Annotated in this window: 303 protein-coding genes and 8 pseudogenes (2 of these 311 running past the window's edge); 180 read left to right on the plus strand and 131 right to left on the minus strand. The window is 70.2% G+C overall.

The annotated features are described in order from the left end of the window. The 7 genes from WMF43_RS04270 to WMF43_RS04300 all read left to right on the plus strand — a co-directional run. A protein-coding gene (locus tag WMF43_RS04270; protein ID WP_437677652.1) for a hypothetical protein crosses the window boundary here: on the plus strand, positions 1-1,013 show its 3' portion. 1 nt of this gene lie to the left of the window's left edge; only the last 1,013 of its 1,014 coding nucleotides appear in the window; its start codon straddles the left edge of the window (only 2 of its three bases are visible, at positions 1-2); its stop codon occupies positions 1,011-1,013. Between the two features lie 20 nt (positions 1,014-1,033). Beyond that, the gene (locus WMF43_RS04275; protein ID WP_437677653.1) at positions 1,034-2,263 is read left to right on the plus strand and encodes a PEGA domain-containing protein; all 1,230 of its coding nucleotides are present in this window, start codon (positions 1,034-1,036) and stop codon (positions 2,261-2,263) included. A gap of 66 nt (positions 2,264-2,329) precedes the next feature. After that, complete coding sequence (locus tag WMF43_RS04280; protein ID WP_437677654.1) at positions 2,330-3,925, plus strand: hypothetical protein; 1,596 nt, start codon at positions 2,330-2,332, stop codon at positions 3,923-3,925. A 443-nt stretch (positions 3,926-4,368) separates the two neighbouring features. Further along, positions 4,369-4,590 carry a hypothetical protein gene (locus tag WMF43_RS04285; protein WP_437677655.1) on the plus strand — a complete coding sequence of 74 codons (222 nt, stop codon included), beginning with the start codon at positions 4,369-4,371 and terminating at the stop codon, positions 4,588-4,590. Between the two features lie 1,137 nt (positions 4,591-5,727). Continuing rightward, entirely contained in the window at positions 5,728-7,407 is a 1,680-nt protein-coding gene (locus tag WMF43_RS04290) for an L-aspartate oxidase (protein ID WP_437677656.1), read from the plus strand. Continuing rightward, on the plus strand, positions 7,404-8,318 hold the full coding sequence (locus WMF43_RS04295) for a CPBP family intramembrane glutamic endopeptidase (RefSeq protein ID WP_437677657.1): 915 nt from the start codon (positions 7,404-7,406) through the stop codon (positions 8,316-8,318). The genes WMF43_RS04290 and WMF43_RS04295 overlap by 4 nt, the downstream gene beginning before the upstream one ends. Continuing rightward, complete coding sequence (locus WMF43_RS04300) at positions 8,315-9,553, plus strand: patatin-like phospholipase family protein (protein WP_437677658.1); 1,239 nt, start codon at positions 8,315-8,317, stop codon at positions 9,551-9,553. The genes WMF43_RS04295 and WMF43_RS04300 overlap by 4 nt, the downstream gene beginning before the upstream one ends. 72 nt (positions 9,554-9,625) lie before the next feature. On the opposite strand, the gene WMF43_RS04305 is transcribed toward WMF43_RS04300, so the two are convergent. Beyond that, positions 9,626-10,126, minus strand: a complete 501-nt coding sequence (locus WMF43_RS04305; protein WP_437677659.1) for a YchJ family protein — start codon at positions 10,124-10,126, stop codon at positions 9,626-9,628. Between the two features lie 106 nt (positions 10,127-10,232). Here WMF43_RS04305 and WMF43_RS04310 point away from each other — a divergent pair, with 106 nt between their 5' ends. The 3 genes from WMF43_RS04310 to WMF43_RS04320 all read left to right on the plus strand — a co-directional run bounded on the left by WMF43_RS04310 (position 10,233) and on the right by WMF43_RS04320 (position 14,292). Further along, positions 10,233-10,700, plus strand: coding sequence for a Tudor-knot domain-containing protein (locus tag WMF43_RS04310; RefSeq protein ID WP_437677660.1), 468 nt, complete (start codon positions 10,233-10,235; stop codon positions 10,698-10,700). Between the two features lie 177 nt (positions 10,701-10,877). After that, positions 10,878-12,965: an elongation factor G gene (gene fusA / locus WMF43_RS04315; RefSeq protein WP_437677661.1), complete on the plus strand. Its 2,088-nt coding sequence runs from the start codon at positions 10,878-10,880 to the stop codon at positions 12,963-12,965. A gap of 10 nt (positions 12,966-12,975) precedes the next feature. Then, a complete protein-coding gene (locus WMF43_RS04320; protein WP_437677662.1) occupies positions 12,976-14,292 on the plus strand; it encodes a hypothetical protein in 1,317 nt (438 codons plus the stop codon). Between the two features lie 124 nt (positions 14,293-14,416). Here WMF43_RS04320 and WMF43_RS04325 read toward each other — a convergent pair whose 3' ends face one another. Further along, positions 14,417-14,851, minus strand: coding sequence for a DUF6918 family protein (locus WMF43_RS04325; protein ID WP_437677663.1), 435 nt, complete (start codon positions 14,849-14,851; stop codon positions 14,417-14,419). A 348-nt stretch (positions 14,852-15,199) separates the two neighbouring features. Here WMF43_RS04325 and WMF43_RS04330 point away from each other — a divergent pair, with 348 nt between their 5' ends. Then, entirely contained in the window at positions 15,200-16,210 is a 1,011-nt protein-coding gene (locus WMF43_RS04330) for a hypothetical protein (protein WP_437677664.1), read from the plus strand. A 25-nt stretch (positions 16,211-16,235) separates the two neighbouring features. Here WMF43_RS04330 and WMF43_RS04335 read toward each other — a convergent pair whose 3' ends face one another. Then, positions 16,236-18,986 (minus strand): glycoside hydrolase family 15 protein, encoded by a 2,751-nt coding sequence (locus WMF43_RS04335; protein ID WP_437677665.1) that lies wholly within the window; start codon positions 18,984-18,986, stop codon positions 16,236-16,238. A gap of 131 nt (positions 18,987-19,117) precedes the next feature. Here WMF43_RS04335 and WMF43_RS04340 point away from each other — a divergent pair, with 131 nt between their 5' ends. From WMF43_RS04340 to WMF43_RS04370, 7 genes are all read left to right on the plus strand, one after another. Next, a complete protein-coding gene (locus WMF43_RS04340; RefSeq protein WP_437677666.1) occupies positions 19,118-19,666 on the plus strand; it encodes an OmpA family protein in 549 nt (182 codons plus the stop codon). 148 nt (positions 19,667-19,814) lie between these two features. After that, a complete protein-coding gene (locus tag WMF43_RS04345) occupies positions 19,815-20,555 on the plus strand; it encodes a MotA/TolQ/ExbB proton channel family protein (protein ID WP_437677667.1) in 741 nt (246 codons plus the stop codon). Between the two features lie 9 nt (positions 20,556-20,564). Then, entirely contained in the window at positions 20,565-21,038 is a 474-nt protein-coding gene (locus WMF43_RS04350; protein ID WP_437677668.1) for a biopolymer transporter ExbD, read from the plus strand. Further along, positions 21,035-21,889: a TonB C-terminal domain-containing protein gene (locus WMF43_RS04355; RefSeq protein ID WP_437677669.1), complete on the plus strand. Its 855-nt coding sequence runs from the start codon at positions 21,035-21,037 to the stop codon at positions 21,887-21,889. The genes WMF43_RS04350 and WMF43_RS04355 overlap by 4 nt, the downstream gene beginning before the upstream one ends. Then, on the plus strand, positions 21,880-23,211 hold the full coding sequence (locus tag WMF43_RS04360) for a tolB protein (RefSeq protein WP_437677670.1): 1,332 nt from the start codon (positions 21,880-21,882) through the stop codon (positions 23,209-23,211). The genes WMF43_RS04355 and WMF43_RS04360 overlap by 10 nt, the downstream gene beginning before the upstream one ends. Before the next feature lie 247 nt (positions 23,212-23,458). After that, entirely contained in the window at positions 23,459-24,031 is a 573-nt protein-coding gene (locus WMF43_RS04365; protein WP_437677671.1) for a hypothetical protein, read from the plus strand. A 439-nt stretch (positions 24,032-24,470) separates the two neighbouring features. Beyond that, positions 24,471-24,971, plus strand: a complete 501-nt coding sequence (locus WMF43_RS04370; protein WP_437677672.1) for a hypothetical protein — start codon at positions 24,471-24,473, stop codon at positions 24,969-24,971. 241 nt (positions 24,972-25,212) lie between these two features. On the opposite strand, the gene WMF43_RS04375 is transcribed toward WMF43_RS04370, so the two are convergent. The 5 genes from WMF43_RS04375 to WMF43_RS04395 all read right to left on the minus strand — a co-directional run bounded on the left by WMF43_RS04375 (position 25,213) and on the right by WMF43_RS04395 (position 30,605). Then, entirely contained in the window at positions 25,213-26,898 is a 1,686-nt protein-coding gene (locus tag WMF43_RS04375) for a protein kinase domain-containing protein (protein WP_437677673.1), read from the minus strand. 319 nt (positions 26,899-27,217) lie between these two features. Next, a complete protein-coding gene (thiD, locus tag WMF43_RS04380) occupies positions 27,218-28,045 on the minus strand; it encodes a bifunctional hydroxymethylpyrimidine kinase/phosphomethylpyrimidine kinase (protein WP_437677674.1) in 828 nt (275 codons plus the stop codon). A gap of 304 nt (positions 28,046-28,349) precedes the next feature. Continuing rightward, a complete protein-coding gene (locus WMF43_RS04385) occupies positions 28,350-28,739 on the minus strand; it encodes a type II toxin-antitoxin system VapC family toxin (protein ID WP_437677675.1) in 390 nt (129 codons plus the stop codon). Positions 28,740-29,098: 359 nt separating this feature from the next. Continuing rightward, on the minus strand, positions 29,099-30,271 hold the full coding sequence (locus WMF43_RS04390; protein WP_437677676.1) for a hypothetical protein: 1,173 nt from the start codon (positions 30,269-30,271) through the stop codon (positions 29,099-29,101). 82 nt (positions 30,272-30,353) lie between these two features. Beyond that, complete coding sequence (locus WMF43_RS04395) at positions 30,354-30,605, minus strand: hypothetical protein (protein WP_437677677.1); 252 nt, start codon at positions 30,603-30,605, stop codon at positions 30,354-30,356. Between the two features lie 191 nt (positions 30,606-30,796). On the opposite strand from WMF43_RS04395, the gene WMF43_RS04400 reads away from it, so the two are divergent. The 4 genes from WMF43_RS04400 (at position 30,797) to WMF43_RS04415 (ending at position 36,445) form a co-directional block, all read left to right on the plus strand. Next, a complete protein-coding gene (locus WMF43_RS04400) occupies positions 30,797-31,591 on the plus strand; it encodes an ABC transporter ATP-binding protein (RefSeq protein ID WP_437677678.1) in 795 nt (264 codons plus the stop codon). Further along, positions 31,588-33,762, plus strand: coding sequence for an ABC transporter permease subunit/CPBP intramembrane protease (locus WMF43_RS04405; protein WP_437677679.1), 2,175 nt, complete (start codon positions 31,588-31,590; stop codon positions 33,760-33,762). The genes WMF43_RS04400 and WMF43_RS04405 overlap by 4 nt, the downstream gene beginning before the upstream one ends. A 90-nt stretch (positions 33,763-33,852) precedes the next feature. Then, positions 33,853-34,806 carry an extensin-like domain-containing protein gene (locus tag WMF43_RS04410; RefSeq protein ID WP_437677680.1) on the plus strand — a complete coding sequence of 318 codons (954 nt, stop codon included), beginning with the start codon at positions 33,853-33,855 and terminating at the stop codon, positions 34,804-34,806. Positions 34,807-34,891: 85 nt separating this feature from the next. Next, positions 34,892-36,445: an AAA family ATPase gene (locus WMF43_RS04415; RefSeq protein ID WP_437677681.1), complete on the plus strand. Its 1,554-nt coding sequence runs from the start codon at positions 34,892-34,894 to the stop codon at positions 36,443-36,445. 106 nt (positions 36,446-36,551) lie between these two features. On the opposite strand, the gene WMF43_RS04420 is transcribed toward WMF43_RS04415, so the two are convergent. After that, complete coding sequence (locus tag WMF43_RS04420; protein WP_437677682.1) at positions 36,552-38,312, minus strand: ABC transporter ATP-binding protein; 1,761 nt, start codon at positions 38,310-38,312, stop codon at positions 36,552-36,554. A gap of 373 nt (positions 38,313-38,685) precedes the next feature. Between WMF43_RS04420 and WMF43_RS04425 the strand changes: the two genes are divergently transcribed. Both WMF43_RS04425 and lanKC read left to right on the plus strand, forming a co-directional pair. Next, positions 38,686-38,826: a SapB/AmfS family lanthipeptide gene (locus tag WMF43_RS04425; protein ID WP_437677683.1), complete on the plus strand. Its 141-nt coding sequence runs from the start codon at positions 38,686-38,688 to the stop codon at positions 38,824-38,826. 259 nt (positions 38,827-39,085) lie between these two features. Continuing rightward, complete coding sequence (gene lanKC, locus WMF43_RS04430) at positions 39,086-41,713, plus strand: class III lanthionine synthetase LanKC (protein WP_437677684.1); 2,628 nt, start codon at positions 39,086-39,088, stop codon at positions 41,711-41,713. 80 nt (positions 41,714-41,793) lie between these two features. Here lanKC and WMF43_RS04435 read toward each other — a convergent pair whose 3' ends face one another. The 4 genes from WMF43_RS04435 to uvrB form a co-directional block, all read right to left on the minus strand. Continuing rightward, complete coding sequence (locus tag WMF43_RS04435) at positions 41,794-43,722, minus strand: glycoside hydrolase 5 family protein (protein ID WP_437677685.1); 1,929 nt, start codon at positions 43,720-43,722, stop codon at positions 41,794-41,796. A gap of 135 nt (positions 43,723-43,857) precedes the next feature. Then, positions 43,858-44,880, minus strand: coding sequence for a LacI family DNA-binding transcriptional regulator (locus WMF43_RS04440; RefSeq protein WP_437677686.1), 1,023 nt, complete (start codon positions 44,878-44,880; stop codon positions 43,858-43,860). Between the two features lie 311 nt (positions 44,881-45,191). Beyond that, positions 45,192-46,376: a phosphoserine phosphatase SerB gene (serB, locus tag WMF43_RS04445; RefSeq protein WP_437677687.1), complete on the minus strand. Its 1,185-nt coding sequence runs from the start codon at positions 46,374-46,376 to the stop codon at positions 45,192-45,194. Between the two features lie 475 nt (positions 46,377-46,851). Beyond that, positions 46,852-49,080: an excinuclease ABC subunit UvrB gene (gene uvrB / locus WMF43_RS04450; protein WP_437677688.1), complete on the minus strand. Its 2,229-nt coding sequence runs from the start codon at positions 49,078-49,080 to the stop codon at positions 46,852-46,854. A gap of 719 nt (positions 49,081-49,799) precedes the next feature. Between uvrB and rsgA the strand changes: the two genes are divergently transcribed. After that, positions 49,800-50,876, plus strand: coding sequence for a ribosome small subunit-dependent GTPase A (gene rsgA / locus WMF43_RS04455; RefSeq protein WP_437677689.1), 1,077 nt, complete (start codon positions 49,800-49,802; stop codon positions 50,874-50,876). Positions 50,877-50,925: 49 nt separating this feature from the next. Here the strand turns inward: rsgA and WMF43_RS04460 are convergent. The 6 genes and pseudogenes from WMF43_RS04460 to WMF43_RS04485 form a co-directional block, all read right to left on the minus strand. Continuing rightward, positions 50,926-51,637: pseudogene (locus WMF43_RS04460) on the minus strand (DDE-type integrase/transposase/recombinase); the annotation flags it as partial. Positions 51,638-52,245: 608 nt separating this feature from the next. Further along, positions 52,246-53,040, minus strand: a complete 795-nt coding sequence (locus tag WMF43_RS04465) for an SAM-dependent methyltransferase (protein WP_437677690.1) — start codon at positions 53,038-53,040, stop codon at positions 52,246-52,248. Positions 53,041-53,558: 518 nt separating this feature from the next. Beyond that, positions 53,559-54,233, minus strand: coding sequence for a VOC family protein (locus WMF43_RS04470; RefSeq protein WP_437683940.1), 675 nt, complete (start codon positions 54,231-54,233; stop codon positions 53,559-53,561). A gap of 303 nt (positions 54,234-54,536) precedes the next feature. Further along, positions 54,537-55,133 carry a pentapeptide repeat-containing protein gene (locus WMF43_RS04475; RefSeq protein WP_437677691.1) on the minus strand — a complete coding sequence of 199 codons (597 nt, stop codon included), beginning with the start codon at positions 55,131-55,133 and terminating at the stop codon, positions 54,537-54,539. Positions 55,134-55,702: 569 nt separating this feature from the next. After that, complete coding sequence (locus tag WMF43_RS04480; protein WP_437677692.1) at positions 55,703-57,628, minus strand: cobalamin-dependent protein; 1,926 nt, start codon at positions 57,626-57,628, stop codon at positions 55,703-55,705. A gap of 1,095 nt (positions 57,629-58,723) precedes the next feature. Then, a pseudogene (locus WMF43_RS04485) lies at positions 58,724-59,556 on the minus strand (Mu transposase domain-containing protein); the annotation flags it as partial. A gap of 707 nt (positions 59,557-60,263) precedes the next feature. On the opposite strand from WMF43_RS04485, the gene WMF43_RS04490 reads away from it, so the two are divergent. The 22 genes and pseudogenes from WMF43_RS04490 to WMF43_RS04595 all read left to right on the plus strand — a co-directional run bounded on the left by WMF43_RS04490 (position 60,264) and on the right by WMF43_RS04595 (position 113,690). After that, complete coding sequence (locus WMF43_RS04490; protein ID WP_437677693.1) at positions 60,264-61,064, plus strand: hypothetical protein; 801 nt, start codon at positions 60,264-60,266, stop codon at positions 61,062-61,064. Continuing rightward, complete coding sequence (locus WMF43_RS04495; RefSeq protein ID WP_437677694.1) at positions 61,061-61,279, plus strand: MbtH family protein; 219 nt, start codon at positions 61,061-61,063, stop codon at positions 61,277-61,279. Before WMF43_RS04490 ends, WMF43_RS04495 begins: the two co-directional genes overlap by 4 nt. Positions 61,280-61,340: 61 nt before the next feature. Then, positions 61,341-62,291: an alpha/beta fold hydrolase gene (locus tag WMF43_RS04500; RefSeq protein ID WP_437677695.1), complete on the plus strand. Its 951-nt coding sequence runs from the start codon at positions 61,341-61,343 to the stop codon at positions 62,289-62,291. Positions 62,292-62,295: 4 nt separating this feature from the next. Continuing rightward, complete coding sequence (locus WMF43_RS04505; RefSeq protein WP_437677696.1) at positions 62,296-63,672, plus strand: benzoyl-CoA 2,3-epoxidase subunit BoxB; 1,377 nt, start codon at positions 62,296-62,298, stop codon at positions 63,670-63,672. Positions 63,673-63,681: 9 nt separating this feature from the next. Further along, positions 63,682-64,224 carry a chorismate--pyruvate lyase family protein gene (locus tag WMF43_RS04510; protein ID WP_437677697.1) on the plus strand — a complete coding sequence of 181 codons (543 nt, stop codon included), beginning with the start codon at positions 63,682-63,684 and terminating at the stop codon, positions 64,222-64,224. A 128-nt stretch (positions 64,225-64,352) separates the two neighbouring features. Next, positions 64,353-66,578, plus strand: coding sequence for an aminodeoxychorismate synthase component I (gene pabB, locus WMF43_RS04515; protein ID WP_437677698.1), 2,226 nt, complete (start codon positions 64,353-64,355; stop codon positions 66,576-66,578). A 191-nt stretch (positions 66,579-66,769) separates the two neighbouring features. Beyond that, the gene (locus WMF43_RS04520; protein ID WP_437677699.1) at positions 66,770-67,846 is read left to right on the plus strand and encodes a methyltransferase; all 1,077 of its coding nucleotides are present in this window, start codon (positions 66,770-66,772) and stop codon (positions 67,844-67,846) included. Then, positions 67,846-73,890 carry an amino acid adenylation domain-containing protein gene (locus WMF43_RS04525; RefSeq protein WP_437677700.1) on the plus strand — a complete coding sequence of 2,015 codons (6,045 nt, stop codon included), beginning with the start codon at positions 67,846-67,848 and terminating at the stop codon, positions 73,888-73,890. Before WMF43_RS04520 ends, WMF43_RS04525 begins: the two co-directional genes overlap by 1 nt. 681 nt (positions 73,891-74,571) lie before the next feature. Next, positions 74,572-77,385: an amino acid adenylation domain-containing protein gene (locus WMF43_RS04530; protein ID WP_437677701.1), complete on the plus strand. Its 2,814-nt coding sequence runs from the start codon at positions 74,572-74,574 to the stop codon at positions 77,383-77,385. Positions 77,386-77,409: 24 nt separating this feature from the next. Further along, positions 77,410-78,225, plus strand: a complete 816-nt coding sequence (pabC, locus tag WMF43_RS04535) for an aminodeoxychorismate lyase (RefSeq protein ID WP_437677702.1) — start codon at positions 77,410-77,412, stop codon at positions 78,223-78,225. Between the two features lie 84 nt (positions 78,226-78,309). Beyond that, positions 78,310-79,302 (plus strand): TauD/TfdA family dioxygenase, encoded by a 993-nt coding sequence (locus WMF43_RS04540; protein ID WP_437677703.1) that lies wholly within the window; start codon positions 78,310-78,312, stop codon positions 79,300-79,302. A 2-nt stretch (positions 79,303-79,304) separates the two neighbouring features. After that, positions 79,305-101,156 carry an amino acid adenylation domain-containing protein gene (locus tag WMF43_RS04545; RefSeq protein ID WP_437677704.1) on the plus strand — a complete coding sequence of 7,284 codons (21,852 nt, stop codon included), beginning with the start codon at positions 79,305-79,307 and terminating at the stop codon, positions 101,154-101,156. A 169-nt stretch (positions 101,157-101,325) separates the two neighbouring features. After that, a complete protein-coding gene (locus WMF43_RS04550; RefSeq protein ID WP_437677705.1) occupies positions 101,326-104,271 on the plus strand; it encodes an AMP-binding protein in 2,946 nt (981 codons plus the stop codon). Between the two features lie 86 nt (positions 104,272-104,357). Then, positions 104,358-105,890 (plus strand): MFS transporter, encoded by a 1,533-nt coding sequence (locus WMF43_RS04555; RefSeq protein WP_437677706.1) that lies wholly within the window; start codon positions 104,358-104,360, stop codon positions 105,888-105,890. 280 nt (positions 105,891-106,170) lie between these two features. Beyond that, complete coding sequence (locus tag WMF43_RS04560) at positions 106,171-107,922, plus strand: carbamoyltransferase family protein (RefSeq protein ID WP_437677707.1); 1,752 nt, start codon at positions 106,171-106,173, stop codon at positions 107,920-107,922. 246 nt (positions 107,923-108,168) lie between these two features. Next, on the plus strand, positions 108,169-109,167 hold the full coding sequence (locus WMF43_RS04565; RefSeq protein WP_437677708.1) for a class I SAM-dependent methyltransferase: 999 nt from the start codon (positions 108,169-108,171) through the stop codon (positions 109,165-109,167). 469 nt (positions 109,168-109,636) lie between these two features. Further along, entirely contained in the window at positions 109,637-109,975 is a 339-nt protein-coding gene (gene tnpA, locus WMF43_RS04570) for an IS66 family insertion sequence element accessory protein TnpA (protein WP_437677709.1), read from the plus strand. Positions 109,976-109,989: 14 nt separating this feature from the next. Beyond that, positions 109,990-110,124 carry an IS66 family insertion sequence element accessory protein TnpB gene (gene tnpB, locus WMF43_RS04575; protein WP_437683942.1) on the plus strand — a complete coding sequence of 45 codons (135 nt, stop codon included), beginning with the start codon at positions 109,990-109,992 and terminating at the stop codon, positions 110,122-110,124. Then, positions 110,084-110,392: an IS66 family insertion sequence element accessory protein TnpB gene (gene tnpB / locus WMF43_RS04580; RefSeq protein WP_437683943.1), complete on the plus strand. Its 309-nt coding sequence runs from the start codon at positions 110,084-110,086 to the stop codon at positions 110,390-110,392. Before tnpB (WMF43_RS04575) ends, tnpB (WMF43_RS04580) begins: the two co-directional genes overlap by 41 nt. Then, positions 110,389-110,718, plus strand: a pseudogene (locus WMF43_RS04585) (IS66 family transposase); the annotation flags it as partial. The gene tnpB (WMF43_RS04580) and the pseudogene WMF43_RS04585, both read left to right, overlap by 4 nt. A 723-nt stretch (positions 110,719-111,441) precedes the next feature. Continuing rightward, a complete protein-coding gene (gene istA, locus WMF43_RS04590; protein ID WP_437677710.1) occupies positions 111,442-112,941 on the plus strand; it encodes an IS21 family transposase in 1,500 nt (499 codons plus the stop codon). Then, positions 112,929-113,690: an ATP-binding protein gene (locus WMF43_RS04595; RefSeq protein WP_437675810.1), complete on the plus strand. Its 762-nt coding sequence runs from the start codon at positions 112,929-112,931 to the stop codon at positions 113,688-113,690. The genes istA and WMF43_RS04595 overlap by 13 nt, the downstream gene beginning before the upstream one ends. Positions 113,691-113,800: 110 nt before the next feature. Here WMF43_RS04595 and WMF43_RS04600 read toward each other — a convergent pair whose 3' ends face one another. The 7 genes from WMF43_RS04600 to WMF43_RS04630 form a co-directional block, all read right to left on the minus strand. Then, positions 113,801-113,983: a hypothetical protein gene (locus WMF43_RS04600; RefSeq protein ID WP_437677711.1), complete on the minus strand. Its 183-nt coding sequence runs from the start codon at positions 113,981-113,983 to the stop codon at positions 113,801-113,803. A gap of 120 nt (positions 113,984-114,103) precedes the next feature. Next, positions 114,104-116,050: a sigma 54-interacting transcriptional regulator gene (locus WMF43_RS04605; protein ID WP_437677712.1), complete on the minus strand. Its 1,947-nt coding sequence runs from the start codon at positions 116,048-116,050 to the stop codon at positions 114,104-114,106. A 208-nt stretch (positions 116,051-116,258) separates the two neighbouring features. Then, entirely contained in the window at positions 116,259-118,016 is a 1,758-nt protein-coding gene (locus tag WMF43_RS04610) for a HEAT repeat domain-containing protein (protein WP_437677713.1), read from the minus strand. Between the two features lie 221 nt (positions 118,017-118,237). Further along, the gene (locus WMF43_RS04615; protein ID WP_437677714.1) at positions 118,238-119,080 is read right to left on the minus strand and encodes an SDR family oxidoreductase; all 843 of its coding nucleotides are present in this window, start codon (positions 119,078-119,080) and stop codon (positions 118,238-118,240) included. 113 nt (positions 119,081-119,193) lie between these two features. Further along, complete coding sequence (locus WMF43_RS04620; protein ID WP_437677715.1) at positions 119,194-120,342, minus strand: NAD(P)/FAD-dependent oxidoreductase; 1,149 nt, start codon at positions 120,340-120,342, stop codon at positions 119,194-119,196. A 6-nt stretch (positions 120,343-120,348) separates the two neighbouring features. Continuing rightward, positions 120,349-121,188, minus strand: a complete 840-nt coding sequence (locus WMF43_RS04625; RefSeq protein ID WP_437677716.1) for a 3'(2'),5'-bisphosphate nucleotidase CysQ family protein — start codon at positions 121,186-121,188, stop codon at positions 120,349-120,351. Beyond that, positions 121,185-122,126 (minus strand): aldo/keto reductase, encoded by a 942-nt coding sequence (locus tag WMF43_RS04630; RefSeq protein WP_437677717.1) that lies wholly within the window; start codon positions 122,124-122,126, stop codon positions 121,185-121,187. The genes WMF43_RS04625 and WMF43_RS04630 overlap by 4 nt, the downstream gene beginning before the upstream one ends. A gap of 302 nt (positions 122,127-122,428) precedes the next feature. Here WMF43_RS04630 and WMF43_RS04635 point away from each other — a divergent pair, with 302 nt between their 5' ends. Both WMF43_RS04635 and WMF43_RS04640 read left to right on the plus strand, forming a co-directional pair. Next, on the plus strand, positions 122,429-123,031 hold the full coding sequence (locus WMF43_RS04635) for a hypothetical protein (protein ID WP_437677718.1): 603 nt from the start codon (positions 122,429-122,431) through the stop codon (positions 123,029-123,031). 74 nt (positions 123,032-123,105) lie between these two features. Then, a complete protein-coding gene (locus WMF43_RS04640) occupies positions 123,106-124,239 on the plus strand; it encodes a pectin acetylesterase-family hydrolase (RefSeq protein WP_437677719.1) in 1,134 nt (377 codons plus the stop codon). Positions 124,240-124,324: 85 nt separating this feature from the next. Here WMF43_RS04640 and WMF43_RS04645 read toward each other — a convergent pair whose 3' ends face one another. Beyond that, on the minus strand, positions 124,325-125,026 hold the full coding sequence (locus WMF43_RS04645) for a hypothetical protein (RefSeq protein ID WP_437677720.1): 702 nt from the start codon (positions 125,024-125,026) through the stop codon (positions 124,325-124,327). Between the two features lie 672 nt (positions 125,027-125,698). On the opposite strand from WMF43_RS04645, the gene WMF43_RS04650 reads away from it, so the two are divergent. The 5 genes from WMF43_RS04650 (at position 125,699) to WMF43_RS04670 (ending at position 131,191) form a co-directional block, all read left to right on the plus strand. Then, positions 125,699-126,391 carry an ROK family protein gene (locus WMF43_RS04650; RefSeq protein WP_437677721.1) on the plus strand — a complete coding sequence of 231 codons (693 nt, stop codon included), beginning with the start codon at positions 125,699-125,701 and terminating at the stop codon, positions 126,389-126,391. Positions 126,392-126,459: 68 nt separating this feature from the next. Then, entirely contained in the window at positions 126,460-127,749 is a 1,290-nt protein-coding gene (locus WMF43_RS04655; protein ID WP_437677722.1) for a cytochrome P450, read from the plus strand. A gap of 74 nt (positions 127,750-127,823) precedes the next feature. Beyond that, on the plus strand, positions 127,824-128,486 hold the full coding sequence (locus WMF43_RS04660) for a fused MFS/spermidine synthase (RefSeq protein WP_437677723.1): 663 nt from the start codon (positions 127,824-127,826) through the stop codon (positions 128,484-128,486). After that, positions 128,483-130,024, plus strand: a complete 1,542-nt coding sequence (locus WMF43_RS04665; protein ID WP_437677724.1) for a spermidine synthase — start codon at positions 128,483-128,485, stop codon at positions 130,022-130,024. Before WMF43_RS04660 ends, WMF43_RS04665 begins: the two co-directional genes overlap by 4 nt. A 264-nt stretch (positions 130,025-130,288) precedes the next feature. Next, complete coding sequence (locus WMF43_RS04670; protein WP_437677725.1) at positions 130,289-131,191, plus strand: PAS domain-containing protein; 903 nt, start codon at positions 130,289-130,291, stop codon at positions 131,189-131,191. A gap of 212 nt (positions 131,192-131,403) precedes the next feature. Here the strand turns inward: WMF43_RS04670 and astD are convergent, their stop codons facing one another. Next, a complete protein-coding gene (astD, locus tag WMF43_RS04675) occupies positions 131,404-132,870 on the minus strand; it encodes a succinylglutamate-semialdehyde dehydrogenase (protein ID WP_437677726.1) in 1,467 nt (488 codons plus the stop codon). 548 nt (positions 132,871-133,418) lie between these two features. Here astD and WMF43_RS04680 point away from each other — a divergent pair. Continuing rightward, positions 133,419-134,960, plus strand: a complete 1,542-nt coding sequence (locus WMF43_RS04680; RefSeq protein ID WP_437677727.1) for a hypothetical protein — start codon at positions 133,419-133,421, stop codon at positions 134,958-134,960. 889 nt (positions 134,961-135,849) lie between these two features. Beyond that, a complete protein-coding gene (locus WMF43_RS04685) occupies positions 135,850-136,575 on the plus strand; it encodes a hypothetical protein (RefSeq protein ID WP_437677728.1) in 726 nt (241 codons plus the stop codon). A gap of 310 nt (positions 136,576-136,885) precedes the next feature. Here WMF43_RS04685 and WMF43_RS04690 read toward each other — a convergent pair whose 3' ends face one another. Beyond that, complete coding sequence (locus WMF43_RS04690) at positions 136,886-137,968, minus strand: hypothetical protein (RefSeq protein ID WP_437677729.1); 1,083 nt, start codon at positions 137,966-137,968, stop codon at positions 136,886-136,888. Positions 137,969-138,972: 1,004 nt separating this feature from the next. Here WMF43_RS04690 and WMF43_RS04695 point away from each other — a divergent pair. Beyond that, positions 138,973-139,272, plus strand: a complete 300-nt coding sequence (locus tag WMF43_RS04695) for a hypothetical protein (protein ID WP_437677730.1) — start codon at positions 138,973-138,975, stop codon at positions 139,270-139,272. A gap of 140 nt (positions 139,273-139,412) precedes the next feature. Here the strand turns inward: WMF43_RS04695 and WMF43_RS04700 are convergent, their stop codons facing one another. From WMF43_RS04700 to WMF43_RS04715, 4 genes are all read right to left on the minus strand, one after another. After that, positions 139,413-141,461 (minus strand): DEAD/DEAH box helicase, encoded by a 2,049-nt coding sequence (locus WMF43_RS04700; RefSeq protein WP_437677731.1) that lies wholly within the window; start codon positions 141,459-141,461, stop codon positions 139,413-139,415. Positions 141,462-141,552: 91 nt separating this feature from the next. After that, the gene (locus tag WMF43_RS04705) at positions 141,553-144,699 is read right to left on the minus strand and encodes a hybrid sensor histidine kinase/response regulator (protein WP_437677732.1); all 3,147 of its coding nucleotides are present in this window, start codon (positions 144,697-144,699) and stop codon (positions 141,553-141,555) included. Between the two features lie 513 nt (positions 144,700-145,212). Then, positions 145,213-146,685: a sigma 54-interacting transcriptional regulator gene (locus WMF43_RS04710; protein WP_437677733.1), complete on the minus strand. Its 1,473-nt coding sequence runs from the start codon at positions 146,683-146,685 to the stop codon at positions 145,213-145,215. Between the two features lie 11 nt (positions 146,686-146,696). Next, positions 146,697-146,942: a hypothetical protein gene (locus WMF43_RS04715; RefSeq protein WP_437677734.1), complete on the minus strand. Its 246-nt coding sequence runs from the start codon at positions 146,940-146,942 to the stop codon at positions 146,697-146,699. 105 nt (positions 146,943-147,047) lie between these two features. On the opposite strand from WMF43_RS04715, the gene WMF43_RS04720 reads away from it, so the two are divergent. Further along, positions 147,048-147,716 (plus strand): hypothetical protein, encoded by a 669-nt coding sequence (locus WMF43_RS04720; protein WP_437677735.1) that lies wholly within the window; start codon positions 147,048-147,050, stop codon positions 147,714-147,716. A 13-nt stretch (positions 147,717-147,729) separates the two neighbouring features. On the opposite strand, the gene WMF43_RS04725 is transcribed toward WMF43_RS04720, so the two are convergent. Both WMF43_RS04725 and WMF43_RS04730 read right to left on the minus strand, forming a co-directional pair. Continuing rightward, the gene (locus WMF43_RS04725) at positions 147,730-149,358 is read right to left on the minus strand and encodes a serine/threonine-protein kinase (RefSeq protein ID WP_437677736.1); all 1,629 of its coding nucleotides are present in this window, start codon (positions 149,356-149,358) and stop codon (positions 147,730-147,732) included. After that, the gene (locus WMF43_RS04730) at positions 149,342-149,959 is read right to left on the minus strand and encodes an ECF-type sigma factor (protein ID WP_437677737.1); all 618 of its coding nucleotides are present in this window, start codon (positions 149,957-149,959) and stop codon (positions 149,342-149,344) included. The genes WMF43_RS04725 and WMF43_RS04730 overlap by 17 nt, the downstream gene beginning before the upstream one ends. Positions 149,960-150,206: 247 nt before the next feature. On the opposite strand from WMF43_RS04730, the gene WMF43_RS04735 reads away from it, so the two are divergent. Together WMF43_RS04735 and WMF43_RS04740 are read left to right on the plus strand one after the other, a co-directional pair. Beyond that, a complete protein-coding gene (locus WMF43_RS04735; RefSeq protein ID WP_437677738.1) occupies positions 150,207-152,474 on the plus strand; it encodes a substrate-binding domain-containing protein in 2,268 nt (755 codons plus the stop codon). A gap of 360 nt (positions 152,475-152,834) precedes the next feature. Further along, positions 152,835-153,419, plus strand: a complete 585-nt coding sequence (locus WMF43_RS04740; protein WP_437677739.1) for an SRPBCC family protein — start codon at positions 152,835-152,837, stop codon at positions 153,417-153,419. Between the two features lie 124 nt (positions 153,420-153,543). On the opposite strand, the gene WMF43_RS04745 is transcribed toward WMF43_RS04740, so the two are convergent. Further along, entirely contained in the window at positions 153,544-154,215 is a 672-nt protein-coding gene (locus WMF43_RS04745; protein WP_437677740.1) for a hypothetical protein, read from the minus strand. Between the two features lie 561 nt (positions 154,216-154,776). On the opposite strand from WMF43_RS04745, the gene WMF43_RS04750 reads away from it, so the two are divergent. After that, positions 154,777-155,697 (plus strand): transposase, encoded by a 921-nt coding sequence (locus WMF43_RS04750; protein ID WP_437677741.1) that lies wholly within the window; start codon positions 154,777-154,779, stop codon positions 155,695-155,697. A gap of 336 nt (positions 155,698-156,033) precedes the next feature. On the opposite strand, the gene WMF43_RS04755 is transcribed toward WMF43_RS04750, so the two are convergent. Beyond that, positions 156,034-156,933 carry an aminoglycoside phosphotransferase family protein gene (locus tag WMF43_RS04755; RefSeq protein ID WP_437677742.1) on the minus strand — a complete coding sequence of 300 codons (900 nt, stop codon included), beginning with the start codon at positions 156,931-156,933 and terminating at the stop codon, positions 156,034-156,036. 357 nt (positions 156,934-157,290) lie between these two features. Between WMF43_RS04755 and WMF43_RS04760 the strand changes: the two genes are divergently transcribed. After that, positions 157,291-157,797: a hypothetical protein gene (locus WMF43_RS04760; RefSeq protein ID WP_437677743.1), complete on the plus strand. Its 507-nt coding sequence runs from the start codon at positions 157,291-157,293 to the stop codon at positions 157,795-157,797. Positions 157,798-157,808: 11 nt separating this feature from the next. Here the strand turns inward: WMF43_RS04760 and WMF43_RS04765 are convergent, their stop codons facing one another. After that, positions 157,809-158,069 carry a hypothetical protein gene (locus WMF43_RS04765; protein WP_437677744.1) on the minus strand — a complete coding sequence of 87 codons (261 nt, stop codon included), beginning with the start codon at positions 158,067-158,069 and terminating at the stop codon, positions 157,809-157,811. Between the two features lie 215 nt (positions 158,070-158,284). On the opposite strand from WMF43_RS04765, the gene WMF43_RS04770 reads away from it, so the two are divergent. Beyond that, positions 158,285-158,989, plus strand: coding sequence for a CTP synthase C-terminal region-related (seleno)protein (locus WMF43_RS04770; protein ID WP_437677745.1), 705 nt, complete (start codon positions 158,285-158,287; stop codon positions 158,987-158,989). Between the two features lie 115 nt (positions 158,990-159,104). Here the strand turns inward: WMF43_RS04770 and WMF43_RS04775 are convergent, their stop codons facing one another. The 4 genes from WMF43_RS04775 to WMF43_RS04790 form a co-directional block, all read right to left on the minus strand. Continuing rightward, positions 159,105-160,343, minus strand: coding sequence for a DUF6688 family protein (locus WMF43_RS04775; protein WP_437677746.1), 1,239 nt, complete (start codon positions 160,341-160,343; stop codon positions 159,105-159,107). Positions 160,344-160,476: 133 nt separating this feature from the next. Further along, on the minus strand, positions 160,477-161,385 hold the full coding sequence (locus WMF43_RS04780; RefSeq protein ID WP_437677747.1) for a sulfotransferase domain-containing protein: 909 nt from the start codon (positions 161,383-161,385) through the stop codon (positions 160,477-160,479). Positions 161,386-161,643: 258 nt separating this feature from the next. Next, a complete protein-coding gene (locus WMF43_RS04785; RefSeq protein ID WP_437677748.1) occupies positions 161,644-163,542 on the minus strand; it encodes a hypothetical protein in 1,899 nt (632 codons plus the stop codon). Between the two features lie 489 nt (positions 163,543-164,031). Further along, positions 164,032-164,478, minus strand: coding sequence for a hypothetical protein (locus WMF43_RS04790; protein ID WP_437677749.1), 447 nt, complete (start codon positions 164,476-164,478; stop codon positions 164,032-164,034). Between the two features lie 182 nt (positions 164,479-164,660). Between WMF43_RS04790 and WMF43_RS04795 the strand changes: the two genes are divergently transcribed. The 10 genes and pseudogenes from WMF43_RS04795 (at position 164,661) to WMF43_RS04840 (ending at position 182,086) form a co-directional block, all read left to right on the plus strand. After that, a complete protein-coding gene (locus WMF43_RS04795) occupies positions 164,661-165,293 on the plus strand; it encodes a MarC family protein (protein WP_437677750.1) in 633 nt (210 codons plus the stop codon). A gap of 100 nt (positions 165,294-165,393) precedes the next feature. Next, a complete protein-coding gene (locus WMF43_RS04800) occupies positions 165,394-167,034 on the plus strand; it encodes a right-handed parallel beta-helix repeat-containing protein (RefSeq protein WP_437677751.1) in 1,641 nt (546 codons plus the stop codon). Positions 167,035-168,155: 1,121 nt separating this feature from the next. Next, a complete protein-coding gene (locus WMF43_RS04805; protein ID WP_437677752.1) occupies positions 168,156-169,364 on the plus strand; it encodes a hypothetical protein in 1,209 nt (402 codons plus the stop codon). A 244-nt stretch (positions 169,365-169,608) separates the two neighbouring features. Further along, positions 169,609-171,516, plus strand: coding sequence for a response regulator (locus tag WMF43_RS04810; RefSeq protein WP_437677754.1), 1,908 nt, complete (start codon positions 169,609-169,611; stop codon positions 171,514-171,516). An 851-nt stretch (positions 171,517-172,367) separates the two neighbouring features. Then, positions 172,368-172,970 carry a hypothetical protein gene (locus WMF43_RS04815; protein WP_437677756.1) on the plus strand — a complete coding sequence of 201 codons (603 nt, stop codon included), beginning with the start codon at positions 172,368-172,370 and terminating at the stop codon, positions 172,968-172,970. 368 nt (positions 172,971-173,338) lie between these two features. Further along, positions 173,339-174,928: a CHAT domain-containing protein gene (locus WMF43_RS04820; RefSeq protein WP_437683945.1), complete on the plus strand. Its 1,590-nt coding sequence runs from the start codon at positions 173,339-173,341 to the stop codon at positions 174,926-174,928. Positions 174,929-174,948: 20 nt separating this feature from the next. Then, positions 174,949-175,827, plus strand: coding sequence for an AAA family ATPase (locus WMF43_RS04825; RefSeq protein WP_437677757.1), 879 nt, complete (start codon positions 174,949-174,951; stop codon positions 175,825-175,827). Then, complete coding sequence (locus tag WMF43_RS04830; protein ID WP_437677759.1) at positions 175,824-179,111, plus strand: hypothetical protein; 3,288 nt, start codon at positions 175,824-175,826, stop codon at positions 179,109-179,111. The genes WMF43_RS04825 and WMF43_RS04830 overlap by 4 nt, the downstream gene beginning before the upstream one ends. A gap of 13 nt (positions 179,112-179,124) precedes the next feature. Beyond that, a pseudogene (locus WMF43_RS04835) lies at positions 179,125-179,365 on the plus strand (hypothetical protein); the annotation flags it as partial. 108 nt (positions 179,366-179,473) lie between these two features. After that, on the plus strand, positions 179,474-182,086 hold the full coding sequence (locus WMF43_RS04840; RefSeq protein WP_437677761.1) for a caspase family protein: 2,613 nt from the start codon (positions 179,474-179,476) through the stop codon (positions 182,084-182,086). A 231-nt stretch (positions 182,087-182,317) separates the two neighbouring features. Here WMF43_RS04840 and WMF43_RS04845 read toward each other — a convergent pair whose 3' ends face one another. From WMF43_RS04845 to WMF43_RS04860, 4 genes are all read right to left on the minus strand, one after another. Beyond that, a complete protein-coding gene (locus WMF43_RS04845) occupies positions 182,318-182,917 on the minus strand; it encodes an antibiotic biosynthesis monooxygenase family protein (protein ID WP_437677762.1) in 600 nt (199 codons plus the stop codon). A 38-nt stretch (positions 182,918-182,955) separates the two neighbouring features. Beyond that, complete coding sequence (locus WMF43_RS04850; protein ID WP_437677763.1) at positions 182,956-183,396, minus strand: hypothetical protein; 441 nt, start codon at positions 183,394-183,396, stop codon at positions 182,956-182,958. Positions 183,397-183,550: 154 nt separating this feature from the next. Then, complete coding sequence (locus tag WMF43_RS04855; RefSeq protein WP_437677765.1) at positions 183,551-184,816, minus strand: RNA polymerase sigma factor; 1,266 nt, start codon at positions 184,814-184,816, stop codon at positions 183,551-183,553. A gap of 5 nt (positions 184,817-184,821) precedes the next feature. Beyond that, positions 184,822-185,157 (minus strand): YciI family protein, encoded by a 336-nt coding sequence (locus tag WMF43_RS04860; RefSeq protein WP_437677766.1) that lies wholly within the window; start codon positions 185,155-185,157, stop codon positions 184,822-184,824. Positions 185,158-185,552: 395 nt separating this feature from the next. Here WMF43_RS04860 and WMF43_RS04865 point away from each other — a divergent pair, with 395 nt between their 5' ends. Then, positions 185,553-186,071 carry a hypothetical protein gene (locus WMF43_RS04865; protein ID WP_437677768.1) on the plus strand — a complete coding sequence of 173 codons (519 nt, stop codon included), beginning with the start codon at positions 185,553-185,555 and terminating at the stop codon, positions 186,069-186,071. 228 nt (positions 186,072-186,299) lie between these two features. Here WMF43_RS04865 and WMF43_RS04870 read toward each other — a convergent pair whose 3' ends face one another. From WMF43_RS04870 to WMF43_RS04880, 3 genes are read right to left on the minus strand one after another with little or no spacing between them, the layout of a single operon-like run. Then, a complete protein-coding gene (locus WMF43_RS04870; protein ID WP_437677769.1) occupies positions 186,300-186,848 on the minus strand; it encodes a hypothetical protein in 549 nt (182 codons plus the stop codon). Beyond that, a complete protein-coding gene (locus tag WMF43_RS04875; RefSeq protein WP_437677771.1) occupies positions 186,838-187,344 on the minus strand; it encodes an RNA polymerase sigma factor in 507 nt (168 codons plus the stop codon). The genes WMF43_RS04870 and WMF43_RS04875 overlap by 11 nt, the downstream gene beginning before the upstream one ends. A 48-nt stretch (positions 187,345-187,392) precedes the next feature. Then, entirely contained in the window at positions 187,393-187,527 is a 135-nt protein-coding gene (locus WMF43_RS04880) for a hypothetical protein (protein WP_267898756.1), read from the minus strand. Between the two features lie 185 nt (positions 187,528-187,712). Between WMF43_RS04880 and WMF43_RS04885 the strand changes: the two genes are divergently transcribed. Further along, positions 187,713-188,696 carry an NAD-dependent epimerase/dehydratase family protein gene (locus WMF43_RS04885; RefSeq protein ID WP_437677773.1) on the plus strand — a complete coding sequence of 328 codons (984 nt, stop codon included), beginning with the start codon at positions 187,713-187,715 and terminating at the stop codon, positions 188,694-188,696. Positions 188,697-188,706: 10 nt separating this feature from the next. Here the strand turns inward: WMF43_RS04885 and WMF43_RS04890 are convergent, their stop codons facing one another. The 8 genes and pseudogenes from WMF43_RS04890 to WMF43_RS04925 form a co-directional block, all read right to left on the minus strand. Continuing rightward, on the minus strand, positions 188,707-189,288 hold the full coding sequence (locus tag WMF43_RS04890; protein WP_437677775.1) for a hypothetical protein: 582 nt from the start codon (positions 189,286-189,288) through the stop codon (positions 188,707-188,709). A 7-nt stretch (positions 189,289-189,295) separates the two neighbouring features. Further along, on the minus strand, positions 189,296-190,516 hold the full coding sequence (locus WMF43_RS04895; RefSeq protein WP_437677777.1) for a hypothetical protein: 1,221 nt from the start codon (positions 190,514-190,516) through the stop codon (positions 189,296-189,298). Further along, positions 190,513-192,573, minus strand: a complete 2,061-nt coding sequence (locus WMF43_RS04900) for a PEP/pyruvate-binding domain-containing protein (RefSeq protein WP_437677778.1) — start codon at positions 192,571-192,573, stop codon at positions 190,513-190,515. Before WMF43_RS04900 ends, WMF43_RS04895 begins: the two co-directional genes overlap by 4 nt. A gap of 256 nt (positions 192,574-192,829) precedes the next feature. Further along, positions 192,830-195,160 carry a DUF4215 domain-containing protein gene (locus WMF43_RS04905; protein ID WP_437677779.1) on the minus strand — a complete coding sequence of 777 codons (2,331 nt, stop codon included), beginning with the start codon at positions 195,158-195,160 and terminating at the stop codon, positions 192,830-192,832. A 197-nt stretch (positions 195,161-195,357) separates the two neighbouring features. Continuing rightward, positions 195,358-195,684, minus strand: a complete 327-nt coding sequence (locus WMF43_RS04910) for a DMT family transporter (protein ID WP_437677781.1) — start codon at positions 195,682-195,684, stop codon at positions 195,358-195,360. A gap of 227 nt (positions 195,685-195,911) precedes the next feature. Further along, entirely contained in the window at positions 195,912-197,462 is a 1,551-nt protein-coding gene (locus WMF43_RS04915; protein WP_437677782.1) for a M20/M25/M40 family metallo-hydrolase, read from the minus strand. Positions 197,463-197,509: 47 nt separating this feature from the next. Continuing rightward, positions 197,510-198,271, minus strand: a complete 762-nt coding sequence (locus WMF43_RS04920; protein WP_437677784.1) for a hypothetical protein — start codon at positions 198,269-198,271, stop codon at positions 197,510-197,512. 328 nt (positions 198,272-198,599) lie between these two features. Further along, positions 198,600-198,797, minus strand: a pseudogene (locus WMF43_RS04925) (TetR family transcriptional regulator); the annotation flags it as partial. A gap of 4 nt (positions 198,798-198,801) precedes the next feature. Here WMF43_RS04925 and WMF43_RS04930 point away from each other — a divergent pair. After that, a pseudogene (locus WMF43_RS04930) lies at positions 198,802-199,263 on the plus strand (hypothetical protein); the annotation flags it as partial. 127 nt (positions 199,264-199,390) lie between these two features. Here WMF43_RS04930 and WMF43_RS04935 read toward each other — a convergent pair. Then, complete coding sequence (locus tag WMF43_RS04935; RefSeq protein ID WP_437677786.1) at positions 199,391-200,974, minus strand: dipeptidase; 1,584 nt, start codon at positions 200,972-200,974, stop codon at positions 199,391-199,393. Between the two features lie 178 nt (positions 200,975-201,152). After that, on the minus strand, positions 201,153-201,548 hold the full coding sequence (locus WMF43_RS04940; protein WP_437677788.1) for a tautomerase family protein: 396 nt from the start codon (positions 201,546-201,548) through the stop codon (positions 201,153-201,155). Positions 201,549-201,639: 91 nt separating this feature from the next. Here WMF43_RS04940 and WMF43_RS04945 point away from each other — a divergent pair, with 91 nt between their 5' ends. Together WMF43_RS04945 and WMF43_RS04950 are read left to right on the plus strand one after the other, a co-directional pair. Then, complete coding sequence (locus WMF43_RS04945) at positions 201,640-202,485, plus strand: LysR family transcriptional regulator (RefSeq protein WP_437677790.1); 846 nt, start codon at positions 201,640-201,642, stop codon at positions 202,483-202,485. A gap of 280 nt (positions 202,486-202,765) precedes the next feature. Beyond that, positions 202,766-204,046 carry an ABC transporter substrate-binding protein gene (locus WMF43_RS04950; RefSeq protein WP_437677791.1) on the plus strand — a complete coding sequence of 427 codons (1,281 nt, stop codon included), beginning with the start codon at positions 202,766-202,768 and terminating at the stop codon, positions 204,044-204,046. 141 nt (positions 204,047-204,187) lie between these two features. Here the strand turns inward: WMF43_RS04950 and WMF43_RS04955 are convergent, their stop codons facing one another. From WMF43_RS04955 to WMF43_RS04980, 6 genes are all read right to left on the minus strand, one after another. Further along, positions 204,188-206,332 carry a hybrid sensor histidine kinase/response regulator gene (locus WMF43_RS04955; protein ID WP_437677793.1) on the minus strand — a complete coding sequence of 715 codons (2,145 nt, stop codon included), beginning with the start codon at positions 206,330-206,332 and terminating at the stop codon, positions 204,188-204,190. After that, on the minus strand, positions 206,316-207,914 hold the full coding sequence (locus WMF43_RS04960) for a methyl-accepting chemotaxis protein (protein WP_437677795.1): 1,599 nt from the start codon (positions 207,912-207,914) through the stop codon (positions 206,316-206,318). The genes WMF43_RS04955 and WMF43_RS04960 overlap by 17 nt, the downstream gene beginning before the upstream one ends. 40 nt (positions 207,915-207,954) lie before the next feature. Next, positions 207,955-208,560 (minus strand): YfiR family protein, encoded by a 606-nt coding sequence (locus tag WMF43_RS04965; RefSeq protein WP_437677797.1) that lies wholly within the window; start codon positions 208,558-208,560, stop codon positions 207,955-207,957. 1 nt (position 208,561) lies between these two features. Continuing rightward, positions 208,562-209,059, minus strand: coding sequence for a response regulator (locus WMF43_RS04970; protein WP_437677798.1), 498 nt, complete (start codon positions 209,057-209,059; stop codon positions 208,562-208,564). Then, positions 209,056-209,565 (minus strand): chemotaxis protein CheW, encoded by a 510-nt coding sequence (locus tag WMF43_RS04975; protein WP_437677800.1) that lies wholly within the window; start codon positions 209,563-209,565, stop codon positions 209,056-209,058. The genes WMF43_RS04970 and WMF43_RS04975 overlap by 4 nt, the downstream gene beginning before the upstream one ends. Before the next feature lie 396 nt (positions 209,566-209,961). Next, positions 209,962-212,340: a hypothetical protein gene (locus tag WMF43_RS04980; protein WP_437677802.1), complete on the minus strand. Its 2,379-nt coding sequence runs from the start codon at positions 212,338-212,340 to the stop codon at positions 209,962-209,964. An 86-nt stretch (positions 212,341-212,426) separates the two neighbouring features. On the opposite strand from WMF43_RS04980, the gene trmB reads away from it, so the two are divergent. Continuing rightward, the gene (trmB, locus tag WMF43_RS04985) at positions 212,427-213,179 is read left to right on the plus strand and encodes a tRNA (guanine(46)-N(7))-methyltransferase TrmB (RefSeq protein ID WP_437677804.1); all 753 of its coding nucleotides are present in this window, start codon (positions 212,427-212,429) and stop codon (positions 213,177-213,179) included. Here the strand turns inward: trmB and WMF43_RS04990 are convergent. From WMF43_RS04990 to WMF43_RS05005, 4 genes are all read right to left on the minus strand, one after another. Then, complete coding sequence (locus tag WMF43_RS04990) at positions 213,143-215,596, minus strand: alpha-glucuronidase family glycosyl hydrolase (RefSeq protein WP_437677806.1); 2,454 nt, start codon at positions 215,594-215,596, stop codon at positions 213,143-213,145. The genes trmB and WMF43_RS04990 overlap by 37 nt on opposite strands. A 173-nt stretch (positions 215,597-215,769) precedes the next feature. Continuing rightward, on the minus strand, positions 215,770-216,387 hold the full coding sequence (locus WMF43_RS04995; protein ID WP_437677807.1) for a DUF47 domain-containing protein: 618 nt from the start codon (positions 216,385-216,387) through the stop codon (positions 215,770-215,772). Between the two features lie 158 nt (positions 216,388-216,545). Continuing rightward, a complete protein-coding gene (locus WMF43_RS05000) occupies positions 216,546-222,521 on the minus strand; it encodes an AAA family ATPase (RefSeq protein ID WP_437683946.1) in 5,976 nt (1,991 codons plus the stop codon). 126 nt (positions 222,522-222,647) lie between these two features. Beyond that, positions 222,648-223,733, minus strand: coding sequence for a P1 family peptidase (locus tag WMF43_RS05005; RefSeq protein ID WP_437677808.1), 1,086 nt, complete (start codon positions 223,731-223,733; stop codon positions 222,648-222,650). A gap of 571 nt (positions 223,734-224,304) precedes the next feature. On the opposite strand from WMF43_RS05005, the gene WMF43_RS05010 reads away from it, so the two are divergent. Next, positions 224,305-225,888: a spherulation-specific family 4 protein gene (locus tag WMF43_RS05010; protein ID WP_437677810.1), complete on the plus strand. Its 1,584-nt coding sequence runs from the start codon at positions 224,305-224,307 to the stop codon at positions 225,886-225,888. Between the two features lie 132 nt (positions 225,889-226,020). Here the strand turns inward: WMF43_RS05010 and WMF43_RS05015 are convergent, their stop codons facing one another. After that, complete coding sequence (locus WMF43_RS05015) at positions 226,021-226,623, minus strand: hypothetical protein (protein WP_437677812.1); 603 nt, start codon at positions 226,621-226,623, stop codon at positions 226,021-226,023. A 506-nt stretch (positions 226,624-227,129) separates the two neighbouring features. Between WMF43_RS05015 and WMF43_RS05020 the strand changes: the two genes are divergently transcribed. The 6 genes from WMF43_RS05020 (at position 227,130) to WMF43_RS05045 (ending at position 232,984) form a co-directional block, all read left to right on the plus strand. Further along, positions 227,130-227,573: a hypothetical protein gene (locus WMF43_RS05020; RefSeq protein WP_437677814.1), complete on the plus strand. Its 444-nt coding sequence runs from the start codon at positions 227,130-227,132 to the stop codon at positions 227,571-227,573. 129 nt (positions 227,574-227,702) lie between these two features. After that, positions 227,703-228,293 carry a TetR/AcrR family transcriptional regulator gene (locus WMF43_RS05025; RefSeq protein ID WP_437677815.1) on the plus strand — a complete coding sequence of 197 codons (591 nt, stop codon included), beginning with the start codon at positions 227,703-227,705 and terminating at the stop codon, positions 228,291-228,293. A 22-nt stretch (positions 228,294-228,315) separates the two neighbouring features. Next, complete coding sequence (locus tag WMF43_RS05030; RefSeq protein WP_104977570.1) at positions 228,316-228,519, plus strand: ferredoxin; 204 nt, start codon at positions 228,316-228,318, stop codon at positions 228,517-228,519. A gap of 45 nt (positions 228,520-228,564) precedes the next feature. Beyond that, entirely contained in the window at positions 228,565-229,791 is a 1,227-nt protein-coding gene (locus tag WMF43_RS05035) for a cytochrome P450 (RefSeq protein WP_437677818.1), read from the plus strand. 165 nt (positions 229,792-229,956) lie between these two features. Next, positions 229,957-231,030, plus strand: coding sequence for a mannonate dehydratase (uxuA, locus tag WMF43_RS05040; RefSeq protein ID WP_437677820.1), 1,074 nt, complete (start codon positions 229,957-229,959; stop codon positions 231,028-231,030). A gap of 427 nt (positions 231,031-231,457) precedes the next feature. Continuing rightward, a complete protein-coding gene (locus WMF43_RS05045) occupies positions 231,458-232,984 on the plus strand; it encodes an aminotransferase class V-fold PLP-dependent enzyme (RefSeq protein WP_437677822.1) in 1,527 nt (508 codons plus the stop codon). A gap of 14 nt (positions 232,985-232,998) precedes the next feature. On the opposite strand, the gene WMF43_RS05050 is transcribed toward WMF43_RS05045, so the two are convergent. Then, positions 232,999-233,409 (minus strand): hypothetical protein, encoded by a 411-nt coding sequence (locus WMF43_RS05050; protein WP_437677824.1) that lies wholly within the window; start codon positions 233,407-233,409, stop codon positions 232,999-233,001. A 114-nt stretch (positions 233,410-233,523) separates the two neighbouring features. Continuing rightward, a complete protein-coding gene (locus WMF43_RS05055; protein ID WP_437677825.1) occupies positions 233,524-234,159 on the minus strand; it encodes a TetR/AcrR family transcriptional regulator in 636 nt (211 codons plus the stop codon). A 104-nt stretch (positions 234,160-234,263) separates the two neighbouring features. On the opposite strand from WMF43_RS05055, the gene WMF43_RS05060 reads away from it, so the two are divergent. The 8 genes from WMF43_RS05060 (at position 234,264) to WMF43_RS05095 (ending at position 242,854) form a co-directional block, all read left to right on the plus strand. Further along, positions 234,264-234,668: a DoxX family protein gene (locus WMF43_RS05060; RefSeq protein ID WP_437677827.1), complete on the plus strand. Its 405-nt coding sequence runs from the start codon at positions 234,264-234,266 to the stop codon at positions 234,666-234,668. A 138-nt stretch (positions 234,669-234,806) separates the two neighbouring features. Next, on the plus strand, positions 234,807-235,940 hold the full coding sequence (locus WMF43_RS05065; protein ID WP_437677829.1) for a hypothetical protein: 1,134 nt from the start codon (positions 234,807-234,809) through the stop codon (positions 235,938-235,940). A 418-nt stretch (positions 235,941-236,358) separates the two neighbouring features. Further along, positions 236,359-237,708, plus strand: a complete 1,350-nt coding sequence (locus WMF43_RS05070; protein WP_437677830.1) for a tyrosinase family protein — start codon at positions 236,359-236,361, stop codon at positions 237,706-237,708. Positions 237,709-238,236: 528 nt separating this feature from the next. Next, on the plus strand, positions 238,237-238,854 hold the full coding sequence (locus WMF43_RS05075) for a response regulator (RefSeq protein WP_437677832.1): 618 nt from the start codon (positions 238,237-238,239) through the stop codon (positions 238,852-238,854). Positions 238,855-238,900: 46 nt separating this feature from the next. Beyond that, positions 238,901-239,632, plus strand: coding sequence for a sensor histidine kinase (locus tag WMF43_RS05080; RefSeq protein WP_437677834.1), 732 nt, complete (start codon positions 238,901-238,903; stop codon positions 239,630-239,632). Continuing rightward, on the plus strand, positions 239,629-240,537 hold the full coding sequence (locus WMF43_RS05085; protein WP_437677836.1) for a hypothetical protein: 909 nt from the start codon (positions 239,629-239,631) through the stop codon (positions 240,535-240,537). The genes WMF43_RS05080 and WMF43_RS05085 overlap by 4 nt, the downstream gene beginning before the upstream one ends. Next, positions 240,534-242,069: a sensor histidine kinase gene (locus WMF43_RS05090; RefSeq protein ID WP_437677838.1), complete on the plus strand. Its 1,536-nt coding sequence runs from the start codon at positions 240,534-240,536 to the stop codon at positions 242,067-242,069. Before WMF43_RS05085 ends, WMF43_RS05090 begins: the two co-directional genes overlap by 4 nt. Positions 242,070-242,083: 14 nt before the next feature. After that, on the plus strand, positions 242,084-242,854 hold the full coding sequence (locus WMF43_RS05095; protein ID WP_437677840.1) for a response regulator: 771 nt from the start codon (positions 242,084-242,086) through the stop codon (positions 242,852-242,854). Between the two features lie 97 nt (positions 242,855-242,951). Here WMF43_RS05095 and WMF43_RS05100 read toward each other — a convergent pair whose 3' ends face one another. The 5 genes from WMF43_RS05100 to WMF43_RS05120 all read right to left on the minus strand — a co-directional run bounded on the left by WMF43_RS05100 (position 242,952) and on the right by WMF43_RS05120 (position 248,303). Next, entirely contained in the window at positions 242,952-244,055 is a 1,104-nt protein-coding gene (locus tag WMF43_RS05100; RefSeq protein ID WP_437677842.1) for a lipase family protein, read from the minus strand. A 93-nt stretch (positions 244,056-244,148) separates the two neighbouring features. After that, complete coding sequence (locus WMF43_RS05105; RefSeq protein WP_437677844.1) at positions 244,149-245,624, minus strand: cytochrome c; 1,476 nt, start codon at positions 245,622-245,624, stop codon at positions 244,149-244,151. A gap of 33 nt (positions 245,625-245,657) precedes the next feature. Then, positions 245,658-246,020, minus strand: coding sequence for a hypothetical protein (locus WMF43_RS05110; RefSeq protein ID WP_437677845.1), 363 nt, complete (start codon positions 246,018-246,020; stop codon positions 245,658-245,660). A gap of 334 nt (positions 246,021-246,354) precedes the next feature. Next, on the minus strand, positions 246,355-246,780 hold the full coding sequence (locus tag WMF43_RS05115) for a hypothetical protein (protein ID WP_437677847.1): 426 nt from the start codon (positions 246,778-246,780) through the stop codon (positions 246,355-246,357). Positions 246,781-246,809: 29 nt separating this feature from the next. Further along, positions 246,810-248,303, minus strand: coding sequence for a c-type cytochrome (locus tag WMF43_RS05120; RefSeq protein WP_437677849.1), 1,494 nt, complete (start codon positions 248,301-248,303; stop codon positions 246,810-246,812). Positions 248,304-248,700: 397 nt separating this feature from the next. Here WMF43_RS05120 and WMF43_RS05125 point away from each other — a divergent pair, with 397 nt between their 5' ends. After that, positions 248,701-250,176, plus strand: a complete 1,476-nt coding sequence (locus WMF43_RS05125) for an NADH:flavin oxidoreductase (protein ID WP_437677851.1) — start codon at positions 248,701-248,703, stop codon at positions 250,174-250,176. A 308-nt stretch (positions 250,177-250,484) separates the two neighbouring features. Beyond that, positions 250,485-251,135, plus strand: coding sequence for a carbonic anhydrase (locus tag WMF43_RS05130; protein ID WP_437683948.1), 651 nt, complete (start codon positions 250,485-250,487; stop codon positions 251,133-251,135). A 181-nt stretch (positions 251,136-251,316) separates the two neighbouring features. On the opposite strand, the gene WMF43_RS05135 is transcribed toward WMF43_RS05130, so the two are convergent. After that, the gene (locus tag WMF43_RS05135; RefSeq protein ID WP_437677853.1) at positions 251,317-256,332 is read right to left on the minus strand and encodes a sigma 54-interacting transcriptional regulator; all 5,016 of its coding nucleotides are present in this window, start codon (positions 256,330-256,332) and stop codon (positions 251,317-251,319) included. A gap of 150 nt (positions 256,333-256,482) precedes the next feature. Here WMF43_RS05135 and WMF43_RS05140 point away from each other — a divergent pair, with 150 nt between their 5' ends. The 4 genes from WMF43_RS05140 (at position 256,483) to WMF43_RS05155 (ending at position 260,488) form a co-directional block, all read left to right on the plus strand. Continuing rightward, entirely contained in the window at positions 256,483-257,157 is a 675-nt protein-coding gene (locus WMF43_RS05140) for a hypothetical protein (RefSeq protein WP_437677855.1), read from the plus strand. Between the two features lie 109 nt (positions 257,158-257,266). Continuing rightward, positions 257,267-257,947: a hypothetical protein gene (locus WMF43_RS05145; protein ID WP_437677857.1), complete on the plus strand. Its 681-nt coding sequence runs from the start codon at positions 257,267-257,269 to the stop codon at positions 257,945-257,947. Between the two features lie 290 nt (positions 257,948-258,237). After that, positions 258,238-259,167, plus strand: coding sequence for a type I pantothenate kinase (coaA, locus tag WMF43_RS05150; protein ID WP_437677859.1), 930 nt, complete (start codon positions 258,238-258,240; stop codon positions 259,165-259,167). 166 nt (positions 259,168-259,333) lie between these two features. Beyond that, positions 259,334-260,488, plus strand: a complete 1,155-nt coding sequence (locus WMF43_RS05155; RefSeq protein WP_437677861.1) for an NADH:flavin oxidoreductase — start codon at positions 259,334-259,336, stop codon at positions 260,486-260,488. 12 nt (positions 260,489-260,500) lie between these two features. On the opposite strand, the gene WMF43_RS05160 is transcribed toward WMF43_RS05155, so the two are convergent. Continuing rightward, the gene (locus WMF43_RS05160; protein ID WP_437677862.1) at positions 260,501-261,187 is read right to left on the minus strand and encodes a translation initiation factor IF-2; all 687 of its coding nucleotides are present in this window, start codon (positions 261,185-261,187) and stop codon (positions 260,501-260,503) included. A gap of 752 nt (positions 261,188-261,939) precedes the next feature. Here WMF43_RS05160 and WMF43_RS05165 point away from each other — a divergent pair. The 4 genes from WMF43_RS05165 to WMF43_RS05180 all read left to right on the plus strand — a co-directional run bounded on the left by WMF43_RS05165 (position 261,940) and on the right by WMF43_RS05180 (position 267,213). Beyond that, a complete protein-coding gene (locus WMF43_RS05165; protein ID WP_437677863.1) occupies positions 261,940-263,352 on the plus strand; it encodes an RICIN domain-containing protein in 1,413 nt (470 codons plus the stop codon). Positions 263,353-263,655: 303 nt separating this feature from the next. Then, the gene (gspC, locus tag WMF43_RS05170; RefSeq protein WP_437677864.1) at positions 263,656-264,591 is read left to right on the plus strand and encodes a type II secretion system protein GspC; all 936 of its coding nucleotides are present in this window, start codon (positions 263,656-263,658) and stop codon (positions 264,589-264,591) included. A 534-nt stretch (positions 264,592-265,125) separates the two neighbouring features. Continuing rightward, positions 265,126-266,460, plus strand: a complete 1,335-nt coding sequence (locus WMF43_RS05175) for a PAS domain S-box protein (RefSeq protein WP_437677866.1) — start codon at positions 265,126-265,128, stop codon at positions 266,458-266,460. 165 nt (positions 266,461-266,625) lie between these two features. Continuing rightward, entirely contained in the window at positions 266,626-267,213 is a 588-nt protein-coding gene (locus tag WMF43_RS05180) for a hypothetical protein (protein ID WP_437677868.1), read from the plus strand. 27 nt (positions 267,214-267,240) lie between these two features. On the opposite strand, the gene WMF43_RS05185 is transcribed toward WMF43_RS05180, so the two are convergent. Next, entirely contained in the window at positions 267,241-268,170 is a 930-nt protein-coding gene (locus WMF43_RS05185) for a LysR substrate-binding domain-containing protein (RefSeq protein WP_437677869.1), read from the minus strand. A gap of 126 nt (positions 268,171-268,296) precedes the next feature. Here WMF43_RS05185 and WMF43_RS05190 point away from each other — a divergent pair, with 126 nt between their 5' ends. The 4 genes from WMF43_RS05190 (at position 268,297) to WMF43_RS05205 (ending at position 273,163) form a co-directional block, all read left to right on the plus strand. Continuing rightward, positions 268,297-269,331, plus strand: a complete 1,035-nt coding sequence (locus WMF43_RS05190) for an aldo/keto reductase (protein ID WP_437677871.1) — start codon at positions 268,297-268,299, stop codon at positions 269,329-269,331. A 176-nt stretch (positions 269,332-269,507) separates the two neighbouring features. After that, complete coding sequence (locus WMF43_RS05195) at positions 269,508-270,776, plus strand: Kelch repeat-containing protein (protein WP_437677873.1); 1,269 nt, start codon at positions 269,508-269,510, stop codon at positions 270,774-270,776. A 927-nt stretch (positions 270,777-271,703) separates the two neighbouring features. Next, a complete protein-coding gene (locus WMF43_RS05200; RefSeq protein ID WP_437677875.1) occupies positions 271,704-272,231 on the plus strand; it encodes a GNAT family N-acetyltransferase in 528 nt (175 codons plus the stop codon). Between the two features lie 89 nt (positions 272,232-272,320). Further along, positions 272,321-273,163 carry a hypothetical protein gene (locus WMF43_RS05205; RefSeq protein WP_437677877.1) on the plus strand — a complete coding sequence of 281 codons (843 nt, stop codon included), beginning with the start codon at positions 272,321-272,323 and terminating at the stop codon, positions 273,161-273,163. A gap of 94 nt (positions 273,164-273,257) precedes the next feature. Here WMF43_RS05205 and WMF43_RS05210 read toward each other — a convergent pair whose 3' ends face one another. Beyond that, on the minus strand, positions 273,258-274,757 hold the full coding sequence (locus WMF43_RS05210) for a trypsin-like peptidase domain-containing protein (RefSeq protein WP_437677878.1): 1,500 nt from the start codon (positions 274,755-274,757) through the stop codon (positions 273,258-273,260). A 606-nt stretch (positions 274,758-275,363) separates the two neighbouring features. Between WMF43_RS05210 and WMF43_RS05215 the strand changes: the two genes are divergently transcribed. The 6 genes from WMF43_RS05215 (at position 275,364) to WMF43_RS05240 (ending at position 282,574) form a co-directional block, all read left to right on the plus strand. Continuing rightward, positions 275,364-277,244: a serine hydrolase domain-containing protein gene (locus tag WMF43_RS05215; RefSeq protein WP_437677880.1), complete on the plus strand. Its 1,881-nt coding sequence runs from the start codon at positions 275,364-275,366 to the stop codon at positions 277,242-277,244. A 299-nt stretch (positions 277,245-277,543) separates the two neighbouring features. After that, a complete protein-coding gene (locus WMF43_RS05220) occupies positions 277,544-278,746 on the plus strand; it encodes a cytochrome P450 family protein (RefSeq protein ID WP_437677882.1) in 1,203 nt (400 codons plus the stop codon). Positions 278,747-278,952: 206 nt separating this feature from the next. Next, positions 278,953-279,585, plus strand: coding sequence for a TetR/AcrR family transcriptional regulator (locus tag WMF43_RS05225; protein WP_437677884.1), 633 nt, complete (start codon positions 278,953-278,955; stop codon positions 279,583-279,585). Beyond that, a complete protein-coding gene (locus tag WMF43_RS05230) occupies positions 279,585-280,820 on the plus strand; it encodes an MFS transporter (protein WP_437677886.1) in 1,236 nt (411 codons plus the stop codon). The genes WMF43_RS05225 and WMF43_RS05230 overlap by 1 nt, the downstream gene beginning before the upstream one ends. A gap of 13 nt (positions 280,821-280,833) precedes the next feature. Next, positions 280,834-281,241, plus strand: coding sequence for a tRNA (N6-threonylcarbamoyladenosine(37)-N6)-methyltransferase TrmO (gene tsaA, locus WMF43_RS05235; protein ID WP_437677888.1), 408 nt, complete (start codon positions 280,834-280,836; stop codon positions 281,239-281,241). A gap of 286 nt (positions 281,242-281,527) precedes the next feature. Continuing rightward, positions 281,528-282,574, plus strand: a complete 1,047-nt coding sequence (locus tag WMF43_RS05240; RefSeq protein ID WP_437677890.1) for a hypothetical protein — start codon at positions 281,528-281,530, stop codon at positions 282,572-282,574. Positions 282,575-282,592: 18 nt separating this feature from the next. Here WMF43_RS05240 and WMF43_RS05245 read toward each other — a convergent pair whose 3' ends face one another. Then, positions 282,593-287,317 (minus strand): copper oxidase, encoded by a 4,725-nt coding sequence (locus tag WMF43_RS05245; protein WP_437677892.1) that lies wholly within the window; start codon positions 287,315-287,317, stop codon positions 282,593-282,595. Positions 287,318-287,856: 539 nt separating this feature from the next. Between WMF43_RS05245 and WMF43_RS05250 the strand changes: the two genes are divergently transcribed. Both WMF43_RS05250 and WMF43_RS05255 read left to right on the plus strand, forming a co-directional pair. Next, the gene (locus WMF43_RS05250) at positions 287,857-291,252 is read left to right on the plus strand and encodes a GMC family oxidoreductase N-terminal domain-containing protein (protein WP_437677894.1); all 3,396 of its coding nucleotides are present in this window, start codon (positions 287,857-287,859) and stop codon (positions 291,250-291,252) included. Between the two features lie 494 nt (positions 291,253-291,746). Continuing rightward, positions 291,747-292,175, plus strand: coding sequence for a DUF6184 family natural product biosynthesis lipoprotein (locus WMF43_RS05255; RefSeq protein ID WP_437677896.1), 429 nt, complete (start codon positions 291,747-291,749; stop codon positions 292,173-292,175). A 28-nt stretch (positions 292,176-292,203) separates the two neighbouring features. Here the strand turns inward: WMF43_RS05255 and WMF43_RS05260 are convergent, their stop codons facing one another. The 3 genes from WMF43_RS05260 to WMF43_RS05270 all read right to left on the minus strand — a co-directional run bounded on the left by WMF43_RS05260 (position 292,204) and on the right by WMF43_RS05270 (position 298,553). Continuing rightward, complete coding sequence (locus WMF43_RS05260; RefSeq protein WP_437677897.1) at positions 292,204-292,881, minus strand: acetoacetate decarboxylase family protein; 678 nt, start codon at positions 292,879-292,881, stop codon at positions 292,204-292,206. Between the two features lie 59 nt (positions 292,882-292,940). After that, positions 292,941-295,433, minus strand: a complete 2,493-nt coding sequence (locus tag WMF43_RS05265) for a hypothetical protein (RefSeq protein ID WP_437677899.1) — start codon at positions 295,431-295,433, stop codon at positions 292,941-292,943. Positions 295,434-295,688: 255 nt separating this feature from the next. Next, a complete protein-coding gene (locus WMF43_RS05270) occupies positions 295,689-298,553 on the minus strand; it encodes a CHAT domain-containing protein (RefSeq protein ID WP_437677901.1) in 2,865 nt (954 codons plus the stop codon). A 91-nt stretch (positions 298,554-298,644) separates the two neighbouring features. Here WMF43_RS05270 and WMF43_RS05275 point away from each other — a divergent pair, with 91 nt between their 5' ends. From WMF43_RS05275 to WMF43_RS05320, 10 genes are all read left to right on the plus strand, one after another. Next, positions 298,645-298,980, plus strand: a complete 336-nt coding sequence (locus tag WMF43_RS05275; protein WP_437677903.1) for an ArsR/SmtB family transcription factor — start codon at positions 298,645-298,647, stop codon at positions 298,978-298,980. Further along, complete coding sequence (locus WMF43_RS05280) at positions 298,977-299,462, plus strand: SRPBCC family protein (protein ID WP_437677904.1); 486 nt, start codon at positions 298,977-298,979, stop codon at positions 299,460-299,462. The genes WMF43_RS05275 and WMF43_RS05280 overlap by 4 nt, the downstream gene beginning before the upstream one ends. Before the next feature lie 280 nt (positions 299,463-299,742). Further along, entirely contained in the window at positions 299,743-300,693 is a 951-nt protein-coding gene (locus tag WMF43_RS05285; RefSeq protein WP_437683949.1) for a sigma-70 family RNA polymerase sigma factor, read from the plus strand. A 103-nt stretch (positions 300,694-300,796) separates the two neighbouring features. Then, a complete protein-coding gene (locus tag WMF43_RS05290) occupies positions 300,797-301,288 on the plus strand; it encodes a DoxX family protein (protein ID WP_437677905.1) in 492 nt (163 codons plus the stop codon). A gap of 45 nt (positions 301,289-301,333) precedes the next feature. Further along, the gene (locus WMF43_RS05295) at positions 301,334-301,753 is read left to right on the plus strand and encodes a VOC family protein (RefSeq protein ID WP_437677907.1); all 420 of its coding nucleotides are present in this window, start codon (positions 301,334-301,336) and stop codon (positions 301,751-301,753) included. Between the two features lie 161 nt (positions 301,754-301,914). Beyond that, the gene (locus tag WMF43_RS05300; protein ID WP_437677909.1) at positions 301,915-302,868 is read left to right on the plus strand and encodes an HNH endonuclease; all 954 of its coding nucleotides are present in this window, start codon (positions 301,915-301,917) and stop codon (positions 302,866-302,868) included. Between the two features lie 248 nt (positions 302,869-303,116). Further along, the gene (locus WMF43_RS05305; RefSeq protein WP_437677910.1) at positions 303,117-303,878 is read left to right on the plus strand and encodes a hypothetical protein; all 762 of its coding nucleotides are present in this window, start codon (positions 303,117-303,119) and stop codon (positions 303,876-303,878) included. Beyond that, positions 303,875-304,696 (plus strand): hypothetical protein, encoded by an 822-nt coding sequence (locus WMF43_RS05310; RefSeq protein ID WP_437677911.1) that lies wholly within the window; start codon positions 303,875-303,877, stop codon positions 304,694-304,696. The genes WMF43_RS05305 and WMF43_RS05310 overlap by 4 nt, the downstream gene beginning before the upstream one ends. Beyond that, the gene (locus WMF43_RS05315; RefSeq protein WP_437677913.1) at positions 304,693-306,444 is read left to right on the plus strand and encodes a KGGVGR-motif variant AAA ATPase; all 1,752 of its coding nucleotides are present in this window, start codon (positions 304,693-304,695) and stop codon (positions 306,442-306,444) included. Before WMF43_RS05310 ends, WMF43_RS05315 begins: the two co-directional genes overlap by 4 nt. 29 nt (positions 306,445-306,473) lie before the next feature. Next, a complete protein-coding gene (locus WMF43_RS05320) occupies positions 306,474-307,649 on the plus strand; it encodes an MFS transporter (RefSeq protein ID WP_437677915.1) in 1,176 nt (391 codons plus the stop codon). Positions 307,650-307,736: 87 nt separating this feature from the next. Here the strand turns inward: WMF43_RS05320 and WMF43_RS05325 are convergent, their stop codons facing one another. After that, positions 307,737-308,180, minus strand: a complete 444-nt coding sequence (locus WMF43_RS05325) for an NADAR family protein (protein WP_437677917.1) — start codon at positions 308,178-308,180, stop codon at positions 307,737-307,739. A gap of 159 nt (positions 308,181-308,339) precedes the next feature. Between WMF43_RS05325 and WMF43_RS05330 the strand changes: the two genes are divergently transcribed. After that, on the plus strand, positions 308,340-308,609 hold the full coding sequence (locus WMF43_RS05330) for a DUF2277 domain-containing protein (RefSeq protein ID WP_437677919.1): 270 nt from the start codon (positions 308,340-308,342) through the stop codon (positions 308,607-308,609). 114 nt (positions 308,610-308,723) lie between these two features. On the opposite strand, the gene WMF43_RS05335 is transcribed toward WMF43_RS05330, so the two are convergent. Further along, a complete protein-coding gene (locus tag WMF43_RS05335) occupies positions 308,724-309,617 on the minus strand; it encodes an NAD(P)-dependent oxidoreductase (protein ID WP_437677921.1) in 894 nt (297 codons plus the stop codon). 653 nt (positions 309,618-310,270) lie between these two features. Between WMF43_RS05335 and WMF43_RS05340 the strand changes: the two genes are divergently transcribed. The 3 genes from WMF43_RS05340 (at position 310,271) to WMF43_RS05350 (ending at position 313,407) form a co-directional block, all read left to right on the plus strand. After that, complete coding sequence (locus WMF43_RS05340) at positions 310,271-311,134, plus strand: hypothetical protein (RefSeq protein WP_437677923.1); 864 nt, start codon at positions 310,271-310,273, stop codon at positions 311,132-311,134. Positions 311,135-311,277: 143 nt separating this feature from the next. After that, positions 311,278-312,534 (plus strand): flavin-dependent oxidoreductase, encoded by a 1,257-nt coding sequence (locus WMF43_RS05345; RefSeq protein ID WP_437677925.1) that lies wholly within the window; start codon positions 311,278-311,280, stop codon positions 312,532-312,534. 114 nt (positions 312,535-312,648) lie between these two features. Then, on the plus strand, positions 312,649-313,407 hold the full coding sequence (locus WMF43_RS05350) for an SDR family NAD(P)-dependent oxidoreductase (RefSeq protein WP_437677926.1): 759 nt from the start codon (positions 312,649-312,651) through the stop codon (positions 313,405-313,407). A 203-nt stretch (positions 313,408-313,610) separates the two neighbouring features. Here the strand turns inward: WMF43_RS05350 and WMF43_RS05355 are convergent, their stop codons facing one another. Further along, positions 313,611-314,288, minus strand: a complete 678-nt coding sequence (locus WMF43_RS05355; RefSeq protein ID WP_437677928.1) for a hypothetical protein — start codon at positions 314,286-314,288, stop codon at positions 313,611-313,613. A gap of 436 nt (positions 314,289-314,724) precedes the next feature. On the opposite strand from WMF43_RS05355, the gene WMF43_RS05360 reads away from it, so the two are divergent. From WMF43_RS05360 to WMF43_RS05385, 6 genes are all read left to right on the plus strand, one after another. Further along, entirely contained in the window at positions 314,725-318,714 is a 3,990-nt protein-coding gene (locus WMF43_RS05360; RefSeq protein ID WP_437677930.1) for a protein kinase domain-containing protein, read from the plus strand. 131 nt (positions 318,715-318,845) lie between these two features. Continuing rightward, positions 318,846-320,504 carry a PfaD family polyunsaturated fatty acid/polyketide biosynthesis protein gene (locus tag WMF43_RS05365; protein ID WP_437677932.1) on the plus strand — a complete coding sequence of 553 codons (1,659 nt, stop codon included), beginning with the start codon at positions 318,846-318,848 and terminating at the stop codon, positions 320,502-320,504. A gap of 26 nt (positions 320,505-320,530) precedes the next feature. Further along, positions 320,531-327,202 carry an SDR family NAD(P)-dependent oxidoreductase gene (locus WMF43_RS05370; protein ID WP_437677933.1) on the plus strand — a complete coding sequence of 2,224 codons (6,672 nt, stop codon included), beginning with the start codon at positions 320,531-320,533 and terminating at the stop codon, positions 327,200-327,202. Between the two features lie 164 nt (positions 327,203-327,366). Continuing rightward, entirely contained in the window at positions 327,367-328,737 is a 1,371-nt protein-coding gene (locus WMF43_RS05375) for an AAA family ATPase (protein WP_437677934.1), read from the plus strand. 3 nt (positions 328,738-328,740) lie between these two features. Then, positions 328,741-329,403 carry a hypothetical protein gene (locus tag WMF43_RS05380; RefSeq protein WP_437677936.1) on the plus strand — a complete coding sequence of 221 codons (663 nt, stop codon included), beginning with the start codon at positions 328,741-328,743 and terminating at the stop codon, positions 329,401-329,403. Beyond that, positions 329,396-329,977 (plus strand): hypothetical protein, encoded by a 582-nt coding sequence (locus WMF43_RS05385; protein ID WP_437677937.1) that lies wholly within the window; start codon positions 329,396-329,398, stop codon positions 329,975-329,977. The genes WMF43_RS05380 and WMF43_RS05385 overlap by 8 nt, the downstream gene beginning before the upstream one ends. Before the next feature lie 58 nt (positions 329,978-330,035). Here WMF43_RS05385 and WMF43_RS05390 read toward each other — a convergent pair whose 3' ends face one another. Next, positions 330,036-331,124 carry a GNAT family N-acetyltransferase gene (locus WMF43_RS05390; RefSeq protein ID WP_437677939.1) on the minus strand — a complete coding sequence of 363 codons (1,089 nt, stop codon included), beginning with the start codon at positions 331,122-331,124 and terminating at the stop codon, positions 330,036-330,038. A 74-nt stretch (positions 331,125-331,198) separates the two neighbouring features. Beyond that, a complete protein-coding gene (locus WMF43_RS05395; protein WP_437677941.1) occupies positions 331,199-332,377 on the minus strand; it encodes an FAD-dependent monooxygenase in 1,179 nt (392 codons plus the stop codon). A gap of 194 nt (positions 332,378-332,571) precedes the next feature. Here WMF43_RS05395 and WMF43_RS05400 point away from each other — a divergent pair, with 194 nt between their 5' ends. Together WMF43_RS05400 and WMF43_RS05405 are read left to right on the plus strand one after the other, a co-directional pair. Further along, complete coding sequence (locus WMF43_RS05400; RefSeq protein WP_437677943.1) at positions 332,572-333,510, plus strand: TetR/AcrR family transcriptional regulator C-terminal domain-containing protein; 939 nt, start codon at positions 332,572-332,574, stop codon at positions 333,508-333,510. A gap of 222 nt (positions 333,511-333,732) precedes the next feature. After that, positions 333,733-335,088, plus strand: a complete 1,356-nt coding sequence (locus WMF43_RS05405; protein ID WP_437677945.1) for a hypothetical protein — start codon at positions 333,733-333,735, stop codon at positions 335,086-335,088. 149 nt (positions 335,089-335,237) lie between these two features. Here the strand turns inward: WMF43_RS05405 and WMF43_RS05410 are convergent, their stop codons facing one another. After that, on the minus strand, positions 335,238-337,295 hold the full coding sequence (locus WMF43_RS05410; protein ID WP_437677946.1) for a S8 family peptidase: 2,058 nt from the start codon (positions 337,293-337,295) through the stop codon (positions 335,238-335,240). Positions 337,296-337,572: 277 nt separating this feature from the next. Between WMF43_RS05410 and WMF43_RS05415 the strand changes: the two genes are divergently transcribed. Further along, a complete protein-coding gene (locus tag WMF43_RS05415; RefSeq protein ID WP_437677948.1) occupies positions 337,573-342,132 on the plus strand; it encodes a 1-acyl-sn-glycerol-3-phosphate acyltransferase in 4,560 nt (1,519 codons plus the stop codon). Here the strand turns inward: WMF43_RS05415 and WMF43_RS05420 are convergent. Next, positions 342,107-343,819 (minus strand): AAA family ATPase, encoded by a 1,713-nt coding sequence (locus WMF43_RS05420; RefSeq protein WP_437677950.1) that lies wholly within the window; start codon positions 343,817-343,819, stop codon positions 342,107-342,109. The genes WMF43_RS05415 and WMF43_RS05420 overlap by 26 nt on opposite strands. Positions 343,820-345,023: 1,204 nt before the next feature. Between WMF43_RS05420 and WMF43_RS05425 the strand changes: the two genes are divergently transcribed. Continuing rightward, a complete protein-coding gene (locus tag WMF43_RS05425) occupies positions 345,024-345,548 on the plus strand; it encodes a hypothetical protein (RefSeq protein WP_437677952.1) in 525 nt (174 codons plus the stop codon). 130 nt (positions 345,549-345,678) lie between these two features. On the opposite strand, the gene WMF43_RS05430 is transcribed toward WMF43_RS05425, so the two are convergent. After that, on the minus strand, positions 345,679-345,900 hold the full coding sequence (locus WMF43_RS05430) for a YdcH family protein (RefSeq protein WP_437677953.1): 222 nt from the start codon (positions 345,898-345,900) through the stop codon (positions 345,679-345,681). A 527-nt stretch (positions 345,901-346,427) separates the two neighbouring features. Between WMF43_RS05430 and WMF43_RS05435 the strand changes: the two genes are divergently transcribed. Continuing rightward, on the plus strand, positions 346,428-347,459 hold the full coding sequence (locus WMF43_RS05435; RefSeq protein WP_437677954.1) for a tetratricopeptide repeat protein: 1,032 nt from the start codon (positions 346,428-346,430) through the stop codon (positions 347,457-347,459). Positions 347,460-347,563: 104 nt separating this feature from the next. Here the strand turns inward: WMF43_RS05435 and WMF43_RS05440 are convergent, their stop codons facing one another. After that, positions 347,564-348,679, minus strand: a complete 1,116-nt coding sequence (locus WMF43_RS05440) for a vWA domain-containing protein (RefSeq protein ID WP_437677956.1) — start codon at positions 348,677-348,679, stop codon at positions 347,564-347,566. 406 nt (positions 348,680-349,085) lie between these two features. On the opposite strand from WMF43_RS05440, the gene WMF43_RS05445 reads away from it, so the two are divergent. Next, the gene (locus WMF43_RS05445; RefSeq protein ID WP_437677958.1) at positions 349,086-350,639 is read left to right on the plus strand and encodes a hypothetical protein; all 1,554 of its coding nucleotides are present in this window, start codon (positions 349,086-349,088) and stop codon (positions 350,637-350,639) included. 90 nt (positions 350,640-350,729) lie between these two features. Here the strand turns inward: WMF43_RS05445 and tmk are convergent, their stop codons facing one another. Both tmk and panC read right to left on the minus strand, forming a co-directional pair. After that, complete coding sequence (tmk, locus tag WMF43_RS05450; protein ID WP_437677960.1) at positions 350,730-351,440, minus strand: dTMP kinase; 711 nt, start codon at positions 351,438-351,440, stop codon at positions 350,730-350,732. Between the two features lies 1 nt (position 351,441). Beyond that, complete coding sequence (gene panC / locus WMF43_RS05455; protein ID WP_437677961.1) at positions 351,442-352,332, minus strand: pantoate--beta-alanine ligase; 891 nt, start codon at positions 352,330-352,332, stop codon at positions 351,442-351,444. Between the two features lie 190 nt (positions 352,333-352,522). Here panC and ppk1 point away from each other — a divergent pair, with 190 nt between their 5' ends. After that, complete coding sequence (gene ppk1 / locus WMF43_RS05460; RefSeq protein ID WP_437677963.1) at positions 352,523-354,736, plus strand: polyphosphate kinase 1; 2,214 nt, start codon at positions 352,523-352,525, stop codon at positions 354,734-354,736. Between the two features lie 63 nt (positions 354,737-354,799). Here the strand turns inward: ppk1 and WMF43_RS05465 are convergent, their stop codons facing one another. Together WMF43_RS05465 and WMF43_RS05470 are read right to left on the minus strand one after the other, a co-directional pair. After that, positions 354,800-355,621: a hypothetical protein gene (locus WMF43_RS05465; protein WP_437677965.1), complete on the minus strand. Its 822-nt coding sequence runs from the start codon at positions 355,619-355,621 to the stop codon at positions 354,800-354,802. 19 nt (positions 355,622-355,640) lie between these two features. Beyond that, positions 355,641-356,441, minus strand: a complete 801-nt coding sequence (locus tag WMF43_RS05470) for a hypothetical protein (RefSeq protein ID WP_437677967.1) — start codon at positions 356,439-356,441, stop codon at positions 355,641-355,643. A 286-nt stretch (positions 356,442-356,727) separates the two neighbouring features. Here WMF43_RS05470 and rpsL point away from each other — a divergent pair, with 286 nt between their 5' ends. The 9 genes from rpsL (at position 356,728) to rpsS (ending at position 363,684) form a co-directional block, all read left to right on the plus strand. Further along, on the plus strand, positions 356,728-357,126 hold the full coding sequence (gene rpsL, locus WMF43_RS05475) for a 30S ribosomal protein S12 (RefSeq protein WP_129356460.1): 399 nt from the start codon (positions 356,728-356,730) through the stop codon (positions 357,124-357,126). 30 nt (positions 357,127-357,156) lie between these two features. Further along, positions 357,157-357,627 carry a 30S ribosomal protein S7 gene (gene rpsG, locus WMF43_RS05480; protein WP_129345492.1) on the plus strand — a complete coding sequence of 157 codons (471 nt, stop codon included), beginning with the start codon at positions 357,157-357,159 and terminating at the stop codon, positions 357,625-357,627. 333 nt (positions 357,628-357,960) lie between these two features. Then, positions 357,961-360,075 carry an elongation factor G gene (gene fusA, locus WMF43_RS05485; protein ID WP_437677970.1) on the plus strand — a complete coding sequence of 705 codons (2,115 nt, stop codon included), beginning with the start codon at positions 357,961-357,963 and terminating at the stop codon, positions 360,073-360,075. A 9-nt stretch (positions 360,076-360,084) separates the two neighbouring features. Continuing rightward, complete coding sequence (gene tuf, locus WMF43_RS05490) at positions 360,085-361,275, plus strand: elongation factor Tu (RefSeq protein WP_437677972.1); 1,191 nt, start codon at positions 360,085-360,087, stop codon at positions 361,273-361,275. Between the two features lie 10 nt (positions 361,276-361,285). Further along, positions 361,286-361,597 (plus strand): 30S ribosomal protein S10, encoded by a 312-nt coding sequence (gene rpsJ, locus WMF43_RS05495; RefSeq protein WP_012233476.1) that lies wholly within the window; start codon positions 361,286-361,288, stop codon positions 361,595-361,597. A 13-nt stretch (positions 361,598-361,610) separates the two neighbouring features. Then, positions 361,611-362,234: a 50S ribosomal protein L4 gene (gene rplD, locus WMF43_RS05500; RefSeq protein WP_437677974.1), complete on the plus strand. Its 624-nt coding sequence runs from the start codon at positions 361,611-361,613 to the stop codon at positions 362,232-362,234. 15 nt (positions 362,235-362,249) lie between these two features. Next, entirely contained in the window at positions 362,250-362,546 is a 297-nt protein-coding gene (locus WMF43_RS05505; protein ID WP_020733177.1) for a 50S ribosomal protein L23, read from the plus strand. A gap of 2 nt (positions 362,547-362,548) precedes the next feature. After that, complete coding sequence (rplB, locus tag WMF43_RS05510) at positions 362,549-363,379, plus strand: 50S ribosomal protein L2 (protein WP_437677976.1); 831 nt, start codon at positions 362,549-362,551, stop codon at positions 363,377-363,379. Between the two features lie 2 nt (positions 363,380-363,381). Then, a complete protein-coding gene (rpsS, locus tag WMF43_RS05515; protein ID WP_437677977.1) occupies positions 363,382-363,684 on the plus strand; it encodes a 30S ribosomal protein S19 in 303 nt (100 codons plus the stop codon). A gap of 241 nt (positions 363,685-363,925) precedes the next feature. Here the strand turns inward: rpsS and WMF43_RS05520 are convergent, their stop codons facing one another. The 6 genes from WMF43_RS05520 to WMF43_RS05545 all read right to left on the minus strand — a co-directional run bounded on the left by WMF43_RS05520 (position 363,926) and on the right by WMF43_RS05545 (position 374,495). Next, positions 363,926-364,972 (minus strand): tetratricopeptide repeat protein, encoded by a 1,047-nt coding sequence (locus WMF43_RS05520; protein WP_437677979.1) that lies wholly within the window; start codon positions 364,970-364,972, stop codon positions 363,926-363,928. A gap of 5 nt (positions 364,973-364,977) precedes the next feature. Beyond that, positions 364,978-369,426: a protein kinase domain-containing protein gene (locus tag WMF43_RS05525; protein WP_437677981.1), complete on the minus strand. Its 4,449-nt coding sequence runs from the start codon at positions 369,424-369,426 to the stop codon at positions 364,978-364,980. Between the two features lie 265 nt (positions 369,427-369,691). Then, entirely contained in the window at positions 369,692-370,378 is a 687-nt protein-coding gene (locus WMF43_RS05530; protein WP_437677983.1) for a tetratricopeptide repeat protein, read from the minus strand. A gap of 5 nt (positions 370,379-370,383) precedes the next feature. Then, positions 370,384-371,814: a serine/threonine-protein kinase gene (locus WMF43_RS05535; RefSeq protein WP_437677984.1), complete on the minus strand. Its 1,431-nt coding sequence runs from the start codon at positions 371,812-371,814 to the stop codon at positions 370,384-370,386. A 132-nt stretch (positions 371,815-371,946) separates the two neighbouring features. Next, positions 371,947-373,356, minus strand: coding sequence for a GDSL-type esterase/lipase family protein (locus WMF43_RS05540; RefSeq protein ID WP_437677986.1), 1,410 nt, complete (start codon positions 373,354-373,356; stop codon positions 371,947-371,949). Continuing rightward, complete coding sequence (locus WMF43_RS05545; protein ID WP_437677987.1) at positions 373,353-374,495, minus strand: SDR family oxidoreductase; 1,143 nt, start codon at positions 374,493-374,495, stop codon at positions 373,353-373,355. The genes WMF43_RS05540 and WMF43_RS05545 overlap by 4 nt, the downstream gene beginning before the upstream one ends. Positions 374,496-374,663: 168 nt before the next feature. Here WMF43_RS05545 and WMF43_RS05550 point away from each other — a divergent pair, with 168 nt between their 5' ends. From WMF43_RS05550 to WMF43_RS05570, 5 genes are all read left to right on the plus strand, one after another. Further along, the gene (locus tag WMF43_RS05550; RefSeq protein ID WP_437677989.1) at positions 374,664-378,239 is read left to right on the plus strand and encodes a protein kinase domain-containing protein; all 3,576 of its coding nucleotides are present in this window, start codon (positions 374,664-374,666) and stop codon (positions 378,237-378,239) included. Between the two features lie 159 nt (positions 378,240-378,398). Beyond that, positions 378,399-380,192, plus strand: coding sequence for a hypothetical protein (locus WMF43_RS05555; RefSeq protein WP_437677990.1), 1,794 nt, complete (start codon positions 378,399-378,401; stop codon positions 380,190-380,192). Then, positions 380,189-381,178 (plus strand): 3D domain-containing protein, encoded by a 990-nt coding sequence (locus WMF43_RS05560; protein WP_437677992.1) that lies wholly within the window; start codon positions 380,189-380,191, stop codon positions 381,176-381,178. The genes WMF43_RS05555 and WMF43_RS05560 overlap by 4 nt, the downstream gene beginning before the upstream one ends. 113 nt (positions 381,179-381,291) lie before the next feature. Further along, entirely contained in the window at positions 381,292-384,081 is a 2,790-nt protein-coding gene (locus WMF43_RS05565; RefSeq protein WP_437677994.1) for a protein kinase domain-containing protein, read from the plus strand. Further along, positions 384,078-388,421 carry a DnaJ domain-containing protein gene (locus WMF43_RS05570; RefSeq protein ID WP_437677995.1) on the plus strand — a complete coding sequence of 1,448 codons (4,344 nt, stop codon included), beginning with the start codon at positions 384,078-384,080 and terminating at the stop codon, positions 388,419-388,421. The genes WMF43_RS05565 and WMF43_RS05570 overlap by 4 nt, the downstream gene beginning before the upstream one ends. Before the next feature lie 76 nt (positions 388,422-388,497). Here the strand turns inward: WMF43_RS05570 and WMF43_RS05575 are convergent, their stop codons facing one another. Beyond that, on the minus strand, positions 388,498-390,393 hold the full coding sequence (locus WMF43_RS05575; protein ID WP_437677997.1) for a S41 family peptidase: 1,896 nt from the start codon (positions 390,391-390,393) through the stop codon (positions 388,498-388,500). A 400-nt stretch (positions 390,394-390,793) separates the two neighbouring features. Between WMF43_RS05575 and WMF43_RS05580 the strand changes: the two genes are divergently transcribed. Then, positions 390,794-391,621 carry a sigma-70 family RNA polymerase sigma factor gene (locus tag WMF43_RS05580; RefSeq protein WP_437677999.1) on the plus strand — a complete coding sequence of 276 codons (828 nt, stop codon included), beginning with the start codon at positions 390,794-390,796 and terminating at the stop codon, positions 391,619-391,621. A gap of 195 nt (positions 391,622-391,816) precedes the next feature. Here the strand turns inward: WMF43_RS05580 and WMF43_RS05585 are convergent, their stop codons facing one another. Beyond that, positions 391,817-392,638, minus strand: coding sequence for an MBL fold metallo-hydrolase (locus tag WMF43_RS05585; protein ID WP_237245092.1), 822 nt, complete (start codon positions 392,636-392,638; stop codon positions 391,817-391,819). 425 nt (positions 392,639-393,063) lie between these two features. Between WMF43_RS05585 and WMF43_RS05590 the strand changes: the two genes are divergently transcribed. From WMF43_RS05590 to WMF43_RS05600, 3 genes are all read left to right on the plus strand, one after another. Continuing rightward, a complete protein-coding gene (locus WMF43_RS05590) occupies positions 393,064-393,609 on the plus strand; it encodes a YdcF family protein (RefSeq protein ID WP_437678001.1) in 546 nt (181 codons plus the stop codon). Positions 393,610-393,617: 8 nt separating this feature from the next. Continuing rightward, positions 393,618-395,966, plus strand: a complete 2,349-nt coding sequence (locus WMF43_RS05595; RefSeq protein WP_437678002.1) for a peptidylprolyl isomerase — start codon at positions 393,618-393,620, stop codon at positions 395,964-395,966. Between the two features lie 213 nt (positions 395,967-396,179). Further along, on the plus strand, positions 396,180-397,304 hold the full coding sequence (locus tag WMF43_RS05600) for a glycosyltransferase family 2 protein (RefSeq protein WP_437678004.1): 1,125 nt from the start codon (positions 396,180-396,182) through the stop codon (positions 397,302-397,304). A gap of 51 nt (positions 397,305-397,355) precedes the next feature. Here the strand turns inward: WMF43_RS05600 and WMF43_RS05605 are convergent, their stop codons facing one another. The 3 genes from WMF43_RS05605 to WMF43_RS05615 form a co-directional block, all read right to left on the minus strand. Further along, positions 397,356-398,132 (minus strand): YdcF family protein, encoded by a 777-nt coding sequence (locus WMF43_RS05605; protein WP_437678006.1) that lies wholly within the window; start codon positions 398,130-398,132, stop codon positions 397,356-397,358. Between the two features lie 122 nt (positions 398,133-398,254). Continuing rightward, positions 398,255-400,108, minus strand: a complete 1,854-nt coding sequence (locus tag WMF43_RS05610) for an MYXO-CTERM sorting domain-containing protein (RefSeq protein WP_437678008.1) — start codon at positions 400,106-400,108, stop codon at positions 398,255-398,257. 81 nt (positions 400,109-400,189) lie between these two features. After that, positions 400,190-401,641 carry a PQQ-dependent sugar dehydrogenase gene (locus WMF43_RS05615; protein ID WP_437678009.1) on the minus strand — a complete coding sequence of 484 codons (1,452 nt, stop codon included), beginning with the start codon at positions 401,639-401,641 and terminating at the stop codon, positions 400,190-400,192. Between the two features lie 123 nt (positions 401,642-401,764). Here WMF43_RS05615 and WMF43_RS05620 point away from each other — a divergent pair, with 123 nt between their 5' ends. From WMF43_RS05620 to WMF43_RS05630, 3 genes are read left to right on the plus strand one after another with little or no spacing between them, the layout of a single operon-like run. Beyond that, positions 401,765-402,496, plus strand: a complete 732-nt coding sequence (locus WMF43_RS05620) for an EboA domain-containing protein (RefSeq protein ID WP_437678011.1) — start codon at positions 401,765-401,767, stop codon at positions 402,494-402,496. Positions 402,497-402,519: 23 nt separating this feature from the next. Continuing rightward, positions 402,520-403,404: a TatD family hydrolase gene (locus WMF43_RS05625; protein WP_437678012.1), complete on the plus strand. Its 885-nt coding sequence runs from the start codon at positions 402,520-402,522 to the stop codon at positions 403,402-403,404. Positions 403,405-403,416: 12 nt separating this feature from the next. Next, positions 403,417-404,790 (plus strand): alkaline phosphatase family protein, encoded by a 1,374-nt coding sequence (locus WMF43_RS05630; protein WP_437678014.1) that lies wholly within the window; start codon positions 403,417-403,419, stop codon positions 404,788-404,790. Between the two features lie 36 nt (positions 404,791-404,826). Here the strand turns inward: WMF43_RS05630 and WMF43_RS05635 are convergent, their stop codons facing one another. From WMF43_RS05635 to WMF43_RS05650, 4 genes and pseudogenes are all read right to left on the minus strand, one after another. Further along, positions 404,827-406,437 carry a hypothetical protein gene (locus tag WMF43_RS05635; protein WP_437678015.1) on the minus strand — a complete coding sequence of 537 codons (1,611 nt, stop codon included), beginning with the start codon at positions 406,435-406,437 and terminating at the stop codon, positions 404,827-404,829. An 80-nt stretch (positions 406,438-406,517) separates the two neighbouring features. After that, positions 406,518-407,405, minus strand: a complete 888-nt coding sequence (locus tag WMF43_RS05640) for a UbiA family prenyltransferase (protein ID WP_437678017.1) — start codon at positions 407,403-407,405, stop codon at positions 406,518-406,520. Further along, positions 407,402-408,808, minus strand: coding sequence for a metabolite traffic protein EboE (gene eboE, locus WMF43_RS05645; protein ID WP_437678019.1), 1,407 nt, complete (start codon positions 408,806-408,808; stop codon positions 407,402-407,404). Before eboE ends, WMF43_RS05640 begins: the two co-directional genes overlap by 4 nt. After that, positions 408,805-410,130 (minus strand): annotated as a pseudogene (locus WMF43_RS05650) (3-dehydroquinate synthase); the annotation flags it as partial. The gene eboE and the pseudogene WMF43_RS05650, both read right to left, overlap by 4 nt. Before the next feature lie 278 nt (positions 410,131-410,408). On the opposite strand from WMF43_RS05650, the gene WMF43_RS05655 reads away from it, so the two are divergent. The 4 genes from WMF43_RS05655 (at position 410,409) to WMF43_RS05670 (ending at position 416,060) form a co-directional block, all read left to right on the plus strand. Then, positions 410,409-411,020, plus strand: a complete 612-nt coding sequence (locus WMF43_RS05655; protein ID WP_437678020.1) for a polysaccharide biosynthesis/export family protein — start codon at positions 410,409-410,411, stop codon at positions 411,018-411,020. A gap of 2 nt (positions 411,021-411,022) precedes the next feature. After that, on the plus strand, positions 411,023-412,504 hold the full coding sequence (locus WMF43_RS05660; RefSeq protein ID WP_437678021.1) for an oligosaccharide flippase family protein: 1,482 nt from the start codon (positions 411,023-411,025) through the stop codon (positions 412,502-412,504). Between the two features lie 204 nt (positions 412,505-412,708). Then, positions 412,709-414,043 (plus strand): nucleotide sugar dehydrogenase, encoded by a 1,335-nt coding sequence (locus WMF43_RS05665; RefSeq protein WP_437678023.1) that lies wholly within the window; start codon positions 412,709-412,711, stop codon positions 414,041-414,043. Between the two features lie 343 nt (positions 414,044-414,386). Beyond that, positions 414,387-416,060, plus strand: coding sequence for a SpoIIE family protein phosphatase (locus WMF43_RS05670; protein ID WP_437678024.1), 1,674 nt, complete (start codon positions 414,387-414,389; stop codon positions 416,058-416,060). A gap of 130 nt (positions 416,061-416,190) precedes the next feature. Here WMF43_RS05670 and WMF43_RS05675 read toward each other — a convergent pair whose 3' ends face one another. From WMF43_RS05675 to WMF43_RS05695, 5 genes are all read right to left on the minus strand, one after another. Then, a complete protein-coding gene (locus WMF43_RS05675; RefSeq protein ID WP_437678026.1) occupies positions 416,191-417,597 on the minus strand; it encodes a hypothetical protein in 1,407 nt (468 codons plus the stop codon). A gap of 139 nt (positions 417,598-417,736) precedes the next feature. Further along, positions 417,737-419,614, minus strand: a complete 1,878-nt coding sequence (locus WMF43_RS05680; protein ID WP_437678028.1) for a hypothetical protein — start codon at positions 419,612-419,614, stop codon at positions 417,737-417,739. Then, positions 419,607-421,172: a GumC family protein gene (locus WMF43_RS05685; protein WP_437678030.1), complete on the minus strand. Its 1,566-nt coding sequence runs from the start codon at positions 421,170-421,172 to the stop codon at positions 419,607-419,609. The genes WMF43_RS05680 and WMF43_RS05685 overlap by 8 nt, the downstream gene beginning before the upstream one ends. Positions 421,173-421,443: 271 nt before the next feature. Further along, positions 421,444-421,743: an STAS domain-containing protein gene (locus WMF43_RS05690; RefSeq protein WP_044985570.1), complete on the minus strand. Its 300-nt coding sequence runs from the start codon at positions 421,741-421,743 to the stop codon at positions 421,444-421,446. Further along, positions 421,740-422,327, minus strand: coding sequence for an ATP-binding protein (locus tag WMF43_RS05695; RefSeq protein ID WP_437678032.1), 588 nt, complete (start codon positions 422,325-422,327; stop codon positions 421,740-421,742). The genes WMF43_RS05690 and WMF43_RS05695 overlap by 4 nt, the downstream gene beginning before the upstream one ends. A 91-nt stretch (positions 422,328-422,418) precedes the next feature. Here WMF43_RS05695 and WMF43_RS05700 point away from each other — a divergent pair, with 91 nt between their 5' ends. Next, positions 422,419-423,150 carry a sugar transferase gene (locus WMF43_RS05700; RefSeq protein ID WP_437678034.1) on the plus strand — a complete coding sequence of 244 codons (732 nt, stop codon included), beginning with the start codon at positions 422,419-422,421 and terminating at the stop codon, positions 423,148-423,150. A gap of 233 nt (positions 423,151-423,383) precedes the next feature. Here WMF43_RS05700 and WMF43_RS05705 read toward each other — a convergent pair whose 3' ends face one another. The 5 genes from WMF43_RS05705 to WMF43_RS05725 form a co-directional block, all read right to left on the minus strand. Then, positions 423,384-424,766, minus strand: coding sequence for an O-antigen ligase family protein (locus tag WMF43_RS05705; protein WP_437678035.1), 1,383 nt, complete (start codon positions 424,764-424,766; stop codon positions 423,384-423,386). A 116-nt stretch (positions 424,767-424,882) separates the two neighbouring features. After that, a complete protein-coding gene (locus WMF43_RS05710) occupies positions 424,883-425,848 on the minus strand; it encodes a hypothetical protein (protein ID WP_437678037.1) in 966 nt (321 codons plus the stop codon). A gap of 208 nt (positions 425,849-426,056) precedes the next feature. Continuing rightward, positions 426,057-428,555, minus strand: coding sequence for a hypothetical protein (locus WMF43_RS05715; protein WP_437678039.1), 2,499 nt, complete (start codon positions 428,553-428,555; stop codon positions 426,057-426,059). Further along, on the minus strand, positions 428,552-429,562 hold the full coding sequence (locus WMF43_RS05720; RefSeq protein ID WP_437678041.1) for an NAD-dependent epimerase/dehydratase family protein: 1,011 nt from the start codon (positions 429,560-429,562) through the stop codon (positions 428,552-428,554). Before WMF43_RS05720 ends, WMF43_RS05715 begins: the two co-directional genes overlap by 4 nt. Next, a complete protein-coding gene (locus WMF43_RS05725; protein WP_437678043.1) occupies positions 429,559-430,647 on the minus strand; it encodes a Gfo/Idh/MocA family protein in 1,089 nt (362 codons plus the stop codon). Before WMF43_RS05725 ends, WMF43_RS05720 begins: the two co-directional genes overlap by 4 nt. A 175-nt stretch (positions 430,648-430,822) precedes the next feature. On the opposite strand from WMF43_RS05725, the gene WMF43_RS05730 reads away from it, so the two are divergent. Together WMF43_RS05730 and WMF43_RS05735 are read left to right on the plus strand one after the other, a co-directional pair. Then, positions 430,823-432,037: a glycosyltransferase gene (locus WMF43_RS05730; RefSeq protein ID WP_437678044.1), complete on the plus strand. Its 1,215-nt coding sequence runs from the start codon at positions 430,823-430,825 to the stop codon at positions 432,035-432,037. A 312-nt stretch (positions 432,038-432,349) separates the two neighbouring features. Next, positions 432,350-432,727: an STAS/SEC14 domain-containing protein gene (locus tag WMF43_RS05735; protein WP_199789585.1), complete on the plus strand. Its 378-nt coding sequence runs from the start codon at positions 432,350-432,352 to the stop codon at positions 432,725-432,727. Between the two features lie 163 nt (positions 432,728-432,890). On the opposite strand, the gene WMF43_RS05740 is transcribed toward WMF43_RS05735, so the two are convergent. Beyond that, entirely contained in the window at positions 432,891-434,093 is a 1,203-nt protein-coding gene (locus WMF43_RS05740) for a P1 family peptidase (protein ID WP_437678045.1), read from the minus strand. Further along, positions 434,090-436,402, minus strand: a complete 2,313-nt coding sequence (locus tag WMF43_RS05745) for a D-alanine--D-alanine ligase family protein (protein WP_437678047.1) — start codon at positions 436,400-436,402, stop codon at positions 434,090-434,092. Before WMF43_RS05745 ends, WMF43_RS05740 begins: the two co-directional genes overlap by 4 nt. Positions 436,403-436,615: 213 nt before the next feature. Here WMF43_RS05745 and WMF43_RS05750 point away from each other — a divergent pair, with 213 nt between their 5' ends. The 3 genes from WMF43_RS05750 (at position 436,616) to WMF43_RS05760 (ending at position 441,507) form a co-directional block, all read left to right on the plus strand. Then, positions 436,616-439,099, plus strand: coding sequence for an ATP-dependent helicase (locus tag WMF43_RS05750; RefSeq protein ID WP_437678049.1), 2,484 nt, complete (start codon positions 436,616-436,618; stop codon positions 439,097-439,099). Between the two features lie 162 nt (positions 439,100-439,261). Then, complete coding sequence (locus WMF43_RS05755) at positions 439,262-440,233, plus strand: hypothetical protein (RefSeq protein WP_437678050.1); 972 nt, start codon at positions 439,262-439,264, stop codon at positions 440,231-440,233. Positions 440,234-440,463: 230 nt separating this feature from the next. Continuing rightward, the gene (locus WMF43_RS05760; protein ID WP_437678052.1) at positions 440,464-441,507 is read left to right on the plus strand and encodes a hypothetical protein; all 1,044 of its coding nucleotides are present in this window, start codon (positions 440,464-440,466) and stop codon (positions 441,505-441,507) included. 37 nt (positions 441,508-441,544) lie between these two features. Here the strand turns inward: WMF43_RS05760 and WMF43_RS05765 are convergent, their stop codons facing one another. Then, complete coding sequence (locus tag WMF43_RS05765; RefSeq protein WP_437678054.1) at positions 441,545-442,459, minus strand: LysR substrate-binding domain-containing protein; 915 nt, start codon at positions 442,457-442,459, stop codon at positions 441,545-441,547. A 124-nt stretch (positions 442,460-442,583) separates the two neighbouring features. Here WMF43_RS05765 and WMF43_RS05770 point away from each other — a divergent pair, with 124 nt between their 5' ends. Together WMF43_RS05770 and WMF43_RS05775 are read left to right on the plus strand one after the other, a co-directional pair. Continuing rightward, positions 442,584-443,336, plus strand: coding sequence for a glucose 1-dehydrogenase (locus WMF43_RS05770; protein WP_437678055.1), 753 nt, complete (start codon positions 442,584-442,586; stop codon positions 443,334-443,336). Positions 443,337-443,505: 169 nt separating this feature from the next. Further along, a complete protein-coding gene (locus tag WMF43_RS05775) occupies positions 443,506-444,969 on the plus strand; it encodes an FAD-dependent monooxygenase (RefSeq protein ID WP_437678056.1) in 1,464 nt (487 codons plus the stop codon). A gap of 303 nt (positions 444,970-445,272) precedes the next feature. Here WMF43_RS05775 and WMF43_RS05780 read toward each other — a convergent pair whose 3' ends face one another. Further along, positions 445,273-446,715 (minus strand): catalase, encoded by a 1,443-nt coding sequence (locus WMF43_RS05780; protein ID WP_437678058.1) that lies wholly within the window; start codon positions 446,713-446,715, stop codon positions 445,273-445,275. Positions 446,716-446,907: 192 nt separating this feature from the next. Between WMF43_RS05780 and WMF43_RS05785 the strand changes: the two are divergent. The 4 genes and pseudogenes from WMF43_RS05785 to WMF43_RS05800 form a co-directional block, all read left to right on the plus strand. Continuing rightward, positions 446,908-447,763 (plus strand): annotated as a pseudogene (locus tag WMF43_RS05785) (amidohydrolase family protein); the annotation flags it as partial. A 167-nt stretch (positions 447,764-447,930) separates the two neighbouring features. After that, positions 447,931-448,755: a lysophospholipase gene (locus WMF43_RS05790; RefSeq protein WP_437678060.1), complete on the plus strand. Its 825-nt coding sequence runs from the start codon at positions 447,931-447,933 to the stop codon at positions 448,753-448,755. A gap of 10 nt (positions 448,756-448,765) precedes the next feature. Next, on the plus strand, positions 448,766-449,623 hold the full coding sequence (locus WMF43_RS05795; RefSeq protein WP_437678062.1) for an alpha/beta fold hydrolase: 858 nt from the start codon (positions 448,766-448,768) through the stop codon (positions 449,621-449,623). Between the two features lie 16 nt (positions 449,624-449,639). After that, positions 449,640-450,467: an alpha/beta fold hydrolase gene (locus tag WMF43_RS05800; RefSeq protein WP_437678064.1), complete on the plus strand. Its 828-nt coding sequence runs from the start codon at positions 449,640-449,642 to the stop codon at positions 450,465-450,467. A gap of 41 nt (positions 450,468-450,508) precedes the next feature. Here the strand turns inward: WMF43_RS05800 and WMF43_RS05805 are convergent, their stop codons facing one another. The 4 genes from WMF43_RS05805 to WMF43_RS05820 form a co-directional block, all read right to left on the minus strand. Next, entirely contained in the window at positions 450,509-456,028 is a 5,520-nt protein-coding gene (locus WMF43_RS05805) for a trifunctional serine/threonine-protein kinase/ATP-binding protein/sensor histidine kinase (protein ID WP_437678066.1), read from the minus strand. A gap of 19 nt (positions 456,029-456,047) precedes the next feature. Beyond that, the gene (locus WMF43_RS05810; protein WP_437678068.1) at positions 456,048-456,419 is read right to left on the minus strand and encodes a response regulator transcription factor; all 372 of its coding nucleotides are present in this window, start codon (positions 456,417-456,419) and stop codon (positions 456,048-456,050) included. Further along, the gene (locus tag WMF43_RS05815) at positions 456,416-457,075 is read right to left on the minus strand and encodes a response regulator transcription factor (protein ID WP_437678070.1); all 660 of its coding nucleotides are present in this window, start codon (positions 457,073-457,075) and stop codon (positions 456,416-456,418) included. Before WMF43_RS05815 ends, WMF43_RS05810 begins: the two co-directional genes overlap by 4 nt. A gap of 307 nt (positions 457,076-457,382) precedes the next feature. Beyond that, a protein-coding gene (locus WMF43_RS05820) for an AAA family ATPase (RefSeq protein ID WP_437678071.1) crosses the window boundary here: on the minus strand, positions 457,383-461,373 show its 3' portion. It continues 980 nt past the right edge of the window; 3,991 of the gene's 4,971 nt are visible here — the last part of the coding sequence; the start codon falls outside the window, past its right edge; it ends in the stop codon at positions 457,383-457,385.

Raw genomic sequence — 461,373 nt, forward strand, 5'->3', positions numbered from 1 at the left:
TGGGCAGCAACAAGAACAGCGACGACACCCGGAAGAACCTGCCGGACACGGACAACAGCCGGCACGAGGAGGGGCTGGACGAGCGGACGCTCAAGCAGACGCTCGACGATCCCGAGCTGGTGCAAGCGCTGGCCGAGCTGAAACAGCTGCGACCGGGAGGGCGGCCGCTGTTCGAGTTCCCGGTGAAGCCGGCACCGCCCAAGGGGCAGAGAGGCGCGCAGGGGACGGCGGCGGCGCAGGACGCGGCGGCGGCGCAGGACGCGGCGGCGGCGCAGGACGCGGCGGCGGCGCAGGACGCGGCGCCGTCGACGGTGCGGGGCGCTGCGGCGACGAGCTCGCGGTCGGACGGTGGCGAGCCGTCGATCGACGAGACGCTGCCGCCGGTCGCTGCGCCGCCGATGGACACGCCGGCACCAGCGGCGGCGCCCGGGGCAAATGTCGTCTCCAAGCGCCGGCGAGGGCTGCCGTGGTGGGTCGTCGCGCTGCTCGTGGTGTTCGCCGTGAGCATGCCCGTCGCGACGCTGATGATCGTGCGGCGCGCGACGGTGGCGGAGGAGAAGGAGCCTGCGCCGCCGCCAGGTGAGGCCGCGCCGTCGCCAGGTGAGGCCGCGCCGCCGCGCGGTGCGGCCGCGCCGCCGCCAGGTGAGGCCGCGCCGCGCGCTGCGGCCGCGCCGCCGTCGGGTGCGGCCGCGCCGCCGTCGGGTGCGGCCGCGCTGCCGTCGGGTGCGGCCGCGCCGCCGTCGGGTGCGGCCGTGCCGCCGCGAGGTGAGTCCGCGCCGCCGCGAAGTGAGCCCGCGCCGCCGCGCGGCGAGCCCGCGCCGCCGGTTGCCTCGGATGCTCCCACGCCGGCACGGGTCGAGCCGGGTCCCGTCGGCGAGCGGGTCGAGGGCGCGCCGCCGACCGCCGTGCCGTCCGTGTCTGCGCCGCCGCAGACGGCGTCGCCTCGCCCCTCGGAGGCGCCGGTCCCGCCCGCGCCCCCGAACAAGCCGCTCGCCGACGACGTGCTGGAGTGAAACCGCGTGGAGCCATGACGATGAACTGCCGATCCCTTGCCCTCTTGCTCACCGCCGCGGCCTTGATCGCCGATCCTGACGTCGCCGCCGCGCAGCCTGCAGCGCCACGGGAGGCTGCGCCGAGCGCCGACGCGGCGAAGCGCGCCGAGGAGGCGAAGCGCGCGGAGGAGGCGAAGCGCGCCGACGCGTCGAAGCGCGCCGACGCGGCGAAGCGCGCGGAGGAGGCGAAGCGCGCGGAGGAGGCGAAGCGCGCGGAGGAGGCGAAGCGCGCCGAGGCGGTGGCGCGCGCCGACGTGGTCTTCCGGCGGGGCCTGCGCCTCTACTCGGACGGCAAGTTCGTGGAGGCGGAGGCGGAGCTGCTTCGTGCGTGGGAGCTGAACCCGACGTTCGACGTGGCGTACAACCTCGGCAACACGAAGTACCAGCTGAAGAAGTACCGGGAAGCGTCGACGTTCCTGTCGCTCGCGCTGAGAAACTGGCCGCTGATCAAGGTGACGGCGAAGCTCCGGACGACGGCGGAGAAGCGGCTGGCCGAGTCGAAGGAGCAGGTGGGCGCGCTCGTGGTGACGGGCGGCGTAGCCGGGGCGGAGGTGCTCGTGGACGGGGCGGCGGAGGGCACGGCGCCGCTCTCGGGGGAGGTGTTCGTGGAGCCGGGCGAGCACCAGGTGGAGGCGAGGCTTCCGGGGTACACGTCGACGAAGCAGCTCGTGCGGGTGGCGAAGGGGGGGACGGCGGAGGTGGCGCTGGTGATGACGCCGCTGAAGCGCGAGGCGACGGCCGCGAAGCAGGAGGGGGCGCAGGGCGGCGGGGCCGCAGCGGGGAGGGCGCCTCTTGGACCGGCGGAGCCGGCGGCGCCGCCGCGACCGAAGAGCTGGGTGCCGGCGATCGCGCTCGGCGCGGGCAGCGCGGTGGCGCTCGCGGTGGGGGTGGGGCTGACGGTGGCGTCGCGCAACGCCCGGAGCGACGCGGACACGCAGCGCGCCGCGATCCTCTCGATGGGGCCTGGGTGCGTTCGTGCGACGGGCGACGTGGCGCGCGCCTGCGTCACCTTCGAGGACACCGCGGGCCGCGCCGAGGCGCTCGGCACAGGCGCGCTCGTGGCCTACGCCGGGGCCGGCGCGCTCGCCGCCGGCGCGCTGGTCTACACGTTGTGGCCTCGATCGAGCGCGGCCGGCAGCTCGACGGGGATGCAGCCGAGCGTCTCCCTGGCGAAGGGCGAGGCGGTGCTCGGCGTCGTTGGCTCGTGGTGAGCGTGCGTGGTGAGCGTGCGCGGTGAGCGTGCGCGGTGAGCGGCTGCGGGAAGGAAGGACGCGAACGTGAGAGAACACAAGGGCTTCACGGCTGGCGCCGTCTGCGCGGTGCTCGCGGCGGTCGGGTGCGACGCGCTGTCGATCAACCTGACCGACGACCGCGAGTACATGCTGACGGAGCCCCCTCATGACGGGCGCCCAGGCGAAGGCGGCGGACCGACGAACCCCGCGTGCAAGCCGGACCCGACAGGGGACGCGGGCGCGGTGACCGACGAGTGCGCGGTGTTCGCGAGCGCGACCGCGATGCCCGGCGGAGACGGGACGAAGGAGAAGCCGTACGCGTCGCTCGCGGAGGCGATCGCGAGCGCGAACGGCAGGCGGGTGCTCGCGTGCGCGAGCGGAGCGTTCGCGGAGAACGTGGCGATCGGGGCCGGGATCGAGGTGATCGGGGGCTTCGACTGCGGCGCCGGGTGGACGTGGAGCGCACAGGCGCGGAGCGCGATCGAGGGACCGGCGGGCGCGGCGGCGTTGACGCTCGCGGAGGGGGCGAGCGGGGCGAAGGTGCGGAGCTTCGAGATCCGCGCGGCGAGCGCGACGGAACGGGGCGGGTCGTCGATCGGCGTCGTCGTGGCGGACGTGGAGGCGGAGCTGTCGCAGGTGGACGTCACCGCAGGCGACGGGGCGGACGGCGCGAACGGGGCGCCGCCGACGCAGGCGCCGCAGCCGGGAGCGCCGGGGATGAGCGGTACGGCGGCGTGCTCGCTTCCTGCCGCGGTGCGAGGAGGTGTGCCCGGCGTGAACGCGTGCGAGGGCGGCGAGACGCGCGGCGGCCCCGGCGGGCTCGGCGGCATCCCGGAGATGGACGGGGGCGAGGGGCGGAAGGGGGGCGATGGCACGCCGCTGCCAGAGCCGAACCCGGAGGGGTACGGGCTCGGCGGGGTCGGACAAGCCGGCACGGCGACCAACTGCAGGGGCGGCGAAGAGGGGGGACCCGGAGCCGCCGGCGGCGCCGGTGCAGCTGGCAGCAGCACGACGCTGACGCTGTCGGGCATCACCGGAGGCGAAGGCGGCAACGGCGAAGCCGGGAAGCCAGGTCAAGGGGGTGGAGGAGGCGGCGGCGCGAAGGCGGGACTCTTCTGCCCGGCCGGGCCGGACGACACCGTGGAGGGACCGGGCGCCAGCGGCGGAGGCGGCGGAGCCGGCGGTTGCGGCGGCAAGGGAGGGGGAGGTGGCCAAGCTGGCGGGTCGAGCATCGGGATCGTGAGCCTGGGAACGAAGCTGGTGTTGACCGAGGTGAAGGTCGCCGTCGGCAAGGCGGGCAAGGGCGGAGAGGGAGCCGACGGGCAGAACGGTGCGACCGGGGGCGCGGGCGCTGTCGGCGGGGGAGCATCGGAGAAGCGCCCCTCGATCCCGGGCTGCACGGGCGGCAATGGCGGTCTAGGTGGAGCCGGCGGTCCCGGCGGAGGCGGTCGAGGCGGTCATGCGGTGGGCGTCGCCTACGCAGCTGCGCCGGGCGCAGCGGTCGAGCTGACGGACTTCATGGCGGGTACCGCCGGGGACGGAGGCACCGGGGGCCCCGGCGCCCCGATGGCGAGCGCCGGCAGGTCGGGGGCGAGCGGCGTGTGCTGGAACTTCGCCGAGAACAAGAGCTGCGGGCAGTGAGAAGGGCGGCGTGACGGGCGCTATGCGCGAGATGGCGGACGAGCGCCATGAAGCGCAACGCCCGCGCTGCCCCGGGGTGAGGAAGCTGGCGACGATCGGGTGACGAGCGATCGACAGAGAGGGGTTCGCACCGGAGTTCAGGCGCGCGGGTGCACGCTGGCGGGGGCGAGCAGGCTCCTCGCGCGCGAGCCACGGGGAGCTGCGTGGGGCGAGAGCGCCCCTGTTATTCCGTGATAATTCTGAGTGACAGTTCGTAAGCCGCGGAATCGCGCTTGAGCTCCGCAAGAAAGCGCTTGGCGAGCTGTTTCGGCAACGTCAGAATTGGCAGGGTCCGTTGCCCAGGAGCACCCATGCACACGCGCCCGAAGCCTCGCCGAGACGATGCACCTGCCTCGCGGGTGCGCCCCTGTCTGAGCCGGTTCGGAAAGTGGGAGCAGGCGCGGATGCGGGAGCTCGGGCTCGACGACGTCGCGTGGGATCCGGAGCGGTACTGCGAGCAGTGCATCGCGAAGCACGCCGCTCGTGACGACGCGGCGGCGGAGCTCGACCCAGCGCACGGGATACGCCCTCGATTGCTGAAGAACCGAGGTTCGGAGGCGACGACACCCGCTGGGGGCGCTCCACGAGAGCGGCCCAAACCCGGCGACAAATCGAACCCGGTGTGATCGCTTCGTCCTGAGCGCAGCGAGCCCAGCGCGAACAACGTCGCTAGATTCGCCTGTTAGAAGTCTTGGCAGGGATCACGGCGAGAGGAGAGAGGTTTCAACGCAAGGGCGCAAGGGCGCAAAGATACAGAAAAAATTCTGGTTTGCGCCTTTGCGCCTTTGCGCCTTTGCGTTGAAATCTCTTGAGATCCCTGGCCGGATTTGTGACGCTCGGAGCTAACACGGGCCCATGTCGCGCAGGTCGCGAATGCGGCGACGTGCACACTCGGCTGCGAGGCTGCGATGGATACCGAGACGCACGCCGAGCGCACCGGTGTCGGCGACGGCCGATACGTGCATTCAAGGCTCGATATCGTCGCGTGACCTGCCCACGCAACCTGCCGGTATGGAATGGCTCTGATGAACGAGCGCTGGAGGCAGCGAACAGAACGAGGTCGCGCATAAAAAACTCAAGCATATTTGTATAATGACGTCACGAGCGGCGAGCGGGCGTCGCGAGCGCCCCGGTGCGTGAGGTGTTGCCTCGATTCAAGAGGACGAAGCGACAAACCCTTGGACGCGCACGTCAGCGGGATGCTAGGTTCTCGGCGCCGTGGAGACGCGGTACGGTGGGCTGCTCGGCGCTTCCAACTCGCCACCGCAGCGTGGATTGCCAAAGGCGCAGGCGGACGGACCGGAGATCTGCTGAAACCATCTGCATCGGGCCGCGATATACGGATGTAATCCGACGGTCGCAGAACGCAGCCCAGCAGCAGGTCGCTTTTGCGTTTTGCGTCGCGATTCGACGTTGCCCGCTGTGAAGGCGGCGCATGCTCAGGCGTTTGCGGAGAGCGTCTCGCGTGGTGGAGTCCGATGTTCGAGCCGCTGCTCTCGAGCGGGGCATGCCGGCAGGCTGCGGCGGCGGCTTGCCCTCGGCGGCAGGCCTGCGGCGGCGGCTTGCCCTCGGCGGCAGGCCTGCGGCGGCGGCCTGCCTCGCCGGCAGTGCCTGCGGCGGCGCGACGGCCCCACGCTGCCGGCCCGGCCCGGCCCGGCCCGGCCCGGCCCGCGCCCGGACGCCCGGCGGCGGCGGAGCCTCCGCGCGGCGAGGCGCACCACGGCCTACCTTCAAGTGCCCCGACCCTGCTACCCTCCGGCGCCGTGGCGATAACGACAGATTTTCTCGTCATCGGCAGCGGTGTTGCCGGCCTTACCTTCGCTCTCGCGGCGGCCGAGCACGGTGAAGTGATTGTCGTCACCAAGCGGTCGCGCGACGAGTCCAACACGAAGTACGCCCAAGGCGGCATCGCCGCGGTCTTCGCGCCGGACGACTCCTTCGAGGCGCACGTGGCCGACACGCTCGAGGCCGGGGCGGGGCTCTGCCACGAGGTGGTCGTCGAGATCTGCGCGCGGGAAGGGCCCGAGCGGGTGCGCGAGCTCATCGCCCTGGGCGCCCAGTTCGACCACAACAACGGCCAGGTGAGCCTCGGGCGCGAGGGCGGGCACTCCGCGCGCCGGATCGTGCACGCCGCCGACGCGACCGGCATGGAGATCGAGCGAGCGCTGCTCGAGCAGGCCCGGCAGAACCCGAACATCCGCTTCGCCGAGCACCACACGGCCATCGACCTCATCATGCTGTCCCGCTTCGGCGGGCCGGACGTGTGCGCGGGCGCCTACGTGCTCGACGAGACCGACGCCGCCCTGAACCCGCCGCCGCGCCAGCGCGACTCGGAGCGGCCCGCCCCCCGGCACCGCCCCGCCTCGAAGCCGCACGTCGTCGAGACCTACCTCGCGCGGGCCACCGTGCTCGCCACCGGCGGCGCGGGCAAGGTCTACCTCTACACGACGAACCCCGACGTCGCGACCGGCGACGGCGTCGCCATGGCCTACCGGGCAGGCGCCGAGGTCGCGAACATGGAGTTCTACCAGTTCCACCCGACCTGCCTCTTCCACCCGGAGGCGAAGAGCTTCCTCGTCAGCGAGGCGCTGCGCGGCGAGGGCGCCATCCTGCGGCTGCCCGACGGCACCGCGTTCATGGCGAGCCACGACCCGCGGAAGGACCTCGCGCCCCGCGACATCGTGGCGCGCGCCATCGACTTCGAGATGAAGCGCACCGGCTCGGACTACGTGCTGCTCGACATCACCCACCGGCCGGCGAGCTTCGTCCGCGAGCACTTCCCCACCATCCACGCCCAGTGCCTCCGGTACGGCATCGACATCACCACCCAGCCGATCCCCGTCGTCCCGGCCGCCCACTACATGTGCGGCGGCATCACCACCGACCTCTACGGCAGGACCACCATCCCCGGGCTGTGGGCGATCGGCGAGTGCACGTGCACCGGCCTGCACGGCGCCAACCGGCTCGCCTCGAACTCGCTGCTCGAGGGGCTCGTCTTCGGCCACCGCGCCGCCGCGCGCCTCGCCACGCAGATCGCCGAGCTCCGGCAGAGCCCGTTCCCCCCGGTGCCCGAGTGGCAGGTCGGCAACGCCGTCGCGAGCGACGAGGAGGTCGTCGTCGCCCACAACTGGGACGAGCTCCGCCGCACCATGTGGAACTATGTCGGCATCGTCCGGTCCGACGCCCGCCTCCGGCGCGCCGCCCGGCGGATCTCCCTCCTCCAGGAGGAGATCCGCGAGTATTACTGGAAGCACCTCGTCACCCGGGACCTCCTCGAGCTGCGCAACATCGCCACCGTCGCCGAGCTCATCGTCGGCTGCGCCTCCGCGCGGCACGAGAGCCGGGGGCTGCACACCACGATCGACTACCCGGAGACGAGCGAACGCCTCAGCACGGACACGGTCGTGAAGCGGGGCGTCCTGCCTTATCTCCGAGGTCGATGAACGATCTACCCCGCGGCACGCCCGATCCCCCGCCGAGCGGGGGGGCCGGCCCGCTCTCCCCCGGCGAGAGCGGCGAGCGACCGATGTCGATGCCGGCGGCCGGCGGATGGGTCGCGGGCGTCACCTTCCTCTTCCTGTGGCTGCTCGGCATCATCGCGACCTTCCGGCCCGACGAGCGGCTCGACGTGATCAGCAGCTTCGGCTGCCAGGCCGTGGCGTACCTGCTCGGGCTCTTCGGCGTGCTCCAGATCCACGCGCCGCGCGCGTCGATCCGCGAGCTCCTCGGGGTGCGGCGGACCCACGCGGCGTTCTACCCGATCGCGATCGCGCTCGGCGTCGCGCTCGAGGGGCCCATCGCCGCGGTCTACGACGCGATCGAGCGGCGCTGGCCGTCGGGGGTCAGCGAGCGGGAGCTCGTCAAGATCTTCGCCGAAGCGAGCGCGCTCGAGCTCGCCGCGCTCGGCGCGGTCTTCATCGCGCTCGGCCCCGCGGTCGAGGAGATCTTCTTCCGCGGGGCGCTCGTCCGCCCCCTGCGGCAGCGGTACGCCGCGCCGCTCGTGATCGCGGCGACGTCCGCGCTCTTCGCGGTGGCCCACATCGAGTGGCAGAAGTTCCTGCCGATCGCGATCTTCGGCGTGTTCCTCGGCGTCCTCCGGGTCGCGAGCGGCTCGCTCCTGCCGCCCGTCCTGCTGCACGCGACCTACAACGCCATCCAGTGCTACGCGCTGCTCACCGTCGCGGCCGCGGATCCCGCCGGCGAGGCGGCCGCCGCGCCGCCCGCCGGCGCGCCGGCCCCGGCGTGGGTCGTGGCGGCGAGCTCCGCCTGCGCGCTCGTGCTTGTCGCGCTCGCCATCGCCCTCGGCAACCGCGCCGAGGCGGCGGTCCGCGCGAGGGAGAAGGACGCACCATGATGCCGGCTGTCGAGAGCCAAGGCGGAGGCGAGCGCCGCCCCGCGCAGAGTGCAGCCGGGGACGGCGAAGGCCGCGCCCCGCACGTTGTCGAGCCGAGCGAGCCGAGCGGCGAGGGCCGCGCCGCCGCCCGCAAGGAGGGGCAGGGGGGCCGCGTCAGCCTCTGCCTGCCGGGGGGCGGCCTGACGGGCGCGCTCTACCAGATCGGCGCGCTCGCGGCGCTCGAGGACGGCGTCGAGGGGATCGACAACCAGAGCTTCTCGCTCTACCTCGGGCACGGCAGCGGCGCCGCGGTCGCCGCGGCCCTCGCCGGCGGCATCCCGATCGAGCGGCTCTACCGCGCCCTGCTCGACCCGGTCGACAACTTCTTCCCGCTCGAGCGCGGCCACCTGCTCTCCATCGACGTCGGCGAGTGGCGGCGCGCGCTCACCACGAGCTTCGTCGCGCTCCGCCACGCCATCGCCCGGATGGCGACCCGCGGCGACGAGAACCCGAACGCGCCGGCGCAGCTCTACCTGCTCGAGCAGCTCGACCGCTTCAACGACTCGCTCCCGGCGGGCCTCTTCAAGCTCGACCGCTACGAGCGGTTCCTCGGCGAGTTCTTCCTGCGGCGGGGCATCCCGAACTCGTTCCGCGCGATGCCCCGGACGCTGCGCATCCCGACGCACGACCTCGACTCGGGCGAGCGCGTGGTGTTCGGCGCCGAGGGGTTCGACGACGTCCCCGTGTCGCTCGCCTGCGCGGCGTCGCTCGCGCTGCCGCTCTTCTTCTCGCCGGTGCGCATCGACCACCGGCACTACCTCGACGGCGGGCTCGGCCACGTCGCGCACCTCGACCTCGCGCAGGCCGCCGGCGCCGAGCTCACGATCGTCGTGAGCCCGCTCGTGCCGGTCTCCACCGCGCACCGCCCCGTGCCGACCGGGCACGGCGTGCGCGAGAGCGTGCGCGACAAGGGGATGCTCTGGATCTTCAACCAGGCGATGCGGATCGGCGCGCACGCGCGGCTGCACCAGGCGGTGGGGCGGACCGTGGCCGAGGGGAAGATGCAGGTCCTCGTGCTCGAGCCCGCGCCGAACGACGCGCTCCTGTTCCTCCACAACCCGGCCAACCTCCGGGCGCGGCGGGCCATCCTCGAGTACGCCTACCGCACGACGCGCGAGCGCATCGCGGTGTGGATGGAGAGGAACCGCGCCGTGGTCGAGGCGATGGGGTGGCGCGAGGCCCGCAGCGCGACGTGACCGCGCGCGGGAGGCCCCGCGCGCCGACGTGACCGCGCGCGGCGCGCGGGCGCGCCGGGCGGCGCCGGCGCGTCAGGGCACGAGCGACGAGAACGTGAGGATCGTCAGCCCCTCGGGCGCGGCGCCGACGCGGGCCCGCGGCAGGGCGACGCCGTGCAGGTAGCGCCAGCCCTCGCCGTCGTGGAGGAAGTCCGAGAGCTCGACGAACGAGCGGTCCGCGCCCTCCTCGAAGATCTTGGCGAGGAACAGCACCGACGCCGTGCTGCCGCTCTCGCGGCTGTCGAGGATCTTGAGCCCCCGGTACCGGTGCTGGTGGATCGTCGCCTTGAGCTCGCGCACGACCTCATCCCGGTCGCGGCCCCGGTCGGTGTGGCCCATGTGCAGCGTGTTCCAGAGGTACGCGGCGTCTCCGACGGCGAACGCGGCGTACCTGGAGCGCATCAGCGACACGGCGTCGGGCGCCTCGCGGTCGCCCAGATGGTACGGGGCGCAGCACTCGCGGTACGAGCGCCCCGAGCCGCATGGACACGGGCGGGAGAGGGTGCCCCTGCCAGGACGGACGTCTCGGGTCATCGGCGTCATGTACACGGGTTCGCGCCGCGTTGCAGCGCCCGGGCGCGCCCCGGCCCGGAACCCCCTTGCAAGGCGCCGGGAGCGACGGTAAGGCGGGCGGGAAGGTATGCCCGCAGCGCGCGCCCACGCCGCGGCCCTCCTCCTCGTTCTCGCCCTGATGCTGGGGGGCTGCAAGCGCCGATACGCCATCGGCGACCACGTCCTCGTGTCGTGGGAAGGCAACGTCTACCCGGCCGAGGTCATCGAGGTGGTGAGCCCGACGAAGTTCAAGGTCCACTACCAGGGGTACGACGACATCTGGGATGAAGTTGTCTCTCGTGAGCGGATCCGCGGCCTGGTCGAGGGCAACGTCGTCCACCCCGAGCCGCCGGCGAAGGTCCGGAGCAAGGGGCTGCAGGCCTCCCAGACCAACGTCTACAAGATCGGCGACCGGGTGCGGGTCGAGTGGCACGGGCAGATGTACCCCGCTGTGGTCACCGGCATCGTCGGGCAGGAGCGCTACCGTATCCACTACGACGGCTACGGCCCGGAGTGGGACGAGACGGTCGGACTTTCCAGGATCCAGGCCAAGTAGTTGGATTTGTCGCGACGATTCATTTTCCCCCTGGCGCTTGGCATGGTGCCGAATTAAGAGCCGCGCCGAATTTCCGACCGGAAGGAGCGCATGAGTGCGCCCGCCTTGGTCGGGGTTGATGCGTGCCGCACGCCCTCCACGGGCACGCCCTCTCGGGTGCGCGGCGGGGAGCCTTCTGTGAACAGCGATCTGTCGAAGCTGCGCAACATCGGGATCAGCGCCCACATTGACTCGGGCAAGACGACGCTCACCGAGCGCATCCTCTTCTACACCAAGCGGATCCACGCCATCCACGACGTCAAGGGCAAGGACGGCGTCGGCGCGAAGATGGACTCGATGGACCTCGAGCGCGAGCGCGGGATCACCATCCAGTCCGCGGCCACGCACTGCTTCTGGGGCGGGCACCAGATCAACGTGATCGACACGCCCGGCCACGTCGACTTCACGATCGAGGTCGAGCGCGCGATGCGCGTGCTCGACGGCGCGATCCTCGTCCTCTGCGCCGTCGCCGGCGTGCAGAGCCAGTCGCTCACCGTCGACCGGCAGATGCGCCGCTACGGCGTGCCGCGCATCGCGTTCGTGAACAAGTGCGACCGCGCCGGCGCGAACCCGCTGCGGGTGCGCGCGCAGCTGCGCGAGAAGCTCAACCTGAACCCGGTCCTCCTGCAGCTGCCGATCGGCCTGGAGGACAAGTTCGAGGGCGTCGTCGATCTCATCACGCTGAAGGCCTTCCGGTTCGAGGGGCAGAACGGCGAGAAGATCCTCGCCTCCGAGATCCCGGCCGACATGGCCGACGAGGTGAAGGCGGCGCGCGAGGAGATGCTCGACGCGCTCTCGATGTACTCCGACGAGCTCACCGAGGCGATCCTCGAGGAGCGCGTCACCGAGGAGCTGCTCTACAGCGCGGTCCGGAAGGCGACCGTGAACCTCCAGATCGTCCCCGTGATGATGGGGTCGGCCTACAAGAACAAGGCCGTGCAGCTCCTGCTCGACGGCGTGACGCGCTTCCTGCCGAACCCGTCCGACATCACGAACAAGGCCGTCGACATCGAGAAGGACGAGGCCGAGGTCGTGCTCACGAGCGACCCGGAGAAGCCGCTCGTGATGCTCGCGTTCAAGCTCGAGGACGGCCGTTACGGCCAGCTCACGTACCTCCGCGTCTACCAGGGCACGCTGGCCCGCGGCAAGGAGGTCACGAACACCCGCACGGGCAAGCGCCACAAGGTCGGCCGGCTCGTCCGCATGCACGCCGACGAGATGGAGGACATCGAGGTCTCGGGCGCGGGCGACATCGTCGCGATGTTCGGCATCGACTGCAACTCCGGCGACACGTTCACCGACGGCACCGTGAGCGTCGCGATGACGTCGATGCACGTGCCCGAGCCGGTCATCTCGCTGACGGTCACGCCCAAGGACAACAAGTCCCAGGCGAACATGTCGAAGGCGCTGCGCCGCTTCACCAAGGAGGACCCGACGTTCCGCGTCGGCGCCGATCCGGAGAGCGGCGAGACGGTCATCCAGGGGATGGGCGAGCTCCACCTCGACGTCTACATCGAGCGCATGAAGCGCGAGTACTCGGCGGAGGTCGTCACGAGCCCGCCGCGGGTCGCGTACCGCGAGACGATCACGCGCCGCGTGGACTACAACTACACGCACAAGAAGCAGACCGGCGGCTCGGGCCAGTACGGCAAGGTCGGCGGCTACATCGAGCCGTGGGCGGACGGGCAGTACCAGTTCGACGACCAGGTCGTCGGCGGGGCCATCCCGCGCGAGTTCATCCCGGCCGTCGACAAGGGGTTCCAGTCGATGCTCCCGAAGGGGCAGCTCATCGGCGCGCCGGTCACGGGCGTGTCCGTCACGCTGAACGACGGCGCGGCGCACTCGGTCGACTCGTCCGACATCGCCTTCCAGGAGGCCGCGCGCGGCGCCTGGCGCGAGTCGTACGCCAAGGCCGGCCCGCAGATCCTCGAGCCGCTGATGAAGGTCGCGGTCGAGGGGCCGAGCGAGTTCCAGGGCGGCGTCGTCGGCATCCTCATGCAGCGGCGCGGCATCATCATCGGTTCGACCGAGGCGGAAGGGTTCTGCCGCGTGGAGGCCGAGGTGCCCCTCGCCGAGATGTTCGGGTTCTCGACCATCCTCCGTTCCGCGACCCAGGGCAAAGCCGAGTTCACGATGGAGTTCTCGCGCTATGCTCCCCTTCCGGCAGCCCTCGCCGAGGAGCTCATCAAGAAGTACCGGGAAGAGCAGGCGAAGAAGGCCAAGTAAGGGGGTCGGTATGTACCGCAAAGAGGTGAACGAGCGGAGCCCCATGCGGGTCTTCGAGGGGTCGATGCACGGCGGCCTGGGGCGCGGCAACGTCGGCGTCATCGTGTCGCGGCCCGGGGTGGGGAAGACGGCTTTGCTCGTGCAGATCGCGCTCGACGATCTGCTGCGGGACCGCAGGGTCCTGCACATCTCCCACGAGAACGCGGTCGACCACGTCCGCGCGTACTACGACGAGATCTTCCACGACCTCGCGCAGTCGATGCGGCTCGAGGAGCCGGAGGCCGTCCGGCTCGAGGTCGAGCGGCACCGGCAGATCTACTCGCACCTCGGGCACGTGAAGGCGTCGACCGACTCGCCCGAGCAGGCTGCGCGGCTGTGGATCGAGAAGATGCTCGAGACCGTGGCGTTCGCGCGCGGCGTCGCGCACTTCGAGCCCGACGTGATCATCGTCGACGGCTTCGACGTGGCGGTCGCGTCGGAGGAGGCGATCGAGGCGCTCGGGCGTCTCGCGAAGGAGCGCTCCGCCGAGGTCTGGGTCGCGGCCCAGATCGAGGAGCCGGGCGCTCCGGGCAAGCTGCCGGCGTCGCTCGCGAAGATCGAGCGCCACCTCAACGTGGTCGTGTACCTGCAGCCGGAGCGGGACGTGGTCCGCCTGCGGCTGCTGAAGGATCACGACAGCAAGGACCTCGCCGATCTCCACCTGCGCCTCGATCCGCACTCGATGCGGGTGATCGACGAGGACGTGCGCGCCCCGTCGGAGCGACCGAAGGACCCCCGGCGCTTCCGCCTGCACTCGGGCGGCGCGAAGGGGGCGGAGGCCGAGTTCGGCGTGTGCGCCGAGCGCTGGGGGCTCCAGGAGCTGAACTACAGCTTCGAGGGCCACCGGCTGCTCGAGCGCCAGCGCGGCGTGGTCGTGCTCGGGGAGGACGAGCTGCGCAAGGGCGACTTCAGCCTCGTGTACGTGTCGCGCCGCCTCGGGCGCGTGCTGAGCGAGATCCCGCTCGTGCGCAACATCCTCCAGACGATCTGGCACCAGATCAACGCGGCCAGCCAGGTCTTCGTCGTGGGCACGCTCCAGGAGGACGGCACGGTGCGCGGCGGCACCGGCTGGGGCGCGGAGCTCGCGCGCCTCTGGAAGAAGCAGCTGTTCGTCTACGACCAGGAGCGGCGCAGCTGGTTCCGCTGGAGCGGCTCGGCCTGGGAGATCGCCCGGCAGCCGAGCATCACCAGCGAGAACTTCGCCGGGATCGGCACCCAGGATCTCAACGAGCACGGCCGCGAGGCGATCCGGGATCTGTTCGCGCGGAGCTTCGGCGAGCCCGGCTGAGCCGGCCGGCGCGGCCGCGCTGCCGGCGCGGCCGCGCGCTGTCAGCACGGCCGCGCTGCTAGCACGGCCGCGTGGGCGGGCGCGGCAGGCTCGCCGTTCGGGCGGTCCCGCCGCGCCGCGGCGATCAGGCCGCGTACTTCTGGATCAGCTGAGCGAGGCGGGGGACGGCTTCCTCGACGTTCTTCTTCGCCGAGCCGCGGAGCGTGTCGTAGGTGCTGCGCACGACGCCGCTCGTCGACGCCTTCGCCTTCTCGTCGGTGATGCTGAGGAGCGCGTCGGCGACCCGCGCGCGGTTCGAGCTCAGGAAGCTGCTCGGGTTCCCGCTCTGCGTCGCCTCGGTCCAGAGGGGATCGAGCTTCTTGGCGAACTCGGGCAAGAGCTTCTCGACCACCTGCGCGATGAAGCCGGGCTTGATGCCCTTCACGGCCTTGTAGCCGGCCTTGACGGCGATGCCGGAGAGCCCGCCCTTGGACGCCACTTCCTCGTCGACCAGCTTGCAGCAATCGGCGACGACCTGGGATTTCTTGCTCTCGTCGAGCAGCGTTTCGCTCAGACCCATTCTCGATTCCTCCGGGCGCTTCGGGGGCCGGACGCGGCCCCCCAACCCATGTCAGCGTGACCCCCGGCAGGGAGCCCCGACCTTGTCGCGCGGGCGCTCGGCCCGCTCCGACCACATCGAAGCGCGGCTCTTACCACGACGGCTCAAGCGCAGGCACCGCAAGCGCCCGCCCGGAGATGCCTTCGGTCCGGGACGGCGCGCGCGCGTCGCGGCCGTCCAGGATGCCGGCGCCGCGCTGGCGCCGCGCTGTCCGGCGCCCGCGTCCCCGTCGCAGCCTCGTCGAGACCACGTGCGTGATCGCCTCGGGCACGCCATGCTCGAATTGTAATTCGAATCACATTTGAGGTGGTGGGTTCTCGGCGCTGCCAGGCGGCGAGGCCTGCCGGGGGGCTCATGGACGTCTACTGCGAAGTCTGCGGGATCGTCACCAGCGTTTCAGGCGACGCGCGCGGCGGGGGCGCGCGCGCGTGCTGGGCTTGCGGCACGACGCTGCGCGCGCACGGGAGGGGCGCGGCCGGGCCGCCGGCGGGCGTCGAGGAGCGCGCGCCCGTGGTCCCCGCGCCGGATCTCCCGGGGCCGAGCAGACCCCCGGCGCCGCGCGACGACGAGGACCCCACGATGATCGACCTCCGGTCGCTCGCGCTGAAATCGTTCCTCGCGACGCTCCCCGCCCGGAACCACGCGGCGGGCGCGCCGGCGCCGCTGGTCGCCGTCGACGCCCCGCCCAGCGTGAGCGACGTGCTGCGGGTGTACGACGCGCTCGCGCCGATCGCCGCGCCGCCGCGCGCGCGCCGGGCGCCCCGCCTGCGCGTGCTCCTCGCGGCGTCCGCGGCCGGCGCGCTGGCGCTCGCGGTGGTGCTCGCGCTGGTCGCCGGTCACCGGTCGCGCGCGCGCGCGCGCGCGACCGGGAGCGCCGTGCTGCCAGACGCGCAGCGCGGCCTCGCTCCGGTGGGGGAGCTCGCGCGCAGCGTGAAAGCGCCGGGCGAGGCGCAGGGCCGCGCCGCCCCATCGCCGCGCGCGCCCGAGGCGCCGGCGCCCGAGGCGCCGGCGCCCGAGGCGCCGGCGCCCGAGCTCGTGGCAGGAAGCGCTCGGTCCAGCGAGGCCGCTGCGGCGCCGCGCCCGCGCGCCGAGGTGAAGCCGGGCGGCCGGGGCGCCTCCGTTGCCGGCGACCGCGCGCGCTCGGCGCGCCGGCCGTCGACGGCGCCCGCGCCGCCGCCTGCGCCGCCCGCGCCGCCCGCGCTCGAGGCGCCGCGGCCCCCGCCGCCGGTGTCGCTCGCCGATGCGCTGGCCGCTGCGGTGGCCGAGCGCCCGCCGAAAGCCGCCCCCGCAGTGCGGCCGCGCGAGGAAGCCACGGAGTAGCCGCACCGCGCGCGGCCGGCGGACGTCAGCGCCGCGTGATCCCGCGCCGCCGCCGCGCGACGCCGGCCGCGACGAGCGCGGCCGCGAGCAGCGACGAGGGGACCGCGCCCTCTGCGGGCGCAAGCCGGCAACCGCAGCCGGCGGCTTCGCGGGAGCCTCCGCTGCCGCCCGCACCACCGGCGCCGCCATCGCCGCCCGTCGCGCCCGCGCCACCGGTGCCGCCCGCGCCGCCATCGCCGCCCGCGCCACCATGGCCGCTCGCGCCGCCCACGCCGCCCGCGCCGCCATGGCCGCTCGCGCCACCGGCGCCGCCCGCACCCCCCGCGCCGCCATGGCCGCTCGCGCCACCGGCGCCGCCCGCGCCTCCCGCGCCGCCGCTCCCGGCGCCCTCGTCGAAGTACGCGCCGCAGGCCGGCCCGACGGCCACGCCGTCGCGCGCCGCGAGCGCCAGCGCGTAGACGCCTGCGCCGAACCCGATCATGGGCGCGTTGAACTTGTACCTGCCGCTCGTCTCGTCGTACGTCTCCGCGATCGCGAGGTAGTTCGCGGCCGACTGGTCGAGCACCCACCGGAGCAGCCGATCGGCGCGCGCCCCGTCCCCCATGAGCTGTGCCGCGACCGCGCCGCGCAGATCGGTCACGACCCACTCGGCGCTGTCGTACTCGCTGCCCCACGGGCTCAGGTCGTCCGCGCCGGCGTGGTCGGCGCGATCATCGTTCCGGGACCACCCCGCGCCGGCGGGGGTGCGCAGGTGCTCGTCGAGCCCGGCGAGCGTGGCCGCGGCGATGCGGCCGCGCGGATCGAACAGGCCCATCGCGATCCCCTCGAGCACGGCCGCGTCCCAGTAGCCCTCGCCCGAGGCGAGCTCCTCCAGGCTCGACGCGAGCGCGCCCGACGTGTCGGTGAGCCGCGCGGCGATCGCGGCGCGCAGCCGCTCCGCGGCGCCGCGGTACCGCGCGGCGCGGTCGGCCTCGCCGCGCCGCGCGACGATCGCCGCGGCATCGCAGAGGCCGCGCGCCGCGGTGATGCTCGTGTACGCGAACGATCTCTCGCGGCCGTGCCAGTGGGTCTCCCAGATCGACGAATCCTTCCGGACAAGCCCGGTGTCCGGATCGATCAGCGCGACGATCGCATCGGCGACCTTCGCCGACGTGGCGCCCCAGTGCTCGTCCACGAAGCCCGTGTCGCCGGTGAGCTCCTCGTAACGGCCGAGCGCCCAGAGGAACAGGCCGAACCCGTCGAACTCCAGGTTCGGGCCGAAATCGTTGAAGTCGGTCTCCTCCACCCCGAAGCCGTGGTAGCGCACCAGGCTCATCTGGTACGGGGGCATGTCGTACGAGGCGAGCTCGCTCCAGCCCTGGAAGCGGCCCGCCTCCGCGTCGAGGTAATAGCTCAGCGCGTCGCGCGCCTCGGCCTGCATGCCGAGCGCGGCCATCGCCGCGGCGGCGTAGGCGCCGTCGCGGATCCACGCGACCGTCCACTCGCCCGGCGGCAGGCTCGCGATCACGGCGCCGCGGCCGCGGTGCGCGATCGTGGCCGGGAGCGCGGCGCGATCGCCGCCGAGCGTCGCGCCGAAGCGCGTGGCGCGCGGCTCGCCGTCCCGGGTCAGGTGCTCGCGCAGGAAGAAGCGGCCCTCGCGGGACTGCGCCATCCGGAGCATCACGGCCGACTGCCGGAGCAACGCCGTCTCCTCGGGCGTCGCCGTCGGCGGCACCCGGAGCGCGCCCTGGAACGCGCGGTACACGTCGAGCTCGCCCGCGACCACCTCCGCCGCGCCCCGCCCCCCGAGGTAGCCGTCGAGGGCGCTCTGCACGAGCGGGGCCGCGTCGAGCGACGGATCGCCGTGGTGCACGAACGCCACGCCGACCCACCGCCGCTCGCCCGGGCCGATGCGGCCGAGATCCCACTGGAACGCGCTCACCGAGCCGTCGGCGGTCGGCGCGCTCCCGTCGAGGTCCGGCAGGTCGACGGCGCCGCCGTCCTCGACGATCCGGTAGACGTTGAGCTCCGGCGGGCTGCCCGCGCTCGAGGCGCCGTGGCGCGCGACCGGATCGAGGGCGCGCGCCACGACCACGCCCGCGAAGGCGCGCTCGAGGAAGTCGCGCCGGCCGGCGCTCCCGTCGTAGACGATCGTCTCGCCCGACTCGCCGATGTCGCTCATCACGCCCGGGCGCCCGAAGCCGAGGTGGAAGTTGTGCAGCGAGAAGGCCGACACGCCCTCCGCCGCCTCGGCGCCACGGTTCTCGACCCGCATCGCCATCACGAAGCCGGCCTGGCCGAGGCCCTGCGGCGCGAAGAAGTACTGCGCGCACTCGAGGTCGCCGACGCGTTGCACCATCGTGACCACGCCGGTGCCGCCGCGCGCGCCGTCGGTCCAGCCGGCGTAGCCGCTCGCGTCGAGGTCGACGGGGACCCCGGTCAGCCACCGCTGCCCGCCGCCGGAGCGCAGCCCGAAATACGCGTCGTAGAGCAGGTCGCGCGTGTGCACGGCCTGCGGCTGGTTGCCGACCCAGACCTCCTCGCCGCGCGCGTCGAGCAGCGGCTCCTCGGTGGCGAACAGGTGCTCGCGGAAGTGGGTGAGCCGGGCTCGGCCGAGGTCGAGCAGCACCGCGCCGAAGCCGTTCGAGGACGGCAGCTGGAAGAACGTGCGCTGCACCGGCGCCTCGGCCCGCGCCGCGCCCGGCGCGGCGATCGCGGCCGCCGCCGCGCCGAGCGCCCAGGCCGCGGTCGCCCCGGCCCGGGCGGCGCGGGGCAGGCGGGATCGTTGGTGCTCCAATCGGTTGCGGCCCCTGGCCAGGCGAAGCATCGGTGAACTTTATCAGGAATGCCCGACCTCCCGGCGCGTCGGCTCGCCCGGGGCCGCTCAAAATGCTGCAACGCGACCCCCGGCGTGGTAACGCCATGCCCATGACAAAACTGCCTGCGTTGCTCCTCGTGGTCTCGGCGCCGCTCGCCGTCCTCGCGGCAGGTTGCGGCTCGGATCCGCCGCCCCCGGCGAACACCGCCGGCGACGTCGCGCCTCCTCCTCCGCCGGCGCCGACCGCCGCGCCCGCCCCGAAGCAGGACACGGCGAAGCCGACGAGCGGCTCGATCCGCATCGACGACAAGATCCTCAAGGCCTGCGGCGACTTGCCGACCGCCCGCTTCGCGTTCGACTCGACCTCCATCGAGGGCGAGGCGGCGACGGCGCTCGACGCGCTCGCGCGCTGCTTCGTCTCGGGTCCGCTCAAGGGCAAGGGGCTGAAGCTCATCGGCCACGCCGATCCGCGGGGCGAGACGGAGTACAACCTCGCGCTCGGCCAGAAGCGCGCCGGCAGCGTCGCGGAGTACCTCGGCACGAAGGGCCTGGAGCAGGGCCGGATCGCCACCTCGTCGAAGGGCGAGTTCGAGGCGTCGGGCACGGACGAAGAGGGCTGGGCGCGGGACCGGAAGGTCGACATCCTGCTGGCCGAGTGAGCGCCGCGCGCGCCGCGCGCGCCCGGGGTGTCGGACGATGTGAAGAGAGGGCCACGGCCGGTGCTTCCGGGCAGCAGAGGGGGCCGCGGCCACAGCCCGCACTGACCAGGGGACCGCGCGCGCGGATCCCCTGAACGAAGAGATCGATATGGCCTTCCTGCAGAGCGCCCCCGAGGCGGCGACCGCGGTCCCGATCAAGCTCGATCCCGTCTCCCTGGTCCTCCACGCTTCCGGTCCTGTCTTCGTGGTCGTCTGGTCGCTGGTCCTCGCGGCCGTGCTCGTCTGGGTGATCGCCGTCCTCAAGATCCTCCAGCTGTCGCGGCTCTCCTCCCTGGAGGCGCGGTTCGAGCAGGAGTCGGCGCAGGCGCACTCGTCCGAGCAGCTGTTCGCGCTCGCGCAGCGGCACGCGGACGCGCCGGGCGCCCGCGTCGTGCTGGAGCTCAGCCGCCGCGTCGGGGGCAGCCGGCTGCTCGACTCGATCGCGAAGCGGGCGATCGTGACCGAGTCGCAGCGGGCGAGCGCGCTCATGCCGACGCTCTCGTCGATCGCGGCGGCGTCGCCGTTCATCGGCCTGTTCGGCACGGTCTACGGGATCATGGACGCGTTCCTCCGCATCGGTCAGCAGAAGAGCGCGTCGCTGCCCGTCGTCGCCCCGGCGATCGGCGAGGCGCTCATCGCGACGGCGATCGGCCTGTTCGCCGCGATCCCCGCCGTCATCGCGTACAACGCGCTGAACAAGCGCATCGACGACCTGCTCGCGGCGCTCGAGGCCGCGAGCGAGGGCTGGGTGGAGATCGCGTCGCTCTCCGCGCGGGGAACGCAGGACACCATCCCGCTGGCGCTCCAGCGGACGAGCGACCGGCCCACGCCGGTGATGCCGCGCAGCTGAGGGATCGCCATGGGCATGTCGGGCGGCGGAGGCCGCAAGCGGCGGGGCGGGGGCTTCAGCGAGATCAACGTCACGCCGCTCGTGGACGTGATGCTGGTGCTCCTCGTGGTGTTCATGGTCACCGCCCCCCTGCTCACGGCCGGGCTCCGGGTGGAGCTGCCGAACGTCGCCGCCGAGGAGGCGCCGACGAAGGACACGAAGCTCGTCGTGACCGTCACGAAGGAAGAGAAGATCCTCTTCGGCGAGGACGACGCGACGGCGGACATCGAGGGCGTCCTGGCCTCGAACGCGCGCGTGCAGAAGGAGAAGGAGCTCTACATCCGCGCCGACAAGAACGCCCGCTACGGCGCGGTGGCGCGGGTCGTCGCGGCCGCGCGGTCGGCCGGCGTCGAGGGGCTGAACCTGCTCGTCGAGCCGGAGATCGAGCCGGAGGGTGACCCCAAGGCCGGCGGCGCGGCGCGGCCCGGCGGAGCGGCGCCGTGAGCGCGGCGCCGGCGCGCGCGCCGGCGGCGGGCCCGAGGGAGCGGCCCAGGCCGACGAGCGACTTCCGCCCCCGGGACATCGCGATCGCGGTGGCGATCGCGGTGGCCGTGCAGGCGGGCGCCGCGGTGGCGATCACCATCGCGGACCTCTCCCGCCCGGCGGCCGCGCCGGAGATCGACAAGGGACCGAGCGTGCCGGTGAAGGTCGTCCCGGTGCTGGACCTCGACACGCCGCTGCTCAAGCTGGGCGGCAAGAAGGACCGGCTGAAGCTGCCCGATCGCTGGGTGCGCCAGACGCCCAAGCCGCGCGTCGAGCAGAAGGCGTTCGCGTCGCCGAAGGCGGGCAAGACGGTCGAGGACATCCCGAAGGAGGACGTGAAGGTCGCGGACGCGGGCACCACGCCGCCGCCGCCCGACGCCGAGGTCGCGAAGCAGGTCGACACCGAGATCGCGCCCACCGACGCCGGTCCGCCCGCCAACGTGGCCCAGGAGGGCCACTCGGACGGCGTGGCCGAGGGCACGGAGACCGATCCGCTCAAGGCGCGCGCGGTGGACCTGTACCTCGCCCGCATCGCGGGCTGGTTCTCGAGCAGGTTCCGCGTGAACGGCTCGGGGCTCCCGCCCGAGGAGCTGGTGAAGCACAAGCCGCGCGCGGTGATCGTCCTGTCCGACGGGCAGATGGTGAGCTACACGCTGACGCCCAGCGGCAACCCCATCTTCGACGCGGCCGCGCGCGCGACGCTCGAGGGCGCGAAGGGGCAGGCGCTGCCGCCGCCACCCGAGAACTATCCCGATCTCGGGCAGAAGCAGGTCAGCGTCACGTTCGTCTGTAGAGAGACCACATGCGACTAGCCCGAATGACCCTCGGCGCCCTGGCGCTCGCCGCCGCCGCGCTCGCTGCTCCCCCCGCACCCGCCCAGGCGCCGGCGGCCGCGCCGCCGCCGAACCCCGACGAGCTGCTCGGCCACATCACGGTCGTGGCCGGCGCCTCGCGCCCGCTCCCGAAGATCGGCGTGCTCCCGTCGCTCGTCTCCGACCCCGAGGACGTGACGGTCCACAGCGTGGTCCGACGCGATCTCGAGCTCTGCGGCGAGTTCGAGGTGCTGCCCGAGAGCGCCGCGCCCGAGGGCCTGTACCTCTCGGACAGCCCGGTGGACGTGAAGGCGTGGTCGTCGAAGGGCGTCGAGGCGGTCGTGAGCGTGCGCGGCAAGAAGCTCGGCGCCGACAAGGCCGAGCTCGTCGGCCAGGCGTTCCTGGTGAACCGCGGGCAGGCCCCGGTGTTCGACAAGAAGTTCATCGTGCCCCTCCGCGACGTGCGCTTCGAGTCCCACCGGGTGGCCGATCAGCTGATCGGCGCCCTCACCGGCCAGAACGGCGGCTTCGCCAGCCACATGACGTTCGCCTCCGGCTCGGGCACGCTCCGCCGCGTCTACACGATCGACGCCGACGGCCACGACGCCCGGGCGGTCTCTCCGCCCGAGCAGACCGCCATCGCCCCCGCGTTCGGGAAGAACGAGCAACTCTATTACGCCGCGAGCGCGAAGGGCGACGAGTACAAGATCGTCACGCTGGGGGGCAATCCGGTCACGCTGCCCGTGAAGGGCTCGGTCTACGGCATCGCCTTCTCGAAGGATCGCTCCCAGGTGGCGCTCAGCATCGGGGTGGGGTCGACGATCCGGCTGTTCTCGGGCCCCGACTTCCAGAACATCAAGCCGGCGTCCGAGGTCGGGATGGCGCTCCACCCGGCGTTCACGCCGACCGGCAAGCTCGCCTTCTCGGGCGAGGGCAAGTACGGACAGCGCATCTACGTGGGCGGCAAGGCGATCTCCCCGGACGGGCTCTGGGCGTCCGCGCCCACGTTCTGCAACCACCCCGACGGCGTGAAGGCGGTCTTCGCCGTGGGCGCCGGCAAGAACACGGACCTCGTCGTCTCCGGGGAGACGGGCGGCGGCCTGGCGCGCCTGACCCAGGGGCAGGGCAGGAACGGGTACCCCGCGTGCAGCCCGGATGGGCGCCTCGTGGCATTCTTCTCCACCCGCACCTCCGGCGAGGGGCCAGGGCTCTACATCATGCGCGTCGACGGCCAGCGCCCGAAGCGCATCTCCAACCTGCTCGGCGACTCGCTGCGCTGGGATCCGTTGCCGCCTGGCAAGGCCGTCGAGGCGAAGAACTGACGCAAACGGTGCTCCTGCGCCTGCAACTTCTTCCGTCCAGAGACGTCTCTAGCGGTGGGTATTTCGTGCGCGCTCCGGTGGGTCGACCCGGGGCGTGACGGCCGACGGGGCAGCGCGCGCATCGACCGCTTGTTTGGCCCGCTGCGTCGGTCGCGATTAGCCTCCGGACTGCCCAGGGGCGGGCTGGCGAGCGATTTGCAACGTGACCGCCCCGGTCAGTCAGACCAGGAGACGTAGGGAGAAGAGCATGGTGTCGAGCCGCATCTGGACCGCGATCGCGATGGCCGGGACCCTGTGCGCGGGCGGCTGCAGCTCGGCGGCAGCGGTTCAGGAGACGAGGATCAGCGAGCAGGGGGGCTTCCAGGATCCGGAGCACCGGCTCGCCACGTCCGAGGGCGGGCGGTACTGCAGCGCCGAGGTGCTGCGCTGGCACTACGACGAGCCCGCGTCGACGCTCCGGCTCGCCGACGCCCGCCTGATGCTCGACTGCTGCGGGCGGCGGGCGATCCATGTGGAGCGGATCGACAGCCTGGTCGAGATCACCGAGCGGGACGAGCCGGACGTCGAGGAAGGTCGCTGCAGCGAGCAGTGCGCCTTCGACCTCTCGGTCGGCGTGCAGGGCGTCCCGCGGGGGGAGATCTACGTGAAGCTGCTGCGCGACGTGGTCGATCGACAGGGCAGCCCGACCGTGATCTGGAGCGGCTCCCTCGACCTCGACGAGACGGCGGGCGCGGTCGTCCTGGACGAGACCTCCGCCGGTGCTGGCTGCCAAACGCAGGGCCCGCGGCGCCGCCGCAGCGCGACCGTCGCTGCAAGGTGACCACAATTTTCGCGCCACCCTGTCCAGAACCAGGTACAATGTCCTCAGAGGAAAACAGTGACGGCGGACCAGGCATCCCGCCGTGGGACAGGTAGAAGACAGCGGAGCAGCTTGACCGACCCTGACGTCCAAGGTCGGAAAGGTCGGATGAACGCGGATAGCCGCGCCGCCTCTACTACTTTTACCTGGACAGGCTGAAACCAGCCGAATATATTCCAGTCCACTATGCGTGTAGCTGCCTGAATGTGCGGCACGCACGCGGCCCATGCACCTGCGTGGAGCCAAGTCAGAGACTTGATGCCGCGGGGACATGTCGGGTGCGACAGGTGGCGAAAGCTCGCCGAACCGGGGCGGAGCATCGGCCGTGGGCGCACAGCAAGGAAGATGTAGGGCCATGAAGTACGTGGGGGTCTGTTCGGCGTTTGCGACCATGGGAGCGATGCTTCTTCTGGGCGCGTGCTTGGAGGCGGAGCCGGCGCAGACGGGGAGCGTGAGCGAGGCCGGGGGGTTCGTGGATCCGGAGCGGCGGCTCGTCCTCGAGGGGGAGGAGAGCTACTGCGGCGCCGAGGTGCTGCGCTGGCAGTACGATCGCGCGAGCGCGTCCCTGAAGATCGCGGACAGCCGGCTGCTCCTGAACTGCTGTGGGCAGCGCGCGATGCACGTGGAGCGCATCGACAGCATTTACGAGATCACCGAGCGGGACGAGCCTGACGCGACGAGCCGCAGGTGCGACTCGGTCTGTACGTTCGACTTCGCGGTGGCGATCCCGGAGGTCTCTCCGGGCAAGGTCTTCGTGCGGCTGCTGCGCGACGTCGTCGACGCGCAGGGCAGCGCCGAGCTCATCTGGCAGGGCGAGATCGACGTGCGGAAGTCGGCGGGCGAGGTGGTGCTCGACCCGACGGCGGCCCCGAGCGACGCCTGCAGCGGCGTTTCCCAGTAGGCGTTTCGCGCGGGCAGGGCCCGGAACGCTGCCCCGCACAGCCGCGTGATTGCGCCGCGGCCACAGGGCGGCGCCGGCGAGCGCGCGAGCGCCGCAAGGTTGCGGCGCGGGCTCGACGTGCGCCGCGCGTCTCCCGTGGTCGCCGCGCGCCCGCGCGGCTCGACGTGCGGAGAGCATCCTCGGCGTCCCCGCGCGGCTCGACCTGCATCGGACGTCGCCCACGCCCACGCGCGGCGCGTCCTCAGTCGATCAACGTGCGGGCGGGGCGGCCGGGCTCGCACTTCACGAGCGTGGCGGTCAGCTCGAGCGTCTCGGGCAACGTGCCCTGGACCTGCGCGACGACCTGCTCGACCACGTGCTGCGCCTCGTCCAGGTTGGGCCCCACGATCGAGACGACGAACGTGAGCGGGCCGGTGCGCCCGGCCGCGGCCGGCGTCAGGCTCAAGAGGAGCGTCTGGGTCAGGTCGACGACCTGCAGCGCGGCCTTCCGCAGGGCCAGCATCTCGAGGATCGTCGGGCGAAGGCTCACGAGGCCGTTCTGGCCGCGGAGCTCGAAGCGCGCGATCTGCATCGGCACCTCGGCCCACTCGGCGAAGAAGCCGTCCTCGTCGATGGCCTTCATCAGGTGCTCGCGCACGAGCAGCCCCGTGAGGCCGTCGCGCCGCGCGAGGTAACGCCGCGCCTTGTCGTGGTGCGGGGAGTCGTGGCCGAACGTCACCACCATGAGGCGGCACTCGCCGAGCTGCACCTCGGCCCCGTGGAGCAGCGAGACCTGCGCCTTGCGCTCGAACGGGAAGTCCGCGTACGTGCCGTTCGTGCTGTTCAGATCCTCGACGAGCCAGGAGCCCGTCTGCCACCGGAGCAGCGCGTGGGATCCGGAGACGGTCGCCTCGGCGAGGACGAGGTCCTGATCGCTGCGGCGGCCGATCGAGAGCACCGGCTTCTGCAGAGGGAAGAGGATGCCGACGCTCTCGGGCGCGTTCGTGGCGTAGGTGATGAGCAGCGACTGCGCGCCAGGGGTGAACTGCGTCTTGATGGCCCGCCCGGGGGCCGGGCCGGGATCGATGCGCTCGCGCGGCAGCTGGATCGGCGCGGTCGTGGTCTGCGTCGGGTTGAAGAACCGCATGTGACGCGCCTGCGGGCGCATCTGCGGATCCGGGTTCAGCGCGCGGAAGATCTGCCGGATCTCGTCGTTCGTCAGCGCCGCGGGCACGTCGAACGTGATCTGCTGCTTCATCGTCTTGAGCCGCGGCTTGTAACCGGGCTCGGGGACGCGGCAGGTCCACATCTCCCAGAGCGTCAGGGCCGCGGCGTAGACGTCGTCTTCCGGGCTCGCGCCGCCGCTGCGCAGCCGCTCGGGCGACATGTAGTGCGGGGTGCCGCCGTCCGGCGGCGCGCCCGGCTTGCGCACGGCCGCGCGCGCGCGCTCCTTGGCGAAACCGAAGTCGAGGATGACGGCGCGGTCCTCGGCGACCATCACGTTGCCGGGCTTCAGGTCGCCGTGGACGAGCCCCTGCTGGTGGATGGCGGCGAGCCCCGCGCAGACGTCGGTCGAGATCTTGCGGAACTCGTCGGCGGTGAACCCGCCGGACGTCTTGCGCTTGCGGATGTGGTTGTGGAGCGTCTGCCCGGGGATGTACTCCATCACGAGGATGGGCCCCCACGGGCTCGGCGCGAGGTCGTGCACGCGGCAGACGTTCGGGTGGCGCGCCTTCTGGGCGAGGATCACCTCCTGCCGCAGCGCCTCGTCGTCGCCCGGCATGGCGGAGGCCTCCGGCACGACCTTGAGCGCAACCTGCTGCTGCGTCAGGCGATCGAAGGCCAAGAACACCTCGCCCATGCCGCCTTTGCCGATGCTCTTCAGGACCTCGTACCGGTCGTTGATGACCGTTCCGACGTCGATGGGAGGGAGGGGATCTTTGGTCACGGCCACGGGCGCACGAAGGGTGAGGAAGAGCTCCGAACCGGCGCGGGAGCTGACGCGCCGGCTCGCCGCTACGGTCTGCGCGCAGGGTCGTCCATTCGAGCCCCGGGCGCAACGAGTCGTTTCATCGGCGGCGCGGCCGGGGCGTTCGCCGGCGCGGCGCGAGGCCGAAAGCGGCGCTGCGCGCGGCCGAGAGCGGCGCTGCGCACGGCCGAAAACGGCGCGGCGTGCGGCCGAGAGCGCGGCGGCGCCGGGCCGAGCCGTCGGCGCGCAGGGGGCCGGCCCCGCGGCGGCGCGCGGCGTCCACAGCCGCGCGCGCTGTTCAGGAGAACGGCCGCGCCGTGTGGGCGTGGTTCAGCGGGCCGTGGCCGTGGCCCAGCCCGGGCGCGGAGCGTATCGCCTCGCGGAGGTAGCGCCGCGCGCGCGCGATCGCGGGGACGAGGGGGAGGCCCTGGGCGAGGCCGGCCGCGATCGCCGAGGCGAGCGTGCAGCCCGTGCCGTGGGTCGCGCGCGTCTCGATGCGCGTGTCCTCGAACAGGTGCTCGCCCCCGGGCGCTCCGGCAGGGCCGGGCTCCGGGGCCGTGTGGAGGACGTCGACGACCGCCGCGCCCGGGAGGTGGCCTCCCTTCAGCAGCACGGCGCGCGGCCCCATGGAGAGCAGCGTCGCGGCCGCGCGGCGCATGGCGTCCACGCTGTCGATGACCGTGCCGGTGAGCGCCTCGGCCTCGGGGATGTTCGGCGTGAGCAGCGCGGCGAGCGGCAGGAGCCGGGCGCGCAGGGCGCCCTCCGCGTCGGGCTGGAGCAGCCGCGCGCCGCCCTTCGCGACCATGACGGGGTCGACGACGAGCGGGGCGCCGCGGCCGAGGCGCTCGCAGACGCGCGCGACCTCCTCGATCACCTCGGCGGAGTGGAGCATCCCGGTCTTGATCGCGTCCGCGCCGATGTCGTCGAGCACGAGCTCCATCTGGCGGGCGATGAAGTCGGGCGGGACCGGGAACACGCCGGCGACGCCGCGGGTGTTCTGCGCGGTGAGCGCGGTGATCGCCGTCGCGCCGTACGCGCCCAGCGCGGTGACCGCCTTGAGGTCGGCCTGGATCCCGGCGCCGCCGCCCGAGTCGGAGCCGGCGACGATGAGGACGCGCCCCTTCATGGCGCCCCTCGGCCGCAGGCGACGGCGGCGTCCGGCCGGGCGCTCTGGGTTGCGCGCATGGAAGGAGCGGGGGAGGGGATGCGAGGGGGATGCATGGCGAGGCCGGGGAAGGTGTCCTGAAACGCGGCGCGCCGCGAGGGGTTCTTGCGGCCTGCGCGCGGGGAGGCCGCCGCGCGACGGCGCCGGCTGGCTGGCGGGCGCCCCGTTCTGCTCGCCCGAAGGTGAACGCGCGGCGCTTCGGCCCGCCGTGGCGCCGCGAGGCCGGAGGACAACGGGCGCTGGTCCGGCGCCCGAGCGCAGCCGGTCACCACACGGTCTGGATCCGAGGTGCCTCCCGGAGGCGCTGGTCCGAGGTCAGGAGCGCCGCGCCGTGGTGTACGGCCGTCGCGGCGATCAGCCGGTCTGCGGGATCCCCGTGCAGTCCCAACGACACGGAGAGCACCGCGATGGCAGGCGTGATCGGAAGCACCTGAATCGAGCGAGCTGCCAGCACCAAGTCGAGAAAGCTCGCCACGTCCGTTCCGGGGTCGATGCGCCCGCGATCGACCAGCATCGCAATTTCCCAGAGGGAGATGTCACAGCAGGCGAGCGCGCCGGATGCGTCAGCGCGCTCGATCGCGTCACGCGCGGCGACGCTCAGCCTGTCCGGCGACAGGGCGTCGTAGAGGATGGCGCACGTGTCAAGGAGGATCATCCGCTGCGCTCCATGCCTCTCCCACGGGGGATTCCACATCTCCCACGCGGGCGCGACCTCGGAGCTCCTCAAGGGCACGCCGAGCTTCCGCGCGCCGATCAAGCGGTGGAACGAGGCGCGCCATCACGCGACCGTGATCGACGATGGCCACCTCTTCTCCGCCCCTGACGCGCTCCAGCCAGACCGGCAGATTCTGCCTGACTTCTGTGACCTCGACGTGAATGACGGCCGGCACGTGTCCGGCAATTCTATGAGGCAGGGCGGCATCGTCAAGGAGCAGCGCGGCCCATCCGTCGGCGTCGGCGGCGAACGTCCCGCCCGAGCGCCACCTCGACGTGGCTCGGCGGCGAGGCCCTGCGTCAGAGGCCCGCGCGCACGATCCCGCCCGACATCGGGGTCCCTGGCACGCCGCGGTTCGCCCAGTACACGAACCCGTTCCGGAGACGGATGCTCGTCGGACGCGCCTGGCCGGACGCGATGATCCGAGGACCGGCGCCGCACCCGTCCAGCGGGCACATCTTGACCGCGCCGTTTGCCCTCGATTCGTCGCCGGCCGCGGTCCAGTACACGCCCGTGGGGCCCACGGCCATGCTCGTCAACGCTTGCTCTCCTTCCACGAAGGCCGCCGGGCTGCCGCCGCATCCGGCCTTCTTGCACGAGAAGATGGAGCCCTTGGCCACGCTCATCACGTAATGAGTGTCGCCCTGGATGGCCATCGCGGCGCCCGGCTCGGCGTGGAGCTGGATCGCGGCGGTGGAGTCGCTCGTATTGCAGAAATAGACCCCTCCGGGATCGGTGGTGTGGGACCAGTAGACCGTCGTCCCATCCATGACGAACGAGCGGATCGAGTCCGCGTGGACGCAGGGAATCCGCGTGCACGTGCTGCTGTCGCACTCGTAAACATCGAATTTCTCCGAGATGCGCACGACGCCGTCGTCACCCACCTGAATCTGGGTTGGCGTGCCGTTGAGCGGCTCCCACACCTCTCTCGGTACGTCGCCGACGCAGCCGGCGGCCGGGCACCTGAAATAGCTGCGCGCCATGCTGCCGCGGCGGGAAGCCAGCCAGTGCACGAAGTTGAGATCCACCGAGACGAGATAGGGAGGCGAGAACGCGGCCGCCGGCGGCGCGAGCCCCTCGGCGAGCAGCACCGGCTCCGGGCAGCCTGCGAGCGGACAGCGCAGCAGCGTGGCCGCAGAGAGGATGAAGACGCTCTGGTCGTCGACCGCGATGGAGTACGGCTCGTCGAGGCCCGAGGCGACGACCTCCGGCGGGCTCGGCGGAGGCGTGGAGGCGTCGGGCGAGCCTCCCCCGCCGCCGGCCTCGTCGCCGCCGGTCCCGGAGCCCCCGCCGCCGCCGGTCCCGCCGGAGGTCGTCGCCGCGCTGCTGCTGCTGCCGACGACGACGCCGGTGCTGCCGCTGCTGCTGCTGAACGAGCGCTCCTCCGGCGAGCAGGCCGCGCCCAGGAAGCCGGCCGCGACGGCCGTCGAGCCGAGCATCGCGACCCACGTCACGAGAAATCTTCGTCGCATGGACGACGAGTATGCCATAGGGGGCGCCGAACGAGCGGACACAGCCGTCGGTGAGCGCGAGGTCGCGCCGGGCGGCGCGGCGTCAGTAGTGCTTGTCGAGGACCGCGGGATCGGTCGTCGTGGCGAACACCACATCGCAGCGGCGACACCGGTACTGCACCTTCGTCGGCCGCGCCGAGATCCCGAACGCCAGCTGGATGTACCCCAGGAAGCGGTACTCGGCCTCGGCGCTTACCATGTAGTGATCACGGCCATGGCCGCAGGGGCACTGGACCGGCTCGGTGGTGGTGCGGTTGCGGTAGGGCATCGGAGACGCGCTCGTCGGCGACGACATGGAAGCACTCTAGGGGTTCCACGGCCTACGTCGAGGCGCCTCGACACAAAGCAGCCAGGACGGGAGGCGGCCGGGGGGCGTACGGCCTCGGCAGGGGCGCCGGAGGTGCTCTCCGCGGCGGTCAGCTCAGCCCGCCGCACAGGGAGGGCCCGGCGCTTTGCGCCCCGCCGCGGACCGAATAGACGTGCCCCATGCGTCCAGCACTCCTGGCCGAGCGGCTCGTGAAGCGCTACGGCGATCTCGCGGCCGTGGACGGGCTCGACCTCTCCGTGCACCCGGGGGAGGTGGTCGGGCTCCTCGGGCCGAACGGCGCGGGCAAGACCACGACGCTGCGGATGCTCGCCGGCATCCTGTCGCCGACCGGGGGGCGCGTGCTCGTCGGCGGGGTCGACCTCGCGGCGAGGCCGCTCGAGGCGAAGCAGCGCCTCGGCTTCCTCTCCGGGGACACCCAGCTCTACCAGCGGCTCACGCCCCGGGAGGTGCTCCGGTACTTCGGCCGGCTGTACAGCATGGAGGAGGCGGCGCTCTCGCGCCGGATCGACGCGCTCGTCGCCGACCTCGAGATGGAGGCGTTCGCCTCGCGGCCGTGCAGCACGCTCTCCGCAGGGCAGAGGCAGCGCGCGAACATCGCCCGCGCGTTCCTCCACGAGCCCGAGGTGCTCATCCTCGACGAGCCGACGACCGCGCTCGACGTGATCAGCGGCCGCTTCATCGTCGAGTCGATCCGGCGCGAGCGCGCCGCGGGCAGGGCCATCCTCTTCTCGACGCACATCATGGGCGAGGCGGAGTACCTCTGCGATCGCATCGCCCTCATGCACGAGGGGCGCGTCGTCGACGCCGGCACCCTGCCCGAGCTCCTCGAGCGGGCGGGCACCACGAACCTGACCGACGCCTTCCTCCACCACGTGGCGCGGAGCCGCCCGCGGCAAGGCCCGGAGCGCGCCGGCGCGGCGCCCGGCTCGCCCCCCCGACGCGAGGCGCCGTGAGGCCCGCCATCGTCTGGACGATCCTCCGCAAGGAGCTCCTGGAGTCGCTCCGGGATCGGCGCACGCTCGTGCGCCTCGTCGTCCTCCCCATCCTCCTCTACCCGCTCTTCGCGCTCGGGATGAGCAAGATCGTCGGCTCCGAGGCGGCGGCGCGCGAGGCGCGCGCGTCCAGGGTCGCGGTGTGGGGAGAGCTCGCGGGCGGGCTGCGAGAGCGGCTCGAGTCGGCCGGGAAGAAGATCGAGCTCGCGCCGTGGGAGGGCGCGCCGCCCGAGGTGCGCGAGGGCCTCCTCTCGGGGGCGCTCGCGCCGCCGGAGGAGCCGGCGGCGGAGGCGGAGCCCGGCGCGGGCGACGAGGCGCCGCCGGGCGACGACGGCGAAAAGGGCCGGCGGCCGAGGTGGACCGAGCCGGAGAACCCCGTGCTCGCCGCGGCGCGCGCCGCGGTGAGCGCGCGGCAGGTCGACGCGGTGCTCGTGCCGTGGCCGTCGCTCGAGGCCACGCTCGCGCAGGGCGGGCGAGGGGCCGTCGCGATCTACTTCGACTCGGTCCGCGCCGACTCGGCGACCGCAGAGGCGCGCCTCGACGCGGCCCTCGGGCGCGCGCGCAGGGAGATCGTCGCGGCGCGCGAGGCGGAGCGCGGCCTGCCCGCGGGGTTCTCCGTCGCCTACGACGTCGTGCCGCGCGACGTCGCGCCCGACAGCCGCAAGGTCGGGCAGATCCTCGGCTCGATGATGCCGATGATGCTCATCCTGATGTCGCTGCTCGGCAGCTTCCTGCCCGCGATCGACCTCACCGCGGGCGAGAAGGAGCGCGGCACGATGCAGACGCTCCTGTGCGCGCCCGTGCGATCGCTCGAGATCATCTCGGGCAAGTTCCTGGCCGTGTGGACCATCTCCCTGCTCACCGCGCTCGGCAACGTGGTGAGCCTGTCGCTCACGGTGGGGCGCCTGCTGCCCGACGTGGTGGTCGTTGATCCGGCGGTGTTCGCGCTCACGTTCGTGCTGCTCGTGCCGGTCACCTTCCTGTTCTCGGCGCTGTTCCTCGCGCTCGCCGTGTTCGCGAAGGACTTCAAGGACGGCCAGAACGCGCTCATGCCGGCGTACCTGCCGCTGTCGCTGCTCGCCGGCATCACGGCCCTGCCGATGGTCGAGCTGAGCCCGTGGACGGCGTACGCCCCGGTCCTCAACATCGCGGTGCTGATCAAGGCCCTCTTCCTCGGGGAGGCGCCGGCCGATCTGCTGCTCGCGGCGCTCATCTCCTCGGGGCTCTACGCCTGCCTTGCGCTGCTGTTCGCCGCGCGCGTGTTCGAGCGCGAGAACGTGCTGCTCGGCGGCGGCCACGAGTCGGCGGCGTCGGTGCTGGGCCTCGGGCGGCGGGCCGGCGGGGTGCCGTCCGCCGGCTTCTCGCTGGCGGCGTTCGCGGGCGTCCAGGTGCTCTTCTTCTACGGCAGCCTGCTCATCGACCGCGCGAGCGTGGCGGCGCAGGTCGCGGCCTCGCAGCTCGGCTTCTTCCTGCTCCCGACGCTCTCGCTGGTGCTGGGCTTCGGCTACTCGCCGCGCGAGACGCTCGGCCTGCGGCCGGTCTCGGTCCGCGGCCTCTGCGGGGCGGTGCTCGTCGGGGTGTCCGGGTGGGCTGCGCTCGGGGGCACCGTGCTCCGGTGGTTCCCGGCGCCGGAGCCCCTGGCCCGCGAGCTCGGCGAGCTCGTGCTGCTCGGCGGCAAGCCGTACCTGGTCGTCCTGCTGCTCGTCGCCGTGACGCCGGCCGTCTGCGAGGAGCTCCTGTTCCGCGGCCTCGTCTACGCGGGGCTGCGCCGCGCCGGGCCCGCGGCGGCGATCGTCGTGTCGGCGCTCCTGTTCGGCCTCGCCCACGGCTCCGTGCACCGGCTGCTGCCGACGTTCCTGCTCGGCCTCGCGCTCGGCTACACGCGCCACCGCACCGGGTCCGTGCTGGCCGGGGCCGTCCTGCACGCGCTGAGCAACGGCGTCGTGGTGTCGCTGCTCTACTTCGATCCGGCGTGGGCGCAGGGCGCGCTGGAGCAAGCGGTGCCGTGGAGCGCGACGATCGCCGGGATGCTGGTGTCCCTGGCCGGGCTGCTCCTGCTCCGGGGGACCCCGGCGCCGGAAGGGAGCCGCGACGGCGGCAGCGCCGACGGAGGAGACGCGCGGGAGGGCTGAATCTGGCGAACGAGCGGCCTCTGTGGGGGAGAACGCCGCGAGAAGAGGGCTCCTCTTGCGCGGGTCGCGCGCTGCGGTAGGCACATCGATGTGCACGCACGCTTCCTTCCGGGGCTCACTGCAGCGGCGGTGATCTCCGCGCTGTCCTGCTCTCATGGCGGCGCGACCCTCGCGGAGCTCGGCGCCGCCGCGCTCGCGACGCCGCCCGCCCTCGTGGGCGAGGCGCCTGCGGCTGCAGGCGAAGCGCCCGCCGCCGGCGAGGCGCCTGCCGTCAGCGATGAGCCTGCCGCCGGCGAGGTGCCCGGCGCTGCCGTCGGGGCGCCCGCGCTGGCCGGCGCGGCGCCCGCGGCGCTGCCGACAGCCCCGCCGACGGCCGCACCGGCGGGGGCGGGCTCCTGGGTGGAGCAGCTGACCGAGGCCGCCGGCCTCCGCGAGCGGCCGCCGCGCGCGCAGCGCCAGTGGAACCACATCGCCGCCGCGGCGGGCGCGGATTGCCGCGACGCGCTGAAGCGCGCGGGCGCGCGCTTCCAGGCGATGGCCGACACCGAGAAGCCGAACAAGAAGGGATGCGGCATTCCCCACGGCGTGCTGCTGACGCGCGGGCCGACAGGGATCACCTATTCGCCGCCGCTGCAGATCGACTGCTCCCTCGCGCTCCGGCTCGCCGATATCGAGCGCGTGATCCAGGAAGAGGCGGAAGCGCACCTCGGCTCGCCGATCGCCCGCGTCAGCACGCTGGGGAGTTATGCCTGCCGGGAGGTGCGCGGCCGGATGCGCCCGTGGAGCGAGGGCCTCAGCGAGCATTCGTTCGGCAATGCCTTCGATATCGCGCGCTTCTCCCCGAAGCGCGGGCGCCCGGTGAGCGTGCTGCGCGATTACGTGCTGCGCGGGGCGGAGCCGAGCACCCGCGAGGGGCGCTTCCTCAGGAGCATCACCTGGCGGCTCCGCGCCGAGGGAGCCGCCTCGCGCGTGCTCGGACCGGACTTCGACGCGAGCCACCGGGACCACCTGCACGTCGATTGCGGGACGCCGCGCTGGTACTGAGCCGCAAGCGCCGCGCGCCGATCGCGCCCCGCATCAGGGGTCGGCCGACTTGCAGCGGCACCGACCCCGCCGCTACGCTTCGCGCGTGAGGCCCTCGTTCAACACCGCCGGTCCGTGTGTTCCGGGCGACCACTACATGCTCCCGCCCGAGCGGCGCCTCGCGCGCGTGATGCGCCTCATCGAAGATCACAAGTACTTCACGTTTCACGCCGGTCGCCAGACGGGGAAGACCACCAGCGCCCGCTGGCTCGTCGAGCACCTCAACGGCGGGGGGCGCTTCCTCGCCACGTGGGTTGATGTCCAGACCGCCCGAGAGCAGCCCGACCCCTCGAAGGCCTTCGAGGCCGTGCTGTACTCCCTGGACACCGCGGTCGATCGCGACCTGCCCGAGCTCGGCCGGCCAGCGGGCGAGGCCCGGAGCATCGAGCCGGCGGCCAACTTCATCTTGCGTTACCTGCGCGACCTCGCCGCGCGCAGCCCGAGGCCGCTCTGTGTGCTCGTGGACGAGGCCGACGGGCTTGTCGGACCGGCGATGATCTCGTTCCTGACCCAGCTCCGGCAAGGCTACATCGACCGGAGCCGCACGCCGTTCCCATCAAGCGTGGTGCTGATCGGCCAGCGCCAGGTGCGCGACTACGCGGTCAGCGCCGAGGACCGGCGAGCCGTCTCGTGGCTGGGGACGACATCGCCGTTCAACATCACGGCGGAGGCGGCGACGCTCGGGCTCTTCACCGAGGCCGAGGTCACCGAGCTGCTCGAGCAGCACACGGCGGCCACAGGACAGCAGTTCGAGCCCGCGGCGGTGCGGCGGATCTGGGAGCTCGGGCAAGGGCACCCGTGGCTGACGAACGCGCTCGCCGACCAGATCGTCGGCCGGGACGTCGAAGATCGCCGTGTCGCTGTCACCGCTGCCCACGTCGACGCGGCCAAGGAGACGATCATCCTCGAGCGCCGCTCGCACATCGACTCGCTGGTCGCGCGCCTTCGCGAGCCGCGGGTGCGCCGCATCCTCGAGCCGATGCTGATCGGCGGGTGGCTGCCAGGGGACGTGCTCGACGACGACGTGGCCTACGTGCTCGGCCTGGGGCTCATCCGCGTGGCGGGCGGCGAGTACGTGGTCGCCAACCCCATCTACCGCGAGGTGATCCCGCGGGCGCTCACCTGGGTCCAGCAGCACAGCCTGCACCAGCCGACCGCATGGTACCTCCGCCCGGACGGATCGCTCGATATGCGCAGCCTGATGGCCGCCTGGCAGACGTTCTGGCGCAAGGACGGCCACCTCGCCGCCCAGGGCTTCGGCTACCGGGAAGCCGGTCCACACCTGATGCTGATGGCGTTCCTGCAGCGCGTGGTCAACGGGGGCGGGCGTGTCGAGCGCGAGTATGGCCTGGGGCGGGGAGCGCTCGATCTGATGATCCTCTGGGGGAGCGAGCGCCACGCCGTCGAGGTGAAGATCCGTCGCGACACCGAGACCGAGGGAGAGGCGCTCGACCAGGTGGCGCGTTATCTCGACCGCGCAGGGCTCGACGAGGGGTGGCTCGTGCTGTTCGACCTGCGGAAGGAGCCCGCGTGGGGAGACAAGCTGTTCGTGCGCGACGTGGAGCACGAAGGAAAGAAGATCCGCATCGTGGGGTGCTGACCCGCGCGCTCTCCCGGGCGCGCGCCGTTGACGACGCGGCGGGGGCCGGCCGTGAGGCCCGCCGGGCGAACCGCCGTGGCGCCCCCGCGCGGGGCTCGGCCCGCGCTCACGCGCTGACGAACTGACGCTCGACCAGCCGTCGATACAGTCCGTCCTGCGCGACGAGCGCCGCGTGGACCCCGCTCTGCACGATCTTGCCGCCGTCCATGACGAGCACGCGGTCGGCGCCCATCACCGTCGAGAGCCGGTGGGCGATGATCAGCGTCGTGCGGCCCTTCATGAGGGTGTCGAGCGCCGCCTTCACGAGGTGCTCGCTCTCGGTGTCGAGCGCGCTCGTCGCCTCGTCGAGCACGAGCAGGCGCGGGTCCTTGAGCACGGCGCGGGCGATGGCCACGCGCTGCTTCTGCCCGCCGGACAGCTGCACCCCGCGCTCGCCCACGAGCGTCCGATAGCCCTCCGGGAACCTCATGACGAAATCGTGCGCGTTCGCCGCGCGCGCGGCGGCCTCGACCTCCTCGTCCGAGGCGTCCTCCCGGCCATAACGGATGTTGTCGGCGACGCTGGTGGCGAAGAGGATCGGCTCCTGCGCGACGATGCCTATCTGCCGACGGAGCCAGATCGGAGACAACGTGCGGAGGTCGTGCCCGTCGAGGAGAATGCGCCCCTCGTCAGGATCGTAGAGCCGCAGGAGCAGCGCCGCGAGCGTCGATTTGCCCGCCCCGGACGAGCCGACCAGCGCAATGACCTCCCCGGGCCGCACGGAGAGATCAATGCCTCTGAGAACGGGCGTATCCTTGCGCGCGGGATAGCTGAACCTGACCCGATCGAGCTCCAGCGTTCCCTGGACGGAAGCCGGCTCGAGGCCGCCCGAGAGCGGCATGGCCGGCGCTCGATCGAGGAGGCCGAGGACGCGCTCCGCGGCGCCGAGCGCCCGCATGAGGCCGGCCCACAGATCACTCAAGCCGGCGAGCGAGAAGGCGACGAGGAGGGTGTAAACGAGGAACGCTGTCAGCTTGCCGACGGTCATGGTCCCGGTCACGACGAGGTGGCCGCCGTACCAGAGCACGAGCGCCGTGGCGGCGTAGCCCGCGAACGTCACCACCCCCATGAAGAGCCCCGAGGCGCGGACGCGCGTCCGCGCGCGCTCGAACGACTCCGCGACCTGGCCGGCATAACGCGCCACCTCCTGCTCCTCGGCGGCGAACGCCCTCACGGTGCGGACGCCCGAGAGCGCCTCCTCCGCGATCTCGCTGGAGCGCGCGAGTGAATCCTGGACGTCGCGGGAGAGCTTGCGGACCTTGCGGCCATAGATCACCGCGCCGAGCAGCACGGGAGGGATCACCGAGAGCATCAGCAGCGTGAGCCGTGGGGACGTGTACACGAGGAACCCGAGGCCGCCCACGACCGACGCGGCGAGGCGCAGCGCCATTGAAATATCGACGCTGACGGCGTTCTGGAGCACCGTCGTGTCCGACGCGAGGCGGCTCGTCAGCTCCCCAGTCCTGTGGGCGTCGAAGAACGCCATCTCCTGCCGGAGGACATGCTCGAAGAGGCGCGCCCGCAGCCGGGCGACGACGCGCTCGCCCGCGGTGGCGAACAACACGTAGCGGAGCGCGACCGCGACGGACTGGATCGCGATGAGGGGCAGCAGCCATAACGCCGCCCTGTCGATCGTATCGGCGGCCTTGCCAGGCCCGAGCGCGTCGTCGATGATCCTCTGGACCGCCTGGGGGATCAGCAGGCTCACCACGCTGCCGATGCCCAGGAACAAGGCGCCGAGGGCGAGGCTCCCGAGCTCGGGGCGGGCGAGGCGGAAGAGACGCGAGAGGTGCCTGGGGCTGCGCCGCCCCTCGTCTGAGCTCTGCATTGGCCTGCTCTAGCCTAGCAGGTCACGCGCAGGGGGCGCGCGTCCGTGGCGTTCGCGTGTTGCCGCGCGACGCTCGGTCAGGGCCGTCTGCACGCGGGCTCAGCATTGAGTCCGTGGCATAGCGCTACAGGCCGTCATTTTTGCCACCGCGTCCCTGAGGCAATTTGGCAGCTCAAATTATGCCGAGATAGATTTCATTTGGTTTGAGCTAAAACGATTCTACAACGATAGTCCTGGGCGTCCATGATCGTGGTAATATTCCGACGTCGTCGTGATTGACGCTCTCCTGGAGCCGTCTCCGACCGATTCGCAATGGCGGTCGAGGCTTGGCCTCGCTCTTGCTGAACCCCTCCTCGACCAAAGGAGGTCAATTATGAAGAAGATCCTGTCGCTCCAGAAGCTCTCGACGAAGAACCCGACCACCGGCGGCGGCGGCGGCGGTGGTGGTGGCGGCTCGAACCTCAGCCTGCTCTCGACCTGTTCGAACTCGGTGCTGAGCCTCCTCGCCTGTTAGGTGAGGTGGTGAAAGGGCGATCGGCGCTCCTCGGGGTGTCGATCCGGTGCAAAGTCATCTCCCAGGACCTCGTGTCCGGGAGATGACTTTGCTTTTTTTCTGCATCCTGCGTCTCGTCGCGGGGGGCGTTCTCCGTCGAGGGTCCGAGACCTCACGAGGTCACCTCTCGCAGCCAGGTTGGGGCAGTCCCAGGGCGTGTCGCGTCGTCTCCTCGCAACCGTTACAATGAGGGCTCATGCTAGGCATTGACAGAAGAGCGATGGACCGTATCGTCGATTTCGTCATCGTTCATCCAGAGCGGTACGAGAGCCTGGAGAGGTACCGGTCCGAGAGGGGAGAGTTCAGGGAGCTGGTGAGGGGCCTCCTGCCGGATGGGTGGACGGTCGGCGAGGGCCAGGGCACGTGGTGCGAGGTCCACCCGCCGAAGCTTCAGGTGCCGGACGCCGGCTTCAAGATCCACCTGTCGACCACGCACGAGAGCGCGAGAGACATGCTGGCGGCGGTCGTGCCGATCGTCGTGGAAGAGGGGGTTTCGTTCAAGGTCCTCGTCGACGAGCAGATCCTCGACTTCGGCAACTCGACGTTCTGGGGCCGGGGCGCGTGCGGGAAGTTCATCACCATCTACCCTGTCGACGTCGAGCAGCTCAAGCGGCTCATGGCGCGCCTCCACGAGGCCACGAAGGGCTTCCGCGGCCCCTACATCCTGTCCGACAAGCGCTACAAGGACAGCAAGGTGCTCTTCTACCGCTACGGCGGCTTCAGGAAGGCGCAGCGGGTGAACGCGCTCGGCGAGCCGGTCGTCCTTCTCCGGACCGCCGACGGTCAGCTGCTCCCGGACGAGCGGCTGCCCTACTTCGCCTTGCCCGAAGGGATGGACGACCCGTTCCCGGACACGGAGGAAGAAGACGGCGAGCTCATCCTGAAGGGCAGGTACCAGGCGACCGAGGCGCTGGGTACGTCCAGCAAGGGCGGGATCTATCGGTGTCTCGACCTCGAGACGAACACCGAGGTGGTGGTCAAGGAGGCGCGGCCGCTCGTGAACCGGGGGCGGAAAGTTCCCTATGACGCCGTTGATTGTCTGAGGAACGAGTATCGGGTCCTCCGGCGCCTCGAGGGCACGGGCGTGGCTCCGAGGCCCATCGAGCTCTTCCAGGAGTGGGAGCACTGCTTCGTGGCCATGGAGCTCGTGTCGGGCGTGCCCCTCTCGTCTTATTTCGCCCGCTGGCGCTCCAACATCGTCCTCGTGGCGTCGCCGACCGCCGACGAGGTGCGGACCTACTGTGAAGAGTTCCTCACGATGGCGAGGAAGATCATCGCCGGCGCGCGGGTCATTCACGAGCGCGGCGTGGTCATCCAGGACGTCTCGCCGCGGAACATCCTGTTCGACCCGGAGCAGCGCACGGTCAAGTTCATCGATTTCGAGGCCGCTTACATCGCCCAGGGCGACGCCGAGCGCCTCTTCATTCCCATTTACACGCCCGGCTTCGGTGAGGCGAGGGGGACGGATCGGCTGCCGACGTTCGCGGACGACTACAGGGCCCTGAGCCGCGTCCTCGGGGAGCTCCTGTACCCGGTCACGGCTTTCTTCTCGCTCGCGCCCGAGCGCCGGGCCGCGATGCTCGCGCATTTCGCGCGGGAGAGGGGCGTCCCCGAGGCGTTCGTGCGTCTCACCCTCGGCGTGGGCGAGCATCCGGAGCGGGTGGACGCGCTGCTCGCGGAGGCCGAGCGCAGCCTCGAGGGGATCGCGGCGCCCGAGCCGCTGCCGCCCCTCCGCAACGACGACGAGCTCCGGAAGATCGTCGACTCGATCGGGAGCTACATCGTGGATCAGATCCAGCGCGGCGACGACCCGCTGGCTCTGCCCACGGATTACCGGCGCACCATGACGAATCCGCTGAGCGTCGCCTATGGCGCGTCTGGCGTCGCGCTCTTCCTGAAGCGCACGAGGGGGGAGGTCCCCGGGGTGTTCCTCGACGCGCTGGTGCGCGAGGCGTCGGCGATCGGCGATGACCGGTATGCGCCCGGGCTCTACATCGGCAGCTCTGGGGTCGCGTGGACGCTCCTGGAGCTCGGGATGCGGAGGGAGGCCGAGGCGCTGATGGACGCGGCGGCGAAATCGCCCGTCCTCTACGAGAACGCCGACATGTTCTACGGGGCGTCCGGCTGGGGGCTCGCGAACCTCTTCTTCTTCTCGCAGCTCGGTGACGAGAAGTACCTCAGGAACGCGGTGGACGCGTTCGATCACATCAAGCCGCAGCTGGAGCAGGACAAGGGAGGAACCTGTTACAAGAACATCGACGCCGTCTATCACGGCCTCGCGCACGGCGCGTCCGGTATCGGTTATTTCATGCTGCGGCTCTACCGGGCGACGGGGCGTGAGGAGCACCTCGAGGTCGCGCGGGGGCTCCTCGACTTCGAGCTCGCGAGCGCGGAGGAAGAGAGGCCGGGGTACGCGCAGTTCAAGCGCTCGGTCGACGACCGCCTGTTCTATCCTTACTGGCGCATCGGCGGCGCGGGGGTCGGCGCGGTCGCGCTGCGCTTCCACGCGGCGCTGGGGGACGGCCGGTACCTGGAGATGGCCCGGAAGATCGCCCGTCAGCTCGCAGGAAATTACACCGTCTTCCCCACCAACATCTCCGGCATGGCCGGGCTCGGTAACTTCTTCGTGGACATGCACCGTCGCACCGAAGAGGCGAGCTACCTAGAGGAGGCCCGCCGGTTCGCCGACAGGGTGATGCTGTTCGCGCTCGAGAGGCCGTCAGGCCTCGCGTTCCCCGGCGAGGAGCTCCTCCGCATCTCCACCGATTACGGGACGGGCTCCGCCGGGACGGGGATGTTCCTCCACCGGATCGTCGCGGGCGGCGGGCTTCCGTACCTCGACTTCTGACGTGATCGGCGCCTGTCGAGGAAGGCTCGGTCCCGGCCCTCCGAGAGCCTTCGCCCTGCCCCGCGCGCGGTGAGCCCCCGCTACTGCCCCCCGCGCAACTCCAGGATCGCCACCCCGTACGGCGCGATCTCCACCTTGCGGACCGGCGTCTTCCCGCCCCGCTCGGTGAGGTGCCCCGAGGCCGCCGCGGGCTCGACCGAGAGCGGCTGATCGGCCTGGCTGACCAGGAACACGTAGCGGCGGCCGTCGCGGTGGCGCAGGGTGTCGGCCGCCACGCGCGGGTCGTCCACGGTCACCGGCCGCCGCGCCCCGGCGAGCTCCGCGAGCGCGGCGTAGAGCCGGTAGGTCGGCTCCGGGTTGACCCGCGGGGTGGCCGCCGCGAAGTGCTCGATCGGGTACGTGCAGAGCACGACGCTGCCGCTGCCGACCTCGCGCCGCAGCACCGCCGGCCGGCCGTGCTGGTCGACCGCCACGACCTCCGCCCCCTTCGGCCGGACGGGCAGGTAAGCGCGGCTGTGCTCCGTGCCGGAGACCGGGAATACGAGCGTCGCGCCCTCGGCGATCGCGCCGAACGGGCGCTGGAAGGTGAGCTCGACCTGATCGCCCTCGACCGGATCCACGAGCCCATAACGCAGCTGATGCTCGACGCCGAACATCGCGTTGAGGTGCGCGTACCAGGGGCCGCGCTGCGATCCATGCGCGCCGGGAGAATAGGACACGTAGACCACCGCGCCCCGCGAGGCCAGCCGCTCCAGGAGGTGCCAGGTCGGCGCGGTGAGCTGCTTGGTCGAGGGCAGGAGGTAGAGCCGGCAATCCTCGGCGATGCCGTCCCGCTCCCGGGTGAAGCCGATGGGCAGATCCGCCTCCTTCGCCGCGACATAGGCCTGCCGCAGCACGCTGAACAGGTAGCTGCGATCCTCCGGCTCGGTGAACGGAAACACGCCCTCCAGGTACGACGGGACGATCAGCGCCGCGTCGGCCGGCTCGCGCTCGCAGTTGACGACGTCGATGTCGGCGAGCACCTTGGCGAAGCGGGCCATCTCCTCGAGCTGCGGCTTCGGGCGGCCGTCGACGGTCGTCAGGCCGAAGTGGAGCTCGAACGGGTGGTGCCGGTACGGATCCTGGTCGATCAGATCGAAATCGGTGTTGTTCCAGCCGATCCAGCCGGTCGCGCCGGCGAGGAGCGTGTTGTGGAGGATCTGACGGTAATAGTGCGCGGCGTTCTCGTCGGACGTGAAGCCGGACGACACGCCGAACTCCTCCAGCACGACGGGCTTGCCCAGGAAGCCCGTGAGCTCACAGACGAACGCCGCGCCGTAATGCTGGCGGACCACGTCGTTCTCCATCCGGTACACGTGGGGGCCGAGGAAGTCGACGAGCGCGCCGAGGTCGCGGACGGAGAACCCGTTGTCGTGGCCGGTGACCTCGACGCCCCAGGCGCCGTCGCCGATCGAGATCGGCTGGCTGGCCCCGCCGGCGCGCAGCGCCTGGACGACCAGGAGCGCCCAGCTCGTGACCGTCTCGCGCGGGGACCGCTCGCCGTAGATCGGCATCTCGTTGGAGACGAGCCAGCCGGTCACCGCCGGGTGGCCGGCGAAGCGCCGCGCCATCTGCTCGGCGAACCACGCCTGCCGCGCCACCATCCACACGTCGCCGTAGAGGTCGCGCCCGCGCCGCCAGGCCGGGTCCCAGTTCTCGCCGGACATGTGGCCGACGAGGAGCGTCGGTATCGTGGTCAGGCCCGCCTCGGCGTGCGCCTCGAGGAAATCGCGGTAGTGCTCGGCGCAGCCCTCGTCGATGCGGTCGGGCTCGGGCATGAAGTCCGGCCAGTAGAAGAACGAGCGCGTCATCGTGAGGCCGTGCGCGGCGAGCACCCGGAGCTCCTCGCGGACCACGGCCGGGTCGTAGCTCCGCCACATGAGCGGACCGCCGCGCCTCGACCAGAAGTTGGCCCCGAGCCACGTGACTGCCTGGTTGCGGACGGCGACTTTGGCGAAATTGCGGTGCATGCTGGGTGTCTTGCTCCCCTTGGGTGGGCCGGGAGGGGATCACTTTAGCGGTTCAGTGTCAACCGCGGTCCGGCGTCGCCGCGGCGGGCGCGCCGGCTCGGGCGCGCCGGCTCAGACGCGCATGCCTCGCGCGCGTCAGGCGCGCGCGTGGGGCGGCGCGGTGCTGCCCCGGGTCGCGAGCGTCGGCGCGCTGCACACGGCGTCGGTGATCTCCTCGCCGGCGACGAGGCTGAGGAGCAGCGCGGCGGCGCGGGAGCCGTACTCGGCGATGTTGCGCCGCACCGCGGTGAGGGCGGGGTGCACGAGCTGGCAGAGCGCCGAGTCGTCCCACGCCACGATCGAGAGGCGCTCGGGCACGGGGATGTGCATCTCGTGGGCGACCGCGAGCGCGGCGACGGCCATCACGTCGTTGTCGTAGAGGATCGCGGTCGGGGGGTCGGACCCGGCGAGCAGCCGCCGCGTCGCCTGGCCCCCCGCCTCGCCCGTGTAGTCGGCGTGCACGGTCTGCACCCGCAGGAGCCGCCGCTGGCGGGCGGCGGCGTTGAACGCCTTGGTCCGGAGCGCCGTGTGCAGGAACTCCGCCGGGCCGGCGACGCGGGCGATCGAGCGGTGGCCGAGGGCGGCGAGGTAGTCCACGATCGCGCGCATGGCGCTCGCGTCGTCGCTCCACACGCCGGCGAGGCTGCCCTTGCCCGCCGGCCCGCCGACGACCACCGCGGGCAGCTTCAGCTCCTCGATCAGCTTCACGCGCGGGTCGCCTTCGCGGAGGTCGACCAGGATCACCCCGTCGACCCGCCGCTCGGCCCACCAGCGGCGGTAGGTCTCCACCTCGGCGTCGCGGTCGTCGGTCACCTTGAGCAGCAGCGCCTCCGCGCTCGTGGCGAGCTCCGCCTCGATGCCGGAGATGAGCTGCATGAAGAACGGCTCGATGCCGAGCGTGTGCGCTGGCCGGTCGACCACGAGGCCCACGGCCCCGGCCCGGCCGTCCGAGAGCGCCCGCGCCGCGTTGCTCGGCTGCCAGCCGAGCTCCGCCGCGATGGCGAGGATACGCTCGCGCGTCGGCTCGGACACGCCGGGCCTGCCGTTCAGCGCGTAGGAGACCGCCCCTTTCGACACCCCTGCACGCCACGCGATGTCCGCGATCGTCGGCCGCTTCAACGCACAACCTCCGCTCCGGGCGACGCGTCCAGCCTGAGACCGGCCGTGTCCCCTGAACCCGTTTGGATAGCACGACCGCCCGCGGGCGATCTCCCGTGTCGCGCAGCCGCCCGCCCTGCTGGCCCCGCGCATCCGCTCCTACATCTCGCCCAGCGCGGCGACGCCCGGCGCCACGCGTGCGTCCCGGCCGGCCGCGCCGCCGTGCCGAGCTCACCCGCCCGCGGCCGGCGCGACGACGGCAGCGGACTGAATCGGTTCAGTGCTGTACCCTGCGTGCGCCCCTCGCGGCCGTGGCGCCTGCCGCGCGCCCTTCATGTCACCTCGAGGAGCTCGCGCTCGGTGAGGCCGAGCAGGAAGAGGATGGCGTCGAGGCCGCACGCGGAGAGGGACGTGTCCGCCGCCTCCCGGAGCTTGGGTTTTGCGCGGAAGGCGACCCCGAGGCCTGCTCGCTGGAGCATCAGGAGGTCGTTCGCGCCGTCGCCCACGGCGATGGTCTGGTCGAGCAGCACGCCTTCCGCCTGCGCGATGGTCTCGAGCAGCTCCGCCTTGCGCTGGGCGTTGACGATGGGCCCCGTGACCCGGCCGGTCAGCTTCCCGCCGTCCACCTCCAGCGCGTTCGAGTAAGCGTAGTCGATCCCGAGCTTTGCCTTCAGGGCCTCGGCGGCGATCGAGAACCCGCCCGAGATGACCGCGGTCCGGTAGCCGAGCCGCTTCAGCACGCGGATGAGCGTCTCTGCCCCTTCGGTGATGGGCAGCTCGGCGGCGATCTTCCGCAGCACGCCGACGTCGAGGCCGCGGAGCAGCGAGAGCCGCTGGCGGAGCGACTCGTCGTAGTCCATCTCCCCTTGCATCGCCCGCTCGGTGATCTTCGCGACCTGCTCCGCCACGCCCTTCGCCCGCGCGAGCTCGTCGATCACCTCGATCCGGATGAGGGTCGAGTCCATGTCCATGACGACGAGCCGCTTGCTCCTCCGGAAGATCCCTTCGCGTTGCAGGGCGAGGTCGAAGCTGTTCTGCATGGCGAGCGCGAGCAGCGATCGCTTGAGCGCGTCGGCGGCCTCTTCGCGCTGGAGCAGCACCTGGATTTCCACCGTGGAGAGCCGTTCCACGGACAGTCGAGCGATCTTCTCGATGTTGGCGTCGTGGGCTGCGAGGGTGGAGGCGACGTCGTGGAGCTGTCTTGCGCCGAGCTCCCGTCCGATGGCGGTCACCACGTAGCGGCTCCCGACGCCGCGCGCCGGCGCCCCCGCCTCGACCGGTTTGAAGTCGAGCCCCACGCCGAGCTCCTTCGCGGCGAACAGGAGCTCCTTGAGCCCGCTGCGCGTCTCCGGGAAGAGCACGAGCAGCGCCAGGTTCAGGCTTCCGTGCACCACCACCTGCTCGATGTCGAGCAGCGTGGCCCCGATGTCGCTGAGGATACCGGTGAGCCGCGCCGTGATACCGGGCTGGTCCCTGCCGGTGACGGTGACGAGGATAGGATCGGACGTTACGGACATACTCGCCCGCCCCCTTATCAGCCCCACGCCCCCGGGTCGACGCCCCCTCGACAAAGAGCCCGCAGGGGAGGCGACCCGCGCAGCCGGAAGGACCCCCCACCCCCAACAAAGAGTCCGCGGGGAGAGGACCCACGCAGCCGGAAGGGCCCCCCCACCCTCAACAAAGAGTCCGCGGGGAGAGGACCCACGCAGCCGGAAGGACCCCCCCACCCCCAACAAAGAGCCCGCGGGGAGAGGACCCACGCAGCCGGAAGGACCCCCCACCCCCAACAAAGAGCCCGCGGGGGAGGGGCCTGCGCGCGAGGGGGGCCGGTGGGAGGGCCCCACGAACCCGAGGGCCGGCCCGCCCGAAGTTGATCCCCGTTCGGCCTCGGTCCCCCCGTCCGCGCGGCCATTGCCTCACAAAAGGCCCGAGTTCGTGGGAGGGCCCACCGGCCCCCCTCGCGCGCAGGCCCCTCCCCCGCGGGCTCCGTCGCTACCGGTACCGCCCTCTCCCTCGCCCCGCCGCCGCCCGCCCCCCGCCCGCGCCCGTACCCGTGCTCCCCGCCGCCCCGCCGCGCCCTCGCCCCGCGCCCGCCGTGCCCGCGCCCGCCCCGGCCCGTCCGCCGTTGCTGCCGCCCGCGCCCGCCCCCGCCCCCGCGCCGCGCCGGCTCGCCGTCCGCCCGGAGCGCGCCGGCTTCTCTTCCTCGCCGGCCGCGCCCGCCGCGCCCTCGCCTTGCTCCGCCTTGAGCTGCCGGATCTGGTCGCGCAGCCGCGCCGCTTTCTCGAACTCGAGGTTCTCCGCCGCCGTGAACATCTCCTGCCGCAGCGCCTCGATCTGGTCGACCAGATCGACCGCGGCGCGCGCCGCCTCGGCCGCCGGCTTCGTCGGCCCCTTCGAGACGGCGTAGTAGTCGCGCGTGCCCGACGTGGGCGACAGGTCGAGGATCGCCTTCTTCACCGTCGCCGGCGTGATCCCGTGCTCCTGGTTGTACGCCTGCTGGATCGCGCGCCGGCGGTCCGTCTCGTCCATCGCGCGCTTCATCGCGTCGGTGATGCGGTCGGCGTACATCACGACCTCGCCGTTCACGTTGCGGGCGGCGCGGCCGATCGTCTGGATGAGCGAGCGCGGGCTCCGGAGGAAGCCCTCCTTGTCGGCGTCGAGGATGGCCACCAACGACACCTCCGGCAGATCGAGCCCCTCGCGCAGCAGGTTGATGCCGACCAGCACGTCGAACTCGCCGCGCCGGAGGTCCCGGAGGATCTCCACGCGCTGGAGCGTGTCGACGTCCGAGTGGAGGTAGCGGACCCGGATGCCGAGCTCCGTGTAGTACTCGGTCAGATCCTCGGCCATCCGCTTGGTGAGCGTCGTGACGAGCACGCGGTCCCCGCGGCCGACCCGCTCCCGGATGCGCGCGAGCAGGTCGTCGACCTGCCCGGCGACCGGCCGGACCTGGATCTGCGGATCGATGAGCCCGGTGGGCCGGATGATCTGCTCGACCACGGCGCCGCTCGACTTCTGGAGCTCGTAGTCGCCGGGCGTCGCGCTCACGAAGAGGACCTGCGCGTAGTGCTGCTCGAACTCCTCGAACTTGAGCGGCCGGTTGTCGAGCGCGCTGGGGAGCCGGAAGCCGTACTCGACGAGCGTCTCCTTCCGCGCCCGGTCGCCCCGGTACATCGCCCCGACCTGCGGGATCGTCTGGTGCGACTCGTCGATGATGAGGAGGAAGTCCTTCGGGAAGTAGTCGATCAGCGTGGGCGGGGGCTCGCCGGGCTTCCGGCCCGAGAGGTGGCGCGAGTAGTTCTCGATGCCGTTGCAGAACCCCATCTGCTCCAGCATTTCGAGGTCGTACATCGTCCGCTGCTCGATCCGCTGCTTCTCGAGGAAGCGCACCGCCCGGTCGTAGAAGTCGATGCGCTCGCGCAGCTCCTCGCGGATCGCCTGGATCGCGAGCCGGAGCTGCTGCTGCTCGGTGACGTAGTGGGAGCCGGGGAAGACGGCGTAGCGGTCGAGCTGGCCCACGACCTTGCCGCGGACGGGGTCGACCTCCTTGATCGCCTCGATCTCGTCGCCGAAGAACTCGACCCGGATCGCGAGCGCCTCCTCGTAGGCGGGGAAGATCTCGACCACGTCGCCGCGGACGCGGAACGTGCCGCGGTGGAAGTCGACATCGTTCCTCGTGTACTGGATGTCGACGAGCCGCCGGAGGAGCTCGTCCCGGCGGATCTCGGTGCCGCGCTCGAGCTTGATCAGGAGCCCGTGGTAGCTCTCGGCCGAGCCGATGCCGTAGATGCAGCTCACCGAGGCGACGATGATCACGTCCGGCCGCGAGAGCAGCGCGTGCGTCGCCGCGTGCCGCATGCGGTCGATCGCGTCGTTGATGATCGCGTCCTTCTCGATGTACGTGTCGCTCGTCGGGACGTACGCCTCGGGCTGGTAGTAGTCGTAGTAGCTGACGAAATAGTGGACGGCGTTGTTGGGGAAGAGCTCCCTCATCTCGCCGTAGAGCTGGGCCGCCAGCGTCTTGTTCGGCGCCATGATGAGGGTCGGCTTCTGCAGCTTCTCGATCACCTTGGCGGCGGTGAACGTCTTGCCGCTGCCCGTGACCCCGAGGAGGACCTGGAACGTCTCGCCCTGCTCGTAGGCGGAGCAGATCTCCTGGAGCGCGCGAGGCTGGTCACCACACGGCTTGAATTCGGAGACGAGCTCGAAGTGGGTGGGCATGGAGCAGAGGACCCTAGTGCGGCGAGCCGCTCCTCGCAACCTCGCCGCCGCTCTGGCCGGAAGGCGCGGCATAGGGCGCAGGGCGCGCGCAAGCGGCGAGGTGCGGAAGGCGGGAAGAAAGACAGGGATCTTCCCGACTTGTGTGCTGCCGAGGCGCCGCTCGGAGCATAAGCAGGAGCGCGGTGGGCGCGGCGGGCGCGGCGGGCACACGGCGGGCACGCGAAAAGGAGCCGGGCGAGCACGGCGGCGCTTGACGGCGGCGCCGCGCTGGCGGATTCTAGGCGCTGCCGCGTCGTCGTGACGCACGCTGAACACGGAGGTCGAAGGGACATGAGTGCACGCACACAGCTCACCCATTGCCACGCCGCCGCTGTCGTCTCCGCCGCGGCTCGCTGAGCTCGTCTGCACGCCTCCGCCCCGGAGCGCGCGTGCCCTGAGGATCAGGGCGCGCGCTGGGGTGCCGTGTGTCCCGCAGGGCTTCCGCCCTGGCCGGGCGCGCGTCCTGGCGTGACGGTCTGAACGATCGATCGACGAGCCCTGCGCCGCGGCGGCCCCGCGCGTGATCTGGCCGGCGCGGGCGCGCTTGCGCGCCGCCGCGCCTTGTTCGTCGATCGCCGCGCGCCGCGCGCCTCGTTCATCGAGTGCGCGCGCGTGGCCGAACGCCATGGAGCGCTCGTACCGTCATGCAGACTGACTCTCGTTCTCCTCTCGATTCATCTTTGCAACAGCAGCCGCGGCCCGACCTGATCGGGCTCGGATGGACTCCCTTCTTCGCGCGCCAGCTCGCCAGTCTCGGGGAAGCCGTGCAGCCCGCGCGCGTCCTGCTCGCCTCGGCGGCTCAGCACCACGTGCAGACCGCGGACGGCCCGCGCCTCGCGGTGGTCAGCGGTCGCCTCGCGCACGAGGCTGCGGACCGGTCCGCGCTGCCCACCGTCGGCGACTGGGTGGGGCTCAGGCCGGGCGACGGCGCCGGGCCGGCGTACATCGTGCACACGTTCACGCGGAGCACCTGCCTGCGGCGCAAGGCCGCGGGGCCGACCGTGGAGGCCCAGGTGCTCGCGGCCAACGTGGACACGGTGTTCATCGTCACGTCGCTGAACGCCGACTTCAACCTGCGCCGCCTGGAGCGTTACATCGAGGTCGTCCTCGACAGCGGCGCTCGCCCCGTGATCGTGCTCAACAAGGCCGATCTCTGCCCCGATCCGGGGTGGTTCAGGGAGGCGGCGCGGGAGATCGCCCCCGCCGCGCCGATCGCGCTGGTCAGCGCCCTGTCCGGCGCCGGCCTCGACGCGCTGCGCGCCGAGGTCGGGGCAGGGGAGACGGTCGCCCTGGTCGGCTCGTCCGGCGTCGGGAAATCGGCGCTCAGCAACCGCCTGCTCGGCGCGGAGGTGCAGCTCGAGGGGGCGATCCGGGCCACGGACGAGCGCGGGCGCCACACGACCGCGCACCGGGAGCTCTTCGTCATGCCGGGCGGCGGCCTGCTCATCGACACGCCCGGCGTGCGGGAGCTCGGCCTCTGGTCGGCGGACGGGGGCGCGCTCGGGGGCTTCGACGACGTCGAGGCGCTCGCCGGCGCGTGCCGGTTCCGCGACTGCGCCCATGAAGGCGAGCCCGGGTGCGCGGTGCTCCGCGCCGTCGAGGACAGCGCGCTCGACCCGGATCGCCTCGGCGCCTACCGCAAGCTGGGGGCGGAGCGGCGCTACCTCGCCGGACAGCAGGACGTCCGCGTGCGGATCGAGGAGAAGCGGCGCTGGAAGCAGCTCGTGAAGCACGTCCGCGCGCATCCGAAGCGCTGAGGAGCGCGGCGTTCCGCCGCGGCGTGCCCGCGCCCTCCGGACGCATTGACCGGCGTCCGGAGGGCGCGGGCAGACCCGCTCTGCGCGTCCTCCGAGGGACTGCCCCCTCTGCGGCGGGGCGGGCCGCGTTCACCTTCGCCGGGGTCTTGCCGAGCAGCCCCGCGTGCGGCGCCGGGTGATAGCGCCTGTCGAGGAAGGCACGGAGCGTCGAGTTGATGTCGACGAGCGAGGCCACGGCGCCGAGGTCATCGTCGCCGTGCCAGAGCGCGCCAGGGCGCTCGGCTTGCCAGCGCAGCCGCGTCCTCGGCTCGCCCTCGGCGCGCGTGGCGCGGCGGAAGGCCGTACGCCGCGTACAGCCGCCGCACGGTGGCCCCGGAGACCTTGCCCGCCTCCAGGCGCCCCTCGTCGACGAGCGTCTTGAGGTTGAGTGGCACGGAGGCGTCGAGATGCTCGCGCCGGATGTCGAGCAGCAGCGTGCGCAGCTCCTCCGAGAGCTCCTGCGCGAAGCCCCGAGCGCTGCGTGGCTGCGGGCGCGGGCCGTCGAGACCAGCGGTGCGATACGCATAGAGCGAGCGCTCGAGCGTGGGTGCCGAGCAGGTCCGCGTGCCGTGCGCGCCGGGCGGTCGGAATCGCTGCTCGCTCAGGGCGCGCAGCTCGGCGGCGCGCTGGCCGTGGGTGAGCACGCGGTGCATGAGAGGGCCAATGACCGTGGGGCGATAGAGCGCGACGGTCTCGGCGTGGTCGGCGGGGCCGAGGGCCATTCCAACGAGTCCTTTCTGCGCCTTGCTGGCGCGCGGTCCTTGTCCGGATCGGCGGCGCTTTCGGCAGGGATCCTCTCAGGTGGGCTGTGCGATTCGGTCTGCTGAGGGGCGGACGCCCTCTTCTTCGAACCAATGTGGCCGTGCTCGGGGCGGTCCGGGATGAGAATCTTGGGTGGATGGCCGGTATGCAAGCGCCGCGGCTCTCTGGACGTCGTCCTCCTTCGTTGCGTACGCGGAGCGAGCACCTTCCGCGATGGCCAGCTCCGTTGCGCAGAACTCCTCACCATCAAGCAGCATGCTCGATGAGACGGTCTGAGCCATCAACGAGACTGCGCGGTAATATCTAGGCACAACTACGCCGCCGCTTCGCCCATGGTACCCGCATAAGCAAGGTCTCTGCTTCGCAGACATCCTCTGCGCGGCACAGCGCACGATGATGGGCGTCGATATTCTTGACTTGGTCAACAATTCCGAGCAGTTGAAGAAACCACCCTCCGCGTCAGGATGCGGAGCGCGGAACGCGCACGCGGCTATCGCACGAAAGCGCTGGAGGAACCCGATACATCCGACGTCAATCGCAGTACCGCTGCGAGCGGCCGTGCGTCAGACTACCGCTTCACCGCGTGCACCAGGTAGCCCTGTGGAACACCCGGGGTTCCGCGTGGGTGCACGGGGAAAGGCCAGCGTCCTAGCTGTTGGCCTATGACGGCGGTGCAGTGCACGTTCACGTCCCAGCCCAGGGGAGCGAGCAACGTCTCGGGTTCGTCGGTCCCGAACTGTCTCGCCAGGCCGTGGAGCGCCTTCGCGCGAGATGACTCGAGCATGGAGCGTCCGACGACGTCGAGCAGGACGACGCTTCCAGTAGCGCTCAGCGCATCGAGACGCGCGAACAGGCGCGTAACCTGGTCCGGCGGAAGGTAGACGAGCAGGCCCTCGACCAGCCACAGCGTGGGAGCATCGGCCACGAACGCGCTCCCTTGCAGTGCAGCCGGCCAATCGTCGCCCAGGTCCACCGAGAAGGCGTGGCGCTCGCATCGCGGTGCGATGTCGAAGAGCTTTGCGTGCTTGTCCTGGAGTACGTCGTCGCGGTCAATCTCGAACAGCCGGGTGCTCGGCGGCCACGTCAGTCGATAAGCACGTGCGTCCATGCCCGCGGCGAGAATGACGACTTGGCGAATCCCGCGCCCGACCGCGAGCGCGACCTGGTTGTCCATCCAACGCGTGCGAACCTCGATGGCCGGCGGCATCGCGCCGTCACCCGTGTTGCTGCGGCGCAAGTCTTCGACGAAGGCATCACCCGCCAGCCGACGGGCGAACGGATCGCGGAAGAGCGGGTTGTCGCGCTCGCTCTCGAGCGCTCGCATTCCCGCGACCCACAGCGCGGTTCGCGAAATATCTTCCATTCGAGTCAACGCCGGACGTTGCCGCCCGACGCTCCATACAGAACCAGACGTGCGAATTTCCCACGCCCGGATCTTCGGTTCGTGTTTCGGGGCTCTATGTTCTGAGGAATCACGCAGCGCTTCCGCTCGCGGCGGCCGAGGTGGTGAGCAGGCGAGGCGTTGCTCGAACAAACTCGGTCGAACGACCGCTTCTGTGTGGATGGCGGTTCCGCCGGTTGCAGAGAGCGCCGACGCAATCGTAGCAGACGTCGCTCAGCTCGGTCTACCCGGGGCGTTCGCCGAACTGAGTGAACTGGTCGAATCGCCTGGTGTTGCTCGCCGAGCGCCACCCTGAACTCCTCGGCCGTCGCGTGGGCGGGGGAAGCTGGTCTCGTCTGGACCATCTCCCGTGTGTCGCTTCGCTCCAGCGACACTATACCACTTCGCTCCACGAGGAAATCCGCACCGCATCGCCGGACCGTTCGCGCGCGGCCGGCGATTCGACGCGCTCACGACGCGGCGGCGCTGGCCTCGGACGCTCACTCGCGCAGCGCAAACGCGCCGCGCTGCGGATCCTCGCACACCGCGACCCGAGAGCCGTCCGGCAGCACCGTCGGGCCGACCACCAGGCCACCAGCGGCGCGGACCGCCGCCAGCGCTGAATCAAGCGAGGGGACGCGAAAGTGGAACAGCCAATGCGGATGGACGCCAGGCAGCGCTGTGGTCTCGACCATCGAGCCCATGCTCGCGTCAGCGGCGCCCCACGCAAACTGCTGGTGAAACCCGAGCGCACCGAGGTCGAGGCGCTCGGTGAGCCGCCAGCCGAACACGTCCTGGTAGCTCGCGACAGCTCGCGCAACGTCGGTCGAATAGAGCTGATACCAGACCACGTCAGCTCGCGAGGGCGTCGAGGGCGGCGTCGTGACCGCGACCACGGCCTGCCCCGGATCGCGCAGGATCGCGACCGCGCTCCCGTCGGCGGCCAACCGCGTCGGGCCTAGCCGGGTCGCGCCACGCTCCACGAACGCGCGCACCGCGCCCTCTACGTCGTCGACGCCGATGTAACCGAGCCAGTGGGCGGGCGCGCCGCGCGCCGCGGCCTCCTCCGGTAGCGCCAGGATGTCCGCGCGACCTTCGCCGAGGACGGCCGCGTAGAACGCGCGCGCTGCGGTCACGTTCGAAGTACGAAGCTGGAACCGACAGAATTGCATCATCACCTCACGTCTGAGCGTTAGACCGTACCCGGAACTGTAAGCGACGTGAACGTCCGAGCAAAGGAGAAAGTCGGACAAACGTGCGACAAGTGTTGTCTTTCGCACGGCCAGGCATCGTGTTGAGAGCGGCTGGACCACCGCGCCGAAGGCGTTCAAACGAGCTATGCGAGGTGGTGTTCATCGTGACGGCGAGCCAGGCTGGACGCAGGCGCGGCGTGACGCTTTGGTGTGGGCGTCTGCTGCATGTGGACGCACGCACGAACGGCCCTGTCACGGCGTCGGTTCGGCTGCGGGCGCTTCGATCTACTCCACCACGAAGCCTAGCGTCTGTACCAGCGCGACAGCCGCTTCGACGCCGAGGCGGGTGCTCTTCACCCGGTTCTTCTGAGGATCCACCAGCACGCCCGATGCTTTAGAAAAGTTGGTCTTGGTAAGTACGCAGCCCTGCACAGTGCTGCCAAGAAGGTTGGACCCGGTGAAGTCCGCCTCCGTGAGGTCCACCTCGATGAAGTTCGCCTCCGTCAAACGGCAATCGATGAAGGGGGTGCGCGAGAGACGCAGCTTCAGGAAGGAGCTGTAGCGCAAGTCGCATCTTTCAAACTCGACGCTCGGGAAGGTGCCGACAACGCTCCAATCGACGCTCCAGAGTCGCGTGTCCTTGAAGGCCACGCCGCGGAGTGCGAGCTGTTCGGGCAGCATTTGAGACAGATCGCACCCCTCAAATACGCAGTCTTCCAGCCTCGCCTTCGCCCAGCTGCTGTCCGGCAGCTTGCAGCGGCGAAAGGTGCATCGCTCGAAATCCTTGCCGGATAGGTCGGCCGCCTCCATCGACAGATCAGAGAAAGTCACGTCGGCGAAGGAATCGTTGCTCTCGAGACTGGGCGTGGGCTTGGGGGGCATTGGTCCTTGCTCGATCCTGGCCGGTGGCCTCGTTCGTCCGCGTCGTTCAACGCAGGAAGGTGGCCGTTCATACCAGCGTGTACGCTCACCTGCAAGACTTTGTCAGCGGTCTGGCGTCGAGGCTCGGAGCGAAGCTCGATACGTCGTCGTCGACGCGGCTCGGAGGGCTGTGGCCATTTGCCTGGCCGCCGGTCGCTCGCGGGGTCAACAGGCGAGAGTGGCAACCTAAGGACGCCTGTGGAACCGCTGCAGATGTCGCCGAGTCGGGGGGAACGGCGGGGGCGATCTCACCGGAGCACCATCGCGTACGCTCAGCGGCAGGGCCAACAAATCGGTGCCCTCGCGACCGCAGGCATCGGCGGCCTCGTCACGCTCAGCGAGCTGAGCGGACATGTCGCGCCTAGGATGCCGATCCGATGCGTGAGAAATCCGGCGCAATAATAAGGAAGGCGTTGCCGCTTCAGCGTGCTGCGCAGGCCTGCGCTGCGCCGGCCGATCGTACCGTGCGATGACCTCGTCATCGCCCCACACCACGCCCCTGCCTCACGCGACGTTGGCGCCGGGTGCGGCTATCCTGCGGCGACGGGGAGAGTTCGCTTGGTTTGGCTAGCCGAAGGCCCAGTTGCTGTCCAGGTCGGCAGGATACTCCCCATTTTGTGGAGCTTCGCTTCACAATAGGAGAGGTTGTCCTCGTAAGGTTTGCTCTCCATGAACGGCATCTGGGTTGATCGGTATCTCACCCTGAGGCGAGTATTGGTGCCCTCCAATCCGAGCAATTCTGACGCGGTCTTCGCGAACTGCGCCGGGATAGACACGACGAACCCGTCTCGCTCTTTCGAGAGTAGCTCTACATGTCTCAGCATCACTTCGTTGAGGCTTATCGGCGTGTTGTAATAAACATGCGGTCGATTCAGTAAATCCATATCGAACAGCAACCGTGTAAGGTCATCGTGCAGGATGTTGGAAGCTTGCGCGAATTCAAAGAGCAGCTGATCGAACTCCCTGCGGAACTCGTGCAGCGTGTTGTGGAAGATTCCACCGTTCGCGCTGAACCTTGTTTGTGCCGACCCTTGGATCACGTTGGCGATGTATTGCATGTACGGATGGTCGGGGCTCCGATTGCAAAAATCAGAGAAAGCCGAGATCATGTCTCTGAAAGATAGTCGTCCTGAAGAGTCAAGGTGCCTCCCGACGAACCTGAGGGCGCGCAAGCTGTACAGACTGGTAAGGTGATAACCGAATCGAACGCCTTCTTTGTAGTCTTCGCGGCTGACATCTCTGGTTGCCACCACGACTTGGGCCTCGCTGTTCGGGTCTGCATCGTTGGCCACCTCGAGCTGATACTCCTCTCGCTGCTGGTTCATCTCTACATTGTTGATTAGCAGCAGGTGGTGAATTAGTATCGCGTCAGCATCGTAGCTGCAGAGCTTCCCGATTCCCGCCTTGAAAGAGTCCAGCGTCTCCCCGGGAAGAGGCCAGATCATCTCGATGAATGAGGAAAGCTTGCTGCGGCGCAAATCGTCTTGCAGGCGAAGGTAGGCGCTTTCTTTGATGTTGCCGCGTTTTACGCTCCTCAGCGTGGTCGCGTCCATCGTTTGCAGCGACACCGGCTGGGTAGAAATTAACCCCTCTTGGCTCAGTATTCGCGTAATTTCCGTGACGCGCTCCGGCGAATTTTTTGCTGCGCTGAGCCAGACGGTGAGCGGGTACCCATATTTCCGCTTGCACTCTGCCAGGTGCTCCGCGATCTCTATGTCGCGATTCAGCATTCCGAAATTTGCATCGGTGATGAATATGTAGAAAGTCCGGTTTTGGCTGAGCCATGAGATTTCTGCTTTGACTCTGTCCATGTCGGACTTGTACACTCTAGCGTTGGTCGCCGCACCCCAGAAGCAGTACGTGCACTGGTAAGGGCATCCGCGGTTGGTCTCAAGTGGGGCCCACACGTATTTCCCTGTGCCAAAGTAGCCTTCCAGGTAAGGGGACGGAATCTCATTCAGATTTTGGATCCGCTCCTGCTCGGGCGTCGTGATCAGCAAGCCATCCCTGAAGAACGATAGTCCTTTGACGTTATGAAGATTGGGCTCGGGCGAACAGAGCTCGAATAAGTAGTTTGCGAATGTGTGCTCTCCCTCACCGTTGCAGAGAACCAGCCGCTCGTTGCTCGGATCCAAGTACTGCTTGGCGTGGTTCATTACTTGGGGGCCGCCGAGTATCACATGCGCCTCCGGCTTCCTCGCAATCAACGTTGGAAGCCAGCGCTTCACAAATCCCATGTTCCATACGTAGCAAGAGATCGCGTACACGTCGGCGTCGATTTTGTTCAGCTTATCTTCGAACCGCTCGTCGTTGATGCAGATCGAGTGGATTTCAAAGCTACAAGAAGCCGTGACTTTCGGATTCAGGGTGGCCGCAGCGCGCATGTAGCCGGACGCCAGGGGATAGACACCGGCGAATACCGTCAATTCGATGAATGCGATCCGTTGGTGGACCATGGCGAATACGCTCCAGGCTTGGATGTGTGAAGGGTCGTCGACCTATGCCGCTCCGGGAGATGGTCCCCGTGTCGCAGCATGCGCTTCGGTGCCGACTCAAGTAGCCGCAGGAGTCGATACTACTTGGCTACTCGACGGTGGTGATATATATACCTTTTTTCTAGCTCGGTCCAGAGAACCTTCCGGGGGCGTCGAGCTCGCAACAGTTTCACGGATGCGAAGACCTCGTGTCGTACGCTGTCGACGAACGTTTTCTTCGAGCTGGTAGAGCTACAGCTTCCAAACTGACGACAGCGTGGTCCTCAAAGCGCATCTCGTAACCTACCGCCGCCAGGCAGCCGAGGGGGGCGCATGGCGTGGCTGGTCCTCGTCGAGCTGCTCAGCAGGGCTCGTCGTCGCTCGAACGCTGTACGCACGCTTCGCGGCCTGACTCGGCCCAGCTGCGTTCGGCGCGCACTTAGAGCGCGACAGCGGAGCGTGGGGCGGGCCGGCGAACGGTCCTCGCTGGGCGCGAGGGCTGACGTGCTGTAATTTTGCAGTGCGACCGTCGTTCGTCGCAGGCGTTGCCCGAGGAGTTTGGCTCAGTACGAGCGCTGACCCCAGCTGGTGATCCGCCTGCGCGGCACCCGTCGCTTGTCATCCACGGCCGTGTGGGCGCACGCTGTTTCCGCGCGGAAACACCTCCCGCAGCGGCTCGCACGACGACGCGGCTCCGTCACCGGGGCGACGCGGTCTCCCGTCGGGCGTGACGATCTTGTAGATCCTGTCGGACAACCCTACACGGGGGCGAATGGCGGCGAGCGCTACGGTCGCCTCGCACGTTCGGAGATCATGTCAGACGAGCTGGTCGTGGCGGCCGCCGCGAGGAGAGTCTCTACGGCAGGCCGACCCTAGCGCCTGAGCTCGTCATAGCGGACAGGGAGGCTCGATCCACGATCGTACGCCCCGTTCCGGCCAGCTCTGGGAGCGAGCATCTATACGGCGGATCAGCGAAAAGCAAGGAGGGAATGAATCTCTTGTCCGCTGCACCAGGCCGACCCGCTCGCTGGGCGACGGCCACGTTCGGAAAGCTGCCGGCAGTCCGGCCGCGAACGGCTCGAAGTGGCTGGGGTCGGTGACGCGAGCATGAGGCTCGAAGGAGCGCTCATGCCGCGCCACCAGCTCCGCTCCCCGGTAGATGCGGACCTCGCGCTCGCCAACAACAACCTCCACGGTGTCGCGCACAAGCCGGTGCGGGACGCCGTAGCGGATCGTGTCCACGTCGACGAGGGCGTCGTTGGCTACGCGTCGGCGAAGCCGCTGCTCTCGCACCGGCACGGTCCGTGACGGCAACGGCCGGAGGGCGTGCCGCGCATCGCGCTCGAAGCGCACGAGCGGCGCCTCGCGGGTCGTGCCGTGGACGCGCTGGCTTCTACGATCCCTTCGCGCCAGTCGTTCTGTCGCTCGCTCAGAAAGGCCTTGACGAGGAGCCTTCGTGAGTGACTCAATACGGCGACCAGCAGGTGCACCCGGACGAACGTGCCGGCGATGCGGACCTGCTTCTGACCGAAGCCGATCTGCATCTGATAGCCAGGGTCGGTCTCGAACCGCACGCTGGCCACGTCGGCCGCCCTCTACCCGCGGCGAAGGCCGGCCACCACACGCTGTACGGTCCTCGCGCTCACCGTAATGCCGCGATTGACCAGCTCGCCTGCGACGACCACGGCGTTGCCCTCCGCCAGACCGGTGAAGAGCTGCTTGGCCTCCGCGCGGCCATCCTCGTCCCGGCAGCGACGAGCAGGACGAAAGTGTGCCTCGGCGGCGGGTCCACCGCGCAAATAGCGGCGGGCTGTGTTGCAAGCCGCGCCGAGCTCCACGGCGACCCGTTTGGACCTCCACCCTCGGGCTGCGAGCTCGCGAATCTGCCGGATAACGTCCGACTCGATCATCTCGTGCACCTCCGAACGGAGAGGTGCCACGTCCAAGTCCCTGATTCCCATGCCGTTCCGTCCGCTCTGGAGCGAGGAAGGGGGAGAATTTTACTGTCGCGAGGGGGGTGATTTATACTGACGCTCTACACTAGGCCGCTGATCGACGCATGGGTCCGAACTGGACGGCGCCGCCGCGCTGCGGGAAACGGCTACCCCGCCGAGCGCGCGGCCTCATCGCCCAGCCTGCATGGCCCACTGCCCGGCCGCCCGAGCGAGGGCCAGGGCCGACGCCGCCCCGCGTAAGGCGTCGCCGAATCCGTGTCGAGCGGCAGTCATCCGACCGATAACGATTGCCAGGTGGTTAGGCCTGGAGGGCCAGTGGCCGGTCACGAGCGGACAATGGGCCAGTGACCCGCCACCAGCCGACAGTGGGCTAGTGGCCGGCCACTGGCCGGCCGGTGCCATCAAGGCGTCACATTGCCGAACACCCAAAAAGTTTGGAAGCAGCTGAACGCGGCCTCCGCCTCCCTATGACGACGTCGTAGTACGGCCTGTCATTATTAATGAACCGACGAAGTGTCGCCCTTGACGAAATGTAGGCGCCCATGCTAGCTACAGCAGCCTACACCGTTGTCCTTCATGTTGAGCCCGCTCCGGTGGCAGTGAAGCGGTGCTCGTAACGCTTGCTCGGCGGCGGCAGGTGATTTCGTGAAAGGAGGACCCTAATGTTGCAGTCGCACCACGGCCAGACGGCGCCCGTATCGGATGAGGTCATCGATCAAGTAGTTCGTGAGCTCAACGAACTGCACAGCAAGGCCGCACTGGAGGAAGCCCTCCAGATGGGGAAGATCATCGTGGATCGATTCTACGGAGGCGATCTCACGGAATGGCGAGCGCATCGGTCGAAAGAGACCTCGTTCCGGCGACTGGCGGCGCGGGTTGATCTGGACCTGCGGGTCAGCGCCACCCGCCTCTATCGGTCGGTTGCGCTGTACGAGCTGAGCTGCCGCTTGGAAATCGGCGCGGAGTCGAAGCTGACCACGACCCACCTCCGCCTCGTCATAGGGCTGCCGACGGAGGTCCAGATGGCCCTCCTCGAGGACGTGAAGAGGAGCCAGTGGTCGACGGAGCGGCTCGAGCGGGAGACCACCAGGCTGCGCGCGGCTCTGGAGAAGCGGCGAGGCAGGCCGCCGGCGCCGCCGCTGGTGAAGGCAGTACGCAAGCTGGTGCGGGACTGGAAACACATCGAAGCCGAAATCGACAACGAGGAAGGCGAAGACCTGTCCGCCAAGGAGCTGGAGAGCGTCTATCAAGCCGTTGACGACATCAAGAGCCGCCTCGAGCTGCTCGCCCGTCGACTGGCGACCCAAGCCAAGTGCCAGCCGATCGAGCAATCGACCGACGGAGCAAGCTCGCACGAGCTGTCCAACACGTCAACGAAGCGCAGGCATCAGAGCACGCTCGCGCACCACATGCCCGCAGCGCCGATGCAGCGGATTGAGAACACCCAAGGAAGAGAATCATGAACGCCGATAACGACGCTGAGCATCTTGTCGTGATTAACGACGAAGAACAGTACTCCATCTGGCCTGTCAAAAAAGCCATTCCTGACGGATGGAGGAGTACTGACCGTCGCGGAACTAAGGAATATTGCCTGTCCTACATAAAGGAAGTGTGGACCGATATGCGACCCAAGTCGCTGCGAGATGCGCTTGCGCGCGTTGCCGAAAATCGCTCGTGATATAACTGCGCACGCCTGGACTACTTTTTCGTAAAGCGTCCATGTCTCACCTTGAAGAGTCATGAACAATACCGCCTCAGGCGCGATGCCGTCCTATCTCAGCCAGCTGGATCCCGCGGCGCTGAAAGCTGAGCTCGCAGATGTCCAATTCTCGACTTGTTTGTCTGCGGAGGGCCGGCGGACGGCTCTGTATAGGCTGGGGTGCAACAATGGCCCAAAAGTAGTCCTGCTGCCGCCCTACGGCGTGACCTTCCTTCTGGTCGCGCGGCTCGCCAGAGCGCTCTCCAAGAACTTCCAAGTGCTGATATGGGAGTCTAAAGGGTGCCCAAACGCAGACATCCCCATGGTCGACGCGGACCTCGAGCTCACAGCTCAATCTAGCGATTTTCGTGACATCGTGGAGCAGGAGGCGTTCGAGGACTTTCACTTCGTAGGCTGGTGCCAAGCGGCTCAGCTCGTTGCGCACGCCTTCTCCTACGCTCGGATCAAGCCGAAGACGATGTCTTTTATCGCGCCTGCCGGGTTTGGCTATTCATTGGTGAAATCAGAGTTCGATCGGTGCGCGTTGCCCATTTACCTGGAGATCGCGCGCCAGGGCGTATCGGGCGCCGAGAAGCTGGCGAGGATCCTCGACAAATATCGAGATGTGCCACCAAGCAAGGTGCTCGAGGGCGATCGGCTGACGATGCTTCACCTGTCGGATCCGCACGCGACGTACGTGTTCTCGAAGTACATGAGGTCGTATGAGCACAACAAAACGACAGTCAACAGATTGCTGAGCGACGTGCTCAGTGCGGTTCCGGCTCAAACGATCCATTGCAAAGACGACACGTACAGTCACTTCTCTGAGTCCGTTCAACTATCGAAGAAGCACCCGTCTGTTCAACTCCGCTTGCTGCCGCAGGGCGGCCACTTGCAGGTGTTCAACGAACCCGAGACACAAGCTGACATCGTATCTAGCTTCATCCGCTCGAGCAGCCTCGATACTACGACCTCAGTAACACGGGTTTAGATTCATGTCGATACCGAACAACATCGGCTTGGACGAGAGCTCCACGCTGGCGAAGCTGCTTGTGTCCTACCAGAAGAAGTTCCGTAGGTGGTGGCGACAACGCGGACCTGCTGAATTCCTCGACCAGCCAATGCGGCTGCGGGTGCCCACCGGCATCGTGCGAGGAAGCGGCTGGGCCGAGTTTACGACCATGCGCCCCAATGATTATTGTTGGGGCCTATTTACGGCACCGACGAATCAGGAGCACATCGCCTTCGGCGAGCATCAGGGGAAAAAGGTGTGGGAAACGGTACCAGCCGAATACCGCACCCTCCTGCTTGAGCACATATGTGTCCAGGGCGACGTGGAGAACGCCGCGATCGAACAGAGCCGGACGCTCACCCAGACCGCACCCAGCGGGCATGATCTGGAGAACCTCTTCCAGTTCTTCCTGGAGGAAGGCCGGCACACGTGGGCGATGGTACACCTGCTGCTGGACCACTTTGGTCCGGACGGAGTCGTCGAGGCGGAAGCGCTGTTGGAGAGGATGAGCGGCGACACGGAGAACCCCCGCCTCCTGAAGGCGTTCAACTATCAAACGGACGATTGGCTGTCACACTTCATGTGGTGCTTTCTGGCCGACCGGGTAGGCAAGTACCAGATACAAGCAGTTACTCAATCGGCCTTCGCACCTCTCGCAAGGTCGGCCAAGTTTATGATGTTCGAGGAGCCGCTACACATCACCTTCGGGGCTGTCGGGCTCGAACGTGTCCTGTGCAAGAGTGCGGAGATCACGATCCGCGAGGACACTTACGAGATTGTCGACGCTGGAGCAGTTCCTCTGCCAGTAATACAAAAGTACCTGAACTATTGGGTTCCCAAGGTATACGACCTCTTGGGCAACGACGAATCCCATCGTTCGTACGACTTGTACAGGAGCGGCATTCGAGTTCCGCGAGGTTTTGAGAGCGATAGGCACGACGTAAGAATCGACGTCCGTGTGGGAGACCGCATTGAGCAGGCGATGGTCAGGCCGGAGAAAGCGACGAACGCGATCATGCGCCAGCAGTTCATCGCCGAGCTGCAGCGAATCGTGGTGCGCTGGAATGTGTGCCTCAAGAACCTAGGTGTCGATTTCGAATTGCGGCTTCCTCACGAGCGATTCAATCGCACCTACGGTCCGTGCACAGGTCTGCCGTTCGACATCAATGGAGTCTTGATCGCGGACGATGCGGACGCCAAAATTTCATCCTACTTTCCTACTCCCAGCGAGATGTCCGCAGTGCGCTCTGTGATGCAGAGAGAACTCGCCCCGGACTGCGTTGCCTCATGGATCGCTTCGTCGTCTACGCGATTCGGCGATGCTGTGACGAATCGCGTCAACCCGTCACCATTACAATAGCGTGCCCCGATGCAAAACGGCTCTGAAGGGACGAGGGTATTCGAACGGGATGGTGTGCTCGCCGACCCTGTGCTGAGCCTATTTCAGAAAGTTTTACTGGTGACCGATGGCTCAGTGACTGAACTGCTGTCGATATATACAGGGCAAGAGATCAAGGCGAGAAAAATAGAGCAGTTCGTCAGCGCAGGGGAGAGCTCGGTGGCACTAGGTTGTTCAGACGCGACGCCATTGTTGCATCGTAAGATCATGCTGGTCGACCGGTGTTCGAGTTATGTCTACGCCGAGTCGAAGTTCGTGTTCGACAGGTTATCCAAGCGTGCTCAAGTCGCTCTCCTCCAGACAGATGCGCCGATCGGCCAACTGTGGAGAGAGGAGAAGACCGAAATGTATCGCGAAATCGTCGATATTAGATCGCAGCAATGCCGGATAGCTGCCGCATACTTCGGTCTGCCCGAGAGGGCGCAATTCCTGTCGAGAACGTATGTCGTCCGCCAAAGCGGAGAGCCGCTTGGAGTCATCACGGAAAAATTTCCATCAACCAGCTTCATGTAGTGACGCGGCAGTTCGGAGCCGCGTCGGAGCGGCCGTGGTCGACCGGTACATCCATAGAATCATCGCTATGGACCGCTGAACCGCCCATTGCGGACGAAGCCTCATGAAGCGGACCAGGAGCCATAGATATGCGGTGTCTGATCATCGACAACTACGATTCGTTTACGTGGAACTTGGCGGATTACGTGGCTCAGGTTTTTGGAAGTGCTCCTTTGGTCATAAGAAATGACCAATATACGTGGTCTCAGATCACGGATCTCCATTCGTTCGGGTGCATCATCGTTTCGCCAGGCCCAGGGTCGGTGACCAACCCTGAAGATTTTAATGCGTCAAAGGACGCGCTTGAGCAGGACGACGTTCCTGTGTTGGGGGTGTGCCTAGGCCTTCAGGGCTTGGCGCATGTTTACGGCGGACAGATCGCCCACGCTCCCGTTCCATTTCACGGACGGAAGTCCGTAATTCAGCATGATGGCAGTGACCTTTTCAAAGGTGTACCGCAGAACTTCGACGGAGTGCGCTACCACTCCCTTGTTGTGCGTCCAGAGTCACTGCCGGCCAACCTGATAGTCACCGCACGGACGGATTGCGGACTGATCATGGGCTTGCAGCACGCGACACGTCCTAAGTGGGGTGTCCAGTTCCACCCCGAGTCCATCCTCACTGCATACGGTAAGCAGATTATCTCGAATTTTAGAGAGCAAGCTTACAAACATGTAGGAAAGGAGCCGCCTGGTAGAGCCGTGAGGTTGGAGAGTGAAGGCGACGTAGGTGTTGACGGAACTCACCGGCGCGGCGACGCGGGAGACAAGCCTGAGGATCGGAGGCGTCTGCGGCTGTTCGCCAGGAAGCTCGCCTCGAGCATCGATCCGCAAACGGCGTTCCTTCAGTTGTACGCGGGACGAGAAAATTGCTTCTGGCTCGACAGCCAGTCCGCCCCGGACGCATCGTCGCGGTTCTCTTTCATGGGAAGCGGATCGAACGAGTCTCTGCTCGTCTGCCGCTTGAGCGGTGACGCGTCGACGTGTCCTGCCGACGAGCATCTGACCATGCTGGACCGCAACCTGGAGAGCGTCATCGTCGACAGCGACTGCGACGTGCCATTCGAGTTTCGCGGCGGTTACGTCGGCTTCATGACGTACGAGATGAAGGCGGCTTTCGGGTCGCAGACTTCCCATCGAAACAGAATCCCTGATTCCGCATGGATGCGGGCCGATAGATTCCTGGCTTTTGATCACGCCTCAGAGAGTGTGTGGCTGGTGGCGATCGCCGATCGAGATGAGAAAGACGCAGTCGACCGCTGGATGGACGAGACCGAGGCCACGGCAAACGCCTTGCGTCAAGCGGAGGGCGGCGCGAAAACGCTCGGGCTCGACAGAGTATCGGTCAGCATGGATTTCGGCCGTGAAGAGTACCTCGCGGCCATCGAGAGTTGCAAGGAGAAGATCGTCGACGGAGAATCCTATGAGGTCTGCCTGACAAATCGGTTCTCGTTGGATCTGAAGCTGGATCCCGTGGCGCTCTATCTGGTCATGCGTAAGGCGAATCCAGCGCCGTTCGGTGCATTCATCAAAGTAGGAATCAATTACATAATGAGTACGTCACCGGAACGGTTCCTCAAGGTGGATGCCAGCGGAGCCGTTCAGACGAAGCCGATTAAGGGAACAATAGCCAGATCGGACGATCCTCACATCGATCGCAGGAATGCCGCACGGCTGGCGACCTCTGAGAAAGACCGCGCGGAAAATCTCATGATCGTCGATCTGATGCGCAATGACTTGGGAAGAGTATCTGTGCCGGGCAGCGTGAGGGTGTCTAAGTTGATGGACATCGAGAGCTTCAAGACGGTCCATCAGATGGTTAGCACTGTTGAGGCTAGATTGATGCCGGGTTGCTCTCTCGTAGATCTGCTGCGTGCGTCATTTCCTGGAGGCTCGATAACTGGTGCACCGAAGATACGCACGATGGAGATCATCGACCGCCTCGAACAGACTTCGCGGGGTGTGTACTGCGGGACGATCGGTTATCTAGGCTACAATACGGTAGCCGACCTGAACGTTGCCATCAGAACGGCGTCGTACGATGGTAACACGGTCAAGTTCGGTGCCGGTGGTGCTATCACGTACCTTTCCGATCCAAAGAGTGAATTCGCGGAAATCATGCTCAAGGCGGAGGCGGTGCTGCGGCCGATTTGGGAGTACGTGAAGGAGCTCGGCAGCCCGTTGAGTTATAGCTTGCGCCACAAGACCATGAATGTGGAAGTAGAAGCGATTCATATTCCCGGCGCTGCCGCGGCGGTTACACTCCCTCCGGCAAGGACAATACCCGCGGCATTCCCTGTGGAACCAATGGACTGACTATAAAATCCGACCGAGCATCGGCGCTTGCTCGAGAGAATTCCGTTTATCGATAGCTTAGACAGAAAGTTGTATCGCGTGGAAATCGGCGCCGAGCTGCGGTAGCAGCGCGAGCGCTCAGGCTCCCACGAACAGTGCCGCCATCGAAACCGGTAGCGCTTCCGCACAGCGCAGTGATCTGGAGTGTGACCATGACCGCGACCAAGGGGCCCCCCGAGTTTTCCTTCGACCTGTTCTATAGCACGGTCAACGCGTACTACCGGACCGCAGCGGTAAAGGCAGCCATACAGCTTGGAGTTTTCGACGTTGTTGGTGAGAAGGGGAGGACCGCGCCGGAGATCGCGAAGGCGTGCGAGGCGTCCCCCCGTGGCATCCGCATCCTTTGCTATTTTTTGGTTTCAATTGGCTTTCTTAAGAGACGTGGTGACGTCTTCTTCATGACTAGAGATATGGTCATGTTTCTCGACAAAAAATCGCCAGGCTACTTAGGGGGCAGCATCGACTTTCTGCTTTCGCCTTACATCATGGATGGTTTCAAAGATCTCACATCAGTGATCCGCACCGGTCGCCTCACGCTTCCCGAAGAGGGGGCTGTCGCTGCTAACCATCCCCAGTGGGTGCAGTTTGCTCGCGCGATGGCTCCGATGATGTCTCTGCCGTCTCTTCTGGTGGCAGAGCTGGCCGACAGGCACCCGGGTCAACCGATCAAAGTCCTCGATGTCGCAGCAGGACATGGGCTATTCGGTCTCGCCATTGCGCAGCGGAACCCTCGTGCGCACGTGACGTTTTTGGACTGGGAATCCGTTCTGGAGGTCGCGCGCGAGAACGCCGCCAAGGCCTACGTTACCGATAGGGTCAGCTTTCTGCCAGGCGACGCATTTAGCGTCGACTTCGGGGATAGCTACGACGTCATCCTGCTGACCAACTTTCTACATCATTTCGACCAGGCAGGCTGCGAGCAGATCCTCAGAAGGGCAAATGCCGCTCTGAAAGAAAACGGTCGCGTACTGACCTTTGAGTTCATCGCCGACGAGGACCGTACCTCCCCAACGCTCGCCGCCACCTTCAGCATGATGATGCTAGGCACAACGCCAGCCGGCGAGGTATATACATTCTCAGATATTGAGCGGATGTTCAAGAATACGGGTTTCGATCATGTCGAGCTGAAGGCGATTCCGCCGGCGATGGAAAAGGTCGTCGTTTCATCTAAACGAAAACCGATGCAGCGGGCGGCGTCCGAGGCAACAGGAATTATGGGAGCTATGTGATGGCCACGAAACTTTCGGACTTCTCATCCGCCGTTTCCGACGACGAGCAGTTAATCTCCCGATGGAACCAGACGGGCATCTCGCTGAATCTGTCGAAGAGTGTTGTGTCGCTCTTTAACGAACGGGCTAAGCTTTCGCCCGACGCCGTCGCGTGCATGGGTAGCGACGGAGGTATGACGTACAGGGAACTGAATGGTAGGGCGAACCAAATCGCGCATTACCTAATCCGACGCGGAGTAGGCGCAGACGTTCGAGTCGGGCTCTTCTTCGAGCGCTCTGCCGACCAGCTCGTTGGTATGCTCGCCGTACTTAAGGCTGGCGGTTGCTATGTACCGCTGGATCCACAGTACCCTCCGGACTATGTCCACCAGATCGTCACGGATGCCGAGCCGATCTTGGTCTTGTCGGGTCGCGCTCTGGGCCAGCGCCTGCGCCCGGGGGCGGGCGAGGTGATGTACCTCGATGACATCGCCATAAACTCCTCCGAAACGAGTGACCCGAGGGTAGATATCTCGCCGGAGCAGCTATCTTACGTGATGTATACCTCCGGCTCCACGGGCCTACCGAAGGGGGTCATGGTCCCGCACAGGCAGCTCGTCAACTGGCTCTATGCACTGTGGGATAGGGTTCCGTTCGAGGCGAACGAGGTGGTCGCGCAGAAGACTTCCACCGCTTTTGCCATCTCCGTTAAAGAGCTGCTCGCGGGGCTGCTCGCGGGCGTCCCGCAAGTGTTCGTCGATGAGATGACGACCAAGGACATACCTAAACTCGTACGCGAGCTGGAACGATACCGTGTGACCAGGTTGTATACGTTCCCATCGCAATTGGATGCGATCCTCTCCTACGCACAAGGTTCCTTCGACCGGCTCCGGCATCTGCGTCATTTGTTCGTCTCTATCGAGCCATGCCCGACGGAACTGCTGGCGAAGGTGCGGGCAGCAATGCCCTGTGCGGTTACTTGGTATATTTATGGTTGCACCGAAATCAATGATGTGACCTACTGCGATCCTGCCAACCAGGTTAGCAGTAGTGGATTTGTCCCCATCGGACGCCCGATTCGCAACACACGTGTGTTCGTGCTCGACGAGGATCTGCGAGCGGTGCCGGTCGGCGCCATAGGAGAGATCTACGTGGAGAGCGTAGGGGTTGCTCGCGGGTACTGGCGGCAGCCCGAGCTAACCGCAGAGCGGTTCATCCCCAACCCGCACGGAGAGGGTGGATCCCGCCTCTATAGGACGGGTGACCTGGCCCGTTATCTTGCCGACGGGTCGCTAGAGTTCCTTGGGCGGCGTGACCAAGAGGTCAAGATCCGTGGTTACCGGGTTGATTTGCGCCAAGTCGAGAAGGTCATAGCGGCCCACCCAGACATCCAAGAATGCGCTGTTGTGGGGTGGCGGCAGGGGGTGAGCAATACCCAGCTGGTCGCGTATCTCGTATGGCGGTCGGATGGTGCGGCGAAGCTCGGCGAGCTGCGGGAATACCTCTCTGGCAGCTTGCCCTCGTTCATGGTCCCGGGAATCTTTCAGTCTCTGCCCGGGCTGCCACGCCTGCCGAACGGCAAACTGGACCGCTTGAGTTTGCCTGAGCCGAGTGTCTCGGATAGCGGCGTCGTTTACCAGGCGCCTCGCACGAAGATTGAGACGACTCTGGCTCGTATCTGGAGCGAAGTGCTGACACAGGGTGATCAAATGCCACCAACAGTTGGCATCGCTGATGACTTCTTCAGCCTAGGCGGGCATTCTCTGCTCGCGACGCAGCTGTTTTCCCGCGTGCGACAAGAGTTCGAGCTTGAGCTTCCGATCAACACGCTGTTCGAGTACCCCGTCCTGGAATCCTTCGCAAAGGCCGTCGATATCGCGCTCGCCGAGCGCACACCCGACGCGAATTCCCGAATTGCACCTGCTGATCGAGGGCAGCCAGTCCCTCTCTCCTACGTTCAAGAGCGCCTGTGGTTCGTGAACGAGCATATGGAGGAGCAGCGGACGAGCTACAACGTCGCATTCTCCTATCGGATGCGTGGCGGTGGATTGTCAATAGGATCGTTGCGCGCAGCTGTCAACGGCTTGGTGGCACGCCATGAAACTCTACGAACGACCTTCGTCGTGCCTGAAGCAGGCGGCCAGCCGGTCCAGTGCATCGCTGAGGCGCTGTGGATCGACGTACCTCTGTGTGACGTCAAGGAGTGCGATGTCGCTGCACGTGTGGCGGAGCATGCGGGACATGTCTTCGACCTTGCTAAGGGTCCCCTGCTGAACGTCACTGTATTGAGAGTGGCTCCCGATGATCACGTGTTCATGATGAACATGCATCACATTATTTGTGATGGGTGGTCCATCGGTATTCTGTTCCGTGATCTTCAGGAGCTGTATACCGCGGCGGAGACAGGCGCTCAGCCATCGTTGCCAGAATTGCCGGTGCAATATGCCGATTATGCTGTGTGGCAGCGCCATCAGGATCTGAGCTCGCACCTCGCCTCCTGGAAAGAGACCCTGGAGGGTTACGAAGAAGGTCTGGCTCTCCCCTACGATTATTCGCGCCCGGCAAATAGAGCATGGCGGGCAGGGACGTACCGGTTTCAATACAGTCCTGAGCTCGCGGCGCAGGTCGCCGAAGTCAGTCGGAGCCACCAGGCCACGGTGTTTATGACGCTCGTGGCGAGCGTCGCCGTGGTGCTCTACCAGTACACAGGCAGGGAAGACTTGTGCCTGGGTACGACAGTGGCCGGGCGCGACCAGATCGAGCTCGAGGGCTTGATCGGATTCTTCGTCAATATCCTCGCACTTCGCATTGACTTGAGCGGCAACCCGACGGCTGAGGTCATTATGCAGCGGACGAGGGCACGGGTGCTCGCAGCCATGGAGCATCGAGACCTACCGTTCGAGCACGTCCTGGCTGCGTTGCAGAAGCAGCGTGATAGCAGCCAGATCGCGTTGGTGCCGGTGATGGTTCGCCATCAGAACTTTCCTACTGTCCAGACCTACAGCCTCGGCAGAGACCTCGGGGGCGGTCAATTGGAGTTCGGCGAACGAACGACCCCGAGCGAGCTAGACCTGCAGTTCTCGGGCGACGGAAGCTTCTTGGAGGTAACGATCGAGTACGCGAAGGACCTCTTTACAGAGAACACGATCGAAAGGCTCGTGGCGCATCATCGGGAGATCCTGGAAACGCTCGTCGGACACGGGGAGCGCAGGCTGTGTGACTTCCCGCTGTTGACCCAGCAAGAGCAGGACCTGTACGCTGAGCTGAACGACACCGCCTGCCGGATGGAGGCGTTCAGGAGCTTGGCGGACCGCTTCGAGTCTCAGGTGAACGAGACTCCGGATGCGCTCGCGTGCATCAGCGTGACGGCCGCCGAGGAGCAGGGGAGCAGCGGAGCTAGACGTCTGAGCTATGGCCGATTGAACGCACGAGCCAACCAAGTCGCCCATGGGCTGCGTGCGATGGGGGTGGGCCCGGAGTCGCGCGTAGCGGTGATTTGTGACCGGTCACAAGAGCTTTTGATCGCCGTGGTGGCGATCCTCAAGACGGGGGGCTGCTATGTGCCCGTGGACCCGCAGTATCCACAGCACTACATCGAGCAGATCCTCGAGGACGCGGCGCCGCAGGCCGTCCTGAGCAAGCGGGCGTTGCAGATCGGGCATCTTGCTGGGGAGCAAGTGCAAGCCTGGCTCGATCTTGACGACCAGGAAAACCTGATTGACGAACGGGTGTCTAGTCTGCCGCAAGACAACCTGGAGCCCGTCGCGCTGCCTCACGCCTCCCAGCTGGCGTGCTTGATGTACACGTCAGGCTCGACCGGCACGCCCAAGGGCGTGATGGTGCCGTACGCCCAGATACACAACTGGCTGCAGGCATCGTGGCGACGCTATCCGTTTGGTCCCGGGGAGGTGATGCTTCAAAAGACCTCTATCTCCTTCGCGGTGTCCGTCAAGGAGCTATTGAGCGGGCTGCTCGCAGGCATGCCGCAGGTGATGCTGCCAGACACGATAGTTAAAGACAGCGCGGCGTTGACCGCTGCGGTGCATCGGTGGCAAGTCACGCGGATCCACATCGTGCCATCGCACCTGCGGGCGCTGCTGGAGAGCCCGGACGAGACCGCGGCGTCGCTGAGCTCGTTGAAGTACATCGTCACGGCGGGCGAGGCATTGCCCCAGGGAGTTAGAGAGGACGTCCGGAGGAAACTGCCAAAAGTTGCGCTGTGGAACAACTATGGCTGCACGGAGCTGAACGACGTCACGTACTTCCCAGCGAGCACGTCGGGCGAACCTCCGGAGGTGCCGAGCACGGCCGGCGTGCCGATCGGTAAACCTATATCTAACACCCAGGTGTTCGTGCTCGACGAGCAGCTGCGTCAGGTGCCGGTGGGCGTGATGGGAGAGCTGCACGTCGACAGCATCGGAATGGCGCGAGGATATTGGCGTCAGCCCGACTTAACCGCCGAGCGATTTGTCGTCAATCCCTACAGCAGCACCCCAGGCGCACGCCTCTATAAGACCGGAGACATGGTCCGCTTCCTGGCAGACGGGTCCCTGGAGTACCTAGGGAGACGCGATCACGAAATCAAGGTACGTGGACATCGGGTAGATGTTCGCCAGGTTGAAAGCGTCGTGGGGGCGCACCCCGGCGTGGCAGAGTCGGCCGTAATGGGGTGGCCTCTGGACTCGAGAAGCCCGGCACTTACCGCGTATGTGGTGCCGAGGTCCGGCTGGTCGGGGGCGGCTGACGAACTGCGACGGTATCTCTCCGAGAGGCTGCCGACCTACATGGTCCCGACGCTCTACAAGTTCCTTCCGGCGCTGCCGCGTCTGCCGAACGGAAAGCTAGATCGATTGAGTTTGCCCGCGCCGGAGGTCACAGATACTTCCGCCAACCAAGCGACCACCACGACTGAGACGGAGAAGCTGGTTGCAGCGATCTGGGGCGAGATTCTGAAGCGGGATGACGGCGCTGTTCCTGTCGTGGGGAAGCGCGACAACTTCTTCGATCTGGGTGGTCACTCACTGCTCGCCGACCGCGTGCTGTCGCGCGTGCATCTACTCTGCGGTATCAGGCTAAGCATCAATGCTCTATTCGAAAAGCCGGTGATGGAGTCCTTCGCAAAGGAGATCGACGACGCGGTAGCCGCACAGAAGCAAAGGGACGACGGCGCCACTGATGCGTTGAATCATCGAGCGAGGCCTGCTCCCGTCCTTTTGCCTATCGCGCTGAATCCCGAGAGGCCAAGTCTGTTCTGCATCCACCCCATCGGCGGCCAGGTGTCTTTCTACAACGACTTGGCCAAGGTGGTGGGTGCACACGCGTCCGTCTACGGCGTTCAGTCGATTGAGGCACGCGACTTCGAGCTTCTCGAAGAGCTCGCTGCCTTCTATGGTAGCACGATCCAAAGCCTGCAGCGCAAGCCGACGTATCGCCTGGTCGGGTGGTCTTCAGGGGGGCTGATCGCCCTCGCGATCGCCCGCGAACTGGAGCAGCGTGGCTGCACCGTGGAGTACGTCGGGTTGATCGACTCGACTCCCATACCAAGCATCGCGGCAGATGCTTCGCGGCTCGCCGTGACTGCGGCGGTTAACATCTTGGGCGCGATTCGCGGGCGAGGATTTTCGGTTCGCGAAATCGAGATTGCAAAGTCTGTTCTCGCTTCACATGGACGGGATGAAGAGTGTCTGGATTTGTCTAATTATAAAGATACTTTGCTATTTCTCGCCAGGCACTTCGATGTGCGCATCGAGGATGAGTCATCGGATTACCTCGCCTCCCGAATGGAAGTAACGAAATACTACCTGTCGCTGTTGGCTGGTTTCAAGCCCGAGGCACTGGGGCCGAATGTGTACTTGTACAAGGCTTCCGAGCGCCTCGGTATACAGCCCACTGAAGGCGCCAGCGCCGGGTGGAATGGTGGACTGGAATCCATGCTTGAGCCCTCTAACGTGATTCAGGTTCCTGGAACCCATTACACAATGCTGCAAAAGGACAACGTGCACAACCTGGGCGCTCGCATCAATGAAAGATTGATGGCTATCAACACACCTAGAGGAGCGGTGTAGGCGCTGAACGCGCGGATCAACTTTCTATCGGACGGCTGGGACCCCTGCGGGATTATGAAAGGAGGCTCAGGCATGAATATGACGCACCGCGCCGAGATTCGCAGCTCCGCTTGTGCGGCGCCTTACGTGCAGCTCCCGCGCGGGTCCTTTGCAGCGTCGGTTTACAGCGAGGCATTCTGCTGACACGCCGTCGACATCGTTGGTTGTTGAGAGCGAGGCTGGTTGATGCTCTCGCGCTCGGGTTGGCTGATGGTGCGGGCCCCAGTCGCGGGAGTGATGGTCGACCCATCGCCGCGCTGAGAGGGCTGGATTGCTCGGACGCGTCAAGGTTTCTGCCGCAGGGCTCGGCGGCTGTGCCGCCCTTGACGCGCTCTGCGCGCCCCGGCGGAGTCGTCACACGGGCGACGGGCGGACGGACCCTCCGGCGGAGGCTCAAGGCATCGGAAGGGCGATGGCCAGCGACCGCGTGAGCGAGGCATCATCGTGCCTGAGCGAAAAATGGGCTCCAGCCGTCGTCAGCAGGGAACGATAACATTGGTGCACGTTGAACACGCGCCAGATCAGGGGAGAAAGGGCAATTCCGAGATGAGCACAGCGAACCAATCCAGTGTCACGGTGCCGAGCCGAGGCACCTTGAGTGCAGTCCCGACCGTCAGGGCTGAGTATCCGTCGAATCGAGCCGTGCATCAGCTGTTCGAGGCTCATGTGGAGCGCTCGCCGGGCGCAGTCGCGGCGGTGATGGGAGAGGAATCCCTGACGTATCGTGAGCTGAATTGTCGTGCGAACCAGCTCGCGAGGTACTTGTTCTCGAAGGGCGTGCGTGTCGGCGGGTCAGTGGCGATCCTGATGAACCGGAGCCCGTTGTGCCTCGTGTCGCTACTTGCCGTACTAAAGACTGGCGCCTCTTATGTGCCACTCGACCTCGGCCTGCCGGCGAAGAGAATCGAGTACATGTTGTCGGACAGCGGAGCGAAGTTCGTGCTGGTCGACCATGAGTCGCGAGGACGGCTCGACGAGGTCGACACGAGCGAATCGCCGGCGATCGACCTCGACATCGACGCTGTTTGGGAGGGCGATACGAGTAATCTGAACCTCCCCGTGAACGGTGAGGACGAAGTTTACTGCATGTACACGTCCGGATCGACCGGAGCTCCTAAAGGTGTGATGGTTCATCACCGTGGGTTGATGAACTACGTGTGGTGGGCCAAAGGACAGTATGTGAGCGACGACGTGAAGAGCTTCGCGCTCTACTCATCATTGTCGTTCGACTTAACCGTTACGTCGATCTATGTGCCGCTGATATCGGGCTTGTGTATCTACATCTACGCTGACCGCCAAGATAATGTCCCCGTGATCAACAGAGTCGTCGACGACAATAATGTTGACGCCCTGAAGCTCACTCCTTCGCACCTGGCGTTGCTCAGGAACACGGACCTTGCGGCTTCTAATCTGAGGGTGCTCATCTTAGGTGGAGAAGATCTTAAGACCGAAGCTGCCCTGGATGTACATCGAAGATCATCTGGAAGGATCGCTATTTACAATGAGTACGGGCCTACGGAGACCGTCGTCGGGTGCATGATACATCGCTACGATCCTGTGAAAGATGTGCATGGCTCGGTGCCGATCGGCACGGCCATCGATAATCTGGAGATATTCCTCCTCGATGAGCATCTCAACGGCGCCCAACCCGGTAAAGTAGGGGAGATCTACATCGGAGGAGACGGCGTGACGCGCGGATACAAGAACAAGCCGGACGTCACTGCCAAGCATTTCGTGTCAAGTCCATTCGCGGCGGGAGAAAAGCTCTACGCCAGCGGTGACCTCGGGCGACTGAATGAACGCGGAGAGCTGCTCTTCCTGGGGAGAAAGGACCTCCAGATTAAACTCCGAGGTTATCGGATCGAGTTAGCTGAAATTGAAAACGCACTTCTCTCGTACCCCGGCATCAGGGAGTGCGTCGTTGACTCGACACGTACCGATGTACACGGCTCGGGCGGTGACCTGACCTACTGTGTCAAATGCGGTTTGGCTTCCAGCTTCCCCAATACGGTCTATGCGGCGGATGGAGTTTGCAGCCACTGCGTCGCATTTGAGAAGTACAAGGACGTCGTCCGCGACTACTTCAGCGACATGGCGGAACTCGAGGCTATCGTCGGCGAGATGAAGCAGGAGGGCAATGCGCGCTACGACTGCATAGTAGCGCTAAGTGGCGGGAAGGACAGCACGTACGCGCTCTGCCGCATGATCGATCTCGGCGCGCGGGTACTCGCCTTCACGCTGGACAACGGCTACATCTCCGATGAAGCCAAGCATAACATTGACCGAACCGTAGCCCGCTTGGGTGTGGAGCATCGCTACGTTTCGACGGAGCACATGAGAGAGATATTCGTCGATAGTCTCAGACGACATAGCAACGTGTGCAACGGCTGCTTCAAGACGATCTACACGTTTGCGATAAATATCGCGCACGAGATCGGCGTCAGACACATCGTGATGGGCCTGTCGAAGGGGCAGCTGTTTGAGACTCGTCTCTCCGCGCTGTTTCGCGCGTCTTCGTTCGATAACGCTGTGTTCGAGAAGAACCTCCTCGACGCCCGGAAGATATATCATCGCATCGGCGATGCAGTGAGCCTTCGCCTGAACACCGAGTGTGTCAGGGACGACGCCGTGATGGATCGCATTCGCTTCGTGGACTTTTACCGTTACTGCCACGTCAGTCGAGTTGAGATGTACGACTACATCCAGAGAAAGGTCGGATGGTCTAGGCCGATTGACACAGGTCGATCAACCAACTGTCTTCTCAATGACGTCGGCATCTATGTTCACAATCGCGAGCGGCGGTACCATAATTATTCGCTTCCCTATAGCTGGGACGTGCGGATGGGACACATCAGCAGGGAAGAAGCGATGAGGGAGCTGGACGACTCCACTGACATCGACGTCGATAGAGTTCAGGCCATCATGGATGAACTTGGGTATACGATGAATGAAGACGTCGTGGAATCGGCAGAATCTCAGCTCGTTGCATATTACGTTGCTCCGGCAGAGATTCCATGGTCGGCTTTGCGGCAGTTTCTGGCGAAGACTTTGCCGGACTACATGGTCCCGACCTGCTTCGTCCAGCTCGACGACATACCCCTGACGCCTAACGGAAAGGTCAACCGGCAGGCTTTGCCTAGGCCAGATATTCTCAGGAACAATGCGAAAAACCAATACGCCGCACCTCGGAACGCCGTAGAAGAACACTTGGTCAGTCTATGGAAGGAAATACTGAGGGTCGACGAGGTCGGTATTTACGACGACTTTTTTGCCCTCGGCGGGCATTCGCTGCCGGCGCTGATGCTTTTGTACAATGTCGCCAACCACTTCAATAAGACAATCGGCATTCAGGAGTTCGCGAGCGCACCCACCATCAGCGCGCTGGCAAAGCACATCGGAGACGGTGCGTCGTCGGTCACGCGCGGCGATGCCGAGGCAGTAGAACAGACGTCATGAACAACGGGTGTTGAAGTGCGTGCCTTGATAGTAAACAGCGTAAACGTAGGGCTCTGTTCGGTGTTCGACCGGGGTCTTCAGTTTGGCGACGGTCTTTTTGAAACGATGCTCTGCCTGGATGGCGCACCGAACAATTTTGAGCAGCACTGGGAGCGACTGAGCAACGGCTGCGTACGCCTTGGAATCGGGTGTCCTGACGTCCGGATGGAGGTGCTCGCAGCGGTCAGAGACTGGGGTAGGCAAAGGGCGGTCGCGAAGTTGATAGTGACCAGGGGTAGTTCCGAAAGAGGTTACCGCTGCGCGAAGGATGTTGCTCCCAACTGGGTTCTTACGATCGGCGACGCTCCAAATATTAGTAAGGCGTTCTACGAAGCTGGCGTTAGCGTTCGAATTTGTCGAACTCGCCTTTCTGTTGAGGACGAGCAGCTGGCAGGTCTTAAGCATCTGAATCGGTTGCCGCAGGTGCTTGCCCGGAGAGAGTGGGAAGACGAATATCACGATGGCTTAATGATGAACCATCTAGGGCATGTCGTGGAAGGATGTTCGAGTAATCTGTTCCTCGTCTCTGGTGGCACGTTGCGGACTCCTGACCTGAATGCGTGTGGCGTGAGGGGGATCGTCCGGCAGATAGTTCTCGATTATGCCACGAGGGTTGGGATTCCTTGTGAGGTGACGTCGACAGTAGCCGGTGACGTCGAGCAAGCGGACGAGGTATTTCTGACCAACTCGGTCTACGGCGTGTTGCCTGTCAGAGCTGTCGATGCGAGAAAATATGCGATTGGCGGGACGACCAGGCGCATATTGAGCGAGCTGTGTAGCGGCGTGTACTTTGAGAAGTAGTTCCCGTGTTCGTTTGCCGGCGCATGGTCCTGGTCGGTGAGAGCCCGTGCTTCTGGGCGGTTTACGATGGACTGCGAGGATCGTATGACAGGAAGTTCTAAAGTTGCCGCGGCGTGTCCTTTGGTTGTCACTCCGCCGGAAGAGCAGATGCTTCTTGAAGATTGGGTTGCGATGAATCGCGCCACGATCGAGCACCAGCTGACCGCACACAAGGCGATTATATTTCGTGGGTTCGGCAATAAAATCGGTTTAGACGGCATAGCTGCCAGTTTGTTCGGGCGGCTCTTAGATTATACGTACCGGTCGACGCCCCGCACTGAGCTTGGCTACAATCTGTACACCGCGACCGAGTATCCCAAGCAACTGTCGATTCCGATGCATTGCGAGAATTCATACCAGCGCGACTGGCCGATGAGACTGCTGTTCCACTGCCTGGAGCCAGCTACCCGAGGCGGAGCTACTCCGCTGGCCGATACGATCCAGGTGACCCGCCTGATCGCTCCAGAAGTCAGGGAAGAGTTCGAGCGGAAGAACGTCAAATATGTAAGAAACTATCGTCCTGGTGTAGACCTTCCATGGCAGACGGTCTTCGGAACGAATAGCAGGGAAGAGGTCGAGCAGTTCTGCGTCAGAAACGGCATCGATTACCAGTGGTCCGACACTGGGCTGAGAACCAGCCAGGTATGCCAGGCGTTTGCCATCCATCCTGTTACTGGCGACAAATTGTGGTTCAATCAGGCTCATCTGTTCCACATCTCGGCGCTGGATAAGGCTTCTCAAGAAATGATGTTGTCATTTTTTGGTGAAGGCGGACTCCCCAGAAGCTCATACTTCGGGGATGGAACTCCGATAAGCCGTGAAGCCTTAAACAACATTCGTGCAGCGTTTGAGCAAAGTAAAACGTACTTCGAGTGGCACAAGAACGATGTTTTGTTGATCGATAACATGCTAGCGGCCCATGGCAGGGACCCTTTCGAGGGAAACCGAAAGGTGCTCGTGTGCATGGCTGAGTCGTACTCGGAGTGGCAGAGGCGCTCGCCTACCGGGAAAAGTGAACGTGAAGGGAGCGTGGGTTAAGCATGTCGCGCCTACAGCAACTGCTCGGGGAGATCGCCTCCGGCAAGGGACCGTCCGGCTCGCTGTTTTGTTTTCCGGGTTCAGACGGAGCACCAGAGCGATCGTCGAACGCTGCTGACCTGGTGGCCAAGGCGCTCGGAGTTTCCGGCTCTCTTCAGCGGCAAGCCGCGCCGAAGACCCGGATCGTGATCGCCATGCCGCACGGAGTTGACTTCGTCGCGTCGTTGCTTGGCTGCTTCGGCGCGAACGTCGTCGCTGTTCCCGTGACACTCGCGTCCGCTGAGCCTACCTCGCAGGAGTTGGCGAAGATAGATGCACTGCTGGCGTGCCATAGCGCCGCCGGGGAGGTGTTCGTCCTTACGCGGGATAACCGACTGGCGGGGGCTCTGCTTGCACGCTCCGGTTGTAGCGTCCGGCTCTTAGCGTATGACGAACTTACAGCGGACGCTAGCGCACCTATCTGCCTTAATCAAGCCTGCGAGGAAGACGCCGCATTGATCCTCCTTACTTCCGGGTCGAGCGGTAAGCCGAAGGGGATCATCCTAAGTCATGCCAATGTATTGTACCAAGCGCGTGCCGGAGCCGTGCAGTGGTCGATGAGTGAAACCAGTCGGATTGTAACCTGGCTCTCACCATCGCACAACTTCGGGCTGCATTTCGGCGTGATGGCGCCTCTGTGCTGTGGGACGCAGAGCACGTTCATTCACCCTGTCGAGTTCATGAAGCGTCCGGCCATCTGGTTCGAAACCGTCAAGCGCGTGGGCGCCACTCACATAGCGGCTCCCAACTTCGCATTGGATCTATGGACTGATGCGGTGTCCGTCCTCGACGTCCCCGGCGATGCACTCGGTACGATCACCCACGTGGTCTGCGGCGGCGAACCGGTCCGGAAGCGCAGCATCGAGCGATTCTTCGAAAAATTCCGTAGATCGGGGGCACGAGATCGCACGTTCTGTGCCCACTACGGTCTTTCAGAGACTGGCGCCCTGACGACATGGTGCGAGGGCAGCGGCCCACAATTCTTGGCGGTCGATGGGTCGGAGTTACTGGCAGGTCAGGTCCACCTTGCGCACGGCCGGACGGGGGTGGACCTGGCGAACTGCGGCCGCGTTGCCGACGGCATCACGCTCCGCATTGTACATCCCGAGAGCGGAGTCACGTGTAACGAGGGTGAGGTTGGCGAGATTTGGGTGAAGTCGCCCGGAGTCGCCAAGTCATATCTCGATGACGAAGATGCGGACCGGCAGGCGTTTGGGTGGACGGTAAAGGACACTGGCGAAACCGGTTTCTTTCGCACGGGCGACAGAGGATTCGTACGCGATCGATGCGTCTACATCGCTGGGAGAGAGAAGGATGTCATCATCGTTCGCGGCAAAAATCATTTTCCGTCTCATATCGAGTCAACGATTGCCGAGGTCGCGGCGAAATGCGTATTGAGGCCGGTCGTGTTCGGGCTGGAACAAGGCGACCGTGAGCGCATTATAGCGCTCATTGGAGTTAGTGAGTCGTTGCCTGCGAGCTACTATCCAGCGCTGGCTGCAAAGATTCGCAGACAGGTCGCTGAGATCCATGGTGTGACTGTAGATGAGCTTGCGTTCATCGAGACGGACAAGCTGCTCCCCCCGACCGTTGGTAAGCTCAATAGGCGACCCATCAGAGACGCTTTCTTCAAAGGGAAGCTGGCGACGATATGGTCGGACAAGATGCAACTTCGACCCAATGACGGATACTCTAGCGTCACCTCGAGTCCAGATGACAAGACGGAGGTGATTCTCCGGCGATTGTTTGTCAAAACGCTGGGGGAGCGTGCCCTGCAATATCAGCCCGATACGAATTTTTCGGAGGCGGGGCTGGACTCACTGCAGTGCGTGCGCTTGGCTGGAGAAATAGAGAGCGCCTTCGGCGTTCCATTCGAAGCCACCCATATGTTCAAGTATCAAACTCTGCGCGAAATCGCAGCCCATCTGAGCGGCAGCGGCTTGGGCTCCTCCCGGGGGGTAGCGTCGGCCGAGCCGCCGTCCGCGACGGCTGCTCACCATGTAGCGGGCGCAGCTGCAGCGGCGAACGTCCACCAAGCTGAGCAGATCGCGGTGGTTGGGATGCATTGCGAGTTCCCCGGTGCTGGCGAAGGCACGGAGGCGCTCTGGAACTTCCTGATCGCCGGAGGTGACGGCGTCGGGCTTATCGAGCACCAGCGCCCGGAGCTTTGGGAGGCGACCCGTACCTATGCCGGAATCGACGAGAGTGCGCTGCCGAGGTGGGCTGGACTGCTGAAGGGGGTGGACCTGTTCGATGCGCCGTTCTTCGGGATATCACGCCGAGAGGCCGAGTGCATGGATCCACAGCAACGTAAGGTGCTCGAGTTCATCTGGAAGCTCGCTGAAGCGTCCGGGCATGATCCGATGTCATGGAGTGGAGAGCGCGTCGGCTTGTACGTCGCTGCTCATACCGCGGATTATGGCGAAGTTCTCGCTGCCAGGCCGGACCTGATGGTGCACTCAGGTGCCTACATCGACTCTGGCACGCACCATACCATGATTCCAAACCGTGCTTCTCGCTGGTTCAACTTCATCGGTCCGAGCGAGGTTGTCAACACCGCATGCTCGAGCTCGATCGTCGCGATCCATCGGGCCGTCGAGTCGCTGCGTAGACGAGATTGCTTGTCTGCGATTGTCGTTGGCGTGAATCTGATCCTCACCCCTCGGGTGCTGCTCGCGAGCGCTAGAGCGGGAATGCTCGCGCCGGACGGGCGCTGCAAGACGCTCGACGCCGCCGCTGACGGATTTGTTCGCTCCGAAGGTGTCGCTGGTGTCCTTTTGAAGCCGCTTAGTAGGGCAATGTTAGATGGGGACCAAATCCTCGGTGTCATACGAGGTGTGGCTGTCAACCACGATGGACGATCGAACTCCCTACGTGCGCCCAACGTCAACGCGCAGAAGAGGCTGTTGATATCGGCCTACACCGAGGCTCGGGTAGACCCGGCAACGGTCACTTACATCGAGTTGCATGGGACGGGTACGAACCTCGGAGATCCGATCGAGGTTCAGGCGCTCAAGGAGGGATTCGAGGTACTCAGCCCGGGCGCGTCCCTGGGGCGGTGTGGACTAGGTTCGATCAAGTCGAACATCGGCCACACTGAATCGGCCGCGGGATTGGCAAGTCTTATCAAGGTATTGCTGGCGTTCCAGTACGGCATAATACCAGGAACGCGACACTTCAAGCAACTCAACCCTCGGATCGATCTGCAGAACTCCCCGTTCAGGGTGATGAAAGAGAACGAGCAGTGGTGTGCCGAGGTGGATGCAAGCGGTGACGCACTGCCTCTCCGTGCGGGCATCAGCTCATTCGGATTCGGCGGCGTGAATACGCATTTGATCTTGGAGCAATATCGGACCGCGCCCACGCGAGTTGGAGGAGGTGACCCCATCTCATCGAACCCGGCGCTGATCGTCCTTTCCGCGAGGAACGAGGATAGGCTCAGGGAGCAAGTGCGACAGCTTCTGGAATGGATGCGGCGACGCGAGGCTCCGCCAGATTTGGCCGACCTCGCCTATGTGCTGCTGGTCAGCCGTCATGCCATGGAGTTCCGGTTGGGGGTGGCTGTCAGGCGTGCTGAAGAGCTCGAGGAGAAATTGGACGCCTTCTTGGGCGGAGCACATCATGTTGACGGTCTTTGCTGGGGGGAGGTCCAACGCGATCGACCGTCGTCGCAAACGGACAGCGAAGGAAGTGAGCACTCCGTCGCCGCGTGCGTTCGCGATGGGAAACATATCGATCTCCTCAAGTCTTGGGTCAAGGGCGTAGCGATCGACTGGCGCGAGTTGTACGGGAACAACACGCCGCGCCTCGTGAGCTTGCCGACATATCCGTTTGCGCGTGAGCGCTATTGGGTTCCGGACGCGCCGGCCGCTCCGCGGACGGAGGGCAACGATCGCTCACCGCCACTTCATCCGCTGATTCATCGCAACGCGTCGGACTCGAACGCGCAGCGCTTCAGCTCGGTCTTTTCGGGATCGGAATTCTTTCTCGCCGATCACCGAATTCAAGGCCAGCGAGTGCTGCCTGCGGCCGTACACCTAGAGATGGCTCGGGCAGGGGTTGAGCGAGCTACGGCAGCGCGAGACGCTGGCTGGTGTGTTCGACTGGAGAACGTCGTCTTTGTACGACCCATCGTTGTCGAGCCAGGCGGGATTCACGTTCACGTCGCGCTCGTGTCGCAGGAAGACGGCACCATCGCGTTCACCGTCCACAGCGCTGATGGCAAGATGAAGGTGCTCCACAGCCAAGGCCGCGCGCTGTGGGTGCGCGCCACGAATAGGTGCCAGATTGACCTGGCCAGATTGAGAATGCTGAGCGGCGCGCCCGTCGCTCAGGGACACGAATACTATGAGAGCTTTGCGAAGCGAGGGCTGGTGCTTGGCGCGACGCTTCAGTCTGTGCGCCATATCCACCTCGTTCGGGATGGCGAGGCGGGATCGCCGGTCGTGTTAGGAGAGCTGAGGCTGCCGCGCGAGGTGTCTGGGTCGTTGAGTGAATACGTGCTTCATCCGAGTCTGCTGGACGGAGCCTTGCAGGCAACTCTTGGACTAACTCATGGCGAGCACAACAATGGCAGAATGACGATGCCATTCGCGCTGCAGCGGCTGGACGTGCAGGCGCCCCTGCCCGAGAGAGCATGGGCGGTCGTGCGCTACAGTGAAGGCTCTGGGCCCAATAGCGCGGCACCGAAGATCGACATCAACGTGTGCGATGATGCTGGGTTCGTGTGCGCAAGCCTGATTGGGCTCAGCTCCCGCCTGCTCGAAGGCCGGCCGCTCGTCCACCATGTGCCCGATGAGACCACGCGCCGCGCGGAAGCGGAGCCCCCACGCGAGCTCACGCTGGTCCCAGCGTGGCGAGCGGTCGACCCGGGATGCGGGCCGGTGTGGCCCAGCGTCAAGCAGCAGGTCGCTGTTATCGGCGACTCGAGGCGGTTGCACGCAATGCTTAGCCTGTACCCTGACGCGAGGGTGCTGCCTCTGAACGGCCAAGAGGGCGTCGAGCACATTGCGGAGCGACTTGCGCTGCTCGGCAACATAGAGCACCTGTTCTGGGCGGTTCCGAACGAGCAGGCGGAGCTCTTCAGCGATGGGCTCATCGATGCGCAAGATCGCTGCGTTACGACCGGCTTCCGGTTAGTCAAGGCGCTGCTGTCGCTCGGGTACGGCCACAAGCCGCTCGGTTTCACCATACTGACGGTACAGGCACAGTCCGTCGGGTCGACCGATCAGGTCAGACCCGCGCATGCGAGCGTTCATGGACTCGCGGGTGCCCTGGCCAAGGAGTACGCCCACTGGAGTCTTCGTTTGATCGACTTGCCGGAGCGAGAACCGTGGCCGAGCTGGGAGCAGTTGTTGGCGCAGCCAGCACAGGCACAAGGCAACGCGCTTGTGTACCGCAACGGTAAATGGTTCGAGCCGCACCTCGTCCCCACACGTTTGCCGGAGCCCAACACGCCGGTGTACCGCGCCGGCGGCGTCTACGTAATTGTCGGGGGCGCGGGCGGTCTGGGAGTGGTGTTCACCGAATATCTCATACGCAGTCACCAGGCCCGCGTGGTATGGATAGGCCGGCGAGCAAGGGATGCGGAAATTGCGCGAAAGCAGGAGCACCTTGGAAAGCTGGGGCCTGCGCCGCACTACATCGCCGCCGATGCGTGTGACGCTGCCGCCATGCAAGCGGCTCGCAGAGAGGTCATCGAGCGTTTCGGTCGAGTCCATGGAGTAGTGCTCGCGACGATCGTGCTCCAGGACCGGAGTCTCGCTCGAATGGAGGAAGACTCCTTCCGCGCTAGCCTGAGAGCGAAGGTGAACGTCAGCGTGCAGGCTGGCCGGGCGTTCCAGTCCGACTCGCTTGATTTCGTGCTGTTCTTTTCCTCCGTGCAGAGCATGACGAAGGCGCGGGGGCAGAGTAACTACGCGGCGGGCTGTGTGTTCACGGACGCTTTCGCGCAGGCTTGGGCCCAGCAGGGGGCGCCGATCAAGACCATCAACTGGGGCTACTGGGGCAACGCGGGCGTGGTGGCCTCCCCCGAGTATCGCGAGCGCATGGCGCGCATCGGGTTCGGGTCAATCGAACCTCCCGAAGCGATGGCCGCGCTGCGGCGATTCTTGGGCTCGCCGCCGCAGCAGATTGTTTTTATGAAGGCCACTCGCGCCGCAGCGGCGCTGACAGTTGGCATCGCGGCAGAGGAGCCAGACGGACCGCGGGCCGTGGAGCAAATTCTGCCGCTTCACGTCCCCTATGATCAGGGAGACGCCTCGCAGGACGATCCCGACGGCGTTGGGAAGGCGGAAGAGGAGCAGCTCAATCGGCTGCTCGGGAGACTGCTGTTCGGGCAGCTCCGTGAGCTAGGCTTGTTCGCCCAGACGACGCTTGACATCGCGGCATGGAAGCGAGAGGCGGGATGGCCCGCGAGGTACGACCGCTGGCTCGACCACACCTTGAACCTGCTGCGGGAGCAAGGCTACCTCGGTGCTGGCACGCAAGCGGTTCAGCTGCGACAGGTCGCGGCTGTCCCGTCCATGCGAGTGCTGTGGTCGGAGTGGGACGCGTATAAGGCGCGAGCAGACGAGAAATATCGATGGCGCGCGCGTGTAAGAGTATTGGACTCCAGCCTGCGCGCCTTGTTGGACATTATTCGGGGCAGGCGGAGCGCCACCGAGGTTCTGTTCCCCGAGGGGTCGATGGACCTGGTGGAGGGCGTCTACAAAGGCGACCCCATCTCGGATCATTTCAATGATTTGATGGGCGATCGTCTGGTCGAATACATCGAGCAGAAGCGAGCGCTAAGCCCGCAAATTAAGCTGAGCGTAGTCGAGATCGGTGCAGGTACTGGTGGCACGAGCGCGCGAATGTTAGAGCGGCTGAGGCCGTATCAGGCGAGCATCGCGGTGTACCTGTACACTGATGTCTCGAAGGCGTTCCTGTTACATGCTCAACGTCATTACCTTCAAAAAGCGGCATATCTTAAGACAGGATTGTTCAATGTTGAGCGATCCCCAGCCGAGCAAGGTCTCGCGTTGAGCGGTTTTGACATCGTGATCGCTGCCAACGTGCTGCACGCCACGAGGGACGCCCGTCAAGCGGTCCGCAACGCCAAAGCGCTTCTTCGAGATCACGGTCTGTTATTGATCAACGAGATTAACGGAAGCAGCCTGTTCACCCATCTCACGTTCGGTTTACTCGAAGGCTGGTGGCGCTACGAAGATGCGGCGCTGCGCGTGCCCGGCTCTCCCGCGCTTTCTCCCAGCTCCTGGCGCGACCTGCTGGAGAGCGAGGGGTTCGTCGTAGATGATGACCCCGCATCACTGGTCCAGGGGCTGGAACAACAAATCATTGTCGCACGACGCGATGCTCCTCCTGAAGCACAGCGGCCTATGAGACAGAAAGACTCCAACGTCATGGATTCCAGTGTCTTGCGAAGACGAACCGCGGCGCAGGTGAAGCAGCTGATCGCGAGAATGCTCCAGGTCGACGACAGTGAGATCGATTCCTCTGTGGCGATCGATAGATATGGAGTTGACTCGATCCTAATTGTTGAGCTGGTCAATGAATTGAAGAAGGTGGTCGGCGAAGTCGACGCTGCGATCTTCTTCGAGGCGCCGTCCGTTGATGCGCTGGTGGACTGCCTCATCAAGAATAGTTCGTCGGAGTTGATGGCGTGGGTTGGCATCCAGATATCTCCAGAGACAGACGCCGTCCAGAGGGTTGACGTTCGAGGGGCGCAGACAGTCGCAGAAAACCACTTCAAGGAGTTGGTCGGAAAGATACTAAAGATTGATCCTCGTCAGATCGATGCGTCCAAGACCCTAAACCACTACGGAATCGATTCCATCGTCGTCGTTGAGCTGACGGCCGAGCTGCAGAAGATATTCGGCGAGATTGACTTCTCGCTGGTATTCGAGTCCCAGTCGATCGACGCCTTGGTGCGGCACTTTGCCGCGAGTCGGCCTGATGCGCTCGCGCGATGGGTAAGTTCTGCCGAGCGAGCGGGGGCCGGCGAGGGCGACGTGTATCAGCCGTCGATCGAGCATCTGCGGCAGAAGGCGACGAGCCATTTAAAGGAGTTGATCGGCAGAATAGTCAAAATGGATCCTCGCGATATTGCGTCGCACGAGGAGATGAGTAATTACGGTATCGACTCGATCGTTATAGTCGAGTTGACCAATGAGTTGAGGCGAATGTTTTGCGATATCGACAGCGCGCTTCTGTTCGAGTCGCAGTCGATTGACTCGCTTGTTGATTCGTTGATTGGAGCGCAACCCGATGCCGTGAAAGTATGGGTTGGCATCGAGGGCGAGCGCTCCAAATCGAGTGTCGGCGGCGCAGCGGTCGAACATTCGTCGACGATTGGTGCGATGGCGCCAAATGAATCAATGGCACAATCGCTGCCATCGCGCGCGTCTAGATCCGACCACAAAGAGACGAGTGAGAGGCAGCAGGCCGTACAACTCGATGACGCTGGTGAACGAGACGTGGCCATCATCGGGATGTCCGGACGGTACCCAGGATCTAAGGATGTCGATGAGTTTTGGGAAAATCTGAAGCGTGGGGTGAACTGCATCACGCAGGTGCCTGCCGAGCGATGGGACCACAGCCAGTACTTTGATGAGGCCAAGGGCAGTCGCGGAAAGACGTACAGCATGTGGGGTGGATTCATCGAGGGCGTCGACCGATTCGACCCTTCGTTCTTCGACATCGCGCCCCGCGATGCGGCAGCGATGGACCCGCAGGAGAGGCTGTTCTTGCAGGAGGCCTATCGGAGCATCGAGGATGCCGGTTACACGCTCGCCACCCTAAGCAACAGCAGAAGGGTCGGTGTGTTCGTCGGCGTGATGAACGGACACTATCCCGGCGGATCGCGTCATTGGTCCGTCGCCAATCGAGTGTCCTATTCGTTCGATTTTCAGGGACCCAGCATGGCGGTGGACACTGCATGCGCGTCTTCCTTGACGGCAGTCCATCAGGCCCTCGAGAGCCTGCATAGCGGAACGAGTGAGGTCGCCATCGCCGGCGGTGTCAATCTCATCGTTTCTCCAGACCATTATATAGGCCTATCCTCCTTGGGTATGCTGTCGTCTGGGGACGAATGCCGGCCGTTTGGAGACGGCGCGGATGGCTTCGTCGACGCGGAGGGGTGCGGTGCCATAGTTTTGAAGCCGCTGCGGAGAGCCATCGCTGACGGTGATCACATTTATGCCATCATCAAAGGAAGCATGGTGAACGCTGGCGGCAGATCGATAGGCTATGCCGCGCCAAACCCGAGCGCCTTGGTCGATGTCGTTGATAGGGCAATCAAACAGGCCAGGATCGAGCCGCAAACGATCAGCTATATCGAGGCACACGGCACGGGGACCTTGCTGGGCGACGCCGTTGAAGTGGCTTCGCTGAATAGGGTCTTCCAGGCTCATACGCAGGACCGAGGGTTCTGTGCGCTCGGCTCGGTGAAGTCCAACATTGGTCATTGCGAGAGCGCTTCGGGCATGGCCAGCATCGCCAAGGTCCTTCTTCAGATGAAGCACGGGCAGGTGGTCCCCAGCCTTCACTCCCGGCAGCTGAATCAGTACATAGACTTCAAAAGAAGCCCGTTCACAGTTCAACAGGAATTGACGGTCTGGAAGCGGCCTGTACTTGAGATTGACGGCGAGGTGAAGGAGTATCCGCGTAGGGCTGGTGTTTCTTCATTCGGCGCGGGTGGCGCAAATGCTCATCTGGTGTTGGAAGAGTATGTGCATCGTGCGCCGTCGCCGTCATCGATGGCCGTGTCTCGCTCGCACGTCACCGCGCAGCGTCCGGCGCTCATCGTGCTCTCTGCCAAGACCGAGGAACGCCTCAAGGCTCGAGTAAAGCAGTTGTTGGACTGGATGGCGCGGCGAGAGCTGAATGCGCTGGATCTCGCAGATGTCGCCTACACGTTACAGACAGGCCGCGACGCCATGGAGGTCAGGCTGGCGGCGATCGTCGGCTCGATCGAGGAGCTCACGGCGAAGCTTCAGGCGTACCTCGGCGGGGAGCGGAGAATCGACGCGCTCTACATGGGCGACACCGCCGGCAGTAGGGATGCCATCGCGCTGCTGAGCGCCGACGACGACATGGCGGACGCGATCACTGCGTGGATCGCGAAAGGCAAGTACTCAAAGCTGCTCGATCTGTGGGTCAAGGGGTTGCCGGTCGACTGGAACACGCTTTACGGAGAGATTAAGCCAAGGCGCGTCAGTTTGCCGGCGTACCCGTTCGCCGGAGAGAGATGTTGGATTTCGACGGCGAGCCGCAGCGGCCCGGAGCAAACTTCTGAACAGGCGCAGTGGACTGTATCGACCACCAACAAACCGCAGGACTCATCCGGCCCGCGAACCGACGTCGAGAGGAAGCTGAGTGACCTGTGGCAATCGCTGTTAGGCAGCGGGCCCGTAGGGGTCGGTGCCGACTTCTTCGAGTTGGGCGGAAATTCGTTGCTTGCCACGCAGATGATCTCGCGGGTCCGCGTGCTCTTCGGGGTCGATGTTTCCGTGGCTACATTGTTCGAGTCGCCGATGCTGGAGTCGATGGCGAGTAGAATCGAACAGCTGTCGCAGAGTGAAGGCGGGGCTCGGTCGTTGACGATCGAGGGCGTGGATCGCACGGGAGCGATTCCGCTGTCTTATGCGCAGGAGCGGCTGTGGTTCGTCCATGAACACATGGAGGACCAGCGCACGAGTTACAACATTACGTCCGCGATGCACTTCTCGGGCAAACCGTTCTCGATGGACGCGTTGCGGGCCGCGTTCAATGCCCTGGTGGCGAGACACGAGACGCTGCGCACCTGCTTCAGGGTGCCCGACGGCGCCGTGGAGCCGCGGCAGGTGATCGTGTCGCCGTGGGTGCTGGACATTCCGCTGCTGGACGTGTCTGAAGGAGAGGTCGAACGCCAGCTGAACGAAATGTCTCAGCAGGTGTTCGATCTGACGGAGGGGCCGCTGCTGAAGGTCCGCGTGCTGCGGCTCGCCGAGGACCGACACATCGTCATCAGCAATATTCATCACATCATAGCCGACGGCTGGTCTTTTGGCGTGCTCATCGGAGAGCTGCAGGGGCTCTACGACAGCGAGGTGAGCGGGCGTCGCGCGGAGCTGCCGCCGTTGGCAGCGCAGTACGCAGATTACGCCGTGTGGCAACGCCAGCAAGACCTCAGCGCTCATCAGGAATATTGGAAGTCTACGCTGGAGGGATACGAAGACGGCTTAGATTTGCCGTACGATTATGCTCGCACCGCCGGTCGTGCCTGGCGGGCGGCGACGCTCCAATACACGTACCCAGCGGAGCTGGCCAGAAGACTGGCAGACTTCAGCCGAGCTCATCATTCTACGCTGTTCATGAGCCTGCTGGCGAGCCTGGCCGTGGTGCTGAACCGGTACACGGGTCGAGAAGACCTGTGCATCGGCACGACGATCGCCGGGCGCGATCAAATCGAGCTCGAAGGCCTGATTGGATTCTTCATCAACATTCTGCCGCTGCGCTTGGATCTGTCGGGGGACCCGGGCTTTAGCGGTCTGCTGCAGAGGACGAGGCAAGTCGTCCTGCAGGGGTTCGAGCACCAAGCGTTGCCGTTCGAGCACCTGCTGAGCGCGCTGCGCAAGCAGCGAGACAGCAGCCAGATCCCCCTGGTGCCGGTCATCGTGCGCCACCAGAACTTCCCGTTCGCGCAGATTACGCAATGGTCGAAAGGGGTGGTGCTCGAGAGGTTCGAGCTGACCGGCGAGCGGACCACGCCGAGCGAAATGGACTGGCAGTTCTTTGGTGACGGGAATTCTCTAGAACTGACGCTCGAGTACGCGGCCGACCTGTTCTCGGAGGAGACTGTCATGCGCATGGTTCAGCACCATCGGCGGGTGCTGGAGGTGCTGCTGGACCGGGCTGATGATCAACTGAATGACTTCTGCTTGTTGACGGAGCAGGAGCAGCGGCTGTACGCGTCGCTGAACAATACAGCCTGCCGGATGGATGCGTTCAGGAGCTTGGCTGAGCGTTTTGAATCTCAAGTCGAGGCGACCCCGGACGCGCTGGCGTGCGTCAGCGTGACAGCCGCCGAGCAGCAGGGGGGCGGTGGCGCTAGACGCCTGAGCTATCGTCAACTGAACGCGCGAGCGAATCAAGTCGCCCATTGGCTGCGTGCGATGGGGGTGGGCCCGGAGACTCGGGTAGCGGTGATTTGCGACCGGTCACAAGAGCTGTTGATCGCGATGATGGCGATCTTCAAGGCGGGGGGCTGCTACGTGCCCGTGGACCCGCAGTATCCGAAACACTATATCGAGCAGATCCTCGAGGATGCCGAGCCCCAGGTCATCTTGAGCAAGCGGGCGCTGCAGGCTGGGCACGCCGACGGGCAGCAGGTGCGAGCCTGGCTTGATTTCGACGAGCAGGAGCGCCTGGTCGACGAGCGCATGTCCAGCCTGCCGCAGGAAAACCTCGGGCCCTCCGCGCCGCCTCAGGCGGATCAGCTTGCGTGCTTGATGTACACGTCAGGGTCGACCGGCAAGCCGAAGGGGGTGATGGTGCCGTACTGCCAGATACACAACTGGCTGCAGGCGTCATGGCAACGCTCTCCGCTTGGGCCTGGGGAGGTGATGCTTCAGAAGACCTCGATCGCTTTCGCGGTGTCGGTGAAGGAGCTCTTGAGCGGGCTGCTGGCCGGCGTGCCGCAAGTCATGATCCCGGACGCGGTGGTCAAAGACAGCGCGGCACTGGCGGCTGCGGTGCACCAGTGGCAAGTCACCCGCATTCATCTTGTGCCTTCGCACCTGGGAGCGCTGCTGGAGAGCTTGGGCGAGAGCGCGGCGGCGCTGGGGTCGCTGCAGTGCATCGTCACGGCGGGCGAGGCGTTGCCACAGGGAGTGAGGGAGGAAGTCGAGAAGAAGCTGCCGGGAGTGGTGCTGTGGAACAACTATGGTTGTACGGAGCTGAACGACGTGACGTACTTCCCGGCGAGCGCGTCGGGCGCAAGCCAGGAGCTGGCGAACACGGCCTTCGTGCCGATCGGCAAGCCCATCGCGAACACCCAGGTGTTCGTGCTCGACGAGCAGCTTCGTCGGGTGCCGGCGGGCGTGATGGGGGAGCTGCACGTCGACAGCGTCGGGATGGCACGAGGGTACTGGCGCGAACCGGGTTTGACGGCAGAGCGCTTCATCGTCAACCCCTACAGCAGCACGCCAGGCGCGCGCCTTTACAAGACTGGGGATATGGTGCGCTTGCTGGCACACGGCTCGCTCGAGTACCTCGGTAGGCGAGACTACGAAATCAAAGTGCGCGGACATCGGGTCGACGTTCGTCACGTCGAAAAGGTGGCGACCGCTCATCGGTCGATCCAGCAGGCGGTGGTCACCGGTTGGCCTCCGGTGTCCAGCGGCGCCCAGCTCGCGGCCTACCTCGTCGCCGAGCCGAACCAGGTCGTGGACACGCAGGAGATCCGGCGGCATCTGTCGGAGCACCTGCCGACCTACATGGTGCCCACCCTGTACACGGTCGTCGACGCGCTGCCCAAGCTGCCCAACGGCAAGCTCGACAGGCAAGGCCTGCCGCCGCCGGACGTGTCCGGCAGCCGCGAGGACTACGTCGCGCCACGGAACGAACTCGAACGACGGCTGGCCGACATCTTCGGCGACGTCCTCGGCGTCCAGCTCGTCGGCGCCTACGATGACTTCTTCAACCTCGGCGGCCATTCCCTATTGGCGTCGCAGGTGGCGACGAGAGTAGAGAAGGAACTGGACGTTCACATCCCGATGGCGGCTCTGTTTCAACGGCCGACCGTCGAACTGCTCAGCGAGTTTGTCCGAGCGCAAGATAGGGATGCCGCATGGGCGATAGGTCCTGCGGAAAACCATCATTCTCCAGCAGTGCTCTCGTTCGCGCAGGAGAGGATGTGGTTTCTGCACAAGTTCGTCAAAGGCGTACCATACAACACGCCCGGCCTCGCGCTGCTGACGGGAGATATCGATGTCGAGGCTCTGAAGAGCGCAATCAGGACCGTCATCAAACGCCATACGCCGCTCCGAACGAACTTCGTCGAGGTGGACGGAGCGCCGTTTCAGATCGTGAGTAGCGAAGCCGGTTTTGAATTGCCAATGACGCCGATTCGCGACAAGGCGGAGCTCGACAATCTCTTGCGGATCGAGCTCATGACGCCGTTCGATCTGGAGCGGGATCTGCCGATTCGGGCCAATCTGTACCGCATCGATCAGAATCGTCACTATATGGCGGTGACGATCCATCATATTGCTTTTGATGGATGGTCGTTGCCAATATTCTTCCACGAGGTCGCCGCGTGTTACTCAGCCTACCTGCGAGGAGGCGATTGTCCGCTTGGTGATCTTAAGATCGAGTATGCGGACTATGCGAGGTGGGAACGGGAGTTCTTCAAGGATGAAACCCTGGAGGAGCATCTTCGTTACTGGAGGGCGCAGCTCGCCGGTGTCGAGCCTTTGGTCCTGCCGACCACATATCCGAGGCCACCGTTCCAAAGCTTCGCGGGTGGGATCGTCACCTTTGAGATAGACAGTGATGTCACGGGCCGACTGAAGGTGTTGTGTGCCGAGTCCGGGGCCACCGTCTATATGGTGTTGCTCAGCGCGCTCGGTCTTCTGCTGGCCCGCTACTCTGGTCAAGATGATATATGCCTCGGCAGCCCTGTGGCGAATCGCAACCGGGCTGAGGTTCAGGATCTTATCGGCCTGTTTGTTAATACCTTGGTCATGAGGGTGAACGTCGGTGGGAACCCGCGCTTCATCGAATTGCTAGGCAGGGTTCAGCAGACGGCGCATGATGCATATGCGCATCAAGACGTGCCATTCGAGAAGATCGTGGACGATCTCCAGATGGCTAGAGACACCGCGCGCTCTCCTCTCGTCCAGGTGATGCTCAACTTTCAAAACACACCGGCTGGTGATCTGGATTTGCCGGGGCTGATCGTTACCCCGATGCCGATCCACAACGGAACGGCCAAGTTCGAAATCACCGTGGACATCACGCAGACGAGCAGAGGCCTGTCTGGATTCGTCGAGTATGCATCGGACGTGTACAGTCAGGCATTCATCGAGCGTCTGATCGGTCATTATAAGGTGTTGCTTGACGCCGTTTTAAGAGAACCGCGCGCGTTTGTCGACGAATTACCGCTGTTAACCCGACAGGAGCGACGGGAGCTGCTGCCGAGATATGAGGAGCATCGCGTCGTCCTCGAACAAGTTGAATACATTCATCGAATCTTCGAGAGGCGCGTGCAGGAGCACCCGCACGAGCGGGCGGTGCGCTGTGGCGATGAGCAGATTACGTTTTCTGATCTGGACCTCCGTGCGAACCGTATCGCGAAGCATCTGAGGAGCTATGGTGTAAAACCGGACACTCTGGTGGCGCTGTGCGTAGAACGCTCGATAGATATGGTGGTTGGTGTACTCGGCATCTTGAAGGCAGGCGGTGCTTACGTGCCTATCGATGCCAATTCGTCGCCAGGCGATATTTACCGTCTGTTGTATGAATCCCAGGTCGGTATTGTTGTTACTAAATCTCATCTGCTTAGTAGTATTCCCGTGGATGACCAGAAAATTTTGGTGATCGACGCGGCCGAGGATGCGCATGGGATAGCAGCCCCGCTTGACCGACGTCCGGGAGATGAGGTGGTCGATGTTGCTTTGACTCCCGAGTGCCTGGCCTACGTCAACTTCGTGTCCCACGATGGCGCGGTTGCAAGTGGCGTTATGGTCGATCACGGAGCTATCGTTAGTCGATTGGTTCACTGCCACAGGAATTACTTCGCTGGCTCATCGCATCGATTCCTTCTCAAGGCGCCATTTGCGCTCGACCTCTGCACCGCTGAGCTGCTCCAGTGGATTGTCAGCGGTGGAACGTTGAGCATTCTCAATGCCGGAGCCGATCATCAACCGTCCGCTCTTATCGGTCAGGTGAGCGCGGACTTCGTTTCAGTTATATATGTAGTCCCGTCTTTGCTGTCTGGATTGCTGCAACACATCGACCGGAATCGGCAGGATATCGACCGCCTTAAGACGTTGCGCTTCATCATCTGCGGCGGCGACTTGCTCTTTGATAGCGTGGTCCAACGGTTCAGCGATCTGATGCGGTCCGGTGGTGTCGACGTGAGGATCGTCAACGCATACGGTACGAAGGAAACAGGAATGGGGGCGAGCTACCTCGATTGCACTCCGGTAGGTAATGCATGCGTGCCGGGGAGTAGTCCAGCGCGGCTCTCATGGGGTAGGGTACCTATAGGTGAGCCGGCGGCGAACACGCAGCTTCACGTGCTACTTGCAAATGGTGAGCCGTCTCCGGAGGGCGTACCCGGACAGCTCTATGTAGGGGGAGCGCAATTGGCACGGGGCTATCACAACGATCCGGTGGCGACAAATCGTGATTTTGTGATACCTCCGTTCCGGCAACAGGCGGACGGTGGATCGCAACGGCTTTACAGGACGGGAGACCTAGCCCGCCGGCTCCAGGGTGGTGGGATCGAGGTCATTGGTCGCGTCGATGACGAAGACAGGATCCGGGACCGTAGGGTCGATCTCGGGTTCATCGAGTCGCAAATACGCCGTCTTTCCGTTGTTCACGATGCAGTTGTCGTTTACCGGGAGGATCTCCAGGAGAAGGCCAGGTTGGTGGCGTACGTCGTGCTGCAAGGCAAGACCTCGATCGATGACAGAGGGCGTGCGGATCGCTCCGGGCGGGGGGCGGGCGGCGTGCGCGACGGGCGAGAGAGCCTGATCGCTTCGATGAACGCGGAGCTTCGGGCGAGTTTGACGGATTACATGCTGCCCACGGTGTACGTGTTCATGGACAGCTTGCCGTTAACGGTCCATGGAAGAATCGACAAGAAGGCCTTGCCGAGACCGGAGTATGACGTCGACGCAAATTCCAGGGACTGCGTGGCTCCACGGAACGAAGTCGAGGAGGGCCTCGCAAGAGTATGGCAACAAGTTCTGAGGCTGACGCAGGTCGGAGTCAAAGATAACTTTTTTGATCTGGGTGGGCACTCGATTCTCGCCATACAGCTCATCTCGAGCATTCGCAAGTACCTGGAGGTCGAGGTTCCGGTTACTCTAATATTCGAGTCGCCGATGCTGGAGTCGATGGCGAGTAGAATCGAACAGCTGTCGCAGAGTGAAGGCGGGGCTCGGTCGTTGACGATCGAGGGCGTGGATCGCACGGGAGCGATTCCGCTGTCTTATGCGCAGGAGCGGCTGTGGTTCGTCCATGAACACATGGAGGACCAGCGCACGAGTTACAACATTACGTCCGCGATGCACTTCTCGGGCAAACCGTTCTCGATGGACGCGTTGCGGGCCGCGTTCAATGCCCTGGTGGCGAGACACGAGACGCTGCGCACCTGCTTCAGGGTGCCCGACGGCGCCGTGGAGCCGCGGCAGGTGATCGTGTCGCCGTGGGTGCTGGACATTCCGCTGCTGGACGTGTCTGAAGGAGAGGTCGAACGCCAGCTGAACGAAATGTCTCAGCAGGTGTTCGATCTGACGGAGGGGCCGCTGCTGAAGGTCCGCGTGCTGCGGCTCGCCGAGGACCGACACATCGTCATCAGCAATATTCATCACATCATAGCCGACGGCTGGTCTTTTGGCGTGCTCATCGGAGAGCTGCAGGGGCTCTACGACAGCGAGGTGAGCGGGCGTCGCGCGGAGCTGCCGCCGTTGGCAGCGCAGTACGCAGATTACGCCGTGTGGCAACGCCAGCAAGACCTCAGCGCTCATCAGGAATATTGGAAGTCTACGCTGGAGGGATACGAAGACGGCTTAGATTTGCCGTACGATTATGCTCGCACCGCCGGTCGTGCCTGGCGGGCGGCGACGCTCCAATACACGTACCCAGCGGAGCTGGCCAGAAGACTGGCAGACTTCAGCCGAGCTCATCATTCTACGCTGTTCATGAGCCTGCTGGCGAGCCTGGCCGTGGTGCTGAACCGGTACACGGGTCGAGAAGACCTGTGCATCGGCACGACGATCGCCGGGCGCGATCAAATCGAGCTCGAAGGCCTGATTGGATTCTTCATCAACATTCTGCCGCTGCGCTTGGATCTGTCGGGGGACCCGGGCTTTAGCGGTCTGCTGCAGAGGACGAGGCAAGTCGTCCTGCAGGGGTTCGAGCACCAAGCGTTGCCGTTCGAGCACCTGCTGAGCGCGCTGCGCAAGCAGCGAGACAGCAGCCAGATCCCCCTGGTGCCGGTCATCGTGCGCCACCAGAACTTCCCGTTCGCGCAGATTACGCAATGGTCGAAAGGGGTGGTGCTCGAGAGGTTCGAGCTGACCGGCGAGCGGACCACGCCGAGCGAAATGGACTGGCAGTTCTTTGGTGACGGGAATTCTCTAGAACTGACGCTCGAGTACGCGGCCGACCTGTTCTCGGAGGAGACTGTCATGCGCATGGTTCAGCACCATCGGCGGGTGCTGGAGGTGCTGCTGGACCGGGCTGATGATCAACTGAATGACTTCTGCTTGTTGACGGAGCAGGAGCAGCGGCTGTACGCGTCGCTGAACAATACAGCCTGCCGGATGGATGCGTTCAGGAGCTTGGCTGAGCGTTTTGAATCTCAAGTCGAGGCGACCCCGGACGCGCTGGCGTGCGTCAGCGTGACAGCCGCCGAGCAGCAGGGGGGCGGTGGCGCTAGACGCCTGAGCTATCGTCAACTGAACGCGCGAGCGAATCAAGTCGCCCATTGGCTGCGTGCGATGGGGGTGGGCCCGGAGACTCGGGTAGCGGTGATTTGCGACCGGTCACAAGAGCTGTTGATCGCGATGATGGCGATCTTCAAGGCGGGGGGCTGCTACGTGCCCGTGGACCCGCAGTATCCGAAACACTATATCGAGCAGATCCTCGAGGATGCCGAGCCCCAGGTCATCTTGAGCAAGCGGGCGCTGCAGGCTGGGCACGCCGACGGGCAGCAGGTGCGAGCCTGGCTTGATTTCGACGAGCAGGAGCGCCTGGTCGACGAGCGCATGTCCAGCCTGCCGCAGGAAAACCTCGGGCCCTCCGCGCCGCCTCAGGCGGATCAGCTTGCGTGCTTGATGTACACGTCAGGGTCGACCGGCAAGCCGAAGGGGGTGATGGTGCCGTACTGCCAGATACACAACTGGCTGCAGGCGTCATGGCAACGCTCTCCGCTTGGGCCTGGGGAGGTGATGCTTCAGAAGACCTCGATCGCTTTCGCGGTGTCGGTGAAGGAGCTCTTGAGCGGGCTGCTGGCCGGCGTGCCGCAAGTCATGATCCCGGACGCGGTGGTCAAAGACAGCGCGGCACTGGCGGCTGCGGTGCACCAGTGGCAAGTCACCCGCATTCATCTTGTGCCTTCGCACCTGGGAGCGCTGCTGGAGAGCTTGGGCGAGAGCGCGGCGGCGCTGGGGTCGCTGCAGTGCATCGTCACGGCGGGCGAGGCGTTGCCACAGGGAGTGAGGGAGGAAGTCGAGAAGAAGCTGCCGGGAGTGGTGCTGTGGAACAACTATGGTTGTACGGAGCTGAACGACGTGACGTACTTCCCGGCGAGCGCGTCGGGCGCAAGCCAGGAGCTGGCGAACACGGCCTTCGTGCCGATCGGCAAGCCCATCGCGAACACCCAGGTGTTCGTGCTCGACGAGCAGCTTCGTCGGGTGCCGGTGGGCGTGATGGGGGAGCTGCACGTCGACAGCGTCGGGATGGCACGAGGGTACTGGCGCGAACCGGGTTTGACGGCAGAGCGCTTCATCGTCAACCCCTACAGCAGCACGCCAGGCGCGCGCCTTTACAAGACTGGGGATATGGTGCGCTTGCTGGCACACGGCTCGCTCGAGTACCTCGGTAGGCGAGACTACGAAATCAAAGTGCGCGGACATCGGGTCGACGTTCGTCACGTCGAAAAGGTGGCGACCGCTCATCGGTCGATCCAGCAGGCGGTGGTCACCGGTTGGCCTCCGGTGTCCAGCGGCGCCCAGCTCGCGGCCTACCTCGTCGCCGAGCCGAACCAGGTCGTGGACACGCAGGAGATCCGGCGGCATCTGTCGGAGCACCTGCCGACCTACATGGTGCCCACCCTGTACACGGTCGTCGACGCGCTGCCCAAGCTGCCCAACGGCAAGCTCGACAGGCAAGGCCTGCCGCCGCCGGACGTGTCCGGCAGCCGCGAGGACTACGTCGCGCCACGGAACGAACTCGAACGACGGCTGGCCGACATCTTCGGCGACGTCCTCGGCGTCCAGCTCGTCGGCGCCTACGATGACTTCTTCAACCTCGGCGGCCATTCCCTATTGGCGTCGCAGCTCATATCTAGGATTAGGCAAGTATTCCGGGTCGAGCTGGCCATGACGACGGTCTTTGAACATCCAGAAGTTGAGCAGCTCGCTCAGCGCGTCGAGCTGAAGCTGCGAGAAGAGTCCAGCTCGCTCCTCCTCGACGGTATACAGCCGGTCGACCGCTCTCAGGATATCCCGCTGTCATACCTGCAAGAGCGCTTGTGGTTTGTACACCACCATATGGAAGAGCAGAGGACCAGCTACAACGGTACCATCGCCCTTAGACTGCGAGGCCCGCTGTCGATCGTCGCGCTTAGGGCAGCGTTCAACGCGTTGGCTGCTCGGCATGAGGCCCTGCGCACCACCTTCAGGAGCCGAAATGGCAACTCCGAGCCTGTTCAGGTAATCCATGAACCGACGGATTTGGAGATACCTGTCCAAGAGGCCAGCGAGGCCGACGTCCTCGCGCAGGTTGACGACCTTGCTAGCCATGTTTACGACCTCGTGAATGGTCCGCTCTTCATGGTTCGCATCCTCAGGCTGTCAGAGGATCACCACGTGTTGTTGATCGGAATGCACCATATCATCTACGATGCCTGGTCGCAGTTCAACGTCATGAGTCGCGACGTCGGACTGTTGTACACGGCGTATGTCACTGGAGTGAAGGTCGATCTGCCCGCGCTTCCTATCCAGTACGCCGACTATTCGCTGTGGCAGCGTAAACAGAATTTCGACCGACATGTTGCCTATTGGAAAGCGGCGTTGAGTGGCTACAGGGACGGTCTCGATCTTCCGTACGACTACCCTCGGCCGCCCAGCCGCACCTGGCACGCAGCGAGTATCACCTTCAGCTATCCGGAGCCCCTGGCCAGGGAGTTCGCCAAGTTCACTCGAGCCCATCAGTCGACCTTGTTTATGGGTCTTCTGACGAGCTTTGCGATAGTCCTCCGACACTTCACGGGTCGTGACGACATTTGTATTGGGACCACGACCGCTGGTCGAAGCCACGTCGAGTTGGAGAACCTCATCGGCTTCTTCATCAACGTACTTCCTTTGCGTGTCGATCTTTCCGGCGATCCGGACGTCGCCGAGATTATGCGACGTGCGAAGCGTACCGTGTTGGGGGCATTCGAACATCAAGCTTTGCCGTTCGAACGCTTGCTGAGCGCGCTGCATATCCCGCGTGATAGCAGTCAGATTCCCCTGGTCCCCGTCGTGCTCCGGCATCAGAACTTCCCGACGGCGATGTCGGATAATTGGCATGGCGGACTGACGATGGAGGTGATTGAGCGCGATGAGCGCACCACGCCCAATGAGCTAGACCTTCAGTTCTTCGGCGATGACTCGTACCTAAGGGTGACTGTGGAATACGCGGCGGAGCTGTTCTCAGAGGCAACTGTCCGACGTATCATACAACACCATCGTCGAGCTATGGAGTTTATGGTTCGATCTTTGGCTAACGGTGCGCCAAAATCCAGCACTCCGTCTTCGGATCGGACCCAGAAGAGGGACGACGAGCCTGCTGCTTCGGGCTTAGCGCAGCGGGACGACCACCGACCCTGATAGATGGAGAACACCGGTGGTTATCCAATCTCCCTTTGAAGACAGCGGACCGAAAGGCGACGTGCGGTCGGGTTACCTCGACTTTAGCGCTGGAGCTGGGATTTGCGCTGATATGCAGGAGGCGCCCTGCAGGCCAATCTGGGAGGACCTACTGCAAAGGTTGCGTTTGGTGAAGGAGCGATTTGGCGGCGTCGTCGGCCACGTCTGTCAAGCAGGCTCCCGCTTCGATGTCCAGATTACGTACGCGCAACCGCTGCATCATGCTACCTTCGGACTGTGGCTGACCGAATTGGATCGTCAGGGGCAGTTGATTCGGGTCATCGGATCCTACCTAGCGGCGACGCACAGGGTCTTGATCCAGTTCCAGGAGCCCCGTACCGACGTCCTGGAAGTGTACATCTCGGAGGCTACAAGACCTCAGATCGATGAGTTCCTGCTTGCGCTCGAAAGCGCGCTGGAAGCCGTGGCGCACAGGCGCAGCGATGTACTCCTGCGACACTTGACCGGCAAGCGACCGCCCGAACATGTTCCATATTTGGAGAGCGATCAGGCGATCGACGTTCGCGTCGATGAGCATGTCGAAGCCGACGGGGTGGTGTCCGTCTTGGCTCGACCTCGTACCGCCTGGAGCATGGCCAGGTTGGATTCGAGCCTGCTTTCTTATGACGATGATGAGGCGAGTGCCGTCGGGCGCGTTCTCGGAAGGATCCTCAATCCGTTTTTGCTCCCACCCACCTTCGCCAGCGTTGGGAGGAAGGCCATCAAGGTCAACCGAGTGTGCCTGCCGGGATTCTTAGAGGAGACGCGAGACGACGCGGCGGCTACCGTCGAGCCTGCGCTCGCCTTTATAGAGGAGCCGCCAGGGCACCGCGTCGGCATTTGTTCGCAAGTCGCAGAGTCGTTGGGAAAGCATGAAGACGGCTCAGTAGATCGGGGACGATTCTACGATGGATTGCTAGCAGCGAAAACTCTTCTGAGGTTAGTAGTCGAGAAGGTCTTTGAGACGGGGTTGTCCCGGGACGGATCATTCACGATCGTCCCGCTGGGCGCCGACCCAGAGGACCACCTCGACTTCAGAGCACGCCTGCCGTTCGCGACCTGGGATGATTCTCCTTCAACCCAAGCGGCACCCGAGTCGGGCGTCGTCATCTATGCCGTGTTCCCAGCCGCGCATCCAGAATCCATCGAGTTGCGACAGGATAGCGTCGTGGTGGACATCTTCGGTGTCCTGAGTCTCAAGCCCGACCTGGAGAGCCTGGCGAAGAACATCATCTACGTGCGAGGGGCGTCGATCCGGGTGGGCGATGGGGACGTGCTGACGGGACCTCTCTCCCTGAACGATCCAGCGGATCCCGCCCTGCTCGTGTCGCTGCTCGCGGAGCTCGACGACCCAGAGCGTCGAAGAGTGGGTTCGCCTCGCTCCGCACGCGAATTTGAGCTACTCGCCGAGAAGCTCGGGCTCGAAATCGGCTGCCTTCGTGGATTCTGGGGAGAGATACATCGATCTGACTGGGACGCATTCCACGCGCGTCGCACCGGTGACGTGGCACCGTTCAAAATTTCGAGCTCCGTTACCGCAGCGAGTCCACCAGTCGCCAATGTGCGAGAGAAGAGTATCAACATTTGTGACTACATCTTCAGCCCGTCACACCTGCTGTCGGGTTCGGTAGTCATAAATCCTGTTACCGGTGAGTCTACGAGCTATGCAGGACTGCAGCGGTTGGCGAGCGTGTATGCGCATTGCTGCCGTCGGATCGGCGTTCAACAGGGCGACGTGGTGGCCCTTGTTGCGCCCGACGGAATTGCGAGCGTAGCCATCATGGCGGCGTGCTTCATGGGCGGTTGGGTGTTCTCGCCGCTGAACTATTCAACGGCGACAGATAAGCTCGACTGCATGATCCGGGCGATCGCGCCTCGGGTCGTCATCTATGACCCAGCGGCGGCGAGCAATCATCTGCCGACGATCCATCAGCGACCGTGTTACGACCTGGACGAGCTCTTGCGACTGCATGATCCTGGCGACACAGCGGAGCCCGTCGAACCTTTATCGCTGCCGCCGGATGCCCCCGCGGCGATCCTGTTCACCTCAGGTTCCACAGGAACACCGAAGGCAGTCGCACACTCCCACGGCGACTTCGTAACCTGCAGTCGAAATTATCGTGTTTGTGTGCCTAAGATCACGTCGAGTGACTGCGTCTATACGGCATCCCGCAGCTTCTTCGCGTACGGGCTGAACAACCTCATCATGTCGCTGTGCGCCGGAGCTAGTCACGTGCTCGCGACACCTCTCGATGGCAGGAGAGATATCGCGCGCTTGATCGGTGATTATCGTGTCTCGGTATTCTTCGCAGTGCCGGCGATATACAAGCAGGTTCTATCTAAGCACGGCCCGCGTGGACGCTTTCCGGCGCTGAGGCTCTGTATCTCGGCTGGAGAAAAGCTGCCTGCGAAGCTGTTTCGTGAAGTGCAGGAGGCGTTTGCTGTTGACGTGATTGATGGGATTGGGAACACGGAAGCCATCTCGACGTTCATCTCAAACCGAGAGCGGTCCACGTCTCCCGGCTGCACTGGCATGGTAGTACCAGGCTTCGCGGTCAAGTTGATCAATGACCGGGGCGAACTTTGTCGGGTTGGCGAGGTGGGGATCCTGTGGGTGAAGGGGGACACCTTGGCCAATGGTTATATGGGTGACGCGGCTAACAGTCAGCAGTACTTCGTGGACGGCTGGTTCAATACGCAGGATCTGTTTTTTATGGATGCTGACTATAGATTTTACAGCGTTGGCAGGGCCGGCTCGGTCATAAAGATTAATGCATGTTGGTTGTCGCCTGAGCTGATCGAGTCCGCGCTGCAGACACACCCAGCGGTGAAGGAATGCGCGGTGTGTATCGTCAAGGACAGCTACGGCCTGCCCAGACCGAAGGCATTCGTCGTGTTAGCTGACCACTTTGCCTGCGAACCGGATCCCCGTAGCCTGTGGAGCGAGCTGCGCAAGCTATCGATAGATAAGCTTGGAAAGGACCACTATCCCCACATTTTTGCCACTATAGATGCGTTGCCGAGGACGACTAGCGGCAAGCTGATCAGGTCGGAATCGGCGTACCCGCCGGGGTAGGGGTGGTAGCCCCGTGTCGGAACTGCGACCTGTCGACGAAGGTACCCCCACGTTCGACGTGTGCGTAATGCCAATCAAGGAATCGCATGAGTGATCAAAACCCGAACGCTGCAGTCCTCCCCGGCGATGTTCATGTTGGATACGAGCGTCGATGGGCCGCCATGTTCGTCTTGCTGGCGGCGTGGTTCATGAACCTGCTCGATGTGAGCATCGTGAACGTCGCCCTCCCCAGCATACAGAACAACCTTCGCGCTAGCGAACGGGGCATCCAGTGGGTCGTTGAGGTCTACATTCTGACCTATGCGTTAGGGCTATTGCCTCTCGGGCGCCTGGGAGATATCGTCGGGCGCCGGGGCATGTTCATCGCAGGGGTAGTGGCGTTTACTGGTTCTTCGGCGTTCTGTGGCGTCGCATCAGGCGCCGAGATGCTGATTGCCGCTCGAGCGCTGCAGGGCTTGGGAGCGGCCATGATGTCCCCTCAAGTGATGGCGATCGCCCAGGCTATGTTCCCGCCCAAGGAGCGTGCAAGCGCATTTGCGTTATTCGGCCTGACCTCCGGGCTCGCGGCAATCCTGGGGCCGCTTGCAAGCGGGATCTTGATCCACGCGAATCTGTACGCGTTAGGCTGGCGTTGGGTCTTCCTCATCAATATTCCAGTGGGTCTGGTGACGGTGGTCGCAGCGACGTCCATGGTGCCCAAATATCCAGCCCAGGCTAATCTTCGAAATGACTGGATTGGAATCGGCCTCGCGGGAGCGGCTATCCTGTGTCTCATTTTTCCGCTGGTGGAAGGGCGCGTTCACGGCTGGCCGCTGTGGTGCTTTATCACAATGGCGGCCTTCATCCCCTTGGCGTTGTCCTTTGTAAGGTGGGAGCGTGCCCAGGCGACGACCGGAGGGTCATCGCTGCTGCCGATGTACCTCATGAAGACTCGTGACTACGTCGTCGGCGCGTCTGCGATTATGGTGTTCTTTTCCTCGCTGCAAGGGTTCTTTTTGGTTTATGCCATCTTCCTGCAGGCGGGTCTTCAGTTTACGCCGCTGCAAGCGGGGCTCGCTACGATGCCATTCCCGGTGGGCGTGCTTGTGGCGACGCTAACGGCGGGAAAATTCAAGAACCTTAAGTGGAAGATTATCTCCGGATCGGCCCTGCTGATCGGCGCGTTCGGCGCGCTCGCGACGATCGTTCAGGCGGCGTCGGCGACGCCAAGCTCACTGGATTTCGTGTCGCCTTTGTTCGTGGGCGGAGTAGGCGCTGGCACTTGCATCTCCTCCCTCTTCCAGGCCGTCATGAGGCCCGTGCCGCTTAAGGACGCGAGCTCAGGTTCGGCTGCGGTGCAAGTCATCCAGCAGATCGGTGGGGCGCTGGGAGTCGCCTTGGTATCATCGATTTTCTTCTCAGGCATCGGAGCCCAGCGAGGGCCCGGTGAGCATGTTCAAGAGGCGTTCAAGGCGGCGTTTCAACACACGATCGTCTACTTCATAGGGGCGTACTTGGTAGTTGCCGCGTTGGCTCTTGTGATGAAATTCGGGCTGCCGAATCACGCGATCTCGCCTGGTGTCCCTGGGCGGACACAGCCGGCTGACCCGAAAGTCAAGCAACCGCCTCTGGCGGTGTGATTGGAAAATATCTGCTCTCCCGTCGTGGACAATGCGATGGTCTCCTCATGGAGAACCCCTCGGGGGCTGCCGTCGAACCGCCCGCATTGCGGGTGATAGCTGACTGAACCCATGTCAACGGGGACAACACCGCGTACACGGAGTCGGGCACGCGTCGGAGGCGGCAGCGTCCAGGGGCTGCTCAGCAGGAGCGCAGCACCCGCGCGACATGCTCTGGTTCGGTTGAGACGAACAGGGCATCATAACGCACCCAGCTGCACTAGAGAAATGAGTGTGTGACGTGAAACGCAACTACATTGGACTGGCAAATTCATTTCACGACTCTGCCATGGCGATCGTCAGCTCTAGTGGTGAGTTGCTGTTCGCGGAGGCTACCGAGCGCTACTTGCAGAACAAGCGAGCCATCGGGATAGCCCCGGACCTCTACAAGCGCGCCGCCGACCTGGTCGAAGAGTTCTGTGACCCAGATGCAGACATAGTGGTTGCCACCACGTGGAGCGAACAGACTTCTGGGCTGATGGAGGAGGGACTCAAGCGGACCGTGCGAGCGGCTCAGCAATATAGAAACGCTTTTGGCGATCCACCCCCCCTTGTTCGGCGCCAATTGAGCGGGCAAAAGTTCTTCTACCAGTCGCAGCTAGCGATGGTGAACCAGCCGGGGCACCTCCTGGAGTACGATCTGGCCTACTTGGACGGCTGGGAGGCGAAGGACATCCAGCGCCGCAGCTTCGAGCACCACCTGACGCACGCAGCCGTGGGTTGTTTCAGTAGTCCATTCGACAACGCCCTGTGTGCGGTATTGGATGGGATGGGCGAGAGGTCCGCGTTTGCTTGCTTTCACTACGCGGACGGCAAGCTGACGGAGCTCGGCAAAGAGGCGGGCAGCGGCGGCTGGTCCAGCTTAGGGTACTTCTACGGCCTCATTTGCGAGGCGTGTGGCTTCGGTCCCATGTCGGGCGAGGAGTGGAAGGTCATGGGTTTGGCGGCCTACGGTCACCATGACCCGGAACTCTACGGGCTCCTGCGGGAGATGATCGGCGTGAACGGCATACGCATCGAGTTCCCGCCGCCTGCCAGGTTCAGCCAGCTGCAGCAGAAGCTGTTCTCGATTCGCCGACGCAGAGGCGAGCCGGTCATAGGGTACGCCAACCTGGCCCATGCGGGGCAGCAGGTCTTCAGCGAAGTGCTGTTCGAGTTCCTTCGCGGTCTCCACGCAACCGGGCTGTCGGATAATCTGGTACTCGCCGGCGGCTGCGCGCTAAACTCGTCCGCCAACGGTAAGGTGCTGTCAAACACACCGTTTCGGAACTTGCATGTGTTCGCTGCACCCGGCGACGACGGCAACGCTGTCGGCGCTGCGCTTCTGGCGTACAGCGAAGACCACCCGCAGGGGCGACCGCCCACTGGCTTGATGTCGCCATACCTTGGATCGAGGATGAGCTCGGAAGCGGCGCGCAACGTCGTCAGGTTCAGCGGACTGAAGCTGAGCGAGCGCCGCGACGACGGGCCTCGCAGGGCCGCGGAGCTGCTCGCTCGCGGGAAGATTATCGGGTGGATTCAGGGGCGTTCCGAATTTGGTCCCCGGGCGCTCGGCAATCGGTCCATCCTTGCCGACCCGCGCTCGCCGTCGATCAAGGAGACGATCAACGCCCGTGTGAAGTTTCGCGAGGAGTTCCGTCCATTTGCGCCATCGATTCTGCATGAGTATGGGCCAGAGTATTTCGAGCATTACCAGGCGTCGCCCTATATGGAGCGGACTTTGAAGTTCCGTGAGGAGGTCATCCATAGAGTGCCTGGTGTGGTTCATCTGGATGGTACTGGGCGTCTGCAGACGGTCAAGGCGGAGTTGAATCGTCGATATCACGCGCTGATCAGCGAGTTTCACCGTTTGACAGGCATTCCTCTTGTTCTTAATACGAGTTTCAACGTGATGGGGAAGCCGATTGCGCACTCTATCGAGGATGCGCTCGCTGTATTTTTTACCAGCGGATTGGATGCTATGTTCGTGGATGATCTGTTGATCGAGAAGTGATGCGTCTGGTGCGAGGGCGCGCTGCTCTGCTTCGTTGGGAGGCGCTTTGAGTCTCCCCTATGGCGACGGTGAACGCCTGGATTTGGGTATATGGAGACGAACTCTTGACGCCGGGCAAATCTATACTCAGTTGCGCGAGCGTGTCTTCGGTTGACCCGTCGTCGGTGCCCTCCCCGTGGCGCGACCTACAAGTGTAATGTTGGTAATAGGGGTGGCTCGATTATCCCGCCCGTCAAGGAGCTGAACATGGACCGTGTTACTCGCGAGGTCATGGAGATGTACACGAAATTTCCGTACCCCTCCGCGGAGGTTGATCGGCAGGAGTTGAAGGAGCTTGCGAATCTGCTTCGCGTCCTCGCAGCCGAGAATCAGCTGAGCCTCGACGGCAAAAGGATCCTCGACGCAGGCACCGGCACTGGGCAACGTATGGTGCAAGCCGCGAAGACGTACCCGACGAGCATGTTCACTGCGGTCGATCTCTGCGAGGCCTCGCTGTCGCTGGCGAGGAGACTCGTCGAGAAGGAGGGGCTGGGCAACGTCACTCTGAGGACGGCAAACTTGATGGAGGATCTCCGGGGGATGGGGCGCTTCGACCTCATCCTCTGCATCGGAGTGTTGCACCATCTGACGGAACCGAAGGTAGGCCTCTGCAACCTGAAGAACGTGTTGTGCGAGGACGGCGCTATCGTCCTTTGGCTGTATGGCGAGATCGGCGGGCGCGAGCGCCGCAAGCGACGGCAGATCATCCGCCGCCTCCTGCAGAATCGCGTCGATGATTACAGGACCGGGATTCAGCTGGCCAAGGATCTGAAATTTGACGATGACCTCGAGCTCGGCTGGGACCTCAGCAATATCACGGAGAGAGAGCGCGACGGGCTCATCGTCGACGCGTTCTTGAACATCAATGAGAAGTTGTATGATGTCGATAGTATTCATGATTTGATGGTGGGCAGCGGCCTGGCTGGATATGTCGTCTCGGGGATCACGCATGGGAAATTCGCGTACCTGTTCGATACGGTGCCCCACGATGCGGCGCCGGCGAGCTACAAGATGACGAACGTCGCTCGGTTTCTAAATACTCCTCTGCTTCGTCAGCACTATGCTGCGCTGCCGATCCTGGACAAGTATCGCCTGCTCGACTTGTTGTTTGCCCCGGCGGGCTACACGATCATGGGCCTCACGGCGGGCTTCATGGAGCGCCTGCCGCCGAACGGTCGCCTGCGGAAGAACCTGGTACGCCTCTGACTCGGGTTTCGTCGTTATTGTTGCCTATTGCGCCGCGGTCCAGGCGACGCCGCGCGGCCGCATCGAGGACGCCCGGCTGGCACGGCGAGCGGCGCAGCGTGCCGCCGTCGGGATCGTCGAGCAGCCCGCAATGCGCCTGGGGCTTCGCCCCGCGAGGATCGAGAAGGTGGAGCCGGACAAGGGCGCCCGCGCGGCGGCGTTCGCGGTCCACGTGGCGCTGGTCGAGTCGTCGTTGCAGTCGCGGCTCTGGGTGGACGAAACGCCGCCTCAAGAACTCCCGCGTCGCCGCGTTCAAGCCCATGACCGACTTCGACTGGTCCTGGCCCAAGAAGATCGACCGCGAGGCCGTCGACGACCTCTTCGGTCTCGGCTCCCTCACCACCGGCCACAAGTAAGCGCCCGGCCAACGCCATCGTGACCGTCGGCGGGGCGCCGGTTACCTGTTGCCATCGCGACGAAGGAGGAAGCGATGGCGACGAGAGCGGAGTGGGCCGAGCGGGTGGAGCGATGGGAGCGGAGTGGGCTGAGTGCCCACAAGTTCGCGCGGCGCGAGGGCTACAAGCCGAAGCAGCTGTACTGGTGGCGCTGGAAGCTGCGGGCTGAGGGGTCGTCACAGCCGTCGCCGCCATCGTCGACGGAGGGACCGCGCTTCCTGCCGGTGCACGTCGTGGCGGACGCATCGGCAGTCGCGACGGAGCCGATCGAGATCGCTCTGCCCAACGGGCGGGTGGTGCGCGTTCGGCCCGGCTTCGACCCGGCCACGCTCGAGCGCGTGCTCGTGCTCGCCGCCGAGGAGACGCCGTGCTGACGCTGCCGCCGTCGGTGCGTGTCTACGTCGCGGCCGAGCCCACGGACCTACGAAAGAGCTTCGACGGGCTGTCCGCCCTGGTGTCCCAGCGCTTCGGAGCCGACCGCGCTGTGCGGGCATCTGTTCGTGTTCAGGAATCGGCGAGGTGACCAGATGCGAGTGCTGTTCTGGGACCGCACTGGGTACATGATCGTGGCGAAAAAGCTGGCACGCGGCCGATTCCACCTCGCCCGCGACCTGCCCAAGGGAGCGACCCACGTCGAGGTCGAGGCGGCCGAGCTGTCGCTGATGCTTGAGGGGCTCGACCTGTCCCAGGCGGTACGGCGCAAGCGCTGGAGACCCAGCGCGAGAAAAACTTCTCCGTCGAAGCAAGGCTTGATGGATGCGCACGGGATCGCTATCCCGCGCGCCACGTGACCAGTCCGCATCAGTCCCAGGCACAACTTCCCGCCGATCTGGCGGACGTGCGGCGCAAGCTCGAGCAGCTGGCGGCCGCAGGACAGATTCAAGAGCTCATTGAGCTGGTGCTCGGGCTTCTGCTCCAGCTGCGCGACAAGAACACGGCGCTGTCGGCGCGGCTCGCGAGCGCGCTGCGCGAGTTGTACGGCCGCAAGAGCCAGAAGGTCTCGACCGAGCAGCTGATGCTGCTATTCGCCGAGCTCGGGGCGGAGGCGCCGCAGGGAGCCGCTGGCGCGGCGCTCGCGTCGGAGCCCGGCGCCGAAGCTCCGCCGCAGCCGGAGCAGGTGTCGGTGATCATCTCGTCCCGCGTCGGGTCGGTGAAGACCGCGGCCACATGATCGCCGGCGTTCACCGTTCACCGCCGGCCCCTGCGCCGATCTGGGCCGCGCCCGCCCCCGTGGCGTAGACGTTGCGCCCGCCGAAAAGTCGAAGGCCCGAGGGCTGCCACCCTCGAGCCTTCTGGAGCTCCGCCTTACCGGAGTGCCCCACCTTCATCACAAGCCGGGCTCCAGGTCCAGAAAACGGCGGCATGGAGCCCGTTGCCGTCGTCCGCCTACCGCCTCGCCGTCTGCACCCGCTGCCGCGTCCAGCTTCGCCTCTGCCGCCGCTGCGATCGCGGCCAGCGCAGCTGCCGCGACTGCCGCCCGCTCCGGCGTCGTGAGTCGCTCCGCCGCGCCGGCGCCGCCTACCGCACACGGCCTCGCGCTCGCCGCCTCCATGCCGCTCGCCAGGCCCGCTACCGCGACCGGCAGCGGGCCAAGTTCTCCGCGCAGAAAGTGACGCATCACGGGGTGACGCAAGCCGCGGCCGCGTCGACGTCCCAGCTCGCGCCGGAGCTCTCCTCCGGCCGAAAGGACGACGATGACGATCGGATCCGAGATGTCGGCCGCTGCTCGCTCTGCGGAGCGCGGCTTCCGCCCTGGGCCACGCGCGAGCGGCGCGCTCGGCCAGTTCTTCACCGACGCGCTCCCCGCGTCCCTCAAGGCCCTCCGCGGTGACGGGAGGCGATGGTGATCGCCAAGGAGAAGGAGACCGAGATCTTGCGCCTCTACCACGGCGAGAAGTGGCCCGTGGGCACCATCGCCGGCCAGCTCGGGCTGCACCACACCACCGTGCAGCGCGTGCTCGGGCAGGCGGGCGTCGACCCGAAGGTCGTCGCGCCGCGCCCGTCCATGGTCGACCCGTTCGTGCCCTTTATTGTCGAGCAGCTCGGCAAGTACCCCTCGCTGCGCTCAAGCCGTCTCTTCGTCATGATCAAGGAGCGCGGCTATCCGGGCGGTCCCGATCATCTGCGCCGGGTGATCGGCCGCCTGCGCCCCAAGAAGCCGGCGGAGGCATTCCAGCGGCTGCGCACGCTGCCCGGCGAGCAAGCGCAGGTCGACTGGGCACACTTCGGCAAGCTGGCTGTCGGCCGAGCGCTGCGCCCACTCTGGGCCTTCGTCATGGTGCTCAGCTACTCGCGGCGCATCTTCTTGCGCTTCTTCCCCGGCGCGGGGATGCCCTTCTTCGTGCGCGGGCACGTCGAGGCGTTCGCCGATTTCGGCGGCATCCCGCGCGTGCTGCTCTACGACAACCTCAAGAGCGCTGTCGTGGAGCGCCACGGCGACGCGATCCGGTTCCACCCCACGCTGCTGGCTCTGTCGGCGCATTACCGCTTCGAGCCGCGCCCCGTCGCCGTCGCCCGCGGCAACGAGAAGGGCCGCGTCGAGCGCGCCATCCGTTACGTCCGCGAGGCCTTCTTCGAGGCCCGGAGCTATGCCGATCTCGGCGACCTCAACCGACAAGCGGCCGAGTGGACCAGCTCCGCGGCGCTCGATCGCTCCTGGGTCGAGGACCGCACCCGCACCGTCCGCCAGGCCTTCGACGACGAGCGCAGCGTGCTCTTGCGACACCCCGACACCCCGTTCCCGGCCCACGAGCGCGTCGAGGTCGAGGTGGGAAAGACCCCCTACGCGCGCTTCGATCTCAACGACTACTCGGTCCCCCATGACCGGACGCGCCGCACGCTCGTCGTCCTCGCCGATCTCGATCAGGTGCGCATCGCCGACGGCAACGAGATCGTCGCGACCCACGTCCGCTCGTGGGACCGCGGCCAGCAGATCGAGCAGCCCGAGCACATCCAGCGGCTCGTCGATGAGAAGCGCCGCGCCCGCGAGCACCGCGGCCTCGATCGGCTCGCCCGCGCCGCCCGCAGCAGCCAGGCCTTCCTCCGCGTCGTCGCCGAACGCGGCGACAACATCGGCAGCGCGATCGCCCGGCTTCTACATCTGCTCGATGCCGTCGGCGCCGCCGAACTCGAAGAGGCCCTCGTCGAGGTGCTCGAGCGCGACGCCATCCACGTCGGTGCCGTCCGCCAGGTGCTCGACCGCCGCCGCTCCGAGCGGAGCATGCCGCCTCCCGTCTCGATCCCCGTCACCCGCGGCCAGCACGCCGACCTCGTCGTCACGCCGCATTCGCTCGCTACGTATGACGCGCTGAAAAAGGACTCGACGCCATGCCCGACCTGACGCCCAACGAGACCAAAGACCGCCTCAAGAACCTCGGCCTCTTCGGCCTGCTCGCCTGCTGGGAGCAGCTCGCCGACAAGCCCTGGCTTGGCGAGGTGCTCGCCATCGAGGAGCGCGAGCGCCACAAGCGCAGCCTCGAACGCCGCCTGAAGAACTCCCGCGTCGCCGCCTTCAAGCCCATGACCGACTTCGACTGGTCCTGGCCCAAAAAGATCGACCGTGAGGCCGTCGACGACCTCTTTGCCCCCGGCTTCCTCGCCACCGGCCACAACGCCGTGCTCGTCGGCCCCAACGGTGTCGGCAAGACCATGATCCTCAAGAACGTCGCCCACCAAGCCGTCGTCCGCGGGCACACGGTCCGCTTCTCGACCGCGAGCGACATGCTCGCCGACCTCGCCGCGCAGGAGTCCTCGGCCGCGCTCGCGCGAAGGCTGCGCCGCTACACGGTCCCCGCGCTTCTCTGCATCGATGAAGTCGGCTACCTCTCCTACGATAGCCGCTACGCCGACCTGCTCTTCGAGGTCGTCACCCGACGCTACGACGCGCAAAAGCCGATCCTGCTCAGCACGAACAAGGCCTTCGCCGACTGGGGCCAGGTCTTCCCGCACGCCGCGTGCGTCGTCACGCTCGTCGACCGGCTCGTGCACCGCGCCGAGGTGATCGAGATCGAGGCCGAGAGCTACCGGCTCAAGGAAGCCAAGGAGCTGAGCGCCACCCGCACCAAACAGCGCCGCACCAAAAAGCACTGAGCGACCTCTTCACCGGTGAACTTCACCGGCATCCGGCGTCGTCTTCACCGGCATCGGCTGCGGATTTCACCGGTGAACTTCACCGAATTCCCGCGGGTTGCCGCGATCATCTACACGGAGAACGCCTCGCAGCGGTGCGCGCACCCGAAGCGCGAGCGCACCTCGAGGGGCATGCGCGAGACGCCCTGGGTGCCGAGCTCGCACACCAGCGACCCCGCCGCCACGTCCCGCACCGCCTCGACGAGCGCCCCTTTCACGCCCTCTGGCAGCCACGCCAGCCCTTCCTCGGTCACGCGCTCGCGGTGCCGCTCATCCCCAGGAGCGCCCCCGCCGCCGCCGCGCCCCCTCCCCTCTGGCTGGCTCGCCCGCGCCCTCGGAGCGGCCTTTCCCGCCCGCCCCCTTCTCCGCCCCCGTCAGATCCCGTATTGCCGCAGCTTCTTGTGCAGCCCTTCGCGCGTGATCCCGAGCGACTTCGCCGCGTTGGTCTTGTTGTTGTTGTGCCCGCGCAGCGCCTCGAGGAGGAAGAACTTCTCGACCGCGTCCATCATCTCCTTGAGCGACCCCTTGGGCGTGCCCGCGCGCACCACGAGCCCTTCCACCTGCCGGATCCGCGGCGAAAGCAGCTCCGGCGTCGCGAACGCCCCCGGCTCCAGCTGGATGACGATCCGCTGCACCTCGTTCTGGAGCTCCCGCACGTTGCCCGGCCAGTCGTACGCGACCATGAGCTCCATCGCCTGCTGGCTGAACCCGCCGCACGGCTTGCCGATCTCGTCCGAGTAGCGCTCCAGGAAGTGCGCCGCCAGCAGCGGGATGTCGTCGCGCCGCTCCCGCAGCGGCGGCAGCCGGATCGGGAAGACCTTCAGCCGGTAGTAGAGGTCCTCCCGGAACCTCCCCTTGGCGACCTCGTCCTCCAGGTTGCGGTTCGTCGCGGCGACGATCCGCACGTTGACGTGCTTCGGGCTCGTCGCGCCCACGGGCCGGATCTCGCCCTCCTGCAGCGCCCGGAGCAGCTTCGACTGGAGCGACAGCGGGGTCTCGGTGATCTCGTCGAGGAAGAGCGTCCCGCCGTCGGCGATCTCGAACAGCCCCTTCTTCTCCTCGGTGGCGCCCGTGAACGACCCCTTCTTGTGGCCGAACAGCTCGCTCTCCAGCAGGGTCTCGGCGAGCGCCGCGCAGTTCTGCGCCACGAACAGCTTGTCGCGGCGGCGCGAGCGGTAGTGCACGGCGGCGGCGATGAGCTCCTTGCCCGTGCCCGTCTCCCCCTCGACCAGCACCGTGACGCGCGTGTCGACCACCTTGTCGAGCTGCGCGATGACCCGGTCCATCGCCTCGCTCTTGCCGATGATCTCCACCGCGCTCCGGCCCCCGCCCCGGCGCTTCTCCTCGCGCCCCTTGAGGAAGCTGTTCTCCTTCTGGAGCCGCTCCTCCGCGAGCACGAGCCGCTTGATGAGCCGGGCGTTCGCCACCGCGAGCGACGCGTTCGCCGCCAGCACGAGCAGCGTCTCCAGATCGCCCGAGTTCAGCATCCCGGGCACCGTCCGGTTGTCGGCCTGGAGCACGCCGATGATCTCCTCGCCCTTCCAGAGCGGCACCGCCAGGGTGCTGCGGATCGAGGCGCCCATCAGCGACTCGGTCTGCCCGACCTCGATCGGCGCGTCGGCGGCCAGCACCGCCGCCCGCTCCTTGATCACCTTCCGGTAGACGCTGCGCGTGATCGGCACCGGCCCCGCCGGCGGCGCCCCGCGGCCGGACTCGGACCGGACGCGCGTCATCACCGGCACGAACGCCGCCGGCGCCGCGCCCTGCTCCTGGTCGTCGTCGCGGAGCACCACCGTGACGTGCGTCGCGTTCGGCACCAGCGCGAGCACCGCGTCCGCGATCTCCGCGAGCACCTGGTCGAGATCGTTCGCGGCGCCGATGCGCTTCTGCGCCGCGTACATCGCCGAGAGCGCGCTCGGATCCCGCTCGATCTTCGCCTCGGCCGGCTCGATCTCGTCGAGCCGCCGGATCGAGACCACCCGCGCGTCGTCGGCCTCCTCCGGGATCGTCACCACCATCCGGGTGACCGCCTCGCCCGCGCCGAGCTCGATCACGTCCCCGCTCTGGAGCGCGATCGCGCCGCGCCCGGCGCCGAGCTCGAGGCGCTCGCCCCCGCGCGTGACGCTCGTCCCGTTCGTCGAGCGCAGGTCCTCGAGGAGCACCCCGTCGGCCGTGCTCACGATGCGCGCGTGCGACCCGGAGACGTGGCGGTCGTCGAAGACGACCCGGTTGTCCGGCGAGCGCCCGAGCGTGATCACCTCGCCCTGGAGCTCGAAGGTGCGCCCGGCAGCCAGACCGTGGGTTACCTCGAGCAGAATCATGGTTCGGTCAGCCAGGAAGACCCGTGGGGAAGGGCCCGGAGTAAACCGTCAAGACGGAGCAGATGCCAGGAAAAACCGGGGAGCCGAGCGCCCCGGCGAAACGCCACGCAAGGACGGCACCACATGTAGAAAATAAGAGTAATTGTAATTTACATCGCTGCGCGTCCCGCCCGGCCACCGGCGGGACGGGACGCGCGGCGCTCGGGTGTTACTGCTGGGCGCGGGCGTTCAGGCGGTAGATGACGGTCTTGAACGGCGCGTTGCCGGAGATCTTCTCGGCGTCCTTCGAGGCCTCGCCCTCGTCGACGATCTTCTGCAGCTTGGTCGCGACGTCGGCGTCGCCCTTCGGCGACAGCGCGTCGATCACGGTGACCGCCACGAAGCGCACGGCGGCGTTCGTGACCTTCGGCAGCGCGTCGATGATCTGCTGCCGGACCTCGGGGGTGCCGAGCACGCCCACCATGTAGGCGGCCTTGATCCCCTGGAACTGCGTCTCCTTCGCCTGCGACGCCGGATCGCCGAGCTTGCCGACGTAACACTCGACCTTGTCGCCGCACGCCGAGAGCAGATCCTTCGCGATCTTGTGCTCCTTCTCCATCGACTTGCCGACCGTGCCGCCGCCGCTCGTGCGGGTGTTGGCGAGCCGGTCGACCTCGGCGACCTGGTCGGGCTTCATCAGCTTGAGCGCCGTCGCCATCGAGGTGTCGCGGATCTGCGCGATGTCGTCCTCCTCGCCGCGCACCTCGATCCCCGTCTTCACGAGCCACGGCACGAGGCTCGCGTCGAAGAAGCCGCCCGCGGCCTCCGCGAGCATCACCCGCGCGTTGATGCCGGCCGGCGGGAGGTCGAGCGTCACCGGCGTCTTCTCGTAGGCCGCCTGGAACGCCGCGAGCGTCTCCGGCGACTTCGGCACCTTGGTGAGCTCGCGCGCGATGATCGCGCGCGGCAGGTCCTCGGCCGTCCCGAGCGCCGCGAGCAGCGGCTGCACCGACTCCTGCCGGCCGATCGTCGCGAGCACGAGCGCGGCCGCCGCCACGTGGGCCGTCTCCGCCGCCTTCTTCGCCTCCGGGCCCGGCTTCTCGCCGGCGGCCTTCAGGTTCTCGACCTTCGAGTGCTCGATGAGCTCCTTGTGCTCGCCCTTGAGCAGCGCGATCGTCGGCTCGATCGCGGGCTTGCCGATCTTCGTGAGGGCGAGGATCGCCGTGGCGTGGGCGTCCGCCTTGACCGGCGTGAGCACCAGCTTGAGCAGCGGCACGACCGCCTTCTCGCTGCGCAGCTGCCCGAGGAGCTCCGCCGCGGTGATCTGCCAGAAGAGCTCGTTCCTCAGCGTGGCGACGTCCTTCGGGTCATTGATCGGGCGGCCGAGCATCGTGATGAGCTGCGGCTCCCAAGACGGATCGCTGATCTCGATCATCGCGTCGTGCACGTCGCGCGAGATGCCGGCGCCCTTCGGCTTGCCGTGCTGGAGCTTCGCGAACACGTCCATGAGCGGGCCGGCCGCGGTCTTCGACTTCACCGCCCCGAGGCCGCGCACGGCCCAGCGGACGTCCTCCTCCGTCGAGTCGGGCTTGTAGTCCTTGAGCGCCTTGATGAGGCACGCGTCGCCGCGCGGGTCCCGCGTGTCCGAGATGAACTTGATGACCTTGGAGTTCGTGCGCTCGTCGAGATCCCCGGCCACGCACTTCTGCGTCATCGGCTCGATGATCTTGTCGAGGAGCGGCTTCACCGTCGGGCCGTTCCGGTCCTTGTTGTCGCGCGTCATCGCGTCCTCGAAGAACTGGATGAGGCGGTTGACCGACGGCGCGAGCGTGGCCGGGTCGTCGAGCCGCTTGACGTGCGTCTCGGGATCGTTCTCGTCGGCGCACCCGGCGATGATCCCTGCGGAGAGCGCCATCGACGAGGCGGTGGCGGCCCCCAGGAGGAGCGAGCGAAGGAGCGGCAAGATGCAGCGGGCTGAGCGGGACATGGTGTTTCCTCCGGGACCTCGGTGATGCTGCCGGCCTGCCCTCGCCTTGCGCGGGCGCGCTTCCGGTGAGGCGGTCAGCGGCTAGCCTTCGTTAGCCTGAGGGGACGACATCGGACAAAAACAGCGCGCGGCAGGGGGCGCGCCCCCCTTCGCGCCACGGCGTGGCGCCGCTCCCGCCATGGAAACGGCGGAGCCGAAGCTATTCGGCGGCCGCGAACGTGTCAACGCGGGCGCTTCGTGGAGACGAGCCGGCGGATGCCGGTCGCGAACAGCCGGTCGGGGATGACACGGCGCAGCGCGACGAGCGCGCGTGCGTCTCGGCCGATGAGGGTGCGGAACGGGGGCGAGGCGTCCTCGATGAGGCGGAGGATGGCGGACGCGACCGGGGCGGGCGGCGGGGCCTTGGCGGCGTCCTCGAGGACGAGCCGCTCGAGCGTCTCGGTCATCGCGGCGTAGGGGCCCTCGCGCGAGACGAGGGCGCCGCGCCGCTGGTTCTCGAAGAAGATCTCGGTCTTGAAGGTGCCGGGCTCGACGAGGCAGACGTGGACGCCGAACGGCGCGACCTCCCAGCGGAGCGCCTCGCTGAAGCCCTCGACGGCGTGCTTCGTGGCCGCGTAGACGCTGACGCCGGGCAGGCCGACCAGCCCGGAGACGCTCGAGACGTTGACGATGCGGCCGCGCCCGGCGGCGCGCATCGACGGGAGCACCGCGCGCGTGACGGCCATCAGGCCGAAGACGTTGGTCTCGAACTGCGCCCGGACGTCGCCGTCCGTCTGCTCCTCGAAGGCGCCGCCGACGGCGATGCCCGCGTTGTTCACGAGGGCGTACGGGGGCCCGTGCTTCTGGAGGATCTCCTCGATCCGCGCGGGCGCGCCCTCGGCGGCGACGTCGAGGGCCTCGACGTGGAGGGAGGCGCCGCGCGCCCTCGCCGCGGCGAGCAGCGCCTCGGCCTTGTCGGGGCGGCGCATCGTGGCGACGACCCGATGGCCCGCGGCCGCGCACGCGACCGCGGTCGCGAGGCCGATGCCGCTCGAGGATCCGGTGACGAGGACGAGGTGGCCCATGGGGGAGGCGGGCGACTATAGACGAAGCGCCGGGACCGGCCGAGGGCGCGGGCGCCTCCGGGCCGAGGGCGCGGGCGCCTCCGGGCGAGGGCGCGGGCGCCGCGGGCGCGCGCTCAGCCGATGATCATCGCCTCGCTGAGGAGCCGGCCCTCCTTGAAGCGGCGCAGGTTCCAGCGCTCGAACAGCGGGAGCGGCGTGCCCTCGGCGATGTGCTGCGCGATGAGCTTGCCCATGACGGGCGCGATCATGAAGCCGTGCCCCATGAAGCCGGACGCCTGGTAGAAATTTTCCACCTCGTCGATCCCGCCGACGATCGGGTTCTGGTCGGGCGTGAGGTCGTAGCAGCCCGCCCACTGCCGCAGGACCTTCACGCTGCCGAGGACGGGGCACGCGGCGACGAGCGCCCGCGCGTAGAGGCCGAGGAACTTGTGGCTCGACTCCATGTCGAGGCCCTCGGGGACGTCCTCGTTCGAGATTCCGCCCACGATCTCGCCGCGCATCGACTGGGAGAAGTAGAGGCCGTTCGAGAGGTCCGCGACCAGCGGGCCGAGCCACGGCTTGAGCGGCTCGGTCGAGCAGATCTCGTGGCGGTGCGGGCGGTTCGGCAGCTCCACGCCGAGCAGGCGCGCGACCTCGGGGCTCCAGGCGCCGGCCGCGTTGACCACCTTGTGCGTGCGGATCTCGCCCCGGTCGGTGACGACGGCGTCGATGCGCGCGCCGGTCGTGCGGAAGCCGAGCACGTTCGTGAAGGTGGCGATGTCGACGCCGAGCTTCTGGGCGCGCTCGGCGTAGCCCCAGACGAACGGCCAGGGGAAGACGACGCCGTCGTCGGGGTTGTAGCTCGCGGCGACCACGCCCTCGGTCGAGAGCTCCGGCACGATCGCCCGCGCCTCGGCCGGGGTGAGCATCCGCGTGCCGAGGCCGCACTCGTTCTGGACGGCGACGCTCTTCTCGAGCGTCCGGCGGCCGGCCTCGCTGCGCACGAGGAACAGGTAGCCGCCCTGCCGGAACCAGACGTTGATCTTCATCTCGCGGGCGAAATCCCGGCAGATGCGGATGCTCTCCTGCATGAGCCGGATGTTCCCCTCGCTCGAGAACTGCGCGCGCACCCCGCCGCCGTTGCGGCCGCTCGCGCCGCCGCAGAGGTAGCCCCGGTCGACGACGACGACGTCCGCGATCCCGTGGTGACGCGCCAGGTTATAGGCGATGGCGAGGCCCATGATGCCCGCGCCGACGACGACGATCTCCGCCTCGGACCGCATCGCGCGTCAGCCGAGCTCGGGCCTCGCGGCGGCGACGACGGCGTCCTGGAGGGCGCCGTTCGTGGCGATGATGCCGCGGTCGAGCTTGAGCCCGGGGCCCGCGTAGTCGATGGGCGCGCCGGCGAGATCGGTGAAGCGCCCGCCGGCGGCGCGGAGGACGGCCTCGGGCGCGCAGCTGTCCCAGAGCTTGGCGCCGCCGCCGCCGTGCACGTAGAGGTCGACCTCGCCCGTCGCGATCCGCGCGATCTTCACGCCGACCGAGCCGCACGGGACGAGCTTCGTGATGCCGAGCCGGGCGAGCAGCGGCTCGACGAGCTTCGGCCGGTGCGACCGCGAGACGATGAGCGTCGCGTCCCCCGGCGCGCTCACGGACGAGACCGCGAGGGGGCGGCGGCTGCCGTCCCGCGCCTCGAGGAAGGCGAGGCCCGCGTCGGCGCGGCCGGCCAGCGCCTCGCCGGTCGTGGGCATCACGACCACGCCGAGCGCGGCGCGGCCGCGGACCGCGAGGCCGATCATGACGGCGAACTCGCCGTTCCGGTCGGCGAACTCGCGCGTTCCGTCGAGCGGGTCGACGAAGAACACCCGCTCCTGCTGGAAGCGCGCCGCGAGCTCCTCGCCCGACGGGACGCTCTCCTCGGCGAGGATGGCGTCGCCCGGGAAGGCGGCCTCGAGCGCGCGGCAGATGAGCGCGTTCGCCTCGCGGTCGGCGCGGGTCACCGGATCGCCCGGGCCCTTCAGCTCGACGGTGAACGGCGTCGCGTACACCTCCATCACCACCGCCGCGGCCGCGCGGGCGATGCGGACGATCTCGTCGAGCTCCTTGTCCCTGGTGTTCGTCGTGCTCACGTGGTGATCCCGAGGTCCTTGAGGCGCGTGGAGAGGTCGGTGAGCGCCGTGTCGCGGAGGTAGGGGGGCATGCCGGCCTCGCGGACCAGCTGGTCGAGCTGGGCGACCGAGCGGGGGCCGAGCACGGCGGTGGAGACGAGGTGGTTCGCGAGCACGAACCGCAGCGCCGCCGCCCGGAGCGAGACGACGTTGCCCGTGACGAGGGGCCGGAGCGCGTCGAGCTGGCGGAGGCGGGTCTTGAACTCGTCGCGGGTCCACCGCTCTGCGCGGTGATCGTCCGGGTAGAAGTCGCGATCGGGGCTCCACTGCCCGGCGAGCAGCCCGTGCGCCAGCACCGACCGCGCGAGCACGCCCGCGCCGCTCTCGGAGACGTCGCCGGCGACCTCGTGGAGGTCGCCCGGGAGGAGGGCGTTGTAGGCGATCTCGATGACGTCCACCTCGTCGCGCAGCGCGGATCGCGCGACGTCGGCCGAGCCGGCGCTCACGCCGAAGGCGCGGATCTTCCCCGCCTGCTTGAGCTCCTTCAGGAAGGCGAGGGGCTCCTTCGAGCGCATCGCGGCCACGGTGGGGTTGTGGAGCAGGACGACGTCGACCACGTCGCGGGCGAGCCGCTCCTGGGACCGCTCGAACGCCGTGCGCAGGTGGGCCGGGTCGAAGCGCTTCTTCGGGGGGAGCTCGTCGAGGTCGGTGCCGATCTTGGTGACCACGTACGTCGCGCCGGCGCCCTGGAGGCGCTTGCCGAGGCAGCGCTCCATCTCGCCCCGGCCGTACACGTCGGCCGTGTCGAAGAGATCGATGCCGATCGCGAGCGCGCGGTCGATGACGCGCTCGACCTCGACGCTGGAGACCGGGCCGTACCCGTCGCCGGAGAGGCCCCAGGTGCCTAGGGCGAGCTCCGAGACCTGGAGGGTCGTCTTGCCGAGGGGGCGTTTCCTCACGGGGGGGCGATCTACACCAGCGGGGGGAGGGCGCCACGAAATAGGCGCACGCGCGCGGAGGAGGCCGCCGGAGCGCCACGTCTTTGCTCGGTGGGCGGCGGAACACTCCATGCCAGGAAGGGTGCCAGGGAAGTCTCGGGACGTGGCGCGGGATCCGAAGAAGAGGCGTGGTGCGGGGGAGCGCGGGGCGGCGGCGCGGTCGGCGGCGCGGTCGACGGCGCGGTTGACAGCCGAGGACGGGCACCCGCGCGAGGGGGCAAGTCGCGCCTTGCCGGCGGCCGAGCAGCGAAGGGCGGTGGAGTATGGCGAAAGCGCCTAGGGAGGTATCGAGGGCCGAGCCCGCTGGAGACCGGAGATCGTGGCCGCCCGCGGCGACCGCCTCCACGAGGCGCGCGCTGGAGCTCGTGGCCGTGCGCGGCAAGGACGTGATCGGCGTCCGCCACATGCTCGCCGACGGGCGGACGCACATCGGGGATGCGCCCGCGTCGATCGCGCGGGTGCCGTGGGGTGACCTGGACCGGTCGGCCCCGATGATCGCGGAGGTGTCCGGCGGCCGCCATGTGCTGCACGTGCCGCGGCGAGCGCGCGCGCGTGTGCACGGCGCCGACGGCCTCGGCCGCCTGCTGACCGGCCCGGCCGAGATCGTGCTCAACGAGGGCGACCGCGCCGTGCTCGTGATGGGACCCGTCCACGTGCGCGCGCAGATCGTGCCCATCGAGGTCGTGTCCAGGCTGAGTACGTCCAGCCTGCGATGGATCGGCCTCATCGGCGCTCTTTACCTGGTCGCGCTCGCCGTCTGCGCCGCGATCGCGCCGCGCGACACGGGCGGGCTCGAGGAAGCGATCCCGCGCGCGCTCGACGCGGCCGCGGCGGACATCCGGGCGCAGCAGGCGCCGGGGCGGTAGCGCAAAGCATCAACCGGTGAGACCGTCTCGGCCGGAGGGGCCCGTGAGAGATGGAGTGCTATTCTCCAGTTCTCATGAGATGCAAGGACCGTAAGCCTCTCCCGTTCCTTCGATACCCACTCCCGCTGTGCCTGCTCGCCGCCGCCGGCTGTGGCGGCTCGGACGTCAAGGACCCGAGCGCGGGCGCCGCCCCGCCGGCGGCCATCCTGAACCTCCCCCCCGGCTGGAACACCGTAGAGCCCGGCGGCGAGACCACGTGCTCGCGCGGCGATCCATTCAAGTATTTCGTCCGCCCGGGGACCGTCAACCGCCTCATCGTCGAGTTCCGCGGCGGCGGCGCGTGCTGGAACGCCGTCACCTGCTCCGCTGCGGGCTCGCTCTTCCAGGAGACGGTCACCGAGGATCCCATGGTCATCAACCAGCAGGGCGCGAGCGGGATCTACGATCATGAAAATCCCGACAACCCGTTCCGGGACTGGCACCATGTGTACATCCCTTATTGCACCGGGGACATCCACTGGGGCGACAACGTGGCGACCTACGGGGAGGGGAGCGGCGCCGTCACCATCCGGCACAAGGGCGCCGTGAACGTGCGCGCGGCGCTCTCCTGGGTCTATGAGAACGTGCCCGCGCCCGAGAAGATCTTCGTGACGGGGTGCAGCGCGGGCGCGTACGGCTCGATCATGTGGTCAGCGCACCTGCGGGAGCACTACAAGAACACGTCCGTCTACCAGTTCGCCGACAGCGGCGCGGGGATCATCACCGAGACGTTCTTCGAGGACAGCTTCCCCTCCTGGAAGCCGCAGGGCGCGTACCCCACCTGGATCAGCGGGCTCGACCCCGCGGAGCTCGCGCGGCTCGACGTGCTCTACCGGACGATCGGCAACCACTACCCCGACATGCGCCTGTCGCAGTTCAACACGGTCTATGACGAGGACCAGATCTTCTTCTTCAGGGCCATGGGCGGCGGCAGCGCGCAGGACTGGTCGGACGCGATGAAGGCGTCGATCGACCAGATCGAGGCGTCGACGCCGAACTTCAGCTCGTACCTCGCGCCGGGCAGCGACCATTGCATCCTGTGGCGGCCGGCGTTCTACACGGTCGAGTCGGGCGGGAAGCGGCTCGTGCAATGGCTCGACGAGCTCGTGAACGGCGAGCCGCCGGCGAGCGTCGCCTGCGAGGGCGACGCCTGCGGCGCGCCGCAGTAGGCGGGGCCGTACATCGGCGGATCCCGGAGCCGCGGGCGCGCCGGCGCGGAGGTTCAACGCGCGCCGGCGCGTCGGTGGGGAGGGATCAGAGCGGAGGGCAGCTGTTCAGCTTGCCGATCGCGTAGGGCCTCGCGGAGGGGGCGTTGTAGGTGGAGTTCGTCGCGACGGCCCAGGAATAGCCCAGCAGCGAGCCGGCGGAGTTCGTGTAGAGACGCACGTAGGCCGTCCCTGGGCCCGGCGCGAACGTGCCGGTGTCACACGCGCCCGACCAGCGGCTGTCGGGGTAGTCGGCGTTGCAGCCGTGGACCGACGAGGTGGAGTCGGCGATCGGCAAGGCGTACTGCTTCGTGCCCAAAAAGAGCGGCTTCAGCGCGGTCGCGAGCTGCGTGGGCGCCCCCGTGACGATCGCGGTGTGTCCTCTGTACGTGATGTTGCCCTCGGCGTCCCTCACCTCGTCGATGACGAAGACGTCGCCCGCCTCGATGCCGGCGATGTTCGTGACCCGCGTGAAGTGGGTCGCGGGCGAGGCGACGACGTGGTCGTAGTAGAGGACCGAGCTCGGGCTGGTCGAGCCCCATAGGCTGGAGATCTGGGCGCTCGTATATCCCCATGCGTTCTGCTGCGAGAGCGTGAGGAATGGACCGCCGCTGGTGACCGACGTGCCGGCCGCGATGATATCGAGCGCGGCGTCGGCGAGCTCGCCGCACGCCTCCGCGGGGGCGGAGCCGAGCGCGACGAGAGAAGCTGCAGCAGACACCATCAGGAAACGAGCCGCATTGCTGAGCATGAAGTACCTCGGTTGACGGTTGCTACGTTGCCGTTCCGCAGGCCGAGCAGATTCGGTTAAGGAGGTCGATCGTGTGCAGCCAGAGAGTCGCACCTGGTCGCGTCGAGCCTAGCATCCAGTGCATACAGTCAACTCGCGGTTACCGTCAACACGCTTCGAGCACCTTTCGAGTCGGCGCATCACTTTTCTGGGTTCATGTACTACAGTTGAGCTCTTCAGCCGGCATTGACGGATAACGCGGATCGCTTGATGGACACCGCGCTCCAGCGACTCAGGCGCGTCCACGCCACGCGGCGGACGCCACGCGCCAACGTGCTCCTGAGGCGTGGCCCAGGAACGGATCGGCTCCGATGATCGGTCCTGCTGGATTCCAGCAGAGACCAACCGGGTGACGACGTCCGAGGGCGGGTCGTCGCCGTCAGCCGGCCTCGCCCGGGAGGCGGCCGACGGCGGCGCCGGCCCGCCCAGGCGCGCCGCGCGCCGGTCGGGCGCCGGCTCCGGAGGACACGCGGCCCCCGGAGCCGCAGCACAAGCGAGCCGCTTCAGGCGCGCCCCTACGACCCCCGTTGACGCACAGCCAGAGCTCTAGCTTATTGCCGCCGCGACCGAGGGCGCGCCGACGCGCTCCGGTCTGCCCGGAGTGGAAAATTCCGGGAGGAGACACACAGATCCATGCGCACGCTTTGTATCGATATCGGCGGAACGGGGATCAAGGCCACGATCCTCGACGCGCAGGGGACTCCGTTGACGGACCCCGTGCGCGTGCCGACGCCCCAGCCGGCCTCGCCGGAGCCCATCCTCGACGTCATCGACGAGCTCGCGCGCGCGCAGGGTGAGTTCGATCGCGTCTCGATCGGCTTCCCCGGCGTCGTGATGGACAACGTGACCAAGACGGCGCCGCACCTCGACAACGAGAAGTGGAAGGGTTACCCGCTCGCCGAGGCCGTCGAGCGGCGCCTCGGGAGGCCCGTGCGCGTCGCCAACGACGCGGGGATCCAGGGGCTCGCGGTCATCGAGGGCAAGGGGCTCGAGATGGTGCTCACCTTCGGCACGGGCCTCGGGTGCGCCCTGTACATCGACGGCCACTACGTGCCCAACCTCGAGCTCGGGCACCACCCGTACGGCAAGCGCGACCTGAAGTACGAGGACCGCGTGTTCGACGCCGAGTGCAAGCGCATCGGGCCGAAGCGCTGGAACAAGCGCGTGCGCCAGATGATCGCGCAGCTCGAGCCGATCTTCAATTACCGCAAGCTCTACCTCGGCGGCGGCAACGCGCGCCTCCTCGAGGTGAGCCGGCTGCCCCAGAACGTCGTCGTGGTGGACAACGTCGCCGGCCTGCTCGGCGGCATCAAGCTCTGGGCCTGAGCCCCCGGGGGCGCGGGGGGGCCCCGCCGCGCATTCCCAAGCGGTCGAGGCCGGCGTACCCTGGCCCGATGAACTCGCCCGACGCACCGAAGCCCGACGAAACGCCCGCGGCAAGCCCGTCGGCGGACGCCGATTCCGACCCGTTTCGCCTCCTGACGCCGGAGACCCTCGCGAACCCTTACCCGGTCTACGCGAGGCTCCGCGAGGAGGCGCCGGCCTACTTCAGCGCCGGCTACAACGGCTGGCTCATCACCCGGTACGATCACGTCGCCGCGGGCTTCCGCGACCCGCGCCTGTCGGCGAAGCGCTCGAGCGCCTTCGTGACGAAGCTGCCCGAGGCGGTGCGACAGAAGCTGGAGCCGCTGCGCCGCAACCTGGCGTCGTGGGCGCTGCTGCTCGATCCGCCGGAGCACACGCGCATCCGGTCGCTGATCAACAAGGCGTTCGTGCCGCGGCTCGTCGAGGGGCTGCGCCCCCGGGTCGAGGCGCTGGTCAACGAGCTGCTCGACGCGGTCGCGCCCACGGGGCAGATGGATGTCCTCCGCGACCTCGGCGATCTGCTGCCGCTGCTCGTGATCGGCGAGGTGCTCGGCGTCCCGGTGGAGGACCGGCACCGGCTCAAGGGGTGGTCGAACGCGCTCGCGGGGTTCCTCGGCGCGGGCCGGCCGACCCTGGAGATCGCGGGCGGCGCGCTGAGCGCGGTGGCCGAGCTGGAGGACTACTTCCGCGCCGTGATCGCGGAGCGGCGGCAGCGCCCCGGGAGCGACCTGCTCAGCCAGCTCTTGCTCGCGGAGGAACAGGGCATGATCCTCGGCGAGCAGGAGCTGCTCTCGACGTGCTGCATGCTGCTCTTCGGCGGCCACGAGACGACGAAGAACCTCATCGGCAACGGCCTCCTCGCGCTGCTGCGCCACCCGGCCGAGCGCGAGGCGCTCCGCGCGTCGCCGGCGCTGCTCGGCCCGGCCGTGGAGGAGCTGCTCCGTTACGACTCCCCGGTGCAGTGGATGAGCCGCATGGTGCTGGACGACATGGATATCGAGGGCGTCCGGATCCCGAAGGGAGATCGCGTGTTCCTGGTGCTCGGCGCGGCGAACCGCGATCCCGCCCACTTCCCGGATCCGGATCGCCTCGACCTGCGGCGCACGGACATCCGTCACCTCTCCTTCGGCGTGGGCATCCACTACTGCGCCGGCGCCGCGCTGGCCCGCGTGGAGGGCCAGGCCGCGGTCGCCACCTTCCTCCGCCGCTTCCCCGAGGCCCGGCTCTCCTCCGCGCCGCTCGCGTGGCGCCAGAGCCCCGGCGTCCGCGGCCTCACGTCCATCCCGGTCGAGCTGGGCCCCGACGCCGGCGCGGCGTGACCCCGACGCTTCGGGCCGCTCCGTGAGGGCATCATGGTCCCCTCGTCGCCCCGGACCCCCCAAGGGACACAAACATGCCCTCGCAGACCCTCGCGACCAAGCTCGCCCCGCCGGGCGCTGAGCAGCACGAGGCGAAAGCCACGGAGCCCTGGCTCTTCCCGGTGTTCTTCCTCTCGGGCTCGACAGCGCTGGTGTATCAGGTCGTCTGGCAGCGCGCGCTCTACGCGATCTACGGTGTCGACATCCTGTCGGTCACGATCGTCGTCACCGCGTTCATGCTGGGTCTCGGCCTCGGGAGCCTCGCGGGTGGGGTGCTCTCGCGCCGGCGCCCGCGCGCCGCGGTGACGTTGTTCGCGGTCTCCGAGCTCGGGATCGGCCTTTACGGCGCGTTCAGCCTCCGCCTCTTCGCCCTGATTGCAGGCGTCACGCACGGCATTGGCCATGTCGCCGCCGGTGGGGTGGCGCTCCTGCTCGTGGTGCCGCCGGTCATGCTGATGGGGGCCACGCTTCCCCTCCTGGTCGGGCACGCCACGTCGCGGTCGCATAACGTCGGTCGCTCGCTGGGCAACCTCTACTTCACCAACACGCTGGGCGCGGCGTTCGGCGCCTTCCTGGCGGCGCGCTACCTGCTAGGCGGGCTGGGCCTCCGGGCCACCACGGAGGTCGCCGCGACGCTCAACGTCCTGCTCGGTGTGCTCGTGATGGTCCTGCGCCGGCGGCGTCGCGGCGCGCCATGAGGCTCCTCGTTGCCGTCCTCGTCGCCACGCTCGGCGGTTGTCTTGCGCTCTCGCACGAGGTCCTCTGGGTCCGGGTCTACAGCTTTGCGACCGAAGGCGAGCCGGAGGCCTTCGGCTTTCTGCTCGCGGCCTACCTCGCCGGTCTGGCCGGCGGATCGCTCCTCGCCGGTCGCTACTGCCGGAGCGCCGCGGCGGAGCGCTCCGGGCAGCTCTACCGCGTGGGCGGGGTGATCGTCGCCGGGGCGCTCGCGGCGTTCCTCGTGGCCCCCGCCGTCGCGCACCTCGTCGGCCGCGGCGTGGACCCGGCCTGGACGCTGCCTGCCTTCGCGCTCGCCAGCAGCTGCCTCGGCGCGGGGTTTCCGCTCCTGTGCCACTTCGGGATCCCCGCGGACGAGCTGGCCGGCGCGCGACTGTCCTACGTCTACGTCGGCAACGTCGCGGGCTCGACGCTCGGCAGCCTGATCACCGGCCTCGTGCTGCTGGATGTCTTGCCCCTGCGCGAGCTCAACGTGGCCCTCGCGATCGCGGGCGCCGCGCTCGGCGTGATGCTCATGCTCTCCGCGTCGAGGACGGCGCGCTCGCGCCTGTTCAGCGGCGCGCTCCTCGCCGCCGCCGTCGCGTCTTTCGTGGGATCGGCGCCGACGCTCTACGGCGACCTCTACGAGAAGCTCCTTTACGGGGAGGACTACCGCGAACACGGTCGCTTCGCCCACGTCATCGAGCGCCGCGAAGGCGTCGTCACGGTCTCGCGGTCGGGCACCGTGTACGGCGGCGGATCCTACGAGGGCATCGCCAACGTCAGCCCGCTGCCGGAAATGGACGAGAACCGGGTGTTGCGGGCCTACCTGGTGTCCGCGTTCCACCCCCAGCCGCGCGACATCCTCATGATCGGCCTCGGGTCCGGCTCCTGGCTCCAGGTGCTGGCGAACGCCCCCGACGTCGAGCACCTCACCGTCATCGAGATCAACCCCGGCTTCGCCGAGGCGGCGCGGCGTGCGCCCGTCGTCGCGAGCGCGCTGGACAACCCCAAGGTGGAGCTCCTCATCGACGATGGCCGGCGCTACCTGGGGCGGACCTCGCGGCGCTTCGACGTCATCGTCGAGAACACGATCGTGTTCTGGCGCTCGTACGCCTCGATGTTGCTCTCCCGGGAGATGATGGAGCTCGCCCGCCGGCACCTGAAGCCGGGCGGCGCGCTTTATTACAACACCACCATGTCCACCGCGGCGCAGAAGACCGGGGCGACCGTGTTCCCCTACGCCGTCCGCTACCAGAACATGCTGATCGCGAGCGACGGTCCGATCGCCATCGACCGCGCGCGCTTCGAGAGAAAGCTCGACGCCTGGCTCGTCGACGGCCGTCCCGTGCTGCCCGCCGGCAGCAGCGCCGCAGAGCTCGATCTGCTGAAAGAACAGGACTGGCGCGGCGGGCCCACCTGGGAAAGCCGGGAGTCGATCCTGCAGCGGACGCAGGACGATCCGATCATCACGGACGACAACATGGCGACCGAATGGTGGGCGTTCGACACGTACCCGTAGTCCCATGGCCTGCCGGGCGTGGCGTCACACGTTGACGCACACGGCGCCTGGCCTTGATTCCCTGTGCCCTCCGGCGGGGTCGGCAGGGGTGGACAGGCTCGGACCACGCGACGTCCGCAGCGGGGGCGACACGGCCGCGATCGAACGCCTGTCCTCCTCCCGGCTCACAGGGGCGAGCTGTTGTGGAGCGAGGCGCACCCATGCTACGCCTCGATCCGGTGCGGACCGTGCGCGGCACGCAGGGGCACGGAGGGGGGCATTCCAATGATGAAGGGTCAGGATGACCGAGAAGAGCTGAGCAGTCTGCGTCAACGCGTCGCCGAGCTGGAGCTCGCGGAGAAAGCCTGGCGCGAGCGCGACCTCGTCCATCTGTCGCTCCTCGACATGCTCCCTCAAAGCATCTACCGGAGCGACCTGGACGGGCGGTGCGTCTTCGCGAACCGCGCGCTCCTCGCGTCGGTGGGGATGTCCATGGAGCAGCTCCGCGGAAAGACGCCGTTCGATATCTACCCGCGCGAGCTGGCCGAGAAGTACAGGCAGGATGACGCCCATGTGCTGAAGACCGGTCAGGCCTTCGAGGCGATCGAGGAGCACAGGGTGCCGGCGACCGGAGAGATGATCTACGTCAAGGTGATCAAGGCGCCGGTGCGCGACCTGCGCGGCGAGATCGTGGGGATCCAGGGTATCTTCTGGGACGTCACGTCGGAGCACATCGCGCGGCAGCTCTCGGACGAGAGGGAGGCGCATGCGGCGGCCGTGCGAGAGCTCAGCACCCCGTTGATCCCGATCGCCGACAAGATCGTCGTCATGCCGCTCATCGGCGCCATCGATAACACCCGCGCGAACCAGGTGCTCGAGACGCTCCTCGACGGCGTCGTCGCGAGGCAGGCATCCGTCGCGATCCTGGACATCACGGGCGTTCGCGACGTCGACTCGAGCGTGGCAGATTCCCTCGTCCGCGCCGCTCGGGCGGTCGGCCTCGTCGGCGCGAAGGTCGTGCTGACGGGGATCAAGCCGTCGGTGGCGCAGACCCTCGTGGAGCTGGGCATCGATCTGGGATCGATCGTGACATCGGGCACGCTCCAGAGCGGCATTCGTTATGCATTGCAGCAGATGCACGCCGCGTCGGCCGCATCGCCGGGGTCACGGAAACACCAGCCGGTTTGAGAGAGGTCGGACGAGGCTCCTCGCGGGGTCCGAGCGGGGCTCGCCCGCGATCCGCTCGGCCGGTCTTGGCGCGAGCACATGCGTTTCCGCGCCGCGGTCACCCGCACAGCAGACGGGCCCAGAACGGCGTTTTCGGCGCGGGAGCGCGCTCCTGTGCGCTGATCACCGAAAACGTCGCGATGGGCCCGTATCCGCAGCGAGCGACCGCAGCTCTAGGTGAGCCGCATCCCCGGCGCCAGCTGTCCTGGCAGCGCCACGCTCGCCGCCTCCAGCCCCGCGACCGGGTAGGCGCAGTAGTCCGCCGCGTAATACGCGCTGGGACGGTGGTTCCCGCTGCTGCCGACGCCCCCGAACGGCGCGGCGCTCGACGCGCCCGTCAGCGGCTTGTTCCAGTTGACGATGCCCGACCGGATCTCGCGCCAGAACTGCTCGTAGAGGTCCTTGCGATCCGAGATCAGCCCCGCGGCGAGCCCGTAGCGCGTGCGGTTGGCCAGCGCGATCGCGTCATCGAAGCTCGCATAACGCTGCACCTGCACGATCGGGCCGAAGTGCTCCTCGTCCGGCAGATCGTCGATCGCCGAGACGTCGATGACGCCGGGCGACAAGAGCGCCGTCCCCTCCTCGAGCCGGCGCATCTCGAGCAGCACCTCGCCGCCGAGCGAGCGCAGGCGCTCCTGCGCCCGGAGCAGCTGATCCGCCGCGGCGAGCGAGATCACCGCGCCCATGAACGGCTGCTCCGCGTCGTCGTACCTGCCCACCTTGAGCTTCGACGCCGCGTCGATCAGCCGACCCAACAGCGCGTCGCCCTCCGGCGTCTCGGGCACGAGCAGGCGCCGGGCGCAGGTGCACCGCTGGCCCGCCGAGATGAAGGCGGACTGGATGATGTGATGAATCGCCGCGTCCGTATTCGCGACGTCCTGGACGATCAGCGGGTTGTTGCCCCCCATCTCCAGGGCCAGGATCTTCTCGGGCTGGCCCGCCAGCTGCCGGTGCAGGGCGTTGCCGGTGGCGGAGCTCCCCGTGAAGAAGAGGCCGTCGATGCCGGGGTGTCCGGCGAGCGCGATGCCGGTGTTCTTTCCGCCCTGGACGAGGTGGAACACCCCCGCGGGCACACCCGCCTCCTGCCAGAGGCGGGCGACCTCCTCGGCGACCTTCGGCGTGAGCTCCGAGGGCTTGTGGACCACGCAGTTGCCGGCGATCAGGGCAGGGACGATGTGGCCGTTCGGCAGGTGGCCCGGGAAGTTGTACGGCCCGAACACCGCGACCACGCCGTGCGGCCGGTGCCGCACCACGGCGGTCGCGTCGCCCGCCTCGGCCCGCTTCTCGCCGGTCCGGTCCCGGTAGGCCATGATCGACACGTCGACCTTGCCGATCATCGTCTGGACCTCGGTGAGCGCCTCCCAGCGCGGCTTGCCGGTCTCGCGGCCGATCACGTCGGCGAGGCGCGCCTTGTGCTCGGTGAGCAGGCCGGCGAACCGCTTCACGACCGCGATCCGCTCCTCGAGGCCGAGATCGCGCCACGCCCTGAACGCCGCGCGCGCCGCCTTCACGGCCCCGTCCACCTGCTCGCCGGACGCGGCGCGCCCCTCGAAGACGACCTCCTGGGTCACGGGGTTCCGGCTCGCGAACGGCTCCCCCGTGCCGGCCACCCAGACGCCGCCGATGAAATGGGTTGACATGGATTCCTCTCCCTCACGGAACTCGGCGCGGGCTCAGCGGCCCGCCCGGCGAGGCGCTCGGCCTGCTCCCGCCTCCGCCTCGCCGGCGCCGTAGCCTACCAGAGCCGAGGCGGGCGCACCGCAGGCCGCCCGCAGCCGCCGCGGCGCATGATGCAGCGCGCAGCGCGCGGCCCTCACGCATGGGCCCGCCCGACCAGCGCGCAGGAGGCCCCGCGCCGCGTTGCGCGACCCCAACAGGGTGTGTGTGCGGTCGGCCGACCCCCAACCCGATGTGTCCGGAGACGCGATTGTTCGTCGCGTGGTAATCCGCGAAGGAAGACCTCAATGCGCCTTGTGCTCGATACGCCGGACAGCCCGTGTGGCGAGCTCGCGACATTCACAGGGATGCACGGTGGCGAACTGGTGTTCTGAGCGTGTGGAGCCTCGAAAACGCTCCGGGCGCAACGGGTCCGGGGGCGCCTGCGCCGGGCGCCGACACCAAGTCTTGACGGTCCCGTGACTGGCGTGCAGACGTGGCCATGTCACTTTCCCCGCCGATGCATCACACGGTGGCAATCTCAGACATCCATCTATGTGAGCTGGAGCCGACCGCCGGCCTCTGGATGCGCTATCGACAGGCGCCGTACTCTCCGGACGGCGAGATCGCCGCGATGCTGGACGCGCTCCGGGGGGAGGTCCGGAGCGGGGCGGGCGGCGCGCGCGGGCCTGACGCGCGCGGGCCCGGCGCGGAGCGCGACGAGCTCACGCTGGTCCTGAACGGCGACATCTTCGATCTGGACGCGCCGCGCGTGATCGAGAACGAGAGCGTCGTCCACGATCTGCCGCGCGACGCCGCCCACGCCGTCCCCGCGATGGAGGCCATCCTGCGCGATCACCCTGTGTTCGTCGCGGCCGTCGGCCGGGTCGTCGCGGACGGGCACACGGTGGTCTTCGTGGCGGGCAATCACGACATCCAGCTCACGCTCCCCGAGGTGCGCGAGGTGGTGGAGCGCCGCGTGGTCGACGCGGCCCTCGACGAGCTCGCCGCGCGGGGCGGCGCCGCTCCGGCGGCCGCGCTCCGCGAGGCGCTGGCGGCGCGGGTGGTGTTCCGCGCCTGGTTCCACCGCACGCGCGACGGCGTCATCGTCGAGCACGGCAATCAATACGACTCCTACTGCTCGTACCGTTACCCGATGGCGCCCTTCGGCAGAAATCCTGGGGAGATCCAGCCGACGATGGGCTCGCTCGTGAGCCGGCTCCTGGTGTCGCGCATGGGCTACTTCAACCCGCACGTCGACTCCTCGTACATGCTCTCCGGCTTCGGCTACCTCGCGCACTGGGCGCGGTATTACCTGTTCTCGGGCCGCTCGCTGGTGCTCGCGTTCGCCGTCGGCGCGCTGCGCACGATGGTCGAGCTCGTGCGCCGGCGCGAGCCCTGGCGCCGCGCCTTGCGGCGAGCGGACCGTCTCGCGGCCGCGTGCGAGACCGGGGCGCCGCTCGACGCGGTGGCGCGGCACGCGCGGCTGTTCGCGCGGCCGGCGGAGGACTGCCTCGGCCGCGTGGCGCGCGAGCTCTGGCTCGACCGTTTCGGGCTGGTGCTGCTCGGGGTGCTCGCGGCGCTCGTGTGCCTCTGGTGGATGCCGGCCGGGCTCGCGCCGGCGGCGCTGCTCGCGCCGACGCTGCTCGTCGCCTACGAGTGTGCGGTCCCGAAGCCCCCGCTCGATGCGGTCTGGCAGGGTGTGAACCGGGCGGCGCGGCGTGTGGCCCGCGCGCACGGCGCGAAGGCGGTGGTCTTCGGGCACACCCACAACCCGGAGGGCAGCTGGGAGGGCGGGGTGTTCTTCGGGAACACCGGGTCGTGGTCGGCGGCGTTCGAGGACATCGCGTGCACGAGGCCGGTCTTCGAGGCGCGGCCGCTCGTCTGGCTGCGCTCCGACGACGGCGCGGCGGCCGACGCGCCGCTCGACGGCGGCCTCGTGATGTGGAAGGACGCGCGCTTCCAGCCCTGGAAAGCGGACGCGAGGCCGCCTGTGCAGAAGGCGGAGACGACGGCGAAGCGGCCGCGGCCGGCCGCCCTGCGCCCGCAGGCGACGGCCGCGATGCGCGGGTAGGCTGCCCGGACCCCTGGGAGGGGGCCACCGCGCGGCGCGGGGAACAGGCTGAACTCGCCTTGGACGTCGTGTCCCCTCCGTGCTGCGCACTCCGGGAACACGACGTATCCGGGCTCAAACAACAGCCTGTTCCCCGCGCCGCGCGGCGCCCCCCTCCCAGGGGTCCTACAGTTCATCAAATAAAATGGAGCTGGTCCCAAGGGAGCTTGCGCTCCCTTTTCCTTCTCAAGTCCAACGGTAAGCGCCGGGGGGTGGGGCCGCGCGGCGGGGGCGGGCGGGCGCGCTGGAGCACCGACCGAGGTGCCATAAGGCTCCAGGTGGCTCGAGGCCCCAGGCGCGCCTTGTGTGGCGCGCGACGAAACGTCTCAGATGGCAAGGCCCGAAGGGAGACATGCCGGGCGGTGTTCTCAGCGCAAGCTCCCATGTCCCCGTCTTGGCGGATGGCCAGCGCCCGCCCGCCCCCGCCGCGCGGCCCCACCCCCCGGCGCGTCCCGCTTGGAACTTCCTCCCCACCTTTGCCTCGAGGGCGCGGCCGGCAGAAGCGCCTTGAGTCGGCGAGAGAGCCACCAGCCGCCGCCCCGCGGAGTCAGGGACGCCGTCGGGCAACCTCGCACGAACTGGGCGTGACGGACGATGCCGTCGGATTCTGGTCTCGCGAGGCGATTGACAACATGGCAGAAAGACAGGCGAATCCCCAGGCGTTGCCCGTGCCGGACCGACGGTGAGACGCGGAGCCGTCCGCCCGGAGGTCACCGGCGGAGCGCGCGGCGCTGCGCTCATCCACAGGGCGGGTCAGCGGTCGCTGACCACGACATCGAGAGGGGAAACCATGGCTGTCCATCAACGAACCCGTCGCCTTCGACTCGTCGTTTCCACGCTGGCGTTCGCCGTGTTTTCCGGGGCGCGCGCCGTCCTCGCCGCAGAGGGCGACGCCGCCGCGAGCGAGCCCGCGCCCGCGCGCTTCGGGGAACGCGGGCAGGTCGCGCTCGACAACCTCGTGGGGCTGACCGTCGGAGGCGGCTACCTCGGACCGAACATGAGCGCCGGCGTCGCCTACGACAACACCTGGGGCGCCACGGGGTACACCGGGGCCATCGGGTTCACGCGCTCGGACATCCGCGGCGGCATGCCGGGCACGGCCTCCACGTACTCGGCGCGATCGAGTACGGCGTGGATCTCGCCGTCGGTCGATGTGTTCGTGGCCGACCGGATCTCGGTCGGCGCCACCGTCGGCTTCTCGTACAGCGCCGGCGAGTACGACGTCGGAGGGGACGACGTGGGGACCGCGCCGGACGGCCACGCGTACGCGATCTCCGCGGTGCCGCGCGTGGGGTACGCGATCGCGCTGAACGAGCCGCTCACGGTGTGGCCCCGCGCGGGGCTCGGATACGCCGGCTTACGCGCCGATTACGCGGGGCACTACGCGATGAACGCGTGGATTGGCGTCGTCGACCTCGGGCTCGTCTACCGACCGACGAAGCACGTGTTCCTGCACGTCGCCCCGGAGCTCGTCCTGAGGTTGGCCAGGCAGAAGGGAGAGAGCGGCGTGTTCCAGGACAATCGCGCGATCAATCTCGGGTTCACCGGCGGACTCGGGATCTTGCTGAACTCGTAGCCGAGCGTGGAGGTATCGAGGACGGCGGCCGAGCGGGGAGCCCCGCGCGCCGTCCCCGGGTGCACATGCGACTACTGCGATGGCACCATCAGCGTAGAAGGCGACTCGGGCCGTTGTAGTCCCCCAGCTCCGGCTCCGCAGGCGGTGGCGTGGAGGAGGCCCCGCGGCGCTCGCGTCCGGGCCGCTCGCCCCCGTTCATCGAGCGGCCGGCCATGCATACACGAGGCTCGTCACGCAGCGGGGACGGAGCCCGCGGAGCGCGCGCGCTCGCAGGCGAGGCGCGCGCCCTGGCCGTGCGATCCGCCCGGCATCACCTGATGATGGCCGGATCCTCGATAGTGAAGCACTCGACCGACGACGCCGCGTACTTGACCACGTTGTACCAGAACTGCGAGATCTGGAAGACCTGCGCCGCTGATCTCTCGTAGCAGGCGCTGTTCGGGTCCGTGTACATCTGCTCGTTGAGGCACTCCGCCGTCCCGAGCCATTGACCTGAATAGGTCACCCACTCGTCGCCGTACGCGACGACGTGGCCTTTGCCGAACTCCTCGTGCACCGCGAAATTGTTCGTGCCGTCGGTGCAGTCGACCGTCGCGGTCGTCGATTTGATCGAGCGCGCGATGTATGCGCCTACGCTCTGGAGCTCCCTGCCGATCGGCGTATCCTGGTTCCAGGTGCCCACGCTGCCGGGGAGGGGGCCGCCGAGCGGCAGCGGGCCGCCCCAGCAGTTGCAGTTCGGGCAGCCTTCCTGCGCAGGATCCAGCGCGCCGTCGGTGTTGAACTGGATGTCCGTGAACGAGAGGAGCTGGTTGGTCGCCGTGACGTCGTGGATGGTGCATCCCTGACCGTTGCACTGATAGCCGCTCAGCGCGATGAGGCCGCCGCCGTTATTGACCCACTCCTTGAGCGCGTTCACCTCGTCGGCCGTGAACTGCCAGGGCGCCCCGTCGTCGTACTGCGCGCCCTTCGTCACCATCCACTGGAGGAGGATCACGTCGTACTTGGCCAGAAACTCCGGCGTGAGCGTGGGCTTCTCCGTGTTGTAGTTGTCGACCTGGGCCGTGCTCTGCGTGTTGAGCCAGTTCTGAAGCGCCGTGGTGCTGTCGCTGCTGCACGGGCCCCAGACGCCTTCGTGGCCGATCGACGCGATGTTGATGCAGGTGCAGTTGCCCTCGTCATCGCAGGTGGTCTGGTGACCGGCGTCAGCCGGCGGCGGCTCGTCCGGACCCGGGCCCAGCCAGGGATCTTCGCCATAATCGTCGCCGCTGCCGCTGCTGCTGCTGCCGGCGCCGCTCGCGCCTTGGCCGTCTTCGCCATTTCCCGTGGTGTTGCCGTTGCCGCCGCCGCCGCCCGACGAACAAGCGATGACGGGCAGCCAGAGGGCCGCGAGCACCGCGCAAGCACGCGTCGCTAAACCAAGTTTTGTCATGGCACAGAGGCTATCACTCCCCGCGTCTGGTTGGCGGTCCAAAATACTAATGAGGAAGCTCTCCGTCCGCAGGCGCTGCAGGCTCCTCGATCCGCAGCCGCGCGAGCCCCCGCAGGACAGCTCCGGCGATGCCGCAGAGCCGGCCGAGCGGCTGCGGGTCGAGGATGACGCGCCTCGTTAAGCGGCATCGAGGTACTTCGCGTCATTGCGTCATGTGGGCGTATCCTCAACGTTTCCCGTGGCGTGTCCTTCGGGTCAGGCCGATACCTGCCGCGCCGGATGGCGCTCCACGCGGCAACGGCGACGGTCTGCTCCACGTCGTCGCGACCACGTCCGGTCGACGTGGATGTCGCAGCCCCCTGGTCGCAACCACGTCCGGTCGATATGGATGTCGCAGCCCCCTTGGTCGCGACCACCCCCGGCCGACGTGGATGTCGCAGCTCCCCTGGTCGCGACCACCCCCGGCCGACCTGGATGTCGCAGCCCCCTGGTCGCGACCACCCCTAGGCCGACGTGGATGTCGCAGCCCCCGGGCGCCGGACCACGTCCGCGGCGCTGGCAGGCGCCGGGGCGATCGTCTGTCCGCGCCGGCTGGGGGCGGCCGCGGGCTCGGGCGGCGCGGTCGCGGCACTCCCGCCGCGGTCGCGGCGAGGACCAGCAGGACCGACGGCGGGGGGCGGCGCACGCGCATCGGACGTCAGGAGGCCCCGAACCCCACACGCCCGGGCCGGTTGGCGGGAGCCGGAGGCGGCGTGACCGATTGCAGCCGAGGAAGGAAGTGTGGTAGTTGTCGCACCATGAAGTTTGGGGGATCCTTTTTTGTCACATTGGGCGCGTGTGCGCTCCTCGCGTGCGCGTGCTCGGAAGCCACGCCGCGGCCCGCCTCGGGCCCGCTGACAGCCCGCCCTGCGCCCGCGGAGCCGGAGCGTCCTCGGGTCCGCACCTATCCGGCGGCCGAGCTGCAACGGGTGGCGCGCATCGCGGCCGCGCGCTGCAAGAAGGCGAACACGCCGTCGGACTCGACGTGCCTCCGCACCAATGCGTCCACCTTCCTGAGATACCCCCCCGAGGACCCCGATTGCCGCTACGTCGCGGGCACCGCGCTCTCCGTCGCCGAGTGCACCGAGTTCGAGGAGGGATGCCTGAGCGTGGACCCCGGAGATCTCGTCCGCCAGCTCGACGCCCTGCAGACCGCCGGCAAGGACTGCCAGCGCGAGCCGACCGATATCGAACAAACCGAGGTGCTGAAGCTCGCCGGCGCGAAGTGACGGCCTGAATCGCCGCCGCGCGTCGATTGACACGTGAGCGCGCCGGTTGGAATTTTGTCTCCTTGCAGGAAAAGAGGGCTCAACGCAAAAGCGCTGAGCCGCAGGGACGCGATCAGGAGCAGAGAGCGCCGCTCCGGAGCTCAGGCCCGCGGGCGCCGGCGCGGAGGCGCCATGCCTGCTGCGTCGCCCCGCGCGCCGGCCGCTCCGCCCCGCGCGTCAGCCTTGTCGCTCCGCGCAGCGGCCGCGCCGCTCCGCTTGCCGGGCGCGGCGCGGCTCCGCTTGCCGGCCGCGCCGCTCCGCTTGGCGGCCGCGCCGACGCGCGCGCCGGCCGCGCCGCTCTGCGCATCCGCCGCGTCGTCCGCCTCGCCCTGCGCGTCGTCCGCCCCGCCCCGCGCGTCGCCGGGAACCCCGCCCCGCGCGTCGCCGGGAACCCCGCCCCGCAGGTCGCCGGGAGCCCCGCCCCGCAGGTCGCTGGCGGCCCCGCCGTCGCGGCGGACCTGGACCTTGCGGCCCTTGAGGCGCGTCGCGCGCAGCGCCTCGATCACGTCGTCCGCCACGCCCTCGGGGACCTCCACCACCGAGAAGCTGTCGGCGATCTGGATCGCGCCGATGTCGCGGGAGCTCAGCGACGCCTCGTTCGCGATGGCGCCGACCAGGTCGGCCGGACGGATGCCGGCGTCGCGCCCCGCGCTGACGTAGAGCCGCGCGACGCCGCCGTCGGCGCCCCCCGGACGCTCGCGGCGCGGCCGGCCCGGCGGCGCGGCCGGGCGCCCGCGCGGTCCCGGAGCGCCGCGCCCCGCAGCGGGGCGCTCCGACGCGGGCGGGGGCGGGCGGAACGAGGGGATCTCCGCCTCCGCCTCCTGCCGGTCGCCCTCGGTCGCGTCGTGCGCGAGCTTCACCGCCGCAGCGGCGATGTCCATCACGTCGAACTCGTCGGACAGCGCCTCGACGACGACCCGGAAGCGCTCGGCGCCGCCCGCGAGCAGCGCCTCCCGCAGCGAGGCGCGCGTCAGCTCGAGGCGCCGGGCGCGCAGATCGGCGACGGTCGGGAGGTTCGCCGCCTCGATGCGCTGGCCCGTGAGCCGCTCGACGTTGCGGATCAGGTAGTGCTCGCGCGGCTCCACCAGCGTGATCGCCGCCCCCTCGCGGCCGGCGCGCCCCGTGCGGCCGATGCGGTGGACGTACACCTCGGCGGCGCAGGGGACGTCGTAGTTGATGACGTGCGAGACGTGCTCGATGTCGAGCCCGCGCGCGGCGACGTCGGTCGCGACGAGCAGGTCGGCCGCGCCGGTGCGGAAGCGCGCCATCACGCGATCCCGCTGCTCCTGCGAGAGGCCGCCGTGCAGCGCCTGGGCCTCGTAGCCGCGGGCGCGCAGCGCCTCCGAGAGCTCGTCCACCTCGTTGCGCGTGCGGCAGAAGATGATCGCCGAGGACGGGTCCTCCATGTCGAGCACCCGCGTCAGGGCGGCGGGCTTGTGCGCCCGCGGGACGATGTACGCCGTCTGGCGGACCCGCGGGAGCTCGCCGGGCGCCGCCTTCTCGGCGGCGATCTTGACCCGCACCGGCTCGCGCAGGTGACGGCCGGCGATCGCGGCGATGCGCGGCGGGAGCGTCGCGGAGAAGAGCACGGTCTGCCGCGCGCTCGGCGTGGCCGAGAGGATCGCCTCCAGCGCCTCGGCGAAGCCCATGTCGAGCATCTCGTCGGCCTCGTCGAGCACGACCGTGCGGATGCCGTCGAGCAGGAGCGTGCCGCGGCCGATGTGATCGAGCGCGCGGCCGGGCGTCGCCACCACCACGTGGACCCCGCGGCGGAGCGCGCGCAGCTGCTGGCCGAACGGCTGACCGCCGTAGACCGACAGCACCTGCACGCCGAGGCGGCGGCCGTAACGGTGCATCGCCTCGGCCACCTGCATGGCGAGCTCGCGCGTCGGCACGAGCACCAGGGCCGCGGGTCGGCTCGGGGGATCGCCGCCGATCTCGAGCCGCTGGAGGAGCGGCAGCGCGAACGCGGCCGTCTTGCCGGTGCCGGTGGCGGCCTGCCCGAGCAGGTCGCGCCCGGCGAGGAGGTGCGGGATGGACTCGCGCTGGATCGGGGTCGGCTCCTCGTAGCCGAGCTCGGCGAGCACGCCGAGCAGAGCAGGTCCGATGCCGAACGAGGCGAAGCTGACAGGCGAAGTGATCGGTTCCACGGGGCTCCCGCTGTCATGGGTGCGCGCGGGCGCGAACGCAACCCGATCGGATCGGCGGGGCGCGCGCGCCCGCGGTTCGCCGGGGGCTGCCTCACGCCCGCATCGTCAGCGAGGCCAGGAGCTCCTGCAGCGACCTCGGGTCGAGCGGCTTGATGAGGTGCATGTCGAAGCCGGCTTCCCGCACGCGACGCCGGTCCTCCTCCTGGCCATAGCCGGTCAGCGCGATCATCAGCGAGGGCGAGGTCCCCGTGCTCCCTCTCAAGGCCCGCGCCACACCGTACCCATCCATGCTGCCCGGGAGACCGATGTCACACACGATGACCTCCGGCCGGAACGAGCGGGCCGCTTCCACACCGGCGTGCCCGGACAGGGCCACCTCCACCCGGTAGCCGTCCATGGCGAGGAGCGCCTGCAGGGTCTCGGCGGCGTCCTGGTTGTCCTCGATGATCAGGATGCGCAGCGACCTCGGGTCGACGCCTCTCGGCGGCGCGGCGCGCTCGGGGGTCGGCTCGGCCCCGCGCGAGAGCGGCAGATGGAGGACGATCTCCGTCCCGCGACCGATGCCCGCGCTCGCGGCCGCCACCGTGCCGCCGTGGAGCTCGACCAGCCCCTTGACGAGCGCCAGCCCCAGACCGAGCCCGCCCCGACTGCGGTCGAGGCTCCGATCGGCCTGGCTGAACGGCTCGAACATGCGCCCCAGCATCGTCGGCTCCACGCCGATGCCGGTGTCACGGATGCGGATGGCCGCGGAGCTCTCCGACGTCACCGAGAGCGCGATCGTCACCCGGCCGCCGGCGTCGGTGAACTTGTTGGCGTTGTGCAGCACGTTGCTGACCGCCTGCGACAGCCGGGTGGGGTCGCCAGAGACCCAGGCCGCCTCGGCCGGCAGCTCCAGCTCGAGCGCAAGGCCGCTCGCCTCCAGCGTGCTGCGGTAATCCTCGGCGGTCTGCCGGAGCAGCTGAGACAGGTCGCAGCGCTCCCTGCGGAGCTGGATCCTCCCGCGCGCCACGCGCGAGACGTCGAGCAGGTCGTCCACCAGCCGGGCCATGTGCCTCACCTGCCGATCGATCACGCCGCACGCCCGCGCGAGCGACGGCTGCTGCCCCGCGACGCGCCGGAGGATCTCGACCGCATTGCGGATGGGCGCGAGCGGATTGCGCAGCTCGTGCGCCAGCATCGCCAGGAACTCGTCCTTGCGCTGGTCCGCCTCCTTCAGCCGCGCCTCCGCGCATTTCTGATCGTGGATGTCCGTGGAGGTGCCATACCACCGCACGATGTCGCCCTCCGGTCCGCGGACGGGCGTGGCGCGGCACAGGTACCAGCGGAACTCGCGGCCGGCGACGCCGCCGAAGCGGTATTCGAGCTCATAGAGCTCGCCGGTCGCGACCGCCCGATACCACTCGGCCAGGCACCTCTCGCGATCGTCCTCGTGCAGGCAGGAGACCCAGCCCTCGCCGAGCGCCTCGCTCGCCTTCGTGCCGATGCGCTCGTACCACTGGCGGTTACAGTAATCGATACGGCCGTCGGGGCCGGCCGTCCAGACGATCTGCGGCATGGCGTCGGCCAGCTCCCGGAACCGCGCCTCGCTGTCGCGGAGCGCGTCGGCGGTCCGCTTCCTCTCGGTGATGTCGTGGGCCGCGCTGATGACGAGCCGCCTGCCCGCCGCGTCCCTCCCCAGCGGCGCGCCGCTGAATACCCAGGTGCGCCGGGCGCCGCTCGCCGTGGTGATGGTGAACTCGTTCTCAACCGGCTTGCCCTCCATCTCGTAGACGGCCGTGATCGCGGCGAGCGCGGCGCCCTTCCGCGGGCCGTAGGCCCTCTCGGTCCACGCTTCGATGGTGGGGATCTGCTCGCGGGTGTACCCGCTGGTGTCCAGCCATGCGCGGTTCACGTTGATGATCTGCCCGTCTTCTGCGTGGATCATCATGGGGAACGGGGCCGCCATCACGGCGCGGCGCAGCCGCTCCTCGCTCTCCTGCAGCAGGAGCTCCGCGTTCTTGCGCTCGGTGATGTCGATGATCGACCCGATGTAGCCGAGGTACTCGCCGCGCGGGCCGAGCCGCGGAGAGGCCGAGTCGAGGCACCAGCGGTACGCGCCGTCGCCGCGGCGCGCGCGGAAGTCCATCCTGTAGGCCTCGCGCCGCTCGCTGGCCCGCAGGAACGCCGCCGCCGTCGCCGGCCGATCCTCCGGGTGCACCGCGTCGAGCCAGCCAAAGCCGAGGGCGGCCGACTCGGGCTGCCCCGAGAAGTCCAGCCAGCCCCGGTTGGTGTAGGTGCAGGACCCGTCGGAGTCCGTGACCCAGATCATGACGGGCGAGTGATCCGCCATGTTGCGGAAGCGCGCCTCGCTCTCGCGCAAGGCCAGCTCGGCGAGCTTGCGGGCGGTGATGTCTGCGATCACGCCCGTCATCCGGAGCGGCCGCCCCTCGCGGTCCCGCTGCACCAGCGCGCGGCTGTGGACCCAGCGCTCGCGCCCGCTGGCGTCGACGATGCGGAACTCGGAGGAGTAATCCGCCTCCCCGCGCAGCGCGCTCTCGACCTGCGCCCAGACACGTTCCCTGTCGTCGGGGTGCACCACCCGGGTGAAGCCGTCCACGGAGCCGCCGAGCTGCGCCTCGCTGACCCCCACGTTCTCGAACGCCTCCCGCGACCAGAAGAGGCGCCCGCTCGGCACGTCCCACTCCCAGATGCCGAGCTGGCCGCCCGCGAGGGCCAGCCTGAGCCGCTCCTCGCCCTTGCGCAGGCCCTCCTCGGCGCGCGAGCGGACGGTGATGTCGCGCCCCGTCTCCAGGACGAGACGCCGGTGCGCGAACCCCTCGACGCCCTCGACGAGCCGCATCCGGCTCTCGAGCAGGATCGCTCGACCGTCGCGGGCCGTGTGCTTGAGCTCGCCCGCCCAGCGGCCTTCGCGCTCGAGGGCGCCCTCGATCTGCGAGAGCGGCACCGGGAACACGGTGGACAGGAGCTCGTGGCTCGATCGCCCGACGGCTTCGCCCGCCGAAAAGCCGTAGAGCAGCTCGGCTCCAGGGCCGAAGTACACGATCCCGCCCGCGCCACCGAGCTCCCAGGCGAAGGCCGCCTCGCTGACCTGATCCAGGAGGGCCGCCTTCAATTGCAGCTCGCCCGCGACCTGCCGCCCCCCGCAGCCGCCGTGCGTCGGAGAGGCCTCGGACAGGCGGGGGGTCGCCGCCCCTCGCTCCGGCCAGATGCAAGGACGCTCCGGCATCACCTTCAGCACGCCTCTCTTCTTTCCAGCCGTCTGATCCGATAAGTGGGCCAGGGGGCGCCGATGAACATCGTGAGTTTTTGTCTGCCTCCCGCGCATGCTGCAAGCGCCGCGGGGCGTGATTGTCAGGGGGACGCCCGGAATGACAGGCAAATTGAGCGGCCTTGGCGAAAAGGAGCTCGGGCAGGCTGAAGCAGAGGGCCAGGCAACCTGAAGTGCCGGCATGAAGACGAACAACGATGTGCTGTCCGACGCCGGCCGCCGCGTGTTCATCGGCATGGAGGCGCGCGATCCACCGCGGCGACCTGCATGTCGCCGCATCAGCTAGTTCCGAGCGTCACGGGTCTGGCCAGGGATCCCGAGAGATTTCAACGCAAAGGCGCAAAGGCGCAAACCTGAATTTTCTCTGTATTTTTGCGTCTTTGCGTCTTTGCGTCTTTGCGCCTTTGCGTTGAAATCTCTCTTCTCTCGCCGTGATCCCTGCCAAGCCTTCTGACAGGCCGAGCTAGATCTCGACCACCCCCGTCAGCCCTTCCCCTTGCCCTTACGCGGCCGCGGGATGCCGTAGGCGTTCAGGCGGGCGACGAAGGTGCGGCGGGGCATGCCGAGCAGCGCCGCGGCCTGGGTCTGGTTGCCGGCGCACCGCTCCAGCGCGTCGACGATCCGGCGCCGCTCGATGGCGTCGAGCTCGCTGCGCAGGCCGCCCGCGCCGCCGGCGGGCGGGGGGGCGCCGGCCGGCGGCGCGGCCTCGGCGGACAGCTCGGAGGGGCGCGGCTCGACGGGGGAGGGAGACGCCGCGGGGAGCGCCTCGACCGGCAGCGCCGCCGCCGCGGCGGCGTCGAGCAGGAGGTGCTCCGGGAGCAGCGTGTCGCCGCCGGAGAGCACGACCGCGCGCTCGATGACGTTGCGCAGCTCGCGGATGTTGCCGGGCCAGCGGTGCGCCTCCAGCGCGGCGAGCGTCTCGGGGGCGAACGCCGGCGCCGGGCGCCCGAGCGCGCTCGCGGTCCGGTCGGCCATGGCGCGCGCGAGCGGCGCGATCTCGGAGACGCGCGCGCGGAGCGGCGGGATCGTCAGCGCGATGCCGTTGAGGCGGAAGAAGAGATCCTCCCGGAAGGCGCCCCGCTTCACCTCGGCGGCGAGGTCGCGGTTCGTGGCCGAGAGGAAGCGGACGTCGATGGGGCGCGGGCTCAGCCCGCCGACGCGCATCACCTTGCGGTCCTCGAGCACACGCAGGAGCTTCACCTGGATGCCGGGCGGCAGCTCGCCCACCTCGTCGAGCAGCACCGTGCCCTTCTCCGCCGTCTCGAGCAGGCCGGGCTTCGCCTGGCCGGCGCTCGTGAAGGCGCCCTTCTCGTGGCCGAAGAGCTCGCTCTCGAGCAGCGACTCGGAGAGCGCCGCGCAGTTGAGCCGCAGGAACGGCCCCTGCGCGCGCGGCGACCGCCGGTGGATGTGCTCGGCCAAGACCTCCTTGCCGGCGCCCGTCTCGCCGAGCAGGAGCACGGTGATCGGCGCACCGGCCACGCGATCGGCCAGCGCGTAGAGCCGCTGCATGGCCGGGTCGCGCACGATCGGCTCGCCCTGACCCTGGCCCGGCGCGGCGCTCGCGCCGCCCTCGCGCGGGAGGACCACGATCAGCGTCGAGCCGAGGTTCACCGCGTCCCCCACCGACAGCTCCATCGTCTTGCCCGGCTCGAGCTGGAGCTCGAGCAGCTTGGTCGTCGGCCCGGCGCTGCGCTCGCGGCGGAGGCGGGTGCCGTTCGCGCTCCCGAGGTCCTCGATCGTGATCCGCGGGCCGAGGTGGAGGATCGCGTGCCGGCGCGAGACGGAGCTGTCGTCGATCTGGACGTCGTTCTCGTTCGACCGGCCGAGCGACACCCGGCCCTCGGCCGGCAACGGGTGCCGGCTCACGCGGCCCCCGGCGAACACCGCGAGCTCGAGGACACTCTGCGCAGGCTTCCGAGGGGACATCGCGCCGGCCACGTCTCTCTCCTTGCTCACCGCGGCTCGTTCTACCTCGCCGCGCCGCCGGCGCGCCATCCACCGGCACGCTCGCCGCGGACGAGCAACGCGCGGGCACCGGCGCCAGGATACCCGAACGCCGCGCGCCAGGGTTGGACGGACAGCGCCGGGAGCGCGCCGGAGCCGGGTACGACGTGGCGGACCTCCTTCCAGGGCGCGCCGGTGAGCGCCGCGGCGCCCGGACGCGCCTCGCGCGCCTCGAGAAAAAATCGACCGACCCCGTGTCGGGTTTTCATGCCGGCCTCCGGATGACGGAGTGAGGCGCGCGGACAGCGGGGTGAAGTCACCCGAGGGACGCTCGCCTGCGATCAACCACCGAAAGAAATCTCTGGGAGCCACCAATGAACCACATCGCCCTCTTCCGCAGCCTCTCGCCCCTCGCCCTCGCCCTCTTCGTCGCCGCCCCCGGCTGCGTGGCCACCACCGACGAGACGCAGGCCGGTCCCCGCGCCGACGACGCGCTGGCGTCGGGCGCCGCGGAGGCCGGGAGCGCCGCCGCCGAGCTGGAGGCCGCCGCGGCCGCTCAGGCCGTCGAAAACGGCGCGGAGCAGCTGACCGCGGGCGCCGAGGACGACCCGATCCCGTCGACGCGCACGCTGAACGACCTCTCCACGGACTTTTTCGTCCCCCCGCACGTCGGCGGCGACGCCGAGTACAACGGCCACGGGCCGAGCGTGGGGCTCCAGGTCGAGCTCAGCGTGTTCAACGACAACGAGCTCTGGGCCGCCGTCACCATGGACGCGCTGGAGACCAGGAGCGACTGGACGCGCGCCACCGGGACCGCCTGGTACCGCCTCCACACCGCGAACGGCACGATCGTGGACGTGTCCAGCCCGACCGCCTTCGTCCACACGTACACGGACACGGACCACGCCCACGACATCTTCTCGTTCGCGCCGGGATCCCTCGTCCAGAAGCTGGATTACGTCGGCGATACGAGGGGCAATGACGCGGGGAGGAAGACGGGGGTCAGGGTCTATTTCAATCCGATCACCATCGTGACGGAGTGACGTCGGGCAGCGCCTACTCGAGGTGCCACGCGACGATCGCGTTGGCCAGGGAGCCGAGCACGCCCGCCGCGTAGATCGGGGCGGCGTGCTCGGGGAAGAACGCGGCGGCCGCCGCGCACGCGGCGCAGAGGGCGGCCGAGAGCCAGCTCGCCCTCGGCAGGCCCGGCGCGGCGGCGGCGTGGACCGCCGCGAACAGGAGCAGGTCGGTCGCGAGCGCGCGCTCCACGGGCTCGTCCGTGACCACGGCGAGCGCCCGGTGCAGGAGCGTCGCGCCGAACAGCACCTTGATCACGTGGGCGATCCGCCGGTTCACCGCGTTCTTCGACAGCGGGCGGCGGAACACCCGGAGCAGCGAGAGCGCCGCGACCGCCGTGACGCAGCCCATGCCGAGCAGGTGCGCGGGGCGGCCCACCGGGACGAGGCGGCCCAGCCCGACCACCGCCATCACGACGCCGACCGCGCCGATCCCGAGGCCGAGCCGGATCCGCTCGCGCCTGGAGACGGCGATGTCGATGTCGGAGCGCCGCGCGAGCTCGTCGGCGAGGGCGTTCAGCAGATCGTCGACGCTCGGCCACCGCTCCTCGGGGCGGGCGCGGAGCCCCCGCGCGAGCGCGGCCCGGACCGGCGCGGGCACCTTCGATCCGGGCGGCGCCGGCCGCAGGAGATCTCGCCGCGCGTGGGCGAGGCGCGCGGCGAGGTCCTCGCCCTCGAAGGGCAGCTCGCCGTAGAGCGCCTCGTGGAGCGTCGCGCAGAAGCTCCACTGGTCGCTCTTCGCCGTCGCCGGCCCCCGCTCGGCCAGCTCGGGTGCCATGTAGGCCGGGGTCCCGAGGAACGCGCCCGCGGCCGTGAGGGGAGCGTGGAGCGCGGCGCCGCCGGGGAGCGCGGCGCCGCCGGGGAGCGCGGCGCCGCCGGGGAGCGCGGCGCTCGGCCCGCCGTCGGAGGGGGGCCGGTCCTCCTCGCGACGGAGGCGCGCGATGCCGAAATCGGCGATGCGCGCCCGGCCGTCCTTGCCGAGGAGGATGTTGTCCGGCTTGACGTCGCGGTGCACGAGCCCCTCGTGATGCGCCGCCGCGAGGCCGCGGCCCGCCTGGATCCCCGCGGCGAGCACGGCCTCCCACGCGCGAGGCCGCTCCCGGGCGAGGTCGCGCAGCGTGCGGCCGTCGACGAACTCCATCGCGACGAACACGCCGCGGCCGTGCTCGCCGATCTCGTAGATCGGAACGACGTTCGGGTGCGAGAGCCTGGCCATCACCTGCGCCTCGCGCACGAGGCGGGCCCGGCCCTCGGGATCGACCCTCCCCGGCGCGATGAGCTTCAGGGCGACGCGGCGGTCGAGCTCCGCGTCGTACGCGGCGTAGACGACGCCCATGCCGCCCTCGCCGGCCCGGGAGAGCACCGTGAACCGCCCGATGCGCGCCCCAGGGCTCAGCGCCTCGTCCGGCGCGGAGAGGGCGACGGCGGTGCCCTCGAGGAACCCGTCCGGCCGCGCGGCGTCGCACCGGAGCAGGCTCCACACCTCCTGGAAGAGCTCCGGGCGGCCCGCGCACCGGTCCTCCAGGAGCGCCCGGCGGCGGCCGGGGCTCTCCGCGATCGCCGCCTCGAAGAGCGCCTCGACCTCGCCCGGATCAAGGGGAGGGCTCATCCACGCCGCGCAGCGCCCGGTAGAGCCACGCCTTCGCGAACCGCCACTCGCGCTCGACCGTGCGCGTGGTCACGCCGAGGAGCTCGGCGATCTCGTCCTCGGTCAGGCCCGCGAAATACCGCAGCATCACGATCTCGGCCTTGCGGGGGTGCTCCCCGCCCATCCTGCGCAGGGCCTCGTCGAGCGCGAGGAGGTCCTCGAAGGGGAGATCGATCGCGATGGGCAGCGCCTCGATGGCCTCCTCGGGGGCGCGCTCCCGATCGCCGCCCCGCTTCAGAGAGGCCTTGTGGCGCGCATGGTCGACGAGCAGGTCGCGCATGGCCTGCGAGGCGGCGCCGAAGAAATGGGCGCGGCTCTGGAAGCGGGCCTCGCCGCCCCGGAACAGCTTCTCATAGGCCTCATGGACAAGCGCGGTGGGGCCGAGGGTCTGGCCGGCGCGGAGGTGGCGGACGCGGGCCAGGGCGATGGTCTTGAGCTCGGCGTAGACCGCGCGCAGGAGGGCGTCCGCGGCGTCTTTCTGGCCCTCCTGCGCGGCGTGGAGGAGGACGGTGATGCTCTCGCCGGCGCTCGGCCGGGGAGCGCGTGGGTCGCTCGCGTTCATGGGTGTTCGGCTCGCCCGGGTCCGAGCATACACCAAGCCGACCGGCCGGCGCCGCCGGAGCGTCGGGGAGGTCACGGGCGGAGGTCCGCGCGTGAGGCGGCGGTGTTCGCGGTATGACGAACCGCTTCGATTCAGCGTCTGAGCGCCGGACATCTCACCCGGGATGCCGGCGCGGCGTGTACGCTGAAGCGTTCCGCAGAAGGTCGTGGCCGCGACGGTCAGGGTGTGGAACAGAGGGCCATTGAGAATGGGTCAAGGTGGCCAGGGCAGTGGAGTGCCGTTGCCGGAGCAGTGGGGCGAGCTGCCCGGCGCCGCCGGGCGGGAGGCCCGGGGGAAGATCGCCCCCTCCGCCGCGGGGGCGCGCCGGGTCGAGGATCCTTCGCTCCGCGGCGCGGAGGCCCGCGCGGCGGGCCGCCCTCGCACCATCGGCGTCGTCGCGCCGTTCCTCGCGGGCGCGTTCTGGGGGCCGGTCGTGAACGGCATCCATGCGTCGGCGCAGCTGCGCGGCGTCCGCACGCTGGTGCTGCGCGGGACGCCCGCCGAGGTCCAGGCGCCCTCCCTCGCCCGGGAGCAGGTGGATGGATGGATCGTCATCATCGAGATGGACGGCCTCGAGGAGCTCGCGCGCGCGGGGGTGCCGTTCATCACGGTCGGCGCCCGCCCCGCCGAGATCGATTGCCCGGCCGTCATCCCGGACAACCACGGCGGCATCCGGAGCGCGGTGCGCCACCTGATCGAGCACGGACACCGGGGCATCGCGTTCATCGGCAACTTCGGCGCGTACGACGTGCGCGAGCGCTTCGCGGCGTACAAGGACGCGCTCGCCGAGGCGGGTATCCCGTTCGATCCCGACCTGGTCATCCCGTGCGACAACAACATGTACAGCGGAGGCCGGGCCGCGGCGCCGGCGCTGCTCGCGCGGCGGGCCGCGTGCACGGCGGCGGTCTTCGGGACCGACAAGAACGCGCTCGGGACGATGGCCGCGCTGAAGGCGGAGGGCGCCCGTATCCCGGAGGATTTCGCGCTCATCGGCTTCGACGACATCGTGGAGGCGGAGAGCTCCGACCCGCCGCTGACCACGGTGCGGCAGCGGTTCGAGATGATGGGGAACGCCGCGTTCGATCTCATCGCGTCGATGATCGCCGGCGAGGCCTTCCCGCCCGGGGGCGTGCACACGGCGAACACGCTGATCCTGCGGAGCTCGTGCGGGTGCAATGTGATCCAGAGCTTCCTCGACAGGGAGGACGCGGCGCCCGAGGAGGACGAAGGCGGCGCGCTGGCCCGGCGGATGGTCGAGCTGCTGCTCATGCCCCGTCCGCTCCCGCCCGGCACCCCGCCGACCGCGGTGTGGCCGGCGGTCGCGCGGGTGATCGAGGCGTATTTCGCGGTGCTCGGGGGCGCGGCGCCGCCTCCGGCCGTCGAGCTCGAGCGCGCCTATCGGCAGGCCGTCGAGATCACGCCCGATCTGGGGACGTTGATGGCGATGGTCCGCCTGCTGGGCCAGGCCTACGAGCGGCGCGGCGCGGCCGTGGACGCCGCGGCCAGGCGGCGGGTCGACGATTTCCTGGAGCTGTCGCGCCTCGCGCTCGCGCGGCTCCGGGTCGAGGTGGAGTCGAAGCACGTCCACCAGCTCGGGCTGCTCGCGAGGACCAATTACGACGTGAGCTTCGCGCTGCTCGGCGGCACCCAGCAGGAGACCCGGTCGCTCTCGTGGCTGCAGCCGACCACCGTGGTCTGGGGCTGCCTCGCGCTCTGGGAGGACCCGACGACGCGCGCGAGCCTCGCCGTCGCCGGCGCCTACAGCCGCGACGGCAGCCCGACCCCGCCGATCGGCAGCCGCTGCCCCATCGAGGCGTTTCCGCCCGCGGGGATGCTGCCGCCCTCGGCCGCGGACGGCACGTTCATGGTGCTGCTCTTGCCCATCCGCTCTTCAGAGCGCGACTGGGGGATCCTGGTGCTCGTCGGCCCACCCGTCGTCGCGATGACCGGCGACGAGGGGACGGTCGCGATCTGGGGGACGCTCCTCGGCGCGGCCCTCGAGCGCGACGCGCTGCTTTCGTCGCTGTCGGCGCAGCACGCCGACCTGCAGAAGGCCTACGAGAACGAGCGCGCGCTCTCGGAGACGGTGCGCGAGCTGGGCTGTCCGATCCTCCCGCTCCTGCCCGGCATCCTGCTCGTGCCGCTGATCGGGCTGTTCGACAGCGGCCGCGCCCAGCAGGTGCTCGAGAAGGTGGCCGACGGGGTGAGCCGGCACGAGGCGCTCCGGGTGCTGATCGACATCACGGGCGTCCCGTTCGTGGACGCGCAGGTCGCTCATTTGCTGGGCGTGACCAGCCGCGCGGCGGCCCTGCTCGGCGCGCGGGTCTACCTGGTCGGGGTGCGGCCCGAGATCGCGAAGAGCCTCGTCGACGTCGATCTCGGCAATCTGACGACGTTCTCCTCGCTGTCGATGGCGCTCCAGAAGCTCGCCCCGGGGGGCGGCCGCGCGGTCCAGGCGAGGCCGGGCGCGCGGTAGGGCGTCGCCGCCTCCCGGTCGTCCTCTTCGCGAGTCCCATCAGGGCGCGTTGCATTCGTGCTGTGCGCGACGACGAGGGCGCGGCGTATGCCTTTCGGAACACGCGGATCCCTGCTGCGCGGCGCCTGCGGCGCGAGGAGCTGGCGGCGTGAGGGGTTCGTGATCGGTCGTTCCGGTGTTGCACGACACGTTATTCGTGTTACCGTACGCACATAACCCTTCCTTCTGGGAAACTGCTTACCGGCGTACACGCACGGCCGTGCATCGCTCTGCGATGTGGCCAGGGACCGTGCCCGTGCGATCGCCCTCGAGCGTCTTTGCGCGGGGATCGTGCAGGGCTCGATTGAAAGGAGTCTGAACGTGATTTCACGACTGAAGAACGCAGCCTGCATGGCGGGCATCGTGGGCGGGAGCTTGCTGGTCGCGGGCTGCGCCCTGGAGGCGAATGCCGAGGAGACGGCGGAGCATTCCGCAGCGCTCTCGTGCGATCTGCCCACCCAATCCGTCATTACCGTCACTGGAACGGACAGCTATCGTGTCGAGCAGCAGGTCCTGCTCGACGCGCCGGTCGGGAAGGTCTGGGCCCAGCTGGGTCGTCTCGAGCGCTTCTTCGAGATCGCGCTGCCGAACGCGACGGACCTGCACTGGGTCGTGGGCGACGGCAGGTCCGTCGGCGATGAGCTGAACTTCGTCCTCGACGGCGGCCTGATCCGGCTGCGCGTCGTGACCCGCGACCGTGATGAGCACACGTTCGAATACGAGCTGATCGAGCCGTCCCTCGGGATCGCGGAGCTCGAGTCGACCTTGACGCTCAGCCGCCACGGCAATCGCACGGCGCTCGTGTGGGTGCGCAACTTCCGCATGGAGGAAGGGGTCTCCTTCGACGGGCTGAGCGAGGTCGTCCAGCAGGAGTTCGGCAACCTGATCGCGCGATTCTCCCCCTGACCCCGCGGGGGCGTCGCCCTCGTTCCTTCATCATCTCCTCCGGCGCCGGGCCGCTGTCGAGCCCGACGGCGACGGCCGCCCGGGCGCCGACGCAACCCGGTCCGGGCTGCGCCCCCGGCGCCGCTCACGCCCCCAGCCACGCGCGCCCGAGCTCCAGCGCGCGGGCGTGCGCGGGGATGTCCTCCAGGAAGCACCTGCGGTAGGCGGGATCCGCGATCTTGTCGGCGCGGGCGAGCAGCTCGGCGCGCGCCTCGCGGAGGACCTCGCGGGCCGCGTCGACGTCGCCGGCCTCGTGGAGCGCCTCGGCCAGCAGGACGGGGACCACCTCCTGCCGGGGCACGAAGAGGCACGCGGTCGACCGCTCCAGGGCGAGCGCCTCGCGGGCAAACTCGACCGCCTCGGCCGCCCGCCCCTGCCGGAGCCGGATCTCGGCGAGCAGCGAGAGGCGGACCGACCGCAGGAAGGGCACGAGCGCGTCAGGATCCCCGGCCGCGCGCGCCTCCTCCTCGGCGCCGGCGAGATCCCCCCGGAGGAGGCGGCCCTCGGCGAGCAGCAGGCGCGCCTGCGTGAAGCGGGAGAAATCGTTGCGGGTCGAGGCCAGCCGGAGCAGCGTCCCGGTCTGCTCGATCGCCTCCGCGATCCTCCGCCGCTCGAGCAGCCCGATGACGCGGAACGAGAGCGCCGCCAGGGCGAGGAAGCCCGGCGCGTGCTCCCCCGCGAGCAGCGGGTCGAGGGTCTGCCCGGCGCGCTCGAAGGCGCCGAGCATCGCCTCGTTGAGCGCCGCGACCACCCGCACGAAGGGCGCGTTGAAGTGGTCGCCGAGCGCCTCGAGGTGCTCCAGCGCGACGCGGTTCCGGCCCGACCCAGGTTGCGACCGCGACCCGACCCCGACCGCGACCCGACCCAGGTTGCGCGACCGCGCGACCGCGACCCGACCCAGGTTGCGACCGCGACCCGACCCAGGTTGTGACCGCGACCGCGACCCGACCCAGGTTGCGCGACCCGCGGCGCGACCCGCGACCCGGCGCGACCCTGCGGCAACCCGACCCAGGTTGCGCGGCCCGCGGCCCGGCGCGATCCGATCCAGGTTGGGACCCTGCAAGGTTGGGACCTTGCAAGGTTGGGACCCTGCAACCCGACGCGGTTGGGACCCTGCAACCCGACCCAGGTTGCGGGCGACCCAGGCGACCCAACTTAGGTTGGCAGAGCACACCACGGCTCGGGGCAGCCCAGCGGACGCCCACGGACCCTGGCGGAAACCGGCGGAAAACGGGATCCGCCATCCACAGACCGGGGGCAAATCCTTGAAATGATTCACACCGACTCACGGCACAGTGCTTGTGTATGCGTTCCGGCCATGAGCCACCCTCGTCAGATCGTTCCAGGCGCGACCTACCTGCTTACCCGTCGGGTCCTGCGCCGGCACTTCCTGTTGCGCCCCGATGCAGCCATCAACCAGCTGCTCGTCTACGCCCTGGCCGTCTCGGCCCGCCGCTATGGCGTCGAAGTCCATGCCCTTTGCGCGATGTCGACGCACCTGCACCTGGTCGTGACCGATGTGCAGGGCGTATTGCCGCTCTTCTTGCAGTCCTTCCATCGCCTCGTCGCGCTGGGCACGAAGGTGCTGCGCAAATGGGAGGGGCCAGTCTGGGACCACGAGCGCACGAGCATGGTCCGGCTGCTGACGCAGGCAGCGGTGGTGGAAAAGATCGCCTACGTGCTTGCGAACCCTGTGGCCGCTGGCCTGGTCCGGAACGCGAGCGAATGGCCGGGCGCCAAGGTGGATGTAGGGGAGCTCGGCCGTGGCGTGCTCCAGGCGACGCGTCCCTCGGCGTATCTCAGCCCGAAGAATCCGCAGTGGATCGAGCAAGCGACGCTTCCGATCTCGCTGCCGCCGACCATCGAGCCGGAGAACGCGGAGGGGTTTCGCCATCAAGTAGCTGCCGAGCTCGAGCGTCAGGAAGCGCAGGCCCATGCGGAGGTGGAGCGGCGAGGGGTCGGGTTTCTTGGGGCCGAGCGAGCTGCCGACGTCTCCCCTTACGAGCGGACCACGACGTCCGAGAGGCTGCGAGAGCGCAATCCGACCATCGCCGTCGGTCGTGAGCAGGGCGATGCATGGCGAACCGCTGCCGCCGCTGTACGCGTGTTTCGTACGTCGTACCGCGCGGCGCTCGAACGATGGAGTGCTGGCGTGCGCAGCGCCGTGTTCCCGGTCGGGACGTGGTGGATGCGCACGTTTCACGGCGCTAGCGTGAGCGACGTGGTGCTCGTGGTGTAGCACGGCACGCGGGAGCTCGACAGCGCTACGTCGGGGGGTCGGAATCGGAGCGCAACCTGGATCGGATCGCCGGGTCGCCCAACCTGGGTCGGGTCGCCCAACCTGGGTCGGGTCGCCCAACCTGGGTCGGGTCGCCCAACCTGGGTCGGGTCGCCCAACCTGGGTCGGGTCGCCCAACCTGGGTCGGGTCGCCCAACCTGGGTCGGGTCGCCCAACCTGGGTCGGGTCGCCCAACCTGGGTCGGGTCGCCCAACCTGGCTGGGTCGGGTCGCCCAACCTGGGTCGGGTCGCCCAACCTGGGTCGGGTCGCCCAACCTGGGTCGGGTCGGCCCCGGCCTAGCCGCCCCCCCGCCGGTGCTCGGCCATCACCTCGGCGATGACTTCGCGGGGGCTTCTTTCCGCCGGATGGCTGCGCCCGTTCCTTTCGAAGGTGATGAGCGCTTTCCACAGCGCCCAGCCGCGGGCGCGTGCCCAGGTCGCGCTGTCGGCCCGCACCACCGCCCGGAACGCCTCGCGGCTTTCGCCCCTGAGGAAGGTCCACGCGATCACCAGGTCGCAGGCTGGGTCGCCCACGCCGGAGCTGCCGAAATCGATGATGGCGCGGAGCACTCCCTCCTTGACCAGCAGGTTCCCGACCGCAATATCGCCATGGACCCACACCGGCGGGCCCTGCCACGTCGACGCAAGCGCAGCTTCCCACACCCCCGCCGCCTCCCCCGCATCGATCTCGCCAGCGACGGCGGCGATCGTCTTGCGCGTCTCTGCGTCATAGACAGCGAGCGACCCGCCGCGAAAGAAGTTGTGCTCGCCGGCCAGGGGACCGTCCGTCGCGTCGACCCGCTGCAAGGCAACGAGGAACCGGCCGAGCTCGGTCGCGAAGCTCGTAAGGTCGGCGATCCGCTCGACCGCCGCGGTCTCGCCGTCAATCCAGCCGTACACCGACCAGGGCCAAGGATAACCGAAATCGGGGCGCCCCATCGCAAGCGGCATCGGAATGGCGAGGGGCAGCAGCGGCGCCAGCCTTGGCAGCCATCGATGCTCCTTTTCCACCTGGGCGACGTAGCCCTCGGCGCTCGGCAGCCGCACCTTCATGCGATCGCCCAGGTGAAACGTCCTGTTATCCCATCCGTCCCATGCCACCGGGCTGATCGGCAGGTGGCCCCACTGCGGAAACTGCGCCGCGATCAGCCGGCTCACGAGGGCGATGTCGATCTTGATCTCGTCGGTCGTGGTCATCGCGACCTCCCTGCTGGAATCGCCGCCCGCCGCATGAGGCCAGGAACGGCCGGCGCGCGCAAGGCGATTCTCCGGTACGACGCTCCGCCTCGGCGGCGACGCCTCGCCTCGTGCGGAGCGCTCGACCTCCGCTCGCCGGCGCAGGGCACCTCGGTGTCACCCGCTGCCACACCTGACACCTGCCACACCCGGTCGATGTGACAGGGGCCCGGACGCCGCGAGACGGCCGCCCCAGCGCTCCACGCAAGGTGCCGACAGCGGGCCCGCGGAGATCGCGCGGGGTTATGCCCGCGAAGCTTCGCTGGCACCGAAGTCGCAATGCACGAGGGCCGTGACGTCGTAGACAAGGAGGTTCCCATGCTGCTCAAGGCGATTGTGAGGATGTCCGTGTCCCTGCTGGCGCTCGGCTCGGTCGGAGGCTGCGGCGGGATCGAAGGTTCCAGCGAGATCGACGCGGAGGAGACCGATGCGCTCGCCAGCCCGAGCGAGACTGGATTCACTGGGTTCGGGTGCGTCCCCGTCAGCACGTCCATGTTCGAGAAGGAGGCGTACGGCGTCGGCTCCTCCTGTGCCCTCATCGGTCGCAAGAAGAACGCCGAGAGCCGTGCGATCGACGCGCTGGAGGCTCACGCGGAGAACGAGTGCGAGGCGATCCGGGACGACAACCCGGAGGTCTGGGACATCCTGTGTCGGGAGATCTGCGAGTTCAACGGGTACGATGAGACGACCGGCACCGGCATGTGCTCTTATGTCGTGACGGACACGGACACGTGGGAAGAGGCTGGCTGCTTCACCGGCGACCGGCAGTACAACCAGCAGGAAGCCACGGTGCAGTGCGGCTGCGACTGCCTCATGGACCTCTGAGGCGGGCGGAGCTAGTCGCAGCTGTTGTCGCGCGCGTTCACCAGCGTGAGGTTGCCGAACGTGCTGCTCACGGCGCAGGGGCTCTCGTTCACGGCGGTGTTCGTGATCGTGAGGTTCTGGATCGTGATGTCGGAGGAGTTCGCGAACGAGGCGCACTCCCCGGTGTTCCGGGCGACGACGGTGCCGACGCGGAGGTCGTCGACGCCGTACGCCTCGACGGCGTGGGAGCTGGTCCCCTCGGCGTACACGTAGTCGATGTCGATGTTCTTCACCTCATCCTAAGCTCCAAACAGTCGTATCGATATTGATCACGCTGGCAATGATGTGCGGGCGTGCCGGAGGTGTGACGGTGGTCAACTCGGAGTTTACAGGGGAGCCTTGTTGTTGAGTCAGCGGCCCTCGCGGCGACGCGGGCCAGGGGAGGTCGGCGGCGCGGTCCGGCGGAAGGCCGTCGCGGCGGCCGGGTCTCTCCGCTAGAGTGCGGCGCATGACGTCGGTGATTCAGGTGGGGCTCGTCGGCGATCGGGACGACTCGGTGACTGCCCACCGGGCCATCCCGGTAGCGCTGCGGCTCGCGGCAGAGGCGCTGGCCAAGCCGCTCTCGTTCGAGTGGGTGCCGACCGAGGAGGTGACCCACGCCGCGCGGGTCGCGCGCTACGACGCCCTCTGGTGCGTGCCGGCGAGCCCGTACCGGAGCATGGACGGCGCGCTGCGCGCGATCCGCTTCGCCCGCGAGCAGCGGCGCCCCTTCCTCGGCACCTGCGGAGGCTTCCAGCATGCGATCATCGAGTACGCGCGCCATGTGCTGGGCTGGTCGGACGCCGAGCACGCGGAGACGGCGCCGGAGGCGCGGCGCGCGGTGATCGCGCCGCTGGAGTGCTCCCTGGTGGAGGCCACCGGCGCCGTTCGCCTCCGCGCCGGGACCCGCATCGCGCAGGCTTACGGCCGCGCGGAGGCCACGGAAGGGTACCGCTGCCGTTATGGCCTGAACCCGGACTTCCAGGCCGCGCTGGTCTCGGGCCCGCTGCGGATCGGCGCGGAGGACGACGCCGGCGAGGTGCGCGCCGTGGAGCTCGACGGCCATCCGTTCTTCGTCGCCACGCTCTTCCAGCCGGAGCGCGCCGCGCTCGCCGGTGAGCTGCCGCCGCTCGTGGCCGAGCTCATCCGGGCATGCGCGGGCGGCGCTCGCTGAGAGCGACCAGCCGTCCGACCCAGGTTGGGGTAGCCAACCCAGGTTGGGGTAGCCACCCAGGTTGGGGTAGCCGCGACGTCCGGCGGACGCCGCGCCGAGGCGCTGCGGGCGCCGGTCACCGGTACATCCGGTCGATGCGCGCCTCGGGCGAGCCGGGATCGAGCAGCACCAGCGCCAGATAAAAGAGCCACTCGAGCGGCTTCATGGCGAGGTAGATCAGGTCCGCGAGCCAGCGGCCGCGGATGTAGCGGCTCACGGGCAGCCCGAGCCGATCGTAGAGCCGCCGCGCCGCCCGGCCGAAGCGGGGCCAGCGCTCGTGGAGCAGGTCCTCGAAGGCGTTGGCCAGGGCGAGCTGGCGGTTCACCAGGATGGGCACCCCGCGGCGCCGGCCGAGGCGCTCCGGGCGCACCAGCCAGCCGTGCCCGCGCGCGGCCACGGTGCACAGGTAGTGGCAGTTCTCGGGGACGATCTCCAGGGGCACGCGCGAGAGCGTGTAGTTGCAGGTGCGGGTGAAGACCTGGAGCGCGCCGCCGGCGTGGCCGAGCCACGCCGCGTGCGCCACCGCGTACGCGCCGAGCAGCAGCGGCGAGAGCGCGAGCGCCCGGGCGAGCGTGGGACCGTGGAGGTGCGGGTCGGGCGCGAGCGGCTCCTGGGGCGGGCCCTCGCGGTAGGCCGACTCCGGCGCGCGCGCGAGCGCCTGCATGCGCGCCTCGACGCCGCGCCGCCGGAGGCGGGCGCGGACCTCGACGCCGTAGAGCACGATGGTGAGCACCGGGGCGAAGCAGGGAGCGAACAGGGGCGGAAAAAGGAAGCCCGCGCCGACCCAGACGCCGAAGTGCACGGCGAGCAGCATGTGCGCCGCGATCCCCACGAGCAGGCCCGCGTGCACGAGGATCTCCGCCGCGCCGTGGAGCGCGGCGGGGCGCCGCCGGGACACCGCGTAGGCGAGGGCGGTGAGCGCGTGCAGCGCGAGCAGGCCGAAGACCTCGGGCTCCGCGAGCGGGCGCAGCGGCGTGACGCCCACGGCGCACGACCCGAGCACGCACCCGGGCTCCGCGGTGTGGCTGTAGACGAGGCCCCAGGCCGGCAGCACCACGAGCGCGAGCACCTCCGCGGCGAGCTGGAACGGCGCGCGGCCGCGGCGCCGCACGGCGCGGTAAAACCATCTCACCAGCGCCGAGCAGGCGACGAGCCCGAGCGGCACGACGACGAGCGCGGCGTCCCAAGGGAACGATCCGAGCTTCGCCAGCGCGAACAGCGCGCCGAGCACGAACGGGGAGCCGTAGCCCGCGGTGAGCACCAGGGCGATGCCGAAATCCCCGAGCTTGCCGCCGCGCGCCTCGTCCTGATCCATGGCCCGATCCCTCCCGATGGGCCCATCCTATCAGCAAGGCCCGCGCGCGGAGGTGGACAGCAGGAGCAGCGCCGGCGTCGGCGCCTCCTGGGCTGCCCGTGGGCTACCCCAACCCGGGTCGGGTCGCGCCCCGTCACACCTCGCTGGCCAGGCGCGCGCGCAGCTCCTCGTACGAGCGGATGCCGAGCGGCGCCTCGATACAGCTCTTCCACGCGTCGTCGAGCGCAACGCGCACGCTCGACGGCAGGCCGGCCCCGTCGCCGACGCGGCCGGCGCGGACCTTGGTCGTCCGCGCCGGCGGCATCCCCATCGCCCGGCTGATCGCCGCGGTCGTCGGGTGATCGTCGAACTGGCTGTCCCGCGCGCGCATGAACTCGAAGGTCGACTGCCTCGTGGCGAGCGCGATGAGCTCCTCGTCGGCCTGGATGCCCATGAACGCGGCGACGCGCCGGACCACCGCCTCGTGATCTCGCTTCATGTCCTCGAAGCAAAGGAAGAGCACGTCGTCGCGGCGCCGCTGCTCCCACCACGAGCGCAGGTGATCCCAGTAGCGCCCGAACGACGTGTGCTTGAAGAAGGTCTCGACGCTGAACGCCTCGATGTCGACCGCGCCGGGCTCGAACAGGACACCGCTCATGAAGTGATAAAACGACACCAGCGTGTCGGCGGGGTCGCGCATCACGTAGATGTACTTCCCCCCCTTCGGCACGTGGGTCCACGGGAGGTGGGTCTTGTAAGCGCGCGGCTCGGCCGGCTGCGGCGCGTCGAGGTCGATGCCGAGCAGCGGCGAGACCTCGATGAAGGGGATGACCAGCGAGATCTCCTCGAAATCCATGGATCCGCGCGCGCGCAGCCCGTGGACGATCTGCTGCATCCAGGTGGTGCCGCACTTGGGGAACGTCGCGATCAGGACGTCTGTCGATCGCGGCTGGAACGTGGGCACGACGAACGGCTTCTCCTGCGCGGAGAGCTCCCTGAACTCCTCGACGTTGGTGGGCCTCTTTCGGGGCGCTGCGCTCGGCGGGCTCTGCAATGCAACCATGGTTTCCTCCTCGGCGTGGAGGCCGGGACGTTATCACGTCGGGCTGGCGCCGATACCCCCCGGCTCGTCGAGCGTCGGCCTGGCAGCTGGTCTTCCGGGCGAGGTCGAGGAACTCCCTCCGTCGCAGGTCGCGGCGCCCCGGCCGACGCCGTTCGGCCGTCCAGCACGGACCAGCTGCTTTGACGAGATGGCCTCTGCGCGGGGTTGGCCGCGCAACGAGGCGACGCCATGGCCCGCGCCGCGGGCCGCGCGGAGCCGTCAGGGCTGCTGGTACGTCTCCTCGATGACGGGCGATCCCTCGATGGGGACACACGCCCACGAGTCGCTCGCGCACTCCGGCGGCGCGAACGCGAAGGTCACCTTCGTCGGACCGGAGGGCGCCGTGATGGTGCCCGGCGACATCGCGATCGAGAAGACGAAGAACCTGCCGTCCGCGGTCCTCTTGAATGTATCGCCGGGCGACGGCCTGTACGGCCTCCACAGCGACCAGCCGCCGTTGGATTTCCGGATCTTGATGTACGGCTGACCGTCGGGATACTGCTCGAGCCACGACGTCGGGACCAGGATCGGCAGGCCGATGAGCTTCGAGAAATCAAGCGTTTGACCCGGGCTCGGCCCGTAGATGCCCGGGGCCGACCCGAGGAGCGGCGTGAACGTCTGGGAGGACGACCAGGGGCTCGGGGCCGCGTCGTAATAGTCCTTCAACCGGCGCACCCGCCAGCTCCACGACCCCGAGGAAGCTGAAGGGATGTTGGTGTGCGTGTAATCCGACGTCGCGCACTCCTCGTTCGGCAGGCACGAGGTGCGGATGTTCTTCGTGAACGTCCCGTCGGTGAACTCGATCTCGTAATAGGCGAACTGCGACTCGGCGCCCGGCTCGCGCTGGATGATGAACCGCGGCGCTGCCGCCCAGCCGATCACGTCGGTGTTGTGGTTGAACCGGGTCATGGCGTGCGACACGCTGCCCGGCGTCGGCGTGATCTGGAGCGGGCACGCGCTGATGTACGCCGGCACGTCCTGGAGGAGCCCGAGCGCGAGCCCGGCGAGCGCGAGCGGGATGGCGGTGCCGCCCTGGTGCGCCAGGTGGTGCAGCGCCTGGGTGCTCGCGGCCGCGGTCCTGCTCGGTCCGGTGAACTGGATGTAATGGCCGCTCGGGTCGTTCACGAGCGTCGCGTGGGGGACGCCGAGCACCTGGCTCAGCACGTGGAACTGGGCGTCCGTCGCGGCGTCCCAGTGCGCGTACCTGGAGATCGTGAACCCGAACTCGACGGGGACGAAGATCGGCAGCACCGCCGTGGGCGTCGAGAATCCGGCGTTGACGCCGTACATGCCGCTCGGGATCGGCAGCGAGGCCCAGGGCGAGATGGAAGCGAGCTTGATGAGCGGGCTGATGCCGATCGAGAGCGAACCGGTGGGTCCGTCCCACGCCGAGAGGATCCCCGGCTTGAAGGGATCCCCGGCGTTCGGGATGTTGAGCGCAACGCCTGCGTAAGCGCTCACGCCTGCCCCGACGGCGGTGCTCGCCCCGCCGCCGATCCACCCGAAGACGGCGCTCTGCTGATTGAACATATCGCCCGCGAGCTCGACCCCGGCCTGCATCTGAGCCAGCGCATAGAACCCCGCGCTCACGCCCGCGTCGAAATAGGTATGTTGCAGGAACTGCATCGCGTTCTGCGCGGTCGGCTGGAACGACTGCACGCCGCTCGCGAGCCAGCGCACGACGTCACAGACCTGCACCGGCCCGGTCAGGCCCGCCGGCATCGGACCCCAGCCCTCCGGGCCGCCGGACGTCCCGTCGAAGCCCGCCCCGATCGCCGCGTAGCCCTCGGCCTGCTGCAGCCGGAGCTCGGCCATCGTCGGCCCGCCGACCGGCTCCAGGAGCGAGATGCTCCCGTCGGCCGGGGCGAGCGCGTCGATCCACTCCGGGTGGCCCGTGAACTGCTGCAGCGTCGCGCGGCGCTCCTGCCAGTCCTCGAGCAGCGCTTGCCTGGCTGCGTCGAAGTCCTGCTGGAACGCGGCCTCGTCGCCGGCCAGGGCACGCTGCGTCTCGTCAACGAGCAGCTCCGGGGCGTCCGGCTCCGGCGCGGCGTCGCAGGCCGCGAGCGCGAGGGCGCCGACGAAGAGCGCCAGAGGCCGGGCGACATGATTCCTCTTCACAATCATTCCTCCTCCGATCCGATAAGCAGAAGCCGCCGAGGGATCTCGGCGGTCGCTCTTGCCTGCTTTGCAACGGTCGTACCGCGTCGGCTCATTGGTAATCCGCGGCGCGCCTCGGCGAGCGATCGCGCTCCATGGCTGTGCAGACCGGGCCTGGTGCTCCTGGAAACGACGCGCTCTCTGGCCGCGCAGGTCATGGGACCAAAACGGCTCTTTGAGCGTCTTCCGCGGCAGCCGGCCGGTGTGCGAGCTTTCACCCCGGGGCGGCGCAGCCGAGCTCTGCTGCAATTGTTACGAGCTCACGGCGCGACCCGCTGTTCGGCCGAGCGACCCACCATCACGTCGCTCCGGGTGCGCAACGCAACTCTTGCTGATTCGGCAGCGTTTGCTGGCATCGCCGCGCGCCGTGGCGCCTCCGGACATCCGCCTCCGCGTCCCGTCAGCCGAGCCGCGCCGCGCAGTCGTCAGCCGAGCCGCACGGCGCGGCCGTCAGCCGAGCCGCGCCGCGAGCGCGCGGTACCGCTCCGGCAGGCGCGCGACGTCCACCTGCTCGAGGAGCGCGCGCGCGCCCTCCTGCGCGCGCGTGTTGCCCTCCGGCGCGCGGCTCACGGCCTCGAGGTGGAGCAAGAGCGCGCGCCGCCGCTCGGAGAGCGCCTCTGCGCCGCGGCCCCGGAGCTCGAGGATCGCGGCCTGCTCCGCGCAGAGCGCCGCGTACGCGCCGATCTTCTCGTGGTCGCCGAGCAGGGTGGCCGCGCCCGCGGCGTCGAGCCGGTCGAGCATGTCCCGTATCGGGCCGAACAGGCCGTCCGCGGTCGCGCGGACGAGCTGCTCGGCCTCCGCGAGCTGGCCGGCGCGCCGGAGCCCGGCGATGCGGCCGATCGCCTCGGCGAGCTGCTCGATCATGCGGAGGATGAAATCGCGCTGTCTCAACGACATGAGGTTCCCTCGGCTCGGAGCGGGTCGGGCGCGGCGCGGCGCGGGGGGCTCGCCGAGCTCGGGCCGGGAGTGTATCAGGCGCGGCATGGCGGCGCTCTTCCGCCAGGCGCCCGCTTGCGCCGCCCGCCGCGGGCGCTCAAGTAAAGCCCCGCCCGCCCTGCGCGCGCCGCGGGCCGACCCTCATGGCCGCCTACGTCTCGCTCTTCCTGATGTCGCTGTCGGCGGTCTTCTTCGTCGTGGACCCGATCGCCATCGTGCCGCTGTTCCTGACGATGACCCGGGACGATCCGCACGAGAAGGTGCGGCGCACGGCGCGGCGGGCGTGCCTCGTCGCCGGCGGGCTGATGCTCTTCTTCGCCCTCTTCGGCGGCGTGATCTTCAGGATCTTCGGCGTCTCGCTGGCCGCCTTCCGCGTCGCGGGCGGCATCCTGCTGCTCATCACCGCCCTCGACATGCTGCGCGCCCGCTCGTCCGCCACGCGCACCTCCCCGTCCGAGGAGCAGGAGGGCATCGCGAAGGACGACGTGGCGCTGGTGCCGCTCGCCATGCCGCTCCTGGCCGGGCCGGGCGCCATCGCCACGGCGATGGTGCTCATGTCGCGCGCGGGCGAGGATGTCGTCGCCGCCGCGCTCGTGCTCGCCAGCATCGTCATCACCTTCGTGGCCTCCTACTTCGTGCTGCGCGGCGCGGGATTCGTGCAGCGGGCGCTCAAGGCGTCCGGCCTCGCCGTGCTCGAGCGCGTCATGGGCCTCCTCCTCGCCGCCATCGCGGTGCAGTTCATGGCCGACGGCGTCAAGGCGCTCTGGCGCGGGTGACGCGGCCGGGCCGCGCGCGGGTCGGCGCCGCCCCCGCCGCGTCGCGCCGCGCGCCGATCGGGTAGCCGGGGCGGCCGGCGCCTGGCGTATCCTCCAGCACATGCGGCACATCCTGGGGATCGGGGGGGTTCTCGTCGTGATGGCGGCCTGCGGCGGCGACGCCGCGCCGCCCGCGCAGGGGGAGGGCGCCGCGCCGCCCGGCGGAGGCGCCGGCGGAGCCGGCGGCGACGCGCCGCGGGCGCCGAGCTACGGGCGTTTCGGCGAGGCGAAGACCACGTTCACCTTGCCGAAGCCGGACGCGAGCGGGGGCGAGCGGCCCGGGATCGCGTATCCGGAGCTCACCGAGTCGTTCCCGGAGGTCGACTGGAGCACGCTCGATCGCCTCTACATCCCCGCGGGGGAATACCGCAGCATCCTGCTCGGCGGCCTGCCCGAGCGCAGCGTCGATCGCCCGCTCGTCATCACGAACCTCGGCGGCCAGGTCAAGGTCGGCGGCGACGCGGCCAATTACGTGTTCGCAGTTCGAGGCGGGAAGGGCTGGGTCCTGACCGGCCGCTACGATCCCGTCTCGAGGACCGGCGACGAGGCGTTCCGCGGGCACGCCGAGGGCGCGTTCGCCCACAGCCAGGGGACCTACGGCATCTTCATCGACGACCAGTTCAGCAAGGAGGGCCTCACCGGGCTGGCCATCGGCGGCGGCGCCTCGGACTTCGAGCTAGACACCCTCGAGGTCGCGCGCGCCGAGTTCGCCGGGGTCATGGCCAAGACCGACGACGACGGGCAAGCCACGATGAAGAACGTGAAGGTCCACGACCTCTACATCCATGACGTCGGCTCGGAGGGCATCTATTTCGGCAGCACCCAGGAGCAGCCGCAGCACGCGTTCGAGCGCCTCGAGGTCTACGATAACCGCTTCCTCCGCGCCGGCACCGAGGCGCTGCAGGTCGGCCAGCTCGGCGCCGGCTGCGAGATCCACCACAACGTGCTCGGGCCGGGCGCGGTCCGGTGGCGCTCCGCGTTCGACCGGTACCAGGACGGCAACGTGCAGCTCGGCCAGCGCTACGGCAGCTCGAGCTTCCACCACAACGTCGTGATCGGGACGGGAGACCTCTTCGTCGAGCTGTTCCCGACGCGCGTGGACGGGGATCCGCGCTCGCCCGAGGACACCATCTCGTTCACGGACAACTACTTCGCGGACACGTCGCTGTCCGGGGTCTACACGCACGCGGTGGACACCGGCGCCACCATCCGGTTCGAGCGCAACGTGTTCCTCGGGTTCCGCTTCAACTACGACGAGGTCTACCCCGACACGGAAGAGCCCGTGCAGGTCTTCGGCGTGGGCAGCAACGCGCCCAACCCGCACGTGCTCCGGGACAACCGCGTGGACGGCCCGTATCCCTTCATCCAGTGGCTCTTCGACAGCGTCGAGGCCGAGGACAACCCGTCCGTCGCGGTGCCGCGGGTCCGCTTCCGCGACTTCATGACGAGCGCGCTCGACGCCGACTACCGACGTCTGGAGTGGTGGACCGATCGCGCGACGCTCAGCCCGGACGAGCGCGTCGTCGTTTATCCGAAGGGCGCCCACGTCCTCCACGGCGGCGCGCTGTACGAGGCGCTTTCGGAGAACCACGAGGCGCGGCCGGACCAGCGCCCCGACGTGTGGCGCGCGCTGCCGCCTCCCGCGGACGACGTCCGCCTGCGCGCGGACTCGCCCCACCAGGGCCTCGGCGTGCGCTGGTGAGGTTGGGCGAGCCCTCGCGGCGCGTGGTCGCTGAGCTCGGCCGCGCGCCCGAAGCAGCCCCCCTGGAAAAACGACGTTATCCCAGCGACTTGACCATGCATTGAAGAGTCCGCCGGCACTCCACAGCTGCGGGCGCGGCGCTGTCCACGAGGCCGACACGAAGCTCTGGATGCTCCAGCGATCGCCGTGTCGCCAAAAAAATCGGCGGAGCGCTCCGTCGACCGACGCGGCCCTCGCTCCCTCCTGCCACCCGCGAGCGGCGCACGCGCTCCATCGATCCGCGCGTCGTGATCATCCGAGCGCTCCGCGGGAATCTTTGCCGCAATGCCGAAGCCTTCGCGAGTTCGCCGCCTGGGAAATTTTCCAGCATCATCGTCACCAGCGTTCGGTGCGGCGTGCAGCGGCGGCATCTACCAGGCCCCAGGCTCCGGCGCTCGATCCGGCAGCGGCCGTCACCCTTGATGCTTGTTCCACCTCGTAGTCGGAGCTCCGGTTCGCGTTCGGCCCATCCGTCCTGAAATCCCGAGGCGACAGAACATTCCTTGCGCGATCCGCCCCTCTTGGAAGAGCGACGCGAAACAGCGATTTTACACGTCGAAAGGGCCGCTTTTGCTCCACAGCCAGCCTGCGGGAGCTCGTGCAAAGATCAAAAAATATACAAGCTAGTGATGTCTGATGGCCCCGTTGACGGGGTGCTTATGCCGTTGATAGGGTGCGATTGCCTGCCCAATGCGGGGCGGGTCGCGCCAGACTGAATTAGCCTATCGCCCTGCGAGAGCGCCATGCGATTGAACGACCCGCTACACATAGTTACGATCGACCGCCGTACGTCCCGACGGCGCCTGGCCACGTTCGTGGCGCTGACCGCATTGTCATTGAGCGCGTGCGGCGATCTTGAAGAGGACGGCTCGTTGAGCGGCGGGCCAGGGGGAGGCCCTGGGGGACCCGCCGCGACGAGCGGCGCAGGCGGGTCGGGCCCGGGGCCGGGCCCGGGCCCGGGCTCGAGCTCGCAGGCCAGCACGGGCTCGAGCTCGAGCGGGATCGGCGGCGGCACGACGGACCATCCGTATGACCACTGCGAGAGCGGCTACCTTCCCCATCCGAGCGACTCGGACCCGAACATGAAGGATGGCCCCGCGGAGTTCTATCCGCCCGGCAACAACGATCCGAACATCGTCGATACCACGGTGCAGCCGGAAGTCCTGCAGTGGATGTATGACAACTCGTGGCAGGCGGCCCACGTGGAGTGGCACGCGATCCGCGCCTGCAATATTCCGGGCGGCGGCGGGCTGAGCAAGGTGAACATCTGCTCGTTCACCCAGCTGATCCCGGAGGACCAGAACTGCCAGACCGCCGGCGACGGTTATCAGTTCCTGGTGTTTCACCGCCACATGATCCAGGCGCTCAAGCAGCTCTGGCCCAATCACAGCGAGCAGTTCACGGGCTTCACCAAGTTCCCGACCTCGGCGGAGGACGTGCCGCCCCAGTGGCGGTCCGCGTGGAGGGACTGGGATCAGGCCGCGCTCGAGGCCGGGAAGATCGGAGACGAGATCGACAAGCCCGAGAACCTCGCGAGGTTCCCGGACGAAGGCACGCTCGGCTTCTGGCTCCAGTGCAACGTGGGTCAGCGGCTGAGGACGGCGAACAACATGCCGTGGGTGGGCCTGCACTTCGTGCTGCACGCCAAGTGGGCGCGGCCGGGCAACACGGCGCACGGCGTGAACAACACCAGCACGAACATCGACAACTACATGTTCTGGAAGCTCCACGGCTGGATCGACAACGTGTGGGAGAGGTACCGCCTCGCCAAGGGGCTGCTGCCGACGGATCAGAAGCTGAAGGACGATCTCGCCGCGCAGTGCCGCGAGATGGACACCGAGATCAAGATCATCCAGCAGGACCTGACGCCCGACGACGTCGTGGATCCCAATGAGCCCTTGCCGGTGGAGTCGGGGTTCTTCCACGAGCGGGTGCGGCCCATCTTCGAGAGCGCGACGAACCTCTGCAGCGGCTGCCACGCCGAGTCGGGCGCCAACGCGAGCCTGTCGCTCGGCGGCCACATCAGCTCCAGGAAGATCGTCGACGGCCTCGTCAACCAGCCGTCCCGCGGCGGCGGCCAGTTCAAGCTCGTCGTCCCGGGCGATCCCGACAACAGCTGGCTCTACCTCAAGGCCGCCGGCAGAGCGGAGACCGCGGGCTGCCGGGAGACCGCCACGGGACTGTGCATCACGGGCGTGATGCCGCCCAGCACGACCGGGCCGACCGTCAGCCAGCAGCAGCTCCAGATCCTGCGTCAATGGATCCTGGACGGCGCGGCGGGCCCGCCCTGATCCGGCACCCCGCCCTGATGCGGAGTCCGCGCTCCCAGAGGGCGTGAGCCCACCTCGTCCGTCCAGCCGTCGCCTGTCCGGCGAAGTCGATCTGCTCCCACCGGTTCCCGGTCATCACCGCGCGCTGCTCGGGCGGCGCGGCGCCCGTCCCGCGCGGCCCTCGGGCCGGCGGCCCGCCCGCGCACAGCGAGGCGCTTGCTTTCGGCAGGGCGCTTGGCTTCCCTGTGCGGTAGGGCCGCCCTCCATGTCCGCCGAACCCAGCCTGGCACCGCAGGCGCCGAGCTTCCGCCTCCTGCTGATCGAGGACAGCGCCATCGCGGCCTCCGTCGTGCAGGGCCATCTCGACGCGGGGCCGTGGCGGCGCGCCGAGCTCGCGCACGTCGAGACGCTGGCCGCGGGGCTCGCCCGTGTGGGCGAAGGGTGGGACGTGGTGCTGCTCGACCTCTGCCTGCCCGACGGGGAGGGCCTCGAGGTGGTCGAGCGCGTGCGCGAGGTGGATCCCCACGTGCCCATCGTCGTGCTGACGGGCCACGACGACGTCCGCCTCGCGGAGCGCGCGCTCGGCGCCACGGTGCAGGACTACCTCGTGAAGCGCCGCATCGACCCCGACACGTTGTGGCGGTCGATCCGGTACGCCGTCAGCCGCCAGCAGCTCGTGACGCAGCTCGCGCGGACCGTGGCGGAGGCCAGGGAAAACGAGGCGAACCTGCACCAGCTCATCGCCCGCAGCGCCGACGGGGTGATCGTGCTCGATATGGGCGGGAAGGTGCTCTTCGCGAACCCGGCCGCCGACGCGCTGCTCGGCGGCGGGCGCCTCGCGCCGGGCCGGGAGTGCCCGGTGGCGCTGCGCGCCGGGGAGACGACCCTCGAGCTCGGCGGGCACACGGCGATCATCGACGTCCGCTGGGTCGACTTCGAGTGGCAGGGGCGCGCGGCGCGCATGGCGCACCTGCGCGACGTGACGGGCCGGCGCCGGGCCGAGGAGCTGAGGCTGCGGCTCGAGCGCAGCGAGCGGCTCGCCGCGGTCGGCCAGCTCGCGGCGGGGGTGGCCCACGAGATCAACAACCCGCTCGCGTACGTGGTCGCCAACCTCGAGCTGCTCGCGCGCGAGCTCCGGCGCCTCGCGGACGGCGGCGTCGCCACCGAGCACCTCGCGCAGCCGCTCGCGGACGCCCGCCACGGCGCGGCGCGGGTGATGAACATCGTCCGGGATCTCGGGGTGTTCGCCCGGACCGAGGCGAACGAGGCGATCGGCCCGACCGACGTCAACGCGGCGATCGAGAGCGCGCTCAGCATCGCGCACACGCAGATCAGGCACCGCGCGCGCGTCATGCGCGAGCTCGCCCCCGTCTCGCGCGTGGGCGGGACCGACGGCCGCCTGACGCAGGTCTTCGTCAACCTGCTCATCAACGCCGCGCAGTCGATCCCCGAGGGGCACGCCGCCGAGAACGTCATCGAGGTGCGCACCCGCGAGCAGGGCGCGGACGTCGTCGCGGAGATCGTGGACTCGGGCTGCGGCGTCCCCGAGGAGCACATGGGCCGGCTCTTCGAGCCGTTCTTCACCACGAAGCGCGCGGGCGAGGGGACGGGGCTCGGCCTCGCGATCTGCCGGAGCATCGTGGAGTCGTGCGGCGGGAGCATCGGCGTGAGCAGCACGGTCGGCGTGGGCACGTGCGTCCGCGTCCGGCTGCCCGTGTGGGCGAGCGCGGAGCCCGCGGCGCGCCCGGCGGCGGCGCACGACGAGGGCTCCCCGCGGCGCGCCCGGATCCTGATCGTCGACGACGAGCCGCTGATCCTGCGCGCGCTCGGGGGCGTGCTCGGCGCGTCGCACGAGGTGGTGTGCGTGGGCTCGGGGGTGCACGCGCAGAGGGCGCTCCGCCTGGACGCGCGCTTCGACGTCGTGCTCTGCGACATCGCGATGCAGGAGGGCACGGGCGACGAGCTCTACGCGTGGATCGAGGCCGAGCTGCCGGCGCTCGCGGGCCGGGTGCTCTTCATGACGGGCGGGGGGGCGAGCGACGCGGGCCGCCGCTTCCTCGCGGCGCACGAGGGGCGCGTGCTGGAGAAGCCGATCGAGCCCGCGGAGCTGCTCCGGCGGGTCGGCGCGCTGCTCTCCAGGCGCACGTCGGAGCCGGCGAGCGCGATGGGGTGAGGTGGGTCGCGGGTCGCCGGCGTGCCAGGCCGGCGGTCGCCGCCTTGCTGCTCGCGCCTTCGCGCCCTTGGACCCGCGCGCGGGATCTGTGAACATGCGTGGTCCCGCCGGGGCGCGTGGCCCCGCGCGAGCGACCTGCGACGCTGTACCCGCCTGCGGAACCGACCTCGCTTGCCCAGAAGCCCCCGTCTTTTCCCCGCGCTCGCGCTCGTGTCGGCCCTCCTCGCGCCGCGCGCCGTCCTCGCGCAGATCCCCTGCTTTCCGTGGACGTGTCCGCCGCCCGTGCCGGCTGCGCCCCCGCGACCGCCCCCCCTCACGCCGGAGCTCGAGCTCGCGACGCGCGCCCGGCTCGAGGCCGAGGCGCGCGCGCGCCTCGAGCCGCAGGCGCGGGCGACCGCGGCGCAGCAGGTCCAGGACGAGCGCCGCCGCGCCTGGATCGAGCGCGGCGTGGAGCGCGAGCCGAACCCGGTCCGGCTCCGGCTGCCGCTGCTCGAGGTGTTCGCCGCCGGACGGTGGTTCGGGGCGGTCGCCGGGACCGAGTACTCGCAGCAAGCCGTCGGCCTCGGCGCCCGTCTGCGCCCGGGCGAGCCGCTCGCGTTCGAGATCGCCGCCGCGTACGCCGCGATCGACATCGCGGAGGGCGAGCAGCGCTTGTCCGCCGTGATGCTCGAGCCCTCGGTGGTCTTGATCTGGGGGCGGCGAGAGCGCGTCGACGTCTACCTGCGCTCCGGGCTCGACGTGACGCCCGCGCGGAGGCCGAGGCGCGCGCCCGCCTCGAGGCGCAAGCCCGCCTGGAGTGGGAGGCCTACTATCAATGGGAGGCGCGCCTGCGCCTCGAAGCCGAGGTCAGGATGTGCGCGCAGCTCGAGGCGAGCTTCCTCGCCGAGGAGCGCGCAAAGCCCGATCCCTACCTCCAGATCCCGTCTCCGGTGACCCGGTGGATCGGGCCGCTGCCGGTCACGTTCCCCCGCGTCGAGCTCGGCATCATCGGTGGATGTCTCGGCGTGTGGACCGGCCGGGGAAGCCCGTCGCACTTCGGCGCCTGTCCGATCGTGCGCGTGCGGATCCGCAAGCAGTGGGGCATCGCGCTCGACCCCTCGATCCTGCGCATGGACCATGGAGCTCTCGACTTCACGACCCTCGGCTTTCACCCCGCGGCGACCTACACGTTCGTGTCGGGCAAGGGGAGCCTCACGGGGTCTCACGGCATCGCGCGCGCGGGGCTCGATGTCTGGGCGCCGGTCACCCAGCTCGCGAGGACGCCCGATGCCCTGCCCGGGGCCCACGTCGGCGCGGGCGCGCACTTCTTCAGCCACTGGGCCGGGGCGGGCGCCGAGGCGCGGCTGCTCGTGCGCCAGGGCGTGGGCGACGGCGGCGACCCGCTCGCCGCCGAGATCGCCGATCTCCGCCTCGGCGCCGAGGTCCGCGTTCACGTCTTCATGATCGGGTTCTGAGGGCGCGCCGCGACGACGTGACCCTTCGTTCCCGTCCCGGCGGCGCCGAGCGCTCGCGAGCCGGCCTGGCGTTCAGCTCCCGCAGGCTGCGGAGTGAAGGCGGCCCCTTTGATGCATAGATAAATTGTTGAACTAGCGCCGCTTTTCCAGGGGGGACGGCTAGCATAGGAACATTTCTGCCACCTGTGACGAGCGGTGCTTCACCCTTATCTCGACTCGGCGCCGTCGGAGGCTCACCGCTCCAGGAGCGCGTGTGACGCCTCCATCCACACCGCGTGCAGCGGCACCGGCGATAGCAGCGGCCGCAGCAGCCGATGCAGGCCGAGCAGGGAACTCGCGGGGCGCGTTCTCGGATGCGTATGAGCGCGATGGCCGGCCCTCGCGCTAGATGCACGCCTGCCACGCGGCGCGGGGCGTGCGGGCCCGGCGTGCATAGCCGTGGCCGTGACGCAACCAGGAGGCACCGGCAGCCACCCAGCGCTGGTCCTGGCCCTGCGCGGATCTTACAACGCAGCCAGCCATGGTGTATCATGCTCGCTGCCGTGGCACAGCCCATCACGATCCTGTTTCTTGGCGCAAACCCATCAAACACGACGCGGCTAGCGCTCGACCGGGAGCTCCGCGAGATCAAGCAGCGCCTTCGCCTCTCCGAGCATCGGAAGGCGTTCCGGATCGAGCAGGACTGGGCGGTCCGGGCAGCGGACCTCCAGGACAGCCTCCGTCTCCACCGGCCGACGATCGTCCACTTCAGCGGACACGGCAGCCGCACTGGTGAGATCCTCCTAGAGGATGGAGCCGGCCAGACGGCTGCCGTGGCCACCGATGCCCTAGGGGAGCTTTTTCGCATGGCGCAGGGCGACGTCCGCTGCGTCGTGCTGAATGCGTGCTATTCGGAGACCCAGGCGAAATCTATCGCCCACCACATCGACTGCGTCGTCGGAATGACGTCCGCGGTGGAGGACAGCGCCGCGATCGCGTTTGCAGGCGCGTTCTATCAGACGCTGGGGTATGGCGACGACGTACAGAGGGCATTCGACAGCGGCAAGGTCCAGATCGCGTTGACCAGGAGCCAGTCCGACGCGGGCCGTGCGCAAAGCGCACGACGTGACGTTGTCTTGGACGAACAGCCGGAGGCCGGTCCGACGCAGGCCGAGGTGCCGCGGTTGATCACCCGGAACGGGGTGCGCGCATCGGACATCCGGCTCGCCACGAACCGGCAGGTACTCGGCCGCTCGCGGCACCCGGACGTGTATCTGTGCTGCGGTCGCACCGAAGCCTGGATCTACCTGCAAGGCGCCGTGCGCGTCGCCCGGGCCCACGTGGTGCTTCTCTGCGGCAGCGACGACGCCGGGCACTACTACTTCCTTCGCCGGATCCGGAGCTTCGGCGAGTCGCAGCTGGAAGCCAAGATCGTGAAGGTCGAGAGCAACATCTTCGACTGGAGCGCTGCATCGATCGGCTCGCTTGGAGATGCTCTCGAGGTTGATGCCGACGGGGTTGCCGATGCAGTCGCGCGGATCACCGAGGATCGTCCCCTGGTCCTCCTGTACCCCGAAGCCTACGCCACCGAGCGGGCCGACTGGCTGACGGCTCACCACGCCAAGGCCATTCCGGAAATATTCGACCAGGTAGCGCAAAGGCACGGTGGTCGCGCCAAGAACGCCCTGATTGCGGTCCAACCGCTGCTCTGGAGACGCCGTCTCTGGGACTTCCTGAAGCCACTATCTGGACACGAGACCGCACATCGCACGGTCGCGGAGCTCCCGAGCCCGCTGGTGCACCTCGCTGAGCTGAACAAGATCAGGTCGGAGCATATCGAGGACTTCCTCAGGGAAATCTACGCGAATGATCATGAGAAAGCAGATGAGAAACTGAACAAGGCAAAGCTGCTTCGAAGGCAATACGCCAGCGAGTCCAAATTTCTGGCCGCTCTCAAGGATCTCGTTTCCACCGATTGATAGGCGCGAGGGACTATCCCATGACGCATCGGCCTTCGTTTCAGCGTTACCAGCTTGACTCCAGCAGCGATCAGTACATCGCGAGCTTCAGGCTCGCCACAGCGGTGAATACTGCACTGGCCGCACAGCAGCCGCTCGTCGTCACCGGTGAGCCCGGCACAGGCAAGACAACGCTCGCGGACTCGATCGCGCTACGGCTGGGCTGGGGTAAGCCTCTCAAGTTCGTGACCCGAAGCGACCACCTGGCGCGGGACTGCCTCTACACATTCGACAGCCTGCGCCGCCTCTATGACGCCCAGGTCCACGATGAGCGCGCGAAGGACCCGGCCGTCTATGTGCGTTACGAGGCGCTCGGAGAAGCCATCCTATCACCCACCCCCTGCGTGGTCGTGATTGACGAGATTGACAAGGCGCCGCGTGATTTTCCGAACGACCTTCTCGGTATTCTTGACAAGGAGAAACCCTCGTTTTCTGTGCGCGAAACTGGCGAGACGCACACGGCACAACACTGCGAGAGATTCGTGTTGATCACGAGCAACAGCGAGCGGCAACTCCCCGAAGCGTTTCTCAGGCGGTGCGTGTACCACCATATCGAGTTCCCCAGCCGGCAGGAGCTCGAACGGATTGTGAGCACCAAATTCGACGCGACCAAAATCTCGGAGCGCTTCGTGGGAGCGGCCGTCGGGCGCTTCGAAGATGTCCGAAAACTCCGGCTGGAGAAACGTCCCTCCACGGGCGAGTTGCTCGTGTGGATCAAGGTGCTTCTTGCCGCTGGCGTGAGCGACAAGGACGTCGAGACGAAACCACTCGCAGATTTGCACCCAGGCACGCTGGCGAAGCTGAAGGGCGACCTCGAGGAGCTTCTCAAGGAAGGTAGCTGCCCCCCGGTCGCGTCGTGAAGAGCGCATTCCCGTTCAACGATCTGCTCGGCGAGCTCCGTGAGGCCGGCATCCCCGTCGGAACGCGTGAGCATCTCGCCTTCGCACGTCTGCTCGAGCGCTATGACGGCACCTCGCGGGACGAGTTCCGTGCCGCGGTGACCTGTTTGCTTGCACGTAGCGAGGCCGAGGTTGAGATAGTCCACGCGACGTTCGAACGCCTATACCCGGGATCGCCGGGGCCCTCCGCTCCCACATCGTTGCCTGATGCGCGGCCCCAATTGCCGGTGCGCGCGGCAGGGAGACGCAGGCGCGCGCTCACCGCGTTGCTTGCCGGGGCCCTCCTCGCGATGCTCCTAGGCGCGGTCGGGAAATATTTGTTATACCGCACGCCTGACACGGCTCGATCGGGCGTGTCAAACCGGATTAGAGAGATCGATGCCCGCATGCGGGTCGTCCCGCCTGCACCGGACGACACGCTCTTCCGGCGCCCCGCGAACTGGCCGCCGCCGCAAGAGGCGACGCTGGCGCGCTGGCCGTTGCCCGCGGCGCTGCTTGTCATCGGCACCGGCGTGACAATGCTCGGGGCAGGTCTCACGCGCGGCCGACGGCGCCTTATCGCGCGGGCGCGGCGTGCCCAGCGGGAGCGGTTCGGCAATCTTCCCGCTCCGCGCCACTATCAGCTCGCCTGGAAGTCCGATGCGATCGCCCGATCAGCGCTTGACGACATGATCGGGCTCCTCGACACCGCGGTCCGAGCGAGCGACGAGCGGCTCGAGATTGACGTGGATCGGACCGTGGACCAGGTAGCGCGCACCGGACTCGTGCCGACGCTTGTCTATCGGCCGCGGAGCGGCCGGCGCCGCGCTGTCGTGCTCCAAGACACCGGCGCCCCCTGCCGCCCGTTCCGCGGCAAGACGGCGGCGTTCGTGGCGCGACTCGTGAGGCGCGGCGTTGAGGTCGATCAGCTGTACTTCGATCGCGATCCCTCCAAGGTCTCGACCCGTCCGGGCGGAGCCATCGTGCCACTCGCATCGCTCGCGCCCCGCCTCCGGGGGCTGCCGTTGATCGTCATCGGCACGGGCGAGGGCTTCGCGGCAGCGGCACGCGATCCGCAAGCGCGGCTACGTCGCGAGCTGGGTCCGTGGCCGGTCCGCGTCCTGCTCAACCCGCTCGAGGCGCCTGACCTCTGGCCCGCGGGGCTCGCAGGGCCAGCCGCGCCGATCGGCGCCTGGCCGATGAGCCCGCGAGGGGTGCTCGCGGCCGCAAGAGAGCTGAGCGAGCTCCGGCACCACCGGCGCGCGCCCGCGCAGCTATCTCAGATCGCCCGTCCGCCGATCACCGTACCCGATGTCCTGCGGCTGCGCGCGATGCTCGCTTTAGGTCCCTCTCCTTCGTTTCAACTCGCCGAGGCGCTGCGCCGGCGTTTTCTGCCGAACACACCCGAGGAGATCGTGCTGGCCGTCGAGCCGCTCGTGGACGGTGCCGCGGACGGCTCGGAGCGCGAGGAGATCGACGCGGCAATCCAGCTGTTCCGCGCGGAGGATCCGGAGCGGCGCAAAGAGGCCGAGGTGCGGCGTTTTCTTATCGAGGTGCTGGCGCAGAGTCGACCGGAGCGTGAGGGCTCGGCCGCCTTTCTCCGATTGCGCCTCGACATCGCGCTCCAGCGGCTCCACCTAGCGGAGGACGAGGCCGAGCAAGCGCGGGTGAAGGCAGAGCTCCTCGAGCTCGGGCGTGCATCGCTCGGCCCCGAGCTCCTTGATCGACTCCTGGATGCGCTGGCGCTGGAGCACAGGCTCGGAGGACCGGGGGTAGCTCAGCGCACTGCGCCTCTGCGTTCGTTGATCTCGGCCCTCGGCTCTGTTTCGGCGGCGCTGGCTGCGCTCGGCCCAGGCTACCCGTCGCGTGTCGCGTTGGGGGGGCGGATGCTCGGCCGTGTGCTCGCTGTAGCAGCCACGGCGGCTGCGGTGCTCGCGGCGAGCGGTGCCTTTGCAGCGCGGCCACTCTCGCTGGACGGCAGAACGCACATCCTCTGGAGCAGGGACGACCTAAGGAGGGCGCTCTATGCTGCCGACGGATTCATTGATGTCTACGTCGCCCCGGAGAAGGTCTACATTCTCGCGGCGAAGTCGGACGATCCACCGAGCCCGGACGTGCGTGCGAGAGGGGACACGCTCATGCTGTACCTGGTCGATACGAGCTGGCCTTTACCGGTCGTGCGGGCGAAGGAGATCGGCCCCGCGGCGGATGTCATGCGCGAGCAAAACCTCCTCCTCGAGCGCCTCTCCGGGGGGGCCATGGCCCTGATGATTGACGCATCTTACCAGGATTCCGGTTCAGCCGTCGTCGACGTTGGGGTGATCGATGATGACTCATTGACACTCCGTTCGGGTTTCGATGTGGGCGAAGTAAAATCGTTTCCTCCGCCCGACGAGCGAGCGTACCGCGTCGCGAATCATTCCAAGGGGATCCTGCCAGGTCGTGCGCATGACGTTGCTGAACGTCTCGTACACCTGATCTTCGCACAGCAGATCCCGACGAATGACTGCCTGCCGCCGCGCCTCTGGTGTGGTGACGCGTGCGTAGATCCCCTCAGCGACGCGGCGAATTGTGGTCTCTGCAACTACGCTTGCAAGCAGGGGCCCTGCGTTGACGGCAAGTGCGGGGTGGAGGAGCCCGAGCCCTGTCCTCCGGGCGAGACGGCCTGCGGCGGCCGCTGCGTGAACACTGCTACTGATCGGGCACACTGCGGCCGCTGCGACAACCTCTGCAAGGACGGCCCCTGCGTCGACGGCACATGCACACTGGACTCGCCTTGTCCCACAGGGAAGACACTCTGTGGTGGCGACTGTTTGGACCTCACGAGCAACGTGTCACATTGCGGACGCTGCTGGCACCGATGTGAGGATGGGCGGTGTGTTCAAGGTCAGTGTGTGGACAAGTCGAGCAAAGTCCGCGAATGTAACGCTCTTATCGAGACTATCAACAAGGGCGTGAGCACGATCAGTGCGTCTCAAACAACCGACGCGGGTGGTTCAGCCAGCCTGAGGAGTATGGCGGACGCCATGAACCAGGTCGCCGCTGACACGACAGCTTTAAGGCTGAGCCATCCGGAGCTGAAAAATTTTGTGGCCGAGTATCGGAACATGGCAAGAGCGGTTGCCAAGGCGTCCCGTGATCTGGCGGATGCGGCCGATGCCAACGATGTAGACCGGACCAATGCGGCTCAGGCTGAAATTGAAAAGTCGATCAAGGCTGAAGATCCGCTGGTTGATGCCATTAACAAATTCTGTCAGTCTCCGTGAAGGTTAACGGGTCTTGGTGGCTCAAGCAAACCTGCAATCATCCGCCACGCCGTGCGCCGAGCGCGTGCGCACGGCCATCACGGCGGCGCTGCGGCTGGCGGGGGAGGCGCTGGCTGGGCCGCTTCGTTCGAGTGGGTGCCGACCGAGGACGCGTCCATGTCTCGCGGGTGGCGCGTCAAGACGCCCTCTGGTGCGTGCCGGCGAGCCCGTACCCGAGCATCTACGGCGCGCTGCGCGCGATTCGCTTCGCCCGCGGGGATCACGACAGTCAATAGGATAGTATGGCTTCGTCGAGCTCCCCGCAGAATCTAGGAGACGGCGAACCAGATTCGGGATAGGTATATCAGCGCGAGGAGAGCGTGATGGCGAAGCGGGCGCTACTGGTGGGTAGTGAGACGGCGGGGCTGCAGGGCGCGATCGGCGATGCCGAGCGGATGGCGGAGGCGCTCAGGTGGTACGGGTTCGAGGTCGACCTCTGCGTTGGCGGAAATGCGACGCGCGAAGGAATCCTCGCAGGCTACCGCCGTCTTATTGAGCGGAGCGCGCCTAGCGACGCGGCCCTATTCTATTATTCCGGCCACGGCGGGCGGGCAGTAAACCCCGATTACCAGCCAGGCAGTGCATTGCCGTCCCATTTCCAGTGCATCGTTCCGGTGGACTTGGACGCGACCACCGACGACGACTTCCGCGGCATCATGGCTCAGGAACTCTCGCTTCTGCTGGCCGAGCTTACTGCGCGGACGCAAAACGCGACCGTGGTGCTTGACTGCTGCCACTCGGCGTGCATGAGCCGCGATTTCTCGGCCCGGCCGAAGGCGCTACCCCGCCCCATCATCAGCGGGAGCAGGGCTTACATGAAGCGGCTCGCGGCGCATGGGGCTCGCTTCGATGGGCTGCACGCGGAAAGCAACCCCCACGCGGTGCGTCTAGTCGCCGCGGGCATAGACGAGAGCGCGTTCGAGTATACCGCGCACTCCGGAAGACACGTGGGTGTTATGACCGAATCGCTGCTACTAGCCTTGGCTGATGCCCGCAAGGTCGTGGGCGGCGAGGTGACCTGGGAGGCGATCGGGAGCCGCATGCGCGAGCGGGTGCTCTCGATGTTCCCCACGCAGCGGCCCGAAGTTGAAGGGCCCTGCCGCCGTATCGTCTTCGAAGAGCGGGAGGTCACGCGGATCGGCGCGCTCCCTGTGGTGAAGGAGCAGGATGTCGTGTTGCTCCGCGGAGGCCGAATCCTCGGCATCCGTGAGGGCGACGAATACGCGATCTTGCCCTGGAGCGCGGCTAGCCTCGACCGGAAGGCGATGCTGGCGACCGCGCAGGTGGTCGAGGTGCGGGCGGGCGACGCCGTGCTTGAGCTCAGTCCGTCCGATGCCGAGATCCCGGCGGACGCACGCGCCTTCGTGCTCCGCTCGGCCGTACCGCGGCGCCCGGTCCGGATCGAGGCCGCGGCCGCTGAGCGCGAGGCTATCGTGCGGGCGATCGCGCCAGAGCCGCTGCTCTGCGTCGAGGAGGCGCAGGCCGAGGGTGGCGTGCGGCCCTTGGCGACCGCACGAGCGACCGGCGGCGAGATCGAGCTTCGCGACTCTGCCGGCGCGCTCGTCGTTCCGCCCGCGCCGCCCTCGGAACGCGCGCTCGAGAAGCTGGCGTCAAATCTCCGGCGCATGGCGGCCGCCCAGGGGCTGCGCGAGCTCGAGAGCCGCCCATCGGAGATTCTCCCAGACGATTCCATCGAGGTGGAGTGGGGCTGCGTCGAGGACGGCCTCGCCGTTCCGCTGGCGATGAGCGGGGAGGTGCTCCCTGTCGGCGCGCGGGTCTACGTCAAGGTGACGAACCGGCGCCCCGGCAAACGGCTATACGTCTCGATCTACGACATCGGGGTCGCGCACCGGATCGCGCTCCTCTCCACGTCTGAGCCCTCCGGCGTGGGTCTCGATCAGGAGCGGCCCGAGTACGTCTTGGGCCGGCGCGACGGGAGGCTCAAAGGCTGCGAGCTGGGGTGGTCGAGGGACCTGCCCCCGCTCGACGAGGAGGTGCGCCCGGAGACGCTGATCATCATCGTGACCGAGCAGCCCCGAGATCTCCGCGCGCTCGAGACCCCGGGCGTGGAACGGATGAGGACGGCGGATCACAAAGGTGAGGCAAGCCCACTTCAGCAGCTGGTCTCGCAGCTTCAGCGCGGCGGGACCCGGGACATGCCGGGGGAGGGCGCCGGCGATGAATCTTACCTGGTTCGGCACATCGACTTCCTGCTCAGCCCGAAGCCCGCCGGGGCCACCGTCACCGCTGCACACGGCGAGCCGGCATTCTTGCTCGACGAGCGCCCGCCGGCGTCCGTGATGACCTTCTCGGCGCTATCCACGGAGCGCACCGGGACTGCCCGCGGGCTCGAGATCGCGACGCGCCCTCCGCCCAGGATCGCTGTGCTCCTCACCGAGCTGATTGTCCACGATACCCGCGCCCTCTTCGGCAGCGCAGACATCCGAATCGACGCGCTATCGATCACCCGCCTGCCGAAGAACGCCGGCGCGCCCTACCGGGCAGAGACGCGGAGCTTCTCCGGAATCAGGGATGGCGAGCGGCTGCCGCTCGACAACGTGCTGCTCTACTGGGGTGACGCACGCGATTTCATGGATCTCCGGATTTGGGTGTCACGGGACCGGGAGGAGGCAAAGACGTTATCCGAGATGCTCGACGCCGAGATCAACTCCCCCGCGCTGAAGAGCGCGGCGGCCGCGCTCCTCGCGGTGACCGCAGCAGCGCCGCATGCAGCAGCGCTCATCGCCGCGACGGGCGGCGCGGCGACCCTGGGGAAGATCGCCTGGAAGCTCCTCGCCCAGGCACTGCCGAAGACTATTGGCGTCTACCAGACCTCACTGCTTGCGGTGGACGGGTTCAACCTGGGCCGGCACCCGGCGCAAGGGCTGCTCCGGGCGCAGGGATTCTCGCTGGGGTACGAGGTAAAGGCCGTCTGACCGGTAGCTTAGGCACGCGCTCACCGCGACCCTCGGCGCAGCCGCGAGCCACAGCGAAACAGGACCCGGCTGAGGTACAATCCGAAGCTGTTGAAATCGTTCGCATTTATTCTCTTCGTTCTCCGGCGCCAGGAAAGAAGCCCAAGGACGTCCCTGGTGCGAGAGGTTGTGCCAAGCTGCCTCGTCCGAGGAGGCCCTGCTCGCCGCGCGGCGCGGCGCCGACGCCGGTCTCTATCGCGTGGCGGCCACGTTCGCGGCGAGGCGGCGAGCCCCCTCCGCGAACGTCATCTCGTCTGTTGTGGATGCTTCCCAGTGGGTGACTCCGTATCCGGGCTCGACCAGCTCGTCGACGACGTTCATCGCCGCCGCGTGGGGTGGGCTCAGGACGAAATCGTACATCTGCTCGGTCGACGCCCAGACCGCCAGCGTGCGGCCCGCGCCGCATGACGGCGAGAAGGCCAGCTGCAACGCCACGAGGCCAGGCTGCGATGCGAGCTGCGCCTCGATCGCCTCGAACATCTGGCCGTGTCGCTCCGCCACGGCGTCGCCCGCGCGCCGCACCCCGTAGGTCGAGCTGACCGTGTACACCGAGCCGGCCGGGGGAGGGAGGATCTCCCCCGTCTCGGGATCCACGCCGGGCCCGGTCGCAGGCCCCGCCTCCAGATCGGCCTCGAGCGCGCCGCTCGCGCAAACGGAGGTCGGATCATCGGGAGTCTGAGCGTCGAAGTCGGAGCTGCAGCCCGACACGATCGTCCCGAGGAGAGAGAGCAGCGCGGCGGCGAATTGGCCTTGAGAAACACCGATGGATCGATTCCGTGTACGGAACGGCATGGTCGTGGTCCTTTCTGCTGTGGGAGCCGCGGGGCGGCTCAGTCGGCGCGCGAGATGAGCCCGAAGACGAGGGCGGGGAACGTCCGGTCGAGGCGACGCGAATGGAAGCTGGTCCTGCGGCCCATGCTCCGCACCTTCACGCGCGTCCCGGGCGGCGGCGCGTCACCGATCGTGACGGCCCACACGAGATCCACGTCGGTGCGCACGGCGACGTAGGTGTACGAGCCGGCCGCGAGCCGCTCCTCGACGCGGCCGGCGATGGGGGTGCGATCGGCAGGAGAGCGGGAGAGCTGGCCGAGCGGGTTTGTTGCGCTCGGCCCGGCGGACCCCGCAGCCGATGAAGGGGTGTCCAGGTGCCACCCGAGCAGGGCGAACAGCGCCGCGAAGAGCGCGAGGCCGAGGAGCGGCTTCGCGAGCCGGCGCCGGGCGGAGCGCGGCGCGGCGCCCCGCGCCGCACGGGCAGAGACGACAAGGGCCATGCGTGACTCCTTGTGGCCGCAGGCCACGGAGATTGCTTTTTGGGATCACCCCGATGCGTGACCGGACAGCTCTAGGTGCCCGGCCGCCCGCGGAGCGTTCAATCGTCCGCGTGATCTCGACCGGAGAGGTCGACCCGAGGCGCGGCGGCCCGTATCAAGGGTCGCCCTCGTCGCTCTCGCCGCACGCGCGCAGGCGTCGCTCGAAGAACCGCCGCTCCATCGCGTTGCGGGCGAGCGCGAGCGCTGCGCGGAAATGCTCGCCCGCGATCGCGCGCCGTCCCCGGCGAAGCTCGAGCTCGCCGAGCGCCGCGAAATAGAACGGGTAGGCGGCGAGGCGATCGCGGCCCTCGATCGCGCCGATCTCCTCGAGCCCGCGCTCCGGGCCGTCGCGCTGCGCCACCGCGATGGCGCGGTTGAGGGCGACGACGGGGGACGGGCGGATCGCCATCAACGTGTCGTAGAGCGAAACCACGGTTCCCCAGGGCGTGTCCTCCGCGCGGGCCGCGCCCGCGTGGACCGACGCGAGCGCGGCCTCGACGTGGTACTCGGTCAGCGCTGGGCCCGTGGCCGAGCGATCGAGCAGCCGCTGCCCCTCGGCGATGAGCCGCCGATCCCACCGCGAGCGATCCTGATCGAAGAGCGAGCTCAGGTCGCCGGACGCGTCGACGCGCGCGGGCAAACGCGCCGCGAGCAGGCACATCAGCGCGGTGAGCGCGTCGGTCGCGGGCGTCGATGTGAGAGGGTGTGCGACGAGGAGCGCCGCGAGGCGCATCGCCTCCTGGCAGAGCTCGGCGCGCACCGCCTCCTTGGCGCAGGCGCCGTGGTACCCCTCGTTGAAGAGCAGGTAGAGCGCGCGGTGGACGGCCGAGAGGCGGGCGGAGAGATCGTCGCCCGTGAGCTCGAACAGCCGCGTGGAGCCGGCGAGCACCTTCTTCCCCCGCGAGATGCGCTTCTCGATCGCCGCCTCGGTGGCGAGGAACGCGGCCGCGATCTCGCCCACGCTGAAGCCGCAGAGCACGTGGAGCATGAGCGCGACCTGCGCCTCCTCGGGCAGCCGGGGATGGCAGCACGAGAACATCATGCGCAGCTGATCGTCCTGGATCGCGGCCGCCCCGAAGAGCTCCTCGACGACGGGGACGAGCGTCCACTCGCTCTCGAGCAGCCGCCCCAGCTCGGGCGCGAAGGTGCGCGCCGTCCGCTCGCGCCGCAGGACGTCCAGCGCGCGGCGCTTCGCCGTCGCCATGAGCCACGCGGCAGGGTTGTCCGGCACGCCCTGGAGCTTCCACACCTCCAGCGCGCGGCAGAGGGCGTCCTGCACGACGTCCTCCGCCAGCGCGAGGTTGTGGACCCCGAAGACGCGCGTCAGCGTGGCGAGCATGTGCCCTGCCTCGCGCCGGAAGAGCGGGTCGACCGGATCCACGACAGCTACTTCTGCATGATCGGGCGCACCTCGACGGCGCCTCCGGTCTCGAGGATCGGGCAGCCCATCGAGATCTCGACCGCATGCGCGAGATCCTTGGCGTGGACGAGCAAGTAGCCGCCGACGAGGTCCTTGGCCTCGGCGAACGGCCCGTCGACGACCGTCCTCTGCCTGCCCTGAACGACCTTGCCTGTGGGCTCGAGCGGGTTGCCGGGCTGCTTCACGTGCCCCTTCTCGCTGAGCTCCTTGATCCACACGACCCAGCGCTGCATGTGCTGCTGCATCTCGGCCGGGGAGCTGAGCCGATCGCCGCCGCGGAAGAGGTACAAAAATTCACTCATGGTGCTTCTCCTGTCGGTGTGTTGGTCGGTGCGTGCGGCACACGTCGGATGATCCACCCCCCGGGACGCCCGCGCGGGCGCCCGAGAGGGGTGGAGCACCACGTTGGTGCCCGGGTGCTTCGACCTGCCGACGTTCGAGGGGGTCCGCGCCGGACATTTTTCTTTCGCACCGCGGACAGCGCCGCCCGCGCCGCCGGGCGGCCCGTGGGCGGGGTAGGGGAGGAGGAGACCGAAGCGAGCTGGAGGTGTCAAGCCGGCGCCGCCGCCGGTCGCCGTCGCGCCCGCGTGCTGGTGTCCGCCATGGCGCCGCCACCCGCTCGGCGCGCGCTTTCCCACGAGAGCCCGCTTGTTCTCGGCCCTTCGCGCCCTGGCGCGCGATCTGCGAGGGGCGCCGCATGGGAGACGCCGACATCACCTTGCGCCACATCGCTCGCCGATGTCCGGGAGACCTGATCGACGCGGTCTACCAGCGCACGGTGGCCGAGCTGCGCGCGCGAGGCAGCGTGTTCTGGCTGGTGTTCGCCCCGCTCGCCCGGGACGCGACCCTGGCCGCCATGCGGGAAGTCCTCGCGGAGATCCACGCGAGGGCTGCGAATTACGAGGAGCGGGTCGATCTGATCACGGCATTTTTGGAGATAGCGTCCGTCGATCCCTGGGAGCACAATCTGAGAAAGGAGCTGACGAGGATGCTGACACGAGAGATGGAGATGGAGATGATCCGGAGCCTGCCGGGCATCGAGAAGATCGCCGTCGAGGCCTTCCGGGAGGAGCTAGCTAGTAAAAGCGGTCAAGCGGGAGGATGTGATGCAAGAGGCCATGGAGGATGTGATGCAAGAGGCCAAGCAGAAGGCGCTTCTGGAGCTGCTCGGGCACCTCTTTGCGCGGCGGGTCGGGCGCCGGCCGACGGCCGATGAGGAGCGCTTGATGGTGGAGCGCGCGCTGACGGCCGGCGCGGGCGAGGTCGAGGACGCCTTGCTCGATCTGGAGGGCGAGGCGCTGGTGCGCTGGCTGGCCGAGCCGGCGCGCCGGTGACGAGCTCCCGGAGACGGCAGAAAGCCGATCGCTACGACGCCCTGGCGGGCAGGACGCCGGGCACCCGGGCGGCCGGCGTCCCAGGGCTCCTCAGAAGAGGCCGCTCCCCGTCATGCGCCGCCGCGCGCGGGGCGCAGCGCGAGCGGCGCGGTGCCGGTGAGCAGCCCCGCCGCGAGCGCGAGCACGCCGCCGAAGCCGACGCAGGCGCAGCCGAGGGCGCCGGTCAGGGCGGCGACGCCGCAGGCCGAGGCCCACGAGGCCCCGAGCCGGTCGGCGCGGCGCAGCGCCCGGGAGAGCAGCACGCCGGCGGCGAAGCCGCCCGCGAGGCACGCAGGGACGCAGATCGAGACGCAGCCCTCCGGGGTGCACAGGTGGCCGTACAGGCGCGCCGTGTGCGCCATGGCGAACGGCACGAGCCCCGCCGCGACGCCCGGGAGCACGCCCCGCTCGAGGTGCCGCCCTCGCCACGAGAGCAGCGCCGCGACGACGTAGAGCGCGGCGCCGATGAGCGCGGTCGTGAGCGGGCGGTCGCTCATCAGCGCGGCCACGACCACCACCGCGACGGTCGGGGCCGCCGCCCACGCGGCATGGCGCGCCCGGCCGCGCTCGTAGGCCCGGTAGGCCCGGTGCTTCAAGCCGGCGAGCGACTCAGGTTCCATAAATCCTCCTCCACGCCTCCCGGAGGCGGGCAAATGCGCGCTCGCGGCGCTTGCGGAACGCCGCGCCCGACACCGACGGATCGCGGTCGCCCTCCATCACGGTCGACAGCAACGTCGCGCGGTCGGCCTCGGCCAGCGAGCCGAGCACCTCGCGCGCCGCGTCGTCCAGATCCCGCGCGATCGCCGCGTCCTCCGGCGTGGGCAGGTCGGCGGGGATCGCCCCGGCGTGCTCGTCGGGCGCCTCCCTGGAGCGGGCGCGCCGGCGGCGCGCGGTGCGGCACTCCCACGCGGCGATGGCGAGCGCCCACGTGAGCGCGTCCGCGGCGGGATCGAAGGTGCTGGCGCGATCGAAGATCTTGAGGAGCGCCTGCTGCGCGGCGTCCTCGGCGTCCGCGCAGCCCCGGAGCATGCGGCGGCAGAACGCGCTCACCGCCGGCCAGAGCGCGGCGTAGACCGGCTCGAACGCGGCGCGATCGCCGTCAGCGAGGCGTCTCATCGACTCGTTGAGCAGCGATCGCGCGCGGGGTTCCAAGCGGGCCGGTCCTCAGCCGCAGGGGCAGTCCGAGCAGGGACACGGGGCGCAGGGACAGCCGCCGGCGAGCTGCGTGCCAGCATAAGCCGCCGCAGGGATTCCGAGGACGGCCGCGATCAGGGTCACCTTGAGCCAACGACGCATCATGGGAGGTCTCCTTACCAGCCGGGGGTCTCGCCGGCCTTCCTCCGCTCTAGGCGCGAGCCCGGGGGAGCGTGACACCTGCGGCGATCGAAATCCGTCTTCCGCCCGCTGCCCTGCCAGGGCAGGCTGACTGAGCCGTAAGGCAGGCACAGAGAGCGCAAGGCAGGCAGAGAGAGAGCTGGACGAGCATGAGGATCCTGGTCACAGGCAGCGCTGGACACCTCGGCGAGGCGCTGGTCCGCACCCTGCGGCACATGAGCCACGAGGTCGTCGGGCTCGACATCCTGGCGTCGCCGTTCACGGACCAGGTCGGGTCGATCGTCGACCGCGCGCACGTGAGGCGGTGCATGGAGGGCGTGGACGCCGTCCTCCACACGGCGACCCTCCACAAACCCCATGTCGCCACGCACAGCCGGCAGGCCTTCGTCGACACGAACGTCACGGGGACGCTGAACCTGCTCGAGGAGGCCACCTCGGCCCGCGTCCGCTGCTTCATCTTCACGAGCACGACCAGCGCCTTCGGCGTGGCGCTCACGCCGCCCGCCGGAGCGCCCGCGGCGTGGGTGACCGAGGACGTCGCGCCCGTCCCGAAGAACATCTACGGCGTGACGAAGACCGCGGCGGAGGACCTCTGCGCGCTGTTCCACCGCGCCCGCGGGCTCCCGTGCCTCGTCCTCCGGACGGCGCGCTTCTTCCCGGAAGAGGACGACAGCAAGGCGACGCGCGAGGCGTACGACGACGGCAACGTCAAGGCGAACGAGTACCTGCACCGGCGCGTGGACCTCGAGGACGTCGTGAGCGCCCACCTGCTCGCCGTCGAGCGGGCGCCCTCGCTCGGCTTCGGCCGGTACATCCTCAGCGCGACCACGCCGTTCTCGCCGGAGGACCTGCCCGGCCTGCGCGCGGACGCGCCCCTCGTGGTGAAGCGGCGGTTCCCCGACTACGAGGCGGAATACGCCCGCCGCGGCTGGAAGATGTTCCCCAGCATCGACCGGGTGTACGTCAACGAGCGGGCGCGGAAGGAGCTCGGCTGGCGCCCACGGTACGACTTCAGGTACGTGCTCGATCGCCTGATCGCCGGGGAGGACCCGCGCAGCCCGCTGGCGCGCGCCGTCGGATCGAAGGGATACCACGACCACAAGTTCGCGGAGGGGCCCTTCCCGGTGGAGTGAGCTGGCCCGGCTATCTCTCGCCGACGATCGACATGGTCAGGTGAACCCGCTCCCGCAGGCCGCAGTTGATCGCCGTGTGGGGCCTCGTCGTGTCGAGCGCGTACAGGGAGCCGTCGGCGGGCAGGTGGAAGAGCGCGCCTTCCTCGAACAGGATGTAGGCGTGCGGGTTCGTCTCGATCGGGATGTGCGCCCGTTTGCACGAATCGATGTGCATCTGGTAGACGGAAAGCGGCGGCAGCACGATCAGCCTGACACGGCCGACGCGGTAGGGGATGGACTGATAGACCTCGTAAAAGTACGTGTCCTTCAGATTCGCATTGAACTCGGAGAATTCGGCTTCCTCGTACAGCCGCTCGCCGGTCTCGAGGTTGAACTGGCCGTTGTTGCCGTCGTAGAGCGGGTCCGGCGCGGAGGGCCTGTGGGTCAGGGAGAGGCAACGGAGCACGGATTTCCCCCGCGACACGGGCACGATCGGGTGGCGATCGATCAGGCGCCGGTATGCGTCTGCCAGCCGCGCGGCGTCGAACTTGATCGCGTGTACGATCTCCAGAGGCGATCCGTGCATGCCTTCCTTCGTCGCGCCGCTGCTCATCGGGACCTCACACCGCGCGCGGCTTCTCCGCGAGGAGTCGCTCGCAATCCTTGAGGTAGCTCAGCTTCGAGTAGAACGTCTCCTCGAAAGGGATCCCTGCACGTCCGAGCTCCTGCTTCACGAACTGGTAAATCCGGCCGAGCTCCTCCATGACCATGCGGGGCTGCCCAATCGTCCGCGTCCCCATGTACTCGATCTCGCACTGCGACAGCGGCGGGCAGGTGGGATCATCGATACGGCAGCGGTCGAACATCACCGAGAAGTGGTTCCCTGTCTCCAGGGACTCGAAGTCGACGTCGTACCGGACCCGGTTGAAGGGAGGGTGCTTCTTGTACGAGATCTGCGGGTAGTTCGCCGCGAGGTAGTCCTCGAAGGTGCCCGGGAGCACGACGTTCTTCTTCGAGAGCTCGATCCGCCGCAGGCTGTCCTCGGCGTATATCTTCTGCTTGACGATGTACTTGTCGTCGGGACAAGGAATGAAGGCGATGTACCCCCGCTGCGAGGCCGGCTCCAGGCTCTCGTAGATCAGGTTGTCGAACTCCCACGTCATGAACTGCGTCATCCAGTGGATGACGTGCCCCTCGAGGCCGCCCGAGCGAACGGTGTCGAAGAAATCAGCGGCGATCCGCCAGATATCCGCGCCGGGATCGATGTTGAGCTTGTATTCGATCTCCTCGCCGGCAGCGAATTTCTTGAGGAACGGGTTGTGATTGTTGTGGTTGTTGAGGACCAGCCTGTGAGCGTGGTGGTTCTCGAGCGCGCGCCGGGTGAGATCGAGCACGGATTCTCGGCCATCGAGGAGCACCGGCGGGCCCTCGGGGTTCGAGTTCAAGAAGAGGACCTTGTCGTCGTCGAACGACACCGCGCTGTAGGTGAAGAGCCGTCCGTCGCGCCTGACGATCAAGAAAAGCGGCGCGAGGTCTGCCGTCTTCCCGAGGCGCTCCGCCAGCGTCCGCCCGATCCGGACGGATGACAGCGCGCTCCGGCACGGCAGGTCGCCGCTCGTCGCGGCGCCGGCGCCGGCGCCGGCGGGGATGACCTCGTAGTGGACGGGCGCCTCGTCGATCCGGAGGATCGCCGTGTTGAACCCGAGCGCGAAGCCTCCGCCGCGGGAGGGGCGGAGCGCGACGAGCGCCTCGCCCAGCGCGCGCGGCGGGCGGTTGCGCCATTCGACGGGGCAAAGGATCAGGACGGCGTCGCTCGTATCGAGCGGAGCCCAGGCGCTCACAGATCGACCGCCTGTCCGTCGCGGTACATCGACAGGGCACCCGGGACGATGGCGACGGGCACCTTCGCCTCCCTGGCGATGATGGCCAGGTGGCAGAGCATGGGCCCCGCCTCGAAGATGAAGCCCTTCACCTTGTCCACGACCACGCTCAGCGCCGTGTAGGGGAACTTGGAGACGACGACCGTGTCGGGGGCCGCCTCCACGGCCTCGATGAGGCCGGCGATCTCCGCGTTGCTCTCGAGCGTCGGGAGGTGGCCCGCGACGTTGAGCGTTGGTCCCGAGGAGATGTACTCCAGCTTCGCGAGATCGCTCATGCAGAGCGCGGTGCCGCAGATCCGGCCGGGGCTCAGGAAGCGGACGCCGAGCCCGTCCGTGCTCGCGCCCTCCGCGGTGACGCTCTCCGGTGTATTGTCCACGAATACGGGCCGGCGATCGAGGATGGTCCACTCCAGCATGTTGCGCCCGAACTCGGCCTGGACCTTCCGCGTGAACCCGGCGATCTCGAGGAGCGCGGCCTCCGGCACCGGCTCCGTCTCCGCGCCGGGGTTGCCCTCGAAGAGCTTGAAGCAGCAATTCTCGTCGTCGAAATCGTAATAACGGTCGCCTGCGCTGCCGGCGCTCAGCTGCTGGACGTGCCCGCGGTCCACGTCCACCAGGACCGTCTGCGTGTCCACGAAGCCCCGGTTGATCCCGATGAGGCTGCCCCTGCACACCTCGACGATCACGCAGCCCTCGGGGCCGACGGCCGAGACGGCCGAATGCCTCCCGGACGCGAACTCGCGAATGATGAGCGGGACGCCGCCTGGAGCGCCGGAGATCAACGCCTGGAGGGTGTCGCCCAGCGCCGCCCGCTTCGAATAGAAGGAGCGCAGGTAGGGGCCGACGTCGATGGTCAGGAGCGGCGTCTTCAACCTGCAGAGGGGACCCTGCGCGCCGAGGTCGTGCCCCGACAGACCTCGCCGGTCCACGATGACGACGCTCGCCCCGTAGATGGCGATGCCTTCTTTCTCAGCGTAGTCGCGGATGGGCTTCCGTTTCCTGATGCTGTGATCGAAGATGGCGCGGACGTCGCCGAGCTCGTCGCGCGGGATGGCCGCGGCGTCGCGGTAGAGGTCGAAGACCTTGCACAGGGGCTCCCGCCGCTCGGCGCCCGGCGAGCCGTCGAGCGCCGTGATGGGCCTGGCCTGCAGGACGCAGAGGCTCTCGCCGTCGTACGCCCACTCGTACTCGATCTGGCCGCCGAGGCGCTCTTGCAGGGAGAGCGTCGTCTCGACGAGCTCCTTCGCTCGGCCTGCCGGCAGATCATTGTCGCTGATGACGAATCCTCCGAGCGACGGATCCTTCTGGAACGCGAGGAACGACTTCGGCGCGACGCGCCCCGATTCCACGCCGTCCGTCCCCGCGTCCGTGTACTCGACGTAGATCCCTCGCGTGACCCCGTGAGGCTGCCGGGAGAATGCAACGCCCGAGCAGGTCGACCGGACGTACCGCTGCAGGATGAGCCCCGGGAGCGGCTCCAGATCAAAGGCCCCGATCCTGAGCCGATGAGCGAGCGCCGGGAGCGAGAACGCGGAGGACCAGCATTTCACCACCGCCTCGAGCAGCCTTTCGAAGCTGGACAGGTCCCCGATGCTCTCGTAAATCCCGGCGCCGGAGCTCGTCGTCAGGTCCTCGAACGAGGTGGAGGAGCGCGCGATGAGGCGGTGCTTCCAGCCGCGGGAGAGCAGGGCGGCGACCTGCTCGAGCTCTGCCCGGATCTCCGCGGGGATCTCGATGCGGTCGAGCTCCCGCTGGATCTCGCGTTGCAATCGGTTCAGCTGGTATCCGCCGTTCGAGCGCAAGAGCCGCAAGAGCCCTCGGATCGCCTCCTGCGCCGGCTCGGGCAGCGATCGGGCGAACGCGCTGCTCTCGAGGCACGCGGCCTCCGGCACGCGGACGACGTCCGCGATCCGCGACAGGCCATGAAACTTGTTGCCGACCCTCTCCTTATCTGGAGCGTCGAGGCCCCTGATGTATGCGCAGCGAGAGAGCAGATCGAACGGGGTCGTGCTTGGCATGTCCGCCTCTGGTTCTGCTTCGCGGAGGCACCCTCCAGGCGACAGGTGGAATTTCTGGTGCCCCGTGTCGCAAGCAAGCTAGCAAACTCGACTTCCGCTCGGCAATCGTTTTTGCCGCATGCGCAGGGGGGGCCGCCGCGGCCGCCAGCGCCGCGCTGTCCATGCGAGCGCCTCCGCTGGTGCCGCGCGCGAGACAGGCAGAGCCACCCGGGCCCGCGCGCTGCGCGCACGGCGGGGCGGCGTTATGAGGCGCCCGTCACCGCAGCATCACGACCCGTCCCGCCGCGTTCGTCTCGGTCTCGTAGAGGTAGATCGTGTTGGCCGCGGCGTCGTACGTCATCGCCCGGTCCTCCGCGGAGCCCAGCGTGCTGAGGACGCCGAGCTCCAGCGGCGTGCCGCCCGGATCGGCCACGACCCGCACGTCGCCGACGGCATCCCGGAAGTAGAGGTAACTCGCGGCGGTCGTGTCGTCGACGACCACCGAGGTGTTGGTGGCGGAGATATCGCCCTCTGCGATGTGCACCGGCGGCGCGGCCATGTCGGCCCGATCGAGGCGGTAGATCCCTGGACGGCCCGCGTGGGAGGCGGCGATGTAGAGATGCCGCGCGTCCGCGGCCATGCCCGCGACGCCGCTCAGCGCCGGGACGGACCCGAGCAGCTGCGCGGGCCCGGGCTCCGCGGGCGAGCGGGCGAAGAAGTAGGCCGGCGTGGTGTCGTTGCCCCGGGTGGGATAGAGCAGATCCGTGCCGTCGAAGGTGAGCGCGTAGGACGGGGACGAGCCCGGGTAGGCAGGCGAGGTGTCCCACGTCGTCGGCGCCCAGGTCCCCGCGGCCTCGTCGAAGATCCGGAAGATCCGGCTCGATGTGGCGCTGTTCGTCTGATCGACGCTGAACAGCGCCCCGTTCGCGAACTGGATGTCGTATCCCATGTGCGCCGAGGTGATGCCGTTCGAGGCTCCGACCTCGAGGGCGGTCACGCCGACGGACTTCTGAAAGGAGAAGACCTTCGCGGCGGTCGCGAGGAAGACGTGCGTCGCGCTCGTCGTCATGCCCCAGCTCCCCGCGGCGGAGGACGGGAAGGCGACGCCGAGGTCGCTCGACGCCGCGCCCACCCCGGCGTAGGGCAGGTCGGTGAAGCTCACGCACGGGCCGGCGGGCGAGGCGGGGATGGCCGCGTAGAACACCTGACCCACGGTCGAGCGGCTCGCGATCGGCCGCTCCGTGACGTCGGGCGAGCACCCGATCATCTGCCCTGTGTCGCTGAAGAGCGCGACCGGGCCCGCCGCGTCGGCCGAGAGGACAACGACGCCGCTGGTCGCGGCATGGCTGTACCAGTGGACCGCTCCGCTCACGGGCAAGCAGGGCGGGACGTCGCCGCGGACCTTCGAGCTCGGGGCCAGCGGACAGCCCGGGAACGGCTCGGCGGTCTGCATGCTCTCCCCGGGCCCGGGGGTGGTCACCTCGCAGCGCTCATCGCAGTTCGCCTCGCCATCGCACGCCTCGCTGCCCTCCTGGACCCCGTCGCCGCACACCGTGGCGCGGATCCGGACGGTATACGCGGGGCGGGGCGCGCGGCCTGCGTCGGCGATCTCCACGTAATAGGTGCCCGCGGGCAGCGCGGAGGCGCGCGGATCAGCCCAGCCGTCGATCCTCGCGCAGCGCCCGGCGCCGCTCGTCGCGCCGCGGGTCAGGACCGTCACGCCGTCGCCGTCGTAGAGGGTGATGGCCGCGGTCGGCGAGCAGGAGCCCGGATCCGCGCCGTTGAACGCCTCGACGAAGACGTCCCCCGCGGTGGGCAGCGTGAACGCGTAGACATCCACCTCCCCGTCCGGGGAGATGCTCCCGCAGGCCATCGCCCCGACCGGCACCGGGCCGCTGGCGGCCGAGGGCTCGTTGTTCGGCTCGGCCTCGGGGATGCAGCAGAGGCTCGGCGCGCCCGAGCAGACGAAGCCGGTCTCGATCTGGCAGCCGCTGCTGCAGCCGTCTCCGCTCGCCGCGTCGCCGTCGTCGCACCCCTCGTGGTCGAGGATGACGCCGTCTCCGCACCGCGCGGCGCACGCGCTCGGCTCGCCGGTGCAGTCGTACCCCGGCTCGGGCGCGCACGCGGCGCTGCAGCCGTCGCCGTCGCTCGTGTTGCCGTCGTCGCAGGCCTCGTCGCTGGCGAGCGCGCCGTCGCCGCAGGAGGACGCGCACGCGCTCGGCTCGCCGGTGCAGTCGTACCCCGGCTCGGGCGCGCACGCGGCGCTGCAGCCGTCGCCGTCGCTCGTGTCGCCGTCGTCGCAGGCCTCCCCGCCCGCGAGGAGCCCGTCCCCGCAGACGGCCGCGCAGTCGCTCGGCGCGCCGGTGCACTCGTAGCCTGGCTCGACGCTGCACGCGGCGCTGCAGCCGTCGCCGTCGCTCGTGTTGCCGTCGTCGCACGCCTCGGCGTTCGCGAGCGCGCCGTCCCCGCAGGCGCTGTCGTCACCGCCGGAGCCCGTGCCGCCCACGCCGTCCGGCGGGACGGCCCCGGAGGCGCCGCCGCCCCCGCAGCCGGCCGCCACGCTGGCCCCGAGGGCAATGGCTCCGATCAGGCGTGTCGTTTGCGGCATGAGTGCGTCGCTTCTCCGAGGGAGCAGCAGAATCAAAATTGCCTCGAAATGTCAAGTAATATCGCCGCCCGGATGCCCGGATCATGGGGTGTACGAGGCAGGTCCGCGTGGAGCGGCGCGCGAGGCGAGCTGTGCCGTTCTTTCTGTGTTCTGCGACGCGCGGCGCGGCGCGGCGGCGCGGCGGCGGGAGAGCCGCGTCAGTGCGGCGGGTTGGACAGCTGGAGCAGCACGACGCCGAGGGCGACGCAGGCGAGCCCCGCGACGCGGACCGGCGGCATGGGCTGGCGGAAGTAGAACGTGCCCACGAGCGCGATGATCGAGATGCCCACGCCGGACCAGACGGCGTAGACAACGCTGATGTCCAGCTTCTGCATCACCAGGGAAAGGCAATAGAAGGCGGAGAGGTATCCGACGCATACGGCCACGGAGGGCCAGAGGCGGGTGAACCCCTCCGCCGGCTTCAGACAGGAGGTCGCCATCACCTCCGCCACGATCGCGACCGCCAGCAGCAGCCAGTGCTTCATCGAGACATCCTCTGTGGGGACCAGGGTGTTGAGCGGCCCGCCGTCAGCGCGAGCCCGGGCCTGTCCACGCGCCGGAGCGTACGCGATGAGGGCAACGCAGGCCAGGCGCGCTCGGCGACGCCGGGGGGAAGCGGGCATTCAGGGGAGCGAGCTGAACATTCCGTAACGCTGCACGAGGTCCGGGCGTGCGCCCGCGCCCTGGGCCGGCCGAGCCGCGCGGCCCCGCCTCAACGGCCCGCCACGGAGCGCACCAGCTCGAACATCGCCGTCGCGCCGCGCTCCAGCGCCTCCGCGGAGATGCGCTCGTCCCGGCCGTGGACGCGCTCGGTGTCGGCCCTCGTGAGGTGGATCGGCATGAATCCGTAGCAGGTGATCCCCTTGCTGCGGAATGCATTGCAGTCCGTGAACCCGCCGATGATGTTCGGGGTGACGCGGGCGCCCGGGTCGCGGCGCTGGGCCAGGTCGCCGATGGCGCGGAAGAGCGCCGTGTCGATGGGCGAAGCGTGCGCTCTCCACGACAGGATCGGCTGGACGGACACCGAGGGCTCGTTCAGGACCCTCTTGATCTCGGCGATCACGGCCTCCGGGTCCTGACCGGGGAGCAAGCGCAGATCCGCGACCGCCGACGCCTGGGACGGGACCACGTTCTCGTTCGCGCTGCCGGACAGCATCGTGATCGAGATCGTGTTGCGGACCAGCACCCGGTTCATCGGGTCGCTCAGGAACTCCTCGCGAAAGGCGGGCTGCTGCAGGGACCTCTCGAGGTCCTCGAACGCCGCCCGCCGCCCTTCGGGCATGGCCGCGGCGCGGGCCGTGAAGAGCGCCTGCACCTCCGGCACCACCGTGAGGGGGAACTCGTGCCGCTCCAGCCGGGCCAGCGCGCGGATGAGGCGGCGCGTGGACGAGTCGCCCTTCGGCGAGCTGCCGTGTCCGGGCGGCCCCTCCGCGACGATCCTCAGCCAGAGAGGGGCCTTCTGCGCGAACTCCACGGTGTAGAGGAGCTTCTTGTCGGGTAGCTCCAGGATGGCGCCGCCCTCGTTCAGGACGAGCTCGACGTCGCGCAGGAGGTCGAGGCGCTTCTCGACCAGGTAGCGGGCGCCGTGCGCGCCGCCCGCCTCCTCGTCCGCGACCGCCACGAGGACGACGTCCCGGGCGAGCGGCGCGGCGAGCCGCTTGAGGAGCGCGAAGGACAGGAGCTCGATGATCCCAGGACCCTTGTTGTCCAGGGCGCCGCGCCCCCAGATCGCCCCGTCGCGGAGCACGCCGTCGAACGGCGGCGCCTGCCAGTCGCTCGCGGTCGCCGCGACGACATCCATGTGGTGCGCGAGCGCGATCGCCTTCTTGCTGCCGTCGCCGGGCAGGCGCGCGACGAGGTTGGCCCGGCCGGGGGCCGACTCGACGGTGGTGGACTCGATGCCTTCCTGGTCGAGGAAGGACCTCAGAAACCGCGCCGCGGCCGCCTCGTTCCCCGGCGGATTCGTGGTGTCGATCCGCAGGTAACGGCGCAGCAGGCACACGGCCTCGCCCCGGATCGCCTGGCCGTCCAGGGATGTCGCCCGGGGACAAGGCGGCTCCGCGATCGCCGCCGGCGCGGCCGGCGGCTCCCCGGGGGGCGCGGGAGCGGGCGCCGGGCCGGGGGCCGCGTGGGGCGCGCCGCCCCCGGAGCACGCCGCGAGGCAGCAGCAGAACGCCCACAGCGCGAGGCTGGTGACGCTGAGGGTGGATGTTCGGCGGCGGGCGAGGGCCCGGGGAGGGGAGGGAGCCGGGGACGCAGCCATGGCGGGCTGCCGGAGCATCTCACGGGCCGCGGCGTCCCAACAACGGCTCAGTTGCACATCAGCTTCTTCACCTCGTCCGTCCCCTTCGGGCCGGCGAGCGCGGCGGAGGCCAGCTTCTGCGCCTTCGGCGCCCTGGCGCAATCGTCAGGCTGGTTGGGCGCCTGTTCCAGCAAGGACTCGATCTGCTCCGTGGGACCCTTCGCGTACTTCTTGATGCAGCGGAGCGGCGCGCCGTCATGGAGGTAGTAACGGCGTTGCGTGACGCTGGTCGTCGTCGCCGGCTTGTCCGGCGTCCCTCTCGTCCCGTCGAAGGACCAGCCTCCGTCGCCGTACAGCACGAAGACGAGCTTGCCCTGGTCGTAGTAGAACTGGTACGTCATCTCGCCGTGCCCCGCGTCGGCGGCCGCGATCTCCGCCTTCTGGAGCGCGCCGTCCGCCTGATAGAGCCGGAGCTCGCCGCGGCCCTCGCCGCCGGCGCACTCGAAGCGGTGATCGCTTCGCTTGAGGTCCTTGCGGGACTGGATCTCCTGATACCTGGCCCTGATCTTCTCGATCCGCGGATCGTCCGGGCCGTCCTGGGCTCCCTGAGGTTTTCCGTCGCTGGTCGGCGCTGCCGGGGATGTGGTGGCGGGCGTCGAGCCGCCGGACGCCGGAGCGACGGCCTGGGGCGTGGTCGCGCTGGACGACGGAGCTCGGGTGGCGTCCGCAGGCGTCGAGGCGGCCCTCGACGACGAGCTGGAAGAGGGGGAGTTGCACCCGCTTCCGACGGCGACCAGGCAGGCGATGCAGGCGATAGAAGACCGGATCATGAGGGTTCTCGCGCTTTCAGGATGGACTCGCGGCGGGTTCGCCGAACGGTAGCACGCATCAACGAAAGGGAAGAGAAACCGCAAGGGCGCGAGGGGCGCAAGGGGAAGACAAAGATCATCTCGTCTCTGGACCCTTGCGCCCTTGCGGTTTCTCTCTCTCCCCCATTCCTTGCTCCTGTAGCCGAACGTGCGGCCGCGCGGCGCGGCGAGGAAACGAGGGGGGCCGGTTGGGCGCAGAGCGGTTGTCTGTACAGGCGGGGCGCGCCATGGATCCATCCGGCGCCCCGGCCAGCGCGGGCACCTCGGCGCGCTGCTGCTGCCCGTCCGTCTATCCCGGCGGGGCGCCGCGTCCGCGGATCAACGGGAGGTACACCTCCTCGACGATCTCCACGAGCACGCTGTCGGCCACGTTCGGCGCGCCGCGCGTGATGAACTCGTTGCGCAGCAGCACGACGGCCACCGTCGCGACGCGGGGGTGCAGGGCCTCGGGCCTCACCTCGCCGCGCGCGACCGCGCGGCCGAGGATCGACCGGTACGCGCAGATCGCCGACCGGTTCCCCGAGCTCATCCGCGCCTTCGTCGCCCGGGGCAAAGCGCAGGGCAAGCCCGTCGCGATCACCGAGTTCGGCTGCGCGACGTACAGAGGCGCGGCCGACGCCGGCCCGCGCGGCGGCGAGATCGTCGTCTGGGACCAGGCGACCGCGACGCCGCTCGGGCTGAACGGCGAGTACGTGCGCGACGAGGCCGAGCAGGCGACGACCTTGCGCGAGCTGCTCGAGATCTTCGACGCCGAGGGCGTCGACGCCGCGTTCGTGCACGTGTTCGCCAGCTACGCCCTGCCGCACGACCCGGACGATCCGCGCCGCGACCTCGACCTGGCCAGCACCGGCGTCGTGAAGGTGCTCGCGGACGGCACCTGGGAGCCCAAAGAGGCGTTCTCGGTGCTCGCCGACTACTTCAGCCGGGGGAGGCCGACCAAGCAGGCTTCATGACAAGGCAGATCGGACCGATCGAGGGGGGTCAGAAGATCCAGATCTCGCACCTCAGCGGGCCGGTGCAGCAGTACATGCAGCTGCCTGGATCGCAGCTCGGGACGCACTCGTAGGGTGAGGCGTCGGGCTACCGCGACATCATGAGCTCCGGGGGCGCGGGCTCCGGCGCTCCGTCCTTCGTGGGCCGCGGGATCGCCCTCGGCGGCGGGGGCGCGGGCGGCGGGGCCACCCACGACTCCCGCAGCCGCGACGCCGCCGGCGGCGCCGGCAGCGGCGCCGGCGCCGGCGGCGGCAGCGCGGTCAGCGGCCCCGGCGCCTCGTGCAGCTCGACCGCGCTGAGCTGCCGCTCGCTCCCGTCCCCGGACAGCGTGGTCTCCGTGGCGGCCGCGTAGGCCTCGGCTTGCTCGAGGACCCGCACGAAGTTCCCGCCCAGCAGGCTGAGGATGTCCCCGTCCGAGTAGCCGCGACGGACGAGCTCCAGCGCGATGTTCGGCAGCCCGTCGATGCCGGCGAGCCGGTCCTGGGGCGCCTCGATCCCGCCGAAGCTGGAGCCGACTCCGACATGGTCGATCCCCGCGATCTTCACCGCGCGGTCGATATGGTCCACGACGCGCGCGAGCGGCAGCGGCGCCGCCGGCCCCTCCAGGGCCCTGAGCTTCTCGATCTCCTCGCGGAGCGCCCTCGGATCGCCCTGGAGCTTCTCGCCGAGCTCCTTGAGCTGCGCCCCGTGCTTCTGCACGAAGCGCTCGGACTGCTCCGCGTACGCCTCGTCCAGGAAGAGCGCCCAGGAGTTCACCATCACGATGCCGCGGTTCTCCGCGACCGCGCGCAGCATGTAGTCGTCGAGCTCGCGGCGACGGTGGCCGGCGGCGGGCATCGAGGACGAGGTGATGACCGGCGCCTTGGCCACCTTCATGACGGCCTTGAACGTGCTGTCCGACGCGTGCGAGAGGTCGACCAGCATGCCGATCCGCTGCATCTCGCGGACCACGGCCTCCCCGAAGGGCGCGAGGCCGCGGTGGCGGGCGTACGCGGGCTCGAGGGCGCCTCCCGCGGAGTCCGCCCAGTCGTTCGTGGTCGTATGCGTGAGCGTCATGGAGCGGACGCCGAGGCGGTAGAACGAGCGCAGCGCCGGCAGGGAGTTCTCGATGGCGTGCCCGCCCTCGACGCCGATCAGCACGGCGATCTTGCCTTCCCGCTTGGCGCGGCGCACGTCCGTGGCGCTGCGCGCGAGCACCAGCGTCGCGCGGTTGCGCTCGATCTGCCGGTGGGTCGCGTCGATGAGATCGAGCGCGCGGCGCGCGGCGCTGCCGACGAGCGGCGAGGGCGCCTGCGGGGAGGGCGCGCCGACGTGGATCGAGAAGAACGCGCCGGCGACGCCCGCCGCCTTGATCCTGTCGAGCTCCGCCGCCGTCGGTTCGTGGCCAGGGCTCAGCCGATCGAACGCGCCGCCGAGGAGCAGCGAGGGCACGGCGCTGTGGCCGTCCACGAGGAGCGCCTTGGCTTGCAGCCGCGCGGCCCGCTGCTCCGGCGACGCGCGTCGCGCCGGGCTCTCCTCCACGACCACGACGTCGGGCGCGCCGTCTGGCCACGGGTTGACCTCGTCGAAGCCCGACGCGAAGACATCGGGCGACTCGGCGGGCGCGCGGGGAGGAACGCAGGCCGCGTGCGCCGCGGCGGCGAGGAGCGCGAGGTACAAGGGCGTTCGCATGACTGAATCGTATCATGCGGACTCGGCGTGAGGAGGGCCCGCGCGTCGGCCGGACCGCGCCCCGGAGAGGCGCGCCAGCAGCGCCGACGGACGCCGGCGCGGAGGAGGGGTATGGCGAGGTCCGCCGCCGCGTCGCCGCGCGCGCGGCGCGAGTGCGTCGAGGTAGGCGAGGGTCGCCTCAGGCGGGGTGCTGATAGCGGTGCTCCTGCGTGAGCCCGCCATAACCGTAGGCGCTGGCGCGCAGGTCCGCGACGTGCACGTAGGAGTGCTCCGCCACGTCGCCCAAGATCTCGCGCATCGCCTCGTGGACCGCCTTCAGGTAGGCCGCCTTCTCGGCCTTGGTGTTGGTCTCGTCGGTGATGCTCACCATCCAGTGGTAAGAGCGCGCACCCTCGTGCGACAGCGCGCGCCCCGCGACGAACCAGCGCGAGGGCTCGATGAAGTCGATCACCACCGCGGTGAGCGACGGGTCCTTGCGCAAGATCCGCGACGTCAGCTCGCTCGCGACGGCGGCGGTCCGCCGCGCCAGGGCGTCGTCGCCGCGGCCGGAGATCTGGACGTGAATGTAGGGCATGGCGTCTCCTTTCGAATTGACGACCTCACTCTGGATCGCCACCATTCGGCAGAGAAGCAGAATAATTCTAACCGATTCGGCAGAAACGCTGATGAATCACCTCGAGCCGCTCTGGCTTCAGAGCTTCGTCGCCATCGCCGCGACCGGCGCCGTCGCGCGCGCGGCCCAGCGGGTGCACCGCACGCCCTCGGCCGTCAGCACGCACCTGCAAAAGCTCGAGGCGGCGGTCGGCGCGCGCCTCGTCGAGCGCACCACCCGCTCGCTGCGCCTGACCGCGCAGGGCGAGCGCTTCCTGCCCTTCGCCGAGCGCCTGCTCGAGCTGCAGGAGGCGGCCCAGGCCGCGGTGAAGCCCGCGCCGCAGCAGGGCGTGTGGCGCGTCGGGATCAGCGAGTACTTCCTTCCTCACCGGCTGCAGGCGCTGCTCGCCTTGCTGGAGCGTGAGGCGGCCGGCGCGCGGCTCGAGCTCTCGTGGGCGAGCTCGGCGGAGCTCCAGCGGCGATGGCAGGCCGGCGACGCGGACGTGGTCGTCGTGACCGCCAGCGAGCCGCTGCCCGACGCGCGCCTGCTGCGCCGCGAGCCGCTCGCCTGGGTGGTGGGCGGCGGCTTTCGCCCGCCGTCCGAGGGCGCCGTCCCGCTGGTCCTGCTCGGGTCGGACTGCCCCGTGCGCGCGATGGCGCTCGGCGCGCTCGCGCGCAGCGGCCGCGCCCACGCGCTGCGGCTCACCTGCAGCGGCAGCCAGGCGGCGGTCGCCGCGGTGCGCGCGGGCTGGGGGGTGGGCTGCCTCAACGCCTCGGCCGTGCCGCCCGACCTCGTGAACCTGGCGCAGCAGGACGCGCGGCGCTGGCGCTCCCCCGGGCGGCTCTCGTTCTACGGGCTGGCGCGGCCCGCGTTCCAGCGCCTCCTGGGCGCGCTCGCGGCCTGGACCAAGGCGGCCTGACGCCTCGCAGGCCGATCGTCCTCGGCGGCCTGGCGGCGCCTCGTCGTCGCCGGCCAACGGTCGAATCGCGGCGCTCTTAGAGAGTGTGATGTCTCCCCCCAGTCTCAATTACAGTCCAGGCTATTTATTGGCGTGCTCCTTGACGTTTCCGTCCTTGGCGCTTATCTGAAGCTTGCGCATGGTTCTTGGGATGCCTGCAACCTTGCGTTGCTTCCATCGGGCCGGCAGTTGGTTCGCTTGCGGTGAACAACGCATGGGCTCTGTGGGGACAGGGCTGCTCGTGGGACTTGTGTCCCTGCTCGCGGCGTCGTGCTCGCCAGAGGGGCCCGAGCACCCCGAGAATGTGGTGGTCATCGGGGCTCTCCTGCCCTTCTCCGGCAGCGAGTCGGCCATCGGCCGCAACCTGGAGCAAGCCATGCTGCTCGCGGTCGACGACCTGAACGCCGCAGGCGGGCTCGACGGGCGGCCGTTCGCCATCGTGAGCCGAGACAGCCACTCGAGCTCGAAGCGCGGGCTCGAGCAGCTGCTCCAGCTGCTTTACGCGGATCAGGTCCACTACCTGGTAGGGCCCGAGGAGAACGATCTCGCCCGTGAGATCGCGCCGGAGGTGAGGGAGCTCGACGTGTTTCACATGTTGCCGGGCTACGCCGCGCCCTCCGTCGCGCGCATCGAGGCGAAGGGGGGCTGGATGCGGCTCGCCCCGTCGCCGTTCGCCGTCGGTTGCGCGCTGGCGAAACACGCCGTTCGCGAGGGCGTCGACGCCGTGAACAGCCTGGCCGCGCGGGACGACTACAGCGCCAACGTCAGCAGCGAGTTCACGACCCTCTTCGCGGCGCTCGGGGGCAAAGTCTTCCCCTCCGTGACGTTCACGTCGGGACAGCAGTCGTACACGAACAGGATCACGTCCGCCTTCGCGTGGGACGCCGAGCGCACGCTCTTGTCCGCCTATCCCGCCGCCGCCTCGACCATCGTGACCGAGTGGACCCTCTCCGGACGCCCGGGCGCCTGGCTCCTCGGCCCCGCGCTGCGCACCGAGGTGTTCCTCGCCAACATCCCTCCAGGATCCCTCGATGGATACCGCGGGGTCTCGCCTTCGCTCAGCCTGCGGAGCGAGTGCCGTACCCTGGACGATGCCGAGGGGACGGCCTCCTGCACGACCGAGAACGCCGCCGCGTTCAGCGACTACTTCTCCAGCCGGTGGAGCGGCGAGACGCCGTTCCCCGCAGCCCACTTCTATTACGACGGCGTCGTCCTCATCGCGATGGGCCTCGCGTTCGCCCAGGCGACGCGCGGGGCGACGCCTACCTCCGGGTACGAGCTGCAGCGGGTCATCCGCGAGCTCAACAGCCCTGGCCACGACGTCGCCTCGTGGCGGGACCTGAAGACGGCGATGGCCAAGCTCCGCGAGGGGATCCCTCTCCGGTACGTCGGGGCGGCCGCCGAATACGAGTTCGACGGCTACGGGGCGAGCAGGCACCATTTCATGCAGCAGTGGACCATCGACGGCGACACCTTCGTCGATCTCGATCCTGTCGCCGTCACATGTTACGTCGGCAATTGATCTCCCGGAGAGCTCTTCAGCGTCTCGCACCGGTGCGAGGACACCGAGACGCAGAGACGCAACCAAAATCTCCCCCTGTACTTTGCGCCTTTGCGTTGAAATCTCCCCTCTCCCGCCGCGAGCCCTGGCAAGCGCGCGCCGTCACGCGCCCTTGAGGCTCTGCGCGATGATCTGCCGCAGCTCTTCCTCGACGAACCGCTGCTTCGACAGCACCGCCCGCACGCCGAGCGCGCGCAGCACGTCCACGTTCTGGTCGCTCGCCGCGGTCGTCAGCACCACGACCGGGACCCGCGCGAGCGCCGGCGACCGCCGGAGCTCCGCCACCATCTCCAGGCCGCTCATGTAGGGCATCTCGAGGTCCGTCAGGACGACGTCCGGCGGCGCCGCCCGCGCCCGCGCGAGCCCCTCTCGGCCGTCGCTCGCCTCCTCCACGCGCAGGCCGAGCGCCCGCAGGATGCCCGAGAGCAGCTCCCGCGCCACGGGCGCGTCCTCCACGACCAGCGCGAGCGGCTCGCGCTGCTCCTCGGCGGCCGCGGAGGCCGCCTCCCAGGGCGCCTGCCGGGCCGCCGCGAAGAGCCGCTCCACGTCGAGCAGCAGCATCGCCTCGCCGTCCGCCGTCGGCGCCACGCCGCGCACGAGCGGCGACGTGAACGGCATCTCCTCCGAGCGCACCAGCGAGACCAGCCGCGGGTTCTCGTAGGCGTCCACGCTCACCGCGAACAGGCCCGCCGCGTGGTGCAGCACGAGCGCCGCGTCCCCCGGCGCCGGCCGGCCCGCGTCGCCGAGCACGGCCCCGAGCGAGAACAGCGGGACGAGCTCGATCCGGGGGTCGCCCGCGAGCCGCACCCGCTGCCCGTCCGGCCCCGAGAGCACCTCCTCGAGCTCTACCACCGAGTGCACCGCGTGCGTCGGCACCGCGCAGCGGAAGCGCCCGCTCGAGATGGGGACCACCTCCTCGCCGTGGAGGTTCTTCGGCACCACGAGCAGGAGCGTCGTCCCGAGCCCGGGCTGCGAGTCGACCCGGACCTGCCCGCCCAGCGCGCCGACCTCCCGCGCCACGACGTCCAGCCCGACGCCGCGGCCCGAGATCGCGCCGACGCTGCGGCTCGTCGTGAGCCCGTGCGCGAACAGGTACGGGATCAGCTCGGCGTCGTCGAGCGACGCGGCGTCCGGCACCGACGGCGCCAGCACCTCGCGCAGGCGCGCGAAGTCCACGCCCCCGCCATCATCCTTCACCTCGACGCGCACGGCGGCGTCGGTCTGCACCACCGTCACCGACACCGTCGCGCGCGCGGGCTTGCCGCGGCGCGCGCGCACCTCCGGCGGCTCGACGCCGTGGTCGACCGCGTTGCGCACCAGGTGGAGCAGCGCCGGCTCGAGGCGGCGCTCCACCTGGGCGTCGAGCAGCCCCGTCCCCTCGACCCGCACCTCGACGTCCTTGCCGAGCATGCGCGCCGCGCTCCGGGCGGCGAGCGACACCTGGTTCAGGAGGCGCTCGGTGCGCACGACCGTCGCCCGGCGGACGACCTCGTCGAGCTCCCCGAGCGCGCGCCCGACCGCGAAGTCGTTGCTCGACCAGTCCGCCCGGACCGCCCCGAGCGCGCGCTCGATCTCGGCGCCGTAGCCGAGCGTCTTCGTGATCCGCTCGGCCAGCCGCTCCGGCGCCCCGCCCGGATCGATCTCCACGAGCAGCGCGCGCAGCATGCGCTGCGCCTCCCGGAGCCGGCGCTGGAGCGCCTCCCGCTCGCCGTGGAGCCGCCCGAGCTCGTGGACCAGCGCCCCGACGGCGGCCGCGTCGAGCACCGCGGGCGCGGGCTGCTCCGGCCGCGGCGGCGCGACCGTCTCCAGCGCGCCCCTCGCCGGCGGCGCGGCCGGCGGCGAGGCCTCCTCCGCGCCGCCCTCGCCGCGCCGCGCGCGGAGCTCCTCGCGCGCGGCGCGGAGCGTCGCCTTCACGCCGTCGAGCTCGGGCGCGGCCTCCTCGCCGGCGCCCGCCGACAGGAGCCCGAGCGCCTCCAGCGCGCCGAGCACGCTGTCGCCGGTGAGCTGCGTCGGGGGCCCGCCGCGCCGCGCGGCGTCGATGACGTCCTCGGCGAGCTCGGCCAGCTCGCCGCACGCCGCGAGCTCCAGCATGTGCGCCTCGCCCTTCAGCGTGTGCAGGAGCCGGCGCAGCACCGGGAGGCCCTCGGCCTGGCCCTGCTCGTAGCCGAGCCAGAGATCCGTCGCCTCGGCCACGCGGTCCGGCATCGCCCGGTGGAAGGCGGCGACGAGGTCAGCCCGGCTCCTCATCCTCGCCCGCCCCGGAGAGGGCCGCCTCGCCGCGGGCGCGCCGCGCCGCGGCCTCCCTGACCCGGAAGGCCCGCGCCGCCGCCTTGAGCTCGTGCGACAGCTGGAGCAGCGACTCGGCGGCCCGCGTCGCGTCCGCGCTGCTCGTCAGCGTGTCGTTCACCGCGCCGACGATGTCCACGATCGCCGTCTTCACCCGCGCCGTCCCCTCGCGCTGGTGGTCCACCGCGTCCGAGATCTTCGCCGCGGCCGCCGCGGTGTCGCGGGCCAGCTTGATCCCGTCCTCGGTCGCGAGCACCGACGCGTGGGACGCGGCGTGCATGTCCGCCACGAGCTTCCGGATGTCGCGCACCGAGTCCATCACGTGCTCGGACAGCCGGCGCATCTCCGCCGCCACCAGCGAGAACCCGCGGCCCACCTCGCCGGCCTTCGTCCCCTCCAGCGCGGCGTTCAGCGCGAGCAGGTCCGACTTGTCGGCGATGCTCTGGATCAGCGACAGGATCTCGCCGATGCGGCCCGAGTGGGCGCTGACGAGGCGCGTCTGCTCCGCCGTGCGCTGGACGCTGACGAGGCTCTGCTGCGCCATCGCGCGCACGGTCGCCGCGTCCCTGGCGATGTGATCCGCGCTCGCGGTGAGGGCCTCCACGGTGCGCCGGATCTCCTCCAGGGCGGCGTTCTGCTGGCCCGCGGTCGTCTCCCGCTCGCGCACGGACGAGAACATGCCCGCGGCGGCCGACGCGACCTCCGACGAGGTGTCGCCGATCCGCGACGCGAGCGCCTCGAGGCTCGCCACCATCGCCCGGAACGCGGCGAACAGCTCCCCGTCGCCGCTGATCTTGCAGGTGAAGTCGCCCGCCGCGACGCGCGCCGCCGTCTCCTGGAGCTCGCGCAGCTGGGCGTTCATCCGCTCGAACGCGCTCGCCATGTCCCCGAGCTCGTCGCCCGTGATCTTCAGCGACAGCCGCGCCGAGACGTCGCCGCGCGCGATGCGGTCCGCCGCCTCCTTGATGTGCGCCATCGAGCGCGTCATGCGCGCCGAGACGACCCAGGCGAGGCCGAGGCCGAGCGCCATGATCCCCGCCGACTGGAGCGCGATGGTCCGGCGCGAGTCGGCGCGGCGCTCGGCGATCCGGTCGCTGCGCAGCCCGACGGCGAGCGTGCCGAGCCGGCGCTCGCCGCTGCGCGACGTGATCGGCGCCTCGCTGGCGACGACGCTGGCGTCGCCCCCGCGGCCGACGGCCTGGGCGCTGTCGGGCGCCTGCGCCGCTCCAGGCGTCTGCGCCGCCCCTATCGAGGCGACGCGGGCCCCCCGCTCGTCGTACACGGCGACCCAGCTCACCAGCGGATCCGTCATCGCGGCGCGCAGGGTGTCCGGGAAGGTCTCCGGCGGCTGCTCGAGGTCCATGGCCACGCCGATCGGCTCCTTCAGCATCGTGGCCAGGACCTCGGCGCGCTCGCGCAGCTCGGCCTCGCTCGCCCGCGCGGTGCGGGCGGGGATCAGCCAGAGATCCAGCGCCGACAGCACGATCGCCACCGACGCGACCAGGGCGGCGATCTTCCAGCGGATGGAGCGGACGTTGAGCATGGGCGAGGATCGAGGGACGGCGGCCGAGGCCTCGAGGGCCTCAGTCGACGATGCGGGCGAGCCGGAGCAGCTGCGGATCGAAGCGGAGGCCGACGGCGTTGGCGTGCTTCACGTTGAGCAGGATCTCGGGCCTCTCGCGGGCGAGCCCGACGGCGATGGCGCAGCCGCGCTTCGCGTCGTCGCCGTCGCCGCACACGACGATGCGGACCACGTTCCCCTCGCGCGCCGGGATCTCCGGGATGATCGAGGGCAGCCCGCGCGCCACGTAGACCACCTCGGCCCCGCTGGTACGCAGCGCCTCCTGCAGCTTGGCCTTGTCGCTGTACGTCACGCGCACGACGGTCGCCTGCCGCTTGGCCACGGTGGTCTTCGCGGCCAGCTTCGAGAGCACGGCCGCCATCGCGTTCGCGTCCTCCGCGCTCTCGCCCGACGCCTCGCCGACGACCGCGAGCACGGCCGCGCCCGTCCGGCCCGCGAAGCCGCTCTCGTAGCCGAGCGACCGCAGGAGGATGGCGCCCCGCAGATCGTAGGGGACCGCGGGCGCAGCGAGGCCGTCGTCGCTCGAGGCGGTGAGGATCGAGAGGACCGCGGCGAGCCGGATCGCGGCGCCCGGAGGCACCTTGCTTCGCTGGCCAGCCTGGCCCACGTCACCGCTCCTTGCCGGCGAGCCGCTTGACGAGGGCCGGCAGGCGATCGAGGTGGCGCTTCGAGAGGATCGCGTCCGCCTGGACCTCCATCTGGAGGTGCTGGAGCTCCTGCTCGGAGTGCCCGGACATCAGGATGACGCTGAGGTGCCCGAGCCGCTGGTTCTTCCGGAACAGGGTGAGCAGCCGGTCCCCCCGGATGGTGGGCATGAAGACGTCGACGACGACGATGCGCGCCTTCTGCCGCACGATGGCCTGCGTCGCCCCGATGGGGGAGGGGAGCGCGACGACCTGATAGCCGGCCCCGCGCAGCACGCGGCACACCTCTTCCCGGGCGATCTCGCTGTCGTCGATGACGAGCACCGGAGCGCTCTGCGCCGCGCTCGCGGGCGACCGCGACGGCGGCGCCGCGCTCACCGGCGCGCCCGCGTCCTCGGGCGGCGGATCACCCGGCGGCCTGCCCCTGGACGAGGGCGAGCGGGAGCTGTGCGGGTCGCTCATCGGCTCACCCTCCGGGCGTGACCGTCGCGCGGCGCGCCGAGCGGCCGGGGAGCCCCGTCGGGGGCGTCGAGCAGCTGGGCCACGTCGAGGAAGGTGACTGCCCCCTCGCTCGTGTCCACCACCGCGCTCGGCTGGAGCTCCCCGTACACCTCGACCGCGGCCACACACCGCGTGTTGCCGGCGGGCAGCCCCAGGTAGCCGCGCTGGGTCCGGCAGACGACGATCCGGCGCGGGGGGGCGGTCGGCTCCGCGAGAGGCACCGACACGATCACCACAATCCTCCCCCGGTCCTGGAGGACGCCCATCACCCGCGGGTCGGTCCGCGGCAGCGGCGAGGGAGCGCGCCACGCGATGACCTCCTCGACCTGCTGCGCCCTGAGCGCGAACGTCACGCCCCCCAGATCGAAGAGCAGGCAATCGACGACGGCCCTTGCTCGCGGGCCCTTGTCCTCGGCGCCGCCACGCCGGTCGAGCAGCTCCTCCAGCGGATTGAGCGCGTCAGACAAGGTTTCCTTCTTCTATCACAATGGCTGAGCCCGGGGACGCGCTTTTGGGGTGGAACACACAACATCAGGAGAATTCCTACCGAGAGGAATACTTTCTGACAGATGCGCTTGTTCACGTTTGCTGCATTGCGCCAGCCGCGTCGTACTGCGCGCTTCGGCCGGGCGCGGCGCCGGCGCCCGGCGAGGACCACGCAGCGCTCACCCCGTGTCGTATCGGCCCGAGCGCCGGTGTGCTGCGGTCGTCCGCAGCGGACAGCGGGTGTCGAGGCGGGTGTCCGTAGGTCACTTCGCGCGAGGCGCCGACATGCTGTTATCGAGGAGGCCGGCGCGCCGCGGGGAGGGGTGAGGTGTGCTGTCGACCCGAGTCGACCCGCTCCGCCCGCGCGGCGCCCGGCGTCACCGCCCGGTGATCCAGTAATGGAAGGCGTGGAATCCGGAGCCGCGCCGGAGGGCGATCTCGATGGGGGCATTCCCGGAGAGGCGCGCGGCCGGGAGCGGCAGGTCGCGCTCGACCCACGCCCCGGCGGGGATCTCGACGGTCCCGACCTCCTGGCCCGCGACGGAGACCGCGAGCTCGGCGCCGTCCTCCGCGGCCACCCGGAGCACGAGGCGCGCCTCGGCGACCCCGGCGGCGCCCGCGGCGCGCGTGATGAAGCGGTCGGTTTTCCGGTAGAAGCGGCCGCCGTCGGCGATCTCGGGCCGGGCGGGGTCGGGCTCACCCGGCGCGCTGCTGTCGGGGGCGCCGAGCGCGACCGCGTGGTTGTTCTGGTCCGCGAGCGGCCCCGGCCTGTAGTCGTGCGCCGACTCGGACTCGAGGTCCGAGACGTCGAGCTCGTCGAGGATCCGCTCGCCGGGGGCGGCGCGCACCGGCAGCGCGCCGGAGCCGAGGAGCGACCAGCGCGCCTCGTAGGCGATCATCGTGGTGCCGCCGAGGATCGCTTGATCCTCGACGGTGGCGTCGACGAGCTCGCGGCCGAGCACCGGGGTGCACGCCATCCAGTGCGGGTAGACGATGAAGTGCGTCGGCCGCCGCTCCGGGGGCAGCCCCTCGTAGTGCTCGAACCTGGAGCCCGGGCCCGCGACCCAGTAGCGCGCCTCGCCCTCGGTCGTGAGGCCGACGACGTCGAAGGTCCTGCGGCCGCTGAAGTACGCGAGCGCGCCGGTGTCGTTCACGCCGATCCTGGCGTCCTCGGGCAGGTGCTCCGCCGCCCAGCGGCCGAGCCAGACCTGCTGCCGGTCGATGGCGCGCGCGGAGTTCGCGAGGTCGTCGATGGCCCACGGGAGCCGCGCGGCGAGCGCCCCGGCGAAGGCGCCGGCGACGAGCGGGGCGACGTCGTGGAGCGAGCGCTGGAGGCGCTGCGCGAGGTCGCCGATCTCGCGCGCGAGGCAGGCGGCCATGACGATCCACGCCGGCGCGAACGGCCAGACGTAGCGCACGCGGTTCCAGAGGAAGCTCAGGTAGGTGCAGGGCAGGAGCGCGCCGAGCGCGAGCGCGATCACGACGGCGGCGTGCGCGGGGCGGCCCCGCCGGTGCGCGGCCACGACGAGCGCGACCGCGCCGAGGGCGATGACCACGACGGAGCCCTCGGGGAGGAAGACCGCGGTCCACCTGCCGCCGTTGAGCACGTCGGTCGCGAGGAGCTCGACGTTCTCGAGGACGGCGGCGCGGAGCGTGGGGGTGTCGTAGTTGGGGTTGCCGAGCAGCCACTTGACGGCCGTGGTCGAGGAGGTCGCGTGCCCGGCGAGCAGGAGGTTCAAGGCGGGGACGACGAGCGGGCCGACGAGGGGGACGAGGGCGAGCAGGCGGCCGGCGCGGAGGATAGGGGGGGCTGGAGCGGGGACGAGCGAGGGGGCGGGGCGGGGGGCGGTCGCGATGGCGAGCGCGGCGATCAGCGAGGCGAGCGCGCCCTCGGGGCGGAGCAGGGGGGCGAGCAAGCCGGCGAGGGCGAGGGCGCGGGCGGTCGCGGCATACGCGGAGGCCGGGGTGGAGGGGGCGCGCCGGGCGGAGGCCGGCGGGGCGCCGTCCGGGGGGGCCGCGGCGCCGCCTGGGAGCGCGGCGGTGTGGTCCGGCGGGGCCGCGGGGCCGTCGCCGGCGGGCTCCGGCGGCGACGGCTCGCAGAGGGCGGCCGCGAGGCGCGCGGTGCGCGTCAGGATCCAGGCGAAGGCGACCGTCTCCATCCCGCTCCAGGCGAACCAGGCGAACGCCGCGAAGGCGACGCACATGGCGCCCGCGCCGGCCGCCGCCGCAGGCCCGGCGAGCGGGCGCGCGAGGCGCGTGGTCTCGACGGCGAGCGCCGCGTGGAACACGAGCCCGAGCGCCCAGATCGCGTGGACGAGCGAGAGATCGCGCAGGCCGAGCGCGTAGAACGGGGCGAGCAGCACGGGCCAGAGCAGGCTGGTCGCGCCGGTCGAGTAGCCCTCGCCGGCGACGAAGCTGAAGAAGCCGCCCTCCGCGATCCGCCGCGCGTACTGCATGTGGATGAAGGCGTCGTCGAGCGGCAGCGCCGGGTGGCCCGCGTCCGCGAGCACGGCCCGGATGCAGAGCGCGCCGAGGACGCCGCTCGCCGCGAGCGCGGGCGCGTAGGGGAGGGCGCGGGCGGCGAGCGCGCGCAGCAGGGGAGGAAAATTCCAGCGTGGTGCCGCGGCGCGCGACCGGGTGCCTGCGGCGTCGGAGTCGGGCGCCGGAGAGGTCGCGGCGCCGGAGAAGGGCGCCGGATCCGGCGCGGCGCCGGGCCCGTGCGCCGGATCGACTGCGCCGTGATCGCCTTCGGCCATGGGCCGCGACGCATAGCACCGCCCCGCCCGGGGGCCGCGATTTCCCGCGCGTGAGCCGCCGGCATTTGGTAGAGCGCCGGGGCTCCATGGTCTTCCAGCCGCGCCCGAACCACCCGTACGCCACCGCGCCGCGTTTCCCCGACGGCGACGACGTCTCCATCGACGACCTGATCCCGGGCGCCGGCCCCGTGGAGATCGAGATCGGCCCCGGCCGCGGCGGGTTCCTGTTCGAGCGCGCGGCGGCGAGCCCGGAGTCGCGGCTGCTCGGCCTGGAGATCCGGCTGAAGTGGTCGGCGATCGTCGACGAGCGCCTGAGGAAGCAGGGGCTCGGCGGGCGGGTGCGGGCGCTCAACGCCGACGCGAAGGAGGCGCTCTCGCGGCTCAGGCCGGACGCGTCGATCGCGCGGTTCTTCCTGCACTTCCCCGATCCGTGGTGGAAGAAGCGCCACACGAAGCGCCTGGTGATGGGCCCGGCGCTGCTCGACAGCCTCGCGCGCCTGCTCGTCGACGGCGGCGAGCTCTTCGTGCAGACGGACGTCGAGGAGCGCGGGGCGCTCTACGCCGAGCAGATCGGCGCGCACCCGGCGTTCGAGCCCGCCGGCGACGCGCCCGGCTCGCCGCACCTCGAAGAGAATCCCTACGGGGCGAGGAGCCCCCGCGAGCACCACGCGATCGCCGACGGGCTGCCGGTGAGCCGGCTGCGTTACCGGAGGAGGCCGCGCGCCGGCGAGGCAGGGGGCGGGGGGCCGGAGGGGGCGAGCGCGTCGAGCGGCGGTACGACCGCCGATGCCGAGCCGGACACTCAGGGGAGGATGGCCGGCGACGGATCTCCCGTGTAGACCTGCGAGCAGCGGGGCTTCTTCACGTCGGATGGGCAGGTGAGCCCCTGGTAGAAGCTCAGCGATTTCGCCAGGGGGGCGTAGCCGCTCGGGAGCTCCTGCCTCGACACCTGGCCGAAGTAGGAGAGGCACGCGTCGCGCCACCAGCGCGCCTCGTAGTGCTGGATCCCCAGGAACTCGTCCACATCGCCGAAGCGCTTGTCGTCGATACGGCCCTCGACGGCCTTCCATGCTTCTCGCATGAGCCCCACCTCGTCGACGCCGCGGCTGTAACGATGGACGAGCTCCTCCCAGACCGTCCTCCCCGAGCTCAGCTCGTCTCGCCAGCCGACGTGGTGGAAGAAGAGCAGAAAATCGTCCGGCACCGTCTCCCGACTCCCGAACTTCTGTCCAACGGTCGCGAAGTATTGGGCAACGGCGTTGCTGCCCGATGAGGTGCGGTTGAAGCCGATGCCGTTCGCGTCCGCCTTGTGATAATAGACCGGGTTCCACTCGGCGCGTCCCAGGTTGCTCACCCACGGGGCTGGCCCGTAGTGATGATCGCTGCCCATGATGTGGACCAGGCCGAGCGGCGTCATGTAGTCGACGAGCGTCTGGTGGGAGCCCATCATCATTTGAACGACCGGGGTGACGACGACAGGGTCGTTCGAGAAGGTCTGGCGGACCCACTCCTCGGCGATCGCCTCGGCGGAGAGGTCCGGATTCCATGCCAGGCGGCCGAACACGTACCAGTTCGCCTGGTTCATGTGGGACCCGGTCCAGTTCACGTCGTCGCCGACGTTGGCGACGCCCGCGATCGCGGTGGTCGCATGGTCGTGGAGGGATCCGTCGATGACCCGCGCCACGGTCGAGCCCTCGCCGTCCGCGTAGGTGTCCGCCTGAAGGACCTCCTCGTAGAGCGGGCCGAGGTAGGCGAGGTGCGTGTCCTCGCCGAGGTACTCTTTCGTGATCTGGAGCTCGAGGACCAAGGGCGTCTCCGGCATGGCCCCGAACAGCGGATGGAACGGCTCTCGAGGCTGGAAATCGAGGGGGCCGTTCTTGGCCTGCACGAGGACGTTGTCCTTGAAATCGCCGTCCAGCGGCTTGAACTCCTCGTAGGCCTCCTTGATGCGGTCCGGGGGGCTGTCGTCCGAATAGACGAAGGCGCGCCACATCACGATGCCCTGGTGCGGCGCGAGCGCGTCGGCGAGCATGTTGGCGCCGTCGGCGTGGTTCCGCCCGTAGTCCTGCGGCCCCGGCTGGCCCTCGGAGTTCGCCTTCACCAGGAAGCCCCCGAAGTCGGGGATCTGCCGGTAGATCTCGTCGACCTTGTTCACCCACCACTGCTTGACGTTGGCGTTCGCAGGATCGGCCGTGCTCAGGTTGCCGATCTCGATCGGCGCGCTGAAGCGGGCCGTGAGGTAGACCTTGATGCCATAAGGGCGGAAGACATCGGCGATCGCCTTGACCTTCGCGAGGTACGAGGGCGTGAGCACCTGCGCGTTGGCGTTCACGTTCGTGAGCACGGTTCCATTGATGCCGAGGGAGGCGTTGGCCCTCGCATAGTCCTTGTAACGGGGAGAGAGGGTGCCCGGCAGCGCGCTCCAGTCCCAGATGGAGCGGCCCGCGTAACCGCGCTCCACGGTGCGATCGAGGTTGTCCCAGTGGTTCAGGATGCGGTGCTCGATCTTGGGAGCGCCGGTGAGCGACAGCTCCTTGATGGCGCTGTGGCTCTGGACGTGCCGGAGGAGCGCGAAGGTGCCATAGAGCACGCCCACCTCCGTGTTGCCCGCCACGGCGATCACCGGCTGGCCCCCCACGTCCGCGGCCTCGACGAGGTAGCCCTCGGGGCCCAGGGCTCCGAGGCGCGCCGCGAGCGGCAGATCCTTGATGATGTCGGCGGCGGCCGCGCCGATCACCACGGCGCCCGGACCCTCGACGGCCGCGCCGGTCTCGACCGTTCCACCCGTGAGGCCGCCCAGGCCTTTGACGAGCTCGGCCTCGGCGATGTCGAGGGTCGCGCCGCTCCCCGACTTGACCACGCGCTTGAACGCGGCCTGATACTCCGCGAGGCGCCCCGGAATCGGGACCTTCGGGTACCTGAGCCAGAGGTCTGCGCCGGTCTCGTCCGGCAGGGAGTCCGGCACGGGGTACTCCTCGTCGGAGCCCGTCATGCCGCCCGTGCTGCCGGTTGATCCTCCCGTGCCCGTGCCCGTGCCGCCTCCGCTTCCAGGGGTGCCGCCGCCCGCGCCTCCCACGTTGTCCCCGCCGCCGACGCCGCCCCCGCCGCCGGCCGTCCCGTTCGACCCTTGGGGGTCGCTCGGGGAACAGGCGCTCGCGAGAAGGACGCCCAAGAGCCCGATAAAGAGGAGCGGGGCCCTCAGGAGCGTCGTCGAAGGAGACCGTCTGGGGGGCGGTCGACCCGAGCAACTCAACATCTCATTTGCCGAAGGAGGCGTCATGTGGTTCAGCCTTTCCAGTGGAGGAGGCCCAGGGGGGAGAAGCAAAGCGATTGCCGGCTTCAAGGGTGAGTCGCGGCGCTCGCCTCGCGCCGACGCTGGGGGGCTACGGGGCGCGCCCCAGGATCACGGGCGCCGAGGTGAGCCATCCATCACGCGTGCTCGAGCACCACGCCCTCGATGAGGTTGGCGACGTCCTCGCAGCGGTCGGTGGCGTTCTCCAGCTGGTCGTAGATGTCCCGCCACTTCAGCACGAGCAGCGGGTCGGTGCCCTGCTTGAAGAGCGCCGCCAGGGCCGCGCGGTAGTGCGCGTCGGCGGCGTTCTCGTGGCGGTTGATCTCGACGCAGAGCTCGAGCAGCCGGTCGCGGTCCTTCACGTCGCGGAGCGAGCTCGTCGCCGAGCTCATGGTGACGCACGCGGCCACCACCGCCTCCGCGAGGCCGCGCGCCTCCGCCATCACGCTCTGGATCTCGAAGAGGACGATGCGCTCGCTCGCGGCCTCGATGCAATCGAGCACGTCGTCGAGCCGGGTGATCAGCGCGTGGATCTCCTCGCGATCGAGGGGGGTGATCCAGGTCTTGTGCAGCGCGGCCAGGCAGCTGTGCGTGATCCGGTCCCCCTCGTGCTCGAGCTCCTTGATCTTCTTGGCGATGGCCGGGGCGTCCTCGAGCCGGTCGAGCATGTCCAGGAGGAGCTTGCTCGCCGTGACGCTCTTCTGCGCGTGCTCGGCGAGGGCGTCGAAGAAGATGGCATCCCGGGTCAGTCCCATGCCGAGGTGGTAACCCGGCGTCGCCGCGCGCGTCAACGCGCAGACTCCAGCGAGCGCGCCTCGTTGTTAAAATGAAAATAAGCTGAACTGCGCCCGCCCCTCGCGACGCCCCCCGCCGGTCTCCGCGATCGAGCACGCCGATAAGCTCGGGTCCGGTCTCAACCTGAGTCGGGCCGGCCCCAGTCACACGTCAGGGGGAGCTCCACGATGAACGTGGCGCCTGCGCCCAGCGTGCTCTCCACGCGGATGGTGCCGCCGTGCGAGGTCACGATCCAGCGCACGATGTAGAGCCCGAGCCCCAGACCGCCGAAGTTCCGGACCGACACCGCGCGCTCGAAGCGCTCGAAGATCCTGGCTTGATCCGCCTCGGCGATGCCTATCCCTTGATCCCGGACGACCAGCAGCGCCCGATCCGCCTGCCGGCGTACGGCGACCTGAATGAGCCCGCCCGCGCCGTACTTCAACGCATTCGACAGCAGGTTGATGAGGACCTGCTCCATCCGCGACGGATCCCAGTGCCCGACCACGGGCTCGTCCAGGTCGAGCTGGACGCTGCAACGGGCGTCCGCGAGCTGCTCGCTCATCCGCTCGACGACCTCGCGCGCCAGGGCCGCCAGATCGAGGGGCGCGCGCGCGAGCGTCAGCCGCCCGGCGTTCAGCCGCGTCACGTCGAGCAGCTCGTCGACCAGGTGCCCGAGCCGCGCGACCTGGCGGTTCAGGATCCGCAGCGTCGTCTCGATCCGCTGCGGTGCGAGCTCCGCGCCCTGATGGCGGCGCAGCAGGCGCTCGACGAGCTGCCCCTGCATCTGGAGCGAGGTGAGCGGGGTCTTGAGCTCGTGCGAGGCGACGACGAGGAACTCGTCCCGCCGCTCGATCGCCTCCTGGGCCTCGGCGAACAGACGGGCGTTGTCGAGCGCGAGCGCCGCACGGCTCCCCAGCTCCTCGGCCAGCCACAGGTCGGCGGGGCCGTAACGGCGCCGGGGCGTGGTCGACAGCAGGGTCATGACCCCGAAGCAGCGGTCGCGCGCGAGGAGCGGAACCCGGAGGAACGCGTGAACGTCGAGCTGCTGCAAGAGGGGCGCAGCCCGGACGTCGCCCACCTCCGGCCGGCTCGGCGACGCCGCGGTCAACGGCCGCAGCGCGTCCTTCACGGCGTCGACCAGCGCGGCCGGCACGCCCGCGGTGGCCGCCTCTGCCATGGCGTCCTGATGCAGGCGCACGTCGACGACGCACTGGTCGGCCAGCTCGGGCACAGCGAGCTGCGCCACGCTCTCCAGGGTCGCGCTGTAGCCGAGGGCCATCAGCTTGCGGCTCGCCTCGGCCAGGAAGCGCTCGGCCTGCTCGGCCCGCTTGCGCTCGGTGATGTCCGTCGAGATGCCGCAGAGCACGCCGGGCATGACCGCCTCGCCGAGCGGGAACTTCAGCGACAAGAACGTGTGCGGCCCATCCTCCAGCAGCACCACCTCCTCGCACTCCAGCGGCTCGCCCTCGTCGAGCACCTTCCGGTCATTGTCTCCAACGATCGCGACGGTCGGAGCAGGAAAGAGGTCGGCGTCGGTCTTGCCGAGGATCTCGTGGCTCGACATGCGCAGGGCGTTGCCCGCCTGCCGGTTGACGAGCAGGTACCGGCCCTCGCGATCCTTCAGGTAGATGGACGCCGCCGAGTTGTCGACGATCGCCCGGAGGGTCTCCTGGTTGGTCTTGAGCGCCTGCTCCGCCCGCCGCCGCTCGGCGTTCTCCTGCTCGACCCGGGAGTAGAGCAGGGCGTTCTCCAGCGAGATGGCCGACTGCGAGGCGAGCAGCTCGAGCACGCTGAGCCGCCCGGGGGTGAACGCCCCGGCGACGAGCTTGTTCTCCAGGTAGAGCAGGCCGAGCAGCCAGCCTTGCCGCACGATCGGGAGGCACAGCACCGACCTCGTCCTCCTCTGCGTGAAATACTCGTCCTCCGAGAACGGGTGCCTGGCGGCGGCGTCGTCGAGCAGCACGCGCTCGTGGCTCCGGCGAACATAGTTGAGGATGGATCGCGGCAGCGGCGGCGAAGGCGCCTCGCCCGCGTCGAGCAGCCGCGCCGCGCCCCCGCACTCCGCGATCGCCGCCGCGGTCGAGAGCTGATCGTCCCGGACCAGGAGCACGACCCCCTCTCCGGCGCCCGCGTGCTCGATCACGATGCGCAGCAGCATCTCGAGCAGGCGCGGCAGGTTGAGCTCGCCGGAGATGCTCTGCGAGGCCTTGACCACCGACAGGACGTCGAACTGCTCGGCCCGGACGGCGAAGGTGACGGTGGGCGCGATCGGCCTGCGCTCGATGAGGAACGGATACCGCTGGTCGAGCTGCTCCACCTTGGCGTGGGCGCCCCAGCGGAAATAGCCGGCGCGGGCCCTGCGCAGGTAGGCGCCTTCGGGCGTGGACAGGCCGCGCGCGCGGTAGAACCCCGCGGCGAGCTCGCAGGCGATGGCCTCGTGCTGCACGAAGCCGTGCTCCTGCGCCGACGAGGCGGCCTGCTCGTAGAGCCGGCCGGCCTCCGACTCCTGCCCTCGGATCCGGGCGATCTCGGCGCGGACCAGGGCGTGTTTGTGGAGGAAGTTCTCGGGGCAGCTCTCCGCCCACGCGCCGAGCTGCCGCTCGCAGTCGACGAGCGCTCCGGGGAGATCCTGCTGCTGCGGCCGCGGCGCCTCGCCGTGCAGGGCGGCGAGCGCCAGCGCGCGGTAATAGAGGGCCTCGGCGACCAGCGCGTGCGCGTCGATCCTCCAGCGGTCATCGACGAGCACGAGGGCCGCCGCCGCGAGCGCCTCTCCGGGGGAGCCGAGGAGGAACAGCGCCTGAGCCTTCACGCCGTAGTACAGGCTGTGCGCGCTGCGCGCGTCCCCCGGAGGGAGCCGCGCCTCGAAGCCCGCCAGATCCAGCTCGGATCCATCCAGCATCGAGAACCGGACCGGCCGCCCGCGCAGCGCCTGGACGACGTACCGGACGCCGAGCAGGACGCCATGAACGAACGCGTAGCCGGCCTTGCGCACGAAGCCGAGGCGAGCCTCGGTCTGGCGGAGGACGTCCTCCAGCGGCTCACCGCAGAGCAGCGGGAACAGCGGCGCCCAGATGCAGTTGTAACATGCGTTGTTCCAGTCGCCGCACTCCACGGCGGCGTCGAAGCCGAGGCGCGTGGAGGGAGCGGTCTCCCGGTAGTGGCGCGTCCAGAAGACGATCTGCTGCCCGAACAGCGTGAACACCGCGGACTTCGTGGCGAGGGCGCGGCTCCTGTCCGCCAGGTCGTAGCCGAGCTTGCCGAACAGGTAAGCCTCCCTGTACCGCCCGAACCGCGGGCCGAGCACCCTCGCGAAGGCGACGTACGCGTGGGCGGAGGTCTCGGCGTTCCCGTGGCGCAGGCTGAGCTTGACCATGCGCGCGGCGAGCAGGTAGTGCAGGTTCTGGTCCACGAAGTAGGACGCGATGACCATGCCGCGGAGGAGGCTCATCGCGCCGCCGATCTCCGGGTGCGCCATCGGCGGCAGGTGGATCAGATCCTCGATCGCGCGGCCCCCCAGGGCCTGCCAGACGCTCTCGGTCTCCTCGTCGACCTGCGCGTCGGTGACGTGGATCGACAGCTCGATGTCCCAGGCGCGGAGGCACGACAGCCCGATCTCCACGGCGCGGTCGCATCGCCCGCGGGTGACGTTCAGCGCGACGGCGAGCTCGACGGCGGCGGCCCGCTCGATCCTGGTCCGCGCGCGATCCATGAGCTCTCCGAGCAGCCGCTCGGCTTCCTCGAAGCTGCCGGTGACGTACGCGGCGTGCGCGTGCTCCAGGCTCAGGTCGTAGGCCAGCGCGTACTGCGCCTCCCAGCGGTCCTGCGCGAGCAGCGCCATGCCGGCGGCGAAGAGGGCGGCGGCGGTCTCGTAGGCCGCCGCGGCCTTGGCCCTCCTGCCGGCGCGGAGGTTGAGCGCGGCGAGCTCGTCCCGCTCCGCCGGGGAGCGGAGGAGCGCGGCGCCGCGGTTGAGGTGGCCCACGAGGTCGAACAGCGCCTCGTCGCGCTCTGCCGCGCTCCGCCCCCGGAGGAGCAGCCGGCCGATGCAGAGGTGCACCTCGGCGCGCTGCGCGGCCGGGATGAGCGCGTAGGCGGCCTGCTGCACCCGGTCGTGCAGGAACCGGTAGGTCCCGTCACGGGAGAGGAGCAGCCCCTCGCGCACGGCCTCGGCGAGCGCCTCGCAGAGCTCCGACGCCGGGCGGCTCGCGACCACCGCGAGGGCGTCGAGGGTCAGGCTGCCGCCGAGGCACGCCGCGAGCTTGAGCGCGTCCTGCGTCGGGGCCGAGAGCCGCTTCAGCTTGCCCGCCATCAGCTCGATGACGTTGTCGCTGAAGCCCTTGTCGCGGATCGCCGCGATGTTCCACCGGAACGCGCCCGCCTCGGCGTCGAAGGCGATGAGCCTCTCTTCATGCAGCGCGATCAGGAACTGGATCACGAAGAAGGGGTTGCCGCCGGTCTTCTCGTAGACGAGCCGGGCGAGCGGCTCGACCTGCTCGGCCGGGGCGTGGACCGCCCCTGCGACGAGGGCTCCGACGTCGGCGATCGAGAGCGGCGCGAGGACGATGTCGGTGATGAGGGCGCCGCGCTTCCGCGCGTCGGCCAGCGTGAGCGACAGCGGGTGCGCCGGGCCGACCTCGTTGTCCCGGTAGGCGCCGATCAGCAGGAGGCGCTCGGCCTCGGCGTAGGTGACGAGCTGCTCGAGCAGCTGCAAGCTCCCGGCGTCGGCCCACTGCAGATCGTCGAGGAAGAGCACCATCGGGTGCTCCTTCTGGGCGCACGCCGCGACGAAGCGCTGGAGCGTCGCGTGGAACCGGCGCCGCGCCTCGGCGGCCGGGAGCTCCGGCGCGGGCGGCTGCGGGCCGAGGAGCAGCTCGAGCTCGGGGAGCACCTCGGCGAGCAGGCCACCGTTCGTGCCGAGGGCGTCCCGGAGGCGCTGCCGCCAGCGCTCGAGCTCCTCCTCGCTGACGCACAGGATCTCCTGCACGAGCCCCCGGAACGCCTGCAGAAAGGCGTGGTAGGGGATGTCCCGCTTGAGCTGATCGAACTTGCCGCTCCGGAAGAAGCCCCGCTCGCGCACCGCCGGCCGGCGCAGCTCGGCGACGAGCGAGGACTTGCCGACGCCCGAGTAGCCCGACACGAGCACGAGCTCCGGCCGGCCCTGCGCCACCACGCGCTCGAAGACGGCGAGCAGCGCCCGGGCCTCGCGCTCGCGTCCATAGAGCTGCTGCGGGATTTGGAGCTGGTCGGAGACGTCGCGCTGTCCGAGCGGGAAAGCGTCGATGGCGCCGCTCGTCCGCAGCCGGGCGAAGCACACCTCGAGGTCGTGCCGCAGGCCGAGCGCGCTCTGGTAACGCTCCTCGGCGGCCTTGGCGAGCAGCTTGAGCACGACCGCTGACAGCTGCGGCGGGATCGCGGGGACGATCGCGTGGGGCGGGCGTGGATTCAGGGCGATGTGGCAGTACACCCATTCCACGGGATCGCTCGCCTGGAAGGGCAGGGTGCCAGTCAGCATCTCGTAGAAGGTGACGCCGAGGGAGTACAGGTCGGTCCGCTCGTCGATGCATCGGTTCATCCGGCCCGTCTGCTCCGGGGCCATGTACGCCAGCGTGCCCGCGATGAGCGCGTCGTGGGCGGCGTCCTGGGGCTCGCGGGGCGAGAGGCAGGCGATCCCGAGATCGGTGATCTTCACCTCCTCGGTGCTGGGGTTGTAGAGGAGGTTCTGGGGCTTGATGTCCTTGTGGACGACGTGGTGCCGATGCAGCTCGGCGAGCGCGGCGGAGAGGCGCACGGCGAGGGGGAAGAAGTGCTCGAGCGGCATGGGCCGCCCGTCGAGGAGCCGGTCGAGCGAGCGGCCGCCGAAGTCCTCCAGGACCAGCGCCGCCTGATCGCCGAACGCGTCGAGCGCGTGGGCCTTGACGATGACGGGCGCGTCGAGCGCCCTGGCGACCTCGTGCTCGTGCTGCAGCCGCGCGAGGGCGCGCGGGCTCGCGTGGTCGCGCCGCAGGACCTTGAGGACCACTGGCCGCTCGTCCCCTGTGCGCCGGGCGCGGTAGAGGACGGTGTCTGCCCCCTCGTGCAGGATCTCGAGCACGCTGTAGCGGGGACTATCGGGCAGCATAGGAACATCTTCGAGAGCCGGAGTGGCCTTCGAGGCATCGAGTGTCACACAGGATGTTGTCAAAAGCGCCGCGTTTCGCCACGGGCAAATAGCGTCGCGCCGGCTCGCCTGCGGCGCCTCCGGTCATGCCCGCCGGGAGCGACCTGTTGGCCGCGGAACACCGTACCTGGCGAGCACGTCCCGGACACGATCCAGCGGAATGGCTTCCACGGTGCGCCCGTTGCCCGTGGTGGTCTCGGCCGTGAAGAGCGCGTTGTAGATGGCCTCTTCCGTCGCCTCGATCGCGGCCTGGAACAGCGCGGACGTCTCCTCGTTCGAGAGCTCCGTCGTCGCGAGCCGCTTCGCGCCGGCGGGGCGCCGGACCGAGGGGCTCGTCGAGAAGCCCACCGCGTAGTCGCCTGATCCGTTCGCGGCGGAGGAGCCAGTGCGCGCGAGGCCCAGGATGGCGCGGGCCGCGAGGCGTCCGACGTTGCGATCGGACAGGGGTGCGTCCGTCGCGACCGCGATGAGGATGGACCCGTCTCCCTGGTCTGCCTCGACCTCCGACCGGAAGGGGTACCGGCCGAGCTCCTCGCCGACCGGCGCCCCCATCACCTGCAGCACGCCGCCGAAGTTCGCCTGGACCAGCACGCCGACAGAGGACCCGCCGAGCGACGCCGGCAGGACGCGCGACGCGGTGCCGATCCCGCCCTTCCACCCGAACGCGACGGTCCCCGTGCCCGCGCCGACGCACCCCTCCTGCACGGGCCCTTCCCGCGCCGCTTCCAGGGCCGCGCGCACGTGGGCGGCGGTGATCGGGCGGAGCCGGATCGCGTTGAGCAGCCCGTCGTTGGTCTCGCCGACCACGGGGTTGAGCGAGCGCACGTGCTCCATGCCCGGCTGCTCCAGCATCCATTCGACGAGCGCGTCGGCCGCCCGGAACACGGAGAGCGTGCTCGTGAGGAGGAGGGGCGTCTCCAGCTCGCCGAGCTCGCGGACCTGCGTCGAGCCGACGATCTTGCCGAACCCGTTGCCCACGTGGATCGCGGCGGGGACGCGGTCGAGGTAGAGGTTGCCTCCGTGAGGGAGGACGGCGGTGACGCCGGTACGGATGGAGTCTCCCTCGATGAGCGTCGCGTGCCCGACGCGCACGCCGCCCACGTCGGTGATCGCGTTCAGCGGGCCCGGGTCGAAGATCCCTGGCGCCACCCCGAGATCACGGGCGCGCATGGCGCCTCCGGCCGGGGATCCGGACAGGGACATGAAGAGCGCACAGGCTGCCTCGTGCGCTCGGCAGCGAGCTCACGACGCCGGTCAGGAGAGGAGGGCTGGCGCCCTCGGACGCGACGCGCGCCGAGGTGACGCGGGGCGGACGGCAGGAAAACGCGGTACTCACGGGATGCGGCGTCATCGACCTTATCCTTGATCCTTATCAACCCTATCAACCTTATCAACCTTCGTGCCAGGCGTGCCCGTCCCCGTCGTGCCTCGTCCTGCCGCCCGCCCGCGCGGTGCGGTAATCGTACAGTTTCCCGCGCCCCGCCGGCGCCTTTACACTACTTCAAACAACCCTCCGGGCGCGCTCTTCCGCGGTGAAAACATCGATCGCTGCCGTCCAACACCGCGGCCTGAAAGCGCGATCCGTGCTGGAGAGCTTGACCGAGCAGCTTTTGCCTGTAGCTTGCGGGAATATCGCACCCTGGAGGCCTCCGCGGAAAAGCACCGGGAGCTCTGGAGTTGTCCACTGGCGACCTTTCTTCTTGAGGCTGAGATGATCTGGAGACACAGGAGACCCCTGCGGATGACCGCTGCCGGGCTCGCCGGACCGGCGCTGCTCGCGTCGGCGACGGCGATCGCCGCGCCGAACCAGGCGACCCACCAGCACACGGCGATACCGGCCTACTGGGGGCCGGATACCGGGGCCGGAGCCGAGCTCTTCGCCCGGCTCGAGCAGAACGTCCCGACGAGCGAGATCGTCGTCCTCAACGGCAGCGACTCGAAGCCGCAGGCGCCGTTCAACCAGGCATGGGCCGAGACGATCGAGGAGATCCACGGCGCGGGCGCGCTGGCCATCGGGTACGTGGACACCGGCTATTACGGCTTCGGCTTCCCGCCCGTCGCGCCGCATCCCACCAGGCTGGACGGCCCAGGGCATGGAGGCAGCTCGGTCGCCGACTGGACGGCGCAGATACTGCAAGATATCGACGACTGGTATGCGCTCTATGGTGCGTACGGCGTCGACGGCATCTTCCTCGACCAGAGCGTCGCGTCGTGCGGCACCGCGGCCGACCCGGATCTCTACGTCGATCTGTACGCGGCCATCAGCGACTACATCAGCGGAAACTACCCCGGGGCGTACATCATCCTCAACCCCGGCTTGCCGGTGGAGCCATGTTACGGCGACGTCGCCGACACGATCGTCACGTTCGAGGGCAGCTACGACAAGTACATGGGCGATGAGGTCCCGCCGGCGTCGTGGCAGCTCGAGAGCGCGACCCCTGAGAAGTTCTGGCACCTCGTCTACGACGTGCCGGACGAGGCGGCCATGGCCGATGTCGTCGCGCGCAGCAAGCAGCAGAACGCCGGCTACGTGTACGTCACCGACGACCAGCTCGCGTTCGACTCCTCCGGGACCGTGCTCGATTACCCCTGGGACACCCTGCCGCCCTACTGGCACGCCGAGCTGATCGAGGCGGCCGGCGTCGTCGACACCGTTGTGCCCGATCCGCCGGACGGCCTCGACGCGACGGCCGCGTCGGGCACCTCGGCGGCGCGCGTGAGCCTGACCTGGAACAACCCCTGGGACAACGTCGCGACCGTCGGCTACGAGGTGTTCAGCGGTGGGGTCTCGATCGGGACGACCTACGACAACGCGATGACGGTGACCGGCCTGCTCCCGTCCACGAGCTACTCGTTCCAGGTGAAGGCCTGGGACGTGGCGGGCAACGTGAGCGACCTCAGCTGCCCGCTGCTCGTGACGACACCTGCGGCGGCCGCGGCGCCGATCCTGAGCCCGTCCGCGTGCCTGAGCGCCTCGGTGGCGAGGTACCAGGCCGCGTACGTCGATCCGTTCACGCACCGTCGGGTGTTCATCAACAGCGACAACAACACGGCGACCGGGTACGACCTCTCACCGGGGCAGCCCGCCGGCATCGATCACATGATCGAGAACGGCGCGCTGTACCGGCACGCGGGGCCCGGCTGGGCGTGGACCCAGGTGAGCGGCGTCTCGCCGCTGGTCTCGACCGCGGGCGATGTCTACGTCTGGGAGGTGCCGATCAGCGCGTTATCCGGGGCGGCCGCCACGCAGGTGGTGGTGTTCCAGGCGAGCTCGCCCGACGCGTACAGCGCGGCGCTCACGGTCACGCAGGGCGACGGCTGCTGAGCCGGAGCCTAGGCTCTGTCTGACGAGCTGCTGCGCGGCCCGATCCGTCGGTCGATCTCGCTCGAAATACTGCAGTATCCCTCGCTCGCTCTCCCCAGGCTCGGGCCGCTCGCGACGTTCGTCAGACAGAGCCTACTCGTTGAAGTAGGCCTGGATGTCGAGGAACTCCTGCGTGAACAGGGTCCTGAAGAACTCCGTGTCGGTGCCGGGCTCCAGGTCGAGGTACCGGGTGTACTCCAGCAAGGTCTTCTGGCCGCACACCCTGGTGACCTCCCCGAATGCATAATACTCCTGCATGCCGAACGCCGGCTCCCGGAGCCGGTAGAGCACCTGGTGCAGCTCGTCGGAGCGGTACACGGCCTCCTCATGGAGCGTGACGCCCCCGGAGGTGAACTGGAAACGCGAAGGGATGATCTCCGGGCCGCCGCCGTCCACCCACAGGAACGTCGGCGCCACGTCCGGGAGGACGGCGAGCACGAACCTCTCGGCGTCGCGGAGCACCGGCCAGATCTCGCTCACAGGTGGGTCGAGGACCACGGCCTGATAGCTCAGATACCGATTCCCTCCGATGTTCGTGAACACGAATACGCTCTCCGCGTCGTCGTTGCACCTGATCTTGCGCGCCGCGCCGTCCGCGGCGCCGGCGTTGCGGTCGCTCGCGGCCGCGTCGCCCGCCCAGAGCAGCGCGGTCAGGCAGCTCGCGAGTACGATCGAAATGCCCGTAGTTCCTCTCATTGTCAAGCTCCTCTCGGTACGATCGGGGGATGAGGGTGTGTTCGATGACGCGGCGCTTCGCTCGTCAAGCGCGTGGTCCCATCGCGATTCCGCCGCGATTCCGTCGCGATCCCAGTCCAGCAGAGATCTCGCGATCGCAAGCGAGCTGAGCGTTCGCCGGCCAACTGAAGCAGCTTAGCAAGCTCATCCATATACCGTCGAGCCGAAATTGACGGCCTGCGTCTCGAGCTGCGCTCGGCCACCGTCGCGGGCCCGGTCCTGCCCACAGCCGCCGCGTTTCGTCCGAGACCGTGGACGAGATGGCGAGCTGCTTTCCCTCAGGGAGCGCCGCGTTGACGCCACCGTCATGCTCCCGATAGCCTGGCCTGCGTCGAGGGGGCGCCGTACCCGGGGGAGGGGGCCTGGGCAGTGCACAACTGCCCGAGGTGACCATGTTGAGCTGGCTCCGCAAATTAGGGTCGTCAGGGCCCCTGGCCATCCACCCTCCGTGGCAAGCCGGCCAGTACGTGACCTATTTCCTCGAGCGTGACGACGGCGGGTGGGTCGCCTTCGCGCTGCGCTTGCTGGGCCGGGCCGACGACGGCTCCTGGATGGTCGGCGCCGACTTCAAGAACCCGGCGGGCGAGATCGCCGTCTGGTTCCGCCAGGAGCGCGACGCCCTCCTGTCGAGGGCGAGCGGCCCCCTGGACGGACCCATGGGCCGGTTGTCGCCTCGCCGGGGAGAACTCCTCTGGCTGGCGGCGAATCATCGAGGGTTCATCTTCGACCTGCACAACGCCGGGATCGACGGCCTCGCCTGCGACGCCGTCTACTCTGCGGACGCCGGTGACCGCCTCGCGCACGTCACCGCCTTCGGGTGCATCTCCAAGACGAATCCCCGCCGCGGGACGACGCTGACCGAGATGGAGGGGGTATTCCGAGCGATCCTCGAGAGCTTCTGCTTCCTCTGAGGGACCAAGCCCGGCAGTTCGCTGCGGCTTCGCGGCCACAGGCACCCCCCCACGAGCCGCCCCCCGCCCGCTTGACCGCGCATCCTTTGGTTGATAAATAAGTCAACCAACGCGTGGGGTGGGGCGTCCGTGTGTCCTCGTAGCGCCGAGCAGTTCGAGCAGATCAAGGACGAGCGGCGCCGCGCGCTGCTCCGCGCGGCGCGCGTCGTCTTCAGCCGAAAGGGGTTCGCGGCCGCGAAGATCGCCGACGTCGCGGCGCAGGCCGGGATCAGCCACGGGCTCGTCTACCACTACTATCCCGAGAAAGAGTCCTTGTTCGCCGCCACCATCGAGGCCTCGGCGGAGGGCTGGGCGGCGCTCGTCGCATCGGTGCGCGCGCAGGCGGGGACGCCCTGGGATCGCCTTGTTTCCCTGTGCGGGCAGATGATCGCCGGCATGCGCGAGGAGCCGGAGCACCTCCTGATGACGGTGCACGTCTACTCCGAGGACGCCTCGCCCGGCGTGCGCGACGTGCTGAGGCGCATCCGGCAGCAGGTCCTCGGCGATCTGGAGGTGATGATCCAGGACGGCCAGCGCGCAGGCCAGGTCGCGCCCGGCGACCCCGCGGCGCTGACGCGCGCCCTGATCGCCATCGTCCAGGGCCTCGCCATCAACCGCCTCGTCGAGCCCGAGGCCGCGCTGCCGCCGCTCGACGTGGTGCTCCGGATCCTGAGGGCATGAGCCGAGAACAACGGAGGCGCGCATGAAGATCGCAGTGGATTGGGATCGATGTGAGGCCAACGCCGCCTGCGTGCGGGCGGCGCCCGAGGCGTTTCGCCTCGACGACGACGACCGCCTGCATCTGCTCGTCACGGACGTGCCGCCCGAGCTCCGCCCGAAGGTGGAGAAGGCCGTGCGCGATTGCCCGCGCGGCGCGCTGTCGCTGCTGTCGCCGACAGAGCGCTGACCCGAGGAGGAGAAGGTCCGCCGAAACAAGAAGGAGAGGTGCCGGATGATGCAGCAGAGTTCACGCCCCACCGTCGAGTTCAACCCGTTCGCGCCCGGGTACACCGAAGACCCGTACCCCGTCTATGCCCGGCTGCGCGAGGCGCCCCTCCGCTACTGGGAGGAGGGCCACGGCTGGATCGCCAGCCGTCATAGCGAGATCCAGTCCATCCTGCGCGACGAGCGCTTCACGGCCGACCGCGCCGCGTGGGCGCACGCGCCCTCGCTCGACGTCGCCAGCATCCCCGAGCTCGAGGAGCTGAACAAATACGGCCTCTTCTCGCTGCCGAACCGCGATCACGCCCGGGTGCGCAAGCTCGTCAGCCCCGCGCTCACGCCCCGCGCGGTCGAGCGCCTGCGCCCGCGGATCCAGAGGATCGTCGACGAGCGGCTCGACGCCGCCGCGGGCAAACGCGTGCTCGACGTGGTCCACGATTTCTCCGAGCACATCCCGGTCCGCGTGATCGCCAGCATGCTGAACATCCCGGAGGAGCACGACGCGGCGTTCCACCGCTTCGCGGAGTCCGCGGTGAAGCAGCTCTTCATCATGCTCCTGTCGCCCCCGGAGCTCGAGCGCATGGTCGCCGGGATCCGCGAGGGCATGGCCCTGGTCGGCGACGTGATCGAGGAGCGGCGCAAGCACCCGATCGAGGGCGACATCCTGACGAGCCTGATCCAGTCCGAGGAGCAGGGCGATCGCCTGAGCAAGCCGGAGCTCGTCTCGCTGGTCACGGCGCTGCTTGTAGGAGGCTCCGAGACGACGGTGCACCTCATCGCGTTCATGGTGCACAACCTGCTGAAGCGCCCCGAGGTGCTGGCAGAGGTCCAGAGGGATCCCGAGCTCATGAAGGGGGTCGTCGACGAGGTGCTCCGCTTCGATAACTTCGGAAAGTTCGGCACCTTCCGTTATGCCACCGAGGACGTCGAGATCGGCGGCGTGCGCATCGCGAAGGGCGAGATGGTCATCCTCTTCTTCTCGGCGGCGCTGCGCGACGAGGCCGCCCATGTGAACCCCGACACGTTCGATCCGCGGCGGGACGCGACCGCGAGCCTCGCGTTCGGCGGCGGCGCCCACTACTGTATCGGGGCGAACCTGGCGCGCCTCGAGGGGCAGATCGCCGTGGGCTCGCTGCTCCGCCGGTTCCCCGGCATGAAGATCGAGTCGCCGCCGACGTTCGGCCCGCACCCCGCCATCCGAAAGATGGATTCGTTCAAGGTCCGCCTCGAGGGCTGATCGTCCCCGCCCGCTGCCCGCCGCCCGCCGCGGCCGCTTGGCTCTGCTCCCCGCCGGTTGTACGATGCCGTACGGGCAGGGCGGCGGCCGCGTCCCTCTGCCCCGCGCATCGGGCCGCGCCGCGCCCCCTCGCAAGCCGGACGCGCCGTCCGGGGAGATCCAACGATGAAGATGACCTTTCGCTGGTACGGCGAGAACGACCCCGTGAGGCTCGAGTACATCCGCCAGATCCCGGGGATCTACGGCATCGTCTCCGCGATCTACGACGTGCCGGTGGGCGAGGTGTGGCCGCTCGAGAAGCTGCAGGCGCTCCGGGCGCGCATCGAGGGCGTCGGCCTCAGGTTCGAGGTGGTGGAGAGCGTGCCGGTGCACGAGGACATCAAGCTCGGCAAGCCGACGCGCGATCGCCTGATCGACGCCTTCTGCCAGAACATCCGCAACTGCGCGGCCGTGGGCGTGAAGGTGATCTGTTACAACTTCATGCCGGTCTTCGACTGGACCCGCACCGAGATGGCCCGGGAGCTGCCTGACGGCTCGTTGACGCTGGCCTTCGACGCCGCGGCCGTGGCGAGGATCGACCCGGAGCAAGGCATCGCGTTGCCCGGCTGGGACACGAGCTACAAGCCGGACGAGCTGCGCGCCGTCCTCGACGAGTACAAGAACGTCCGCGAAGAGGCGCTCTGGGAGCACCTCTCGTACTTCCTGAAGCGCATCATCCCCGTCGCCGAGGAGGTCGGCCTGCGCATGGCCATGCACCCGGACGACCCGCCTCGCCCGATCTTCGGCCTGCCGCGCATCGTCAAGAACCGCGACGACCTGATGCGCCTCGTGAAGATCGTCGACTCTCCGGCCAACGGCATCACGCTCTGCTCCGGCTCGCTGGGCGCCGATCTCTGCAACAACATCGTGTCGCTGGTGTACGAGTTCGGCGGGATGGGCCGCATTCCCTTCGGCCACCTGCGCAACGTGGTGGTCCAGGAGGACGGCACCTTCTTCGAGTCCGCCCACCTGTCCTGCGAGGGCTCGCTCGACATGGCCGCCATCGTGAAGGCGTACCACGACGTCGGCTTCGACGGTTACGTGCGCCCGGACCACGGCCGCATGATCTGGGGCGAGACCGGCAGGCCGGGTTATGGCCTGTACGACCGCGCGCTCGGCCTGGTTTACCTGAACGGCCTGTGGGAGGCCACGCGCAAGCTCTCATCCCGACCTGCCAGCCAGGCGACCAACCCCGCATGATCGGCTAGAGCGACAGACGGGTTGAACCCGCCTGAAACGAGCTGAATTTCGAAACGCCAAGGCGCCAAGAACGCCAAGAACGCCAAGAAAAAGATATTGTCTTGGCGTCCTTGGCGTCCTTGGCGTCCTTGGCGGCTCCTCTTCTCGCTCGATCAACGCGATCGCTGTTCTTAGGCGGGGCGACCGGACGCTGGTCGTCTCACCTCGGCGCGCTGCTGGGAGCGCCCCGCCTCACCCTGCGCGCGGCCGGCAGATCGCCCCAGTCCGCCGAAGCGCGGCATGGGGACGGCTGCCCTGCGCATTTTGTCCGTTATGTAGGACGATTTGTCTGTTATAACGGACGACGACGGCAGCTCGTGGTACCTGGATGCTCGGCGGTGAGCGGTACGTCGTCTTCAGCCGACCCAGGGCCCGGAAGGGAGCACCTATGGGATCTACGACAGGCTTCGATCGACGCGGCTTCTTGCGAGGGCTCGGCTCGACGGCTCTGGTCGGCGCGTTCGGCGGGATATCGGACGCCCGGGCGGACGACGCGCCGAGGCGACCGCGACCCGAAGAGCTCCTCGAGGAGGCGAGGGAGGGGCTCGCGCGCCCGCCGGTCCCGACCGCGCGGAGGGGCACGGATCGCTACTGGCGGCAGGTCCGCCGCGCGTTCCTCCTACCCGACCACTACATTCATCTGAATACGGGCACGACCGGCTCGCAGCCGCGCTTCTCGCTCGTGAACCTGGCGGTCTACAATCTCTACAAATCCCTGGATCCGCGCGACTGGGAGGCGAACCTCAACGCCGCGTTTCCGGACCTCTTTCCCGTCGTCACGAGCGCCTCCGGCGCCGTCTCCGGCGTCGCCGCGCGACAGGCCGCCATCGCGGCGCAGTACGGCGCCAATGCCGACGAGATCGTCCTCTCGTACAACACGACGGACGCCTCGAACCTCATCTTCGCGGGCACGCCCTGGAGCCCAGGGGATCGCATCATCACGACGCACTGGGAGCACCCGGCGCTGCGGGGGCCCACCGCGTGGGCGCGCGATCAGTTCGGCGTGGAGGTCCGCGAGATCGGGCTGCCCTCGCGGTTCACGCGCGACATCACCAGGGAGGATGTGCTCGGCCTCTTCGAGGAAGAGCTGGCGCGGCCCCTGCCGCTCGGCGCCAAGCAGTACGTGGCGGTGAGCGAGATCTTCTACAAGACGGGGCTGCGCCTGCCGATCGAGGACCTCTCCGCGCTGGCCCGCAGCTACGGCGCCTACACGATCATCGACGCAGCGCACGGGTGGGGGCAGCGCCCGATCGACGCCCACGCGTACGGGGCCGACTTCATCGCGGGCGCCGGCCACAAGTGGCTGTGCGGCGGCCCCGGCACAGGCATCCTCTATGTCCGGAACTCGGGCCCGGACCTCCCGCCGTTCCTGCTCGGCAACTTCTTCCAGTACGCCTCCGTGGACGCGCACGCGCGCGCGTACGCGCCGGCGGCCGCGATCCAGCCGCGCGGCGAGGCGAACACGCCGGCGCTGTACGCCATGACCGACTCGGCGGCGTTCCTCGGTCAGATCGGCCTTCGAGACATCTACGAGCGCGGGCTCGCGCTGGCGCGCCACCTGCGGCGGCGCATCGCGGCCCGCTGGGGCAGGGGCGCGCTCTGGGTAGAGGACCACCCCGATCCCGCGTTCGCGACGGCGCTCACCTCCTTCAACCCGTTCGTCGGCCGGGAGGACTCGAGCCAGTTCGCGGCGCTCAGCGCGGCGCTCGGCGGCGTGCTCAGGACGCTCGCCTCGGAGCACCCCAAGATCTACGTGCGGACGACCACCTGGCGCGATCAGCCCTGGGATCCGGCCGACAACCGCATCGGCTTCCGCATCAGCACGCACGGCCTGTACAACACGTTCGAGGAGCTCGACTACGTGCTCGAGCGGCTGGCCGCCGCGGTCGACGCGACGGGGCTGCCGCAGCTGTAGATCCTCCCTGCCCGCTACGACAGCGCCCCCGCCCTCGCCAGCGCGCGGCGCGCGCTCGCCACGGCCTCGAACCGCTGCGTCAGGTACTCCGAGAGCCGCACGTGCTGGCTGAAGGCCACGTTGAAGCGGATGTGTGGATCGGCCGCGGCGTCGGCCATGAACGTGGCGCCCCGGACCAGCAGGATCTTGTTGAGGTAAGCGTCCTTCACCAGCTCGTCGACGTCCACGCCGCGCGGCGCCTCGCCCCAGAGGAACAGCCCACCTTCGCCCGGGTGATCGAGCTGCACGCCGGCGTCGCGCAGCCGGCGCGTCGCCGCATTGCGCGCCGCCCCGAGCTTCTGCTGCAGGCGGTCGATGTGCTTGCGAAAGCGGCCCGTCGACAGGAACTCCAGCAGCACGAGCTCGTTGAGTGCGCCGGTGGTCACACTGTATCAGCCGCGCGACCGGCACAACGTGCGTCCCGACGCGCGGGGCGCGCGGATAGCCCGCCTTGGCTCGGGTCTCGCCGGGATCGCGCTCGCCGGGATCGCGCCGCCGAGCTACGCCCTGCGCTTCGCGCCGGGGACGTGCGCCGGCTTGACCAGCGCGTCCCAGGCCCCCATGGCCGCGTCGACGATGGAGTCCAGGGCTTCGCGGGAAGCGCCGTCGCGCGCCTGGATGGACAGGCCGTTCAGCACCGTCGCATAGAAGCCCGCGAGCTTCGCCGTGTCCGCGCCCGCGGGCACGTCCCCGTCCGCGACGCCGCGCTCGATCCGGCAGCGGAGCGCCTCGAGCGACCTCCGCCGGCAACCCGCGAGGTAGTCCCGCACCCCCTGGCTCTCCGGCGTGCCGATCATCGCGGCGAGCACGATCATGCAGCCGCTCGGCTTTTCGGGATCCACGAACGCCTCGACATTGCTGCGGAGGAGCCCCTCGATCGCGGCCCGCGCGGTCGGCGCCTCCGCGAGGGCGCGGTTCGGCGCCGCGCCCTCGACCGTGTCGTAGAGCTCCACGGCCTCGCGGAAGAGCTCCTCCTTGCATCCGAATGCGGCGTAGAGGCTCGGCTTGTTGATCCCCATGGCCGAGGTGAGGTCTCCGAGCGAGGTCCCTTCGTAGCCGCGCTCCCAGAACACCTCCATCGCCCGCCTCAAGGCCTCCGCGCGGTCGAAGCTGCGCGGGCGCCCCCGGTCCGTCATCGGTCGATCCTTTCTGTACCGACACGTAAATAAATCCCTTGACCGGCAGGCGCAAGCCGTTCATAGATCTGTACCTGTCGGTACAGAAAAAGGAGGAGCATGGGATGAGCTACCGGAAAACCGTGCACTGGGCCGCGCTCGCTGGCCTGGCGTTGATCTTCGGGCAGGCGGGGATCGAGAAGGTCTTCGCGAGCCGCGACATGGTGGAGGGGATGGCCGCCATCGGGTTCGGCTGGACGTGGACGTTGCTCATCGGGGTCGCCGAGGTGGTGGGGGTCGTGGGGCTCGCCGTCGGCGTGCTCAAGCCGTCGATCAAGAACGCGGCTGTCCTGTGGCTGCTCCCGTTCGGCGTCGGCGCCTTCACCGTGCACATGAGTTATCACCACGGCATCCGCGACTACTGGCAGTCGCTGACGGTATGTGTCCTGTCGGCCATCGTCCTCTGGGCCGACGAGCGGTTCAGGGTCGTCCTGGGCGAAGGCCGCCCGGCTCGCGAAGCCTCGACCTGACGTGCGCCGCGCGGCTCGCCGAGGTCCTCGCACGCCGGCGCCGATTCCGTTACCGTCCGCAGACAACATGAAGGCGCGCCCGGCGTGGGCAAGGCCTCCAATCCAGGAGCTATGATGTTGAAATACCAATGGATTTCGATGACCTTGCTCGCCGCGTTCGCCGCCTCGGCAGGGGTCATGGGCTGCGGCTCTGACGACTCGGGCGAGGGTGAAGGGGGGAGTTCGCCGGCGACGAGCACGACCTCGGGCTCCGACCCCGGGAGCACCGGCTCTGGCACGGGCGGCGAGGGCGGCTCCGGCGGCGCGGGCGGCGCGGGCGGCTCCGGCGGCGCGGGCGGCTCCGGCGGCGCGGGCGGCTCCGGCGGCGCGGGCGGCTCCAGCTATCCGGCGAGCACCGGCAGCTTGCCCGGCACGACCAGCACCGGCGGCCCCGGCGGGGAGGGGGGAGCCGGCGGGGCCGCCGGCGAGGCCGACGTCGGCGCCCGGTGCGAGAGCGACGCCGACTGCGGGCCCGAGGGCTTCTGTTTCCTGGAATCGGGTGACAGCTTCTTCGGCGGAGGTCCGGCCGGCGGGTACTGCACGAAGGAGTGCGAGCAGGACTTCGATTGCGGCGAAGGCAACGCGTGCATCTCGGGGCTCTGCCTGCTCGGTTGCGTCCCGGGAGACCCCTCGTTCGACGAGGGCGAGGCGCTCGATCCGGGCAAATGCCTGGGCCGCGAGGAGCTGCGCTGTGAGGAGTTCCAGGGCGCGCCCGTCTGCATGCCGAGCTGCGGCTCCGAGGCCCAGTGTCCCGGCCGCGCGTGTGATCCCCGGCAGAACGTCTGCATCGACGAGCCGTCGGCGGGGTTGCCCGACGGCTCCGCGTGCTCGACGGATGACGACTGCGCAGGGTGGTGCGTCGACCTGGGGCTGGAGCCGGACCTCGGCGTGTGCGCCCAGCTGTGCGGCCTCTCCGGAGACACTGCCCTCGACTGCGGAGGCATAGAAAACGGCTTCTGCGCCTACCCGCTCGCGTCGGAGGCCGGTCCGGGCGATATCGGCATGTGCGTCAACGCGTGCACGAGCCACAGCGACTGCTTCCTGCCGTACTTCTCCTGCATCGATCTCGGCGTGTCCACCAACGGCTTCTGCCTGTACGGGCCGACCGAGTGCGAGGACGACATCGACTGCGAGGGCGACGCGGTCTGCACCGAGACGCCCGACGGCTCCTTCTGCCTGGACGCGAGTTACCCGCTGGACGAGCCGGGCGCAGGCGGCGCGGGCGGCGGCTGAGCGCGAGCGCCGGGTAGAGCGCGCCCGATCGCGGCGCGCGGCTCAGACCGAGACCCGCCCCGTAGACAGACCGCCTCCTGGAGCGCGCGGATCCTCCAGTCTTCCTCTGTATCGCTACGGGCACACGATCCTCCCTCAATTTCTACAGGCGAGCCGGCGATTGCCGCCGGGGGCCAGGCCCTTACATTTCCCGCGAGCGACGTGCGGTGGTCAGGGGACCATGGCTCGCCGCGTTGGGGAGCTTGCGGGCTCCGGAGCGCGAGCTCGGGGCGGCGCGGCGGTAGGCTCGACAAGAGGTGTCGTCATGAACTCCAGGGGATCAGCGCGCGCCGGTTCGGGTGGCTTTATCCGCCGCGACGTCAACAGCCTTTCTCAGGAAGGACCGGAGATCGAGGCGCTCAGGCGGGGAATCTCCGAGATGCAGCGTCGGTCTCGGGTCGACGTCCGCGATCCCACCGGCTGGATTTACCAGGCCAACATTCACGGCTCGCCACGCGACGAAAATCCGCTCCGGGGCTGGAACTCGTGCCAGCACAGGAGCTTCTTCTTCCTCTCCTGGCACCGGATGTACCTCTACCGGTTCGAGCGGATCCTGAGGGCCGCCTCCGGAGATCCAGGCTTCGCGCTCCCGTACTGGAACTACTCCGCCACCGGCAACCGGGCGATCCCGGCCTCGTTCCGGACGCCCGGCGGTACGTCGGCGAATCCGCTCTATGTCCAGGAGCGCGCGGAGGGCATCAACCAGGGAGCCCTCCTGCCCCCGTCCGCGGTCACGTTCGCGTCGGCCTTCCGCTTGACCAACTTCACCGCTCGGCCCGGGACGAGCGTGAGCTTCGGCGGCGGGGCTCTCCGGCAGCCCGGGCAGGGCACGGCCCGCACCGGGGAGCTCGAGCGGCAGCCGCACAACATCGTCCACAGCATGGTCGGCGGCCCGAGCGGCTGGATGAGCTATCCGGAGACCGCCGCGCGCGATCCCATCTTCCTGCTGCATCATGTGAACATCGACCGCCTGTGGAAGCGCTGGCTCGACCAGGGCGGCGGGCGCGGCTACCCCGGACGCTCGGAGGACGAGGAAGCATGGTGGCGCTTCCGCTTCGAGTTCTTCGACGAGAGCGGCAGCCCCGTGCAGATGACAGGCGAAGAGATCACCGATACCGTCCTCCAGCTGGACTACCGCTACGACGACGATCCTCCGCCGCTCCCGGCCGTCCGTTTCGCTGGAGAGATCCGCGCGGAAGCGAGGCGTCCAGAGCTCGCGCCCTCCATCCGCGGGGCCAGCCTCGCCCCGGTCGAGCTCGGGGCGACGCCGGTCTCGGTGCTGGTGGAGATGCCACCCCGCGACGTCGCTCGCCTCGGGACGCTCGCGTCGGCCGAGATCGTCGAGGCGCGGATCGTGCTGAGGCTCGAGGATATCGCGTTCGAGCAGAACCCCGGCGTCACCTATGAAGTCTACCTGAACCTGCCCGAGGGGATGACGCCCGACTACCAGAGCCGCTACTACGTGGGCAATCTCGGGTTCTTCGCTGCGCGTCCGGGCGGCCACCGGCACGGCCCGACGGGCACCCTGGACGAGGCCTTCGACGTCACCGCCCACGTGCGCGCGATGGTCGAACGCGGCGAGTGGGCGGACGTCCCGCCGAGGGTGACCTTCGTCATGCGTGGGCTCATCCCGCCGGGCGGCCCTGGGGACCCGTCGAGGGCGCCCGCGGTGAGCGCTCTTCCGGCCCCGCGGGTCACCGTCGGGCGCGTCGTCATCGAGACCGAGTGACGGGCTACCACCACGGCTCCGGCGACCATTGGTGATCGATGGCGGCATGTCCGCTCCGCAGCGGCGTGCTCGATTGCATCGGGACCCTGGTGCGCCCCGACGCGGAGAGCGGCGTGAGCTCGCGACTCCGCAGGCTCGTTGAGATAAGATGCAATCACCATCGGCGCTCTGTCCGCACCCTGCGTTCCGCGAGATGGCTTTCATTCGGGGTATGTCCAGAGACGAACAGTTTAGGCTGTCCGGTTAATCCGAACGGAAATCTAGCTTTGGGTCGTAGGCAATAATCGGCGCTGTTATGCCGTTGACTGATGCGTGCATTATCTCCTATGTTGATGAATAGGTGACGCCGGCCACGGGGGGGGCGTCGCGACGGACGGCAGAGATCACCCAAGCGCGCTCTTGTATGCCCGCGACGCAGCGGCGTGAGACTCGAGCACGCGATAGCCACAGGAGACAGCGGCTGTGTCAGTGCCCCTAAGAGGTCGTCGCACACTCTCGCAGGGCCAGGGCGACGGCGACGCTAGTTCAATGTTCCGGCAAAGGTATCGAGTGCTCGTCGTCGACGACGACGACAGGGCGCTGGATAGCATCACCGCGGTCCTGTCCCCGGACGTGGACGTGGTGACGTGCTCGTCGGCGGAGCACGCGCTGAGATTGCTCGAGGCGCGGCGATTCCACCTCGTGTGCTCCGACTTCATGATGCCCGGGATGAAAGGCGACGAGCTGCTCCGGCGGGTGGCGAGCATGTCTCTTTACACGAGCTGCCTGCTCGTCACCGGGGCCGATGAGTACATCCGCTCCAAGGACCAAACCCACAACCATGTCATCCTGAAGCCGTTCGATCCCGCCCGGCTCATCGGGATCGTGCTTCAGCTGGCGCGCCTGGCCGAGATGAAGCGGTCGGTCCACTCGATGGCCGACTCCCTCGGGTGGGCGGGCCCCGCGGGGGTCGCCTGCGGAGGCGAGATGGTCTCCTGCGAGGCGCCCGACGGCGGCGCGTCGCCGGACTCCACGCCGGCGCCGTCCACCTCGCGGGTCGGCTTCTGCGCGGAGGCGGTGTCCACGGTGCAAGAGCTGCAGCAGGGGCCGGAGCTCACGAGGCCCGAGCCCGCGGCGTCGGGCGTGCTGGGGCGGTATCGCAGATGAGGTCGCAGGCGGTGCCATCGGCGAGCACCGAGGGACGAGGAGCGGCATGAACAGCTGGGATCCCCTGGGCGCAGCAGAGCAGGCCGCGGTCGCGGACGAGATGCTGTCCGTGCTGCGCCACGACCTCCGCAACCGCTTCGCGATCGTCCGCAACGCGTCGTTTTATATCAGGCGGAAGGTCTCGCGAGAGGCGGTCTACAAAGCCGATCCGAGGATCGAGGAGTTCTTCGGGATCATCGACGAAGAGGTGGTCGCGGCGAGCGCGCGGCTCGACGAGTCCATCGGCGCCGCGCGGCCCTTCACCCGCCGGAGCGAGCGCATGAGCGCGGCCGACTGCGTGCGGCGCGCGGCGGCGTGCGCGCGCATCGGCGCGAGCGGGGCGCGCGTCGAGCTCTCGGTCGAGGACGGCGACGTCGAGGCGGACCCGATGGAGCTCTCCGTCGCGGTGCGCTGCCTGATCGAGAACGCCGTGGAGTCGATGCCGGGGGGCGGCGTGGCCAAGGTGCGCGGCACCTCGAGCGGCGCGCGGTACGTCATCGAGGTCACGGACACGGGGGCTGTCGCCCGCGGGGTGGACAGCGAGGCGATCATGCGCCCCTTCTACACCACGAAGCCAGGTCACTTCGGCCTGGGGCTGAACATCGCGAGGCGGGTCGTCCAGCGCTACAGCGGGACGCTCGCCGTCGAGCCGCAGGCGCGGGGCACGTCGGCGCTCATCGCGCTGCCGCTCGCCGCCCCGCCGGAGGCCGGCGACGCCGGACCTGAGGCGGCGCCATGATCGCCGGTAGACGGCCCAGGGGCCGCGCGCGGCGCGCGCTGGCGGGCCGGGCCCCGGCGGCGGTGAGCGCGGCGCGGCGCGCGCGCCCCCGGGCCTGGCAGGGCTTGCTCCTGGTCGCGTGCACGGCGGCCGCGCCCCCCGAACAGGAGCGCATGGAGGCTGCGGAGGGGCCGGCGCAGCCCCCGGTCGAAGAGCTGTTCCTCGGCGAGACGGCCTTTCCGCAGGAGCAGCTCGAGCTGCAGATCACCAGCGCGCCGGCGTGGGAACGCGACGGGCGCCGGGTACGCTTCGGCGTACCGCTGCTGCTGGAGCTCGGCATCACCGATCGTCTCCAGATCGGGGGCGAGCTCCCCCTGGAGCTCGTGCGCCACGACCGGGGCGTCGCCGTGGGGCTCGGCGCCGTCCAGGCGGAGGTCCTGGCCAACGTGGTGAACGAGCGAGCGCTCGGGCTCGCGCTGTCCGCGGGGCTCGAGATCGGGCTCCCTGCGAGCGCGCGAGAGCTCGGCCCGCCGGGCTACACGCTGGCTCCCTTCGTGTGCCTCGACAAGGCGATCGGCGGCGTCCACGTGAGCCTCTCCGCGTCGGCGGAGGTCGGGCTGCCGGCCGCGGGGCGCAGCGCCGCGGAGCTCAGCCCCGGCGCCACGCTGGCCGTGGTCTCGCCCCTCGGCGACGTGGCGCCGACCGTGGAGCTCGCCGCCGAGCTCGACGACGCCGCGTCGCTGCTCCTCGCCCCCGGCGTGCTCTGGCACCCGGCGCCCGGCCTGGAGCTCGGCGCCGCGCTCGAGCTCGGGCTGCTCGGCGAGACGCCCGACGTCGGGCTCCTGCTCCTCGTCACGCGGGAGATCGAGCTCGCGGGCGACGACGATGATCACCTGAAGCACGGAAGGAGGAGCCACTCCCCATGAGCATTCGCGCCAAGCTGGCCGCCACCTTCGGCGTCGCGTTGACAGCGGTCCTCCTCGCCGGAGGAGCCTTCTACTTCACCATCCTGGAGATGCTCATCTTCCAGAGGCGGGCCGAGGTGTCCTACGAGGACCTGAGGCTGCACGTCACCCTGGCGAGCGACTCCAGCCGCTACATGAACGAGGCCGCCAAGGCCGCGCTCCGCGGCAGCCTCGGCGCGGAGCTCTCGGCGGCGGCCGCGGACACCGCGCGGGATCTGGCCACCATCGAGGCGCTCAAGAGGAGGATGCGCGCCGACGAGGAGATCAAGGAGAGCGAGGCGGAGTCGGCCGAGGAGATCGAGCACGTCCACTTCATGCAGGAGAGCTTCGGGCGGCTCGTCGAAGGCCTGGAGGAGATCTCCCGTATCCCGCACGAGCGCGCGAGCGAGCGGCTCGCCGCGTTCGCGCAGCTCTCCGACCGCGAGTACAAGGGGCAGTTTTTGCCGCACATCAGCGCGGCGGTCCACGACGCGGAGCGCGACATCGGCAGGATCCTCGACGACGAGCATCACCTCCGCTCGAGGGTGGCGGTGCTCGGGTCGGCGGCGACCGGCGGAGCGCTGGCCGTCCTCATCGCGCTGCTCGGGCGGCTCGTCCGCTCGATCGATCGCGGCTTCAAGGCGCTGCTCGAAGGGTCGCAGCGTGTCGCTCAGGGGCACCTCGACCTGCGCCTCCCTGTGCTCGATGAGCACGAGTTCGGGCGCCTGAGCGCGGCGTTCAACCACATGGCGTCCAACCTGGAGATCGCCCAAGAAGCCAGGCTGCGCATGGAGAAGCTCGCGGCGGTGGGGCAGCTCGCGGCGAGCATCGGACACGACCTCAGGAACCCGATCGGCGCTGTTCGGAACGCGAACCACTACCTCAAGAAGCGCCTCTCCGGGACGGAGCTCGGCGCGGAGTCCCGCGTTGCGCAGTTCCTCGAGATCACCGAGAAAGAGCTCATGGCGTGCACCAAGATCATCGGCAACCTCCTCGACTTCGCGCGCGAGCGGCGGCCTCTCCTCTCGGAGTGCTCGCTGAGGCCCCTCGTGGACGACGCCACCTCGGTCGTCGAGGTCCCGCCGCACGTGCGCGTCGAGAACGACGTACCGGACACGCTCCCTGTCGTGGAGCTCGACAAGGACCAGTTCCGGCAGGTGCTCGTGAACCTGATCCAGAACGCGGCCGAGGCGATCCCGGCCGAGCGCGAGGGGCACGTGCGGGTCGCCGCACGGTGCACGAGCGACGGGCTGACGCTCTCGGTCGCCGACAACGGGGCGGGCATCCCGGAGGAGACGCTCGCGCGGATCTTCGAGCCGCTGTTCAGCACCAAGCTGAAGGGCACCGGCCTTGGCCTGGCGATCAGCGCCGGGATCGTCCGCCGGCACGGCGGCGCCATCGAGGTGACGAGCGTGCCCGGCAGCGGGACGACCTTCATCATCCGCATGCCGGCGTGCGACGCGCCGAGGTCGACGCATCCCTCAACGAGGCCCTCCGGAGCTCAGGGCGCATGACAGGAGATGGATCCATGCGAGAGTCCGTGCATCAGGTCAAACGCGTGCTCGTGATCGACGACGAGGAAGGCATGCGCGCGACGCTCGCCGCGAACCTCGAGCTCGAGGGCTACGAGGCCGTGGAGGCGAGGGACGGCGTCCACGCGCTCGAGCTCGCCCGGCAGCAGACGTTCACGCTGGTCATCAGCGACGTCCGAATGCCCGGGCTCAACGGCGTCGAGACGTTCCGGGAGCTCAAGAGGATCCAGCCGGAGCTCACGGTCGTGCTCATGACCGCGTTCGCGCTCGAGAAGCTCATCGAGGAGGCGATCGAGGAGGGCGTCTACACGGTGATCTACAAGCCGTTCTCGATGGATCACCTGGCGCGCATCGTCGCTCGCGCGGTCGACTCGCCGGCCGTCCTCGTGGTGGACGACATGCCGACGGTCGCCGACTCGATCGTGGCGGTGCTCCGGGCCGCGGGGCTGTCGGCCCACGCCGTGCACGACGGGCGAGCCGCGGTCCGGTACGTCATCGAGCGGGGCGCCGACGTCTGCGTGCTCGATCTCGTCATGCCCGATCAGGACGGCGTCACGACGTGCGCGCAGATGCGGCGGCTGGAGAAGCGCGTCACGGTGATCGCCATGACCGGTCACTCCGTCCCGGAGATGGTCAACGCGATCATGAGCAAGGGCGGGTACACGTGCCTGCGCAAGCCGTTCGACGCGCTCGAGCTCATCCACACGATCGCGCGCGCGCGGGGCGACGCCGCGGCGCTGCTGAGCGTGCCGCCGGCCCGCGCCTGATCCAGGTCCGCGAGGCGGCGGTGGCGAGCCGGCCGCGGGACGTTCGCCGCGCGTCGCCGGGGCCGGTGACGGACACGCGGAGGCCGTGGGAGCCGGGTCAGTCGAGCTCGGTTCCCGGAGCGGCCATCATCGAGGTGCGCAGGTAGTTGATCGGCATGTGGTCGCCCCAGGAGAACGGCAGGCGCAGCCAGCTGATGGGGGATATCTGCTGCGCGATCCACGCCGCGACGCCGAGGGTGTTGCTCAATCCGACCGTGATCGCCTGCCGCACGGGCTTCGGCTCGTACTCCCAGCCTGTGTCCCCCGAGTTGTACTGCCGCCCGAAGTGCACGTAGCCCCCGATCGTGAACGGCGGCATGCGCGGCACGATGTCGCGCCCGTAGACATGACGAAACAGCCGCTTCCCGACCGTGTTCTCGTACTCCAGCGCGAGCGTCCTGTCGCCCACCATCGGCTGCCCGTACGTGTAGACGCCGCGCAATGTCTGTCGCAGGTCGGCGAGATCGTCGTCCCACTCGATGAGCACCGCCGCGATCACGGCGAGCGCGGCGCCCAGGCTATGGCCGGTGATGTACAGCGCCTCCAGCCTGCCCCCGTCCTCCGCGGCCGCGACGTCGACCCCGGCGGGCGAGGCCTCGCCGTGCCCCGCCGCATACGGGCCGACCGGGCACGGCGTCACCCACTGGCGCTCCAGCTCCGTGAGCTGCTGGCAGAGATCCCGCCCCGCGTGAAGCCCCTTGAGCAGGTGCTTCAGCGGCTCCCACAGCGCGCGGACCGCGTGGTAGAAGCCGCCGTGGACGCGCCCCGCGGTGGGGAACGGGTTCATCCTGGTGCTCGCGTCCGTCAGCCAGTTGATCGCGTTGCGCGGCTCCGTCCCCCGGAAGGAGAGGACCGCGACCCGCCTGTCAGGGCTCTGGACCAAGAACGCCGAGGTGTTCACGAGCAGCGCGTCGTTGGCCATCGTGAGCGACGCGACGTGGCTGCCCAGCAGCCCACGGCGCGCCATCGCGCCGGCGAACGTGCGGACGGTCGAGTACGTCCACGTCGACGTGAAGGCGAGCACCTTGGCGATCTCCCGGTCGTACTCTCCGGCGTGGGTCCGCGCGAGGCGGGGGAACGCGCTCGGATACCGTCGCCCGAGCTCCTCCGACCGCGCGCCGCCCTGCCCGAGACCCGCTGAACGAATTCCTTCGATGAGCATCGCTCCTCCCTTCGATTCGCTGCAATTGACGTGGGCGGCGCCGGCGCGCCCGGGCGCGCCGGCCGCCCCGGGCGCGCGCCGGCAGCGCCGTTCTCAGAGCGTCTTCAGGTATTCGATGAGGGCCATCTTGTCGTCGCGCGAGAGCCCGGCGCCGTAGGTGTGCCCCTGATTTCCATTTCCCGGTTCACGTGTGTCGTACCGGAAGAGGAGCCCTTTGCGCGCCAGCTCCGGCGCGTCCGGAGCGTCGTGGACGAACCCGCCTCGCTTGCGGTCCACCACGTCGAGCCCGCGGTAGAACACCTGGGGGCGCTCCGCCGGCGTGAGGAGGTGCCAGAGCGTGGGCACGGACCCGTTGTGCAGATAAGGCCCGGTGGCCCAGAGGCCGTGGAGCGGGGTCGAGAGGTAGCCCGTCGTGCTCCTGAAACGATTGAAATCGAGCTTTGTCCCCTCGGCGTAGCGGTTGTAGGCGTCCGCCGCCTCCGGCGTCCACATCTGCACGCGGAACCGGTCGGTGCGGAGCTCCTTCTCGTCGACCGGGATGACGGTCCGGTAGCGGGTCCCGCCGACGTCGTGGCACTCGGCGCAGCCGGCGCTCACGTAGACGCGGCGGCCCTCGTCGGCGAGCGCGCGGTTGACGGCATACGGATACTGCGGCGCCGCCGCGCGGGTCATCCAGCGCTCGATGCGCCGGATTTGATCGGACTCGAACGACCGCAGCGTGGTGCCGTCGCCGAGCGCGGAGCTGTCGGCGACCTCGCGCAGCGAGTCGTTGAGGCCGTCCCAGTGGTAGCTGTAGTTGCCCTGGACCGACGGGGTCATCTCCCAGATCGGCTGCATGTCCGCGACCCCGATGGTCTCGTCGATCGGCAGTCTCAGCATGTGGAACTTGACCGGGTTGAAGGGCTCGATCCTCCCCCGGCCCCACCGCGGCCGGCGGTGGCCCACGGAGGGGAGATACGCGTCGAGCCAGGTCATCCACTGGTCCCGCTGCTGGAGCAGCGCCTTCCGCGTCTGAGGGATGATGAGGTGACGATAGAGCTGCTCGTCCACCCAGGAGAGCTGTTCGGTCCGGCGGATCGCCTCGACGACGCCGTCGGGGGTGAAGCGGGGGTCGCCGGCGCACGCCCACAGAAAGCGGGTGTACCCCTGGACGTCGAGCTGACCCGAGGTGGCGCCGAGGAGGATGTGGGGCGCGCCGCCCTGCTCGTCGCGGACGGTGGACACGTGGCAAAAGGCGCAGTTGATGGCGGCCCGCGGGAACCCGATGGTCCTCACGGAGATGCCGATCGGCGCCTCGCGGCCCTCGTAGACCATCCCGAGCGACGCATACCCGCCCGGGCCCGGGAGGTGCTGCGGGCAGAGCTCGGGGAGCGCCTTCCAGATGAGGTACGGGATGCCCGTGTTCCCCTCGTTGGCGATCGACCCGTATTTGAAGTTCTCGTCGTCGTCCGCGTAGTTTACTCGTACGTCGCGGAAGAACTTGTACCAGACGAAGAAGCCGGTGATCCCGCCGAGGAGGAGTATCCCCCCGAGGACCCTCCGGACCGCCTTGCGATTGATCTTGCGCATATCGTCACCTCCCGCGACATCGACGTTGAACGCTCACCTGGCGGAACGGAGCGCCAGGCGCAGCAGGATGAGCTCGGGCACCGCGAACGAGAGATCGAAGACCCCGAAGAGGGCGAACTGCTCGCGGAACGGGGTGACGAGGAAGAAGGTCGCCCCCGCGAAGCGCGCGCCCACGGCGAGCCACGCGCTCTCCCGGTAGCGGCGCGGATCCCTGGCGCCGGGGATGTACGAGAGCGACAGGAGGGAGAGCAGGAGCGCCGCGAAGTTCGGCCACATCGTGCACGACGCCTGCTGGGCGCCGAGCGCGGAGAGCAGCGCCTTCGGAGATACGATGGCGGGCAGCGCCAGCGCGAGGTTGGCGGCGACGCCGAGCAGCACGACGCGGCCGAACCACACAGAAAACCGATTCGTTGCAGGCGCGGAGGCCTGCTCCAGATGATCCACCATAATTCCCCCGGCCCGCGCTGGCGCGCTTCGACGCGCGGCGCGTGCATGATGGGCGCGCGCCGTCATGCAGGACGTGCATGCCGTGCCCGCGCGCCGCTGTGCATCGACATGGGAGCGCCGCGCTGAGTGCAGCCTACGGAGTCCCACCTCATTCTGCGGTGCAGCGCCTTTGACCGCAAGGAGCTCCGAGGTGGTCATGATCTCGCTGTCTGGGGAGCGGCCGTGTCGCGGCCGCGGCGGACCTCGCCCGTGCGAGGCGCGCCGTGACCGCGCTTTCGTGACGTCACCGCGCGCGGAGGTACTCGCGCCGCAGGACCGCGACGTAGAGCGCAGCCTGGAGGAGGCCGAGCGAGCCCTCGAGGTAGGCGAGCACGAGGTAGGCCCTCGCGTAGTCGGCGAACGTCACCGCCCAGTACCAGAAGAGACCGAGGAGCAGCCGCGAGGTGATGGCGGCGGCGGTGGCGTAGCGGTCCCGGAGCGGCCTCACGAGCGCCGGGACGTACATGCTGGCGAGGAGCAGCGTCAGCACCCCGAAGCTGCGCTGCCAGATGTCCGCCTGGAACGACCGGATTTGCGGCAGGAAGAGCGCGGAGGTGAGCGAATCCGGCGAGAGCAGGGCTGCTGCGCCCAGCGCGGCGTCGACGGCGATTCCGAGCGCGACGAGGACTTGGAGCGCCCTCGTGGTGATGTGATCGGCGCGTGTTATCATGGTGGATCCCCCTTCCTGGATGACGGCTCCTAGAGCGTCTTGAGATACTCGATGAGCGCCCACTTATCGCTGTCGCTCAGCTCCGTCCCGTAGCGCGCCCCCGTGTGGCCCCGGCTGCTGTTGCCGGGCTGCGATGTCTCGAACAGGAACGCTCTCCGGCCTTCGACCTCGCGGACGTCGACCCGGAAGCCGACCCGGACGGGGTCGTACACGTCGTGGCCCCGGTAGAAGCGCGTCGGCCGCCGCTCGGCCGGGGTGAGCAGATCCCACAGCGTCGGGACCGAGCCGTTGTGCAGGTAGGGCGCGCGCGCCCAGATGCCGTCGAGCGGCTGGTTGGCGTAACCGTTCGTCTTCTGGAAGTGCCTGAACTCCCAGTCGTAGCCGCGGTCGTAGCGGACCTGGAGCTGCCTCAAGGTCGTCGTGTACGAGTTCAGGCGGTGCTCGTCCGTCCCGATCTCCTCGATCGGCACGACCCTCCCGACGCCGGCCCCGCCGATGGCGTGGCAGCCCGCGCAGTACGCGTCGTAGAGCGCCTGCCCCTGCCTGAGCTTCGCGGGATCCTCGCTTCGCTTGAACGGGAACGCCGGCGGCGGGAGCACGTCCAGCCACTCCTTGACCCGCCTGATCCGCGGCAGGTCCACGTCCGCGCGCGTGGCGCCGGCGCCGAACGCGGCGCTCACGTTGCGCTCCATGACCGAGGTGTTGTCCCCGTCCCAGTGCAGGTGCATGCCCTCGCGCGGCCTCTGGTTCCAGACGGAAGGGAAGTCGACGGTGCCGAGCCGCTCCTCCGCGGAGAGATGGCCCTGGTAGTACTCTCCGAACTGGTTCGTCTTGTAGGGGTTGAAGGTGTCCACCCGCCCCGGGCCGAAGGGGGGGTTCAGGGGCGTGAACACGTACAGCCGGTCTCGCGCCCGGAGGATGCCTCGCCTCATCTCCTCGACCGCGCCGCGGTAGACCAGGCGCTCGGGCGGGAAGAGCGCGCCGTCCTTCTCCACCTCGTCGATCACGAGATCCGGCGTGAACCTCGAGTCCTCGGCGCAGCGGAAGAGGAACTCGAAGTACGCTTGCAGATCGACCGTGTTGGCGGGCATGCCCAGGTAGCGCACCGGGGCGCTGTCCTCGGACGCGCGCACCGAGCCGACGTGGCACACCGCGCAGTTCAGGCCGACCAGATCGATGCCCCGGCGGCGGATCGAGAACCCGACGGGCATCGGACGGCCCGGCTCCTGGATGAAGCCGAACGTGGTGTAGTCCCGCCCCCCTTGCAGGTGCTCATGGAACATGCGCGGCAGGATCTGCATCACGCGCAAGGGCAGGCCGTTCTCGGTGTTGTCGCCGCCGATCGAACCGTACTTGAAGTGATCCTCGATCCCCTCGTAGGTGACCGGCCGGTTCGGCGCGTACCGGGAGGAGAGGAGGAGGAACACCCCGAGCGCGGAGAGCGCGCCCGCGATCCCGCCTTTGAGCCTGCGCCAGCGCCGGACCCCCTCTTCCGGGGGCCCCTCTGTGTGTTGCGTCGTCATGATCGTCACCCTTCTCTTGGTGCCGCCTTGCTGCTCCGGCTGACCGTGCGGGGCGGCCTGCGCGCCGACGCGCGTCCACGAGCGAGCTGAAGCCAGAAACGGACCCGCGGCCTGCGCGCCGGGAAGGCTCACTGCGCCAGAAAAGGAACGGGGAACTCGAGCTTATAAGACCAGGGCGTCAACGGATGACATGGCAGGAAACGTCCTCGCCACGGCAGCCCAGGCGCTCGGGAGATGGCGCGCGCAGCTCTGAAAGCATATATCTACTTACCTCGGCGGAGCGCGCAAGGCCGCCTCCGGCGATCGCGGCCAAGGCACGACTGGACGATTGGCGCCGTCCAGCGAATACACCACGCCCACGCAGGACACCGCGGAATCCTAACTCTCCTGGTGCAGCATGAAGCAGAACAACGCGAACGAAGTCATCTTCCAAGAGCTGAAGTTCCGGAGCCTCACGGTCAAGAACCGCATCTTCCGATCGAGCATCTCCGGGCGCTTCGACAACTACGACGGCTCGGGCACGTACGTCCGGATCAACTGGGAGGAGAAGTTCGCCGCAGGCGGAGTCGGGGCGATCATCTCCTCGTACGTGCCGGTCCACACCCGCGGGCGCATCCTCCCGAACTACGCGATGATCCACCACGACGGGACGATCCCGTTCTGGACCGCGCTGGGCGAGCGGATCCACCGCCACGACTGCAAATACATCCTCCAGCTCAGCCACTCGGGACGCCAGCAGGACGTCGGCGGCGTCGAGAACCTCCCCTTCGAGGCCCAGAGCGCGACGAGCAGGAAAGATCGGTTTCACGGCTTCCCCAGCCGAGCCATGACCAAGGACGAGATCAAGTACACCATCCAGTGCTTCGCCGACGGGGCGAGGCGGGCGAAGGCCGCGGGGCTCGACGGCGTGGAGACGCACAGCGCCAACGGGTACCTGATTAACCAGTTCCTGAGCTCCGGCATCAACGACAGGAAGGATGAATACGGAGGCTCCGTCGAGAACCGCGCGCGTTTCCTCGTGGAGATCATCCGCGCGATCCGCCGGGCCGTGGGCGACGATTTCCACGTTCAGGCCAAGATCGGCGCGGTCGATTACAACGACGTGCTCCCGTTCGAGCGGAGGGGGAACACCCTCGAGGATTCCATCGCGATCTGCCAGATGCTGGAGGAGGCGGGCGTCGACGCCATCCATGTCTCCACCGGGAGCATGTTCCCGCACCCGAGGAACCCCGCCGGGGATTTCCCGCTCGACGACGCGCGCCGCTGGTACGACGGCCTCCTGTCGAGCGGCACCCACACGATGCGCAACTACCTGATGTTCAGGTACCGGCTCCTCCGTCCGCTCTTCCGCCGCATGTGGTTCCGCCACCTGCCCGCGACGACGAGGATCGAGGGGATCAGCGTCGAGGAGGCGCGCGCGATCAAGCAGCACGTCAAGGTGCCCGTCATGGTCACCGGCGGCTTCCAGACGGCGTCGGTCATCGCGGAGACCATCCGGAGCGGGGCGAGCGACGCGGTCACCATCGCGAGGCCGCTCATCGCGAACAACGATCTCGTCAAGATGTTCGCGCGCGGGCTCGACCGTCCGCCCAACCCGTGCACGTACTGCAACAAGTGCCTGCTCAACGTGCTGGAGAACCCGCTCGCGTGTTACGACCTCGATCGCTACGAGGGCGACTACGCCAGGATGATGGAGAACGCGATGTCCGTCTTCTACCCGTCGCCGTTCAACACGAAGCCGCCTCCTCACGCCGGCCTCGTCGCGCCCGAGTCGCCGGACGGGCCGCTCGTGCCGATCGAGGCGGGGGACAGGGCGGCGGTGGACGGCGGCACCCTGCGCTGCACCTACTACCGCGGCGAGCGCCACGAGTGAGGCGCGATCGCCCGATGGTCACGCTCGGGCGGTCCACGTAGCGTCGGCCCGAGAGCTCGACAGCGTCCGCGCCACCGCCCCGGCCGCCCGGCCGAGCAGCCGCGCCGCCGGTGCGTCGAGGAGCGGCGCGGGCAGGGCGCTCGCGTCCGCGAGCTGCGTCCTCCGGGCTCCGCGAGAGCGCCGCCCTTCTGCTGGCTCCGGCTCGCCGCGCAGCGCGCGAACCCTCCACGCGAACCCTCCAGAGAACGGGGCGCACGCCATTGACGCCCGGCGCGCGGTCCACCACGGTGGGCGCCAGCGACATGAGCATGAGCATCACTGGATCCGCGGTCCCCGTAGTATCTGCCGATCAGGCGCTCCAGCGCCTGATCGAGGGCAACCAACGCTTCGCGCGCAACCTGCCCAGCGAGAATATCGCCGTGGCGCAGCGGGCCCGGGCCGCGCTCGCGGCGGGGCAGCGGCCCTTTGCCATCACCCTCTCCTGCTCGGACTCGCGGGTGCCGGCGGAGCTCATCTTCGATCAGGGGATCGGCGACCTGTTCGTCATCCGGGTGGCGGGCAACGTGGTGGCGCCCTCGCTGATCGGCAGCGTCGAGTTCGCCGCCGCCGCCTTCGGGACGCGCCTTGTGGTCGTGATGGGCCACTCGCACTGCGGCGCCATCAAGGCCACGCTGGACGAGCTGCAGCAAGAGGGGGGCGGCGTGCTCACCGACAACATCCGCGACATCGTCGAGCGCTGCCGAGCGCCGGTGGCGACGGTGCTCAGCGTCGCCGGGCGTCAGGCCCCGAGGGACTTCCTGCTCCGCGAGGCGGTGCGCGCCAACGTGCGCAACTCGTGCGACCACCTCCGGCATGGCAGTCGCCTGCTCGAGCGGCTGTGCGCCGCGGAGGGCATGCGCATCGTGGGCGCCGAGTACGACCTGGAGACCGGCGAGGTGACGTTCCTCGACTCCGCGTGAGGCGCCGCCGAGCGGGCCGCCGACGCGCGTTCGAGCGCGTTCGAGCGCGTTCGAGTACTGGCGTGCTCACGCGACGCACAGAAGGTGTCGTGTGTAGTGGTGCTGGAATAGTGCGACCGCACCGCCGCGAGCTCCAGGGAGGTCGCGCTCCGGAGCGGCGCGCTCTCCGGCCGCCGCGTGGTCATGGCGCCCCGGCGCGGCGCAGGAGCCCGTAGCGCGCGAGCTTGCGGTAGAGCGTCGTCCTCGGGATGCCGAGGCTCCGCGACACCTCGCACACGTTCCAGCCGGCGAGCTGCAGCGCGTCGCGGATGCGCTCCTCCTCGAGCCGGCGGTGCTCGGCGCGGGAGCGGCCCCGCCGCGCGGGCGCCGCCGCCGGAAGGTGGATGTCGGCGGGGCCGATCTCCGGGCCGGGCGCGAGCACACACGCGCGCGAGAGGACGTTCTCGAGCTGCCGCACGTTGCCGGGCCAGCCGTACGACGAGAGCCGCCGCAGCGCGCCGCGGGACAGCCGCGGGGCCGGGCGGCCCTGCCGCGCCGCGAGCTTCTCGACGATCGCCTGCGCGATCGCGGGGATGTCGTCCGGGCGGTCGCGCAGCGGCGGCAGCCGGATCTCGATGACGCTGACCCGGTAGTAGAGATCCTCGCGGAAGCGCCCCCGGGCGACCTCCTCCCCGAGATCCCGGTTCGTCGCGCACACGACCCTCACGTCGGGGACCGGGATGCTCCGGTCCGATCCCACCGGGCGGATCTCCCGCTCCTGGAGCGCGCGGAGGAGCTTCGCCTGCACGGCCACGGGCATCTCCCCGAGCTCGTCGAGGAACAACGTCCCGCCCCGCGCCGCGAGGAACAGGCCGCCGTGGTCCCGCACGGCGCCGGTGAAGGCGCCCTTCACGTGGCCGAAGAGCTCCGACTCGAGCAGCGCCTCGGGCAGCGCGGCGCAGTTGACGGCCACGAACGGCCCCTCCCGCCGGGGCCCGCCCGAGTGGATGGCGCGCGCGACGAGCTCCTTGCCCGTGCCGCTCTCGCCCGTCACGGTCACCGGCACGTCGCTCTCCGAGACGCGCTCCACGAGCGAGAGGACGGCGCGCATCGGGGCGCTCCTCCCCGCGATCTCGGGGAAGTCGCGGCGCGCGTCCGCGCGGGTCCGCTCGAGCTCGTGCGAGAGCCGCTCGATCTCGCCCGCCTGCGAGCGCATGAGCTCCGCGACCCGGCGCTGCTCCTCCTCGAGGGCGCGGGTGCGGTCCGTGAGCTCGGCCATGAGCCTGCCGTTGTGCAGCGCGACCGCGATCTGGTCCGCGAAGGCGCCGAGCAGGTCCGCGTCGGCCTCGGCGAACGTGCCGCGCTGGAACCGGTTGTCGAGGTAGACGGCGCCGAGCACCGCGCCGTGCGCCCGGATCGGCACGCACACGATCGACCTGAGCCGCAGGGCGTGCACGGACGTGTTCCCGTGGAACCGCTCGTCGGCGAGCGCGTCGACCGTGAGCACGGCCTCGCCGCGCTCGACGACGCGCTTCGCGATGCCGTGGCTGAACTTGAGCTGGCTCTTGCCGACGCGCTCGCGGTCGAGGTTCCGCGCGACCGCGACCTCGAGCTTGCCCTTCGCGCGCCCGTCCGGAGGCGGCGGCGAGGCCAGGATCACGAACCCGCGCTCGGCGCCGGTCAGCTCGATGGCGGCGTCCATGGCCAGGCGGAGCACCTCGTCGGCGTCGAGCGTCGAGCTCAGCCGCCGGTTGATCTCGAGGAGCTTCAGCACGAGCTCCCGCTGGGCCGCCGGCTGGGCGGGCCCGCCGCGGAGCGCGGCCCGGCGCGGGTGCCGCCAGAAGACGTCGGCGAGCTCGGGCGGCAGCGTGCTCCCGATGTGCTCCCAGCACTCGAGCGCGGCGGTGCGGTGCCGCTCGGCGAGCGCCGTGGCCGACCGGAGGCGGAGCACCTCGGCGGACACCTCCTCGTGCTTCGCGTGGAGCTCGAGCTGCGCGACCCTGGCCACGAGGCCCGCGCCCCGGTGCACCTCCAGGAGGGCCGCCTCGGTGTCGCCGCGCGAGAGGGCGAGCTCCGCGCCCGCCGTCGCGTGGCGCAGCGCGAGGTCCGCCGCGTCGGTCTCCCGGAGCAGCGCCGCGGCCTCGGCCAGCCGGGCGCCCGCCGCGTCCCGGTCGCGCGCCGCGAGGGCGACCTCGGCGGCGTGGATCATCGCCTCGCACGCCTCGCGCTTCGAGCCGCGCGCCGCGTGGTCCGCGCGGGCCTGCTCGAGCAGGCGCGCCGCGTCGCCGAGCGCCCCGCGGGCGGCGGCGATCTCCGCCGCGAGCCCGAGCGCGGCGGCGGCGAGCTGCTCGGGGACCTTCGCGTTCTCGGGCGCGCGCGACGCACGCGGCGCGCGCAGGCGCGCGACGCCGAGCTCGGCCCGCTCCAGGAGGCCGATGTCCGCGTGGATCTTGGCGAGGTTGAAGCGGAGGGTCGCCTCGGTCCGCTCCTTGGCGTAGGCGACGGCCGCGCGCAGCCCGCGCTCGTAGCAGCGCAGCGCCGCGCCCCAGTCGCCGAGCTGGTGCCGCGCCGTCCCGAGGTTCAGCGCGGCCGTGGCGAGCAGGTCGCCGAGGCCCTCCGCCTCGGCGAGGTCGAGCGCTCCCTGGAACCCGCGCGCGGCGAGCGCGGCGTCGCCGGCCCGGTAGGCATGGAGCGCGTGGTAGCTGAGCGTGCGGACGCGGGCGCGGGGCGAGTCCGACGCCGGCCGCAGCGCCACGGCGCGCGCGAGGCTCCGGAGCGCGCCTGCCTGGTCGCTGAGGTACCCGAGCGCGAGGCCCAGCGTCTCGGCGAGCTCCGCGGCGACCGACGCGGCGGCCTCGCCCGGCGGCGGGGCGCCGGCCTCGCCCGGCGGCTGGGCGGCGGCGGCCTCGCCCGGCGGCTGGGCGGCGGCGGCCTCACGGGACGGGAGCGCGGCCGCGGCCTCCGCGACGGCGAGCGCGCGCTCGGCCTCGCGCCGCGCCTCGGCGTAGCGGCCGAGGCGCAGCAGGCAGCGCGCCGAGAGGCTCGCGAGCCGGCCGCCGCGCTCTCCGGGCGACAGCGACCGCGCCCGCTCGAGCTGCGCGAGCGCCCGCTCGACGCGGCCGAGCTTCTCGTAGCAGCGCGCCGCCCCGTACGAGAGCTCGACCAGGACCTCGGGCGGCGGCCGCGCGCGCCGCGCCCGCGCGAGCAGCGACAGCGCGCGCCTCGGGTCGCCGGCCGCCTCGATCGCGGACGCGGCGGCCACGAAGGTCCGCGCCGCGGGCGCGGCCGCGCAGGCGGCGTCCGCGGCGCGCACCCAGGCGCGCGGCGCCCATTCGAACATCGGCTCGGACGCGACGAGCGCCCGCCGCGCCGCCTCGTGGTCACCCGCGAGGGCGAGCGCGCGCGCCCTGTCCGCCGCGCGCTGGCTGCGGAGAGCCGGGGCGAGCGCCGCCTCGTCGACGCCGCCGAGGTGGTCCGCCATGGCGGCCGCGACCTCGCGCACGGCGCCCGGGTCGAGCGCCGCGAGCAGCGCCCTCGCTTGCCCCGGCTGGCCGAGGCGCCAGCCCTCGCCGTCGAGCCCGGCGAGCCCCGCGGCCTCGAGCGCCTCGAGCGCCGCGCGCGCCACGCCGAGCGCCGCCGCGGCCCCGGGCGACAGCCGGTCGGCGACGGCGAGCGCCGCGAGGGCGCGCGCCTCGCCGCGGCCGAGCCCGGCCACGCGCCGGCGCCAGTGCTCCGGCGTGGCCGTCGTGTGAACGAACCCGTCGAGCTCCGCCTCGCTCACCGCGCGCCGGGCGAGCGCGGAGCAGAGCTCCTTCAGCGCGCGCGGGCGGCCGCCGCTCGCGCGCAGGAGATCGGGGCCGCGCGCCGCCGTGGTGAACGGCGCCGTCCAGACCCGGACCGCGGCCTCGCCGAGCGGCTCGAGCGGCAGCGCGACGACCGCCTCGCCGGCCACGTCGAGCCGCTCGGCGGAGGCGATGAGCCAGAGGACGGCGTCGGTCGTCTCGGTCGCCCGCACGAGCGCCTCGAGCAGCGCCCGATCGTCCGCGCCGAGCCGGTCGGCGTCATCGATCGCGAGGACGCGCGGCCGGACTGCACCCGCGGCGCGGGCGCGCTGGTCGTCGGCGCCGCGGGCGCGCTGGTCGTCGGCGCCGCGGGCGCGCTGGTCGTCGTCGGCGTCGACGCCGCGCGCGCACGCGAGCTCGCCGCGGGCGTCGAGCAGCGCGCCGACGCCCGCGGCGAGCGAGGCCCGACCGAGCGCGCGGCCGAGCAGCGCGCGGAGCGGATGCTCGCCGCGCGGCGCTCCCTCGACGACCGGCGCGCGGAGCTGCGCGCGCCACTTGAGCTCGCGGAAGAGGCGTGATTTGCCGATCCCTTCCTCGCCGGTGATCACGACCGCGCGCGGACCGCGCTCGCCCTTGAGCAGCGCCTCGAGCGCCGCGTCGAACGCGCGCACCTCGCGCTCGCGGCCGACGATCTCGCCCGGCTCGCTCACGACCGCGGGGGCGCGCCGCGGCAGGCCGCCGGCGGAGAGGGCCTCGAGGATCTCGTCGACGCAGGACGGCCGGTCCGCCGGGTCCTCGGCGGTGAGCCGCTCGGCGAGCCGGCGCGCGGCCGCGGGCGGCGCCCCGGAGAGCAGCGGAAACAGCTCCTCGAGCGTCCTCCCCACGGCGAAGAGATCGGAGCGCGCGCTCGGCGGGGCGCCCCGGAGCAGCTCGGGCGCGAAGAGCCGCGCCGTGCCCGAGAGGTCCCCCGCCTCTGCGCGCATCCTCCGGGCCGCGCTGAGATCGATGAGCACGCCCGAGCCGTCGTCCCGCACCAGGATGTTCTCTGGCTTGACGTCGCCGTGGACGATGCCGGCGCCGTGGAGCCAGCCGAGCGCGTCGAGCGCGTCGAGCAGGAGGGGCAGGGCCGCGCGGAAGGAGCGGCCCCGGGCGTGCTCGGCCAGCGTCCGCCCGCGGATGAGCTCCGCCGTGGAGTACGTGAGCGGCGCGCCGCCGTCCGCCGTCCGCGCGAAGTCGTAGGCGCGGGCCAGGCGCGGGTGAGCGCAGCCGGAGAGCAGCGAGAACTCGCGCCGGAACGCCTCGACCGCGCCCGCCGAGTCGAAGCGCAGCGTCTTCAGCGCGACGTCGCGATCGAAGAGGTGGTCGCGCGCCTCGAAGACGGAGCCGAGCCCGCCGCGCCCGAGGGCTCGCACGAGGTCGTAGCGGCCGTCGACCACGGCTCCTGGCGCAAGGCCGTGCTGTACCATCGGAACAAACCGGAACAGAATGGTACAATAACCGAGGGCACGACCTCCAGGGATCCGAGCGATCGCGCTGGCACGGCCGTTGAACAGCGTGACGTCGTGAGGTGGTGGGCTTCGGTTCTCTTGGTTGCTTGCGTCGCCGGGTGCGGGGTGAACCCCATCCCCGAGCCGCCGTCGACGCCTGAGCTTCTCGGCGATGTGGTCGGCGTGGGCTGCGACGTCTGCGACAGGGAGGTCATCGACCTCGCCGGCGGGCCGGGGAGCGTGAGGAACGCCGACGTCGTCTGGGCGGTGAACCTCGACGGGACCGCGCCACCCGAGGTCGCCGCGGTCGGCGTCGATGGAAGCTTCCTCCTCCCCCTGGAAGCTTCCTTCGGCGACGAGGTGCGCTTGCAGGCGCGGCGCGGCGAGAGCCGCTCCGAGCCAGCCGACCTGATCGTCGCGGACGGCGTTCTCGAGAGCGCGCCCCGCCCGCTCGCCGACTGCTTCCACGTCGAGCCGGAGCTCGCCTTGGCCGACACGGCGGTCGGCGAGGTGTCCACCGGCGCCCTCCGGCTCGAGCACGGCTGCGCGGCCCCGCTCGCGATCGACGCGATCACCCTTCGTGCGCCGTCCGCCGAGCTCTCCCTCCAGGGAGGGACGGCGCCGGTGGTCCTCGCGCCCGGAGAGTCCATGGATGTCCCCGTGGAATTCCGGCCGAGCGCGCCCGGCGCGCGCGAGGAGGTGCTGCTCATCGAGGTGTCTTCTCCCGCGGCCACCCGGCGCGCGGTGACGCTCTTCGGGCGCGGCGTGCCCTGAGGCGACGAGCGCTTCACGCCCCCTCCAGGGGGCCACGAGCCGTCCTCCCGGGCGAGGTGTCTTCCTGCGAATCAACCGTCTTGCGAGAGACAAGAACATGGAGACGAACATGCGATCCTATGCTTTGTGGTTCCTTTCGGCGTCTGCGATCCTCGGGCCGCTCGGGTGCGACCCCGACGTGGGCGGAGGGACGTGCCCGGACCCGCGAGATCCCGAGGTGCATTACGTGTCTCACGAGCCAGAGTGCCCAGGCATCGACGTCGGGTGCGCGCCGACGCAGACGGCGTTCTCCGACGAGTGCGGGTGCGGCTGCATCGGCCCCGAGCCGGCGGCCTGCCCGGATCCGGGGGACCCGGAGGTCCGCTACGTGTCGCACGACCCGAGGGAGTGCCATCTCATCGATTTCGACTGCTCATGGCCGCAGACGCTGTTCTCCGACGAGTGCGGGTGCGGCTGCGTCGGCCCTGAGCCGGAGGCGTGCCCGGACCCGAACGACCCGGAGGTCCATTACGTGTCGCGCGATGAGCTGGAGTGCCAGCTCATCGACTTTATCTGTCCTGAAGGCCAGGAGTACATGTCCGGCTTCCCCTCCGCGTGCGGGTGCGGCTGCATCGGTCCCGAGCCGTCGGTCTGCCCGGACCCGCGCGACCCGAACGTGCGTTATGTGTCGCACGATCCGCGCGAGTGCGCCCGCATCGATTTCGACTGCTCGCCGCCGGAGGAGCTCTTCTCCGGTGAGTGCGGGTGCGGCTGCATCGGTCCCGACCCTCTCGTCGGGCGATCGCATTGACCGTCATGACCTCGCGACCCGACCCGGGTTGACCTGCCGCGGGACCGCGCGACCCGACCCGGGTTGATTGAGCGCGCCTGCTCAGCCGCCGCCCGAGCGCTCGGCCGAGGTGGTACATGAGCCGGCTGAACGGGCGGCGCGCGCGCGGACCGAGGTTCGCGTCCGCGTCGACGAGGATCTGCTGCTCGCGCGCGCGGCGCAGCCGTGCCTCGAGCTCCTGGATTTGGATCCGCACGACCTCGATCTCGCTGCGGTACCTCGACACGATGCCATGATACCCTCGACCGAGCATGAACGCCGCCGCCGCGACGTACGAGGTCTTCTCCGCCGCGCAGTGGGGCCGCCTGCGCGCGGCCACGCCGCTCACCCTCTCGGAGGCCGATCTCGCGGCGCTGCGGGGCCTGAACGAGCGGCTCTCGCTCGACGAGGTCGCGACGATCTACCTGCCGCTCTCGCGGCTCCTCAACCTGCACGTCGGCGCGGCGCAGCACCTCCGCCGCGTGAAGGACGAGTTCCTCGGCCGCCCCGCCGGGCGGCGGCCCTACGTGATCGGCGTCGCCGGGTCGGTCGCGGTGGGCAAGAGCACGACCGCGCGCGTGCTGCAAGCATTGCTCGCGCGGTGGCCCGATCACCCGCGCGTGGACCTGGTGACCACCGACGGCTTTCTGTTCCCCAATGCGGTGCTCGCCTCGCGCGGCGGCCTCCGCCGCAAGGGCTTCCCCGAGAGCTACGACCTGCGGCGGCTGGTGCAGTTCCTCGCCGACCTCGAGGCCGGCGTCGAGGCCATCGAGGTGCCGGTGTACTCGCACGTCACGTATGACGTGGTCGCCGGGGAGGTGCAGACCGTGCGGCAGCCAGATATCGTGATCCTCGAGGGGTTGAACGTGCTGCAGGGCCCCGACCGCGCCGGGGCGATCGCCGTCAGCGACTTCTTCGACATCGGGATCTACGTCCACGCGGAGGAGGCCGACATCGAGCGATGGTTCCTGGAGCGCTTCTTCTCGCTGCGGGCCACGGCGTTCCGCGACCCCACCTCGTACTTCCATCGTTATGCCGCGATGAGCGACGACGAGGCGCGCGCCTTCGCGCTGGAGGTATGGCGCACGATCAACGGCCCCAACCTGACCGAGAACATCCTGCCGACGCGCGCCCGCGCCGACGTCGTGCTCGAGAAGGGGCCTGACCACGCGGTGCGCGCGGTGCAGCTCCGCCGCTTCTGATGCCGTCGTGACCCGACCCACGTTGCGCGACCCGATCCAGGTTGGGCCAGCAGCAGCCCGGGGTGGTTTCGCCATCACCCAGGTTGGGGTAGTGTCGCCATAAAAATTCAGCGATGGTACACAGGGCTGACCCGCCGAAAAGAGTTGTCTACCCTACGTTTGAAAGATGACCTACTCCATCGAACCCTTGTTTCAGCCGATGCAGCTGCTGAGCATCACCTTGCGCAGCCGGATCGTCATGTCGCCCATGACGCGCTGCTTCTCGCCCGGCGGCGTGCCGGGCCAGAACGTCGCCGACTACTATCGTCGCCGCGCCGAGGCGGGCGTGGGCCTGATCGTCACGGAGGGGACCGGGATCGATCATCCGTCGGCCCTCGGCAGCGGCGCCGCCGGCGAGGACGACATCCCTGTTCTCTACGGCGACGCCGCGCTGGCCGGCTGGAAGAAGGTGGTGGACGACGTGCACGCCGCCGGCGGGCTGATCTTCCCCCAGCTGTGGCACATGGGCGTGCTCCGCACGCCGGGCACCGGACCTTTCCCCAATGCGCCGTCTTCCCGCCCGTCCGGCATCTGGGGCCCACGGGACGGCCTCCACTCCATGCCGCCCGCGTACGTCGAGCGGATGCTCTCGCCGACCGAGCCGATGACTGAATCCGAGATCGCCGACGTGATCGCCGCCTACGCTCGCAGCGCGGCCGCCGCCAAGGCGGTCGGCTTCGACGGTATCGCCGTCCACGGCGCGCATGGATATCTCATCGACACGTTCCTCTGGGAGGCGACCAACCAGCGCACCGACACGTGGGGCGGCGATCTGGTCCGCCGCACCCGGTTCGGCGCCGCAGTGGTCAAGGCCGTCCGCGAGGCGGTCGGCCCCGCCGTTCCCATCATGTTCCGCTACTCCCAGTGGAAGCTCCATGACTATAACGCTCGGATCGCCCGCACGCCGCAGGAGCTGGAGAGGGTGCTGCGGCCCCTCGTGGACGCCGGCGTGGATGTCTTCGACGCCTCCACCCGTGTCTTCTCCGCGCCGGCGTTCGAGGGCTCGGACATGACCCTGGCCGGGTGGACGAAGAAGGTCAGCGGGAAGCCCTGCATGGCGGTCGGCGGCGTCGGTATGTCCAGGGACCTGATGTCCTCCATCGCCGTGGGCTCCATGCCGGTGAACAACCTCGACCAGGCGCTCGCGCGGTTCGAGCGCGGAGAGTTCGACCTCCTCGCGGTCGGCCGCTCGCTCCTGGCCGATCCAGAGTGGGCGCTCAAGGCGCGCAGGGGCGAGCCGTTCACGGCATTCAGCCCGGAGCACTTCCGCCAGCTCTACTGAGGCGCCACGCGATCATCGCTCGGGGTGCGCATACCGCATCAAGCGGTCGATGCAGCCCTGCCAGGTGGAGGGGTCGAGGACCCTCGCCATCTCGTCATAGTGCTCCCCCTGTGCCGCTTCCCCGGCCGTGTCCATGGCATCCATGAGCTTCCGGAGCCTCGGGGCCTCGCCGTGCACGAAGCAATCCACCATGCCGGCCGCTTGCACGTAAAACAGGACCGCCTGATCCGGGGGCAGCGTGTACGGGATCGACTGCTCCATCACCTCCAGGGGCATCGGGTCGTCTCGCACCCGCTCGAGCCGTGCCGCCTCGAGCCACCAGGCTTCGCGCGCGACATGCATGGCGATGCCCTCTTGCGCCCAGGCCGGCCACAGCATTCCATGGCTCATCAGCGCGTGGTGTGCATATTCGTGCAGGACGCTGGTCCCCACGTCCGCGTGTGTCATGACGACGTGCAACGCGCCGTCGTAGTAGGCGACCACGTTGGGATTGGTGCACGCGGCGGCCACGAGCAGCTCCGCGTCGACGTACGCGAAGACGTCCGGGCGCCGGGGTTTGAGCCCCAGCTGCGCGAGCACCTCGCCCTCCGCTTGATCGAGGTGCGGCAGGAGGTGCACGTGCGCGCCGTCGGGCAGCCTGGGGTCGATGTAGAGCCGCCCAGCGTCTCCCCAGCTCTCATCCCGAAAGTGTGAGATCAACGACTCGCGAGCCCGGACTGCCTCTCGGGGGGCCATGCACAGCCCTGGCTGCAGCCTGCGCTGGATCGATGCCTGGTCCACCCGGCGCGTGCGGCGCGGCGCGGTGACCATCTTCTCGGGGACGAAAGCCAACTCGGTCTCGGAAGGCTCGCCTTCGACGGCTGGGGGCGGGCGCGCCGGTGGGTTCTCGGTCCCCGGCTCCGGCGCGGTCGGGGCGGGCCGTCGGCTCGGAGGGCTGCTGGGCGCGGGCTGGCTCGGCGCTGGCCTGACGTTGCGTTGGTTTGCGCGAGGGCCAGTTGGTTCGGGCGCCGAGGTGCCGGATGGGACCGCCGACGGACTCGACTGTTGGCTGGCGGAGGTGCTCGCAGCCCCCGAGCGTCGCGCCATCCACGACACCTGCGCGGCTCCCAAAACGGCCACGGCCAGCCCCACACCGAGAGCAAAGCGACGAGCAACGGTCACAGCGAGGCGAAAAAAGCAAATTCCGTGCCGCCCGTCAAGCCCCGGCGTGTGACCACACACCGGCGCTGCTCATCGTTCAGGCTCTCGACGTCGCTTTCTCATCAGGATGGATAACGTGGGGTCTCATCCACCCTACAACGCGCAGCGTGGCTGTACGATGAGGCGGTCGCCACGATGCGCTTGACTTTCAGACCGCATTTGAACTTCTTGACTACGATGGCTTCACCTGAGAAGACGACGGATTTTTGCAGGAGAAGCGGAGAAGGAGGCTCACGGTGTCAAAGACCAGCATGATTACACCTTTCCGCTTCGCGCTCGTGCTCGGACTGGCTGCGCTGGCGCATCCATGGCTCGCCGGCTCGGCCGACGCCGCGCCGGTGACGATCACGAACGGCACGCAGTTCCGGGACACCTCCGGCAACGTGGTCCACGCCCACGGCGGCGGCGTGATCAAGGTCGGCGACTATTATTACTGGTTCGGCGAGAACCGCGCCACCAAGTACGTCGATGTCTACCGCTCGACCAACCTCAAAGATTGGGAGTTCCGGAACCACGTGCTGGCGCCGGGCTCGCACTCCGAGCTGCGGTCGGCCAACATCGAGCGCCCCAAGGTGATCTACAACAACATGACGGGCCAGTACGTCATGTGGATGCACAAGGAGAACGCCACCGACTACGGCGAGGCCCGCGCGGCCGTGGCCACGTCCGGCACGGTGGACGGCAGCTACACCTACCGCGGCAGCTTCCGCCCGCTGGGGCACATGTCGCGCGACATCACGCTCTTCAAGGATGACGACGGCACCGCGTACATGATCTCGGCCGCGCGGGAGAACGCCGATCTGCATATCTACCGCCTGACGTCCGACTACCTGAACGTGAGCAGCCTGGTGCAGATCCTCTGGGCCGGCTCGTGGCGCGAGGCGCCGGCCATGTTCAAGCGGAACGGCGTGTACTTCCTGCTGACCTCGGGCGCGACCGGCTGGGACCCCAACCAGCAGAAGTACGCCACCGCCTCCAGCGTCGGCGGCACCTGGAGCGCCCTGCAGAACATCGGCGACTCGACCGCCTACAGCTCGCAGACGGCCTTCGTGCTGCCGGTCCAGGGATCGAGCTCCACCTCCTACCTGTACATGGGCGACCGCTGGGCCGGGGCCTGGGGCGGGCCGGTGAACGACTCGCAGTACGTCTGGCTGCCGCTCCAGTTCCCCAGCAACACCACCATGACCATGAGCTACTCGGATCAGGTGACGATCGACGCTGCCACCGGAGTCGTCCAGGGCTCCGGCGCCACGTACTCCACGTTTGCCGCGCGCCACAGCGGCAAGTGCCTGGATGTGAACAACGCATCGGCCGCCGACGGCACGGTCGTGCAGCAGTGGGCCTGCAACGGGGGCAGCAACCAGCAGTGGCAGCTCCAGAGCACCGGGAGCGGCTATTACCGCGTCGTCGCGCGGCACAGCGGCAAGTGCCTGGATGTGGTCAGCAGCTCGACGGCCGACGGAGCGGCCGTGAAGCAGTACACCTGCAACGGGGGCAACAACCAGCAGTGGCAGCTTCAGGACGCCGGCGGCGGGTATTCTCGCCTCGTCGCGCGGCACAGCGGCAAGTGTCTGGACGTGGTCAGCAGCTCGACGGCCGACGGAGCGGCCGTGAAGCAGTACACCTGCGGTAGCGGCAGCAACCAGCAGTGGCAGAAGCGGTGAGCCGAGGGAGCGTCGCCCGACCCCAACCTGGGTCGGGCGGCGGCGATCCCGACCCGGGCGGGGTGGCTCCGTCGGGGTAGGTGCTTCGACCCGGATCGGGCTTCCAGACGGACAACGTGCCGGCGTCGAGGGCCGCGGCGCATCGGGAGGATTGTCATTCTGGCAGGGCCGGGCGGCGACTCACCCCGCCTGAGCGCCAGACTGGCGCGCGAGCCCGCTACGCGCGCGCAGCGTCGCGGCGGTCGTAGAGCTCGCCGCTTGGCACGCAGCTCGCTAGATCGCGGCGGGGCCATGGAATCTGACATGTTGCTGAAGCGGCACCTGGGCGTGGCGTTGGGCCTGATGGTCGCGCTCGCCGCTTATTTCCAGGCGTCCGGCATCGGGCACCTCGTCGCGTCGAGCGTGGCCGCCTTGCCGCCGCCGGTCCTTCCAGGCCATCGCGGGAGGCCGCTTGGGGCGCGCGCCGAGCAGGATCACGCCACGAGCGCGGCGCTGATCCTGTCGCGCAACCCCTTCGACTCGGTCACCGGACCGCTCGACGGCAGCCAGGTGAGCCCGGTGATGGCCGAAGTGCTGCCGGAGAGCAAGGACACCTACGAAGACCCAGCGTGCGACAACATCCGGGCGCTGCTCATCGCCAAGGGGGACGACGCGGCGTGGTCCTTTGCCGCGATGAGCGGCTCGGACGGCAAGACGGTCCTGCGCCGGCAGGGGGATGAGGCCTTCGGGAAGACGATTCACTACGTGGGGTGGGACCGGGTCTGGCTGACGACCGGCGGCGCGCGGTGCCAGGCCGTCATGGGCCGCAGCCCAGCGCGAGACGGCGCCCCGGGAGCCTCACCGGCGCTGGGGCCGGCACCGTCTGCAGCGCCGCGGAAGCCGGCTCCGTCGACGGTTCCGCCGGAGATAGCGTCGAAGATTCGCAAGATCAGCGAGACGGAGTTCCGGGTGGAGCGCAGCGCCATCGCCGCCATCCTGGAGCAGCAGTCCGAGCTGATGCGCTCGGTGCGCATCGCGCCGGAGCCGGGAGGCATCAAGCTCGCCCGCATCCGCAGCGGCTCGCTGCTGGAGGCGCTCGGCTTGAAGACCGGCGACAAGCTGGCCAGCGTCAACGGGTTCGATGTGAGCGACGTGTCCAAGGCCCTCGAGGCCTACGCGCGGCTCGCCACCGCGAACCACGTCGCGCTGACCATCAGCCGCGACGGGAAGCCGATGACGATCGACTTCCATATCGATTGAGCCCCGCGGCGGTGGCTCCTCCGCGGCGCAACCTGGGTCGGGGGTCGGGTGGCCGCAACCTGGGTCGGGTGGCCGCAACCTGGGTCGGGTGGCCGGGTCGGGTGACCGCCGGGTGACCGCAACCTGGATCGGGTGGCCCAACCGGTGGCCGTGGCCGGGTCGGGTGGCCGCACAACCTGGGTCGGGTGGCCGCAACCTGGGTCGGGTGGCCGGGGGGCCGAAACCTGGGCCTGGTGTCGATGTAGGCCAATGACCTACATACGCAGCCCAGGAATCTCACCCTCTACAAGGGTTCGACGCTTTCTTTCGAGCGTGCGTACGTCTAGGCTGTTCGCGTGGGTTGACGCGGCGGGGGCCGCAGTGGCGGGCAGCGTCCTGCTTGCTCGACCACACCGCCCCGTTGCGACATCCATCGGCACGGACCGGAGGCGTGAGCCTCGGTCGGGGCTGCATCACGATCGGCAAGGGGAGTGCCCGGTTTCGCGCGGCGCCATTACGCCGGAACCCGTGAGGGAGCACACAGGTATGACGGAAATGGTAACCAATCCTGGCGGGGGCTCTGAGGTCGACTTCCTGCGCCGCCGCGTCACCGAGCTGGAGCAACTCCTCGGCGCGGGGGACGCGCCCGGCGGTGACGGCGCGCGCGGCATGGGGGTCCACGACTTTCACGAGCTCGTCGACCTGGCGCACGACGGCATCCTGGTGCGGCGCGTCGACGGGACGATCCTCTACTGGAATCGGGGCGCCGAGCGGCTGTACGGCTACGAGAAGGCCGAGGCCGTCGGGCGCGTCTCGCACGAGCTCCTGCGCACCACGTTCCCAAAGCCTCTCGAGGAGATCCTCGCCGCGGTGCTCGAGTCGGGGTACTGGGACGGGGAGCTCGTGCACACGGGGCGCGAGCGCTCGGTCATCGTCGCCAGCCGGTGGGTGCTGAAGCGCGACGCCGAGGGCGCGCCGCTCACGCTGCTGGAGATCAACAGCGACATCACCGAGCGCAAGGCGGCCGAGCAGGAGCGCGAGCGGCAGTCCGTCCTCCTGGAGCAGCAGTCGCGCCTGCTCGATCTGGCCCGCGACGCGATCATCATACGCGATATCGACGGCGCCGTGACCTACTGGAACCACGGGGCCGAGAGGATGTACGGCTACCTCAAGGCCGAGGCCGTCGGCCGCGCCACACACGCGCTCCTGCGGACACGGTTCCCGTCGGAGCTGCGGGCGATCAACGAGGCGCTCGTCGAGACGGGGCACTGGGAGGGGGAGCTCGTGCACACGCAGCGCGGCGGCGCCACCGTCATCGTCGAGAGCAGGTGGGTCGCGCAGCGGGACGAGCAGAGGCGGCTGCGTCATGTGATGGAGATCAACAGCGACATCACCGCGCGCAAGCTGGCCGAGCAAGAGCGCGAGCGGCAGCAGCAAGACCTCATCGAGGCGCAGTCGATCGCCCTGGCCGAGCTGTCGACGCCGCTCATCCCCATCACCGATACCGTGCTCGTGATGCCGCTCATCGGGGTCGTGGACTCGAGGCGCGCCGAGCAGGTGATCGCCACGCTCCTCGAAGGGATCTCGTCGTCGTCGGGGGAGATCGCGATCCTGGACATCACCGGCGTGCCGGTCGTCGACAGCGAGGTGGCGAGCGCGATCGTGCGCGCCGCGCGCGCCGTGCGGCTCCTGGGCGCCGAGGTGGTGCTCACGGGCATCCGCGCCGACGTCGCGCAAACGCTGGTCGCCATGGGGGACGATCTCAGCAGCGTCGTCACGCTCGGCAAGCTGCAGAACGGCATCGCGTACGCGCTGCGGCGCACCGCCAAGGCCGCCTCCAGGGCCGCGCCCGCGGCGGCGCCCGCCCCTGGCGCGCCCGCGAAGAGCTGACGGCGCGGCCCAACCCGGGCCGGGCGTTGTCGCTCCGCCGCATGGCGCGTATCGTGGTGGCCTGTCGGCCGGACATCCGCAGCTGGGACGAGCTGCACGCGGCGCTCCAGGTGGCGCAGGGGTGTAGAGGCGGACCCTGCGGCTAGGAGGAGAAAAGGCAAAGCGATGTTGGTCTATGTGTTCTGGCACTGGCGGCAACCAAGGACCGCTGCGGAAGACTACGAGCGCCGGCAGCGCGCCTTCCACGCGGCGCTCGCCGCCGCGCCTTCGTCGGGGTTTCTCCGGTCGTTCAGCGTCGCGCTCTCCGGGGCGCCCTGGGCGGCTTCGGGCGGCGAAGCCTACGAGGACTGGTACCTCGTGCAAGACTTCGCCGCGCTCGGCGCCCTCAACGAGGCAGCGGTCTCCGCCAGCCGCACCGCGCCGCACGACGCCGCGGCCGCGGTCGCCAGCGGCGGCGCCGGCGGACTGTATCGCCTGCGGGGCGGGGCAGCGCTCCGCGCGCCCGGCGTCGCGCACTGGTTCGGTAAACCGGGCGGGATGTCCTACGGTGAGCTCTTCGCGCAGCTCACCCCCGTCGTGGATCGAGCGAACGCCGCCCTGTGGATGCGCCAGATGGTGCTTGGTCCGGGCCGGGAGTTCTGCCTGCACGCGTCCGCCCCCGTCTCTCTCCCTGCCTCGTTCGACGCGCTCGTCCTCCCGCTCCGGCCGGCCTGGCCGGAGCTCTCGACCACGGGCGTGGAGCCCACGCGCTGACCTCGGGCCCGCGCCGGGCGCTCCCCCTCACCGCCGCGCCCTCGCCCGCTTCCCCTGCGGCGCGAGCACCGTGAGCGCCGTGTCGATGAACGCGCGCAGCTTCGCCTGCGCCTGCGCGCGCGCCGGAAAGTAGAGGAAGAACCCCGGGCCGGTCGGCGCGTAATGATCGAGCGCCGTCGCCAGCGTGCCGCGCGCCAGATCCTCCGCGACGGTCAGATCGGCCGCGTAAGCGAGCCCGAGCCCCTGGCGCGCGAGGGACAGCGCCAGCTCGCCGTCGTTCAGCGTGATCGCGCCGGGCGCGTCGACGACGATCTCGCGGCCGTCGCGCACGAACTCCCAGCGGTAGAGCGCGGAGCTCAGGAACCGGTACCGGATGCACGCGTGCGCGAGCAGGTCCTCGGGCGCCTCCGGGCGGCCGTGGGCGGCGAAATAAGCCGGCGCGCCGACGACGAGCCAGCGGAAATCGCCCGTGAGGCGCACCGCGATCATGTCCTTGGCCAGGGACTCGCCGATGCGCACGCCGGCGTCGCACCCGGTCTCCGCGAGGTCGACGAGGGCGTTGTCCACGCAGATCTCCACGTCCACGCCCGGGTGCTCCCGGCGGAAGCGCGGGAGCACCGGCTCGATCACGAAGGGCACGGCCATCTGCGGCACCGTGAGGCGCAGAAGGCCGACGGGCTCGTCGCGCAGCTCGCCGAGCGCCTCGAGCGCGGCGCCGATCTCCGAGGCCGCGGGCGCGACGCGCTCGAGGAGCTTCTCGCCGGCCTCGGTGAGGCCGACCCGGCGCGTGGTCCGCGAGAAGAGCGGGAGCCCGACGCGGCGCTCGAGCGCGCGGATCGACTGGCTCACGGCGCCCGCGGTCACCCCGAGCTCCGCCGCGGCGGCGCGGAAGCTCCGGCGCCGCGCCACCGTGAGGAAGACGGTCAGACCCTCGAAGCGGTCCGTCGCGCGGTTCATGGCCCGACTGTATAGCAGCGCTCACCGGGTCGTTTCGCGCGGCGCGCCTACCGGCCGCGGCGCGGGCGGCGCATCTCTCGCGTGCGCCGCGGGGCACGCCGCTCCGCCGCGCAGGAGAGAACGACCATGCACCTCAAGCTCTTCGGATCCACGGGCCTGCGCGTCTCGGAGCTCTGCCTCGGCACCATGACCTTCGGCCAGGCGTGGGACTTCGGCGCGCCGCACGCGGAGGCCGCGAGGATCTTCGAGACGTTCGTCGAGGCCGGCGGGAACTTCTTCGACACCGCCTGCAACTACCAGGGCGGCGCCGCCGAGAAGAGCCTCGGCGAGCTGATCGCGCGCGACCGCGATCGGTACGTCGTCGCCACCAAGTACACGCTGAGCGGCGCGCCCGGCGACCCCAACGCGTGGGGCAACCACCGCAAGAACCTCCGCCGCTCCCTCGAAGGCAGCCTGAAGCGGCTGGGCACCGACTACATCGACATCTACCAGGTGCACCTCTGGGACCACACGACGCCCGTGCCCGAGGTGATGAGCGCGCTCGACGACGTGGTGCGCTCCGGCAAGGCGCTCCACGTCGCGATCTCCGACGCGCCGGCGTGGGTCGTCGCGCAGGCGAACACCTGGGCGGCGGCGCACGGAAAGGCGCCGCTGTCGGCGATCCAGATCGAGTACAGCCTGCTCGAGCGCCACGTCGAGCACGAGCTGCTCCCGATGGCGCAGGCGTTCGGCCTCCCGGTGCTCGCCTGGTCGCCGCTCGCCTTCGGCGTGCTCGCGGGCAAGTTCCACGACGGCACCCAGGGGTCGAAGCGCGGCGACTGGGCCCAGGGCTACCTCGGCGCGCGCGCCGACGCGATCGTGCCCGTGGTCCTCGCGATCGCGAAGGAGCTCGGCGTCTCGGCCGCGCAGGTCGCGCTCGCGTGGGTGCGGCAGCGCGGGCCGCAGGTCTACCCCATCCTCGGCGCGCGCACGAACGCGCAGCTCGTCGACAACCTCGCGTCGCTGAAGCTCGCCCTCTCCGCGGCGCACCTCGCGCGCCTCGACGCGGTGAGCGCCGTCGAGCCCTCGTTCCCGGGGAAGATGTGGAAGAACGAGGCGATCGTGAACGGCATCCTGTCCGGCGGCACGGCGGCCTCGATCACCGGGTGGGAGCACCCGTGATCGGGTGAGACCCATCGCGCTGCGCCGCCGCTCGCCGTGAGAAAAGCGGTGCTATACAGACGATCTTGTCCATGGATCGACGGGCCCGCGCTCCAGCCTGCGGGCTCCGATCACCGGGCGCAGCGCCGCGTGAATGCGCGCCCGCGATATCCCCCCTATCCTGACGAGGTCCTACCATGTCTACTAGCGGTCGTTGTCCTCGTGGTCTGGTCGCGTTCCTGTGCCTCGCCGCGCTCACGGCCGCCGGCTGCGTCTCGGAGGCCGATCCACCGGTCCTCGCGGACGATGGGCTCGAGGAGGCGGCGCTCGAGGCGAACGCGGCGCGGGCGGGCCACGGTCACGCGAAGAAGAGGTGCCGCCGCCATGTCGGTATACACGCCGAGTGGTCGTCCGCGGCGCCGCTGCCCGAGGCGCGAGAGCGGCACGTCGCGCTGCTCATGGCGGACGGTCAGGTGATGGTCGCGGGCGGCAGCGGAGACTACCCCTATCCCACGACGGTCGACGTCTACAATCCCACGACGGACACGTGGACGACCGGCGGCACGCTGCCGTACGCCTTGTCCCCCGTGGGCGCTGCGCTCCTTCAGGACGGCAGGGTGCTCTTCAGCCCAGGGGGGCTGGTCTACGATCCGAGCACGGGCGCCACCACGAGCGTCCCGCTCACGCCGCGCGAGGCGGTCATCGGGTGGGAGTTCGCCCAGACGGCGCTGACCCCCTTGCCGAACGGGCTGGTGCTGCGCACGGGCGGCAGCGACGATGACAGCGTCCTCAGGGAGGCCGTGCTCTACGATCCTGCCACGAACACCTGGTCCAGCGCAGGGACGATGTCGGTGACCCGCCACCTGCACACGGCGACGCTGCTCCAGGATGGTCGCGTGCTCGTCGTCGGCGGGTACACGTTGAACTCCGACGAGCGCCCCGCGGGGCGCACCAGCGTCGAGATCTACGATCCAGCCACGGGCGCCTGGACGGCGGCGGCGTCGACGAACCTGCCGCGCATGCAGCACACGGCCACCCTGCTGCCGAGCGGGCGCGTGCTGGTGGTCGGCGGCGGCGGCAGGATCTACGGCGGCACCGAGGAGGAGGTGGTGGTCGTCACCGACGCCGGCGAGACCGCCGAGATTTACGATCCCGCGACCGACACGTGGACGTTGACCCCGCCGCCGAATTTCCGCCACACCTGGGCGTCCGCGGTCGCTCCGCTGTCCCACGGCCGCGTGATGGCGGTCGGCACGCAGGGCGCCGAGATCTACAAAGAGGCGAACAACACCTGGACGGTGATCGACGACCCGATCCAGAGGGGATTCCACACGGCGACGACCCTGCTGGACGGCTCGGTCCTCATCACGGGCGGGTACGACGCGACGTACTTCTCCAACCCGCCCGCGCTCACGAGCGTGGAACGCTACGGCGGCTGCAAGACGAAGCGCCCCGACCCAGGTTGAGCGACCCGGGTTGCGACCCCGACCCGGGTTGCGACCCCGACCTCGGGTCGCCCTTTCCCAGCGCGTCGGCGCGGCAGCGTCGCGCGGGGCGCCTCACGCGCTTCTCCCGGATTCCCGTCATGGCATGTTGCGCCCCCGTGTGCAGGAGGTGCCCGAGCCCTCGTCACGAGCACCGGGCTGCCGCGGCGGCGCGGGACGTCCAGAGCGGTAGAGCGTGGCTGCGTCCTTGCATTCCCCGTGAGCATGTCACGGGCGTGCTCGGTGCCTGAGCGCGGGATCCGCGCGCTCAGGCACGTTCGATCCAGCACGCCGCGCCGTGACGTAGAGGCTGACCAGCAAGGAGAAACCGCCATGAGTACGCGTCAATCCACAGGTCTCGCGTCCGTTCTGCTCGGCGTCGTGTTCACGCTCTCCGGGATGTCGGGCTGCGGTGTGCAGACAACGAGCTCGACGCTCGCAGAGGATCAGGAGAGCGCAGAGCTCAACGAGCAACAGGGAGACGAAGCGTCAGGCGCAACAGCCTCTGCCGACATCGACAGCGCCGATCTCGGCGAGTCCTCCGAAGCGCTCCAGTACTGCCCACCGCCCAGGAGGCCACCGCCCAACGTCGCCTGCGCCCAGGTGATCACATGGGCCAGAAATCCCAGGACAGGCATGTGCTGCCAGTACGCCAGCCCATGCAACGCGCCGGTGCGATGGCGGATTTTCTACTCGTTCCGGGGTTGCAGGCGTGGGTGACCGCGCGACCTGACCCCGCGCGCAACCCGCAACCCGACCCAGGTTGGCATAGCAGCCCAACCTGGGTCGGGCGTCTCGCCGCGGTCCACGCGCCGCGAGGCGGCCGCCCGGGATGGCGCCGCCACCCGTCCGGGGTATACACTCCGCGGAAGCAGCTCGTCATGACCGGGGACGAGGAAGAGGGGGAACATGGCGGATTTTTACGATGTTAGCCTTGATGTCGCGACACCGGCTGATGCTGCGTTGCTGTCCAATCTTCTCGAGCTGTACATTTACGACCTCAGCGAGGCCTTCAGCGTCGAGATCGGCGCCGACGGCCGCTTCGGTTACAGCAAGCTGGCGCTCTACTGGTCAGAGCCGGGACGTCGGTTCCCTTTCCTCATCCGATGTGACGGCCGCATCGCGGGGTTCGCTCTGGCCACCCGTGGCTCGCCGGCGACGGACGACCCGAACGTCTTCGATGTGGCCGAGTTCTTCGTCCTGCGTCGTCACCGTCGCTCCGGCGTGGGCCGCCGTGCGGCCGCGCTCCTGTGGAGCCGTCTTCCGGGCAGGTGGACCGTCCGCGCCTCCGAGGGAAACCCAGGCGCCATTCCGTTCTGGGCCGGCGTCATCGGGCAGTTCACCGGCGGCGCCGCGACCGAGCTCACGCGCCCTGGCAATCCGCACGCGTGGCGCGTGTTCTCGTTCGAGAGCCCGCCTCAGCACAGCACGGCCTGACCCGCCTTCGACGCAAGAGCGGCTGGACGAGCGGCGGCAGCGCGCCCTTTGCCACGACCGCGCCTCGGGGGTGCTGTATGCTGCCAGTCATGGACTGGAAAGAGAGCTGTCGCTCCCGCCTCGGCGAGCACCTCGATGCGCACGGCGATCTCGCTCCTCCATGGGAGCGCTTCCCCGACTACGAGCGCCACACGATCGGCTGGCGCATGGGCGCCGGCGAAGACTGGCTGGGGTTGTGGAGCGTCTTCCTCGAACAACTTCCCCCGGACCCCGAGGCCCGCATCGCCTACCTGCGGCGCCACCCTCCCGCGCCGATCAGCTGGGCAGACGCAGTCCACGACGTCCTGTGTCCCACGGGGCGAGGAGAGGACGACGACGACGGTGGCGACGAGGACGACCCGGCCGCGGCCGCCCGACGTCGCTCGGCGCTTCTGGAGCAGGGGCTCATCGCGTCCGACGTCTCGTACTCCATCTGGCTCGGCCAGCAGAACGATCTGCGCTCTCCGTGGGAAGGAGGCGAGACGCCCGAGAGCGCGGCCCGCTACAACACCCGCGCGTTCTGGTTCTGGTCGCGCCGGGTCGCCGAGCTCCGGAGAGGCGGCGAGTGGACACCTCCCGCCGTGCCGGAGACGTGGCGCGCCTGTGCACACGCGCTCGCGAGCGGCGACGCAGGCCCGGTCGATCCCCGCGAAGGGCTCCTCTCGCTCGCGCGCATGTTCTGCGCCGGGCAGGTGAAGGCGCCTTGGCAGCTCGGCCTGAAGCTCGCGGACTTCGCCGATTCGTTCGACGACGGCATGGGGTACGTCGACGCGTTTCGCTTGTGGGGGATGTCGGCCTTCGATGACGCCCACCACCTTCGCCGCTACCTCGAGGCCACGCGCGCGCCGCCGGGCTGGGAGGCCTGGGTCGCGGAGCAGCTCCCCTTCGACTGAAGCGAGGGCTGCCGCCGACCTGTGCCGAAAGTGAGGTGGGGCGAAAGGTATCGATGCCCGAGCGGCAGAGCCCGCCGGCGCGAGCGGCCGGGGCTCAGTCCGCGGGCGGGATGAAGAGCCCCGGACAGGGCTCGTCGCCGAAGACCCTCATGCCGAGCCGGTACATCGTGATCTTCGGGTTGGGCGCCCAGTTCCAGCTGGCCCCGGCGTACGAGTAGTCGTTCGACTGGGTGAACGCCTGCCAGCTGGACGCGTGGAACGCGATGCGGAACTGGTCGGTGGTGGTCGAGGGATCCAGCGAAACGGACGGCAGCTCCACGTCGAGGTAGTGGGTCGCGTTCGCGCACCCGCCACCGGGCACCTCATGGAAGCTCATCGTCGGCGCGCTCGTGCAACCCCAGCACTCCGCCGCCAGCGAGCCGGGCGGCTCCTGGGTGAAATAGTACCGCACCGTCGCACCCCCGAGGTACACGTTCTCGGCCCCCGTGTTGCGGACCTGGATGCCCGGCGTCACCCAGCTCGCCTGCGGCGCGTGGTCGTCGTAGAGCACCTCCAGCTGGCAGTCCGCCGGACAGGACGTTGTGCTCTCGCCGGTGCTGCAGACGCCGTCGCCGCAGGAGCAGTCGCTCGCGCACGACGCGGGGCTCTCGAGGGGGCCGCAGGCGCCGTCGCCGCAGGAGCACACGTCGGACACCGTGCGCTCGCACAGGGCCTGGGTCGCGCGGAAGGCATAGGTCGCGTCCTCGCCGCGGCAGGCGTTGTCCGCGCAGAGGAACGGGCGCACGCAGTCGCCGTCCTGCACGAAGTCCCGCTCCCCGCGCACCAGGATGCCCACGAGCTCACCCGTGTTGAGATCGAACACACCCGAGCCCGAGTTGCCCACGAACGTGTCCAGGTTGCTGACGAAGAAGTCGAGGTCCGGATCGTTGCTGCGGACCACGGCGCCGTCGGCCAGCTTGAGCGGCAGCCCGCGCGGGAAGCCGTGCACCACGAGCGGGGTGCCGACCGCGAGGGGCACGCTCGACACCCGCACCGGGGCGGGCTCTCGCCCCACGACCGGCCGGTCCAGGCGCACCACCGTGTAGTCCGCGCCGTTGCGGTCCTGGTAATACGTGATGAAATCCACGCAGCTGTAGAGGTCGTCGCTCGTGATCTGGTTGAGCGTGCCGGAGGGGGTCATCGCGTAATCGAAGACGAAGCGGCTGTCGCCGCAGTTGTTGATGCAATGCCCGGCGGTCAGCACCAGGTCGTCGTCGATCAGCGTGCCGCTGCAGTCCGCGAGCGCCGGCTGGGTGGCGAAGCGCTCGTCGGGGCACACGTCGTCGCGCCCGATCCACGTGGGCCCGGCGATCTGGATGTTGTTCGGGTCCGAGTCGTCGACCGCGGAGGCGGGGACCAGGGCCACGGTGAAGTCGAGCGCGCGCTGGGCCCACACGGGATCCGGGTACGTGAAGGGCTCCTCCCGGTCGTCCTGCCCATAGATGACCTCGGAGCGAGCCTGGCCTGCGGCCTCGTCGTCGACGGGCGCCGAGCACGCCGCGCCGGCCCCCGCGAAGATCAAGCCGGCACGAACGATCGATCTCAGTATCTTCATGATGAACTCCAGTTAATTAGTGCAAAGATCGCCGAGCGCGGAGCGGAGGGCGCCTGGCGGCTCGAACGGGCGCATCGACGCTCGACCCGACGGTGAGCACGAATCCGACGTCTGTCGAAACCTGACGCATTCAAGCGCCGCGACGCACCCGAGCTGGTCAGTCCGGGACTTTAGTTTGTGGGGCGGCGTGCTCCAATTCGTATTCGACATGGAGCTCATTCGCGCCGTGCATCGGGTTCTCCCGTAGGCGCAGGCGCGCCGTCGCGGGGACATGGTTCCTTGTCGTGGAAGGGTCATCCTTGAGGGGGTGGGCGAGCCACGAGGCCTCTCCGGTAACCTGAGGCGGACGTGGCGATGCGGCCTTGACATCCTCCAACCATTTCGGCTCTCCTCCTCGCCCTGGAGGTGGATTCAATGCGCCGTGGCCTCGTCATTCCGCTTCTCTGGTTGAGCGCGAGCGCGAGCGCGATCGCCTGCGGCGGCGGCGAGCCGCGGCCCGTTCAGCCGGCGATCTCTGGTCCCACGCAGCCTTCTCCGGCGGCCGTGCCGACCGCCCCCAGCGCGCCGATCGGGGAGAGCGTCGTGAAGGTCGACGCGGATTCACCCATGAAGACGCCTTCGGGGGCGGCGTACACGGCCCCCAAGGGCTGGACCGTGACGACGCGGGGCGACGTCGTGATCCTGGAGGACGCGAGTCGCGAGGTGTCCGTCACGTTCCTCGAGCGCAAGGAGGGCGAGGCGGGCGCCGCCATCGCCGCCGCCTGGAAGCAGGTGAAGCCGGGCTTCGCGCGGAAGGTCAAGCGCATGACCGCGCCGCCGGGGCGGCGTGGATGGGACCAGATCGCGGACGTGGATTACGAGACGACCACGGAGGAGGCGCGCGACGTCTTCGCCAGCGCCCGTCGCAAGGGCGACACCTGGTACGTGGCGCTGTTCGACGGGACGAAGGGAGGGTGGGGGAGGCGCTGGGCAGGGGCCAAGATCGCGTTCTTCAGCTTCAAGCCCGAGGGCGTCGAGGAAGAGTCCTTTCGCGGCAAGGCGGCCCACGCGCTCGACGAGGGCCGCCTGCGCGAGCTCGCGTCCTTCATCGAGGAGGGGCGGAGAGCGGCGAACGTCCCGGGAATCGCGGTGGCGATCCTCCAGGGAGGCAAGGTCGTCTTCGAGCGGGGCTTCGGCGTCAGGGAGCTCGGAAAGGAGGCGCCGGTCACGCCGGATACGTTGTTCCGGCTCGCGTCCACGACCAAGCCGCTGACGTCGCTGATGCTGGCGGTGCTCGTCGATGAGGGGAAGTTCGGCTGGGATACGCCGGTCACCCAGGTGTTCCCCGCGTTCGCGGTGGGCGACGCGGAGCTCACCAGGCGAATGACCATGCAGAACCTGCTCTGCGGGTGCACCGGCATCCCGTACGACAACCTCGGGACCGACTTCGAGTACGCCGGCGTCACCGCCGAGGACGCGCTCGCGAGGCTGAAGGATCTCGCGCCCACGACGGCCTTCGGAGAGGCCTACCAGTACTCGAACGCGCTGCTCGCCGCCGCCGGATACGTCGCGGCGCACGCCCTCTACCCGCGGAAGCCGCTGGGGCCCGCCTATTACGAGGCGATGCGAGCCAAGGTGTTCGGGCCGCTCGGGATGAAGGCGACGACGTTCGACGTGGCCGCCGTGAAGCGCGCGGAGCACGCGTCCGCGCACGACCGCTCGCCCAGCTACGACATGGCCGCGACGCCGTTCCCCGCCACCGGCTGGACAGGCCCGCTCGATCCGAGCTGGGGGGCGTGGTCGAGCGTCCGCGACCTGTCCAGGTACCTCGCGATGGAGATGGGCAAGGGCAAGACGCCGGAGGGAAGACGCGTCGTCTCGGAGGCGAACCTCGTGAAGCGCTGGGAGCCGCAGGCGAGGTCGGGCGACATGACGCGTTATGGCCTCGCGTTCGCCATCGAGACCTACCGGGGCGTCCAGGTGCTCGGCCACCCCGGCGGGGCCTGGGCCTATACCTCGGACCTCTTCTTCTTGCCCGAGCATGACGTCGGGGCGGTCATGCTCTCGAACGTCGATTCTCCAAACCCGTTCGGCGGCATCTTCCGTCGCAAGCTCTTCGAGCTGCTCTTCGACGGCCGCGACGAGGCGCGGGAGGACCTGGCCTACGCCGCGAAGACCCAGGAAGAGGACTTCCGCCGGGAGATGGGCAAGGTCGACCTCGAGCCCGACCGGGCCTGGCTCGATCGCCTCGAGGGGGCCTACGAGCACCCGTGGTTCGGCAAGGTGAGCCTCCGGGTGGAGGGGAACCGCGGCGTCTTCGACGTCGGAGAGTGGAAGAGCAGCGTCGGGAGAAAGACGGAGGAGGACGGAACGGTCAAGCTCGTGCTCACGAGCCCTCCGTGGATCGGCTGGCCCGAGCTCGTGCCGAAGGTCGTGGACGGGAAGACGACGTTGCACATGAGGGCCTGGCAGCGGAGCGTGGTGTTCGAGCCGGTGAAGAAGAAGTGAACGTGTAGCTCGGCGGAGACGCCGCGTCCGTCCCCGCGAATTCATTGGTATCCGTTGTGATTATGAAAGGCCGGTAGGAGATCGAAGCGTCGCTTCGAGCGTCCTGGACAGCGCAGGCCGCCGACCGGTCCCCAAAAAGCGCGGGCGACCGAGGACAAGCCTGGGAAGAGCTGGGGAGCGCCGCGGGTTCTACATCGACCGAGCGCCGGAGGATGACAGCCGGGCGCCTCCAAGCAAAGATCCGCTCCGCCGCGCGCGCCGCGCAGGACGCGCAGGACGCGCAGAAAGGATACCACGTGGTGCCCAAGCTTGCCCCGGTCGACCTCGCGAGCCCTGATTTCAAGCCCAATGCGTACGCCATCTATGCCCGCCTGCGAGCGGAGGAGCCCGTGCACCGCACGACGCTGCCGGACGGCAGGGTCCTCTGGCTCGTCACCCGCTACGACGACTGCGTGGCCGCGCTGAAGGACGAGCGCCTGGTGAAGGACTGGAGATCCATCGGGGTCGACCTGTTCGGCGACGACGAGGCGCGCATGCAGCTCGATCGGCACATGCTCAACACGGATCCGCCGACGCACACGCGGCTGCGGGCGATCGTGAACAAGGCGTTCACGCCGCGGCTGGTCGAGGGCTTGCGGGACCGTATCCAGGGCATCGCCGACGACCTCCTGGACCAGGTGCAGGGCCGCGGGGAGATGGACCTCGTGGCCGACTATGCCTTTCCGCTGCCGATCATCGTCATCGCCGAGCTGCTGGGCGTCCCGGTCGCGGACAGGCACCGGATCCGGGCGTGGTCGGACGCGGTGATCGGCGGCGTGCCCACCCGGGACAGGATCGATCGCGCGGCGGGGATGATCAGGGAGTTCAAGGACTACATCCTCGGGATGGTCGAGGAGCGGCGCAAGGCCCCGCGGGAGGACCTCCTGAGCGCGCTCGTGCACGTCGAGGAGGAGGGGGCCGGCAAGCTCGACGAGAAGGAGCTGCTCTCGATGGTGTTCCTGCTGCTGGTCGCGGGCCACGAGACGACGGTGAACCTCATCGCGAACGGCATGCTCGCGCTGCTCGCGCACCCGGCGGAGCGCGAGAAGCTCCGGGCGGACCCGTCGCTCATGCGGTCCGCGATCGAGGAGCTGCTCCGCTACGACAGCCCCGTCGAGACGGCGACGTTCCGGTTCGCGCGCGAGGACGTGGAGCTCGGCGGCGCGGTGATCCCGAAGGGCGACGTGGTCGTCGTCGTGCTCGGCTCCGCGAACCGGGATCCGGCGCTCACGCCGTCGCCGGAGTCGCTCGACCTCGCGCGCGAGCCGAACCGGCACATCGCGTTCGGCCTGGGCGTCCATTATTGCCTGGGCGCCCCGCTCGCCCGCCTCGAGGGGCAGATCGCCATCGGCACGATCCTGCGGCGCATGCCGAACCTCGCGCTCAAGGTGGCGCCGGAGTCGATCCAGCTCCGCCCGAGCCTCCTCGTGCGCGGGCCCGCGACGTTACCCGTCTCCTTCTAGAGCGGACCGCCCCAACCTGGGTCGGGTGCCCGGCCCTGGGTCGGGTGGCCCAACCTGGGTCGGGTAGCCCAACCTGGGTCAGGTAGCCCAACCTGGGTCAGGTGGGCGCGCCCGAGCCGTCGCTTGACAGCCGGCCTCGGTCGGTCCATAAATTGGTTGTACAACCAACCAATAAACTGTCGAGCCGGGGAGCACAGGAGCGGCAGATGCCTCGCCCTTCGAACACCGCGGAACGTCGCGCCCAGATCGCGCGCGCGCTCCTGAAGAACATGGCGGAGCGCGGCTACGAGGGGGCGTCCATCGGGGCCATCGCCGCGGCGGCGCACATCGCGCCGGGGCTGGTCCACTACCACTTCGAGAGCAAGCGGGAGATCCTGCTCGCCGCCGTCGAGCTGCTCGCGCAGGACTACGCGCACCGCATCGAGCGGCAGCTCGCCCCCGCGGCGGGCGACCCGGCCGCCGAGCTGCGCGCGTTCATCGACGCGCACCTGCGGACAGGGGAGGGGGCCGACCCGTCCGCGCTCGCCTGCTGGATCTGCGTGAGCGGCGAAGCCCTCCGGGACGCCGACGTGCGCAAGGCGTTCGCCGGAGCGCTCGAGGGCGCGGCGCAGCGGCTCGTCGCCATCGCGCGGCGCGGCGCGCGAGAGGGGGTGTTCTCCTGCGCGCGCGCGGACGTGGACGCCGCGGCCGCGGCCATCGTGGCCACCATCCAGGGGTACTTCGTCCTCGCGGCCACGGCGCGCGAGCTCATCCCGCCGGGATCGGCCGCCGACGCGACGTGGGCGATGGCGTCAGGGCTCTTCGGTCTTTCCTCCACCACCCGGGAGGCGAGCCGCTGATGCACCTTCCCCCTCGGTCCTTGCGGCGGCTCGGGCTCCTGGCGTCGCTCTACGTCTGCCAGGGGCTCCCGTTCGGCTTCTTCACCCAGGCGCTCCCCGTCCTGCTCCGCAAGCAGGGGATCTCGCTCGAAGGCATCGGGCTCTCCTCCCTGCTCGCGCTCCCGTGGGCCCTCAAGTTCCTCTGGGCGCCGCTCGTCGATCGCTTCTTCTTCCCCCGGCTCGGGCGCCGCCGCTCGTGGCTCCTCCCGTTGCAAGGGCTGATGACGGTGGCGCTCGGGCTCGCGGCGCTGCGGGATCCGCGCGAGGGTCTTTCCCCGGTGCTCGTCGCGGTGCTGGTGGTCAACCTGTTCTCGGCGACCCAGGACATCGCCACGGACGGCCTCGCGGTCGACCTCCTGGAGCCCGGCGAGCGGGGCTGGGCCAACGGCATCCAGGTGGCCGGCTACCGGGCCGGCATGATCGTCGGCGGCGGGGCGCTGCTCGTCCTCTTCGACCGGCTGGGCTGGGGGCTCACCCTCGCGGCCATGGCGCTCGCCATCGCGCTCCTGAGCGTGCCCACGCTGCTCGCGCGTGAGGCGGAGCGCCCGGGCGAGGGGGCCCAGGCCGCCTCGGTCGGCGCGATCGCCGCCTCGTTCTGGAAGCGCCCTCGGGCGGCGCAGGCGCTCGCGCTCATCGTCGTGTACAAGCTCGGCGACGCCTTCGCGGTGGGCATGCTGCGGCCGTTCCTCTCGGATCTCGGCCTCTCCCTCTCGGACATCGGGTGGCTCCTCGGGACGGTGGGCTTCGTGGCGGGGCTGCTCGGCGCGCTGGCCGGCGGCGCGCTGGTGCTGCGCCTCGGACGGCGCGCGTCGCTCGTCGGCTTCGGCGCGCTCCAGATGGTGAGCGTGATCGGGTATGTGTACGTCGCCCGCGCAGCGCCTGGGGTGCCGCTCCTTTCGGCGCTCTGCGCCTTCGAGCACTTCGCCGGAGGGATGGCCACCGCGGCGCTCTTCACGTGCATGATGGACTGGACCACTCGAGAGAGCGCCGCCACGGATTACACCATCCAGGCGAGCGCGATGGTGATCGCCACGGGGCTCGCCGCGGCCGCCAGCGGCTTCTCGGCGGGGCGGCTCGGGTATCCGCTCCACTTCACGCTGGCGGCTGGCCTGGCCGCGCTCTCGCCGGTCGCGGCGTATGGGCTCTTTCCGAGAGCGCGCGCCCCCGGGAAGATCGCGCTCGAGGCGGCCGCGTAGGCGCGCGGGGGACATGGAGGCTGAATTGGTCGAACCTCGGCTGCGGCCCGTCGGCGTGATCGAGTCCGTGCTCAAAGAGCGCAGCGGAGCCCCCAAACAAGGCTCGGAGGGGGCTCCCGATGCCTGGATCGAGGTGCACCCGTGGGCGGCGGAAGCGCTGGAGGGCCTTGCCGTCGGCGACGAGATCATCGTCATCACGTGGCTTCACCAGGGACGCCGCGACGTGCTCCAGGTCCACCCACGGTCCGATCCGAGCAATCCGCTCACGGGGGTCTTCGCGACGCGATCTCCGGACAGACCGAACCCGCTCGGACTTCACCCCGTCGTCGTCCGCGCCATCGACGGGAACCGCCTGCTTATAGGGCCCATCGAGGCGATCGACGGAACGCCGGTCGTCGACATCAAGCCAGCGCTGAGATGAAGGGCCGCGGCGCTCGCGCGCGGCGTTTTCCTACACGAACCGTACCTGGGCGGACCAACGGAGCGAGACTGCCTGAAACAGCGGAGGTCTCGAGCCGCCAAGGCGCCAAGGACGCCAAGGACGCCAAGAAGAGAGCACGAATCGGGCGACGTTAACGCCTTGGTCCTCGCTCCTCGCGGCGTGGCCGAGGGCGAGCCGGCGCCGGGGCTCGCTGGGCGGGGTGGGCAGCGCGCACAGCGTCGGCGGGAGCGACGGACAGGGCGCCCCATGGTAGCTTCGGTGGCCGGTGCGCGGTCGGGACTCCCTCTCTCTGCTCGCTGCATTCCTCCTCCACGCGGGAGGCGTCGTCGCTGCGCGTGTGCTCGTGCCGCAGGTCGCCGACGAGCGCGCGCGGACCGGCGCGGTCGAAAGGATCGATCCGGTCCTGCTGCTGGATGTGGACGTGTCGCCAGACACGCCCAGCGCGCCGGAAGAGCTGCCGATCGAGCCGCCCCAGGCCCTCGCCCGGACGCGGGGCACCGGCCTCGGCTCGTCGCGCCTCGCGCGGACAGGGCGCGCGGCTGCGCGCCCGCCGACGCTGCCCGAGGCGCCTTCGGCGCAGGCCCCGAGCCCCGGACCGGCGACCCGCGAGGAGGCGCCGCCGGACCCGGACGCCTACGGCGCTCCTCCCCCCGCCGCGACCTCGCCGGGCCTCGGCGGCGTGCCGGTCTGGGCAATGCCAGGCGTCTTGCCGACGGCGCCCCCGGCGGGCTCCCTCGCCCCCGTGCGCCCCCTCGCGCCCGTGCGCCCCGCCCCGCCGCGCTCCGCGAGAGCGCCCATCGTCGTCTTCCCCGCGGCGGGCACGCTCGCCTCGGCCGTCGCGGACGAGGTGATGTCGTCCGTCGCGCCGAACGTCTCCGAGAGCTCGTTCGAGCTCACCCTGAACGCGAAAGGCCAGCTGGTCTCGGTGCGCTTCCTCGAGGCGGACACGGGGGACGGCGACGAATGGCGGCGCGTCGCCCAGGCCGTGCTGAAGCGCTTCTCCGGGATCACGCTGCCGATGAACGGGGATTTCGCGGCCGGGGGCAAGGTCACCGTCCACGTGAGCAGCCGGGTCGTCATGCCGGACGGGACGGAGCACGGCATACCGAAGCCGATGATGAAGCACGACGCCGGCAAGTCGATCGTCCGCGAAGACTCGCTGGACGATCGCTTCCGTTTGCCTCAGCTCGCGCCTGCCCCTGGCGAGAAGAAGCCCATGCTGGCATTCCTCGTCGATCTCGCGAACATCGGCGCGCAGCGCCGGAGGGTGGTCAGCGCGCGGTTCAACGCTGCGCCCGTCGCGTCGCCATGACGCCCCGGCGCGCGGCGATCACGGCAGGACGCGCACGAGACCCCATTGCCCGCCGGCGAGCTCGACGCTGTTCTGCTCGTTGTACAGGCGGTCGCCCGGGACCGCGAACCGGCCACCCGCCCTGTAGAACGGGTTGATGTTCCAGGCGGTCATCGGGCCGATCCCGCTCTGCACGCCGATGGCGAACGACGTCGGGTTCTCGCCCATGGCCCGCGACGCCGAGCCCAGCGCCCACGGGTTGTGGGGCCACTCGTTGCCCCAGAGGCTGAACGCGAGCTGCCGGCGGTGCCCCGAGGGGAAGAGCACACGCACGCGCAGCTTGTCCCAGAGCCCCACCTCGAACACCGGGGTCGCCGGATCGCCGTGCGCCGCCGAGCTGAAGACCTCGCTCTGGTCGAGCTCGACCAGGCTGCCGAGGCGCGTCTCCGGCCGCACGCCGAGCCGCGCCCAGATCGGCTCGGTGCGGTAATTGAAGGCCTCCTGGCCGGAGACGTCCCAGTCGATCTCGCTCCCGAGGTTCGCGAGCGCGGTGCCGCAGTTCCACGAGGGATCCGCGCACTGGAACCGCTCGTCGTCGGTGTGCAGGCCGACCTCGGCCTGATAGACGAGCACGAGCTCGCGGAACCACCGCGCGCCGCGGCCCTCGCCCCCGTAAGCCACCCAGGCCTGCGCGTGCCGGCCCGGCTTCTCGTACCAGACGGCCCCCTCGGGCTCGACGACGAGCGCGCCGATCGCGCCGTGCATCCCGTGGTTCACCACGTCCGCCATGTCCTTCAGGTTGACGGCGCCGAGCTCGAGCGGACGCCACGCGACGCCGTCGGGCCCCGAAGTGACCTCGCCCGCATACCACGTGTAGGTCCGCCGCTGCCCCGGCGGGACCGTCTGCGGGGGATTGCGGCCGACGTTCGCGCCGTCGCTCGTGGACACGTCGTACGCCACGAGCTGCGGGTGCAGCGCGACATGGTTCGACGGCCTCACCTGGTTCGTGTTGAACCCGTCGACGATCGGGGGGTTATAGTTCCAGTGGGGCGTCTTCGGCAGCGCCTCGGGCAGATCGTTCACGAGCGTGACCTCGATGCAATCGCCGGCCGCCGCGCGCAGGAGGAGCGGCTCGGGCCGCAGCTTGCCCGCCCGCAGGGCGCCGAGATCTTCCTCGCGGACGAACAGGAGGGCGTCCGGATCGTAGAACCCGAACTCCTCGTTGTAGGTGAGCCGATCGCCCGGCAGGTTGCCGCGCGCCGTGATCGCGTGGACCACGTAGCGCCGCACCTCCGCGTCCGGCGGGCACACCGGCGCCGGGGTCGCGCCGGCGCGCTCCGGCGCGCCGCCGGGGAGCGGCAGCAGATCCGGCACCCTCTCGCCGTGAACGCGCAGGAGGCCCCACATGCCGTCCCACAGATCGTCCGTGGCCGCGCTCTGGTAGAGGTAGTCGACCTCGCCGGCGGGCGCCGCCCCGGACACCACGTCGTCCGTGAGCTCGAGGTCCATCTTCTCCGAGACACCGATGGGCTGCCCGTTGACATACCCGCTGTCCGGGCTCGCGCTCTCCCTCAGCCATTTCCTCCCGTGGATGGAGAAGACATGCTGCTCCGCCTGCGCGGCGTGGACGAGCCGCACCTTCGTGTGGTCTCCCCGATAGGCGCGGAGCAGCGGCGTGGCGGGATCCCCGTGCACGCGGGAGCTGAACACGTCGTGCATCTCCCCCGCTTCCCCCGCCTTCTGGGCGACCTCGTCGGATGCGCACCGGCGCTCGGCGATGCGCAAGGGAATGGGCTCGTTGCGGTAGTTGACGAGCTGCGTCCCCGGATCGCGCCACGAGATCACCTCGCGGAGGCGCGCGTCGGGCGGGTGGACGATGGCGAGCGGGAGCGGCGCCCGCACGAACGTCGGAGGGTTCACCGGGCGCCCGCACTCGTCGTAGACCAGCGAGTAGTCGGCGAGCATGAGGTTGAACTCGCGGAACGGCCGCCGCGGATCGCCGGGCGGGAAGAGGATGTCGGCGCGGTAGCTCGTCGGCCCCCCGTCGCTGCGCTCGCCGAGGCGCGCGCCCGTCTCCGGGTCCCGCCAGGTGGAGCCCGCGGGCTCGACGACCAGGCCCGCATAGAGGCCGTGGTGCTGGTGCGACGAGGGCGAGAAATGGTCGTGCGTGAAGGCGGTGCTCAGGGCGCGATCCCTCCCGTGCGTCTGCACGATCGGATCGGCCCAGAAGCGCTGCGTGGTGATCTGCGCCCCGCGCGGCGCGCCGTCCAGGGTGGGGTGCTCCTCCGCGGCGAGGCGGACCCGGCGGCCCGCCTCCTCGAGCGTGCCGTCGGCGGCGAGCGCGCCGCCGAGCGCGTTGGCCGCGCCGATGCGCTCCAGCACCTCGTCCGCGGTGAACGTCCCGTCCTCGTAATTGAAGCCGTTCGCCCCGCCGTCCGAGGCGATGACATCGTATTTCACGAGGTGGATGTGCTGGCCGGTGGTGTCGGTGGGCACGAACATCTGGAAGTCGTCGGCCTGGAGCGCCGACGGGAGGAGGTTCGTCGCGTGGAAGACGACGCAATCCCCGGAGCGGGCGCGGAGGAAGAGCGGCTCCGGCGCCTTCGCGCCGTCGCGCGTCGCGTGGTAGTCGCCCTCGAGGATCGTCGTGCGCAGCTGCGCGTCGTGCCAGCCGGCGCCGTTCACGACGCCGTCGAGCTGCACGTATGCCGCGCGGTAGGTGCGCGTCGGCGAGCGGCTCGGGCAGGGGTCCGCGTAGACCGCGCCGGGCGCGGGGGGCCGGCCGTTCACGAGGAACAGCGCGGCGTCACCCTCCGGGGTGAACGCCGGGTAGCCGCGGACAGGGTAGCCGTAGCGCTCGGGGGCGCGCACGGCGCCCGGGAGCTGCCCCGCGTGGAACGCCATGGCGGCCGACTCGGCGCGGGTTCCGTCCGGCGGCAGGAGCTTGAGGTTGGCCCGGTGGATCTGCACGTCGAACTCGCCCCGCGCGCCGAGCTCGACGCCCTCCGCCGGCACGCTCGTGACGACGTGGCGCGGGAGCCCGCCGTCGTGCTCCATGTCGCGGGGCGGCTGCGACGCCCGGTGCCCGGCCAGCGCGGCGATGTAGAAGGGATACCCGGGCATGGCCTCGCGGATCACCCGCCTGCCGCCGGGGAGCTCGACCCGCGTCGGCGCGTAGGTCGGCATCGGGGCCATCGCGCGGCCGGGGAGCGGCACCACCGCGGGCGTGGGGGTGCCGGCCGCGAGCTCGCCGTCCGGCAGGGCGCGGTCCGGCGTGCCGGCCTCGAAGACGTCGTGGACGCGGAAGATCCCCCACATCCCCTGCGCGAAATGGGGATAGAGGTGGCAGTGGAAGATGGAGTCCCCGGGGGTCAGGTGACGGTTGCCGGCGCCATAACGGAGCTGGTAGGTGAACGCCGCGCCGGGGCCGATGGTCTGTGAATCGATGTAGTCGCTGTCCTCGTCGTCCGGCGTCCGCAGCCACTGGTGGGCGTGGAGGTGGAAGACGTGCGTCTCCCGCGGCCCGGCGTGGACGTTCCGGAACCAGACGGGATCCCCGAGGTAGGCGTGATGCACGTTGGAGGGGTCGTCCGGGTAGAGGGCCCTCACGGCGTTGCCCAGCTCGTCCCGCTCGATGTTCAGCGCCGGGTCGCCGTTCGCCCAGGAGCTCAGGAAGAACTCCTCGAACTTGCACTCGGCGCACGCCCTCGTGGGCCCGATGCGCCTGCGGTTGGCGAGGACCGCCGCGCCCAGGCTGGCGGCGCCGTAGTTGACGCCGAACCCGCTGCGCACGCTGTGGAAGGCCGTGTCGCGGTTGAGCTCGGGGAAGGCGTTGACGGCGCCGAGGTCGTCGTGGAACACGGCCGTGATCTCACGAAACGCGGCGTCGCGCGACCAGGGGGCGTCGCCGTACCCGGCGATGATGGCGTTGACGTCGCCGTGCACGATCTCCCCGGCGTCGTTCGTGATGCGGAGGATCGGCTCGCCGTCCGCGCCGATCGCCTCGTAATCGAGGCGCGGCGTCCCGTCCGGGTTCCGTTCGAGGCTCGCGGCGGCGAGCTCGGCGGCGGTGACCTGCGATCGGTAGGCGACCGCGCCGCGGGGCTCGACGTGGACGGCGCCGAAAAGCGCCGAGAAGGCCTGTCGGATCGGCGGCCCCGGGGCGTCGCCGCCCGCCATGGCGCCGGCGCTGTGCATGAGGAACGTGCCCTCGCGGTCGGCGAAGAGCCGGTAAGTCCGCGTCTCTCCTGGGGCGGCGAGGGAGCTCGGGTTCCGCCCGACGTTGCCGCCGAGCGACTCGATGTCCCGGATCTGGAGCCCGGCCACGTGGATGGAAGCGTCCCGGGTGAGCGGGGCGCGCTCCGGGAGGGGCTCGCCCGGCGGCGTGAGCCAGTTGGTGAAGGTGATGTCGAGCGCGTCGCCGACGTTGACCCGGAGGACGAGCGGCCTCGGACGTTTGCCCGGGCGCAGCATGGCGTTGCCTGGGCCGATGGGCCGCTCCGGGTCGGCGGCCACGACGTCCCGCCGGAGGGCGTAGATCATCCCTGCCGGGTTGAAGGCGCCGAACCGCTCATAGACGTACACCTGGTCGATGGCGACGACGTGGGCGAAGACGGTGTTGCCCGACGGGTACTCGGCCCGCTCGGCGTCCACCGCCTCTCCGGCGGGCTCCTCGCCCTGCTCCGTGCCCGACCCGGAGCCCGCGCAGCCGATGGCGGCGGCCGCCGCCGCGCCGCAGAGCACCTTGAACAGCCTGGTCAGCACTTGCGCCTCCTCGCCTCGACAAACGACGTCGACAGCCGCCCGCGGCGCATGGGCGCGCCCCGGACGTCGTCAAAGGTCGAGGCCCTGGCGAGCACCGGTTACCGGGTGCCCTCCGCAATGAGCCGAATCCAGGCTTGTCGACAACACCGCTCCTGTCAAGGTTGCCATGGGACATCGCCTGTGGTCGATTGACCGCAATACAGGCTGTTCGGGTCGAACCTTCGGCAGCGCCGGCGGCCGCCGCGGCGAGGGCACGCACACCGGCCGGCCGCCCCTCGATCACACCACACCCCCTCGCGCGAGCCCGCGCACCCTGTATCCGATCCACGGAGGCGTGGATGCGGGCCGGGCCTCAGGCTGCTGCCTTGTGTCCTCTACGTCTTGTGATCGGAGGAGATTCGATCTACCGTGCACGCCGCGCTCGACGGGAGGCTGGGGGGGCGCAGGGGAGCGACGCATCGGCGGCGTGACGGCGCCGCGGATGGGCGCCGCGGATGGGCGCCGAGGATCGTCAACGGATCTCAAGGAGGGAGCAGCGCATGGATCGCCTTTCGTCGGACATCGAAGAGATCGCTGGTGAATACGACGTTGTCGTCGTCGGCTCGGGCTACGGAGGCGCGATCATGGCGTCCCGGCTGGCGCGCGCCGGCCTGAAGGTCTGCGTGCTCGAGCGCGGGCGGGAGCGGCAGCCGGGCGAGTACCCGAACACCGCGCTGGAGGCCCTCGAGGAGATGCAGATGAACCTGCCGGTCGTGGGCCACGAGGGCTCGCGCACGGGGCTGTTCGATCTGCACGTCAACGAGGACATCGGCGTGCTCGTCGGCTGCGGCCTCGGCGGCACCTCCCTCATCAACGCGAACGTCTCGATCCGCGCCGAGCCGCGCGTCTTCGACGACCCGCGCTGGCCCGCCGATCTCCGCGGCGAGCACATGGAGCACCTGAACACCGGCTACATGCTCGCCGAGCGGATGCTCTCGCCGAAGCCCTACCCCGAGAGCTACCCTCCGCTGCCCAAGATGACGGCGCTCCAGCGCTCGGCGGAGGTGATGGGGCAGCCCTTCCGGCGCCTCGACATCAACGTGACCTTCGAGGACGGCATCAACGCCGCCGGCGTCGCGCAGAAGGCCTGCAACAACTGCGGCGACTGCGTCTCGGGATGCAACGTCGGCGCGAAGAACACCGTGCTCATGAACTACCTGCCCGACGCCAAGCGCCACGGCGCCGCCGTCTTCGTCGAGACGAGCGTGCGCCACGTCGAGCGCCGCAGCGACGGCAAATGGAACGTCCACTACCAGGTGCTCGACGTCGGCCGCGAGGCGTTCGACGCGCCGACGCTGACCGTCGCCGCCAAGATCGTCGTCCTCTCCGCCGGGACGCTGGGATCCACCGAGATCCTGCTCCGATCGAAGGAGCTCGGACTACCGATCTCCGACATGATCGGCAAGGGGTTCAGCGGCAACGGCGACATGCTCGGGTTCGGCTACAACTGTACCCCGGCGCTCGACGGCATCGGCTTCGGGCACCACGCGGCCGGGGCGATGGGGCCCGTCGGGCCGTGCATCACCAGCGTCATCGACATGCGCAACCAGTCGAGCCTGGCGGACGACATCATCATCGAAGAGGGGTCGATCCCGGGCGCGCTCGCGCCGCTCTTGCCGGTCGTGTTCCAGATGGTCGCCCCGGGGGGGCAGAACACCGCCCCCCAGAACGTCCTCTTCCAGGGGCTGCGCGAGGCCGAGTCGCTCCTCCGCGGGCCTTACTACGGGGCCACGATGCACACGCAGACGTACCTCGTGATGGGGCACGAGGCGAACAGCGGCACGATGAAGCTGGAGCGCGATCAGCTGCGGATCGACTGGCCCAAGGTGGGCATGGAGCCGATCTTCGAGGAGATGAACCGGCGCCTCGTGAGCACGACGGCGGCGCTCGAGGGGATCTCGATCAAGGACCCGATCTGGTCCCAGAAGATCGGCGACAAGCTGATCACCGTGCACCCGCTCGGCGGCTGCATGATGGCCGACTCGGCCGAGTCGGGCGTCGTCGACCACAAGGGCACGGTGTTCGCGTCGACCAAGGGCGCCGCGGTCCACGAGGGGCTCTACGTCTGCGACGGCTCGATCATCCCCGTCTCGCTCGGCGTCAACCCGCTGCTCACGATCTCCGCGCTGGCGGAGCGCTGCGCGATCCACCTCGCCCGCGACCGCGGCCTCCGCATCGATTACTCCGACAAGGGCCCGATCAAGCCCCAGCCCCAGGCGCGGAGGCCCGGGATCCGCTTCACCGAGACGATGAAGGGGTATTTCTCGAAGGCGGTCGACAGCGATTTCGAGACCGCCGCCGCGCTGGGCAAGCAGGAGGACTCGAGCTTCAAGTTCATCCTCACGATCGTGTCGGAGGACGTCGACGCGATGATCGCGAGCCCGGAGCACGCGGCCCGCACCCTCGGGACCGTGGACGCTCCCACGCTCTCGGGGCGGCCGCTGACGGTGACGCACGGGACGTTCAACCTCTTCGTGCAGGACCCGAACGCCGCGGACACCCGGCTCATGAAGTACTCGATGCGGCTTGCCTCGGAGGAGGGGCGCTCGTTCTATTTCTACGGCTTCAAGGTGATCAAGGATCGCCCGATCTGGGACGTGTGGCACGACACGACCACGCTCTACATCACCATTCACGAGGGCGAGGACGACAAGGGCCCGGCGATCGGCAAGGGCATCCTCCAGATCGCGCCGGAGGACTTCATCCGCCAGCTCGGGACGCTGGACGTCACGAACGCGAAGGACGCCGAGGAGCGCCTCGCCACGACGGTGAAGTTCGGGCGCTTCTTCGCGGGCGTGGTCTACGACTATTACGGCGGCGTCGCGGCGCCGCTCGAGTACGCCGACTCGAACCCCCCTCCCCAGAAGCGCAGGCCGCTGCGCGTGCCGGGCCCGAGCTTGCACCCGTTCAAGACGGGCGACGGCGTCGATCTGCTCCTGACGCGGTATCAGGGCGGATCGAAGGGGCCGGTGATGCTCGCGCACGGGCTCGGCGTCTCGAGCCGTATCTTCTCGACGGACACCATCGAGACGAACCTGCTCGAGCACCTCGTGGCCCACGGCTACGACGTCTGGCTCCTCGACTTCCGGTCGAGCGTGCTGCTCCCCGCGTCGAAGACGCAGTACACGGCCGATCAGATCGCGCGGGGCGATTACCCTGCCGCGGTGGCGAAGGTGCGTGAGGTGACGGGCGCGGCGGGCGTGCAGGTCGTCGCCCACTGTTACGGCGCGACGACGTTCACGATGGCGATGCTCGCCGGGCTCGAGGGCGTCCGCTCGGCGGTGATCTCGCAGATCTCGACGCACCTGGTCACGCCCGAGCTGGTGCACCTGAAGGCGGGTCTACACGCGCCGAGCGTGCTCGATGCGCTCGGCGTCAGGTCGCTCACGACGAACGCCTCCTCGCACGAGGGGTTCCTCTCGAGCCTCTACGATCGCGCGCTCGAGCTCTACCCCGTCGGGGCCGACGAGCGCTGCGACAGCGCGGTGTGCCACCGGATCTCGTTCATGTACTCGCTGCTCTACGAGCATGCGCAGCTGAACCACGCCACGCACGAGCGGCTCTACGAGCTCTTCGGCGAGGCGACGATGCGCGCGTTCGAGGGGCTGGCGCTGATGACCCGCGAGGGCCACGTGGTCGACGCCGAGGGGCGGGACGTCTACCTGCCGCACCTCGATCGGATGGCGATCCCGATCCGGTTCATCCACGGCGCGGAGAACCAGTGCTTCCTGCCGGAGAGCACCGAGAAGACAGTCGAGGCGCTCTCGGCGAGGAACGGCGCGGCGCTCTACTCGCGAAAGGTCATCCCCGGGTACGGCCACATCGACTGCATCTTCGGGAAGAGCGCGTCGACCGACGTCTACCCCTTCATCGTCGAGCACCTCGAGCGGACCTGAACCCGGGCGACCGGCGACCCGACCCGGGTTGGGCGACCGGCGACCCGACCCAGGTTGGGCGACCCGACCCAGGTTGAGCGATCCGACCCAGGTTGAGCCGAGTCTCTTCGGCCCTACCGCATTTTTCCGTTCATGCAGCGTCCCGTCGCCCTATCCTGGAGAATTGGCAAGGTACCCCCACGGATGGAAAACGCTCCGCTGCAGGTCCCACCAGGCTCTCGTTGCACCCATCCACATCCCGGAGCGCGCCCGCCACGAAGCGTCGCAATCTGTCACACGCGTGCGCTGGCTGCGTGGACGCCCGCCGGCGCAGACACGCGCGATCTCCGGCACAGATCCCCTCCGCGCCTTCGCGGAAGCGACCCGCCGCGACCTGGCATGGTCGGTGCTTGAACATAACTCCTGGTAGCGCGCTCGCGATGCAATGCTGCGTAGCGGGCGACGCGTGAGGCCGCCATCAGACATCCAGGCGAGCCGTGATGGAGGAAATCAGCATGCAAAAGTGTCTCTGGGCATCTTTGGCCGCGTCGATCTTCGTGTTGGGTGCCGTCGGCTGTGACGACGCTTCGGATGCGGTGGGCGACGTCCTGCCGGGCGAGCAGTCGCGCGAGGCGCGCATCGAGCAAATCTCCGAGGCGGCGTGTGAGCGTTACGGCGACACCGAGGCGGGCTGCCCCGGTTACGGCACCGGCGAGGACCAGACCTACGCGACGGAAGAGGACTGCGAGCGCGACTTCGCGGACCGCGCGGGCGAGCTCTGGCCTGCCGCCGAGTGCGGCGCGGGACAGATCAACGACAGCAAGTACGAGGTCTGCGAGGAGCGCGCGAAGGCGGCCGCCTGCTCGGAGGGCTTCTTCGATGCCATCGCCGCGCTGAGCGAGTGCAGCGCCGAGAACGTCTGCACGGATCCCGCCGACGAGTGACCCCCACCGCTCGTCTGGAACGCGCGGCCTACGGCGCCGGCTCCAGAGCGGGCGCCGGGAACTCGGCCCGGAAATCGGACAGGCGAACGGCGAACACGACGCGCCCTCCCTCGATGCGGGGCATCCGCTCGGGGGAGGTGCGCGCGTCGAGCAGGCGCGCGTAACGAACGCGGCCGCGGGCGGTCGGCGTGCAGAGGTAGTCGCGCCCCTCCCGGTGGTGCACCAGCGTCCTCAGGGCCGCGGGCACGAGCGCGGCCGACGCGGGCAGGGCCGGGCCCGCGGCCGCGAAGCGCAGGTCGGCGAAGACGTCGCCGCCCTGCGAGACGCGGAAGCGCTCGCTGCCGTCGGCCTCGCGCGCGATCTCGAAATCGGCCAGCTCCTTTGGGATGCCCCAGTTGATCTGGCCATTGACCACGCTGTCCCACGAGCTGACGTAGATCTTGCTGATCGACCAGCACAGGCCGCGGCGGGTCCGGAAGCGCCCGGGGATGAACAGGAGCTCGCGGTAGGGGCCCACGTCCGAGGACGTGTAGTCGATCGCCATCAAGAGGCTATAGCGGCCCTCGAAGCGACCGCGGAGCGCCTCCGGGATGAAGGCCTGCTCGCGGAGCAGCGCCGGGGAAAGCTCGAGCATCACGATGTACGCGTCGCCGGTCAACGTCCACGGCGCGGGGGCCCTCGGCACGTCAGGGGGAGTCTGGCTCATGCGGTGTTGCTGAGCCTACCATGCTGCTGCCGCGCGGAGAGCGCGAGCTGGTCGGCGCTTCAGAGGTCGGCATCCGGCGCGAAGCACGACGGGCACGTCGGGCAGGACGGGTTGCCCTCGACGTTGGCCACGACACCGGAGGTGGCCGGGGCAACCAGGGTGATCTCGTCGAGCGGGATGCCGCTATAGTCCTCGCCGACGATCCGATTGCTCGACGGAATGCCCGTATCCGTCCGCGTGAGCCGGACAATTCCCGCGATACGGTCGCTCTTGTCGGCCGCCTCGACCACCGCGCTTCCGCGGAAGCCCTCGACCGTCTCGAAGTGGCTGAGGGTCGCCGCGACGACGTTCGCGGCCACGCTGACCTTCGCGCCAGGCCGGAGGCCCGCGTGGGTCACCGCGCCGACGATCCCGCCGGCCTGGTTGTGGAACGTCACCGTCAGGTCCGCGGGCGTATCGCCCACGTTCTGCAGCGCGAGGGTCGCGTCGTATCCGCCCGTCACCCCGTGCCACGACACCTCGGGGAACACGAGCCGCGAGCTGCCCTCGTGCACGTCCCGGAATGCCGTCACGTACACGGCGCCGGGGACGTCCGCCGCCGCCTTGCCCACCCCGACGAGCGCGCCCGCCGCGTACGCCCTGCCCGAGCCGCTGAAGCCAGGTCCGACCGAGGCGCTGCACGCCAGGGAGCTCTCCTTGGTGTACGGCGGGATGCGCGCCCCCTCGACCGTCGCCCGGACATTGCCGGACAGGTCGAGGTAATCGACCGAGAGCGCCTGCAGGAGCTCGCTCGCGTTCATCACGGCGTAGGCGGTGCGAGCGCCGAACGCGTCGCAGAGCGCCGTGGCCAGGTGGAGCTCCCTGCCGCGGCTGCCGCGCAGCCTGGAGCCCTCGACGCCCTCGTACATCGCGGCGCCGCGCGGCCTCGGGCTGCCCGGATACCCGAGCTCGAGCGCGAACACCGCGACGGGCGCGGGGCTCGCCGGGTCGCCGGCCAGGTTCGCCTTGATCCTGGCCGCGGCGTTGACCTGGCCATACCCCGAGAGCCACGCCGCGGTGTGCAGGTCGATGATCCGCGCGCTGTGCGCGGGGAGATCCTCGATGGTGGCGACGGCGCCCGCGCCGCAGGAGCCGTCCGCGCACCGCAGCGAGATCTCGACGTCGACGGGCTTCTCGCTCGCGTTTTGCACCGCGATCACCGAGCTGTGGTCGTACGCGTTCTTGGCCACGGTCGGCAGATACACGATGTGATCGGCGCTGGCCGCAGGCACGGCCGTGCCGCGAGGCACGTTGACCACGGACGTCGCCGTCCTGGGGACATAGGCCACCGAGACGGCGACGTGACGGCTCGCGTGGACGACGGCGGACCCCTCGAAGCCGGCGGGGAACCCGGCCGTGGAGAGCTGGAAGGTGGCGTTCGGCGCGAGCCCGCGGCGCTCCTGCGTGTGGTGCGCGCCGAGGGGGTTCGAGGCCGCCGCGGGGCCGATCGCGTTCGTCGGGAGCTGATCCCACGAGAACTCGACGGAGACGTCCGCCGCCTTGGTATCGGTGTTGGTGATGGTCAGGACCGTCTCGAACCCGGCCTCGAGCGCGGAGGTGGCCCCGGAGGGGGTGTCATCGTGCACGACGAGCGGCACGAAGCTCGTGTAGCGGTGGGCCGGGCCCGCCGCGCCGCCCCAGCCGGCAATGACGTCGGCGATCTGCTTCTGCAAGCTGACCGGATCGGCGAAGGAAGGGCCGGCATCCTCGCCCGGCGCCACGATCAGGGCCTCCAGCGCTTCTCCGTAGAAGGTCGGCCCCCCCGAGTCCCCGTCGCCGACGGCAAAGGGGCTCGAAGCGACCGTCAGGGCCGGCCGGCGCACCGAGCTCGCGGCCGCGAGGGAGCACTCCCTCCGCAGCTCGATGCTCCATGCCCCCTCCCAGTGGACCATCCGCTTGACGCCCGCCTGCCCGCCCGCGAAGCCGATCGTCCTGCGCTTCGGGCGGACACGCTCCGTCCACGCGCTGGACGGCGCGTCGGACGGCGCGTCGGACGGCGCGGCGCTCGCGAGCGGCGCCGGGACGGCGAGCTGTTCCTCGGCGCCGCCGTCCGCCGCGACGACCGCGCGGCTCGCGAGGCGCACGACCGCGACGTCCGTGAGGCGGTCGCCGTTCGAGAAGCCGTGCCATCGATCGATGGGCAGGCGCGTCTGTCGGATCGTCGCGCGGCCGGTCGCATCCGACTGGAGGTAGAGCACGAAGGCGTGGCGCGGATCGTGGTTTGACACATCGGGGGCGATGCCGGATTCGAGCATGCACCCGTGGGTGGTGAGCACGTGCTGCTCGTCGATGAGCGTCGCGGCGCACCTCGGGCCGTCCAGATCGAGCAGGCCGACCGCGGGATACCACCCATAAGCGGCGTCCGTCACGCTCTCGCGGGTCGTGGTCGCGAGCGCGCCGCCCGCCGCGTCGAGCGCCTCCGGGGAAGGTCCGCCGTCCGTGCCGTCGCCCGCGCCGCAGGCGAGGAGAGGCTGGGAGGCGATCAACATCATCACGATCGAAGGGATCTTCATGGCAAACCTCGTGCTCGGGGCAAAAGCTCCCGTTCATCGGCGCCCTCGAGAACAAGGCGCCTGGCGTGTGGAAGCGAGCAGCCGTCGGCCTGCGATCACGCCGATCTCGGCCAGGACCTGCGCGGTCCAGCAGGCTGCCCTCAAGACCTCTGTACGCCGAGCGTCCCGGATGTCTGACGACCCCCTCGCGTTTTTCCCTCGGGGGACCAGCCATCGCCAAGGGGCCCAGCGATCGCTCAGGAGACCAGCTTTCGCTCAGGGCACCAGCACGCGGAGGCTCGCCCAGTCCAGCGTGAAAAATTCGGCTCTCATTGTAAGCGCCGCCTCGCGCAGGGAGCGCGCCGCGTCGAAGGGAGCGCTCTCCGGAGATGCGCGCGACGTGGGGGATGCATGCGATGTGTTGTAGAGCGCCCCCATGAGCCGCTCGGCCATCCGGTCGTCGATCGGGCGCACCGCGGCGATGACCGACTCGGCCCCGGCGACCACGAACGCCTGCCCGAGCCCGAGCCCAGCCGCCCGGGCCTCGGGCGCCGTGCGCGCCGTGTCGCACCCGGAGAGGACCACGTGCGCCGGCACCTGCGCGAGGGCCAGGACGTCTCGCACGGTGAGCCATCCGCCCTGCGAGAGGGGCAGCCCGCTCTCCCAGCCGTCCCGCCCGCCGAAGAAGCCGTGTCCGGCGTAGTGGAAGAGCCGCGCCTCGGGCAGCTCCAGCAGGCCGCGGACGGCGCCGTGGGTGGCCTGGTCGCCGGAGAGCCGCGCGACGCGGAAGCCGCCCGCGGCGCCGAGCGCCTCAGCGACGGCGTCCGCCTCGCGCCGCGCCGCCGGCAGATCATGCCGCGGATCGGCCACGACGAGCGCGAGCGGCACACCCGCCTCGGTCCGGGGCGAGGAGCGGCCGCGGCGCCCCGGCAGATCCACGGCGTAGGCCACCGGCGCGTGCGCGACGAGCGGCTCGCCCTTCCAGGGCAGCGCATGAAAGTCGACCCGATCGAGCTCGCCATACGGCGCGAACCGGATCCGCCGCGCGGCCTCGATGGGCCCCCGGAGCGGCTCGAGCAGCACGCGCGACAGCTCGGCCACGGGCGCGCTCGCCGTCACCGGGGGCAGCCGGCGCGCCGCGACGTCCTCGGCCGTCACGGCGAACGCCGCCCAGCCCTCGCGGATCGGGTGGAACACGAGGAGCAACTCGCCCGGGTCGAGGGGCGGAAGCGCGCCGTCGCCGCCGCTCGCCGCCGGCGGCGCGCCGCTCGCCGCCGGCGGCGCGCCGTTCGCCTCCGGGCGACCGAGCAGGGAGAGCGCGCGCTCGAGCGCCGCCTCCACCTGCGCCTCGCGGGCCCGCCGCTCTGCCCGCGCGCTCGCGAGCGCGTCGGCCGCGAGCTTCCAGTCCCCGCGCGCCTCCCGATCGAGCGCCTCGCGCTCGCGGCGGTACTCCGAGACCGCCGCTTCCCAGCGCGCGCGCTCCTCGGGGCCGAGCGCCTCGACGCGTAGCCGCGACCGGAGCGCCGCCAGCGCCCGCGCGCGGGACCGCCGCGCCGCCATGGCCGCCGCCTTCACGTCGTGGCGCAGGAGGAAATCCACCTGCCTCCGCGCGCCCTCCTCGGCCTGCCCGAGGAAGCTCTCCCGGCCCTCGCCGAGGGGGACGAGCAAGCTCTGGTCGCCGAGCAGCGCCTCCGCCTCCACGTAGGCGGCGCGCGCCTCCGCCACGCGCCCCAGCGCGCCGAGCGCCTCCGCGCGCCCGAGCGCGGCGTGCACGCGGCTCCCTGGGAACGCGCCGCTCGCCGCGAGATCGGCCATCCGGCGGTAGATCCCGAGCGCGTGCGCCGGCTCGCCGCGGCCGAGGGCGATGCGCCCCTCGACGTCGAGCAGCCAGACCGCGACGCGCGCGTCGGGGTCGGGCCGCTCGCGCCGGGCCTCGTCGAGGTGGCGGCTGGCGCGCTCGAGGTCGCCGCCGAAGAGCTCGGCGAGCGCGAGGTTCGTGAGCACGTTGGCGCGCTCGTCAGGGCTCGGGCACGCCCCGCGCCGGAGCGCGAGCGCCTGCTGGAGCGGCGCGATCACGCCCTCGCGCGCCGGCGCGGGGCGGTCTCCCCGCGCGAGCTGCTGCACCCCGAACCACCCGACGTTCGTGAGCATCGCGGCCCTCCGGCAGGGGCGCGCGTCGGGCGGGAAGGCCTCCTCGACCTCGCGCAGGAGCACCTCGCCCTCGGCGCCGCGCCCGAGCTCTTGCAGGACGAGCGCCTCGAGCTGGAGCACGTCGAGCCGCTGCTCGTCCAGACCGAGCCGCTCGGCGCCCTCGACCGAGGCGCGGAAGCGCTCGAGCGTCGCGCGCAGATCCCCGGCCTCGTACGACAGGAGCCCCGCGTAGTAGGCCCGGCGGACGTGCCCCTCGGGATCGGCCTCGGCGTGCGGATCGAGCCGGTCGAGCACGCGCCTCGCCTCGGCGAGCTCGCGGCGGCGGAGGAGCAGGGTGTAGGCCTCGGCGAAGCTGTCGTGGAAGGCGTCGGAGATCCGGCCGAGCGCGAGGTGCGCGGGGATGGTCTGTTCGAGGCGCAGGACCGCGGCGTCGATGTCCCCGCGCGCGAGATCGATGCGGGCGAGCTTGCCGAGGGCCCGGGTCCGCCGCGCGGGATCCGGATCGGAGCGGAGCGCGTCGAGGCGCCGCGCCGCCTCGTCGAGCGCGCCGCGCTGGCGCAGGTCCTCGGCCTCGTCCAGCGCGGCGTCCGGCTGGAACGGCCGGAGCGCCCACCGTCGCTCGGCGCGCGCCTCGCCGCGCGCGGCCGCCACGACGAGCGCACGTGCGCCCGCGGGCACCTCGAGCCGGAGCCGCAGGCCGCCCTGGATCGGCGCCCCGTCGACCGGGAGCGGGCTCGCGTCGGCCGTTGCCTCGAGGCGGGCGCCCTCGGGGACCTTCACCCAGACGCGCAGCGTGCCGTCCCGGGGCAGCTCGCAGATCAGGCCCGCGAGCACCGCGCTGCAGCCGGCGATCTCGGCCTCGAGCGCCAGGGCCAGCGGGGCAGAAGGCGGCGCGGGCGGCGCGGGCGGCGGTCCTGCCACCTCCGCACCGTCGCTCGCGAGCAACGCGACGAGCAGCGCCAGGGCGGGCGGAGACCGGATCGCGCGCATCCTGGGCAGGGTATCACGCCCCCCCGGCGCGACTCTTGGGCGCGCCTGCCCTTGACGGCCCGGCCACGCGCCGTTACTAAAACTGAACCACATGGTTCAGTGTCAGCAGGTCCTCGATCGCTCGTTCGCCGCGCTGTCCGACTCGACCCGGCGCGCGATCCTGCTGCGGCTCGGGCGCTCCGAGGCCTCCCTCAGCGAGCTCGCCCAGGGCTTCGAGATGACGTTGACCGGGCTCAAGAAGCACGTGCACGTCCTCGAGGAGGCCGGGCTCGTCACCACGGAGAAGGTCGGGCGCGTCCGGCGCTGCAGGCTCGGCCCGCGGCGCCTCGAGGACGTGACCACGTGGATCACGTCGTACCGGACCCAGCTGGAGCAGCGCCTCGATCACCTCGAAGACTTCCTCGAACGCACGAAAGGAACGCCATGACCCAGTCCGTGAATGAGCTCAGAGCCAAGGTCAGCACACCCTCGGATCGCGAGATCCGCACCGAGCGCATCTTCAACGCGCCCCGCGAGCGCGTGTGGAAGGCCCTCACCGATCCCGCGCTGGTCGCGCAGTGGTGGGGGCGCGGCAACAAGCTGGTGATCGAGCGCATGGAGGTCCAGCGCGGCGGCCGCTGGAGGTTCGTCGAGCACGCCCCTGACGGCGCGCACGGCTTCGAGGGGCGTTATCGGGAGGTGACCCCGCCGGAGCGCGTCGTGCAGACCTTCGAGTGGGACGGCATGCCGGGCCATGTCCTGGTCGAGACGATGACGCTCGAGGCGCTCGCCGACGGGCGCACCCGGCTCGTCACGGTGTCGCTCTTCCACACGACCGAGGAGCGGGACGGCATGCTCCACACCGACATGGCGGAGGGCATGGAACAGAGCTACGCGGCGCTCGACAAGGTGCTCGCGCAGCTCGGGTGAGCCGAGGCCCACAGGCCACGACGCGCGCAGCGCTCACCGCGCCGCGCGCGCCGTGGGCCGCCGGGGCGCTGCGATGCTCTGTCGGCGCGGCGGGCCAGGCAAACGAGGTTCTCTCCTCCGGCGATGAGCGTCGCTCATGGGGTTGAGCAGGCGGACGGTGGTTGGGCCAACGCGTGGCTCATGGGGTTGCGCAGGCGGAGGGTGGTTGGGCCGACGCGTCGCCGCGCCGGGGGCGCGTGGCCATGGACCCGCCGCGTGGTGGATGGTAGTGTCCGCCGCGATGTCGGGGAGTGTTGCCCAGCTGGAGGACCACCGTGTTGCGCTGACCGGGCATTGTTACCGGATGCTGGGTTCGGCGGTCGACGCCGATGACGCCGTGCAGGAGACGATGGTGCGCGCCTGGCGGAGCCTCGATCGGTTCGACGGCCGCTCGTCGCTGCGCACCTGGCTGTACCGCATCGCGACGAACGTTTGCCTCGACATCCTGGCGGATCGCTCGCGCCGGGCGCGCCCGGTCGAGGAGGGCCCGGTCGGCACCGTGGACGACACGCTCGAGACGCGCCCGCGCACGCACTGGCTCGAGCCGGTCCCCGACGCCGGCGCCCTGCCGGCGGACGTCGACGCCGCGGAGAAGCTGGTGCTCCGCCAGAGCATCCGCCTCGCGTTCGTCGCGGCGCTCCAGCACCTGCCGCCCAAGCAGCGCGCGGCGCTGCTGCTCACGGAGGTGCTCGGCTGGTCCGCCGCGGAGGTGGCCGAGAGCCTGAGCACCTCGGTCGCCTCGATCAACAGCGCGCTCCAGCGCGCGCGGGCGACGCTCTCGACCCGCGACCTCGGCGACGCGCGCGTCTCGCTGTCCGACGACCAGTCCGCCTTGGTCGACCGCTACGTCACGGCCTTCGAGCGGTACGACGTCGACACGCTCACGACGCTGCTGCACCAGGACGCCGTCCTGTCGATGCCACCCTACACCCTCTGGCTCCGCGGCCACGACCCGATCCGCGCCTGGTTGCTCGGCCGGGGCGCGGGCTGCCGCGGGTCCCGGCTCATCCCGACGGCCGCCTGCGGCTCGCCAGCGTTCGGGCAGTACCGTCCCGCGCCCGAGGGGGGCCACAAGCCCTGGGCGCTCATCGTGCTCGAGCTCTCGGGCGACCGCATCGCCACGATGACGTCCTTCCTCGACACGGAGGCGCTGTTCCCGCGGTTCGGCTTGCCGTCCGAGCTCCCGGCGTAGCCGCCGATCCGCCCGGGATCGGCCCGGCGATTTTTTGGGGGGGCGACCGATGATTCCTGGAGGTCGCCGGGGTCTATGGGGTGAATCCAGCACGGAGGCACCCATGACCACGATCGTCGCCAGCATCGAGCAGCATGACCACCGCCCCGCCGCCCGGCATGACGCCGGCCCGTCGTCCGCCGTCGCGGCGTCCGGCGCGGCGCCGTCCAGGCGAGCCCTCTGGGGCGGCCGCGTCCTGAGCGGGCTGGCGGTGCTCTTTCTGACGTTCGACGCCGCGATCAAGGTGCTCGGGCTGGTCCCCGCCGAGCAGGGGAGCGCCCAGCTCGGCTTCCCGGCGAGCCTCGTCCCCACCCTCGGCGTCATCCAGATCGCGTGCCTTGTGACCTACCTGATCCCGCGCACCGCCGTGCTCGGCGCGATCCTGTGGACCGGTTACCTCGGCGGCGCGGTGGCGATCCACGTGCGCGTCGGCAGCCCGCTCTTCAGCCACACGCTCTTTCCGATCTATGTTGCGGCGCTGCTCTGGGCGGGGCTCTGGCTGCGCGACCGCCGGGCGCGCGCGCTGCTCGCCGCGCCCTCGACGCTCGGCCGATGATTTTTGCGATTTCTCGAAGTCTATAAGGCACAGGGAGAAAAATTCATGGCAACCAGCAATGCTCGTAAGATCTTCGTCAACCTGTCCGTCCGCGACCTGAAGAAGTCGATGGAGTTCTTCTCGAAGCTCGGCTTCGAGTTCAACCCGCAGTTCACGGACGACAAGGCCACCTGCATGATCATCAGCGAGGAAGCCTACGTCATGCTCCTCGTGGAGCCGTTCTTCAAGACGTTCATGAAGAACGAGATCTGTAACACGAGCACACATACGGAAGCGCTCATCGCGCTCTCGTGCGGCAGCCGTGCCGAGGTCGATGAGATGGTGAACAAGGCGATCGCGGCGGGCGGCCGGCACGCGGTGGACCCGCAGGATCACGGCTTCATGTACAGCTGGAGCTTCTACGACCTGGATGGCCACCACTGGGAGGTCCTCTGGATGGACCCGAGCGCCGTCCAGCCCTCGTAGCCTACAAAGTGTCTGGTTCGCCTACGTTCGCCTACGTAGCGAGCGCCTGAGCCCGGCTTGTCCAGCCGGGCTCGTGCTGTCGGCGGGCGCTGGTGAAGGTGCCAAAGTCGCGACTCCGCCCCGAGTTTTCCTGATAACGTCGGGGGTGGAGCGGCAACGGCGTGCGGGGTTACGTCGGCAACACGGACTTCGACTGGTACTCGTTCCTGGTGGCGCGCCCGGAGCTTCAGGAGGTCAACTTCTGGCAGCCGTCCGGCGGTCGCAAGTTCGCCGCCGTGTCGCCGGGCGAGCCGTTCTTCTTCAAGCTGAAGAAGCCTTACTACGCCATCGCCGGCTTCGGCTGGTTCGCGCGGCACGTCGTTGTCCCGGCGATGCTGGCGTGGGAGGCGTTCGGCGTCGGGAACGGCGCGCCCGATCTCGCCACGATGCTGGCGCGGATCGCGAAGTACAGAGCGGATGGCGGGAGCAACCCGCAGACCTCGCTCGTCGGCTGCCTCATGATCGCGCAGCCGGTCTTCTTCGAGGAGCGCGCCTGGATCCGGCAGCCGGCGGACTGGGAGGCGAACATCGTCCAGGGGAAGACCTACGATGTGACGCAGGGGGAGGGGAGGCGCATCCTGGACGCCTGCCTGGAGCGGTCGCAGCGCAAGCAGCTCGGCGACGCCAGCGCGCCCCCGGCGGAGGCCTTGCTGCATGCCCGGGAGCGGACCACCGAGCGCTACGGCGCGCCGCAGCTCGTGCGCCCGCGTCTGGGTCAGGGGACGTTCCGTCTCTCGGTGACCGACGCCTACGCCAAGGCCTGCGCGGTGACGGAAGAGCACTCTCTGCCCGTCCTCGAAGCGGCTCATATCCGGCCTTACTCCAAGGAGGGGAGCCATGAAGTCGAGAACGGGCTCCTGCTCCGCACGGACATCCACCGCCTGTTCGATCAGGGCTACGTCACGGTGACGCCGGAGCACAGGTTCGAGGTGAGCCGGCGCCTCCGCGAGGACTATTCCAACGGCCGCACCTATTACGCGCTGCACGGCAAGCAGATCCACGTACCGAGTCGATCGGCCGACAGGCCGTCCAGATCGCTCCTGTCCTGGCACAATGAAAATGTGTTCCTGGGCTGAACGGGAAGGCGCCGCAGAGCGCGCTGGCGCGTGTGTGCTCGAGGTCGCGCCGCGCCGTCTTGTCGCGGAGGAGTGATCGGGCAGCCGTCGCGCGTGCAAGACGGAGGAGCACGCCGGCAGCTCGCCCGACGGCGGGATCCCCGCTGAGGCTTCGCCAGCGCGCCTTCGGGCGACGGCGGCTCCGGCCCTGCGCGCTCCCCCGGGGTGTCGCCGCCGCGCATGCACGAGCTTGTGTTAGGCTCCGCCCGATGTCGCTCCTGGACTCCCCCGACCCTGCCCACGCGTCCGCGGTGAAGCGGCTCAGGGCCAGGCTCCGAGCAGGCAACCCGGAGGCTCGTGCGGTACTCCTGAACTTGATCGAGGAGGACCGGGTGCTAAGCGGTGATCGTGCGGCGTTCCACGCCGGACTGGCGGGCTCGACCCGTCGCCTCGCGAAGGACCGGTTCAAGGAGGCCGCCCGGGTGGCGCCGCGGACGCTCTCTGTCCCGTCACCCCGGCCTCCAGCCATCAAGGACGACTGGTGGCACCACGTGACGCTCAAAGCACTACGGGACTACGGGTACGTATCCCTGGCCATCAAACGGTCGCGGCCGCCGCCGCGCATCCCGCTGGCTCGCCCGATCGGCCAGAGCGCGGGCGGCGCAGGTGTTTCCGTGTGGGTCACGAGCAGCACGGCGCCAGATGCGGATGATCTCCGCGATCGCCTCGGTCTCTGCACGGTGAAGAGCGGCAATCATTTCTATCGTATCCGTATCGCCGTGCGCTCCGCCCCCGGCCGGCCGCTCTATATTCCAACGGCGCTCGACGCCGGCTGGTATCCCGCGTGGAGGCGGCCGGGCCCCGGCCACACGGATCCTTGGGGCATGACGCGGCATCTCCGGACCGACGCGCCGTCGGAGCCGGAGCTGCTCGTGCTCCCGGATGCGGCCGACGCGCGAGAGGCGCGTTATCTCGGCGAGATCAGGACGACGCCGCCGCGCGGCTATCTCCGGAAGCGGAGGCTTCCATGAGCGACGCACCCGCGCTCACGCGCATGAGCGCAGCGAAGCTCCGCGTATGGCTGCTCGCCCGCATGCGCGGGGAAGAGGAGAATCCGCCGGTCTCCGAGCTCCACATGGAGAGCCCGGACGACTACGTGGCCACGATCCACGAGCAGTCGCGCGACAAGGCGTTCCGCGGGCGCCTGGAGAAGGCGATCGTCGCCGCGCTCGAGGAGGCGGCGCGGGGGGACTTGCGGAAGGGGCCGGACGCGCGCGCCGTCCGGTATCTGGCCGAGCTCGCCGACACCTTGGAGCTGCGCGAGGCCGCGACAGTGCTCCATGAGATCGCGGAGCGCGGCGCCTTCGGCGGCAACGAAGGGGCTCTCGATTCCGACGCCGAGGGGTTCGTGCTCTTCGCGCTCGCGGGGCTCCAAGAGCCAGGCGAGCTCTGGTCGAAGTGGCTCGCCGTCTGGAAGCGCGAGCTTCCGCGCCTGTGGCCGGTGGTCACCGCCGGATTGCGCTTCTCGGATCCACAGCAAGCCCTCGCCATCCTTCCAGAAGCGGCAGAGCGCGCCCGGCGTTTCTCGGACTTTCCGCTGGGCGACGTCCTCTGGGCGTTTGCCACGGATCCGACTTATGAGCCAGGCGCAATTGCTCGTGCTCTGTCGGGGATCTCGGACGAAGCGCGCAGGCAGTGCCGCGAGGCGCTTGCGGCGATGGGCGCCGAGGAGCACGAGCTTGCTCTCTGGTTACCCGGCCCGGGACCTGCGAAGCCCACGATTCCTGACTGGGCGCGGCGCAAGAACGAGGGTCCGGATCGACCCCCGCGGCTCCAGGAGGCCGCATGAGCTTCACCGAGCCGAGCCGACGGGTGGTCACGTTCTACTCGTACAAGGGCGGCGTCGGGCGCACCATGGCGCTCGCCAATGTCGCCTACCGCCTGGCGAACACGCACGGCCTGAATGTCATCGCCGTCGATTGGGATCTGGAAGCGCCCGGCCTACACCGCTTCTTCGGGATCTCTCCGGAGACCGTGGCCTCGAGCAACGGGATCCTCGACTACTTCGTCGCATGGCGCGACGCCGTGACGCGTAACGCTCCCGAGCCGCCGGCCGAGGTTGAACGCGTGCTCGACTGGCTACTGCCCATCACTGATGAACAGCACGCTCCCAAGTTCGGCTCGCTCCGGCTGCTCCTCGCTGGCCGGCTCGACAGGACGTACAGCGAGCGTCTGGCAGCGTTTCACTGGCACGATTTCTACGCCCGGACGGCCGGCGCGGCGGCTGTGGAGACGCTACGGGAGAAGCTCGTCCACGAGGCGGATGTCGTGCTGATCGACAGCCGCACTGGCTTGACCGACATCGGCGGAATCTGCACCGTTCAGCTCCCGGACGCGGTGGTGCTGCTCACCGCCGCGAACCTTCAATCCTTTGAGGGCACCGAGAGCGTGGCCCGCGCCATCGCTCGGGCGCCGGAGAAGGAGCGCACGGGCCGCGAAAGGCCCCGTGTGTGGCTCACCGTGAGTCGCGTACCGCTGGTGGAGGAGAGCTACCTCGCAGAGAGGTGGTTCGCGGACAACAGCAAGAGCTTCGAGAGAGGGCTCCATGATGGCTTGTGGCTGAAGGAGGACCACCCGGACGGGATCCGCACACATGTGCTTCCGCACCGGACGCGCTGGGGGTTCGAAGAGGTAGTCTTGCGTGAAGGGGGCGTGGTAGATCAGAAGGATCCGCTTGTGCTTGCCTATGAGCAGCTCACCGGGACACTGCTGCGGTGGCTTCGTAAGGAGGCCGTTCCAAATCCGTCGACCCTCGGCGCAGTGCCAGCCGCCGCACCTCGCCCGAACAGCATCGCAGAGCTCCAGGCGGAGGCCGCGGCAGCAGAGAGGAGAGGAGACACCCTCGGCCTCGCCATGACGCTGCACGAGCTGGCGAGGGAGCTCGGCAACGCGAACAAATATGAAGAGGGGATTCGTCGAGTCGAGCAGGCGATTGGTATATTCTTGTCACGTGGTGCGCATCCTGAACATGCTCGCGCTTTAATTAGGCTCGGTCAGCTGCTGGTTTTTGCAGGACATCAGGATGAGGGTGAAGAAGCATTGGCAAAGGGGCTGGCGATCGCGCGACAGGTAGACGAGAAGGTTACCGAGGCTGCCGCTCTCGCTTCCCTTGCAATTGCGCGGTTCGGTCGAGGCGCCGAGCAGGATGCGGCAAGCTTGGTTGACCAGATAGGTGTGATAGTGTCTGGTATGGATTCGTCTGATTCGAGAGTAGCTTATATTCTCCGGAATAGCATCGTGGCGTCCTATTTTGTGGATAAGGATCATGCCGCGAAGCTCGTCGGTCAGCTTATTGCCTCCGCCCGTAATCCCGGGACTGCCGAAGCTGCGAAAATCATCGCGGGAGAGCTCAAGGAGCTTGAAGACTTTCTTCCGAGTCTTTTTGGTGAGTCTGCCCTCCGCACCGGCATGGGCGAGTCAGGTCCCAACCAACCTCGAATCAAAGAATCGGATCAAGACGCGTCCTCTCGGAGCCGTCCGGCCCGGCGGCGCCCTTCGTCGAGCGTGACGAAACGCTCCGGTAGTCGCTCCAAGTAGCTCGGCCAGCGTAGACTCGCGCCCCTTCGATGCCCTCCGTCCAGCAGAACCCCTGGCGCCTCTGCGCCTACTACGGCGTCCACTCGCTCTTCTTCCCGATGGCCGTCTTCCCGCTGTTCTGGACGAAGGACATCGGCATGAGCGTGGCCACGATGCTCAGCGTGCAGGCGTTCTTCGGCCTGAGCATCGCGCTCTTCGAGTTCCCCTCGGGCTACATCGCCGACCGGCTCGGCCACCGCCGCGCGCTCGTGCTCGGCACCTCCTTCATCCTCGTCGGCTGGCTGGTCTATGCCCTCGCGCGCGCGATCTGGTCGGTGCTGGTCGCGGAGCTCGTGCTCGGCGTCGGCTTCTCGTTGATCTCGGGGGCGGACGCCGCGCTGCTCTACGACTCGCTGCGCGAGCAGGGCAAGGAGCACGAGTTCGCCCGCTGGTACGGCCGCATGCGCTCGATCGCGCAGGTCTCCGAGGGGACCTCCGCGCTGGTCGCGGGCCTCCTCTACGCGCGCTGGTCCCGCTTGCCGTTCGTCGCCGAGGTGGCGGTCTGGGCGCTCGCCCTCGGCATCGCCCTGCGGTTCGGCGAGACCCGGCGCGCGCAGCCCAGGGTCGAGAGCCACCTCGGCCGCATGCGCGCGATCGTGCGCGACGCGCTGCTCGAGCGCGCCGACCTGCGGGCGGTGCTGCTGCTCGGCGTGGCGTTCGCGCTCGCCGCGTACCTGCCGGCCTGGCTCATGGCGCTGTACGCCACGGAGGCCGGCGCCGACGTCACGTGGATCGGCCCCATGTGGGCCGTCGCGAGCTTCACCACCGCGCTGGGCTCCACGCTGAGCGAGCGCGCCGGCCGCTGGCTCGGCATGACGGGGACCTTGCTCGCGTGCGTCGCCCTGGTGGCGATCGGCTACTTCGGCCTTGCCTCCTCCCACCACGTGTTCGGCTTCGTGTTCTATTTCCTGCTCACGTTCATGCGCGGGCTGCACATGCCGCTGCTCCACCACGAGGAGCAGCGGCTCGCCCCCGAGGACGACCGCGCGAGCTGCGTCTCGCTGCGCAGCTTCCTGTTCCGCAGCGCGTTCGTGCTGCTCGGGCCGGTCGTGGGCATGGGCGTCGACCGCTACGGCCACCACCCCGTGCTCTGGGTCGCGGGAGCGCTCATGGTGGCGCTCACGCTGGCGGCGTTCAGCCTGTTCCGCGCGCGCACCGCGGCGTGAGGGGCGAGCACAAACGCGCCCTCTCCGCGGCACAGGCACACGCGCCCTCGCCGAGGGGCGCCCTCGCCGCCGCCGCGCCGCGCGCCCTCACGCCCCGCGGCGCAGCTGCTCGCGCACCTCCATCAGGATTTTGCCGAGCATGTTCCGCCCGCTCCCGTCGCCGCCGTCGGCCCAGTAAGCGTCGTTCGTGGTGTGCTCGACGAGCTCGGCGTCCCCGGTGTCGAGCAGGATCTGTCGGAGCTCCTCGTGCTGGGTGAACTTCGCCAGCACCACCTCGCGCATGATGTCGTCCTTCACCTGCTCCCAGTCCGGGCGCAGCGGCCGGCTCCGCTGGCGGCCCATCCGCGCCGCCTCGCCGGGGCCGGGGGCATTCCGGATCTCCTCCTCATGGTCGGTCCCGGGAAACTTCTGGGCCTGGAAGTAGTGCTCGCTCGTGGGCCACGACTTGCCTTTCAGCGTGACCGGGTGGCGCGAGAAGTTCGAGAAGACCCCGTAGGCGTCGCCGGCGCGGTAGAAGCGGATGACAGGCATGAGGCCGATCCTAACCCATACGCCGTCGGCCGGTGGCGCCTCGCCCGCGCACGTGCCCGCCGCGGCCTCGCCGCGAACGTGCCCGCCGACGCCTCGCCCGCGAACGTGCCCGCCGCGACGGCCTTGGCGTCGCGCCGCGCAGAGCGGTACGCTCGCGGCATGTGCCGGAACATCCGTCCTCTGTTCAACTTCGAGCCTCCTGCCACGGAGGAAGAGATCCGGGCGGCGGCCTTGCAGTACGTGCGCAAGGTGAGCGGGACGCGCAGCCCGAGCGGCAAGAACCTCGCGTGCTTCGAGCAAGCGGTCGACGACATCGCCGCCGCCACGCGCCGGCTCGTCGATTCGCTGGAGACCACGGCGCCGCCCAAGAACAAGCTCGTCGAGGCCGCGAAGGCCCGCGTCCGCAACGCGCGCCGCTTCGGCACCTGAAGCGCAGCGGGGCCGCTCGTGAGCGCCCCTCGCGGGGGCTGCCGGGCGGAGCGCGACGGCGCGGAGCGCGAAGGGGCAGAGCGCGACGGCGCGCGCCGCGCTCCGCCGTGTCGTTCAGCGCGGCTTCACGGCCCCGGCGTTCTCCGCGGCGACCAGGGCCAGCGCGCACAGGTCGAGATCGGCGTGGCCCCGCCCGATCGCGCTCAGGAGGTGATCGCGCACCAGGCTGGCCACGGGCAGGGGCGCGCTCACGCCCTCCGCCGCCTGCAGCGCCAGCCCGGCGTCCTTCAGCGCGAGCGGCATGCGAAAGCCGTCCTCCGGGCTATACCGCTCCTCGACCATCATGGTCCCGTAGTTGCGGTAGAGCGGCGCCGCGAACACGGAGCCCGTCATCGCGTCCAGGAACGTTTGCGGCGGGAGCCCCGCCTTCCGCGCGACGGCGAACGCCTCCCCGAGCGTCTCGATCGTCGAGAGCAGCATGAAATTGCCGAGGATCTTCGTCAGGTGGGCGAGGCGGGCGTGCCCCCCCACGTGGAACGTCCTCTGCCCCATGGCCTGAAAGAGCGGCTCGCAGCGCGCGACGGCCGCGGCCTCGCCCCCGGCGAACACGAAGAGCTTCCCCTGCGCCGCGGCCGGGGGACGGCCGAAGACCGGCGCCCCCACGAGCGGACACTGCGCCTCGGTGTGGAGGTGCTCCAGCTCGTCGGCCAGCGCGACGCTGATCGTGCTCATCGAGAGGTGGATCGCGCCCTTGCGCATGCCGCTCAGCATGCCCTGCTCGCCGTGCACCACGGCGCGGAGCGCCTTGTCGTCCGCCAGCATCGTGATGACGACCTCGCCCTGCGCGGCGGCCTCGCGCGGCGACCCGGCCCAGGCCGCGCCCTGATCGAGCAGGCGCTGCGCCTTCTCGCGCGTGCGGTTGTGCACCGTCACCCGATGGCCCGCCTCGATCAGGCGCCCGGCCATGCCCGCGCCCATGTTGCCGATCCCGATGAATCCGACGTCCATGCTCGCTCTCCTTGAGACCGTGATTCCCGGGGGAAGGTGCGCTGCTGAGGACCGCCTGCCCGGGCGACCCGAGCCCCGGTCCCGCGGCCTGTCAGCGACGCCTCCCGGGCGTCGAGGTGCCAGCTTTGTTCGCGGCTCGAAGGCCGGCAACCTTTTTCGCCGCCAGGCGATCCATCGCCGAGACGGTCTCAGCCATCCCATTTCCGCGCAGCGAGGTGAGGGCGCAGGGGCGCAGAAGAGGAGGTGAAAGGGGAGGCGAGAGGCAGGAACCCCTCATTGGGACGACGCGCGGCAGGAGCGAATCTGCTTCTCGTCTGCTTTGGGGGCCTGTGCGCCTTTGTGCCTTCGCGTCCGTGCCTCCTCTCGTGCCGCCGTTGTGCAGGCGCGCGGACGCGCATCGGCGCGAAGTTATGCGTGGCCCGCCTTGGCCCAGGATGCGCCACGTGCGATCGCCGCGCCGCGCGTCCCGGCGCGCAGCTTCTGCGACCTTCTGGGGCAGCGCTCAACCCGTGGGCTGCTTCGAAGCCGAAGTGAGCCTATGGTACGCAAGTTGCCATTCAGGGGATTGCCAGCGCTCTGGCTGTATGCTGGCAGCGCGAAGATTCGTGAAAACATGTGACGTTGCGTGAGCAGCGCCCGAACCGGAGGTCGCGATGAGACAAGTCGTATGCAGTCTGGCCATCTTCTCATGGATCAGCGTTATCGCGGGGTGCGGCAGCGTCGCCGTGGACGAACGCCCGTCGGACGCCGGAAGCGGCGGCAGCGGCGGCGGCGGCGGCCCGGACAGCGCGGCGTCGAGCAGCAGCAGCGGCAACGGCGGCAGCGGCTCGGGCGGCGGCGAGGAGGGCTGCTTCCTGCGGCAGGACACGAGCACCCTCACCCTCGCGCTCGAGACCCACGAGGGCAAGACCCTCGGCTGCACGGGCGGATTCCGCGAAGGCGACGGCGATGTCGTCATCCAGGGCCAGGTCGTGGAGGTGGGCGACACGTCGGTGCTCATCGACAGCTGCCCGCCCACACACGACTGCGTACCCAAGCGCTCCAGGCTCTCCGTGAGCGAGCCGGGCTTGCTGCTCGCCGTGACCGAGGGGGCGCTCGTCGAGCTGCGCATGGCCGTCGAGACACCGATGGGCTGCGGCGCGAGGCTCCTCCTGATGAACCTCCCGTCGTGGGGTGACATCGACAACCCCGTGAACCCCTCCAGCGCGCTCCTCCTGGCCGCAGCGGACGGCCTCGACACCACCTTCCCCGAGTCGCCCTTCCTGCTCTACAAGGAGCTGGAATGCACGACGGAATTCGAGGGCAGCCGTCATGAGGTGTACTTGTTCCGCTTCATGGAGGCCGATTCCCCTGATGCTCGAGGGGTCTTCGTCCCCCAGGGCGAGGAGAGGATCTGGACGTCTTCCTCGAGCGCGCTTGGGTCGCTGCGGATCCGCAACCTGCGCTCGTACGAGAGCGGCCTCCCGGACGACTTCTGGAACTGGGCCTACTGGATCATCCCTGACCTGAGCCGCTGAACCGCCGAACAGCTTCCCGAGCCGAGCTCCGCGTCATCACCGGCGCGTCGTGCGGCGTGCCCTCGGACGACAGTGAACGGGCGATCGGGGCGACGCCGGCCGGCATTGCCCTCCGCGACGCGAAGTGCGACCGTCTCACCGCCATGCGCGTCCTGATCGCCGGGGCTGGTATCGGAGGGCTGACGGCAGCGCTGAGCCTGAACGCGGCCGGGATTCAGGCGCACGTCGTCGAGGCCGCCGTCGAGATCAGGCCGCTGGGCGTCGGCCTCAACCTCCTTCCGCACGCCGTTCGAGAGCTGACCGAGCTCGGCCTCGCTGACGCGCTGGCCGCGGAGGGGATCCCGACGGCCGAGCTCGTGTACCACGACCGGTTCGGGAGCCGGATCTGGTCCGAGCCGCGGGGCGTCGCCGCCGGGTACCGCTGGCCTCAGATCTCGATTCACCGCGGCGAGCTCCAGATGCTGCTGCTCGCGGCGGTGCGGCGGCGCCTGGGCCCCGCCAGCGTGCGCACGGGGCTCGCGGTGGAGCGCTTCGACCAGCGCGCCTCCGAGGTGCACGTCGCGTTGCGCGACCGGGTGAGCGGCCGCCTCGAGGTCGAGAGCGCCGACGTCCTCGTCGGGGCCGACGGCATTCACTCGGTGGTCCGCGCTGCGCTCCACCCGGGGGAGGGGCCGCCGCGCTGGAACGGCGTCCACATGTGGCGAGGCCTGACCGAGGCCGAGCCGTTCCTCACGGGGCGCACCATGATCATGGCGGGGAGCAACCTGAGCGCCAAGTTCGTCGCTTACCCGATCTCGCGCGCCGCGGAGCTCCGCGGCCGGGCGGCGATCAACTGGGTCGCGGAGGTGCGCCGCGGCGAGGGGGCGACCTTCGAGCGCGAGAGCTGGAGCCGTCGGGGCCGCGCCGACGACGTCCTGCCCCATTTCGCCGCGTGGCGCTTCTCCTGGCTCGACATCCCCGCGCTCATCGCCCGGGCGCCGGCGATCTACGAATACCCCATGGTCGACCGCGACCCGCTCCCGTCGTGGGGCGCCGGCCGGGTGACGCTGCTCGGCGACGCCGCCCACCCCATGTACCCCATTGGCTCGAACGGCGCTTCTCAGGCGATCCTCGACGCGCGCGCGCTGGCCTTCCACCTCGCCACCGCGAGCGCCCCCGAGGCCGCGCTGGCCAGCTACGAGGCTGCCCGCCGGCCGCCCACGAGCGCGCTCGTCCTCGCGAACCGGGCGATGGGCCCCGAGCGGGTCATGGCGATCGTCGAGCAGCGTGCGCCGCAGGGATTCGCGCGGATCGACGACGTGCTCAGCAGGGAAGAGCTGGAGGAGATCGCGCGCGCCTATCAGGAGACGGCCGGGTTTCAGATCGAGGAGCTCAACAACCGGCCATCGTGGAGCGTGTAGCGCCGCGCGCGGCGGATTCGACCTGCCGCACGTTCACTGGGCTGCTCCGCCGTGGTACACCGCGGCCCATCCATGTCGGCCCAATCCACGTCAACCCAATCCACGTCTGACCGCGTGGCCCTCGTCACCGGAGCGGCGTCGGGCATCGGCGCGGCGACCGCGCGGAAGCTGGCGCAGAGCGTGCGCGGCCTGGTCCTCGTCGACCGGAGCCGCGACGCGCTCCACGCCCTCGCCGAGGAGCTCGAGGGTCCGGAGCTCCTGCTGCGCGACGTCGACGTCGGGGAGGAGGCGCCGTGGTCGGAGCTCGAGGCCGCCGTCGAGCAGCGCTTCGGCAAGCTCGACCACGTCGTCGCGAACGCGGGCGTGGCCCATGGCGCGCCCATCACGGAGACGACCTTCGCCGACTGGCGCCGCGTCCTCTCCGTGAACCTCGACGGCGTGTTCCTGACGCTGCGCACGGGCCTCCGCCTGCTCAGGAAGTCCGGCCGCGGCGGCACGGCCGTCGTCGTCTCCTCGATCGCGAGCGCCAAGGCCGAGCCGGGCATCGCCGCGTACGGGGCCTCCAAGGCGGGCGCGTCGCAGCTGGTCCGGGTCGCGGCGAAGGAGGGCGCGCGCGACCAGATCCGCGTGAACGGCGTCCTGCCCGGCGGCGTCGAGACGCCGATATGGTCCCAGGCGCCGTTCTTCCAGGGCCTCGTGAAGACCGCCGGCAGCGAGCGCGCCGCGTTCGACCAGATGGCCGCCATGGCCACGCCCCTCGGCCGTTACGCGAGCGCCGACGAGATCGCCGGGATCGTCCTGTTCCTCCTCTCCGACGCCTCCGCCACCATGACCGGCGCCCTGGTAGTGAGCGACGGCGGCTACTCCCTTTAGAGAGAGGCGGTCGCCCGCTTCGGATACGGGCCCATCTCGACGTTTTCGGTGCTCAGCGCACAGGAGTGCGCTTCCGCGCCGAAAACGCCGATCTGGGCCCGTCTCCTGTGCGGGCGACCGCCTCTCTTTGCTTTGGGGAGGCGGAATCGGGGAGAGGATGGGGGGAGGGGATGGGGGAGGGGGAGGGAGAGGGAGAAGGGGGGTTAGAAGATGGGGCAGGTGGTTAGGCGGCCGATGGCGTAGGGGCGGACGGCGGGGGCGTAGTAGGTGGCGCCGGAGGTCACGCTCCAGGAGTAGCCTAGTAATGTGCCTTGGAGATCGCTGTAGAGGCGCATGTAGGCGGTGCCGGGGCCCGGGGTGAACGTGCCGCCGTTGCACGCGCCGGTCCAGCGGCTGTCGGGGTAACTCACGCTGCAGCCGTGGACCGCCGTGGTCGCGTCGGCGATCTGGACCGACCACTGGATCGTGTTCGCGTAGATCGGGTTCATCGGCGAGGGGAGCTGGCTCGCGGGGCCGAGGAGGATCACGGAGTGACCGTTGTAGACGCTGGTCGCGTCGATCGACAGGACGTCGCCCGCGGCGAGGTCGTGCACGCTCGTGATGTGCGTGAAACGGTTCTCCGAGATGATGTTGAAATAGTACTGGGCCGAGACCGGGCTGACGGATCCGAAGGCTGTTCGGATGTCGGTGCCCGTGATTCCAAGTGCCTGCTTCATCACGAGCGTGACGAACGAGGCGCCATTGCCGGTCGATGCTCCGGATTCGATGATGTCGAGCGCGGCGTCGGCGAGCTCGGAGCACGCCTCCGCAGGGGCGGCGCCGAGCGCGACGAGAGAAGCAGCAGCAGACACCATCAGGAAACGAGCCGCATTGCTGAGCATGAGTCACCTCTTGGAGGGTGTTGACGTTCCTGTGCGGCAGGCCAGGTGAGCGGGTAGGAGCGCCGAGCAGGTGCAATCAGAAGAACGCACCTGATCGAGCCGAGCCTGGAGCCCCCCTGGTCGGACCGAGCCTAGAATCGCACCATGCCGGGTGCGACACTAGAATTAAATATTTACCGCTTCATCGTCGGCAGCGTCAACACGCATCGGGACCCTCGAGCTCATCTATTCGTGGTGGAGATCGGACACCGGTGTGTGTGTCTGTGGTGTCCTGCCGCCGTCGCGGATGTCGGCGTGCGCTGGACGCCGCGCCGATCGCGAGACGCCGGGTGAGGGCGTTGACCACCTCGACAGCGACAGAGCATTCACGGGCACCATGCGAGGGCACGCCCGACATGCTTGAGCTGGGGCGGCATGTGGGTGCACCCTGGGCGCCGTGAAGGTAGGGGACCTGGTCGACGCTCGATATGAGCTCGTGGAGCGCGCCGCCGAGGGGGGCATGGGCGCGATCTTTCGAGCGGAAGACCGCACGACGGGGCAGCGCGTCGCGCTCAAGCTCATGGGTGATCCGGAGGGCGGCAACGCCGACCGATTCGCGCACGAAGCGCAGATCCTGGCCGGGATTCAGCACCCCAACATCGTGCGCTACCTCGGTCACGGCAAGGGCCCCACCGGAGAGCCCTACCTCGCCATGGAGTGGCTGGAGGGCGAAGATCTCGACGCGCGCCTCGCCCGCGGCCCGCTCGCGCTGGAGGAGGGCCTGGACCTGATCCGGCGCGTCGCCGACGCGCTGCGCGCGGCGCACGCGCGCAGGATCGTCCATCGGGACATCAAGCCGCGAAACCTGTTCCTGGTCGGCGGCGACGCCTCGCGTGTCAAGGTGCTCGACTTCGGCATTGCCCGGCGGACCGGCGGCAGGACGAAGCTGACGCGCACGGGGGCGATCCTCGGCACGCCAGGGTACATGGCGCCGGAGCAAGTGCGCGGCGACGAGGACATCGGGCCGCCGGCGGACGTGTTCGCGCTCGGCGCCGTGCTCTTCGAGTGTCTGACGGGACAGCCGGCGTTCCAGGGGGAGCACTTCATGGCCCTGCTGGCGAAGCTCCTGCTCGAGGACCCGCCGCGCCTCTCCGAGGTGCGCACCGGCATTCCCCGCGGCGTCTCCGATCTCTGCGCGCGGATGCTCATGAAGGACCCTGAGGCGCGCCTCCGTGACGGCGCCGCCGTCCTGGAAGCCCTCGCCGCCGTCGCTGCGGGCGACGAAGTGTCAGGCGCCTCCGCGAGCGAGCGCGATGGGCCGGCGTCGCTGCTCGGCACGACCGAGCGCAGGCTGGTGTCCGCCGTATTCCTGAAGCCGCCACCCGGGACGCTCGCGAGCGCGGACAGACCGGCCCGCGGCCCGGACGACCCGACCCTCGCCGTGGGCGACGCGCCTCGAGACGCCCTGGGCACGGTGCGCGGCGCCGTGGAGCCGCTGGGCGCCAGGGCGGACGCGCTGATGGACGGCACGATCCTCGCGGTGCTGTGGGGGACGGGCAGCGCCCAGGATCAGGCGGCGCAGGCGGCGCGCTGCGCGCTGCGGGTCAGCGCGGTCCTGCCAGGGGCAGAGGTGGTGCTGGTCACGGGGCGCAGCGAGGTGACGAGGCGCCTGCAAGTCGGAGAGCTCGTGGAGCGCGCCGCGGCGATGCTGGAACACAAGCGCGCACAGGACGGGCAGCTCGCCCATGTCGCGATCGACGACGTGACGCACGCGCTGCTCGACCCGCGGTTCGATGTCATGACGGAAGGATCCAGGGCGGTCCTCCGGACCGAGCGGCTGATCGGCGAGGAGCCGCGCACGCTGCTCGGCAAGCCCAGCCCGTTCGTCGGGAGGGACAGGGAGGTACGCCGCCTGCTCGATCTGCTCGAGGATGCGTTCGAGGAGCGGTCGCCGCGGGCCATCCTGGTGACGGCGCCGCCGGGTGCCGGCAAGTCGCGGCTCAGGCAGGAGCTGCTCCGGCGGCTCTGGGCGCGTTTTCCGGATGTCGGGTTCACCGTGGTCCGCGCTGACGCGATGGGCCGCGGCACGCCGTTCAGCCTGATCGGAACAGGCCTGCGCATCGCGCTCGGGATCCACGCGGGCGAGCCGATCGAGGCACAGCGCGAGACGATCTCGTCCGCGGTGAGCATGTTCTTGCAGGGCGAGAGAGCAGAGCGTGTGGCGGAGTTCCTGGGCGAGATCGCGGGCGCGCCCTTCCCTGACGAGAAGAGCCCGCAGCTGCGCGCGGCGAGGCAGGACGCGCGGCTCATGGCGGCGCAGGTCGAGTCCTCCTGCATCGACCTGGCGCGCGCCGTCGCCCGGGTGCGCCCGGCGGTGCTGGTGCTCGAGGATCTACACTGGGGGGACGCGGCGAGCGTGAAGCTCTGCAATGCGATGCTCCGCGAGATCCGGGACGAGCGGCTCGCGATCATCGCGTTCGCCCGGCCGGAAGTACACGAGTGCTTCCCCGGTCTTTGGGAGGGGCGCGACGTGCACGGAGTTCGCCTGGGTCCGCTGCCCAGACGGGCCGCCGAGCAGATGGTGCGCCAGGTGCTCGGGCCCACCGTCGATGCCGCGCAGGTCGACGCGATCGTGGAGAGGGCGGGCGGGCACGCGTTCTACCTGGAAGAGCTGACCCGCGCCGTCGCCGAGACCGGCACGGAAACGCTTCCGGAGACGGTGCTCGGTATGGTCGAGGCGCGCCTCGCGTCGCTGCCGTCGGAGGCGAGGCGGCTGCTCCGCGCAGCGAGCATTTTCGGTGAGCGCTTCTGGAGGAACGGTGTGGCCGCGCTCGTGGGCGACGAGCGCGCGATGGCGGTCGACGAGCTCCTCGCTGACCTCGTCCAGCGCGAGCTTGTGGCCCCGCGATCCGAGCGGCGCTTCGCGGGAGAGGACGAGTACACGTTCCGGCACGCGCTCGTGCGGGAGGGGGCCTATGCCATGCTGACCGAGCGAGATCGGCAGCTGGGTCACGGCCTGGCGGGGGCCTGGCTCGAGCGCGCGGGCGAGCCCGAGCCGGCCGTCTTGGCCGAGCATTTCGAGCGCGGCGGGGAGAGGGCACGCGCAGCTCACTGCCACGCGCGGGCGGCGAGGCGGGCGCTCATGGCCAACGAGCTCACGGCAGCGCTCGCCGCTGTCGATCGGGGGATCGCGGCCGGCGCCGAGGGGGAGCTCGCGGCCGAGCTCTGGGCAACGCGCACGACCGCCGAGCACATGACAGGAAACCACGCGCTCGCGTGCTCGGCGGCGCTGGAGACGATGCGGCGGGCCGCTCCCGGATCGCTGAATCACTGCCGGGGTCTCGGGAGCATGATCAGGAGCGCTCTTTTCTTGGGCCGCTTCGAGATGGTCTCGCCGGCCATGGGCGAGCTGCTCGCGATCGAGCCGACGAACGAGACGCGAGGGGAGCTCGTGTGGGCGATGCAAAGCGTCATGCTGGCGCTCTTGCTCGGCGGGGGGTTGCGGGACATGGCCGCGCCCATCCTGGAGCGACTGCGCGCGATCGCGCCCGCCGCCGCCGAGGAAGATCCGATGAGCGCAGCAGAGATGCATTCGTCGTACGCCGTCTGGGAGCTCTTCGTGAACCGGAACCCGGAGGCCGCTTCGCTGCGGTATCAGGCTGCGGAGCGGCTCATGGAGATCGCCGGGAATCGATTCAACCAGGGCTTCGCCGCGGGAGAACGGGTGCTGGCGCTCGCGATGCTCGGGGCCTTCGAGGAGGCGGAAGTGCGGCTTCCCCACGCCGTCGAGCTCGCGGCGAAGGACAGCGTCTGCATGACGGTCTGCCGGTTCGTCCGTTCCTACCTGCACGTCGAGCAAGGGATGCTGGCCGAGGCGGTCGCGGAGGCGCAGGGCGCGCTCGACGCGGAGCAAGATCGGGAACAGAGCTTGATGTCGCGCGCGCTGCAGAACGTGCTCGCGGAAGCGCTCCTGTTGAGCGGCGAGCTCGACGCATCCGAGAGCGCGATCGTCGCCGCTGGCGCGGGCGTCGCGGGCTTTCACGCGTTCGACGCCTGGACGCGAGGGATCCGGGCGAGGGTCCTCTTGGCGCGCGGGCAGATTGCGGGCTCGGTACGCGAATCCGAGGAGGTCATCGCGCTCTGCCGCAGCACCGGTGTATATCCTCTCCGTCACGAAGCGACGCTCCTCACCTGGGCCGAGGCGCTCCATGCGGCAGGTGAACTCGCTGCCGCCGAGCGCGCGATCCGCGAGGCGCGCGACGATCTCCTCGCCCGGGCGGCGTGCATCGAGGACCCGGCCTACCGCGAGAGCTTCCTCACGCGGAGCCCCGCGAACGCGCGCACCCTCGCGCTCGCGGCGGTATGGCTGGATGGGCGTGGCTCGGCGGAGGCGCGTCCGGGCGATCCTGCACGTTTCGGAGAGGCAGCCTCCGCGGCGCGACGGTAGATCCCCGTCCGATACCCGATCGAGGTTGCGCCGCCGTGCCGGCCGCGCGGCGCCATGACCGAACCATTACCGCAGCGCGGTCATCGCCGGTGGTATAGACGCGCGCGTCTCGTCCCAGGAGGCAGCTCGGCATGACAATGACCCCGGAGGCCCTCCGCGGCGCGGGCCTCCAGCCCGTCGGGATCTGGCGCAGCGGGCCGTGGCTCCCGGCGTTCACGCAAGCAGACCTGCTCCAGGCGGTGTCCTTCGTGCGCGAGCCGGTGCACGTCGTGCGCGAGGCGCCGGAGGGCCGCGTCGGCGTGGCCCGCGGCGGCGCGGCGCTCCGCGAGGCCGAGCGCGGCGGGGGCCCCACATTTCCCCTGCTCGGCACGTTGCCCGCCCTCTACCCGGAGTGGCTCGGCGACCGCTCCTTCCTCGAGATCCACGGCCTCCGTTTCCCCTATGTCGCCGGCGCGATGGCGAACGGCATCCACACGGCGCGGCTCACGATCGCCGTGGCGAAGGCCGGCATGCTGGGCTTCTTCGGCGCCGCCGGCCTCGGCCTCGGCCGCATCGAGCAGGCGATCGACGAGATCGTCGCCGCCCTCGGCGCCGCCGGCCCGGGCGGCCCGTCCTGGGGCTGCAACCTCATCCACGCGCCGAACGAGCCCCGCCTGGAGAGCGACACGGTGGCGCTCTACCTGAGAAAGGGCGTCCGGCGGGCCGAGGCCGCGGCGTACATGGGCCTCACGCCGATGGTCGTGCGCTTCGCCTACAGCGGCGCGCGGCGGCTGCCCGACGGCCGGATCGACCGGCAGAACCACCTCTTCGCGAAGATCTCGCGCCCGGAGGTCGCCGCGCGGTTCCTGTCGCCGGCGCCCTCGGAGCTGCTCGACGCCTGCGTGCGCGACGGGTGGCTCACCCGCGACGAGGCGGAGCTCGCGCGGGGGCTCCCGGTCGCCGAGGACATCACGGTCGAGGCGGACTCCGGCGGCCACACCGACAACCGGCCGCTCGCCGCGCTCCTGCCGGCGATCCTCGGCGTCCGCGACGAGCTCGCGGCGAAGCACGGCTACCGCCGCCCGATCCGCGTCGGCGCCGCCGGCGGCCTCGGCACGCCGGAGGCCGTCGCGGCCGCGTTCGCGCTCGGCGCCGCCTACGTGCTCACCGGCTCGGTCAACCAGGCGTGTGTCGAGTCGGGCCTCTCCGACGACGGCAAACGGATGCTGGCCGAGGCCGACCTCCCCGACGTGGTCATGGCGCCGTCCGCCGACATGTTCGAGCTCGGCGTGAAGGTCCAGGTCCTCCGGCGTGGCACGATGTTCGGCGTCCGCGCGCAGCGGCTCCACGACCTCTACGCCGCCCACGGATCCATCGAGTCGCTGCCGGCCGACGCGCGCGCGCGCCTGGAGCGGGAGCAGCTCCGGATGTCGTGCGGCGAGGTGTGGTCGCTCTGCGAGCGGTTCTTCGCCGAGCGCGACCCGGCCGAGCTCGAGCGCGCCGCGCGCGACCCGAAGCACCGGATGGCGCTGATCTTCCGCTGGTACCTCGGCATGTCCAGCAAGTGGGCGATCGCCGGGGACCCGGGGCGCCGCGCCGACTACCAGATCTGGTGCGGCCCGGCGATGGGCGCCTTCAACCGCTGGGTCAAGGGCTCCTTCCTGGAGGCCCCACAGAATCGCACGGTGGTCCAGGTCGCGCGCAACCTGCTCGAGGGCGCGGCCGTGGTCACGCGCGCGCAGCAGCTCCGGACGTACGGCGTCCCGGTGCCGAGCGCCGCCTTCCGCTTCACGCCTCGCCCGCTGGGCTGAGCCCCTGATCCTCCGCCGAGGTCTCCATGCGCCCTTCGTCTCCGCCGTCACCGCGCACCCCGCCCATCGCCGTCGTCGGCGTGAGCGCCCTCTTCCCCGGCTCGCTCGACGCGCACGGCTTCTGGCGCGACATCCTGGCCGGGGCCGACCGCATCACGGACGTCCCGGAGACGCACTGGCTCGTCGACGACTACTACGATCCCGACCCGTCCGCGCCCGACAAGACGTACGCGAAGCGCGGCGCCTTCCTGCAGGACGTGCCGTTCGACCCGCTCGAGTGGGGCGTCCCGCCCTCGATCGTGCCGGCGACGGACACGACGCAGCTGCTCGCGCTGATCGTGGCGAAGCGGGTGCTCGAGGACGCGGCGCAGGGCCAGTTCGAGGTGATGGACCGCGAGCGGATCAGCGTCATCCTCGGCGTCACGTCGGCGCAGGAGCTGCTCGCCTCGATGGTGAGCCGGATCCAGCGGCCGGTCTGGGAGCGGTCGCTCCGGGAGCTCGGTTATCCGGAGGGCGAGGTGAAGCGCGCCTGCGAGGCGATCGCGGGCAATTACGTGCCGTGGCAGGAGTCCACGTTCCCGGGCCTGCTCGGCAACGTCGTCGCCGGCCGGATCGCGAACCGGCTCGACCTCGGCGGGACGAACTGCGTGACCGACGCGGCGTGCGCGTCGTCGCTCTCGGCGCTGTCGATGGCCATGAGCGAGCTCGCGCTCGGCCAGTCGGACCTCGTGATCACGGGCGGCTGCGACACCATGAACGACGCCTTCATGTACCTCTGCTTCAGCAAGACGCCGGCGCTCTCCCGCTCGGGCGATTGCCGCCCGTTCTCGGACAGCGCCGACGGCACGCTGCTCGGCGAGGGCCTCGCGATGGTGGCGCTCAAGCGGCTCGAGACGGCCGAGCGCGACGGCGACCGCATCTACGCCGTGATCCGGGGCATCGGCGCGTCGTCCGACGGGCGGAGCAAGAGCGTGTATGCGCCGGTGCCCGAGGGGCAGGCGAGGGCGCTCCGCCGGGCCTACGCGGCGGCCGGGTACGGTCCCGAGACGGTCGAGCTGATGGAGGCCCACGGCACCGGGACGAAGGCCGGCGACGCGGCCGAGTTCGAGGGCCTGCGCGCGACGTTCGACGCGTCGGGGCGCCGCGACCGGCAGTGGTGCGCGCTCGGCAGCGTGAAGTCGCAGATCGGCCACACGAAGGCGGCGGCGGGCGCCGCGGGCCTGTTCAAGGCGGTGATGGCGCTCCACCACCGGGTGCTCCCGCCGACCATCAAGGTCGACCGGCCGAACCCCAGGCTGGAGATCGAAAAGACTGCTTTCTATCTGAACACCGAGGCGCGTCCGTGGGTTCGCGCGGGGGATCACCCGCGGCGCGCGTCGGTGAGCTCGTTCGGGTTCGGCGGCTCGAACTTCCATGTCGCGCTCGAGGAGTATGCGGGCGCGGCGCCGCGGGCGTTTCGGGTGCGGTCGTTCCCGGCCGAGCTCGTGCTGCTGTCGGCGGACACGCCGGCCGCGCTCGCGGACCGCGCGCTGGCGCTGGCGCGGGCGGCGGCGGCGGCGCCGGAGAGCCTGCGCTTCCTGGCGCGCGCGTCGGTGCTCGCGTTCGACGGGGCGAGGCCGGCGCGGCTCGGCCTGTGCGCGACGGACGAGGTGGATCTCGGGAGGAAGCTCGAGCAGGCGGCGGCGCACCTCGGGGCGCGGCCCGGGGAGGCGCTGAGCGCGCCGTCCGTGCACTGCGCGACGGGCGAGTCGCCGGGGCGGGTGGCGTTCCTGTTCCCCGGGCAGGGGAGCCAGTACGTGGCGATGGGCGCCGACGTGACCATGGCGTTCGAGCCGGCGCGCGAGGCGTGGGACGCGGCGGCCGGCGTGGCGATCGCGGAGGTGCCGCTGCACGAGGTGGTGTTCCCGCGCCCGGTGTTCACGGAGGAGGACCGGAAGGCGCAGGAGGCGCGGCTCCGCGAGACCCGGTGGGCGCAGCCCGCGATCGGCGCGACGAGCCTCGCGCACCTCGCGCTGCTCGCCTGGCTCGGGGTGCGGGCCGACGTGGTCGCCGGCCACAGCTTCGGCGAGCTGACGGCGCTGCACGCGGCCGGGGCGCTGTCCGCTGCGGATCTCCTGCGCGTCGCCCGGAGGCGGGGCGAGCTGATGGGGGAGGTGTCGGGCGCGTCCGGGGCGGGGGCGTCGTCCGGGGCGGGGGCGTCGTCCGGGGCGGGCGCGATGATCGCGGTCCCGCGGGCCATCGACGAGGTGCGGGCGCTCGGCCTCGGCGGTGTCGTGGTGGCGAACCACAACGGCCCGAAGCAGGTGGTGCTGTCCGGCTCGGTGGAGGCGATCGCGGCGGCGGAGGCGCGGCTTCACGGGCTCGGCATCCAGGCGAGGCGCCTCGATGTGGCCGCGGCGTTCCACTCGCCGCTCGTGGCGGCGGCGAGCGCGCCGCTGCGCGAGTACCTGGCCGATATCGCGATCGGGGCGCCGGCCGCGCCCGTGTACAGCAACGCGGAGGTCGAGCCGTACCCGGGCGGCGGCGACGCGGCGCGCGACCGGCTGGCGCGCCAGCTGGCCGAGCCGGTGCGGTTCGTCGAGCAGATCGAGCGGATGTACGCCGCCGGCGTGCGCACGTTCGTCGAGGTCGGCCCGGGCTCCGTGCTGACGGGCCTCGTCGGCGAGATCCTGAGCGGGCGGCCGCACCGCGCGGTGGCGCTCGACCGCAAGGGGAAACACGGCGTCGCGAGCCTGTTCGACGCGGTGGCCCGGCTCGCGGTGGCCGGGGTCCCGCTGGACGCGCGGGTCCTCTGGGACGGCTTCGCGGCGCCGAGCGACCCGAGGGAGCTACCGAAGCAGAAGCTGGTGCTGCCGATCAACGGCAGCAATTACGGCAAGCCGTATCCGCCGCAAGGCGGGGCGAAGGCGCTGCCGAAGGTGGGCGCGCAGCCGCAGCGGGCGGCGCAGGCGCCGGCGGCGGTGGTGAGCGCGGGGCAGCCGGCGGTGAGCGCGGGGGCGCCCACCGTGGTGAGCGCGCCGGCGGGCGTGGTGAGCGCGCCGGCGGGCGTAGTGAGCGGGCCGGCGGGCGTAGTGAGCGCGCCAGCGGCGGTGGTGAGCGCGGGGCAGCCGGCGGTGAGAGCGGGGACGCCTGCCGTAGTGAGCACGCCGGCGGCCGTAGTGAGCACGTCGGCGGCCGTAGTGAGCGCGGGGCAGCCGGCGGTGAGAACGGGGGCGCCCACCGTAGTGAGCACGCCGGCGGGCGTAGTGAGCACGCCGGCGGGCGTAGTGAGCACGCCGGCGGGCGTAGTGAGCGCGCCGGCGGGCGTAGTGAGCGCGTCGTGGCTGGCTGCGTATCAGGAGGTCCAGCGCGCCACGGCGGAGGCCCACAGCGTCTACCAGCGCACAATGGCCGAGAGCCACATCGCCTTTCTCCAGGCGGCCGAAGCTTCGCTCGCAGGGCTCGCCGCCCTCGCGACCGGCGCGCCACATGCGGTCGCGGTGGCTTCGGCGCCTGCGCCTGCGGCGGTCGCGGCGCCTGCGCCTGCGGTGGTCGCGGCGCCTGCGCCGGCGACGCATGCGGTGGCAGCGCCGTCGGCGGTCGCCGCCGTGCCGGGAGTGAATCTCGAGCAGATGGTCCTCGAGGTGGTCGCGGACAAGACAGGGTATCCCGTCTCCATGCTGGGGCTTCCGATGGAGCTGGAGAGCGACCTCGGCATCGACAGCATCAAGCGGGTGGAGATCCTGTCGTCGGTCCGGGACCACATCCCCGGCCTGTCGGAAGTCGACGCGTCGGCGCTGGCGCAGCTGCGCACGCTCGGCCAGGTCGTCGACCACCTCCGCGCGTCGCTGCCGGCGTCCGCGCCGGTAGCTGCCCCGGCGCCGACCGTCTCCGCCGCCTCGCCGCCGGCCAGCGCTCCCGGCGCCGCGGCGTCGCCCGCTGCGCCCGAGGTCGAGCGGATCGTGATGGCGGTCGTCGCCGAGACGACGGGCTACCCGGCGGAGATGCTCGGGCTCCAGATGGAGCTGGAGAGCGATCTCGGCATCGACAGCATCAAGCGGGTGGAGATCCTCTCGTCGGTCCGGGACCGCATCCCCGGGCTGTCGGAGGTCGACGCGCCGGCGCTGGCGCAGCTGCGCACGCTCGGCCAGGTCGTCGACCACCTCCGCGCGAACCTCGGTCCCGCGCCCGGCGCCCCCGGCGCGCAGCCCGCCGCCGGTGTCCCCGGCGCGCAGCCCACCGCCGGCGCCCCCGGCGCGCAGCCCGCCGCCGGCGCCCCCGGCGCGCCCCTCCTCAATGTGGCCGGCGCGCAGGCCGCCGAGGAGCCGGCCACCGCGCTCCTCGGCCGGTGGACGCTCGCCGAGGTCCCGGCGCCCGCGGCCGGCCTCGCGATGCCCGGCCTCTTCGACGCCGGGACCGTGGTGGTGACCGGCCACGACGCGATCGGCCCCGCGCTCGCCGCGGCGCTCGCGGCGAGCGGCGTCCCCGCCGAGTACGCCGCCGCCGTGCCCCGGGGCGCTCGCGGCGCCGTGTTCCTCGGCGGCCTGCGCGATTTCGCCACCACCGCCGAGGCGCTCGCCGTCCACCGCGAGGCGTTCCTCGCGGCCCAGGCGATCGCGGCCCAGCCGGCCCTCTTCGTCACGGTCCAGGACACCGGCGGCGACTTCGGCCTCGCCGGCTCGGACCGCGCGTGGGCCTCCGGGCTGCCGGGCCTCGCGAAGACCGCCGCGCTCGAGTGGGCCGGCGCGTCCTGCCGCGCGATCGATCTCGATCGCAGCGGCCGCCCGGCCGCCGACCTCGCAGAGGCCATCGCCGCGGAGCTCCTGTCCGGCGGCGGCGAGCTCGAGGTCGGGCTGCGCGCGGACGGCCGGCGCACCACGTTGCGCAGCGTCCGAGAGGACCCGCGCCCCGGCCCGCTCCCCCTCGGCCCGTCCGACGTGATCGTCGCGAGCGGCGGCGCCCGCGGCGTGACCGCGGCGGCGCTGATCGCGCTCGCCGGCGCGACCCGCGCGAGGTTCGCGCTGCTCGGCCGCACCGCGCTCGAGGACGACCCGTCCGCGTGCCGCGGCGTGGACGGCGAGGCCGCCCTGAAGGCGGCGCTGCTCCAGGCGGCCGCCGCCGCGGGCGAGCGGGTGGCCCCGGCGGAGATCGGCCGCAAGGTCGCGGCGATCCTCGCGAACCGCGAGGTCCGCGCGACGCTCGACGCGATCCGCGCCGCCGGCGGCGACGCCCTGTACGTCTCGGCCGACGTGGCCGACGCGCGCGCCGTGGCCGCGGCCCTCCGCGGCGTGCGGCAGGCCTTCGGCCCCGTCACCGCGCTCGTCCACGGCGCCGGCGTGCTCGCCGACAAGCGCATCGCCGAGAAGACGGTCGAGCAGCTCGACCGCGTGTTCCGCGCGAAGGTCGTCGGCCTGGAGGTCCTGCTCGAGGCGACCGCCGAGGATCCGCTCAAGGCGATCGTCCTCTTCAGCTCGATCGCCGCCCGCACCGGCAACAAGGGCCAGTGCGACTACGCGATGGCCAACGAGGTGCTCAACAAGGTCGCCGCCGCGGAGGCCGCGCGCCGCCCTGGTTGCCGGGTGAAGTCGCTCGGCTGGGGCCCCTGGCAGGGCGGCATGGTGAACGCCGCGCTCGCGGCGCACTTCGCGCAGCTCGGTGTGCCGATGATCCCGCCCGCGGCGGGCGCGAGGATGCTGATCGACGAGCTGTGCGACAGCTCGGGCGACCGCGGCGATCGTGGAGACGGCGACGCGCGCGGCGGTGGCGATCACGGCGACGGCGGCGCGCGCGTCGACCGCGGCGCGCGCGGCGACGGCGGCGCGCGTGGACCGAGCGCCGCCTCGCCCGGCGCGGTCGAGCTCGTGCTAGGTGCCGACCCAACGACCCTCGCCGCCCAGGGCGACCCGCGGCGCGTCGCGCTGGCCGTGCGCGTGGACCGCGCGACGCACCCCTACCTCGGCGATCACGCCCTCCACGGCGTCCCGGTGGTGCCGGTGGTGATCGCGCTCGAGTGGTTCGCCCGCGCCGCGCGTGTGTGCCGGCCGGAGCTCGCCGTGACCGCGTTCCGGGACGTGAGGGTCCTGCGCGGGATCAAGCTCCCCTCGTACACGTCGGGCGGCGAGGTGCTCCGCGTCGGCTGCCGCGAGGTGAGCAACGGCCACGGCGCCGTGCTCGCGGCCGAGCTGCGCGGCCCGGACGGGGCGCTGCACTACACGGCGAAGCTCGAGATGGCGCCGCCCGAGGGCCGCGTCGCCCCGCGCGGCCCGGCGTCGCCGTCGCTCGGCCCCTGGCCCTTCGGCGACGACCTGTACGACGGCCACGTCCTCTTCCACGGCCGCGATTTCCAGGTGATCCGCGGACTCGACGGCGTGAGCCGCGAGGGCGTCGCGGGGACGGTCGTCGGCCTGCGCGAGGCCGGCTGGGCGAGCCAGCCGTGGACGACCGACCCGGCGGCGCTCGACGGCGGCCTGCAGCTCGCGGCGCTCTGGACGCGGCACGTGCTCGGGGGCGCGTCGCTCCCGATGTCCGTGGGCGCGCTGCACACCTTCGTCGAGGGCCCGTCCGAAGGCCCGCTGCGCGTGGTGGTGCGCGGGCACGTCGTCGCCCGGGACCGGACGAGGGCGGACATCGCGTTCGTCGACCGCGAGGGCGCGCTCGTCGCCGAGCTCCGCGACGTGCAGTACGTCCTCCGCCCGGACGCGACGCGCGGCCAGGCGTGAGCAGGCGGGTACGCACACAGACCGAGCGTCCGCCCGGTGCTTTGATCCTGCTGCGGATCTATGTGGCCCGAGCGGACAGCCGCGGCGCAGCCGACCGGGGCGAGCCTATCGGCACCGCGCCGGAGGTGACGTTGCTGGTCGCGTGGCTGTATAAGTGAAACGCGATGCTCCTGCGCGATCTCAAGCTCCGGCACCTCAAGCGGATCGAGGCGCTCGACCTCGACTTCAAGAACGCTGATGGCTCCCCGCGTTCGTGGACGGTCATCATCGGGCGCAACGGGACCGCCAAAACGACGATCCTCCAGGCGATCGCGCTCGCCGCAGCGGGCGGTTTCCGGGCAAACGCGCTCGTTGAGGACATCCGCGAGAGCCTGCCGGACAAGCGGTGTCCAGGCGAGCCAGCAACCATCGAAGCCGATTTTACTTTCGGCCCAATAGGCCAACGTCCGGACAACCATCCGCTGCTCGACGAGAACGAACGTGCTCGTCTGTGTGCTCCACGCTATGAGCGCTGGCTCCGGAGCCACGTTGAGATCCGAACGAACGCGCTGCTCGTAGGGCACTCGAAATATGTCGACCGGAGTGACCATGGTCCACTGGACGGCAGGGGCGTCCCGGAGGATCCGCTCATGGCGGCTCGCGAGGAGAATCGTTCTCTCTGGTTCGTCGCCGCCTATGGCGTCGATCGGCGGCTCCCCCAGGTAGCGCGGGCGCCGTTCCGCCCACCGCACCCGCCGACCGATCGCTTGTGGCCTATCTTCAGGCCATCTCAGCTGATCGGGCTAAACTTCGAGGAGGTGCTCGATGAACGGCTCTCCCAGAAGTACGCTTCGCTGTTGAAGGCCGTTCTCTTTCGCACCGAGGATCTCGTCCCGGGAATCGTCGGATTGGAGCTCCGGGGGCGCCGCGCTCGCACGCCGAGCGACCTGATGATCTCCCCTCGTTTCATGCAAAAAATGGGGGACAAAGAGAAGGAGCTCAAGCTTCCTGCCACATGGCTGTCACACGGCTATCAGTCCGTGCTCGCCTGGGTGTCAGATCTGGTTGGCCAGATCACGCTGGAGGCGGGATCCAGGGTGGAGCCGAAGGACATGGAGGGGCTCGTCTTGATCGACGAGGTCGACCTGTACCTGCATCCGTCATGGCAGGTTGGGCTCGTGCAGGCGCTGCGCGAGACCTTCCCTCAGATGCAGTTCGTGGTCACGACGCATTCACCGATCCTGCTTACGGCGTTCCGTCGCGAGGAGGTCGTGGTGCTCGACTTCGACGAGCAGGGCAATGTCGTGCGTAGCGACACCCCGCGGGATCCGCGGCTCATGACGGCGACGGAGCTCTACGAGTGGTTTTTCGGTATCAACAAGCTGTACCCCTCGGAGCTCGGCGACAAGCTTGACACCTACAACCGCATCGCGGCCAATCCTTTCCGAACGAACGAAGAAGACGCGCTGGCGCCGGTCCTCCGTAAGGAGCTCGAAAGCGAAGGGATCACCCCGGGCGTGCCGCTCTCGCCGCGGCGGCGTGCCACCGGGACGTGAGCGATGATCCGGATCGTGCGCGGCTCGGAGCCGCAGCAGGTCATCGATGCCCGGGAGGAGCACCTCTCCCATGCGATGCTCGAGTCCGGAGAGGACGGCCCCGAGGAGGCCGAGGGATACGAGATCGCGCGGCCCGATCTCTATACGCGCCAGTTCGCAAAGTGCGCCTACTGTGAGAGCTGGGCCCAGGTGGAGTCGCAACCCGCCGAGCACTTTCGCCCGAAGAGGCGCCCTTCACGTATAGACTGGAGCGCCCTCAAGGAAAGCCGCCAGAGCTCGCTTGCAAAAATGGACGAGGCTCGCTTCGCGCGCGGGCTCCCGCCTCAGGAGTTCGAGCGGGTCCGATGGCCTGACCCGAACAGGCAGGCACATCCCGAGCGTGGGTACTGGTGGCTCGCATGGACGTGGGAAAACCTCGTCTTCGGCTGCGTGTCGTGCAACGGCCGGAAGGGTACGCGCTTCCCGTTGACGAGAGGGAGCGCAGCCCTCGGCCTCCACGAGGTGCCGCCCGGAGCCGAGCAGCCACTGCTGCTCGATCCTACAGATCCGAGCACCGATCCGATGGATCGTTATCGAGTTTCGGTGGGATGGCAAGCATTGGAAGCCATTTCCAATCAAGGACGACGCACGCGCAGCGTGGACGATCGCGGTCCTGGGCTTGGATAGCACGTCGCTGCTGACGCTTTACAGTGCCAAGGTCAAGGCGCTGGACCAGATGGCGCGAACATTGAAGCAGGCCGTCGACGGCGACGCTTCCGAGGAGACGGTTCGGTCGGAGTGGAGCGTGCTGCGCGAGTGTGCGCTGGCTCCGCAGCAGAACTTCCTTGCGCTGACGCACGACTGGCTTGCAGACACCTTCGCCGTCGCGATCCAGCGTTACGGCTTGTCCCTCGTGCGACCCCTTCTGTGCCATCCCGACGCGCGCGGCTGCGCCGAGCCCCAGCCTTCCCTGCCTCATCGGCCTGACCTGGGCGGACTATCAATTCCGCTTCAGTACCGTGTTCGCCGGCTGCGTCACTTCCAGGCTCGAGAGGAGGCCCTTCGCGCCCTGCTGGTCGACATTTGCAGCGAACGCCCATCAACAACCGACGAGCTGACGAACCTGCTCGGCCGTCCGAGCGCGCTCCCGGGACATCTCGGTGCACTGGAAGGGCGCGCGCTGGTGCGTGACGCGATGACCGGCCGCTGGAGTCCCGCCCCGGGCGCACCGCCTCCCAGCGGCCCACGGCGCGAAGCGTGAAGGGGTGCAGCGTGTAGAGCCCCAGACGGCACGCCGCGACCGCCAGGGACACGCTCACCTATCCCAGCTCGAGCGAGGTGATTCCGTAGATCTCGGCGAGCGGCAAGCTGGGAAATGGGCCGGTGTACATGCGGGCGGTCTCGAAGATGGCGGTCATGCCATGCTCCCGTGCAAGCGCCGCGGCGTCGGCGTTGGGCTCCGGCGCGTCGAGGAAGAGCGGCTGCCCGTCGGCGGTCTCCGCGAGCGCGGCGAAGAGGGATCGCGCCACGGCGGGATCGTCGGCGAACAGCGGCCCGATGCGCTTGCCCCGGTGCGCGGTGCGCACGCAGCCGTAGCCCGCGAGCCGGCCGCCCCGCCGCACGCCGAAGCCCACGAGGTTGGGCATCGCGAGCCACGGCTCGAGGAAGCGGCGCCGCTCCGTCGGGAAGTGGCGCGTGTCGTAGGCCAGCACCTCATCGAACGAGAAGGCCCCGAGCGGCTCGACGTCCACCGGCCGCGGGAGCCCAGCCCTCCCGGCGCCCTCGTAGCGGAGGTGGCGGAACGCGCTCGCGAAGCCCGATTTGCCATAGTTGCCCTGCTGCGCCACGACCCCATCGAGCCCGACATTGCGCCCGGCCAGATAGGCCATGCCGGCTTGCCACAGCGCGAGGCCATAACCTTTCCCGCGGTGCCCCGGCCGCACAATGTAGAGGCCGAGGAAGCCGAAGCGGTCGTCGTAGGCGACCACCGAGATCGAGCCGATGGCCACGCCGTCCAGCTCGCCGACCAGGAAGCCGTCGGCGTCGGTCGCGTAAAAGGTCTCAGCGTCGAGCTGCCCCGGATTCCAGCCCTCCGCCGCAGCCCAGGTGACGGCGAGATCGAGATCATCGCGCGCCATGCGTCGAATCGAGAACGTCATGACGTCACCCACCCTGCCAAGGGTGGACCTGCCGCCGGTAACGTGCCTGACGGGCCGATGAGGCAGCGCCTCGGACGGATCGTCGTCATCTTTCGTACCCTCCCCTCCGCGCAGGGGAGCACGCCGAACGCGTCGTCGCAACAGGCCGAAGATCGCCTCTCCGCGACCGACGGAAAGCTCCCGAGCGAGCTCCTCAACCTCGCCACGCCGCGCTTCGCGCTGGTGACAGCGGAGGGCGCCGGAGCGCATCCGGCCTCTTGAGGCGCCCTGCCGAGAGGAGCGCTCCCCGAGCGCTGACGCCCCGGGGGATACGAACGCCGAGCTCAGGCTGCGTACTCGGGCAGCGTGAAGTCGGTCGCCGCGTCCTTCACCAGGCGCTCGAAGAGGCCAGTCATCCACGGCGCCGTGAGGAAGCCATAGAGGGTGTTGCGGAGCCAGAGGCCGGCGCTGGTCCGCGGGGCGAAGAACGAGCCGGCGCGCTGCGCGCCCTTCTGGCACCCCGTCGCGTAGGGGCGGAGCATCGATTCGTACCGCGCGAAGGCGGCGCCGGGATCGCCGGCGCGGGCGAGCTCGCCGGCGAGGACGTACGCGCCGACGATGGCGAGCGAGGTCCCCTGTCCGCCGAGGGTGCCGCCGTAGGCGGCGTCGCCGAGCAGCGCGATGCGCCCCTTGGCGTACCGGTCGACGTGGACGGTGGCGATCGCGTCGACGTAGAGGTCGCGCGCGTGGTCGAGCGCGTCGAGGACGCGAGGCGCGAGCCAGGGCATGCCGGCGAAGGCCTCGCGGAGCGACCCCCTCAGCTGGCCCTCGTCGCGGCGCTCGGCGCTCGTCAGCGGGCCGCCGACGTGGATGAGGAACGCGCGCGCCTCCCCCGGCGACGCCGGAAAGAGCCCGACCGCGCGCCCGGGGGCGCTGAAGATCCGCGCCTCGTGCGCCCCGTCGAGGAGGTTCGGCAGGGCGAAGGTCGCGATCCGGTGGCCGTGGTAGCGGAGGAAACGCGACGCGTCGCCGAAGGCGAGCGCGCGGACCTTCGAGTGCAGGCCGTCGGCGCCGATCACGAGGTCGAACGTCGCCGGCGCGCCGCGCTCGAACTCCACCGCGACGGCGTCGCCGCGATCCTCGAGGCCGGTGATCTGATCCCCGAAGCGGTAGTCCACCGTCTGCCGCGTGCGCTCGTGGAGGAGGCGCACGAGGTCGCCGCGCAGGATCTCCACGTCGCCCGACGCCATCACCGCGGGCACGGTCACGCGCGGCCTCGCGTCGGCATCGAGGAAGACCATCGCGGCCGGCCGGGTGCGGTGGGCGTGGATCGGCTCCCAGAGGTCGAGCCGCTCGAGGACGGCGCGGTGGATCGGACCGCGGAAGTCGACCGCCTGCCCACCCTCGCGGAGGGCGGGCGCGCGCTCGACGACGGTGACCTCGAAGCCGCGGCGGTCGAGGCAGAGCGCGAGCGCGGGGCCGGCGATGCCGGCGCCGGAGACGAGCACATGGGGCCTGTTCATCGTGTTTCCTCCAGGATGCGTACGCTGTACCAGGTTGTTCGTACACAGTACGTACTGTCCCTGGCTCCGCCACTGCTCAGCGCGTTTCACACGTCGATTTACGTGATATGTGCTAGATCAGCGCCCTGGGTCTGCTTGGTTTCAGGCAGCACCTCGTGGCCTCCTCGGTTTATCTGTACTAGTACAACTGCCCCATGAGACGAACAGGTGCCGAGCCGCCGTACCGCCGCATCGCCGCCGAGCTCCGGCGTCGGATCGAGTCCGGCGAGCTCCGTCCAGGGGATCGTGTGCCGTCGACGCGCGAGCTCGCGCGGGCGCACCGCGTCGCGACCGCGACCGCGGCCCACGCGCTCAAGGACCTCGCCGACGCGGGCCTCGTCCGCGGGGTTGCGCGCGTCGGCACCGTCGTCGCGCCCTCGCGCCCGCGGGCCCCACGCGAGCAGGAGCTCACGCGCGCGCGGATCGTCGAGGCCGCGATCGCGATCGCCGACGCCGAGGGGCTCGGCGCGCTGTCGCTCCGCGGCGTGGCGGCGAAGCTCGGCGCGCCGGTGATGTCGCTCTACCGCCACGTCGCGAGCAAGGAGGAGCTCGCCTCGCTGATGACCGACGCCGTGCTCGGCGAGGCCGCGCTCCCGGCGGCGGTGCCGCCCGGCTGGCGGGCGCAGCTCGAGGTGTCGGCGCGCGTCCAGTGGGCCGCGTTCCGACGGCACCCGTGGCTCGCGCGCCTCATCCGCATGACCCGGCCCGAGCCGCTCCCGAACGCCATCGCGCACGCGGAGTGGATCCTCCGGGCGCTCGACGGTCACGGCCTCGACGGCGCGGAGCGGATGAGGCTCCACATCGTCCTGCACGGCTTTCTCCAGGGGATCGCGATGAACCTGGAGGCCGAGATCGACGCGGCGAGCGCGACCGGGATGACGGACGACGAGTGGATGCAGGGGCGGATCGCGCAGTTCGGCGCCCTCGCGGCGTCGGGGCGTTACCCCACGTTCGCGCGCGTCCTCGGCGAGCTCGCCGAGGCCGAGGGCTTCCTCTTCGACTTCGACGAGCTGTTCACCCTCGGCTTGCGCGCGCTCCTCGACGGGTTCGCCCGCGTGATCGAGCGCGCGCCGGAGGGAGCTCGCGCCCGCTGACGTTTGTCGCAGCGGCGCGGGTCCGTCGTGCCCTCCCGCGTTCAGCGCCGGAGAGCCCGCGTGCGGGCGGCGGGGAATGCCGCCGTAGGCCCCGGCCAACAGGTGTTGGCCTCAGCCTACAGCCCGGAGCCAGCGCGAAGAAAGGCAAAGGCTGGAGCGCTCGCCGTCGATGCTGGTCCGCGGTGTGCAAGCGCGAGCACAGGCACATCGGAGAGGGTCCTCATGAGAATCATCAAGAATCGATCACACCTCGCGCTGTCGCGGCGCACATTCATCTCCACGGCAGCGGCTGGCGTCGCGGGGGTCGCGACCGGCATCGGCGCCGAGGCTCACGCGCAGGCGGCGTTCAGGCCGCGCGTCTCCGGCCTCACGCTCACCTCGGCGCATCTGGCTGAGCTCCGAGACGCCATCAGCCGAGGCGGCTATTCGATGCTGAAGGTGGTCGCCACCAGCAACTGGGGCCTGTACGACCGCTCGATGACCGATCCGGCCACCATCTCGGAGCTCTGCGCGCTGACGCCGATCACGCTCGTGCGCACCTTCACGGGCGACCGCGGTCACGTCGACGCGAACCAGGTCGAGGCGGAGATCGCGCCGTGGTACGCGGCCAAGGCGAGGAAGAGCGACCTCATCATCGAGCTGGGCAATGAGCCCAACACGGCGGGCGATCACACGGGAGACAACTGGCGCAGGCAGAACCGCGCGTGGAAAGAAAACTACATCTGGGAGAACCGTTATTACCTGACGGAGGCGATCGCCCGCTGCCGGCAGCGGTTCCCCCAGGCCAAGATCGTCACCTGCTCGCTCGCCCCGCGCGCCGACCTGGATGTCGAGTGGTTTTTGCAGATCTATGCGCAAGGCGCGGACAGCCCGCTGTACAGCGCGGATTTCGTCGCCTTGCACGCGTACAACGGCGGTGATGAGAGGTGGGACAGGTGCCACGACCTCCCCCTGGTGCTCAACCTCTACGGCCGGTACGCGAGCACGAAGTCGTGGATCATGACCGAGGTAGGTCTACACACCGACGAGACGAGGGCGCAGAAGGGATCGCGCATGGCGGGGCTCATGCACTATGCCGAGAGCAACCCCGTGCTCCCGTGGAACGTCTGGGGGTTCTGCTACTTTCATCTCGCCCTGGAGCGAGACGGTCGACCGCTGGCCGGCGACAGGGCCGCGGTGTTTTACGGGGAAGGGGACTCGGCCTACAAGCAGCGGGTGGACGCGGGGAGGCTGCGGCAGACGCCGATCGGATGGCTCGACGGCATCGACTCGAGCGGCGTCGCCACCGGGTGGGCGGTCGACCCTGATTTGCCGGCCAGCGTGCGGGTTCAGTTCTGGCTGACCGGCCCGGGCACCGCTGGCCTTCGGCTCATCAGCGGCGCCAACATGGTCAACGCCGACCTGCCGCGCCTGGATGTCAACGCCTATCTCCAGATGGCGGGCGATCACGGCTTCTCGTACCGGATCCCGGATTCTCTGCGCAACGGCACCCAGTACAACCTGCACGCCTTCGCCTTCGACCGGACCGGCGACCTCCACGCCGAGCTCTCGGGTTCGCCGAAGCCGTTCCGCTTCTGAGCGCGGCGCCGCACCAGCGCCCGGCGAGCGCCGTTCCGGGCGCCGATGACCGCGGGCGCCGAGATGTCTCGCGACAGCGCCCGGCGCGGGGGCCCGGGCGGTGAGCGCTCACGGTCGCGCTTCGCCCGGTCCCTCGGCTCGGCGCGGCGTCAGTCGTCGGTGTCGCGCACCGACAGGTCCAGCCCGGTGAACGTGCCCGTGAGGCCGGTCTTCCTGACCGCCATCGCGTCGGCGGCGGTGTCCCGGGTCATCGTGGCCGAGGAGACCGTCAGCGTGAGCGTGCCCCTCACCGGGTCCCTCACCTCGACGGTGCCCGAGGCGTTGCCGCCCACCAGGTTGGTCCTGATGTCGACGGTCACCGTGACCGTCTGGCCGGCCAGGTTGCGCATCGTGCCGGTGCCTCGCAGCGTCTTCTGCAGGTTGACCTGGCCTGCCGCGAGGTTGCCGCTGAGGAGATCGCCGTCGAGCGCGTAGGGCTGGGCGCCCTCGAGCCTGAGCTTCACGATGTCCCGGCGCGCGCCGTACACGGTGTCCGTCACCGGCCGCAGCGTGCGGGTGTTGCCGGCGCTGTCGGTCACCTTCAGCGTGGTCGTGACCGGGCCGTTGAGCGGGAAGCTCTGGCTCGTCGAGGGCCCCGTGCTGGTCGCCCTCGTCGTCCTGCCCTCGGCGTCGACGAACGTCCAGTCGCGCCGGGTGATGGAGCCGTCCGGGTCGCTGGTGACGTCATCGGTGAACGTGCTGGTGCGTGCGGCGGCGTTCCAGACCGGCGCGTCGATCGAGCCGGTCGACATCGGCGGCTTCGGGTCGGCGACGCCGATGCCGGCGGCGGCCAGCATGCGGGTCACGCTGAAGACGTCGGACGGCGCGATGTTGCCCGTGCGCAGGTTCGCGTCGTTCACCCCATGAAGCATGGCGGCCTTGATCTGTTGCGGCGTGAGGTCCGGCCGAACAGACCGCAGCAGCGCCGCCGCCCCGGCGACCATGGGGGATCCCAACGACGTGCCCGCCTGCGATGACGACGCGCCGGGGGTGCCGGGGATGACCTGCGCGGTCACGATGATGCCCTCGGAAGGGGCCACGACGTCGGCGTACGTGCCGTAGTTGGCGCCGCCGCAGATGCGCGTGCGGGCTTCCTCGGGCGTGCCGGCACACGGGGCCTTCCACCGGCCGCCGGCCTGGTTCGATCCGGTGACGACCACGATGTTGTCGAAGTTGAACGGCGCCTCCGAGAACGCGCCGGGGTAGGACCTGGTGCCTCGGGGGAACGCCGTGATGTACCGGCGCTTGTAGGGCTTGCCGTCGACGGTGATGTCCTCGACCGTGCCGTTCTGCCACTTCGTGCGCTCGCCGGCGGTGAGGTCGCCGGCGAACTTGCTGTACGAGCCGGCGATGGACGAGAGGCACCCGTCCCTGGCCGTGGTGGCCGTGCTGCCGGGGGCGTCCGGATCGGCCGGATCGTACACCTGGATCGATAGGAGGTCCTCGCTCGCCAGGCGATCGTGGTCGATGCCCTCGTTGCCGGACGCTGTGACGATGAGCACGCCTCTGTCCCGCGCCTTCTGCATGACCGCCCGGAACGGCTCTGCGGCGAGCGGCGTGGTCAGGGTGCCGAGGGACATGTTGATGACCTTGGCGCCGCGATCGATGGCGTGGTCCAGCGCCCGCAGGGTCGCCGTCGTGATCGTCTGCGTCAGCGTGGGATCGTCGCTGCGCACCCCGGTTGCGCAGAGATCGCTCTGGTCGACGATGCGCAGCGGCATCACCTTGACCGCGGAGGTCGGCCCGGCGAGGCCCGCGCCGAGGAAGCCGTTGCCGGTGTTCGCGGCGGCGAGGCTGGCGACGAACGTCCCGTGAAGGGAATAGCCGAGGATCCAGGCCGTCGCGTACGGCTGGTCGAAGCGGAAGTCCCACCCGGTGACGGTGCGGTCCCTCATCTCGGGGCTGCCGAGCTCGATGTTGGCGTCGATGACGGCGAGCGTGGTCGTCGTCGCCGGCAGGTCCTTGACGGTCGCCCAGCCCTCGAGCGCGCGCGTCGCGTCGAGGTGCCATTGCATGGCCGACGCCGGATCGGACGGCTCGACGACGTGGATGGGCGCGGCGGCGTGCGCCGGGGCGACGGTGAGCGCGACGGCCGCGGCCAGCCTGGCGGCGTGCACGCGGGCGGCGCGGCGGGTGAACGCGAAGGGTAAAACGAGCTTTGTTGTCATGAGACGGTGTCCCTTTCGAGTGGATTGATCCCCCTCCCAGCAGCGGCGAAACCATGCACGCAGCGATCCATCCAAGGGGCTGATGTGCAGGAGAGCGCGCGACGGTGGATGCTGTGTTGTCGCCGGTATTCCCGCGAACCAGGCGGACGCAGTGCTCGATGAGCCGGTGAGTCGAACGATCGATAGGTTTTTGATCAAGCGATCACATTCACGATTGCTGCCCGCGGGCCGCGCTCGTATTGCTGGCGCGGCCTCCGGCTCATCTCTTCGAGACTCCATGGAACCTGCGCCGCCGCTGCCGTCCGCGTTAGACGACCTGCCGCCGCTGTATCCCGGGCCCACGGGGTTCTCGGCGGGGGATGCGCCTTCGCCGCCGCCCCCGGACGATGGGCCGTGGAGCGCGCCGGCTGCCGTCCCGGCGCGCGCCGCCGAGATCCCGGGCGCGGCCGCCGAGGGCGCGGCGGCGTTCACCGCGCAGGTCGCGCAGATCCACGCGCGGTGGGTGGAGCAGCAGGCGGAGGTCCACCGCCGGTTCCTGGCGATGCAGCAGCGCGCGCTGGACGTGCTGGTCCGCGCGGCGTCGGGGGTGGCGGTGGCCACGGAGCACGCCGGCCCCCCGGCGGAGCCGGGCGCGATGGGGCCCGCAGCGATGGCCGAGGCCGGCTTCTTCACCGGCGAGCAGCTCGCGCGCGCCGGGGGCGTCCGCTGGGACGCCGCGCCCGCCGCGCCCGCGGAGGCCGCCCGCGTCGATCCGCCGCGGATCACCTGCCAGCGGTCCGCGTTCGATCGCGACGCCGTCCTCTCGTTCGCGCGCGGCGACGGCGCGGCGGCGTTCGGTCCCGGCTTCGAGGGCCTGCTCACCCACGTCCGGACCCCGCGCATCAGCGCGCCGCCCATGCTGCTCCTCGATCGCGTCGACGTGCTCGACCCGGCGGGGGGCCCGTGGAAGCGCGGTTATCTCCGGGCCACGCTGCCGATCTCCGAGGACGCCTGGTTCTTCGCGGGCCGCTCCAAGGACGACCGTTACATGCCGGCGCCCGTCCTGCTCGAGGGCTGCCTGCAAGCGCTCGCCTTCGCGATGGGGGCGATGGGCTTCACGGTGGAGAGGGACGGCTTCCGCTTCGAGCCGGTGCCGGACGTCCCGTGCGCGCTCCGCTGCAGCGGCCAGGTGCTCCCCGGGAGCCGGCTGCTCACGTACGAGATCTTCCTCGAGGAGGTGCACGACGGCCCGCAGCCGACCGTGTTCGCCGACGCCCTGTGCACGGTCGACGGCCGAGAGGTGCTCCACGCCCGCCGCGTGGGCGTGCGCCTCTGCCCGGACTGGCCGCTGACGAGCGCTCCCGAGCTGCTCGACGGGTACATCGAGCCGAAGCCGGTCGCGCGCATCCCCTGGTCCGAGCTGGGCGCGCCGGCGCCGGACGGCGCCGCTCCGCCGCCGGGCGGCGCGGCTCCACCGGGCGGCGCGGCGGACGCCGGCGGATTTGCCTTTGATTACAAAAGCTTACTCTCGCTCGCCTGGGGCAGACCGTCCGACGCGTTCGGGCCGCTCTACCGCAGGTTCGACGGCGGCCGGCACGTCGCCCGGCTCCCGGGGCCGCCGTACCACTTCATGAGCCGGGTGCTCTCGGTCTCGAGCCCCATGGCCTCGATGGAGGCCGGCGCGACGGTCGAGGTCGAGTACGACGTCCCGGAGGACGCCTGGTACTTCGACGAGAACGGGAGCGTCACGATGCCGTTCGCGGTGGTGCTCGAGGCCGCGCTCCAGGCGTGCGGCTGGCTCGCGAGTTACCTCGGCGGCGCGCTCTCGGCCGAGGACGCCCTGTACTTCCGCAACCTCGACGGCAAGGGCACGCTGCGCGCCGAGGTCCTGCCGTCCGCGGGCGCGCTGCGCACGGTCGCGCAGGTCGTGAGCCTCTCGCGGTCGAGCGGCATGACGCTGCTGTCGTTCCGCGTCGCGTGCAGCGTCGGCGGCGCCCGCGTCTACGACCTGGAGACGGTGTTCGGCTTCTTCCCGCGGGCCGCGCTCGCGACGCAGGTCGGGATCCCGCCCGGGCCCGAGGAGACGGCGGCGCTCGAGGCGCCGTCGAGCTTCCACGTCGACCTGCGGGAGCGCCCGGCGCGGTACTGCGGGGGCAGGCTGCAGCTCGCGCGGCCGTCCTTGCTGATGATCGACCACGTCGACGGCCTCTGGCCGACCGGCGGCCGGAAGGGGCTCGGCCGGCTGCGCGCGCGGCGGGAGGTCCAGGCCTCGGAGTGGTTCTTCAAGGCTCACTTCCTGGGGGACCCGGTGCAGCCGGGCTCGCTCGGCGTCGAGGCGATGCTGCAGACGATCCAGTTCTGGATGCTGCACCAGGACCTGCACGCGGGGCTCCGCGAGCCGCGGTTCGAGCCGGTGATGACGGGCCGCGAGCAAACGTGGAGGTACCGCGGTCAGGTGCTGCCGAGCAGCCGGCGGGTGACGGTCGAGACCGACGTGCTCGAGGTCGGGCGTGACGAGCGCGGGCCCTGGGTCGTCGCGGAGTCGTACCTCTGGGTCGACGGGCTGCGCATCTACGGCGCGACGCTCGGCGTGCGCATCGTCGACGTGCAGCACGCGCCGCCTGGCCGCGCGCCCCGCGAGCGCCGCGACGTCGGCTTCGATGTCCGCGGGAGCGCGCGCCACCTCGCCTCGCTCCCGGGGGCCGTGAACCGGAGCCCGCGCCGTTCGGATCCGCCGGCGCCCGCAGCGCGCGCCGCACCGCCGCCGGAGGTCGCGGACGCGGAGGAGGTGCTGGATCCGGCCGGGTGGGTCGCGGACCACTGCCCCACCTGGACGGTCCCTGCGCTCCCGGGGATGAGCATGGTCGATCGGCTGGCCGGCGCCGCCTTGCGGGCGTGCCCCGGGCGCGTGGTGGTGGCGGTCGAGGACGTGGTGGTGCACCGCTGGTTGCCGGTCCCCGGGCCGGTGCGCCTCCGGACCGAGGTTGCGGGCGCCGGCGACGTGCTCGACGTGCGGCTCCTCGCATGGCGCGAGGCATCCACCCCGGCGCTCTCCCGGTTCGAGCCGGTGTGCACCGGCCGCGTGCGGCTGGCCGACGTGTACCCGCCCGCCCCGGCGCCGGCGCCCGCGCTCGACGCGCCGCCCTCCGAGGACCCCTACACGGCCGGCACCTTGTTCCACGGCCCGGCGTTCCAGTTCCTCACCGAGCTGCGGCTCGACGCCCGCGGCGCGTCGGCGACGCTGGACACCCGGAAGGGCTCGGTGCCACCCGGGGCGCTGCACCAGGGCATGCTCGACGCGCTGACCCACGCCATCCCGCACGACCGGCTGTCCCTCTGGGACCCGGGCACCCCGGCTGGCCAGATCGCGTTCCCCTCGCGCGTCCCCTCGCTCCGCCTGTTCGGACCGCCGCCCGAGGGCCCCGTGCGCGTCGAGGTGCGCTTCGAGGGCCGCGCGGATCGCTTCGCCTCGTTCTGGCTGCAGGCCGTCGCCGGCGACCGCGTGTGGCTCGAGCTCCGCCTCGTCGAGGTGCTGCTCCCGCAGGGGTCGATCGGCAGCGCGCCTCCCGGGATCCGCAGGGCGTTCCTGCGCGACCGCGCGCCGGTCGACCTCGGCGTCTCGCGCGTCGACGCCGCGTCGGGCGCGACGCGCTGCGGCCCGGACGACGTGCGCCGGATGGACTGGATGCCGGGCACGGTGGCGCACCTCTACGGCGTCCCGGGCGACCTCGTCGAGGTGATCGCGGTGAAGGACCACGTCGCCCGGCGCGCGGCCGCGCACCCGTCGGCGGTCTCCGCCGACGGCGTGGCCGCGACGCAGCCGCTGACGCGCTGGCCGCTCGCGGTGGCGCGCGAGGGCGCCGAGGTCGTGGTCCGCGACGCCGGCCCGCCCGCGCTCGACATCGCCCCGGTCCGCCGCTACTGGGGCGCGGCCATGGGCCTCGGCCGCTGGCCCGCCGAGGACCTGTACTTCGGCCTGGTCCAGCGGTTCATCCGCCGCGTGCACGTCGCCGATCCCGCGGCGTTCCGCGCGGTGAGGGGCCGGAGCCTCCTTTACCTGGGCAACCACCAGGTCGCCGTGGAGTCGCTGCTGTTCGGCATCGTCGTGTCGGCCCTCACGGAGGTCCCCACGGTCGCGCTGGCCAAGGCCGAGCACCGGGCGACGTGGCTCGGCACGTTGCTCGCCCACTGCTTCGGGTACCCGGGCGCGCGCGACCCGGGGGTGATCACGTACTTCGATCGGGAGGACAAGGCGTCGCTCGCGGGCATCATCGCGGACCTCGGGGCCGAGATGCAGGGGGCGGGCAAGGGGGTGCTGGTGCACGTGGAGGGCACGCGATCGCTCGAGTGCCGCACGCCGGTGCGCAAGATGAGCGGCGCCTTCATCGACATGGCGCTGGCGGTGGGCGCCCCGGTGGTGCCGGTGCGCTTCGCCGGGGCGCTGCCGCCCGAGCCGCTCGAGCGGCGGCTCGAGTTCCCGGTGGGCATGGGCGCGCAGGACATCTGGATCGGCCGCCCGCTCCTGCCCGAGGAGCTCGCGAGGTTGACCTACAAGGACCGCAAGGATCTCGTGATCCGCGGGATCAACGGCCTCGGCCCGAGCAACGCGGTCGAGCAGCCTTTCCCGGGCGATCCGGCGTTCGCGGCGTCGGTGGACGTGTGGGTGGCCGAGGCGGGCGTCGCGCACGAGGACGCGACGATCCTGCGGGTGCTGGAGGCGTGCGCCGACCCGACGCCCGAGACGGCCGCGCTCCTGGAGGCCGCGCGCACCGGGAGGCTCGCGCCGCCGGACGCGCGGCGGGCGGCGTGGCTGCGGAGGCTGGCGGCGCGGCTCATCGGGAGGCGGCTTGCGGGGTGACCCGGTTCGCTTCTCCCCGCACCCACACCTGCTTTCCGTCGAACGCCACGGCGAAGGCGTGCACCGGCGCCGCGCCGGCGGCGCGCAGCTCGGCGGCGTAGTCCTTCTCCCGGATCTGCTCCAGGCCCTCGTCCAGCGCCTGTTCCGGTGTCCTGCCCCGTCCGACCAGCTTGAGCTCCAGGACGACGCCGGGCTGCCCTGGCTGCACCGGCCGGATCAGCACATCGGGCCGCCCGCGGCCGGATTCCCGGTTGGAGCGCACCTGGTGATCGGGCTCGAGCGCGCCCAGGAGCCCCAGCAAGAAGGCGTGGTAGACCCGCTCGGGCTCGATCGTCCCCGGGTCGTGGAACGAGAGGAGATCGGTCGCGAAGGCCTGGAGCTGGCGCTCGAAGCCTTCCGCCTCGCCGCGGAGCAGCGCCGCTCGGAGCCGCTCGACGCCGCCGCCGCTGCGGGCGAGGCGCTCGTCCAGCCATTGCCGGAACGTGCTCGTGTAGACCTCGTGGACCTCGCGGTTGGGGATGGAGAGCCGCCAGGGCTCCTGTCCGGGCGGTCCGAGCGCCTCCTCGGCGCGGAGGTACCCTGTGAAGACCAGCAAGCTCCACAGGGCCTGCTCGCTGTGGACCAGATCGGAGAGGGCGACGTCCTCGTCCAGCCGCCGCTCGACCGAGCCCCCTTCCATGAGCGTGCGCAGCGGCTCCTCCAGCCGCAGGGCGTGGCGCTGCAGCACGTCTCTGATCAGCTCGTTCGCGCTGGTCGCCACCCAGTACCCGCGCAGGCGCTTGTCGGTGCTGGAGAGAAAGCTGAGGATCGACCAGGGGTTATAGACCACCTGCCCGCCGAAGAGGTAGCCGTTGTACCAGGCGCGCACGTCGCCGAGCCGCGCCCCTTCGCCTGCCCGCTGGAGCAGCGCCTCGACCTCGGCCTCGGTGAAGCCGAAGCAGGTGTTGAGCTCGGGTCGCAGCAGCGAGTAGACGGCGACGTTGTTGAGCCCGGAGAAGATCGACTCGCGGGCCACGCGCAGGATGCCGGTCAGGACGGCCTTGAACAGGTGCGGGTTGCCCTTGAGCGCCTCGGTGAGGAAGTTGCGGCAGAACCCGAGGATCTGCGGCGCATACCCGTGGGTGTAGCCGGCGTGGATGGGCTCGTCGTACTCGTCGATCAGGAGCACGACCCGCTCGCCGTGCGCGCGGTGCAGGTAGGTACAGAGGTCGAGGAGGGAGCGCTCGTAGCCGGCCCGGCTCGCGGTCCCGTCGAGGATGGCGCGGAAGTGCCGCTCTTCCCACTCGCTGAGCTGCCCGTCCGCGAGCAGGGCGCGGTGCTCGTGAAAGACCCTCTCGATCTTGGCGCGCAGCGCCTCCCAGCACCCCTCGAAGGTGTCGTGGCGGGTCCCCTTGAAGCTCAGGGAGACGACCGGGTAGCGCTGAAAGTGCTCGCGGTAGCCGCCCGGGGCGTCCCAGGCGCGCAGGCCCTCAAAGAGGCCGGACAGGTCCTCGTCGCGGCGCTCGAAGAACCACCGGAGCATCGAGAGGTTCACGGTCTTGCCGAAGCGCCGCGGGCGCGGCGCGAGCACCACGCGGGCGTCGAGGTCGAGGAGATCGCAGACGAGCTGCGATTTGTCGACGTACTCGAGCCCGAGCTCGCGGATTTCGCGGAAGTCGTCGACGCCGATCGGGAGCTTCTGGCGCATGGCGGATGGGGGCGGGCGGCCAGAACCGGAAGTCAGGGATGGCTCGTGGCCGCAGCGCGGGGACGCGAGCAGCATGAGAGGCGCGCTGCCGCGAGGTCAAGACGGGGGCGTGGCTCATCCGGAGCAATCCGGGGGGGCGGGGCGGGCGAGGGACAGGGCAGGGGAGGAGCGGGGGAGCCGAGCGGCACGCGCCGGAGGGGGGCAGGGCGCGGCAGGGCGCGGGTCGGCGCTCGCGATCCGGCAAGACTGGGGCGGGGGCGCTTGCGCATGGAACACCGCCCGGCATGTCTCCTTTCGGGCCTTGCCAGCTGGGACGTCATGGTGCGCGCCACACAAGGCGCGCCTGAAGCGTCGGCGCCAGCTGGGGGCTTATGGCACCTCAGTCGGTGCTGGATCGCGCCCACCCGCGCCCTGCCGCGCACTGCCCCCCTCCGGCGCTCTCGGGGTGCCGAGGGAACAGGAGCCCGCCGTCACCAGGTTTTTCAGCTCAATCACAGGGGGGTGGGCGCGTAGTGTGCCGACTGTCACCGCATGCGATGCTCATCCGTCTTCTCGTGTCTGCGATCTCTCCAGCGAGCTTCTCCTTCGTCGCACGCCATGTGCTCGATGAGGACTGGTCGATGGAGGTATCGAGTAGAGCTCTCTGTGTCGCGGCTTGCCCGAATTCCCTCGAGATCGGGCTGGGTGACGTTGGGAGATCGCGAGTCTTGGGCGACGCGCAGACGGAGAGTGCGGGTGCCTGAAGTCGGTTTCTTGAAGCTGCAGTCGAGCTTGGACGACATCCCACCGTTTCACCCATGCGGCCACCCTGCGCGTCTGCGACTGCGACGGCCCTCAATTCGGTAAGCAGCGGACCCTGCCCGTCCTCGGGGACGCCACCCGGATGGACCGAGGGACGTCGCGCCGATGGACCGAGGGACGTCGCGCCGATGGACCGAGGGACGTCGCGCCGATGGACCGAGGGACGTCGCGCCGATGGACCGAGGGACGTCGCGCGGATCGACGAGGCGCGCCGCCCCGAGGAGCGCGTCGGCCGCTCCCGGCGGCGCCTCTCCTGGCACGCGGCCGCCCACCGGAGGGCCGCGGCGGTGAACCGGAGGCGCTGCGGCGGCGAACCGCCGCGCCGCCCGCCGCCTCCCGTGTCGCGGCGCCCCCGCCGCCTTCCCGCTTGATCGCGCCGCGACACGGGAGATACCCTCCGCGCATGCGCCGCCTGGTCCCGTGGGTCTTCTTCGTCGTGTCTTCCGCTTCCGCTCTCGCGCTGGGTTGCGCGACCTACACGCAGGATCTCGATCGAGCCCGCGGCCATTACGAGGCGAACCGGTTCGAGCAGGCGCTGGCGCTGTTCCGCGTGCTCGAGCACGACATGGACTCGTTCTCGCTCCCGGAGCAGGCGCAGTACGCCTACCTGCGGGGCATGACGGACTTCCGCCTGGCCGGCCTCGCGCCGCAGGGCTCGGGCATCGCCGATCCGCGCAAGGGCTACCGCGACAACGCGCGCCACTGGCTCGGCGTCGCCGCGGCGATCGAGAAGCAGACCCCCGGCGGCATCACCAGCGAGCAGAAGGGGCGCCTCACCGCGACGCTCGAGGACCTCAACCGCGACGTGTTCGGCGGCGCCGAGACCCTGCCCGAGGGCGGCGCCGCGCCCGCCGAGGGCGCGCAGCCCGCCGAGGCCGCCGACCCCGCCGCGCCGACGGAGGCGCCGGCCGAGCCGCCGACGCTCTAGAAAAATCGACGCTCCGCGCCGCGCATGACGCGCCGCGGTTCGGATGGCCTGGGACAGGAATGGTTGGGGGGGGAAACGATGCGGAGGGTGCGCCGGGGCGGCGCTCGACGCGCCGGTCAGGTCAGGCGCATCACGAGATGCGCCGGCGCAGGGATTCGATCTCGTCCTTCGCCGCGAGCTTGCGCTTCTTGAGCTGGGCCTCTTCGAGGCGTTCCCCGGGGGTCAGGAACGCCCGCCGGCCCAGCTGCCTGAGGCGCGAGTCGAGCTCGCGATGACGCGCTTCCGCCAAACTCAGCCGCTGCTCCGGGCCGATAGCCGTCACCGCGCGAGGAGAGATGACCTGATGCTTCATGTACCCACCTCCAAGGCCCCGCCGAGGGGCCGTGATGCCTTCGAGGGCCCACAACAGAAGCCCTCGTTCTGATCGTCGCTGGAGAGGAGATCGACCGCCAACCAAGCTACGAGCTGCGGTCGCGGCCTGTTGAACGAGCGCCAGATTACCGCATGATGGCGATTCGATGCAGCCCTTTTGTAGGGCCCGCGCTCCTTCGCCGCCCCGCAGACCAGCACGTCGGTACAGCCAAGACCAGCATGTCGGTACAGCCAAGACTGTACCGCCACGGCACAGCGAAGACCGTACCAACACGGCGAACCAGCTCTGCCCAGGGCGGCCTGACAGCGATCTCCGTCCATGCACCCAGGGGAACAACCTCGGACGTGGGACTATCCTTCCCCGGTATGTGGGGTCCACGCTTCACTCTGGTTGCTGTGCTGTTGCTTGGAGGTGTCCTGGCCGGGTGTAGGTCCAGTACGGCTGTGCCGGCCAGGGCGCGGACGCCTGAGGCTGCTCCGGCGAGGGCGCCGATCGAGCTCGCGCCGGTGGTCGTTTCTCCTTACTCGGACACGGAGCTGGCGGCGGAGTTCGAGCGGGCTCGGGCGCTCCTCCTGGCCGACAAGACCCGCGAGGCGGCCGCGCTGTTCGACCGGCTCGTCCGCCTGTCCCCCGACGGGGAGGTCGCGCCGCCGAGCCTGTTCAATTCCGGTCTCGCCCACGAGGCGCTCGGCGACCGCGCGCTCGGGGCCGAGCGCTACCGGGAGGTGCTGCGGCGCTTCCCGGACCACGCGGTCGCGCGCGGCGCGCGCTTCCGGCTCGCGCGCGCGGCGGCGGCCCTCGAGCGGTGGCCCGAGCTCGTCGAGGTGGCGCGCGGCCTCTTGGCGCTCGAGGATCTGAGCGTGCTGGAGGCGGTCGAGGCGCGCGGCGCGCTCGCGCTCGGGCTGGTCGAGCAGGACCTCGTGGACGAGGCGGCGCGCCACGTCGCGCTCGCGCGCGACCTCATCGAGGCGCACCGGCTGGGCGAGTCGGGCAAGCCGCCGCTCGAGCTCGCGCAGGTGAGCTTCGCGCTCGGCGAGGTGCGGCGGCGCCGGAGCGAGGCGATCACCTTCGTGCCCATGCCGGCGAGCTTCGGCGAGGCGCTCGAGCGGCGCTGCCAGGGGCTGCTCGACGCGCAGAGCGCCTACACCGAGGCGATGCGGAGCCTCGACGCCCACTGGTCGGCGATGGCGGGCTACCGCATCGGGCAGCTCTACCAGCAGCTCCACCGCGACGTGATGCAGGTCCCGCCCCCGCGGAGCGCCGACACCCCGAGGAAGAAGCAGCTCTTCGAGGGCGCGATGCGCCTGCGCTACCGCGTGCTCCTGGAGAAGGGGCAGAAGATGCTGGCCGGCACCGTCGGCCTCGGCGAGCGCACCGGCGAAGCGTCGTCCTGGGTCCTCCGGGCCCGCGACGCGCAGCGCGAGATCGAGCTCGCGCTGGCCGACGAGCAGGCAGCCCTCGCGAAGCTGCCGTTCACCGAGGCGGAGCTCTCGGCGGCGCTCGACGCCCTCAAGGGGGAGGCGCCGAAAAAGCCGTGAGCCATGGCGGCCGGCCGCGGGGGCGTCAGGGGGGCTCGCGCAGCGTCGGCGCGCAGCCGAAGGGCGCGCTCAGTTCAGCGTCGGCGCGCAGCCGAAGGGCGCGCTCAGTTCAGCGTCGGCGCGCAGCCGAAGAGCACGTCGAGCTTCGCCTGCGCGTCGCCTTGCACCGCCCTGCAGGACGTCGGACAGAGGATGAGCTTCTCCGGCGCCTGCTCGCTGTCGTAGTACCACCCCGGGCCCGCCCCGCAGTCGGCCGCGTCGGCCGCCCTCGGGATCTCCAGCGGGCCGGAGGCCCCGGACGTGAACCTGACCGCGACCCGGTCCTGGTCCAGGGTCGCGCCCGCCGGCGGCTCGGGCAGGAGGAGCTCGCACGGCAGCGCCGAGGCGCGGATCTCGGCCATCTTCGCGGAGAACGCGGCGACGTCCGCGGTGACGTCGAGCGCGCGCGTCGTCCCGCCCGCGGCGGCGATCTGGTCCAGGTTCGATAACGTCGACCCCTCCACGGCGATGACGTACGTCTGCACGCCGTTGTACCGGAGCGCCCGCTGCGCGAGCTCGGCGGTGCTCCCGACGGTGTTGTCGGAGCAGCCGGACGGATCGCCGTCGGTCGCGAGCACGACGATGACCTTGTGGGAGGGGTTTGTGTCCTTGTAGGCGGTCGCGTTGAAGAGCACCCCTTGCAGCGCCGGCCGCATGGGCGTCCCGCCGCTCGGCGCGGTGTCCTCGATGGAGGCGGTGATGGCCTGTGTGTTCAGCGGCAGCTCGGCGACGGGCACCGCGAGCGCCTCGTAGGTCGTGTGCTCGCAGTCGTTCTGCCCCGCGGCGCCCCGCGGAAAGTAGGTCAATCCCACGTTCATCCCGGCGGACGCGGCGTCGGTCACGAACGTCGAGACCGCGCTCGTGACGCCGCTCCATTTCGATCCGAGCATGCTCCCGGAGCGGTCGAGCAGGACGAGCATGTCGAGCGGCAGGAGCGCGGTCTCTGCGCTCGTCTGGGCGCAGGAGCCCTCCTCGTCGAGGCGCCCGCCCTCGCCGCCCTGGTCGAACCCGCCTCCAGCGAGCGCCCCGCCCGCGCTCGTGTCGTCGGACGCGGGGGCGCCGCCCCCGCCGCCCTCGCCGTCCTCCGGCGTGGCCGCCTGCGGAGGCCTCCTGTCCTCGGTCGCCGCGCAGCCGCCCGAGTGCGCTGCGAGCCCTGCGGCGGCGAGGAAAGGGGCAATCATGATTTCACGTCGGAAGGACATCTCTGCGCTCCTCTGGGATTGATGCGACGCGGAGCGCTGAGGGGGCTCCGCGCGCGAAGTGGTCTGTCTAGAGAGGGAAGCCGAGCTCCGAGACGCTCTCGTCAGCATACTGCATGGCTCGATGAGGGGGCGATAGGGCCTCTCCGGTTTGTTGGTGTGAGCGTGTGTCTAGTCTCGTTGGTGTGTCTGGTTTCGCTGTTGTCGCCGCTATCCTTTCCGCGCGCCTCTCCGCTCCTCTCCCGCGGCCCCGGCCTCCCCCTCCCCGGCCTCCCCCTCCGCCTACCGTTCCTGGCGCTCGCGCCCCGGATCATCACGTTGGCTTGCGCAGCGTCGAAGAACGCGTAATTCCCAGCGTGAGCGTCACGCTTGCTGGAAAGAGGCGAACATGACTAGGTGGATTCCATGGTTTCTCTCCACTCTCGCCCTGACGGAGCTCGGCTGTTCGACCGCGACGTCCCGAGACAACTCGGCTGCGGCGGGCGCCTCCGGCGGCGGCGGCGCCGCCGCAGCGTCGCCCGTCTCGACCGGAGGCGGAGGCTCTCCGTGTGAGATAGACTGCTCGCTTGTACCGACCTCGCAGTGCCTCACGGCGGTGTGCAACGAGGCGACGCGCGCGTGTGAGCTCGCGCCGAGCGCCGGCGGGGAGCCCTGCGACGACGGAGACGCCTGCACCGTAGGAGAGACCTGCGAAGACGGCCTCTGCCGGGGAGGCGCGCCGGAGGACTGCGGCCTCGCGCCGGACGTGTGCCATGTCGTCACCTGCATCGAGGCGAGCGGCGCCCCGCGGTGCGGCGTCGAGCCGAGGTCGAACGGCTCGCCGTGCGAGACGGAAGATCGCTGCCTCCTCGACGCGGCTTGCCAGGACGGCGTCTGCGTCGGGACCCAGAGGGACTGTTTCTTCTTCCACGTTCCAGACTCCTGCCATGTCGGCGTGTGCAACCCGGCCACGGGTGCGTGCGAGGCGGTCGCGGGGAACGAGGGCTCGCCGTGCGCGGACTCCGGCGATCTCTGCATGGTCGGCAAGACCTGCCAGAGCGGCCGCTGCGAGGGCGGCGTCCCCAAGGACTGCAGCGCGCTGAGCGTCGGTTGCGAGGATGGCGTCTGCGATCCGGGCTCTGGCAATTGCTATGCTGAGCCGATCGCACCGGGCGGCGCCTGCCTCTCCGGTACCGACGAGTGCAATCGTGGTGTCTGTGACGAGCGCGGCGCCTGTATTTCCATTCCTACCCCCGGCGCGTCGTGCCCCTCACAGACGGCGGGCTGTACGCGCGGCGTCTGCAGCGACGCCGGGGTGTGCACGGCGCGCTCGGTTCCCGACGGGGGCGGCTGCGTCGACGGCGACTGGTGCACCGTCGGGGAGACGTGCCTCGCCGGCGCCTGCCAGGGCGGCAGCGCCGCGTCGACGCCGGCGGTCTACTTCCGCGATACGTTCGAGGGCAACGCGGCCGGGTGGGAGCTCGGCCCCACCTGGCAAATCGGCGCGGCGACGGCGTCTTCCGGGCAGTCCTACGGGCACCCGGATCCGGCGCTCGACCACACGGCGACCTCGGACAACGGGCTCGCCGGTGTGGTCATCGGAGGGAACGCGCCGCTCGGCGTTCACCCGTACTTCTACCTGACGAGCCCCGTCATCGACGCCGGCGTCGCGGGCGGCGTGTACCTGACCTTCTGGCGTTTCCTGAACACCGACGAGACCCCGCACATGACGAACCGCGTGGAGGTCTTCGACGGCATCCGCTGGGTCGTCGTCTTCGAGTCGGGCGCGTACCCCGGCGTCCGCGACTCGGCCTGGACGAAGGTCCGCTACGATCTGACGCCGCACAAGAACGCGAACCTGCGGGTCCGGTTCGGCTACGCCATCGGGCGCGACTCCTTCGTCGACACCGTGTCGAGCTGGAACATCGACGACGTGGAGATCGCGAACGCGGCCTGCCCGTAGGGCCACGCGGGCGAGCCGTCGCGCGCCGCGCGCCGCCGGCTCAGGCGGGCGCCTCCCCGCGTCGCGCCCGAGCCCGCGCGTCGTCCGGGCTCACCGCTCCACGAACGACCCGAGCGCCGCCGCGATCTCCCGCGCGACGTCCTCCACCGCGCCCCCGCCCTCCACGTGGATGATCCGGTCCCCCGGCACCAGCTCCTCCGCCCGCCGGTAAGCCTCCGCGAGCCGCGCCTGCAGCTCCCTCTTCTCGAACAGCTCCTCCGCCCCGCCGCGCCCGCGGCGCCGCTGCTCGGCGATCCCCGGCGCCACGTCGATCACCACCGTGACGTCCGGCCTGCGCGCATGCCGGTTAAGGTCCCGGATCCACTGGAGAATTTCCCCCATCTCCCGCCCGTCCCCGGCCGCCGTGGTCGACTGGTAGGCCAGGCTCGACAGGTCGTAGCGATCCGAGATCACGACGTACCCGTCGCGGAGCAGCGGCTCGACCTCGGCGCCGAGGTGGTCGAGGCGGTCGGCCGAGAAGAGGAGCGCCATCACCTCCGCCTGGCGGGCGACGGGCAGCGAGATCCGGTGGGTCAGCACCTGCCGCAGCAGCGCGCCCACCGGCCCGGCGCTCGGCTCGCGGGTCACGTGCACGAGGCGCCGCGCGTCCCGCAGGCGCGCCGCGTAGCGCTCGGCCTGCGTGCTCGTGCCCGCGCCGTCGATGCCCTCGAACACCACGAACACGCCGCGGCCGGCCTCTCCCGCGCCGCCCGCGTCCGAGGCCGGCGCGGCGCCCCCCTGCTCGGAGCTCGCCTTCACCATGTCAGCCGGCCTCCCCGGCCGCGCCCGCGACGGGCGGCGCGTCCTCGCCGAGCACCACGTTGTCGATGAGGCGCGCCGTCCCGAGGCGGACGGCCAGCGCCAGGAGCGCCCGCTCGCCGATCGCCGCGTCCTCGCTCTGTATCGCCAAGGTTTCCGGGTCGGCGAGGTCGACGTAATCGATGCTCGACGCGACGGTCGCGAGGCGCGCGCGCGCGGGCTCGAGCAGCGCCTTCGCGCGCCGCTCGCCGCGCGCGAAGGCGCGGCACGCGTCGGTGAGGGCCAGCGGGATGGCGCGCGCCGCGCTCCGCTGCTCGGGCGAGAGGTAGGCGTTCCGCGACGACATGGCGAGGCCGTCGGGCTCGCGCACCGTCTTCATCCCGACGACCTCGACGGGCAGGAACAGGTCGGCGGTCATCCGCCGGATCACCTGGAGCTGCTGGTAATCTTTCCGGCCGAAGACGGCGACGCACGGGCCGGCGAGCGCGAACAGCTTCGCGACCACGGTGGCGACGCCCTCGAAGTGCCCGGGCCGGTGGACGCCGCAGAGCGGCGCCGCGGTCGCGCCGACGCGCACGCGCGTCTCCTCGCCGGGCGGGTACATCGCCGCGACCTCCGGCGCGAACACCCCGGCGGCGCCGGCCTCGGCGCACCCGGCGAGGTCGCGATCGAGCGTCCGCGGGTACCGCGCGAGATCCTCGCCCGCGCCGAACTGCGTCGGGTTGACGAAGACGGTGACGGCCACGAAGTCCGCTCTCCGCTTCGCCTCCGCGATCAGCGCGAGGTGGCCAGCGTGCAGCGCGCCCATCGTCGGGACGAGGCCGACGCGGCGCCCGGCCTCACGCGCGCGCTCGCACGCATGCCTCAGCTCGTTCGGCTGTCGCCAGAATTCCATGAACGGACCCTATCAGACCTGGGATAAAATCGGAGCTTCCACCATGGTTGACCAGCCCTCCACATCCGACTCCACCCTTGCCTCCGGCCATCCTGCTGGCGCCGAGCACGCCCCCAGGTCGGGAGGAGCGGGCTCGGGCGACTCGGCCGCCGCGAAGCCCGGCGCGAGCGCAGCTCCGACGAGCGGCCCGGTGTCGGTCCCGGCCGCCGCGGGGCCGATCCCCATCGAGGGCGATCCGTCGCATTACCTGAACCGGGAGCTCTCGTGGCTCGAGTTCAACGCGCGGGTGCTCGCCGAGGCGAGCGCGCCCGAGGTCCCGCTGTTCGAGCGCCTCAAGTTCCTGAGCATCTTCTTCTCCAACCTCGACGAGTTCTTCATGGTGCGCGTCGCGGGCCTCCAGGCGCAGACGCAGCGCACGATCGCGGAGGTCCCGCCGGACGGGCTCACGCCGCACGAGCAGCTCGTGGCGATCAGCAGCCGGGTGCACGCGCTCGTGGACGAGGCCTACCGCCTGTGGAACGTCGAGCTGATCCCGGCGCTCCAGCGCGCCGGCATCGTGATCGTCCGCCCGGAGGAGCTCGACGCGGCCGAGCTCAGCGCGCTCGACGAGCGGTTCCGCACGGACATCTTCCCGATCCTCACCCCGCTCGCGATCGACCCGGGGCACCCGTTCCCGCACCTGCGCAACAAGATGATCAACCTCGGGATCATGTTCTCCCGGGAGCACGAGGCGCAGGAGCCGGGCTTCGCCGTCATCCAGGTGCCGCCGATGCTGAGCCGGCTGATGAAGGTCCGCGTCGACGGCGCGACGCGCGCGTTCGTGCTGCTCGAGGACGTGATCGCCCGTCACGTGAAGGACTTCTTCCCCTCGGGGAGGCTGCGGGGCACCTACCCCTTCCGCGTCACCCGGAACTGGGACCTCGAGATCGACGAGGAGGAGGGCGAGGACCTCCTGGAGACGATCCAGGCCGAGCTCCGCCGGCGCGACCGCGGCAACGCCGTGCGCGTCGAGATCGGCATCGGCGAGGGCGCCAACACCTCGGTCCAGCGGCTCTGCCGCGCGCTCAACGTCGACTCGGCGCTCGCCGTCTACCGGGTGCCGGGGCCGCTCCACATCGCCGACGTCATGGGCATCGTCGCGGACGACGAGCGCCGCGAGCACCGCGACGAGCCGTTCTCGCCGCAGGTCCCGCCGCTCTTCCGCGACGTCGAGGACATCTTCGCGGTCATCCGGGAGCAGGACGTGATCCTGCACCACCCGTACGAGTCGTTCGACCCCGTCGCCGAGTTCGTCTCCCGCGCGGCCGACGACCCGAACGTGCTCGCGATCAAGCAGACGCTCTACCGGACGGGCGGCGACTCCCCGATCCTGAAGGCGCTCGCGCGCGCGGCCGAGAGCGGCAAGCAGGTGACGGCGATCGTCGAGCTGAAGGCGCGGTTCGACGAGGCGAGCAACATCCAGTGGGCGAGGACGCTCGAGCAGAGCGGCGTCCAGGTGATCTACGGCCTGCTCGGGCTGAAGACGCACGCGAAGGCGCTGCTCGTCGTGCGGCGCGAGAAGGACAAGCTCCGCCGCTACGTGCACCTCTCGACGGGCAACTACAACCCGCAGACCGCCCGGCTCTACACCGACATCGGCCTGTTCACGGCGAACCGGGAGATCGGCGAGGACATGACGTCGCTCTTCAACCTGCTGACGGGCTACAGCGCGCCGCCCAAGTGGAACCGGCTGCTCGTGGCGCCGCTCGGCCTGCACGAGGCGGTGCTGGGCTTCATCGCCCGCGAGGCGGCGCACGCGCGGGCGGGGCGCAAGGCGGAGATCGTGGCGCAGATGAACGCGCTCGTGGACGTCGACGTCATCGACGCGCTCTACGCGGCGTCGCAGGCGGGCGTCGACATCAAGCTCGCCGTGCGCGGCATCTGCTGCCTCCGGCCGGGCATCCCGGGGCTGTCGGAGCGGATCCAGGTGCGCGCGATCATCGACCGGTTCCTCGAGCACAAGCGCCTGTTCCGGTTCGCGAACGGCGGCAACGAGGAGATCTACATGTCGAGCGCCGACTGGATGCCGCGCAACTTCCACCGCCGCGTCGAGCTGATGATCCCGATCCTCGAGCCCGCCATCCGCGCGCGCGTGGAGGACATGCTGAGCACCGTGACCTCCGACACGGTGAAGACGTGGGAGCTCGCGAGCGACGGCAGCTACCACAAGCTCCCGCAGACCCCGGGCGCCCCCCAGGTGCGCTCGCAGCAGCGGTTCATCGAGCTCGCGCGCGAGCGGGTGAAGCTCAGCGATCCGCTGGCGCGCGGCGGCGGGCGCTTCCACATCCTCCGCGTGCCGGTGAGCCCGGTCGACGGGGAGTCCCGCCACCGCAAGAACGTCAAGAAGAAGAAGGGGCTCCCCTGAACGCCCCGCCCGCCGGGCTGCCGGCGGGCCGCGCGCGCGCCGGGTTCGGGGGAGGGGAGCGCCTCAGAACTGCATCTGCAGCGCGGTGGAGCCGGGGCCGACCGAGAGCGAGACCTGCGCGGGCGCCTCGGGCTGCTGCTCGCCCGGGGCCGGCACCTTCTTTCCGCCGATGACCCAGAGCGGGATGCCGACGGCCATCATGAGGCCGCCCGCCACGGAGACGATCACGCCGGCGACCTGGAGGGGCTCGTCGGTCCGCGTCTCGCAGATGCCCGTGTAGCCGCCGTAATCGCAGTAGATCTCGTAGCGGTTGCTCGCGCCGGCGAGCATCGCGCTCCCCGCGAAGAACGCGGCGGCGCCGCCGATGGTGAGCGCGACACCGCCGAGCATCATGCCCTTGTTCTTCCGCTGCAGAGGGGTAGGGGGCGACGCGGGCGGGAGCTCCTGCGTCGGGGGGTAGTAGCCCGGCGGGGGCGGGTAGTAGGCGCCGCCATAAGGCGCGTAGCCGCCCTGGTAGCCCGGCGGCGGATAACCCGGCGGCGGATAGCCCGGCGGCGGATAACCGCCCGGCGCGGGCGCGGCGCCTTGCGGCGGTGCAGCAGGCGGCGCCGCGGGGGCGGGCGGCGCAGGTTGCGGCGTCGCGGCGCCGCTGGCCGGGGGGGCGCCGCCGGGCGGCGGGGCGGCCGGCGGCGCCGTGGCGCCCGCGGGCTGCGCGGGCGATCCCGCCGGTGCCTGTCGTTGCGGCGCCGGCTGCGCGGCCGCCGCCCCCGCGGCGAGCAGGCTGGCGAGGGCGACGCCGAGCGGCAGAGCGAGCGCTCGCCGGCCGGCGAGCGGCTTGCGGCGCGGCGTTCGGGCGGCGTCAGGCAAAGCAATCAAGCGGGGCATCTCGGTCGTCCTTTCCTCATCACGGCGGGTTCGGTGCTTCGTGGGGCGCCTCGGCGGGCTTCGGCGCCGGCTCCGGAGGCGGCTCGGCTCCGGGCGGCTGCGGCGTCGCCTCGGCCGGCGCGGACGCCTTCGCCGGGGCCTTCGCCGGCCTCTTCGGCGCAGCGGCAGCAGCGCGCGGCGCAGCGCTCTCCGCGGCAGCAGCGCGCGGCGCAGCGCTCTCCGCGGCAGCAGCGCGCGGCGCAGCGGCGGTGCTCGCCGGCGCCTCCGCGGCCGCTTCGGCCGTGACGATCGTAGGCGGCGACGAATCCACCGGAGGGCCCGGCGGCGGCTCGCCCGCCGGGCGCGGCGCGGCCGGCTCCGCGCCCGCAGGCGCCGCGGCGGCGCGCGGCTGCGCCGCGGGCGCGTCTCTCGTCGGCTCGTCGCCGCCTTCGCGCCGCGGGGAGCGCGGCGACTGCGCGGCGAACACGATCACGGCGGCGAGCGCCACGAGCCCGAGGAACAGGAGCAGCACGCGATTGCCCCGCGCCTTCGCCCGCGCGGGCTCCTCGCCCTGCCGGCCGGCAGCCGAGCGCGCCGGCGCGGCGAGCGGGGCGTCGTTCCGGCGGCTCTTGACAGGCCGATCGGGGCGCGCCCCCGCGGGCTCTCGTCCGACCTCGTCGTCCGCGCCGCTCCGGCTCGACGCGTTGCCCGCGCCGCTCCGGCGCGACGTGGGCGCCGCGGCGGCCGCCTCCGCGCGGGACGAAGTTGCCGCTGCGACGCCGTGGTCCGACGCCTTCCGTCGGCTTCCTTTGCGCTGGGCGCGTGAAAGCTTCTTCGCCACGCAGCGACCGTACCGAACAGCAGCCGGGCCGCCAAGAGCCGCGGGCGCGCGCCGCCCGTCCGCACCGTGCCGCGGTTCGTGTTGCGGACGCGCGCGTCCTCGGCCATCGTCCGGTCGTCCACGCCGCCCAGCACGCTGCCGGCGAGCTCGTCGCGGGATCCACAAAAAGGCGTATTCAGGCTGCGGTCAGCGCATCCAGCTCGAACGGGTGTCGTCCCCGCTTGACATGAATTCGCTCCTGGGTATCCTGCGCGTCCCCATCCCTCAGGTGGAAATCCGCGTCTCTATGCCGACCATCAGCCAGCTCATCCGCCAAGGCCGCGAGGCCGCCCGCTACAAGACGGCCTCTCCTGCGCTCAAGTCCTGCCCGCAGCGGCGAGGCGTGTGCGTCCGTGTCTACACCACGACGCCGAAGAAGCCCAACTCGGCGCTCCGCAAGGTCTGCCGCGTCAGGCTGAGCAACCAGATGGAAGTGACGAGCTACATCCCCGGCGAGGGGCACAACCTGCAGGAGCACTCGGTCGTCCTCATCCGTGGCGGCCGTGTGAAGGACCTGCCGGGCGTCCGCTACCACGTCGTCCGCGGGACGCTCGACGCGTCCGGCGCCGCCGGGCCGAGCTCCACCAACAAAGCGAACCGCAACCGCAAGCGCTCGAAGTACGGCGTGAAGCGCCCGAAGGCCTGATCGGGCGTTAAGCCGAGCAGAGGAACGAAGATGCCCCGTCGTCGCGAAGTCCCGAAGCGGAAGATCATTCCGGACCCGAAGTACAAGGACAAGCTCGTCGCCAAGTTCACGAACTCCCTGATGCTGTCGGGCAAGAAGGCGACTGCCGAGGGGATCCTCTACGGCGCGTTCGACATCGTGCGCGACCGCTTCAAGGAGGAGCCGATCGACGTCTTCCGGAAGGCGCTCGACAACGTGAAGCCGAAGCTCGAGGTGAAGAGCCGGCGCGTCGGCGGCGCGACCTACCAGGTCCCCGTCGAGGTCCGGCCCGAGCGCCGCGTCGCCCTGGCGATGCGCTGGCTCGTCACCTACTCGCGCGGCCGCGGAGAGAAGACGATGCGCGAGCGGCTCGCCGCCGAGCTCGTCGACGCGGCGCAGAACCGCGGCAACGCGGTGAAGAAGCGCGACGACACGCACAAGATGGCGGAGGCCAACAAGGCGTTCGCCCACTACCGGTGGTAGGTCCCTGCACCGCCAGCGCAGATCCTGGATCTGCGCTGGCTCGTTCGTTTCACGCCCCACCCATCAGGCGAGGAGTCGCGTAGAGCGAGATGGCAACGTCGACATAAGGATCGGGTTACAGAGCCGGTCTCGAGGGAGCGCGACAGCGCTCCGCCTCGCTAGACCTAGAAAAGCTGCTGCTGTACCCCGACACCCTCTCCAGGTTCAAAGTGCTCGCCATACGGAGGCGGGCCGGGCTGGAGAGGGTGTTTTGCATCCTGCGACCGGAGCTCTCACCCCACGCATCGCACCGACCAAACCGACGGCAACGACGGAAACGACGGAGAAGACCAAGTGGCACGCGAGTACAGCCTAGAGCGGACGCGCAACATCGGGATCATGGCCCACATCGACGCGGGCAAGACGACGGTCACCGAGCGCATCCTTTATTACTCGGGTGTCAACTACAAGATCGGCGAGGTCCACGAGGGCGCGGCCACGATGGACTGGATGGTCCAGGAGCAGGAGCGCGGCATCACGATCACGTCGGCCGCGACGAACTGCTTCTGGTCGCCGGAGCAGGGCCCCCAGAAGGGCGTCTCGCACCGGATCAACATCATCGACACCCCCGGCCACGTCGACTTCACCATCGAGGTCGAGCGCAGCCTGCGCGTGCTCGACGGCGCGGTGGCCGTCTTCGACGGCGGCAACGGCGTCGAGCCGCAGAGCGAGACGGTCTGGCGGCAGGCCGACAAGTACAACGTCCCGCGGATCGCGTTCATCAACAAGATGGACAAGGTCGGCGCCGACTTCGAGATGTGCGTCGAGTCGATCCGCGAGCGGCTCGGCGCGACCCCTGTGGCGATCCACTACCCGCTCGGCGCCGAGGACTCGTTCCGCGGCGTGATCGACCTCGTGACACTCAGGGCCGCCGTCTTCGACGAGGAGACGAAGGGCCAGCGCTACGAGTGGCAGGCGATCCCGGACGACGTCCTGCCGCGGTGCAAGGAGCTCCGGGAGAAGCTGATCGAGGCGTGCGCCGACGCGAGCGACAAGGTGATGGAGAAGTTCATCGCCGGCGAGCTCGACCAGATCACCGAGGAGGAGATCCACGGCGCGCTCCGCGCGGGCACCCTGAGCTTCAAGTTCGTCCCGGTCCTGTGCGGCTCGGCGTTCAAGAACAAGGGCGTCCAGCTCCTGCTCGACAGCGTGGTGAACTACCTCCCGTCGCCGGTCGAGATCCCGGCGGTCGAGGGGACGCTGCCCGACAAGAAGGACAAGGTCGTCGCGCGGAAGGCGAGCGACGAGGAGCCGTTCGCCGCGCTGGCGTTCAAGATCATGAACGACCAGTTCGGCAACCTCACCTTCTTCCGCGTGTATTCCGGGACGACGAAGAGCGGCGTCAGCGTGCTCAACTCGACCCGCGGCAAGCGCGAGCGGTTCGGCCGCATCCTCCGGATGCACGCGAACAAGCGCGAGGAGATCGACGTCTGCTACGCGGGCAACATCTACGCGGCCGTCGGGCTCCGCGACACCCGCACCGGGGACACGCTCTGCGACGAGAAGCACCCGATCGTCCTGGAGCGGATGGAGTTTCCCGACCCCGTGATCTCGATCGCCATCGAGCCGAAGACCAAGGCGGATCTCGACAAGCTCGGGCTCAGCCTGCAGAAGCTCGCCTACGAGGATCCGTCGTTCCGCACCTTCACGAACGAGGACACGGGGCAGACGATCATCGCCGGGATGGGCGAGCTCCACCTCGAGATCATCGTCGACCGCCTGAAGCGCGAGTTCAAGGTCGACGCCAACGTCGGCAAGCCCGAGGTCGCCTACCGCGAGACCATCACGAAGAAGGCCACCGACGTCGAGGGGCGCTTCGTCCGGCAGTCGGGCGGCCACGGCCAGTTCGGCCACGTGAGGATCGACATCGAGCCGGCCGAGCGCGGCGCGGGCTTCGTGTTCGAGAACGACATCGTGGGCGGCATCATCCCGAAGGAGTTCATCCCCTCGATCGAGAAGGGCATCCGGGACGCGATGGGCCGCGGCGTGCTCGCGGGCTACCCCGTCGTCGACATCAAGGTCCGGCTCCACTTCGGCAGCTACCACGAGGTCGACTCCTCGGGCCCCGCGTTCGAGGTCGCCGCCTCGATGGCCTTCCAGGACGGCGCCAAGAAGGCGGGCATCGTGCTCCTCGAGCCGATGATGGGCGTCGAGGTGGTGTCTCCCGAGAACTACCTCGGCGACGTCATCGGCGACCTCAACTCGCGGCGCGGCCGCATCCTCGACATGGGGCAACGCGCGAACACCCGGGTGATCCGCGCGGAGGTCCCGCTCGCCACAATGTTCGGGTACGCGACCGACGTCCGTTCCAAGACGCAGGGCCGCGCGACCCATTCAATGCAGTTCTCTCATTACGCACCGGTTCCGGCCGCGATCCAGGAAGAGATCGTCGCCAAGCAGCGAGGTTAAGAAGACGCCATGGCCAAGGAGAAATTCACTCGTACGAAGCCGCACGTGAACGTGGGCACCATCGGTCACATCGACCACGGCAAGACCACGCTCACGGCGGCGCTCGTCAAGGTGCAGTCGAAGCGCCAGCTGGCGAAGGCGATCTCGTACGCCGACATCGCGAAGGGCGGGACGGTCCGTGACGAGACCAAGACGGTGACCATCGCGGCCGCGCACGTGGAGTACGAGTCGGAGAAGCGCCACTACGCGCACGTCGACTGTCCCGGGCACGCCGACTACATCAAGAACATGATCACCGGCGCGGCGCAGATGGACGGGGCGATCCTCGTCGTGTCGTCGCTCGACAGCGTGATGCCGCAGACGCGCGAGCACGTGCTGCTCGCCCGGCAGGTCGGCCTGAACCACATCGTCGTGTTCCTCAACAAGTGCGACGCGGTGGACGATCCGGAGATGCTCGACCTGGTCGAGATGGAGGTCCGCGAGCTCCTGTCGAAGTACAAGTTCGACGGCGACAACGCGCCGGTCGTCCGCGGCGCGTCGCTTCCGGCGCTCCAGGGCGACCCGAAGTGGGAGGAGACGATCCAGCAGCTCCTCAACGCGCTCGACAGCTACATCCCCGAGCCGGTGCGCGACATCGACAAGCCGTTCCTGATGGCGATCGAGGACGTGTTCTCGATCAAGGGCCGCGGCACCGTGGCCACGGGCCGCATCGAGCGCGGCGTGATCAAGGTCGGCGACGAGGTCCAGATCATCGGCTTCAAGGACACGAAGAAGTCGGTCGTGACCGGCGTCGAGATGTTCCGGAAGCTGCTCGACCAGGGGCAGGCGGGCGACAACGTCGGGTGCCTGCTGCGCGGGATCGAGAAGGAAGAGATCGAGCGCGGCCAGGTGCTCGCGAAGCCCGGGTCGATCACGCCGCACACGAAGTTCACCGGCGAGGTGTACGTCCTCAAGAAGGAGGAGGGCGGGCGCCACACGCCGTTCTTCACCAACTACCGGCCGCAGTTCTACATCCGCACGACGGACGTGACCGGCACGGTGAACCTCCCCGAGGGGGTGAAGATGGTGATGCCGGGCGACAACATCACGGTAACGGTCGAGCTCATCGCCCCGGTCGCGCTGGAGGAGCAGATGCGCTTCGCCATCCGCGAGGGCGGCAAGACGGTGGGCGCCGGCGTCGTCACCAAGATCCTCGCGTAGGAAGAGCACCATGGCTGATACAACGAAGATCCGGATTCGCCTCAAAGCCTTCGACCACCAGCTGCTCGACAAGTCGACGAGCGATATCGTCGAGACGGCGAAGCGGACCGGGGCGCACGTCGCGGGACCGATCCCGCTGCCCACCGAGATCCGCCGCTACACGGTGCTCCGGGGGCCCCACGTCGACAAGAAGTCGCGCGAGCAGTTCGAGATCCGGACTCACAAGCGGCTTCTCGACATCATCGAGCCGACTCAGCAGACCCTCGACGCGCTGATGAAGCTCGACCTTTCGGCCGGCGTCGACGTCGAGATCAAGAGCTAGGAGTCCAGGTACCATGAAGGTTACCGTTTACAACCTCAAGCGGGAGCAGGTCGGGGAGCTCGACCTCTCGGACGAGGTCTTCGGGACCGAGGTGAAAGAGCACCTCTTCTACGAGGTCGTGAAGGCGCAGCTCGCGTCCCGCCGCTCGGGCACCAAGGCCACGAAGGAGCGGAGCGCGGTCGCCGGCTCCACGAAGAAGCTCTACCGCCAGAAGGGCACCGGCCGCGCCCGCCAGGGTTCGATCCGCGCGCCGCACCACGCGGGCGGCGGCATGGCCCACGCCCTGGAGCCGAAGGACTGGTCGTACCGGCCGCCCCGCAAGGTGCGCATCGGCGCCCTGAAGAGCGCGCTCTCCCTCTTCGCGAAGGAGGGCCGGCTCATCGTGCTCGACAGCCTGGAGGTCCCCGAGATCAAGACCAAGGCGATCGTCGCGACGCTCACGACGCTGCAGGCGGATCGGAAGTCGCTCGTGGTCGACACGGCCGGGAACGAGAAGCTGGTGAAGAGCCTCCGCAACCTGGAGAACCACCAGTACCTGCCGCCGGAGGGCGTCAACGTCTACGACCTCCTCAGGCACGACCACCTCATCGTCTCGAGGGACGCCGCCAAGGCGCTCGAGGCGCGTTGCCTTCGCTAGTCAGGGGAGATCGACATGCAGCCCGAGCAGATCATCCGCCGGCCCATCATCCTCACGGAGAAGTCGAGCCGGCTCCGCGACCAAGGCAACAAGGTCATCTTTGAGGTTCGCCGCGAGGCGAACAAGATCCAGATCAAGGACGCGATCCAGACGCTCTTCAAGGTGGGCGTGGTGGACGTGAACACCATGATCATGCGCGGCAAGGAAAAGCGTATGGGGCGCGGCTACGCGAAGCTGCGCAATTGGAAGAAGGCGATCGTCACCCTCAAGGAGGGCGACGAGATCCAGTTCTTCGACGAGAAGGCGGAGTAGCCATGGGTATCAGATCCTTCAAGCCGACCTCGCCCGCGCGGCGTTACTACTCGGTCAGCGACTTCAAGGAGATCACGAAGACCGAGCCCGAGCGGTCGCTCCTGGAGCAGCAGACGTCGACCGGCGGCCGGAACAACAACGGCCGGATCACGTCGCGGTTCCGCGGCGGCGGCCACAAGCAGCGGTACCGGATCATCGACTTCCGGCGCGACAAGATCGGCGTCCCGGCGAAGGTCGCGGCGATCGAGTACGATCCGAACCGGACGGCGCGGATCGCGCTCCTGCACTACGTCGACGGCGAGAAGCGCTACATCCTCGCGCCCGACGGGCTCGCGGTGGGCGCGACGCTGCTCGCCAGCCGGAACGCGGACATCAAGCCGGGCAACAGCCTGACCCTCCGCTTCATCCCGCCTGGCACCTCGATCCACAACGTCGAGGTCAAGAAGGGCAAGGGCGGTCAGCTCGTGCGCTCGGCCGGCGTCGCCGCCCAGCTCATGGCGAAGGACGGCGACTACGCGCAGGTGCGGCTCCCGAGCGGCGAGATCCGCAAGGTGCACCTCGATTGCCGCGCCACGATCGGGCAGGTGTCGAACTCCGACCACGCGAACATCAGCCTCGGCAAGGCGGGGCGCTCGCGCTGGCTCGGGCGGCGGCCGCACAACCGCGGCGTTACCATGAACCCGGTCGATCACCCGATGGGCGGTGGTGAGGGCCGGACGAGCGGCGGGCGCCACCCGTGCTCGCCGTGGGGACAGCTCGCCAAGGGGCTCAAGACGCGCAACAACAAGCGCACCGACGCGATGATCGTCCGGCGGCGCGGGACCAAGGGTTAGTCATGCCGAGGAGCATCAAGAAGGGCCCCTTCATCGACGGTCACCTGCTGGAGAAGATCCAGGCAGCCCAGGCGACCAACGCGAAGAAGGTCATCAAGACGTGGTCGCGCCGCTCGACGATCCTGCCCGAGTCGGTCGGCCTCACGTTCGCCGTGCACAACGGGCGGAAGTTCGTCCCCGTGTTCGTGACCGAGAACATGGTCGGCCACAAGCTGGGCGAGTTCGCGCCGACGCGCACATTCCACGGCCACTCCGGCGACAAGAAGGCCAAGGTCGCCAAGGGCGGCCCTGGCGGCGGTCGCTGACCCTCGCGCCATCGCGAGAGCATCGGCAAGCGGGCGGGATCGCGACGAGCGATCCCGCCCGTTCGCCTTTGTCGGTCTAGAGCGGTTTTCATCCCGCTCTGGTACATGCGTCACAGAGCGGCGGTCACCCGCACAGGAGACGGGCCCAGATCGGCGTTTTCGGCGCGCAAGCGCACGAAAGGGCGCTGAGCACCGAAAACGTCGAGATGGGCCCGTCTCCGAAGCGGGTGACCGCCGCTCTCTAGAAGGTGCCGCGGAGGCCCGTGAACCCGGGGCCGACGACCAGCTGCGGCGAGGCGGCGGCGCCGCTCGTCTCGGCGGCGCCGCCGCCCGAGAAGCTCAGGATGAAGAGCGTCGTGCCCGCGACGAGGCCGAGCGCGCCGACCGCGAGGCCGACGTTCGCGACCGTCTTCTGGGCCTTGCCCGCGTCGACGTCGTCCTGACGATCGGGAGGGCAGGGGCCGCCGCAGCTCTCCGAGAGGTCGCTGTAGGTGCCGTTGGCCATCAACCCGGCGACCGTGAACACGGCGAGCCCTGCGACCCCCACGCCGCCGGCCGCATAGGCATAGGGGCGCAGGTAAGCCCTCGGCGAGGGCGACTCCGGCGGGAGCATGTCCGGCTGCTCGTCCGGGATCTGCGACGCCTCGTCAGGCGCCGCTGCCGGGCCGCTCGCGTCGGCGCCGAGCGTGAGCGACTTCGTTTCCCCCGCCGACACGGGGACCGTCTGCACGTCCGAGCCGGTCCTGGTGCGCAGGACGACCTCGGCCTTGCCGGGCTTCACCGGGAACGGCTTGCCCCACCGGGCGCGCGGGACCTCCTTGCCGGCGATCGTCAGCGAGGTCGCCGACTCCGGGTGCGCCACCGTGACGTTCACGAGCGCGATCTTGCGCGCGACGTCGTCGCGCTCCAGCTGCGCCGTCTGCTCCGTCTGGGCGTAGCGCGGCTCGGTCTTCGCCCGGGCCGCCGCCTCCTGCGCGACCTGCTCGAACTCGAGGTACGCCTCGGGGAGGTCGCCCAGATCGGCGAGGCAGCGCGCGATGTAGAGGTGGGAGTTCGGGCTCGCCACCGCGGCGTACGAGCCCCGGAACTGCTCCAGCGCGAGCGCGTAGCGCTTGCTCTCGTAGAGCGCGGCGCCCTTCTTGAAGAGGCTCTGCGCCTTCTCCACCGCGTCCGGCGTCGGCGTCGCCGCCGCGTCGTTGGCGCCCGCTGCGGGCCCGGGGAGCGCGCACACGCAGACGCAGGAGGCCGCACCGAAGAGCAGCGCACGGAGCCAGGATCGAGGTCGCACGGTGTTCAGATACCCGAGGGATTGTACTTCTTCTTGGGGGGCGGTTTGGCGGTCGATGCGGCCTTGGCCGGAGCTTTCGGCGGCGCAGCGGTCGCCCGAGGGCGCGGCGTCGGCGCCGGGCGCGCCGCCGGGGCCGCTGCGGGCTTCGGCGGCGCCGCCGCGGCGGCCTTCGCCGCCTGCGGGGGCGGCTGCGCCTCGGCCGGCGGCGCAGGCGGAGGCTCCTGCGTCGCCTCGGGCGGCGCCGCCGAAGGCTGCGGCGCCTCCGCGGAGGCGGTCGCCGGAGGCTGCTGCGCCTCCGGAGGCTGCTGCGCCTCCGGAGGCGCGGCGGGCGACGCGGCGGCGGCCGGGATGGCCCCCGCGGCGTCCGTACCCGTGGCGGACGGCATCGCCGACGCGGGCGGCGTCTCGACGCGCACCCGGCTCTCCGGGGAGGGGCGATCGTCGCCGCCGCGCGCGAGCAGCGCGACCGCGCCGAGCGCCACGCAGAACATCGCCGCGCCGGCCACGATCAGCTGGAGCCGCTTCCGCTGCTGTCCGGCCTCGTGCGACCGGTCGACGACCGTGACCTCGCCGACGTCGTTGGCCATGCTCCGCGGGCCGCCCCGCGCGAAGCGCGCGCCCTTGCCCGAGACGGCCTCGCGGGGGGGCATGCCTGCCGCCGGGAGGGCCCGCGGGACGGACGCGCGGAGCGGCTTGGCGTCGCGGGCGGCGGGCCGCGAGCTGACCGGATCCGCCGCCTCCTCCGCCGGGAGGTTCGCCTGCACCTCGGGCGCGAGGATGAGCCGCGGCGTGACCTCCACCGGCCGCGCCGGAGCGGCGATCTCCTCGAAGGAAATCGGCTCCATGCTGATGGGGCTCTCCTCTTCTTCCCGCGGCGCCTGCGCCGGCGCCGCGGCCGCCGCGCTCGAGCTCGGGGCCGGCGCCGCGGCGCCGGCGGCGGGCGCGCCCTCGCCCTTCGCGCTTGGGCTCGCGTCGGCCGGCGAGGCATGGAGCTCCGGCGAGGCGCCGGAGCGGGGCTCCGAGCTCTGCGCCAGGGCGGCGTCGGCGGCCGCGATCGCGTCGCGGAGGTCCTGCGCGCGCTTCGCCTGGCTGTCGCCGACGGCCTGCCGCACGAAGGCCGCGACGTCCTCGTCGGTCGTGGGCTCGCCGAGGTTCGACGCGACCTGGTCGATGGCCCGCTGCATCTCGGCGCACGTGGCGAAGCGGTTCTCGCGATCCTTCGCGAGCGCCTTGAGGATGATCTTCTCGAGGTCGGGGTGGATCGCGCTGTTCAGCTCGCGCGGGGGGAGCGGGTCCTTGAGCGCGATGTTCTCCACCGTCGAGAGCTCGGTCTCGGCGCGGAACGGGTGGAGCCCGGTCGTGAGCACGTACAGCAGCGCGCCGAGCGAGAAGATGTCGCTCCGGCGATCGACCGGGAGCCCGCCGAGCTGCTCCGGCGAGAGGTACGGCGTCTTGCCCTTGATGACGCCGCCCGCGCGCGTGACGTGGAGGCGCCCCTTCGACTTCGCCACGCCGAAGTCGACGATCTTCACGAACCCGGCGGTCGAGATGAGCACGTTCGCCGGCGAGATGTCGCGGTGGACGAGGTCGAGCAGCGCGCCGCTGTCGTCGCGGAGCTCGTGCGCATTGTGCAGGCCCGCGCAGATCTGCGACGCGATGCGGAGCACGAGCCGCTGCGGGATGCCCCCGAGCGGCTTCGCGGCCTTCTGCAGCGTGCTGGCCGTCTCGCCGTCGACCCACTCCATGACGATGTAGAGGACGTCGTCCTCCTCGCCGAGATCGAGGATCTCGACCACGTTGGGGTGGCGGATCCGGGCGGCGACCCGCGCCTCGTCGAGGAACATCGACTCGAAGTCGGGGTCGTCGGAGACGTCGGGCAGCATCGTCTTGACGGCGACGATCTTCTGGAAGCCGCGGGTGCCCTGCAGGCGCGCGGCCCACACGGCCGCCATGCCGCCCTTGGCGACCGGCATGAGGATCTCGTAGCGGCCCAGCGTGCTCCCTGACCCCAGCCGATCGACGGCCGACGCGGCGCGGCCCCACATCTTCGTCGACATGCCCTGCGGCCCTGTCGGCGTGTGCAGCGTCTTGCTCGAGGCCGAGGCGGGCTCGGCGCCGCGCACGCCGTCCTGCGTGGCTGGCGTCGCCGACGACGGCCCCCCGGTCGCCGGAGCAGGCAGCGCGGCCTTCTGCGCCGCAGGGGGCGGAGGGGCGGCGGGCGCCACGGGAGGCACGGTGATGGACGGCTGCGTCGACTCGCGCACCGCGGCAGCTGCTGCGGGCGCCGCGGCAGCCGCTGCGGGCGCCGCGGCAGCCGCTGCGGGCGCCGCGGCAGCCGCGGCGGGCGTCGCAGGCGCTGCTGCCGGCGTCGCGGCCGGTGCTGCGACCGCCGCCGGCGGTCGGGGCGTGGGAATGGGGCGCGCCAGCGGCGTCGTGGGCGCCACGGGCGCGCGAGGCGTCGCAGGCGCCAGCGGCACCGTCGGGAGCGCGACCGCAGCCGGCGCTGGAGGAGCCGGCGGCACGGGGGACACCGCGGGAACACGCGGCGTGGTGCGGGCCGCCGGCGCCGCGGGAGCGACCGGCGCGCGAGGTGGCGCAGGGCTCGGCGAGCCGATCGGCGCGCGAGGTGTCGCAGGGCTCGGCGAGCCCGCGGGCGTGATCGGCGCGCGCGCCGTCACAGGGCTCGGCGAGCCCGCGGGCGCGACCGCAAGGGGCGCGGCGTCGGCGCGCTTGCCGGCGGCCTCGGGCGCCGCCGGCTGCAACGGCCGGGGTGGCGGCGGGCGCGGCGGCCTCGCGAGCGGCCCCTTCGGGATCGGCGTCGTCCTCGACGCCGCGCCCTCGGCCGGCGCCGGCGTAGCGCGCGCTGCCGCCGGGCTGTCGCTCGGCTCGCCCACGCGCGGCGCGGCGGCTCCGGCCGCCCGCGCGGCCGGCTGCTCCTTCAGCGCAGCGGCCGCGGGCGCCGGTGTCGCCGCGGACCCGCCGGGGCCCTCCGGCGTGCGGCCGTCGCGCGGCTCGTTCGATGGCCCGATCTGCGGCAGGGTCGCCATCGGAGGCCGCGCCCCCGGCAGGCCGCGCGCAGCGGCCTCGTCCGCAGCGCCCCAGGCCGTGTCGACGTCGACGTGCTCCGCGCCAGCGCCCGCCGGCACGGCGCCGTTCGACGCCGCTCCGCCGGCCGTCGCCCTGGGCGCCACGCCGTTCTTCGCCCCGGCCGGCTCCTTCGGCGCGCCCGCGCCGCCCGACGGGCGGAGCTGGCTCGCGACGACCGCTCCGCCCGCCGCCGGCGGGCCGCCCTGCGCGGCCGGGATCGCGCGCGCGCGGGGCGACGGCGCGGTGATCGCGTGGCGCGCGCCCGCGTCGCCGCGAGGCGGCTGCGCGCCGTCGGGCACCGGGATCGCGACGCCCACCAGGGTCGCCCCGCGCGCCCGCGGCGGCGGCGGCGTCGCCGGCCGCGCCTCCGCCGCGAGGGACGCGCCCGCCATCGCGGCCGCGATCATGGTCCGGCGCGGCTCGAGCGTCTTACCCGCCAGCCTGCCCACCGCCGCGGCCACGTCCTCCGCCCCGGCGATCTGCCCCGCGCCCGCGGCCTCGAGCGCCTCGAGCATCGCCGACGCGCTCTCGAAGCGGCGCGCGGGCTCACGCTCGAGCGCCGTCCGGACGACCTCGCCGAGCTGGGCCGGGCTCGCGGCCCCTGCCAGGCTCGGGAGCGGCGGGATCGGCGCCGTCAGCACCTTCTGGATGACCGCCGTCTCCAGCTTCGACGAGAACAGCCGCTGCCGCGAGAGCAGCTCCCAGAGGATCACGCCGACCGAGAAGACGTCGGCGCGCGGATCGAGCGGCGCCTCCGTGTGCGCCGCCATCGCCTTGACCCGCTCCGGCGCGGCGTAGGCCAGCCGATCCGGGTTCCTCGTGCCCATCGGGGCGAGCCCGGCGATGGCCCTCGCCACGCCGAACCCGCTCACCCGCGTGGCGCCGTCGATCCCCACGGAGACGTGCGTCGGGTTCAGCTCGCCGTGCACGAGCGCCGGCTCCGCGGTGTGCGCGGACACGAGCGCGCGCAGCACGTCCGCCGCGATCCGGAGGGCGACCGGCAGCGGCAGGCCCTCGGCGCCGGCCGCGGAGACCAGGGCGCCGAGCGCCTCCCCCTCCACGTAGTCCGACACGACGAACACCTCGCCGTCGGCGATGCGCGCGTCGAGCACGGAGAGCACGTTGGGGAAGCGGAGCCGCTGCGCCATGCCGGCCTCGCGGAGGATGCTGTCCGCGGTCTCCGCTTTTTTCGTGAGGTGGCGGTAAATGCGCAGGATCGTGACAGGTCCCGCGCTCATCGCCTCCGCCTCGGAAGACGCCCGAGCGAGCCACGTGGACCCGATGCCACCACCGGAGAGCTCTTTCAGCAGCTCATAATTGCCGAGTCGCGAAGCAGAGCCCGCACCGGGCGGCCTGTCGAGCGCCATGGGACTCGCATGCTATCAGGACGTTACAAGCTGGATCCAGCGTTCACGGCCGAATACCCGGCGAGCTCTGGCTTGTCCGGAGCGCCCTGTCAGGCGAGCGTCACGCGCGGCGCTCGCCTGTGTCGCGCGCGCGGCGCAGCGAGATGCGCAGCACCTGCGCGCGCGCGGGTGCTCGGGTGTGTGGAGCTCAGCGCGGGCGCCGCCGGCCGCGATCGTCGCGGAGGGAGACGCGCGGGCCGTCGCGCCTGGCCGATCGGGCGGCGGTTCAGCGCGCCTCGGGCTGCGGCGCGCGGCTCGACGGGGGGTGCACGGTCAACGTCACGAACCTGGTGCGGCGCTCGTGGCTGGAGAACGCGCTCGCGGCGACGGGGATCCCGTCCCGGATCGCCACGGCGACGTGCGGGCCAGGATCCGCCCGGAGCGCCTTCGACGGCTCCACCGGCGCGCCGTCGAGCAGCACGGTCACGCCGTCGGTCGCGCCGGCGAGGTTGAGGACGATCCTCGGCATGCGCCCGTCAAGATCGTGGAGGCGCGCGTCGATCTCGGCGAGCATCGCCGGCGACGCGGCGAGCACCTCCTTCGGCGCGGCGCGCGCGGCCGCGCGCGCGTCGTGGTACGTCCGCTCGGCCTTGAGCAGCCGGCCGAGCCGATCGTGGCAGAGGCCGATGTGGAACGTCACGTTCGCCGTCGGCCGGAGCCGGGCGATCGCCTCGAACCGGTCGAGCGCGTCCGCCCAGCGTCCGGCGCCCTCGAGGGTGAGGCCTTGCGCGAACTGGAGGCGCAGCGCGCGCGTCGCGACGTCGTCGTTGTCGGCCTCTTCCGCCCGCTTGGCCTCCCTCGCCTCCGCGCGCGCTTCGGGCCAGGCCGGCGAGAGCAGCGCGCAGCCGAGGAGCCCGAGCGCGGCGGCGCGCCGCCGCGAGCGCCTGCGCAGGAAGGTGAACAGCGCGTCCATCGTCCTCAGAACCCGGGGCTCGTCACGCGGGAGCGCCACGCGCCGCGCGGCGCCGGCGAGCGCGCGGGTTTGTCCTCGGAGACCGCCGCGGCGCCGGCGCTGTCCGGGGCCTCGGACGTGAGCTCGGGCGCGCCGCCGGCGCCGATGCACCGCGCCGCCGCCTGGGCCGGCGCGCCGCCGATCGCCGCCGCGGGCGCGCCTCCGCTGCGCCGGGCCGCCGCGCCGGCGCTGAAGGCCGCGGCCAGCACGGGGCGGAGGCTCTCGCGCGCCTCGCCCTCCGGCGCCGCGCCCGTCTGCGCCCGCAGCGCGGCCGAGGTGAGCGCGGCCGCCAGCGCCACGGCGCCCGCGAGCCGGAGCGCGGCGAGCGCCCGCGCGCGGCGCCGGGACGCCGGCGCGGCCCCGGCGACGAACGGGCGCCCGAGCGTCGTCGCGTCGGGCCGGTACACCCGCGGCCGCGCGAGCCAGAGCCGCCGGAGGGCGTTGCGGGCGAGCCCCTGCGGCGCCGCGAGCGCGCCGCGGGATCGCGTCGCCGCGACGGGCGCGGGCCGCGGGGCAGCGGCGGGCCGCGGGAGGATCATGATCGGCCCGGGCGCGCTCGCGCCGAGATCGTCGAGCGCGGCCTCCAGATCGGCCCGCAGCGAGGCCGCGTCCGGGTAACGCCGCGCCGGGTCCTTCTCGAGGCAGCGGCCGGCGATCTTCCGGAGGCGCGGCGGGATCGCGGCGGGCAGCGGCGCCGGGTCCGACTCGAGGATGCGCCGGAGGACCGCGTGGTGGTTGCCTCCCCGGAACGGCTGCACGCCGCTGAGCGCCTCGTAGAGCATGACGCCGACCGCCCAGAGGTCGGCGCGCGCGTCGATCGTCCGTTTGCCCAGGGCCTGCTCCGGGCTCATGTACGAGGGCGTCCCGAGCAGCTGCCCGTCGATGGTGAGCGCGTCGCTCGCGCCCGTGAGCTGGCTGATCCCGAAGTCGACGATCTTCGGGACGACCCCCTCGCCCGGGACCATGGCCATCACGATGTTCTCCGGCTTGATGTCGCGGTGCACGACGCCCTCCGCGTGCGCGGCGGAGAGCCCGCTGCACACCTCGATGAGCACCGGCACCACCTCCTCGGGCGGGAGCGGCCGGCCCGGGGTCAGGCGATCGGCGAACGGCGAGCCCCGCAGGAGCTCCAGCGCCAGGAAGAGGTACCCCTCGTCGTAGAGCTCCCCCGCGTCGACCACCCCGACGATGTTGCGGTGCTGGAATTTTCCGATGATCTTCGCTTCGCGGATGAACCGCCCGACGACCTGCTCGTCCCGGAGCGCCGGGGACAGCTTGAGCGCGACGTCACGGCCGATGAGCTCGTGGCGCGCCCACCAGACGCTCGACATTCCGCCCGAGCCGATCGGCCGAATCAGTCGGAAGCGACCTCCTGCGACGTCCCCGGCATGCAGCATGTGCCCCCTTCGCCCATCGCGCGTGAGAAGCCTTCACGCCGACCGAGCACGAGGAGCCGACAAAGCACGAGCAAGGCCACATTTGCGGGGCGCCGCTGCCCGCGTCGAACCGCGGCCCGCGCGGCGCGTGCGTCAGGGTCGGTAGCGCTCGAGGAGGTCGTTCGAGAGCTTCACGCCGAGCTCGCGGTAGCCGCGGAACGTCAGGTGGACGCCGTCGCGCGACGCGCGCGGCGGGCGCTCGCGGTACCAGGCCTCGATCGAGCTCCGCCCGCCCATCTCCTCGTAGGTGTCCCAGAACGCGCACCCGCCCTCCCGGGCGGCGTCGCGCAGGACATCTCGGACGACGGGCGTCCGCTCCGGCGTGTCCTTCCGGTCCGTGGGCGCGAGGACCAGGCAGTCGACGTCGGGCTCCACCCTCCGGACGCGGGCGAGCAGCTCCGAGAGCTGCCTCGCGTAGAGCGACGGATCCGTGGTGACGTCGCCCGCCTCGTTCGTGCCGTACTCCAGGACCACGAGCTCCGGCGAGCGCCGCGCGAGCTCCGCGGCCCAGCTCAGCTCGTCCCAGCGCAGCGGCGTGGCGAGGCGGGCGCCGTTGATGCCGAGCGTGTCGAGCACGACCCCGGGCTTGTCCTCCGGATCGGTCTCGACGACCACGCCGCAGAGCTCCGGCGCGCCCGACGGCACGACGCTGAGCGTCGTCGCGCCCACGCTGGCGAGCTTGGCGTGCTGCAGCGCGCCGGGGGCGTCGCCCGCGGCCCCGCGGAGGATCTCGCTCGGCCCGCCCGAGATCGTCACCGCGAGCTCGTCGGCGCGCGCGGAGGGCCGGAAGCAGACGTCCCAGAGCAGCCGCGTGGTGGGCTTCGCCGCGGTGACCGCGACCTCCGCGCGCGCCGGGCCGTGCTGCGCGCTGAAGAGGATCCCCCCGAGGCCGAAGACGCCGTCGTCGACGGGCGCGGAGCCGCCCGGCGTCTTCGGGCGCGTCCGCCACTTGCCCTCGGCCGTGAGCCGCGCGCCGTCGTGCCGGTAGGAGGCGTAGCCGAGGTGCAGGAAGCCGAGCCCGCCGTCGCCGAAGCGCCGCTGCAGCGCGGTGCGGAGCGCGCCGCTCCAGAAGTCGGCGGCGGCGTGCGAGTCGCCGAGCCACGCGACGCGCACGTGGTCCTTGCGCCGCCCCTGCTCGAGGGCCCGGAGCGCCGCGAAGAAGTGGGCGTAGGGCCCGTCCTCGAGGCGCAGGAGCTCGCGCTCCGGCGAGGGCGCCGGGGCGGCCTCCGCGAGGCGCGGCGCGCTCGCCGCCGGCGCGGCGGCCTCCGCGAGGCGCGAGGGCGGCGCCACCCGCGCGGGCAGCGCGGAGCCCGCCTCGGGCGCCGGCGGCGCGGCGGGATCGCGGGCCGAGCTGCAGCCGAGCGCCGCGGCCGAGAGCAGCGCCGCGGTCGAGAGCAGCGCCGCGGCCGGACGCCGCGCCGGCGGCCGGCGCGCGGGGCGGAGGCGGGCGACGTCGCGCCCCGGGATCTCCGCGCGCGGCGCGGAGCAGCTTGCGCCCCTCACGACAGCGGATCCTCGATGTCGAGATCGGCGTCCGCGCTGGCCTCGATCTCCTGGCGCTCGCGCCGCTCGCGGACGCGCTCCTGCACGGCGGCGACGAGCACGTCGACGTACGACTCGAAGGGGGGGCAGCCGATCCCGGCGCCGCCGAGCACGAGGTCCGCGTTCCGGGCGTCGTAGCGCACCGGGGTCATCAGCTGCTCGACGAACGCGCGCGGGCTGCGGACGAAGCGCTCGATCCCGGGCGTGCGGAGCAGGGCCTTGGCGAGGTTCGACGGGATGTGGCTGCGCGCGGCGCGGCGGCCGCTCGCCCGCGCGATCAGGTCGAAGACCCGCCGCGCCGACAGCGGGTGCGGGTCGGCGACGTGGAAGGTGCGGCGCGGCGCGAGCCGGTGCAGGCCGATCGCGTGCGCGGCGCGGACCACGAAGTCGATCGGGACGATGTTGAGCGGCACGTCGCCGCGGCCGGGCATCGGGATCGCCATGTCCGCCGGCGCCGCCATGATGAGCAGCACGAGGAGGTACAGCCCGTCGAGCCGATCGATCTCCCCGGTCGTGGAGTCGCCCACGACCGTGGTCGGCCGCACGACCGCCGCCGGCACGTGGCCCATCGCTTGCCGCACGAGCACCTCGGCGCGCATCCTCGTCTCGTCCACCGGGCTGGGGAACGCCTGGCCGGCCTCGAGATCTTCCTCGTACACGGTCCCCGTCCGGTCGCCGGCGACGAAGGCGCTCGAGTGGTGGACGAGGCACTGCAGCGAGCTGCACGCGCGGGCGAGCTCCAGCACCTCGGCCGTCCCGACGACGTTCAGCGCGTGGGCGGCGCTCCGGTCGGCGCCCGCGTGGCTCACGTACGCGAGGTGATGGATCCGGTCGATCTCGCCGGCGAGCTGCCGGAACTCGGCGCCCGACAGCCCGAGGTCCATCGCCGTGACGTCCCCCTCGAGCAGCACGACGCGCTCGCGATCCGGCGCCGGGAGCGCGTCGCGCTCCGCGCTCGCCTGCGCCGCGGCCTTCGCGAGCACCACCGCGTAGACGAGCGTGCGCGGCTCCGACGCGAGGACGTGCTGCAGCATCTTCCGCGCGATGAACGAGGGAAAGCCGGTGATGAGCACCACGCTCTCGTAGCCGGGGCGAGCCATCGGCCCGGAGCTTAGCTCAGCAGTGCGCCTGCTCCGCAGCTTTCCGTTGACGCCGCCTCGGACGAGCGCAGGACGCCTCGGGCAGCGGCGCCGGGGCGCGCCCGGCGCGGTCCCGGCGGGGGCTTCCTCCTATCGGCGCCCGCGGCCCTACGTATAATCGCCGGGTTGATGCGCCCGGGAGTCACGGTCGCGGACCGGTTCAGGATCGAGCGCCTGGCGGGGTCGGGCGGGATGGGCGCGGTGTACCGGGCCACGGACCTGACGGACAACAGCCCGGTCGCGCTGAAGATCCTGCACCGCGGGACGGAGCATCAGGAGAAGCGGATCGAGCGGGAGGCGCGGATCCTCGCCGACCTGCGCCACCCGGGGATCGTCCGGTACGTCGCGCACGGCGTGACCGGGGACCGGACGCGTTACCTCGCGCTCGAGTGGCTCGAGGGCGAGGACCTCGCCGAGCGCGTCGCGCGCGCGCGCCTCAGCGTGGACGGCGCGGTGACGCTCCTGCGGCGGGTCGCGGGCGCGCTCGGCGCGGCGCACGAGCGGGGGATCGTCCACCGCGACGTCACGCCCGGCAACATCTTCCTGCCGGGCGGCGCGCTCGAGGGCGCCAAGATCTGCGATTTCGGCATCGCGCGCGCCGGGCTCTTCGCGTGGGAGGACGGCGCAGGCGCCGCGCGGAGGTACGAGCACCCGGGCGCGCGCGGCGGGGTGACGCTCGGGACGCCGGGGTACATGGCGCCAGAGCAGGCGCGCGGCGAGGCGCGCGTCGACGCGCGCGCCGACGTGTTCTCGCTCGGGTGCGTCCTCTGGAGCTGCCTCACCGGCCGGCCGCCCTTCGCCGGCGACCAGGTGATGGCGATCCTCGCGAAGGCCGCCCTGGTGGGGCCGCCGCGGCTGTCGGCGCTGCGGCCCGACGTGCCGGCCGCGCTCGACGACCTCGTCGCGTGGATGCTCGAGAAGGACCCGGAGGGCCGGCCGAGGGACGGGAACGAGGTCCTCGCGAGCGCGGCGCAGGTCCGCATCGCCGGAGACGAGGTCCGGGACCTCCACGACGGCGCCCCGGCGAGCGCCTCGAGGTCCGGGCGGGCGCTCGCCGAGAGCGCCGCGGGCGAGCAGCGGCTGCTCAGCGTGGTGCTGATCCACGGCGCGCTCCCGGGCGACGACGCCGCGGGAATGCCCGGCGCGGACGCCGCCGCGCCCGCGGCCGGGGAGCTGCCCCCGGACGGCGCGCCGAGGGCCGCGACGGACGCCGCGGTCCGCGCGGCGGCCGCGCCCTTCGGCGGGCGCGTCGAGCGGCTCGCCCCGACGTGGCTCCTCGTCCTGCTCCCCGGCGGCGGGGCCGCCGCCGACGCCGAGCCGCCGCGCTCCGCCGGGGCTCAGGCGAGGACGGCGACGGACCAGGCGGTCCACGCGGCGCGGTGCGCGCTCGCGCTGCGCTCGCTGCTGCCCGAGGGCGCCTCCGTCGCGCTCGCGACAGGGCAGGACGTCGAGGCAGGACGCTGGTCCGCGCGGCAGGTCATCGATCGCGCCGCGGCGCTGATCGGCGCCCGGGCGCGCGCGGAGCCTGCGCGGGCCGCCGGGCAGGGGGGCCACGGCGTCCTGATCGACGACGCGACGGCGGCCGGCCTGGTCGCGCTCGGCCGCGCCGGGGTGGCGCGGCGCTTCCCGGAGCTCGGCGCCGGGCGCGACGCCGCCGGCCTGCGCCCCGGCGAGCGCGCGCCGGAGCCGCTCGTCCCGGAGGCGCTCGGGCAGGGCGGGGGCGCCGGGGCGCAGGCGCCCGCGGACGGCCGCGCCGCGGTGAGCGCGTTCTCCTTGGAGGAGCTGCTCCGGGCGATCGCCTGCGGCGACGCCGAGGGCTCCCCCGAGACGATGCTGGCGATGGCCCACGCCCGCCTCGACGACCTGCACCCCGCGGTGCGGCGCATCCTCCGCGCGGCGAGCGTCTTCGGCGAGGCGTTCTGGCGCGGCGGCGTGGAGGCCCTGCTCGGCGGCGCGCAGCGCGCGCCCGACCTCGACGCGTGGCTGCCGGAGCTCGTCGCGCGCGAGCTCATCGAGCGGCGCCCGGCGAGCCGGTACCCCGGCGAGGAGGAGTACACGTTCCGGCACGCGCGCCTCCAGGAGGCCGCGTACGCGACGCTCTCCCGGGGCGATCGGCTGCTCGGCCACCGGCTCGCGGGCGCGTGGCTCGAGCAGGTGGGGGAGCTCGAGGCGATCGCGCTGGCGGAGCACTTCGACAACGGCGGAGAGCACGGGCGGGCGATGCGGTGGTTCCTGCGCGGGGCCGAGCAGGCGCTCGGGCGCGGCGATCTCGCCGCGGCGATCGCCCATGCGGAGCGCGGCGCGCGGCACGGCGATCTCTGCGATCGGCTCGCCGACGCGGATCCCGACGAGGAGGGCGGGGCGCCGTCCGACCCGCAAGGGCCGCGCGGCGGCGCGACGCTGGCGGCGCTGCGCCTGGTCCAGGCGGAGGCCCACCGCTGGCGCGGCGAGTTCGAGCACGCCCAGCGCTGCGCGGCCCAGGCGGCGCGGCGCCTGCCCCGCGGGACGTTGCTCTGGTTCCGCGCCGCCCACGAGCTGATGATCGCGAGCGCCCGCCGGGGCGACTACATGCTCACGACGGCCTGGGCGAAGGAAGTCGGGACGTGCGGCGACCCCGCGGAGGACGGCGCGGCGCGCGAGGACGGCGCGGCGCGCGAGGACGGCGCGGCGCGCGAGGACGGCGCGCCCTCCGCCAAGCCGCGCTCGGTCGAGGCCGCGGCGGAGGTCCGCGCGGCGCGCGTGATCGCCTTGTGCTCGGCGGCGCGCCAGCTCTTCCCCGCGGGGCGCTACGCGGCGGCGGAAGCGCTGGTCGTGAGGGCCCGCGCCCTCGCGGGGGATCTCGCGTCGCTCGCGCCGCGCGCGGCCGGCGAGGTGCACCGGCTGCTCGGCGCGCGGGAGGGACACCTCGGCGATCCCTCCGGCGACCTCGCGGGCTGCGCGGCCGCGCTCGAGGCGTTCGAGCGCTCCGGAGACGTCCGCGAGGCCTGCAACACCCGCGTCAGCCTCGGCGTCGCGCTCCTCAAGCTCGGTGACGTCGAGCGGGCCGGCGAGGAGCTCGCCGCCGCGCTCGCGGCGGCCGACCGCATGGGGCTGCGCATCGTCGCCACGCGCGCCCGGCAGCACCTCGGGCTCGTGCTCGCGGCCCGGGGACAGCTCGACGAGGCGCTCGCCCTCACGCGCCAGGTCATCCTGGAATGCCGCGGGCAGGGCGACCTGCGGCTCGAGGGCAGCACCCGCGTCTACGCCGCCCTCATCGCCCACGCCGCCGGGGACTTCGGCGCGGCGGAAGCTGACGGCCGCGGCGCCGCGGAGCTCCTCCAGGGGATGGCGCCGGCGCGCGCCGGCGCGCTCGCCGCGCTCGCGCGCGCCCTCACGGCCCAGGGGCGCGCCGAGGAGGCGCTCGCCGCGGCGCGCGAGGCCGAAGGGATCCTCGCGCGCCACGGCGGCATCGATGTCTTCGAGTCGCTCGTCTTCGTCGCGCTGATCGAGACGGCGCGCGCGGCCGGAGACGCCGACGGCGCCTGCGCCGCCGCGACCCGGGGCCGCGACCGGCTCCTCGCCCGGGCCGCGGCGATCGCGGAGCCTGCCTACCGCGAGAGCTTCCTCCACCGCGTCCGCGAGAACGCGATGGTGCTGTCGCTCGCGCGCCTCTGCCTGGGCGAGTCCGCCGTGGTCACCGCTGCCCGCCGCGCCTCGCGCCCCTGACGCGCGCCGGGGCGAAGGCCGGCCGCGCCGCGGATGCTGCGCGCCCAGGCCGCGAGCCCGCCGCGCCGCGTCGCGAGCGCCGGCGCGGGGCCCGAGCCTCCCGAGCCGATCCGTGCAGGTTCGTGGTCGAGCGCGGCCAGAAGGCGCTACGGTTCGGTCGTGATCGCCCAAGCGACCTCCGCCACGCGCCGCTGCGCCGCCGCGCTCCTGGCCATCGTCCTCGGCCTGAGCGCGGGCTGCTCGGCGTGCAGATCGCCGGACGCGGCGCCCGACGCCGCCGCCGCGAGCCCGGCGCCCGTGCCGGCGCCGGCGGGGCTCATCGCCGAGGCGTTCCTCCCGACGCCCGACGCGACGTGGGCCAAGGCGCGCGCCCTCGCCGGCGGCCCGGCGGCGCTCCTCCCGAGCAGCGCCGGCGCCCTCGCCGCCTCGCTGCTCGGCCTGCCCATCGCCGTCGCGTCCGAGATCGACGGCAGCGTGCCGGTGCTCGGCGCGGCCGTGGAGGCCCCGGACCGGCCGCGCCCGCGGGCCGCGATCGGCCTCCACGTGAAGGACGGGGGCCGCTTCGTCGACCAGCTCACGCGGGGCGAAGGGGCGCGCTTCCGCGCGAAGCCCGACGCGGCGACGTCGATCGCGCTGCTCGAGCCGCTGCAAGCGCCGCCGCCAGGGACGAGCGCCGTCGCCCTCGGCGTCCTCGGCAACTACCTGCTCGTCGCGGAGGCCGCGGACGACCTCACCCTCCTGGGGCCGTACGTCGCGCGGACGATGCCGCAGGCGGCGGCGCCGAAGGAGGATCTCGCGATCGAGATCCCGCGCGCCGCGATCGAGGGCCCGGTGCTCAAGGCGGCGCGCAGCGCCTGGGAGAAGGCCCGCGGGGGCGAGGGCGCGCCGCGCGCCTCCGCCGTGCCGCTCGCGCCGATGATCGAGGGGGGGCTCGCGGTGCTCGGCGACCTCGAGCGGGCGCGCGTCACGCTCGTGCTCGACGACGGCGCGCACCTGCGCGCCTCCGGCACGCCGAAGGCAGGGGGCGGCCCGGCGTCGAAGGCGGCGGCCGAGATGGTCGTCGGCGACGTGAAGCCGCTGCTCGATCTGCCCGCGGACACGCTCGCCGGGATCCTGGTCCGCGACCGGGCAGCCTCGCGCGCGGAGGACGTCCCCAAGCTCGTCGACGCCGTCGCGGGGCTCGTCGAGGGGGAGCTCTCGCCCGCGGACCGGGAGCGGCTCGGCGCCGCGCTCCGCGCGGCCTCGGACGCGCGCGGCGACTGGTTCGTCGGCGGGCTGCGCTTCGACGCGACCGGCCCCACGGCCTACGTGCGCGCCGCCGTCGGCGACCGGGTGAAGCTCGAGGGCGCCCTCGCCGATCTGCTCGGGAGCGCGGAGCTCGCGCCGATCAAGTCCTCCCTGCAGCGCGAGGGGCTCCGCGTCTCCTCGGGCAAGGTGGACGTCCCGCCGCTCGCCGGCGACGTGCGGCGGCTGCGGATCGAGCAGACCGCCGGCGCCGGTCAGCCCGGCGGCGCGGCGCCCTCGCCGGCGCGCACCGGGCCGGGCGGCGCAGGCCTCCCCGGCAAGGGCGGCGGGCCGGGCGCGCCGTCGCCGGCGATCGAGCTGCTCTACCTGGTCCGCGACGACGGCCTCTTCGCGTCGGTCGGCAACGATCCGGGCGCGGGCCTCCGGAGCGTCGTCGGCGCGCTCCAGGGGGAGACCCTCGGCGGGGTCCCGACCACGAAGGCCGCGCTGGCCCCGCTCGGCTCGGACATCGCGTTCGCGCTGGTGCTCGAGCCGCTGCGGTTCGTCGCGAGCCGCCTCGGCCAGCCCGGCGGCGGCGACCCGGCGCCCGTGGTGATCGCCGCCGGCGCCGCGCCGGCCGGCGGCGACGCCCCCGCCGCGCTCTGGGCGCGCGCCGACGTCGCTGCCGTCGCGCTCCGGGAGCTCATCCGCCTCGGAAGCGGCTTTTGACGAGCGCGGGCGCGCTCACGGGCCGCCGGCTCGCCGCGCTCGTCTTGGCGCTCGCCTGCGCGTGCGCGCCGAAGGGGGGCGCCGACTGGGTCGACGACGGATCGAGCGAGCCGCGGATCGCGCGCGGAGGCGGCGGCTGGCTGCACGCGCCCCCGCCGGAGGGGGCCGGCAGCGAGCGAGGCCCCGGCGCGCCGGACGCGACGCCGGCGCGCGAGCGCGGCGCGCCGGACGCGGCCCCCGCGGAGGACGGGCCGTCGATCCTCGTGCGCGAGCACGGCCGGCCCCCGCGCGCCCCCGAGGCCGCGCGCGCCGCAGAGGCCGCGCGCGCCGCGCCGGGGCTCGCCCCAGGGCTCTTCCGGAACACCTATTACGACTTCCCGACCGAGGGCGGCGGGGCGAAGGACGCGCTCCTCTACGACGCGGCGTGCGCGCCGCTCGCGCGCGTCCCGCGCGCGTTTCACGACCAGGTCTGCGTGCAGGGCAGCGGCCGGCTCGCCTCGGGCGACACGGTGAGCTTCGCGCGGCGCGCCTGCGCGTGCGCCGACGTCTGCCCGCGCACCGGCCAGCAGGTCTGCTTCGAGCGGCTCGATGCGCGGCGGTTCCCGTACGGCCGGGGCGCGACGGGGCGCCCCATCACGCCCCTGCGAACGGTCGCGGTCGACTCGAGCGTCATCCCGCTCGGCACCTCGCTCTACGTGCCCGAGCTGGTCGGGCTGCCCCTGCCGGGCGGGGGCCGTCACGACGGCTGCTTCGTCGCCGAGGATCGAGGCATCAAGGTCGTCGGGCGGCGGATCGACGTCTTCACGGGCGATCCGGCGGTCACCGCGCGCCTGAACGCGCTCTTCCCCTCGAACCGCGGCGTGCGCCTCTGGCTCAACGACGCGCGATGCAGCGGCGTCGTCCTCGCCGCCGCGGCGCGCGGGGGGGCAGCCGCCCCGGCCGGCGGCCCGCCCGGGGAAACGCCGGCGCGGGCCGCGGGACCGTAAGGACGACCGCCCCCCTGCGCGAAATCCGGGACCTTTCGGGGGCGCGGAGGTGGTACGATTTGCCGCCTTCCGGTGGCCTAATGTCTTCACGCGGCGTCATCCCCGAGTCCGTCATGCCTCCTCCGTCGGAGGTCTCGGACGCGCCGGACGAGAAGCAGCGGGCCCGCGCCCGCGTCGGGCTGACCATCAAGAACAAGTGGCGGCTCGACGCCCTGCTCGGCGTGGGCGGCATGGCCTCCGTGTACGCGGCCACCCACCGGAACGGCTCGCGCGCCGCGCTGAAGATCCTCCACGCCGAGTTCGCGCGCGACGTCGGCATCCGCGACCGGTTCCTGCGCGAAGGGTACGTCGCGAACCGGATCGACCACCCCGGCCGGGTCGCGATCCTCGACGACGACGTGACCGACCAGGACGAGCCGTTCCTCGTGATGGAGCTGCTCGACGGGGAGACCGTGCAGCAGCTCTGGAAGCGCAAGAGCCGGAAGCTCCCGGTCGCCGAGGCGCTCTGGATCGCCGCGGAGGTGCTCGACACGCTCGAGAGCTTCCACAAGGAGGGCATCGTCCACCGCGATCTCAAGCCCGCGAACATCTTCATCACCAAGGACAACGTGGTGAAGCTGCTCGACTTCGGCGTGGCGCGGCTGCGCGACGCGCACGGCGACAAGACCAAGGCGGGCACGGCGCTCGGGACGCCGTCGTTCATGGCGCCCGAGCAGGCGATGGGGCTGACCGAGGGCGTCGACGGGCGTGCCGATCTCTTCTCGGTCGGCGCGACGCTGTACGCCGTGCTCAGCGGGCAGCGCCTGCACCAGGGGCGCTCGGACAACGAGGCGTTCATCCTCGCCGCGACGACGCCGGCGCCGTCGCTCGCGCGCATCGCGCCCGAGCTGCCCGCCTCGGTCATCGGCCTCGTGGACAAGGCGCTCGCGTGGGACCGGCGCAGCCGCTACGACACGGCGGCGCAGATGCGGCAGGAGGTGCTGCGCATCCTCGAGGAGAGCGGCGCGCCCGGCCCGCGCCGCAGCGCGCCGCAGAGCACGCGGCGCCCGCCCCCGGACGACTCGCCGACCGCCGTCGGGCCGCGGCCCCCGCCGGAGGAGCCGCGCGAGGAGCCGGGCGACGCCGAGCCGGACGACCCCGCGGTGACGCGGCTCGTCGAGGTGTTCCGCCGCATGGAGCGGCTGCTCCCCGCCGTGCGCCACTACGGCTGGAGCCACCCGGACCCCGACAACAAGCTCCGCGCGACGTTCCAGGCGATCGTCGAGGCGCTGCGCGCGGACGCGGGCCTCGCCTACTGGTCGCTCACGCCGTACGCGTTCGAGCACCGCCGCCGGACGGTGTGGGAGCCGTCGCACCCGCTCGATCTGGTCCCGTACAACCTCTTCGCGGCCGGCGTGCGGCGCGTCCAGCTGCTCCCGGGCATCACGGAGGACGAGCTGCGCGCGCTCTGCGAGGTCCTCTTGCTCGACCCGCTGCGCGACCTCGCGCCCGAGGACGACGTCGCGGCCGCCCTGTGGGAGCGCCGCCTCGAGCACGTGCGCTACGACGTGGTGAGCGTCTTCGCCGAGGGCGACGCGGCCGATCGCGAGCAGTTCTGGCACGAGGCCGACGACATCGAGGGCATGGCGCGGCGGGCCGCCGAGGAGAAGGCGAACCGCGCCGAGGCGGCCGCGATGGTGATCGACACCGACGCGGCCGCGCTCAGGGCGGCGCGCCGCGCCGCGAGCGCGCTCGCGCTCGACCCGGTCGCGCAGCGCGCGCTCGGCACGCAGCTCGTGCTCAGCCCGGACCGCTGGAGCGAGCGCTTCGTCGAGGTCGTGGCGGACGCCTTCCTGAACGCGAAGCGCTACCAGGACGTCGAGCTCGTGACGGAGCCGATGGCGGCCTCCGCGCGCGACCTCATCCTCGCGCGCCGCTTCGACGTGCTCTTCGCGATGCACGACGCGGTCGAGAAGGCGCTCGACGCGCTCGCGCCGCGGCAGCAGGGCGGCGCGCTCGCGACGGAGTTCGCCCGCGGCATGTTCCCGCCCGACACGATGCGGCTGCTCCTCCGCGAGGCCACGCGGGTGCTCGTGACGGGCACCCCCGGCGCCGCCGCGCAGCCCGCCCCCGTGGATCTCGACCTGCTCGCGCAGCGCCTCGCGCCGATCCTGCACAAGCTCGGCGCCGAGTACCTGCCGGTCGCGATGGAGATCGTCGGGCACGTCGGCCACGAGACCCTGCGCCGCGCGCTCTTCGGCTACCTCGAGCGGACGCTGCCCGGGCACGAGGAGGGGGTGGTCGACGCGCTCATGACGCTCGACCTCGACGTCGCCCGCCCGATCCTCAAGATGTTCGCGACCTCGCGGACGCAGGGCGCCCTCGACGCGCTGAAGCGGCTCAGCGGGTGCGCGAACGCGGCGCTCCGCTGCGAGGCGATCGCCCACCTCGCGCAGAGCCCCGAGCAGATCCGCGACGAGCTCCTCTCGCTCGCCGAGGCGGCGCCGCCCGAGGTGCGCGTCGCGGCGCTCCGCACGCTGGCGCACCACCAGGTCCGCGCGGCCGGGCCGCTGCTCGTCCGCCGCGTGCAGGACAGCTCGTTCCACCAGCTCACGCTCGACGAGCGGCGGGAGTTCCTCGGCGCGCTCTACACGCTGAACCCGGCGCGCGGCGAGTCGGTCGCGGTCGAGACGCTCCAGCGGCACGGCCTGCTCGCCGACGACGCCGTGGAGCAGACCCGCTGCCTGTCGGCGGAGCTGCTCGGCCGCGAGGCGCGCTCGCAGGAGGCGCTCGACGCCGCGCTCGCGGCCGCGAAGCGGAGGCCCTGGAACAGCCAGCCGCTGCGGGACGCGGCCGCCGCCGCGGCGGAGGCGATCGCCGCGCGCCTCGGCAGGCGGATCGCGCCGGGCGGGGAGCTCCAGTGACGGCCCCTCAGGTCGACGTCATCAGCCAGAACCTGTCGGAGAACGTCCGGCGCGAGCAGGCGCGCGATCTCGCCGCCAGCGTGGTGCAGGCCCTGTTCCGGCTGGTGAAGCTCTCGACGCTGCACTCGATCGACAACCAGGCGATGGTGCGCCAGGTCGAGGAGACGGTCGCGCTGGTCCAGGACTTCGGCCAGCGCTCCGGGCACAACGTCTCCATCCTGTTCGCGCGCGGCTCGGTCTTCGTCTCCGGGCAGCTCCTCAAGGCGAACCGCGCGGTCTACGAGGGGGCGCTCGAGCTCGGCGAGATCCTCGGCCGCTGCGGCTACTCCGAGATCGGCGTGACCAAGGACGTCCGCGCGAGCGACCTCTACGCGCTCGCCTCCGCGCTCGCCGAGGCCCTCCGGAGCAGCAAGCCGGCGCTCGCCGACCGCCCGGCGCCGCGCGTCCGCCTGCGCGCGGTGGACGAGGGCGTGCTCCGCCGCGAGGTCGCGGTCGATCGCGAGGGCGACGAGACCTCGGCGATCGTGCGGACCTACGCCACGGCGATCGTGATCCTCCGCCGGTTCTACGAGGACCTGCGGCGGGGCCGCTACGCCCTGCGGCAGGGCGTCAAGCGCATCACGCAGCGCCTCGTCGACCTCTCCGCGAACGAGACGCCGGCCTTCCTCGGCGTCACCGCGCTGCGCAACCAGAACCACGACGACGCCGGGCGCGCGGTGAACACCGCGATCCTGAGCCTCGCGATGGCCCGGCAGATCACGGGCGACGTGGTCCTGCTCCAGCGGCTCTCGATGGCGGCGCTGCTCTTCGACATCGCGCGGCCGCGGCTCACCGGGGTCGCGAAGCGCGGCGGGGGCGGGCTCGTCCCGCAGCTGAGCGAGCAGCAGGACGCGGACGTGCCGGCGGGCACGGCGGTCGTGCTGACCGCGCTCGGCCTCGTCAACGAGCCGAGCGTGATGCGCACGGTGGTCGCCTACGAGGCGCACTGGGTGCGCCGCCAGCCGGCGCTCGGGCCCGTCTACCGCGGGCTCCGCCAGCCGACGCTCCAGGCGCGGATCCTCGCGACCGCGCGCGCCTTCAACGACCTGCTCACGGCCGCCCCGGGCGAGGCGCCGCTCTCCGCCGACGAGGCGATCGCCAAGCTCGAGCAGGAGGCGACCGATCCGGCGGACCGCACGGTGCTGCGGCTCCTGGTCGGCGCGCTCGGCATCTTCCCCACGGGCACGCTGGTCGAGCTCTCGACCGGGGAGGTCGCGCTCGTCGTGCAGACGCCCGCGCACCCGGCCTTCTACTCGCAGCCGCGGGTGCGGCTCGTGCTCGACGCCTCGGGCGGCCCTATCGGGCGCGCGCTCGAGGTCGACCTCGCCGAGCGGCCTCGCGCCGGCGAGCCGGCGCGGCACATCCGGCGGATCGTCGCGACGAGCGACGACCCCGCCGCCGCCTCGATGCGGGCGCACGCGGCGGTCCAGGAGGCGCCGCAGGTGTCGCTCCGCGCGCCGGCCGTCCCCTCGGTGGAGTCGCCGCCGCTGCGCTCGTCGCCGGCGTCGCCGCTCAACCACCTGCGCATGCCGCCGCCACAGCAGATCACGCGGCCGTCGTCGCCGACGCTGCCGACGACCACCTCCCCGGCGAGCCGGAGGACGCAGCCGCGGCCGGGCGACGCCGGCCGCGGCCCCGTCACGCCGCCGGACGCCGCCCCGCCGTCGGCGCGGCCGGAGGACGGCGGCGACGAGGGCGTGATGCTCGCGGATCTCCCGCCCGCGCCGTCGGGGAAGCGCTCGCCCACCTTGCGGCCCGGGCGCACCACCGCGCGCTGGCCGGACCCGCAGCAGTCGGATCCCGCCGCGGCGGCGCAGCCGCACGCGCCGCCGGGCGCTCACCGAGAGGAGTCGTGGTCGGTGCAGACAGACAGCGAGCCGGACGAGGTGCCCGAGAGCGCGAGGCCCGAGGCGCAGCGCGCCCGCGGGCGGGGGACAGAGCCGCAGCGGGGCGAGCGCAGCCCGCTGTCCGACATGCCGCCGTCGGCCATGGCCGGGCCGATCGCGGTGCTGGCGCTGCCGGGCGATCCGCCGACCGCGGAGGGCACCCTCGCGCGCACGCCGCTCGTCCACCTGCTCGTGTACATGCTCGATCGGCGCCTCACCGGCACGACGTGCTTCGTCGACCCCGAGGGCGTCCGCCACGGGATCTTCTTCAGCGAGGGCGTGCCGGCGAAGATCTGGACCGGCACGATCATCGCCCCGCTCGACCGGGTGATCCTGGAGCTCGGCCTGCTCGACGAGGCGACGCTCCGCGAGACGCTGCGGGACATCACCCGGCGGCGGGTGCTGCACGGCCGGCTGCTCGTCTCGCGGGGGCTGCTCGACCGGGAGACGGTCTTCGGCGTGCTGCGCCAGCAGCTCGTGCGCAAGCTGGTCGCGCTCTACGACCTCGCGCCCGAGACGCGTTACGCCTACTACGACGGCCAGAACCTGCTCGCGTCCTACGGCGGGCCGGAGCTCATCGGGTGCGAGCCGCTCGCGGTGATCATGGCGGGCGTCCGGCTCCACGCCGACGATCCGCTGATCGACGCGACCCTCGACCGGATCCATCAGCGGCAGATCGGCCTCCATATCGAGGCGGAGATGAAGCGGTTCCAGCTCCACCGCGACGAGGCGGCGGTCGTGGACCTCCTGCGCACGCGGCGGATGACGCTGGCCGAGCTCGTCAGCGCCGGCGTGGCGCAGGAGCGCGTCGTGCGGCTCACGATCTACGCGCTCGCGATCACTCGGCACCTCGATCTCGGCGTGCCGGGTCGAGGTCCGGTGGGTGTCGGCCGCGATCGCGCCCCGAGCGTGCTCCCGGCCGACGCGGGGCAGCCGCCCCAGCGCGAGGCGCCCGGCGCGGCGGCGCGCTCGCCGCGCCCGACCTCGGGCTCCACGGTGCCCGGCCCGCGCGCGGCGCGCGGAGAGATAGAGGGCCGCGCGTCGCCGTCGGAGCTGCCCCCGCCGTCGCGCGCCGCGCGAGCCGCGGCGCCGGCAGCACCGGCGCCGGCGGCGCCGCGGGGCAGCGCCGCGGCGCAGGCCGGGGAGCGCGAGCGCGGCGCGGCGCCGCAGGTCGACGCGGGCGCCGCGGGCAGGCCGCCGCGCGGAGAGCGCGAGGCCGCGCCGCCGCGACAGGCCGACGACGTGATACCGCCGAGCCGGCGGCATGGATCGGCGCTCGCGGAGCCGGCCGCGCCGCTCCGGCCGCCGGCGCCCGCGGCGCCGGAGCCGCGCGGCGCGGCCGCCTCGTTCGAGCCGCGCGCGCCCGGCGGCGACCTGGGCGGCGCGCCCCGCGGCGCGGACCCGAAGGGGACGAGGCCGGCCTCTCCGCCGATCGCTCCCGGCGCCCGCGCGCATTCCCCGCAGGCTCCCACGGTCAAGATGGCGGCCGTCGGCACCGAGGGCAGGCCGGCGAGAGGGGGAGGGCGCGCCGAGGCCGCGCCGCCGCCGGCCGCGGCGCGCGCCGCGGAGCCTGCGAAGACGCCGGCGGCCGCCGCGCCGGAGGCCCCGCCGCCGCGCGCCGCGGCCGGCGCCGCGCCGAGCGCCGAGATCGCCGCGCGGCGCGCCGAGATCGAGGCGCGCGCCGCGGCGATCGACGGCGAGAGCTTCTTCGAGATGCTCGGGGTCGCGGAGGACGCTCCGCCGGAGCGCGTGCAGAGCGCCTACTTCGCGCTCGCCAAGCAGTGGCACCCCGATCGGACGCCGCCGGAGCTCCAGGACATCAAGCCCCTGGTCGCGCGCGTGTTCGCCCGCATCAGCGAGGCCTACCAGACGCTGAGCGACCCGAAGCGGCGCGCCGAGTACCAGAAGACGCCGAAGGAGGGCGCGAGCCCCGCCGAGGACGAGGAGAAGATCGCCCGGGTCGTCGACGCCGCGCTCGAGTTCCAGAAGGCCGAGATCCTGCTCAAGAAGAACGACCTCGTGGGCGCCGAGGTCCGCGCGCGGCGCGCGCTGAACGCCGATCCGGACCAGCCCGAGTACATGACGCTGCTCGTGTGGATCCAGGCGCTGCGGCGCGGCGAGCCGCCCGCGCTGGCGGAGGGGGCCACGAGCGCGCACTACGACGACCTGATCCAGACGCTGGACGTCGTCCTGCGGAAGGAGCCCCGCTACGAGCGGGCGCTCTTCTACCGCGGCATGCTCCTCAAGCGCTCGGGGCGGATCGAGAAGGCGATCCGCGATTTCCGCCTGGCGGCCGAGATCAACCCGAAGAACCTCGACGCGATCCGCGAGGTCCGGGTGCAGGAGATGCGCAGCCGGACCAACAACGACCCGACCCCTGCGGGCGGCCTCCTCGGCAAGTTCTTCAAGCGCTGACCGCGCCGGCGCGCCGCCGCGGGCCGGTCGCGCTGGACAGCGCCGGCGGTCAGCGCGCCGCGGCGGGCTGGTCGCGTCAGCGCGCCGCGGCGGGCACCGCGCCGAGCGACCGCAGCGCGCGGCAGACCGTCTCTTCGCGGCAGGGCCCCACGCGGCCCGCGTGCGCCGGCCAGGGCACCTCGCGCACGTGGTGCAGATCGCGCACGTCGGGGCCGCGCCAGGGGCCGAGCGCGCGATCTACGCGGGCCTCGCGCTCGTTCGTCGCCGGCAGCGAGAGCTGCACCTGCGGCACGATGCCGACCTTCTGCACCGGCGCGCCGTCGGGGAGCGCGTAGAGCAGCGTCGTGAGCCGCAGCACGCCCACGTGGGCGTCGTCGTCGAGGTACTCCTGCGCGCACCCCTTGCCGTACGTGCGATCGCCGATGACCACGCCGCGCCGGTAGCTGCCGATCGCCCCCGCGATCATCTCCGCCGCGCTCGCGGAGTCGCCGTCGACGAGCACCGCCAGCGGACCGCTCCACCCGCGCCCCGGCGGGACGTCGGGCGAGCGCTCCACCTCGACCCCGCCGTCGCGGCGCCGCATCGGGAACAGCGGCACGCCCGGGAGGAACAGCCCGAGCGCGGCGATCGCCCCGTCGGTCGAGCCGCCGCCGTTCGCGCGCACGTCCAGCATCACGCCCCGCAGGTCCTCGTGCGCGCGCGCCCGGAGCAGCGCCGCCGCGACGCGATCCCCGAGATCGTCCGGCACGTCGGGGATCGCGATCACCGCGACCTTGCCGTCCGCGTAGCGCACCAGATCGAGCGGCAGCTCCGTGGGCGCCGCGTCCTCGGGCGGCTGCGCTCCGCTCGCGGGGGGCGCGGGCGCGACCGTCACCTCGAGCGGCGCCGGGGCGCCCCGCCGCAGGAGCGCCACCCGCGCCGTCGTGCCGGGGCGCACGTCGCTCAGCACGGCGAGCTGCTCGGCCTGCTCGACGCTCATGCCGGAGATGGGAAGATCCTGGATCCGGAGCACCACGTCGCCGTCCGCGAGGGGCGGGAGCGCGCCGCGATCGATGCGCACCCCGATCGCGGTGCGCGTCATCTCCTGCCAGAGCCGGGCCGGCGGGTGCGCCTCGAGGTCGAGGTCGTAGATGGAGACCTCCTCCTCGAGCGGCGCCCAGGCGCCGTGCGCGTCCAGCTGGGGCACGTAGGCGCGAACGGCGGCCGCGATCACCGCGCGCGCCCAGCCCTCGGCGGTCATCGAGGGCGCCGTGCGCTCCCGGACGGCGTCGGCGTAGCGGGCGAGCGGATCGCCGAAGCGCGCGCGCAGCGCGCCGACCTCCCGGCCGAGCTCGCGCGCGAGCTCCCGGGCGCTCCGCGTCACCTCGCCGTCCTCGAACGGCGCCGAGGACATCAGCTCCCACGCCTCGGCGAGCGTCGCGGGCGGGCTGCCGAGGCCCCGCCGGTACCCCTCGTCGAAGAGCCCGTCGAGCTCGCGCGACCACCGCTCGAGCTCCTCGCCGACGCGCAAGGCCGCCGGGCACGGACCGCTGCCCACCGGCGCGTGCATCTCGCCCAGCAGCGCGGCCGCCTCCCGCCGCAGCGACGCGCCCACCGGCGCGTCCGGCGCGACCGACCACAACCCGTGCGGATCCAGCCAGTCCGAGGTCGCTTCGGCAAACTTTGCGGGGTCGACGCGGAGGGGCGGGGCGGCCAGGGTGGTGCGCGCCTGCGCGACGATGGCGCGCGCCTGGTCGCAGCCGAGCGAGGTCGGCGCGCCGGTCGGCAACGTGATGCCGCGGTCGAGGGTGTTCGGGTCGCAGCCGATGCCGTCGATCTCCTCGTCGTCCGGCGCGAGGAGGTGGAGCAGCGGCCGCGCGATCCCGCGCTGCGCCTCGAGGAGGGGGCCGTTCACCATGCCGCGCGAGAGCAGGGCGAGCGTCGCCGCACCTAGGGCGATGTACGCGGGCGGACTCGCGGCGCGCCTCCTCACTGCTCTCCGGATATCACGGCGCGGGTTGCGCGTGCAGGGGCGACCATGACGAAGGCGCGATCTGCGCGCGCTGTACGTGCAGGCCGCGCGGGCCACGCGCCCCCCGCTCGCCGCGCCCGCGGCGTTCTTCCCGGCTCTCCCGTCCGCGCCCACGCCGCGCGGGCCGGGGGGATCGTAGACCTGTGCTCAGCGCCGCGCATGGTGGCTCTCCCACTTTCCCGCAAAGCTTTCGCGTCCCTCCCTGGATCCGAACACGTTGCGCATTCCAGCGCAAAAAAAGGCGCTTTCCTAAGGTTTATCCCGGCATCACCCCTGCATCTGCCCTGGTGCCGGCCACCGGCTCGCCTGGGCAGACCAACCCGGCCCTCCTGATCCGCGCGTGGCCGAGAGCGGAGAGACCATGAGCAGCACCTGGGATCGAGCGGCATTCTCGGCTTACCGCACAGAGCTCGCGAACTACGCCACCCTGAGCCCGGAGGCCGAGCGGGAGCTCGCGCTCCGGTGGCGCGCCGGCGACCGCGACGCGGGCCGGCGCCTCATCGAGGCGTGCTTGCCCTTCGTCATGACGATCGCGCTCGAGTACCGCCGGTGGGGGCTGCCGATGGAGGACATCGTGCAGGAGGGGAACATCGGCCTCCTCAAGGCGGCGGAGCGCTTCGACCCGGATCGCGGCTGCCGCCTCGCCACCTACGCGGCCTACTGGATCCGCGCGGAGATCCGCGAGCACGTGGCGCGGGGATACCGGATCGTGCGCCTCGGCTCGTCGAAGAGCGAGCGCCGCGCGCTGCGCATCTACCGGAAGACGCACGAGAAGGATCCGGCGGTGCTGGCCGAGCTGAGCGGCCTCTCGGAGGAGCGCGCCGCCGAGCTGCTCCCGCTGCTCATGGCGCGCGACGTCAGCCTGGAGCGGCCCCCGTCCGAGGACGGCGTGGCGCCGCTCGATCGGCTCGCGTCGGGCTCCTCCACGCCCGAGGAGGAGACCTGCGCCGCGGACGAGCGCGCGCAGCTCTCGCGCGCGCTGCTGCAGGTCGTGAGCGAGCTGTCGCCGCGCGAGCGCAGCATCGTGAACCAGCGATGGCTCACGGACAGCCCCGTGACGCTCGAGCAGCTCGGCGCCGACTTCGGCGTCAGCAAGGAGCGCGTGCGGCAGATCGAGGAGCGGGCGAAGAAGCGGATGCGCGAGCGCATCGAGGAGATCACCCGCGAGCCCATGGCCAAGAGCGCTTGAGCGGCGGTCGCCCGCTTCGGATACGGGCCCACCTCGGCGTTTTCGGTGCTCGGCGTACTGGAGTACGCCTCCGCGCCGAAAACGCCGATCTGGGCCCGTCTCCTGTGCGGGCGAGCGCCGCTCGGTTCCGTGGGGGTGTGGAGCTCGGAGGCAGCTGCGCCTCGGGAGAGGTGTCCCGGAGGCGGGGGGCGAGCGCTAGATCTCGATGACCGTGCCTTCGCGCGCGGCGATCGTGTTCGGGAAGAGCTCGCGGGCGCGCATCTCTTTCTCGCGCACCATCGCGTCGGTCTGGTTGGGATCGTGGTGGTGCAACACGAGCTGCTTGGCGCCCGCCGCCTTCGCGAGCTCGCAGCCCGCGACGAACGTGGCGTGCCCCCAGCCCGTCTTCGGGCCGCCGCCCACCTCGCCCGCGTACTCCTCCGGCGTGTACATGGCGTCGAAGATCAGCACGTCGGCGCCCATCGCGAGCTTCTTCAGCTTCGGATCCACGATCGCGTAGTGCTCGGAGTCGGTGATGTACACGACCACCTTCCCCTCGTGCTCGACGCGGTACGCGTACACGCCGTTCGGGTGGTTGCCCCGGGCGTTGGTCACGCGCACGTCGTCGTTCGGGCCGATCGTGACCACCTCGCCCTCGTAGAGATCGCGGAAGGTCATCGCCGCGCCCATCTCGGTGAGGTGCACGGGGAAGCTCGGGTAGTCCATCTGCCCGGCGAGCGTCTCCTCGAGCGTCCGGGAGACGTTCAGGCCGCCGTAGAGGTGGATCTTGTTCCCGCGCACGAACGCGGGCGTGAAGAAGGGGAAACCCTGGATGTGATCCCAGTGCACGTGACTGAAGAACATCCAGGCTTCGAAGGGCATCTCCTTGACCAGATCTTGGCCGAGGAGACGGAGCCCCGTCCCGCCGTCTAGGATGACCAGCGTCTCTCCAGCACGGATCTCGTAGCAGCTCGTGTTGCCGCCCACCTCGACCGTGCCTGCACCGGGCGTGGGGATGCTTCCGCGAACCCCCCACATCTTGATCCGCATCCTGCCTCGCTCGCTGAACCCCGCCCGTTTCAAGGTAGAGCTATTAGATTCCGAGCGCGGGCAGCGTCAAGCCGCCAGGTGCACCGGGCGCAAGGAAGGTCGCAGGCATGGCGCCCTGGCCGGGGGTACAGGGCCACGGCGCCGATGTAGTTGCGGGCCGCGCGGCGCGCCGCGGGGGCGCGGGAGGGCCCCGGGCGCGCCCCTCCTTTCACACGCCGGCGCCGCGGTGTGCAGGGGGCAGGGGCGCGACCCGAGGGGCGGGAGGCGCGATCTCTAGGGCCGGGGCGCGATCCGAGGGGCGGGAGGCGCGATCTCTAGGGCCGGGGCGCGACCCGAGGGCCGGGGGGCGCAGATTCGGCCCCGCGGCGCGGCAGACGGGCGGAGGCCGCGGCCGATGGAGTATGGTCGGGCGCATGCCGCTCCACGCGGACGCCATCGTCGTCCTCGGCTGCAGGGTGCTCTCGTCAGGGCGCCCGGGGGCTCCCGGCGCGCGCCGCGCGGCGACCGCGGCGCGCGCCTACCGCGAAGGGGTCGCGCCCTGGGTGATCGCCAGCGGCGGGCGCCGCTGGGGCGCGCAGATCGAGGCGCGCGTGCTCTCCGCCGAGCTGCAGCGCGCCGGCGTCCCCGCGGCCGCGATCGTGCTGGACCTCTGGTCGCTGACCACGCACGAGAACGCGATCTTCAGCGCGGCGCTCCTCTGCCGCATGGGGGCGCGGCGGGCGGCGATCGTCACCTGCCCGTGGCACATGCCGCGGGCGCTCCGGAATTTCCATGCGGTCGGGATCGACGCCTGCGGGCTGCCGACGCCCCACGGCGGCGACGTGCCGGTTGCGCGCGCGTGGCAGCGCGGGCACGAGGTGATCTCGACCTGGCTCGACGCGCGCGCGCTGCGCCGCCGGCGGATCCTCAGCGAGAGCGCCGCGTGGCTGCTCGGGACCGCGCGGCAGGGTGAACCTTGATCATGCCGATGAGGCGCCTCCCCTCTCTCCTCGCTCTCCCCCTGGTGTCGCTCGCCGCCTGCGCGGGGCCGCCGGCGCCCGGCCCCGCCCCCGACGCGGGGAGCTCCGCGCCGGCCAGCGCCGGCGCCGACGCGCGCGATCGCCTCGGCGCCCTGCTCGCCGCCGAGCAGCGCCGCGCCGCGCTCGAGGTGAGCCCCGCCGATCAGCAGAGCCGCGACGTCGGCGTGCGGCGCGCGGCGGCGCGGGCGCTCGCGCGCATCGGCGGCGAGGCGGCGCGGCCCGGGCTCGCGCGGGCGCTCGCCGACGAGGACGAGGAGGTGGTCGCGTGGGCCGCGTACGGGCTCGGGGCCTGGTGCAAGGAGCACGAGGGCGAGACGGTGTCGGCGCTCGTCGCGCGCGCCCTCGCCCGCGACGCCGGCCCGGGCGCGCCGCGCGCCGGCGCGGCGGCGGACGTGGGCGGCGCGCCGCGGCTCGACGCGGCGGGCGCGATCGCCCGCGCGATCGGGCGGTGCGGCGCGGAGGCGTCGGAGCCGACGCTGGTCGCGTGGCTCGAGGGGCCGCGCGAGCGCGCGATCCACGCGGCGTACGCGCTCGGCGATCTCGCGGCGATCAAGCTCAAGCTGCGCGAGGAGACGCTCGTCGCGCTCCTCAACCTCGCCGCGGGCAGCGCGGCCAGCCCGCCGGTCCCGGAGGCGCTCTACCCGATCGGCCGGCTCGAGCACGTCCCGCTCACGGTGATCCCGCGGATCCGCGACGTCGCGGCCGCGCGGCTCGCCGAGGCGGGCGACGCGCGGCTCTTCGCGGTGCGCGCGCTCGGCCGGGCAGGGGAGGCGGCCGTCCCCGAGCTCGCGCGCGTGCTCGCCACGAAGGGCGTGTTCACCGCCGGCGAGCGCGCCGAGGCCGCGCGCGCGCTGAAGCGGCTCGGGGCGCCCGGGCAGCGCGCGCTCGCGGACGCCCTCGCCGGGCTCGTCCCGAGCGCGGATCCCATCGCCCTCACCGGCCTCGTGAGCGAGGACTTCGGCGCGCTGCTCACCGCGCTCGACGCGCTCGCCGCGCGCGACGCGTCCGCTGCCGCGCGCAAGCCGCTGCGCGACCTCGCCGCCCTGCCGCCGCCGCCGGACGCGCCGGCCGCGGTCCTCCGGCGCGTGTCGCAGCTCCGCTGCGCCGCGGCCAAGCTCCTCGCGGGCGGGAACTACCGCGAGCCGCTGCTCGTCGGCTGCGACGTCACGGCGCCGGCCGATCCCGAGGCGAAGCCCGACGCCGCCGCGCCGGTGCGCGGATCCTTCGGCGCCCGGGCCGCGGTCGAGGTGATCGGCCGCGAGGCGATCGAGGGCGCGCGGCTCGCCGCGTTCCGCGCCTACGCGGAGGGGGGCGACCTGCGCGCGCGGGAGGCCGCGATCGCGCTGCTCGCCACGCACGAGGAGATCCCCGGCGCGCCCGACCTGCTCGCGAAGGCGCTCGCCGCGGAGGAGCCGGGCCTCGTCGCCGCCGCGGCGGAGGTCATCGCGCGCCAGCCCCAGCGCGCCTCGGAGGACCCGGCGAAGCCGAGGGGGAAGCGCAAGCGGAAGCGCGACGGGAAGGACACGCCCGCCGCGGTCACGTCGCCCGCGATCGAGGGCGCGCTGCTCGCGCTGCTCGACCGGCCCGGGGTGCGCGACGACCCGGAGCTCATCGACGCGGTCATCGACGCGGTGGGCGCGCTTGCGCTGAGGCCGGCGGAGGCGCGCCTCGAGGCGCTCTGCGGATCGAGCTACCCCACGACGCGGGCGCGCGCGGGCACGGCGCTCGGCGTGCTCCGCGGCCGCAAGGTCGCGTGCGACGGCGGTCCGGCGGGCGACGCGGGGGCCGCGGGCGCGGCGGGCAGAGCGCCGGTCGCGCCCCCTGCTGGCGATCTGCCCGCCGAGGTCTCGGCGCTCGCGCGCGCGCCGGCCGTGCTGACGTTCGACACGGACGCCGGCGAGCTGACGATGACGCTCGACCCCGCGCTCGCGCCCGTCGCGGTGACCCGCTTCGTCGATCTAGCGCGCTCGGGCTATTACAACGGCAAGATCGTCCACCGCGTGGTGCCCGGCTTCGTCACGCAGTTCGGCGCGCCGTTCGGCGACGGCGCCGGGGGGCCGCCCGGCAGGCCGGCGCTCCGCTGCGAGACGTCGCCGGTCCCGTTCGAGCCGCTCCGCGTCGGCGTGGCCCTCGCCGGCCGCGACACCGGGTCGAGCCAGCTCTTCGTCATGCACGCGCGCGCGCCGCACCTCGACGGCCAGTACGCGGCGGTCGGCGTCGCCGCTGGACCGTGGGCTGCGCTCGCGGACGGGGACGTCATCCGGAGCGTGAAGGTGCGGGACGAAGCGCAGCGCTGAGGACGAAACGCGGCGCCGAGGACGAAGCGCGGCGCCGAGGACGAAGCGCAGCGCCGAGGACGAAGCGCAGCGCCGAGGACGAAGCGCCGGATGCACGCGGTCGGCGAAGGGCCCGCGAGCGGCCTGCGAACATCCCGCGACAGTGAACGCGCCGCGGCGGGCGTCGGACCATGTCGATTGACAAAAACCCCCGACCGGCGCTTTACGTGTAGCGTGGTCATTGCCTCCTTTCTGGCCGTCGCGCTGCTCGTGTACACCTACTTCGGGTACCCGGTCGTCATCGGCGTGCTGGCGCGCCTCTGGCCGGCGCAACGGAAGGAGGATCCGGGCTACCTCCCCACCGTGACGGCGTGTATCCCCGTCTACAACGCGGCGTCGTACCTCCCGGCCAAGGTCGAGAGCCTCTTCGCGCTCGACTACCCCAAGGAGAAGCTGGAGGTGCTGCTCTACTCCGACGGATCGACCGACGACACGGTGAGCGTGGCGCGCCAGCTGGCCGAGCGCGATCCGCGCGTGAAGGTGATCGTCAGCGAGGCGCGCCGCGGCAAGCCGATCGGCGTGAACACGATGCTCGGGGTCGCGACGGGCGAGGTGCTGCTGATGACGGACGTCCGCCAGCCCATCGTGCCCGGGGCGCTGCGCGCGCTCACGCGCCTCCTCGCCGACCCCAACGCGGGCTGCGTCTCCGGCAACCTGGTCCTCAAGGGCTCGGCGGGCTCGGGCGCCTACTGGCGCTACGAGAACTGGATCCGGCTCCAGGAGGGCCGGTTCCGGAGCATGGTGGGGGTGACGGGCCCGATCTACGCGATCCGGCGCGCCGACATGAGCCAGCTGCCCGAGGGCGTGATCCTCGACGACATGTGGGTGCCGATGCGCCTCCGCCTCGCGGGCCGCGCGATCCTCTTCGCGGCGGACGCGATCGCGTACGACGACGCCTTCGGCGACGAGCGCGAGTTCGGCCGCAAGGTGCGCACGCTGGCCGGCAACTACCAGCTCTTCTCGCTGCTCCCCGGGCTGCTCGTCCCGTTCAGGAACCCGTCCTGGTTCGAGACGTTCTCGCACAAGCTGCTCCGCCTCGTGTGCCCCTGGGCCCTCGCCGCGCTGCTGATCACGTCGACCCTCGCGTGGCTCGGCGCCGAGGCCGGCGGCGGCGATTCCTGGACGCTCTACGCCGCGCGCGCGCTGTTCGGCGGGCAGGCGGCGTTCTACCTGCTCGCGCTGCTCGGGGGCGCCGCGGGCAAGCTCGGCGCGCTGGCGCGCACGTTCGTGGTCCTCAACGCGGCGGCCGTGGTCGGCCTGTGGCGCTTCGCCCGCGGCTCGCAGAAGGTCACCTGGTAGCGCCGCGCGGGGGCCTCGCGCTCGGGGCGCGGGGGCGGGGCTGCGTGCGGGTCACGGCTCCAGCATGCCCACGAGCTCGTGCACGACGCGCTGCGATCGCCGGAGGGAGAGCGACGACGGGATCAGCCGCTCCAGGCCGTCGGGAGGCACCGACAGGAACCTGACCGGCGCGGGGATGACGGGGAGCCCTGCGCGCTCGAACATGCGGAGCGAGCGCGGCATGTGGAGCGCGCTGGTCACGACGACCGCGGTGTCGACCGGCAGCTCGCGCACCATCCGGGCGGAGTAGAGGGCGTTCTCGCGGGTGTCGCGCGACGCGGTCTCGAGGTGGATCTTGCTCCGGGGCACGCCCAGCTCGACGAGCAGGTCGGCCATGCCGGTGGCGAGCGCGGTGGGCTCGAGGACGGCGTCGCGCCCCGAGATGATGATGTGGCCGAAGCCGTGCTCGCGGTACACGCGCACGGCGCCGAGGCAGCGCTCGAGGCCGGGCGCGGACAGCCGCTCCATGGCGGGCTCGCCGAACTCGTCGGCGTCGATCCCGGCGGTGAGGACGATGAGCGCCCGCCGCTCGGGCGAGCTCCCTGCGAGGTCCTCGCGCAGATCCTTCGGCGGGGTGCTGAACCACCGCACGAGCGAGGCCGAGACCCAGGGCATGGAGAGGAGCCACAGCGCGAGCCAGGCGCACCAGACCAGCGCGCGCCCGAGCTTCGCGCGGCGCGAGAGGAACCCCGTCTCGCCGCCGGACAGCGCGAGGCCGAGGGCCACGGCCACGAGGAGCAGGAACAGGGGGTCGACGAGTCGGGCGATGGGCAGGGCGAGGCTCGCCATGAGAAGGGGTGTCTATGCTGTCTCCGCTCGTCCAGGCGAGCGAAAAAAGGGCGGTCGCCGGGCCAGGGCGGATCCGAACGCGGATCCGAACGGAATCTCGCCCCGGCCGGCGCCGTGTCGGTTCAACGGAAGGCGGCGCGAGCGCGCGCGTGCGCTCGCCGGCGCCTGGCTGTGGCGGAGGCCAGGGCGAGCCCCGCGGCGGCGACAGGGATCCATCCGTCATGGCCGCCGCCGGGGGTGTGGCAGCCGCACCCGCCGCTGTCCTTGGAGCCGCTCGCGGGTTCGCCGCCGCCGGTCGCGCCGTCGCCGCCGCTGCCGTTGCCGCTGCCGCCGCCGCCGGCGCTCCCGGCAGAGCCGCCGAGATCGATGGGCGCGTCCTCGCTCGCCACGAGGATGGGCGGGGCCTCGCCGGTCGCCTCGTAGATGGTCATGAGCTCTTCTCCTTTGTCGTCCGTGTGGTTCTCGGACCGGAGGAACTCGATGTATTCCTTGGTCATCGACTGGTAGTAGACGCGCGCCGAGAGCGTCTGGGCGCCGGAGATGTCGGCCGGCACGGTGAGGGTGAAGGTCGCCTCGTCGTAGTGGCGGTATCCGCCGTTCCCGTCGCTGAAGTCGATCTCCGGCGTGGGCTGGGTGGTCTGTGACGGGACGAAGCCCTTCGGCGGGATGCGCGTGTCGGAGATGATCATGTCGTGGCGCGCGAGGTGCTCTTCCTTCTCGCCCTTGCCCGCGGCCTCGTCCCAGAGCCCGTGCACGGCGCGGTACTCGTGGGTGGGCGGGTCGTGCTGGATCTCCCCGGTCTCGACGTCGTAGCCGCCGAGCAGCGGCCGCTCGCCCCCGTCCTCGTCGACGAGGAACACGGCGATCCAGGCGCGCCGGCTCTCGGCGTACCCCGTCGGGAACTTGTGACCGGTGAGGTTCTCGACCCGGACGGTGAGCTCGATCTGCTGTCCGGGTGTGGCTTCCTGGGGAGCGTCGACGATCGTGACGGAGGCGGCCGAGGTGAGGCTCTCCAGGGTGCGGTCGAGCGCGAGCTGGAAGGCGTTGGCCCGCTCCGCGGCGAGCTCCGGGTAGGCCGCCATGACGGCCTGGATACCCCAGTGGTTGCCGCCGACGAGCGCGTGATCGCGCGGGTCGGTGCGGAGCGGCTCTCCGAGCTTGGTGACGGGCCACTCCCCGGTCTTCTTGCGCATGTGGCAGTCGACGCAGCCCCGCTCGCCGGGGCCGCCGTCGCGGAAGTCGCTGGAGGCCCACTCATCGAAGGTCGTGTCGAGCGGGAACTCGAGGTTCGTCTGCGCGCCGCTCGCGTCCCGCAGCATCACCTCCGGGTTCGTGACCTGATGGCACTGGCCGCAGAAGCGGGAGCTGGAGAGGTGTTCGTCCTTTTTGCCGCCGTGATCTTCGGAGATCACGTTCTCGTAGGGGCCGTACTTGAGGAGCTTGTTCTGCTCGGGATCGACCTCGTAGCCGAACACGAGCTGCGCGTTGCCCAGGAAGTACGGATCGCTCGGGGCGGGGGCGGTCGTGGCGCGGTGGCACACGTCGCAGCCGACCCCTTGCCCCTCGACGATGCCCTCGAGCGCGCTGTTCGGACCGGTGTCGAGCTCCGAGCCGTCCGGCTTCGCCGCGCGGCCTCGGACGAAGCCGATCGGCGTGTGGCAGCGCAGGCAGAACGTGCCCACGCCTGGCATGTCCTGGTTCGCGACGGTGAGGGCGGCGGTGAAGACGGGATCGCGCCACGCGTTGGCCATCATCGTCCCTCCCCATGTATCGAAGGGCATGTAGTCCCGCGGCATGTTGCCGACGCCTCGGTGGCATCCGTAGCATTTCTCCGCGGAAGCGAACCCGTCATCTTCCGGTAGATCTCCTGGCTGGGTGCCCTGGAGATCCTCGATCCCGGCCGCGGCGCCGCGGCTCAGAAGCCCGAGCGCGAGGAGCAGCCCCCAAGCAATGGTGTTCCCCCGTGTGGTCGACATCGATCCCGTCCTCACTTCTACGTTATGCGAACTAGAACTTTACCAACAGCGCGCTCACGCCGACGAGCTCGTCGGATACGCTCACTCGGGGTCAATCCGATACAGCCGGCCGCTTACGGTGCCATTGGCGTTCCTGACCGCATAGTCCACCACGTAGAGCTCGCCCGCGGCGTCCTCTCCGAACGACGCGAGCGCCTGGAGGGTGTCCTCGGAGCCGAGGTTGGCCGACATGTTGCCGCTGGACACGAGCGCCCCGTTCTTCCAGACGAGGCTGTAGATACGGTTGTTGGAGAAGTCCCCGTACAGGTAAGTCCCGCGCAGCCCCGGGATGTTGCTGCCGCGGTACACGTAGCCTCCCGTGATCGACCCGCCGTCGCCCGTGCCGTGGCTGAGCTCCTTGACGGGCAGCGTATGGTTGGGAAGATCGCACCCGGGCTCCTGGGTCGGCTGGAAGCAGTTGGATCCCTCGAAGATGCTCCAGCCGTAATTCCTGTTCCCCTGGCCGCGAGGCTCGATGTTGATCTCCTCGATGTCCTTGGCGCCCACGTCGCCGATATAGAGATCGCCGCTGCACTGATCGAAGCTGAAGCGCCACGGGTTGCGCAGCCCGTAGTCCCAGATGTCCGGATCTCCACCGGTCAGGTTCCCCGCAGGAGGGGTCGGGTAGTTGTCGACGTCGATCCGCAGGATCTTCCCCTTCTTGGTCTCGATGTTCTGTCCGTTGGAATCCGGATCCTGCGCATCGCCATCGCTGCCGCCGTCGCCTACGCCGACATACAGCATGCCGTCGGGGCCGAACGCGAGCATTCCACCGTTGTGGTTGCCTCTCAGCCCTGTGACCGTGAAGAACTCTCGCACGGGCGTCGGATCGGCCAGATCCGGGTTGTCCGATGAGCGCCTGTACTCCTTGAGCACCGTGGAGCGCGCCCTCGTGTTGTGGAAAATGAAGAACCTGCCGTTGCTCGCGTAATCAGGATGGAACGCGAGCCCGAGGAGGCCTCGCTCATCGCCAGCGTACTCGGATTGCTGGACAATGGACGTGATATCGAGGAACGCGCCGCTCTGCAGCGCGCCTCCGCTGACGATGCGGATCGTGCCGCCCTGCTCGACCACGTAGAGCCGGCTGGCGTCGGCCGGCTCGCTCGTCACGTAGAGGGGACGATTCAAGCCGCTGACGACCTCCGTGAGCTTCAGCGCGGGCACGGTCCCGGCCGGGTCGTCGCAGTCGATCGATCCATGTCCGCCCGCGCCGGTCCCGGTCGTAGGTCCGGCCCCCGATCCGCTGGTTCCGCTCGTGGACGTACCGTCTCCGCCGCCCGTGCCAGGGCCTGTGGGGGTGCCGGCGCCCGTGCCGGGAGCCACGCCCGTACCCGTGGTCGTGCCCGTCGGGGTACCCGCGCCGCTTCCGCCGCCACCGGATCCCCCGCCGCCGCCGTCGGTGTCGCTGCCGCAGGCATTGAGGATGAAGCCGAGCCCGAACAGGGCGGCTGCGAGCGGCACGAAAGAGAAAAAGGAACGCTTCTGGTCCATCATGCCGTAGGAGACTATCCGAACAGCCCGCGCCTTGGTATGACTTTCGCGGCCGGGCGCCGTCCCGTAAGCAGAGGAGACCGGCGAACGCGGCGATAGACGACAATGGAAGACCCTTCCCTACTGTTGCTCGAGATCCTGTCGCGCCGGATTCCGACGGCGGCGGGGCCCTGGCTGGAGCGCGTCGAGGTGATGGCCGGTGTGCGCCGTGACGAGGCGAGCGGCGCATCCCTGACCGAAGCTTCGACCCCCTTCGACGACGGCCGTTTTCTGGCGACGTTCACTGCGGCGGCACGTGCGCTCGGCAAGGCGCAGCTCGGGCTCGACGCCGCCGAGCGAGACGCCCTGGCGGCAGCCGGTGTGGTGGGGTCGCTCGAGGGATGGCGGCTCGATGAGCTCGGCCGTGTGGCGCTGGTCGCGCTGGTCTCGAGGCGCCTGCCGGGACCGGCGCTCGAGCTGGTGCTGGGGAGCTGTTACCGGCAAGGAGACGGCCGAGAACGCCAGGCGCTCCTGCGGGCGCTGCCGCTCGTCACCGGCGCAGAGCGCCTCGCGCCGCTCGCGATCGATGCGTGCCGCACGAACGAGCTGCCCGTCTTCGAGGCGATCGCTTGCGAGAACCCATACCCGGCCGCCTATTTTCCCGATCTGAATTTCAATCAGATGGTCCTCAAGGCCATGTTCATGGGCGTGGCGCTCGCCAGGATCATCGGGCTGGAGAAGCGGCGATCGAGCGAGCTCGCCCGCATGGCCGAGGACTTCGCGAGTGAACGGAGGGCGGCTGGTCGGAGTGTTCCGGCCGACATCGGCTTGCTCTCGCTGGAACAGGAGCACGACCGCGCGACGCGGATCCCCGGGTGACGTCGCACGAGGCGGAGGGACCCTTGAAGCTGTTCGATCCTCACATCCACATGACATCGCGCACGACCGACGACTATCAGGCGATGGCCGCCGCCGGCATCGCCGCCGTGATCGAGCCCGCGTTCTGGCTCGGTCAGCCGAGGACACACGTCGGCACGTTCGAGGACTACTTCGCGTCCCTGCTCGGGTGGGAGCGCTTCCGGGCCAGCCAGTTCGGCATCCGCCACCTGTGCACGCTGGCGCTCAACCCGAAGGAAGCGAACGACCCCCGGGTGGCGCAGGGCGTGATCGACCTGCTGCCGCGTTACCTCGACAAGGAGGGGGTCGTCGCGGTCGGCGAGATCGGGTTCGACGACATGACGCCGGACGAGGAGAAATACTTCGCCCAGCAGGTCGAGCTCGCGCGGGCGCACGATCTCCCTGTCCTCGTCCATACGCCTCACCGCGACAAGAAGCGCGGCACCGAGCGGACGCTCGCCCTGGTGCGGGAGCTCCGGTTCCCCGAGGAGCGGGTGCTCGTCGACCACAACAACGAGGAGACGCTGCCGCTCGTGCTCGCGACCGGCTGCTGGGCCGGCCACTCGATCTACCCGAGCACCAAAATGGATGAGGATCGCATGGTCGCGCTCGTCAAGAAGTACGGCGCGGAGCGGATCGTGATCAACAGCGCGGCGGACTGGGGCGTGAGCGATCCGCTGAAGGTGCCGAAGACGGCTGCGCGGATGCGCGAGGCCGGGATCGCGGACGACGTGATCGAGCGGATCGTATGGAAGAACCCGCTCGCCTTCTTCTCGCAGAGCGGCCGGCTGGACCTCGCGGAGTTCGGAGAGGCGCCCGCGGTGGATCAGCGCGCGCTGTTCCAGGGCAACTCGGTGCTGCGCGGGCAGACGCCCGTCGTGCGAGGCTGATCGAGGGCGCTCATGCACCGCACCGTCGTCCTCAACGTCGTCGGGCTGACCGGCGAGCTCCTCGGCGACGCCACGCCGAACCTGAAGCGGCTCGCGCAGGACGGCACGATGCGCCCGCTGCAGACCGTGCTGCCCGCGGTCACGTGCACGGTCCAGTCGACCTTCACGACGGGCCTGCTCCCGAGCGGGCATGGCTGCGTCGCGAACGGCTGGTACTTCCGCGACATCGCCGAGGTGAACCTGTGGCGCCAGGCGAACCAGCTCGTGGCGGGGGAGAAGATCTGGGAGGCCGCGCGCCGGCGCGATCCGACGTTCACGTGTGCCAAGCTGTTCTGGTGGTACAACATGTATAGCTCGGCAGACTATGCTGTTACGCCGAGGCCGATCTACTGGGCGGACGGGCTCAAGCTGCCGGACATCTATACGGAGCCGGCGTCGCTGCGCGACGAGCTCGTCTTCAGGCTCGGCGAGTTCCCTCTGTTCAACTTCTGGGGTCCCAACGCCGATATCCGGTCGACGGAGTGGATCGCGCGGTGCGCGCGCCACGTGTACGACACGCGACGGCCGACGTTGACGTTGGTTTACCTCCCGCACCTCGACTATAACTTGCAGCGGCTAGGGCCGGATCACCCGGGGATCAAGGATGACCTGCGCGCCGTCGATGCCGTATGCGGTGAGCTGATCGACCATGTGCGCAAGGACGGGGCGCGGGTGATCGTGCTGTCGGAGTACGGCATCACGCGCGTGACCGGCGCCGTGCATATTAATCGTGTGTTGCGCGAGCAGGGATTGCTGCGCGTCCGCGTCGAACGCGGGCTGGAGAAGCTCGACCCTGGAGCGTCCGAGGCGTTCGCCGTCGCTGATCATCAGGTGGCGCACGTCTACGTGCGCCGCCCGGAGCGGGTCGCAGAGCTGAAAGCCATGCTGGAGAAGCTGCACGGCGTAGACTCCGTGCTCGACGCCGAAGGCAAGCGCGTCGTCGGATTAGACCACCCGAGATCGGGCGAGCTCGTCGCGATCTCTCGTGAGGACCGGTGGTTCAGCTACTATTACTGGCTGGATGATGACAGGGCGCCAGAGTTTGCCAGAACTGTCGACATTCACCGCAAGCCTGGTTACGACCCTGTTGAGCTGTTCGCCGACCCTGCCCTGATCGGGTTGCCGGCTCACGTCGCGTGGAGATTGCTGAAGAAGAAGCTCGGCTTCCGCTATCTGATGGATGTGATCCCGCTGGATACGTCCCTGGTAAAGGGATCCCACGGGCGCCTCCACGAGCGCGCCGAGCAAGGTCCAGTGATTCTGTCCTCCGATCCCACGTTGCTGCCCGAGGAAGGGCTTGCTGCAACCGACGTGAGCAGGTTGGTGCTCGAACACATTTTCGGTTGACGTGGTCGTTCGTTGATTCGGTCTGTGTGGCTCGGGCTAAATTCCGAGCTTGGCGAAGAAGATGGCGCTGTGCTCGATTGATATCGGCCCGGCTCCTAGATCGATGTCTCCCTCGGAGAATCCCGTGACGACGAGCTCGTTGTTGTCGTCGACGTCCGCCGCTGTGCCCACGGCTATGCCGCGATTGACGTAAGGCTTCTTCCACAGGACGTTGCCGCTTGGATCGAGCTTCACGGCGAGCACAGCGGGTAGCTCGCCGGCGACCAGGATCTCGTTGTCAATCCTCAGCTCGCTGTTGAACGTGCCAAAGACGGCCAGGTTGTTGAGCGCGTCGGCGCGAATGCTCGACGTGATGGAGCTGGTGCCGCCAGTGAATCCGCGGCTCCACATGTGGTTTCCCGTCGTGTCGAACTTTGCCACGAATATCCCCTGTGGCCCTTGCAACAGCTCGTCGCCTCCGAAGTGTATTTGTCCCTTGTAGGCCCCTGTCACAGCAATGTCGCCGAGCATGTCAACATCCAACGAGGACGACTGGGCGCCGGCGAACCCATGACTCCAGCTGGGGACCCCGTTCCTGTCTAGCTTGGTCAGGAACATTCCTCTGCCAGGGATGGGCGTCAGCTCGCCGAAGCGAACTTCTTCGTCGTGGTTTCCTGTTATGATGATGTTGCTTCCTTGATCGATGGCAACGTCGAGTAATGTGTCTGAACCCGAGCCTCCATAGTGCTTCACCCATCCACCGGATGACGTGTTCAGTGCGCCGCTGCTGCTGTCGAGCTTGGCGACGTAGATGTCCGACCTGCTTGCGGGGCTCGAGGTCAAGCTCGACTCGTGAATGGTGAGGCTTCCTGCGAATGCTCCTGTGAGAACGATGCTGTCGTCGAGCGCGCAGCTGACCCTTGGAGGTGTGAAGGCGAGGCTGCTGATGGGGTCTGCCGGAAATCCCCAGCTCCACGAGTGTTTTCCGTTGCTGTCGAACTTTGCTATGAACAGTCCGGGGCCGACGTCGCGGCCGCCAAAATTTATGGAGCCTTCGTTCACTCCTGCGACCACTGTGCTGCCGGAGGAGTCGACGCACACGGATGTGGCTTCCTGATCTGCTGCGTCGCTGAACTGGCGGCTCCACTTGTGCACGCCAAAACTGTCGAAGGCGACGAGGAATATGTCGCTTCTCCCTGAACCAAGGAGGGGCTGTTCTTCGAATTGTATCGATCCCTCGAACGATCCTGCGGCGACTATGTGCCCGTTGTCGTGGGTGGCGATCGCGTTGACTCTCCCCTCTTCGCCGAACGTGCGCGCCCATAGGGTGCAGTCGAGGCCATCGCAATTCTCATCTTGCGTGGATGCGCAGCTCTCTTGTCCGGGGAGAGCCTCGTCGCGGCAGACGCCCCATGTCTCTCCACTGACGTCGCACACCCGTGTCCCTTGCCTGCATGCGCCTACGTCCTTCGTGCCAGGAGGGCCGCTATAACACTGCTCCGTGATGTTGGGCGTACAGGTCGTCGCGGTGCCTCCGCCTGAACTCTGGTCGCCCGGCTCGGGGGCATCCTCAAAATCTTCCAGTTGAAGGAGCAGCCCGCAGCTGGCGCCGGTCAGCGCTGAGCCAAGAAGGATGATCCCAGCGAGTCCAGTGTGTCGGTATTCCATCGACGATCCTCTCCGCAACGGCATCGTGGTGTCACGATGCGCTCATCGAATGGCGCCAAGCGCAGCTCTCCGACCTCTCCTCACGTCCCCCTCACCACCCGCTGCATCGCCAGCGTCAGCGGAAAACCCAGCATCGCCAGCGCCGCCGCGCCGCTCGCCCCGGGCGCGCCGCTCCTCGCGATGAGCACCGCGTCGAGCAGCGAGATCCCGGCGATCAGGGTCACCACCGCGCGGGGGATCCGGTCCCTCCGCGTCCCCCGCAGGAGCCTCACCGCGTGGATCACGCAGCCCGCGAGCGCCCCGTACGCGATCGTCCCCATCATCCCGGCGAGCGGCGCGCCGATCGCGTAGAGGAACGGCACCGCCATGAAGCCGAGCGCCCACAGGCTGCGCACCGAGATGAGGTTCTCCTGCTTCGCGATCGCCGTCAGGCCGATCAGGTAGAAGAGCAGCGACAACCCGCCTCCGAGCACCGCGGTCCCGAGCTGCCCCCCCGCCGCGAGCGCCGCCATCGCGTAGACCAGCACGCGGCACAGCCCCATCAGCGCCGGGCTCAGCGGGTTGCCCTTGTGCCAGGCGTCGTACAGCACGATCGCCCCCGCGAGCAGCGCGCCGGCCAGGGCCGCTCCCAGGCCGCGGCCCGCCAGGTGCGCATAGGCCCCCACGCTCAGCACGCCCGCGCCGAGCAGGCCGTAGCCCACCGCGAACACCTCGCGGGCGCTCACCAGCCCGGAGGGGATCGGCCGCTCCGGGCGCTCGCGCGCGTCGATCTCCCGATCGAACGCGTCGTTCAAGAACATCCCGCCCACGTACATGAGCGACGCCGCGAGTCCCACCAGCGCCGCCGCCGACGCCCGCAGGCCGGCCCCCGACAGCGCCATGCCGCAGAGCACGTTCGTCCAGACCGTCGGCAGGTTCGAGACGCGGCCGAGCCGCAGGTACACGCGCGCACGTGAGCTCGTCGTCATGGTTTTTCTCCGTCGCCGGCGCCCTCTCGCCCGCCGGCGCCCTCTCGTCCGCCGGCGCCCTCTCGCCCGCCGGCGCTCCCTCGCCCCGTCATCCGCTCCTCCACCCAGCGGAGCTCCCGCGCCACCGCCTCGACCACGCCCCCGCGACGCTGGTCCTCCGGCAGCACATCCCAGGTGTAAGTTTCCACCTCGAGGTGCTGCGTCGCGGGGCGCTCGCCGAGGTGCGCCAGGAGCGCCGCCAGCTCCGGCTGCGTCGTCGCGAGCGCCCCCTCGATCTCGCGGAAGATCGGCACGTGGAAATGGATGCGCCACTCCGCCGGCCGCTCCTCCGGCGGCGCCGCCCGCGCTCCCTCGAGCGCCGACAGCGCCTCCGGCAGATCCAGGTAGCGCGCGAGCTCGCCCCCGCCCGCGCGCCGCTCCACGACCTGGTGCAGGTAGACGACGTCCTCCGCGTACGCGCGGAGCCGCGCGACCACGGCCGGATCGCGGTCCGCCACGCTCGCGCGCAGGCCAGCGCTGATCTGCACCTTGTGCACGGCGATCCCCGCCGCGTCGAGCGCCGCGAGCGAGGCGGGCGCGTCCTCGAACTCGACCGCCATGTGGCACGCGTCGAAGCAGAGGCCGAGGTGCGCCCGCAGCGCCTCCTCCGCGCCTGACAGGCTCATCCCGGTCAGCGCCGCGAGCTCCCGCGCGCGCTCCCGCGAGAAGACGTGATCGGTGAAGAAGCCGATCGCCTCGGGCGTCGTCTCGAGGAAGCAGCACGGCTCCGGCTCCAGCGCCAGCGCCACGCGCTTGCCCGTGCGGCGCTGGAGCTCGACGAGGTGCGCCGCGTGCCTCGCGAGGCGCCGCGCCATCCGCTCCGCGTCGCCCGGCGCGCGCGCCCGCGGGCGAAACGCGCCCGGCACGGTGCTGACGCTGCCCATCAGGCCGTCCTCCGCCGGCAGCAGCGCCGCGAGCAGCGTCGCCAGGAGATCGCTGTAGGCGAGGCGCTCGTCGTCGAGCCAGTCGGGCAGGTACACGCGCTCCTTCACCGGCGCGCCGTGGAACCGACCATAGGGGAAGCCGTTCAGCGTGAAGACATAGAGCCCGTGCTCGTCGAGGAACCCGCGGAACGCCTCGAGCTCCGCCGGCGCCGCGAGCTCGGCGGCGGCCCTCGCCGAGAGCCGCAGACCCACGCCCCGCCGGCGGCGCTCGCCGCCCGCGCCGCCCTCCACGCCGTCCGCGCGCGGCGCGCCGCCCTCCACGCCGCCCGCGTGCGGCGCGCCGCCCCCACCGCCGGCCGCGCGCGACCAGATCGCGGGCAGGTGCGCCTCCAGGCTCTGCTTCACCTCCGCCCACGTCTCGCCCGGATGGATGTTCGTGCAGTACGTGAGGTGCGGCGATCCCGCGCACGCGAGCCTCATGATCGCGCCCGCCTCGCCGCGCCCGCCGCGCCCGCCGCCTTCGCCGCGTCCGTCGCCTTCGCCGCGTCCGTCGCCTTCGCCGCCTCCGTAGCCCCGGCCGCCGCGCCCGCCCCCGCGTCCCGGCGCGCGCCGGGCGCGGCCCGCCGACCGGCGCGCTCGCGCAGCTGCTCGATCGCCGCGGTCACGCGCCGCTCGTCCATCACGTGCACCTCGCGCCCGCGGCCCACCTCCTCGAGCAACGTCACCGTGAGCTCGCCGCCGAGGTGCTCGCGGAACTCGGCGAGCCCGTCGAGCACCGCGAGCCGCTCGCCCCCCTCGGCCGCGATCGCCAGCGCGTCGTCCCACAGCGCGAAGCCGAGCGCCTCGAGCAGCGCGAGCACCGCGGCCGCCGTGCCCGCGCGGCTCACGCCGGCCAGCTCGCCGTAGACGGCGTCGAGCGCGATGCCGATCGCGACCGCCTCGCCGTGGCGGAGCCTGTGCCTCGTGAGCGACTCGAGCTTGTGCGCCGCCCAGTGCCCGAAATCGAGCGGCCGCGCGCTCCCGAGCTCGAACGGATCGCCCCCGGTCGCGATGTGCCGGAGGTGGATCTCCGCCGAGCGCCGCACGAGCTCCGCGAGCGGACCGAGCGACCCCGCCGCGAGCGCGGGCGCCTGCTCCGACAGCCACGAGAACAGCCGCGCGTCCCGGATCAGCGCGACCTTCACCGCCTCCGCCATCCCGGCCACCCGGTCGCGCAGCGGCAGCGTCTCCAGGAAGCGCGGATCGATCAGCACCGCGAACGGCGGCGCGAACGTGCCGAGCAGGTTCTTCTTCCCGAACGCGTTGACGCCGTTCTTCACCCCCACGCCGGAGTCGGCCTGCGCGAGCACCGTCGTCGGGATCCGCACCACCCGCACGCCGCGGTGCACCGTCGCGGCCGCGTAGCCGGCCATGTCGAGCACCGCGCCCCCGCCGACGATCATCACGAACGCGTGCCGATCCATCCCGAGCGCGTCGAGCCTCGCCTGCAGCGCCGCCGTCGCGGCGCCGTCGTTCTTCGCGGCCTCGCCGCCAGGCACCACGATCGGCTCGGCCGCGAGCGCGAGCCGCTCCGCGTGGGCGCCCGCGTAGCGCGCGATGTCCTCCGCGAGCGTCGGCCACGCCGCGGCCACGCCGCCGTCGATCACCGGCAGCACGCGGTGCCGCCGGCCGGGCTCCTTCGAGGCGACGGCGGCCGCGAGATCGCCGCTCTCCGGCGAGAAGACGCCGTCGGTGAAATACACAGGGTACTCGAAGGGGACCGCGAACCGCTGGACGTGAAGCAGCATCGAAGCCGAGCTTTGAGAGCGGCCCTCGGGCCGTCAAGCTCGTTCCTCGCGCGGATCCGGCGCCCCCGCAGCGGGACGAAAACTTCCCCTTGGCGGCGGACGACCTTCCTGCAATGCTGCCGCCGCTCGGCATCCTCGCGTCCGCTCCCTTGCGCTCCCTCCGCGCTCCCGCGCGCTGAAGAGAGCGCCTCACGGACGCGGGACGATCGCGACGAGCGAACGCCGTACAGCCCGCTCACCCCTCCTCGACAGACGCCATGGAAGGCACAGCCCGTCGCACGAAACGGTCATTCATGAGAGGAGTGCTTTTCAGCGCGGCGGCAGGGCTCGCCCTGACCGCCCTCTCCGCCGGGTGCTCTCCCACGTATGTCTACAACCCCGCGAACTACGCGAAAGAGTACGACCCGCGGTCGCACGAGTACGTGATCGGGGTAGGGGACCAGCTCCGGATCAACGTGTGGCGCATGGGCGACCTGTCCAGCGACGCGCTGGTCCGGGCCGACGGCGTCATCACCATGCCGCTCATCGGCGACGTCCGGGTGGCGGGCTCGACCCCGACCCAGGTGCGCGACGAGCTGAAGAAGCGGCTCTCGGAGTTCGTGAAGGACGAGACGGCCGTGATCACCGTCGCCGTGACCGGGATCAACAGCTACCGGTTCGTGGTCAGCGGCAACGTCGCGCGCGCCGGCATCTACGCGTCCAACTACTACGTATCCGTCTCCGAGGCGCTCGCGCTCGCCGGCGGACCGAACCAGTTCGCGTCCACGGATCAGATCCTCCTCATCCGCATGGACAAGCCGGGCAAGTTCCGCCAGATCCCCATCAACTACGATGATATCGCCTCGCGCGAGCGTCCCGAGCAGGACCTCGTGCTCAAGGCCGGCGATACCGTCTTCGTGCCCTGAACGTGGCGGGCTCCTCGGCGCTCGCTCGCAAGGCCGTCCTCGGCGCCGTCTGGACGATCGCGACGGGGCTCGGCTCGCGCGTCCTCGGCCTGATAGGCACGCTCGTGCTCACCCGGTTCATCGCGCCGGACGTGTACGGCGAGGTCTCGGCCGCCTCCGTCGTCGCCATGACGGCGCACAGCATGTCGAGCCTCGGCATCGGCCAGTACATCGCGTCGCGGCCGGAGCTCGACCGCCAGATGGTCTTCAACGCGACCGTCTACTTCATGGTGGCGGGCGTCGCCGCCCTCGGCGCCGTGTACCTCCTGCGAGAGCCCATCGCGGTGCACCTCGTCGGCGCGCCCAAGATGCTCGAGTACATGCCCTGGCTGATCGTGGCGATGTTCATCGATCGGCTCTGGTACATCCCCGACCGCCTGCTCATCCGCGAGATGCGCTTCCGCAGCGTCAGCCTGCGCAACACGGCCGGCGAGCTCACCTACACCGCGGCGTCGGTCGCCCTCGCGGTGCTCGGCTGGGGCGGGAACGCCATCGTGGTCGCGACGCTCCTGCGCGCCGTCGTGCGCGTGATCATCACGCTCCCGGCCGTGAAGCTCGCCGAGTGGCTCACCCCGAGCCCGCTGTCGCGCGAGAAGGCGCGCCAGCTGTTCTCCTTCGGCATCCCGCTCAACTTCGGGGCCATGGCGCACTTCGGCTCCACGAAATGGGACAACCTCGTCATCATCCGGCTCTTCGGGGAGCACGTCGGCGGGCTCTACAACCTCGCCTGGAACCTCGCCGACATCCCGGCCTCCCAGGTCGGCGAGCGCATCGGCGACGTGCTCGTCCCGTCCTTCTCGAAGCTCGAGCCGGAGCAGCGCAAGACCTCGCTCATCCGGGCGCTCACCCTGCTGTCGCTCCTCATCTTCCCGCTCGCCATCGGCCTCGGGGCGGTCGCCCCGACGATCCTGAACGACACCTTCTTCAATGAAGCCTGGGAGCCGGCCGGCCCGCTCCTCGCCGTGTTGTCCGCGCTCGGCGTGACCCGGCCGATCGGCTGGGTGGTGTCGTCCTATATGCAGGTCTACGGCCGGACGCGGACGATCATGGTCCTGGAGTGGCTCAAGGTGGCCGCGATCGTGGGCAGCATCTCGCTGCTCGGGTGGCTCGGCGGCGTGCTCTGGGCCTGCGCCGGCGTCGGCGTGGCGTTCGGGCTGCACGGCCTGGCGAGCCTCTGGATGGTCCACCGCGCCGACGGCATCCCCTACCTGCGGATGCTGCGCCCCCTGGTGCGCCCGCTGCTCGCGTGCCTTCCCCTGGTCGCGGCCGTGCTCGCCGTCCGCTACGGCATGCAGTCGCTGGGCCCGCTGCCCCGCGGCGTCCGCCTCGGCACCGAGGTGGTCGCGGGCGCGCTGGCGTTCGTCGTGTCCGCGCTGCTCATCGCGCGGCAGGCGTCGAGCGACTTCCTGAAGCTCGCCCGCGAAGCGATCCGTCGCCGGCGCTGAAATGTCGGCGGATGTCGCGGGCTGACGCCCCCTGGGCCCAGGGCCCCGGCGGGCCGACCCCCTGAGGACCTCCCTCCTCCGTGTGCGGCGGGCCGCATCGACGGACGCGCGAAATTTGGGGGCCTGTGGTAGCGTCGGTGCCCTCTCTTCAACATGGGTCGGGATCCGAAGACGGCTCCCCTCCACCACTGGAGATTAAAGGAAATGGCAGAGACGCATCCCGCTGCGGTCGAGAGCCTCCTGGCGAAGATCACCTCGCACGAAGCGCTGGTGGGCATCATCGGCATGGGCTATGTCGGCCTGCCGCTGGCGCTCACGTTCATCGAGAAGGGCTTCCGCGTGCTGGGCTTCGACGTGGACCCCGAGAAGGTCACCGCGCTCAGCGAGGGGAAGAGCTACATCAAGCACCTCGATCCCGCGCGCGTTGCGGCGGCAGCAAAGACCGGGCGGCTGATACCGACGGCGGACTTCTCGCGGCTCGACGAGCCCGACGCCATCCTCATCTGTGTGCCCACCCCGCTGACCCCGCAGCGCGAGCCCGACATGAGCTACGTCGTCGGCTCCGCGCAGAAGATCAAGGAGCGGCTGCGGCGCGGGCAGCTCGTGGTGCTCGAGTCCACCACGTACCCCGGCACGACCGACGAGCTCGTGAAGAACGTCCTCGAGCAGTCGGGCCTGCGCATGGGCGAGGACTTCTACCTCGCCTTCTCGCCCGAGCGGGAGGACCCGGGCAACCGCGACCACAGCACCGCGACGATCCCGAAGGTCGTCGGCGGCGTCGATCGCGCCTCGCTCGCCCTCGCGCAGACCCTCTACGCGCAGGCGATCGCCCGCACCGTGTCCGTCTCCTCGGCGCGCGCGGCCGAGGCAGCGAAGCTGACCGAGAACATCTTCCGGGCGATCAACATCGCCCTCGTGAACGAGCTCAAGGTCGTCTACGACGCCATGGGCATCGACGTCTGGGAGGTGCTCGACGCCGCGTCGACCAAGCCGTTCGGCTTCATGCGGTTCAACCCGGGCCCGGGCTGGGGCGGCCACTGCATCCCGCTCGATCCGTTCTACCTCTCCTGGAAGGCGCGCGAGTACGGCGTGTCGACGAAGTTCATCGAGCTCGCCGGCGAGGTGAACGTCGAGATGCCGCACTACGTCGTCAACAAGCTCCAGCTCGGGCTCAACGAGCGCGGCAAGCCGATGAAGGGCACGAAGGTCCTGCTCCTCGGCGTCGCCTACAAGAAGGACATCGACGACCCGCGCGAGAGCCCCGCGTTCGAGATCATCGAGCTCCTCCGCCGGCTCGGCGCCGTGCTGAGCTACCACGATCCGCACGTGCCCAAGCTGCCGCGCATGCGCACGTGGCCGCACCTGCCCGAGCTCACGTCCGTGCCGCTCAACGAGGACACCCTCAAGGGCCACGACGCGGTCATGATCGTCACCGATCACTCGGTGGTCGACTACGACGTGGTGCTCAAGCACGCGGCCGTGATCGTCGACGCCCGCGGCGTCTACCGCACGGCGCACCCCAACGTCATCAAGGCCTGACGGAGGGCGCCCGGCGCGGCGCTCGCCCCCCTGACCCGCCGGCGCGCGTGGCGCAACTCCATGCGTTGCGCCACGCCGCGCTGCGCCGTGCGGGGCCGGGCAGGGGCCGGGCGTTGTGACCGGGCACCCCGCCCGGGGGCGCCCTCGCCGCTGCTTCCGGTGACGAGATGACGACCGCGGTGTGACGCCGAGCGCCGACGCGCGAGATCCCCGCTGTCCTCGCGAAATCGCGAGCATCCCCTTGATGTCAGGGCGCCGGTTCGGTACCCATCGAAGACGGTCCATGTCCACGCCGCCGCCCATGGTCGGGCCAGGTCGAACGATGTCGCCCGCAGATGAGAGCTTGGGCCCTGCGCCATCGAGCTCGGAGTGGAAGGGCCACCTGGAGATCCGCCTCGGCGATCTCCCGGGCACGCGGCGGCCGCTGACCGAGTCCCACATCGTCATCGGCAGGGCGCCGGGCGTTCAGCTCACGCTCGACCACTACACGGTCTCCCGGCGCCACGCGGAGCTCTTCTGCGATCCGTTCGGGCGGTGGTGGATCCGCGATCTCGGCAGCACCAACGGCACCCTCGTCAACGACGAGCGGGTGAACGAGAAGGTGCTGAAGCCGGGCGACCGCATCGGGATCGGCGACTACATCCTCGAGTTCCAGCTCACGGCGCGCGCCCCGCGCGTTCCGCTCGACCCGGGCGGCCTCCACTTCGAGGAGGACAAACCGACCGCGATCCGCAAGCTCGGTGAGCTCGACCCGCCGCGGATCGCGGCGAAGCACCTGTTCACCTTGATGGATCTGTCGCGGCGGCTCCTCAGCATCGAGGACGCCACGGACCGGTTCGACGCGCTCTGCCAGCTGATGGTCCGGGAGGACTTCCACGGCAGCATGGCGCTCGCGCTGCGGCTCCGGCAGAACGGCGCGCTCACGATCCTGTCCGGGCCGCACCGCCCGTTCCAGTCGCTCCGGCGCGAGGACTCGATCGCGCCGCCGTACATCTCGCGCCGCGTGCTCGCGGCGGTGCAGGACACGCGCGAGCCGGTCCTTGCCGGCAACCTGGTCAGCGACAGCGCCACGGTCGAGCTCACGATGTCGCGCGACGTGATGGCCCTCTGGGTCGTCGCGTGCCCGCTGCGCGTCGAGGAGCAGCTGATGAACCTGCTCTACGTGACGCTGCCGCCCGACTTCGGCAGCGTCGAGTGGCTCGGGCTCATCGCGCTCGCCGCCGAGGTCTACCAGCAGGCCGAGTCGGCGTGGGAGGCGCGGCGGCACGCCCAGGCGCACGCGGCGATCGAGCGCGAGCTCGAGATGGCCCACCAGATCCAGCGGACGTTCGTCCCGAAGCGGCTGGAGTTCAAGGCGCTCGACGTGGCGCTCGGCTTCGAGCCGTGCCGGTGGGTCGGGGGCGACTACGTGGACATCGTCCCGATGCCGGACGGCCGCCTGCTGCTCGCGGTGGCGGACGTCTGCGGCAAGGGGCTCCAGGCCGCGCTCATCGGGTCGAGCGTGCACACGATGGTGCGGGCGACGGTCGACGCCGGCCGCGGCATCACGGGCATGATGGACCGGCTGAACGCCTACCTCTGCGAGTACCTGCCCGAGCAATCGTTCGTCACGATGGTCGCCGTGGCGCTCGACCCGGCGACGGGTCGCATGGAGTGCGTCAACGCGGGGCACCCGCCGGCGCTCGTGGCGACGTCCGAGGGCGGCCTGCGGCACCTCCAGGCGGCGGTCAACCCGGCGCTCGGGATCGGCCTCGTGCCGATGGAGGCGCACCAGAGCGTGCTCGCGCCCGGCGAGGTGCTCGCGATGTACACCGACGGCCTCACCGAGCTGCGCAACTCGTCGAAGCAGATGCTCGGCCTGCACGCGCTCGGCACCGGCTTCGCCAAGCTCTGCGCCGCCAGCGCCGGCCGCCCGGTCGCGGCGATCGCCGACAAGCTCACGCAGATGCTCGAGGAGTTCCGCGGCGACCAGCTGCCCGAGGACGACCGGGCCTTCCTGCTCGCGCGCCGCACCTGAACGCGCCGCCGGGCCGCGGCCCGCGGCGGTGGCCGAGCGCGTCAGGGAGGCGGCAGCCGAGCCGTGGCCAGGCGGCGGCCGAGCCGCAGCGGCGCGAGCGCGCCCGCGCTCAGGGCGAGCGCGCCCGCGCTCAGGGCGCGGCGCCGGCGGCGGACGCGGGCTCCGAGCCCTCCACGGGCTCGACCGACGGCTGATCGCGCACCGAGGCCGCAGGGCCCGTCGAGCCGAACGGCTGGGTCATCGAGATGCGCGAGCCCGGCTGCGCGCGCCGGGGGAACGCACCCGACACGGAGAGGAGGACCGCGTTCCGGAAGAGGAGCTCGTCGTCGGCGCCCTCGACCCTCGACTCGGTGCGCTGGTTCGTGTGCTGGTAGCGGAGCGCGAGCGCGAAGTCGGGGATGACGACGACGGGGCTCCAGACCAGCGCCACGTCGGCGAGCACCGCGGTCGTGGTCGGCCCCGTCACCAGCTCGCCCTCCTCGTTCGTGTCGAGGGGCTCCGCGATCTGCCCGCCCAGCGAGCCCTCGACCGACAGGTGCCACGCGGGGCGGATGGGCGCGGCGGCGCGGAGCGTCAGCTGATGGGAGAGCTGGATCTGCTGCAGGAAGACGTTCGGCGTGGCCGTGTAGGAGTACGCGAGCTCGCCCTCGCCCCGGGCGTGGGTGTAGCGCAGCGCGGCGAGCCCGGCCGGCCGCGCGATCGACGTGGCCTCGCCGGTCACGTCCGTCGCGAGGACGCCGCCGAGGTCGAGCTGGCTCGAGAAGTGATGGCCGAAGTCGTGCTGCCAGCTGGCCACGAGCGTGCTGAGGAGCTGGTCCTGCGCGGTGTACGTGTCCTCGGTCGCAGGGTCGTCGTCGACGATCGGGACGTTGTCGAAATGGGTGTAGCCGACCGAGAGCGCGAGGGACCCGACGTCGTTCTGGAAGATTCGCTGCGCGCTCAGCGTGTTCGCCGCGCCGTACGTGCGCTGCGGCCGGTCCTCGAGCGGGTTGTACACGAGGAAGGTCGCCGCCTGGCCGGCGGACCAGACCGGCGAGATCCGCCAGGAGAACCCCTCGTTCACCGACGCCTGCACGAAGTCCGTCGTCCCGCCCGCCGTGCTCGTGAGGGTCGTGGTGCCCGGCGCCTGCTCGAGCTGGAAGGTGTTCGTCTGGCCCTGCACGCCGGTCGCGCCGAGCGTCAGCGTCGTCCTCGGCGACGTGGTGAAGCGCGCGGACCACACGGCCGTGTTCGAGTACGAGTTCGCCTCGGGGTGCAGGAAGAAGAAGCTCGCCGCGAACGTGTACGACAACGTCTGCTCGGTCCGCGGCGTGCCGATGCTGAAGACGAGGCCGGGGCTCACGGTGCCGAAGCCGTCGGCCTCGGGGCGGGGCCTCGCCTCGGGCGTGGCCGGCTCGGGCGTCGAGCTCACGTTGTCGGTGACGCCGAGCGAGCCGGTGAAGACGCCCTGGAGGAATACGTCCTGCGCTAGCGCGCGGTCATGGGTGAGGATGGCGCAGCCGAAGGCCGCGACCGCAATACCTCGTCCGGAGCGCATGAGGGCCGCAAGGTAACAACGGAGTCGGCGCGCGGCTACGCTTCGCCGACCTTTCGACCAGGGAAGGCGCCCGGGGGGCGCCCGGGGGGAAGGCGCCCGGACGGCGCCCGGCGGGAAGGCGCCCGGAGGGCGAGGGCGCTCAGGCTTCGAGCAGGACGACGCCGAGGACCGGCGCCGGCCGGAGCTGCTCGATGGCCTGGCGGATCGTCCTGCGGGTCGACTTCTTGACAACCGACGTCAGGACGACGCCGTCCACCGAGTCCCCGATCACGTTCATGTCCATGGTGCCGAGGACGGGGGGCGTGTCGATGATGATGTACGAGTAGCCCGCGCGCTTGAGGCTCTCGATCCCGGTCGAGAACGCCACCGCGTCGAGCATCGGCGGCCGGTCGCTGCGCGGGTCGACGGCCAGGATGTGGACCGGCGTCTGGAGGGAGAGCCTCGGGTCGTTCGGTTTGCCGCCCGGCGGCACGTTCCGGTCCGAGGACTCGACGCCGTCCTCGCCGGGCGCCACGGCGGGCACCGGCGTCGCCTGCTCGACGACGACCCAGGGGGCGAGCCGGTCGTCGCGGTGGCGCTGGAGCTGCGCGGTGAAGCAGAGCGGGGGCTCGAAGCGCAGCGCCTTGGCGATGCCCGGCGTGCGGATGTTCGCCTCGACGAGGAGGATCTTCCCGCGCACGGTCTCGCGGAGCGCGAGCGCGAGGTTGATGGCGCACGACGTCTTGCCCTCGCCCGACCCCGCGCTGGTCACGGCGACCGTGGTCGAGGCGGCCGACGGCAGCTTGCGCCGCAGGGTGCGGTAGGCGTCGGCCTGGGGCGAGTACGGCGCGTGGATCATCACGATGCTCGGATCCACGGAGTCCGGCATCGGCAGCGGGCACACGCTGACCTCGCCCGAGCCGCCCAGGGGGTCGGGGTGAAGGAGCAGCCCGGGGCCGTCCTGGCCGCGGGCGCGCATGTGCTCGATGTGAAGCGACGGCGGCTCCTCGAACCCCTCGTCCACCGGCCGCGCCTTCGCGTCCGGGGAGTAATACTGCTCCGGGGTCGACACCACGCGGTTGAAGACCAGCGAGGGCGGCGAGGCGAACGTGCCGGTGAGCGAGCGCTCCGGCAGCCGCTCCGGCGGCTGGGGCGGCGCCGTCGCCGGCACCTCGCGCACGGTCACCTCGCGCGCGGCCGGAGGCACCACGCGCTCGAAGACGAGGGAAGGGGGCGAGGGGAACGCGCCGATCCCTCCGATCGTGCTGCCCAGGGCGACCGGCGAGCGCTCGTGCGGCGGCGCGCCCGCGGGGCTCACCGGCACGTCGCGGACCCCGATGTCCCGCGCCGGCGGCGCGACGACCCGTTCGACCTGCACCGGCAGCGCCGGCGAGCTCCCCTGCCTCGCGCCGCTGGACACGAGCCCAGGGCTGCTCAGCGTCGCGCCGAGATCGACGACGCGCGTCAGCGACGGGCTCACGCCGGGCCGCTCGGGACCGGGCGGCAGCGCCGGCGCCATGGAGATCTGGGGCGGCTCGCGCATGCCCGGGTGCGCGGCGTGCTCGCCGTGCTCCGGGGGCAGCCCCGCCAGGAACAGCGCCGTCGCGGGCGACGGGCCACGGCCCGGCGGCGTGCCGCCGGGAGCGCCCGGCGCCGCCCCGGGGCCGAGGCGCAGGCCGATCCCTTGCTGCGGGCTCAGGTGGCCCGACGGCGGCAGATCCTGGCGGATCGTCGGCGAGTCGAACGACGAGTTCGGGTCCTCCTGGCCGGCGCTCGGGCGCTCCGCCGAGACCACGTCCTCGGCGTCGTTCGCGAGGCGCAGGACGCGCGCGATCATCTCCTCGCGCACGTCCGGGTCCGGCGCGATCGAGCGCCAGTTCCCGACCACGTTGCGGAGCCGGCGCGCCTCGATCACGAGGGCGCGGACGCGCGCGGTCTGCTCGGCGCGACTCAGGAAGTCGCAGACTTGATCGAGCGCCCGCTCCAGGGATGCGACCGGCGGGGGCTTTCCCGGCTCAGCTCCGCCCGTCTCAGCCACGGTTTCCTCGGGGGGCGCGCGGGGCGGCCGGGACGACGACGAGCACCGGAGCGAGCGCCATTCGGTCGATATCTTCCATGTCGTACACCCGATCGTCGAGCACGATGCCACGCGCCGCCGCGGCCGCGATGCCGGCCGCGACGGACAAGAAGAGCCCGCCGATCGCGAGGAGCAGCCGCGAGGGGCCCGACGGCGCGCTCGGCCGGTACGCCGGATCGAGCACCTCGATCTGCGCCGAGTAGCCGCCCTGCTCCGAGCTCGCGGCCATCTCCGCGCGGAACGACTTGCCCTCGAGGTCGGCGAGCCGCTGCTGCGCCCGCGTCTTCTCGCGGCTGAGGCGGGACCACTCCGTCTCGGTGTTGATGATCTGCTTCGCCGTCTCGCTCGCGTCGGCCGCGTTCCCCTTCTTCGCGCTCCGGCGCGCCGCGATCTCCCGCTCGATCTTGGCGAGCTGGGACCGGATCTTCGCCTTCTCGGCCTCGTCGGTCGCGGCGACCTCCACCACCGGGTCCGGCGTCGGCGGCAGGATGAGCGCCTCCTCGGCCCTCCGCAGCGCCGCCTCGGCGTTGCTCACGCGGGTCGCCGCGGCGCGCACGTCGGGGTGCTGCTCGGTGAAGCGGGACTGCTTGTCGGCCAGGTCCCGCCGCGCGTTCGCGAGCTCCTGCTCGGCCTGGTCCCGCTGCCGGACGAGCGCGGGGGACGGCGCCCCCCCGACGCTCGGCGCCGCCTGCTGCGGCTGGCCGGTGAGCCGCGCCCGGAGGCGGGGGGCTTGCCGCTCGAGGGCCTCCAGCGTCGGGTCGACGTCGGTGGCGCGCCGCTCCTGCGCGCGGATGGCGGCGCCGGTCTGCGCGCCGCCCGGCGAGGCCGTCTCCGCGGCGAACTCGGGGTGCTCGGCCAGGAACGCCGCGAGCTCGGTCTCGGCCTTCTCGACGTCCTGCTCGGCGCGCTTCAGCTCGGAGTCGAGGAACTCGTTCGTCATCTGCGCCTGCGTCTTGCGCATGCGCGTCGTCTCCTCGACGAGGATGTCCGCGAGCCGCTGCGTCACCTCCTGCGCCAGCTCCCGCGTCTCCCCTTCGCCCGAGATCGCGAACGTGTCGGTCGATCGGGCCTTGAAGGTGATCTTGCTGCGGAGCCGGTCGACCGCGTCGACCATGCCTCGCTTCTCGACGACGTCCGGGAAGAGGTTGAACTCCTCCACGACCTTCTGGAGGTTGGAGCGCGCGAGCAGCGTCTCCTTCAGGCGCGCGGCGAGGGTGCGGAGCGGGTCGGGCCCGTCCGGCCCGAGGTACGTCGACTTCACGCCCTCCCGGTAGAAGATCACGGTCTCGGAGCGGTAGGCGGGCTTCCGCGACTTCACGACGAGCGCCGTGAACGCCACGCCCGCGATCGCCACGATCAGCGCCACGTACCAGTGCGCCAGCGTCCGGTTGATCATCGAGGCGACGCTGGGCGGCTGCGGTCCCATCGCGGCGCGCGCCGACGCGTCGACGGGCAGCGCCGCGAGCGCGTCCTGGGGCGGGGTGGGCCCGGAGGGCTGCTGGTTCATCTTCTTGTCCATGGTCCCCGGCTCCTCGAAGGTTGGCTTGCTCCGCCCGATCCGGAGGACGCACATCCCAGTCCGGCACGCGGATGGCTGCCTATGGTAGACGTGCGACGCCAGAGCGCCAGCTTGTTACACGCGGCCTGCGCTTATGCATGCGTCGCGCGGCGGGCATGCGTCGCGCGGCGGGCATGCGTCGCGCGGCGGCGGTGCCCGCCCGGCGCCACCGCCGCAGCCGCTGCAGGCGCCGCGACCGCCACGCCGAGGGCGAGCGCGCCGCCACCCAAGCTCACGTCGGGAACACCCGATCGAGGCGCAGCAGGCGGAAGATCGCGCGCGGCTGATCCCTCAGCCCGACGATCCGCACCTGGCCGCCGTTGGCGCGCACCCGCTTGAAGAGCGAGACGATGACGCCGACGCCTGAGCTGTCGATCAGCCGGAGGGACGACAGCTCGAGCGTGATGTTCTGCCGGTTCTCCGCGACCAGCTCGTCCACCAACGTCCTGAACTCCGGTGCGGTCACTGCGTCGAGGGTCCCCTCGAACTGCACGACCGTCTCATTGCCGTTATCGGTCCGCGTATAGCTCATTGTATTTTAATGCCCCCTGCGGCGCGGGTCGCGCCCGATCGGGAGACGCTCCGCATTCGAAACCTACTCGTCCGATGCCCCTTCGCCTCAACGAAATCGGCGTCGGTGTGCTCCTGTCCGCTGCTGCCGTCGCTCCCGTCGCTCCCGTCGCTGCCGTCGCTCCCGTCGTCGGCGGTGCACGAGCTGCCCTCCCGCCGCTTCACCAGGCGGAGGACATTCGGCCTGCCGGGACAGTAGTCGACCTCATCCATGAACGACTTGATGATGAAGAGCCCCATCCCGGACTCGGGAAGGTCGTCGATGGGGGGGTTCTCGATGCTCGCGGGATCGAAGCTGCACCCCGTGTCCATCAAGCGGATGACGATGCCGTCCTCGTCGGACTCGATCTCGATGTCGACGTCGCCCGGCGGGCCGGCGCGGTACCCGTGAATCGCGATGTTGTTGAACGCCTCGCCGAACGCCGAGACGGTCTGGGCCTCGAAATCCTCCTGGCTCAGGCCGGACGACCCGCCATCGACCCTCCCTGGCGCGGCCATCTTGCATGCGGCCGCCACTACGCGGAGGGCGAGGTGGCGATAGGTCAATGAACCTGGTACACGGAGTCGGATCACGCCCAAACCTCCATCCGAGCTTGTACCCTACCACGTTCTCGACTATGGGAGCCACAAGGTAAAAGTGACACCTGGCGTTCGTGTAGCCAAACGTGCGATCGACATCGCGGGCTCCCTGGTGGGGCTCACGCTGACCCTCCCGCTCTACCCCCTCATCGGCGCGGCCGTCTACCTCGAGTCGCCCGGGCCGATCTTCTATATGCAGCGCCGCGCCGGGATGCTCCTCGGCACGGAAGTGCGGGACGGCGTGAGTTACCCGCGATTCGTCGAGTTCCACATGCGCAAGTTCCGTACCATGCGCGTGGACGCGGAGAAGATGACCGGGCCCGTGCTGGCGCAGCAGGACGATCCGCGCATCACACGCGTCGGGCGCTTCCTTCGCAAGACGCGCCTGGACGAGATCCCGCAGTTCTGGAGCGTGCTCATGGGCGACATGAGCCTCGTCGGGCCGCGGCCCGAGCGGCCCGAGCTGCTCGTCAACCTGGCGCTCGCGATTCCGTTCTTCGAGGAACGGATGCGCGACATCAAGCCGGGCATCACGGGGCTCGCGCAGGTCTCGCTGGGCTACTCCGGCCGGGCCCCCGCCGAGAGCGAGGTCGCCGCCTTCGAGGCGACGTTGACCAACCCGTTCGGCCTCGAGGAGGCCGAGGGCGCCGAGGCCGACGACATGCGGATGAAGCTCCTGTTCGACCTCGCGTACGCCGCGTCGCTCGAGAAGCTCTCGACCTTCCTGCAGATGGAGCTCTCGATCATCCTGAAGACCCCGCTCGTCATGGTCCTCGGCCTCGGGCGCTGAGCCCGCGGCCGAGCGCCACGGGCGGCTGAGCCCGCCGGCCATCGCGCGGCCCGACTGCGTCCTGCACGGCTGCGCACGGCGCGCGCCTGCGCGAGGGCGCAAGTGGCGCGCTGCGCACTCCCGCACAGCGGCGCACCCCCCGCACAGCGGCGCACCCCCGCACAGCGCGCGCCCCCCGCACAGCGGCGCGCCGAGCGCGCTCCCGCGCGGGGAAGCGCCGAGCGCCCGCGCCCTCAGTAGCCCTTGGCCTTGGTGTACAGGGTGAGCGCGAGCACCAGGCCGACGTCGACCCCGACGAGCCGGAGCACGTCGCGCTTCTCGAGCCGGACCGAGAAATTGGGGTCGACGCCCCGGATGGCGGAGTACAGCGCCCCGGCGAGGCCGAAGTAGATCCAGAGCACGTAGTGGTAGGTGAACGAGAGGAAGAAGATCCCGACCATCATCCCGCAGAACCCGGAGAGGATCGCCATCGACCAGGCCCGGATCATCGCGAACTGGGCGCCATGCTCGTACCGCTTGAGCGCGGTCAGCGAGATCTTGAGGGTGAGGTAGATCAGCGCCGTCCACGTGAACATGCCGAGCGGGCCGAGCTCCGCGAGCGAGAGCAGGTACGCGTTGTGCGCCGTGAGCCAGTGGTGCTCGGTGAACTGGCGGAAGCCCGCGCCCATCAGCGGGAACATGCGCCAGATGAGGAGGCCCTCGGCCAGGATCTCGGTGCGCTCGTTCGCCGACTCCTCCGCCTCTCCGCCCTCGCGGCCGCCGAGCAGCATGAGCGGGGCCGCGAAGATCGCGCCGAAGATCGCGCCGCGGATGCCGTACTTCTTGACGAAGTAGACGCCGAGCACCGTCGCGAAGACGAGCTGGCCGCCGCGCGACTGCGTGAGGATGATCGCGGTCGCGATCACGATGAGCGACGTGAGGACGAGCAGCGCGCGCGTGAACGATCGCTTCTGCTCGAAGAGCGCGAAGCTGAACGGCAGCACGATGCCCGACGTGAGCGCGAGCTCGTTGGGATCCTGGAGCACGCCGCGCCACCGCACGCGGCCGTTGATCGTCGTCGTCTTGAACAGGCCGACGCGCTCGCACAGGTACTCGGCGTCGGGATCGGCGCCCGCGCTCTCGCGGCAGTCCACGCGCCTCTCGCACGATCGGCCGTCGGGGATGCCCGCCTCGCCGCGCGAGCCCGCGATGGTCTCGGTCATCGCGAGGCACTGGAACGGCGAGAACCCCTGGTGCACGGCGACGCCCGCCACGAAGAGCCCCATGATGAGCACCGTGGTGGCGAGCTTCCGGAAGCCGGCGAAGCTGTCGACGCTGTGCCCGATCAGGAAGAAGAGCACGAACGTCACGCTGATCGAGACGAACCCCTCGGAGAACTCGGCGGGGTTCCTGACGCCGAGCGTGAACACGCACCAGAGGTAGACGACGATCGCCCACCGCAGCTGCGGGGTCGCCTTGAGCTTGACCTTGCCCATGGCGAGGTCGAGGCCCATGCCCATGAAGGCGAGGCCGAGCCAGAGGTACAGGAACGGCAGGGCCTCGAAGCGCTCATCCCACTCCTGAGGCCTGCCGTAGATGAAGATGATGAGAAGGATGACCCCGGGGAGCGCGAGCATGGCGAGGACCCTCGGCGGAGGCGCGGTTCGGGTGGAGGAGGACGTTCCGGAGGATGGCCGCCCGCGTCAAGCAGCTTGCGCGCTCGAGCGGCCCGCCCCGGGCCAGGCTCGCGCCGCTACGTGCTGAGCCCCGCGCGGCGCACGGCCTGGTTCAGGAACGGCACGAACTCGTCCGCGGCCTTCTCGTTCCCCTCGCGCGACGGGTGGTTGTCGGTGTTGCCCTCCGAGCCGTGCAGGGAGAAGTTGGACTCGCCCCGGTTCGTGAGCACGTCGTAGTAGTCGAAGACGACGACGTTCTTCTCGGGATAACCGCGGAGCCAGCCGTCCGGCGACTTGACCCAGTTGTTGAACACGCGCGCGAGGTCGGCCTGGCGCTGCCCGATCTCGGCCTCGGAGGGCTTGCCGAGGACGCGCTTCGCGGCCCATTTCCAGGCGGGATCCTTCGAGCGCTTCTGGACGTTGCCCGGGGCGGTGACGTAGACGAACAGCGTGTCCTTGCGCTTCGCGAGCTCGGGGAGCAGCGACGCCAGCGTCGCCTTCGCGTTCCAGACCGTGAGCTCCGGGCCGGCCGGGTGGCCGGGGGCGGTGCCCTCGCCGACGAAGCGGTTGTTGGGGTAGCAGGACTTGAAGAGGACGATGCGGTTCACGGCGCCGTCCGGGAGCGCCTGGTCGTTCAGCGAGACCCGGAGCACCTTGTCCATCTTGTCGCGGAACTTGGGCGCCCAGTCGAAGAGGTCGGTGTTCTCGCCGATCTCGCTCCCGTAGGAGGCCTCGTGGACGCGGTAGCCCTGCTCCGTGAGCTTCCTCCGGAGCCCGCCGCCGTTCGGGTGCGCCTCGTAGACGCACGACGCCTTCTCCTTCTCGGGGCCGGGATCCGTGAGCAGCTGGCCCCCGGTCGAGTGGTGGATGAACAGGAGGTCCAGCGGGGCGTCGGGCCGGGCGCTCGAGTAGGCCGACAGATCGAGCGCGCTCGCCTTGACGATGGGGCCGGTCGCGGCGGGCGCCTTGCCCTCGATGGGGATGAAGAGGGCGCCCAGCGCGACGAGGAAAGCGCCGGCAGAGACGAGGTGCTTCTTGCTCATGAGGCCTCCACGAGAGGACGCAGACGGACGAGAGGACGCAGACAGCGACGCTGGATTATCTCAGCGGGGCGCGCCGAGGACAAGCCGGCCGGCGCGGGGCGACGGCGTGGTGTCGGCGCTCTGCGCCGCGGCGTGATCCCGGCGCGCGGCGCCGCGGCGTGATCCCGCGCCACGGCTTCATCCCGGCGCAACGGCGCGAGCCCGGCGCTCAGAAGGAGAGGACGCCGCCCTCGTCGGCCTTGGCGGCGGAGCCGGGGCGGATCGTGATCTCCTCGGCGCCGCCTCCGCCCGCGGCCTTCTTGATCACGTCGTACGAGGCGCCGGGCGCGAGCCCCGTGACGAGGTGCCGCTTCACGCCGGGAGGCGCCGTGTACTGCACCTCGGCGACGGCGCCGACGTTGACCGGGAACAGGACCAGCGTCCCCCGCACCGCCGCGCCCGCGAACGGCGTCCCGCGCTTCGTGATCACGGCCTCCGCCGGATCCGCCGCGCCGCCGCGGGGCGCGCCCTGGAGGACGTGGAGGAAACGCGCGTCCTTCGGCATCGTGGACGGCTCGACCCGCAGGATGCCGCGCATCGGCTCGGACGCGGCCGGCTTGGTCTCCCAGGTGCCCCCCGCCTTGTACTCCTCGGCCGTGATCGCGGCGTTCTCCGGCTGGAGCGTGGTCACGAAGAGCCTCTGCTCCTTCGGCGTCGTGACGGTCGCGACCTTCCCCGCGACCTGCGCGACCGTCGGCGTCTGCAGGAAGAAGCGCTTGAAGCGGCCCTGCTTGCCCGTCGCGGCGCGATCGTAGACCACGAGGTGGTCCGGCTTGAGCCACACGATCGAGCGGCTGACGTGCGTCACGTCGACGATGTTCTCGTACCTGGAGTTGTAGAGCGCGGTCGCGTCGCCGAGGACGTAGGTGTAGTCCTGCGCGAGGCTCCTCGCGAGCACCCGGGGATCTTCCGTGTGCACGAGCGGCCACTGGGATCCGCTCTTCCAGAGCCAGGCCCGGTCGGGATCCTCGTGGTGCTGGACCTTGTCGTTCTCGACGGTGAGGGTGTTGTGCTGCTCGGAGCCCGAGAAGAAGGAGCCGTACCCGACGCGCTCCTTCGTGAGCCACTCGCCGCCCCGGTAGAAGCCGAAGCTGAGGCCGTCGCCGTGCTGGTGATCGATGTGCTCCCAGCCGAGCCGGAAGTGGAACCACGACGCGTCGGGCCCCCAGCCCGTGCGCGCGGAGACCTCACCGAGGCCGGCGCCGTGGTGCGAGAGCGGGACCTTGGGGCGCGGGTCGGTCGGGGTGACCGCCGGGTCGAGCAGCAGGAAGTACAGGATGGGGTGGCGCCGGTGATCCTCGCCCGCCGAGCGGGCGCGCCGCGCGAGCGCCGCGGGGCCGCCGGGGCCCAGGTGGATCGCCATCCAGCGGAGCGCGTTCAGGCGCTCGGCGTTGCCGCTGTTCTCGGCGTGCAGGCCGAGCGCGGCGAACGCGTCGATGTGATCGGTGAGCTCGTAGCTCTGGCCGTCGCCGGACCACGCGGCCTCGTGGGTCGGACCGAGCCGGCCCGCCGCCGTGCCGGGGCTCAGGCTGTGCAGGTGGGCCGGGATCATCTCGTGCCAGAAGGGGTTGCCGTCGAGGTGCACCTGCGGGCCCCACTTCGCCGGGTCGGCCTCGCCGGCCGTCTGGATGGCGAGCAGCGTCTGGCTCACGTAGGCCAGCGTGTAGCGGCCGTACTGGAAGCCCTCCGGCGCCGACCCGCCGCGCGCATCGTTCCTGAGGACCTGGTCGCTCATGTAGAGCCACGCCCCGGTCACGCTCGTGAAGTAGTCCCGGAGCCGCGGGTACGCGCCGTCGTGCTTCGGATCCGGCGGATCGTCGGCCTCGTCGAACGCGAGCGACATGAGCGTGAGGTTGCGCATGTGCGACGTGAAGTAGTTGTTCACGGCGTACCGGCGCTTCTTCGGCTCCTTCAGCAGCACCGGATCGTTCAGCTTCCCCGCCGGCTCGGGGTGGTCGTGGCTCGTCGTGGACGACTTCAGCTGCTCCTCGGCCCAGCGGAGGAACATCGTCCGGATGGCCGCCTTGTCCGCGGCCGAGAGGTAGCCGTAGATCCAGTCGACCGCGAGGCCGAACGACTCGCCGGCCCAGCGGGCGCGGTCGCCCGTCGAGAAGCGGCCCTTGAAGACGCCGTCGGGGTCGCCCTTGGCCACGCGGTCGGCGATGTGGAGCAGGATCTTCCGCGCGCGCGCGGCGTACTGGTCGCGGGCCGCCTGCTCGCCGGAGAGGAGCGACATGAAGGCGAACAGCTCGGCCTGCGACTCGCAGAAGACGCGGGCCGCCGTGCAGTCGCCCTCGGAGGGGACCTGGCCCTTGTCCATCGCCGCCGCGGCCTCCACCGCGAGGGCCTCGAGCTCCCTGAAGAGGGGGTTCGCGCGCGTGGCGCGCGCCCTGAGCTTCGGCAGGTCGGCCTCGCGCACCCAGAGCCTCGGGTGCCCCTTGGCGGGAGAGGCCGGCGGCGCCGGCGGCGCCGCGAACGAGGGCGCCTCCGGCGGCGCGGCGGCGAGGGCGGCGGCGGCCTCCTGCGTCTGCGCGCCGCCCTGCACGGCGGGGGTCGGCGGCCCGGGGGTCTGCCGCCGGTCACAGCCGGCGAGGCCGCCCGCGGAGGCCGCGACCGCGGCGGCGAGCGCGAGCGACGCGACCGCCGCGCCGGGCCGCCGGCGCCTCATTTGCCGTGTTCCCGGAGATAGGCGAACGTGCGCTGGAGGCCCTCCTCCGTGGAGACCAGCTGCTTCCAGCCGAGCGCCTTCAGCTTCGTGTTGTCGAAGCGGTTGCCCTTCCACGTGGTCGCCGTCTTGTAGGGCGTGAAGATGGCCGGCAGCTGCCCCTTCGAGTGGGCGTGGTACCGCGCGACGAGCTTCGATATCCCGGAGAGGGCGACGTAGGGGACCCGGACCGAGCGGAGCGGCCTCACCTCGCGCTTGTAGCGGGCGAGGTAGGCGTCGCACGTGGGCAGGTCGTCGTCGTGGACGTTGTAGACCTGCCCCTTCGCGACGTCGCTGCGGCCGGCGACGGCGATCGCCTCGGCGCAGTTGTCGACGTACGTGAGCGGGAGCAGGTTGCTCCCGCCGAGGTGCAGGAAGACGCCGAACAGGTTCATCCCGACGCGGCCGGAGAAGGCGTTGCCGCCCGGGCCGTAGATGACGCCGGGGCGGATCACGGTCAGCGGGAAGCCGTAGCGCGCCTGGTACTCCCAGAAGAGCTTCTCCTGCCGGAGCTTCGCCTGCGAGTAGAGGTCCCGCTGCTCGGGGCGCGACTCGAGCGGCGTGTTCTCGTCGACGATGTACCCGCGCGGGAGGTCGGCCACGCCGTAGACGCCGAAGGAGCTGATCAGGATGACCCGGGGGGACCGGCCCGTGTGGACCAGCGCCTCGAGCAGGTTCTTCGAGGCGACCACGGTGTTCAGGAACATGTCCGCGGGCGCGCCGCCCATGGCCGCGGCGACGTGGTAGACGACGTCGACGCCCTCGACCGCGCGCTCCGCCGCCTCCTTCGAGCCGAGGGAGCCCACCGTGACCTCGAGCGCGGCGCCCCGCTTCCGCTCGATCTCCTCGAGCCGGGCGCGGTTGCTCGCGGGGCGGACGAGGCAGCGGATGTCGGTCTCGCCGTGGGCGAGCAGCCGGTCGACGAGCGCCGAGCCGAGGAAGCCGTTCGAGCCGGTGACTAGGACTTTCATGTGCGCGCCTTCTCCTGCGGGACCTGCCGGAAGATCTCATCCATCATCCACGCGACCCGGATCATGTCCCGGTACGAGATGGGCAGCTCCGCGCCGCGGGTGATGCTGTCGTAAAAGAGCCCGATCAGCCGGTTCATCCCCGAGAAGAAGTGGAAGTCGCTGCGGGCGAACTTCACCACGTTCTTGCCCCCCTCGCGCAGGTACGAGAGGGCCTGATCGAACGCGGGCACGACGCGCCCGATCGCGCTCGGCAGCTTCGGCGACGCGTCGAGCGTGACGGTGCGGCTCGTGAAGTCGACGTGGAGGGTGTTCTTCGTGCCGTAGACGCGGAGGAAGTGGCCCGGCGGCCGCGCGTGCGACGAGAACGTCCCATAGGCGCTGACGCGCGCGCCCTGCACCATGACGCGGAGCTCGTCCAGCATGTCGTCGCGGCTGTCGCCGAAGCGCTTCTCCCGGAGCGCGTAGGCGGTCGCGGTGACCTTCGGCTGCTCGTCGTCGACGAACTCGACCACCTTGTTCAGCAGGTGATCGATGTTGTTGTGGAACAGCTTGCCGGGGAGGCGATGGACCCAGTGCGCGCCGTCGCCGAGCAGCGCCGCCCCGAACGGGCCGGAGAGGTTGTAGCCGAAGCAGCTCTCGACGTGGACGGGGTCGCCGAGCAGGCCCTCGGTGATGAGCTCGCGCATCTCGACGGCCGGCGGGTCGAAGAGGTACTCCCAGCCGACGGTCATCTTCTTCCCGGCGGCGGTGCAGAGCTCGATGAGCTGCCGCACGTCCGCGAGGTTCAGCGCGATCGGCTTCTCCACGTAGACGTGGGCGCCCGCCTCGATCGCGCGCCGCGCGAGGAAGAGGTGCGACTGCGGAGGGGTGGTGATGTGCACGACGTCGGGCTTCTCGACGTCGAGCATCCGGTCGAACGAGTCGTAGTGGCTCGGGACGCCGTAGCGCACCGCGATCTGCTCGGCCATCAGGAGCTCGAGGTCGCACACGGCGACGACCCGAGCCCGCTCCGGCATCTTCTGGATCTCTTCGATGTGGCCGTCGGCGATCTTGCCGCAGCCGACGATCGCGATTTTGAGGGTCATGGGGCGGCGGAGCGTACCGCAACGAGGCGGCCGAGAGCTAGGCTCTACGACCGCGCGCGGCGTCTACCACCGCGCGCGGTGTAGACGCCGCGGCGCGGGGTGGACGAGTCTGGTGACGATCGCGGCGGCGTCGGGTAGGCTGCGCGGCGCATCACATCAAGAAGGGTGGTGAGCGGTGCGCGTGCTTCATGTTCTTCATACGTCGCTGCCGGTGATGGCGGGGTACACGATCCGCAGCGACTACATCATCCGGCACCAGGCAGAGCACGGGCTGCAGCCGGCGGTGGTGACGTCGGCGCAGCAGGGGTCGGGCGAGGTGCTGCGCGAGGAGATCCGCGGCATCAGCTACTTTCGGACGCGCGAGCCGCCCGGCAAGAAGCTGCCGGTCGTCCGGGAGCTCTCGCTCATGCGGGCGCTGGAGTCGCGCGTCGAGGACGCGATCCGGGAGTTCAAGCCCGACCTCGTGCACGCGCACTCGCCGATGCTGATCGGGCTGCCGGCGCTCGCCGCCGCGCGCCGCTTCCGGCTCCCGCTCGTCTACGAGGTGCGCGACCTCTGGGAGAACGCCTCCGTGGACCGCGGCAAGTTCGCCGAGGACTCGGTGCCGTACAAGATCGCGGCCGGCCTCGAGACCATCGTGTACAAGTACGCCGACGCGACGGTCACGATCTGCGAGAGCCTGAAGAACGCGGTCGCGCCGCGGGTGCGCAGCGCGGACGCGCTCTACGTCGTGGGCAACGGCGTCGACTCGGACAAGTTCGCGCCGCGCGAGCCGCCGCCGGGCGCGTGGGAGCGCTTCGGCGTCGCCGGCAAGCGGATCATCGGGTATGTCGGCACGTTCCAGCCGTACGAGGGGCTCCAGACGCTCATCGCGGCGATCGGCGACATCGCCAAGGAGATCCCGGACGCGCACGTCGTGATCACGGGGGCCGGCGGCCAGGAGATGGAGCTCAAGGCGTTCGCCCGGGAAAGAGGGGTGGAGTCCAAGGTGACGTTCACCGGGCGGGTGCCGCACGACGAGGTGTTCAACATCTACGCGATGGCGAGCCTGCTCGTTTATCCGCGCATCCGGACCCGGACGACCGCCCTCACGACACCGCTCAAGCCCCTGGAGGCGATGTCGATGGCCCGCCCCGTGATGGTGAGCGACGTCCCGGCGATGGGAGAGCTCGTGCGTTATGGCGAGACGGGGTTCGTCTTCAAGGCGGGCGACAGCGCCGACCTCACGCGGCGGTGCGTCGAGGCCCTGAAGGACCAGGAGCGCCTCGATCAGGTGGGCAAGAACGCGCGGGAATGGATCCTCAAGGAGCGGCAATGGCCCACGCTGCTCTCGCAGTACCCGACGATCTACGAGAAGGCGATCGCCGCGCGGCGCGGGCACGGCAAATAGCGGCGCAGGACGTCGAGCCCCCCCCGGGGGGGGCGCGACCTCCCGGCGGCCCCCCGGCGCCTGCCCAGGCGACGCTCCCGCCGAGGGCGCGGCGCGGCGTATTTCCAGGAAGCTGCGCGTCCGGTGCGCCTCGCGCCGCCAGAGCCCCGCGCCGAGCGCGCTCCCTCCCGCGCCGAGCGCGCTCCCTACCGCCGGATACCGGCGTCGCCGCGGCCAGCGCGGGGCGATCCGGAGGCTCGCCCGCCGCGATCCGGGGTATGATTTCGCCGCCCCGTCCCGCCCCTTCGGGAATCTGGCAGGAGGTCTCTCAACGTGTTCGAGATCAAAGTCGACCGGATCCACGCCATGGTGGATTTCGTTCTCGAGGGCCGTGTCCGCCTCGAAGAGATGGAGCACTTCGTCAGCGAGCTGAGGAAGGCGTGCGAGAGCCTCCAGGGCCGGGAAATCAAGATCAAGGCGGACGTCCGGGGCTTCCGGCCGATGGCGCCCGACGTGGCGGAGAAGATCCGCGCCGTCCAGGAGTTCGGGCTGGAGCTCGGGGTGATGCGCGTGGCGGAGATCATCGAGAGCGACATCGTCGCGCTGCAGCTCAACCGCGTCGCGCGCGAGAGCGGCACGGACAAGGTCCTCCGGCGGTTCTGGGACGAGGACGCCGCCCACGAGTGGCTCCTCCACGGCGACCCCGAATAGAGAGGCGGGCGCCCGCTTCGGATACGGGCCCATCTCGGCGTTTTCGGTGCTCAGCGCACGGGAGTGCGCTTCCGCGCCGAAAACGCCGATCTGGGCCCGTCTCCTGTGCGGGCGACCGCCTCTCTGGGCGGGCGTGGACCCGGGGGCGGGGGGAGGGGCCGCGTTATAGAGAGGGGCGGGGGTCGGAGGGGTGGGGGGGGCGGTACTGCTTTAGGATCTCGGCTACGGCGTCGAGGGGGAGGGCGGGGGCGTGGTGGGCGCTGTGGCCGGTCATGTCGACGCCGGCGCAGATGGCGTTGAGGATCGCCTCCTCTACGACGTCCACGGCGGCCTCGAAGAGGGGGTCGAGCTCGGTGTCCAGGACGACCTCGGCCATGTGACGGCCGGGGGCGATGGGGCGCGCGCTGAGGGAGCGGCTGGAGCGGGGCACAGCCGGATCGTCGGCGGCGAGGCGCGGGACGCGGTTCGCGGTGCTCCAGGCGAGGACGATCTCGCCGGAGTTGTTGGCCGCGTAGCCGCCGGTGCGGCCGATCGCGAGCGCGGCGCGGCGCGCGAGGCGGGAGAGCTGGCGATGGATCAGGGGGGCGTCCGTGGCCACGAGCACGATGATCGAGCCGGCCGGGCCCCGCCGCGGGATGTGCGCGAAGCGGTCGCTGATGAGGCGGCCCACCGGGACGCCGTCCACGCGCAGCAGATCGCGGTCGCCGAAGTTCGAGAGCACGAGCGCGCCCACGGAGACGTCGAGGCCGGCCATCGGGACGCGGCGGCTGGAGGTGCCGATCCCGCCCGCGAAGTGGAAGGTCTGCATGCCGGTGCCGGCGCCGACGCACCCCTCGTCCACGGCGCCCCCGCGGGCGGTCTCGAGCGCGGCGATGACGTCCGCCTGCATGACGTGGCGGCCCACGGCGTCGTTCAGGTAGCTGTCGTCACACTCGGCCACGACCGGGATCGCGACGTCGTACTCCTTTCCGATCTTCGGGTGCAGCTGGGAGAGCCACGCGACCGTGGCGTCGAGCACGCGGCCGACACACAACGTGCTGCAGAGCAGGATCGGGGTCTCGCAGAGGCCCCACTCGTTGATCTGCGTGAGGCCGGTGACCTCGCCGGCGCCGTTCAGCACGTAGCTCGCGGTGAACACCCGATCGAGGAAGACGTCGCCCTCGGCGGGGACGACCGCGGTCACGCCGGTGCGCACCGGGCCGATGCCGGGGACGAGCTCGCCCTCGCCTTCGACCTTGGTCACGTGACCCACGCGCACCCCGGCGACGTCCGTGATCGCGTTGTCGCGACCGGTCGGAAAGCGGCCGATCGCGATGCCGAGATCCCGCAGCCGGGGACGCACGACCCGCGGGGGAGGGGCGGTCATGGGCCGGTCGCCTCCGGGCCCGCGGCGGACAGGGGCGCGTGGGGCTCCACGAGCGGCGAGGGGCCGGCGCGCTCGGCGGACGGCGCGGCGGCCTCCGCGGGCGCAGGGGCCTCCGCGGGCGCAGGGGCCGCCGCGGACTGGAGCGGGGCGGAGGCCGGCGCCCCGGCCGGCGCGGGCGCCGCCGGGAGCGCGGCGGTCCGGGGCGGCGCGGCGCGCGCGTCGCGGTGGCGCTTGAGGCAGCCGGCCATGATCTCGCCGATCAGCGTGCGGTAATCCATGCCCGCCACCTTGGCGATCTGGCAGAGGTCGCTGAAGTCGGGCGTCAGGCCGGGGAGCGGGTTGATCTCGATCACGTACACCCTGCCGTCCTTGGTCATGCGCAGATCGACCCGGGCCACGTCGCGGCAGGCGAGCGCCGTGAACGTGTCGCGCACGACCTTCTCGATGCGGCGGAGCTCGGACGGCGTGAGCTGCGCGGGGCACTCGAAGCGCACCCGCGGCGTGTCCGACTGCTTCTCGTCGTAGCCGTAGACGGGGTAGGTGGGCGGGTCGACGAAGACGACCTCCATCGGCGGCAGGACCTTCGGCCGACGCTCACCGAGCAGGCCCACCGTGAACTCGCGGCCGGTGATGTACTCCTCGATGAGGGCCGGCTGGTGGTAACGCTCGACGAGCTGCCGCGCCGCCGCGCGCGCCGCGGCCTCGTCCTTGACCACGGACGCGGAGGTGATCCCCTTCGACGTCCCCTCGGCGTTCGGCTTGACGATCACCGGATAGCGGAACGGCTTCAGCTTCTCGCGCCCGGTCGTGACCACCTGCCACTCGGCCGTCTCGATGCCGGCGGCGCGCAGGATCTGCTTCGTGAGGCCCTTGTCGAGGGCGAGCGAGAGCGTGGTCGCGTCCGAGCCGCTGTAGGGGATGCCGAGCAGCTCGCAGAGCGCCGGCACCTGGGCCTCGCGGCCGCGGCCGCGCAGCCCCTCGGCGATGTTGAAGACGACGTCGACCCCGGCGGCGGCGAGCGCGCGCGGCAGGTCCGGGGTCGCCTCGAGCGGGACCACGGTGTGGCCGTAGCTCTCGATGGCGCTGGCGATCGCCTGGATGGTGCGCGGCGAGTCGAACTCGGCCTCGGAGTCGTACAGCGCGGCGGCGCCCGCCTTGCTCGCGGCGCCGCCGTCGGACACCGCCGTGTCGCTCCGCTTCATGTTGTAGGTGAAGCCGACGCGGAGCGCGCTCCGCTTCGCCCGCCGCGGCTCCTTGTTGTCGAGGAGCGGCAGGAGACCCCGCCGCTTGCAGGCGCTCCTCACGATGGCCCGGATGACGCCGTCGAAGTCGACGCCGCGCCGCGCCGCGGCCACGAACACGCTGGCGCCCGGCTGGAGCGTCGGCAGCCCGTCGACCTCGAGGAAGTGCACGTCGTAGCCCTGGCTGCGCGTGGACGACGGGGCGACCCGGAACTCGCAGCGGGCGTGGTCCTTGAGGTCGAGGGCGCGCACGATGCGCGCGGTGAGCGACCGGATGCGCTCGAGGGTCGCCCCGGGCAGCTGCGCGGGCCGGAGCGTCACGTGCTCGGGCTTCGCGTGCTTCAGGTTGAAGTCGTAGACGTTGTAGCTGCCCGACACCTGGGGATCGATCACGAACTCGACGGGCTCGAGCACGCCCTCGGGGATGTCCGCGCCCGCGGACCGCCCGGCGCCCGCGTCCTTGAGCCCGTCGACGAAGGAGCACGCGACGTCGACGCCGCCGATGTAGCGCTCGACGAGCAGCCCCGCCTCGAAGCGGGCGAGCTGCCGCTCGACGACCTCGGCGAGCTCGTGCGCGTCCTCGCAGACGCTCCACTCGCGGAAGATCCCCTTGGAGGAGCCCTCGAAGTTCGGCTTCACGATGACCGGGAAGCTCACGTCGTCGAGCGCGCCGCTCTCCAGGGTGGTCCGGTTGACGAGGCGGGCGCGCGGCGTGGTGACGCCGTAGCTCGCGAGCAGGCGCTTCGTGAGCGACTTGTCGAGCGCGATGTTGAGCGCGTAGGCGTCGGAGCCCGTGTACGGGATCCCGAGCTCGTCGAAGAGCGACGGGTAGAACGCCTCGCGCGTCTTGCCCTTGTGGCCCTCGGCGGTGTTGAAGATGAGGTCCGGCTGGAGCGCCTCGAGCCGCGCGAGGACCCGGGAGGCCGGCCCGCTGACCTCGATCCGCTCGACCTCGTGCCCGGCCCGCTCGAGCGCGCCGGCGATGGCGTCGATGGTCTCCGGGCTGTCGAACTCTGCTTCCTCGGCGGACCCCGTGAGCTTCAGGTTGTGCGTGAGCGCGATGCGCATGATCTCTCCTGGAATGTACGTGCCGCTCGTCGGGGGGCGCGGCGTGCCGCGCGCCCTGGCCGTGTCCCCCCGCGGCGCTCTGTCGGAGGCGCTCGCGTGTGCGGGTTTGCGCCCGGCGCGTCAAGCTTGCCATTGAAAATGCAGGGAGCGCCGCGGCGGTCTCCGTGCCGGCCGGGCTCCCGCCCCCGCGGAGGTCGTGCTAGCGACCACGGCGTGGACCGTTTCGCATCACCCGACGAAGGCGCCTTCCCTCCGCCTGAGCCCGGCATCCCCTACGAGGAGCTGAACGAGCCGCAGGCGCGCGCGGCCTCGCACGCGGACGGGCCGCTGCTCATCTTCGCGGGCGCGGGGAGCGGCAAGACGCGCGTCATCGTCTACCGGATCGCGAACCTCATCGTCACGCACCGCGTGCCGCCGTACCGGATCCTCGCGGTGACGTTCACGAACAAGGCGGCGTCCGAGATGAAGCGCCGGCTGGAGGGGCTCATCGGGGCCGACATCGTGAAGGACCTCTGGGTCGGCACGTTCCACGCGGTGTGCGCGCGCCTCCTGCGGCGGCACCACGAGGCGGCCGGGCTCGAGCGGAGCTTCGTCATCTACGACGACGACGACCAGCGCGCGGTGATGAACCGCGTGCTGAAGGAGCTCAAGCTGGACGAGCGGCGGTACCCGCCGCGCCAGGTGCTGTCGCGCATCCACGCCGAGAAGCAGGAGGGGCGCGGCCCCGCCGACTTCGAGCGGAAGGGCTACTTCGACGACGCGATCGCGCGGTGCTTCGCGGCGTACGAGCGCCACCTCAAGGCGGCGAACGCGGTGGACTTCGACGACCTCCTGCTCGCGGTGCTGCGCCTCGCCGAGGACCCGGAGAGCCTCGCCGGCGAGGATCTCCGGAGCCGGTTCCGCCACGTGCTCGTCGACGAGTTCCAGGACGTGAACCAGGTCCAGTACCGCCTGGTCCGGGCGTTCTGCCGGAGCCACGACAACCTCTGCGTGGTCGGCGACGACGATCAGAGCATCTACCGCTGGCGCGGCGCGGACGTGCGGATCGTGCGCGGCTTCCGGCGCGATTTTCCGCACGCGACGGTGGTGAAGCTGGAGCAGAACTACCGCTCTGCGGGGCACATCGTGCGCGGCGCGCTCGGGGTGATCCGCACGGCGACGGATCGCGAGCCGAAGGAGCTCTGGACGTCGAACCCCGACGGCGCGCAGATCGACGTGGTCTGCGCCGACAGCGAGCACGACGAGGCGGCGTGGGTGGTCGAGTGCATCCGCGAGCTCATCGGGCGCGGCGTCTCGCCGAGCGAGATCGCGGTGTTCTACCGGATCCACGCGCAGTCGCGCGTGCTCGAGGAGGTGCTGCGCGAGGCGCGCATCCCGTACCAGATCATCGGCGGCACGCGCTTCTTCGAGCGGGCGGAGGTGAAGAACCTGCTCTCGTACCTGCGCGTGGTGGCGAACCCCCGCAGCGACGTCGACCTCAACCGCATCATCAACGTGCCGGCGCGCAAGATCGGCCAGAGCACGGTCGACAAGCTGATCCAGGCGGCGGACGCGCTCGGCGTGTCGCTCTACGAGGCGATCGAGCCGCTCGCGGAGGGGAGGGTGCCGCCGTCGGCGATGCCGGGGGGCCAGCTGCCGCCGCTCGCGCCGGCGGCGCGGCGCAGCCTGCTCGGCTTCCGCGAGCTGATCCAGGGGCTGATGGAGTCGGCGAGGACGCTGCCGCCGAGCGACCTCGCGGAGGAGGTGCTCGCGCGGTCGGGGTACGCGCGGATGCTCGAGGCGGACGACAGCGTCGAGGCGGAGGCGAGGCTGCAGAACCTCCGCGAGCTCGTGCAGTCGATCGTGGACTACGAGCAGGAGGCGTTCGCCGCCGGCGAGGAGGCGGCGCTCGCGGGTTACCTCGAGCGGGTGAGCCTGGTGTCGGACGTCGACGCGCTCGCGGACGCGCCGAAGGTCGCGATGATGACGGTCCACGCCGCGAAGGGGCTGGAGTTCCACGCGGTGTTCCTGACGGGCATGGAGGAGGACCTGTTCCCGTTCCGGAGCCAGGATCCCGGCCGGAAGGGCGACATCGAGGAGGAGCGGCGCCTCGCGTACGTGGCGCTCACGCGCGCGCGGGACCGGCTCTGGATCACGCACGCGGCGCGGCGGGCGATCTTCGGACAGACGCGTTACGGCCTGCCGAGCCGGTTCCTCGCGGATCTGCCGGCGGCCTCGGTGCGGCCGATCGCGACGCCGACGAGCCAGATGGCGCAGCGCCGGGTCGACGTCGGGGGCGGCGGGTTCACGTCGTTCGGCGCGCGGTCCGGCGGCGCGGGCGAGCCGCGCGCGTGGGAGGGCCGGGGCGCCTGGGAGGGCCGCGATCGGCGGCCCGCGGGGCAGGTGGAGGAGCGGCTCGCGTGGTCGCGGCTCTCGCGCGAGGGCGAGCCGGCGCGGGGCGCGCGCGAGGCGGAGCGCGGCGCGCGCGACGTGGATCGGGCGCCGGGCGAGCGGTACGTGGAGCGGGAGGTGGTCGACGCGGGCGGCGACGGCGGCGAGGGGCTCGCGCTGCGGCGCGGGATGCGCGTCATCCACGAGCGGTTCGGGCCGGGCGTGGTGGAGAGCGTGGATCCGGGGGCGGATCCGATCGCGACGGTGAAGTTCTCCGGCTGGGGGAAGAAGCGGATCAAGGCGGCGTTCCTGCGCGCCGCCTCGTGACGGCGGTGGGCCGCACCCTGGGTCCGCCCACGACCGGCTCGGGTGCGGGCCGAGCCGCCTCCTACCGCGGCCGCCGTTCTGGTAGATGAGCCGCTGCACGTCACGGAGGCCGGCTCTCGGGCGTTCGCGCGAGCTCGAGCCGGGGACCAGGAGGGCTGCTCCATGCACAGGATCCTTCGTCATGCGGTCGCGTCGGCGCTGGTGGCCGCCGCGCTCCTGTCGGCCGCCGGGAGCGCGACGGCCGCGCCTCCGTCCGGCGCCCGCGATCGGCTCGTCGCGCAGGCGCACACCGCGGTCCAGGAGGGGCGGCTCGCCGACGCGCGCGACGTGTGGATGGCGGTGTGGAAGCTCGAGCGCTCCCAGGTGGCCGCGTGCAACGTCGGCGCGCTGTCGCTCCGCATCGGCGACGCGCCGGCCGCCGTGCGCTGGCTGTCGCTCTGCAAGGAGATCATGCGCCAGCCGCGGAGCCCCGACGAGCGCGCGCTCTACGAGTCGCGGCTGGTCGACCTCGCCCGCGCGCGCCAGCTCGCGGGCGAGCTCCGCGTCGTCGCGCCGCCGGGGGCCGCGATCTCGATCGACGGCGCGCCGGTCGAGGCCGAGCCGGGCCAGCCCATCCCGGTCGCGCCGGGGCGCCGGGTCGTGCGCGCGGCGCTCGGCGGCAGGACGGCCGAGGCGGAGATCGACGTGCCGCGCGGCGAGGCGCGGCGGGTGACGCTCGTGTTCCCTGCGGAGCCGGAGCCGCAGCGCGCCGCGGCTGCGAGCCCCCCGCCGGCGGGCGCCGCGCCCCCGAGATCGGCGCCGCAGCCGGCCCTGATCGTGGGCGGCGTCGGGCTGTCGGCCACCTTCGCGGCGCTCGGCGGCGTGCTGTTCGTCGGCGCCGAGAAGCGGCAGGAGGCCGTGATCGCCTCTGCCCGCTCCGCGGGCCCGAACGGTTGCTTCCGGATGCGCCAGCCGATGTGCCAGGAGGCCCTCTCGGCCCACGAGGACATGCGCACCCTCAGGACACTCGGCCTCGCCGGCCTGATCACCGGCGGCGCGGTCCTGGCGGCCACGCTCGGGTACACCTTCTACCCGCGCGGCCAGGCGGAGATCCGGGTCTCATCTCAAGCCATTACGTTTGCCGGCGTCTTCTGACCACGAATTCGACATCGCGTCGTCCAAACCGGACTCGGGCGTCCGCGGGAGCCTGCGTGGCGTTCAGCTGGCGAAAACTTGCGTGACGGCCGCGGGCCGAGCGGGCCATACTGCGCCCGTTCGAGGATCAGGCCAACGACACCCCGGCGGATTGGGGCCGCTGAGGTGCCGGCGACCCAGCCTTGTGCCGGAGGACTGGACGCACGATGAGCTCGTTTGTGCATTGTGCCGTGGGTGGACTATTTCTCACGGGTCTGGCGCTTTCTTTTTCGTGTGGTGACACGCCGTATGTGGGCGGCGACTGCGCGACCACGGAGGACTGTCACGGGGACGCCCAGAACGCGCCTGGCACCATCTGTATCGCCGAGCGCTGCGAGTGTGCCGAGCCGGGGAAGGTCGTCTGTTGCGCGCGCGGCGAGGAGGGGCCGGGTTGCTTCGAGATGTGCCGTCCGTGCGACGAGTGCGCGGAGGGAACGGCGGAGTGCTCGGGCGTGATCGACCCGTCGTCGCGGTGCGACAGCGACGCGGAGTGCCCGGGCCCGCCGGACGCGCGGTGCGGCGCAGGTCGGTGCGTGGACGGGAAGTGCGAGGTCGAGATCAAGCCCGGTCGGCTCGGCTCGCAGGTCCGCGGCGACTGCAAGCAGGACGAGTGCACGGAGGAGGGCCACGTGGTCAGCGTGCCGGCCTACGACGTGTACAACGATGGCAACCAGTGCACGAACGATCTCTGCGACTACGACCGTCCGCTCAACGCGCTGCTCGACGGGGTGATCTGCCCGATCTCCGGCTCGGGGAGGTGCCATGAGGGGCGCTGTGTGGAGTGTCTCCATGACGATCCCACGCTGCACTGTGCTGCGGGGCTGGCCTGCGACGGGGTGTTCTGCGTCCCGCCCCACTGCGTCAACATGGTGCGTGACGCGGGCCGCGGCGAGACCGCCCAGGACTGCGGCGGACCGTGCGCGCCGTGCAGGGACGGGGATCCGTGCAACGTCGCGACAGACTGTCAGTCAGGAGTCTGCGCGATGGCGCATTGCAAGGCGCCGACGTGTGACGACGGCGTGAAGAACGGCGACGAGGCCGGCGTCGACTGCAGCGGCTCGTGCCCCAGGCGCTGCCCGGACGGCGCCAGCTGCAAGTCCGGCGACGACTGCGTGAGCCGGGTCTGCTGGGCGGGCGCCTGCGAGGAGCCCACCTGCAAGGACGGCGTGGAGAACGGCGACGAGCTCGGCGTGGACTGCGGCGGCAAGGGGTGCGACGCGGCGTGTCGGCCATGACATGGATCACAGGTCGACGCTGGAGGCGGCAGCGTCCTCAGTCGATACCCTCCTTCATCACGTCGTCATGGATGTGGCTCGCGAGGTGCTCGATCAGCGCCCGGACCGCGGGCGGTAAGCCGCGGCGCGAGGTGAACACGAGGTGGACGATGCCCTCGGTCACGTACCACTCGGGTAACACGCGGACGAGCTTGCCAGCCCTCAAGTCCGCCGCAGCGATGTGATCGGGCAACAACGCCACGCCCAGCCCTGCGATGGCCGCCTCTCGCAGGGCGGCGAAATCGCCGCACGAGAGCCGCGGCGCGTGATGCACGACATGCGTTTGCCCGTCGGGCCCGACGAGCTCCCACGCGTCTTCGCCGGCCTGCTCGCTCTGGCTGAGGGTCGGTACCGAGGCGAGCGCGGCGATCTCCGGCGCGCCGCCCAGGAGGCGCGCGAGGGCGGGGCTCGCGACGAGGATCCGGCGGCTCTTCGCGAGCGTCTTCCGGGTGAGCGTGGCGTCGGTGTCGAGCTTTGTGCGCACCCGGAGCGCGATGTCGATTCGCTCCTCGATCAAATCGACGCGCCGGTTGGTGGGGATGACCTGCAGGGCGACACGCGGGTAGCGCTCCATGAAAGAGGGCAGGATGGGCCGGACCAGCTCCATCATGCCCGTGGGGCAGCTCAGTCGGACGAGCCCCTGCGGCTCGCCTTGCGCCTCGGCGACGATGGCCTCCGCCAGCGCCACCTCGCTCATGACGGATCGGCAGCGCTCGTAGAACGCCTGGCCCACCTCGGTGACGCTGAAGCGGCGGGACGAGCGCTCGATGAGGCGAACGCCGAGCCGCGCCTCGAGCTGCGCTATCCGCCGGCTGAGCTTCGATTTCGGCTGCCGCAGCGCGCGCCCCGCCTTCGCGAACCCGCCGTTCGCCACGACCTCGGCGAAGAAGAAGAAGTCGTTCAGATCCTGCATCGGTGATCTCTTCGTTCTGCTGGCGGAACGCAGCGTGCCACGATCGCCGGCTGGCCGCCCTCCGCTTCGGCTCTAACTCCAGGGGGCCGGCGACGTTGAGCGCCGCGATCAAGGGACGGACACCATGAGCAACAAACTCCAGGGGAAGGTAGCGGTTGTCACAGGCGGCACCACGGGGATCGGCCTCGCGACGGCGAAGCGGTTCGCGGCGGAGGGCGCGCGCGTCTTCATCACCGGGCGGCGGCAGGCGGAGCTCGACGCGGCCGTGAAGGAGATCGGCGGGAGGGCCACCGGCGTCCGGAGCGACGTCTCCAACCTCGCCGATCTCGATCGCCTCTTCGAGGTGGTGAAGCAGCAAGGCGCCCCCATCGACGTCCTGTTCGCCAACGCCGGCGGCGGCGAGTTCGCCCCGCTCGGCGCGATCACCGAGGAGCATTTCGACAAGACCTTCGCCATCAACGTGAAGGGGGTGCTGTTCACGGTCCAGAAGGCGCTGCCGCTGCTGCGCGACGGGGCGTCGATCATCCTCAACGGCTCGACGGCGGCCTCCACCGGATCCCCTGCGTTCAGCGTCTACAGCGCGACCAAGGCCGCGGTGCGGAGCTTCGCGCGCACCTGGGCGCTCGACCTGAAGGACCGCGGCATCCGCGTCAACGTGGTCAGCCCGGGGCCGATCGACACCCCAGGGCTGCACGGGCTCGGCGCGACCGAGGAGCAGGCGCAGCAGATCAAGGCGAGCCTCGTCGCCAGCGTGCCCCTCGGGCGGCTCGGCTCGCCGGAAGAGGTGGCCAAGGCCGCCGTCTTCCTCGCCTCCGATGACAGCAGCTTCACCAACGGAGCCGAGCTCTTCGTCGACGGCGGCGTGGCGCAGGTCTGAGCGCTCGGCGCCTGGTTCACGCCGGCCCGAATTTGCGCGCCGTGGTTCGCGAGGGGGAGCACGCACGGAGCGCGCGGGGGAAGGCCACATTTTCCCCTTCCCGCTGCAAGCGTATATCAGACCCAGGGGCTTGCTGGAAGCCCCGGATCATGCCGCACACTCCCTGACCATGACGAAACACGCAGTGGTCATCGCTGGTGGGGGTCCGACTGGGCTGATGCTGGCGGGGGAGCTCGCGCTGGCGCGGGTGGACGTCGCCATCGTCGAGCGGCGCGAGAGCCAGGAGCTCGCGGGGTCGCGCGCAGGAGGGCTGCACGCACGCACGATCGAGGTGCTCGATCAGCGCGGGATCGCGGATCGTTTCCTCGCGGAAGGGAAGATCGCTCAGACCGCGTCGTTCGGGACGGCGCCCCTCGATCTCAGCGACTTTCCGACGCGCCACAACTACGGGCTGGCGCTGTGGCAGAAGCACTTCGAGCGCATCCTCGCCGCGTGGGTCGAGGAGCTCGGGGTGCCGAGCTACCGCGGGCGTGAGGTGACGGGGTTTGCCCAGGACGACGCCGGGGTCGATGTCGCGCTGTCCGACGGGCGGTCGTTGCGGGCGGCGTACCTCGTCGGATGTGACGGTGGGCGCAGCCTGATCCGCAAGAAGTCCGGGATCGGTTTCCCGGGGTGGGAGCCGTCGGTCAGCTACCTTGTGGCCGAGGGCGAGATGCTCGAGCCGGCGCTGGGCATCCGCCAGGGAGACAAGGGGGTTTATGGCATCGGGCCGCTCGAGGACGGCAAGCGGGTGCGGGCGGTGCTGTGCGAGAGGGAGATCCGGCAAGACGAGGAGCCGACCCTGGACGACCTGCGCGAGGCGCTCGTCGCCTCCTACGGGACGGACTTCGGGGTGCACGGCGTCACGTGGCTCTCGCGGTTCAGCGATGCGACCCGGCAGGCGGCGTCGTACCGGGAGCGGCGGGTGCTGCTGGCCGGCGATGCGGCGCACGTGCACTCCCCGGCGAACGGGCAAGGGCTCAACCTCGGGGTGCAGGACGCGGTGAACCTGGGGTGGAAGCTGGCGCAGGTGGTCCACGGGACGTCGCCGGAGAGCCTGCTCGATACCTACCAGGCCGAGCGGCACCCGGTCGGGGCGCGGGTGCTCAAGCACACCATGGCGGCGACGGCGGCCCATCGGGGCGACGAGCGGACGAAGGCCTTGCGCGAGACCCTGGCCGAGCTGTTGACGCTGGAGCAGGCGCGCAAGCGGTACGCCGGGCTGATCTCGGGCCTGGACATCCGCTACGACCTCGGCGCGGGACACCCGCTGCTCGGGCGCCGCATGCCCGATCTGGACGTGGAGACCGAGGGCGGGCCACGGCGGGTGTTCACGCTGCTGCACGAGGCCCGGCCGGTGCTGCTCGACCTCGGTGAGCCCGGGGCCCTCGACCTCGGTCCCTGGGCGGATCGGGTGAAGCGGGTCGACGCGCGGTACGCCGGGGAGTGGGCACTCCCGGTGCTCGGCGCGGTCGCGGCGCCCAGGGCCGTGTTGGTCCGGCCCGATGGATACGTCGCGTGGGTGGGAGACGGCACGGACCACGGCCTTCGCGAGGCCCTGACCACGTGGTTCGGGCCGCCTGCGAGGGCGTAGTTTCACGTTGCACGCGGCGACACGCGCCGGTGCGCACCATGCCGCGGCGGGGGAGGCGCTCTTGCGCTACGTCCTGAGACCCCCGATCGCGCAGGAGCGTCGAGCTGTAACAGGACGGCTTGGTACCGAACGCTGGCCGCGTCGCCCCGTCGCGGGTGCGTTCCGTCGCGAGCGTGCCACCCCTGGTGCGGGGTGTTATCCGTTCCACGCGCAAGCGCTGCTCGAGAGCGAAAGGTGCGTCAGCGCTCGAGCGTGCCGCCGAGCTCGAGGAAGCGCGTCCGCTCCTCGAGCACGAGCGCGGCGCTAGCCCCGGTCGAGGCCGAGCGCCCGGGCCACGCCGGCCCCGTAGGCGGGGTCGGCCTTGAAGCAGTTGGCGACGTGCCGGCGCTGGATGTCGACCGACGCGCCGCCGAGGGAGCGAGCGGTGTTTTCGAACAGCGCCTGCCGCTGCGCCGGCGACATCAGGCGGAACAAGCGACCTGGCTGCTCCCAGTGGTCCTCGTCGGCGCGATGATCCCAGTGCGCGGCGTCGCCCGCGAGGGGCAGCGGCGGCTCACCGGCGCCGGCGCTGTCGTCCCATTCGCCGTGTCGGTTCGGGAAGTAGCTGGTCGCGGCGCCGAGGTTGCCGTCGACGCGCATCGCGCCGTCGCGGTGGAAGCTGTGAAACGGGCACTTCGGCGCGTTGACGGGGATCTGGTTGAAGTTGACGCCGAGCCGGTAGCGCTGCGCGTCGCCGTACGAGAAGAGCCGCGCCTGCAGCATCTTGTCGGGCGAGAAGCCGATGCCGGGGACGATGTTGGCCGGCGAGAACGCGGCCTGCTCGACCTCGGCGAACACGTTGTCGGGGTTGCGGTCGAGCTCGAGGACGCCGACCTCGATGAGCGGATAGTCGGCCTTCGGCCAGACCTTGGTGAGGTCGAACGGGTTATGCCGGTGCGTCCGCGCCTGCGCCTCGGTCATGACCTGAATGCAGAGCTTCCAGCGAGGAAACCGCCTCGCCTCCAGGCTCTCGAACAGGTCGCGCTGGTGGCTCTCGCGGTCTCGCCCCACCACGGCCTCGGCCTCGGCGTCGGTGAGGTTGTCGATCCCCTGCTGGCTGATGAAGTGGAACTTGACCCACACGCGCTCGTTCGCGGCGTTGATCATGCTGAAGGTGTGGCTGCCGAAGCCGTGCATCGTGCGATAGCTGCGCGGAATCCCGCGGTCGCTCATCACGATCGTCACCTGGTGGAGCGCCTCGGGCAGCGACGACCAGAAGTCCCAGGTGTTGTCCGCGCTGCGCATCCCGGTGCGAGGGTCGCGCTTGACCGCGTGGTTGAGGTCGGGGAAGCGCAGCGGGTCGCGGAAGAAGAACACCGGCGTGTTGTTGCCGACGATGTCCCAGTTCCCCTCTTCGGTGTAAAACTTCACCGCGAAGCCGCGGATGTCACGCTCGGCATCGGCGGCGCCGCGCTCGCCGGCGACCGTCGAGAACCGCACGAACACCGGCGTCCGCTTGCCGACCTCGGCGAGGAGCTTGGCCCGGGTGTACCGCGTGACGTCGTGCGTGACGGTGAACGTCCCGTATGCGCCCGAGCCCTTGGCGTGCATGCGCCGCTCGGGGATCACCTCGCGGTCGAAGTGCGCGAGCTTCTCGATCAGCCAGATGTCCTGCAGCAGCGCGGGGCCGCGCGGACCGGCGGTCTGGATGTTTACATTGTCGACCACGGGCGCACCCGTGGCGTGCGTCAATTTGGGTTTGGACATTGGAGTCGCCGATGTAGCGCGATCGGGCCGGCGCGGCAAACCCGACCAAGGTCGGGGGTCTCGGTCCCGACGATCGAGCGAATCGTGGGAGCTCTCCCGTTGTCGGCGGATCTGCCCCCCGTATCCTCACCCCCCTAAAGTCGGGTTTACCCTTCGACCATTCCTCTGCCATCTTCCGCGCGGACCTTGCCGATGACAGCCAGCGCGGACCCCGAGCTCATCCGCTTCAACGGGCGAATCACCACCATGGATCCGCGGGCGCCCGCGGCCTCGGCGGCGGCGATCCGCGACGGGCGATTCGTCGCCGTCGGCGACGACGCCGACGTCCTGCGCCGCGCCGGCGCCGGCACCCGCAAGATCGATCTACGCGGCCGGCGGGCGATCCCCGGCCTCATCGATTCACACCTCCACCTCATCCGCGGCGGCCTCACCTACAACAGCGAGCTGCGGTGGGACGGCGTCGCCTCGCTGGCCGAGGCGCTGAGGCGGCTGCGCGCGCAGGCCTACCAGATCATCGAGGAGCTCGCGGCCGCCAAGCAGCTGACCGTGCGGCTGGCCTACAACCTGTTCACCCAGCGCCCCGGGCAGGAGCTCGAGGACTTCAGCCAGTGGGCCAAGGCCATGAGCCCTGGCCGCGGCGACGACTACTACCGGCTCAACGGCGCCGGCGAGATGCTCGTCTACTCGGTCGCCGACTTCGAGGACTTCCTCAGAGCCGCGGCCCGACCTGCCGCCGCACATGGAGGCGCAGCTCGGCGCCATGGTCGAGCACCTGGTCGCGTGTCGCTGGCCGTTCCGCCTGCACGCCACCTACGACGAGTCGATCACGCGCATGCTCGACGTGTTCGAGGCCGTGAACCGCAAGATCCCGTTCGCCGGCCTCCGGTGGTTCTTCGACCACGCCGAGACGGTGTCGGCGCGCACCATCGACCGGATCGCCGAGCTCGGCGGCGGCATCGCCATCCAGCACCGCATGGCCTACCAGGGCGAGCACTTCCTCCACCGCTACGGCCCGGAGATGACGAGCGACGCCCCGCCGGTGCGGCGCCGGCAACGGGTGGTTCTCCGGCGAGGACGGCGCGAGGTCCACAGCTATCCCGGCTGCCATCACGCTTTTCGCGGCACGGCGGAATGCTTTTCGACGCCGCGACGGCGTCGCTGCCGCGCGCACGCACGCTCGAGTTCTTCAAACGCCATCTCTAACGAGGATCTCCCATGAAAGAAGAGACATTCACCGGCCGCGGTGGCACGCGCCTCCACATGCGTTCCTGGCGGCCGGCGCGAACGCCGCGCGCGGCCGTGGTGCTCTGCCACGGCGTTCTTGCGCACAGCGGGCAGTACCAGTGGTCGGGGGAGCAGCTGTCGGCGGCGGGTTTCGCCGTGTATGCCTACGACCATCGCGGGCGCGGCAAATCGGAGGGGCCGCGCCTGTTCGTCAATGACGTTGCCGAGTACACGGACGATCTGGGGACGTTCGTCACCCTGGTGAAAACCCGCGAGCCCGGCCTCAAAGTGTTTCTGTTGGGTCACAGCATGGGCGGAGTGATCTCCTGCACCTGGGCGCTGGATCATCAGAAAGAGATCGCCGGTTTCATCTGCGAGAGCTTTGCGTTCGAAGTGTGGGCGCCGAAGCCCGTGCTGTCGCTCGTGCGTTTCCTCGGGCGCGTGGCGCCCAAATTGCCGGTGCTGAAGTTGCATGAGAAGGACTTCACCCGCGACCCGCAAGCCTTGCAGAAACTGAACTCGGATCCGCTGACCCATGGTGAAGTCCAGCCGGCGGGCACGGTGGCGGCGCTGCTCAAGGCCACGGACCGCATGCGCGCGGAGTTCGGGACCATCACGGTGCCCTTGCTCATCATGCACGGCACCGAAGACAAGGCCACCGTGCCCGCGGGCAGCCAGCTCTTCCATGACAAGGCCGGTTCGAGCGACAAGACGCTGAAGCTCTACGAAGGGCACTTCCACGATCTGCTCAACGACCTCGGCAAAGAGCAGGTGATATCCGACGTGGTAGGCTGGATCAACGCGCGCGCAGCATGAGGTTTCCGTCATGAACAAAAATTTTCTCAAGGCAGCCAGCGCACCCACGCAGTACGTACAGGTAGGAAGCGATAAGATTGCCTACCGCAGCATCGGCACGGGCGAACCCATGGTTCTCATCACGCGCATGCGCGGCACGCTCGACACCTGGGATCCACTGTTCCTCGATGAGCTGGCGAAGAACAATCACATCATCACGGTGGACTATCCGGGCGTGGGTTATTCGGACGGCAAGCTGCCGCCCGGTATCGGCCAGGTCGCGGACTTTCTGATCGCGTTCGCGGATGCCATGAAGCTCGAAAAATTCATTCTCCTGGGCTGGTCATGGGGCGGTACGGTGGCGCAGACCGTGGTGGTCGAACATCCCGGCCGCGTCACGCACGCGATCCTCGTGGGTACGGCGCCGCCCGGCAAACGCGCGGTGGCTATTCAACAGGCGTTCATCGACCGCGCGTTCAAACCGGTGAATGACCTGGACGATGAGATCGTGCTCTTCTTCGAGCCGCGCTCGGAGTTCAGCCGAAAGATGGCGAAGGAGTCGCGGGACCGCATCCGCGTGCGCCCCGGGGTCGATGAAAGAATTCCGTCGACGCCCGAGGCGATCAAGGCCTACCTCGCCGCGGCCGAGGAATATCACGTCGATGAGGCCGGGCGGCTGCAGAAGTTGATGGTCATGCGCACGCCGCTGCTCATCATCAGCGGCGACAACGACATCAGCACCGCCGTGGACAACTGGTTCGCGCTGAATCGCAAGATCCCGAGCGCACATCTGGCCGTGTACCCCGAGTCGGGTCATGCCCCGCAGCATCAGTACCCGCAGCTCGCCGCCGAACAGGTGGCCTCGTTCCTGCGTCACGCCATTCAGTAGATAGAAGGAGTGCCACATGCCGATTCTCAAGACCAAAGAAGGCGTCGATATTTTCTACAAGGACTGGGGCAGCGGCCAGCCCCTGGTGTTCCATCATGGCTGGCCGCTGTCGGCAGACGACTGGGATGCGCAGCTCATGTTCTTCCTCGCGAAGGGCTTCCGCGTCATCGCCCACGATCGCCGCGGTCACGGGCGTTCGTCGCAGACCTTCGACGGCAACGACATGGACACGTACGCCCGCGACGTGTCGGAGCTCACCGCTCACCTCGGTCTCAAGGGCGCGGTGCACATCGGCCACTCCACGGGCGGCGGTGAGGTGGCGCGCTACGTCGCGAAGCACGGGCAGGACGGCCGCGTGGCCAAGGCCGTGCTCATCGGCGCCGTGCCGCCGATCATGGTCAAGAGCGACAAGAATCCCGGTGGCCTTCCCATCGAGGTGTTCGATGGATTCCGCGCCGCGCTCGTCGCGAACCGCGCAGAGTTCTACCGCGCTGTGCCTGAAGGGCCGTTCTATGGATTCAATCGTCCAGGGGCCAAGACTCTGTCGGGGGTCGTCGACAACTGGTGGCGGCAGGGCATGATGGGCGGCATCAAGCCGCACTACGACTGCATCAAGGCGTTCTCGGAGACCGATTTCACGGGCGACCTCGAGAAGATCGATGTGCCCACGCTCGTGATGCACGGCGACGACGACCAGATCGTGCCGATCGCGGACTCCGCGCTGCTGTCGAGCAAGCTGCTCAAGAAGGGCACGCTCAAGGTCTACAAGGGCCTGGGGCATGGCCTGTGCACCATCAACCCGGACGTCGTCAATCCGGATCTGCTCGAGTTCATCCAGTCGTGAGGGCGAGGGCCGCGGACACGAGGGTCCGCGGCCAGCGTCACTCAGGCTCCTTCGACGGCCGGCAGCTCGAAGCGAAACGTCGCGCCAAGTACAGGATTTGGCTCGGCCCAAAGTCGGCCGCCGTGGCGCTCGAGGATCGAGCGCGAAATCGACAAGCCCATGCCCAGCCCTCCGGGCTTCGTGGTGTAGAACGCCTCGAACAATCGCGCGCCGTCCACGTGCGAAAGGCCGACCCCCGCGTCGGAGACGGCGCCCACGACCCAGACGCGGCCGGCGACCTCCGAGAGCGCCGTCTCCAGGCGCACGCGTCGGCGCGCTTCCGGCAGATCGCGCGAAGCCTCGGCCGCATTGAGCAAGAGGTTGAGGATGACCTGCTGCAGCTCGACCGGATCGGCGAAGACCTGCGCCCCGCCCGATCGGAGCCCCAGATCGAGCGCGATGCGACGTCGCGCCAGCTCGGCTTCTGCCACCGGCAGCGCCGCGCTGATCACGGCGTCCAGGTGGCAACGCTCGCGGTGCGCGACCGAACGCGTCAAGAGGCGGCGAACACGCGCGATCACGTCGCCGGCACGATGGCCGTCGTTCACGATCGCGGCCAGCGACTCACGCACGGCGACCAGATCGGGCTCCGCGCGATCGAGCCAGTTGATGCCCGCGCTCGCGTCCGCGGCGATGGCGGCGAGGGGCTGATTGACCTCGTGCGCGATCGACGCGGCGAGCTCGCCCAGCGTGGTGGTACGCGCGACGTGGGCCAGCTGCGCGCGCGCCTCCTCGAGGTCCTCCGCCGCCCGTCGCGATGCGGTCACGTCCATCACCGCGCCCACGATCTCGGCGCTACCGTCCGAGCTGGTGCGGGTGCGCCCGCGGATGCGCAGGTACTTGACGCGCCCGCCAGCGCAAAGCAGCCGGTGCTCCAGCATCATCTGCCCCTCGCCCTTGGCGCGCTCGAACGCCTGCTGCACGTTCGCGCGTTCCTCCTTGGGTACACGTTCCAGCAGCGGCGGGAGCGAAGGCCTGGTGCTCGGCTCGACCTCGTAGATGCGATACGTCTCTTCCGACCAGAACAGGTCTCCGGTCGCAAACTTCCAGCCGAAGCTGCCCGTGTCTGACAAGCTCTCGGCCTCGGCCAGGTAGGCCTTGGTGCGACGCAGCAGCTCCTCCACCTTGCGGCGCTCGGTGTTTTCGCGCTGCAGGTCGTCGAAGAGCCGCGCATTCTCCAGCGAAATGGCCATCTGCGAGGCCAGCAGCTCGAGCAGCGTGAGGTGCGAGGGCGTGAAGGCGTGCGACGCGAGGTTGTTCTCCAGGTAGAGTACGCCGGACAGCCGCGCCTGCTTGGCGAGCGGTACGCAAAAGATCGAGCGCGGGCGCGTGCGCCGTACGTGCTCATCGGTGGCAAAACGCGCGTCCAGCGCGGCGTCTCCGAGGAGGAGCGGCTGCTGTGTGCGCACCGCGTAGCGCAGGATCGACGCGGGCGCATCGCTTGCCGGTGTGGGCTCAAGAACGGGCTCACGAACGAGCCGCACCTCGATGTGGTCGGCTGCGGTCACCGCCTCCGCCTCGACCCACAGCTCCTCGCCCCGCGGTGTGATCAAGAGCGCCCGCTCCGCGCCGGCTCCCTCGAGCGCGATGGTCATCAAGGTGCGGATCAGGCGATCGAGCTGGATCTCTCCCGATAGCGCTTGAGAAGCCTTGAGGAAGGGCGCCAGGTCGAGCTGCTCCACGCGCGGCGCTCCGATGCTGGAGCGCGTGAGCGAGGGCTCCTCGCGCAGGCGCGGCTCGAGCAGCTCGAGCTGCGTGACCTTTCCCGTCGCCTGCCAGTGGGCGTAGCCATCGCGCGCCGACCTGAGATAGGCCAGGGCCACGCCGCTCAACCCGCGCATCGCATAGAAGCGGGCGGCCATCTCGCTCGCCACGGCCTCGTTCTGGGTGAAGCCGTGCTTTCGCGCGGAGCCGATGGCCTCTTCGTAGAGCCGCTCCGCGGCGAGCTCGCGCCGCTCGATGCGCGCCGCCTCCGCCGCCACCAGCTTGGCTCGGTTCTCGAAATTGTCCGGGCAGTGACGCGCCCACAAGGCGAGGATGCGCTCGTGCTCGTACAGCGCTTCGGCGTGGCGCGTGCGCTCCTCGCGCGAGCTCGCATCGTAGAGCGCCGCGCGCACCAAGGCCGTGTAGAAGTGGAACTCTGCCACCTCGAAATGACCGGGCGAGGTCCACAAGAGCGCCTCGGCCTGCCGGGCCGCGGCGAGCGCTGCCGGGTAGTCGCGCGCGAAGAATCGCCCCTGCAGCTTGCGAATCCAGTACCAACAGGTGGCGAAGGCGAGCTGCGGGTTCTCGGCGAAGTGCTGCTCGAAGCTGGCTTCGTCGAAGTCGTCGTCGTCGAACGAGGCGAAGCTGGGCGTGTGACCGCGGAGCAGCCGGATCAGCTGCAGCTGCGACGTGATGATGTCCTCGACCAGTCCGAAGCCGGTGCGACGAGCGAGCGTGAGCCCGCGCTCCGCCTCGCGCGCCACCTCCGACAGCGGCGCGCCGCTCCCGAGCAGCAGCGTCACCAGCGTCTCGCTGCTGAAGCCGGCGAAGGTCAGGTCGAGCGCCTCGAGCGCGGCCGCGTGCGCCTGTCTCACCAGCACCAAGCTGGTGTCGATGTGCCGGGCCCACGTGTTCACGTGTGCGCCGTAGGACATGTACGCGCGCGCCTTGAAGCGCTCGAAGCCGCGCGCCGCGACGAGATCGATGCCCAGCTTGCCGAAGCGGTTGCCGGCAGGATAGTCGCGGAAGGTGGAGCCGAGCACCACGCCCAGCACCGCGTAGGCGTAGCAGGAGCCATCGCTGTTGCCGTGAGCGAGGCTGAGGCGCGCCATGCGCGCGACCAGACGATCGTGCAGGTCGCTGTCGGTGAAGAGCGCGGGCGGCTGCGCCGCCGTGAGCACGTCGAGCGCGGCGCGCCAGCTGTCGTTGCTGACCGGCAGGTCGATCAGCGACTCGATGCTGCGATCACCCAGCTCGTCCCACAGACTCTGGAACTCTCTCTCGACCTCGTCGCGCGTGGGCCGCGTCGCCCAGTCGATGCCCATCGTACCCAGGAAGTCCAGGCAGACCTGCACGGCCATGCCGTTTTGACCCGCCGTCGTGTAGAGCAGGATGCGAAGCCGCGCGACCGCGGCGCGGTCGACCAGGTTGGCAGCCTTCGGCGCGAGCTGCGTCAAGCACACCTCGGCAGCCGTGAGCTCGCCGGCGAGCAGCTCGCACTCCGCGCGGTCCAAGCCGAGCGCGAAGGCAAGCGCGTAGTCGCTCTCCCAGCGGTCTTCGTCGAGCAGCGCGTCGGCCACCTCCAGGTACACGAGCGCCGAGGTGTACGCCGACGCGGCCTTGGCGCGGCGCCCCGCCGCGTGGTTCAGCTCCGCCACGTGCATGCGCTCTCGACGCGTGCGCAGGAGGTCGAGGCCGCGGTTGAGCTGGTTCACGATGTCGAAGCTGCCCTCTTCGCGCGCGCGCTCGGCCGACGCCGCGGAGAGCCTCATGCCGATGGCGAGGTGAAGGGCGGGCCTCTCGCGCGGGTCGATCAGCGCGTACGAAGCCTCCTGCACGCGATCGTGCAGGAAGCGATACTCACGCTCCACGCGCACCACGAGCCCGCTCCGCAGCGCGTCGTCCAGCGCGGCGGTCAGCTCGCGCTCGCCGGTGCCGAGCGCGAGCGCCAGGGCCTCGATCGGCGCGCAAATGCCGAGGCAGGCGAGGTGCATCAGCGCGCGACGCGTGGGCTCCGGCAGGCGCGTCAGCTTCTCGATCATCAGCTCGGCCACGTTGTCGGTGAAGCCGCGCGCTCGGATGCGCTCGAGGTCCCAGCGCCAGCGTGATCTCGCTGGGTCGAAATGGAGCAGCTCCACCTCGTTGAGCGCGTTGATGAACTGAATCGCGAAGAACGGGTTGCCGTGGGTCTTCTCGTGCACCAGCTCCGAGAGCGGCGCGAGCTCGGCGGCGTCCGCCTGCAGGACGTCTGCGAGCAGGTCGGCCACGTCGTGCGAGGCCAGCGCTGCGAGCGAGATCTCCTCCACGCGTCCGGCCGCCGCGCGCAGCCGCGCGACCAGGCGGTGCAGCGCGTGTTCGGCGTCGACCTCGTTGCTACGGAACGCCCCCACGATCAGCAGGTTCGCCAGCTCGGGGTGCAAGGCCAGATGTTCGATCAAGTCGAGGGTGGCTGCGTCGAGCCACTGCAGGTCGTCCAGGAACAGCACCAGCGGCTGCTCGGGCTTGGCGAACACCGCGATCAGGCGCCGAAAGATCAGCTGGAAGCGCTGTTTGGCGTCGTGCGGGGGCAGCTCGGGCGCCGGCGGCTGCGGTCCCACGATGAACTCGACGTCGGGCACGAGGTTCGTCACCAGGCCGCCGTGCGTGCCGAGCGCGTGCCGCAGCGCCTCTCGCCACGCCGAGAGCTCTTCTGCGGGCCGGCCCAGCACCTGCCGCACCAGGCTCTCGAGCGCCTGGGCGAAGGTGGCATACGGGATGTCGCGCTTGAACTGGTCGAACTTCCCCGACGCGAACGCCGCGCGCCGGCCGATGGCCCGCCTCAGCTCGTCGACGAGGGCCGACTTGCCGATTCCCGAGTAGCCCGACACGAGCACGAGCTCGGGAGCGCCGCTCGTGCGCACCCGTTCGAAGGCTGAGAGCAGCGCGTTGCGCTCGCGGTCGCGTCCGTACAAGCGCTCGGGCATGCTGCGGTGGCGTGCGTCCCCGCTCGCGAGCGAGAAAGGCTCGATGCGGCCGTGCGCGCTCCAATCGAGCAGGCAGCGCTCCAGATCGCGCGCCAGGCCGGCCGCGGTCTGGTAGCGCTCCTCCGCCGGCTTGGACAGCAGCTTCATCACGATGGCGGCGAGCGGCGCCGGCAGCTCGGCCACGCGCTCGCGCGGGTCGGCTGGCTGCTTGGCCACGTGGCAGTGGATCCACTCCATCGGCTCCGACGCGGCGAACGGCAGGCCGCCCGTCAAGAGCTCGTAGAACGAGACACCCAGCGCGTACAAGTCGCTGCGCGTATCGACCGCTCGGCTCATGCGCCCCGTCTGCTCCGGCGCCATGTACGGCAGGCTGCCGACCAGGGTCGGCTTCCGCGCACGCTGCTCGTCCGCCGCGCGCGCGGCGGCGCCGAAGCCGGTCAACCACACCGCGCCGCTGTCCACATCGACCAGGGCATTCGCGGGCTTGATGTCCTTGTGCACGATGCCGCGCGCGTGCAGCTGGTCGAGCGCGCGCGTCCAGCCGAGCGCTACGCGCAGGAAGTCGCCTATCGGCCAGGGGCGTCCGAGCCGATGGGCGAGCAGCTCACCGCCGGGATCCTCCAGCCAGAGCCTCGTGCGGCCCGGCCTGGAGTCGAGCTCACGTGGGCACACCGCCCACGCCGGGTCCAGCTCCTCGCGGAGCGCGAACTCATTCTCCAGCTTCTGCAGCAGGTCCGCCGCAGGCGCATGAACCGGCCGCAAGATCAACGCCGATTGTCCCGCCCTGCTGCGGTAGAGCGCGAGCTCGCCGTCGTCGCGCAAGCAGACGGCTGCGGGATCGTGCGAGGTCGTCATGGGGATGCGCGTGAGCGGCTCAGTCGCCGCGCGTGACCCGATGGATCGCGTCGAGCAGGTCCTTGGGCTGGAACGGCTTGGTCAGGAAGGCCGTCGCGCCGGCGCGGAAGCACTGCTTGCGTACATCTTCGTCGCCGTGGGCGGTGAGGACGACGACCGGCAGCCGCGACGCGCGGCGGGTCAGCTCGACGAGCAAGTCGACGCCGCTCATCCCCGGCATGCGGACGTCGAGGACCAGGGCGTCCATCGTGTCGACCTTGCCGGCGGCGAGGAACGCCTCCGCGGAGGCGAACGTCTCGACGTTGAAGCCCGTCGACTTGAGCAGGTTGCCGAGCGAGCGGCGCAGCGACGCGTCATCGTCGACGATCGCGATCAGCCATTCGTCGTTCATCGCCCTCGTCCTCCGTCGGCCCCATCGAGGTGGCCGAGGCGCAGGGCGAAGCGCACCAGCTCGGCCACGGAGCCGGCCCGCATCTTCTCCATCACCTTGGCCCGCTGCTCCTTCACCGTCGCCTCGCGCGTGCCGAACTCCGCGGCGATTTGCTTGTTGAGCTGGCCGGCGACCACCCCGCGCATCACCTCGCGCTCGCGGGCGGTCAAGGACGCGTAGCGGCTGGTCAGCTCGGCCAGGTCGTCGCGCTCGATCCGGGCCACGCGGTCGCGCTCGATCGCCTCGCGGACGGCCGCGATGAGGTTCTCCGGCCGGAACGGCTTCGTCATGAACTCGACCGCCCCCGCCTTCATCGCCCGCACCGACATCGGGATGTCGCCCTGCCCGGTGAGGAAGATGATCGGCAGGTTGACCCGGGCGTCCACCAGCCGACGCTGCAGCTCGAGGCCGTCGAGCTGCGGCAGCTTGACGTCGAGCACCGCGCAGCCGCGCGCGTCGGAGTGATCGGCGGAGAGGAAGCTCTCGGCGCACGGGAAGGTCTCGACCGTGAGGTCGACGGACGCGAGGAGCCGACTCAAGCTGGCGCGCACCGAAGCGTCGTCGTCGACGACGAAGACCTTCGGGGCCGGGGAGGAGATGGTCGAGATCGCGTTCATCCGGAGCTCCACTGCAAGTCGCGCGAGATCGCCGTGAGCGAGAAGCCGAAGGTAGCACCGATGCCGGACGCGTTGGGCTGGGCTACTGCCATGGTCATCGATCGTGGAAGGTCGATCGTCCTGCGTGACGGCCCGAGTCTACCCGACCACCACGGATGCCCGGCGCCGATCGACACCCGACCTTGGTCGGGTAGCGAGCGCCCGCGCGACGCTGTCTCCGGCGACGGCTCGTTATCGACCGGCTTTTCTGGCAGGACCTCGGACCGTCGCTCCGCACGTAGCGCCCGACCGGGTCGCCGTTCCTCCTTCACGCGCGTCGAGCCGCCGCGACCCGCCTCATGGCGTGCGCGATGCCGGCCTTGAGGTTGGATCTCGTCTCGATCGAGCCGAGATCCAGGCCCAGCGCGACCAGGCTCTGGGCCACGGCAGGGCGGAGGCCGGTGAGCATCACCCGGCTCCCGAGCAACCCGACGGCCCTGGCCAGGCTCATCAGGCTGCCCGCCACGCCGGTATCCATGACCTTGACCCCCGTGATGTCGACGATCACGACCTTCGCCGCGCTCGCCACGACCCCCTTCATCGCGACCTCCATCATCTGAGCGGCCCGGCGGTCGTCGACCGCACCGACGATCGGCATCACCATGATCTCGTCCGTGATCGGGATGAACGGCGTCGACAGCTCCTCCAGCCGAGCACGCTGGGCCTCGATGATCTCGTCCTGCATCTGAACGCGCTCCGCCTGGAGGCGCTCGCGCTCGGCCAGCTCCACCTGCAGCCTGCCGTTCACGGCCTGGAGCTGCTCGTTCGACAGGCCAAGCTCCTCCGTGCGCGCCACGACGGCCTGCTCGAGCCCTTCGTACAGCCTGGCGTTCTCGATGGAGATCGCGATCTGCGTCGACAGGAGGCTCAAGAGCTCGACGCGATCCCTCGTGAAGACCCCGGTCGACAGATCGTTCTCGAGATAGAGCACGCCGACCAGCCGACCCTGGCGCACGATCGGCGCGCACAGGACCGATTTCGTCTGCCGCTCGCGGACGTACGGATCCAGAGAGAAGCGGGGCTCCGCGGCCGCGTTGTCGGACAGGACGCTCTGGAGCGTCCGCTGCACGTAGCTGACCACGGACAGCGGCACCTTCTCGCAAGAGGCTACCGGGACGGCGCTCAGCACGTCGACCTGCTCTGGCTCGGCGGTCCCCTCCGCCTCGACGAACAGCGCCTCGCCGCGCGCAAGGGCCAGCACGCCGCGCCGCGCGCCGACGTTCTCGAGGACGATCGTCATGAGCTCCTCCAGCAGCCGCTCCAGCACGATCTCGCTCGCCAGAGCCTGCGACGCCTTGACGACGGTCAAAAGGTCCAGGGCCATCCCGTCGGGGCTCGACGTCCCCTTCACCGACGCCGGCGGCTCGGGCGTCGCCTCGAAGATCAGCTGCGGAAACGCGGCGAGGAGGCTCTGGCATTTGGCGCCAGCGCCCCACAGCGCGTAGCCCCGGTAGGCCAGGGTCATGTAGTGCCGAGCGATCTCGCGCCGACCCCTGCTCTGGTAGAACGACGCCGCGAGCTCGTACGCCAGCGCCTCCTCGTGCATGTACCCCTGCCTGCGAGCTCCCTCGATCGCCCGGTCGTAGAGCTCCATCGCGTCCACCGCCGCGCCTCCCCCCTCGACGCGCGCGCGCTCCGCGCTCACCAGGTCGTGTTTGTGCTGGCTGTTCTCGGGAGCAGAGCGCGCCCACGCCGCGAGCATGCGCTGATTCGCCTCGACCTCCGCGAACGCGGCGCTCCGCTCCTCCTCCGGGAGCTGGTCGAGCGCGGCGAGCATCGCGAGCGAGGAGTAGAAGTTGTGGAGGACGAGGGTGAACATGCCCGCCGCCGAGTCTCGGTACTGCACGCCGGTCCGCAGGCAATCGCATGCCTGCCTCACGTCGCCGAAATGATAAAGCAGCATGCCCTTCGCGAGATGCAGCGCGAACATCGATGTCCTGCTCGGGCCGAGGCGCTGGATCATCGTCGTCTCGTCGAAGCTCTCCCCGACCAGCCTCAGCTTATCCACGGACGGATCCCGCAGGCTGAGCACGAGCTGCTTCCAGACCCCGACATACCCGATCGCGAACTGGTGGTTGAACTTCCGCGAAAGGTCCACGGAGTACGTCATCCGCAGCTCGACCGTCGCCAGGTCCTCTCCCACGAAGAGCGAGTAGGTGGAGTGGCTGCTCGTGCTGTACGTGGCGAAATCGATGTCCCCCGTCTCCAGGCCGACCTGAACCGCGTGGTTCATCGGCTCGATCGTCTCCTTCAAGTGCCGCTTCCAGTGATAGATGAAGACATACATCGTGGCGTAGATCTTGGACTCCAGCTCGACGGCGCCGAAGCGGCGAACGAGGTCGAGCGCCAGCTGACCGAGCGCGAACCCCTCGTCGACGTTGTTCATGAAGTTGCACTGGATGAGGCCATAGTTCGCGTAGGCGAACGCGGCGAGAGGCGAGTTGCCGTACCGCATGCAGAGGTTCACCATCGTGAACGTGACGGCCGGGATCAGGCTCGGCCTCGCGAGGAACACGGCCGGGATCAGGGAGGCCAGGACTCGAATCGCCGCCTGCATCCGCTCGTCGGTGAGCGGCGGGAGCTGCGCCAGTCGAGCGACGTCGACGTCCACCGGGGGTGCGTCGGACAGGGGGACGTCCAGCATGCCGAGCACGCGGACGCCCGTGTCGACGGCGTCCAGGATGCGACCTTGCACCATGTAGAACTGGAGCGCGCTCTCGTGGATCGGGACTTCCTCGAGGATGTCCCTGGCATGCCCCACGACAACCCTGGCGTACTCTTCCGCGCGCTCGGCGTTGCCCATCAGGTACTCGATCCCGACCAGCGCGGTGTTGACGCGGAGCGACAGCTCGTGGTCCGTCCGCCAGGTGTCCTCCGGCAGGAACGCGGCGGCGGCGCGGAGACACTGCGCGGCGGGGCCGTAGGCGGTGGAGCGCCGGGCCTTCTGCCCTGCTCTCAGGTTGAGCGCTGCGGCCTCGTAGCGCTGCTGTGCGTCGATGATGAGCTCAGCGCCCAGGTTGAGGTGCATCACGATCTCGTAGATGCGCTCCTCGATCGATGCGGCGGGCGTGCTCTGGAGCATCAGCCGCCCGATCCGCACGTGGTTCCTCTTCTGCTCGCTCTCCGCGAGCAGCTCGTAAGCCGCCTGCTGCACGCGGTCGTGCAGGAACTTGAACGAGACCGACTCGCCATCGGCCTCGTCGAGGAAGCGCGCGATCTTGTAGTCGCTGTCGACCGGCACGATGAGCCCCGCCCCGAGCGCCTCCTCGAGGTCCTCATCGGTCGCGCGCAGGTCCTTCTCGCTGACGAGGGCGAGCAGCTTCAGATCGAACTGGTTGCCGATGCACGCTGCGAGCTGCAAGGACCGCTGCGTCGCTCCGGCCAGGCTCCGTATCCGGCGGATCATCAGGTCGACGACGTTCTCCGCGGCCCCCATCCGCGCGACGTCCGCCGTGCTCCACCGCCAGGCCCCTTGCTCGGAGCTGAACCAGAGGTGCCTCTCGCGGTACAGGTTCGCCAGGAACTGGGTGGCGAAGAGCGGGTTTCCGCCGGTCCTGGCGAAGAGGACGTCGGAGAGCGGGCGACACTCGTCCTCGTGCGCGCCGAGCGTGTCGGTCACGAGCTGGTTCACGTGCTCCCGCGCGAGCGGCCTCAGCGTGAGCGTGCGCACGCGCGCCTGGCTCTTGCGGAGCGCGCTCAGCAATGCCACCAGCGGATGAGCGTCGTCCACCTCGTTGTCTCGATATGCCCCGATCAGGAGCAGGTGGCGGATGTCCGGGTCCTCCAGGACGAGGCCGATGAGGTCCAATGAGCCCGAGTCCGCCCACTGGAGGTCGTCAAGGAACAGCACGAGCGCCCGCGCCTTCAGCGCGATCGCGCCGATGAAGCTCCGGAACGTCATGTTGAACCGGTGCCGTGTCTCGACGGGGCCCAGGGCGGGGACGGGCGGCTGCTTGCCGATGACGAGCTCGATCTCCGGGATCACCTCGGCGATGACCTGGCCGTTCGGAGCGACCGCCGAGAGGATCCTGGCCCTCCAGTCGGCGAGCTCGTCTCCGCTCCTCGTGAGGAGCCTCCGGACGAGCTCTCGAAGCGCGGCGATGACGGATGAATACGGGATGTTGCGCGTGAACTGATCGAACTTTCCGGCGGCGAAGTACCCCCCGTCCTCCGCGATGGCCTTGTGGATCTCGTTGACGACCGCCGACTTGCCGATGCCGGAGTAGCCGGCCACGAGGACGAGCTCGGAGGAGCCGCCC

Source organism: Sorangium sp. So ce131, assembly GCF_051519095.1.
Taxonomy (GTDB): domain Bacteria; phylum Myxococcota_A; class Polyangia; order Polyangiales; family Polyangiaceae; genus Sorangium.

Excerpts from the sequence above, each read along its gene's own strand:
- WMF43_RS04275 (WP_437677653.1), top strand. The coding sequence starts at position 1,034 with ATGAACTGCCGATCCCTTGCCCTCTTGCTCACCGCCGCGGCCTTGATC.
- WMF43_RS04285 (WP_437677655.1), top strand. The coding sequence starts at position 4,369 with ATGCGGGAGCTCGGGCTCGACGACGTCGCGTGGGATCCGGAGCGGTAC.
- WMF43_RS04295 (WP_437677657.1), top strand. The coding sequence starts at position 7,404 with ATGAACGATCTACCCCGCGGCACGCCCGATCCCCCGCCGAGCGGGGGG.
- WMF43_RS04300 (WP_437677658.1), top strand. The coding sequence starts at position 8,315 with ATGATGCCGGCTGTCGAGAGCCAAGGCGGAGGCGAGCGCCGCCCCGCG.
- WMF43_RS04305 (WP_437677659.1), bottom strand. The coding sequence starts at position 10,126 with ATGACCCGAGACGTCCGTCCTGGCAGGGGCACCCTCTCCCGCCCGTGT.
- WMF43_RS04310 (WP_437677660.1), top strand. The coding sequence starts at position 10,233 with ATGCCCGCAGCGCGCGCCCACGCCGCGGCCCTCCTCCTCGTTCTCGCC.
- WMF43_RS04320 (WP_437677662.1), top strand. The coding sequence starts at position 12,976 with ATGTACCGCAAAGAGGTGAACGAGCGGAGCCCCATGCGGGTCTTCGAG.
- WMF43_RS04325 (WP_437677663.1), bottom strand. The coding sequence starts at position 14,851 with ATGGGTCTGAGCGAAACGCTGCTCGACGAGAGCAAGAAATCCCAGGTC.
- WMF43_RS04340 (WP_437677666.1), top strand. The coding sequence starts at position 19,118 with ATGACAAAACTGCCTGCGTTGCTCCTCGTGGTCTCGGCGCCGCTCGCC.
- WMF43_RS04345 (WP_437677667.1), top strand. The coding sequence starts at position 19,815 with ATGGCCTTCCTGCAGAGCGCCCCCGAGGCGGCGACCGCGGTCCCGATC.
- WMF43_RS04350 (WP_437677668.1), top strand. The coding sequence starts at position 20,565 with ATGGGCATGTCGGGCGGCGGAGGCCGCAAGCGGCGGGGCGGGGGCTTC.
- WMF43_RS04360 (WP_437677670.1), top strand. The coding sequence starts at position 21,880 with ATGCGACTAGCCCGAATGACCCTCGGCGCCCTGGCGCTCGCCGCCGCC.
- WMF43_RS04365 (WP_437677671.1), top strand. The coding sequence starts at position 23,459 with ATGGTGTCGAGCCGCATCTGGACCGCGATCGCGATGGCCGGGACCCTG.
- WMF43_RS04370 (WP_437677672.1), top strand. The coding sequence starts at position 24,471 with ATGCTTCTTCTGGGCGCGTGCTTGGAGGCGGAGCCGGCGCAGACGGGG.
- thiD (WP_437677674.1), bottom strand. The coding sequence starts at position 28,045 with ATGAAGGGGCGCGTCCTCATCGTCGCCGGCTCCGACTCGGGCGGCGGC.
- WMF43_RS04385 (WP_437677675.1), bottom strand. The coding sequence starts at position 28,739 with ATGATCCTCCTTGACACGTGCGCCATCCTCTACGACGCCCTGTCGCCG.
- WMF43_RS04390 (WP_437677676.1), bottom strand. The coding sequence starts at position 30,271 with ATGCGACGAAGATTTCTCGTGACGTGGGTCGCGATGCTCGGCTCGACG.
- WMF43_RS04395 (WP_437677677.1), bottom strand. The coding sequence starts at position 30,605 with ATGTCGTCGCCGACGAGCGCGTCTCCGATGCCCTACCGCAACCGCACC.
- WMF43_RS04400 (WP_437677678.1), top strand. The coding sequence starts at position 30,797 with ATGCGTCCAGCACTCCTGGCCGAGCGGCTCGTGAAGCGCTACGGCGAT.
- WMF43_RS04420 (WP_437677682.1), bottom strand. The coding sequence starts at position 38,312 with ATGCAGAGCTCAGACGAGGGGCGGCGCAGCCCCAGGCACCTCTCGCGT.
- WMF43_RS04425 (WP_437677683.1), top strand. The coding sequence starts at position 38,686 with ATGAAGAAGATCCTGTCGCTCCAGAAGCTCTCGACGAAGAACCCGACC.
- lanKC (WP_437677684.1), top strand. The coding sequence starts at position 39,086 with ATGGACCGTATCGTCGATTTCGTCATCGTTCATCCAGAGCGGTACGAG.
- WMF43_RS04435 (WP_437677685.1), bottom strand. The coding sequence starts at position 43,722 with ATGCACCGCAATTTCGCCAAAGTCGCCGTCCGCAACCAGGCAGTCACG.
- serB (WP_437677687.1), bottom strand. The coding sequence starts at position 46,376 with ATGTCCGTAACGTCCGATCCTATCCTCGTCACCGTCACCGGCAGGGAC.
- uvrB (WP_437677688.1), bottom strand. The coding sequence starts at position 49,080 with ATGCCCACCCACTTCGAGCTCGTCTCCGAATTCAAGCCGTGTGGTGAC.
- WMF43_RS04465 (WP_437677690.1), bottom strand. The coding sequence starts at position 53,040 with ATGGAAGATATTTCGCGAACCGCGCTGTGGGTCGCGGGAATGCGAGCG.
- WMF43_RS04470 (WP_437683940.1), bottom strand. The coding sequence starts at position 54,233 with ATGATGCAATTCTGTCGGTTCCAGCTTCGTACTTCGAACGTGACCGCA.
- WMF43_RS04475 (WP_437677691.1), bottom strand. The coding sequence starts at position 55,133 with ATGCCCCCCAAGCCCACGCCCAGTCTCGAGAGCAACGATTCCTTCGCC.
- WMF43_RS04480 (WP_437677692.1), bottom strand. The coding sequence starts at position 57,628 with ATGGTCCACCAACGGATCGCATTCATCGAATTGACGGTATTCGCCGGT.
- WMF43_RS04490 (WP_437677693.1), top strand. The coding sequence starts at position 60,264 with ATGTTGCAGTCGCACCACGGCCAGACGGCGCCCGTATCGGATGAGGTC.
- WMF43_RS04495 (WP_437677694.1), top strand. The coding sequence starts at position 61,061 with ATGAACGCCGATAACGACGCTGAGCATCTTGTCGTGATTAACGACGAA.
- WMF43_RS04500 (WP_437677695.1), top strand. The coding sequence starts at position 61,341 with ATGAACAATACCGCCTCAGGCGCGATGCCGTCCTATCTCAGCCAGCTG.
- WMF43_RS04505 (WP_437677696.1), top strand. The coding sequence starts at position 62,296 with ATGTCGATACCGAACAACATCGGCTTGGACGAGAGCTCCACGCTGGCG.
- WMF43_RS04510 (WP_437677697.1), top strand. The coding sequence starts at position 63,682 with ATGCAAAACGGCTCTGAAGGGACGAGGGTATTCGAACGGGATGGTGTG.
- pabB (WP_437677698.1), top strand. The coding sequence starts at position 64,353 with ATGCGGTGTCTGATCATCGACAACTACGATTCGTTTACGTGGAACTTG.
- WMF43_RS04520 (WP_437677699.1), top strand. The coding sequence starts at position 66,770 with ATGACCGCGACCAAGGGGCCCCCCGAGTTTTCCTTCGACCTGTTCTAT.
- WMF43_RS04525 (WP_437677700.1), top strand. The coding sequence starts at position 67,846 with ATGGCCACGAAACTTTCGGACTTCTCATCCGCCGTTTCCGACGACGAG.
- WMF43_RS04540 (WP_437677703.1), top strand. The coding sequence starts at position 78,310 with ATGACAGGAAGTTCTAAAGTTGCCGCGGCGTGTCCTTTGGTTGTCACT.
- WMF43_RS04545 (WP_437677704.1), top strand. The coding sequence starts at position 79,305 with ATGTCGCGCCTACAGCAACTGCTCGGGGAGATCGCCTCCGGCAAGGGA.
- WMF43_RS04555 (WP_437677706.1), top strand. The coding sequence starts at position 104,358 with ATGAGTGATCAAAACCCGAACGCTGCAGTCCTCCCCGGCGATGTTCAT.
- WMF43_RS04565 (WP_437677708.1), top strand. The coding sequence starts at position 108,169 with ATGGACCGTGTTACTCGCGAGGTCATGGAGATGTACACGAAATTTCCG.
- tnpA (WP_437677709.1), top strand. The coding sequence starts at position 109,637 with ATGGCGACGAGAGCGGAGTGGGCCGAGCGGGTGGAGCGATGGGAGCGG.
- istA (WP_437677710.1), top strand. The coding sequence starts at position 111,442 with ATGGTGATCGCCAAGGAGAAGGAGACCGAGATCTTGCGCCTCTACCAC.
- WMF43_RS04595 (WP_437675810.1), top strand. The coding sequence starts at position 112,929 with ATGCCCGACCTGACGCCCAACGAGACCAAAGACCGCCTCAAGAACCTC.
- WMF43_RS04605 (WP_437677712.1), bottom strand. The coding sequence starts at position 116,050 with ATGATTCTGCTCGAGGTAACCCACGGTCTGGCTGCCGGGCGCACCTTC.
- WMF43_RS04610 (WP_437677713.1), bottom strand. The coding sequence starts at position 118,016 with ATGTCCCGCTCAGCCCGCTGCATCTTGCCGCTCCTTCGCTCGCTCCTC.
- WMF43_RS04615 (WP_437677714.1), bottom strand. The coding sequence starts at position 119,080 with ATGGGCCACCTCGTCCTCGTCACCGGATCCTCGAGCGGCATCGGCCTC.
- WMF43_RS04620 (WP_437677715.1), bottom strand. The coding sequence starts at position 120,342 with ATGCGGTCCGAGGCGGAGATCGTCGTCGTCGGCGCGGGCATCATGGGC.
- WMF43_RS04635 (WP_437677718.1), top strand. The coding sequence starts at position 122,429 with ATGGCGAAAGCGCCTAGGGAGGTATCGAGGGCCGAGCCCGCTGGAGAC.
- WMF43_RS04640 (WP_437677719.1), top strand. The coding sequence starts at position 123,106 with ATGAGATGCAAGGACCGTAAGCCTCTCCCGTTCCTTCGATACCCACTC.
- WMF43_RS04645 (WP_437677720.1), bottom strand. The coding sequence starts at position 125,026 with ATGCTCAGCAATGCGGCTCGTTTCCTGATGGTGTCTGCTGCAGCTTCT.
- WMF43_RS04650 (WP_437677721.1), top strand. The coding sequence starts at position 125,699 with ATGCGCACGCTTTGTATCGATATCGGCGGAACGGGGATCAAGGCCACG.
- WMF43_RS04655 (WP_437677722.1), top strand. The coding sequence starts at position 126,460 with ATGAACTCGCCCGACGCACCGAAGCCCGACGAAACGCCCGCGGCAAGC.
- WMF43_RS04660 (WP_437677723.1), top strand. The coding sequence starts at position 127,824 with ATGCCCTCGCAGACCCTCGCGACCAAGCTCGCCCCGCCGGGCGCTGAG.
- WMF43_RS04665 (WP_437677724.1), top strand. The coding sequence starts at position 128,483 with ATGAGGCTCCTCGTTGCCGTCCTCGTCGCCACGCTCGGCGGTTGTCTT.
- WMF43_RS04670 (WP_437677725.1), top strand. The coding sequence starts at position 130,289 with ATGATGAAGGGTCAGGATGACCGAGAAGAGCTGAGCAGTCTGCGTCAA.
- astD (WP_437677726.1), bottom strand. The coding sequence starts at position 132,870 with ATGTCAACCCATTTCATCGGCGGCGTCTGGGTGGCCGGCACGGGGGAG.
- WMF43_RS04715 (WP_437677734.1), bottom strand. The coding sequence starts at position 146,942 with ATGAAAACCCGACACGGGGTCGGTCGATTTTTTCTCGAGGCGCGCGAG.
- WMF43_RS04720 (WP_437677735.1), top strand. The coding sequence starts at position 147,048 with ATGAACCACATCGCCCTCTTCCGCAGCCTCTCGCCCCTCGCCCTCGCC.
- WMF43_RS04725 (WP_437677736.1), bottom strand. The coding sequence starts at position 149,358 with ATGAGCCCTCCCCTTGATCCGGGCGAGGTCGAGGCGCTCTTCGAGGCG.
- WMF43_RS04730 (WP_437677737.1), bottom strand. The coding sequence starts at position 149,959 with ATGAACGCGAGCGACCCACGCGCTCCCCGGCCGAGCGCCGGCGAGAGC.
- WMF43_RS04735 (WP_437677738.1), top strand. The coding sequence starts at position 150,207 with ATGGGTCAAGGTGGCCAGGGCAGTGGAGTGCCGTTGCCGGAGCAGTGG.
- WMF43_RS04750 (WP_437677741.1), top strand. The coding sequence starts at position 154,777 with ATGAGCCACCCTCGTCAGATCGTTCCAGGCGCGACCTACCTGCTTACC.
- WMF43_RS04755 (WP_437677742.1), bottom strand. The coding sequence starts at position 156,933 with ATGACCACGACCGACGAGATCAAGATCGACATCGCCCTCGTGAGCCGG.
- WMF43_RS04760 (WP_437677743.1), top strand. The coding sequence starts at position 157,291 with ATGCTGCTCAAGGCGATTGTGAGGATGTCCGTGTCCCTGCTGGCGCTC.
- WMF43_RS04770 (WP_437677745.1), top strand. The coding sequence starts at position 158,285 with ATGACGTCGGTGATTCAGGTGGGGCTCGTCGGCGATCGGGACGACTCG.
- WMF43_RS04775 (WP_437677746.1), bottom strand. The coding sequence starts at position 160,343 with ATGGATCAGGACGAGGCGCGCGGCGGCAAGCTCGGGGATTTCGGCATC.
- WMF43_RS04780 (WP_437677747.1), bottom strand. The coding sequence starts at position 161,385 with ATGGTTGCATTGCAGAGCCCGCCGAGCGCAGCGCCCCGAAAGAGGCCC.
- WMF43_RS04790 (WP_437677749.1), bottom strand. The coding sequence starts at position 164,478 with ATGTCGTTGAGACAGCGCGATTTCATCCTCCGCATGATCGAGCAGCTC.
- WMF43_RS04795 (WP_437677750.1), top strand. The coding sequence starts at position 164,661 with ATGGCCGCCTACGTCTCGCTCTTCCTGATGTCGCTGTCGGCGGTCTTC.
- WMF43_RS04800 (WP_437677751.1), top strand. The coding sequence starts at position 165,394 with ATGCGGCACATCCTGGGGATCGGGGGGGTTCTCGTCGTGATGGCGGCC.
- WMF43_RS04805 (WP_437677752.1), top strand. The coding sequence starts at position 168,156 with ATGAAGGATGGCCCCGCGGAGTTCTATCCGCCCGGCAACAACGATCCG.
- WMF43_RS04810 (WP_437677754.1), top strand. The coding sequence starts at position 169,609 with ATGTCCGCCGAACCCAGCCTGGCACCGCAGGCGCCGAGCTTCCGCCTC.
- WMF43_RS04815 (WP_437677756.1), top strand. The coding sequence starts at position 172,368 with ATGTGCGCGCAGCTCGAGGCGAGCTTCCTCGCCGAGGAGCGCGCAAAG.
- WMF43_RS04820 (WP_437683945.1), top strand. The coding sequence starts at position 173,339 with ATGGCCGGCCCTCGCGCTAGATGCACGCCTGCCACGCGGCGCGGGGCG.
- WMF43_RS04825 (WP_437677757.1), top strand. The coding sequence starts at position 174,949 with ATGACGCATCGGCCTTCGTTTCAGCGTTACCAGCTTGACTCCAGCAGC.
- WMF43_RS04840 (WP_437677761.1), top strand. The coding sequence starts at position 179,474 with ATGGCGAAGCGGGCGCTACTGGTGGGTAGTGAGACGGCGGGGCTGCAG.
- WMF43_RS04845 (WP_437677762.1), bottom strand. The coding sequence starts at position 182,917 with ATGCCGTTCCGTACACGGAATCGATCCATCGGTGTTTCTCAAGGCCAA.
- WMF43_RS04850 (WP_437677763.1), bottom strand. The coding sequence starts at position 183,396 with ATGGCCCTTGTCGTCTCTGCCCGTGCGGCGCGGGGCGCCGCGCCGCGC.
- WMF43_RS04860 (WP_437677766.1), bottom strand. The coding sequence starts at position 185,157 with ATGAGTGAATTTTTGTACCTCTTCCGCGGCGGCGATCGGCTCAGCTCC.
- WMF43_RS04865 (WP_437677768.1), top strand. The coding sequence starts at position 185,553 with ATGGGAGACGCCGACATCACCTTGCGCCACATCGCTCGCCGATGTCCG.
- WMF43_RS04870 (WP_437677769.1), bottom strand. The coding sequence starts at position 186,848 with ATGGAACCTGAGTCGCTCGCCGGCTTGAAGCACCGGGCCTACCGGGCC.
- WMF43_RS04875 (WP_437677771.1), bottom strand. The coding sequence starts at position 187,344 with ATGAGACGCCTCGCTGACGGCGATCGCGCCGCGTTCGAGCCGGTCTAC.
- WMF43_RS04880 (WP_267898756.1), bottom strand. The coding sequence starts at position 187,527 with ATGATGCGTCGTTGGCTCAAGGTGACCCTGATCGCGGCCGTCCTCGGA.
- WMF43_RS04885 (WP_437677773.1), top strand. The coding sequence starts at position 187,713 with ATGAGGATCCTGGTCACAGGCAGCGCTGGACACCTCGGCGAGGCGCTG.
- WMF43_RS04890 (WP_437677775.1), bottom strand. The coding sequence starts at position 189,288 with ATGAGCAGCGGCGCGACGAAGGAAGGCATGCACGGATCGCCTCTGGAG.
- WMF43_RS04900 (WP_437677778.1), bottom strand. The coding sequence starts at position 192,573 with ATGCCAAGCACGACCCCGTTCGATCTGCTCTCTCGCTGCGCATACATC.
- WMF43_RS04905 (WP_437677779.1), bottom strand. The coding sequence starts at position 195,160 with ATGCCGCAAACGACACGCCTGATCGGAGCCATTGCCCTCGGGGCCAGC.
- WMF43_RS04910 (WP_437677781.1), bottom strand. The coding sequence starts at position 195,684 with ATGAAGCACTGGCTGCTGCTGGCGGTCGCGATCGTGGCGGAGGTGATG.
- WMF43_RS04915 (WP_437677782.1), bottom strand. The coding sequence starts at position 197,462 with ATGGCTGCGTCCCCGGCTCCCTCCCCTCCCCGGGCCCTCGCCCGCCGC.
- WMF43_RS04920 (WP_437677784.1), bottom strand. The coding sequence starts at position 198,271 with ATGATCCGGTCTTCTATCGCCTGCATCGCCTGCCTGGTCGCCGTCGGA.
- WMF43_RS04935 (WP_437677786.1), bottom strand. The coding sequence starts at position 200,974 with ATGCGAACGCCCTTGTACCTCGCGCTCCTCGCCGCCGCGGCGCACGCG.
- WMF43_RS04940 (WP_437677788.1), bottom strand. The coding sequence starts at position 201,548 with ATGCCCTACATTCACGTCCAGATCTCCGGCCGCGGCGACGACGCCCTG.
- WMF43_RS04945 (WP_437677790.1), top strand. The coding sequence starts at position 201,640 with ATGAATCACCTCGAGCCGCTCTGGCTTCAGAGCTTCGTCGCCATCGCC.
- WMF43_RS04955 (WP_437677793.1), bottom strand. The coding sequence starts at position 206,332 with ATGAGGAGCCGGGCTGACCTCGTCGCCGCCTTCCACCGGGCGATGCCG.
- WMF43_RS04960 (WP_437677795.1), bottom strand. The coding sequence starts at position 207,914 with ATGCTCAACGTCCGCTCCATCCGCTGGAAGATCGCCGCCCTGGTCGCG.
- WMF43_RS04970 (WP_437677798.1), bottom strand. The coding sequence starts at position 209,059 with ATGAGCGACCCGCACAGCTCCCGCTCGCCCTCGTCCAGGGGCAGGCCG.
- WMF43_RS04980 (WP_437677802.1), bottom strand. The coding sequence starts at position 212,340 with ATGGCCGAAGGCGATCACGGCGCAGTCGATCCGGCGCACGGGCCCGGC.
- trmB (WP_437677804.1), top strand. The coding sequence starts at position 212,427 with ATGGTCTTCCAGCCGCGCCCGAACCACCCGTACGCCACCGCGCCGCGT.
- WMF43_RS04990 (WP_437677806.1), bottom strand. The coding sequence starts at position 215,596 with ATGTTGAGTTGCTCGGGTCGACCGCCCCCCAGACGGTCTCCTTCGACG.
- WMF43_RS04995 (WP_437677807.1), bottom strand. The coding sequence starts at position 216,387 with ATGGGACTGACCCGGGATGCCATCTTCTTCGACGCCCTCGCCGAGCAC.
- WMF43_RS05005 (WP_437677808.1), bottom strand. The coding sequence starts at position 223,733 with ATGCGCGCCCGTGATCTCGGGGTGGCGCCAGGGATCTTCGACCCGGGC.
- WMF43_RS05010 (WP_437677810.1), top strand. The coding sequence starts at position 224,305 with ATGACCGCTGCCGGGCTCGCCGGACCGGCGCTGCTCGCGTCGGCGACG.
- WMF43_RS05015 (WP_437677812.1), bottom strand. The coding sequence starts at position 226,623 with ATGAGAGGAACTACGGGCATTTCGATCGTACTCGCGAGCTGCCTGACC.
- WMF43_RS05030 (WP_104977570.1), top strand. The coding sequence starts at position 228,316 with ATGAAGATCGCAGTGGATTGGGATCGATGTGAGGCCAACGCCGCCTGC.
- WMF43_RS05035 (WP_437677818.1), top strand. The coding sequence starts at position 228,565 with ATGATGCAGCAGAGTTCACGCCCCACCGTCGAGTTCAACCCGTTCGCG.
- uxuA (WP_437677820.1), top strand. The coding sequence starts at position 229,957 with ATGAAGATGACCTTTCGCTGGTACGGCGAGAACGACCCCGTGAGGCTC.
- WMF43_RS05045 (WP_437677822.1), top strand. The coding sequence starts at position 231,458 with ATGGGATCTACGACAGGCTTCGATCGACGCGGCTTCTTGCGAGGGCTC.
- WMF43_RS05055 (WP_437677825.1), bottom strand. The coding sequence starts at position 234,159 with ATGACGGACCGGGGGCGCCCGCGCAGCTTCGACCGCGCGGAGGCCTTG.
- WMF43_RS05060 (WP_437677827.1), top strand. The coding sequence starts at position 234,264 with ATGAGCTACCGGAAAACCGTGCACTGGGCCGCGCTCGCTGGCCTGGCG.
- WMF43_RS05065 (WP_437677829.1), top strand. The coding sequence starts at position 234,807 with ATGACCTTGCTCGCCGCGTTCGCCGCCTCGGCAGGGGTCATGGGCTGC.
- WMF43_RS05070 (WP_437677830.1), top strand. The coding sequence starts at position 236,359 with ATGCAGCGTCGGTCTCGGGTCGACGTCCGCGATCCCACCGGCTGGATT.
- WMF43_RS05075 (WP_437677832.1), top strand. The coding sequence starts at position 238,237 with ATGTTCCGGCAAAGGTATCGAGTGCTCGTCGTCGACGACGACGACAGG.
- WMF43_RS05080 (WP_437677834.1), top strand. The coding sequence starts at position 238,901 with ATGAACAGCTGGGATCCCCTGGGCGCAGCAGAGCAGGCCGCGGTCGCG.
- WMF43_RS05085 (WP_437677836.1), top strand. The coding sequence starts at position 239,629 with ATGATCGCCGGTAGACGGCCCAGGGGCCGCGCGCGGCGCGCGCTGGCG.
- WMF43_RS05090 (WP_437677838.1), top strand. The coding sequence starts at position 240,534 with ATGAGCATTCGCGCCAAGCTGGCCGCCACCTTCGGCGTCGCGTTGACA.
- WMF43_RS05095 (WP_437677840.1), top strand. The coding sequence starts at position 242,084 with ATGCGAGAGTCCGTGCATCAGGTCAAACGCGTGCTCGTGATCGACGAC.
- WMF43_RS05100 (WP_437677842.1), bottom strand. The coding sequence starts at position 244,055 with ATGCTCATCGAAGGAATTCGTTCAGCGGGTCTCGGGCAGGGCGGCGCG.
- WMF43_RS05105 (WP_437677844.1), bottom strand. The coding sequence starts at position 245,624 with ATGCGCAAGATCAATCGCAAGGCGGTCCGGAGGGTCCTCGGGGGGATA.
- WMF43_RS05115 (WP_437677847.1), bottom strand. The coding sequence starts at position 246,780 with ATGATAACACGCGCCGATCACATCACCACGAGGGCGCTCCAAGTCCTC.
- WMF43_RS05120 (WP_437677849.1), bottom strand. The coding sequence starts at position 248,303 with ATGACGACGCAACACACAGAGGGGCCCCCGGAAGAGGGGGTCCGGCGC.
- WMF43_RS05125 (WP_437677851.1), top strand. The coding sequence starts at position 248,701 with ATGAAGCAGAACAACGCGAACGAAGTCATCTTCCAAGAGCTGAAGTTC.
- WMF43_RS05130 (WP_437683948.1), top strand. The coding sequence starts at position 250,485 with ATGAGCATCACTGGATCCGCGGTCCCCGTAGTATCTGCCGATCAGGCG.
- WMF43_RS05145 (WP_437677857.1), top strand. The coding sequence starts at position 257,267 with ATGCGATCCTATGCTTTGTGGTTCCTTTCGGCGTCTGCGATCCTCGGG.
- coaA (WP_437677859.1), top strand. The coding sequence starts at position 258,238 with ATGAACGCCGCCGCCGCGACGTACGAGGTCTTCTCCGCCGCGCAGTGG.
- WMF43_RS05155 (WP_437677861.1), top strand. The coding sequence starts at position 259,334 with ATGACCTACTCCATCGAACCCTTGTTTCAGCCGATGCAGCTGCTGAGC.
- WMF43_RS05165 (WP_437677863.1), top strand. The coding sequence starts at position 261,940 with ATGATTACACCTTTCCGCTTCGCGCTCGTGCTCGGACTGGCTGCGCTG.
- gspC (WP_437677864.1), top strand. The coding sequence starts at position 263,656 with ATGTTGCTGAAGCGGCACCTGGGCGTGGCGTTGGGCCTGATGGTCGCG.
- WMF43_RS05175 (WP_437677866.1), top strand. The coding sequence starts at position 265,126 with ATGGTAACCAATCCTGGCGGGGGCTCTGAGGTCGACTTCCTGCGCCGC.
- WMF43_RS05180 (WP_437677868.1), top strand. The coding sequence starts at position 266,626 with ATGTTGGTCTATGTGTTCTGGCACTGGCGGCAACCAAGGACCGCTGCG.
- WMF43_RS05185 (WP_437677869.1), bottom strand. The coding sequence starts at position 268,170 with ATGAACCGCGCGACGGACCGCTTCGAGGGTCTGACCGTCTTCCTCACG.
- WMF43_RS05190 (WP_437677871.1), top strand. The coding sequence starts at position 268,297 with ATGCACCTCAAGCTCTTCGGATCCACGGGCCTGCGCGTCTCGGAGCTC.
- WMF43_RS05195 (WP_437677873.1), top strand. The coding sequence starts at position 269,508 with ATGTCTACTAGCGGTCGTTGTCCTCGTGGTCTGGTCGCGTTCCTGTGC.
- WMF43_RS05200 (WP_437677875.1), top strand. The coding sequence starts at position 271,704 with ATGGCGGATTTTTACGATGTTAGCCTTGATGTCGCGACACCGGCTGAT.
- WMF43_RS05205 (WP_437677877.1), top strand. The coding sequence starts at position 272,321 with ATGGACTGGAAAGAGAGCTGTCGCTCCCGCCTCGGCGAGCACCTCGAT.
- WMF43_RS05210 (WP_437677878.1), bottom strand. The coding sequence starts at position 274,757 with ATGAAGATACTGAGATCGATCGTTCGTGCCGGCTTGATCTTCGCGGGG.
- WMF43_RS05215 (WP_437677880.1), top strand. The coding sequence starts at position 275,364 with ATGAAGACGCCTTCGGGGGCGGCGTACACGGCCCCCAAGGGCTGGACC.
- WMF43_RS05225 (WP_437677884.1), top strand. The coding sequence starts at position 278,953 with ATGCCTCGCCCTTCGAACACCGCGGAACGTCGCGCCCAGATCGCGCGC.
- WMF43_RS05230 (WP_437677886.1), top strand. The coding sequence starts at position 279,585 with ATGCACCTTCCCCCTCGGTCCTTGCGGCGGCTCGGGCTCCTGGCGTCG.
- tsaA (WP_437677888.1), top strand. The coding sequence starts at position 280,834 with ATGGAGGCTGAATTGGTCGAACCTCGGCTGCGGCCCGTCGGCGTGATC.
- WMF43_RS05250 (WP_437677894.1), top strand. The coding sequence starts at position 287,857 with ATGGATCGCCTTTCGTCGGACATCGAAGAGATCGCTGGTGAATACGAC.
- WMF43_RS05255 (WP_437677896.1), top strand. The coding sequence starts at position 291,747 with ATGCAAAAGTGTCTCTGGGCATCTTTGGCCGCGTCGATCTTCGTGTTG.
- WMF43_RS05260 (WP_437677897.1), bottom strand. The coding sequence starts at position 292,881 with ATGAGCCAGACTCCCCCTGACGTGCCGAGGGCCCCCGCGCCGTGGACG.
- WMF43_RS05265 (WP_437677899.1), bottom strand. The coding sequence starts at position 295,433 with ATGAAGATCCCTTCGATCGTGATGATGTTGATCGCCTCCCAGCCTCTC.
- WMF43_RS05270 (WP_437677901.1), bottom strand. The coding sequence starts at position 298,553 with ATGCGCGCGATCCGGTCTCCGCCCGCCCTGGCGCTGCTCGTCGCGTTG.
- WMF43_RS05275 (WP_437677903.1), top strand. The coding sequence starts at position 298,645 with ATGGTTCAGTGTCAGCAGGTCCTCGATCGCTCGTTCGCCGCGCTGTCC.
- WMF43_RS05280 (WP_437677904.1), top strand. The coding sequence starts at position 298,977 with ATGACCCAGTCCGTGAATGAGCTCAGAGCCAAGGTCAGCACACCCTCG.
- WMF43_RS05285 (WP_437683949.1), top strand. The coding sequence starts at position 299,743 with ATGTCGGGGAGTGTTGCCCAGCTGGAGGACCACCGTGTTGCGCTGACC.
- WMF43_RS05290 (WP_437677905.1), top strand. The coding sequence starts at position 300,797 with ATGACCACGATCGTCGCCAGCATCGAGCAGCATGACCACCGCCCCGCC.
- WMF43_RS05295 (WP_437677907.1), top strand. The coding sequence starts at position 301,334 with ATGGCAACCAGCAATGCTCGTAAGATCTTCGTCAACCTGTCCGTCCGC.
- WMF43_RS05305 (WP_437677910.1), top strand. The coding sequence starts at position 303,117 with ATGTCGCTCCTGGACTCCCCCGACCCTGCCCACGCGTCCGCGGTGAAG.
- WMF43_RS05310 (WP_437677911.1), top strand. The coding sequence starts at position 303,875 with ATGAGCGACGCACCCGCGCTCACGCGCATGAGCGCAGCGAAGCTCCGC.
- WMF43_RS05315 (WP_437677913.1), top strand. The coding sequence starts at position 304,693 with ATGAGCTTCACCGAGCCGAGCCGACGGGTGGTCACGTTCTACTCGTAC.
- WMF43_RS05320 (WP_437677915.1), top strand. The coding sequence starts at position 306,474 with ATGCCCTCCGTCCAGCAGAACCCCTGGCGCCTCTGCGCCTACTACGGC.
- WMF43_RS05325 (WP_437677917.1), bottom strand. The coding sequence starts at position 308,180 with ATGCCTGTCATCCGCTTCTACCGCGCCGGCGACGCCTACGGGGTCTTC.
- WMF43_RS05330 (WP_437677919.1), top strand. The coding sequence starts at position 308,340 with ATGTGCCGGAACATCCGTCCTCTGTTCAACTTCGAGCCTCCTGCCACG.
- WMF43_RS05335 (WP_437677921.1), bottom strand. The coding sequence starts at position 309,617 with ATGGACGTCGGATTCATCGGGATCGGCAACATGGGCGCGGGCATGGCC.
- WMF43_RS05340 (WP_437677923.1), top strand. The coding sequence starts at position 310,271 with ATGAGACAAGTCGTATGCAGTCTGGCCATCTTCTCATGGATCAGCGTT.
- WMF43_RS05345 (WP_437677925.1), top strand. The coding sequence starts at position 311,278 with ATGCGCGTCCTGATCGCCGGGGCTGGTATCGGAGGGCTGACGGCAGCG.
- WMF43_RS05355 (WP_437677928.1), bottom strand. The coding sequence starts at position 314,288 with ATGCTCAGCAATGCGGCTCGTTTCCTGATGGTGTCTGCTGCTGCTTCT.
- WMF43_RS05365 (WP_437677932.1), top strand. The coding sequence starts at position 318,846 with ATGACAATGACCCCGGAGGCCCTCCGCGGCGCGGGCCTCCAGCCCGTC.
- WMF43_RS05370 (WP_437677933.1), top strand. The coding sequence starts at position 320,531 with ATGCGCCCTTCGTCTCCGCCGTCACCGCGCACCCCGCCCATCGCCGTC.
- WMF43_RS05375 (WP_437677934.1), top strand. The coding sequence starts at position 327,367 with ATGCTCCTGCGCGATCTCAAGCTCCGGCACCTCAAGCGGATCGAGGCG.
- WMF43_RS05380 (WP_437677936.1), top strand. The coding sequence starts at position 328,741 with ATGATCCGGATCGTGCGCGGCTCGGAGCCGCAGCAGGTCATCGATGCC.
- WMF43_RS05390 (WP_437677939.1), bottom strand. The coding sequence starts at position 331,124 with ATGCGCTCCGGCGCCCTCCGCTGTCACCAGCGCGAAGCGCGGCGTGGC.
- WMF43_RS05395 (WP_437677941.1), bottom strand. The coding sequence starts at position 332,377 with ATGAACAGGCCCCATGTGCTCGTCTCCGGCGCCGGCATCGCCGGCCCC.
- WMF43_RS05400 (WP_437677943.1), top strand. The coding sequence starts at position 332,572 with ATGAGACGAACAGGTGCCGAGCCGCCGTACCGCCGCATCGCCGCCGAG.
- WMF43_RS05405 (WP_437677945.1), top strand. The coding sequence starts at position 333,733 with ATGAGAATCATCAAGAATCGATCACACCTCGCGCTGTCGCGGCGCACA.
- WMF43_RS05410 (WP_437677946.1), bottom strand. The coding sequence starts at position 337,295 with ATGACAACAAAGCTCGTTTTACCCTTCGCGTTCACCCGCCGCGCCGCC.
- WMF43_RS05415 (WP_437677948.1), top strand. The coding sequence starts at position 337,573 with ATGGAACCTGCGCCGCCGCTGCCGTCCGCGTTAGACGACCTGCCGCCG.
- WMF43_RS05420 (WP_437677950.1), bottom strand. The coding sequence starts at position 343,819 with ATGCGCCAGAAGCTCCCGATCGGCGTCGACGACTTCCGCGAAATCCGC.
- WMF43_RS05425 (WP_437677952.1), top strand. The coding sequence starts at position 345,024 with ATGCGCCGCCTGGTCCCGTGGGTCTTCTTCGTCGTGTCTTCCGCTTCC.
- WMF43_RS05430 (WP_437677953.1), bottom strand. The coding sequence starts at position 345,900 with ATGAAGCATCAGGTCATCTCTCCTCGCGCGGTGACGGCTATCGGCCCG.
- WMF43_RS05440 (WP_437677956.1), bottom strand. The coding sequence starts at position 348,679 with ATGATTGCCCCTTTCCTCGCCGCCGCAGGGCTCGCAGCGCACTCGGGC.
- WMF43_RS05445 (WP_437677958.1), top strand. The coding sequence starts at position 349,086 with ATGACTAGGTGGATTCCATGGTTTCTCTCCACTCTCGCCCTGACGGAG.
- tmk (WP_437677960.1), bottom strand. The coding sequence starts at position 351,440 with ATGGTGAAGGCGAGCTCCGAGCAGGGGGGCGCCGCGCCGGCCTCGGAC.
- panC (WP_437677961.1), bottom strand. The coding sequence starts at position 352,332 with ATGGAATTCTGGCGACAGCCGAACGAGCTGAGGCATGCGTGCGAGCGC.
- WMF43_RS05465 (WP_437677965.1), bottom strand. The coding sequence starts at position 355,621 with ATGCCCCGCTTGATTGCTTTGCCTGACGCCGCCCGAACGCCGCGCCGC.
- rpsL (WP_129356460.1), top strand. The coding sequence starts at position 356,728 with ATGCCGACCATCAGCCAGCTCATCCGCCAAGGCCGCGAGGCCGCCCGC.
- rpsG (WP_129345492.1), top strand. The coding sequence starts at position 357,157 with ATGCCCCGTCGTCGCGAAGTCCCGAAGCGGAAGATCATTCCGGACCCG.
- tuf (WP_437677972.1), top strand. The coding sequence starts at position 360,085 with ATGGCCAAGGAGAAATTCACTCGTACGAAGCCGCACGTGAACGTGGGC.
- rpsJ (WP_012233476.1), top strand. The coding sequence starts at position 361,286 with ATGGCTGATACAACGAAGATCCGGATTCGCCTCAAAGCCTTCGACCAC.
- rplD (WP_437677974.1), top strand. The coding sequence starts at position 361,611 with ATGAAGGTTACCGTTTACAACCTCAAGCGGGAGCAGGTCGGGGAGCTC.
- WMF43_RS05505 (WP_020733177.1), top strand. The coding sequence starts at position 362,250 with ATGCAGCCCGAGCAGATCATCCGCCGGCCCATCATCCTCACGGAGAAG.
- rplB (WP_437677976.1), top strand. The coding sequence starts at position 362,549 with ATGGGTATCAGATCCTTCAAGCCGACCTCGCCCGCGCGGCGTTACTAC.
- rpsS (WP_437677977.1), top strand. The coding sequence starts at position 363,382 with ATGCCGAGGAGCATCAAGAAGGGCCCCTTCATCGACGGTCACCTGCTG.
- WMF43_RS05525 (WP_437677981.1), bottom strand. The coding sequence starts at position 369,426 with ATGGCGCTCGACAGGCCGCCCGGTGCGGGCTCTGCTTCGCGACTCGGC.
- WMF43_RS05530 (WP_437677983.1), bottom strand. The coding sequence starts at position 370,378 with ATGGACGCGCTGTTCACCTTCCTGCGCAGGCGCTCGCGGCGGCGCGCC.
- WMF43_RS05535 (WP_437677984.1), bottom strand. The coding sequence starts at position 371,814 with ATGCTGCATGCCGGGGACGTCGCAGGAGGTCGCTTCCGACTGATTCGG.
- WMF43_RS05545 (WP_437677987.1), bottom strand. The coding sequence starts at position 374,495 with ATGGCTCGCCCCGGCTACGAGAGCGTGGTGCTCATCACCGGCTTTCCC.
- WMF43_RS05550 (WP_437677989.1), top strand. The coding sequence starts at position 374,664 with ATGCGCCCGGGAGTCACGGTCGCGGACCGGTTCAGGATCGAGCGCCTG.
- WMF43_RS05565 (WP_437677994.1), top strand. The coding sequence starts at position 381,292 with ATGCCTCCTCCGTCGGAGGTCTCGGACGCGCCGGACGAGAAGCAGCGG.
- WMF43_RS05580 (WP_437677999.1), top strand. The coding sequence starts at position 390,794 with ATGAGCAGCACCTGGGATCGAGCGGCATTCTCGGCTTACCGCACAGAG.
- WMF43_RS05585 (WP_237245092.1), bottom strand. The coding sequence starts at position 392,638 with ATGTGGGGGGTTCGCGGAAGCATCCCCACGCCCGGTGCAGGCACGGTC.
- WMF43_RS05590 (WP_437678001.1), top strand. The coding sequence starts at position 393,064 with ATGCCGCTCCACGCGGACGCCATCGTCGTCCTCGGCTGCAGGGTGCTC.
- WMF43_RS05595 (WP_437678002.1), top strand. The coding sequence starts at position 393,618 with ATGAGGCGCCTCCCCTCTCTCCTCGCTCTCCCCCTGGTGTCGCTCGCC.
- WMF43_RS05605 (WP_437678006.1), bottom strand. The coding sequence starts at position 398,132 with ATGGCGAGCCTCGCCCTGCCCATCGCCCGACTCGTCGACCCCCTGTTC.
- WMF43_RS05610 (WP_437678008.1), bottom strand. The coding sequence starts at position 400,108 with ATGTCGACCACACGGGGGAACACCATTGCTTGGGGGCTGCTCCTCGCG.
- WMF43_RS05615 (WP_437678009.1), bottom strand. The coding sequence starts at position 401,641 with ATGATGGACCAGAAGCGTTCCTTTTTCTCTTTCGTGCCGCTCGCAGCC.
- WMF43_RS05630 (WP_437678014.1), top strand. The coding sequence starts at position 403,417 with ATGCACCGCACCGTCGTCCTCAACGTCGTCGGGCTGACCGGCGAGCTC.
- WMF43_RS05635 (WP_437678015.1), bottom strand. The coding sequence starts at position 406,437 with ATGGAATACCGACACACTGGACTCGCTGGGATCATCCTTCTTGGCTCA.
- WMF43_RS05640 (WP_437678017.1), bottom strand. The coding sequence starts at position 407,405 with ATGACGACGAGCTCACGTGCGCGCGTGTACCTGCGGCTCGGCCGCGTC.
- eboE (WP_437678019.1), bottom strand. The coding sequence starts at position 408,808 with ATGAGGCTCGCGTGCGCGGGATCGCCGCACCTCACGTACTGCACGAAC.
- WMF43_RS05655 (WP_437678020.1), top strand. The coding sequence starts at position 410,409 with ATGAGAGGAGTGCTTTTCAGCGCGGCGGCAGGGCTCGCCCTGACCGCC.
- WMF43_RS05665 (WP_437678023.1), top strand. The coding sequence starts at position 412,709 with ATGGCAGAGACGCATCCCGCTGCGGTCGAGAGCCTCCTGGCGAAGATC.
- WMF43_RS05675 (WP_437678026.1), bottom strand. The coding sequence starts at position 417,597 with ATGCGCTCCGGACGAGGTATTGCGGTCGCGGCCTTCGGCTGCGCCATC.
- WMF43_RS05685 (WP_437678030.1), bottom strand. The coding sequence starts at position 421,172 with ATGGACAAGAAGATGAACCAGCAGCCCTCCGGGCCCACCCCGCCCCAG.
- WMF43_RS05690 (WP_044985570.1), bottom strand. The coding sequence starts at position 421,743 with ATGAGCTATACGCGGACCGATAACGGCAATGAGACGGTCGTGCAGTTC.
- WMF43_RS05705 (WP_437678035.1), bottom strand. The coding sequence starts at position 424,766 with ATGCTCGCGCTCCCCGGGGTCATCCTTCTCATCATCTTCATCTACGGC.
- WMF43_RS05710 (WP_437678037.1), bottom strand. The coding sequence starts at position 425,848 with ATGAGCAAGAAGCACCTCGTCTCTGCCGGCGCTTTCCTCGTCGCGCTG.
- WMF43_RS05715 (WP_437678039.1), bottom strand. The coding sequence starts at position 428,555 with ATGAGGCGCCGGCGGCCCGGCGCGGCGGTCGCGTCGCTCGCGCTCGCC.
- WMF43_RS05720 (WP_437678041.1), bottom strand. The coding sequence starts at position 429,562 with ATGAAAGTCCTAGTCACCGGCTCGAACGGCTTCCTCGGCTCGGCGCTC.
- WMF43_RS05725 (WP_437678043.1), bottom strand. The coding sequence starts at position 430,647 with ATGACCCTCAAAATCGCGATCGTCGGCTGCGGCAAGATCGCCGACGGC.
- WMF43_RS05740 (WP_437678045.1), bottom strand. The coding sequence starts at position 434,093 with ATGACCGCCCCTCCCCCGCGGGTCGTGCGTCCCCGGCTGCGGGATCTC.
- WMF43_RS05745 (WP_437678047.1), bottom strand. The coding sequence starts at position 436,402 with ATGCGCATCGCGCTCACGCACAACCTGAAGCTCACGGGGTCCGCCGAG.
- WMF43_RS05755 (WP_437678050.1), top strand. The coding sequence starts at position 439,262 with ATGCACAGGATCCTTCGTCATGCGGTCGCGTCGGCGCTGGTGGCCGCC.
- WMF43_RS05765 (WP_437678054.1), bottom strand. The coding sequence starts at position 442,459 with ATGCAGGATCTGAACGACTTCTTCTTCTTCGCCGAGGTCGTGGCGAAC.
- WMF43_RS05770 (WP_437678055.1), top strand. The coding sequence starts at position 442,584 with ATGAGCAACAAACTCCAGGGGAAGGTAGCGGTTGTCACAGGCGGCACC.
- WMF43_RS05775 (WP_437678056.1), top strand. The coding sequence starts at position 443,506 with ATGACGAAACACGCAGTGGTCATCGCTGGTGGGGGTCCGACTGGGCTG.
- WMF43_RS05780 (WP_437678058.1), bottom strand. The coding sequence starts at position 446,715 with ATGTCCAAACCCAAATTGACGCACGCCACGGGTGCGCCCGTGGTCGAC.
- WMF43_RS05790 (WP_437678060.1), top strand. The coding sequence starts at position 447,931 with ATGAAAGAAGAGACATTCACCGGCCGCGGTGGCACGCGCCTCCACATG.
- WMF43_RS05795 (WP_437678062.1), top strand. The coding sequence starts at position 448,766 with ATGAACAAAAATTTTCTCAAGGCAGCCAGCGCACCCACGCAGTACGTA.
- WMF43_RS05800 (WP_437678064.1), top strand. The coding sequence starts at position 449,640 with ATGCCGATTCTCAAGACCAAAGAAGGCGTCGATATTTTCTACAAGGAC.
- WMF43_RS05805 (WP_437678066.1), bottom strand. The coding sequence starts at position 456,028 with ATGACGACCTCGCACGATCCCGCAGCCGTCTGCTTGCGCGACGACGGC.
- WMF43_RS05810 (WP_437678068.1), bottom strand. The coding sequence starts at position 456,419 with ATGAACGACGAATGGCTGATCGCGATCGTCGACGATGACGCGTCGCTG.
- WMF43_RS05815 (WP_437678070.1), bottom strand. The coding sequence starts at position 457,075 with ATGAACGCGATCTCGACCATCTCCTCCCCGGCCCCGAAGGTCTTCGTC.